Source organism: Jiangella muralis, from assembly GCF_001270745.1.
Lineage (GTDB): Bacteria > Actinomycetota > Actinomycetes > Jiangellales > Jiangellaceae > Jiangella > Jiangella muralis.
In genome coordinates, this window is record NZ_KQ434753.1 from 155,155 (window position 1) to 536,155 (window position 381,001).

At 72.9% G+C, this 381,001-nt stretch carries 330 protein-coding genes, 2 tRNA genes, 2 pseudogenes and 1 riboswitch; of the genes and pseudogenes, 136 read left to right on the forward strand and 198 right to left on the reverse strand.

The window, feature by feature from the left end:
• Positions 1-85 precede the first annotated feature (85 nt).
• Both ACW62_RS06495 and ACW62_RS06500 read right to left on the reverse strand, forming a co-directional pair.
• Complete coding sequence (locus ACW62_RS06495; RefSeq protein WP_053203275.1) at positions 86-931, reverse strand: MFS transporter; 846 nt, start codon at positions 929-931, stop codon at positions 86-88.
• An 81-nt stretch (positions 932-1,012) separates the two neighbouring features.
• On the reverse strand, positions 1,013-2,245 hold the full coding sequence (locus ACW62_RS06500; protein ID WP_169792001.1) for an AI-2E family transporter: 1,233 nt from the start codon (positions 2,243-2,245) through the stop codon (positions 1,013-1,015).
• A 176-nt stretch (positions 2,246-2,421) separates the two neighbouring features.
• Here ACW62_RS06500 and ACW62_RS06505 point away from each other — a divergent pair, with 176 nt between their 5' ends.
• The 6 genes from ACW62_RS06505 to ACW62_RS06530 all read left to right on the forward strand — a co-directional run bounded on the left by ACW62_RS06505 (position 2,422) and on the right by ACW62_RS06530 (position 10,665).
• Positions 2,422-3,279, forward strand: coding sequence for a hypothetical protein (locus ACW62_RS06505; protein WP_053203276.1), 858 nt, complete (start codon positions 2,422-2,424; stop codon positions 3,277-3,279).
• Positions 3,280-3,312: 33 nt separating this feature from the next.
• Entirely contained in the window at positions 3,313-6,018 is a 2,706-nt protein-coding gene (locus tag ACW62_RS06510) for a sigma-70 family RNA polymerase sigma factor (RefSeq protein ID WP_053203277.1), read from the forward strand.
• 228 nt (positions 6,019-6,246) lie between these two features.
• On the forward strand, positions 6,247-6,504 hold the full coding sequence (locus ACW62_RS06515) for a WhiB family transcriptional regulator (RefSeq protein ID WP_053203579.1): 258 nt from the start codon (positions 6,247-6,249) through the stop codon (positions 6,502-6,504).
• Positions 6,505-6,735: 231 nt separating this feature from the next.
• On the forward strand, positions 6,736-8,883 hold the full coding sequence (locus tag ACW62_RS06520; protein WP_053203278.1) for an MMPL family transporter: 2,148 nt from the start codon (positions 6,736-6,738) through the stop codon (positions 8,881-8,883).
• A 95-nt stretch (positions 8,884-8,978) separates the two neighbouring features.
• A complete protein-coding gene (locus tag ACW62_RS06525) occupies positions 8,979-9,389 on the forward strand; it encodes a hypothetical protein (protein WP_157574455.1) in 411 nt (136 codons plus the stop codon).
• A 97-nt stretch (positions 9,390-9,486) separates the two neighbouring features.
• Positions 9,487-10,665: an MFS transporter gene (locus tag ACW62_RS06530; RefSeq protein WP_053203280.1), complete on the forward strand. Its 1,179-nt coding sequence runs from the start codon at positions 9,487-9,489 to the stop codon at positions 10,663-10,665.
• A 697-nt stretch (positions 10,666-11,362) separates the two neighbouring features.
• On the opposite strand, the gene ACW62_RS06535 is transcribed toward ACW62_RS06530, so the two are convergent.
• Positions 11,363-12,274: a LysR substrate-binding domain-containing protein gene (locus ACW62_RS06535; protein ID WP_053203281.1), complete on the reverse strand. Its 912-nt coding sequence runs from the start codon at positions 12,272-12,274 to the stop codon at positions 11,363-11,365.
• 91 nt (positions 12,275-12,365) lie between these two features.
• Here ACW62_RS06535 and ACW62_RS06540 point away from each other — a divergent pair, with 91 nt between their 5' ends.
• Together ACW62_RS06540 and ACW62_RS06545 are read left to right on the forward strand one after the other, a co-directional pair.
• Positions 12,366-15,812: a proline dehydrogenase family protein gene (locus tag ACW62_RS06540; RefSeq protein WP_053203282.1), complete on the forward strand. Its 3,447-nt coding sequence runs from the start codon at positions 12,366-12,368 to the stop codon at positions 15,810-15,812.
• Complete coding sequence (locus ACW62_RS06545; protein ID WP_053203283.1) at positions 15,809-17,350, forward strand: SagB/ThcOx family dehydrogenase; 1,542 nt, start codon at positions 15,809-15,811, stop codon at positions 17,348-17,350. Before ACW62_RS06540 ends, ACW62_RS06545 begins: the two co-directional genes overlap by 4 nt.
• Here ACW62_RS06545 and ACW62_RS06550 read toward each other — a convergent pair.
• A complete protein-coding gene (locus tag ACW62_RS06550) occupies positions 17,316-18,677 on the reverse strand; it encodes an aspartate aminotransferase family protein (RefSeq protein WP_053203284.1) in 1,362 nt (453 codons plus the stop codon). The genes ACW62_RS06545 and ACW62_RS06550 overlap by 35 nt on opposite strands.
• A gap of 76 nt (positions 18,678-18,753) precedes the next feature.
• Between ACW62_RS06550 and ACW62_RS06555 the strand changes: the two genes are divergently transcribed.
• Positions 18,754-20,148, forward strand: a complete 1,395-nt coding sequence (locus ACW62_RS06555; RefSeq protein WP_053203285.1) for an ATP-binding protein — start codon at positions 18,754-18,756, stop codon at positions 20,146-20,148.
• Between the two features lie 27 nt (positions 20,149-20,175).
• Here ACW62_RS06555 and ACW62_RS06560 read toward each other — a convergent pair whose 3' ends face one another.
• The 4 genes from ACW62_RS06560 to ACW62_RS06575 all read right to left on the reverse strand — a co-directional run bounded on the left by ACW62_RS06560 (position 20,176) and on the right by ACW62_RS06575 (position 27,788).
• Entirely contained in the window at positions 20,176-21,447 is a 1,272-nt protein-coding gene (locus ACW62_RS06560; RefSeq protein WP_053203286.1) for an MFS transporter, read from the reverse strand.
• A gap of 228 nt (positions 21,448-21,675) precedes the next feature.
• The gene (locus ACW62_RS06565; protein WP_053203287.1) at positions 21,676-24,159 is read right to left on the reverse strand and encodes a helix-turn-helix domain-containing protein; all 2,484 of its coding nucleotides are present in this window, start codon (positions 24,157-24,159) and stop codon (positions 21,676-21,678) included.
• A gap of 105 nt (positions 24,160-24,264) precedes the next feature.
• Positions 24,265-26,808, reverse strand: a complete 2,544-nt coding sequence (locus ACW62_RS06570) for a helix-turn-helix transcriptional regulator (protein ID WP_053203288.1) — start codon at positions 26,806-26,808, stop codon at positions 24,265-24,267.
• A complete protein-coding gene (locus ACW62_RS06575; RefSeq protein WP_053203289.1) occupies positions 26,805-27,788 on the reverse strand; it encodes a GlxA family transcriptional regulator in 984 nt (327 codons plus the stop codon). The genes ACW62_RS06570 and ACW62_RS06575 overlap by 4 nt, the downstream gene beginning before the upstream one ends.
• A gap of 70 nt (positions 27,789-27,858) precedes the next feature.
• On the opposite strand from ACW62_RS06575, the gene ACW62_RS06580 reads away from it, so the two are divergent.
• The 3 genes from ACW62_RS06580 to ACW62_RS06590 are packed head-to-tail and all read left to right on the forward strand — an operon-like array spanning position 27,859 to position 30,898.
• Entirely contained in the window at positions 27,859-28,446 is a 588-nt protein-coding gene (locus ACW62_RS06580; protein ID WP_053203290.1) for a DJ-1/PfpI family protein, read from the forward strand.
• A gap of 26 nt (positions 28,447-28,472) precedes the next feature.
• On the forward strand, positions 28,473-29,243 hold the full coding sequence (locus ACW62_RS06585; RefSeq protein WP_053203291.1) for a cyclase family protein: 771 nt from the start codon (positions 28,473-28,475) through the stop codon (positions 29,241-29,243).
• Positions 29,244-29,251: 8 nt separating this feature from the next.
• The gene (locus tag ACW62_RS06590; RefSeq protein WP_053203292.1) at positions 29,252-30,898 is read left to right on the forward strand and encodes a thiamine pyrophosphate-binding protein; all 1,647 of its coding nucleotides are present in this window, start codon (positions 29,252-29,254) and stop codon (positions 30,896-30,898) included.
• A 67-nt stretch (positions 30,899-30,965) separates the two neighbouring features.
• On the opposite strand, the gene ACW62_RS06595 is transcribed toward ACW62_RS06590, so the two are convergent.
• Together ACW62_RS06595 and ACW62_RS06605 are read right to left on the reverse strand one after the other, a co-directional pair.
• Positions 30,966-35,270, reverse strand: a complete 4,305-nt coding sequence (locus tag ACW62_RS06595) for a LamG-like jellyroll fold domain-containing protein (RefSeq protein ID WP_053203293.1) — start codon at positions 35,268-35,270, stop codon at positions 30,966-30,968.
• Positions 35,271-36,463: 1,193 nt separating this feature from the next.
• Positions 36,464-36,540, reverse strand: a tRNA-Met gene (locus ACW62_RS06605).
• A gap of 94 nt (positions 36,541-36,634) precedes the next feature.
• Here ACW62_RS06605 and ACW62_RS06610 point away from each other — a divergent pair.
• Positions 36,635-37,129 (forward strand): GNAT family N-acetyltransferase, encoded by a 495-nt coding sequence (locus ACW62_RS06610; RefSeq protein ID WP_053203580.1) that lies wholly within the window; start codon positions 36,635-36,637, stop codon positions 37,127-37,129.
• Positions 37,130-37,251: 122 nt separating this feature from the next.
• Here the strand turns inward: ACW62_RS06610 and ACW62_RS06615 are convergent, their stop codons facing one another.
• On the reverse strand, positions 37,252-40,203 hold the full coding sequence (locus ACW62_RS06615; RefSeq protein ID WP_053203295.1) for a UPF0182 family membrane protein: 2,952 nt from the start codon (positions 40,201-40,203) through the stop codon (positions 37,252-37,254).
• 161 nt (positions 40,204-40,364) lie between these two features.
• Between ACW62_RS06615 and ACW62_RS06620 the strand changes: the two genes are divergently transcribed.
• Positions 40,365-40,892 carry a PPA1309 family protein gene (locus ACW62_RS06620; RefSeq protein ID WP_053203581.1) on the forward strand — a complete coding sequence of 176 codons (528 nt, stop codon included), beginning with the start codon at positions 40,365-40,367 and terminating at the stop codon, positions 40,890-40,892.
• Positions 40,893-41,316: 424 nt separating this feature from the next.
• On the opposite strand, the gene ACW62_RS06625 is transcribed toward ACW62_RS06620, so the two are convergent.
• The 3 genes from ACW62_RS06625 to ACW62_RS06635 form a co-directional block, all read right to left on the reverse strand.
• Positions 41,317-42,366, reverse strand: coding sequence for a YlbL family protein (locus ACW62_RS06625; RefSeq protein ID WP_053203296.1), 1,050 nt, complete (start codon positions 42,364-42,366; stop codon positions 41,317-41,319).
• Between the two features lie 188 nt (positions 42,367-42,554).
• Positions 42,555-42,977: a molybdenum cofactor biosynthesis protein MoaE gene (locus tag ACW62_RS06630; RefSeq protein WP_053203297.1), complete on the reverse strand. Its 423-nt coding sequence runs from the start codon at positions 42,975-42,977 to the stop codon at positions 42,555-42,557.
• A 1-nt stretch (position 42,978) separates the two neighbouring features.
• Complete coding sequence (locus tag ACW62_RS06635; protein ID WP_205629175.1) at positions 42,979-44,085, reverse strand: NAD-dependent epimerase/dehydratase family protein; 1,107 nt, start codon at positions 44,083-44,085, stop codon at positions 42,979-42,981.
• Between the two features lie 75 nt (positions 44,086-44,160).
• Between ACW62_RS06635 and ACW62_RS06640 the strand changes: the two genes are divergently transcribed.
• Positions 44,161-45,510: a zinc-dependent metalloprotease gene (locus ACW62_RS06640; protein WP_053203299.1), complete on the forward strand. Its 1,350-nt coding sequence runs from the start codon at positions 44,161-44,163 to the stop codon at positions 45,508-45,510.
• Entirely contained in the window at positions 45,510-46,064 is a 555-nt protein-coding gene (locus ACW62_RS06645; protein WP_053203300.1) for an NUDIX hydrolase, read from the forward strand. The genes ACW62_RS06640 and ACW62_RS06645 overlap by 1 nt, the downstream gene beginning before the upstream one ends.
• 292 nt (positions 46,065-46,356) lie before the next feature.
• Here ACW62_RS06645 and ACW62_RS06650 read toward each other — a convergent pair whose 3' ends face one another.
• Positions 46,357-46,920 carry a hypothetical protein gene (locus tag ACW62_RS06650; protein ID WP_053203301.1) on the reverse strand — a complete coding sequence of 188 codons (564 nt, stop codon included), beginning with the start codon at positions 46,918-46,920 and terminating at the stop codon, positions 46,357-46,359.
• A 52-nt stretch (positions 46,921-46,972) separates the two neighbouring features.
• The gene (locus tag ACW62_RS06655) at positions 46,973-47,569 is read right to left on the reverse strand and encodes a M48 metallopeptidase family protein (RefSeq protein ID WP_205629176.1); all 597 of its coding nucleotides are present in this window, start codon (positions 47,567-47,569) and stop codon (positions 46,973-46,975) included.
• Positions 47,570-48,183: 614 nt separating this feature from the next.
• On the opposite strand from ACW62_RS06655, the gene ACW62_RS34655 reads away from it, so the two are divergent.
• The 3 genes from ACW62_RS34655 (at position 48,184) to ACW62_RS06665 (ending at position 50,822) form a co-directional block, all read left to right on the forward strand.
• On the forward strand, positions 48,184-48,342 hold the full coding sequence (locus ACW62_RS34655; protein WP_092623275.1) for a DUF5679 domain-containing protein: 159 nt from the start codon (positions 48,184-48,186) through the stop codon (positions 48,340-48,342).
• A gap of 75 nt (positions 48,343-48,417) precedes the next feature.
• Entirely contained in the window at positions 48,418-49,515 is a 1,098-nt protein-coding gene (locus ACW62_RS06660) for a hypothetical protein (RefSeq protein WP_053203302.1), read from the forward strand.
• A complete protein-coding gene (locus ACW62_RS06665) occupies positions 49,512-50,822 on the forward strand; it encodes an ABC1 kinase family protein (RefSeq protein ID WP_205629177.1) in 1,311 nt (436 codons plus the stop codon). The genes ACW62_RS06660 and ACW62_RS06665 overlap by 4 nt, the downstream gene beginning before the upstream one ends.
• 6 nt (positions 50,823-50,828) lie before the next feature.
• On the opposite strand, the gene ACW62_RS06670 is transcribed toward ACW62_RS06665, so the two are convergent.
• The 5 genes from ACW62_RS06670 to ACW62_RS06685 all read right to left on the reverse strand — a co-directional run bounded on the left by ACW62_RS06670 (position 50,829) and on the right by ACW62_RS06685 (position 54,452).
• Complete coding sequence (locus ACW62_RS06670) at positions 50,829-51,005, reverse strand: hypothetical protein (RefSeq protein WP_205629178.1); 177 nt, start codon at positions 51,003-51,005, stop codon at positions 50,829-50,831.
• A 252-nt stretch (positions 51,006-51,257) separates the two neighbouring features.
• Positions 51,258-51,533: a hypothetical protein gene (locus tag ACW62_RS06675; protein ID WP_053203304.1), complete on the reverse strand. Its 276-nt coding sequence runs from the start codon at positions 51,531-51,533 to the stop codon at positions 51,258-51,260.
• Between the two features lie 76 nt (positions 51,534-51,609).
• Positions 51,610-51,885, reverse strand: a complete 276-nt coding sequence (locus tag ACW62_RS06680) for a WhiB family transcriptional regulator (protein ID WP_083459447.1) — start codon at positions 51,883-51,885, stop codon at positions 51,610-51,612.
• Between the two features lie 145 nt (positions 51,886-52,030).
• Positions 52,031-52,246, reverse strand: coding sequence for a hypothetical protein (locus ACW62_RS33835; protein ID WP_157574457.1), 216 nt, complete (start codon positions 52,244-52,246; stop codon positions 52,031-52,033).
• A gap of 121 nt (positions 52,247-52,367) precedes the next feature.
• On the reverse strand, positions 52,368-54,452 hold the full coding sequence (locus ACW62_RS06685; RefSeq protein ID WP_053203306.1) for an ATP-dependent DNA helicase UvrD2: 2,085 nt from the start codon (positions 54,450-54,452) through the stop codon (positions 52,368-52,370).
• Between the two features lie 114 nt (positions 54,453-54,566).
• Here ACW62_RS06685 and ACW62_RS06690 point away from each other — a divergent pair, with 114 nt between their 5' ends.
• Positions 54,567-54,815, forward strand: a complete 249-nt coding sequence (locus ACW62_RS06690; RefSeq protein ID WP_053203307.1) for a mycoredoxin — start codon at positions 54,567-54,569, stop codon at positions 54,813-54,815.
• On the opposite strand, the gene nudC is transcribed toward ACW62_RS06690, so the two are convergent.
• Positions 54,802-55,698 (reverse strand): NAD(+) diphosphatase, encoded by an 897-nt coding sequence (gene nudC, locus ACW62_RS06695; protein WP_205629179.1) that lies wholly within the window; start codon positions 55,696-55,698, stop codon positions 54,802-54,804. The two genes, ACW62_RS06690 and nudC, sit on opposite strands and share 14 nt — an antisense overlap.
• A 35-nt stretch (positions 55,699-55,733) precedes the next feature.
• On the opposite strand from nudC, the gene deoD reads away from it, so the two are divergent.
• The 3 genes from deoD to ACW62_RS06710 are packed head-to-tail and all read left to right on the forward strand — an operon-like array spanning position 55,734 to position 57,999.
• Positions 55,734-56,438: a purine-nucleoside phosphorylase gene (gene deoD / locus ACW62_RS06700; protein ID WP_053203308.1), complete on the forward strand. Its 705-nt coding sequence runs from the start codon at positions 55,734-55,736 to the stop codon at positions 56,436-56,438.
• Complete coding sequence (locus ACW62_RS06705; RefSeq protein ID WP_053203309.1) at positions 56,435-57,418, forward strand: endonuclease/exonuclease/phosphatase family protein; 984 nt, start codon at positions 56,435-56,437, stop codon at positions 57,416-57,418. Before deoD ends, ACW62_RS06705 begins: the two co-directional genes overlap by 4 nt.
• 47 nt (positions 57,419-57,465) lie before the next feature.
• On the forward strand, positions 57,466-57,999 hold the full coding sequence (locus ACW62_RS06710; protein ID WP_053203310.1) for a DUF222 domain-containing protein: 534 nt from the start codon (positions 57,466-57,468) through the stop codon (positions 57,997-57,999).
• A gap of 212 nt (positions 58,000-58,211) precedes the next feature.
• Here ACW62_RS06710 and ACW62_RS06715 read toward each other — a convergent pair whose 3' ends face one another.
• From ACW62_RS06715 to ACW62_RS06730, 4 genes are all read right to left on the reverse strand, one after another.
• Positions 58,212-59,141 (reverse strand): NUDIX hydrolase, encoded by a 930-nt coding sequence (locus ACW62_RS06715; protein ID WP_053203311.1) that lies wholly within the window; start codon positions 59,139-59,141, stop codon positions 58,212-58,214.
• 434 nt (positions 59,142-59,575) lie between these two features.
• Positions 59,576-62,791 (reverse strand): ATP-dependent helicase, encoded by a 3,216-nt coding sequence (locus tag ACW62_RS06720; RefSeq protein WP_083459451.1) that lies wholly within the window; start codon positions 62,789-62,791, stop codon positions 59,576-59,578.
• A gap of 5 nt (positions 62,792-62,796) precedes the next feature.
• Positions 62,797-65,961 (reverse strand): ATP-dependent helicase, encoded by a 3,165-nt coding sequence (locus tag ACW62_RS06725; RefSeq protein ID WP_157574463.1) that lies wholly within the window; start codon positions 65,959-65,961, stop codon positions 62,797-62,799.
• A gap of 204 nt (positions 65,962-66,165) precedes the next feature.
• A complete protein-coding gene (locus ACW62_RS06730; protein WP_053203313.1) occupies positions 66,166-66,474 on the reverse strand; it encodes an MGMT family protein in 309 nt (102 codons plus the stop codon).
• A gap of 55 nt (positions 66,475-66,529) precedes the next feature.
• Between ACW62_RS06730 and ACW62_RS06735 the strand changes: the two genes are divergently transcribed.
• Both ACW62_RS06735 and ACW62_RS06740 read left to right on the forward strand, forming a co-directional pair.
• A complete protein-coding gene (locus ACW62_RS06735; protein ID WP_053203314.1) occupies positions 66,530-68,917 on the forward strand; it encodes a lysylphosphatidylglycerol synthase transmembrane domain-containing protein in 2,388 nt (795 codons plus the stop codon).
• Between the two features lie 52 nt (positions 68,918-68,969).
• The gene (locus tag ACW62_RS06740; RefSeq protein WP_053203315.1) at positions 68,970-71,372 is read left to right on the forward strand and encodes a flippase-like domain-containing protein; all 2,403 of its coding nucleotides are present in this window, start codon (positions 68,970-68,972) and stop codon (positions 71,370-71,372) included.
• 18 nt (positions 71,373-71,390) lie between these two features.
• Here ACW62_RS06740 and moeZ read toward each other — a convergent pair whose 3' ends face one another.
• Together moeZ and ACW62_RS06750 are read right to left on the reverse strand one after the other, a co-directional pair.
• Entirely contained in the window at positions 71,391-72,563 is a 1,173-nt protein-coding gene (moeZ, locus tag ACW62_RS06745) for an adenylyltransferase/sulfurtransferase MoeZ (RefSeq protein ID WP_053203316.1), read from the reverse strand.
• A gap of 11 nt (positions 72,564-72,574) precedes the next feature.
• Entirely contained in the window at positions 72,575-73,570 is a 996-nt protein-coding gene (locus tag ACW62_RS06750) for an alpha/beta fold hydrolase (RefSeq protein ID WP_053203317.1), read from the reverse strand.
• Positions 73,571-73,650: 80 nt separating this feature from the next.
• Between ACW62_RS06750 and ACW62_RS33840 the strand changes: the two genes are divergently transcribed.
• From ACW62_RS33840 to ACW62_RS06765, 3 genes are all read left to right on the forward strand, one after another.
• Positions 73,651-73,842 (forward strand): hypothetical protein, encoded by a 192-nt coding sequence (locus tag ACW62_RS33840; protein ID WP_053203318.1) that lies wholly within the window; start codon positions 73,651-73,653, stop codon positions 73,840-73,842.
• Between the two features lie 94 nt (positions 73,843-73,936).
• Positions 73,937-74,521, forward strand: coding sequence for a TetR family transcriptional regulator (locus ACW62_RS06760; RefSeq protein WP_053203586.1), 585 nt, complete (start codon positions 73,937-73,939; stop codon positions 74,519-74,521).
• A gap of 106 nt (positions 74,522-74,627) precedes the next feature.
• Complete coding sequence (locus tag ACW62_RS06765) at positions 74,628-74,855, forward strand: DUF3107 domain-containing protein (RefSeq protein WP_053203587.1); 228 nt, start codon at positions 74,628-74,630, stop codon at positions 74,853-74,855.
• Between the two features lie 8 nt (positions 74,856-74,863).
• Here the strand turns inward: ACW62_RS06765 and ACW62_RS06770 are convergent, their stop codons facing one another.
• Positions 74,864-75,559 carry a ferritin-like fold-containing protein gene (locus ACW62_RS06770; protein WP_053203588.1) on the reverse strand — a complete coding sequence of 232 codons (696 nt, stop codon included), beginning with the start codon at positions 75,557-75,559 and terminating at the stop codon, positions 74,864-74,866.
• Between the two features lie 263 nt (positions 75,560-75,822).
• Between ACW62_RS06770 and ACW62_RS06775 the strand changes: the two genes are divergently transcribed.
• Both ACW62_RS06775 and ACW62_RS06780 read left to right on the forward strand, forming a co-directional pair.
• Positions 75,823-77,295 carry a DEAD/DEAH box helicase gene (locus ACW62_RS06775; RefSeq protein WP_240477255.1) on the forward strand — a complete coding sequence of 491 codons (1,473 nt, stop codon included), beginning with the start codon at positions 75,823-75,825 and terminating at the stop codon, positions 77,293-77,295.
• 389 nt (positions 77,296-77,684) lie between these two features.
• Positions 77,685-80,258, forward strand: coding sequence for a helix-turn-helix transcriptional regulator (locus ACW62_RS06780; protein ID WP_053203319.1), 2,574 nt, complete (start codon positions 77,685-77,687; stop codon positions 80,256-80,258).
• A gap of 6 nt (positions 80,259-80,264) precedes the next feature.
• Here the strand turns inward: ACW62_RS06780 and dnaE are convergent, their stop codons facing one another.
• From dnaE to ACW62_RS06820, 8 genes are all read right to left on the reverse strand, one after another.
• A complete protein-coding gene (gene dnaE, locus ACW62_RS06785; protein WP_053203320.1) occupies positions 80,265-83,786 on the reverse strand; it encodes a DNA polymerase III subunit alpha in 3,522 nt (1,173 codons plus the stop codon).
• A 12-nt stretch (positions 83,787-83,798) separates the two neighbouring features.
• Entirely contained in the window at positions 83,799-84,383 is a 585-nt protein-coding gene (locus tag ACW62_RS06790; protein WP_205629181.1) for a TetR/AcrR family transcriptional regulator, read from the reverse strand.
• Between the two features lie 617 nt (positions 84,384-85,000).
• Positions 85,001-85,648 carry a L,D-transpeptidase gene (locus ACW62_RS06795; RefSeq protein WP_169792003.1) on the reverse strand — a complete coding sequence of 216 codons (648 nt, stop codon included), beginning with the start codon at positions 85,646-85,648 and terminating at the stop codon, positions 85,001-85,003.
• A 224-nt stretch (positions 85,649-85,872) separates the two neighbouring features.
• Positions 85,873-86,706: a RecB family exonuclease gene (locus tag ACW62_RS06800; RefSeq protein WP_053203322.1), complete on the reverse strand. Its 834-nt coding sequence runs from the start codon at positions 86,704-86,706 to the stop codon at positions 85,873-85,875.
• 34 nt (positions 86,707-86,740) lie between these two features.
• Positions 86,741-87,346 carry a MarC family protein gene (locus ACW62_RS06805; RefSeq protein WP_053203323.1) on the reverse strand — a complete coding sequence of 202 codons (606 nt, stop codon included), beginning with the start codon at positions 87,344-87,346 and terminating at the stop codon, positions 86,741-86,743.
• Positions 87,347-87,382: 36 nt separating this feature from the next.
• Positions 87,383-88,231, reverse strand: coding sequence for a PHP domain-containing protein (locus tag ACW62_RS06810; RefSeq protein WP_420843549.1), 849 nt, complete (start codon positions 88,229-88,231; stop codon positions 87,383-87,385).
• Positions 88,232-88,433: 202 nt separating this feature from the next.
• Entirely contained in the window at positions 88,434-89,066 is a 633-nt protein-coding gene (locus ACW62_RS06815) for a DUF6758 family protein (protein ID WP_053203325.1), read from the reverse strand.
• Between the two features lie 400 nt (positions 89,067-89,466).
• Positions 89,467-90,066 carry a histidine phosphatase family protein gene (locus ACW62_RS06820; protein WP_053203326.1) on the reverse strand — a complete coding sequence of 200 codons (600 nt, stop codon included), beginning with the start codon at positions 90,064-90,066 and terminating at the stop codon, positions 89,467-89,469.
• 44 nt (positions 90,067-90,110) lie between these two features.
• Between ACW62_RS06820 and ACW62_RS06825 the strand changes: the two genes are divergently transcribed.
• Positions 90,111-91,079 (forward strand): magnesium and cobalt transport protein CorA, encoded by a 969-nt coding sequence (locus ACW62_RS06825; protein ID WP_053203327.1) that lies wholly within the window; start codon positions 90,111-90,113, stop codon positions 91,077-91,079.
• On the opposite strand, the gene ACW62_RS06830 is transcribed toward ACW62_RS06825, so the two are convergent.
• From ACW62_RS06830 to ACW62_RS06845, 4 genes are all read right to left on the reverse strand, one after another.
• A complete protein-coding gene (locus ACW62_RS06830) occupies positions 91,076-91,561 on the reverse strand; it encodes a YflT domain-containing protein (RefSeq protein ID WP_053203328.1) in 486 nt (161 codons plus the stop codon). The two genes, ACW62_RS06825 and ACW62_RS06830, sit on opposite strands and share 4 nt — an antisense overlap.
• 112 nt (positions 91,562-91,673) lie before the next feature.
• Positions 91,674-92,180: an HNH endonuclease gene (locus ACW62_RS06835; protein WP_053203329.1), complete on the reverse strand. Its 507-nt coding sequence runs from the start codon at positions 92,178-92,180 to the stop codon at positions 91,674-91,676.
• A 159-nt stretch (positions 92,181-92,339) separates the two neighbouring features.
• A complete protein-coding gene (locus tag ACW62_RS06840) occupies positions 92,340-93,047 on the reverse strand; it encodes a lysophospholipid acyltransferase family protein (protein ID WP_053203330.1) in 708 nt (235 codons plus the stop codon).
• A 71-nt stretch (positions 93,048-93,118) separates the two neighbouring features.
• On the reverse strand, positions 93,119-93,784 hold the full coding sequence (locus tag ACW62_RS06845; protein WP_169792004.1) for a hypothetical protein: 666 nt from the start codon (positions 93,782-93,784) through the stop codon (positions 93,119-93,121).
• Positions 93,785-94,100: 316 nt separating this feature from the next.
• Positions 94,101-94,206, forward strand: a riboswitch (TPP riboswitch).
• Positions 94,207-94,297: 91 nt separating this feature from the next.
• Between ACW62_RS06845 and ACW62_RS06850 the strand changes: the two genes are divergently transcribed.
• From ACW62_RS06850 to ACW62_RS06860, 3 genes are read left to right on the forward strand one after another with little or no spacing between them, the layout of a single operon-like run.
• Entirely contained in the window at positions 94,298-94,897 is a 600-nt protein-coding gene (locus tag ACW62_RS06850) for an ECF transporter S component (protein WP_053203332.1), read from the forward strand.
• A complete protein-coding gene (locus tag ACW62_RS06855) occupies positions 94,897-96,372 on the forward strand; it encodes an ABC transporter ATP-binding protein (RefSeq protein WP_053203333.1) in 1,476 nt (491 codons plus the stop codon). Before ACW62_RS06850 ends, ACW62_RS06855 begins: the two co-directional genes overlap by 1 nt.
• A gap of 2 nt (positions 96,373-96,374) precedes the next feature.
• Positions 96,375-97,175 (forward strand): energy-coupling factor transporter transmembrane component T family protein, encoded by an 801-nt coding sequence (locus ACW62_RS06860; protein WP_420843556.1) that lies wholly within the window; start codon positions 96,375-96,377, stop codon positions 97,173-97,175.
• Between the two features lie 56 nt (positions 97,176-97,231).
• Here ACW62_RS06860 and ACW62_RS06865 read toward each other — a convergent pair whose 3' ends face one another.
• Positions 97,232-97,687 (reverse strand): MarR family winged helix-turn-helix transcriptional regulator, encoded by a 456-nt coding sequence (locus ACW62_RS06865; RefSeq protein ID WP_053203334.1) that lies wholly within the window; start codon positions 97,685-97,687, stop codon positions 97,232-97,234.
• 69 nt (positions 97,688-97,756) lie between these two features.
• On the opposite strand from ACW62_RS06865, the gene ACW62_RS06870 reads away from it, so the two are divergent.
• Both ACW62_RS06870 and ACW62_RS06875 read left to right on the forward strand, forming a co-directional pair.
• Positions 97,757-98,905, forward strand: a complete 1,149-nt coding sequence (locus tag ACW62_RS06870) for an Mrp/NBP35 family ATP-binding protein (protein WP_053203335.1) — start codon at positions 97,757-97,759, stop codon at positions 98,903-98,905.
• A 69-nt stretch (positions 98,906-98,974) separates the two neighbouring features.
• Positions 98,975-99,922, forward strand: a complete 948-nt coding sequence (locus ACW62_RS06875; RefSeq protein ID WP_053203336.1) for a hypothetical protein — start codon at positions 98,975-98,977, stop codon at positions 99,920-99,922.
• Between the two features lie 9 nt (positions 99,923-99,931).
• On the opposite strand, the gene ACW62_RS06880 is transcribed toward ACW62_RS06875, so the two are convergent.
• The 15 genes from ACW62_RS06880 to sigE all read right to left on the reverse strand — a co-directional run bounded on the left by ACW62_RS06880 (position 99,932) and on the right by sigE (position 115,353).
• Positions 99,932-101,446, reverse strand: a complete 1,515-nt coding sequence (locus tag ACW62_RS06880; protein ID WP_053203337.1) for a sensor histidine kinase — start codon at positions 101,444-101,446, stop codon at positions 99,932-99,934.
• Positions 101,443-102,153 (reverse strand): response regulator transcription factor, encoded by a 711-nt coding sequence (locus ACW62_RS06885; protein WP_053203338.1) that lies wholly within the window; start codon positions 102,151-102,153, stop codon positions 101,443-101,445. Before ACW62_RS06885 ends, ACW62_RS06880 begins: the two co-directional genes overlap by 4 nt.
• Positions 102,154-102,249: 96 nt before the next feature.
• Positions 102,250-102,549 carry a hypothetical protein gene (locus ACW62_RS06890; protein WP_053203339.1) on the reverse strand — a complete coding sequence of 100 codons (300 nt, stop codon included), beginning with the start codon at positions 102,547-102,549 and terminating at the stop codon, positions 102,250-102,252.
• Between the two features lie 73 nt (positions 102,550-102,622).
• Positions 102,623-104,719, reverse strand: coding sequence for a glucosidase family protein (locus ACW62_RS06895; protein WP_053203340.1), 2,097 nt, complete (start codon positions 104,717-104,719; stop codon positions 102,623-102,625).
• 4 nt (positions 104,720-104,723) lie between these two features.
• Positions 104,724-105,968, reverse strand: a complete 1,245-nt coding sequence (locus ACW62_RS06900) for an enolase C-terminal domain-like protein (protein WP_053203341.1) — start codon at positions 105,966-105,968, stop codon at positions 104,724-104,726.
• 4 nt (positions 105,969-105,972) lie between these two features.
• Entirely contained in the window at positions 105,973-106,767 is a 795-nt protein-coding gene (locus ACW62_RS06905; RefSeq protein ID WP_053203342.1) for an SDR family NAD(P)-dependent oxidoreductase, read from the reverse strand.
• An 11-nt stretch (positions 106,768-106,778) separates the two neighbouring features.
• On the reverse strand, positions 106,779-107,597 hold the full coding sequence (locus tag ACW62_RS06910) for a carbohydrate ABC transporter permease (protein ID WP_053203343.1): 819 nt from the start codon (positions 107,595-107,597) through the stop codon (positions 106,779-106,781).
• A 4-nt stretch (positions 107,598-107,601) separates the two neighbouring features.
• Positions 107,602-108,543 (reverse strand): carbohydrate ABC transporter permease, encoded by a 942-nt coding sequence (locus ACW62_RS06915; RefSeq protein ID WP_083459370.1) that lies wholly within the window; start codon positions 108,541-108,543, stop codon positions 107,602-107,604.
• A gap of 28 nt (positions 108,544-108,571) precedes the next feature.
• Positions 108,572-109,834 carry an ABC transporter substrate-binding protein gene (locus tag ACW62_RS06920; protein WP_053203344.1) on the reverse strand — a complete coding sequence of 421 codons (1,263 nt, stop codon included), beginning with the start codon at positions 109,832-109,834 and terminating at the stop codon, positions 108,572-108,574.
• Positions 109,835-109,921: 87 nt separating this feature from the next.
• Positions 109,922-110,629 (reverse strand): FadR/GntR family transcriptional regulator, encoded by a 708-nt coding sequence (locus ACW62_RS06925; RefSeq protein WP_053203345.1) that lies wholly within the window; start codon positions 110,627-110,629, stop codon positions 109,922-109,924.
• 353 nt (positions 110,630-110,982) lie between these two features.
• Positions 110,983-111,552 carry a twin-arginine translocase TatA/TatE family subunit gene (locus tag ACW62_RS35105; RefSeq protein ID WP_053203346.1) on the reverse strand — a complete coding sequence of 190 codons (570 nt, stop codon included), beginning with the start codon at positions 111,550-111,552 and terminating at the stop codon, positions 110,983-110,985.
• A 58-nt stretch (positions 111,553-111,610) separates the two neighbouring features.
• On the reverse strand, positions 111,611-112,969 hold the full coding sequence (locus ACW62_RS06935; protein ID WP_053203347.1) for a S1C family serine protease: 1,359 nt from the start codon (positions 112,967-112,969) through the stop codon (positions 111,611-111,613).
• A 58-nt stretch (positions 112,970-113,027) separates the two neighbouring features.
• On the reverse strand, positions 113,028-114,140 hold the full coding sequence (locus ACW62_RS06940; RefSeq protein WP_157574473.1) for a sigma-E factor regulatory protein RseB domain-containing protein: 1,113 nt from the start codon (positions 114,138-114,140) through the stop codon (positions 113,028-113,030).
• Entirely contained in the window at positions 114,137-114,715 is a 579-nt protein-coding gene (locus tag ACW62_RS06945) for an anti-sigma factor family protein (RefSeq protein WP_053203349.1), read from the reverse strand. Before ACW62_RS06945 ends, ACW62_RS06940 begins: the two co-directional genes overlap by 4 nt.
• On the reverse strand, positions 114,712-115,353 hold the full coding sequence (gene sigE, locus ACW62_RS06950; protein WP_053203350.1) for an RNA polymerase sigma factor SigE: 642 nt from the start codon (positions 115,351-115,353) through the stop codon (positions 114,712-114,714). Before sigE ends, ACW62_RS06945 begins: the two co-directional genes overlap by 4 nt.
• Before the next feature lie 115 nt (positions 115,354-115,468).
• Between sigE and ACW62_RS06955 the strand changes: the two genes are divergently transcribed.
• Both ACW62_RS06955 and ACW62_RS06960 read left to right on the forward strand, forming a co-directional pair.
• Positions 115,469-116,191 carry an O-methyltransferase gene (locus ACW62_RS06955; RefSeq protein ID WP_083459372.1) on the forward strand — a complete coding sequence of 241 codons (723 nt, stop codon included), beginning with the start codon at positions 115,469-115,471 and terminating at the stop codon, positions 116,189-116,191.
• A gap of 422 nt (positions 116,192-116,613) precedes the next feature.
• Positions 116,614-117,123 carry a GNAT family N-acetyltransferase gene (locus ACW62_RS06960; protein WP_053203351.1) on the forward strand — a complete coding sequence of 170 codons (510 nt, stop codon included), beginning with the start codon at positions 116,614-116,616 and terminating at the stop codon, positions 117,121-117,123.
• A gap of 7 nt (positions 117,124-117,130) precedes the next feature.
• Here the strand turns inward: ACW62_RS06960 and fdhD are convergent, their stop codons facing one another.
• Positions 117,131-117,931: a formate dehydrogenase accessory sulfurtransferase FdhD gene (gene fdhD, locus ACW62_RS06965; protein WP_205629183.1), complete on the reverse strand. Its 801-nt coding sequence runs from the start codon at positions 117,929-117,931 to the stop codon at positions 117,131-117,133.
• A gap of 129 nt (positions 117,932-118,060) precedes the next feature.
• Here fdhD and ACW62_RS06970 point away from each other — a divergent pair, with 129 nt between their 5' ends.
• A complete protein-coding gene (locus tag ACW62_RS06970) occupies positions 118,061-120,334 on the forward strand; it encodes an FdhF/YdeP family oxidoreductase (RefSeq protein WP_053203352.1) in 2,274 nt (757 codons plus the stop codon).
• On the opposite strand, the gene ACW62_RS06975 is transcribed toward ACW62_RS06970, so the two are convergent.
• Positions 120,309-120,974, reverse strand: coding sequence for a winged helix-turn-helix transcriptional regulator (locus ACW62_RS06975; protein ID WP_205629184.1), 666 nt, complete (start codon positions 120,972-120,974; stop codon positions 120,309-120,311). The genes ACW62_RS06970 and ACW62_RS06975 overlap by 26 nt on opposite strands.
• A gap of 66 nt (positions 120,975-121,040) precedes the next feature.
• Between ACW62_RS06975 and ACW62_RS06980 the strand changes: the two genes are divergently transcribed.
• From ACW62_RS06980 to ACW62_RS06990, 3 genes are read left to right on the forward strand one after another with little or no spacing between them, the layout of a single operon-like run.
• Positions 121,041-121,904 (forward strand): alpha/beta fold hydrolase, encoded by an 864-nt coding sequence (locus ACW62_RS06980; RefSeq protein WP_053203354.1) that lies wholly within the window; start codon positions 121,041-121,043, stop codon positions 121,902-121,904.
• A 22-nt stretch (positions 121,905-121,926) separates the two neighbouring features.
• Positions 121,927-122,523 (forward strand): GrpB family protein, encoded by a 597-nt coding sequence (locus tag ACW62_RS06985; RefSeq protein ID WP_053203355.1) that lies wholly within the window; start codon positions 121,927-121,929, stop codon positions 122,521-122,523.
• A gap of 3 nt (positions 122,524-122,526) precedes the next feature.
• Positions 122,527-123,393 (forward strand): GNAT family N-acetyltransferase, encoded by an 867-nt coding sequence (locus ACW62_RS06990; protein WP_053203356.1) that lies wholly within the window; start codon positions 122,527-122,529, stop codon positions 123,391-123,393.
• Here the strand turns inward: ACW62_RS06990 and ACW62_RS06995 are convergent.
• The 3 genes from ACW62_RS06995 to ACW62_RS32975 all read right to left on the reverse strand — a co-directional run bounded on the left by ACW62_RS06995 (position 123,390) and on the right by ACW62_RS32975 (position 125,605).
• Positions 123,390-123,731 (reverse strand): hypothetical protein, encoded by a 342-nt coding sequence (locus tag ACW62_RS06995; RefSeq protein ID WP_053203357.1) that lies wholly within the window; start codon positions 123,729-123,731, stop codon positions 123,390-123,392. The genes ACW62_RS06990 and ACW62_RS06995 overlap by 4 nt on opposite strands.
• A gap of 20 nt (positions 123,732-123,751) precedes the next feature.
• Entirely contained in the window at positions 123,752-125,329 is a 1,578-nt protein-coding gene (locus ACW62_RS07000; RefSeq protein WP_053203358.1) for a leucyl aminopeptidase, read from the reverse strand.
• A gap of 108 nt (positions 125,330-125,437) precedes the next feature.
• On the reverse strand, positions 125,438-125,605 hold the full coding sequence (locus tag ACW62_RS32975; protein ID WP_069114398.1) for a DUF3117 domain-containing protein: 168 nt from the start codon (positions 125,603-125,605) through the stop codon (positions 125,438-125,440).
• A gap of 169 nt (positions 125,606-125,774) precedes the next feature.
• On the opposite strand from ACW62_RS32975, the gene ACW62_RS07005 reads away from it, so the two are divergent.
• From ACW62_RS07005 to ACW62_RS07015, 3 genes are read left to right on the forward strand one after another with little or no spacing between them, the layout of a single operon-like run.
• Positions 125,775-126,581, forward strand: a complete 807-nt coding sequence (locus ACW62_RS07005; RefSeq protein ID WP_053203359.1) for a PaaX family transcriptional regulator — start codon at positions 125,775-125,777, stop codon at positions 126,579-126,581.
• Complete coding sequence (locus ACW62_RS07010; protein WP_053203360.1) at positions 126,578-127,363, forward strand: enoyl-CoA hydratase/isomerase family protein; 786 nt, start codon at positions 126,578-126,580, stop codon at positions 127,361-127,363. The genes ACW62_RS07005 and ACW62_RS07010 overlap by 4 nt, the downstream gene beginning before the upstream one ends.
• Positions 127,353-127,934 (forward strand): DNA-3-methyladenine glycosylase I, encoded by a 582-nt coding sequence (locus ACW62_RS07015; protein WP_053203361.1) that lies wholly within the window; start codon positions 127,353-127,355, stop codon positions 127,932-127,934. Before ACW62_RS07010 ends, ACW62_RS07015 begins: the two co-directional genes overlap by 11 nt.
• 18 nt (positions 127,935-127,952) lie before the next feature.
• Here ACW62_RS07015 and ACW62_RS07020 read toward each other — a convergent pair whose 3' ends face one another.
• Positions 127,953-128,405: an SRPBCC family protein gene (locus ACW62_RS07020; RefSeq protein ID WP_053203362.1), complete on the reverse strand. Its 453-nt coding sequence runs from the start codon at positions 128,403-128,405 to the stop codon at positions 127,953-127,955.
• Positions 128,406-128,523: 118 nt separating this feature from the next.
• Positions 128,524-128,871, reverse strand: a complete 348-nt coding sequence (locus ACW62_RS33845) for a DivIVA domain-containing protein (RefSeq protein WP_053203363.1) — start codon at positions 128,869-128,871, stop codon at positions 128,524-128,526.
• 111 nt (positions 128,872-128,982) lie between these two features.
• On the opposite strand from ACW62_RS33845, the gene folP reads away from it, so the two are divergent.
• From folP to ACW62_RS36150, 3 genes are all read left to right on the forward strand, one after another.
• Positions 128,983-129,843 (forward strand): dihydropteroate synthase, encoded by an 861-nt coding sequence (gene folP, locus ACW62_RS07030; protein WP_053203594.1) that lies wholly within the window; start codon positions 128,983-128,985, stop codon positions 129,841-129,843.
• Between the two features lie 166 nt (positions 129,844-130,009).
• Positions 130,010-130,186, forward strand: coding sequence for a hypothetical protein (locus tag ACW62_RS33850; protein ID WP_157574477.1), 177 nt, complete (start codon positions 130,010-130,012; stop codon positions 130,184-130,186).
• Between the two features lie 116 nt (positions 130,187-130,302).
• Positions 130,303-133,233 (forward strand): helix-turn-helix transcriptional regulator, encoded by a 2,931-nt coding sequence (locus ACW62_RS36150; RefSeq protein WP_169792005.1) that lies wholly within the window; start codon positions 130,303-130,305, stop codon positions 133,231-133,233.
• Between the two features lie 1,186 nt (positions 133,234-134,419).
• Here ACW62_RS36150 and ACW62_RS07040 read toward each other — a convergent pair.
• The 4 genes from ACW62_RS07040 to ACW62_RS07055 all read right to left on the reverse strand — a co-directional run bounded on the left by ACW62_RS07040 (position 134,420) and on the right by ACW62_RS07055 (position 138,501).
• Positions 134,420-135,847, reverse strand: a complete 1,428-nt coding sequence (locus tag ACW62_RS07040; protein WP_053203365.1) for an APC family permease — start codon at positions 135,845-135,847, stop codon at positions 134,420-134,422.
• Positions 135,848-135,946: 99 nt separating this feature from the next.
• A complete protein-coding gene (locus ACW62_RS07045; protein ID WP_053203366.1) occupies positions 135,947-136,714 on the reverse strand; it encodes an LOG family protein in 768 nt (255 codons plus the stop codon).
• Positions 136,715-136,730: 16 nt separating this feature from the next.
• Positions 136,731-137,795, reverse strand: a complete 1,065-nt coding sequence (gene dapE, locus ACW62_RS07050) for a succinyl-diaminopimelate desuccinylase (protein ID WP_053203367.1) — start codon at positions 137,793-137,795, stop codon at positions 136,731-136,733.
• A 7-nt stretch (positions 137,796-137,802) separates the two neighbouring features.
• Positions 137,803-138,501 carry a VOC family protein gene (locus ACW62_RS07055; protein ID WP_053203368.1) on the reverse strand — a complete coding sequence of 233 codons (699 nt, stop codon included), beginning with the start codon at positions 138,499-138,501 and terminating at the stop codon, positions 137,803-137,805.
• A 69-nt stretch (positions 138,502-138,570) separates the two neighbouring features.
• Between ACW62_RS07055 and ACW62_RS07060 the strand changes: the two genes are divergently transcribed.
• Complete coding sequence (locus ACW62_RS07060; RefSeq protein ID WP_053203369.1) at positions 138,571-139,239, forward strand: RNA polymerase sigma factor; 669 nt, start codon at positions 138,571-138,573, stop codon at positions 139,237-139,239.
• Positions 139,236-140,309 carry a hypothetical protein gene (locus ACW62_RS07065; protein ID WP_053203370.1) on the forward strand — a complete coding sequence of 358 codons (1,074 nt, stop codon included), beginning with the start codon at positions 139,236-139,238 and terminating at the stop codon, positions 140,307-140,309. The genes ACW62_RS07060 and ACW62_RS07065 overlap by 4 nt, the downstream gene beginning before the upstream one ends.
• Positions 140,310-140,581: 272 nt before the next feature.
• Here ACW62_RS07065 and ACW62_RS07070 read toward each other — a convergent pair whose 3' ends face one another.
• Positions 140,582-141,271 (reverse strand): peptidase inhibitor family I36 protein, encoded by a 690-nt coding sequence (locus tag ACW62_RS07070; RefSeq protein WP_157574479.1) that lies wholly within the window; start codon positions 141,269-141,271, stop codon positions 140,582-140,584.
• Positions 141,272-141,301: 30 nt separating this feature from the next.
• Here ACW62_RS07070 and dapD point away from each other — a divergent pair, with 30 nt between their 5' ends.
• Genes dapD through ACW62_RS07090 form a run of 4 tightly spaced genes read left to right on the forward strand, consistent with a single transcriptional unit; the run spans position 141,302 to position 146,390 of the window.
• Entirely contained in the window at positions 141,302-142,234 is a 933-nt protein-coding gene (gene dapD, locus ACW62_RS07075) for a 2,3,4,5-tetrahydropyridine-2,6-dicarboxylate N-succinyltransferase (protein ID WP_053203372.1), read from the forward strand.
• 41 nt (positions 142,235-142,275) lie between these two features.
• Positions 142,276-143,253: a VldE C-terminal domain-containing protein gene (locus tag ACW62_RS07080; RefSeq protein ID WP_053203373.1), complete on the forward strand. Its 978-nt coding sequence runs from the start codon at positions 142,276-142,278 to the stop codon at positions 143,251-143,253.
• A 14-nt stretch (positions 143,254-143,267) separates the two neighbouring features.
• Positions 143,268-144,830 carry a gamma-glutamyltransferase family protein gene (locus ACW62_RS07085; RefSeq protein ID WP_157574481.1) on the forward strand — a complete coding sequence of 521 codons (1,563 nt, stop codon included), beginning with the start codon at positions 143,268-143,270 and terminating at the stop codon, positions 144,828-144,830.
• A 12-nt stretch (positions 144,831-144,842) separates the two neighbouring features.
• The gene (locus tag ACW62_RS07090) at positions 144,843-146,390 is read left to right on the forward strand and encodes a hypothetical protein (RefSeq protein ID WP_053203375.1); all 1,548 of its coding nucleotides are present in this window, start codon (positions 144,843-144,845) and stop codon (positions 146,388-146,390) included.
• Here the strand turns inward: ACW62_RS07090 and dapC are convergent.
• Both dapC and fdxA read right to left on the reverse strand, forming a co-directional pair.
• Positions 146,383-147,477 carry a succinyldiaminopimelate transaminase gene (gene dapC, locus ACW62_RS07095; RefSeq protein WP_157574483.1) on the reverse strand — a complete coding sequence of 365 codons (1,095 nt, stop codon included), beginning with the start codon at positions 147,475-147,477 and terminating at the stop codon, positions 146,383-146,385. The genes ACW62_RS07090 and dapC overlap by 8 nt on opposite strands.
• A 4-nt stretch (positions 147,478-147,481) precedes the next feature.
• On the reverse strand, positions 147,482-147,811 hold the full coding sequence (gene fdxA, locus ACW62_RS35110) for a ferredoxin (protein WP_053203376.1): 330 nt from the start codon (positions 147,809-147,811) through the stop codon (positions 147,482-147,484).
• A 113-nt stretch (positions 147,812-147,924) separates the two neighbouring features.
• Here fdxA and ACW62_RS07105 point away from each other — a divergent pair, with 113 nt between their 5' ends.
• On the forward strand, positions 147,925-148,905 hold the full coding sequence (locus ACW62_RS07105) for a GNAT family N-acetyltransferase (protein WP_157574485.1): 981 nt from the start codon (positions 147,925-147,927) through the stop codon (positions 148,903-148,905).
• Positions 148,906-148,925: 20 nt separating this feature from the next.
• On the opposite strand, the gene ACW62_RS07110 is transcribed toward ACW62_RS07105, so the two are convergent.
• The 3 genes from ACW62_RS07110 to mshB form a co-directional block, all read right to left on the reverse strand.
• The gene (locus ACW62_RS07110; RefSeq protein ID WP_053203378.1) at positions 148,926-151,733 is read right to left on the reverse strand and encodes a VanW family protein; all 2,808 of its coding nucleotides are present in this window, start codon (positions 151,731-151,733) and stop codon (positions 148,926-148,928) included.
• 895 nt (positions 151,734-152,628) lie between these two features.
• The gene (locus ACW62_RS07115) at positions 152,629-153,054 is read right to left on the reverse strand and encodes a DUF6113 family protein (RefSeq protein WP_053203379.1); all 426 of its coding nucleotides are present in this window, start codon (positions 153,052-153,054) and stop codon (positions 152,629-152,631) included.
• Positions 153,051-153,965 carry an N-acetyl-1-D-myo-inositol-2-amino-2-deoxy-alpha-D-glucopyranoside deacetylase gene (mshB, locus tag ACW62_RS07120; RefSeq protein WP_053203380.1) on the reverse strand — a complete coding sequence of 305 codons (915 nt, stop codon included), beginning with the start codon at positions 153,963-153,965 and terminating at the stop codon, positions 153,051-153,053. Before mshB ends, ACW62_RS07115 begins: the two co-directional genes overlap by 4 nt.
• 119 nt (positions 153,966-154,084) lie before the next feature.
• On the opposite strand from mshB, the gene ACW62_RS07125 reads away from it, so the two are divergent.
• Positions 154,085-155,374 (forward strand): sigma-54-dependent transcriptional regulator family protein, encoded by a 1,290-nt coding sequence (locus ACW62_RS07125; protein ID WP_053203381.1) that lies wholly within the window; start codon positions 154,085-154,087, stop codon positions 155,372-155,374.
• Positions 155,375-155,644: 270 nt separating this feature from the next.
• Here the strand turns inward: ACW62_RS07125 and ACW62_RS07130 are convergent, their stop codons facing one another.
• From ACW62_RS07130 to typA, 9 genes are all read right to left on the reverse strand, one after another.
• Positions 155,645-156,676 carry an ABC transporter ATP-binding protein gene (locus tag ACW62_RS07130; RefSeq protein WP_053203382.1) on the reverse strand — a complete coding sequence of 344 codons (1,032 nt, stop codon included), beginning with the start codon at positions 156,674-156,676 and terminating at the stop codon, positions 155,645-155,647.
• Positions 156,648-157,697: an ABC transporter ATP-binding protein gene (locus ACW62_RS07135; RefSeq protein ID WP_053203383.1), complete on the reverse strand. Its 1,050-nt coding sequence runs from the start codon at positions 157,695-157,697 to the stop codon at positions 156,648-156,650. Before ACW62_RS07135 ends, ACW62_RS07130 begins: the two co-directional genes overlap by 29 nt.
• 26 nt (positions 157,698-157,723) lie before the next feature.
• The gene (locus tag ACW62_RS07140; RefSeq protein WP_053203384.1) at positions 157,724-158,650 is read right to left on the reverse strand and encodes an ABC transporter permease; all 927 of its coding nucleotides are present in this window, start codon (positions 158,648-158,650) and stop codon (positions 157,724-157,726) included.
• Positions 158,643-159,569, reverse strand: a complete 927-nt coding sequence (locus ACW62_RS07145; RefSeq protein WP_053203385.1) for an ABC transporter permease — start codon at positions 159,567-159,569, stop codon at positions 158,643-158,645. The genes ACW62_RS07140 and ACW62_RS07145 overlap by 8 nt, the downstream gene beginning before the upstream one ends.
• A 110-nt stretch (positions 159,570-159,679) precedes the next feature.
• A complete protein-coding gene (locus ACW62_RS07150) occupies positions 159,680-161,338 on the reverse strand; it encodes a peptide ABC transporter substrate-binding protein (protein WP_053203386.1) in 1,659 nt (552 codons plus the stop codon).
• Positions 161,339-161,663: 325 nt separating this feature from the next.
• Complete coding sequence (locus ACW62_RS07155; protein ID WP_053203387.1) at positions 161,664-162,563, reverse strand: ABC transporter permease; 900 nt, start codon at positions 162,561-162,563, stop codon at positions 161,664-161,666.
• Positions 162,556-163,476 carry an ABC transporter permease gene (locus ACW62_RS07160; RefSeq protein ID WP_053203388.1) on the reverse strand — a complete coding sequence of 307 codons (921 nt, stop codon included), beginning with the start codon at positions 163,474-163,476 and terminating at the stop codon, positions 162,556-162,558. Before ACW62_RS07160 ends, ACW62_RS07155 begins: the two co-directional genes overlap by 8 nt.
• 69 nt (positions 163,477-163,545) lie before the next feature.
• A complete protein-coding gene (locus tag ACW62_RS07165; RefSeq protein WP_083459380.1) occupies positions 163,546-165,171 on the reverse strand; it encodes a peptide ABC transporter substrate-binding protein in 1,626 nt (541 codons plus the stop codon).
• Between the two features lie 240 nt (positions 165,172-165,411).
• Positions 165,412-167,271, reverse strand: a complete 1,860-nt coding sequence (typA, locus tag ACW62_RS07170; protein WP_053203390.1) for a translational GTPase TypA — start codon at positions 167,269-167,271, stop codon at positions 165,412-165,414.
• 166 nt (positions 167,272-167,437) lie between these two features.
• On the opposite strand from typA, the gene ACW62_RS07175 reads away from it, so the two are divergent.
• Positions 167,438-168,361: a type IV toxin-antitoxin system AbiEi family antitoxin domain-containing protein gene (locus ACW62_RS07175; RefSeq protein ID WP_053203391.1), complete on the forward strand. Its 924-nt coding sequence runs from the start codon at positions 167,438-167,440 to the stop codon at positions 168,359-168,361.
• A 119-nt stretch (positions 168,362-168,480) separates the two neighbouring features.
• On the opposite strand, the gene ACW62_RS07180 is transcribed toward ACW62_RS07175, so the two are convergent.
• From ACW62_RS07180 to ACW62_RS07210, 7 genes are all read right to left on the reverse strand, one after another.
• On the reverse strand, positions 168,481-169,521 hold the full coding sequence (locus ACW62_RS07180) for an ABC transporter ATP-binding protein (protein WP_053203392.1): 1,041 nt from the start codon (positions 169,519-169,521) through the stop codon (positions 168,481-168,483).
• Positions 169,521-170,684 (reverse strand): ABC transporter ATP-binding protein, encoded by a 1,164-nt coding sequence (locus ACW62_RS07185; protein WP_053203393.1) that lies wholly within the window; start codon positions 170,682-170,684, stop codon positions 169,521-169,523. The genes ACW62_RS07180 and ACW62_RS07185 overlap by 1 nt, the downstream gene beginning before the upstream one ends.
• Positions 170,684-171,682, reverse strand: coding sequence for an ABC transporter permease (locus ACW62_RS07190; RefSeq protein ID WP_053203394.1), 999 nt, complete (start codon positions 171,680-171,682; stop codon positions 170,684-170,686). Before ACW62_RS07190 ends, ACW62_RS07185 begins: the two co-directional genes overlap by 1 nt.
• A 13-nt stretch (positions 171,683-171,695) precedes the next feature.
• Positions 171,696-173,228 carry an ABC transporter permease gene (locus ACW62_RS07195; protein ID WP_053203395.1) on the reverse strand — a complete coding sequence of 511 codons (1,533 nt, stop codon included), beginning with the start codon at positions 173,226-173,228 and terminating at the stop codon, positions 171,696-171,698.
• Between the two features lie 179 nt (positions 173,229-173,407).
• Entirely contained in the window at positions 173,408-175,168 is a 1,761-nt protein-coding gene (locus ACW62_RS07200; protein ID WP_157574487.1) for an ABC transporter family substrate-binding protein, read from the reverse strand.
• A 181-nt stretch (positions 175,169-175,349) separates the two neighbouring features.
• On the reverse strand, positions 175,350-176,576 hold the full coding sequence (locus ACW62_RS07205) for an MFS transporter (protein WP_053203397.1): 1,227 nt from the start codon (positions 176,574-176,576) through the stop codon (positions 175,350-175,352).
• A complete protein-coding gene (locus ACW62_RS07210; protein WP_053203398.1) occupies positions 176,573-177,163 on the reverse strand; it encodes a winged helix-turn-helix domain-containing protein in 591 nt (196 codons plus the stop codon). Before ACW62_RS07210 ends, ACW62_RS07205 begins: the two co-directional genes overlap by 4 nt.
• A gap of 199 nt (positions 177,164-177,362) precedes the next feature.
• Between ACW62_RS07210 and ACW62_RS07215 the strand changes: the two genes are divergently transcribed.
• The 7 genes from ACW62_RS07215 to ACW62_RS07245 all read left to right on the forward strand — a co-directional run bounded on the left by ACW62_RS07215 (position 177,363) and on the right by ACW62_RS07245 (position 184,111).
• Positions 177,363-177,650 carry a hypothetical protein gene (locus ACW62_RS07215; RefSeq protein WP_053203399.1) on the forward strand — a complete coding sequence of 96 codons (288 nt, stop codon included), beginning with the start codon at positions 177,363-177,365 and terminating at the stop codon, positions 177,648-177,650.
• Positions 177,651-177,724: 74 nt separating this feature from the next.
• Positions 177,725-178,522, forward strand: coding sequence for a hypothetical protein (locus ACW62_RS07220; RefSeq protein WP_053203400.1), 798 nt, complete (start codon positions 177,725-177,727; stop codon positions 178,520-178,522).
• Positions 178,523-178,538: 16 nt separating this feature from the next.
• On the forward strand, positions 178,539-180,329 hold the full coding sequence (locus ACW62_RS07225) for a fumarate reductase/succinate dehydrogenase flavoprotein subunit (RefSeq protein WP_053203401.1): 1,791 nt from the start codon (positions 178,539-178,541) through the stop codon (positions 180,327-180,329).
• Positions 180,330-180,341: 12 nt separating this feature from the next.
• The gene (locus tag ACW62_RS07230; protein WP_053203596.1) at positions 180,342-181,130 is read left to right on the forward strand and encodes a succinate dehydrogenase/fumarate reductase iron-sulfur subunit; all 789 of its coding nucleotides are present in this window, start codon (positions 180,342-180,344) and stop codon (positions 181,128-181,130) included.
• A gap of 9 nt (positions 181,131-181,139) precedes the next feature.
• Entirely contained in the window at positions 181,140-182,138 is a 999-nt protein-coding gene (locus ACW62_RS07235) for an acetamidase/formamidase family protein (protein WP_053203402.1), read from the forward strand.
• 13 nt (positions 182,139-182,151) lie between these two features.
• Positions 182,152-182,910, forward strand: coding sequence for an SDR family NAD(P)-dependent oxidoreductase (locus ACW62_RS07240; RefSeq protein WP_053203403.1), 759 nt, complete (start codon positions 182,152-182,154; stop codon positions 182,908-182,910).
• A gap of 904 nt (positions 182,911-183,814) precedes the next feature.
• The gene (locus ACW62_RS07245; RefSeq protein ID WP_053203404.1) at positions 183,815-184,111 is read left to right on the forward strand and encodes a 4a-hydroxytetrahydrobiopterin dehydratase; all 297 of its coding nucleotides are present in this window, start codon (positions 183,815-183,817) and stop codon (positions 184,109-184,111) included.
• A 14-nt stretch (positions 184,112-184,125) separates the two neighbouring features.
• Here the strand turns inward: ACW62_RS07245 and ACW62_RS07250 are convergent, their stop codons facing one another.
• The 11 genes from ACW62_RS07250 to ACW62_RS07300 all read right to left on the reverse strand — a co-directional run bounded on the left by ACW62_RS07250 (position 184,126) and on the right by ACW62_RS07300 (position 197,355).
• On the reverse strand, positions 184,126-184,713 hold the full coding sequence (locus ACW62_RS07250) for a class I SAM-dependent methyltransferase (protein ID WP_053203405.1): 588 nt from the start codon (positions 184,711-184,713) through the stop codon (positions 184,126-184,128).
• A gap of 12 nt (positions 184,714-184,725) precedes the next feature.
• Complete coding sequence (locus ACW62_RS07255) at positions 184,726-186,351, reverse strand: exo-alpha-sialidase (RefSeq protein WP_053203406.1); 1,626 nt, start codon at positions 186,349-186,351, stop codon at positions 184,726-184,728.
• 8 nt (positions 186,352-186,359) lie between these two features.
• On the reverse strand, positions 186,360-187,274 hold the full coding sequence (locus ACW62_RS07260) for a dihydrodipicolinate synthase family protein (RefSeq protein ID WP_053203407.1): 915 nt from the start codon (positions 187,272-187,274) through the stop codon (positions 186,360-186,362).
• Position 187,275: 1 nt separating this feature from the next.
• Complete coding sequence (locus tag ACW62_RS07265; RefSeq protein ID WP_053203408.1) at positions 187,276-188,889, reverse strand: FAD-dependent oxidoreductase; 1,614 nt, start codon at positions 188,887-188,889, stop codon at positions 187,276-187,278.
• A complete protein-coding gene (locus ACW62_RS07270) occupies positions 188,886-190,847 on the reverse strand; it encodes an MGH1-like glycoside hydrolase domain-containing protein (protein ID WP_053203409.1) in 1,962 nt (653 codons plus the stop codon). The genes ACW62_RS07265 and ACW62_RS07270 overlap by 4 nt, the downstream gene beginning before the upstream one ends.
• Positions 190,844-191,632: an ABC transporter ATP-binding protein gene (locus tag ACW62_RS07275; protein WP_053203410.1), complete on the reverse strand. Its 789-nt coding sequence runs from the start codon at positions 191,630-191,632 to the stop codon at positions 190,844-190,846. The genes ACW62_RS07270 and ACW62_RS07275 overlap by 4 nt, the downstream gene beginning before the upstream one ends.
• A 211-nt stretch (positions 191,633-191,843) precedes the next feature.
• The gene (locus tag ACW62_RS07280) at positions 191,844-192,863 is read right to left on the reverse strand and encodes an ABC transporter ATP-binding protein (protein ID WP_205629185.1); all 1,020 of its coding nucleotides are present in this window, start codon (positions 192,861-192,863) and stop codon (positions 191,844-191,846) included.
• Positions 192,860-194,401: an ABC transporter substrate-binding protein gene (locus ACW62_RS07285; protein ID WP_053203412.1), complete on the reverse strand. Its 1,542-nt coding sequence runs from the start codon at positions 194,399-194,401 to the stop codon at positions 192,860-192,862. The genes ACW62_RS07280 and ACW62_RS07285 overlap by 4 nt, the downstream gene beginning before the upstream one ends.
• A 79-nt stretch (positions 194,402-194,480) precedes the next feature.
• The gene (locus ACW62_RS07290; protein WP_053203413.1) at positions 194,481-195,356 is read right to left on the reverse strand and encodes an ABC transporter permease; all 876 of its coding nucleotides are present in this window, start codon (positions 195,354-195,356) and stop codon (positions 194,481-194,483) included.
• Positions 195,353-196,282, reverse strand: coding sequence for an ABC transporter permease (locus ACW62_RS07295; RefSeq protein WP_053203414.1), 930 nt, complete (start codon positions 196,280-196,282; stop codon positions 195,353-195,355). Before ACW62_RS07295 ends, ACW62_RS07290 begins: the two co-directional genes overlap by 4 nt.
• Positions 196,279-197,355 (reverse strand): LacI family DNA-binding transcriptional regulator, encoded by a 1,077-nt coding sequence (locus ACW62_RS07300; protein ID WP_083459384.1) that lies wholly within the window; start codon positions 197,353-197,355, stop codon positions 196,279-196,281. The genes ACW62_RS07295 and ACW62_RS07300 overlap by 4 nt, the downstream gene beginning before the upstream one ends.
• Positions 197,356-197,561: 206 nt before the next feature.
• Here ACW62_RS07300 and ACW62_RS07305 point away from each other — a divergent pair, with 206 nt between their 5' ends.
• Both ACW62_RS07305 and ACW62_RS33855 read left to right on the forward strand, forming a co-directional pair.
• Positions 197,562-198,461 (forward strand): phytanoyl-CoA dioxygenase family protein, encoded by a 900-nt coding sequence (locus ACW62_RS07305; RefSeq protein ID WP_083459386.1) that lies wholly within the window; start codon positions 197,562-197,564, stop codon positions 198,459-198,461.
• Positions 198,451-199,347, forward strand: coding sequence for a helix-turn-helix transcriptional regulator (locus ACW62_RS33855; RefSeq protein WP_053203415.1), 897 nt, complete (start codon positions 198,451-198,453; stop codon positions 199,345-199,347). The genes ACW62_RS07305 and ACW62_RS33855 overlap by 11 nt, the downstream gene beginning before the upstream one ends.
• Here ACW62_RS33855 and ACW62_RS07315 read toward each other — a convergent pair.
• Entirely contained in the window at positions 199,342-199,566 is a 225-nt protein-coding gene (locus ACW62_RS07315) for a KTSC domain-containing protein (RefSeq protein ID WP_205629186.1), read from the reverse strand. The genes ACW62_RS33855 and ACW62_RS07315 overlap by 6 nt on opposite strands.
• Positions 199,567-199,661: 95 nt before the next feature.
• Here ACW62_RS07315 and ACW62_RS07320 point away from each other — a divergent pair, with 95 nt between their 5' ends.
• Both ACW62_RS07320 and ACW62_RS07325 read left to right on the forward strand, forming a co-directional pair.
• Positions 199,662-201,377: an ABC transporter ATP-binding protein gene (locus ACW62_RS07320; RefSeq protein ID WP_053203416.1), complete on the forward strand. Its 1,716-nt coding sequence runs from the start codon at positions 199,662-199,664 to the stop codon at positions 201,375-201,377.
• Entirely contained in the window at positions 201,374-203,119 is a 1,746-nt protein-coding gene (locus tag ACW62_RS07325; RefSeq protein WP_053203417.1) for an ABC transporter ATP-binding protein, read from the forward strand. Before ACW62_RS07320 ends, ACW62_RS07325 begins: the two co-directional genes overlap by 4 nt.
• 12 nt (positions 203,120-203,131) lie before the next feature.
• Here the strand turns inward: ACW62_RS07325 and ACW62_RS07330 are convergent, their stop codons facing one another.
• Complete coding sequence (locus ACW62_RS07330) at positions 203,132-203,719, reverse strand: DinB family protein (protein ID WP_053203418.1); 588 nt, start codon at positions 203,717-203,719, stop codon at positions 203,132-203,134.
• Between the two features lie 10 nt (positions 203,720-203,729).
• Positions 203,730-204,137 (reverse strand): RidA family protein, encoded by a 408-nt coding sequence (locus tag ACW62_RS07335; protein WP_053203419.1) that lies wholly within the window; start codon positions 204,135-204,137, stop codon positions 203,730-203,732.
• A gap of 30 nt (positions 204,138-204,167) precedes the next feature.
• On the opposite strand from ACW62_RS07335, the gene ACW62_RS07340 reads away from it, so the two are divergent.
• Positions 204,168-204,734, forward strand: coding sequence for a CGNR zinc finger domain-containing protein (locus ACW62_RS07340; RefSeq protein ID WP_053203420.1), 567 nt, complete (start codon positions 204,168-204,170; stop codon positions 204,732-204,734).
• A gap of 234 nt (positions 204,735-204,968) precedes the next feature.
• A complete protein-coding gene (locus ACW62_RS07345) occupies positions 204,969-205,253 on the forward strand; it encodes an HNH endonuclease (protein ID WP_053203421.1) in 285 nt (94 codons plus the stop codon).
• Positions 205,254-205,265: 12 nt separating this feature from the next.
• Here ACW62_RS07345 and ychF read toward each other — a convergent pair whose 3' ends face one another.
• Positions 205,266-206,339 carry a redox-regulated ATPase YchF gene (gene ychF / locus ACW62_RS07350; protein WP_053203422.1) on the reverse strand — a complete coding sequence of 358 codons (1,074 nt, stop codon included), beginning with the start codon at positions 206,337-206,339 and terminating at the stop codon, positions 205,266-205,268.
• 130 nt (positions 206,340-206,469) lie between these two features.
• Here ychF and ACW62_RS07355 point away from each other — a divergent pair, with 130 nt between their 5' ends.
• A complete protein-coding gene (locus ACW62_RS07355) occupies positions 206,470-207,948 on the forward strand; it encodes a DNA recombination protein RmuC (RefSeq protein ID WP_053203423.1) in 1,479 nt (492 codons plus the stop codon).
• A gap of 217 nt (positions 207,949-208,165) precedes the next feature.
• Here ACW62_RS07355 and ACW62_RS07360 read toward each other — a convergent pair whose 3' ends face one another.
• A complete protein-coding gene (locus ACW62_RS07360) occupies positions 208,166-208,732 on the reverse strand; it encodes a TQO small subunit DoxD (RefSeq protein ID WP_053203424.1) in 567 nt (188 codons plus the stop codon).
• 125 nt (positions 208,733-208,857) lie between these two features.
• On the reverse strand, positions 208,858-209,289 hold the full coding sequence (locus ACW62_RS07365; RefSeq protein ID WP_053203425.1) for a pyridoxamine 5'-phosphate oxidase family protein: 432 nt from the start codon (positions 209,287-209,289) through the stop codon (positions 208,858-208,860).
• A gap of 147 nt (positions 209,290-209,436) precedes the next feature.
• Between ACW62_RS07365 and ACW62_RS07370 the strand changes: the two genes are divergently transcribed.
• On the forward strand, positions 209,437-209,889 hold the full coding sequence (locus tag ACW62_RS07370) for a DUF1707 SHOCT-like domain-containing protein (RefSeq protein WP_053203426.1): 453 nt from the start codon (positions 209,437-209,439) through the stop codon (positions 209,887-209,889).
• Positions 209,890-209,895: 6 nt separating this feature from the next.
• On the opposite strand, the gene ACW62_RS07375 is transcribed toward ACW62_RS07370, so the two are convergent.
• Positions 209,896-210,870, reverse strand: coding sequence for a 4-hydroxy-3-methylbut-2-enyl diphosphate reductase (locus tag ACW62_RS07375; RefSeq protein WP_053203427.1), 975 nt, complete (start codon positions 210,868-210,870; stop codon positions 209,896-209,898).
• 44 nt (positions 210,871-210,914) lie between these two features.
• On the opposite strand from ACW62_RS07375, the gene xseA reads away from it, so the two are divergent.
• Positions 210,915-212,135, forward strand: coding sequence for an exodeoxyribonuclease VII large subunit (gene xseA, locus ACW62_RS07380; RefSeq protein ID WP_053203600.1), 1,221 nt, complete (start codon positions 210,915-210,917; stop codon positions 212,133-212,135).
• Positions 212,136-212,155: 20 nt separating this feature from the next.
• The gene (locus tag ACW62_RS07385) at positions 212,156-212,368 is read left to right on the forward strand and encodes an exodeoxyribonuclease VII small subunit (RefSeq protein ID WP_053203428.1); all 213 of its coding nucleotides are present in this window, start codon (positions 212,156-212,158) and stop codon (positions 212,366-212,368) included.
• Here ACW62_RS07385 and ACW62_RS07390 read toward each other — a convergent pair whose 3' ends face one another.
• Genes ACW62_RS07390 through ACW62_RS07400 form a run of 3 tightly spaced genes read right to left on the reverse strand, consistent with a single transcriptional unit; the run spans position 212,369 to position 214,587 of the window.
• Entirely contained in the window at positions 212,369-212,893 is a 525-nt protein-coding gene (locus tag ACW62_RS07390; RefSeq protein ID WP_053203429.1) for a hypothetical protein, read from the reverse strand. It abuts the gene before it with no gap.
• Positions 212,890-214,011: a hypothetical protein gene (locus ACW62_RS07395; RefSeq protein ID WP_053203430.1), complete on the reverse strand. Its 1,122-nt coding sequence runs from the start codon at positions 214,009-214,011 to the stop codon at positions 212,890-212,892. Before ACW62_RS07395 ends, ACW62_RS07390 begins: the two co-directional genes overlap by 4 nt.
• Positions 214,012-214,050: 39 nt before the next feature.
• Entirely contained in the window at positions 214,051-214,587 is a 537-nt protein-coding gene (locus ACW62_RS07400; RefSeq protein ID WP_169792008.1) for a DUF4245 domain-containing protein, read from the reverse strand.
• An 87-nt stretch (positions 214,588-214,674) separates the two neighbouring features.
• On the opposite strand from ACW62_RS07400, the gene ACW62_RS07405 reads away from it, so the two are divergent.
• From ACW62_RS07405 to ACW62_RS07420, 4 genes are read left to right on the forward strand one after another with little or no spacing between them, the layout of a single operon-like run.
• Complete coding sequence (locus ACW62_RS07405) at positions 214,675-216,345, forward strand: SLC13 family permease (protein WP_083459388.1); 1,671 nt, start codon at positions 214,675-214,677, stop codon at positions 216,343-216,345.
• A 4-nt stretch (positions 216,346-216,349) separates the two neighbouring features.
• A complete protein-coding gene (locus tag ACW62_RS07410; protein WP_053203432.1) occupies positions 216,350-217,411 on the forward strand; it encodes a tartrate dehydrogenase in 1,062 nt (353 codons plus the stop codon).
• 58 nt (positions 217,412-217,469) lie between these two features.
• On the forward strand, positions 217,470-219,059 hold the full coding sequence (locus tag ACW62_RS07415) for a sensor histidine kinase (RefSeq protein WP_053203433.1): 1,590 nt from the start codon (positions 217,470-217,472) through the stop codon (positions 219,057-219,059).
• Complete coding sequence (locus ACW62_RS07420; RefSeq protein WP_053203434.1) at positions 219,056-219,745, forward strand: response regulator; 690 nt, start codon at positions 219,056-219,058, stop codon at positions 219,743-219,745. Before ACW62_RS07415 ends, ACW62_RS07420 begins: the two co-directional genes overlap by 4 nt.
• Here ACW62_RS07420 and ACW62_RS07425 read toward each other — a convergent pair.
• Genes ACW62_RS07425 through ACW62_RS07440 form a run of 4 tightly spaced genes read right to left on the reverse strand, consistent with a single transcriptional unit; the run spans position 219,726 to position 222,788 of the window.
• Positions 219,726-220,778 carry an ABC transporter ATP-binding protein gene (locus ACW62_RS07425; protein WP_053203435.1) on the reverse strand — a complete coding sequence of 351 codons (1,053 nt, stop codon included), beginning with the start codon at positions 220,776-220,778 and terminating at the stop codon, positions 219,726-219,728. The two genes, ACW62_RS07420 and ACW62_RS07425, sit on opposite strands and share 20 nt — an antisense overlap.
• Entirely contained in the window at positions 220,775-221,575 is an 801-nt protein-coding gene (locus tag ACW62_RS07430; RefSeq protein ID WP_053203436.1) for an ABC transporter permease, read from the reverse strand. The genes ACW62_RS07425 and ACW62_RS07430 overlap by 4 nt, the downstream gene beginning before the upstream one ends.
• Positions 221,572-222,375 carry a molybdate ABC transporter substrate-binding protein gene (gene modA / locus ACW62_RS07435; RefSeq protein WP_053203437.1) on the reverse strand — a complete coding sequence of 268 codons (804 nt, stop codon included), beginning with the start codon at positions 222,373-222,375 and terminating at the stop codon, positions 221,572-221,574. The genes ACW62_RS07430 and modA overlap by 4 nt, the downstream gene beginning before the upstream one ends.
• Positions 222,372-222,788, reverse strand: coding sequence for a TOBE domain-containing protein (locus ACW62_RS07440; RefSeq protein ID WP_053203438.1), 417 nt, complete (start codon positions 222,786-222,788; stop codon positions 222,372-222,374). The genes modA and ACW62_RS07440 overlap by 4 nt, the downstream gene beginning before the upstream one ends.
• Before the next feature lie 307 nt (positions 222,789-223,095).
• Between ACW62_RS07440 and ACW62_RS07445 the strand changes: the two genes are divergently transcribed.
• Positions 223,096-224,757, forward strand: coding sequence for an HNH endonuclease signature motif containing protein (locus tag ACW62_RS07445; RefSeq protein ID WP_053203439.1), 1,662 nt, complete (start codon positions 223,096-223,098; stop codon positions 224,755-224,757).
• 49 nt (positions 224,758-224,806) lie between these two features.
• Here the strand turns inward: ACW62_RS07445 and ACW62_RS07450 are convergent, their stop codons facing one another.
• The 7 genes from ACW62_RS07450 to ACW62_RS07480 all read right to left on the reverse strand — a co-directional run bounded on the left by ACW62_RS07450 (position 224,807) and on the right by ACW62_RS07480 (position 231,140).
• Entirely contained in the window at positions 224,807-225,112 is a 306-nt protein-coding gene (locus tag ACW62_RS07450; protein ID WP_157574493.1) for a hypothetical protein, read from the reverse strand.
• A gap of 41 nt (positions 225,113-225,153) precedes the next feature.
• Positions 225,154-225,978 carry a DUF1707 SHOCT-like domain-containing protein gene (locus ACW62_RS07455; RefSeq protein ID WP_053203441.1) on the reverse strand — a complete coding sequence of 275 codons (825 nt, stop codon included), beginning with the start codon at positions 225,976-225,978 and terminating at the stop codon, positions 225,154-225,156.
• Entirely contained in the window at positions 225,975-226,613 is a 639-nt protein-coding gene (locus tag ACW62_RS07460; RefSeq protein ID WP_205629189.1) for a DUF1707 SHOCT-like domain-containing protein, read from the reverse strand. Before ACW62_RS07460 ends, ACW62_RS07455 begins: the two co-directional genes overlap by 4 nt.
• Before the next feature lie 115 nt (positions 226,614-226,728).
• Positions 226,729-228,012: an ABC transporter ATP-binding protein gene (locus tag ACW62_RS07465; protein WP_083459393.1), complete on the reverse strand. Its 1,284-nt coding sequence runs from the start codon at positions 228,010-228,012 to the stop codon at positions 226,729-226,731.
• A gap of 25 nt (positions 228,013-228,037) precedes the next feature.
• Positions 228,038-228,886 carry a carbohydrate ABC transporter permease gene (locus ACW62_RS07470; protein WP_053203443.1) on the reverse strand — a complete coding sequence of 283 codons (849 nt, stop codon included), beginning with the start codon at positions 228,884-228,886 and terminating at the stop codon, positions 228,038-228,040.
• A complete protein-coding gene (locus ACW62_RS07475) occupies positions 228,886-229,857 on the reverse strand; it encodes a carbohydrate ABC transporter permease (RefSeq protein WP_083459395.1) in 972 nt (323 codons plus the stop codon). The genes ACW62_RS07470 and ACW62_RS07475 overlap by 1 nt, the downstream gene beginning before the upstream one ends.
• On the reverse strand, positions 229,854-231,140 hold the full coding sequence (locus tag ACW62_RS07480; RefSeq protein ID WP_053203444.1) for an extracellular solute-binding protein: 1,287 nt from the start codon (positions 231,138-231,140) through the stop codon (positions 229,854-229,856). Before ACW62_RS07480 ends, ACW62_RS07475 begins: the two co-directional genes overlap by 4 nt.
• Before the next feature lie 116 nt (positions 231,141-231,256).
• Between ACW62_RS07480 and ACW62_RS07485 the strand changes: the two genes are divergently transcribed.
• Positions 231,257-231,937: a spermine/spermidine synthase domain-containing protein gene (locus tag ACW62_RS07485; protein ID WP_083459397.1), complete on the forward strand. Its 681-nt coding sequence runs from the start codon at positions 231,257-231,259 to the stop codon at positions 231,935-231,937.
• Between the two features lie 34 nt (positions 231,938-231,971).
• Here the strand turns inward: ACW62_RS07485 and ACW62_RS07490 are convergent, their stop codons facing one another.
• Positions 231,972-232,766, reverse strand: coding sequence for a ferritin family protein (locus tag ACW62_RS07490; RefSeq protein WP_053203445.1), 795 nt, complete (start codon positions 232,764-232,766; stop codon positions 231,972-231,974).
• 225 nt (positions 232,767-232,991) lie between these two features.
• Here ACW62_RS07490 and ACW62_RS07495 point away from each other — a divergent pair, with 225 nt between their 5' ends.
• Positions 232,992-234,392 (forward strand): class II fumarate hydratase, encoded by a 1,401-nt coding sequence (locus ACW62_RS07495; RefSeq protein ID WP_053203446.1) that lies wholly within the window; start codon positions 232,992-232,994, stop codon positions 234,390-234,392.
• 65 nt (positions 234,393-234,457) lie between these two features.
• Here the strand turns inward: ACW62_RS07495 and ACW62_RS35115 are convergent, their stop codons facing one another.
• The 3 genes from ACW62_RS35115 to ACW62_RS07510 all read right to left on the reverse strand — a co-directional run bounded on the left by ACW62_RS35115 (position 234,458) and on the right by ACW62_RS07510 (position 237,795).
• Positions 234,458-235,009 (reverse strand): aggregation-promoting factor C-terminal-like domain-containing protein, encoded by a 552-nt coding sequence (locus ACW62_RS35115; protein ID WP_053203447.1) that lies wholly within the window; start codon positions 235,007-235,009, stop codon positions 234,458-234,460.
• A gap of 374 nt (positions 235,010-235,383) precedes the next feature.
• On the reverse strand, positions 235,384-236,724 hold the full coding sequence (locus tag ACW62_RS07505; RefSeq protein ID WP_053203448.1) for a PhoH family protein: 1,341 nt from the start codon (positions 236,722-236,724) through the stop codon (positions 235,384-235,386).
• 240 nt (positions 236,725-236,964) lie between these two features.
• Entirely contained in the window at positions 236,965-237,795 is an 831-nt protein-coding gene (locus ACW62_RS07510; protein WP_053203449.1) for an SAM-dependent methyltransferase, read from the reverse strand.
• Positions 237,796-238,090: 295 nt separating this feature from the next.
• On the opposite strand from ACW62_RS07510, the gene ACW62_RS07515 reads away from it, so the two are divergent.
• The 6 genes from ACW62_RS07515 to ACW62_RS07540 all read left to right on the forward strand — a co-directional run bounded on the left by ACW62_RS07515 (position 238,091) and on the right by ACW62_RS07540 (position 242,262).
• A complete protein-coding gene (locus ACW62_RS07515) occupies positions 238,091-238,912 on the forward strand; it encodes a helix-turn-helix domain-containing protein (protein ID WP_053203450.1) in 822 nt (273 codons plus the stop codon).
• Positions 238,913-239,249: 337 nt separating this feature from the next.
• Positions 239,250-239,810, forward strand: a complete 561-nt coding sequence (locus ACW62_RS33000) for a DUF397 domain-containing protein (protein WP_083459473.1) — start codon at positions 239,250-239,252, stop codon at positions 239,808-239,810.
• Positions 239,811-239,917: 107 nt separating this feature from the next.
• Positions 239,918-240,142 carry a hypothetical protein gene (locus ACW62_RS07525; protein ID WP_053203451.1) on the forward strand — a complete coding sequence of 75 codons (225 nt, stop codon included), beginning with the start codon at positions 239,918-239,920 and terminating at the stop codon, positions 240,140-240,142.
• A gap of 73 nt (positions 240,143-240,215) precedes the next feature.
• On the forward strand, positions 240,216-240,608 hold the full coding sequence (locus tag ACW62_RS07530; protein ID WP_053203452.1) for a VOC family protein: 393 nt from the start codon (positions 240,216-240,218) through the stop codon (positions 240,606-240,608).
• Positions 240,605-241,660: a sigma-70 family RNA polymerase sigma factor gene (locus ACW62_RS07535; protein ID WP_083459399.1), complete on the forward strand. Its 1,056-nt coding sequence runs from the start codon at positions 240,605-240,607 to the stop codon at positions 241,658-241,660. The genes ACW62_RS07530 and ACW62_RS07535 overlap by 4 nt, the downstream gene beginning before the upstream one ends.
• Positions 241,657-242,262: a TIGR03086 family metal-binding protein gene (locus ACW62_RS07540; RefSeq protein WP_053203454.1), complete on the forward strand. Its 606-nt coding sequence runs from the start codon at positions 241,657-241,659 to the stop codon at positions 242,260-242,262. Before ACW62_RS07535 ends, ACW62_RS07540 begins: the two co-directional genes overlap by 4 nt.
• 26 nt (positions 242,263-242,288) lie before the next feature.
• Here ACW62_RS07540 and ACW62_RS07545 read toward each other — a convergent pair whose 3' ends face one another.
• On the reverse strand, positions 242,289-243,050 hold the full coding sequence (locus ACW62_RS07545; RefSeq protein ID WP_053203604.1) for an isoprenyl transferase: 762 nt from the start codon (positions 243,048-243,050) through the stop codon (positions 242,289-242,291).
• A 97-nt stretch (positions 243,051-243,147) separates the two neighbouring features.
• Here ACW62_RS07545 and trhA point away from each other — a divergent pair, with 97 nt between their 5' ends.
• Positions 243,148-243,834: a PAQR family membrane homeostasis protein TrhA gene (gene trhA, locus ACW62_RS07550; RefSeq protein ID WP_053203455.1), complete on the forward strand. Its 687-nt coding sequence runs from the start codon at positions 243,148-243,150 to the stop codon at positions 243,832-243,834.
• A gap of 4 nt (positions 243,835-243,838) precedes the next feature.
• Here trhA and ACW62_RS07555 read toward each other — a convergent pair whose 3' ends face one another.
• The 14 genes from ACW62_RS07555 to mca all read right to left on the reverse strand — a co-directional run bounded on the left by ACW62_RS07555 (position 243,839) and on the right by mca (position 261,433).
• Positions 243,839-244,363, reverse strand: coding sequence for a hypothetical protein (locus ACW62_RS07555; RefSeq protein ID WP_053203456.1), 525 nt, complete (start codon positions 244,361-244,363; stop codon positions 243,839-243,841).
• A gap of 46 nt (positions 244,364-244,409) precedes the next feature.
• The gene (locus tag ACW62_RS07560) at positions 244,410-245,498 is read right to left on the reverse strand and encodes an aminoglycoside phosphotransferase family protein (protein WP_053203457.1); all 1,089 of its coding nucleotides are present in this window, start codon (positions 245,496-245,498) and stop codon (positions 244,410-244,412) included.
• Positions 245,495-246,640 carry a BUD32 family EKC/KEOPS complex subunit gene (locus tag ACW62_RS07565; protein ID WP_053203458.1) on the reverse strand — a complete coding sequence of 382 codons (1,146 nt, stop codon included), beginning with the start codon at positions 246,638-246,640 and terminating at the stop codon, positions 245,495-245,497. The genes ACW62_RS07560 and ACW62_RS07565 overlap by 4 nt, the downstream gene beginning before the upstream one ends.
• Complete coding sequence (locus ACW62_RS07570) at positions 246,624-248,390, reverse strand: ABC transporter ATP-binding protein (protein WP_053203459.1); 1,767 nt, start codon at positions 248,388-248,390, stop codon at positions 246,624-246,626. Before ACW62_RS07570 ends, ACW62_RS07565 begins: the two co-directional genes overlap by 17 nt.
• Positions 248,390-249,556, reverse strand: coding sequence for a glycosyltransferase family 4 protein (locus ACW62_RS07575; RefSeq protein ID WP_053203460.1), 1,167 nt, complete (start codon positions 249,554-249,556; stop codon positions 248,390-248,392). Before ACW62_RS07575 ends, ACW62_RS07570 begins: the two co-directional genes overlap by 1 nt.
• Positions 249,553-250,764, reverse strand: coding sequence for a glycosyltransferase family 4 protein (locus ACW62_RS07580; protein WP_053203461.1), 1,212 nt, complete (start codon positions 250,762-250,764; stop codon positions 249,553-249,555). Before ACW62_RS07580 ends, ACW62_RS07575 begins: the two co-directional genes overlap by 4 nt.
• Positions 250,754-251,980, reverse strand: coding sequence for a glycosyltransferase family protein (locus ACW62_RS07585; RefSeq protein ID WP_053203462.1), 1,227 nt, complete (start codon positions 251,978-251,980; stop codon positions 250,754-250,756). The genes ACW62_RS07580 and ACW62_RS07585 overlap by 11 nt, the downstream gene beginning before the upstream one ends.
• A gap of 129 nt (positions 251,981-252,109) precedes the next feature.
• Entirely contained in the window at positions 252,110-254,161 is a 2,052-nt protein-coding gene (locus ACW62_RS07590; protein ID WP_053203463.1) for a thioredoxin domain-containing protein, read from the reverse strand.
• A 25-nt stretch (positions 254,162-254,186) separates the two neighbouring features.
• On the reverse strand, positions 254,187-257,681 hold the full coding sequence (locus ACW62_RS07595; protein WP_053203464.1) for a SpaA isopeptide-forming pilin-related protein: 3,495 nt from the start codon (positions 257,679-257,681) through the stop codon (positions 254,187-254,189).
• A gap of 341 nt (positions 257,682-258,022) precedes the next feature.
• The gene (locus ACW62_RS07600; protein WP_053203465.1) at positions 258,023-259,090 is read right to left on the reverse strand and encodes a ScyD/ScyE family protein; all 1,068 of its coding nucleotides are present in this window, start codon (positions 259,088-259,090) and stop codon (positions 258,023-258,025) included.
• A 156-nt stretch (positions 259,091-259,246) separates the two neighbouring features.
• Entirely contained in the window at positions 259,247-259,705 is a 459-nt protein-coding gene (locus ACW62_RS07605) for a VOC family protein (protein ID WP_053203466.1), read from the reverse strand.
• Between the two features lie 33 nt (positions 259,706-259,738).
• Positions 259,739-260,230 (reverse strand): helix-turn-helix transcriptional regulator, encoded by a 492-nt coding sequence (locus ACW62_RS07610; RefSeq protein ID WP_083459401.1) that lies wholly within the window; start codon positions 260,228-260,230, stop codon positions 259,739-259,741.
• The gene (locus ACW62_RS07615) at positions 260,227-260,451 is read right to left on the reverse strand and encodes a hypothetical protein (RefSeq protein ID WP_053203467.1); all 225 of its coding nucleotides are present in this window, start codon (positions 260,449-260,451) and stop codon (positions 260,227-260,229) included. Before ACW62_RS07615 ends, ACW62_RS07610 begins: the two co-directional genes overlap by 4 nt.
• 118 nt (positions 260,452-260,569) lie before the next feature.
• A complete protein-coding gene (gene mca / locus ACW62_RS07620; RefSeq protein ID WP_053203468.1) occupies positions 260,570-261,433 on the reverse strand; it encodes a mycothiol conjugate amidase Mca in 864 nt (287 codons plus the stop codon).
• Between the two features lie 181 nt (positions 261,434-261,614).
• Here mca and ACW62_RS07625 point away from each other — a divergent pair, with 181 nt between their 5' ends.
• Positions 261,615-262,046: a DUF4307 domain-containing protein gene (locus ACW62_RS07625; RefSeq protein ID WP_053203469.1), complete on the forward strand. Its 432-nt coding sequence runs from the start codon at positions 261,615-261,617 to the stop codon at positions 262,044-262,046.
• A 163-nt stretch (positions 262,047-262,209) separates the two neighbouring features.
• Complete coding sequence (gene greA, locus ACW62_RS07630; RefSeq protein ID WP_053203470.1) at positions 262,210-262,713, forward strand: transcription elongation factor GreA; 504 nt, start codon at positions 262,210-262,212, stop codon at positions 262,711-262,713.
• Positions 262,714-262,785: 72 nt separating this feature from the next.
• Here greA and ACW62_RS07635 read toward each other — a convergent pair whose 3' ends face one another.
• The 5 genes from ACW62_RS07635 to ilvA all read right to left on the reverse strand — a co-directional run bounded on the left by ACW62_RS07635 (position 262,786) and on the right by ilvA (position 267,348).
• The gene (locus ACW62_RS07635; RefSeq protein WP_240477263.1) at positions 262,786-263,622 is read right to left on the reverse strand and encodes an ABC transporter permease; all 837 of its coding nucleotides are present in this window, start codon (positions 263,620-263,622) and stop codon (positions 262,786-262,788) included.
• Positions 263,619-264,611, reverse strand: a complete 993-nt coding sequence (locus tag ACW62_RS07640; protein ID WP_053203471.1) for an ATP-binding cassette domain-containing protein — start codon at positions 264,609-264,611, stop codon at positions 263,619-263,621. The genes ACW62_RS07635 and ACW62_RS07640 overlap by 4 nt, the downstream gene beginning before the upstream one ends.
• A gap of 136 nt (positions 264,612-264,747) precedes the next feature.
• The gene (locus tag ACW62_RS07645) at positions 264,748-265,146 is read right to left on the reverse strand and encodes a DUF2089 domain-containing protein (RefSeq protein ID WP_053203472.1); all 399 of its coding nucleotides are present in this window, start codon (positions 265,144-265,146) and stop codon (positions 264,748-264,750) included.
• Positions 265,143-266,075, reverse strand: a complete 933-nt coding sequence (locus ACW62_RS07650; protein ID WP_053203473.1) for a hypothetical protein — start codon at positions 266,073-266,075, stop codon at positions 265,143-265,145. Before ACW62_RS07650 ends, ACW62_RS07645 begins: the two co-directional genes overlap by 4 nt.
• 58 nt (positions 266,076-266,133) lie before the next feature.
• Positions 266,134-267,348, reverse strand: coding sequence for a threonine ammonia-lyase (gene ilvA / locus ACW62_RS07655; RefSeq protein ID WP_053203474.1), 1,215 nt, complete (start codon positions 267,346-267,348; stop codon positions 266,134-266,136).
• Between the two features lie 91 nt (positions 267,349-267,439).
• Here ilvA and ACW62_RS07660 point away from each other — a divergent pair, with 91 nt between their 5' ends.
• The gene (locus ACW62_RS07660) at positions 267,440-268,426 is read left to right on the forward strand and encodes a TIGR03557 family F420-dependent LLM class oxidoreductase (protein ID WP_053203475.1); all 987 of its coding nucleotides are present in this window, start codon (positions 267,440-267,442) and stop codon (positions 268,424-268,426) included.
• Positions 268,427-268,487: 61 nt separating this feature from the next.
• Here ACW62_RS07660 and ACW62_RS07665 read toward each other — a convergent pair whose 3' ends face one another.
• The 3 genes from ACW62_RS07665 to yczE form a co-directional block, all read right to left on the reverse strand.
• Complete coding sequence (locus tag ACW62_RS07665) at positions 268,488-269,333, reverse strand: DUF4328 domain-containing protein (RefSeq protein WP_053203476.1); 846 nt, start codon at positions 269,331-269,333, stop codon at positions 268,488-268,490.
• A gap of 63 nt (positions 269,334-269,396) precedes the next feature.
• Complete coding sequence (locus ACW62_RS07670; RefSeq protein WP_053203477.1) at positions 269,397-270,533, reverse strand: cystathionine gamma-synthase; 1,137 nt, start codon at positions 270,531-270,533, stop codon at positions 269,397-269,399.
• Between the two features lie 11 nt (positions 270,534-270,544).
• Positions 270,545-271,153, reverse strand: a complete 609-nt coding sequence (yczE, locus tag ACW62_RS07675; protein WP_205629193.1) for a membrane protein YczE — start codon at positions 271,151-271,153, stop codon at positions 270,545-270,547.
• 64 nt (positions 271,154-271,217) lie between these two features.
• Between yczE and yczR the strand changes: the two genes are divergently transcribed.
• Together yczR and msrA are read left to right on the forward strand one after the other, a co-directional pair.
• Positions 271,218-272,675: a MocR-like transcription factor YczR gene (gene yczR, locus ACW62_RS07680; RefSeq protein WP_205629194.1), complete on the forward strand. Its 1,458-nt coding sequence runs from the start codon at positions 271,218-271,220 to the stop codon at positions 272,673-272,675.
• Between the two features lie 58 nt (positions 272,676-272,733).
• Entirely contained in the window at positions 272,734-273,402 is a 669-nt protein-coding gene (msrA, locus tag ACW62_RS07685) for a peptide-methionine (S)-S-oxide reductase MsrA (protein ID WP_053203480.1), read from the forward strand.
• A 139-nt stretch (positions 273,403-273,541) separates the two neighbouring features.
• Here the strand turns inward: msrA and ACW62_RS07690 are convergent, their stop codons facing one another.
• The 5 genes from ACW62_RS07690 to ACW62_RS34665 form a co-directional block, all read right to left on the reverse strand.
• On the reverse strand, positions 273,542-274,201 hold the full coding sequence (locus ACW62_RS07690) for a DUF3800 domain-containing protein (protein WP_205629195.1): 660 nt from the start codon (positions 274,199-274,201) through the stop codon (positions 273,542-273,544).
• A 60-nt stretch (positions 274,202-274,261) separates the two neighbouring features.
• Entirely contained in the window at positions 274,262-274,951 is a 690-nt protein-coding gene (locus ACW62_RS07695) for a DUF3152 domain-containing protein (protein WP_205629196.1), read from the reverse strand.
• Between the two features lie 169 nt (positions 274,952-275,120).
• On the reverse strand, positions 275,121-275,900 hold the full coding sequence (locus tag ACW62_RS07700) for a hypothetical protein (RefSeq protein WP_053203481.1): 780 nt from the start codon (positions 275,898-275,900) through the stop codon (positions 275,121-275,123).
• Positions 275,897-276,415, reverse strand: a complete 519-nt coding sequence (locus ACW62_RS07705; RefSeq protein ID WP_053203482.1) for a SigE family RNA polymerase sigma factor — start codon at positions 276,413-276,415, stop codon at positions 275,897-275,899. The genes ACW62_RS07700 and ACW62_RS07705 overlap by 4 nt, the downstream gene beginning before the upstream one ends.
• 115 nt (positions 276,416-276,530) lie before the next feature.
• Positions 276,531-277,880, reverse strand: coding sequence for a trypsin-like serine protease (locus tag ACW62_RS34665; protein ID WP_205629197.1), 1,350 nt, complete (start codon positions 277,878-277,880; stop codon positions 276,531-276,533).
• A gap of 277 nt (positions 277,881-278,157) precedes the next feature.
• On the opposite strand from ACW62_RS34665, the gene ACW62_RS07715 reads away from it, so the two are divergent.
• Entirely contained in the window at positions 278,158-278,619 is a 462-nt protein-coding gene (locus tag ACW62_RS07715) for an NfeD family protein (protein ID WP_205629198.1), read from the forward strand.
• A 15-nt stretch (positions 278,620-278,634) separates the two neighbouring features.
• Here the strand turns inward: ACW62_RS07715 and ACW62_RS07720 are convergent, their stop codons facing one another.
• On the reverse strand, positions 278,635-280,002 hold the full coding sequence (locus ACW62_RS07720; RefSeq protein ID WP_053203483.1) for a cystathionine beta-synthase: 1,368 nt from the start codon (positions 280,000-280,002) through the stop codon (positions 278,635-278,637).
• A 75-nt stretch (positions 280,003-280,077) separates the two neighbouring features.
• Between ACW62_RS07720 and ACW62_RS07725 the strand changes: the two genes are divergently transcribed.
• The 3 genes from ACW62_RS07725 to ACW62_RS07735 all read left to right on the forward strand — a co-directional run bounded on the left by ACW62_RS07725 (position 280,078) and on the right by ACW62_RS07735 (position 282,704).
• A complete protein-coding gene (locus tag ACW62_RS07725) occupies positions 280,078-281,070 on the forward strand; it encodes an SGNH/GDSL hydrolase family protein (RefSeq protein ID WP_053203610.1) in 993 nt (330 codons plus the stop codon).
• Between the two features lie 82 nt (positions 281,071-281,152).
• Positions 281,153-282,376: an acetyl-CoA C-acetyltransferase gene (locus tag ACW62_RS07730; protein WP_053203484.1), complete on the forward strand. Its 1,224-nt coding sequence runs from the start codon at positions 281,153-281,155 to the stop codon at positions 282,374-282,376.
• Between the two features lie 97 nt (positions 282,377-282,473).
• On the forward strand, positions 282,474-282,704 hold the full coding sequence (locus tag ACW62_RS07735; protein ID WP_053203485.1) for a DUF4287 domain-containing protein: 231 nt from the start codon (positions 282,474-282,476) through the stop codon (positions 282,702-282,704).
• A 77-nt stretch (positions 282,705-282,781) separates the two neighbouring features.
• Here the strand turns inward: ACW62_RS07735 and ACW62_RS07740 are convergent, their stop codons facing one another.
• The gene (locus tag ACW62_RS07740) at positions 282,782-283,582 is read right to left on the reverse strand and encodes a Bax inhibitor-1/YccA family protein (RefSeq protein ID WP_083459406.1); all 801 of its coding nucleotides are present in this window, start codon (positions 283,580-283,582) and stop codon (positions 282,782-282,784) included.
• A 215-nt stretch (positions 283,583-283,797) separates the two neighbouring features.
• Between ACW62_RS07740 and ACW62_RS33865 the strand changes: the two genes are divergently transcribed.
• Positions 283,798-285,441, forward strand: coding sequence for a DUF3352 domain-containing protein (locus ACW62_RS33865; protein ID WP_053203486.1), 1,644 nt, complete (start codon positions 283,798-283,800; stop codon positions 285,439-285,441).
• A 236-nt stretch (positions 285,442-285,677) separates the two neighbouring features.
• Here the strand turns inward: ACW62_RS33865 and ACW62_RS07750 are convergent, their stop codons facing one another.
• The 3 genes from ACW62_RS07750 to ACW62_RS07755 form a co-directional block, all read right to left on the reverse strand.
• On the reverse strand, positions 285,678-289,430 hold the full coding sequence (locus tag ACW62_RS07750) for a S8 family serine peptidase (RefSeq protein ID WP_053203487.1): 3,753 nt from the start codon (positions 289,428-289,430) through the stop codon (positions 285,678-285,680).
• 156 nt (positions 289,431-289,586) lie between these two features.
• Complete coding sequence (locus ACW62_RS33870) at positions 289,587-289,733, reverse strand: hypothetical protein (protein ID WP_157574501.1); 147 nt, start codon at positions 289,731-289,733, stop codon at positions 289,587-289,589.
• Positions 289,730-292,606 (reverse strand): ATP-binding protein, encoded by a 2,877-nt coding sequence (locus ACW62_RS07755; RefSeq protein ID WP_053203488.1) that lies wholly within the window; start codon positions 292,604-292,606, stop codon positions 289,730-289,732. The genes ACW62_RS33870 and ACW62_RS07755 overlap by 4 nt, the downstream gene beginning before the upstream one ends.
• A 182-nt stretch (positions 292,607-292,788) precedes the next feature.
• On the opposite strand from ACW62_RS07755, the gene ACW62_RS07760 reads away from it, so the two are divergent.
• From ACW62_RS07760 to ACW62_RS07775, 4 genes are all read left to right on the forward strand, one after another.
• Positions 292,789-295,716, forward strand: a complete 2,928-nt coding sequence (locus tag ACW62_RS07760) for a helix-turn-helix transcriptional regulator (protein ID WP_205629199.1) — start codon at positions 292,789-292,791, stop codon at positions 295,714-295,716.
• A gap of 242 nt (positions 295,717-295,958) precedes the next feature.
• The gene (locus tag ACW62_RS07765; protein ID WP_053203489.1) at positions 295,959-299,429 is read left to right on the forward strand and encodes a S8 family serine peptidase; all 3,471 of its coding nucleotides are present in this window, start codon (positions 295,959-295,961) and stop codon (positions 299,427-299,429) included.
• Positions 299,426-300,031 carry a hypothetical protein gene (locus ACW62_RS07770; RefSeq protein WP_053203490.1) on the forward strand — a complete coding sequence of 202 codons (606 nt, stop codon included), beginning with the start codon at positions 299,426-299,428 and terminating at the stop codon, positions 300,029-300,031. The genes ACW62_RS07765 and ACW62_RS07770 overlap by 4 nt, the downstream gene beginning before the upstream one ends.
• A gap of 96 nt (positions 300,032-300,127) precedes the next feature.
• Positions 300,128-300,610, forward strand: a complete 483-nt coding sequence (locus tag ACW62_RS07775; RefSeq protein ID WP_053203491.1) for a MarR family winged helix-turn-helix transcriptional regulator — start codon at positions 300,128-300,130, stop codon at positions 300,608-300,610.
• A gap of 8 nt (positions 300,611-300,618) precedes the next feature.
• Here ACW62_RS07775 and ACW62_RS36155 read toward each other — a convergent pair whose 3' ends face one another.
• Positions 300,619-301,197 (reverse strand): DapH/DapD/GlmU-related protein, encoded by a 579-nt coding sequence (locus tag ACW62_RS36155; protein WP_276202938.1) that lies wholly within the window; start codon positions 301,195-301,197, stop codon positions 300,619-300,621.
• A 148-nt stretch (positions 301,198-301,345) separates the two neighbouring features.
• Here ACW62_RS36155 and ACW62_RS07785 point away from each other — a divergent pair, with 148 nt between their 5' ends.
• Positions 301,346-301,651, forward strand: coding sequence for a hypothetical protein (locus ACW62_RS07785; protein ID WP_157574503.1), 306 nt, complete (start codon positions 301,346-301,348; stop codon positions 301,649-301,651).
• A gap of 15 nt (positions 301,652-301,666) precedes the next feature.
• Positions 301,667-302,272 (forward strand): annotated as a pseudogene (locus ACW62_RS36480) (class I SAM-dependent methyltransferase); the annotation flags it as partial.
• A gap of 153 nt (positions 302,273-302,425) precedes the next feature.
• Here the strand turns inward: ACW62_RS36480 and ACW62_RS07795 are convergent.
• On the reverse strand, positions 302,426-303,745 hold the full coding sequence (locus tag ACW62_RS07795; RefSeq protein ID WP_053203494.1) for an FAD-binding oxidoreductase: 1,320 nt from the start codon (positions 303,743-303,745) through the stop codon (positions 302,426-302,428).
• A gap of 47 nt (positions 303,746-303,792) precedes the next feature.
• Here ACW62_RS07795 and pdxR point away from each other — a divergent pair, with 47 nt between their 5' ends.
• From pdxR to ACW62_RS07810, 3 genes are all read left to right on the forward strand, one after another.
• Positions 303,793-305,205, forward strand: a complete 1,413-nt coding sequence (pdxR, locus tag ACW62_RS07800) for a MocR-like pyridoxine biosynthesis transcription factor PdxR (protein ID WP_053203495.1) — start codon at positions 303,793-303,795, stop codon at positions 305,203-305,205.
• Positions 305,206-305,540: 335 nt separating this feature from the next.
• Entirely contained in the window at positions 305,541-306,032 is a 492-nt protein-coding gene (locus ACW62_RS07805; RefSeq protein ID WP_053203496.1) for a MarR family winged helix-turn-helix transcriptional regulator, read from the forward strand.
• Positions 306,029-306,658, forward strand: a complete 630-nt coding sequence (locus ACW62_RS07810) for a hypothetical protein (RefSeq protein ID WP_053203497.1) — start codon at positions 306,029-306,031, stop codon at positions 306,656-306,658. The genes ACW62_RS07805 and ACW62_RS07810 overlap by 4 nt, the downstream gene beginning before the upstream one ends.
• Here the strand turns inward: ACW62_RS07810 and ACW62_RS07815 are convergent.
• The 4 genes from ACW62_RS07815 to ACW62_RS07830 all read right to left on the reverse strand — a co-directional run bounded on the left by ACW62_RS07815 (position 306,648) and on the right by ACW62_RS07830 (position 314,913).
• Positions 306,648-307,634: an NAD(P)-dependent alcohol dehydrogenase gene (locus ACW62_RS07815; protein WP_053203498.1), complete on the reverse strand. Its 987-nt coding sequence runs from the start codon at positions 307,632-307,634 to the stop codon at positions 306,648-306,650. The two genes, ACW62_RS07810 and ACW62_RS07815, sit on opposite strands and share 11 nt — an antisense overlap.
• 275 nt (positions 307,635-307,909) lie before the next feature.
• Complete coding sequence (locus tag ACW62_RS07820; RefSeq protein WP_053203499.1) at positions 307,910-308,830, reverse strand: hypothetical protein; 921 nt, start codon at positions 308,828-308,830, stop codon at positions 307,910-307,912.
• Positions 308,831-309,399: 569 nt separating this feature from the next.
• Positions 309,400-310,104 carry a TetR/AcrR family transcriptional regulator C-terminal domain-containing protein gene (locus ACW62_RS07825; RefSeq protein WP_205629200.1) on the reverse strand — a complete coding sequence of 235 codons (705 nt, stop codon included), beginning with the start codon at positions 310,102-310,104 and terminating at the stop codon, positions 309,400-309,402.
• Positions 310,105-310,143: 39 nt separating this feature from the next.
• Positions 310,144-314,913 (reverse strand): CehA/McbA family metallohydrolase, encoded by a 4,770-nt coding sequence (locus tag ACW62_RS07830; RefSeq protein ID WP_053203500.1) that lies wholly within the window; start codon positions 314,911-314,913, stop codon positions 310,144-310,146.
• 348 nt (positions 314,914-315,261) lie between these two features.
• Between ACW62_RS07830 and ACW62_RS07835 the strand changes: the two genes are divergently transcribed.
• The 11 genes from ACW62_RS07835 to ACW62_RS07885 all read left to right on the forward strand — a co-directional run bounded on the left by ACW62_RS07835 (position 315,262) and on the right by ACW62_RS07885 (position 327,018).
• Entirely contained in the window at positions 315,262-316,464 is a 1,203-nt protein-coding gene (locus ACW62_RS07835; protein WP_053203615.1) for a dipeptidase, read from the forward strand.
• The gene (locus ACW62_RS07840; RefSeq protein ID WP_205629201.1) at positions 316,461-318,113 is read left to right on the forward strand and encodes an ABC transporter substrate-binding protein; all 1,653 of its coding nucleotides are present in this window, start codon (positions 316,461-316,463) and stop codon (positions 318,111-318,113) included. Before ACW62_RS07835 ends, ACW62_RS07840 begins: the two co-directional genes overlap by 4 nt.
• Before the next feature lie 46 nt (positions 318,114-318,159).
• The gene (locus ACW62_RS07845) at positions 318,160-319,113 is read left to right on the forward strand and encodes an ABC transporter permease (protein ID WP_053203501.1); all 954 of its coding nucleotides are present in this window, start codon (positions 318,160-318,162) and stop codon (positions 319,111-319,113) included.
• Positions 319,110-319,997, forward strand: a complete 888-nt coding sequence (locus ACW62_RS07850; protein ID WP_053203502.1) for an ABC transporter permease — start codon at positions 319,110-319,112, stop codon at positions 319,995-319,997. The genes ACW62_RS07845 and ACW62_RS07850 overlap by 4 nt, the downstream gene beginning before the upstream one ends.
• Positions 319,998-320,000: 3 nt before the next feature.
• The gene (locus ACW62_RS07855; protein WP_083459409.1) at positions 320,001-321,176 is read left to right on the forward strand and encodes a M24 family metallopeptidase; all 1,176 of its coding nucleotides are present in this window, start codon (positions 320,001-320,003) and stop codon (positions 321,174-321,176) included.
• On the forward strand, positions 321,173-322,039 hold the full coding sequence (locus tag ACW62_RS07860; RefSeq protein ID WP_053203503.1) for an alpha/beta fold hydrolase: 867 nt from the start codon (positions 321,173-321,175) through the stop codon (positions 322,037-322,039). Before ACW62_RS07855 ends, ACW62_RS07860 begins: the two co-directional genes overlap by 4 nt.
• Positions 322,032-323,060, forward strand: a complete 1,029-nt coding sequence (locus ACW62_RS07865; protein ID WP_053203504.1) for an ABC transporter ATP-binding protein — start codon at positions 322,032-322,034, stop codon at positions 323,058-323,060. The genes ACW62_RS07860 and ACW62_RS07865 overlap by 8 nt, the downstream gene beginning before the upstream one ends.
• Positions 323,047-324,051 carry an ABC transporter ATP-binding protein gene (locus ACW62_RS07870; RefSeq protein WP_053203505.1) on the forward strand — a complete coding sequence of 335 codons (1,005 nt, stop codon included), beginning with the start codon at positions 323,047-323,049 and terminating at the stop codon, positions 324,049-324,051. Before ACW62_RS07865 ends, ACW62_RS07870 begins: the two co-directional genes overlap by 14 nt.
• Positions 324,048-325,289 (forward strand): dipeptidase, encoded by a 1,242-nt coding sequence (locus tag ACW62_RS07875; RefSeq protein ID WP_053203506.1) that lies wholly within the window; start codon positions 324,048-324,050, stop codon positions 325,287-325,289. The genes ACW62_RS07870 and ACW62_RS07875 overlap by 4 nt, the downstream gene beginning before the upstream one ends.
• Positions 325,290-325,314: 25 nt before the next feature.
• Complete coding sequence (locus ACW62_RS07880; RefSeq protein WP_053203507.1) at positions 325,315-326,034, forward strand: GntR family transcriptional regulator; 720 nt, start codon at positions 325,315-325,317, stop codon at positions 326,032-326,034.
• Between the two features lie 141 nt (positions 326,035-326,175).
• Positions 326,176-327,018: a hypothetical protein gene (locus tag ACW62_RS07885; RefSeq protein ID WP_157574507.1), complete on the forward strand. Its 843-nt coding sequence runs from the start codon at positions 326,176-326,178 to the stop codon at positions 327,016-327,018.
• A 4-nt stretch (positions 327,019-327,022) separates the two neighbouring features.
• Here ACW62_RS07885 and ACW62_RS07890 read toward each other — a convergent pair whose 3' ends face one another.
• From ACW62_RS07890 to ACW62_RS07910, 6 genes and pseudogenes are all read right to left on the reverse strand, one after another.
• The gene (locus ACW62_RS07890; protein WP_053203509.1) at positions 327,023-328,333 is read right to left on the reverse strand and encodes an FAD-binding oxidoreductase; all 1,311 of its coding nucleotides are present in this window, start codon (positions 328,331-328,333) and stop codon (positions 327,023-327,025) included.
• Positions 328,334-328,375: 42 nt separating this feature from the next.
• Positions 328,376-329,497 (reverse strand): RNA polymerase sigma factor, encoded by a 1,122-nt coding sequence (locus tag ACW62_RS07895; protein WP_053203510.1) that lies wholly within the window; start codon positions 329,495-329,497, stop codon positions 328,376-328,378.
• A gap of 38 nt (positions 329,498-329,535) precedes the next feature.
• Positions 329,536-329,877, reverse strand: a complete 342-nt coding sequence (locus ACW62_RS07900; protein ID WP_053203511.1) for a YciI family protein — start codon at positions 329,875-329,877, stop codon at positions 329,536-329,538.
• A 68-nt stretch (positions 329,878-329,945) separates the two neighbouring features.
• A complete protein-coding gene (locus ACW62_RS35120) occupies positions 329,946-330,713 on the reverse strand; it encodes a beta-galactosidase (RefSeq protein WP_240477265.1) in 768 nt (255 codons plus the stop codon).
• A 108-nt stretch (positions 330,714-330,821) separates the two neighbouring features.
• A pseudogene (locus ACW62_RS35730) lies at positions 330,822-331,921 on the reverse strand (beta-galactosidase); the annotation flags it as partial.
• A 22-nt stretch (positions 331,922-331,943) separates the two neighbouring features.
• On the reverse strand, positions 331,944-332,705 hold the full coding sequence (locus tag ACW62_RS07910; RefSeq protein WP_053203512.1) for a GntR family transcriptional regulator: 762 nt from the start codon (positions 332,703-332,705) through the stop codon (positions 331,944-331,946).
• Between the two features lie 190 nt (positions 332,706-332,895).
• Here ACW62_RS07910 and ACW62_RS07915 point away from each other — a divergent pair, with 190 nt between their 5' ends.
• Genes ACW62_RS07915 through ACW62_RS07935 form a run of 5 tightly spaced genes read left to right on the forward strand, consistent with a single transcriptional unit; the run spans position 332,896 to position 337,491 of the window.
• Positions 332,896-333,723, forward strand: coding sequence for an ABC transporter permease (locus tag ACW62_RS07915; RefSeq protein WP_157574509.1), 828 nt, complete (start codon positions 332,896-332,898; stop codon positions 333,721-333,723).
• Positions 333,720-334,493 carry an ABC transporter ATP-binding protein gene (locus tag ACW62_RS07920; RefSeq protein WP_053203513.1) on the forward strand — a complete coding sequence of 258 codons (774 nt, stop codon included), beginning with the start codon at positions 333,720-333,722 and terminating at the stop codon, positions 334,491-334,493. Before ACW62_RS07915 ends, ACW62_RS07920 begins: the two co-directional genes overlap by 4 nt.
• A gap of 2 nt (positions 334,494-334,495) precedes the next feature.
• On the forward strand, positions 334,496-335,512 hold the full coding sequence (locus ACW62_RS07925; RefSeq protein WP_169792009.1) for an ABC transporter substrate-binding protein: 1,017 nt from the start codon (positions 334,496-334,498) through the stop codon (positions 335,510-335,512).
• 20 nt (positions 335,513-335,532) lie between these two features.
• Positions 335,533-337,068 carry a choline-sulfatase gene (gene betC, locus ACW62_RS07930; protein WP_053203515.1) on the forward strand — a complete coding sequence of 512 codons (1,536 nt, stop codon included), beginning with the start codon at positions 335,533-335,535 and terminating at the stop codon, positions 337,066-337,068.
• A 57-nt stretch (positions 337,069-337,125) separates the two neighbouring features.
• Positions 337,126-337,491 (forward strand): J domain-containing protein, encoded by a 366-nt coding sequence (locus ACW62_RS07935; RefSeq protein ID WP_053203516.1) that lies wholly within the window; start codon positions 337,126-337,128, stop codon positions 337,489-337,491.
• Here the strand turns inward: ACW62_RS07935 and ACW62_RS35125 are convergent.
• The 4 genes from ACW62_RS35125 to ACW62_RS07955 form a co-directional block, all read right to left on the reverse strand.
• Positions 337,488-339,239 (reverse strand): CapA family protein, encoded by a 1,752-nt coding sequence (locus ACW62_RS35125; protein WP_053203517.1) that lies wholly within the window; start codon positions 339,237-339,239, stop codon positions 337,488-337,490. The two genes, ACW62_RS07935 and ACW62_RS35125, sit on opposite strands and share 4 nt — an antisense overlap.
• A gap of 476 nt (positions 339,240-339,715) precedes the next feature.
• On the reverse strand, positions 339,716-345,229 hold the full coding sequence (locus tag ACW62_RS07945; RefSeq protein ID WP_205629205.1) for an ATP-binding protein: 5,514 nt from the start codon (positions 345,227-345,229) through the stop codon (positions 339,716-339,718).
• 145 nt (positions 345,230-345,374) lie between these two features.
• Positions 345,375-346,664, reverse strand: coding sequence for a hypothetical protein (locus ACW62_RS07950; RefSeq protein WP_053203519.1), 1,290 nt, complete (start codon positions 346,662-346,664; stop codon positions 345,375-345,377).
• Positions 346,661-347,290, reverse strand: coding sequence for an ABC transporter ATP-binding protein (locus ACW62_RS07955; protein WP_083459415.1), 630 nt, complete (start codon positions 347,288-347,290; stop codon positions 346,661-346,663). Before ACW62_RS07955 ends, ACW62_RS07950 begins: the two co-directional genes overlap by 4 nt.
• 69 nt (positions 347,291-347,359) lie before the next feature.
• Between ACW62_RS07955 and ACW62_RS07960 the strand changes: the two genes are divergently transcribed.
• From ACW62_RS07960 to ACW62_RS07975, 4 genes are all read left to right on the forward strand, one after another.
• On the forward strand, positions 347,360-347,812 hold the full coding sequence (locus ACW62_RS07960) for a YdeI/OmpD-associated family protein (protein ID WP_053203521.1): 453 nt from the start codon (positions 347,360-347,362) through the stop codon (positions 347,810-347,812).
• Positions 347,813-347,890: 78 nt separating this feature from the next.
• A complete protein-coding gene (locus tag ACW62_RS07965) occupies positions 347,891-348,184 on the forward strand; it encodes a hypothetical protein (protein WP_053203522.1) in 294 nt (97 codons plus the stop codon).
• 44 nt (positions 348,185-348,228) lie between these two features.
• Positions 348,229-348,894 carry a hypothetical protein gene (locus tag ACW62_RS07970; RefSeq protein ID WP_053203523.1) on the forward strand — a complete coding sequence of 222 codons (666 nt, stop codon included), beginning with the start codon at positions 348,229-348,231 and terminating at the stop codon, positions 348,892-348,894.
• A 16-nt stretch (positions 348,895-348,910) separates the two neighbouring features.
• A complete protein-coding gene (locus ACW62_RS07975; protein WP_053203524.1) occupies positions 348,911-350,743 on the forward strand; it encodes a M91 family zinc metallopeptidase in 1,833 nt (610 codons plus the stop codon).
• A 25-nt stretch (positions 350,744-350,768) separates the two neighbouring features.
• On the opposite strand, the gene ACW62_RS07980 is transcribed toward ACW62_RS07975, so the two are convergent.
• From ACW62_RS07980 to ACW62_RS08005, 6 genes are all read right to left on the reverse strand, one after another.
• Positions 350,769-350,842: transfer RNA gene (locus tag ACW62_RS07980), tRNA-Leu, on the reverse strand.
• A gap of 102 nt (positions 350,843-350,944) precedes the next feature.
• On the reverse strand, positions 350,945-351,490 hold the full coding sequence (locus ACW62_RS07985) for a peptide deformylase (RefSeq protein WP_053203525.1): 546 nt from the start codon (positions 351,488-351,490) through the stop codon (positions 350,945-350,947).
• Positions 351,487-352,008 (reverse strand): glycine cleavage system transcriptional repressor, encoded by a 522-nt coding sequence (locus ACW62_RS07990; RefSeq protein ID WP_053203526.1) that lies wholly within the window; start codon positions 352,006-352,008, stop codon positions 351,487-351,489. Before ACW62_RS07990 ends, ACW62_RS07985 begins: the two co-directional genes overlap by 4 nt.
• A complete protein-coding gene (locus tag ACW62_RS07995) occupies positions 352,005-353,294 on the reverse strand; it encodes an SAM-dependent methyltransferase (RefSeq protein WP_053203527.1) in 1,290 nt (429 codons plus the stop codon). Before ACW62_RS07995 ends, ACW62_RS07990 begins: the two co-directional genes overlap by 4 nt.
• A gap of 105 nt (positions 353,295-353,399) precedes the next feature.
• Entirely contained in the window at positions 353,400-354,815 is a 1,416-nt protein-coding gene (locus ACW62_RS08000; RefSeq protein WP_053203619.1) for an NAD(P)/FAD-dependent oxidoreductase, read from the reverse strand.
• A gap of 30 nt (positions 354,816-354,845) precedes the next feature.
• Positions 354,846-355,475 carry a flavin reductase family protein gene (locus tag ACW62_RS08005; RefSeq protein ID WP_053203528.1) on the reverse strand — a complete coding sequence of 210 codons (630 nt, stop codon included), beginning with the start codon at positions 355,473-355,475 and terminating at the stop codon, positions 354,846-354,848.
• 58 nt (positions 355,476-355,533) lie between these two features.
• On the opposite strand from ACW62_RS08005, the gene ACW62_RS08010 reads away from it, so the two are divergent.
• Positions 355,534-356,307, forward strand: coding sequence for a winged helix-turn-helix domain-containing protein (locus ACW62_RS08010; protein ID WP_205629219.1), 774 nt, complete (start codon positions 355,534-355,536; stop codon positions 356,305-356,307).
• Between the two features lie 204 nt (positions 356,308-356,511).
• The gene (locus ACW62_RS08015; RefSeq protein WP_053203530.1) at positions 356,512-356,847 is read left to right on the forward strand and encodes a YciI family protein; all 336 of its coding nucleotides are present in this window, start codon (positions 356,512-356,514) and stop codon (positions 356,845-356,847) included.
• Positions 356,848-356,857: 10 nt separating this feature from the next.
• Here the strand turns inward: ACW62_RS08015 and ACW62_RS08020 are convergent, their stop codons facing one another.
• From ACW62_RS08020 to eno, 5 genes are read right to left on the reverse strand one after another with little or no spacing between them, the layout of a single operon-like run.
• Positions 356,858-357,691 carry a uracil-DNA glycosylase gene (locus ACW62_RS08020; protein WP_053203531.1) on the reverse strand — a complete coding sequence of 278 codons (834 nt, stop codon included), beginning with the start codon at positions 357,689-357,691 and terminating at the stop codon, positions 356,858-356,860.
• 39 nt (positions 357,692-357,730) lie between these two features.
• A complete protein-coding gene (locus tag ACW62_RS08025; protein ID WP_053203532.1) occupies positions 357,731-358,651 on the reverse strand; it encodes a Ppx/GppA phosphatase family protein in 921 nt (306 codons plus the stop codon).
• Positions 358,648-359,202, reverse strand: coding sequence for a DUF501 domain-containing protein (locus ACW62_RS08030; RefSeq protein ID WP_053203533.1), 555 nt, complete (start codon positions 359,200-359,202; stop codon positions 358,648-358,650). The genes ACW62_RS08025 and ACW62_RS08030 overlap by 4 nt, the downstream gene beginning before the upstream one ends.
• Entirely contained in the window at positions 359,145-359,756 is a 612-nt protein-coding gene (locus tag ACW62_RS33035) for an FtsB family cell division protein (protein ID WP_083459417.1), read from the reverse strand. The genes ACW62_RS08030 and ACW62_RS33035 overlap by 58 nt, the downstream gene beginning before the upstream one ends.
• 8 nt (positions 359,757-359,764) lie before the next feature.
• On the reverse strand, positions 359,765-361,045 hold the full coding sequence (gene eno / locus ACW62_RS08040) for a phosphopyruvate hydratase (RefSeq protein ID WP_053203535.1): 1,281 nt from the start codon (positions 361,043-361,045) through the stop codon (positions 359,765-359,767).
• Positions 361,046-361,252: 207 nt separating this feature from the next.
• Here eno and ACW62_RS08045 point away from each other — a divergent pair, with 207 nt between their 5' ends.
• On the forward strand, positions 361,253-362,515 hold the full coding sequence (locus ACW62_RS08045) for an ATP-binding protein (RefSeq protein WP_083459419.1): 1,263 nt from the start codon (positions 361,253-361,255) through the stop codon (positions 362,513-362,515).
• 43 nt (positions 362,516-362,558) lie between these two features.
• Positions 362,559-362,915, forward strand: coding sequence for a VOC family protein (locus ACW62_RS08050; RefSeq protein WP_053203536.1), 357 nt, complete (start codon positions 362,559-362,561; stop codon positions 362,913-362,915).
• Between the two features lie 4 nt (positions 362,916-362,919).
• On the opposite strand, the gene ACW62_RS08055 is transcribed toward ACW62_RS08050, so the two are convergent.
• The 5 genes from ACW62_RS08055 to ACW62_RS08075 are packed head-to-tail and all read right to left on the reverse strand — an operon-like array spanning position 362,920 to position 368,998.
• A complete protein-coding gene (locus ACW62_RS08055) occupies positions 362,920-364,755 on the reverse strand; it encodes a GH39 family glycosyl hydrolase (protein WP_053203537.1) in 1,836 nt (611 codons plus the stop codon).
• 21 nt (positions 364,756-364,776) lie between these two features.
• Complete coding sequence (locus ACW62_RS08060) at positions 364,777-365,670, reverse strand: carbohydrate ABC transporter permease (RefSeq protein ID WP_083459421.1); 894 nt, start codon at positions 365,668-365,670, stop codon at positions 364,777-364,779.
• A gap of 10 nt (positions 365,671-365,680) precedes the next feature.
• Positions 365,681-366,631, reverse strand: coding sequence for a carbohydrate ABC transporter permease (locus ACW62_RS08065; protein ID WP_053203538.1), 951 nt, complete (start codon positions 366,629-366,631; stop codon positions 365,681-365,683).
• Positions 366,632-366,635: 4 nt separating this feature from the next.
• Positions 366,636-367,952 carry a sugar ABC transporter substrate-binding protein gene (locus tag ACW62_RS08070; protein WP_083459423.1) on the reverse strand — a complete coding sequence of 439 codons (1,317 nt, stop codon included), beginning with the start codon at positions 367,950-367,952 and terminating at the stop codon, positions 366,636-366,638.
• Entirely contained in the window at positions 367,949-368,998 is a 1,050-nt protein-coding gene (locus ACW62_RS08075) for a LacI family DNA-binding transcriptional regulator (RefSeq protein WP_205629207.1), read from the reverse strand. The genes ACW62_RS08070 and ACW62_RS08075 overlap by 4 nt, the downstream gene beginning before the upstream one ends.
• Positions 368,999-369,123: 125 nt before the next feature.
• Here ACW62_RS08075 and ACW62_RS08080 point away from each other — a divergent pair, with 125 nt between their 5' ends.
• The gene (locus ACW62_RS08080) at positions 369,124-370,176 is read left to right on the forward strand and encodes a glycoside hydrolase family 15 protein (protein WP_205629208.1); all 1,053 of its coding nucleotides are present in this window, start codon (positions 369,124-369,126) and stop codon (positions 370,174-370,176) included.
• Between the two features lie 44 nt (positions 370,177-370,220).
• Here ACW62_RS08080 and ACW62_RS08085 read toward each other — a convergent pair whose 3' ends face one another.
• Complete coding sequence (locus ACW62_RS08085; RefSeq protein WP_053203540.1) at positions 370,221-370,853, reverse strand: AAA family ATPase; 633 nt, start codon at positions 370,851-370,853, stop codon at positions 370,221-370,223.
• Positions 370,854-370,860: 7 nt separating this feature from the next.
• Positions 370,861-371,199: a TFIIB-type zinc ribbon-containing protein gene (locus ACW62_RS08090; protein WP_083459425.1), complete on the reverse strand. Its 339-nt coding sequence runs from the start codon at positions 371,197-371,199 to the stop codon at positions 370,861-370,863.
• A gap of 93 nt (positions 371,200-371,292) precedes the next feature.
• Between ACW62_RS08090 and ACW62_RS08095 the strand changes: the two genes are divergently transcribed.
• Together ACW62_RS08095 and ACW62_RS08100 are read left to right on the forward strand one after the other, a co-directional pair.
• Positions 371,293-372,423: a hypothetical protein gene (locus ACW62_RS08095; RefSeq protein WP_053203542.1), complete on the forward strand. Its 1,131-nt coding sequence runs from the start codon at positions 371,293-371,295 to the stop codon at positions 372,421-372,423.
• A complete protein-coding gene (locus ACW62_RS08100) occupies positions 372,420-372,968 on the forward strand; it encodes a hypothetical protein (RefSeq protein WP_053203543.1) in 549 nt (182 codons plus the stop codon). The genes ACW62_RS08095 and ACW62_RS08100 overlap by 4 nt, the downstream gene beginning before the upstream one ends.
• 37 nt (positions 372,969-373,005) lie before the next feature.
• Here ACW62_RS08100 and ACW62_RS08105 read toward each other — a convergent pair whose 3' ends face one another.
• From ACW62_RS08105 to ACW62_RS34680, 5 genes are read right to left on the reverse strand one after another with little or no spacing between them, the layout of a single operon-like run.
• Positions 373,006-374,685, reverse strand: coding sequence for an efflux RND transporter periplasmic adaptor subunit (locus tag ACW62_RS08105; RefSeq protein WP_169792010.1), 1,680 nt, complete (start codon positions 374,683-374,685; stop codon positions 373,006-373,008).
• Positions 374,678-375,499 carry a DUF5666 domain-containing protein gene (locus ACW62_RS34670; RefSeq protein WP_053203545.1) on the reverse strand — a complete coding sequence of 274 codons (822 nt, stop codon included), beginning with the start codon at positions 375,497-375,499 and terminating at the stop codon, positions 374,678-374,680. Before ACW62_RS34670 ends, ACW62_RS08105 begins: the two co-directional genes overlap by 8 nt.
• A gap of 25 nt (positions 375,500-375,524) precedes the next feature.
• Positions 375,525-376,751, reverse strand: a complete 1,227-nt coding sequence (locus tag ACW62_RS08115; RefSeq protein ID WP_053203546.1) for an ABC transporter permease — start codon at positions 376,749-376,751, stop codon at positions 375,525-375,527.
• A complete protein-coding gene (locus ACW62_RS34675) occupies positions 376,748-377,443 on the reverse strand; it encodes an ABC transporter ATP-binding protein (RefSeq protein WP_053203547.1) in 696 nt (231 codons plus the stop codon). Before ACW62_RS34675 ends, ACW62_RS08115 begins: the two co-directional genes overlap by 4 nt.
• Positions 377,440-378,657 carry an efflux RND transporter periplasmic adaptor subunit gene (locus ACW62_RS34680; RefSeq protein WP_205629209.1) on the reverse strand — a complete coding sequence of 406 codons (1,218 nt, stop codon included), beginning with the start codon at positions 378,655-378,657 and terminating at the stop codon, positions 377,440-377,442. The genes ACW62_RS34675 and ACW62_RS34680 overlap by 4 nt, the downstream gene beginning before the upstream one ends.
• Before the next feature lie 130 nt (positions 378,658-378,787).
• Between ACW62_RS34680 and ACW62_RS08130 the strand changes: the two genes are divergently transcribed.
• Both ACW62_RS08130 and ACW62_RS35130 read left to right on the forward strand, forming a co-directional pair.
• Entirely contained in the window at positions 378,788-379,501 is a 714-nt protein-coding gene (locus tag ACW62_RS08130) for a response regulator transcription factor (RefSeq protein WP_053203549.1), read from the forward strand.
• The gene (locus tag ACW62_RS35130; protein ID WP_205629210.1) at positions 379,498-380,982 is read left to right on the forward strand and encodes a sensor histidine kinase; all 1,485 of its coding nucleotides are present in this window, start codon (positions 379,498-379,500) and stop codon (positions 380,980-380,982) included. Before ACW62_RS08130 ends, ACW62_RS35130 begins: the two co-directional genes overlap by 4 nt.
• The last annotated feature ends 19 nt before the right edge of the window (positions 380,983-381,001 follow it).

Consider the following 381,001-nt stretch of genomic DNA (forward strand, 5'->3'; position numbering starts at 1 on the left):
CGCTGGGCGGCGACGCGCTCGCCACCAACGGCCCGCTCCACTCCGAGGTACTGGCCCGACTCGCCCCGGCGGAGTAGGCCCGGCCTCAGCCGACGTGCTCGACGGCGGCCGCGGCGCCCGGACGCACCCGCCGCAGCAGCACCACGGCCAGCAGCGCCGTCACGCCGACCACGACGGCCCCCGCAGCCGCTGTGGTGGTGAACCCCTGGGTGAACGCCAGCCGGGCCGCGGCCATCAGCGGCTCCGCGGCTGCGGCGGGCAGCTCCTCAGCGACGGCCGCCGCGGCGCCCAGGCTGCCGGTGGCCGCGTCGGCGGCGGGCCCGGTGACGCCGTCGGGCAGGCCGCCGCGCAGCTCGTCGCCGTACACCGCCGCCGCGACGCTGCCCAGGACCGCGATGCCGGTCGCGGCGCCCAGCTCGCCCGCGGTCTCCGAGGTCGCCGCGGCGGAACCGGAGCGCTCGGGCGGCGCCGACCCGACGATGAGGTCGATGACCAGGCTGGCCGCCATCCCGACGCCGGCGACGAGGACGGTGTAGCCGGCGATGACGACCCCGACCTGGGAGTCGACCTCGACCGTCGTGGCCACCAGCACGAAGCCCAGCGCGGCCACCGCGGCTCCGGCGCCGACGACGATGCCCGGCGGGACCCGGCGCACCACCAGGTTCGCCACCGCGATGCCGGCGATGGTGCCGCCGACGGTCGGCAGCATCCACAGCGCCGCGGTGAAGGGCCGGATGCCGAGCACCAGCTGCACGTACTGCACGGCGATGGCGCCCATGCCGGCGGTCGCGAACGTCACGGCCGCGTTGGTCCCGACGGCGGCGCTGAACGCCGGGTTGCGGAACAGCCGGACGTCGATCATCGGGTCGTCCAGGGAGCGCTGGCGCCGGACGAAGGCCACGCCGAGCAGCAGTCCGCTGTGCCTGGTCAACGGCGTGGTGCTGCAGTGGCTGATCGACCCTGCGTCCGCCCCCTCGGCGGCCGACCTCGCCGCCGCCCTGCGCGTGCTGGCTCAGCCGGACGAGACCGGCGGCGGCCGTTCCCGGGTCGACGCGAGGTAACTGCCGACGGTGTTGACCAGCGCGATGATCGGGACCGCGATGATCGCGCCGATGATCGAGCCGGCCAGCGTGCCGATGGCGACGGCCACCGCGACGGCCAGCGGGTGGACGCTCACCATGCGGCCGAGGATGAACGGCTGGAAGATGTTGCTCTCGATCTGCTGCACCACGATCAGCCCGACCAGCACGACGATCGCGATCAGCAGGCCCTGCGTCACCAACGCCACCAGCACGGCCACCGTCCCGGTGACGAACGCGCCGATCAGCGGCACGAACGCACCGAAGAACACCAGCACCCCCAGCGGCAGCGCCAGCGGCACCTGCAGGATGAACAGCAGGATCGTGATGGTGACGGCATCGAACAGCGCCACCAGCACCGTGCCGCGGATGTACTGCCCCAGCGTCAGCCAGGCGACGTCGCCCGCGGCGGCCGCGCGGGCCCGCGCCCGGGAGGGGAACAGCCGGACCAGCCAGGTCCAGATGCGCTCGCCGTCGTAGAGGAAGAAGATCAGCGCGAACAGCGCGAGCGCCAGCCCGACCAGGATCTCGATGGCGACGGTCGCCGCGGTGGCGGCCTGCTCGGTGACCGCGCTGTCGTCCTGGAAGATGGCGACGGCGCGGTCGATATAGCGGTCCAGCTGCGCCTCGTCGATGCTGAACGGCGGCCCCGCCAGCCAGTCGCGGACCTCCTGCAGGCCCTCCTCGGCCTGGTCGACGACGTCCTGGAACTGGCCGCCGACGGCGTTGCCGACCAGCGTCAGCGACCCGACCACGACCAGCAGGAACCCGACGAAGACGACGGCGGACGCGGGGCCGCGCGCCCAGCCGGCCATGCGCAGCCGGCGCACGAGCGGCTGCAGCCCGGCGGCCAGCAGCAGGGCGGCCACCAGCGGGAAGATCACCAGCCGCAGCTCCCACGCCAGCCAGCCGACGCCGGCCACCGCCGCGGCGATGATGAGCAGCCGCCAGCTCCACTCGGCGGCGTCGCGGACCACCCGGGGCACCGGGTGGCGGTCGGGGACGGGTGGCGACGTCGTGGTGGCGGGTGGCGGCGGCACCGGACCGGGCTGCGCCGCGGGCGGCGACTCTGCCGTCGGCGCGTCGACGGCGTCGGACGTCGCGGCCGGACCGGACTCGGCGGCCTGCGCGAGCCGCTGACGGACGTCGGTCAGCCAGCGAGTCATTCGCACCATGCGGTCCGGCACAAGGGTCAGCCTGACATACCGGGGCGACGGCCCCGGCGGTGTGGTCGGGGCGGCCGCGAAATTCTTTCCGATCCCGCGTCATGATCCGGCGCCGGCCCCGTCGTGATGGGTGCAAGGGTCGGACGAAGCGTGCGCGAGAACGGGGAGTTCCGAGGATGACGATGTTCAACCACGACGACGTTCCGGTGACATCGTTGCTGGCCGCCTGGCTGGAACGGCCGGTGCCGGCAAGTGCACGCGAGCCCGACCCCGCCCCTGGAACGAGCCGGGCGGAGGCAACCACCGGGGAGTTGCCTCCGCCCGGCGTCGAAGCCGTCGTCGACGCGCTGACCGCCGACGAACCCGACCCCGAGGACGTCGTACACGGGCTGACGGTGTTCGCCTGGGAGCGCGCCGCCACGGCCGGCGACCTCACCTGCCTGCTGGACGAACTGGACGAGCTGTGGGACGTGCTCGAGGCGTCGGTGGGCGCGCCGCTCCCCCGCCTGACGGCACGGCACCGTCTGGTCGACGCGTGGGTCGACGCCGTCGCCGCCGAACGTGGCTCGCCGGGCATCGATCCGCTGTCCGGACTGCACACCGCGGGCTACCTCTACGGGCGCGTGCACGAGCTGGACCGGCTGTCCGGGATCGAGCCGTCCGCGCTGGTCCTGCTGGCCATGCGCTGGGACCCGGCGGACGGCCCCTGGAGGCGCATCGCCCGGGTCCTGCAGGCGGCGTCCGCGCTGCGCTCACGGGTCCGGCCGGATGCCACGCTGAGCGTGGTCGGCGCCACGATGGCGCTGGCTCTGGTACCCGACGATGCGCGGGCACGGGTCGAGCGGATCTCCTTGACGAAGGCGGTCGAAACCGGTGAACTGAGCACAGCACATGTGCGGGTCGACGTGTTCGCTGTCCCGGACTCCAGAGCACGATTGCCTGAACTCGTGACTGGGCTGCTTGGGGGGGCTAGTGTCGATCATGAGATCAGGCCGCCCAGGTTTCGCCATTCAGGGAGTAGTTCCCTGGACTGAGCTGCCTGGGCGCAACCGGGATAGCGAGAACAGGTGACGATTCCAGCAGACGCCGCCAGCGACGAACAGCTCATCGCGCGCACGCGCGAAGGCGACATGGGCGCCTACGACGAGCTGTACCGTCGCCACGTCGACGACGCCTCCAAAGTCGCCCGCATCGTCACCAACAACAGCGACGAGGCGCAGGACGTCGTCGCCGAGGCGTTCACCCGGGTGCTCACGCGGCTGCGCGAGGGCGGCGGCCCCGACCTCGAGTTCGCGCCCTACCTGAAGACGGTCGTGCGGCGGCTGGCCATCGACCGCCACCGCACGTCGCAGCGCGACGGCTCGCAGACCGACCCGTCGATCCTCGACATCCTGCCGACCGCCGACGACGCCATGGCCCGGTCCACCGACCGTCAACTGGTCCGGCACGCGTTCGAGACGCTGCCCGAGCGGTGGCAGCAGGTGCTCTGGCACACCGAGATCGAGGGCCGCTCGCCGGCGTCGCTGGCGCCCGCGCTGGGCAGCTCCGCCAACGCCGTCGCCGCGCTGGCCTACCGCGCCCGCGAGGGCCTGCGGCAGGCGTACCTGGCGGTCAACCTGACCACCGAGGTCCAGGCCGAATGCCGCCCGTACGCGCCGAAGATCGCGTCGTACGTCCGCGGCACGCTGTCGGCGCACGACACCCGCGAGATGAGCGCCCACCTCGCCACCTGCACACACTGCCGCGAGCGGCGCGACGAACTGCTGCTGCTCGTCTCCGACATGCGCGGCATCCTTTGGCCCGCCCTGCTGCTGCCGGCCTCCGGCATCGCGGCCGGTGCGGTGGCCGCGGGCGCCGGCGCCGCTGGTGGCGTGCTGGCGTTCCTGAACCCGGTCACCTGGGGCAAGCAGGCCCGACAGGTCGCGGCGGCCGGTGGCGCGGTCGCGGCGGCCGCCGCCATCGCCGTCGCCGCGTGGGCGTTGACCAGCGGCGACGACCCCGCCGACCCGCCCGCCGCAGCACCGTCCGTCAGCGCCGAACCGGAGCCGCCGGCCGACGACCCGCCGGCCGAGAACCCGCCCGACGAGCCGCCCGCGCCGCCGCAGCAGGAAGAGCCGCCGGCCGACGACCCTGTCGAGGACCAGCCGCAGGCCGACCAGCCGGTCGCCGACCAGCCGCCGCAGAACGAGCCGGACGAGCCGGACGAGCCGGTCGAGGAAGAGCCGCCGGCCGAACAGCCGGAGGTCGACCCCTCCCAGCCGTCCGAGACCCCGAGCAGCGAGCCCACGGACGAGCCGACGTCCGACCCCACCACCGAGCCGCCGCCGGCCGAGCAGCCGCCCACCATCGACGTGCAGCCGCCGGCCAACCCGGTCGTGGTCGCCGGCGAGGACGTCACCCTGACGGTCACGGTCAGCGGCAACCCGCCGCCCGACCTGCAGTGGCAGTACGCCAACCCGCCCGCCGGCTCCGCCGACCCGCCCGCCGGCGCCAGCCAGCCCGCCACGTCGGCGGCCGACGCGCCCAAGTCCGGCCCGCAGTTCCTGATCGCGCCGACGACCGACGGCACGCCGTACATCAGCTCCGCCGAGCACCGCGCCGGCCAGACGCCCGACGACGACACGTCCGACTCCCCGGACGCGCCGGCCGAGGCCGACTGGATCGACGTCGCCGGCGCCACCACCGACACGCTGGTCATCGAGGCGCCCGACCGCGAAGTCGACGGCCGCCTGTACCGCGTCAAGGCCACGAACCCGCTCGGCACCATCACCACCGAGCCGGCCGTCATCACGGTGCAGTACCCGCCGGCCATCGAGGAGCAGCCGCAGAACGTCACCGTCGTCGAGGGCGACACCGCCGTGTTCGAGGCGACCGCCGTGGCCAACCCGGCCGCCATGACCATCACCTGGCAGGTGCGCGCGCCGGGCGGCGAGTGGGGCGCGCCGGACCAGACGGTGGCCACCCCGCGCCAGGAGGGCGTCCGGTCGACGCTCGAGCTCACCGACGTCAACGGCGAGCGCGACGGCTACCAGTACCGCGCGGTCTTCACCAACGAGGTCGGCGAGGCGGCGTCCGAGCCGGCCACGCTCACCGTCCACTGGCAGCCCGAGATCACCGCGCAGCCCGAGTCGGTCGAGACCGGCCCCGGCGACGACGTCGAGTTCACCGCCAGCGCCTCGGCCAACCCGGAGGCCACCTGGGCCTGGGAGAGCGCGCCGTCCGCCGACGGCCCGTGGACCCCGGTCCCCGACGCCACCGGCAGCGGCCCCGACGCCACGCTGACCCGTCCCGGCGTCACGCTCGACGACGACGGCACCCGCTACCGCGCGGTCTTCACCAACGAGCTGGGCTCGGTCACCACCGACGCCGCCGCGCTCGAGGTCGTGCGGGCCGGCCGGTTCCAGGTCGACCTCGGCGAGGCCGGCGTGCGCTGCATCGTCGTCGACGGCAGCGGCGTGCCCAGGGCCGGCGACTGCGCCGACGCCCCCGGCCGCGGCTGGGAGGTGCCGGGCGACGGCACCATCGTCTGGCGCGCGACCGGCCAGTGCCTCGACGGCGTCCATCCGATCGACGCGGTCGTCCTGGCCGGGTGCGACGACAGCAACAGCCAGCAGTGGAACCTCGACCCCGACTCGTCGGCGCCGCAGCCCATCCGCAGCGTGAAGTACCACAACTTCGTGCTCGACATCGAGCAGGTGGCGCCCGACGGCCGGGTGATCCTCTTCCCGTCCCACACGGGCATCAACCAGCAGTTCCGCTACCTCCAGCCGTAGCGGTCCGCTGAGCCTTCCCACCGCCCGGTGAGCCCTTCACGGCTCACCGGGCGGTGGCGTTTCCACGGCTATTCATCCGGTTCGTCCCGGCCGGAAAAATTCCCCGAGAAATTCTTCGTCAGGCGCGTCATAGCCGACCCCGATCTCTGTCTTGTCGATCAAAGGCCCTGATCCACTCGACACGACGGCGAAGGGGGAACTGGCCGCATGACCGCACTGGCCGATCACATGAACACGTACACAGAGGACTGGTTCGAGCTGCGGGACGCATGGCGGGCGTATGCCGCCTGCCGGGGCATGGACACCGACCTCTTCTACCCCGAGGGCCGCGGCAGCACGCTGCGGGCCCGGGAGCAGATCGCCAAGAACATCTGCACGTCCTGCCCGGTCGCGCAGCAGTGCCGGGAGGCCGCCTCGGCGCTCCCGGAGCGGTACGGCATCTGGGGCGGGCTGACCGAGGCGGAGCGGGGCTGGTCGCGCCGCTGACGCCGGCCGGCCACGCCACCCCTTCACCGTCGCTCCGCCACCCCGGATACACCGCCCGCACGACGCCCAGAAATGGGCGAAGTCACATCTTTCGCGGCGCCGCGAGGAACGTGACGCGCACCACATCCTTCCCCTTCCGATCCCCGGTTCCCCGCCGCATTCCGCGGACGGCGGGACACCGTGTCAGGCATCTGTCAGACGGATGTCAGACCGGCCGTCGATACTGATCGCATGTTTGCTTCGCTGGGCCGTTATGTCGCCCGACACCCGTGGCAGGTCATCGTCGCGTGGGTCGTGCTGGCGGTCGCTGTGATCGCCACCGCTCCCGCCCTCACGTCGACCACCGACGAGGCCGAGTTCCTGCCCGACCACTACGAATCCATCCAGGCTGCCGAACTGCAGTCCGATGCGTTCCCCGACCGCACCGAGATGGCCGCGATCATGGTCTTCGACCGTGAGGACGGCGAGCCCCTGACCGACGACGACGTCGCCACCGTCGAGCGGATCTCCGGCGAGCTGGGTGACCTCGACCTGCCCGAGTTCGGCGCCATCACGCCGAGTCCGCCGTCGGAGAACCGGCTGGTGCAGACGTCCGTCATCAGCCTGGCCAAGGACGCCGACCCGTTCGGCGAAGAGCTGATGGACAGCGTCCGCGACCTGCGCGAAGACGCGAAGCCCCTGCTCGACGGCACCGGCCTGCGCATGGGCGTCACCGGCTCGGCCGCGCAGGGCCTCGACTCCCAGGAGGCGGCGTCCAACGCCGAGGCGATCGTCGGCATCGTGACGGTCCTGCTGATCCTCGGCCTGCTGTTCATCATCTTCCGCAGCCCGATCATCGCGTTCATGCCGATCATCGTCGTCGGCGTCATCTCGCAGGTCGCGACGGGGCTGATCGCGTTCGCCAACAAGGCGTTCGACCTGCAGGCCGACTCCTCGATCACGGTCATCCTGATCGTGGTGCTCTACGGCATCGGCACCGACTACATCCTGTTCTTCCTGTTCCGCTACCGCGAGGCGCTCCGGCAGGGCCTCGACAGCAAGACCGCCGTGTCGCACGCCATCGAACGCGCCGGCGAGGCCATCGCGTCGGCGGGCGGCGCCGTCATCGTCGCGTTCATGGCGCTGATCCTGTCGACGCTGGGCATCTTCCGCTCCATCGGCCCGGCGCTGGCCATCGCGGTCGCCGTCACGGTGCTGGCGGCGCTCACACTGGTGCCGGCCATCGTGTCGCTGCTCGGCACCAAGGTGTTCTGGCCGTCGAAGGCGTGGAAGACCGAGCCGAAGGCGGCCCGGTTCGGTGCGGTCGGTGAGTCGCTCGGCCGGCACCCGGTCCGGTTCGCTTTGGTGTCCGGACTGATCATGGCGGGTCTGGCGGTGTTCGCGTTCGGGTTCAAGCCGACGTTCGACCTGTCCGACACCGGCGTGCCGTCGTCGGCGGAGTCGACGGTCGCGCTGAAGACGCTGGAGAAGGGGCTGCCGCCGGGCGCCACGGACCCCACCACGGTGCTGCTGCACAGCACCGGCGGCGAACGCCTCGACGACGCCGCCATCGCCGACTTCGGCACCGCGCTCAGCGGCGCGAGCGGCGTCGCACAGGTCGCCACCCCGCCGGCGGTGTCCGCCGACGGCACCACCGCCGCGTTCAGCGTCGTCCTCGACGCCGACCCCACGTCGGACGCGTCGATGGCGAACGTCGAGGGGCCGATCCGCGACATCGCGCACGACGCCGCGCCCGACGGCACCGAGGCACTCGTCGGCGGCACCACGTCGGTCTTCGTCGACCTGCAGGACGCGATGAACCGCGACTACTCGGTCGTGTTCCCGGTGGCCGCGCTGATCATCATGCTGATCCTGGCGGTGCTGCTGCGCAGCCTGGTGGCGCCCTGGTACCTCATGGCGTCGGTCGGCCTCGGCTTCGGCGCCACGCTGGGCGCCACCGTGCTGCTGTTCCAGACGATCCAGGGCGACGACGGGCTGATCTTCATGCTGCCCATCTACATCTACCTGTTCGTCGTGGCGCTGGGCACCGACTACAACATCCTCATGGTGGCCCGGCTGCGCGAAGAGGCCCGCAACGGCCTCGAGCCCCGTCAGGCCGCGGCCTTGGCCGTCCGGCACGCCGGGCCGACCATCGCCGCGGCCGGCCTCATCCTGGCCGGCACCTTCGCCTCGCTGATGCTGGGCGGCAACGCGCTGCTGATGTCGATGGGCTTCGCCATCGCGTTCGGCATCTTCATCGCGGCGTTCGTCATGGCGATGTTCTTCACCCCGGCCCTGACGGCGCTCATCGGGCACGCCGCCTGGTGGCCCGGCCACGGCGACCGGCGCGACGAGCCCGCCCCGCCGGAGGAGGGCGAACTGGTGCGGTCCGCCGACTGATCGAACCGGGACGCACCACCGCAAACGCGCGACGCGGCGCCACGAAACCTCGCAGGTCGTGGCGCCGCGTCGGCTTTTGCGTCACAGTACAGAGCATGAAGTGGGGAATCCGTCTGGTGCTCGCCGCCGCGGCGAACGGCGTGCTGCTGATGATCGCCGCGGTGCTGTTCGACAAGTTCCGCCTGTCCTTCACCGGCTGGCTGATCGGGACCATCCTGTTCACCGTCTTCACCATGCTGTTGCGCGGGATCATGGCGTCGGCGGCGCGCAAGTACGCGTCCAGCGCCACGTTCCTCGGCGGTCTGGTGCTCACGTGGGTCGGGCTGGTGCTGACCGACATCTTCACCGCCCGCAAGAACTTCGACCTCGAGGGCGCCGGCACGTGGCTGTTCACCACGCTCATCGTGTGGGTCGGCACCGTCGTCTACGACCAGGTCGACGACCGCCTCCTCGACGCCGTCCACGGGCGGACGAAGGGCGGCGCGGGAGGCGCCGCCAGCGCGTAGCCGGCGGCGTCGTCGGCGCGTAGTCGGCGAATCGGTCCGGTGTCCGGCGGTGAGATTGGCACTCACGTGTGGACCGATCCGTCCATAGGTTCGGGTCATGACCACCGCCACGCTCACCGCCGCCACCACCGTCCACGCGCCGCTCATCTCCCGGGCGCTGCTGCTCCGGTTCGTCACGATCGTCGGCTCGTCGCTGGGCTTCTACCTGCCGCTGTCGGTGGTCCCGATGGTCGCCGAGGCGGCCGGTGCGACCGGCGCCGCGGGCCTGGCCACCGGCGCGCTGCTGACCGCGTCGATCGCCGGTGAGGTCGCGACGCCGCGGCTGGTCGCCCGGTTCGGCTACCGGCTAGCGCTGACCGCCGGACTGGTGCTGCTCGGCGCGCCCACACTGGTGCTGCTGGCCGCGCCGGACCTGACGGTCTTGGTCGCGGTCAACGTGGTGCGCGGCCTCGGCTTCGGCGTCACGATCGTCGCCGGTGGCGCGTTGACGGCGACCCTGCTGCCCGCGGACCGCCGCGGCGAAGGGCTGGCACTGGTCGGCGTCGTCGGCGGGATTCCCGCGCTGGTCGCGCTGCCGTTCGGGGTCTGGGCGGCCGGGCAGTGGGGCGCCGGGACGGTGTTCGCGATCACGGCGGTCGCCACGCTGCTCAGCCTGGTCGCCGTGCCCGGACTACCCGGCCGGACCGACGGCGCCGGCCGGGGCGGCGGCGGCTCGCACGGGGTGGTCGCCGGCCTGCGCGACGCCGGACTGGTCCGTCCGGCGGCCATCTTCGCGGCGTCAACGGTCGCGATCGGGGTGCTGGTGACGTTCCTGCCGCTGGCCACCGGGTCCACCTCCGTCGCGGCGGCCGCCCTGCTGGTCCAGCCCGCGACGGCGACCGTCACCCGCTGGGTGGCCGGGCGGGTGGGCGACCGGCACGGCCAGGGCCGGCTGCTGGTGCCCGGCCTGCTGCTGGCCGCCGCCGGCCTGCTCGGCGTCAGCGCGACCGGCACCCCGGCCGCCGTCATCGCCGGCGCCGCCGTGTTCGGCGCCGGATTCGGGGTGCTGCAGAACGCGACGCTCGCGCTCATGTACACGCGGGTGAGCCCGGAGGGCTACGGCTCGGTCAGCGCCATCTGGAACGCGGCGTACGACATCGGCATGGCGACGGGCGCAGCCGGCGCCGGACTGGTCGCCGCCGGCGCGGGCTACCCCGTCGTGTTCGTGCTGGCCGCCGTACTGCTGGTGCCCGCACTGCGGCCGGCCGCCCGCGAGCGCCGCCTCGCGGCCAGCTGACCACGGCCGTGCGCCGTTGGGCGCACGTTGGCCGTCCCCCTGGCGCCCATTCTCTTAGCCGGAACCACGCGCCTCAAGCGGACCCGAATGGCGCTTCGCGCGACGGTGACCGCTTGACCCGCGTACTCCCGGCCAAGAACGGGCAGCTATCAGGGGGACGGGGGCAGTCTGGGCACAGCCCGCGCCCGATATGCACCGTTCGCGGGACCCTGCGCCGTAGGCCTCCTGGGTGTGAGGCGCGTCCTGGGTCTCACGCGCGCCGAACACCCATTTCGAGCCCGAAAGCGCGCCTCACACCCAGGACGCGCCTCACACCCAGGTTGGCAGCGCCGACGTCCTGGTCTGCCGTCACGTCCTGGTCCCCAGTCACGCCACCAGCCCCGAACCCGCCATAAAGCGCGACCACAGACCACGACGTCACCCCAGACCAGGACCCGCCCCGGCGGACCGTCGCCACACTTCCCCCGTCCCCCTGATAGCTGCCCGTTCTTGGCCGCGGTGCCGCGGGTCAAGCGGTGCTTCGCCCGCGCGAAGCGCCGATGGGCTCCGCTTGAGGCGCGGTGCCGCGGCTAAGAAAATGGGCAGCAGGGGGACGGCCCACCGCCGCAAAACGGCGAACTGCCGCAAAGCGGCCAACGCGGCAGACCCCGGCGAACCGACCGCCCCTCGGACCAGGCCAGACACCATCAACCAGGGATCAGCCGGCCGGGTGGCCCGGCCCGAGCTCGACAGCGGCGGCGAGGGCTTCGCGGCAGGCGAGGATGGACGGGCGCTGGGCCATGGACCGGCGGGCGGCGGTGAACACCGTCCGGTGCGGCACGCCGTCGAGGTCGACCAGCCGCACCGACGGCGGGCGGCGGGCCCACATGAGGTCGGGGATCAGGGCGACCGCGTTGCCGGTCTCGATCAGCTCGATCTGCGCCGTCAGGTCGGCCGTCTCGAACCGCACGTCCGGCTCGAACCCGGCCTGACGGCAGGCCTGCTCGGCGAAGTGCCGCGACGCCGCGCCATGCGGCTCGGCCACCCAGGGCAGGCCGGCGGTGTCGGCCAGCCGGGTGATGTGCTCCCACGCGGGACCGGGCGGGACGGCCAGGCGGAGGGCGTCGTGGGTGAGGCCGACGCGGTCCAGCTCCGGGTGCCAGGGCGCGGCGTGGTTCGGGTACTGCTCGGCGACGACGAGGTCGAAGTCGCGGGCGAACGTCTCCAGCAGCGCGGTCTCCGGCTCGCGCTGCGTCATGGTGACGCGCAGCCGCGGGTGCCGCTCGGCGAGCGTGTGCAGCAGGTCCGGCATCAGCGCCAGCGCGGCGGACTGGAAGACGGCGAGGCGGACGGTGCCGGTGGCCTCCTGCAGCGACGCGCGCAGGTCCGACTCCGCCTCCTCCAGGCGCTGCAGGACGACGGCGGTGTGCTCGACGAGGATCTCCGCCTGCGGGGTGAGCTGCAGCCGGCGGCCGACCTTGCGCAGCAGCGGGACGCCGGCCTCCTTCTCCAGCAGGGTGAGCTGCTGCGACACGGACGACGGGCTCTGGTGCAGGGCTGCGGCAACGTCGGCGATGGTGCCGCGAACGGCCAGTTCCCGGAGAAGCCGCAGCCGGCGGACGTCGAGCACGGTAGCCTCCAAGAAACAGTAAGCGGATCTGACGAGTACTCGTCAGAAAACATCGCTTTACCTTATGCCAACGGGTGACCAGACTGTGGACATGGCCGTGACCTGGAACGACACCGACGCTCGCGCGGGCGGGCTGAACGAGTTGCTGGCGCTGTCCGACGAGGTCGTCGCGACCGTCCGCCGCTGGCTGGACGAGTCCGCGCAGCACCCCGCCAGCGCGGCCGCGCAGCGGCTCTCCCAGGTGCTGGCCGACCCCAGTGGGCTGCCGTTCGCCGTCGGTTTCGTCGACGGCGTCATCCGGCCCGAGGACCCGAAGGTCGCCGCCCACGCCCTGCGCGAGCTGGCCGCCGACGTGCCCGCGTTCCTGCCCGCGCACCTGCGGCTCGCGGTCCGGGCCGGCGGACTGGCCGGACGGGTCGCGCCCGGGCTGGTCGTGCCGATCGCCCGGCGGGCGCTGCGCGAGATGGTCGGCCACCTGGTCGTCGACGCGCGGCCGGCCAAGCTGGGCAAGGCGATCGGCCGCATCCGCCGCGACTGCGGCCGGCTCAACGTCAACCTGCTGGGCGAGGCCGTGCTCGGCGAGCGCGAGGCCCGCCGCCGCCTCGACGGCACGCTGAAGGTGCTGGACCGCCCGGACGTCGACTACGTGTCGGTGAAGGTGTCGTCGACGGTGGCGCCGCACTCGGCGTGGGCGTTCGACGACACCGTCGCGCACGTCGTCGAGGCGCTCACCCCGCTGTACCGGCGGGCCGCGGCCGCGGCGACGTTCGTCAACCTGGACATGGAGGAGTACCGCGACCTCGAGCTGACGACGGCGGTCTTCACCACGCTGCTGGACCGGCCCGAGTTCGAGGGACTGGAGGCCGGCATCGTCCTGCAGGCCTACCTGCCGGACACGCCGGCGACGATGGTCCGGCTGCAGGAGTGGGCGGCCGCGCGCCGGGCCCGCGGCGGCGCGCCGGTCAAGGTGCGCGTCGTCAAGGGCGCGAACCTGCCGATGGAGCGGGTCGAGGCGTCGCTGCGCGGCTGGCCGCTGGCCACCTGGCACAGCAAGCAGGAGACCGACACCAACTACAAGCGGCTGCTCGACTACGCGCTGCGGCCCGAGCACATCGGCAACGTGCACATCGGCGTCGCCGGGCACAACCTGTTCGACCTCGCCTTCGCCTGGCTGCTGGCCGGGCGGCGCGGTGTCCGCGACGGCGTCGAGGTCGAGATGCTGCTGGGCATGGCCCAGGGGCAGGCCGAGGTGGTCCGCCGCGAGGTCGGCAAGGTCCGGCTCTACACCCCGGTCGTGCACCCGCGCGAGTTCGACGTCGCCATCGCCTACCTGGTGCGGCGGCTGGAGGAGGGCGCGAGCGCGGAGAACTTCCTGTCCGCGCTGGCCGGGCTGCACGACCACGAGGAGCTGTTCGTCCGCGAGCGCGACCGGTTCCTCGCCTCACTGGCCGCGCTGGACCGTGCGGTGCCGCGTCCGCACCGCGTCCAGGACCGCCGCGAGCCGGTGACCGGCGCCGTCCAGGCCGAGTTCCAGAACGTGCCCGACACCGACCCCGCGCTGCCCGGCAACGTGGCGTGGAGCCGCGACATCCTGGCCCGCGCGGCCGCCAGCACGGCCGGCGCGGCCACGGTCGACGCCGCGGTCGTCACCACGGCCGACGACCTGGACGCCGTCCTGGCGACGGCGGAGGCGGCCGGCCGCGACTGGGGCGCGCGGACCGGCGCCGAGCGGGCCGCGGTGCTGCGCCGCGCCGCCGTCGAGCTGGAGCGGCGCCGGGCCGAGCTGCTGGAGGTCATGGCGGCCGAGGCCGGCAAGACCCTCGACCAGGGCGACCCGGAGGTGTCCGAGGCGATCGACTTCGCGAACTACTACGCGAGCCTGGCCGAGCGGCTCGACGACGTCGACGGCGCGGTTCGGCGGCCGGTGCCGCTGACCGTCGTCACGCCGCCGTGGAACTTCCCGGTCGCCATCCCGGCCGGGTCGACGCTGGCCGCGCTGGCCGCCGGGTCCGCCGTCGTGCTGAAGCCGGCGTCGCAGGCGGTGCGCTGCGGCGCGGTGCTGGCCGAGGCCCTGTGGGCGGCCGGGGTCCCGCGCGACGTGCTGCGGCTGCTGCGGGTCGGCGAGTCCTCGCTGGGCCGGCGGCTGGTGTCCGACCCGCGGCTCGGCCGGCTCATCCTCACCGGCGCGTTCGAGACCGCCGAGCTGTTCCGCTCGTTCCGCACCGACCTCCCGCTGCTGGCCGAGACCAGCGGCAAGAACGCCATCGTCGTCACCCCGAGCGCCGACATCGACCTCGCCGTCCGCGACGTCGTGTACTCCGCGTTCGGCCACGCCGGGCAGAAGTGCTCGGCGGCGTCGCTGGTCATCCTGGTCGGCTCGGTGGCGCGGTCGCGCCGGTTCCGCGACCAGCTGGTCGACGCCGTCGCGTCGTTGAAGGTGGGGCTGCCGACCGACCCCACGACGCAGATGGGCCCGCTCATCGGCCCGGCCGACGGCAAGCTGCTGCGGGCGCTGACGACGCTCGGCCCGGGCGAGTCGTGGGTGGTGCGGCCGCGCCAGCTCGACGACGAGGGGCGCAGCTGGTCGCCCGGCGTCAAGGTCGGCGTCGCGGACGGCTCGGAGTACCACCTGACGGAGTACTTCGGCCCGGTGCTCGGGATCATGACCGCGGCCACCCTGGACGAGGCGATCGCCCTGCAGAACCGGGTCGCCTACGGCCTCACCGCGGGCCTGCACACCCGCGACGCCGCCGACGTCGCCACCTGGCTGAACCGCGTCGAGGCCGGCAACCTCTACGTCAACCGCGGCACCACCGGCGCGATCGTCCGGCGGCAGCCGTTCGGCGGCTGGAAGCGCTCCGCCGTCGGCGCCGGCACCAAGGCCGGCGGACCGAACTACCTCGTGGGACTGACCGGTTGGTCTCCCGCGCCGTCCACCGCCGCGGCGCCGCTGGCCGCCGGGCCGGCCGCGCTGCTGGCCGCCGCGCACGCCGCCGGGCTGGCCGGTGCCGACGCGCTGGAGCGGGCGCTGCGCAGCGACGCCGCCGCCTGGCGCGACGAATTCGGTGTCGCCCGCGACGTGTCCGGGCTGAGCGCCGAGCGCAACGTGTTCCGCTACCTGCCGCACCCGGTCACGGTCCGGCACGAGTCCGGCGCGCCGGTGGCTGACCTGCTGCGAGTGGTCGCGGCCGGCGTGCTCGCGGGCGCCCGGGTGACGGTGTCGGCGATCGGCGAGCTGCCCGCCGCGGTGACGTCCGCGGTGACGGCGCTGGGCGTCGGCGTCGCGATCGAGCCGGCGGCGGACTGGCGGCGCCGGGCGGCGACACTGACCGGACGGGTCCGGCTGGTCGGCGGCGACGCGGCGACGTTGTACGAGGCGTCCGGCGGCCGTCCCGACCTCGCCGTCTACGCCCAGCCGGTGACCGAGGCCGGTCGCGTCGAGCTGCTGCCGTTCCTGCACGAGCAGGCCGTGAGCATCACCGCGCACCGGTTCGGCTCGCCCGACCCGCTGGCGGCCGGGGCTACGCTCGCGGGATGACCGCGCGTAACGCCGACGTCCGGGCCGCCCTCGAGTTCCACGCGGCGACGCGGTACTGGCGCGGCGGCGACGGCATCGTCATGGGCACGCCGCCCGACGTCGAGGACGGCATCTGGGAGAAGGACCGCTCGCTCGAGCCGTACCCGTTCAAGGTGTACGAGACGCTCGAGCCGATCGGGATCCCGCGCGAGTTCGCGCCGTCGCCGGTCCCGGCGCTGGCCGCGGTGTCGGCGACGGGCCGGGGCGGTGCCGGGGCGCCGGACCTGGCGTTCTTGGCCCGGATCGCACGACTGAGCAACGGGCTGTTGGACCGCACCGTCACCGTCCGCGGCACCACCATCACCTACCGGACGGCCGGCGGCACCGGCGCGCGCTACCACCTGGAGCTGTACTTCGCCTGCGCCGACCTGCCCGATCTCGGCGCGGGCCTCTACCACTACGCCGCGCACGACCACAGCCTGCGTCAGGTCCGCTCCGGTGACGTCCGTTCCGCGCTGGGTGTCGAGGCCCCGGTCGTCATGGCGGTGACCAGCACGTTCTGGCGCAACGCCTGGCGGTACAAGGCACGGGCGTACCGGCACGCGTTCTGGGACGCGGGCACGTCGCTGTCGCAGGCGCTGGCGGTGGCCGCGTCGGCCGGCGTCCCGGCGGAGCTGGTGCTGGGCTTCGCCGACCAGGAGGTCAACGCCGTCCTCGGCATCGACGGCGTGCGCGAGGCGACGCTCGCGCTGTGCGCGCTCGGCACCGGCGGCCCGCCCCCGCCGGACGTCGCGGAGCTGCCGCCGGTGGACCTGCCGGTGCGGCCGGTGTCGCCGCGCGAGGTCACCTTCCCCGCGATCCCGGCGATGCACCTGGCGTCGTCGCTGGACACCGGCGCCGAGGCGGCGGCCTGGCGGTCGCGCTCCGTCGATGCGGCGCGCCCGGAACCGGCCGGGCCGCTCACCGCGCTGGACCCGCTGCCCGACGACGCGCTGCCGCCCGAGCCGGTCGAGGACGTGATCCTGCGCCGCCGCTCGACCCGCAACTACGACACCTCCGTGGACCTCGGGTTCCGCGACTTCTCCACGCTGCTGGACCGCTCGTCGCGGGCCTACGCCGCCGACGTCCGGCCGCCGCTCGACTGCTACCTCATCGTCAACGCCGTCGAGGCCCTGACGCCCGGCATCTACCTGCACCACCCGGCGCGTGGAGCCGTCGAGCTGCTGCGCGCGGGCGACTTCCGCGCCGACGCCGCACGCATCGCCGTCGGCCAGGAGTACTGCGCGAACGCGCACGTCAACGCGTACTGGCTGGCCGACCTCGGTCCGCTGCTGGCGGCGTACGGCAACCGCGGCTACCGCGCCGCCCAGCTGACCAGCGCGCTGCAGCCCGGGAAGCTGCACCTCGGCACGCACGCACTCGGCCTCGGCGCCGTCGGCTCCACGTCGGCCGACGACGACGTGGTCGAGTTCTTCTCGCCGCACGCGGCCGGCAAGACCTACCTGTTCGTGACGGTGTTCGGCGTCAAGCGGCCGCGAACCGCTCCCCCGCGTCCGTGAGCACGTCGCGCAGGCCGCCGACGATCTCGTCGAGCACCGCGCGGTCGCTGATCAGTGGCGGCGCGATCTGCAGGACGGCGTCGCCGCGGTCGTCGGCGCGGGCGATCAGACCGGCCTCCAGCAACCGTCCGGGCAGGTAGCCGCGCAGCAGCGCGTCGCGCTCGGCGTGGTCGAACCGGCCGTTCGTGCCGTCCTTCACCAGCTCGATCGCCCAGAAGAAGCCCGCACCGCGGACGTCGCCGACGATCGGCAGCGCGAGCAACTCGCCCAGGCGGTCGCGCAGGTACGGCTCCAGCGCGCGGACGTTCTCGAGGACGCCGTCGCGGGCGACGATGTCGATGGTGCGCAGCGCGACGGCGGCGCTGGCCGGGTGGCCGCCGAAGGTGATGCCGTGCCGCAGCACCCGGCCGCCGTCGACCAGCGGCCGCACCACGTGGTCGGTGGCGAGGACGGCGCCCATCGGCAGATAGGCGGCGGTGATGCCCTTGGCGAGGGTGACGAGGTCGGGGGTGACGCCCTCGCGCGCGCTGCCGAACCACTCGCCCAGCCGGCCGCAGCCGGTGATGACCTCGTCGGCCAGCAGCAGGATGCCGTAGCGGTCGGCGATGTCGCGCAGCCCGCGCCAGTAGCCGGGCGGCGGCGTCAGGCAGCCGCCGGCGTTCTGCACCGGTTCGGCGATGATCAGCGCGACCTCGTCCGGTCCGGCCGCGACGACGGCCGCCTCGACCTCGGCCAGCAGCCGGGCGCAGAACGCGGCCGGGTCGGCGCCGTCGGGCGCGCGGAACGCGTTGGTGTTCGACACGTGCGTGACGTCGATGGGCGGCGGGCCGAAGTCGTCCTTGAACCGCGGGACGCCGGTGAACGCCAGCGCGCCGAGCGTGACCCCGTGGTACGCGATATCGCGGGCGATGGCCTTGGTGCGCCGCGGCTGGCCGACGGCCAGGTAGTGCTCGCGGACCAGCTTCCACGCCGCCTCGACCGCCTCGGAGCCGCCGTTGGTGAAGAACGCGCGGGTCAGCCCGGCCGGTGCGAGGCCGGTGAGCCGCTCGGCCAGCTCGATGGCCGGCGGATGCGCCGTCGCCCAGTTCGTGTTGAACGGCAGCCGGGTCAGCTGCTCGGTGACCACCGCGCCGAACTCGGCACCGTAGGAGTAGCCGAGCTGCGCGCAGAACAGGCTCGACAGCGCGTCGACGTAGCGGCGGCCGCGGGAGTCGAACACGTACGGCCCCTCGCCCCGTTCGAGCACCAGCAGGTCGTCGAGCCGCTGCTTGGAGAAATGGAGCAGTAGGTGGTCGGCAGCCGTGCGCTGCAACTCGTCGGGTGTCATGTGGCCTCACCGCCTCCCCGCCTAGTCTGGCGCACGCTCGCACTCGAACCTACTCTAAAAATATTAGAGTAGGTCCATGTGCGCGGCGGAGTTGGACCAGGCACTGACGCTCCCTCCTGAGCAAGCGGCTGCCCAGCTCGCCACCATGCCCGAGGGGCAGTGGTTCGAGCGCAAGTCCGGGCGGGTATCTCCCAAGGACCTCGCACGGGCCATCGTCGCGTTCGCCAACGCCGAGGGGGGCTGCATCGTGGTCGGCCTCCATGACGGTGCCGTCGACGGCGTCGACGCCACCAGGTTCAATGACCTCAAGCAGACCGCGCATGACCACATCGAGCCGGTCCCCCGCGTCAGCATGGAGGAGTTCGACAGCGGTGCCGGTCGACAGCTCCTGCTGATCCGGATCGATCCGGGGCAGGTCGTCCATCAGCACCGCGGCGGCGAATGCTACCTGCGCGTCGGAGACGAGTCCCGTCGACTGGGCTTCCGTGAACGCCAGGAACTGGAATATGACCGTGGGACGGCGCCGTATGACGGAACCCCGGCCGCAATTGCTGCTTCGGAGCTCGCACCTGAGCAGTTGGAGTACTACCGGGCGGCGATCGGTGCTCGTTCGCTGGAGAGCATGCTGGCGGCTCGCAGCCTGGTCGACCACCGCCGGCGACTGACCATCGCGGCCTATCTCCTGTTCGCCGACCATCCACAGCTGCTGCTCCCCCACGCCCACGTCCGGGTGCTCCGGTACGCGGAATCCGAGCGTGGCACCGGGATCAGGCAAGGACTCGCGCACGAAGAGCGTTTCGAGGGAAGCCTGCCGGTCCAGCTCGAGCAGGCTCAGCAGGCGATCGAGAACATCATTCCCACCCGCCGACGACTGGCCCCGTCAGGACGATTCGAGCCGACACCGATCATCCCGCGCGATGCGTGGCTGGAGGGGCTCGTGAACGCCGTCGTGCATCGCTCCTACAGTGCTGCCGGCGATCACATCCGGGTGGAGATCTTCCCCGATCGGGTCGAGATCAGCAGCCCTGGCAGGTTCCCCGGGCTCGCGGACCCGACGTCCCCGCTGACGATCACGCGATATGCCCGCAACCCCCGTATCGCCCGTGTCTGTTCCGACCTCGGCATCGCCCAGGAGCTCGGCGAGGGCATCCGCCGGATCTTCGACGAGGTGCGGTCCGCTGGACTGACTGACCCGATCTACAGCCAGCACCAGGCGTCGGTACGCCTGGTGCTGTCGGCAGCCGATGCCATCCCGGCCGAGGTGCGTGAGCGACTACCGCGGGGCGCCCTCGCGGTGCTGGACGCGATGCGACGGGCCAATCGGCCGCTTGGCACGGGACAGGTCGAGGAACTCGTCGGAATCACACGTCCGACGGCTCTCCGGCAGCTGCGGGCGCTCCAGGATGAACGGTTGGTCCGCTGGGAAGGGAACAGTTCGAAGGACCCACGGGCAACCTGGCGACTCCGCTGACGCAGAGGCGCTGCAACTCGTCGGGTGTCAGGTGGCCTCACCGCCTCCCCGCCCAGTCTGGCGCACTCGGGTGACGAGGACGGCGGAGGCGGCGACGCTGACCAGCGCGACGGCGAACAGCGCCCGGTAGCCGCCGAAGACGGTGATGACCAGCGCGGCGATCGGCGGCGCGACCGTCTGCGGCACGTTGACGGCGACGTTGAACAGCCCGAGGTCCTTGCCGGCGGCCGCCTCGGGGTCCGGCAGCACGTCGATCGCCAGTGCGTTGCCGCAGGCCAGGTACAGTCCACCGGCCAGACCCTGAACCGCCGCGAACACCGCCACCGCGGCCGTCGTCGCGGACGCCAGCGGCACCGCCAGCGCCACGCCGAGGATCGCGGCCGCGGCCACCAGGAACGCCGTGCGCCGGCCGGTCCGGTCGCTCCACCAGCCGCCCACCAAGACCCCGGCCACCGTCGTCGCGAAGCCGAGCACCGTCAGCAGCCCGATCAGCCGGTTGGCGTCGTCGCGGCCGAGCCCCACATAGTCCGTGAGGATGTACAGCTGGTAGGTCAGGATCAGCTGGTAGCCGAGCACGAACAGCAGCCGCGACCCGAACACCCAGAGGAAGTCGGCGTGCTCGCGCGGCCGCTGCCAGAACCCGCGCAGCAGCTCCCGCCGCCCGCCGTCCCGCGGTGGCGCCGGGCCCGGCCGGTCGACCAGCACGAACACCGCGGCCGCCGCGACCACCGAGAGGCCCAGCACGGTGTAGGCGACCGGCCGGTGCTGGACCGCCAGCGGGCCTGCGAACGCCGTCCCCGCGGCCGCCCCGGCCATTCCGCCGCCGGCCAGCACCGCCGACGCGCGGCCGCGCCGGGCCCGCGGGACGCGGTCGGCCAGCGTCGCCGCCGCCGCGACGTCGGTGCCGTTGAGCGCGAACTGGATGACCACCCAGAACACGCAGATCCACGCGACCGAGCCGAGCCCGCCCAGGCCCAGCAGGAACCCGGCGGCCACGACGGCGCCGCCGAGCAGCCACGGCGCGCGGCGGCCCAGGCGGCCCCGCGTGCGGTCGCTGAGCGCGCCGACCAGCGGCTGGGCCACGATGGTGAACCCGAACGACACCGACGTGACGATGGCCAGGTTGGTGACCTTGCGGTCCGGGTCGATCGCCTCGACGTGGTTCGGCAGCAGCACCGCCAGCAACGCGGCGTAGTTCGCGACGACGGCGAACATGACCAGCGCCAGCGACGGCAGCAGCGCCCGCGTGGCGGCCGGCGTGGCAGCCTGCGGTCGGGCGAGGGCGTCGGGCGCGGCCACGTCGGCTCGTCTCGTCGGGGTGCGGGGTCCGGACGATCATGGACGCGGCGGCTTGGGCCCGCAACCCGAACCGGTGGTCGCTCGCCGGGCCTCGGTTGCGCGATGTCGAACACGCGGCCTGCTACGTGGACCCCGCCCGGCCGGGAGGGCCATCCCACCCTACGGGCGGGCACCGACAGTCTGGGCCGACCGCCCGCCACCAACGATCCGAACCGGCGCCGGCCGGCCTCAGTCGCCGGGCAGCAGGCCGAAGCGCCGGGCCCGCAGCAGGGCGGCGTCCCGGCCGGTCACGCCGAGCGCCGCGTACAGCGACCGCAACTCCTCCTCCACCACGCTGGGCGCCATGACCAGCGCGTACGAGATGGCGGCGGCGTCCTCGTGCCGGGTCAGCGCTCGCAGGACCGCCTGCTGACGCTCGGTCAACGTCACCAGCTCCGCCCGCGCCGGATACGCCGGACGGGTCGCCAGCACGGCCGGGTCCAGCGCGATCCCGGCCCGCTTCGCCAGCACGTCACGCAGCGCGTCCGGCAGCAGCGTGAACGAGCGCAGCGCACCGGTGCGGGCAGCGAGCGCGGCGGCCCGGCCGAACGAGTGGTCCGCGGTCCCCGGCGACCCGAGCGCCTCGGCTGCGGCGGCCTCGATCAGCAGCAGCTCGATCCGGTCCCGCGGCGTCGTCTCCGGCGCCCACGCCGCCGCGCCGGCCGTGTGGCCGGCCCGGGCCGGCTCGCCGCGCAGCAGGTGGAACCGGGCCAGTGGCACCGCGGTCCAGGCGGCGTCCGGCCCGGCCGCCCGCAGCAGCGTGTCGACGCGGTTCAGCTCGCCCAGGGCGAGCAGTAGCTCGGCCCGGCACCGGTCGACGATGCGGGCGGCGAGGCCGTCGGAGGGCACCGGGTTGACGGCGGCGGATCGCTCGGCGTCGGCCAGGGCCAGCAGCGGGTCGCCGAAGCTGAGGGCGTACTGGGTCCGCGCGGCGACCGCGAACGGCCACAGCTCGGCCTGCCCTGTGTCGTCCTCGGCCCGCTCCAGGTGGGCGCGGGCTGCGGCGCCGTCCAGCCGGTCCGCGGCGACGAACGCGGCGGCCAGCTGCGCGGGCAGCCGGACCAGGTACTCCAGCCAGCGGGCCGGCGCGGCGTGCCGCTCGTGCACGTCCAGCCAGTACCGGGCGTCGACGGTGGCGCCGGTGGCCGCGTGCAGCAGCGCGAGGTCGGCGGCGATGTGCGCGGTGACGGGGTGCGCGGCGACGTCGTGGGCGGCGGCGTAGGCCTGCGTCCCGGCGGCGACGGCGCGCGGCCCGTTCCCGCCGAGCAGCAGCGCCTGCGCGGACTGGTGCAGCGCCCACGCCCGGTGCATCGGCCAGACGTCGCCGTCGCGGCCGGTCAGTTCGCGCTCCAGCCGGGCGGCGCCGGCGGCGGCGCGCTCGTAGCGTCCGTCCAGACGGTCGGCAACGATCCCGATCGACAGCAGGTGCAGCTGCCGGTCGCTGGGCCGTCCGGGCGTCATCTCCTCCGCCCGCAGCAGCTGCTCGCCGTCCGCCCGGAACGCGCTGGCCAGCGCCTGCAGCGTCCGCACGCCCGGCGGGTGGGACGTCAGGATGCGGGCGGCCGCGGCCGGCAGCCGCAGGTCCGCGACCTCGTGCGGCACCCGCGCGGGCAGCCCGCCGAACGCGGCGACGAGGTCGTCGGACCGCTCGGTGAGCAGCGTCAGCCCGGCCGCGTTCCACACCCGCGCCAGCAGCGGCCAGTCGCCGGCGGAGCGCGCGTGCCGAGCGGCCGGACCCGGCGCACCGGCGTCGAGCAGCGCGCGGGCGTACCGGCGGTGCCAGGCGGCCGGCTGCTCCGGCTCGGCGGCGGCCAGTTCGGCCACCAGCGCGCCGCGCAGCACCGGCGGCAGCGACCACGCGGCGCCGCCGCTGCCCTCGCCGCTGACGCGGGCCTCGCGGCCACCGTCCCCACCCTCCGACGTCGCGCGCGGCCCGGCGTCCACCCCTCCCGGCCGGGTGGGCCTCAAACCTACGCCCGCCCACCGACAACCGGCCGCCAGCGCCCGCAGCTCCCCCGCCAGGTCGTCCCCGACGCCGACGGCGCGCAGGTGGACGGGGGTGATCGGGTCCGCGAGCGCCAGCCGGGACGCGGCCCCGCGGACCGCGGAGGGCAGCCCGTCCAGCACAACCGCCCGCACGTAGTCGGAGGCCGCGCGCCGCCCGTCCTCCGCCGTCGGCGCGTCGATCATCAGCCGAGCCGGGAGCAGCCAGCCGCGAGTGTGCTCGTGGACGGCGGCCGTGCCGCGCTCGCCCCACGCCGCCGCGAACTCGTCCGGCGTGGCCAGCAGCTGCGCGCCCGTCAGCTGCGTGACCTCCAGCCCGGCCCGGTGCGCGGCGGTGACCAGGGACAGCGGACGGCGGCCACACACCACCAGCCGCACGTGCGGCGCCCGGGCCAGCGCGGCGGCGACGGCGTCCGGCTCGGGCAGGTCGTCGCCGCGGTCGACGACGAGCACGGTCTCGCCCGCGGCGGCGATGGCGCCCGGCAGGCCGACGGGGTCGTCGATCCAGGTCACCGCGGTTCCGGCCGCCGCGCGAACCGACACCCACTCGGCCACCAGCGCGGTCTTGCCGGTCCCGGGCAGGCCGACGATCGCCCGGAGCGCGGCCGGGCGGTCGAGGCGTTCGAGCAGCCGGTCCCGTGGCACCCGGCCGTCCGTGCGTCGTTCCACCCGTCCCCTCGCGCTCTCTGCTCCCGTCGTGCGGGTTCCAGAGCAGCAGAGGTCGCGGGGTGGGCCGGGCCCGGTCTCGCGGATATCCCCCCGGTTCTTACCCCCTCAGAGCAGGCCGCGACGACGCGCCTCGGCCACCGCGTCGTCGCGGCCGGACACGTCGAGCTTGCGGTAGATGGCACGGCACTGGCTCTTCACGGTGCCCGCGGCGACGCCGAGCCGGCCGGCGATGACCGGCAGCGTGTCGGACGTCGCCAGCTCGGCCAGCACGGCCGCCTCGCGCCGCGTCAGCGACACCAGCGCGTCGGGCTCGGGGAACAGCGCCGGGAAGCGGGCGACGTCGGCGCGCAGCTCGGCGCCGTCCGGGATCGCCGCCACCAGGGTGCGGAAGTCCGAGCGGGGCATCGCGGCGAACGGGCTGCGCAGCCCGGTGTCGCCGGACAGCGCGACGGCACCGGCGAAGTCCCGCGCGGCCGCGGCCGGATCGCCGGAGCGCAGCCGCGCCGACGCGGCGATCAGGGTCAGGTGCAGGCGGTCGCGCGGGGTGCCACGATGCTCGTGTTCCGGCGCGGCGGTGATGCCCAGCGCGCGGGCGTGGTCGCCGTCCAGCAGCAGGCCGCGTGCCTTGGCGACGGCCAGCCGCGGGTACGGCCGGATGCGCCGCGACGGGATCAGCCGGCGGGCCTCGGCCGGCCGGCCCGCGGCCAGCAGCAGCTCGGCCCGCTGCGCCGTCAGCATGGCCCGCATCGCCGCGCCGAGCGGCTTGCGACTCTTGTCGTCCAGCCCGGATTCCAGCAGCCGCAGCGCCTCGGCCGGCCCGTCGGCGTGCCAGCACTGCAGTGCCCGGGCGTGCAGCACCAGCGGCCACCACTCCATCGTCGGCCAGTGCGGCAGCACCTGCGCGAGCGCGTCGGCGGCGGCGTCCGGACGGTGGTCCTCCAGGTGCACGTAGGCGGCGCCGACGTGCTTGGGGATCGCGTAGAAGCCGGCGTTGAAGAACCGCGGCAGGCCCGGCTCGACCAGCTCGGCCAGCGCCGCGCGGGCCAGCGTGACGCGCCCGGCGGTGGCGTGCGCGAGCACCGTCAGCGACTCCGGGTGCAGCGCGCCGCTGCCACGGACCGGACCGGCCGTCCGATCGGCCAGCGCGCGGACGGCGTCGTCGACGCGGTCCAGCAGCAGATGCGTCGACGCGGTCTGGGTGACGATGAGCGGACGCAGATGGTCCAGCTCGCCGGTGGGGTCGGCGGCCCGCGGCAGCATGCCGTGCAGACGGCGAAGCGCGGGCTGCACCAGCTCGTCGCGGCCGGCGAAGCGCAGGCCGAGCGTGAGCATGCCCTGGATCCACACGTGGTCGACGCTGACGCGGCCATGCCTGGACAGCCGCTGCCACTCCGCCGTCGCGACCCCGGCGGTGAGCATCCGGACCGCCTTCGCGACGTCGCCGACCGCGTAGTGCGCCACCCCGACGAACAGCGCGAGCAGCGGCTGCGCCCGGAGCACCTGCCTGGGCACGTCGGCGCGGCGCACCCAGTGCTTGTCGAGGCCACCGGCGACCTCGCGGAACGCCTGCCCGAGGTGGGTGCGGGCGCGCTGCCACTCCTGCGCGACGACGGCGGACTCGAACGCCGCCGCGCGCTCGCCGCGGTCCTCGTACCAGTCGACCAGCCGACGGTGCGCGTCCCGCAGGCGGTCGTCGTCCAGGCGCCGGCGCAGGGCGTCGCGGACCAGCGGCTGCAGCCGGAACCGCGGCTCGCCCAGGCCGTCCTCCCAGCCACCCAGCCCGCGGTCCTCGACGACGGCCAGGAGCGGGTGGTCGTCGAGGTCGACGCCGAGCAGCTCCGCCTGCCGCACGCCGACGCCGTCGACCACGGACAGCAGCACCAGGTCGTCGAAGCCGGGCAGCCCTTCGAGGTCGCCGACCAGCATCCGCTGCAGCCGCGACAGCGTGTCGTTCTCGCTGGGCGCCGGCCACGGGTGCTCGCGCTGCGGCCGGAGCCCGGCGCGGACCGCGAGCGGCCAGCCGTCGCTCGTCTCGTGCAGCGCCGCGACCTGCTCGGTGGTCAGCGGACTGCGCAGTTCGACGGCCAGCCGGGCGGCCTCGTCGGCGGTGAAGGCGAGCTGTCTCGGCCCGACGGTGACGGCGTCGACGCTCAGCTCCGTCGCGGGGTCCGTCAGCTCGCCGTCGCGGCGCGTGCCGACCGCGAGCTGGAGCCGGGCGGTGTGCCGGACCAGCCGCAGCAAGTCGCGCTCCACCCGCGGATCGACCTGCTCGGCGGCGTCGACGACCAGCGTGAGCGGCCGGTCCGCGGCGTCGAGCAACGGCGGGAGCAGTGTCGGCAGGTGCCCGACCGCGTCGGCGCCGACCTCCACGCCGGCCAACTCCGGGTACACCGTCCCCAGCAGCGCGACCACCCGCGACCAGAACCCCAGCCGCGTCGCGCACTCGTCGTCGGCGGTGACCCAGACCGTCGCGGACCCGGCCGGGCGGCCGCAGGCCCACTGCGCCAGTAGCGCCGTCTTCCCGTAGCCGGCCGGCGCCCGGACGACCCGAAGCGGGAGTTCGCCGTCGCCGAGCGCGGCCAGCAGCCGCGGCCGGCTCAGGTGGTCGCGCGACAGCCGCGGCACACCGGCGGTGCTGCCCGCGCTCACGCCGGGACCTGCTGGAACGTCCGCCGGTAGCGCAGCGGGCTGGTGCCGAGGAGGCGGGCGAAGTGCTGGCGCAGCGACGCCGACGTGTGGAAGCCGGCCCGCCGGGCCACCTCCTCGACCGGGAGCGACGTGGTCTCCAGCAGCTCGCGGGCGTGGTCGACGCGTTGGCGGATCAGCCACTGCAGCGGCGTGGTGCCGCACTCGGCGCGGAACCGGCGGACGAGCGTGCGGGTGCTCATGGCGGCGTGCCGGGCGATGTCCGTGAGCTGGTGGTCGTCGGCGAGGCTGCCGCGCAGCCAGGCCAGCGTGGGCTCCAGCGTCGTCCCGCCGGGCTCGGCGCCCGCGGCCGGGTGGTACTGCGCCTGGCCGCCCTCGCGGTGCGGCGGCATGACGATGCGCCGGGCGACGTAGCCGGCGGCGGCCGCGCCGTGGTCGCGGCGGACGAGGTGCAGGCACAGGTCCAGCCCGGCGGCGACGCCCGCAGCGGTGAGCACGTCGCCGTCGTCGACGAACAGCACGCCCGGATCGACGCGCACCGACGGGTGCCGCGCGGCGAGCTCGTCGGCGTGCGCCCAGTGCGTCGTCGCCCGGCGGCCGTCCAGCAGGCCGGCGGCCGCGAGCAGGTAGGCGCCGGTGCAGATCGAGGCGATGCGGGCGCCGCGGGCGTGCGCGGCGCGGAGGGCGTCGACGACGTCCGCGGACGGGGTGGCCCCCGACTCCGCCGCCGGGACGATGACGGTGCCGGCGGTGGCGACGACGTCCAGGCCCTGCAACCCGGTGATCGCGAACGCGGCCCCGCCCGACGCCGTCGCCGCCAGCTCCGGGTGCGGCGCCCCGACGCGGACGTCGTACAGGCGGCCGTCGGCGGTCAGCCGGGCGTGGCGGTGGCCGGCCGCCCGCGCCGTCGCGAACACCTGAAACGGGATGGCCAGCTCGAGCGCCACCACGCCCGGCAACGCGAGCACCACGACGCTGTGCATGGCGTGAATCTATCGAAGCGTGGCATTCCTGCCGTGGCGACGCCGCCGCGCGGCCGCGAAGACTGTGCGCATGCGAGCCGAGGTGTTGATGTACGACGGGATCGCCGAGATGGACGCGCTGCTGACGTACGACGTGCTGGCGCGGGCCCGGCTGCTCGGCGTGGACGTGTCGCCGGTGCTGGTGACCGCGGACGGGGCCGCGGAGGTGACCGGCTGTTACGGGACGCGGTTCGCCGGCCTGAGCGCCTGGGACCCGTCCCGCGCCGACGCGCTGCTCGTCGCCGGTGGCTGGGACTTCGACGTGATCGAGGCCAGCCGGCTGCCAGGGCAACTGCGGGAGTTCAAGGAGCGGGCGGGCGAGCGGCTGCTGCTGGGCGGCATCGACTCGGGAGCGGTGCTCTTCGGCGCGGCCGGCCTCATCGACGGCCGCCCCGCGACGACCTACCGCTTCGACATGGAGTACCTCGCGAAGTGGGCCGAGGTGATCGACGCCCGCATCGTCGACGACGGCGACCTCGTGACGTCCGGCAGCGGCTGGCTGGCCGGGCTGGACCTCGGCCTGTACCTGGTGGCGGAGCGGCTGGGCGCGCCGCACGTCGCGGTCGAGATCGAAGGCCGCATCGGCCACGATCGCCGCGGCACCGTCTGGCGCCGCTGACCGCGTCGCGGCTGTACCGTCGGTCCATGTCCGTTCTGTCCGGCCTCATCGAGGCACTCGTGTCCGGCCGCGTCGAGATCGTCGACCTCACCGCGCCGCTGTCCGACCAGACGCCGATTCTCGAGTTGCCACCCGAGTTCGGCCAGACCGCACGGTTCGAGCTCGAAGAGATCAGCCGGTACGACGACCGCGGGCCGGCCTGGTACTGGAACAACTTCCGCACCGGCGAGCACACCGGCACCCACTTCGACGCGCCCGCCCACTGGGTCACCGGCAAGGACCAGGCCGCCATCGACGCCGTGCCGCTGACGTCGTTCGTGGCCCCGGCCGTGGTGCTGGACGTCACGGCGCAGGTCGCCGCGGACCCCGACTTCCTCATCGAGATCGATCACCTCCGGGCGTTCGAGGCGGAGCACGGCGCCCTGCCGGACGGCGGCTGGCTGCTGTGCCGCACGGGCTGGTCGGCCCGCACGACCCAGGCGGAGATGATCAACAACACCGCCACCGGCCCCAGCAGCCCCGGCATGTCGGCCGACTGCGCCCGCTGGGTGGCCGAGGAGTCGCCGCTGCAGGGCATCGGGGTCGAGACGGTGGGCACCGACGCGGGCGCCGCGCACTCGTTCGAGCCGGCCTTCCCGTGCCACGCCTACCTGCTGGGCAACGGCAAGTACGGCCTGGCCCAACTGCAGAACCTCGACCGCCTGCCGCCGACCGGAGCGGTGGTCGTCGCGGCGCCGCTGCGCATCGTCGGCGGCTCCGGATCGCCGGCCCGCGTGCTGGCGCTCACCGAGCGCTGACCGCCGCCATGCTCGTCTCCGAGGCAGTCGGGCGCGCGCTGGTCGACGCCGGCATCGACCACGTCTTCGGCGTGGTCGGCTCCGGGAACTTCCACGTGACCGTCGCGATGTCGGCCGCCGGCGCACGGTTCGTCGCGGCCCGGCACGAGGGCGGCGCCGCCACCATGGCCGACGCCTACGCTCGCACGTCGGGCGGCCCGGCCGCGCTCAGCGTCCATCAGGGCTGCGGCCTGACGAACGCGATGACCGGAATCACCGAGGCCGCCAAGTCCCGCACGCCGCTGGTCGTCGTCGCCGCCGAGGTGACGCAGCCGCGGTCGAACTTCTACGTCGACCAGGACGCTCTGGCCCGCGCCGTCGGGGCTGTGCCGCTGCGGATCACGTCCGCGCAGACCGCCGCGAGAGAAGCCGTCGATGCCGTCCACACCGCCGTGCACCAGCGCCGCGCCGTCGTGCTCAACCTGCCGCTGGAACTCCAGGCGCTGGACGCCGTGGACACCGCGCCGCCGCCGCTGCCGTCCGCACCCGAGCCGCCGCGCCCGGCCACCGCCGACGTCGCCCGGCTGACGGCGGCGCTCGAGGACGCCCGGCGGCCGGTGTTCGTGGCCGGGCGAGGCGCCCGGTCCGCGGCGGCGCGGACGGCCGTCCTGGCGCTGGCCGAGCAGCACGGCGCGCTGCTGGCGACGTCCGCCGTCGCGAAGGGACTGTTCCACGACGAGCCGTGGTCGCTCGACGTCTCCGGCGGGTTCTCGTCCCCACTCGCCGCCGAACTGATCGCCGGCGCCGACCTGATCGTCGGGTGGGGCTGCGCGCTGAACATGTGGACGATGCGGCACGGCCGGCTGATCGCGCCCGGCGCGACGGTCGTGCAGGTCGACGACACCCCGGAGGCGATCGGCGCGCACCGGCAGCTCGGCTTCGGCGTGCTCGGCGACGTCGGCGCGACGGCGCGGGCGCTGCTGACCGCCCCGGCCGGAGCCGGCGAGGCGACCGGCCGCGGGTACCGGACGCCGGAGGTCGCCCAGCGGCTGGCCACGCAGCTGCGCTGGCGCGACGTCCCGTACGACGACCTCACCGGCGCCGGCCGGATCGACCCGCGCACGCTGACCATCGGGATGGACGACCTGCTCCCCGCCGAGCGCGTCGTCAGCGTCGACTCGGGCAATTTCATGGGCTACCCGAGCATGTTCCTCTCCGTTCCCGACGAGCGCGGGTTCTGCTTCACCCAGGCCTTCCAGTCCATCGGCCTGGGCCTGTCGACCGCGATCGGCGCCGCGCTGGCCCAGCCGGACCGGCTCCCGGTGGCCGCGCTGGGCGATGGTGGCGCGCTGATGATGGCGGCCGAGCTCGACACGGTGCGCCGCCTGCGGCTGCCGATGGTCGTGGTGGTCTACAACGACGACGCCTACGGCGCCGAGGTACACCACTTCGCGCCGACGGGGCAGGACCTCAGCTCGGTGACCTTCCCCGAGACCGACATCGCGGCCATCGCCCGCGGGTACGGGTTCACCGCCATCACCGTCCGGGCGCCGGACGACCTGGCCGGTGTGCGGCATTGGCTGGACGGACCCCGCGACACCGCCCTGCTCGTCGACGCCAAGATCGTGAGCAGCGAGCCGTCGTGGTGGCTCGAGGAGGCGTTCCGCGGCCACTGACCGCGTGGCCGCACGGAACGGCCGCGGGTGAGCCACCGAGCGGTGGCTCACCCGCGGCCGAGACCGGTCAGCCTCCGGCGTCGGCCTGGCGTCCCAGCGTGTAGTGCTGCTGGACCCGCTCCGCCGTCAGGGCGTGGTCGTACACGGCGACCTCGTCGAGCACGCCGCGCAACCGGGCGCCGGCGTCATCGCCTCGGGCGCCCAACTTGAGGTCGGTCATCCCGTCGACCGGATCGAAGGTGGTGGCCACCGAGCCGTCCAGTTCCCCGTCGAGGTACACGGAGAGGCTGGTGCCGTCGTAGACCGCGACCACGTGGTGCCATTCGTCCGGCATCACGACGGACTGGCCGGTCACGGACGCGAGCTGGCCGTCGCCGCCGAGGGTGAAGGCGCTCAACCGGCCTCCGGGTGTCACCCGCAGCAGGTAGCCGTTGAAAGCAGGGGCGTCGTACTTCTCGACCAGGCCGTACTGCCCGCACACATCGTCGAGGTTCACCCACGCTTCGAGCGTGAACTGCCCGGTCGGGCTCAACGATTCGGAGTCCGGCACGGAGACGTAGCCACCCATGAACTGGGCGGCGGTGTCCGGGTCGCCGGCCAGGCCGCCGGGGTGACCGGGCATCACGGCGCCGGTGTAGGTGCCGTTGTTGCTCGTACCCGAGGCGTCCTGCGCCACGGTGCCGGACGACTCGCCCAGCCGCCAGTAGCCGACCGGCTGGTCGGCCATGACCTGCGCCGCGTACTCACCGGGAGCGGCCTGCGCCGCCGGACCGGCCGGCTGCAGCGACTCCGCCGGATCGGCAGCCGCCGGTTGGACGTCCCGCTCACCCGCGGTGCCGAGGATGCCCTTGACGTAGTGGGCGTCGAGCTGGTCCGCGCTCAGAGCCGTGTCGTACACCGCGACCTCGTCGATCCACCCTTCGAACAGGTCGGCGGCACCGTCGCCACGGGCGCCCACCTTCAGGCTGCCGCCCCCGTCTGTCGGCGCCGTCGACAGTGCCGTCTCGGACTGGAGCCGGCCGTCGATATACGTCCGCAGCGTCGTTCCGTCGTACACGGACGCGACGTGTTGCCACACCACCTGCCGCACGCTGCGTTCGCTGGCCGCGCCGGCACGGTACTGGTCGCCGGCGATGGAGAAGGGCTGCAGCTTGTTGCCGGCGACCAGGCGGACGCCGTAACCGTCCCGAGACGGCAGGCACTGGTCGCTCTCGTACTTCTCCACGAGGCCCTGCTGGCCGCCGGCGGTCGCCTTGACCCAGGCCTCGAGCGTGTACGGGCCGGTCAGGCTCAACGACGAGCTGTCCGGTATGTCGATGTACCCGTTGACCAGCCTGACGGCAGAACTCGGGTCGCCGGCAACGGCGCCGGGCTCCGACGTCTGCACCTGCCCGCGGAACTCACCGGTGTTGCCGGAGCCCGACGAGTCCGCCACGGCCTCGCGCGCATCGGTCTCGTCGAACCGCCAGAAGCCCACCGGCTGGGCCTGTTCCACCAGGTCCGCATAGCTGCCGTCAGCCGGCACGGCGACGCGGAGGTCGACGGTGGCGGTCTGTTCGGCACCTCGATAGGGCTTGGTGACGAGGGTCAGCTCGTAGCTCCCCGGTGCTGCGCCACGCGGCACCGTGACCGTGAGCGGCAGCCTCGTCCACGCGAGTTCGCCCGCACTGTCGACGTCGAACCGCAGCTTGCTCCGGGATGCGCTCCACCCGGCCGGCACCTCGACGTCCACGATTCCACGGACCTCCTGCGGCCCCAGCGCCTCGACGTCGAGCTCGAGCTCCACCGTCTCCCCGGGTTCGACCAGCGTGCGCTCGGGGTCGACGGACGCCACGGCGGCGTACGACGCAGAGCTGACAGGGGTCGTCTCGTAGCCGGCCTCGACGGTCACCGGCTCGCGCACCGCGCCGAGCCGCACCGACTCCGAGGCGGCGTCGAACGGCACCGACGCACCGTCGACCGTCACCTGCGTGAGCCGATGGCCGGCGGGGGCACGCAGGTGCACCGTGACCTCCGCGGCGCTCGCTCGTCCTTCTTCGACCGCCGGCGGCTCGATCCGGGCGGTCACGGACCCGTCGTCCAGGTTCGACGTCACCTCGAAGGCGATCGGGCCGAACGACGACGGCAGGTCGCGCACCGCGAACCGCTCGCCGTCGCGGAGCCAGTCGCGCGGCGTCGCGGGGGCGATGTGCAACTCGGTCGGCAGGCCGGCGGAATCGACGTCCTCCCGCACCAGCATCAGCCGCAGGGCCTTCAGGTAGGTCGCGTTGTTCGGCGAGAGGGGCGGCAGGTACTGCGACCGGTAGTACTCGCCCAGCTGCGGACACGGCGACACCGTCGCGCCCTCACCGGCGACGAACGTGTTCGGGGTGAAGTTGTGCGCCAGCATGCCGTAGAAGCTCAGGCCCAGTCGGTCGGCGTCCTCGGAGTCGGCGAGGAACCGTCCGAGCGAGTACCCGTACTGCTGGTCGATCCCGGTCGACTTGTATCCGGGCGAAGATGGCCACCACGGAGCGCCCTTCGTGTGGCACATCCCGGGATCGCCGCCGGCCAGGTTGAACCGGACCATCCCGAGGAACATCGAACCGTGCCGGTTCAGGTACTCGCGCAGCCCGGTCGCCGTCGGTTCATCCGGCGGCAGAATGCCGGTGGCGAGCGCGTACGGCATGATCAGGTTCCAGTAGCTGCCCAGCGTCGTGTCGGTCAGTCGCTCATACGGTTGCTCCGGGTTGTCGTGAAGCAGCCCGATCGGGACGAAGATCGTGCCGTCCGGCAGCGTGGTCTTCGACCGGTCGATCGCGTCCACCAGGGCATCCTGGAGCTCGTCGGCCTCCTGGGTGAAGGCGTCCGCCTCCGCGGACCTGCCCATGAGCCGCAGCGCGACGCCCAGGTCGCGCATGCCTCGCCACGCCTCCGACTGGTGGTGGATGCCGTACACGGGCTCGGGGATGTCGCTGGCGTACCTCGCCTTGGCGAGCAGTCCATGCGGATCGGCATCGCGTTGTCTCGCGAACTCGGCACGCCACGACTCGAAGGTCTCCAGCCGCTCCTCGATCAGGGAACCGTCCTTGGTCTGCAGGTAGTGGTTGGCCGCGACCTGCATCTTGATCCCGCGCTCCCAGGTCGTGAAGAAGGCGCCCCCTTGGCCGCGGTCCATGAGCTCGTCCAGGTTCTCCCGGAAGCGATCCTCGTAGCCGAAGTCGCCCAGCGAGGTGACGGTCGCGGCGACCTCCGGGACGAACGCGAAGGTCTCGCTGGGCTCCTCGTAGGCGTTGCCCACGGTGAGGTTGAAGCCCATCACGAGGTTGGTGAGCAGGGTGTTGCGCATCGCGTCGGCCGCGTACGACTCGGGCAGCTCGATCTGGGCTCCGGACTCGAGGAGCGTCCGCCAGTACTCGCTCACCTGCTCGCGCGTCTGCTCGAAGACGGTCTCGGAGGCCTCCGCTCCGGGCAGGTCGGCCGGCTCGTTGGCGACGATCAGGTAGACGCTGGCCGGCCCGTCGCTGAGGTCCAGGTCGACGTCGAGCGACGGCGACGCCCAGGTCGCGTCACCGCTGTAGGCGAGAATCACCTTGCCATCGACGCTCACCTGGCCGTCGCCCGCCACGGCACCATCGACACCGGCGGTGTCGACCGAGACCCGCAGGTGGCCGTCCGCCGCCCCATCGGCTCCGGACGCGTCGGCGGTGAAGCGGATCATGCTCACCAGCGGCCCACCGGGCTCCAGCGTCGCGGTGAACGACTCCCGCTCGTAGGCCACGCCCTGCGCATCCGTGTAGCGGTTGAGGAGGATCGGGAGGTAGCCGTCTCGCAGTTCCGGTTCGTCCGACCGCGCCTCGGCCGCGCCGAACCGCTCTTCGCCGTCGGGTCCGACGGCGAACGTCACGCGCTGCGACGCGCGCGCGTCAGACCACTGGCTCAACAACTCGCTGCCATCGGCCACGTGCAGGCTGAAATCGCGTTGGGCGCTCCACTCGTGCGGATCCGGCGCCGGGTAGGTGAGCGGCAGGTAGTACCACGGCGACTCGGCGACCGTGGGCCCACCGTGGTTCACCGGCACGAGCAAGGGCTTCACGTTCTCCAGCGTCGGCCCGTTCGGCAGGGCGAGGAGACGCTCACCCCAGTGATCGGCGCCTTGCTCGAGCGCATGGTCGACCCGGTCGGCATAGTGCTCCGGCAGGGTCAACGCGCCCTCCTGCCCGTCCCCCATGCTCTCGGCTGCCGCCGTCAGCGGAACCGAACGCGGCCGCACATCCCCGCCGAGCGGAGGCGCCATCGGCCCGGCAGCCTCCGCGTGATCGTCCGGGCCGGCGGGGGACGGCGGCACCGCCCAGCCCGCACCGACGGTGCCGAGGGCGAGGGCCGTAGCCACCAGACCCGCGACAACTGCGGTCCCACGACGCATCGGGGATAACAAGACCATCAGCGCTCACCTCGTTCTGTCGCCACATGGAAGCCGGACCGGCAAACCGCCGACGAGCCGGCGAGGTTCGAAATACTGGTCTAGGACGGTATGGGGATGGCTGACGTACTGTCAAGACTTCGCCGATCGCCGGAGCCTCTTGGCCACCGACCGCGCAATGGCGGAACCGAGGACGCTTCCCACCAGGGCCAGCACGGCCAGGACGCCGACCTGGGCGGATGTGGCGGGTTGCCGCCGGGCGGAGGATGCCTCCCGGCCACCGCGAACCCCCAGGCCGAGCGAGCTCGATTGACCGAGACCTGACTGGTCAAGCGGTTGTCGAGTGATTTCTGAGCGCTCGGGTGGGCGAACATCACGGGACGCGGATACAGCTGCGGTGCCCATCACCACGCAGCCCTCGCCAGGTGGATCGCCGTGTCGATCGTGCTGGCAACCGCCCCGAGATCGATGCCTTCTCCCGGCAGCTCGGCGAGCGGAGCAGGTCTCGCGTGCCAGCCAGCGGCACCCCGCCGGCTGCGATTCAGCGCCGCTCGGCGGCCTGGGCCGATACCGGTCTAGGACGGTATTGTCGCCTGGCTTCCGGGCGATGACGTCCACCATGATCATCAACCTTCTGGGCTGCTCTGACAGCCAAAAAGGTTGATGATCATGACCCCGGGCTGAGCTTCAGGGGCTCCGCCGGTCAGAGACCGCCGTACGAGTGCAGGCCGTTGAAGAGGATGTACACGCCGAAGTAGCTGAACAGCACCGTGGCGTACCCGACGAGCGCGACCACCGAGACTTTCGAGCCGACCGATCCACCACACCCACGACCGCGTCCGCCGCGACCGGGACTCGACAGCCGGATCCAGCACCCGCGCCACAACGGCACGCTCTACCGCAGCGGGATCGGGAGCACCCACCTACTGGCGCTCGGACCTGCTGTACATCCTGTCGAGGTACGCGAACCGCGAGGCGGGCGACGTCCCCTGGCCCAAGACCTCAACATCCGCATCGTCAACGCCACCGGCGACGTCCTCCGCGGGCTCGGGCTCGATCCCACCCGCACCTACCAGCGCACAGGCCGACCACTCCGGACCGGCCCGCACGTACGAATGGCCCGAACCCATGTGCAGGGTTCGAGCCATTCCGATACTTCACATTGGTAGCGGGGGCAGGATTTGAACCTGCGGCCTCTGGGTTATGAGCCCAGCGAGCTACCGAGCTGCTCCACCCCGCGTCGCTGAAATGAAGTCTACGCGATCGGCTGCGGTGCGCCAAATCGCGTGGACGGCCGCGTCGGGGTGTCGGTGGCCGGCGGGAGAATGTGCGACATGACGGACTTCCAGGTGCGGCCGGCCCGGCCCGACGACCACCCCGCCGTCGCCGCCATCACGGTGGCGGCGTACGACGCCGACGGGTTCCTGGACGGCGACGAGGAGTACGCCGACGAGCTGGCCGACATCGAGCACCGATCGGTGCAGGCGACGCTGCTGGTGGCGGCCGACGCCGACGGGACGGTGCTGGGAGCGGTCACGTTCTGCCGCCCGCCCAGCCCGTATGTCGAGGTGGCGCGGGCCGGCGAGGCGGAGTTCCGCATGCTCGCCGTCGACCCCGCGGCGAGGGGACGCGGCGTCGGCGCGGCGCTCGTACAGGGCTGCCTCGACCTCGCCCGCGAGCACGGCGACCACACGATGGTGCTGTCGTCGCTGCCGCGCATGGTCACCGCGCACCGGCTGTACGAGCGGCTCGGCTTCGTCCGCCTGCCCGAGCGCGACCTCGAGCCGCTGCCCGGGTTCCTGCTACTCGCCTTCCAGCGCGCGGTCTGACGCCCGCACCGGCCGCGTCCCGGAGCAACGCGGCCTGCGCGGCCCGGAACACGGCCTGCGCGGCCCGGAACGCGGACGGAGCCGCCACCCGAGGAACGGGTGACGGCTCCGGCCGGGTGACGCTACTGCCCCGGAGTGGCCCCGGGGGTGGCCCCGCCGGCGCCCTCGCCGCCGGTGAGCGCGTCGGCTGCCGCGATGGCCGCGTCGAGCCGCTCCAGCGCCGCGCCGTACTCCGCCCAGTCGCCGGCGGCCTGCGCGTCGCGGGCCTCCTGCCATGCGACCCGGATGGCCTCGAGCGCCGCGGTGAGGTCGGCCGGCTGCTCCGTCGTCGGCGGCGGCGTCGTCTCGGTGTCGGGCGGCGGGGTCGTCTCGCCGTCGGTCGGCGGTTCCTCCACGACCGGTGGCTCCTCGGTCCCGGCGCCGGCGTTGCCCTCGAAGATCTGGTCGAGCGCGCCCTGCAGGGTGTCGTCGAAGCCGATGCTGTCGCCGAACTGCACCAGGACGCGGCGCAGCAGCGGGTAGGCGGCCTCGCCGGTGGCCCGGGCGACATAGACCGGCTGGACGTACAGCAGACCGCCACCGACCGGCAGCGTCAGCAGGTTGCCCAGCTGGGTCTCGGCGTCGCCGGAGCGCAGCAGCGTCAGCTGCTGGGCGACGTCGGCGTTCGACTCGAAGTCGTTCGCGACCTGGCCCGGACCGTCGATCTGTGTGTTGCTGGGCAGTCTCAGGATCTGCAGATGCCCGTAGTCCTCACTGCGGGCGTCGGCGTTGACGGCCATGAACGCGGCCAGGTTCGGCCGGCCCCGTGGGGTGTACGTGGTGGTCAGCGAGTACATCGGCGCGTCGGCGTTGGGCAGCTTGATGGACTGGTAGTACGGCGGCTGCTTGACGTCGACGTTCGACGACGGGTCGGCCGGGACCACCCAGCGGTCCTGGCCGCCGTAGAACGTCGAGGCCTCGGTGACGTGGTACTGCTCGAGCATGTTGCGCTGCAGCTTGAACAGGTCCTCGGGGTAGCGCAGGTGGTCCATCAGCGGCGTCGGGATCTCCGAGCGCGGCTGCACGGAGTCGGGGAACGCGTTCATCCACGCCTGCAGGACCGGGTCGTCCTCGTCCCACGCGTACAGCGTGACGGTGCCGTCGTACGCGTCGACCGTCGCCTTCACCGAGTTGCGGACGTAGTTGATGAAGTCGTCGGGCTGCGCGGCCAGCGCCGGGCGCGCCGTGCGGGAGTCGCTGGTGGCCTCGCTCAGCGACACCCGCTGGCTGTACGGCAGCGAGTTCAGCGTCGTGTAGCCGTCGAGGATCCAGACGACGCGGCCGTCGACCACCGCCGGGAACGGGTTGGCGTCGACCGTGAGCCACGGCGCGACCTTCTCGACCCGATCGCGCGGGTTGCGTTCGTACAGCAGCCGCGACTCGGAGTTGAGGCGGTCGGACAGCAGGAAGTTGGCCTCCTGGAACCGGGTGGCGTAGAGCAGCTTGTTCCAGAACGAGCCGATCGGGACGCCGCCGTCGCCGTCGTAGGTGTTGCGCCGCTCGCTGCCGGTCTCGGGGTCTTCCGGGATGTCGTACTCGACCGGGTCGGTGCCCTCGGGCGCGCCGACGATGGAGTAGCTGGGCGAGTTCTCACCGAAGTAGACGCGCGGCTCGTACTCGCCGAGGACGCCCTGCGTGGGGATGTCCTCCTCGGCGAAGTTCGGCGACCCGTCGGACTCGCGGGTGTTGCCGTACGCGGCGACGACGCCGAAGCCGTGGGTGTAGACGGTGTGCTCGTTGATCCAGTTGCGCTGCTCGGCCGGGATGCCGTCGGAGTCGACCTCGCGGACGGCGACGACCATGTCCTGCTCGGCCACCACGCCGTCGTCGCCCTCGACCGTGTAGCGGTCGACGTCGAGCGGGTCGCTGAACGTGTAGAAGCCGCGGACCTGCTGCAGCTGCTGGAAGGCCGGCGGGATGACGCTGGGGTCCATCAGCCGGATGCCGGGGATGGTCGCGGAGTCCTGCGCCAGCTGGCCCTCCTGGACCGACGTGGTGGCGCGATACTCCTCGGTCTCGACGTCCTGGATGCCGTAGGCGTTGCGGGTGGCCTCGATGTTGCGGCTGATGTACGGCGCCTCGCGGCTGGCCTCACTCGGCCGGACCTGGAACTGCTGGACGAGGAACGGCCACAGCCCGCCGAGCAGGACCGCCGACAGCACCAGCAGGCCCAGCCCGATGCCCGGCAGCGTCCAGTTGCGCTGCCAGACGTTGACGAAGAACAGGATGGCGCAGATGGACGCGACGAAGACCAGGATCGTCTTGGCCGGCAGCACCGCGTTGACGTCGGTGTACGAGGCGCCGGTGAAGCGGTCGTTGTCCTGGGTGACCAGCGCGTACCGGTCGAGCCAGTACGCCACGGCCTTGAGCAGGACGAACAGCCCGATCAGGACGGACAGGTGGGCCGTGGTGGCGGGGCTGACCTTCTGCCCCGCGGTCTGCAGCCGGATGCCGCCGTAGACGTAGTGGGTGATGGCGGCGACGACCAGGCCCAGCACGACGACCGCGAACCCGAAGCTGACGAGGTAGCGCCACCACGGGTAGTCGAAGGCGAAGAAGCCGAGGTCGAGGCCGAACTGGGCGTCCTTCTGGCCGAACTCGCCGCCGTTGCGCCACAGCAGGAACGTCTGCCAGTGCCCGGCGGCGCTGGCGCCGGCCATGATCGCCAGCAGGATGGCGGCCGCCGTCAGCACCCAGGTACGGACCGGGTCGATGGCGTCGCGGTAGCGGTCGAGGCTCTGCTGCTCGACGCTCATCGGCCGGTAGCGCGGCCGGACGCGGTAGGCGACCATGCCGTTGACGACGACCGCAGCGGCCATGAGCAGCCCGAAGACCAGGAACAACCCGATCCGAGTGACCAGCTGCGTCGTGAACACCTGGGTGAAGTCGACCGACTGGTACCACAGCCTGTCGGTCCAGAATGTCACGACGAGCACGTACGCGGCGATGAGAACGCCGAGCACGATGAGCGTGGGCAGTAGAGCGCGCGACCGTCGTTGCGGCGCGCCGCGGAACGGTCCGGCGGGTCGGGGCATGTCCTGGCTCACCCCTGCAAAACTATCTCACCGGCCCGCGCGGTTCCGACCCGCGGTCGGAACATCGCTGTCAGCGGACGGTTCGGGGCGAACCGTGACCGGTTCGACGCCTGGCCGTGACCGATGTCGAACCGCACCGCCGCGCGTGCGACGATGCGGTCATGAGCACCACCGACGACCAGCCGAGCGCCCTCTACCGCGCGATCGAGGAGATCGAACAGCACGTCCGCGACGACGGCTGGGACCAGCCGGCGCGGCTGTACGCGCTGGCGCCGACGGCCGACCTCATCTCCCGCGAGCCGGCACTGGCCGCCAACATCGGCATCGAGCCCGACGCGCCCGCCGACTCCCTCACGCCGATCGAGCAGGACGTCGCCGGCCGGCCGATCGAGGACCTGCTCCTCGAGATCGCCTGGCCCGACACCGTCAGCGGCTGCGCGCTGGTGCTCGAGCGCATCGTGCTGCCGCCCGGCGCCGAGGAGCAGATGCCCGACGACGACGGACTGGCGGCCCGGTGGGCCCAGCAGCACCCCGACCGCTCCGACGTCCGCGTGGTCGTCGGCGTCCTGCGCGACGGACGGCGCGCGTCGGTGCTGCGCATCCGCGGCCACGAGGCCGACGACGAGCTGGTGCGCGGCGCCGAACTGTCGCCCGAGCTGGGCAACGCACTGGCCGAGACGTTCGGCTGAAGCCGAGGTTCAGCTGCCGCAGCCTGGCCGTTCGACTGCGCCTGGCCGTTCGACGACTGCGCCCTGGATAAGTGAGTCCGATTGATCGGGTGGATCGTTCGCCGTCGTGCGGCGGTTGGCCGTCATGGCCGCAGTGGGCCGTCCCCCTGCTGCCCATTGTCTAGCCGCGCACGCGCGCCTCAAGCGGACTTGTGGGGCGCTTCGCACGGGCGAAGGTCCGAGAGAATGGGCGCCAGGGGACGGCCAACGTGCGGAACCCGGCGAACGGGTCCGGCCAGCCAACGCGAAGCCCGGACCGACCGAGTCGACCGGCGCGAGGACCGGCCGACCGGCCTGACGGGCCGAGCAGCGGCTGCGGCCCCGAGCTTCCCACCCTACGGGCGGGCGCCGACAACGTTCGCGCGCGACGGTCCGTGCGCCGCCGTCAGGTCGGGCAGGTCGGCAGGTCGCCGGTGTCGCCGCCGACGAACGACTCGATGGTGCTGACGGCGTCGTCGAGGGTCTCGATGGGGACCACCTGCATATCGCCGTTGTTGCCGCCGACCGCCTCGTCGCAGTTGCTGGCCGGGGCGAGGAACAGCGCGGCGCCGTCGTGGTTGGCGGCGGCGATCTTCTGCTGGATGCCCCCGATGGGGCCGACCTCGCCGTCGGGGCTGATCTCGCCGGTGCCGGCGACGTGCACGCCGTCGAGCAGCTCGCCCGGGGTGAGGCTGTCGTAGATCGCGACGGCGAAGATCATGCCGGCGCTGGGGCCGCCGATGCGCTCGTCGATGCCGATGGTGATGTCGACCGGCAGGTCGAACCCGAGCGTCGGGCTGAACCCGACCAGCGCGCGGCCGTCGTCCTCGGCGGCGACGGTGGTGATCGCCTCGGTGAGCTGCCGGCCGTCGCGGTCGACGACGAACGAGACGGTGTCGCCGGGCTCGTGCGCGGTGACGGCGTCGACGACGTCCTCGGGGGTGGCGACAGCGGCGCCGTCGACCGAGACCACGATGTCGCCCGGCTCGAGCACGCCGTCGGCCGGCGCGTCGGCGACCACGGCGTCGACGACGACCTTCTCCGGCACGTCGTAGCCGAGCTTGCGCAGCGCGGCGACCTCGGCGTTCTGCTGCGAGTTGGCGAGCATCGCGGCGTTCTGCTGCCGTGACTGCTCGGCCGTGGTGCCCTCGGGGTAGACGAGCTCACGCGGGACGACGGCGCGGTCGGGGTCGAGCCACGCGCGCAACGCCGTCAGCAGGTCGAGGTCGGCGTCGGCGGACGTGACCCCCACCGTGGTGAGGTCGAGCACACCGTCGGTGGGGTACGTCTCGGCGCCGTCGATGCGGATGACCTGCTGGCCGTTCCACTCCCCCAGCGTGTCCTCGACCGGCCCCGGCGAGTACACGACGTAGGGCAGGTGCAGCATGGACGCGACCGCGACGAGCGCGACGATCAGGGCCCCGGCGACGGCGAGCGTCGCGGATCGGCGGGTCATCGGTGTGGGCGGTCCTCACGGTGAACGGGAACGGACACCGTAAGAGTACGTGGTCAGCCTGTGTGTTCGGCGGCAGCGGCGGTCGCCGCGCGGGCGAGTTCGCCGACCCAGAGGCTGCGCCGGACCGGCCGCGCGCCGTCAGCGACGAGCCTTCCTCGTCGCCGGCCAGGCCAGCCTCCGTTCGCGTTTCAGGGTGAGCCGACCCATTCCTCGCTGCCGTCGTCGAAGCGCTGGTGCTTCCAGATCGGGACCTCGCGCTTGAGGTCGTCGATCAGCTGGCGGCAGGCGGCGAACGCCTCCTGGCGGTGATCGGCGGCGGCCGCGACCACGACGGCGACGGCGCCGATGTCGAGGTGGCCGACGCGGTGGACGGCGGCCAGCGCGCGCAGCGGGTGCTCGGCGGCGACCTTCTCGGCCACTGTTCGCAGCGCCTCGGACACCGCGGGGTGCGCCTCGTAGTCGAGGCTGGTGACGCCGCGGCCGTCGTCGGCCTCGCGGACCGTGCCGACGAACACGACGGTGCCGCCGGCGCCGCGGTCGGACACCGCGGCCAGCACCTCGTCGACGGAGAGCGGGTCGGGCCGCACGTCGAGCAGCCGGATGACGTCCATCTCAGCTCCGCTTCCGGCGGCGGGCCTTGCGGACCACGACCGCCGTCCCGAGAATCGCGACGGTGGCGCCGGCGGCGCCGATGGTGGCCGCCGTGGCGGCGTCGCGCTTGCCGATGCGACGTGACGCCAGCGCGTGCCGGCCGCCGACCTCGTCCATCAGCGCACGCAGCGCCGCGGCGTTGTCGTAGCGCGGCTCCCACCCGGCCTTGCGCAGCCGCTCGGCGGCCACCACCCACGGCCGGGTGACGTAGTGCAGCTCGCTGGCCGGCGCCGGGGTGACGCCGAGCCGGTGCAGCCGCTGGGCGGTGCCGAACGCGAACGACGCCGGCAGCTCGATGCGGCTGCGGCCGGACAGCTCCTCGACGCTGGACTGGTCGAGGTGGCCCTCGCTGCCGACGGCGACCGGGCCGGTGACGCCGTGCAGGACGACGTGCTCGAGCGCCGACGCGAGGTCGTCGACGTGGCAGAACTGCCAGGCCGGCTCGCTGCCGCGCACGACCAGCAGCCGCGGCGCCTCGAAGTGGCGGGTCAGGACGGTGTCGATGCCGGGGCCGACGACCGCGGCCGGGCGGACCACCGTCACCGACATGCCGGGGTGCGACCTTGGCGCCCGCGCGCTGAGGTCCTCGATCTCCAGCAGGTCGCTGATGACCGAGCCGTCGGGCTCCGCCCGCAGCGGGGCGTCCTCGTCCAGCGGGACGTCGTTGTCGGGCTGCGCGCCGTAGACCATGGCGCTGGTGAGGACCGCGACGTGCTTCACGCCGGCCGCCGCGGACGCCGTCAGGATGGTCTGGGTGCCGCGCACGTTGCGGTGCGAGCGGACGGCGGGGTCGTCGGTGATGCCGATGTCGACCGCCGCGTGCACCACGGCGTCGACGCCGGCCAGCCGGGTGACGATGGCGGGATCGGTGAGATCCATCACGCGCCACGTGACGCCGTCGACGTCGCCGCGGGAGTCGTCGAGACCCACCACCTCGGCGACGTCGTCGCTGGCGGCCAGCCGTGCGGCCAGCAGGCGGCCGACCCCGGAGGCGGCACCGGTGACCGCGATCACCAGGCCGTCGCCACCGTTGCGCCCAGCGCGAACCCGGCCCGACTGTCTGCGCACGAAATCCCCTTCAACGACTACCGTGGAACGCATGAGGCGCTCCCGAACGCTTCCCATCCTGCCCGAGGCGCTGCCATGAATGATGTCCCCTTCGGTTTCGGTTCTGCTGACGACCCGGACGACAACCGGCCCGAGAAGCCTGGTTCCGGCTCCGGCGGGGCCGGTGGCTCCGGCCCTGACGACCCCCTCGGCGGCCTCTTCGGCATGTTCGGCGCGGGCGGTCCGGGCGGCCCCGGCGGCAACCCCGACCTCGGCGCCATGTTCCAGCAGCTCGGCCAGATGTTCTCCTGGTCCGGCGGGCCGGTGAATTGGGACCTCGCCAACCAGGCCGCGCGCGAGGTCGTCTCGGCCGCCGGCGACCGCTCGGTCAGCGGTTCCGACCGGCGCGAGGTCGACGACGCGTTCCGGCTGGCCGACACCTGGCTCAACGACGCCACCACGTTCCCGTCCACCGGCGGCTCGCCACGCACCTGGAGCCGGGCCGAGTGGGTCGAGGGCACCCACGCCGCCTGGAAGGACCTCGTCGAGCCGCTCGCCGCCCGGGTCTCCGAGGCCATGAGCAAGTCGCTGCCGCCCGAGATCGCGCAGGCCGCCGGCCCGCTGGTCGGCATGATGCAGCAGGTCGGCGTCTCCATGTGGGGCGCGCAGGTGGGCCAGAGCATCGGCAAGCTGGCCGGCGAGGTGGTCGGCTCGGCCGACATCGGCGTGCCGCTGGCCGCCGGGCACCCGGCGCTGCTGCCGGCCAACGTCCGCGCCTTCGGCGAGGGCCTCGGGGTCGACGCCCGCGACGTCCTGCTCTACCTCGCGCTGCGCGAGGCCGCCTACGTCCGCCTGTACGGCCACGCGCCGTGGCTGCGCGCGCACATCGTCGCGCTGGTCGAGGAGTACGCCCGCAACGTCTCCGTCGACACCAGCGCCGTCGAGGAGAAGATGCGCGAGATCGACCCCCAGCGGCCCGAGGCGCTGCAAGAGGCGCTCGAGGGCGGGCTGTTCGACGTCCCGACGACGCCGGAGCAGCAGGCCGCGCTCGACCGCCTCGAGTTGGCGCTGGCCCTCGTCGAGGGCTGGGTCGACGACGTCGTCACGCAGGCCACGGCCGACCGGCTGCCGTCCGCGGCGGCGCTGCGCGAGACCGTCCGCCGGCGGCGCGCGTCCGGCGGGCCGGCCGAGCAGACGTTCGCCACGCTGGTCGGGCTGCAGTTGCGGCCGCGCAAGCTGCGCGAGGCGGCCACGTTCTGGGCGGCGGTCCGCGAGGACCGCGGCGCCGACGGCCGCGACGCCGTCTGGGCGCACCCCGACCTCATGCCCTCGGCCGACGACCTCGCCGACCCCGCCGCCTTCCTCGTCGTCGACCAGTGGGACATGTCCGGGCTCGACGACACTCCCGCCCCGCCCGAGGGCGAGAACGGCGGCAGCCCGTCCTGATGCCGCCCGACCCCCTGCACGCCGACGCCGTCGCCGTGCTGTCGGGGTGGGCCGCGCCGTCGCCCGGCCAGAACGAGCTGCGGCGCTCCTACCTCGACCTGTTGCGGGCCGAGCCCGGCGCGATGCGGCGCTCGTGCGTGCCCGCGCACCTCACCGGCAGCGCACTGATCCTCGACCCCGCCGCCGAGCGGGTGCTGCTGCTCCTGCACGGCCGGGCCGGCCTCTGGCTCCAGGCCGGCGGGCATTGCGAGGACGGCGACGGCTCGCTCGCGGCGACGGCGCTGCGGGAGGCCACGGAGGAGAGCGGGATCGCGGGCCTGGCACTTGGCGGCGGCGGTTCGCCGGTCAAGCTGGACCGGCACCCGGCCCCCTGTCGCCCCGGCGTCGCCGAGTGGCACCTGGACGTGCAGTACCTCGCGGTGGCGCCACCCGGCGCCGTGGCCACGGTCAGCGATGAATCCCGCGACCTCGGCTGGTTCCGCTACGACGACCTCCCGGCGCCGCTCGGTGGCGGGGTCGTGGAGCTGATCGCCGCCGCCCGCGCCGCCCTCTGACGCAGTCCTCCGACGCCGCCCTCTGACACAGCTCTCTGACGCCGCGCCGAGCTGCCCGGCCGTACGGCGGCCGCTCAGCCGCACCGAGCCCCGCCGCCGGGCGGCCGCTCGCTCGTCGTGGCGGCCAGCGCGACGGTGACTGTCGGTGCCCGCCCATAGGGTGGGAAGCCCTCCCAGCCGGGCGGGGTCCCACTCAGGTCGTACGAGCTGAAACGCGCGACCGGCGCGGCGCCCGGTCACCCGCGGGACGTCGTCCGCGCCCGGTCACCCGCGGGACGTCGTCCGCGCCCGGTCACCCGCGCGCCGGCGCCTGCTGACCCGTGCCCGCGCCGGAGCTCGCACCCGTCGTCCGGCGGCTGGGTCGCAGCGCCTCGACGGTGATCCGGCCGCGCCGCACGCCGCTGCGGGAATCCAGCCAGGCGTCCAGGAACCGCCAGACGGCGGCGGCCTCGGCGGTCTCGCCGCCGACGACCGCGGCGATGACGCTGACGTGGGCGTCGCGCAGCCCGGCGGCCAGGGCGCGGTCGCGGCGGCCGCACCGGGAGCGGACCCGGGCGATCCGTTCGCCGAGATCCACGAACAGCCGCGCCTCGGCCTCGGTCAGCCGGCGCGCGCCGCCAGGCACCCACGGGCCGTCGGCGGGAGCCGGGGCCGACGTCGACGCCACGCGCATGACCAGCTCACGCAGCGATTCGACCGCCTCGACCAGGCCCTGCCGCGAGCTGTGCCGGGACTGCAGCCAGAAGGCCAGCAGCGCGGCGAGGAACGTCGCCGGAACAGCGAGCGCTCCGGTCAGCAACGCGTCCCAGGTGATGGTGCCGGTCGGGATGCCCACGAACGCCTGCGTCGATGTCACCGCAGGACGGTACCCAGGATGCACCACGAATCCACCCGAATCGGGCAGCGAGTCAGGCGGCGTCGCCCTCGTCGCCGGACGCATCGGGCGACGACCCGTCCTCGTCGGACTCGTTGTCCTCGGCGGATTCGTCGTCCTCGCCAGCCGGGGCCGCGCCGGCCGCGTGGCTGTAGCCGTCGAGGAAGCCGCGTGCCCGCTCGGCCCGCGGGTACGCCCCGACCAGCGCCCAGAACTCCGGCCCGTGGTCGTTGACCAGCAGGTGCGCCAGCTCGTGCACCAGGACGTAGTCGATGACCCAGGTCGGCAGGCCCTGCAGCCGGCTGGACAGCCGGATCGAGCCGTCGCTGGGTGTGCACGAGCCCCAGCGGGCCCGCTGGGTGGAGCTCCACCGCACGCTGCTCGGCACCGCCCGGCCACCGAGGTGTTTGCGCGACAGGTCGCCGGCCCGGGCCAGCAGCGCTTCGTCGCTGGGACGGCGCCGCTTCTCCTGGGCCGCCAGCCGGTCGAGCATGACCTGGACCCAGCGGCGTTCCTCGGCCTTGCTGAGGCGCGACGGGAGACACACGACGATGCGGCCGTTCTCGCGGAACGCCGTGACCGTACGCCGGCGGCGCAGCGAGCGCCGTATCTCGACGTCCGGTGCCTCCATGGTTGCACCGTAAACCCAACGGCGGGCGAATGCGTGGATGCAATGTGGATAACCGGTCGAGATCGCCGCCTACGAGGCCAATGCCCGGCTCCGCCACGTTCCTCGGTGCGACGTCGGCCACACTTTCTTCGTACACATGTGGTGGATTGTGTTTGCCCAGCTCAGAGACGCTGACGATGTTGACCCTCCGGGTTGTCAACACACTGCGCACCGGTGGTCCACAAGTACCCCGGTAGTCCTGCACAGGTCGTCCACAGAGTTATCCACAGCCTTGGGATGATCCACCGCCGTTCCCGTTGCCGCCACCTCGGGATCGCCGTACGTTCACTGACATGTCCGGCGGCTCGAATCCCTTGCACACCACACTTCGCACGGGCCGCCCGATCTCGCTCGGTGGGATCTCGGAAAACGATGACACCTTCACCTTCGGTGAGGGCGCGCGTTCGGGGAAGATGCGCGCCCGTCAACGGAACTGAGATCCCGCCGAGCGCATTCTCGCTCGTCATTTCTGCCTCGAAGGATCCGCCGGCTGGCGTAATGTGTCGGCTCAACCACACGGGGGACGCGGCTGACCTGCTGCTTCCGCTCCTGCAACGAGGAAAGGAAGGCCACGAATGGCTGAGACGTACACGGGGGAGTTCTACTGCGTGAAGTGCAAGGAGAAGCGCGAGGCCACCGGCGACATCGTCGTCAACGACAAGGGCACTCGCATGGCGAAGGCCACCTGCCCGGTCTGTTCGACCAATCTGAACCGCATCCTCGGGCGCGTCTGAGGCCGGCCGGGCCCGCGCTCGCGGGCCTGTGGACAGCGGAACGCACGGCGGCGCCGAAACCGGCAGGATGCCGCTGTGCGTCCGATCCTCCATCCCGCGTTGAGCCGCACCTGGCGTGACGAGTCCACCCTGCAGGTGGGCGCGACGCCGCTGCTCGCGCTGGTGGTGGGCGGGCTGAGCCGGCCCGAGCGGGCCGTCGTCGAGGCGATGACCGGCGACGCCGACCTCGCGGCGCTGCGGGAGCTGGCGGCGGAGGTCGGCCTCGGCCGGTCCGCCGCCGACCATCTCACCGAGCTGCTGCTGGCGGCCGGCGCCGTCATCGACGGCGACCGGCTCGGGCCCGGCGACCGCCCCGGCGGCCGGACGAGCGGCCGGACGGACGACCGGCCGGACGACTCCCGTCGGCAGCCCGACCGGTCCAGCGCCGCGCTGCTGTCCCGGACGGCGGCCGGCGGCGGCGACGTGCTGGCCGTCCGGTCCCGGCAGCGGGTCGACGTGCACGGCGCCGGGCGGGTCGGCGCGCAGATCGCGCGGCTGCTGGCGGCGGCCGGGGTGGGGACGGTCGCGGTGCTCGACGGTCATCCCGTCCGCCCGGCCGACGTCAGCCCCGGCGGCCACCCGCCCGACGCCGTCGGCGCGCCCCGGCGCCGTTCGCTGGCCGCGCTGCTCCCCGCCGACGCGGGCGACGAACCCGGCGCCGGTCACCGCCGGCCCGCGATCCCGAGCCTGACCGTCCTCGCGCCGAGCGGCGGCACCGGCCGCGAGGAGGCCGCCGAGCTGGTGCGGCAGGGCATCCCGCACCTGCTCGCCCAGGTCGTCGAGGTCACCGGGGTGGTCGGGCCGCTGGTGCTGCCGGGCCGGTCGTCGTGCCTGCGTTGCCTCGACCTCCACCGCACCGCCCGCGACCCGCACTGGCCGCTCGTCCTCGACCAAGCGCTGCGCCGTCCGCCACCCGAGCCGGCCTGCGACGCCGCGCTGGCCGCCGTCGTCGCCGGGCTGGCCGCCACCCAGGCGCTGGCCTGCCTCGACGGTTTCACGCCGGCGGCGGTCGACGGCACCATCGAGATGACGCTGCCCTCGGGGCTGCCGCGGCGCCGGAGTTGGACCCGTCATCCCCGCTGTGGATGCGGTTGGGCCATTCGGGAGGAGGACGCGGCACAATGGGAGACGTGAGCGATCTGCCACGCAATGCCGTGAACCGCGCCTTCAAGCTCGCGTCACTGCCGCTCGGGCTGGCCGGGCGGGCGACGATGGGACTGGGCCGGCGGCTGAGCGGCGCCTCGGCCGAGTCCGTCAGCGCCGACCTGCAGCAGCGCACGGCCGAACACGTCTTCCGGGTGCTCGGCGAGCTCAAGGGCGGCGCCATGAAGTTCGGGCAGACGCTGTCCGTGCTCGAGGCCGGCATCCCGGAGGAGCTGGCCGCGCCCTACCGCGCCACGCTCACCAAGCTGCAGGAGTCCGCGCCGCCGATGAAGGCCGCCACGGTGCATGGCGTGCTCGCCGCCGACCTCGGCGCCGACTGGCGCGACCGCTTCCGGTCCTTCGACGACTCCCCCGCCGCGTCGGCGTCCATCGGCCAGGTGCACAAGGCCGTGTGGCACGACGGCCGCACGGTCGCCGTCAAGATCCAGTATCCCGGGGCCGGCGACGCGCTGCGCTCCGACCTGCGCCAGGTCGCCCGGCTGGGCCGCTCCATCGGCGCCCTGGTGCCCGGCATGGACGCGAAGGCGCTGGTCGAGGAGCTGCACGACCGCATGGTCGAGGAGCTCGACTACCGCATGGAGGCCGACGCGCAGGACGGGTTCGCGCTCGCCTACGGCGACGACCCCGAGTTCGCGGTGCCGCGGCTGGTCGAGGGCGCCGAGCACGTGCTGGTGTCCGAATGGCTCGACGGCCTGCCGCTGTCGAAGGTCATCGCCGACGGCAGCAAGGAAGAGCGCGACCACGCCGGGCTGCTCTACGTCCGGTTCCTGTTCTCCGGACCGGCCCGGGCCGGCCTGCTGCACGCCGACCCGCACCCGGGCAACTACCGGGTCACGGCCGACGGCCGGCTCGGCGTGCTCGACTTCGGCGCGGTCGCGCGGCTGCCCGAGGGCCTGCCGCCGTCGATCGGTCAGCTCATGCGCCGCGCGCTGGCCGGCGAGGCCGACGAGATGCTCGACGGCCTGCGCGAAGAGGGCTTCGTCAAGGCGCACATCGACCTCGACCCCGAAGGTCTCTACGACTACCTGTCGCCGTTCCTCGAACCGGCCATGGTCGACCGGTTCCACTTCAACCGGCCGTGGATGCGCGAGCAGTTCGCCCGCATCAACGACCCCCGCCGGCCCGGCTACTCCATCGGGCTCAAGCTGAACCTGCCGCCGTCATACCTGCTCATCCACCGGGTCTGGATCGGCGGCATCGGCGTGCTGTCGCAACTCGACTGCGAGGCGCCGTTCCGCGCGGAGCTCGAGCGCTGGCTGCCCGGCTTCAGCGCCTGAGCGGCGTCACCACCAGGCGCCGTCGAGGCGCGCCTCGATCGAGCGCAGGTTGTCGCGGGCACAGCGGTCGCAGTAGTAGAGGGTCCGGTCGCGTTCCACGCTGCTGACCCACGTCAGCGGCGGCTCCTCGGCGGTCGTCCCACAGAGTGCGCACGTCACCGGAACCGATCTGTCTTCAGGCACGCGGGTCTCACCTAGCGTCGTCATCGTTGGTCCCCCCATTGAGCCGAGGCATCCGCGCCCCGGCCAGACATCGTCGATTGCCGCGACGGCCCACCGCAACGACTGGTACTGACCACTTCGGACAACACGACGACCCCGCACCGCCGTGCGGCGGTGCGGGGTCGTTCGGACGATCGACAACTTGCTCGGACGACGCACGACGGACGCTCACGAGGACACGGCCCGTCATCGGACGGACCCGGCCTCACCCGGTCAGTAGGTGCGGCTGCGCAGGGCGACGGCCGCGGCAGCCAGGTTCCTGGCTCGCTGCGCCGCCCGGGCGGCCCGCCGGTCCATCCGGCGGGCGGCCAGCACGCGACGTACTCGTCGCTCTCGCAACGCCCGTTCGCGCTGCTCCGTACAGTGAGCCCGCGCGAGGGCTTCGTTCATGAGATGCATCTCGGTGCTCCTGAAGTCTCGGTTCACGCTGGTATCGGTGGCCTGCGGGTCGTCGGGGTTGGCCGCATCGGGCCGGAGCGTCATGGTCATGTCGTCGTCCTTTCATCGGGGTCATCGGTCGTCGGCAGGTGCCGTTGGTGCCCGGTCGCGGTGTGCGCTGGTCTCGCTACGCCGCGATCTCGTTCTTACGGGGACGGCCACGCGGACGCTTGCGCGCCACGATGGCTCCGGAGACGAAGAGCTCTCCGCCCCACACGCCCCAGGGCTCGGCCCGGTCCATCGCACCGGCGAGGCACTGCTCCAGTACGGGGCACTCGCGGCACAACTGCTTGGCGTGTTCGACGTCAGCCGGCGACTCGGCGAACCACAGCTCCGGGTCCTTCTTGCACGGCATGGACTCGTCGGCCGCTACGGCCCGATCGAGAACGCTGGTCAGCATCATGAGTTCGGTCACCTCCCTTCCACGTGAGTCGGTTCTGGGCAAACCCTGTTCGGTTTGGGCAAACCCTGTTCGGTTTGGGCAAACAAAAAGGCCGCGGATCCCGGGTGGGGAGTCCGCGGCCTCGGAGGCGCCGGTCTGGTCATGGCTAGACCGGTGGACTCCAAGTGCGGACACGCACGCCCTGCTTGACCCCATCGACGAGGTGCGTCGTGTTGCCTGCCTGCGGACGCACTTCTCCTGTCTGCGGGGCGGTGACGGGCGCGATCATGCGCTCCCAGGAGCTCAGGGAGACGCCACGGAAGGAAGGCGCATAGGCGAAGCCGACACCGCTCTGCAACGGGTTCAAGGTCGTGTTCTCCATCGGGCGTCCTCCTTTCGGCGTCGATCCCGAGCCGGGCCTTCCGACTCGTGGGCACGTCGTATCGCAACGCGCCCGGCAATGCTAATGCGGGTCGCGTGTAAGGGGCAACCCATTTTTACGGTCATTCTTCGACGACTTCGCGGCACAGCTCCAGGACGTCGGCGCCGTAGCGCTCCAGCTTGGTGCGGCCGACCCCCGGGATGGCGGACAGCTGGGTCTCGTTGACCGGCGTGGACTCGGCGATCGCGACCAGCGTGGCGTCGGTGAACACGACGTAGGCCGGCACCTTCTGCTCCTGCGACCGTTCCAGCCGCCAGGCGCGCAACCGCTCGAACAACGCCTCGTCCATGGACGACGGGCAGCTGCCGCACCGGCCGAGCTTGCGGTCGACGGCGTCGACCAGCGGTGCGCCGCAGACCCGGCACCGCGCCGGCGCCCCGGACTTGCGGCCGCGGCCGGTGCCGCGCTCGGGACGGTGGTCGCTGCGGGCGGCGCCGCCGGGGCGGACGCCGTCGAGGAACCGGCTGGGCCGCCGGTTGCCGCGGCCGCCGGGCTGGCGGGCCAGCGACCACGACACGGACAGGTGCTCGCGGGCCCGGGTGACGCCGACGTAGAGCAGCCTGCGCTCCTCCTCGATCTGCGCGGGCGTCTCGGCGTAGCTCAGCGGCAGCGTGCCCTCGTGGCAGCCGACGATGAAGACGGCGTCCCACTCGAGGCCCTTGGCGGAGTGCAACGAGGAGAGCGTGACGCCGTCGGCCGTCGGGGCGTGCTGGGCCGCGGCCCGCGCCTCCAACTCGTCGACGACATCGGCCAGGCTGGCGCCGGGCTTGGCCGCGACGACCTCCTCGGCCAGCGACACCAGCGCCGCCAGTGACTCCCACCGCTCGCGGGCCGCACCGCCGCCGGCCGGCGGGGTGGGCGACCAGCCGGCCGTGGAGAGGATGGCGGACGTGGCCGCGGCGGCGTCGGGGGCGTCGGGCACGCCGTCGGTGGTGCGGACGGCGGCGCGCAGCAGCATGGCCGCCTGGCGCACCTCGCCGCGGTCGAAGAACCGCTCGGCGCCACGGACGACGTAGGTGACGCCGGCGTCGGCCAGCGCCTGTTCGTACGCCTCGGACTGCGCGTTGACCCGGAACAGCACCGCGATCTCGCGCTGCTGCGTGCCGTTGGCGACCAGCTTCGCGATCTGCGCGGCCACCCACGCGGCCTCGGCCAGCTCGTCGCTGTGCTCGACGAACGCAGGCTTCGGGCCGGCCGGGCGCTGCGCCTCGAGGACGACGCCCTGGTGCGCCTCGCGGGCGGCGCGGAGCACGGCGTTGGCGACGCCGACCACCTCGGGCGTGGACCGGTAGTCGCGGAACAGCCGCACGACGGTGGCGCCGGGGAAGCGCTGCGGGAACCCGACGAGGTAGTCGGGCTGGGCGCCGGCGAAGGAGTAGATGGTCTGAGCGGGGTCGCCGACGACGCAGACGTCGGTGCGCTCGCCCATCCAGAGGTCGAGCAGCTTCTGTTGCACCGGCGAGACGTCCTGGTACTCGTCGACCACGAAGTGGTGGTACTGCGACCGGACCTGCTGGGCGACGCCCGGGTGCCCGGACAGCAGGCCGACGGCGGCGAGCAGGATGTCTTCCATGTCGAGGACGTTGCGGTCGGTCTTGAGGTCCTCGTAGGCGGCGTAGACCTTGGCGACGGACTCGGGGTCGACGTTGCCGACCTCACGGTGCGCGGCCGCGGCGGCGGTGACGTACGACTCGGGCAGCACGTTGCTGACCTTGGCCCACTCGATCTCGGAGGCGAGGTCGCGCAGCACCGTGCGGTCGGTGGGCACCCGGCAACGCGACGCCGCCGAGCCGACGATGGGCAGCTTGCTCCGGCTGATCTCGGGGAGGTCGGCCCCGGTGATCTGCGGCCAGAAGTAGCGGGCCTGGCGCAGCGCCGCGGAGTGGAACGTGCGGGCCTGGACGCCCTCGGCGCCGAGCGAGCGCAACCGCCCGCGCATCTCGCCGGCCGCCCGGGTGGTGAACGTGACGGCGAGCGTGCGGCGTGGGTCGAAGGCGCCGCTGTGCACGCCGTGGGCGATGCGGTGGGTGATGGCACGGGTCTTGCCGGTGCCGGCGCCGGCGATGACGCAGACCGGCCCGCTGAGCGCGGAGGCGACCGCTCGCTGCTCGGGATCGAGGCCGGCGAGGACGTCGGGTACGCGCATCGCCCCATCCTCGCAGCCGGTACCGACAGGATGCGAGGCGCCACGGAACAATCCGGGCGACCGGCCGTGTTGGAGTAGCTGATACGGCAACTAAGTCTGAGGAGCGGAGCGTCGATGTCCCGGTTCACCATGTACAGCACCACCTGGTGTGGCTACTGCTTCCGGCTCAAGACGGCGCTCACCCGCGACGGCATCACGTTCGACGAGGTCGACATCGAGACCGACCCGACGTCCGCCGACCTCGTCATGAGCCTGAACGGCGGCAACGCGGTGGTGCCGACGCTGGTGTTCGCCGACGGCAGCGCGCTGACCAACCCGAGCCCGTCAGAGGTCAAGGAGAAGCTGACCGCTATCGCCGGCTGACCTCGTCCGGCAGCGGCGCGCCGTACCAGCCCTCGACCAGCTTCCGGGCGATCGAGATGCCGCTCGGCGGCAGCACGTCGCCGTCGCGCATCGCCGCGGTCAGCTCGTCGCGGCTGAACCAGCGCGCCTCGGCGATCTCCTCGCCGTCCGGCACGGGCTCCTCGCCGGCCGCCGTCGCGTAGTAGCCGAGCATGAGGCTGGACGGGAACGGCCACGGCTGCGCGCCCGCGTAGCGACACGACGTGATGCGCACGCCGACCTCCTCGTACAGCTCGCGGACGACCGCGTGCTCCGGCGTCTCCCCCGGCTCGACGAAGCCGGCCAGCGTCGAGAACCGGCGCCCCGGCCAGGCCGCCGAGCGGCCGAGCAGGCAGCGCTCCTTCTCGTCGACCACCAGCACGATGACGGCGGGGTCGGTGCGCGGGAAATGCTGCGACCCGTCAGCCTCGCAGACCCGGACGTGCCCGCCCTGCTCCGCCCGGGTGGGCGCGCCGCAGCGCGGGCAGAACCGGTGCGTCGCGTGCCAGTTGGCCAGCGCGACGGCGTGCACGGCCAGCCCGGCGTCGCGGTCGCCGAGCACCGCGCCGACCTCGCGCAGCGTCGCGCCGCCGTCCGGTTTCTCCGCCACGTGGACGGCGACGTAGGCGACGTCGCCGTCGAGGCCGAGCAGGAAGCGGTCGCCGTCAGGGGCGTCGGCCGGCGCGACGAAGCGCAGCCCGCCGTCGTCGACCGGCACCGTCCCCTCGCCGACCAGCAGCACCCGAGTGCGGCCGTCGGCCCACAGCGCGTCGACCCATGCGGCGTCCAGGCGGCGATCGGCGGCGCGATCGACGGTGGAGCGCGAGAGGGCGAGGGGTCCGGGCAAGACGTAGGCCTCATGCACGACCCACGACCCTACGCCGGATACCGTGTGCACTCGTGAGCACCCACATTGCCGCCGCGCCGGGCGAGATCGCCGAGACCGTCCTGCTGCCGGGCGACCCGCTCCGCGCCGAGTGGATCGCCAAGACGTACCTCGACGACGTCACCTGCTACTCGCAGGTCCGCAACATGCTCGGCTTCACCGGCACCTACCGGGGGCAGCGCATCTCGGTCCAGGGCACCGGCATGGGCCAGCCGTCCATCTCCATCTACGTGCACGAACTGCTGGCCGAGTACGGCGCGAAGACGCTGGTCCGGGTCGGGTCGTGCGGCGGGCTGCTGGCCGACGTCGCCATCCGGGACCTCGTCATCGGCATCTCCGCGGCCACCGAGTCGTCGATGAACGCGCTGCGCTTCGAGGGCTTCCACTACGCCCCGACTGCGGACTTCTCGCTGGTGCGGGCCTACGTCGAGAAGGCCGAGGCGGCCGGCGCGCGGTACCACGTCGGGCAGATCTTCAGCACCGATTCCTTCTACCACGACCGTCCCGAGCTGCGGGACCGCCTGACGCAGTACGGCGTCCTGGCGGTCGAGATGGAGGCGGCCGCCCTCTACACGCTGGCCGCGAAGTTCGGCGCGCGGGCCGTGGCCGTCTGCACGGTCAGCGACAACCTCGTCACCGGCGAGGAGACGTCCGCCGAGGAGCGCGAGCGGACGTTCGCGGAGATGGTCGAACTGGCGCTGGACTCCGTCTCGGCGTGACCCCACGCCGCTGGGCGGCGGTCTGCGGGCCGGCGGCCGCGCTGCTCGCGGTCGTCGTCGTGTGGCCGCAGGCGTTCGGGTCGTCCGGCGCCTACGGCCCGGCCCAGGTGGTGGCGCTGCGCGGCCTGACGGTGGCTGCCGGCGTCGTCGCGACGGTGCTGGTCGCGGTGCTGGCGGTGACGATCCGGCGGGCGCGGTGGCCGCTGGCGGCCGTCGCCGGGGTGGTCGCGGCGGCGACGGTGTTCTCGGCCGGCGTGCTGCTGTCGCGCGGGCTGTCGTCCGACGCCGTCCCCGCCGAGGCGCCCGGCGAGGTGCGGGTGCTGGCGTTCAACACGCTCTACGACGGCGCCGGACCGCGGGTGGTCGCGGACCTGGTGACGGCGACCGGCGCCGACGTCGTCGTGCTGCCGGAGACGTCGCGCGAGACGACCGCGCGGGCCGCCGAGCTGGCCGGCGGCGGCTTCCAGGTCCTCCACCACCAGGTCGACGCCGGCATCACGTCGGCGACGGGGCTGCTGGTGGCGTCGTCGCTGGGGACGTACGGCGAGCCGCGGCCGGACCCGTCCAGCGGGCTGGGCTCGTTCACCGTCCGGCCGACCGCCGGGTCGGACGGCCCGCCGATCACCGCCGTCCACGCCTGGCCACCCACCGCCGACGCGATGTCCCGCTGGCGCTCCGACACGGAGTGGGCGGTGCGGCGCTGCCGGGACGACGAGGGCGCGATCGTCGCCGGCGACTTCAACGCGACGCTGGACCATCCGGCGCTGCGGTCGCCGGGCCCGTGCGCCGACGCCGCCGGGTCGCGCTCGGCTGCGGGGACCGGCACCTGGCCGGCCGGCTGGCCGTCGTGGGCCGGCACGCCGATCGACCACGTCCTGGCCGACGCCCGTACCTGGGACGTCGTGTCGTTCAGCGTGCTCGACGCGACCGGCGGCAGCGACCACCGGCCGGTGCTGGCCGTCCTGCGTCCAACCGGATAGCGGACTTCCGGTCGCGTCTTCGAACATCTGTGCGATAGTGTGCGGCCATGACGCGCCCCGGAGATCACCCCAGTGCGGCCTGGGCCGGCCTCGCGCCCGGCACCGTGCTCAACGCCGTTCTCGAAACGTTCGAGCCACCCGCGCTGTCCCGGCGCGAGCTGCCCCGGGTCGCGGCCGCCTACCAACGTCAGGGCGCCCACCTCGACGCCATGCAGGCGCGCATCATCGCCGAGCTGGCCGGCCGGGCCGACCCACCCGGCGGCCCGGCCACCGCCGTCACCATCGCCGAGGCGCTGCATCTCGAGCTCGACGCCGCCACCGAACTGGTTTCGCTCGCCGTCGACCTCGTCAACGGCCTGCCCGCCACGCTCGCCGCCCTCGACGACGGCCGCATCACGCTGCCCAAGGCGCGGCTCATCGCCCAGCGCACCCGCCGGCTCGGCCCGGCCACCCGCGCCGCGGTCGAAGCGGTCGCGCTGGCCCGCGCACCGCAGCTCACCGAATCCCAGGTGCGCCGCTGGCTCGACGACGCCATGACCCCCGGCAACGGCGAGAACGGCGCGGACCGCGCCTCGTCCTGACCCGCCCGCCCCGGCCACGAGGCGCGGCCCCGATCCGTGCGGCCGGGCGCCGTAGGTCGGCTCCTGGTCTGCCGACCAGCACGTGCTGGGTCTGAGGCGCGCGAAACGACCGAATCCGGCCCGAGAACGCGCCCCAGACCCAGGACGCGCCCCAGACCCAGGACGCCGAGACCCGGCCCGTCGCCACACTCCCCCGTCCCCTGATAGCTGGGTCAGGAGACCGCGCGCAGAGCGTCCGTCGTGACGGCGGTGAGGGCCAGCGTGGAGACGTCGGCGGGGTCGAACCAGCGGGCGCCGACGGTCGAGCCGCCGACGTCGGCCAGGACCAGCGTGGCCGGCTCGTCGACCACGACGTCGTAGTACGGCCGCACACCGTGCCAGTCGATGGCGAACCCCTCGGGGCCGACCTGCTCGGGTTCGCGGTGGCTGGCGACGCCGAGCAGCCGGCGGATGCGGCCGGCCTGGCCGGTCTCCTCGTGCAGCTCGCGCAGCAGCGCCTGGGCCGGCTGCTCGCCGAAGTCGGTGCCGCCGCCAGGCAGGTGCCAGCAGCCGGCGTCGGGGTAGCCGTCGGCGACCTGGGTGAGCAGGACGCGCCCCCGCGGGTCGCGGACCAGGCCGTACGCGGCGAACCGCTGCACGGTGTGCCGGCCGTCGGCGGCCTGCTGGATGTGGAAGCCGGGCAGTTCGGGCATCTGCTCGGGCGGGAGGTCGACGGTCGAGAGCGGCAGCTTGAGGATCTGCGCGACGAACGGACGCAACTGCAGCGTGGCGGCTTCGTCGAGGCTGACCCAGCGGACGTCGTCGACCATCGGCGAGAGCGGCTCGGGCTCGCCGCTGATCACCTCGGCCTCGAACATGATGCGGTCGGTGTGCAGGGTGACCTCGCGGTGCGGGCGGGCGCGGGTGTCGGCGAGGACGTCGATGGGCGCGACGGCGCGCAGCAGCAGCCCGGACTCCGCGGCGGCCTCACGGACGACGGCGTCGCGCGGGTGCTCGCCGTGCAGCACGCTGCCGCCCGGCAGCGTCCACACGCCAGGTGTGCCCGACCGCACGGACTCGCGGATCAGCAGCACGCGCTTGGACGCATCGAGGCAGACGGCGTACGCGGCGATGCGGCGCAGCGGATTCAGCGCGGGGGTCACGAGACATGAGTCTCACCCCGGCGAGCCATGCCGATCAAGGGCTGTCTCCGAGACCGAGACAATGAGTCATTTCTACTGCCAAACAGGCCGCGAACAGGTATGATGCGCTCTTCGACGCCGACCCGGCACTCTCCCGGCCCATCGGCGGCCGCCGGCGCGCTACACCCCCTCCGACGTGCGGAGATCGCCCGTTCCCGCAGCAGATGAGGCCGGTCTCGTCACAGAAACCCGCCGATCGTCACACTTCGCCGCGTGACCTGGAGGGTTACCACCCAATTGGCCACAGTAGTGGGATAAGTCCCGTGGTCGCGCCTCTCGCGCCGTGGCTTGGGACGCGCCTCTCGCATCAGCTCGACGGGGACAGAGCGGCGGGAGCGCGATGGTCGCCGGACCCGCGCCCGGCAGGGCAGCGTGGCCCGGCGGCCATCGTGAGGTCACTCCTCTGCCACCGGAACGGCCGTGACCAGCGCCGTCAGCTCCGCTTCGTCCATCACGTCGGCCGGCCGGACGGTGATGTCCTGGCGCACGTGGTGGAATGCGGCGCCGACGTGGTCGAGCGGCAGGTCGTAGAGCCGGGCGAAGGCCAGCCGGTACGCCGCCAGCTGGACGGTGCGCGTGGCGGCCTCCTCGTCGGTGGCCGGTGGCCGGCCGGTCTTCCAGTCGACGACGTCGATGCCGCCGTCGTCGGTGCTGAACACGGCGTCGACCCGGCCGCGCAGCAGCAGGCCGGCGACCAGCAGTTCGAACGGCGCCTCGACCTCGACCGGCGTACGCCCGGCCCAGGCGCTGCGCAGGAACGCCTCCTGCAGCGACGCCAGCTCGCGGTCGGGCGCCGCGCCGTCGTCGGCGTAGCCGGGCAGTTCGTCGACGTCGACCAGCCGCGGCGCGCCCCACCGTGACTCGAGCCAGGCGTGGAACAGCGTGCCCCGGCGGGCCAGCGGCGCCGGCGGCCGCGGCACCGGCCGGCGCAGCGCCCGGGCCAGCCGCTCGGGGCTCTCGCGCAGCGCCACCAGCTGCGACACCGACAGGTGCTCGGGCAGCGCGACGTCGATGGGACGCAGCGAGGAGTTGCGCTCGCGCTCGGCCAGCAGCCGCTCGACCTCGGCGTCCCACTCGGTGACCGGCTGCGCGAGGTCGAACAGCACGCCGTCGACGGCGCCCTGAGCAGCCCGGACCATCCCGGCGCCGTCCTCGAGCAGCGCCCGCCGCTGGCCGAGCGGGTCGTACGGCCAGCGCAGCTCGCGCACCTGTTGGGCCAGCGGGTTGGTGTCGTCGGCGTCGGGCGGTGTCGCCCAGACGCCGACCTCGCCGGCGCCGTCCTCGCAAGCCACCTTGATCTCGTGCAGGAACATCGACAGCTCGCGCGGCCGGACGGCGTCGTCCCAGCAGTAGCCCGAGCAGACCAGCAGCCGCCGGGCCCGGGTGACCGCGACGTAGGCCAGCCGGCGCTCCTCGAGCCGGGCCGCCGCGGCGGCGTCGCCGTAGAACGCGTCGACGGCGTCGCGCACGCCGACCTGGTCGGCCGCGCCGGCGAGGTCCAGCGGCGGCAGCGACCCGGCGTCGCCGCGCAGCGCGTACGGCAGCTCGCCGGGATCGCCCAGCCAGGCCCGCTGCCGCTCGCCGCCGGACGGGAACACCTTGTCGACCAGCCCGGTGACGAAGACGGCGTCCCACTCGAGCCCTTTGGCGCCGTGCACCGTCAGCACCTGGACGCGGTCGCCGGACACCTCGACCTCGCCCGGGGCCAGGCCGCGCTCGGCGGTCTCGGCGGCCTCGAGGTAGGCGAGGAAGGCCGACAGTGTGGCGGCTTCGCCGTGCGACTCGAACTCGGCCGCGACGTCGAGGAAGCGGTCGAGGTTGGCCCGGCCGCCGGGGCCGCGGCGGGCGGCCAGCTCGACGTCGAGGCCGAGCGTGCGCTGGACGTCGTGCACCAGCTCGGTGAGCGACTGGCCGGTGCGGGTGCGCAGCTCGCGCAGTTCGGCCGAGAGCGCCCGCAGCCGGCGGTCGCCGTCGGGCGAGAACCAGTCGCCGTGCTGCGGCAGCGCGTCGAGTGCGTCGACGATGCTCAGCTCGTCGACCTCATCGAGCGCGATGCCCTCGGCGGCGGCCTCGCGCATGGTGGGACGGCGCGCGCCGCCGGCGTCGTCGTCGGGCCGGCCCAGCCGCCGGGCCCAGCGGGCCAGCGCGTCGAGGTCGCGCGGGCCGATGCGCCAGCGCGAGCCGGTGAGCAGCCGCATGAGCGCGTCGCCGCGGGACGGGTCGTTCACCACCCGCAGCGTGGCCACGACGTCGCCGACCTCGGCCGTGGCCAGCAGCCCGCCGACGCCGACGACCTCGACCGGGAGGTCGACGGCGCGCAGCGCGGACTCCAGCCGTGGGATCTGGCCGCGGTTGCGGACCAGCACGGCGACCGTGCGGCCGTCGTCGGAGGCATCCCAGAAGGCCCGCGCCCGGCGGGCGACGTCGGCGGCTTCGTCGTCGGCGGTGAGGTGCAGCGACGCGACGACGGTGGACGGCGGCAGGCCGGGGAACGCGGTCAGCTCCGGGACGTCGAGGCCCTGCGCCCGCAGCGGCTGCGAGAGCCGGTTCGCGACCTGCAGGACCTCGGCGCCGTTGCGGAAGCTGGTGGTCAGCGAGTCGAGCCGGGCGAAGTCGTCGGCCTCGGAGCGGAACTCGCGCCGGAACGACGTCAGCGTGCCGGCGCTGGCGCCGCGCCAGCCGTAGATGGACTGGCAGGGGTCGCCGACCGCGGTGACCGGATGGCCGCCGCCGAACAGCGACCGCAGCAGCACCAGCTGGGCGTGGCTGGTGTCCTGGTACTCGTCCAGCAGCACCACGCCATAGGTGGCCCGCTCGGCCTCGCCGACCTCGGGGAACCGCTCCGCGAGGGTGGCGGCCAGCTCGGCCTGGTCGGCGAAGTCGAGCACCTCGTCGGCCTGCTTGCGGGCCCGGAACTCCGCCACGACGGGCAGCAGCGCCACCCGGGCGTCCTGCACGGCCAGGCCCTTCGCGACGTCGGCGTAGAGGAGGTCCTTGGTGCGCTGGCCCTTCGCCTTGGGCAGCGCCTCGATGCCCGCGCGCAGCTCAGCGGCATACTCCTGGACCTGCGACGGCGTGACGAGGTGCCCGGCCAGCTCGGAGTGGAGGTCGAGCACCTTCTGCACGACGGTGGACGGCGCGTAGCCGACGGCGTCCATGTCGCCGTCGTAGGACGACACGACCCGCTGGGAGTACTGCCAGGCCACCGCCTCGGTGATGAGCCGGGCGCCGGGCTCGCGGCCCAGCCGCAGCGCGTGCTCGGCGACGATGCGCCCGGCGTAGGCGTCGTAGGTGAGCACCGTCGGCTCGCCGTCGAGGACGTCGGGCGGGACCAGCCCGCGGACGGCCAGCTGGGACAGCCGGCGGCGGATGCGGGCGGCCAGCTCGCGCGCGGCCTTGCGGGTGAACGTCAGGCCGAGCACGTCCTCGGGCCGGACCAGGCCGGACGCCACCAGCCAGACCACCCGGGCGGCCATGGTCTCGGTCTTGCCGGACCCGGCCCCGGCGACGACGACGCCCGGTGCGAGCGGGGCCGCGATGGCCGCGGCCTGCTCGGGCGTCGGATCGGGCTGGCCGAGGCGACGCGCGAGGTCGGCCGGCGAGATCGACATGATGGTCACGGCGTCACCTGCTCGCCCTCGGGCCACACCGGGCAGGACGGCCGGGCCGGGCAGAACCCGCACCAGCCGCCCTTCTGGGCCCGGAACGACGGCTGGCGCATGCCCTCGGCGGTGTGGCGCATCAGCTCGTGCGCCCACGTCGGCTCGCCGTCGTCGGGGAGCGCGCCCTGCGTCTGCTCCTTCGCCCGGCCCTTGGCGTCCTTGCCGAGCTGGACCAGGCTCGCTCCCCCGGCACGCCGCTCGCCGTCGGCCGCGGCGTCGAACCCGCCCTCCACGATGGCCAGCTGGTACGCGGCCAGCTGGGCGTGCTCCTCGACCTCGGCGCCGGTGGGCGCGGAGACGCCGGTCTTGTAGTCGACGACGACCAGCCGGCCGTCGGTGTCGGCGTCGAGGCGGTCGACCCGGCCGACCAGCCAGGCGTCGCCGACCTGGACGTCGAAGTCGAGCTCGGCGCCGACCAGCGTGCGCGGGTTCTCGCGCAGCCAGCGGCCCAGCCGTTGCACCATGTCGCGGACCCGGCCGTACTCGCGCGCGGCCACCCAGCCCTCACCGGCGTCGATGCCCGGCCAGGCGTTGTCGAGCTCGGTGAGCAGCTTGTCGTCGGACCAGCTCTCGACGGCGGCCCGCTCGGCGAGGTCGTGCAGCAGCGAGCCGATGCCGGCCCGGCGCAGGTCGGAGTCGGTGGCGCCGCACGCCTTGAGCAGCCAGCGCAGCTCGCACCGGTTGAACTCCTCGACCTTCGACGGCGACACCCGTACTGGGCGGTCGGGGTGGCCGAGCGGGTCGGTGACGGAGACCGGGCGCAGGCCGTACCACTCGTCGGGGTCGGCCTGCGCCACCCCGGCCCCGGCCAGCCGGGCCAGCTGCTGTGCGGCGCCGTGCCGGCGCTCGACCGGCTCGGCGGGGTCGCAGACGACACCGCGCAGCTCGGCGACGACGGCGGGAAGGTCGAGCCCGCGCCCCGGCGCCTGCACCAGCCGCTCGACGGCGCCGTCGGCGGGCAGCGGGTCGATGTCGTCGAGGAACCGCGACGGCTGCGACTCCTCGTTGGAGACCGCGGTGACGTAGAGGCGCTGCCGGGCCCGGGTGACGGCGACGTAGAACAGCCGGCGCTCCTCGGCCAGCCGGGCGCTGGCCCGGGTGACGGCGGAGTCGTCGCGGTGGGCGACGAGGTCGACCAGCGACTCGGTGCCCAGCAGGCTGCCCCGCTCGCGGACGTCGGGCCAGACCCCCTCCTGCACGCCGGCCACCACCACGACGTCCCATTCGAGGCCCTTCGCGGCGTGCGCGGTCATGATGCTCACGCTGGCCGTGGCCGGCCCGCCGGGCCGGTAGGTGTCGGCCGGCAGCTGCTGGTCGCGCAGGTGCTCGGCGAACCCCTCGGGCCGGGCGCCGGGCATGCGGTCGACGAACGTCGCGACCGCGTCGAACAGCGCGACGACGGCGTCGAGGTCGGCGTCGGCGGCCGGCGCGGCCCGCCCCCGGGACAGCGCGGCGCGGGTCCAGCGGGCCTCCAGCCCGGACCGCGTCCACACCGCCCACAGCACGTCCTCGGCGGTGGCGCCGTCGGCCTCGGCCGCCTCGCGGGCCGCGGTGATGAGGCCGGCGACGCGGGTGGCCGGCGCGACCGCGTGGTCGTCGAGGAACCGCAGCTCGTCAGGGGTGGTCAGCGCCTCGACCAGCAGCTCGCCGGAGGCGCGGCCGCCACCGGCCGTCAGCTCGTGCGCGCGCAGCTCCTGCCGCAGCCGCCGCACCGCCAGCGCGTCGGCGCCGCCCAGCGGTCCGGTGATGAGGTCGAGCGCGGTCTCGACGTCGAGCTCGCGCAGCCCGGTGACCAGCTCGAGCACCGTCAGCAGCGCCCGGACCGGCGATTGGTCGGCCAGCGGGACGTCCTCGATGCGCACGCTCACCGGCACCCCGGCGCCGGCCAGCGCGCGGCGCAGCACCGGGATGGCGGGCGCGCTGCGCACCAGCACCGCCATGCGGTCCCACGGCACGTCGTCGAGCAGGTGCGCCGACCGCAGCCGGCCGGCGACGAACGCGGCCTCCTGGCTGGCGCTGGCGAGCAGGTGGACGGACGCGCGGTCGGCGCCGTGGTCGCCGGACCCGGGCCGCGCCGCCGTGTGCAGCTCGCGGTGCCGGCTCAGCCCGCCCAGCCGTGCCGCGACCCGTCGCGACGCCGCCAGCAGCCGCGGCCCGCAGCGCCGGGACGCCGCGAGCGCCAGGACCGCGCCGGGCGAGCCGTCAGCGGCCGGGAAGCGGTCGGCGAAGCGGCGGATGGCCTCGGGCTCGGCGCCGCGGAAGCCGTAGATGGATTGGTCGGGATCGCCGACGACGAGCAGCTCGCGGCCGCCGCCGGCCAGCAGCCGCAGCAGCTCTTCCTGCGCCGGGTCGCTGTCCTGGTACTCGTCGACGACGATGAACGCGCGCGCCTGCCGCTCGCGGGCCAGCAGCGCGGGGTCGTCGCGCAGCAGCCCGGCGGCGGCCCGCACCAGCTCGGCCTGGTCGAGCGTCGGCGGGTAGCGGAACGCCGTGACGCCGGCGTACTGCCGGGCGAACCGGGCGGCGGCCAGCCAGTCGTCGCGCCGGTGCAGGGCGGACAACTCGGCGAGTTCATCTGCACCGAGGCCGCGCTCGACCGCCCGCATGAGGAAGTCGCGCAGCTCGGCGGCGAACCCGCGGGTCAGCAGCGCCGGGCGCAGGTGGTCGGGCCAGTAGCCGGCGCCCAGCTGCTCGACGTCGCCGCGCAGCAGCTCGCGGATGAGGACGTCCTGCTCGGCCCCGCCCAGCAGCCGCGGCGACGGCTCGCCCTGCGCGACCGCCTCGCGCCTGAGCAGGCCGAAGGCGTAGGAGTGGAACGTGCGGGCCAGCGGTTCGCGGATGGTGCGCCCGAGCCGGCGGGCGATGCGTTCACGCAGCTCACCGGCGGCCCGGCGGCTGAACGTCAGCACCAGCACCCGGCCAGGGTCGACGCCGTCGTGCTCGACCCGGTGCGCCACCGCCTCGACCAGCGTGGTGGTCTTGCCGGTGCCCGGCCCGGCCAGCAGCAGCAACGGCCCGCCCCGGTGCTCGACGGCGGCCTTCTGAGCGTCGTCGAGGCGGACCGGCGGCGCGGCGGGCCGGACGGTGCGCACCAGACGCACGGCTGCGGGACGCCTCACCGACTGCCGCTCCTCTCCACTGCTCCCCGACGACTGCTCCCATCCCACCACGCGGGTCCGACAGGGTCGCTCTCCCGCGCCGGTCCGCCCAGTTGGTGAGGCTCCCCGTTCCGCGCCGTCGACCCTGGCCTACGCCCATGATCATCAACCTTTTGCGTCGCCAGAGCAGCACAAAAGGTTGATGATCATGGAACGGGGAGCCGGTCAGTCCGGGTACCAGGCCGCACGTCGCAGATCGACCCGCTCGCCGTCGCGGGTCAGCGGCGTCCCCTCGGCGGCGAACTCCTTCAGCGCCCGGACCTCGTGGCCGCGCGGCGGGCGGCCGGCCGCCGTCACGACGCGCCACCAGGCCGCGGTCCCGCCGACCGTCGACATGACGGTGCCGACCTGCCGCGGTCCGCCCCGCCCGAGCGACAACCCCACGACGTCGGCGATGGCGCCGTAGGACATGGCCCGGCCCGGCGGGATACGCTCGACCACACGCAGCACCGCCTCGGCGTACTCGTCGTCCATCCGCCCATGGTGCCTGACCACCGTGCGCGCCCCGGCGTGCGACGATGCTCCTTCGATGACAGAGCACAGAGACAGCGACAGCACGCCGGCCGACGAGATCGTGGTCGACGAGCCGCCGCTGCCTCCCCGCACCAGGCGACCGGCCGACGTCGTGTCGCTGCTGATCGTGAGCGGCGTGCTCACCGGCCTGGTCGCGATGTCCATCATCGCCGAGCGGACGATGACGGCGATCACCGAGGATCTCGCCGACCTCAACACCCGGGTGCCGGGCGGCATCGTCGGCATCGTCGACTTCACCGCGAACCTGGCCGGCGTCGTCATCCCGATCGTGCTGGTCGCGGTGCTGATGATCCGCGGCCGTGTGCGCATCACCGTCGAGCTGCTGCTGGCCGGCGTCACCGCGTCCGTCGCCGCCGCGCTGGTGTCCGCGTGGCTGACCGGGCCGGCGCCGCAACGGCTGCACGACAGCATGGTCCCCATCGTCGACGGCGTCGAAGGCACGCCGGTGCCGGCCTACTCGGCGCTGCTGGTGGCCGTCGTCACCGTCGTGTCGCAGCTGGACGTGCGGCGGCTGCGGCAGGTCGCGCTGTTCGCCATCGCCGGCACGTACGCCGTCGAGCTGCTGCAGGGCGACGCGACCGTCGGCGGCCTGCTGATCGCCACCAGCGTCGGCGTCGCGGCCGGGCTGCTGGTGCGCATCATCGGCGGTCAGCCGTCGCTGGCGCCGAGTGGGCAGAAGATCGCCGCGACGCTCGAGGCGGCCGGCTACCAGTTGAAGGCGCTGCGCGCGGACCCGTCCGGCGACTACCGCCGGCTCACCGCCGAGACCCCCGACGCCCGCTACAGCGTGCTCGTGCTGGACCGCAACCACGAGGGCGCCGGCACCATCGCCCGGACGGTCGACCAGCTGCGCACCCGCGAGGAGGTGCTGCCACGGCAGACGGCGACGCTGCGCGACGCCATCGACCGCATCGCGCTGCAGTCGTTCGCCGTGGCCCGGGCCGGCGCCCGCACGCCTGAGCTGCGCACCGTCCTGCGCATCGACGGCGACTCCGCCGCGCTGGTCTACGACTACGTGCACGGCACCGCGCTGAGCGACCTCGCCGCCGACGAGGTCACCGACGACATGCTGGTCGACCTGTGGCGCCAGCTCCGCGACCTGCGCCGCGGCCAGGTCGCGCACCGGCGGCTGTCCGGACGCACCATCATCGCCGACGACAGCAGCCGCATCTGGCTGCTCAGCCCGTCCGGCGGCGAGCTGGCCGCCACCGACATCGCCATGCGCACCGACCTCGCCCAGGCGCTCACCGCCACCAGCATCGTCGCCGGCCCGGAGCGCGTCGTCGACACCGCGCTGGAGGTGCTCGGCCCGGACGTCGTGCGCGCGGCCATCCCGCTGCTGCAGCCGATCGCGCTGACCCCGGGCACCCGGCAGCAGGTCAAGGGCCACCGCGAGGTGCTGATCCGGCTGCGCGACCGGCTGGTCGACCGCCTCGGCGCGCCGGCCGAGCCGCTGCGGCTGCAGCGCATCCGGCCGCTGTCGCTGCTCACCGGCGTCGGCACGGTCGTCGCGGTGTACCTGGTCGGCACCCAGCTGTCCGACGTGTCGCTCAACGAGCTGTGGGAGCGCACCGACTGGCGGTGGCTGATCCTCGCGGTCGGACTGATGTTCGCCAACTACGTCACGATGGCGATCGGCCTGCTCGGCTTCGTGCCGGAGCGGGTGCCGTTCTGGCGCGTCGTGGGCGCGCAGGTCGCGATCGGGTTCCTGCGGCTGATGGCGCCCACGACGGTGGGCAACGTCGCGATGAACATCCGGCTGCTGACGAAGTCCGGTGTGGCGGCGCCGCTGGCGGCGGCGAGCGTCGCGGCGAACCAGGTCGCGCAGGTCGCCGTCACGTTCCCGCTGCTGGCCGTGCTGGCGGTGGTCTCCGGACACAACGCGCTGCCGGGCCTGCCCTCGTCGAGCACGCTGATCGTGGTGCTCGGGCTGCTGCTGGCGGCGTCGGTCGTCACGATCATCCCGCCGGTGCGGTCGCGGCTGCGGACGCTGTGGAGCGACTTCGCCGAGCGCGGCCTGCCCCGGCTGCTGGACGTGCTGAGCGACCCGCGGAAGCTGACCATGGCCGTCGGCGGCATCCTGGGCCAGACCACGAGCCTGATCCTCTGCTTCTACGCCTGCCTGCTGGCGGTCGGCGAGACGGTGAACCTGGCCGGGCTCGCCGTCGTCCAGCTGGTCGGCAACACGCTGGGCACCGCCGTGCCGACCCCCGGCGGCCTGGGCGCGGTCGAGGCGGCGCTGACCGCCGGCGTCAGCACCCTGGGCGTCACGACCTCCGCGGCCGTGACGGCGGTGCTGGTCTTCCGCATCGTCTCGTTCTGGCTGCCGATCCTGCCAGGCTGGGTGCTGTGGACCCAGATGCGGCGGCGCGACCTGCTCTGACTCGCGGGTCGTCGCCATGAGCGAGCCGGGCGCATGCGACGATCGGTCTGCGATGACGGAGACGACCGAGGCGACACGCGCGCGGCGGGTCCCGGCCGGCAAGATCGTGGTCGAGGAGCCCCCGCTGCCTCGACGTACCCGGCGCCCGATCGACGGCCTGCGCCTGGTGTTCGTCCTGGTCCTGATGACGGCGCTGGCGGCGCTGGCCGTGGTGGCGGAGCGGACCCTCACCAGCCTGACCGCCGACCTCGCCGCCCTCAACCGCGTCGTCCCGAGCGGCCCGGTCGACTTCATCGCGCTGGCATCCGAGCTGGCCAGCCTGCTGCTGCCGCCGGTGCTGGTGTTCCTGCTGATGGTGCGCGGGCGCATGCGAACGACGGTCGAACTGCTGGCCGCCGGGGCGGTGGCCTCCGTCGCGGCGGCGCTGCTGTCGAACTGGCTGGCCGGGCCGGCGCCGGAGCGGCTGCACGACACCTTCGTCCCGGTGGTCGACGGGTTCGACGGCACGGCCGTGCCCGCGATGCCGACGCTGCTGGTCGCGATGATGACGGTGGTGTCGCGGCTGCAGCTGCCCCGGATCCGGCAGGTCGCGACGTTCGCCATCGCCGGCAGCTTCGCCGTCTGGCTGTTCCAGGGCGAGGTCACCGTCGGCGGCCTGCTGGTCTCCCTCGCCCTCGGCCGGGCGATGGGGCTGCTGGTCCGGCTGATCAGCGGGCAGCCGTCGCTGGCGCCGAACGGGCACAAGGTGGCCGCCGTCCTGCGCGACAACGGCTACGACGTCACCGCGCTGCGCGCCGACCCCGTCGACAAGTACCGCCGCTACATCGCCGAGAGCTCACAGGGGACGCTCGGCATCCTCGTCCTGGACCGCGACAACGACGGCGCCGGCATCGTCGTCCGCGCCGCCGACCAGATCCGCACCCGCGAAGAGGTGCTGCCGCGGCAGATGGTGACGATGCGCAACGCCGTCAACCAGATCACGCTGCAGGCCCTCGCCGTCTCGCGGGCCGGAGCGCGGACGCCGAAGCTGCGCAACGTCCTTCGCATCGGGTCCGACGCCGCCGCCATCGTCTACGATCACGTGCCCGGCACGATCCTCGCCAACATGGCGGCCGACCAGGTCACCGACGCCATACTCGAGGACCTGTGGCGGCAGCTGGGGCGGCTGCGCCGCAACGAGGTGGCGCACCGGCGCATCTCCGGGCGGACCATCCTCATCTCCGACGCCGGCAAGGTCTGGCTGCTGGACCCGTCCGGCGGTGAGGTGGCCGCGCCGGAACTGGCGATCCGTGCCGATCTCGCCCAGGCGCTGGTCGGCTGCGCCCTCGTAGTCGGCGTCGACCGCACCATCGCCACGGCCATCCGGGTGCTCGGCCGCGACGTCGTCAGCGCCGCGATCCCGCTGCTGCAGCCGGTCGCGCTGGCCCGCTCGACCCGCCTGGACCTCAAGGGCCGCCGCGACGTCCTCACCAAGCTGCGCGACGGCCTCGTCAGCAGCACCGGCCAGGAGCCCGACGAGCCCGTGCGGCTCCAGCGGCTGCGGCCGTTGTCACTGCTCACCGGCGTCGGCGCGGTGTTCGCCGTCTACCTCGTCGGCACCCAGCTGTCCGACGTGTCGCTCACCCAGCTGTGGTCGCAGACCGACTGGCGGTGGCTGTTCATCGCGATCGTGCTGATGTTCACCAGCTACCTCGGGGCGGCGTTCGCGCTGCTCGGGTTCGTGCCGGAGAAGGTGCCGTTCTGGCGGGTGGTCGGCGCGCAGGTGTCGCTGGGCTTCCTGCGGCTGTTCGCGCCCGCCACCGTCGGCGTCGTCGCGATCAACATCCGGGTCCTGACGAAGGCCGGGGTGGCGGCGCCGCTGGCGGCGGCGAGCGTCGCGGCGAACCAGGTGGCGAACGTCTCCATCACGTTCCCCGTCATCGGCATCCTCGGCGTGGTCTCCGGGTCGTCGGCGGCGCCCGACATCGACCCGTCGCTGAACACGCTGATCATCGTGCTGATCGTGCTGGCGGCCGCGGCCGTGCTGGCGCTGATCCCGCCGGTGCGGCTGCGGCTGCGGGCGCTGTGGGGCGAATTCGCCCAGCGCGGGCTGCCGCGGCTGCTCGACGTGCTCAGCAACCCGCGCAAGCTGCTGATGGCGCTGGCCGGCATCGTGCTGCAGTCGGCCAGCCTGATCTTCTGCTTCTACGTCTGCCTGAAGGCGGTCGGCGGCGCGGCGAACCTCGCCGCCATGTCCGTCGTCCAGCTGGTCGGCAACACCCTCGGCATGGCGGTGCCGACGCCCGGCGGCCTCGGCGCCGTCGAGGCCGCCCTGACCGCGGGCGTCAGCACCCTCGGCGTCGGCGCGACGACCGCCGTCACCGCCGTGCTGGTGTTCCGGCTGGTGTCGTTCTGGCTGCCGATCCTGCCCGGCTGGGTGTTCTGGACCTGGATGCAGCGCCGCGACTACCTGTGACGGCGCGGCGAAGCGGGATCAGTACGAGGGCTGCGACGGGTCGATCTGGCTGACCCAGGCGGCCACCCCGCCACCGACGTGGACGGCGTCGGCCAGGCCGGCGCCCTTGATGACGGCCAGCGCCTCGGCCGAGCGCATGCCCGACTTGCAGTGCAGCACGACCTGCCTGTCCTGCGGCAGCTTGCCCAGCGCCTCGCCGGTGAGGAACTCGCCCTTGGGGATGAGCACCGCACCCGGGATGCGGTTGATCTCGTACTCGTTCGGCTCGCGCACGTCGACGAGGAGGAAGTCGCGCTGGCCGGCCTCGCGCTCGTCGAGCCAGCTCTTCAGCTTCACCACCGAGATGGTGGCGTCGGCCGCGGCCTCGGCGGCTTCGTCGCTGAGCGTGCCGCAGAACGCCTCGTAGTCGATCAGCTCGGTGATCGGCTCGGCGGTGGGGTCCTTGCGGATCTTCAGCGTGGTGTAGTTCATGTCGAGCGCGTCGTAGATCATCAGCCGGCCCAGCAGCGGGTCGCCGATACCGGTGATGAGCTTGATCGCCTCGGTGACCATGATCGAGCCGATGGACGCGCACAGCACGCCCAGCACGCCGCCCTCGGCGCACGACGGCACCATGCCGGGCGGCGGCGGCTCGGGGTAGAGGTCGCGGTAGTTCGGCCCCTGCTCGGCCCAGAACACGCTGACCTGGCCCTCGAACCGGTAGATCGAGCCCCACACGTACGGCTTGCCGAGCAGGACGGCGGCGTCGTTGACGAGGTAGCGGGTGGCGAAGTTGTCGGTGCCGTCGAGGATGAGGTCGTAGCCGGAGAAGATCTCGAGCACGTTGTCGTTGTCGAGACGCGTCTCGTGCAGGACGACCTCGACGTACGGGTTGACCTCCTTGACGGAGTCGCGCGCCGACTGCGCCTTGGACCGGCCGATGTCGGACTGTCCGTGGATGACCTGGCGCTGCAGGTTGGACTCGTCGACCTCGTCGAACTCGACGATGCCCAGCGTGCCGACGCCGGCCGCGGCGAGGTACAGCAGGGCCGGCGAGCCGAGGCCGCCGGCACCGACGACCAGCACCTTCGCGTTCTTCAGCCGCTTCTGGCCGGCCATGCCGACGTCCGGGATGATGAGGTGCCGGGAGTAACGGCGGACCTCATCGACTGTGAGCTCAGTTGCGGGCTCCACCAAAGGAGGCAGGGACACGATCGGCTCCGTCAGTTCGAGGCGTGAGTTGTTTCCTCTGCCAACGGTGCCACGGCAGGCCGCATTCCCTGCTCGAGTGTTCGCCTGGTGGACGCAGGTGTCCGGATCCTGGACGCGTCGCGGATGAACTCGCGGATGACGGCGGCGACGGCGCCCGGATGCTCCATCATCGCGACGTGCCCGGTGTTGGGCATGTAGACGAGCCGGGCGTAGCGCAGCGCCCGCCGCCACCGGGTGCGTCCCCACGGCCCGACCAGCGCGTCGCGCGCGCCCATGATCACCAGCGTCGGCCGCAGGAGGTGCCCGGCCGCCCGCCAGGCGGACTGCCGTCCCTGCTGCGTGTAGTGCCGGACGATCGAGCGCAGCGCGGACAGCAGGACGGCGTCGGCGTACGGCTTACGCATCCAGGCGTCGCGCTGCTCGGCCGCGAACGTCAGTTCGGCGGCCGGGATGACCGCCACGTCGGCGAACAGCACGGCGGCCAGCCGCGCGGCCTGCTTCTCCGGCTCGACGTACGCGGCCGACCGGAGGATCCGCTCCCCCAGCCACGGCACGGCCATGACGGCGGTGGCGCCGGCCGCCCACGGGACGCGGTACTGCGGCATCGCCGGCGAGACGAGGCTCAGCGTCAGCACGAGGTCGGGTCGCCGGGAGGCGACGTAGACGCAGATCATGCCGCCGAGGGAGTTCGCGACCAGGTGCACCGGCCGGTCGAACGTCTCGAGGAACGCGACGACGTCGGCGACGTACTCGGCGACGGTGTGGTGGTCGCCGGGCGGGGACTCGCCGAAGCCGGGGAGGTCGAGCGCCCACTGCCCGGCGTCGTCGCGCAGCTCGCGCATGAGCGCCGTCCAGTTCGTGGACGACCCGCCCAGCCCGTGGACGTACACCAGCGGGGTCCGCCCGTCGGCGCCGTCGGCCGCGGGCGGCGTGGCGTGGCGGACGAAGACGCGCCGCCCGGTCGAGAGCGTCCGCAGCTCCCCCGGCCAGGCCTCGATCCGTTCCACACTGAGATGTTGACACACCGCCGACTGCGGGAACGGTGAGCGGGTACCGTCGACGAGAGGCACTTTCCGGGAGGTGCACGGTGACCGAGCGTTGGCACGACGACGATCCCGAGGTCGCCGAGGGCGATCTGAGCGAGCAGCAACGCGCCCTCGTGGACGATCCGGACGACTCCGGCGACGACGCCGAGAGTGACGTCCCCGACGGCGTCGACCCCGCCGATGCGCAGGAACAACGCCAGCCGGTCGGCTTCGACGACGACGACTACCGCTGAGGGTTCGACGCCGGGAACGATACGATCCCGACATATATCCAATCCGAGGAGTGCCGTGACGACCGTGCCCGCCATCCCGGCCCGCGGCATCCGCATGCCCCGGGACCAGCGCCGCACCCAGCTGCTCGGCGCCGCCCGCGAGGTGTTCGTCGCGCAGGGCTACCACGCGGCAGCCATGGACGACATCGCCGACCGCGCCGGTGTCAGCAAGCCGGTCCTCTACCAGCACTTCCCCGGCAAGCTGGAGCTGTACATCGCGCTGCTCGACGCCAGCAAGAACGAGCTGCTGACCACCCTGCACCGGGCCATGGCCTCCACCGACGACAACAAGCAGCGGGTCATCGCGACCGTCAACGCCTACTTCGAGTTCGTCGACAACGACTCCGGCGGCTACCGGCTGCTGTTCGAGTCCGATCTGCCGAACGAGCCGGCCGTCCGCGAGCGGCTGGACCGCCTGACCGAGCTGTGCGCCCAGGAGGTCAGCCAGATCATCGCCGACGACACCGGCCTGCCGCCCGAGGAGTCCAACCTGCTCGCCGTCGGCCTGGTCGGCATCGCGCAGGTCACGGCCCGGTACTGGCTGTCGTCCGGCGGCACCATCCCGCGCGCGGCCGCCGCCGAGTTGGTCGCCACACTCGGCTGGCGCGGCATCCGCGGCTTCCCCAAGCGCGACGGCTGATTACGCTCGCGGCGCACACGACGCCGGCGGCGGAATGGGCTCGACTAGCCTTGCGGTTGACCACACCGACAACAGGTCCTTGGGCCGAGGGGAGAACAGGGTGGCCGTGGAGGTCAAGATCGGCGTGCACAACGCCACGCGGGAGCTCGTGCTCGAGAGCGGTCAGACGCCGAAGGAGATCGAGAACACCGTCCGTACGGCGCTCAGCGACCCCAACGGCCTGCTCGACCTCATCGACGAGCGCGGCCGGAGGCTGCTGGTGCGCACCGAGCACCTGACATACGTCGAGATCGGCGAGCCGGTCGAGCGCCGGGTCGGCTTCGGCACTGTCTGAGCTTCCGCTCAGGCCGACAGGCCGAGCTTGGTCATCCGGTCGGTGTGCTTCTTCGTGATGCGCGCGAACAGCTGACCGAGCTCGGCGAGGTCCATGCCGGGGCGGTCGACGCCGCCCACAAGGAGGGCGGCCAGGGCGTCCCGGTCGACGGCGACGCGCTGGGCCTGGGCCAGCGCCTCGCCGACCAGGCGGCGGGCCCACAGGGCGAGCCGTCCGGCCAGCCGCGGGTCGGCGTCGACGGCGTCGCGGACCCGGCCGACGGCGAAGTCGGCGTGGCCGGCGTCGGCCAGCACGTCGATGACCAGCTGCCGCGTCAGCGGGTCGACGGTCTCGGCGACCTCGCGGTAGAAATCGGCCGCGATGCTGTCGCCCACATACGCCTTGACCAGCCCTTCCAGCCAGTCGGCCGGCGTGGTGTTGGCGTGGAACTGCTCCAGCGGCACCCGGAACGGCGCCATGGCGTCGTCGACCGGCGCGCCCAGCTCGTCGAGGCGGTCGCGGATGCGCTCGAAGTGGTGAAACTCGGTGACCGCCATGCCGGCCAGCGCGGCCTTGTCGGCCAGCGACGGCGCCAGCCCGGCGTCGGCGGCCATGCGCTCGAACCCCGTCAGCTCACCCAGCCCCAGCAGGCCGAGCAGATCGACGACGCCGGCCCGGTAGGCGGGGTCGTCGAAGGCGTCGTTGGCGCTCACGTTGGCAACGATAACGGCGTGGCGCGGATGACGGTGGACAGCACTCCATTCCACTTGCCGTTACACTAGGCGATGGTATAGATGGCGTCCGGGCGAAACGGGCGCCCCCTGGGGACGAACCGGACGTCCGTACGCGTACCATGCGGCCTCTGGGCCCGCCGGCGAACACCGTCGGCGCGCGGCCCGGTTGGCGCGTCGCGTACACAGCGTCTCGCGGCCCTGGGGTCCTGCGACGAATGAGGCGAGACGCCCTGACAACCTTCACCGACCTGGGTGTGTTCCCACCCATCGCCGAGGCGCTCGAACGCCTCGGCATCACCGAGGCGTTCCCCATCCAGGAGATGGCCATCCCGGTCGCCCTGACCGGCAACGACCTCATCGGCCAGGCCCGCACGGGCACTGGCAAGACGCTCGCGTTCGGCATTCCACTGCTGCAGCGCATCGTCGCTCCCGGCGACCGCGACTACGGCCTGGCCAACGAGCCCGGCAAGCCGCAGGCGCTGGTCGTCACTCCCACCCGCGAACTGGCCGTGCAGGTCAACGGCGACCTCACCACCGCTTCGGCGGTGCGCAAGGTCCGCATCGTCACCCTCTACGGCGGCCGCGCCTACGAGCCGCAGGTCAGCGCGCTCACCAAGGGCGTCGAGGTGGTCGTCGGGACCCCCGGCCGGCTGCTCGACCTCGCCGCGCAGGGTCACCTCGACCTCGGCCACGTCAAGGTGCTCGTGCTCGACGAGGCCGACGAGATGCTCGACCTCGGCTTCCTGCCCGACGTCGAGAAGTTGATCGCGGCGACGCCGGAACTGCGCCAGACCATGCTGTTCTCGGCCACCATGCCGGCTGCCGTCATCGGGCTGGCCCGCCGGTACATGCGCCACCCCGTCAACATCCGGGCCGAGTCTCCCGACGACACCCAGACGGTGCCCGCCACGGCGCAGTTCGTCTACCGGGCGCACCAGCTCGACAAGGACGAGATGGTCGCTCGGCTGCTGCAGGCCGAGGGCCGTGGCCTCGCCATGATCTTCAGCCAGACGAAGCGGGCCGCCCAGCGGATGGCCGACGAACTGCGCGACCGCGGGTTCGCCGTCGCCGCCGTGCACGGCGACCTCGGCCAGGGGGCGCGCGAGCAGGCGCTGCGGGCGTTCCGCGGCGGCAAGGTCGACGTCCTCGTCGCCACCGACGTCGCCGCCCGCGGCATCGACGTCGAGGGCGTCACCCACGTCGTCAACCTCACCTGCCCCGAAGACGAGAAGACGTACCTGCACCGCATCGGCCGCACCGGACGGGCCGGCGCGTCGGGCGTCGCCGTCACGTTCGTCGACTGGGACGGTCTCACCCGCTGGAAGCTGATCAACGACGCGCTCGACCTTCCTTACCCGGAGCCGGTCGAGACGTACTCCAGCAGCGAGCACTTCTTCCACGACCTCGGCATCCCGCCGGGCACGAAGGGCATGCTGCCGCGGTCCGAGCGCACCCGCGCCGGGCTCGACGCGGAGCAGATCGAGGACCTCGGCGAGACCGGCAAGACCCGCAGCCGTCAGCCCCGGGCCCGCCGCGGCGGTGGCCGGCGCCGCACCCGCGGCGGCGAGCCCGCGGCGGTCGGCGCGCAGGGCCGCTCCGAGCACCGCTCCGACGAGGAGGCGCGGCCGCGGCGGCAGCGCTCCCGGCGCCGCACCCGCGGCGGCAAGTCCGTCGAGGACGGCGGCTCGGGCCACTCCTCCGAGGCCGACCCGACCGCGACGTCCTGACGCGATCACGCCGCGACGCCCGCCACCGACACCCGGTGGCGGGCGTCGCGGCGTTCGGGTCCGGACATGGCGAAGGGATCCGGTGACCCCACGGGGGAGGGAGTCGCCGGATCCCTTCGGGTCCAGGTGCGCCTTCCGATGACCGCCGGCGCAGGGGTGGTGTGACCTCGGGGTGGAGGGTGCCGACGGTCATCGGAAGGCTGCGCGGCCGGGGTCGCAGGCGCCCCCTGCTGATCGGCCGTGCACGGGAGTCCGACGTGGTACCAGCCCGCCGTCTTCCCGGAGCCAACGCTACGAAGGGCCCGGTACGCCGACATCCGTAGTGAATACGCAAATTCTTCCGCGCCGATCACCGCGATCATGGTCATCTGCCTCTACCGTTGGCCTGCATGCACGCCACTCACGCGCTGAGTCATTGGCCGCTGGTCGGCCGGTATGACGAGTACGCGGCCGCGCTGCACGTCCTGACCGGCAACGATTCCGCGACGGCGTACGGCGTGCTGCTGATCGGCGAGTCGGGTGTGGGCAAGTCGACGTTGGCGAGCCGGCTCGAGGAGGCGGTCACCGAGACGGCATATGTGGTGACCGTCACATCGCCGAGCCGGGCGCAGCCGGTCATGCTCGGCGCGCTGGCGCCGCTGCTGACCGACGTCGGGGCGCATGCCGACGCCAGCCCGATCTCGGTGTTCCAGGCGGCCGCCGCCCGGCTGGCCGGCGACGCCGGTGGCCGGCCGGTGGTGCTGCGGGTCGAGGACGGCCACCTGCTGGACGGCGCGAGTGCGAGCGTGCTGCGCATGTTGGCGATGTCGCGACGGGCCCGGTTGCTGGTGACCAGCCGGCCGAACCCCGCGGTCCCGGACGACCTGCTGGCGCTGTGGAAGGAGGGCTGGCTGCGCTGGATCGACGTCGCGCCGCTGGACCGGGCCGAGACGACGCTGCTGCTGCGCGAGGCGCTCGGCGGTGTCGTCGGCCGCGACACCGACCGCCGCATGTGGGAGGCGAGCCTCGGCAACCCGCTCTACCTGCGCGAACTGGTCCGCTCGGCGCTGAGCCGGGACGAGCTGGTGCACAACCACGGCGTGTGGACGTGGACCGGGCCGGTGCTGCCGGGCCGGCTGATCGAGCTGGTCACGGCCGAGCTGCGGCGCCGTCCGGACGGCGAGCGCGAGGTCCTGGAGATCGTGTCGCTGGCCGAGTCGCTGCCGCTGCCGCTGCTGTTCGAGCTGGCCGACACCGACACCGTCGACCCGCTGGTCGAGGCCGGCCTGCTGGTCGTCGACAACGCCGCGGCGCCGCCGACGGCCACGCTGTCGCACCCGGTGTACGGCGAGGCGATCCGCAGCCTGGTGCCGCCCGGACGGCGGCGGGTACTGCGCGAGCGCGTGGTCCGTCACCTCCCCGGACCGCACGACGCGTCGCTGCCGGACCTGCTGCGGTGGGTGTCGTGGGCGCTGGAGGCGGGTTCGGTGCCCGAGCCGGAGCTGCTGGTCGAGGCCGCCGCGCTGGCCAACCGGCTGCAGCAGGCCGCCGACGGGCGCCGCTTCGCCGACCTCGCGCTGCTGGCCGACCCGGACGACGTCGTGGTGGCCGGCGCGCTGGCCGAGCGGGCCCGCGCGCACCGCGTCCTCGGCGCCGTCGACCGGGCCCAGGCCGACCTCGACCAGCTGCACCTGCTGCCGGACGACGTGCTGACGCCGCCGCTGGTGGCGCACGCCGCCATCACCGGCGCCGACGTGCTGTTCCATGGGCAGGCCGACCCCGTGGCCGCGGTGCGGCTGCTGGACGAGGCGCTGCCGCGGGTCGCCGTCTGCACGCAGTCGTCCGCCGTGGTGCGCGGGCACCGGCTGGCCGTGCTGATGAACGTCGGGCGCACCGACGAGGCGCTGGACGAGGCGGTCGACTTCCTCGCCGACACCACGCTGCCGCTGCTGGCCCGCATCCAGCTGACCGCGTCGGTGCAGATGTCGCTGGCCCGGGCCGGCCGCGTCGCCGAGGCGCTGCGGCTGGGCGAGCGGTACATGATCGCCGCCCGCGAGTCGCTGTCCGAGGCGACGGCCTACCTCATGCCGCTGCGCGCCGCCGTCACCGTGATCCGGCTGTTCGCCGGCGACGTCGACGGCGCGGAGCGGATGCAGGCCGACGAGTCCGACCTCGACATCGGGCAGGTGCACCACCACCGCAACGTCCCGGGGCTGGTCGAGGGCCAGCTCGCGATGGCCCGCGGTCGCTGGTCGGAGGCGTCCGGGCACCTCGGCGGGACCATCGCCGCGCTGCGCGAGGCCGACCCGCGCGGACTGCTGCCGGCCGTCCTGGCGCTGGCCGCGGAGTCCGCCGTCTGGCTCGGCGACGTCGACGACGCGGCCCGGTTACGTGAGGAGGCGCTGCGCGAGCCGGTCCACGAGACGTCGACGATGTTCGGACGGCGCCGCCGCACGCTGCTGTGGGTGGGCCTGGCCCGCAGCGAGAGCGACGCCGTCGACAACGCCATGGACGCCGCCGACGCCGCTGCCACCGCGCACCTGCCGCCGGCCGAGCTCGACTCGCTGCACGTCGCGCTGCTGGGGCTGGCCGACGGGCTGCCGACGGCGCGCGAGCTGACGCTGGCCGACGTCGCAAACCGGATGGCCGCCGCCGCCAAGCAGTGCGACGGCCTCCTGCGCGCCGACGCGATGGCCGGCTACGCCCGGGCCCTGGCCGACGGCGACTCCGAGCTGGCAACGGCGTTCGAGGCGACGCTGGCCGGCTTCGGCATCTGGGCCAACCCGCCGCGGCAGCAGACCGTCGCGCTGACCCGGCGCGAGCAGGAGATCGCCCCGCTGGCCGCCGCCGGCATCTCGTCACGCGACATCGCCCGCCGCCTGACCATCTCGACCCGCACCGTCGAGAGCCACCTCGCCCGCATCTACGCGAAGCTCGGCATCACCAGCCGGGCCGAGCTGCCGGCCGCGTTGAGCGGGCGCTGAGCGCCGTCACGGCGGCGGCGTCAGGACGACCGCCGCCTTGAGGTCGGCCCACAGCTCCGGCCGGACGGTGACCCGCGGGCCGAGCCGGTAGACCCTGGTCTTCGCCGGTCCGCGCACCCACAGGTGCACCTCGGTGGGTCCGCGGTGCGCGGCCAGCACCTCCGCCAGCCGCCGGGCCCAGTCCGGCGTCACGTGCGCCGCCAGGGCGTCCAGCCGGACCGGCGCGTCGGCGCTGCTCAGGTCCGGTGTCGTCAGCTCCGAGACGACCAGCCGCGGCACGTCCTCACGTTTGTCCAAGCGGCCCTTGACCAGCACGATCGCGTCCTCGGCCAGGCCGGCGGCGACCAGCTGGTAGGTCGCGGGGAAGACCATGCAGTCGATCGAGCCGGCCAGGTCCTCGACGGTGGCGATGGCCCAGGCGTCGCCCCGCTTGGTCACCTTGCGCTGCAGGCCGGACACGATGCCGCCGATGGTGACCACCGCGCCGTCGGGGTGGTCGCCACCGGTCAGCGCCGAGATCGCCGCGTCGGCCCGCTCGGCGAGAAGGTGCTGGACGCCGAACAGCGGGTGATCGGAGACGTACAGGCCGAGCATCTCCCGCTCCTGGGCGAGCAGGAACGCCTTGTCCCACTCGTCGTCCGGGAAGTCCGCCGGCGCGCCGGTGGCCGGGTCGCCGTCGCCGGTGCCGTGGTCGCCGAACAGGTCGAACTGGCCCTCGGCCTCCTTCCGCTTCACTGCGACGGCGGTGTCGACCAGCGGCTCGAACCGGGCGGACAGGCCCTTGCGGGTGTGCCCGAGGGCGTCGAACGCGCCGGCCTTGATCAGCGACTCGACCGTCCGCTTGCCACACGCGGCCGCGTCGACCTTGGCCAGGTAGTCCGGGAAGGACGCGAACCGGCCCTGCTCGTCGCGGGCCCGGACGATCGCCTCGACGACCGACGTGCCGACGTTGCGCACCGCGCTGAGCCCGAACACGATCGTGTCGTCGCCGCGCGGCGTGAAGTCGGCCACCGAGTCGTTGACATCCGGCGTCAGCACCGTGATCCCCATCCGCCGGCACTCGTTGAGGTACACCGCCGACTTGTCCTTGTCGTCGCGCACCGACGTCAGCAGCGCGGCCATGTACTCGGCCGGGTGGTTGGCCTTGACGTAGGCGGTCCAGTACGAGACCAGCGCGTACGCGGCGGCGTGCGCCTTGTTGTACGCGTAGCCGGCGAACGGCACCAGCACGTCCCACACCGCGCGGATCGCCTCGTCGGAGTAGCCGCGGTCCCGGCAGCCGTCGCGGAACGAGCCGAACTCCTGGTCCAGCACTTCCTGCTTCTTCTTGCCCATCGCCCGGCGCAGCAGGTCGGCCTGGCCGAGCGTGTACCCGGCCAGCACCTGGGCCGCCTTCTGCACCTGCTCCTGGTACACGACCAAGCCGTAGGTGAGGTCGAGCACCTCCTTCAGCGGCGCCTCCAGCTCCGGATGGATCGGTGTGATCTGCTGCTGCCCGTTCTTGCGCAGCGCGTAGTTGACGTGCGAGTTCATCCCCATCGGGCCGGGCCGGTACAGCGCGGTCACGGCGGTGACGTCCTCGAACTGGTCCGGGCGCATCAGCCGCAGCAGCGACCGCATCGCGCTGCCGTCGAACTGGAAGACGCCGAGCGTGTCGCCGCGGCCGAGCAGCTCGAACGTCGGGCGGTCGTCCAGCGGCAGCGCCAGCAGGTCGACGTCGGCGCCGGTGCCGCGCCGGACCAGGGCGACCGCGTCGTCGAGGATGGTGAGGTTGCGCAGGCCGAGGAAGTCCATCTTCAGCAGGCCGAGCGACTCGCAGGTGGGATAGTCCCACTGGGTGATCGTGACGCCGTCGGAGTGGCGCACCCACACCGGCACGTGGTCGACGATCGGCTCGCTGGACATGATCACGCCGGCCGCGTGCACACCCATCTGGCGCACCAGGCCCTCGACGCCCTTCGCCGCGTCGATGACCTTGCGCACGTCCGGCTCGTTCTCGTACATGCCGCGCACCTCGGCCGCCTCGGCGTAGCGCGGGTGCTTCGGGTCGGTGATGCCGGACAGCGTGATGCCCTTGCCACCGACGTCGGCCGGCATCGCCTTGGTGACGCGGTCGCCGACGGCGTACGGGAAGCCCAGGACGCGGGCCGAGTCCTTGATCGCGTTCTTCGCCTTGATGGTGCCGTAGGTGCCGATCAGCGCGACCTTGTCGGCGCCGTACTTCCGCGTCACGTACCGGATCACCTCGGTGCGCCGCCGCTCGTCGAAGTCGATGTCGACGTCGGGCATCGAGACCCGTTCGGGGTTGAGGAAGCGCTCGAAGATCAGCCCGTGCACCAGCGGGTCGAGGTCGGTGATGCCCATCGCGTACGAGACCAGCGACCCGGCCGCCGATCCGCGTCCCGGCCCGACAGCGATGCGCTGCTCCTTCGCCCACATGACGAAGTCCGCGACGACCAGGAAGTAGGCGGGGAAGCCCATCTGGACGATGACGTCCATCTCGTACTCGGCCTGCCGCCGGTACTCGTCCGTGACGCCGTCCGGATAGCGCCGCAGCAGCCCGGCCTCCACCTGCTCGCGGAACCAGGTCACCTCGGTGTACCCGGCCGGGACGGGGAACCGCGGCATCAGGTCACGCTTCTCGAACCAGCCCGCGGGGTCGATCTGCTCGGCCACCAGCCGGGTGTTGCGGCAGCCCTGCTGCCAGGCGTCGGAGGAGTCGACGGCGTACATCTCGGCGGCGGACTTCAGGTGGTAGCCGGTGCCGTCGAACCGGAACCGGTTCGGATCGGACACCGTGGCGCCGGTCTGGATGCACAGCAGCGCGTCGTGCGCGGCCGCCTCGTGCGCGTATGTGTAGTGCGAGTCGTTGGTGACCAGCGGCGGGATGCCGAGCCGCCGGCCGAGGCCGAGCAGGCCGTCGCGGACCCGCCGCTCGATCTCGACGCCGTGATCCATCAGCTCCAGGAAGAACCGGCCGGCGCCGAAGATGTCGCGGTAGTCGGCGGCGGCCCGCAGCGCGGCGTCGTCCTGGCCGAGCCGCAGCCGCGTCTGCACCTCGCCGGACGGGCAGCCGGTCGAGCCGATCAGCCCTTCGGCGTGCGCGGCCAGCGCCTCCTTGTCCGTCCGCGGCCACTTCTGCAGCCAGCCCTCCTGGTAGGCGTCGGACGAGAGCCGGAACAGGTGGTGCAGGCCGGTGCGGTCGGCCGCCCAGATCGTCAGGTGCGTGTACGCGCCGGAGCCGGAGACGTCGTCGCGCTTCTGGTGCGGCTGGCCCCACAGCACCCGGGCCTTGTGCCGCCGCGACTCCGGCGCGACGTAGGCCTCCATGCCGATGATGGGGGTGACGCCGGCTGCGGCGGCCTGCTGGTGGAAGTCGTACGCGCCGTGCAGGTTGCCGTGGTCGGTCATCGCGAGGTGCGTCATGCCATGATCACGGGCGGCGGTCAGCAGGTCCCTGACCCGAGCGGCGCCGTCGAGCAGCGAGTACTGCGTGTGGACGTGCAGGTGCGTGAACGGTTCGGGCACTCCCGCCCCCGGTCAGGCGTCGCCCTCGAGGTCGCGGGCGATGGCCCGCAACCCGATGGCCACCTCCCGGGCCGACGGCGCCCGCTGCGGGTCGACCAGCCACTGCTGGGTGAGCCCCGCGACCAGCGCCGAGTGCACCGACCCGACCGCGCGCGTCTCCTCCGTCGGCTCGATGCCGTCCAGGCCGTGCAGCTGCGCGGCGAGGCCGGTCCGCGACCGCTCGAGCGCGTCGGCCAGCTGCTGGCGGATCTCCGGCGACCGCTCGGCCTGAGCCATTGCCTCGACGCTGGCCACCATCAGCGCCCGCTCGGTGAGCTGGGAGTCGATCATCCGCGCCCACATCGCGACGATCCGCTCCCCCGGCGTGCCGGCCGCGGCGTCCTCGTCGCCGGACGTCGTCGCCGCGCGGTCGCCCCACTCCCACAGCGACTCCAGCAGCGCACGGTTGAGCAACGCGTCCTTGGAGCCGTAGTGGTAGTTGATGGTGCCCAACGGCGCCCCGGCCGCGGCGGCGATGTCGCGCGAGGTCGTGCGCGCGTAGCCACGCTCCTCCAGGCACCGCTTGGCGGCGGTCATGAGCTGTTCGCGATGTCCCATGGGCGGCAGCGTACCCCAGATTTGAACAAACGTTCAGAACGAACGTTCAAATCTGATGGCGTGCCGGAATGACCTGCCACGTTGCCCCCTGGGCACGCCTCACTTCACGCGCCCCGGGAGCACCTCACCCGCGTCAGCACCGTATGGCCGCCGACGAGCACCGTCATCCGGTGCTACGGCGGGTGACGTGCCCACCACGCGAGTGACGTCGACGCCCTGAGCCGTCTTCGATAGCCAGAACCGTCCGGAAGGCCCCTCGAACACGACTCCCGCCATCGAAGACGGCTCCGGGAATCGAGGACGACCGAACGGTGCACCGGCACGAACAGCGAACGGCAGCCAACCAGGCGAACAGCGCACCGGGCGGGCTCTGCCCGCACTTCCCCCGTCCCCCTGATAACTGCCCGCACTTAGACCGCGGTGCCGCGGGTCAAGCGGTCATCGCCGCGCGAAGCGCCATCAGTCCGCTTGAGGCGCGGTGCCGCGGCTAAGAAAATGGGCAGCAGGGGGACGGCCCACCGCCGCAAAGCGGCCAACGCGGCGGGCCATCGGCGGCCAACGCGGCAAACCCCGGCCAAGGCGCAGACCTCGGCGAACGGCGGGCGCCGGCTGCGAGGTCAGCTGCGGACGACGACCACGGGGGTGCCGACCTCGGCGTGCTCCCAGAGCGCGACGGCGTCGTCGAGGTCCTGGCGGATGCAGCCGTCGGAGAGCGGCGTGCCGAGCTGCGACAGCGTCTGCACCTCGGCGCCGGAGGCGGTGGCCACCGGGAGGTCGTGGAAACCGATGTTGGAGTTCTCGCCGCGGAAGAACCGCACCATGTACTCCATGGTCTCGGTGCCGTGCCAGCTGACGGCGTCGCGCGACTTCGAGAACACGTCGAAGGTGCCCGTGGGCAGCTGGTCGTAGCGGCTGCCCGACACGTAGTAGGTGCGCAGCACGGTCTCGTCGGCGTCGACCAGCCAGACCACCTGCTGGGTGATGTCGAACACCACCCGGTGGCCGGAGCCGCTGTCGGCCGGGAGCGGCGCGGTGGCGACCGGCTTGACGTTCGGGTCGACGGGCGGCGGGACGACCTTGACCATGACCGGCTGGCCGACCTTCGCGGACGGGACGCGCGCCTCGCCGCGGGAGGCGTCGTCGCCGTCGCGCTCGGACAGCGGCGGCAGCACGCCCGCGCTGGCCGGGACGTCCGGCCCGGTGGCGGTGCCGGCCAGCCCGAACAGGCCGGCGGTGACCGCGAACGAACAGCTGAGGAACGTCACCCGCACCCCGTGGATGCGGGATCGGCGACGGACGCGGGAACGACGTGACGAGTGCCGCGTTGCCGATCGGGACGAGACGCCGTAGCGCCCTGCCATCCGCGCTCCTTCAGGTCGGTGGGTAGCCGCCAGATCAGCGTACGCCACCGCACCGTCGCTGTGGCCGCGCCCACATGATCATGCTCTCGGGAGCGCCCGGATAAACGTGATGGACCAGACAAACGCGATCAGGACGGTTCCAGGCCCGCCCAGGACGCGCGGGTGGACGTGGACGCCAGGCCCTCGGGGCAGTGCTGGCGGTAGTCGCACCAGCCGCACAGCGCCGACGGCCGCGCCGGGAACCGGGCGTCGCCGGTGTCGCCGGCCTTGAACGCGGCGTCGGCCGAAGCGCACTCGGCGGCGATGGCGTCGGCGCGGTCGAGGTGCCGGGTGAGGGTGCGGTCGTCGTGCTCCCACACCGCGACGGTGCCGGACGGCAGGTGGTGCAGCTCGACCCGGTGGCACGGGGTGCGCAGCGTGCGGGCGGCCGCGGCGGCGTAGACGGCCAGCGCCAGCGAGCTGCGGGCGTCGTCGGTGGTGAGGACGTGCCGGCCGGTCTTGTAGTCGACGATGACCAGTTCGTCGCCGCGGTGGTCGACGCGGTCGATGCGGCCGGTGAGCGACGTGCCGCCGTGGACGAGGCCGACCGTGCGCTCGACGCCGCGCGGTTCGTCGTCGGGGTCGAGCTTCTGGACGTAGCCGGTGACCATGTCGCGGCCCCGGACCCGCCACACCTCGGCCTGCTCGGCGTCGCGGAAGCCCTCGGCCGTCCAGTACTCGTCGACCATCGCGCCGGCCCGGTGCACCGTGCGCGCCTCGCGTGGCAGCCGCCACCAGCCGGCCAGCGCGTTGTGCACGACCGCACCGAGGGTGTTGTGCGCCCAGGGCGGCCCCTTGGGCGGCTGCGGCCGGTCGAGGTAGGTGAACCGGTAGCGGCGCGGGCAGTCGAGCCAGGTGTTCAGCCGCGTCGGCGTGGCGCCGTAGAGGCGCCGCGGCATGCCGTCGAGGATGGGCTGGCTCATGGCGTCATTCTCCCCGAACCCACCGACAGACTCGTCACCCCGCGCCCTCGACGAAGGCGCGGACGGAGTCGGCCACCAGCTGGACGGCGATGGCCGACAGCAGCAGACCGGCGATGCGGGTGACCAGCAGGATGCCGGACTCCTTCAGCACCCGCAGCAGCAGCACGCTGAACCGCATCGACGCCCAGATCGCCAGCAGCACCGCCGCGATGCCCAGCCCCAGCGCGAGGAAGTCCCAGCCGCCGTCGGAATCCTGCACGAACACCATCGTCGCGACGATCGCACCCGGCCCGGCCAGCAGCGGCGTCCCGAGCGGCACCATGGCGACGTTGCCGGCGGCCGCGGTGTCCGGCTGGTCCGCCTTCCCCGTCAGCAACTCCAGTGCGACCAGCAGCAACAGCAGTCCGCCGGCGCCCTGCAGCGCGGGCAGGCTGATGTGCATGTAGTCGAGGATGGTGCGGCCGAACAGCGCGAAGACCGTGATGACGCCGCCGGCGACGGCGACCGCCTGCCAGGCGGCCCGGGTCCGCTCGGCTGGGCGCCGGTTGCCCGTCAGCGCGAGGAACACCGGCACCGTGCCCGGCGGGTCCATGATCACGAACAGCGTCACGACGACCTCGCCGAACAGCTGCCAGTTCATCGCTGCGCTCCGGGTGGGCTCGGGTGACCGGCGGGATCAGCGCCCGCCGGCCAGCGATCGTAGCCGCTCCCACTCCTCCGGCGCCGTCGTGTTGACGCCCAGCTCGTGGTCGAGCTTGCCGGTGCCGTGGTAGTCGCTGGAGCCGGTGACGACGAGGTCGAGGTCCTGCGCGATGCGGCGCAGCGTCCGCCGGCTGGCGTCGTCGTGGTCCTGGTGGTCGACCTCGATGCCGTCGAGCCCGGCGTCGCGCAGCGCCTCGATGCCCGACGGCGTCAGCGCACGGCGGGCGCCCTCGCGGCCCCACGGGTGCGCCAGCACGCACACCCCGCCGGCGGCGTGCACCAGGTGGATGGCCTCGTCGACGGGCGGGGCGTACTTCGCCGCCCAGCCGGGCCGGCCCTGGCCGAGCCACCAGGCGAACGCCTCTTCGCGGTCGCGCACGTAGCCCTTGGCGATCATCGCGTCGGCGACGTGTGGACGGCCGACGGTGGCGGCGTCGGGCGAGCGCGCCAGGATGTCGGCGACGTCGAGGGGGAACCCGGCGGACGTGAGCGCTGCGGCGATGCGGGCCAGCCGGGTGCGGCGGTCGTGCCGGACCCGGCCCAGCTCGTCGGCCAGCGGCGGGTTCCCGGGGTCGACGAGATAGGCCAGCAGGTGCACGCCGTGACCGCGCAGGTCGGTGGAGATCTCCGCGCCGGGCACCACCTCGACGCCGGTCTCGGCGCCCGCCGCGAGCGCCGCCGTCCAGCCGTCGAAGGTGTCGTGGTCGGTCAGCGCGACGACGTCGAGGCCGACCTCCTTGGCCCGCCGGACCAGGTCTTCCGGGCGGTCGGTGCCGTCGGAGACGCTGCTGTGCGTGTGCAGATCGATACGCAACCGGGGCACCCTCGATGGGATCGCTGGACGTCCGATGACCTCACTGATCGTAGCCGGGTGTAGGGGGTGTCTGACGGATATTGGTGGATGCGGGCGGCGTCCAGTCGTCGGTCCAGCAAGGCGTCGAAGTAGGTCGATGCGGAGCCATCGGCCGACGACGACAACGCCGCTGGTCGGCGTCTGGGCGTCGATCCGCGCCGCCGAAGATCCGTCAGCCACCCCCTAGCCACGGCGGAGGCGTTCCGTACGGCAACAGGTCGGCCTCGTGGCCGAGATCACGTAGATCGACCACCTCGACGTCCTCCAGCAGCAGCACGCCGGCGGTCTGCGGGTACAGGATCGCCCACAGCCAACTGCCACCCCAGTGACCTGCGTAGACGGCGCGGTCGGCCGGACCCTCGACGAACCACAGCGGCACCGTGCGACCCTGCACCAGCACCTTGGCCCGCGGCTCGCCCTCGACCGCCTTGCCCGGGTCGGTGCCCTCGAGCCCGGCCAGCCCCGCGCCCAGCCCGACGCCCTGCTCCTCCGCGACGAGCAGGAAGTCGCCCGGGCCGCCCAGCGGGTTCGGCCCGCTGATGCCGACGCCGCAGGCCCGCACCCCGCCGGCGTCGTCACCGGCATGGATGACCGCGCCGACGACCCAGCCGCGCGGCAGCGGCCACGGCAGCCACAGCGGCACGTGGGAGTCGCGGGCCAGCTGGTGCACCAGCGGCGCACTCGGCGTCGTCACCGGTGCCAGCGGGTACACCTCGCCGTGCAGGTCGCACAGCCACCGGCTGGACCACGCGCCGGGCGGGCGTGCGGACGCACCGCACCGTGGACAGGTTCGTTCGCCTCTCACCCGACCGACGCTGACGCCTCACCGCCCGCCCCGTCAAGCACCTCCAGCCAACGGGCGACCTACCCGGAGTGAAATGATCACGTTCGGTCCGGAATCGCCGACCCGTTCGCCGTAGTCCGCACGTTGGCCGTCCCCCTGGCAGTCTGGGCACGCCTCACTTGCCCGGAGCCGTCTTCGATGGCGAGCCGCCATACAGAGCTGGCCAGGGAGAATGCCGCCGGCCGCTCACTGGCCGCCCGTGGTTGGCAGTTTGGTGGGCCCAGGGCGCCAGTAATCCGCCAACCATCGGTGGCCGCGCACGGCCAGGGGTCGGTGGGGACGGCAGCAGGGGGACACCTACTGCCGCAAAGCGGCGAACGCGGCGAGCACGACGGCGAACCCGCGTGAACCGCAGGACCAATCAGGGGGCGTTCCAGCGGCCGATCGCCGGCGTCTCGCGCTCCCACCCGAGGACGGACACCGTCGCGGTGTCGAGGCGCAGGTGGGCGCCCGCCGCGACCGGCCAGCCGCTCCACCGTGCGCCGACCACCCGCAGGACGTGGCCGTGCGCGAACACCAGGACGCGCTCCCCCTCGACCGACCGCAGCCGGGCGATCAGGCGGTCGACCCGGGCCTCGACGTCGGCCGGGCGTTCGCCACCGGGCGCGCCGTCGGTCCAGAGCGACCAGTCCGGGTCGGTCGCGCGGATCTGCGGCGTGGTGATGCCCTCGTACTCGCCGTAGTCCCACTCTCGCAGATCGTCGTCGAGCTCCGGGTCCGGGAAGCCGGCCAGCTCGGCCGTCACGTGGGCCCGCTGCCGGGGGCTGGACAGCACCAGGTCGAACACGGCGCCGTCGAGCCGGTCCGCCAGCGACCGGGCGGCCCGCTCGCCCTCCGGCGTCAGCGGCAGGTCGGTGGTGCTGGTGTGCTTGCCGTCGCGGCTCCACTCGGTCTGGCCGTGCCGGACCAGCCAGATCTCGGGACGGTGAGTCTGCGGGTCCGGCTGCCGGATCGTCGCCATGCTGGTAACGCTAGCGCTGGGGATCGGCTCGGCGAGGAGGAATCGTGACGGTGACGGAGTGGGCGTTCTACCGCGACGGCCGGCGGCAGACCGGCCAGGACTACGACGACGCCGTCGCGCAGACACGTCAGCGGCAGGGGTTCGTCTGGATCCGGCTGCACGAGCCGGGTGAGGACGACCTGCGCGGCATCGCGGCCGACTTCGGCCTGCACCCGCTGGCCGTCGAGGACGCGCTGGACCCACGGCAGGGCACCAAGATCGGCCACTACGACGGGCTGGTCTACCTGGTGCTGCGCCGGGTCCGGTACGACGGCGGCGGGGTGCGCGACGCGGGCCGGCTGACGATGCTGGCCGGGCCGGACGTCGTCGTCAGCGTCAGCGAGGGCGACCCGGACACCGTCCAGGCCATCGCGGAGCAGTTGGAGAGCCGGCCGAAGCTGCTCGGCCACGGCCCGGCCGCCGCCCTGTATGTGGCCGCCGACTCCACCGTCGACGAGTACGTCGAGGTGGCGGAGGCGTTCGAGGCCGACCTCAGTGAGATCGAGGCGGCCGTGTTCGACGAGGTCAGCGGCAACCAGGCGGGGCGGATCTACCACGCCAAGCGGGAGCTGCTGAAGCTGCAGCGGGCCATCGCGCCGCTCGGGCTGCCGGTGCGGTCGCTGACGCAGCGGGCGCCGGAACTGGTCCCGCCGAAGGTGCAGACCTACTTCCGCGGCGTCGGCGACCACGTCGACCGGCTGCACACCCAGCTGGGCGGCTACGACGAGATCATCGGCTCGATGCTGCAGGCGAACCTGGCGCAGCTGTCGGTGGCGCAGAACAACGACATGCGCAAGATCACGTCGTGGGCGGCGATCGTCGCGGTGCCCACGGCGATCGCCGGCATCTACGGCATGAACTTCCGCCACATGCCCGAGCTGCACTGGCGGTTCGGCTACCCCGGGGTGATGCTGCTGATGGCGGCGCTGTGCTGGATGCTGTACGTCAATTTCAAGCGTCGCGACTGGCTCTAGGAAACGGTCCCGGTGCCGGTCTGCAGCGAGAGCCGGGCGAGCTGGTTGCGCGCCTCCTCGGCGTGCTGGTGCTGGCAGAACACCTCGTAGCGGCCGGCCACGGTGACGCTCTGGGACGTGAAGTCGCGGCGCCCGCCGGTCAGCGCGTAGCCGACCAGCCCGAAGATCATCATGAAGATGGCGCCCCACAGCACGCTGAGCAGGATGATCGCCAGCCAGCCCTCGTCGGTGAACAGGCCGAGGAGGAGGCCGACGAACAGGCCCAGCCAGGCGCCGGTGGCCAGGCCGCCGAGGGCCGCCTTGCCCCACGACAACCGCCCGGTGACGCGCTCGACCTGGCGGAGGTCGCTGCCGACGATGGCAAGGTTCTCGACGGGGAACTTCTGGTCGGCCAGGTAGTCGACCGCCTTCTGTGCCGCGGGGTAATCGTCATACGTGCCGACGACGATGCCGGTGGGAAGACCGGGAATGGGACTCACCATGACACACCTCCTAGGGGGCGACAGTACCCGCGCGGACGATCAACGCACGGCTCATTCGCGCACACATTGCCGGAACGTCGCTGCTGAGCGGGGCGAACCGGGCGGAGTGCCCCTACGCGGTGGAGGCGATGAGCCAGTCGGGCAGCTCCGCGGCCACGGTGACGCCGAGCGCCAGCACCAGTGCGCGGTGCGCCTTCGGCTCGAACGGCTCGATCAGCAGCGACATGCCCGCCTCGGACGGGGTACGGTCGGCCTTGCGCTGATTGCACGACACGCACGCCGCGACGGTGTTCAGCCAGCTGCGCTGGGCACCGCCGCGAGACGTGGGCACGATGTGGTCGATGGAGTTGGCCCGGCCGGCGCAGTAGGCGCAGCGCCGGGCGTCGCGTTCCAGCACTCCGCCGCGTGACCACGGCACCTTGCGGCGGTACGGCACGCGGACGAACCGGAGCAGGCGCACGACCAGCGGTGTCGGCAGCTCGCGGGTGGCCGAGCGGATGAGCTTCTCGGTGTCGGCGTGCTCGACGACGGCCTTCTCGGTGAGGATGAGGATGATGGCCCGGCGCACCGACACGACGGCCAGCGGCTCGTAGGAGGCGTTCAGCACGAGTGTGTTCACGGCACACGCCTCCTTCCCGAGCCCCGGGTCAGGGCTCGCCGCTCTGACTCTAGTGTGGCCTACGCGCTCGACAAGGAACGTAACGGCAAAAACTGGACCAATCGCTGGCGGTGCCCGCGCGCGCGGACCCGCCTCTACAGTGCAACGACGCCGCCGGGTTCACAACGGCTTTTCCTGCTGGTCCAGGTCGAGCCGCGGCAGCGACTCGCCCGACACGGAACGCCAGACGTCGGTGACGCGGTCCTGGATGACCTCGACGACGTCGCGCAGCGGCAGCCCGGTGAACTCGTCGGGCAGGATCGGCTTGCCGACGCGCAGCTTGATGGTGGGACGGCGGACGATGGACGTGAGCGCGCCGCCGAGGCTGCGCGCGATGGACCCGGAACCGATGCGCCGGGCGTCGTGGTGGGCCACCGGGATGACCGGCGCCTTCGCGTCGGCCGCGAGCCGGCCCACGCCGAAGCGGAACCGCCGCGGCGAGCCATCGGGCGTGGCCGAGACGTCGCCCTCGGGGTAGATGCCGACCACCTCGCCGCGGGCCAGCGCGTCGTACGCGGCCTTCAGCGCGGCGGCGCCCGCCTGCCGGCCGCCGACCTCGATCATGCCGGCCTGCCGCGCCAGCGGGCCGATGAACGGGTTCTCGAACACCAGCGACGACGCCATGAAGCGGACGTGACCGTGGGTGACGCCGCAGCCGTCGCGGTGGCACGGGACGCTGGGCCGCAGCCCGGCCCGGTAGAGCGTGGAGAGAACCGGCGGCACGTCGGCGATGGTGGTGTGGTTGACGGCGACGATGGCCGGCCCCTGGATGGGCAGGTGCGACAGGCCGTCGGGATCGACGCGACCGAACCACTTGGTCAGACCCACGGCAACCGCACCCACGAGTTCCACGGGGGAAGATTAACCCATCGGCCCGGCGAGCCGGTGAAGCAACCTCGTCACGGCGCCTGGGTGGCGGGCGCGGTGGGCACCGGGATCTTGGTGAGGTCGACCACGGCGTCCTCGGCCGGCGGGGTGACCGCGACCTCCGTCCCGTAGTCGGTGAAGGAGATGACGCCGGCACCGGCCGACGCGCCCTTCTCCTCCAGCCGCAGCGGCAGCGGCTCGCCGGTGGCGGCGACCCACAGCGTGCCGCCGGTCTCCGGGAACAGCAGGCCGACCGCCGGCTGGCCGTCGACCTCGCGGACGGCGGTGAGCCCGTCAGGGGCGTCGGCGCCGAGCACCGCGGCCGCGAACGTGGACCCGTCGGAGAAGATGGCGAAGCCGGCCGCCGCCTCGGGCGAGATGAGCAGCCACTTGCCGGCCAGCGTGGTGCCGACGTCGGCGCCCACGACCTCGGCCAGCGACGCGTCGCCGGTCACGTAGACGGCGCCGGGCGTGGCGACCAGCTGGACCGGGTTCTCGGCGCCGACAGTGCCGGTCGAGCCGACGCCGTCCTTGAAGGCGATGTTGATGGTGTTGCCGCTGACCGTGGTGCCGGTGACGCGGTAGGAGCCGGTGGCGCGCATGGCCGCCAGGGACTGCTCCAGCACCTCCGTGGCCGCCAGCTCGTCGATGCCGTTGGGCGCCTCGGTGAGGCCCTCCTCGACACTGAGCTGCGCCAACGGCGAGACCGCCGAGTGCTCCGGCCCGGATGCACACGCCGTCAAGGCGATGGTCACGAGCGCGGCGGAACCGGCTGCAGCCAGTCGGCGAACGACCAGTTGCATGAGCGGCTGACCTCTTCGGTTCAAGGGTCGGCTCGGTGTCGAGCACGAGGCGGCTCCGGATGGAGCGCCTGATGGAGCATACCCACGCTCCGGCCGCGCCGTCACCGAAACGTGACCTGATCAAGGCGGCACGGCTACCCGTTCCCGGACGTTCCCCCTGATCAACGCGGGTGTGACGAAAGGGTGTAATCTCGTTCACGAGACAACTGAATACCCACGACAGGGGAGCGCTGCAGCGCTGAGAGTGCGGGACGAGCCCGCAGACCCTCGAACCTGATCCGGGTAATGCCGGCGCAGGAAGTCGACACATCGACCGCAGCAGCGCGTCCCACGGGATGGTCCCCGTGGCGGCGCGCTGTAGCACGTCTTCGAGGCCCCTCGTCGTATCCGTACGAGAGGAGCTGTCCGATGAGCGAGCCGGGAACCATCCAGGTGCGACGGCACCGCTGGCGCACCGTCGACATCGTCGTCGCGTCCGTCATCGGTGTCGTGTTCGGGGTGGTCTTCGCCATCTGGAACAACCTGCTGTACTCGGTGATCAACGCGCCGCTGGGCTCGATGCCGATCGCACCGCTGGCGTCCGGCGTCTGGCTGGTGCCGGCCGTCCTCGGCGCGCTGGTGGTGCGCCGACCGGGCGCGGCCCTGTACACGGAGGCGCTGGCGGCCGTGGTGTCGATGTTCTTCGGCTCGGCGTGGGGGCTGTCGGTCTTCCTGTCCGGCATGTGGCAGGGGCTCGGGGCCGAGGTCCTGCTGGCGTTGCTGGCGTACCGCCGCTGGGGGGCCGGTGCGGCGCTGCTGGCCGGTGGCGGCGCGGGCCTGGCGATGGGGCTGTACGAGATCGTCGCGTACGTCCCCACCTACTCCGCCGACTGGAAGGTCATCTACGTGGGGTGCGCCATCGCGGCCGGAGTGGTCGCGGGCGGGCTCGCGTGGCTGCTGATGCGGGCGCTGGCACGGACCGGCGCGCTGGCGCCGTTCGCCGCCGGGCGGTCGCAGGGCGAGATCTGATGACGGTGTCCGACGGCGGCGCCGCGGTCCGGATCCGCGGCTTCGGCTGGCGGTACGCGGGCCGCAAGGCGTGGGCCTGCCGCGACGTCGACCTGGACGTCGCTGCCGGTGAGCGGGTGCTGCTGGTCGGGCCGTCGGGTGCGGGCAAGTCGACGCTGCTGCGCGCGGTCGCCGGGCTGCTGGACCCGGAGACGGCGGCGGAGGTCGAAGGGTCGGTGCAGGTCGACGGCGCGCCGGCGGCGGCCGCGCGGGACCGCGTCGGCATGCTGCTGCAGGACCCGGAGGCGTCGCTGGTGATGTCGCGCTCCGGCGACGACGTCGCGTTCGGGCTGGAGAACGCCGGGGTGCCGGCGGACGAGATCTGGCCGCGGGTGGACGAGGCGCTCGCCCGGGTCGGCTTCCGGCACGGACGCGACCGGCCGACGGCGGCGCTGTCCGGCGGCGAGCAGCAGCGGCTGGCGCTGGCCGGCGCGCTGGTCCGCCGCCCGTCGGTGCTGGTGCTGGACGAGCCGACCGCCAACCTCGACCCGGACGGGACGGCGACGGTGCTGTCCGCCGTCGACGCCGCCCTGGCCGGCGCCGGGACGACGCTGCTGCTGGTCGAGCACCGGGTCGACGCCGCGGCCGGACTGGTCGACCGGGTGGTCGTGCTGGAGCCGGGTGCCGGGGTGCTCGACGACGGCCCGCCGGACGAGGTGTTCGGGCGGCGCGGCGCCGCGCTCGCCGCGGCCGGCGTGTGGGTGCCGGCGCCATGGGGACCGGCCGCTCCCCCGTTCCGCCCCGGCCCGGGCGGCGACGTCGTGCTGACGGCGCGCGACCTCACCCTGACCTACCCGAGCACCCGGCGGCCGGCGCTGTCGTCGGCGTCGCTGTCCGTGCGGCGCGGCACCGCGGTCGCCGTCACCGGACCGAACGGCAGCGGCAAGTCGACGCTGGCGATGCTGCTGGCCGGGCTACTACCGCCGGACACCGGGTCGGTGCTGCTCAGCGGGTCGGAGCGGCCGCTGCACCGGTGGCGGGCCCGCGACCTGTGCCGCCGCGTCGGGACGGTGTTCCAGGACCCGGAGCACCAGTTCATCACCCGCACCGCCCGCGACGAGCTGCTGGTCGGGCCGCGGCGGGCCGGCGTACCGGCCGACGCGGCGGACCGGCGGGCGGACGAGCTGCTGGACCGGCTGCGGCTGACCCGGCTGGCCGGCGCGAACCCGTTCACGCTGTCCGGCGGCGAGAAACGGCGGCTGTCGGTCGCGGCGATGCTGACGACCGCGCCGGACCTGCTGGTGCTGGACGAGCCGACGTTCGGGCAGGACGCGCGGACGTGGGCGGAGCTGCTCGAGCTGTTCGTGGGGTTGCGGGTGGGCGGGACGGCGATCGTGGCGGTGACGCACGACGAGGCGTTCGCGGGGGCGCTGGCCGACGCGCGGGTGACGGTGTCCGGTGGCGCGCTGCGCGACGTCGTGGAGGTGCGGTCGTGACGCTGCTGCAGACGCACCTCTCCACCGACCCGGCCGCGCCGCTGGCTCGCCGGAATCCGGTCGCGAAGCTGGCGGCCGCGCTGATCCCGTCGATGCTGCTGCTGGTCAGCGTCGACCCGGTGTCGGCCGGGCTGCTGCTCACCGCCTGGCTGGTCTCCGTGCCGGCGTGGGGTGTCGGCTGGTCCGGGCTGCTGCGGCGGCTGTGGCCGCTCGCTCTTGCGGTCGTCATGGTGAGCCTCGGCAACGCCGTGTTCACCGCACGCAAGGGCGGCGCGACGCTGCTGGAGGCCGGCCCGCTGCTGGTCACGTCGGAGAGCCTGGCCACCGGCGCGACGGCCGGCCTGCGGGTGGCGGCCATCGCGCTGCCCGGCGTGCTGGCGGTGCTGACCATCGACCCGGTCGACCTCGCCGACTCGCTGGTCCGGTACGTGCGCGTGCCGGCCCGGTTCGCCTACGGGTCGCTGGCCGCGTTCCGGCTGGCGCCGCTGCTGGCGGCCGAGTGGGAGGTGCTGGGCCGGGCCCGGCGCGCCCGCGGACTCGGCGGCGACCGGAACCCGCTGCGGGCGCTGACGGTGCTCGGCGGACGGCTGTTCGCGCTGCTGGTGGGCGCGGTGCGGCGGGGGACGCACCTGGCCGTCGCGATGGACGCCCGCGGCTTCGCGGCGTCGGCGCACCGCACGTGCGCGCGGCGGCCGGTGTTCGGACGGGCGGACGCCGCCCTGGTGGCCGCGTCGGCCCTGCTGACCGCCGTCGCCGTCGGGGTGGCCCTGGCGACCGGCGCCTGGTCGCCCGTCCTGTCCTGACCGGCTGGGTCCGCCACCCGCGGTGGAGGTGGCGGACCCGGACAGGACGCCGGCGGTCAGGGCCCGATGCGGCGGAGCAGCTGCGACAGCGTCGCCAGTTCCACGTCGTCGAAGCGGCCGACGACGTAGTCATGGACGCCGCGGAGGTGGGTGCCGGTGGCCTCGCGCAGCCGCTCGTACCCCACGTCCGTCAGCACCGCGTAGAAGCCGCGGCCGTCGCGTTCGGCCTGGGCGCGTTCGAGCAGGCCCTCGTCGACCATGCGGTCGACGAGGCGGGTCAGGCCGCTGGGCGAGAGCATGACACGCTCGGCGAGCTCGCTCATCCGCAGCCGCCGGCCGTCGGCCTCCAGCAGGCGCACCAGCACGTCGTACCAGGCGAGCGGGAGGTCGTGGCTGGCGAGTAAGTCGGCCTCGAGGCGCCGCATGACCCGGGACTGGGCGCGGATGAACAGCCTCCACACCTCGAGCTGCTCAGGTGTGACCCACTGATCGGTGTCCTTGCTGGCCGTCATGGTGTCCAGATCCTAGACGCCGGTGCCCGCCCGACGGCGCAGAAGCGCGGCGGACGTAGCATCGACACCATGAGTGCGCTCCCCACCGTCGACGACGTCACCGCGGCCCTGGCGGGGGTCAAGGACCCGGAGATCAAACGGCCGATCACCGAGCTGAACATGGTGAAGTCGGTGGACGTCGCGGCCGACGGCCGTGTCACCGTCGCGGTGTACCTGACGGTGTCCGGCTGCCCGCTGCGCGACACCATCATCCGCGACGTCACCGCGGCGGTCATGGCGCTGCAGGGCAGCACGTCGGTCGAGGTGGTGCTCGACGTCATGTCGGCCGAGCAGCGCAAGGAGCTGTCCCAGCAGCTGCGCGGCGGCGCGCCGGAGCGGGAGATCCCGTTCACCAAGCCCGATTCGCTCACCCGCATCTATGCGGTCGCGTCCGGCAAGGGCGGCGTCGGCAAGTCGTCGGTCACGGCGAACCTCGCCGCCGCCATGGCCGCCGACGGCGTCAGGGTGGGGCTGGTCGACGCCGACATCTACGGCCACTCGATCCCGCGCATGTTCGGCGTCGAGGGGTCGCAGCCGACGGTGGTCGAGCGGATGATCATGCCGGTACCGGCGCACGGCGTGAAGCTGATCTCGACGGAGATGTTCAAGCCCGACCGCGACATCCCGGTCGCCTGGCGCGGGCCCATGCTGCACCGCGCGCTGCAGCAGTTCCTCACCGACGTCTACTGGGGCGACCTCGACATCCTGCTGCTCGACCTCCCGCCCGGTACCGGCGACGTCGCCATCTCGCTGGCGCAGCTGCTGCCCAACGCCGAGATCGTGGTCGTCACGACGCCGCAGCTGGCCGCCGCCGAGGTTGCCGAGCGGGCCGGCTCCATCGCCATGCAGACGCACCAGCAGGTGGCCGGCGTCATCGAGAACATGTCGTTCCTGCCGTGCCCGCACTGCGGCCCGGAGCACCGCCTCGAGCTGTTCGGCAGCGGCGGCGGGCAGCGCGTGGCAGACGGCCTGTCGAAGCGGCTCGGCGCCGCGGTGCCGCTGCTCGGCGAGATCCCCATCGACACCCGGCTGCGCGAGGGCGGCGACACCGGCACGCCGCTGGTGCTGGACGAGCCGGATCTCCCGGCGTCGATCACGCTGCGCCAGGTGGCGAAGCGGCTGTCGCACCGTCAGCGTGGCCTCGCCGGCATGTCGCTGAGCCTCTCGCCCGCCGGCTGATGGCAGGCACGTCCTAGCCGGCATGGCGTTGAGCCTCTCAATCCCGCCGGTTGTGGCAGGGTCGGCGGCATGCGTCGTGTCGCCGTCCTGCTCAGCGCCCTGCTCGTCGTCGCCTGTGGTGACGGTGACGGCGGCAGCGCAGCGACCCCGGCCGGCGAGCCGCCGGGCAGCCCGATCACCGCAGACCTCACCGTGCCGCCGGGCACCGTCCTGCTCGGTGCCCCGTTCCCGCACGCCGGTGGGACGGAGGCGCTGCTGCTGGTCGACGGCGACCCGGTCGCGGCGTTCGGCGACCTCGTCGACCAGGTGCGCGCCGCCGGCCTGGAGCCGCTGACCTACCACCCGGACGACGACGCCGAACCGGCCGCCTGCCAGGTCGCCGACGTCACCTACCCGGACGCCACGGGCGAGCGCTGGCCGCTGGGCAGCGACGACCTCCCCGACGGCCCGCTGGCGCTGGAGTGCGAGACGCACGCGTTCGGCCCGGACGGCACCCGGCTCGACCTGAACCTGCTGGTCAGCGAGCGCCCCGACCCGTACCTGTCGTTCGTCCGCGTCACCGAGGCCCACGACAGCCCGTCGTCGCCGCTGCCGGGCATGGAGGCCGCGGCGCCCACACCGTCGGGCGAGTCGCCGGTCACGCCGCCGCCGGTCCCGGACGACCTGCCCGGGCCGGGCGACCCGATCGGCGCGCCGTTCACCCCGTCCGGCGAGGAGCATCGGCTGCTCGACGGCTACGAGCTGCTCGCGCCGGCCGTCCGGCCGACGTGCACGACCGGCGGATTCGTCGCGGTCGTCCGCGGCACCGGCGGCCAGAGCACCGCCGACGCCGTCGGCGCGTGGGCCGAGCACCTCGGCGACGAGTCGTTCGCGCAGGTCCCGGCGCCGGGCTCCGACGACACGGCGACGATCGGCGGCGTCGAGACCCGGCAGGTGGTGCTCAGCGGCGCGGGCGCCGGGACGGTCACCGTCACCGGCGCGGGCGAATACGTGCTGCTGGACCGCTGCAACGACTGATCACGGTGGTCATACCGCCACGGTCGGGGACCCGGCTCGGGCCGGGCTGTGCCGCGCCTGTGCGGCTGCTGTGAGTGCCGGCAGCCGGACGGTGAACGTGGCGCCGGTCGCGCTCGCCGTCGGGCCGGTGACGGTGATCGTCCCGCCGTGCGCGTGCACGATCGCCTCGGCGATGGCCAGGCCCAGCCCGGTCGAGCCGCCGGTGCGGGTGCGGGCGGTGTCGCCGCGGCTGAACCGCTGGAACAGGCCGGGCCGCTGGTCCGGCGCGATGCCCGGGCCGTCGTCGGCGACGCTCAGCACGACGTGGTGGCCGCGGCGGCGGCCGGACAGCGTCACCGTCGTCCCGGCCGGCGTGTGCACGCGGGCGTTGCCCAGCAGGTTGGCCAGCACCTGCCGCAGCCGGGCGTCGTCGCCGTCGACGAGCAGCGGCGCCGGGCGGGCGCCGAGGTCGAGCCGCCAGGCGTGGTCCGGCCCGGCGGCGTGCACGTCGGCGATGGCGTCGACGGCGAGGCTCGCGAGGTCCACCGGCGCCCGCTCCAGCGGCCGGCCGGCGTCCAGGCGAGCGAGCAGCAGCAGGTCGTCGACCAGTCCGGTCATCCGGCGCGCCTCGGACTCGACCCGGCCGATGGCGTGCGTCGCGGCGGGCGGGACGTCGTCCGGCGAGCGGCGCACCAGCTCGGCGTAGCCGCGGATGGAGGCCAGCGGGGTGCGCAGCTCGTGGCTGGCGTCGGCGACGAACCGGCGGACCTGCTGCTCGGACTCGTGCCGGGCCGACAACGCGGTCTCGACGTGCGCGATCATCCGGTTGAACGCGGCGCCGACCGCGCCCACCTCGCCGCGCTCGGCGGCCAGCGCCGGCGGCACCCGCGGGATGTGCCCGACGGCGCCGCTGTCCAGCGGCAGCTCCGACACCTGGCGGGCGGTGACCGCGACCCGGTCCAGCGGCCGCAGCGCCCGCCGCACCAGCACCGTCGCCGCGGCACCGGCCAGCACGACGCCGGCCCCGGCCAGCGCGACCTCGACCGTCACGTACGAGCCGACGGTGCCCGAGACGCCGTCGGAGCTGAGCGCGGTCACGACGGCGTCGCCGCGCGGCGTCTGCGCGGCCACGGCCCGGTAGCTGCCGAGCCCGGGCAGCTCGACGGTGCGGACGTGGCCGTCCAGCGGCAGCTCCTGCAACGCGGCCAGCTGCTCGGCGTCCAGGGGCTGGAACTTCCCGGCGTCGTCGACGTACCCGGCGTCGACCACCTCGCCGTCGTCGTAGTAGACGCCGACGGTGCCGGCCGCCTGGCCGAGCGGCAGGTACGAGCCGCCCGGCGGGCCGTCGTGCCCGCCGGAGGCCGGCGGCCCCGGCTGCGGCGTCGTCGCGGCCCGTTCCGAGGCCAGCCGGACCTGCTCGTCCAGCTGCTCGGACAGCGTCGAGCGCAGCGCCACCGCCGAGACGACGGCCAGCGCCGCGGTGACGCCGAACACCAGCGCGACGACGATCCAGACCAGCCGCCGGCGCAGCGGGTGCCTGGTCACGGCCGCGCCTCGGCGGCGGGTTTGATCAGGTAGCCGACGCCGCGGACGGTGTGGATCATCGGCTCGCGGTCCTTGTCGATCTTGCGCCGCAGGTACGAGACGTACAGCTCGACGATGTTCTCCTGACCGCCGAAGTCGTACTGCCAGACGCGGTCCAGGATCTGCGCCTTGGACAGCACCCGGCGCGGGTTGCGCATGAGGAAGCGCAGCAGTTCGAACTCGGTCGCGGTGAGCCTGATCGGTTCGCCGGCCCGCTGCACCTCGTGCGCGTCCTCGTCCATCACCAGATCGCCGACGGCCAGCACGGACACCTCCGTGGGGTGCGCCGCCCCGGCCCGGCGGAGCAGGCCGCGCAGCCGGGCCACCAGCTCCTCCAGACTGAACGGCTTGGTCACGTAGTCGTCGCCGCCGGCGGTGAGCCCGGCCACCCGGTCCTCGACGGCGTCGCGTGCGGTGAGGAACAGCACCGGCACGCCGGGACGGTGCGCCCGGATCCGCCGTAGCACGCCGAGCCCGTCGACGTCGGGCAGCATGACGTCCAGCACGACGGCGTCCGGCGCCTCGTCGATGGCGGACCGGATCGCGTCCTGGCCGGTCAGCGCCGTCGTCGTCGCCCAGCCCTCGTAGCGGAGAGCGGCGGTGAGCAGTTCGGCCAGGTTCGGCTCGTCGTCGACGACGAGGATGCGGGGCGGCAGCGTCTCTGTCATGCCTCCGGTCTAAGGGCCGTGGTTGAGGGTCTGCTGAGACGACCCTGTGAAGTTCCTGTGAGGGGCGGAGCCGCCGGGTCGGCTCCGCCCTTCCGGTCAGGTCGTCGCGGACGACTCGGCCGGCGCCTCGTCGCAGCCGGCCCCGCCATGGCCCTCGCCGGGCTGGCCCGGCTGGGCCTGGTCCGGCCGGGCCTGGTCCGGCCGGCCCTGGTCGGGTGCCGTGGACTCCGGCGCGGACGGTGCGCTCTCGCCGCCGTCCGGCGTGGACGAGCCGGAGTCGGCGGCCGCGGCGATCCCGTAGCCGCCGAGCAGCAGCCCGCCGGCGACAGCGGCGGACACGATCGGCGTGCGCCAGCGCCGCAGGCGGTCGCGGGTGTCAGTCGTACTGTCGGGCATGGATCCTCCCCGTGGTGGACGGACGCGCACCGGCTGGTGCACGTCCTCCTGACCTTCGGCGCCGATCCTGTGCTCAGCCCACGCCGGAGCTGTGCGTGCCCTGTGAATCCGTGACGCCGTCCGCGTCGACGTCGACCAGCTTGCCGCCGGCGCGCAGGCCGCGCAGCTTCGCGTCCGGGTCGACCGCGGCCAGCCGCGACGACACCGTCAGCGACCCGTCGACGTCCGGGCGGACCCCGAAGAACCCCTCGATCACCAGCGCGGACCACGAGCCGGCCGACGAGCAGGCCCAGTCGATGAGGTAGGGGAACTGCGGCGGCGACTTCACCGCGCCACCGTTCAGCGGCTCGGCCGCCTCCTCGACGAAGTGCGCCTGACCGGGCGGGCCCTGGTTCGCCGTCCGCGCCAGCCCGGGAAGCCACGAGGCGGCGACGTCGGGACGGCCCAGCTCGATCAGCGACCGCGCGGCGTCGGCCGGCCAGGCCGGGTAGGCGCCGTTCCACTGGTGGTCCGGGCGGACGCTGAACGCGGCGTCGTCGTCGTACGGCGACAGCGCCCGCATCCAGGACGGCGTCTGCAGCTCGCGGACGAAGTACTCGACCATCTCCTCGCGCCGCCGTTCGGGCAGGTCGGCGGCGATGGTCATGCCGACGGTGGTGAAGTCGTAGCAGTGCCGCACCGGCAGCATCCGCCCGTCCGGCTGCCGCGCGTGCCAGAACCCCTGGCCCTCGACGTACAGCTCGCCGACGTGCGGCAGCAGCGCGTCGGCCTTCTTCCGCAGGTCGTCGGCCAGACCGTCGTCGCCGCGCAGCGCCGCGACGTCGGCGGCGGCCCGCATGCACCACACGTTGGCGGCGTTGAGGCTGGCCACCTCGTGCACGTACGAGCTGACGCACTCGAGCAGGTTGTCGATGTCGCCGTAGTCGGCCAGCGCGTGCTCCTTGCGGAACCCCTCCCAGGCCGTCGCCCAGTCGGCGACGTGCGCCGCGACCGGCTGCGCGGGCCCGTCGTGCGCGGCCAGCTCGACGTCCAGGAAGCCGGGCTCGCCGTTCCACCGCACGTAGTCGCGGACCAGCCGGATCATCGCGTAGTCGTTGACGGAGTACCAGTAGCCGGCCGGCCCGCCGGTCTGCCACTCGGTGCCGAAGTGCCGGTGGATGTCCAGCGCGATCCAGTGCTCGATCTGCTGGCGCATCGGCACCGGGTCCAGCAGCGCGTGGATCATCGAGCTGAGGCTGAAGTCCCAGATGAACGTGGTGGCCTGCCAGTACCGCGGCATCACCGTGTCGTAGACGCGGTCGAGGTGGCTGGCCGGGCTGTCGCGGCGGAACCAGATGACGCCCATGACGCCCCACCAGTACAGCCGGCGCAGCGCGTCGTTCGACGTCTCCAGCGACGGCACGTGCCCGCTGAACTGGTCGTTCCCGGGCGTGAACGCGGCCCGCAGGGTGTCGTCCCAGAGCTCGCGGGCGGCGGCGACCTGGCCGGGCACGTCGGCGACGACGGTGTCGTACGTGGCCAGCACGCCCTCGACGTCGACGCCGATCACGTGCACGTAGCCGAACCGGTACCGCTCGCCCGGCGCCAGCGTGACATCCACCTCCAGCGACCGGTCGCCGGCCCGCGCGCCGTCCGTGTCCAGGCCCTGCACGCTCACCGCGGCGGTGGTCGCGGCCCGGCCCAGCAGGGCGGTCCGGCCGGGCACCGGGGCCAGTGTGTTCGGCTCCGACGGCGGCTCCGGCACGCGCCACGGCCCGGCCTGGGTCACCGTCGACGCGACCGACAGGGCCAGCCGGACCTTCCGCTCGTCGCCGGACGTGTTCGTCACGGCGATGTCGACGACCACGCCGTCGACGCCCGGCGGGGTCACCGTCGTCGACTCGAGGGCGAGGTCGCCCAGCCGCGCGGACCGGACGACGCGGTCGGGCCGCCACTGAATCGTCACCGGCTCGCCGTAGGACCGGAACAGCCGGCCGTCGACCCACAGCGAACCGGTGACGGTGTCGCCGTGCGAGATCGGCGCGAAGTTGACGCTGCGCACGGCCGTGATGTCGTGGTCGGCCTGCGCCGCGCCGAGGAAGTTCGTCAGGCCGGGCGGGTTGACCATGTCGTCGTAGCGCTGCGTGATCGGGTCGGAGACGAAATCTTCGACGGTGGGGATGAGTCGCATCGGTTCAGCGTCCTCCGAGATCGACGGGACCGGCCGCTGCCGGGTCGGCCCAGTCGGTATTGGGCAGCAGGGGGTACCAGCCGGGCCGGCCGGGATCGCGGTCGTACGGGTAGCCGCCCAGCTCGCGGTAGAGCTCGGCGTACTCGGCGACCTTGTCGCGGTCCAGGTCGACGCCCAGCCCGGGCCCGGCGGGCACGTCGATGCCGCCGTCGCGGTACCGGAACGGGCCGCCGGCGATGACGTCATCGGTCAGGTGGTGGTAGTGGGCGTCGGCCGCGAACGACAGGTTCGGCACGACGGCGCCCAGGTGCAGCATGGTGGCCAGCTGGATGCCCAGCTCACCGGACGAGTGCACCGCGACGCCGAGTTGGAACGTCTCGCACACCCCGGCCGCCTTCACGCACGGGCGGATGCCGCCCCAGAAGGTGGTGTCGAGCAGGACGACGTCGACGGCGGGGTCGCGGACGTTCGCGGCCAGCTGCTCGAAGTTCACCACGACGGTGTTGGTGGCGATCGGGATCGACGTGCGCTCGCGCACCCGGCGCAGGCCGTTCATGCCCCACGTCGGATCCTCGAGGTAGTCGTTGCGCAGGCCCTCGATGCCCGCGGCGAACCGGATCGAGTCCTCCGGCGACCACGCGCCGTTGGGGTCGTGGCGCAGCCGGTCGCCGGGGAACGCCTCGGCCAGTGCCCGGTAACACTCCAGCTCGTAGTCGGGCGGGAAGACGCCGCCCTTGAGCTTGTGCACGGTGAACCCGTGCCGCTCCTTCAGCTCGCGGGCGTGCGCGACCACCTGCTCCGGCGTGCGGACCTCGCCGCTGCCGTCGGCCGCCTGGTAGCGGAAGAACAGGTAGCTGGCGAACTCGACGTGGTCGCGGACCCGGCCGCCGAGCAGGTCGTGCACCGGCACGCCGAGGTGCCGGCCCTGCAGGTCCAGGCAGGCGAACTCGACGGCCGCGAGCAGCTGGGTGCGGTTGTTGTAGAGGCTGGCCGTCGGGTTGGCCAGCATGAACCGCAGCGTCTCGGTGCGGGCCGGGTCGTGGCCGACGAGGTAGTCGCGCAGGCCGCGCACGGCCTCCTCGGCACTCTGGCCGCCGCCGCCCATCTCGCCCAGGCCGACCAGGCCGTTGTCGGCCTCGACCTCGACGATGGTGCGGACGAACCGGCCCCAGTGCGCGCCGTTGCTGTGCCGCAGCGGCGCCTGCAGGGGCACCGTCACGGTGGTGGCGCGCACGTCGACGATCTTCACGAACTCAGTTCTCCTTCGCGTGCTCGGGCAGCGCCACCGGCAGGCCGGCCCGCAGGCCGCCGTCGACCACGAGGTCGGTGCCGGTGACGAAGCTCGCCTGCGGGCCGGCCAGGTAGGCGACCGCGTCGGCGACCTCGGACGGACGCGCGACCCGGCCCAGCGGGTGCGACCGGCCCCACTCGGCGACGAGGTCGTCGGCCGGGCGGCCCTCGGCGTGCAGGCCGGCGGCCCAGCGCAGCATCGGGGTGTCGACCGAGCCGGGCAGGACGGCGTTGACGCGCACGCCGTCGGCCGCGTGGTCCAGCGCCATCGACCGGACCAGCGCCACCAGCGCGCCCTTCGACGCCGCGTACGCCGCGACCCGGGTCTGCGACTGGTACGACTGCACCGACGCCACGACCACGACGGCACCGCCGCCACCGGAGCGCAGCAGCGGCATCAGGTGGTGGCAGACCGCGAAGACACCGCGCACGTTCACGGCGATGACCTCGTCGAACAGTTCCATGCTGGTCTCTTCGACGGTGCCGTAGCGCTGGATGCCGGCGGCGCACACCAGGGTGTCGATGCTGCCGTGCTCCGCCGTCAGCTCCGCGGCGCACCGCTCGACGGCGCCGTCGTCGGCCACGTCCAGCGGCATCGTCCGCACCTGGCCGTCGAGGTGCGCGGTGTCGGCGGCCAGCCGGTCCAGCGCGGCGGCGTCGCGGTCGAGCGCCACCACCAGCTCACCGTCGCCGGCCAGCCGCTCGACGACGGCCCGGCCGATGCCGGCGCCGCCGCCGGTCACCACGGCCACTCTCATTCGGATACCCCCTAGAACTGGCCGAGGTTGAGGCCCCGGCTGAAGATCCGCTGCGTCGACAGGAACAGCACGACCGTCGGCAGCGACACCAGCAGACCGCCGGCCAGCACGGCCGTCAGCTGCAGCCCGCCGTAGGTGTCCTGCAGCGCGGCCGCGGCCGTCATGAGCGGCCGGACCTCGTTGGACTGGCTCAGCGCCAGCCCCAGCAGCAGGTCGTTCCAGACGAACGTCGCCTGCAGGATGAACACCGCCACCAGCGCACTGGTGGACATCGGCAGGTAGATGCGCCAGAAGATCCGCCAGGTGCTGGCGCCGTCGACGACCGCCGCCTCGAACACCTGGTGCGCGATGCCGCCGAGGAAGTTGCGCATCACCAGCGCCGCGAACGGCACGGTGACGGCCGTGTAGATGGCGATCATGCCGAGCCGGCTGTCGTAGATGCCCGCCTCGACGTAGCCGACGAACAGCGGCATCAGGATCATCTGCAGCGGGAAGACCGTGCCGCCGAACACCAGCACGAACCAGAAGAAGCCGTGCTTGAGCCGCAGCGCGACGATGGCGAAGCCGATGGCGGCGCCGAACAGCACGGCCAGCCCCGGCCCGATGATGCTGTAGAGCAGTGTGCTGGTGACGGCCTCGCCCAGGCCGCCGATCTCCCAGGCCTCGCGCATGTTGTCGAACAGCGCGAAGTCGCCGATCGGCCGCCACACCTGGTCGGCGGCGTACTGCGCGGGGGCCTTGCTGGCGTTGACCAGCAGCAGGTAGATCGGGGCCAGCCAGATGGCGCCGAGCACCAGCAGGACGGCCGGACGGAGGATGCGTGCGGTCATCGGGTCACACCACCCGCTCGGGCGACAGCTGCCGCCGCAGGTAGGTGATGGCCGCGAGGAACGTCACGACGCTGAGGAACACCGCGACCGCCGAACCGGCGCCGTAGGCGCTGTTCACGAACGTCTCCTCGTACATCGTCACCGCGAGGGTCTCGGCGTTGCGGCCCGGGCCGCCCTTCGTCATGATCCACACGATGTCGAACGTCTTCAGGCTGGCCACCAGCGACAACCCGACCACCACGGTGGTCAGCGGACGCAGCATGGGCCAGTGCATGTGCCGGAACATCCGCCAGCCGGACGCGCCGTCGAGCCGGGCCGCCTCGATCGGCTCGCGCGGGATCGACTGCAGCCCGATGACGAACAGCAGCGCGTTGACGCCGCTCTGCTGCCAGGACGACGCGCCGATCATCACCAGCGTGTTCAGCGGCGCGTCGCTCAGCCAGCGCAGGTCGGCGCCGGGCAGGCCGAGCGCGTCCAGCGCCTGGCTCAGCCCGCCGCCGTTCTGCAGCACGAACCGCCAGACCACGCCGACCGCGACGCCGGAGATCGCGTACGGGATGAGGAACGGCAGCCGCAACCAGCCGCCGAACCGCATCCCGTGCGACAGCACCGCGATCAGCAGGCCCAGCCCGACCGGGACCGTGATGCTGCCCACCACCCAGAGGAGGGTGTTGCGCAGCGACGTGGCGAAGTTCGGGTCGTCGAACATCGCCCGGTAGTTGTCCAGGCCGACCCACGACGGCGAGCCGAGCCCGTTGTACTCGGTGAAGCTGATCCACGTCGTCCAGAGGAACGGCAGGTACAGCAGGACCGCCACCACCAGGACGGCGGGAACGCTGAAGCCCCGCGCCGACCAGCCGTACGTGGTCCGGCGGCGCCGCCGCGGCTCGGGTGGTGCCGAGCCGTGGGGCGGCGTCGTGGGTGCGGCCGTGGCCGGCGCGGACATCGCTCGTTCCTCTCTCGGTGCGCGGGCCTCAGCCCTGCTCGGCCCAGTAGGCCGCGGCCTCGGCCTCGATCGTCTCGAGAATCGGCAGCGGATCGCCGGGGTTCGTGACGAACGCGCTGAAGCCGTCCAGTGCCGCCGTCAGCACCGGCGTCGGTGTCGCCTCGAAGTACCGCTCGAGCAGCTGGTAGTCGCCGCTGCCGGACTGCGTGTTCAGGTCGGCCAGCAGGCGGTCCTGCACCAGCGCCTTCGGGTTGAACGACACGTCGCCGCGGGCGTTCGCCCACGCCGTCTGCGCCTCGTCGGTCATCCACCACTCGGCGTACTGCAGCGCGGACGTCTCGTTCTCGGCGCCCTTCGCGGTGCACATGGGCCCGGTCTCGAAGATCAGCGACGTCTGGTCGAGGTCGGGGTTGACGTTCGGGATGACGAAGAAGTCGTAGTCGGTGCCGGAGACCATGTCGACGCTGTTGAGCTGGCCGCTCAGGAACGTGCCGAAGTTGATCATGGCGACCGTACCGGCCTTCAGCTGGTCCTGCGGCGCGGTCTGGTCACCCGGGTCGCCGAAGTAGCCGGCCTCGAGCATGCCGCGCCACTGCTCCATCACCTCGACGACGCCGGCGTCGGTGTACTTGGCCTCGCCCGTCGACAGCTTGTTGTACAGCTCGGGGTCGGTGCCGGCGAGCAGCGTCTGGAACCAGACGAACGAGAACAGGATGTTCGTCTCGTAGAACGGGGTGACGCCGTTGGCCACCAGGGTGTCGGCCGCGGTGATCAGCTCGGCCCAGCTGGTCGGCTCGGCGATCCCGTACTGGTCGAAGACCTGCTTGTTGTAGTACATGACCCAGTAGGCCGCGTTCATCGGCACGCAGTACGTCTCGCCGTCGACGGTGAAGTGCTCCTGCATGGCCTCGGGCACGTCGCCGTTGTCGATCGCGGTCCGCCAGATGTCCGACGTCGGCGCCAGCAGGTCCTCGGCGACGAGGTCTTCCAGCTCGCTGCCGGTGTGCCAGGTGAAGAGGTCGGGCTTCTCGTCGGTGCGGAAGGACTGCCGGACGAACGCCGAGTACTGCTCGGCGTCGGAGTAGCCGGTGAACTCCAGGCCCAGCCCCAGGCTGGTCTCCGACACGTCGGACACCTCCAGGAACTGCGGCTCCCACGCACCCTTGTCGGTGTAGAAGTTGATCAGTCCGGGGCCACTCGCGCCCTCGGCATCGTCGTCGTCGCCCCCGCACGCGGCCAGGACGAGCGTCGACGCCGCCAGCGCCGCCACCCCAGTGTGACGCAATCTCACGTGACTCACCTCATAGCATTCAGGTATGACATCGGGTGTAACCGATCAGCATGTGCCCGTGACAGCGCAGTATGCCCTAATCGGTGGTTACCGCCCGGAATCGGGTCTCCTGCTGCGAATGGCCTCGATGACGTTGTCGAGGTGCTCCTTGCTGGCGCGGAAGGCCTCGTCCGCGTCCCCGTCCAGCACGGCCCGCGCGATGCGCCGGTGCTCCTCGAAGTCCTCGCCCTCGTCCCCGTGCAACCGCAGGATCTCGCGCTGTTCCTGAGCGTGTACGAGCACGATCGAGTCGACCACCTCGGCCAGCACCGTGTTGCCGGACGCTTGCGCGACCGCCCGGTGGAAGTCGAGGTTCACGACCCAGAGCCGCTCGTTGCGCTCAACGAGACAGCGCTCCGCCTCCCGCAGCGTCTCGGTGATCAGCTCGACGCCGTCGGGGTCACGGACGGTGGCGCCCATGGCCGCGATCGGCGGTTCGATGGTGCTGCGCGCCAACAGCAGGTCGACCAGGCTCTCGCTGGTCAGCAACGGTCCGTGTGGATTCGGCAGCACCGAGCGGCGCACGTTCTCCCCCACGTACACCCCCGAGCCGTGCCGCAGCACCACCACGCCCATCGCCTCGAGCCGGCGCAACGCCTCGCGCATGGTCGGGACCGCGACGGCGAACCGGTCGGCCATCGACCGGACGGTGTCCATCTGCGCCCCCGCCTCGAGGCGGCGCTCCCGGATCAGCGCGACGACACCGGCGGCCAGCTCATCGGCCAGCGTCCGGCGACCCGCTTCTCCAGCAGTCACAGCCCCGTCCCCTTCGACGTCGTAAGCGGCGTTGGGAGAGATTAGATCACTAAATCACTTTTCTGTCGATAGTCGTGACCCTGTCGTGACCCTCGAGTCATGACCTGCCGCGGTTCGGGGGCGCGAAGGCGCAGGTCGGGTGACGTCTGGTGAGTGGGCTACTGGCGGCCGCGACGGGGTTTGGGTCGCGTGGCCACCGGCAGCCTGGCCGACCCATTCTCGTAGCCGCGCAACCGCGCCTCAAGTACCAATCTGGCGCTTCGCGCGACGACCGGAGCACGTCACCATGATCATCGACGATCGACCACGTCAGGGTGTGGTGGATCGCCGATGATCTCGGCCGGACCGAGAGGTCAGGTGGCGTCGGGGTCGAAGCGGGGCGAGCGGGCCGCGTCGGCAGTGACCGGCTCGGTCTCAGCGGCCGGCGCCGGTTCCGCGTCCGCAGGGGCCGCGTCGGCCACGGGAGCGGCCGGGGTGTCCTCCATCGGCGGCGGAGGCGTCTCCTCCTCCGGGGCCGGCGGCACGTCCGCCGCTGCCGGAGGGACGTCGACGGTCTCGCCGGTGCGGTCGCCACCGGTGGCGGCGGAGCGGGCGGAGGGCCGCGCACCGTTGCCGTTCCCGTTGGTGTGCCGGGAGGGCGAGTCGTCATCGTCGTCGAGACCGAGGTCCATGCCGTCGAGAACCTTCTGGCGGACGAACGACTTCGGGTTGCGCAAGTCGGAGAGGGTCTTCAGATCCTCTTTGTCGATGCCGAGGTCGCCGACCGTGCCGGAGAGGTCCTTGCGGGCGTTGGCCACCATGGTGCGCAGGTCACGGACGAACGACGCGGCCTGCCGGGCCATGTCTGGCAGCCGGTCGGGGCCGAAGACGAGCAGGGCGACGACGAGCAGCACGAACACCTCGCCGATACCTATGTCGAACACCGTCGGCCCCCACGTCCGTTACGTACGTGCATCCGTCCCCGCAAGACTACGTGCCGCGTCAACCGACTGCCGAGCCCAGGGTGAGCGTGAATTCCAGCTCCTCGCCCTCACGATCGATGACGACGGTGATGTCGTCGCCGGGCTCGTGGGCGCGCAGCCGGACGATCAGCTCGGCCGGGGTACGGATATCGGTGCCGTCGACGGCCACCACGACGTCGCCGGACTCGATGCCTACCTCGTCGGCCGGGCCGCCGGGCGTGACGCCGGGACCGTTGTCGCCGTTCTCGGCGACCCGGGCGCCGGTGCCGACGAAGCCGTTGTCGAGCAGCACGCCCATGACCGGGTAGACGGCCTCGCCGTCGGCGATCAGCTGCTGCGCCGTGCGCTGCACCTGCTCGATCGGGATGGCGAACCCGAGCCCGATGGACCCGGCCTGCTCCCCCATGCCGAGGCTGGCGATGGCGGAGTTGACGCCGATGACGCGGCCCGAGCCGTCGACCAGCGGGCCGCCGGAGTTGCCCGGGTTGATCGCGGCGTCGGTCTGCAATGCGTTGATGTACGACTGGTCGTCCTCGCCGCCGGCGGAGACCGGACGCTCCAGCGCCGACACGATGCCGCTGGTGACGGTCGCGTCGAGGCCCAGCGGGCTGCCGATGGCGACGACGGGGTCGCCGACGGCGACGGAGGCGGAGTCGCCGAAGACGACCGGGGTGAGGTCGTCGGCGTCGACGCGCAGGACGGCGATGTCGTAGCTGGGGCTGGTGCCGACGAGCTCGGCCACGAACCGGCGGCCGTCGGTGAACGCCAGCTCGATGCCGCCGTCGCCGGCGGTCGCGATGACGTGGTTGTTCGTGATGACGTAGCCGTCCTCGGAGATGACGAAGCCCGACCCGCCGGCGTCGGCCACGCTGACCGACACGACGCTGGGCAGCAGGTTCGCCGCGACACCCGCGATGGACTCGGGCGGCCGCTCGGCCAGCCCCGCGGGGTCGGCCCCGATGACGGTGACGGTGCCGCCGCTGCCCGGGGAGTCGTCGTCGATGGCCTCGGCCACCAGGCCACCGGCGCCGCCCGCGACCGCCGCCAGCACCAGGATGCCCAGCGTGGCCAGTCCGCGGCGTTTCTTCGGCGGCCGCCGGTGCCCGGTGCCATCACCCGGCGAGCCCGCCGCGTCCGGCAGCACCGGCGGCGCACCCGTCCCGGACGGGGCGGCGGCCGCCGGCGCCAGGAGCCGCGTGGTCCCGGGCCCGCCCGGCGCCGCGCCGTTCCCGCCGGGCGCGATGGGCCGCGTCGCCGCGACCGGGCTCGCCGCTGGGGCGGGCCGGCTCGTCTCGTCGGAGTACTGCCACGAGCCACCCGCCCAGGGATCGCCGCCCGGGGTGGGCGCCGGCCCGAGACTGCTCCAGCCTGCCTTCATGGCGACATTCTCCCAGTCGTCGGCGCGGGACGCACCGGGCGGCCGCGGGTGATGACGATCAGTCGAACGGGTTGAACCACGAGCCGACCCGCTGCGCGCCCCGGGAGATGCGGTCGAGGAAGCCGTCCTTGTTCTCCTCGGCAGTCGCGGCGGGGTCGGGCGGGAGGTTCTTCAGCAGGTCGCGGACGGCGTCGAGCGGCGCCTCGGCGACCACGGTGATAACCCGGCCGCCGCTGGACCAGGTGAGCCGGGCCGGCGGGCCGGGGCGGGGGTAGACGACGCCGCCCTCGTAGTCGGCGGTGCCGTAGCCGTCGAGCTGGTCGGGGTCGAGCCACCCGGCCTGCTCGAACACCGACACCGTCATGACGCCGTCGGAGTAGCTGAGCTGGATGGCGTCGCCGACCCGCCGCGCCTCGTAGAGATCGAGGCCCCCGCCGATCGAGCCGGGGCAGTGCCAGCCCTCTTCGCGCAGCTGCTCGATGTCGTCCCAGCGGAGCATGGAGCCGGTGTCGTCGTAGCTGGCCGCCGGCCCGACGCCGTCGCCGGCGCCGGCCTTGCAGCAGTTGGCCGCTGCTCCGACGGCGATGGTGACGAACGCGCTGGCCGACAGCGTGTAGCCGTCGCTGGTGTAGGACTCGCGGCGCAGCGGCAGCGCGGTCTCGCGGTCCAGCCACAGCTTCGCCGCGACCGAGCCGTCGCTGCGATAGGCCACGACGATGTCGGTGGAGCGCCCGGCGACGGAGTCGGCGCCGACCAGCCGGACGGTGTAGGCGCCGAGCAGGAGGTCGGCGGGGTCGTCGCCGGCCAGCCACCGCGACGTGGTGCGGCCGTCGAGGATCGCTGCCTGGCGGTCGTGCAGGCTGATCGACGTCTGGCCGCCGGCCGCGTGCTGGACCTGGACGACGGCGCTGGTGGCCGCGCCGGACTGGGTCAGCGCCGACCAGGTGGAGACGTACTGGGTGCCGCTGTAGGAGACGTGGTCGCCGGCCTCGGCGGACTGCCGCAGCAACTGGACCGCCCGCGGGTCGTCGCCGACGTCGCGCGAGGAGGCCGGGACCGCCTGCACGAACACCGCCAGCGCACCGACGATGAGGGGCATGGCCAGGACCGGCACGACCAAGGCGGCCAACCCGCCGGTCCTGCCCTGCCCGACGCGGTAGCCCAAGCTCACCAGCCGTCTCCGGTGGAGCTGTTGGTGGTGACCAGCAGCGACGCCGGCTCGACGAACGGCAGCCCGCCGGTGGAGCGGGCGTGCTCGACGGTGAACTGTTCGAGCGGCGGCACGACGCTGACCGGGGTGTCGGGGCTGCCCGGCGGGTTGCCGGTGCCGCCGAGCGAAGCCAGCAGGATGAGCATGGCGCCGGTGGTGCACATGCCCAGCGCGACGACGCGGACGGTGCGGACCCGGCGGCTGGCGCGCCCGCTGGGACGCGTGCCGGACGGGCCGGACGGCGGCCGGGAGTCGCGCGGACGCCACGCCGCCACCGGGGCGGGCTGCATGGCCGACGCCGGCGCGGCGGGCGGCAGCGGCTCGCCCGGCTCGGCCAGCGCCAGCAGGCTGGCGACCAGCTTGTCGGACGGCGCCATGGCGGGCAGCGAGCGCAGCGCGTTGCGGGCGTCGCGTTCCAGCTCGACGGCCTCGCGGCACTGGGCACAGACGGTCAGGTGCACCAGAGCGCGGTCGCGTTCGTGGTGTTCGAGGCGGTCGTCGACGAGGTCGCTGATCCGCTCGTCGAGGTGTTTCATGCGGAGTCTCCGTGTTCACGCGGCGCGTCGGCCTCGTGCTCGCCGACGCTGAGCGCGCTGGCGTCGTCGGGCGCACGGTGGTCGAGCGCGGCCCGCAGCTGGGCGCGGCCGCGGTGGATGCGGCTGCGGACGGTGCCGAGCTTGATGCCCAGCGTGGCCGCGATCTCCTCGTAGGACAGGCCCTCGATGTCGCACAGCACGACGGCGGCGCGGAAGTCGGGCGGCAGCGCCTCGAGCGCCTTCTGGATGTCGGCCTCGAGCATGCTGTCGGTGATGACGCGCTCGGGCGTGGGCTCGCGGCCGTGCAGCCGCTCGGCGGCGTCGTCGGCGAGGGCGTCGAACCGGATGCGCTGCTTGCGGCGGACGGAGTCGAGGAACAGGTTGGTGGTGATGCGGTGCAGCCAGCCCTCGAACGTGCCGGGTGTGTAGGAGGACAGGGAACGGAACACCCGGACGAAGACGTCCTGGGTGAGGTCCTCGGCGTCGTGCGCGTTGCCCGTCAGGCGGTACGCCAGCCGGTAGACCCGTCCCGAGTGCTCTCGGACGATGTCTTCCCAGCTCGGCGGCGTCCAGGTCTCAACGTCGGCCACCCGGGGTCCTTCCTCGACACGGCTCGTCGGCACGAGCGCTACGTCCATCGTCACCCATTGCCCCTTTCGTAGCCAATCAGGGAAGCCCCCCATCTATTCCTGACGTTCCCTGTCCTCCAGAACGATCCGGGAGGCCGACGGGGTTCCGGATCCCACGACGCGGATGCTTGACGGCCTAAGCTCAGGGCTGACACAGTTCGCGCGCGACACAGGACGTTCCGACCTGGAGGCCGTCATTTCCACGGGCAGTACCGCCATCACGCCGCAGTCGTGGGCCTACGCCGAGGCCTACCTCGACGAAGACCACATCGTCGGCCGCGCCCGGCAGCGCGCCGCCGAGGTCGGCGCCGTCCCGGTCGGCCGCGGAGCCGGGGCAGCGCTACGCATGCTCGCCGCCGCGCTCGACGCCCGCACCGTCGTCGAGGTCGGCACCGGCTGCGGCGTCTCCGGCCTGTACCTGCTGTCGGGCATGCGCGCCGACGGCGTCCTCACCAGCGTCGACATCGAGTCCGAGCACCAGCGGCTGGCCCGCGAGGCGTTCGCCGAGGCGGCCGTGCCGGCCAACCGGACCCGGCTGATCGCCGGCGCGGCGCTCGAGGTGCTGCCACGGCTCACCGACGGCGCCTACGACCTCGTCTTCTGCGACGGCGACAAGACCGAGTACAGCGACTACCTGCAGCAGGCGCTGCGGCTGCTGCGCCCGGGCGGCGTGGTGGCCTTCGACAACGCGCTCTGGCACGACCGCGTCGCCGACTCCGCCCAGCGCGACCCCGACACCGTCGCGATCCGCGAGCTGGTGCGCCTCGTCCGTGAGGACGACCACCTGGTGCCGGCGCTGCTGCCGGTCGGCGACGGCCTGCTGGTCGCGGTCAAGCGCCCCGACTAGCGTGCGATTCGTCCTGGCTTCATGATCATCAACCTTTTGTGTCGTCAGGGCCGCGCGAAAGGTTGATGATCATGGGGTGGGCGTGGCGCTGACGCCTCGCGATGCCGGACCCGTCACGCCTTGGCACTGCTGGTCACCACTGGAACCGGGCATTCCGGGCACCCGGGCGGTGACCAAGCATGCCAAGGCGAATGGCCAGCCCAACGCCCCACTCTCGCCGCCCCGGGGTGCGTAGAGGTGCTCATTGCGAACCGGGCGGACAGCCGGGATCACCTTCCGTGATCATGTGCGCTAGCGGCGCCCCAGCGACCGCCAGGGAACATGATCATGGTGACGGAGGGCGCCGGCGCCGCGCCGGCGAAATCCGGCCGTTTCCGCGATCCGGGCGAATGACCGGCCGGTAACCGGGCACGATAGATCTCGTGCCCGAACTGGTCCGCCCTACCGTCGAGGTCCACGAGTCGTGGCTGGAGGCCGTCGGCGAGCCGGGCTACGAGCCGCGCTGGGCCGACGACCTGCAGCTGGCCGACATGGTCCGGCCCGAGGGGTTCGCGGCGTACGTGCGCCGGCAGATCGACGACGAACGCGAGGACGCGCACCGCTCGCGCGGCATGGTGCCGTCGACCCATCTCTGGTACGTCGACGGGCCGCTCTTCCTCGGCCGGCTGTCCATCCGGCACCACCTGACTCCGTGGCTGCGCGACTACGGCGGCCACATCGGCTACGACGTCCGCCCGTCCATGCGCCGCCGCGGCCACGCCACCGCGATGCTGCAGCAGGCGATGCCGTGGTCGGCCAAGCTCGGCATCGACCCCGTCCTGGTCACGTGTGACGTCGACAACGTGGCGTCGCGCCGGGTGATCGAGGCGGCCGGCGGCGTCTTCGACGACGAGCGGCACGGCAAGCTGCGCTACTGGGTGCCCGCGAGCTGACGCGGGGTCACACCGCGACGCGGACCCGCTCGGGGTGGGTGTAGACGTTCATCCCGCCGCCGCGGACGAAGCCGATCAGCGTCAGCCCGCACTCGTCGGCGAGGTCGACGGCGAGGCTGGACGGCGCGGAGACGGCGGACAGCACCGGCAGCCCGGCCGCGGCCGCCTTCTGCACCAGCTCGAACGACGCCCGCCCGCTGACCTGCAGCACGTGCCCCGACAGCGGCAGCAGCCCGCCCATCAGCGCCGACCCGATGACCTTGTCGACGGCGTTGTGCCGGCCGACGTCCTCGCGGACCGTCAGCACCGACCCGGTCGCGGTGAACAGGCCGGCCGCGTGCAGGCCGCCGGTGCGGTCGAACACCCGCTGCTCGGCGCGCATGCGGTCGGGCAGCGTGGCCAGGACGCCGACATCGACGCGGGTGGGGTCGTCGGCCAGCCGCCAGCGCAGCGAGGCCCGCACGTCGACCACACGGTCGGCGCCGCAGACGCCGCAGGCGCTGGTGGTCTCGAACGCGCGGGCGCGCGGCGGCTCGACGCCGTGGGCGAGCGTCACCTCGATGGTGTTCTGCTCGTCGACGCACTCCTTCATGCCGGCGACGTCGGTGTGGTCGGCGACGGCGCCCTCGGCGACCAGCCAGCCGGCGATGAGGTCGAAGTCGTGGCCGGGCGTGCGCATGGTGGAGGTGAGGATGCGGTCGCCGACGCGGACCAGCAACGGCTCCTCGACCGCCAGCGTGTCGGGGCGCTGGGCCGAGCGGCCGGGCCGCAGCCGGAGCACCGGCCGTCGAGTCGTCATCTGCCCCATGGCACCACCGTAAGGTCCGCGATCGGCCCCCGTCGCCTTCTTCGTACCCACTCCGCACGATCCGACCCGTACTGGTCCAGACCGGTCCACCCCTCGGCGGACGCCGTCGCCGGGCGTTACCGTCGGTACATGACCACACGGGCGCCGCGAGACGACAACGACGAGGCCGAGGTACGCGTGGGCCGCCCGGCCACCAGCGCGGCCGGGGTCCCCGGCGTCCTGCACGGCCTGGCCGCCGTGCTCGAGCAGTCCGGCGTGCGCCGCGGCGCCAAGACGCTGCGGCTGGTCAACCAGCAGAAGGGCTTCGACTGCCCGGGCTGCGCGTGGCCCGAGCCGGGCAAGCCGCACCTGGCCGAGTTCTGCGAGAACGGCGCGAAAGCGGTCGCCGAGGAATCCACCGTCCGCCGCGTCGACGCCGCGTTCTTCGCCGAGCACTCCGTCGCCGAGCTGGCCGGACGCACCGACCACTGGCTGGGCCAGCAGGGCCGGCTCACCGAGCCGATGCTGCGCGACACCGGCGACACCCACTACCGGCCGATCGGCTGGGACGCCGCGTTCGGCATCGTCGCCGACGCGCTGACCGGCCTCGACAGCCCCGACGACGCCGTCTTCTACACGTCCGGGCGCACCAGCAACGAGGCCGCGTTCCTGTACCAGCTGTTCGCCCGTGCGCTCGGCACGAACAACCTGCCCGACTGCTCCAACATGTGCCACGAGTCGTCCGGCGCGGCGCTGTCCGAGACCATCGGCGTCGGCAAGGGCAGCGTGTCGCTCACCGACATCACCGACCACGCCGACCTCATCGTCATCGTCGGGCAGAACCCGGGCACCAACCACCCGCGCATGCTCACGTCGCTGGAGGAGGCCAAGCGGCGCGGCGCGCGTATCGTCGCGATCAACCCGCTGCCCGAGGCCGGCCTGCAGACCTTCAAGAACCCGCAGAAGGCGCGCGGCGTGGTCGGCAAGGGCACGCTGCTGTCCGACCTGTTCCTGCAGGTGCGCCTCGGCGGCGACCTCGCGTTCTTCCAAGCGGTCAACCGCATGCTGGTCGACGCCGGCGCGGTCGACCACGCATTCATCGAGGAATACACCACCGGCTACGACGACGCCGTGGCGGCCTGGGCCGAGCTCGACTGGGACGACGTCGCCACCGCCACCGGGCTCCCACGTGAGGCGGTGGAGGCGTTCGTCGACGAGGTGCGGCGCGCCGACAGCGTCATCGTCTGCTGGGCCATGGGCCTGACGCAGCACAAGAAGGCCGTGCCGACCATCCGCGAGATCGTCAACTTCCTGCTGCTGCGCGGCAACATCGGCCGCCCGGGCGCCGGCGCGTGCCCCGTCCGCGGGCACAGCAACGTGCAGGGCGACCGCACCATGGGCATCTGGGAGAAGGCGCCGGCCGCGTTCCTCGACGCGCTCGAGACGGAGTTCGGGTTCAGCGTGCCGCGGCGGCACGGCCACGACACCGTCGACTCCATCCGGGCCATGCGCGACGGCCGGGTCGGCGTGTTCATGGCCATGGGCGGCAACTTCGCCGCGGCCACCCCCGACAGCGACGTCACGGCGGCGGCCTTGCAGTCGGTGCCGCTGACGGTGCACGTGTCGACGAAGTTGAACCGGTCGCACGCGCTGCCCGGCCGGCGCTCGCTGATCCTGCCGTGCCTGGGCCGCACCGAGCGCGACGTGCAGGCCGGCGGCGAGCAGTTCGTCACCGTCGAGGACTCCATGAGCGCGGTGCACGCGTCCCGCGGCACCCTGAAGCCCGCGTCCGCCGAGTTGCGCAGCGAGGTGGCGATCATCTGCGGGCTGGCCGAGCGGGTGTTCGGCGGCGGCTCCGGCGTCCCGTGGCGGGAGTTCGCGGCCGACTACACGACGGTGCGGTCGCGCATCGCGCGCGTCGTCCCCGGCTTCGACGACTACGAGGCCAAGGTGGCGGTGCCGGGCGGGTTCGTGCTGCCGCACCCGCCGCGCGACTCCCGATCCTTCCCGACCGCCAGCGGCAAGGCCCAGTTCAGCGTCAACGAGCTGGAGGTGCTGCGGGTCCCGCCGGGCCGGCTGATCCTGCAGACGGTCCGCTCGCACGACCAGTTCAACACCACCATCTACGGCCTCGACGACCGCTACCGCGGCATCCGCGACGGCCGCCGGGTGGTCTTCGTGAACCCGTCCGACCTCGTGGCACTCGGGTTCGAGGACGGCGCCATGGTCGACCTCGTCAGCGAGTGGACCGACGGCGACCGCCGGGCGCCGTCGTTCCGGGCGGTGTCGTACCCGACGGCGCCAGGCTGCGCGGCCGCGTACTTCCCCGAGACCAACGTGCTGGTGCCGCTCGACCACACCGCCGAGGTCAGCAACACGCCGGCGTCGAAGTCGGTGGTCATCCGGCTGGAGCGCGCGTCCTGATCTTGCGCGGCGCTTCGACCAGCCGGCGCAGCGAATCGACGTCGCCGGTGACGGAGAGCCGGCCGGCCGCGACGGCGTCGTCGAGCGGGTCGGCGCCGTCGAGCACCGCCTGCCAGGCCGCCTTCGTCGCCCGGACGAGGACGTCGGGGGCGGCCGCCGCCGGGCCGCGGGCCAGCTCCGTCAGCCGGCCGGCCTCGACCCGCAGCCGGTAGACCTCGCGGCCGAGCGTGACCTCGTACGTCGCCGACCAGTCCGCCACGGGCTCGGCGAAGAAGGTGCGCAGCCCGAGCATGACGGAGTCGGCGCTGACCTCGCCGGTCAGCGGCAGCACCGGCGAGCGCACGCCCCAGCGGGCCAGCGCCTGGAACACCGGCTCCAGCCCGGCCCCCCACTCGGTCAGCTCGTACACCCGGGCGGCGGCCGGCGGCGGCAGCTCGCGGCGGCGCAGCACGCCGTACTCCTCCAGCTCCTTGAGCCGCTTCGACAGCACGGCCGGGGTGATGCCGGGCAGTGCCGCCTGCAGGTCGCGGTAGCGGCGCGGGCCCAGCCGCAGCTCACGCACCACGAGCAGGGCCCAGCGCTCGCCGACGATGTCGAGCGAGAGGGCGATCGGGCAGCCCTCGCCGTAGGTCCGGGTCACTTGCGCCTCCTTCAGAACTATGGAAAGAATAGCACTAGCTACATCTTTCATAGTGAGGAGTCGAAGATGACCGAGCGGATGATCCCGGCCGGCGATGCTCAGCTGTGCGCCGAGGCGTTCGGATCCCCGGACGACCCGGCGATCCTGCTGATCGGCGGCGCGGCCGCGTCGATGGACTACTGGGAGGACGAGTTCTGCGAGCGGCTGGCCGCCGCCGGGCGGTACGTCATCCGCTACGACCTGCGCGACACCGGCCGGTCCACCGACTACCCGGCGGGGTCGCCCGGGTACACGGGCGCCGACCTGGTCACCGACGCCCTCGCCGTGCTCGACGGGTACGGCGTCGCCGCCGCGCACGTCTACGGCATCTCGATGGGCGCCGGCATCGCCCAGACGCTGGGCGTCGAGCACCCGTCACGCGTGCTGACGTTGACGCTGCAGTCGACCAGTCCCACGGGCCCCGGCGGGCCGGACCGCCCCGACCTGCCGCCCATGTCGCCGCAGCTCACCGAGGTGTTCGCGTCCGAGGCGCCGCCGCCCGACTGGTCCGACCGCGACGCCGCCATCGACGTGATGGTCGAGGGCCTGCGCCCGTTCGACGGCGCCATCCCGCCGGACCTCGCGGAGGAGCGCGCCGTCGTCACCCGCATGTACGACCGCACCACCGACGTCGCGGCCAGCCAGACCAACCACTGGATCCTGGCGGGCGGCGAGCTGGACCGCGCCCGGCTGGCCGAGATCACCGCGCCGACGCTGGTGCTGCACGGCACCGACGATCCGCTGCTGCCGTTCCCGCACGGCGAGGCGCTGGCCCGCGAGATCCCCGGCGCCCGGCTGGTCCCGCTGGAGGGCATGGGCCACCAGTACCCGCCGCGCGCCGTCTGGGATGTCGTCGTCGCCGAGGTCGTCGCCCACACCGCCGCCCGGTGAAGCGCCCCGGTAAAGTGCCCGGATGCCTGCCCCGGACGACCTGACCGAGCATCGCGACAACCCCGGCGACGACATCTGGGTGCACGGCCGCCCCGAGGCGCGCCCCATCGAGGTGACCGACTACGACCCGGACTGGCCGGCGCGCTACGAGGTGCTCGCCGCCCGCATCCGCGCGGCGCTGGGCGAGCGGGTCCTCGAACTGCAGCACATCGGCTCGACGTCGGTGCCCGGACTTCCGGCCAAGCCGATCATCGACGTCGACCTCACGGTCGCCGACCCCGCCGACGAGCCCGCCTACCTGCCGGTCCTCGAAGCGGCGGGGTTCGTGCTGGTCATCCGCGAGCCGAGCTGGCACGAGCACCGCGCGCTGAAGCACGCCGACCCGAACACCAACCTGCACGTCTTCGGTCCCGGCTGTCCCGAGGTGACCCGCCAGCGGCTGTTCCGCGACTGGCTGATCGAGCACCCCGACGACCTCGCCCGGTACCGCGACGCCAAACTGCGCGCCGCGGCCGAGACCACGACGTCCGGCGGCATCGTCACCGACTACAACCGCCACAAGGAGCCGGTGATCCGCGAGATCTACGACAAGATCTTCCGCGAGCAGGGGCTGCTCTGACCGATGGCGATCGTGCTGAGCACACCCGGTGTCGACGAGCTGCCCGCAGCGGTCGGCGCGCTGCGGGAGTGGCAGAACGACACCGCGCCGATGCACCTGCATCCGGGCGACGTCGGCTGGTTCTGGCGCTACGGCGCCGAGGCCGCGGCCGCGGCGGTCCGCACCTGGAGCCACGACGGCCGCATCCTCGCCGCCGGGCTGCTGGACGGGCCAAGCCTGCTGCGCATGACCACCGCGCCCGGCGCCCGGCGCGACGAGGAGCTGGCGCGGCAGTTGGCCGGCGACCTCACCCGTCCCGGCCGCGGCGTCCTGCCCGAGGGCAAGGCGTCCGTCGAGGCGCCACAGGACGCGCTGCTCCAGGAGCTGCTGGCCGACGCCGGCTGGGGTCTCGACGAGCCGTGGCAGCCGCTGCGCCGCGACCTCACCGAGCCGGTCGAGGATCCGGGCGTGCGGGTCGAGGTCGTCGGCCCGGAGCGGGCGGACGAGCGAGCCGCCATGCAACGGGGCGCGTTCGACGGGTCGACGTTCACCGCGGAGCGCTGGCACGCGATGGCCGGCGGGGCACCGTACGCCGACGCCCGCTGCCTGATCGCGTACGACGACCGGGGCGAGGCGGTGGGTGCGCTGACGGTGTGGTCGGCCGGTCCGGGGCGGCCCGGCCTGCTCGAGCCGGTCGGCGTGCACCGCGACCACCGCCGCCGCGGCTACGGCCGGGCGATCACCGTCGCCGCGGCGGCCGCCCTGCGCGAGCTGGGGTCGTCGAGCGCCATCGTCTGCACCCCCAGCTCCAACGTGGGCGCCGTCGCCGCCTACCGGTCGGCCGGCTTCCAGGACCTCCCCGAGGTCCACGACCGGCTCCGGGCGGCTTAGGCCGGGCCTGGTCCGGCGGCGAAGCCCGCGCCGCCCTCGGCGACCGCGACGACGTCGAACGGCTCCTGCAGCACCGGCGCCGACCCGATCAGCTGCGACCCGGGCGACTCCGCGGCGACCTCGGCGAACGAGGCGGCGAATGCGTCGCGGGCGGCCGCGGTCTCGAACACGTAGGTGCCCTCGAACCACTCGCCCGGCCGGGTGCGCCACGTCTTGAACCGCAGGCCGTCCATGCCGGTGAACCGGGCCAGCGACGTGCCGTGGACGTACTCGCGCAGCGCCGCGTCGACGCCGTCGGGCGCCTCGGCCAGCGACCAGCGCACGGTCAGTCCGTACATCGATCTCTCCTCGGAAGTCGTCAGCCGACCGGGGCGCCGGCCTCGAGCCAGTACAGCAGGGCCCGTACGCCGAACCCCGTCCCACCCTTGGTCAGCTCGCCCTTGTCGGACTCGGCCCGCCCCGGGCCGGCGATGTCGAGGTGCGCCCACGGCACGTCGCCGACGAAGCGCTGCAGGAACAGCGCCGCCAGGATCGACCCGCCGCCGAGGTGTTCGGTGTCGATGTGCGCGACGTCGGCGATGGCGGAGTCGAGCCCGAACCGGTAGTCGTCGACCAGCGGCAGCCGCCACAGCCGCTCCCCCGCGGCCTCGCCGGCCTCGCGCAACGCGGCGGCCAGCTGGTCGGACGTCGCGTACAGGGCGGCGTGGCCGCGGCCGAGCGCCGTCGTGGCCGCGCCGGTGAGCGTGGCGACGTCGACGATGACCGTCGGCTCCAGCTCCGCCACCGCGTAGCCGATGCCGTCGGCCAGCACCAGGCGGCCCTCGGCGTCGGTGTTGAGCACCTCGACCGTCGTGCCGTCGTACTGGCGGATGACGTCGCTGGGCCGTTGCGCGCCGGCGCCGGGCATGTTCTCGGCGGCCGCGACCAGCCCGGTGACGCGGACGTCGACGCCCAGCTCGCGCACGGCCGACAGGACGCCCATGACGACGGCGCCGCCGGTCATGTCCGTCTTCATCGTGACCATGCCCTCGCGCGGCTTCAGCGACAGGCCGCCGGTGTCGTACGTGATGCCCTTGCCGACCAGCACGACGTGCGGCGTGCCCGGGCCGGCGTTCGGCGGGTCGTAGCGCAGCGCGATCAGCCGCGGCGGCCGGTCGGAGCCCTGGCCGACCGCCAGGATGCCGCCGAAGCCCTCGTCGGCCAGCGCCTTCTCGTCGCGCACCCGGACGTCGAGCCGGTGCTCGGCGCCGATGCGGCGGGCCTGCTCGGCCAGCCACTCCGGGTCCTTGACGTTCGACGGCGTCTGCGCGAGGTCGCGGGCCGTCCAGCTCGCCCCGGCGACCGCGACCGCCGCCGCGACGACGTCGGCCCGGGCGCCGTCGCCGGTGATCACCAGCGTGCCGAGCGGGCGCTTCGCCTCGGGAACGGGCGTGCTCCGGAAGCCGGCCAGCGCGTAGGTGGCCAGCACGGCGCCCTCGACGAACGCGCGCGTGGCGGCATCGTCGGCCGTCGCGGTGACGGCGGACGCGAGCCGCTCGGCGCCGCGGGCGGCCCGGGCCAGCGCCGCGCCGGCCTTCCGGTACGCCGCGGCCGACCCGTCGCCGAGCCCCACCAGCAGCACCCGGGTGACGTCGACCTCACCGTCGACGCTCGCGGCGCCGCGACCCTCGGCGTACACCTGGACCGACACGACCTCGCCGGCCTTGCCGGTGCCGCCGTCGCGTTCGAGCGCGGCGAACAAGTCCAGCCCGAGCGCCTCGGCGACCTCCGCGCCGCCCGGCCCGATCCACGGCGAGCCGTCGTCGCCGTCGTCGCCGTCAGCGCTCGACGGGTCGTCGGGCCACACGGCCAGCGCCAGCAGGCCGGCTTCGGCGTCCAGCAGCGGCCGGGCGTCGACCACGACCTCGGTGGGGCGAACAGTGCTCTCAGCCGACACGCATACTCCTCGTCCTGACTGCCCGGTCCTCCGGGCAGAGTAATGCCCCCGCCCAGCGCCGCCGGCGCCGGACGAGGGCACCTATTCAATGCTCACGGCAACGACACGTCAGCCGACGACATCCTTCAACGCATCACCCAGTGCGCCGGCCTCGTCAGCAGTGAGCTCGACGACCAGACGACCGCCACCCTCGATCGGGACGCGCATGACAATGCCACGACCCTCCTTGGTGACCTCGAGCGGCCCATCGCCAGTCCGCGGCTTCATCGCCGCCATCCGCGCACCCCTTCCTTTTCAGGCGCACACCCAAACCCCCTGATGTCCAGGGAGCACCAGCCATGTGCGTCACGATGGAGGTCATTATCCCGCATGTTGGTCGTCGCGGGGAGACCGCGGTCGGTATGTCCTCACTGGTTGTCGGTGGGGGCTGGCAGGATGGGGCACTGTGAACGCCAGATCCGCCCTGTTCGACCTCTATGGCGATCACGTGCGCTCGCGTGGCGGCAGGGCCCGGGTCGCCGCGCTGGTGCGGTTGCTCGCCCCGCTCGGCGTCGCGGCGCCGGCGGTGCGCACGGCCGTGTCGCGCATGGTCAAACAGGGCTGGCTGCGCCCGGTGCGCATCGACGGCTCGCCCGGCTACGAGCTGACCGAGCGGGCCGACCGCCGCCTCGAAGACGCCGCCGCACGCATCTACCGCACCAACGGCCGGGGCGACTGGGACGGCCGCTGGCACGTCGTCGTGCCGGAACGGTCGGCGCAGCGGGCCACCCGCGAGCGGCTGCGCAACGGACTGGCCTATCTCGGCTACGCGCCGGTCGGCGACGGCACCTGGATCGCCGCGCGCGCATCGCCTGAGCTGGGGTCACTGCTCGACGCCGAAGAGCTGCGGGCCGAGCGGTTCAGCGCCCGGCACCAGGGCGACGACGCCGAGCTGGTGCGCCGCGCGTGGGACCTCGACGCCGTCGGGCGGTCGTACCTGCGGTGGCTGTCCGACGCGCGCGGGCTGCTCCAGTCGCTGCCCGGCCGGCCCACCGACGAGCAGGCGTTCGCCGCCCGCAGCCGGCTGGTGCACGAGTGGCGCAAGTTCCTGTTCACCGACCCCGGCCTGCCGCGCGAGTTGCTGCCCGCCGTCTGGCCGGGCGACGACGCCGCCGCCTTCTTCGACGACCAGGCCGCCCGGCTGCAGCCCGCCGCCGGCCGGTTCGTCGACGTCTGCCTGTCCGCCGGAACCACCAAGGGAGCCGACCAGTGAGCCTGGTCCGTTACGAGACCGACGACGCCGTCGGCGTCATCACGATCGACCGCCCCGACTCGATGAACAGCCTCGACACCGCCACCAAGGTCGCGCTGCGCGACGTCGTGCTGGCCGCGGCCGCCGACGAGGCGGTGCGCGCGGTCGTGCTGACCGGCGCCGGCCGGGCGTTCTGCGTCGGGCAGGACCTCAAGGAGCACGCCGCGGCGCTCGCGTCCGGCGACTCCGGCCTGGCCACCACGGTGCGCGAGCACTACAACCCGACGGTCAAGGCGCTGCTCACCATGCGCAAGCCGGTCATCGCCGCGGTCAACGGCGTCGCGGCCGGCGCCGGCGCGTCCTACGCGTTCGCCTGCGACTTCCGCGTCGTCGCCGACACCGCGGGGTTCAACCTCGCGTTCGCCGCCATCGGGCTGTCGTCCGACACCGGGTCGTCGTGGACACTGCCGCGGCTGGTCGGCTGGGCGAAGGCGCGCGAACTGCTGTTCCGTCCACGCACCGTGCTCGCCGACGAGGCGTTGACGCTGGGGCTGGCCACCGAGGTCGTCGCCCCACCTGAGGTGCTGCCGCGGGCCATGGAGCTGGCCCGCGAGCTCGCCGCCGGCCCCACGCTCGCCTACGCGGCGCTGCGTCAGGCGCTCGACTTCTCCGCGACGCACGGCCTCGACGAGTCGCTGGCGCACGAGGCCGACATGATGCAGTGGACCGGCGGCACCGACGACCACCGCGCCGCCGTCGAGGCGTTCCTGGCCAAGCAGCCGGTCGTGTTCCGTGGCCGCTGACCTCGTCGACGGCCCCGACGGCCGGCCGCGCTGCCCGTGGGGGCTGAGCGCCCCCGAGTACGTCGCCTACCACGACGACGAGTGGGGCCGCCCCGTCCACGGCGACGTCGCGCTGTTTGAGCGGCTGACGCTGGAGGCGTTCCAGTCCGGCCTGTCGTGGCTGACGATCCTGCGCAAGCGCGACGGCTTCCGGAAGGCGTTCGCGGGCTTCGACCCCACCGCCGTCGCCGCGTTCGGCCCCGGCGACGAGGCCCGGCTGCTGCAGGACACCGGCATCGTCCGCAACCGCGCCAAGGTGGCGGCGGCCATCGCCAACGCCCGCGCCCTCATCGCCCTCCAGGATGCCGGTGGCGACGGCGCGCTCGACCGCCTCATCTGGTCCTTCGCACCCGCCTCTCGCCCGGCGCCCTCCTCCCTGGCCGACGTCCCCGCGACCACCCCCGAGTCGGTGGCCCTGGCGAAGGCCCTGAAGAAATCCGGCTTCGTCTTCGTCGGGCCGACGACGGCGTACGCGGCCATGCAGGCGTGCGGCCTGGTCAACGATCACCTGGCCGGCTGCGTCGCCCGCTGACCGCCAGAGCGCCGGCGATCAGGGCGCCGAGCGCTCCACGAAGGCGGCGAACCGGCGCAGCGCCACCCCGAGACCGAGCCGCACCGCCGGCCGTACCACCGGCCAGCCGGCCCGGCCGGCGGCGCCGAGCGGAAGGTCCAGCTGCTCCTCCCAGCGCACCTCCGCCGCCTCCGCACCGATCGCCCGCACCGAGAACACCCCCGGACCACGCACGAGCCGCCCCGTGTGCAGCACCTCGCACCGTCGCGGCGGGTCCCAGGCCGTCACGATCATCGTGTCGAGGAACCCGGCCCGCCCCACACCGGTCCAGGCCTCCAGTCGCGCCCCCACCTCGCGGCCGTCGCCGAGACCCAGGATGCGGACGCGGGTCAGCGGCATCCACGCGCTCTGCGCCGGCCAGTCGGTGAGGACGTGCCAGACGACGTCGGCGGGGGCGGCCAGCCGCCGCGACACCGACACGTCGGCGCTCACGGCGCGCGCACCGGACCGAGCGCCCGCGCCCGGACCCCACCGCTCACCGCGAACCCCCCAGTTCACCCCGCTGTTCACCCGGCACCCCCATGCGCTCGCCCAGCACGTCAGTGCACTCTCAGTACCCCGTGCTCGGCGGATCACCCTCGTCGGGGCGGGCGGGACGGCGCGGGAGCGGCCCACTGGGGCCGGGCAGCCGCGCCTCCAGCTCGGCCAGCCGGTGGTCGCGCCAGGCGAGCTCACGCTGCAGGCGGTCGAGGACGAGGTCGACCTGGTCCATGCGGTAGCCGCGGTGGGCGACGGAGAAGCGCAGCTCGGCGATGTCGTCGGAGCCGACGGCGCCGTCGGGCAGCAGCTGAGCGTCGGCGCCGGGTGTCTCGGGTTGCAGCACGTCGCCGCGGCCGAGCACCAGCAGGACCGCGCCGAACAGCACGGCCGCGGCGATGATGACGAAGACGGCGAACACGGCACAAGGGTGCCACGTCCGGCGTTCCACCTCCGCGCCACACCAGGTGACGCGGCGTGCGAGGCTTACTGGCGAGCTGATGGCGATCTGAACATGAGGAGTCCTGTGGGTGTGCTGCGCCTGGGCCGGTCGGAATTCCCGCCCGGACGGTTCGCCGTCATGGCGATCGTGAACCGCACCCCCGACTCGTTCTACGACCAGGGCGCGACGTTCGGGTTCGAGCAGGCGTGGCGCCGGGTGCAGCAGGTGGTGGCCGAGGGCGCCGACATCGTCGACGTGGGCGGGGTGAAGGCGGGCGCCGGCGAGCACGTCAGCGAGGACGAGGAGATCGACCGCGTCGGCGGGCTGGTCAGCACGATCCGCGAGACCTACCCGCAGGTCGTGATCAGCGTCGACACGTACCGGGCGCGGACGGCCGACGCGTTGTGCGCGGCGGGCGCGGACCTCGTCAACGACACGTGGGCCGGCGCCGACCCGGAGGTCGCGGCGGTCGCGGCCCGGCACGGCGCCGGGCTGGTGTGCAGCCACACCGGCGGAATGCGGCCGCGGACGCTCCCGCACCGGGTCGCTTACGACGACGTGGTCGCCGACGTCCTGGCGCACACGACGGCGCTGGCGGAGCGCGCCGTCGAGCTGGGCGTGCCGCGCGAGGGCATCCTGATCGACCCGACGCACGACTTCGGCAAGAACACCTTCCACTCGCTGGAACTGACCCGGCGCCTGGACGAGCTGGTCGCGACCGGCTGGCCCGTGCTGGTCAGCCTGTCGCGCAAGGACTTCGTCGGCGAGACCCTGGATCTTCCCGTGGACGAGCGGCTGACCGGCACGCTGGCGGCCACCGCGGTGTCGGCGTGGCACGGCGCCCGGGTGTTCCGTGCCCACGACGTCGCCGCGACCCGGCAGGTGCTCGACATGGTGGCGTCGATCCGCGGCGACCGGCCGCCGGCGGCGCCGTTGCGCGGCCTCGCCTGACGACTGAGGCCCCCTCAGCCGCCCGGACCGGCACCTCAGAGCCCATCGGGCACCGAGTAAGGCCCCATCCACCTGGGAAGATGCGGCAGACACCGCATGTGGCGACCACCCCTTACGGACCAGACTCTTCAGTGTCAGAAGAAGAAGCACCGAGAGAGGTCCGGTCATGAACACCACGTATGTCGCCCAGCTCGTCCACGAGGAGCGTGCGGGCCGGCTGCTGGCCGAGGCCGACGCCGACCGACTCGCCCGCACGGCGCGCCGCGCCACCCGCCGCGCCAAGCGGCCCGCCGTCCGATCGGCGTGGGTGATCCGCCACCTGCCCGGCCGCCACGCGGTCTGACGAGACGAGACGTCCACCATCCAGGCCCCGGTGTCCACCACGGACACCGGGGCCGCTCCCTGTGACGGCGAAACCGGCCCCGGCGTAGCAGGATGGTCACTGTGGCATTGGCAGCGATGAGTCCCGCGATGGTCGGCCGCAGCGAGCAGCTCGACGGCCTTCGGTCGGCGCTGGCCGCTGCCGTCGGCGGCGTCCCGGTCACGGTGGTGCTCGGCGGCGAGGCGGGCGTCGGCAAGACCCGCCTGGTGACGGAGTTCGCGGCCGAGGCCGAGCGCGACGGTGCGCTGGTCGTCGTCGGCCAGTGCGTGAACCTCGGCGGCGACGGCCTCGCGTACGCCCCGATCACCGGCGCGCTGCGCGACCTCGGCGGCCGGCTCGGCACCGACGCGCTGCTGGCCGCCGCGGGTCCCGGACGGGCCGCGCTGGCCAGCCTGCTGCCCGACCTCCCCGGCGGCGACGGGCAGCCGGACGGCACCAGCCAGGGCCGCGTCTTCGAGGCGGTCACCGGGCTGCTCGAGCACGTCGCCGCCGAGCGCCCGCTGGTGCTGGTGCTCGAGGACCTGCACTGGGCCGACCGCGCCACCCGCCAGCTGCTCGGCTTCGCGGTCCGGGCGCTGGGCAACGCCCGCCTGCTCATCGTCGGCACGTACCGCAGCGACGAGCTGTCCCGCGACCATCCGCTGCGGCTGCTGCTGGCGGAACTGGAACGGGTCCGGACGGTGCACCGTGTCGACCTGCCGCGGCTGACCGAGCACGAGGTCGCCGAGCAGCTCGCCGGGCTGGCCGGGGCGGAGCCGCCCGTCGACGCCGTCCGCCGCATCCACGCCCGCAGCGAGGGCGTGCCGTTCTTCGTCGAGCAGCTGGCCGATCTCGACGACGGCACGACGCTGCCCGAGTCGCTGCGCGACCTGCTGCTGGTCCGGGTCGAGCAGTTGTCCGACGCGTCGCAGCGGCTGGTCCGGCTGCTCGCCGTCGGCAGCGACCACGTCGGGCACGACCTGCTGGCCTCCGTCGCCGCGGTCGACGCCGACGCGCTGGACCGCACGCTGCGCGAGGCGGTGTCGGCGAACGTGCTGCGGGTCGACGGCGACGGGTACGCGTTCCGGCACGCGCTGGTCCGCGAGGCCGTCCACGCCGATCTGCTGCCCGGCGAGCACGCCCGGCTGCACGCGCTCTACGCGGCCACGCTGGAACGGCGGCTGGCGTCCGGCGCCGGCCCGCGCCGAGCGGTCACCGCCGAGGCGGCGCACCACTGGTTCTGCGCGCACGAGCACGAGAAGTCGTTCGCCGCCTCGCTCGACGCGGCGGCCGAGGCGCGCTCGCTGGCCGCCTACGACGAGGCGCAGCGCAACTTCGAGCGGGCGCTGGAGCTGTGGGACCAGATCCCCGAGGCCGCGGCAAAGGCCGGATGCGACCACGCGGAACTGCTCGCCCGCACCGCCGCGGCCGCCAACAACGCCGGCGAGCTGGACCGCGCCCTCGCACTGGTCGACGCCGCGCTGGCCGAGGTCCGTGCCGCCGGTGACGCCGTCGAGCCGAGCCGCGTCGCCCGGCTGCTGGGCTTCCGCGGCACGCTGCTCAGCGAGCTCGGCCGCGGCGGCGCCACCGAGGAGGTCGAGCGGGCGCTGGCGCTGATCCCGGCCGACCCGCCCACGGCGCGGCGGGCCCGGCTGCTGCAGAAGTACGTCTCGCGGCTGATGATGGACGGCCGGCAGGCAGGCGCCGTCGCGCTGGGCCGTGAAGCAGCCGAACTGGCGCACCAGACCGGCGAGGCGGAGTCGGAGTTCCGCGCCTACGTCGTGCTCGGCCCCAGCCTGGTGCACTCGGGCCAGGTCGAGGCGGGCCTGGAAGCGCTGGAGACCGCGCGCCAGCTGGCCGGCGAACGGCCGGAGTGGCTGGTCAGCTACTACATCAACATGTCCGACGCGCTGCACCTGCTCGGCCGCTACGGCGAGGCGGAACAGGTCGCGCAGCAGGGCATCGACCGCGCCGGCGCCGTCGGCCTGGCCCGCACGCTCGGCACCATGCTGGCCGGGAACGCCGCCGAGCCGCTGATGGCGCTGGGCCGCTGGGACGACGCCGAGCGGGTCATCATCCGCGCACTCGAGCTCCGGCCGCCCGGACGGCACGTCTGGCACCTGTCCGGGCTGCGGTCCTGGCTGGCACTGTGGCGCGGCGACGTCGAGGCCGCGTCCCGGTTCGCGTTCGAGGTGCACGAGCGGCTGGCCGGTCACGATCCCGGCCCGCAGTACGTGCTGCCGGCGACCCGCGCGGCCGCCGAGGCGGCCCTCGGCCGCGGCGAGCCGAACCTCGCCTGGGAGCTGATCCGCACCGCCATCGACGCCACGCCCGGCCAGCAGTTCGGCTACGAGCTGCCGCTGCTCGGCGCGGCCGGTTGGGCGCTGGAGGCCCGCGCCCGGGCCGGCACGGCCACCGACGACGACGCCGCGTGGCTGCGCGGCCGGTTGGAGCCGACGAGCGGCTGGGGCCCGGCGCCGACGTGGGCACCCGTGGTCCGGGCGCATCTCGCCGGCCTCGACGGGCCGTCACCGGACGCCTGGCGCGCGGCCCTGGACACCGTCGAGGCCGCCGAGGGCCCGGCGCACCTGCGGCCGTTCGCCGGCTACCGGCTCGGCGAGGCGTACGTCCTGCTGGGCGAGCGGGCCGCCGCCGAGGAGCCGCTGCGGCGGGCGGCCGAGCAGGCCGACTCGCTCGGCGCCGGGCTGATCCGCGGCTGGATCGACGACCTCGTGCGGCGCGCCCGTCTGGGACTGCCGCCGTCCGGATCCGGCGGCCCGGGCACCGGTGGCCCGGGCACCGGCGCCTTCCCCGCGCTGACCGACCGCGAGCGCGAAGTGCTGCACCTGGTCGCGGCCGGGCGGAGCAACCGGCAGATCGGCGAGGAGCTGTTCATCAGCACCAAGACGGCCAGCGTGCACGTGTCGAACATCCTGGCCAAACTCGGGGTGTCGGGCCGCGGCGAGGCCGCGGCCCTCGCCCACCGCGAAGGACTGCTGGACGACGACCCCGCGCGGCAGGCCGGCTGACGCCCAGGCCGGGAAGCCGGTGCCGCTGCCGCCGGTGCCGCTGCCGACCGGCCCTTCAGGCCGGTCGGCCGGTCGGCCGGTCCTCGCGGGGTCGGGCCGGTCCACTCGGTCGGCCGGGCTTCTCGTTGGCTGGCCGACCGTGCGCCCGGGTCTGCCGCGTTGGCCGTCCCCCTGGCGCCCATTCTCTCAGCCGCGGCACCGCGCCTCAAGCGGACCCATGGGGCGCTTCGCGCGATGGGGTGACCGCTTGACCCGCGCTCCCGCGGCCAAGAACGGGCACCTATCAGGGGGACGGGGAAAGACTGGGCACACCTCGATGCCCGCCGCCACGGTCCCGGTCCGCCGTGGCACCGCCACCGCCGATTTGCCCATGATCAACAGTCGCCGGGGGGTTGGGGCGGCCACTTCACGCGCGGCGGGTGCACCTCACCCGCGCCAGGACCGCATGGCCGCCGCCGACGACGCTCATCCGGTGCTGCGGCGGGTGACGTGCTCCCCACGCGAGTGACGTCGACGATCTGGGACGTCTTCGATGGCCAGAATCGTCCAACGGCGCCCGGAACACGACTCTCGCCATCGAAGACGGCTCCGGGAGTCGAGGACGACCCAACGGTGCACCGGCACGAACAACGAACGCCAGCCAGCCAGATGAACGGCGAACGGTGCACCGGCCAACCGTTCGCCCGGGCGGGCTCTGCCCGCACCTCCCCCGTCCCCCTGATAACTGCCCGCACTTGGCCGCGTGCGCGCGGGTCAAGCGGACCTTCACCCGCGCGAAGCGCCCCACAAGTCCGCTTGAGGCGCACGCACGCGGCCAAGACAATGGGCAGCAGGGGGACGGCCCACGTGGCCAACCGCCGCACGACGGCGAACCGCTACGCGATCCCCAACGCCACCGTGTGGATTCGCTGCGCCGGGTGGGGTCCATCACTGTTCCCCTGGCAACAGCAACGCCACCCGCCAAGCACAGTGATCCCACCCAGTGATCTCGCCCGGGGCGCACAATCGCCGCGCCCAACGATGCGGGGATCGACGTGAGATCGCTGCGGAAACGACGCGGCATCACTGTCGCGGACACGACAGTGTTCTCACATCGATCACGCAGCGATCCCACACCGTTGCGCCGGGCGGGGTCTGCGTACCACGAGCGCGGAACCGGCAACGCGAACCGGCTCGCGATGAGCTGTCAGTTGACCGGGCCGCCGACGCCGAGGTTCTCGGGGTCGTCCATGTCGCCCTGCGAGCGGTGCAGCCGCCGATTCACCAGCCAGGTGACGAACCAGAGCACGACGCCGATGGCGAGCAGGATGCCGGCGATGCGGTACTGCTCGCTGTCGCGGCCGGTCCACGGCGTGGCCAGGTACGCGCAGGTGATGGCGCCGATGATCGGGATGACCGTCGGCGTGCGGAAATGCTTGTGCTCGACCGGCTGGCGCCGCAGTATCAGCACGACGACGTTGACGACCGCGAACACCGCGAGCAGCAACAGCGCCGTCGTGCCGCCCAGTGCCGGCACCTCGCCGACGAACGTGATCAGGCCGACCGCCAGCACCGTCGTGAAGATGATCGCCACCCACGGCGTGCGCCGGCTGGGGTGCACGCGGCCCAGCGGCCCCGGCAGCACCCGCTCGCGGCTCATGCCGTAGACGAGGCGACTGGCCATCAGCATGTTGATCAGCGCGGAGTTGGCGACCGCGAACATGGTGATGAACGCGAAGATCTTCAGCGGGAAGCCGGGCGCGCCGGCCTCGACCACCTGCAACAGCGGGGTGTCGCCCTCACCGAGCTGGTCGACGGGGACCAGCGCCACGGACGAGATGGCCACCAGCACGTAGATGATGCCGGTGATGATCAGGCCGGTCAGCATGACCTTCGGGAAGATCCGCACCGGGTCCTTGCACTCCTCGGCCATGTTGACGGAGTCCTCGAACCCCACCATCGCGAAGAACGCCAGCGCCGTGGCCGCGGTGACCGCGCCGAAGACGCCCTGGCCCTGGGTGTCGAACTCGGTGACGCGGGACATGTCGGCGTCGCCGCCGCCGATCGCCCACAGCCCGATCATGATGATGATCAGCAGGCCGCTCAGCTCGACGCAGGTGAGCACGACGTTGGCCTTGACGCTCTCGCCGACGCCGCGGAAGTTCACCGCCGCGACCAGCAGGATGAACAGCAGCGCGACGCCGGTGATGCCGACGCCGGTGCTCAGCTCGACGTCGAACGCCTCGGACAGGTTCGACGCGAACGCCCGCGACGCCGTCGACGCCGACGTGATGCCCGAGCACATGACCGTGAACGCCACGATGAACGTGACGAAATGGACGCCGAACGCCTTGTGCGTGTACAGCGCCGCGCCCGCGGCCTGCGGGTACTTCGTCACCAGCTCCAGATAGCTGAACGCGGTGAGGATGGCCACGATGAACGCGACGAGGAATGGCAGCCAGGCCGCCCCACCCACCTCGGCAGCGACCTGACCGGTGAGCGCGTAGACCCCGGTGCCGAGAATGTCGCCGACGACGAACAGCAGCAGCAGACTCGGGCCCATCACCCGTTTCAGGCTGGGCTGTTCCGATGGCTGACGGGGAGCCTCATCGGTCCGCACGGGCGCATCTGCCATGTGCCACCTCCAATCGGTTGCCTTGGTCTACCTCTTGGAGGGTGTGCGGCGCAAGCAGTGACACGGCGAGTCAAAGCCTGGAATGCGGGAGTTGCAGGGCTATTCGCGGCCCGCCGCCCGACGTGCTTCCTCGGCCTTGGCCAGCACGGACATCACGTCGTCGAGGTCGTCGGTGACGGTGAGGAGGTCGAGGTCGACGGGCGAGATCTTCTTCTCCACGACCAACGTGTCACGAAGCCAGTCGACGAGCCCTTTCCAGTACGACTGACCGACCAGCACGATGGGAAATGCGGTGACCTTGTGCGTCTGGACGAGCGTCATGGCCTCGAACAGCTCGTCGAGCGTGCCGTAGCCGCCCGGGAACACCACGAAACCCTGCGCGTACTTGACGAACATGGTCTTGCGGGCGAAGAAGTAGCGGAAGTTCACCGCGAGGTCGACGTAGGCGTTGATGCCCTGCTCGAACGGCAACTCGATGCCCAGCCCGACCGACGTGCCACCGGACTCCTGGGCGCCCTTGTTGGCGGCCTCCATGATGCCCGGCCCGCCGCCGGTGATGACGGCGTACCCGGCGCCGGTCAGCCGCGCGCCGAGGTCGACGGCGAGCTGGTAGGACGGGTCGTCGGGCCGGGTGCGGGCCGAGCCGAACACGCTGATGGCCGGGCCGAGCTCGGCGAGCGCGCCGAAGCCCTCGATGAACTCGGACTGGATGCGCAGCACCCGCCAGGGGTCGGTGTGCACCCAGTCGGTGGGGCCGGCGGTGTCGAGCAGCCGCTGGTCGGTCGTCGTCACGTCGTAGCGTTTCCCTCGCTTGATCACCGGTCCGGCGTACCTCACCGGCCGTTCGAACTCGTCGTGTCGGGTCACGCGGCCAGGCTAGTGGTCACGCCGCGAGCCAGGCCCGCAATCGGGCTTCACAGGCCTCGATCTCGGCGACGTGGACGCGTTCGTCGTCGGCGTGCGCGAGCTGGGGGTCGCCGGGGCCGTAGTTGACCGCCGGGACGCCGAGCGCGTCGAACCGGGCGACGTCGGTCCAGCCGACCTTGGCCCGCGGCTCGCCGCCGACGGCCGCGACGAACGCCGCCGCGACCGGGCGGTCGAGGCCTGGCCGGGCGCCGGGCGCGGTGTCGAGCAGCCGCACGTCGTAGCCGTCGAACACCTGCCGCACGTGGTCGAGCGCCTCGGCCTCGGTGTGGCTGGGCGCGAACCGGTAGTTGACGGTGACCTCGCAGCGGTCGGGGATGACGTTGCCGGCGATGCCGCCGCTGATGCCGACCGCGTTGAGCCCCTCGCGGTAGTCGAGGCCGTCGACGGTGACCGTGGCCGGCCGGTACTCGGCCAGCCGCTGCAGCACCGGGCCGGCCGCGTGGATGGCGTTGCTGCCCATCCACCAGCGGGCGCTGTGCGCGGCGGTGCCGGTGAGCTGGACCGCGACCCGCAGCGTGCCGTTGCAGCCGCCCTCGACCGCCGCCGACGACGGCTCCATGAGCACGGCGAAGTCGGCGGCCAGCCAGTCGGGGTGCTGCCGCGCGACCCGGCCGAGACCGTTGCGCTCGGCCTCGACCTCTTCGTTGTCGTAGAAGACGTAGGTGACGTCGCTGGCCGGCGCCGGGACGTGCGCGGCCAGCCGCAACCCGACCGCGACGCCGCCCTTCATGTCGACGGTGCCGCGGCCCCACAGCACGCCGTCGTCGAGGCGGGTGGGCAGGTTGGCGGCGACGGGCACGGTGTCGAGGTGCCCGGCCAGCACCACCCGCGTGGGACGGCCCAGCGCGGTGCGGGCGACGACGGTGTCGCCGTCGCGGTGGACGGTGAGGTGGCCGAGCGAGCGCAGCGCGGCCTCGACGGCGTCGGCCAGCGGCCCCTCCTCACCGCTCGGGGAGGCGAGGTCGCACAGCTGCGCCGTCAGCGCCGGCGCGGGGAGGTCGAGATCGAGAACAATGCCCACAAGCGCCTCAGCTTACGGTTCGCGGCGTGAAGGCGCAGAACTCGTTGCCCTCGGGGTCGGCCAGGACGTGCCAGGAGAGGTCGTCGCCGGGCTCGCGCAGCACCGTGGCGCCGCGCTCGGTGAGCAGGGTGACGTCGGCGACGTCGACGTCCCAGTGGACCCGGTTCTTCGCCGCCTTCGGCTCGGGCACCGGGACGAAGCACAGGTAGTCGAACGGCAGCCGGCCGTCGCTCTCGAGTGCGGCATGGTGCTCCTTGGGCTCGCGCTCGGCGACCAGCCCGAACACCTCGCCCCACCACGCGGCCTGCGCGTACGGGTCGGCGCAGTCGACGACGACTTCGTAGAGCCGGCCCGGCAGCGACGTCCGTTCGGGCCGGAGGAACGCGCAGAACTCGCCGCCTTCGGGGTCGGCCAGGACGTACCAGGAGTCCTCGTCGTCGGGCTCGCGCAGCACGGTGGCGCCGAGCGACAGCAGGCCGCCGATGTCGCCCACGTCGACGTCGAGGTGCACCCGGTTCTTGACCGTCCTGGCCTCCGGCACGGCGTCGACCCAGATCTGCTCGCCTTCTGCATCTCCGTGCAGGTGCGTAGGATCGTCTGAGTCTGGCCGGCGGCCCAGCGCCGCCGCCCAGAACTCGGCGAGCCGCGGCTGCTCGCTCGCGTCGAGGCAGAGCGCCTGCCAGGTGGCGACGGGTGTCGGGTGCATACGGCCACGCTAGCCGAGGGCACCGACACCCCCTGTCCGCCCGAGTACCCACCAGGTGACCCGACGACGATGAGCTCCCTGCCGGCCGCTCCGCCCGACGACCAGCATCTGTGGTCCCGGGCGCGCCGCGGCGACCCGGCGGCGTTCGGCGAGCTGTTCACCCGGCACTCGACGGTGGTCTACAACTACTGCTTCCGGCTCACCGGCAGCTGGAAGACCGCCGAGGACCTCACCTCCGTCGTCTTCCTGGAGGCCTGGCGCAAGCGCGACGACGTCGCCGCCGAGGCCGGGTTCGTGCCCTGGCTGCTGAGCCTGGCCGGCCGGGTGGCCCGCAACAGCACCCGCGCGGTCCGCCGGCACCGCCGGCTGCTGGCCAAGCTGCCGCCCGCCGTCATCGCCGGTGGCGCCGAGGACGCCGCGCCGCCCGACCCGTCCGTGCCGGCCGACCCCGCCGACCCCGCCGACGCCGCGGCCCGGGCCGACGACGAACGGCACATGCGGCAGGTGCTGCGGGTGTTCCGGCGGCTGCCGAAGCAGGAGCAGGAGGTGCTCGCGCTGTGCGTCTGGGGCGAGCGCACCTACGCCGAGGCCGCGGTGGCGCTCGGAATCCCCGTCGGCACAGTACGCTCGCGGCTGGCGCGAGCTCGAGCTCACATGGAGCGGCTCACCGAGGCCGCGACCACGAAGACCGCCGAGCCGCAACCCGGCTCGCGCCCCGAAGGAGCGCACCACACATGAGTTCCACCGGCCTCGACCTCGCGTTCGCCCTGCCACCCAGGCGCGACCTCCCCGCCGACCGTCGCGACGCCATGCGCCGGCTGCTGGAGGACGCGGTCGCCACCCGGCCGCACGGGCGGCTGCTGGCGACGCCGCGACGGCCCCGGCTGCGCCCGGCGATGTGGCCGGCGGTGGGCATGGTGGCGGCGTCCGCGGTGGCCGCCGCCGTCCTCGTCGTGGGCAATCTCGGGTCCGACGGCGCCGACACCGCCTACGCGGCCACGCCGCCCGTCCTGGCCGCGGAGCTGGCCATGGGGCAGCCGGCCGGCGCCGAGCTGCGGTCGCTGGCCACGACGGCGTCCCAGGCGCACGCGGAGCTGTACACGACCGCCGACGTCACCGTCAGCACCGAGAGCTGGCTGCTGACGGTCACCGAGACCGGGGGGCAGCCGGCGGAGGGCGCGGCCCCTGCCGAGGGCGCCGCCGCGAACCTGGCGCTGGGCGCGCCGGCCGTCACGTCCGCCGTCGTGCCGGTGCTGCGCGAGCAGCGGTTCCTGGCCGACGGCTCGGTGCACGTGCGCGAGACGCAGGGCGAGGCCCGGTTCCCGACGGCGGACTGGAGCGAGGCCGACGGCACCGCCACACCCGGCGCCGTCCTGCTGGACGAGACGTTCCCGGCCGGCGGCCTGGCGTCGGGGTACCCGGAGTCGCTGGCCGCCGACCCCGCCGCGCTGCGCGCCCAGCTGCTGGCCGTCTGGCCGCAGGCCGGCGACCCCGCGGCGGCGCTGTTCCAGTCGCTGAACGAGGTCGCCTCGACCCGCGTCCTGGACACCTCGGTGCAGGCGGCGGCGCTGACGATGCTGGCCGACGAGCCCGGTGTCGTCGCGCTCGGCGAGATCACCGACCGGCGCGGCCGCACGGCGATCGCGTTCGGCACCGACAGCGACGACTCCGGCCTGGACCGGCGGCACGTGCTGATGGTCGACCCGCGGACCGGCCGGCTGCTCGGCTACGAAGAGGTGCTCACCGGCGATACCGGCGCCCTGGACGTCGAGGCGCCGGTGGTGGCCCAGTACACCGTGTTCCTCTGACTGGCGCTGCCCGGGGTGTGCCCGGCGACGACCGGGGCGAGGGCCGGCGTGCTTGTGCGGGGTTTTGCGCCGGAGTACGGTCCCCGCCCGGCTGGGAGGGAGTCCCACCCTACGGGCGGGCACCGACACTCTCGGCGTCGCGGCCACCACGCCCGGACCCCGCGGCAGCATCGCCTGAACTCGAGGCCCTACGCCCGCACCCGGGCCACCACGCCCGGCGTGGTCGCCCGGGCCGCGGCCCATCGTCAGTTCCGGCCCATCGCCGGGTGCCGTCAGGCGCTGGAGCAGGTCCAGTAGCTCATCCGGTTGTCGGCGGAGGCGCCGACGTAGGAGTCGCTGGCGCCCGGGGTCATGGTCCACAGCCGCGCGCCGCCGAGGTAGTCGTAGGCGTGGTAGTTGCGGCCGGAGTTGCGGTTGACCCACGACGACGCGGTGTTGTCGAAGCCCCAGCTGCTGGCGTAGGCCGAGCAGGTGCTGGAGAACTGGTACCGCGTGCCGTCGAAGTTCGACGACGTGTAGTAGCAGTAGTAGCCGGACTGGCAGGTCGAGGCGCTGCCCCGCGCCTGCAGGTCATCGGCGACCGGCTCGAACGGCTGGGCCAGCCCGGTGATGCCGAGCGCCTCGACGACGTCGGAGCGTACGCCGTCGCCCAGGCCGAACGGCGCCGCGTCGGCGCCGGGGTCCGGCCACACGACGATGACGTCGCCGTCGTCCCAGGCCATGGCGTTGTCGGAGAGCTGGACGCCGCCCGGTTGGTGGTCCAGCGCCGCCGCCATCTCGGCCGCGAGCGGGCCAGTGGGCTCCGCTTCGGCGGTGTCGGCGCTCGCGTGCGCACCGCCCGCCGCCACCAGAACCGTCGTCGCGACCCCCGCAAGGGTGGCGAGCAGCCGTCGTCGCACCATCGGCGCCTCCCAGCACTCGTGTCTTCTGCGGGCGCGCCGCACGGCGACCACCGTGCTCACGCAGCCTGCCGTGTTCCGTAGGCTGAGCCCATGACCGACGTGCGACGGGCATGGGGCTTCGGCCTGGCCACCATAGCCGCAGATGGAACGATCTTGGATGTTTGGTACCCATCGCCAGCTCTCGGCAAACCGCCCATCTCGTCCGACGACGCCCTCATCGAGCTGCGCGACCTCGAGGTCGAGGACCGCGACCGCGAGGTCCGCCGCACCGTCGTGCAGACCGCCATCGACCTCGACGCGCCGCCCGCCGACGCCCAGGACGCCTACCTCCGGCTGCACCTGCTGTCGCACCGGCTGGTCGCGCCGCACGGGCAGGTCCTCGACGGCCTGTTCGGCGTGCTGAACAACGTCGTGTGGACCAACCACGGCCCGTGCCCGGTCGACGGCTTCGAGCGGACGCGGCTGCGGCTGCTGCGACGCGGCCCGGTCACGGTGTACGGCATCGACAAGTTCCCGCGCATGGTCGACTACGTCGTGCCGTCCGGGGTGCGCATCGCCGACGCCGACCGCGTCCGCCTCGGCGCCCACCTCGCCGCCGGCACCACCGTCATGCATGAGGGGTTCGTGAACTTCAACGCCGGCACGCTCGGCTCGTCCATGGTCGAGGGCCGCATCTCCTCCGGCGTGGTGGTCGGCGACGGCTCCGACGTCGGCGGCGGCGCGTCGATCATGGGGACGCTGTCAGGCGGCGGCAAGGAGGTCATCACCGTCGGCGCGGGCTGCCTCATCGGCGCCAACTCCGGCATCGGCATCTCGCTCGGCGACGGCTGCGTCGTCGAGGCCGGCTGCTACATCACCGCCGGCACGAAGGTCGGGCTGCCCGACGGCCGGGTCGTCAAGGCGCTGGAGCTGTCCGGCGGCGACGGCCTGCTGTTCCGCCGCAACAGCGTCACCGGCGCCGTCGAGGCGCTGGCCAGGTCCGGCGACTGGGGCGGGCTCAACGCCGTCCTGCACGCGAACTGACCCGGAACCGCCGCCCGGGCCACGAACGTTCTCCAGGTCACATGAGTCGCGCTGCCCGCCTCACGGCCACCCTCGGTACCCTGCTCGCCCTCGGCGGGTGCATCGCCGCGCTGCTCATCTGGTGGGTCGGCCGCGACGACAACCCGCTCATCCGCCGCAACGACTGCCGGGCCTCCGTCGACGGCCGCACCGTCACGCTGTCGCCGGAGCAGGCCCGGCACGCCGCCACCATCACCGCCGTCGCGCTCGAGCGCGGCCTACCGGCCCGCGCCGTCACCATCGCCCTGGCCACGGCGTACCAGGAATCCGACATCTACAACATCGACTACGGCGACCGCGACTCCCTCGGGCTGTTCCAGCAGCGGCCATCGCAGGGCTGGGGCACTCCGGAGCAGGTCCAGGACCCCGTCTACGCCGCGGGCGCCTTCTACGACGCGCTGGTCGAGATCCCGGACTACCGCGAGCTCGAGGTCACCGTCGCCGCGCAGGAGGTGCAGCGCAGCGCGTTCCCCGACGCCTATGCCGACCACGAGGACGACGCGCGGGTGCTGGCGTCGGCGCTCACCGGCAACTCCGCGGCGACGTTCTACTGCACGTTCCGGGCCGACGACGTCGCGGCGCAGACCGAGGGCGACGACGGCCTCACCGACCGCGCCCGCGCCGTCCGCGACGAGCTGGCCGGCACGTTCGACGACCTCGACATCGGCGGCTTCCAGGCCGGCGGCGTCGACTCCGGTCATGTGGAGGGTTCGGCGCACTACGACGGCCGCGCGCTGGACGTCATGTTCCAGCCGTACGACGACCCCGACGTGAACCGCCGCGGCTGGTCGGTGGCCCACTGGGCGGTCGCGAACGCCCAGGAACTGGACATCGCGACCATCATCTACGACGACAGGATCTGGTCGGCGCGCCGGTCCGACGAGGGGTGGCGCGAGTACACTCACCCGTCCGGTGACACCGCGGATGTCACCCTCCGCCATCTGGACCACGTCCACATCGACGTCGCCCCAGGAGAGTGATCAGGGTCGTGAGCATGACGGGCGGGGTCGTCGCCACCCCGCAAACGCTGAGCACGCGCGCCGGCGTCCAGATCCTGCAGGCCGGCGGCAACGCCGTCGACGCCGCCATCGCCGCGTGCGCCGTCCAGGGCGTCGTGGCGCCCGAGACCTGCGGCGTCGGCGGCGACCTGTTCGCGCTGGTGCACCGCCCCGGCGACGCCGCGCCGCTGGCGCTGAACGCGTCCGGCCGGGCCGGGTCCGGGGTCGACGCCCCAGCGCTGCGGGCCGCCGGGCTGAGCGAGATCCCGCGCGACCACGCGGCCGCCATCCCGGTGCCGGGCTGCGTCGACGGCTGGGCCGCGCTGTCGTCGCGGCTGGGCCGGCTGGGGCTGGCGGACGTGCTGGCGCCGGCCGTCCGGCTGGCCGAAGAGGGCTTCGCGGCCAGCGACGAGCTGGTGGCGGCGTTCCGGGCCGGCGCGGCGGAGCTGGCGGGCGTCGAGGCGGCCGGGCCGATGCTCGCGGCCGGGCGCGGCTCCACCGTCGTCCGGGAGCAACTGGCCTCGACGCTGCGGCTGATCGCCGGCGGCGGCCGCGCCGCGTTCTACGAGGGCGCGCCCGGCCGGGCCGTCAGCGCCGCCACCGACGGCGTCATCACCGCGTCCGACCTGCAGCGGAGCCAGGCCGACTGGGTCGAGCCGCTGTCCGTCGACGCGTGGGGCGGCACCGGCTGGACCGTCCCGCCGAACTCGCAGGGCTACCTCGGCATCGGCGGCTGCGCCGTGCTGGAGCGCCTCGGCTGGGCCGACGACCCGGGTGACCCGCAGGCGTGGCACCTGCAGATCGAGGCGCAGCGGGCGCTGGCCGCCGGGCGCGACGACGTCGCCGTCGACCCCGGCCGGGTCCCGGTCCCGCTCGACCGCCTGCTCGACCCCGCCCGGCTGGACGCCGTCGCCGCCTCCGTCGACCCCGCCGCGGCCCGCGACCGGCACGCCCCCGCGCCGGCCGCCGGCGGCACCGCCTACCTGTGCGTCGTCGACGGCGACGGCATGGGCGTCTCGCTGATCCAGTCCAACTTCCACGGCATCGGCTCGCTCGTCGGCGCCGGTGCGGCCGGGTTCCTGCTGCAGGACCGCGGCCGCGGGTTCTCGCTGGTCGAGGGGCATCCGGGCGAACTGGCGCCGGGCCGGCGGCCGCTGCACACGCTGTCGCCGACGCTGTGGACCCGCGGCGAGCGGCTGGCGATGGTGCTGGGCGCCCGCGGCGGCCACGTGCAGCCGCAGCTCGTCCAGCAGCTCGCCGCGTTCGTGCTCGGCGCCGGGCTGGACCCGGACGAGGCCCAGGCGCGGCCACGGTGGACCATCGAGCCGCCGGAGGGCGGCACCGGCGCGCCGGCGCCGTCCGGGTCGCGGGTGCGGGTCGAGCCCGACGTCCCCGCCCGCATCGTCGACGGCCTGCGCAAGCGCGGGCACGAGGTGGTACCTGGAGACGGCCCGCAGTCCGGCTGGGGACCGGTCTCGCTCATCCAGGTCGACGACGCCGGCTGGCGGCTGTCCGCCCGCGATCCCCGCGTCGCGACGACGGCGGTCGCGACGGCTTAGGTTAGGGAGATCATGACCGACCCCACCCCGCCGCCTCCGCCCCCGCCGCCGTCCGGCTCGCCGCGCACCGCCGTCTGGCAGGTCGCCACCGCGCTCGCGCTCGCCGTCGGGCTGGTGCTGGCCGGCGTCACGTACATCGTCATGGACCGGCGCGTCGACGACGCACGGGCCGAGCGCGACGCCGCACGGGACGAGCTGGCCGCCGCCGAGGAGTCGTCGTCCGGCCTGGGCGGGCTGGAGGACCTGTTGGGCGAGGGCGGCCTCGGCGACCTGCTCGGCGAGGGCGGGCTGGAGGACCTGCTCGGCGGTGACCTCGGCGACCTCGGCCTGGGCGACGTCGACCCGATCCTGCTGCAGTGCCTCGGCTCCGGCGGCATGGGCCTGGGCGGTGGCGACGGCTCCATCCCCGACGCCGACGTCGAGACGCAGGTCGCGGCCATCGCACAGCTGGTCGAGGAGGAGCGCGGGCTGCCCGCCGGTGACGACGTCGACATCGAGTTCGTGAGCCTCGACGAAGTGCAGCGGCGGGCGGTCGAGCTGACCCAGGAGGAGCTGGACCCCGAGCGGGCCGCCGTCGACTCCCGGCTGCTGGCCGCGCTGGGCGCCGTCGAGCCGGGCACCGATCTCGCGCAGGCGCACCTCGACGCCCTCGACGCCGGGGTCGGCGGGTTCTACGACCCCGAGACGCGGCAGCTGGTCATCGGGTCCGAGGAGATGGACGGCCTGGGCGCGCTGATCACGGCACACGAGCTGGTGCACGCGCAGGCCGACGCCGCCATCGGGCTGCCCGACCAGGAGGCCATCGCGACCGAGTCCGGGTCCGACGCCGCCTACGCCGCGCTCAACGCCATCGAGGGCGACGCGTCGCTCTACAGCCAGCAGTTCGTCGGGCAGCACCTGCCGCTGGACCAGCTGCTCGCGCTGCAGGAGACCTCCGGCCAGACCACCGCCGACCTCGACGAACTGCCGCACTTCATCGCCCGCCAGCTCGAGTTCCCGTACGTCGAGGGCTTGACGTTCACCTGCGACGTGTTCCTCGACGGCGGCTGGGAGGCGGTCGACGCCACGTACGCGACGCTGCCGGCGACCACCGCGCAGGTGCTGTTCCCGGACCGCTACCGCGCCGGTGAGGCCGCCGTCGACGTCCGCGACCCGGCCGGTCCCGGCGGCGACTGGCAGCAGCTGCGCATGGACACCTTCGGCGCGGCCGACCTGCTGTTCCTGCTCGAGGCGCCCGGCGACGACGAGTCCGCCGCGCTGTCCGACCCGAAGGACCTCGCCGCGGCCTGGGCCGGCGGCGAGGTCACCGTCTGGGGCGACGGCGACGCCACCGCGCTCGCGCTGGTCCTCGCCGACCGCGGCGACGACGGCGGGACGCCGCTGTGCGACACCGTCACCGACTTCTACGCGGCCGCGTTCCCCGACGCGCAGGCCGCCGAGGAGGGCGGGCGCACCGTGTTCACCGGCACCGACCAGTCGGCGGTCGTGTCGTGCTCCGGCTCCGAGGTGGCGCTGGGCATCGGCCCGGACGCGGCAACCGCGTCGGCGGCCGTCAGCTGAGCAGGCGCTTCGCGGCGGCGTCGACCCGCTCGTCGGTGGCCGTCAGCGCGATGCGGACGTGCGAGCCGCCGGCCGGGCCATAGAACGCGCCCGGAGCGGCCAGGATGCCGCGATCGGCCAGCCAGCCGACGGTGTCCCAGCACGGTTCGTCGCGGGTCGCCCACAGGTACAGGCCGGCGGTCGAGTGGTCGATCCGGAACCCGGCCTCGACCAGCGCCGAGCGCAGCACGTCACGCCGCCGCGCGTAGCGTCCGCGCTGCTCGTCGACGTGGGCGTCGTCGTCGAGGGCGGCCACCATGGCGGCCTGCACCGGCGCCGGCACCATCAGCCCGGCGTGCTTGCGCACCTCGAGCACCTGACGTACCAGCGCGGGGTCGCCGGCCATGAAGCCGGCGCGGTAACCGGCCAGGTTGGACCGCTTCGACAGCGAGTGCACGGCCAGCAGGCCGTCGAGCGAGCCGCCGTTGACGGCCGGGTCGAGGATCGACACCGGCCGCTCCTCCCAGCCCAGCTCGAGGTAGCACTCGTCCGAGACGACGACGGCGCCGCGCTCGCGGGCCCAGTCGACCACCTTGGCGAGGTGGGCCGCCGGCAACACCCGGCCGTGCGGGTTGGCCGGCGAGTTCACCCAGATCAGCGCGACCCGGCGCGGGCCGAGCGCGGTGACGGAGTCGCTGGCGACCGGGTCGGCCCCGGCCAGCCGGGCGCCGATGTCGTAGGTCGGGTAGGCCAGCTCCGGGAACACGACGGTGTCGCCGGGGCCCAGCCCGAGCAGCGTCGGCAGCCCTGCCACCAGCTCCTTCGAGCCGATGGCCGGGATGACGGCGGCGGGGTCGAGGCCCTGCGCACCGGCCCGGCGGCCGAGCCAGCGCACCGCCGCCTCGCGCAGCGCGGGCGTGCCCAGCGTCGTCGGGTACCCCGGGGCGTCCGCCGCCGCGGCCAGCGCGCGGCGGATCACCTCGGGAGTGGGGTCGACCGGCGTGCCGACCGAGAGGTCGACGATGCCGTCGGGGTGGGTGGCCGCCCGCTCGCCGTACGGGACCAGGGCGTCCCAGGGGAAGTCGGGCAGCTGGAACCGCTGCGGCACCGACTCAGGTCTCCTCGTGCTCCTGCGGCGGCAACGCCGCGATGATCGCGTGATCCTTGGCGATGGCGCCCAGCTTGGCCGCGCCGCCCGGCGAACCGAGATCGTCGAAGAACTCGACGTTGGCGGTGTAGTAGTTCTTCCACTCGCCGGGGACGTCGTCCTCGTAGAAGATCGCCTCGACGGGACAGACCGGTTCGCAGGCACCGCAGTCGACGCACTCATCCGGGTGGATGTAGAGCATCCGCTCGCCCTCGTAGATGCAGTCGACCGGACACTCCTCGACGCAAGCGAGGTCCTTGAGATCGACGCAAGGCTGCGCGATGACGTACGTCACGGCGGTGTCCTCCCTATCGCAAGCCGCTCCAGTGCCCACCGGTGCGGCCGATCAGTCGTACTGAGCCCTAGTATCGCGGGTGCCCGGAATCCATCGTGCACCAAGGTCAGCCTATGAGACAGCCCAGTACGAATCAGAACCCGTCCGACCTGGTCGGACGGCGTGTCGTGGTCCGGTACCGCCTGCACGGCGAGGAGTTCGGCGGCACCGACGTGCTCGGCGTGCTCGTGTCGCGCACGGACGACGAGCTGCGCGTGCGGCCGTCGCGCGGCGGCGACGTCGTCGCGGTGCCGGCGGCGGACGTCGTCGTCGTGAAGGAGATCCCGGAGCTGACGGTGACCCGCCGCGACGTCCGCGACCTCGAGGCGGCGGCGCTGCTCGGCTGGCGGGCGCTGGAGACCGAGTGGCAGGGCGGGTGGCTGCTGCGAGCGTCCGGCGGATTCACCGGCCGGGCCAACTCGTGCCTGCCGCTGGACGACCCCGGGCTGCCGCCGGCCGACGCCGTCGCGCAGGTCGAGGACTGGTACCGGGCCCGCGGGCTGGTGCCGGCGTTCCAGGTCCCGGAGCCGCTCGGCCGGACGCTCGGGCCGGTGCTGGACGCGCGCGGCTGGCCGGCCCCGGAGGACCGCACCTTCGTCATGGTGGCGCCGGTGTCCGTGGTGCTCGGCTCGGAGCGGGCCGGGCTGGCGCCGGTCCGCGTCGACGACCACCCCGACGACGCCTGGCTGGCCGGTTACCACTACCGGGGCGGCGAACTGCCCGCGCACGCCGTCGACGTGCTGGTCAACGCCGCCGCTGCCGGGTTCGCGTCGGTGGACGACGACGGCGTGCGGGTGGCGATCGCCCGGGGCGCCGTCAGCGACGCGCCGAGCGGACGGCGCTGGCTCGGCGTCACGGCGGTCGAGGTCGCGCCCGCCGCCCGGCGGCGCGGCCTGGGCGGGCACATCGTCGCCGGGCTGGCGGCGTGGGCCGACCGGCTCGGCGCCACCGACGTATACCTGCAGGTCGCCGAGCCGAACGCGCCGGCCCGCGCGACGTACCGTAAGGCTGGCTTCGCCGAGCACCACGCGTACCACTACCGCCGGCTGCGCTGAGCCGGCGGTAGCGGCCCGCGTCAGTCGTCGCCGCCGCCCTCGCCGTTGCCCTCGCCGGGGTCCGGGCCGCAGATGACCCGGTGGTTCGGGTTGTAGGTCCACGGGTCGGCCTCGTCCTTGACGAGGTTGCCGTCGGGGTCGAGCACCTGCCGGTACGACGTGATGGTGAAACCCTGGCTGCCGCCCTGCGCTGAGCAGTTGCCGGACGTGTCGTAGATCGTCTGCGGGGACGTGTAGTTGGAACGTTCCGACACCGACGTCTCGACCTGGAAGTACGCCGTGCTCCAGATCTTCACGTTCAGCGTGCCCTGGCCGCCGGACCGGCTGGGCGTGAAGTTGGTGTCGACGACGACGCCGTACGGGGTGTCGTTCTTGAACCGCATGTCCTTCGAGCCCCAGGCGACCGTCGCCTCCTGGCCGATCGGGTAGCGGTCGAAGTAGATCGAGTGCGGCCAGTGCTCGACGTCCTCCAGGCCGGCCAGGAAGGCCGCGTGGAACGTCGTCGTCGCCACCTGGGAGACGCCGCCGCCGAGGGACTCCTCCAGCCGGCCGCCGTCGATGATGGTGCCGGTGGTGAAGCCGTTGGCCTCGGTGCGCTCGCCGACGATGCCGTTGAGGCTGAACTCGTCGCCGGGCAGCAGCAGTGTGTTGTCGATGCGCTGGGCCGCGGTGCCGATGTTGACGTTGCGGTACTCGGCGTGCGGGAAGCGCGTCGTGAACTCGGCCACCACCTCGGTGACGCCCAGCTCCTCGGCGGCGGCCGTCGTCAGCTCCGGGTCGACCTCAGACAGCTCGACCGCGGCCTGCCGCGCGTCGCCCTCGGCCGTCAGCACCGGCAGCAGCGCCGCGCTCAACGTCTCGGGCGCGATGCCCATGCCCCGCTCGGCCGGCACGACCACCGGCTCGCCGCCGTCGATCGTGACGGTGGCGTCGCGGCCCTCCTGGCCCACCTCGGCCAGCTGCTCGCGGGCGACCTCCGTCAGCTTGGCGCCGTCGAGCGCGGGCTGCAGGGTGCCGGCGTCGTCGGGGGCCATGGTCAGCGCCTGCCCGACGAGCTCCGGCGGCAGCTCGACGCTCTCTTCCCCCGCGACGACCGTCACGGGCGCGGACATGGCCGGCTCGGCGAACTCGGCGACCGCGCGCTGCACCTCGTCGGCGCTGACCGCCGGCGCCACCTCGTCGATGGCCAGCTGGACGTCGCCGATCGGCAGCGTGGACTCGTCGCCGAAGAACGCGCCCTCGAGCCGCTCGATGGTGGCGTCGAGGTTGACCGCGCGGCCCACCTGCGGGTCGCTCGTGACGACCTCGCCGCCGTCGAACGCGACCGCACCGTTCACCGGCTCGATGTCGGCCTGCGCGGCGATCTCCGTCAGCGCCGCCTCCAGGGTCGCGCGGTCGACGGCCGCGACCGGCGTGGTCTCGCCGCCGCCGAGCAGCGCCTGGAACAGCGACAGTGGGTTCGCGCTGCCGCCCGGCACCGCGTCGATCGTCGCCGGCACGTCGACCGTCAGGCCGGCCACCGACGGGACCACCTCGAACGACGTCTCCTCGTCGCCGACGGTCAGGTGGAACGGCTGGTCGACGAGCTCGGGCAGCTGCGCGTTGAGCGTCTCCTCGGCCTTCTCCGGCGTCATGCCGCCGACCTCGATGCCCGCGACCGTCGCGCCTCTGGCCAGCGAGTCGCCGGCCACCGCGTACGCGATGCCGTAGCCGATGCCGAGCACCACGACCACGCCGGCCACGACCAGCGCGGCCACCTTCACCCGGCTCCGGCCGCCGCCCTCGCCGTCGTCGCCGGTGGGCTGGTCGCCCTCGCCGCCGCCGTCGCCGCCGCGTTTGGAGTCGAGCAATGCGGCCGCTGTGGCGGCCTGTCCGAAGGAACGCTGCTGCTGACGCCGCGACGCCCGGCCGGCTTCGCTCGGCTCGGCGTCCTGGGTGATGGTCTCGGCTTCGGCCGCGGCGGCTGCGGCTCCGGCTGCGGCTGCCGTCGGGTCGACGGCGCCGAACTCCTGGGTCGGCTCCTCGGCCGGGCCGCGGCCGGACGGATAGATGCCGGCCGCGCGGGTGCCGGGCTCCGGGCGCGGGCGGGTCGGCTGAGGCGCTTCGGCGGCCTCGTCCTGCTGCGCTGCCGGGACGGCGTCGGAACCGTTCTGGGCCGCATCCGGCTCGTTCGGTGCGCCGGGATCGCTCTGCTGCCCTGCGTCCGGGCTGTCCTGCCCGGCGTCAGGGTCGTTCTGCCCGGCGTCGGGCCCGTTCTGAGCGGCCTCAGGGCCGTTCTGGGCGGCGTTGGCGCCCTCCTGGGTGCCGGCGGGGCCGTTCTGGGCGGCGTCGGGCGCCGCCTCGGCGGTCCCGTCGACCGGCCGGCCGTCGTCTCCGGCGGCGCGAGCCCTGGCGGCCATCACGTCCTGCACGACGCGGGGCTCCTCGTGGCGCTGGCCGTTACCCTCGGCCGCCTCCGCGGCCGTCGGCACCGGACCGGAGAGGCGGGGGTCGACCGGGGGCCGGCCGCTGCGGTCGCGGTCCTTCACGTTCGAGCGGCCGGGCGCCGGGCGCTGTGCCGCCGTCCCACTCGGCGGTGTGCTGCCCCGCTGCTCCTCCGCGTCGCGGCGGGCGGTGGACTCGGCCTGCTCGGCGGCCCGGGCGCGAGCGCGGGCGGCCTGGGCGCCGCTGAACGCCTGCGCCGTGGCCGCGAACCGCGCTTCGTCGGCGGCCGGCGGGGCCTGCATGGCGCCGGCGGGGCGGGCCTCCTTCTGGATCGGCGGCAGCATCGACGGTTGCGGCGACGCGGCGCCCAGCGGTGCCGAGGCCGGGCGCTGCCGGGTGGGCAACGCCTCCTGCTCGGCGTCGTGGTCCCGCGGCGACTCCTGCGGCTCCGTCGCACGCGACGTGGCAGCATCCGTGGCCGGCTGACGCGTCTCGTCGGCGCCACGGGCGTCCCGGGGCGGCCCTGGCTTCGGCCGGCGTATGTCGTCGGCGCCAGCGCTCGTGGCCGCCGCGTTGCTGGACGATTCAGACGGACGCGCAGCACCGCTACCGGACGATGCCGGCCCGGGCCGGCGCGGAGTTCGATCGCCGCCGGCGGGCTGGCGATCAGCCACTGGCCCGCGGGCGTCGTCCGGTCGCCGCCCCTCGGCGCGAGGATCGGGACCCGGCCGGCCGCTGTCCGAGGCGGGACGGTCGCCGTCCGGGGCGGCACGGTCGTTGCCGGCGGGGGGCGAGGCACTCGGCCGGGCGTCCGCCTCGGCCTGGGCCTTGGACTCGGCCGCGGCCTTGGACTCTGCCGCCGCCTTGGCGTCCGCCGCCGCGCGCGCCTTGGCCGCCCGCTTCTCCGCGAGCGCCGCCGCCGAGGCGGCGATGGTAGTGGTGCGCCGAGCCGGCGCGCCTCCCCCGCCCGCGCCTGCAGCACCCGCGCCCGCGGCGCCGCCGCGCACATCGCCAGTGCTCGCGCCGGAGCGCCCGCCGTCCGCGGCTGGACGGCCGGATGTGCCGTTCGTCTCAGCCGCGGGGTCTGCGGATGCGTCCTCAGCCGGCCCGGTAGGGTCTGCGGAAGACGTCGCCGCCGACCCGTCGGCGGGCAGGCCGGCCTCGACGCCGGCGTCGTCGCCACGGTCGGTGGAACCGGCCGCGGCGCCGCCCCGGCCAGGTGGGTTGTCGGTCACGCTAGGGCACCTATCGGTTTGAATATGCGCAATTCGTCAGTAGTCAGGTCTCGCCTCGCGCATCTTACGTCAATGGTCGAGTCGATCTCGCGCCGACGCCGAGACCCAAGGCAATGGCATACGCCGTGGTGCCGCCGAACAGGAATACCAGGCCGGCTTCGTCACCGAGGATGACGCGGTCCTCGCCGGGCGGCGCCTGCGCCAGCCACAGGACCGGGCCGAGCCACAGCGCCGCCACCACCGCGAGGCCCACCCGGCTGCGCGCGCACGCCCGCGTCAGCACCGCCAGCGAGACGGCGCCGCCGACGGCGAGCAGGATGCCGGCCGGGTTCTGCCACCGGTGCACGAACGCCCCGGCGACGGCCACGACCACCGCCGCCGCCCCGAGCCCGGCGACGGCGAGCGTGGAAAGCACCCGGGCCCACCGCGACCGGTGTGCGGGCGCCGCCGACGGCCGCACCGACGGCGCCGCACCGGGCGCGACGGTCACGGCACGACGCCGGCGAAGAGGTCGGTCTCGAAGCCCGAGGCGGCGCCGCGCGTGCCGTGTGCCAGCCGGAAGTACTCCTGCGCCCAGATGGGCTGCCCGACGTTGTCGGACAGCGTGAAATACGGCCAGTGGACGTCGATCTGGGTGGCGTGTGCCCGCATGGCCGCCAGTTTGGCGTCGAGGTGGCCGGTGCCGTCGATGACGGCGTCGACGTCGGCGAGGTCGACGACGTAGCCGAAGTCGTCGGCCGAGGCGATGTTCTCGAAGCCGGCGTCGCCGCGCTCGCGCAGCGCCGTGAGCGCCTCTTGGAGCACCTGCCGCGGCGTCGCCGTCCAGTACACCTTCGCGACGTCCCAGGCGGCGCCGAGGTCGGGACGGTAGGAGCGGACGGCGGCGAGGTCGCGCGCGTACGTGGCGACGCGGTGCGCCTGGATGTGGTCGGGGTGGCCGTAGCCGCCGTGTTCGTCGTAGGTGACCAGCACCTGCGGGCGGATCTCGCGGATGACGGCGACGAGGTGGTCGGCCGCCTCGCGCAGGTCGGCGGCCCAGAACGAGCGCGGGTCGAGCTGGTCGGGCGCCACCGCGCGGCGGCCGTCGGCGCCCCACACCATGCCGGAGTCGCGGTACCGGCCCGGACCACCCAGGAACCGGTGGTCGGCGACCTTCAGCTGCGCCATGGCGTCGGCCAGCTCGCGGGCCCGGTGCGGCCCGAGGGCGTCGTCGTGCTCGGGCGCGAGGTGCGCCAGCGCGGGCAGCACGATCTCGCCCTGCTCGCCCTGTGTGCAGGTGACGAGCGTGACGTGGGCGCCCTCGGCGACGTAGCGGGCCATGGTGGCGCCGGTGCCGATGGACTCGTCGTCGGGGTGCGCGTGCACCAGCAGCAGGCGGCGGTCGGGTAGGTCGACGGGCATGCACCCAGCCTATGCAGGGGGTCCGACAGCCGGCCGATCGCCGGGGTTCGGCCATCCGCCGGCCTCCGGACGGCCTACTCTAGGCGTGTCCCGCGGACCACCTCCCCAGGAGGAGCGACGTGCCAAGCAGGGGAAAGGGAACGAGCCTCCAGCTCGCGCTCCCGAACGGTGTCGACCCGGCCAGCCGCTGGCGGCTCACGGCCCGGGCGCACGAGAGTTTCCTGCGGTCCGACCCGTCCGGTGACGACGAGGTCCGGCCGGTCGTCCTGGAGTCGTGGCGCCGCTCCGCCGCGCTGCACGTCGACCCGGACCGCCGCGACTCCCCCATGACGCTGGTCGACGACGCGCTGGAGGAGGCGCGAGCCACGCACCCGCTGCGTCACGCCATGCCGGTCTTGCGCCGGCTGCTGGTCGACGACGCCGCCGACGCGGGCGTGCTGGTCATCGTCGGCGACGCGCGCGGCCGCATCCTGTGGGCCGAGGGCGACGACGACCTGCGCCGGCGGGCCGAGCGCATGCATCTGCAGGCCGGCGCCGACTGGTGCGAGGACGCCATGGGCACCAACGCCATCGGCACGGCGCTGGCGGTCGGCGACACCGTGCAGGTCTTCGGCAGCGAGCACTTCGCCCGCACCGTCCAGCCGTGGAGCTGCACCGCCGCGCCCATCCGCGACCCACGCACCGGGCACATCATCGGTGTCCTCGACATCACCGGCGGCGCGTCGGTGGTGACGCCGCAGTCGGCGTTCCTGGTCCGGTCCGCCGTCGCGGCGGTCGAGGCCGAGCTGCGGCTGCTCGGCGGCGCGCTCGCGGCCACGCCGGGCAGCCGGCTGGAGGTGCTCGGCCGCCCGCGCGGACTGCTCGTGCACCTGGGCCAGAGCCTCGAACTGAGCCTGCGCCACACCGAACTGCTGCTCCTGCTCACCGGCCAGCCCGACGGCCTGCCCGCCAGCGAACTGGCCTGGCAGCTGTACGAGCACGACGCCGCCGAGGTCACCGTCCGCGCGGAGATGTCGCGGCTGCGCAAGGCCGTCCCCGAGTTGCTGTCGCCGGCCGGCCAGTACCGCCTGCGCACGGCGCTGCGCACCGACGCCATGGACGTCGCCGACCGCCTGACCCGCGGCGACCACCGCGGCGCCGTCGAGCTGTACCGGGGCGACCTGCTGCCGCGGTCGGCGGCGCCAGGGGTCGTGGCGCTGCGCTATCGGCTGCACGGCTGGCTGCGCAACGTGCTGCTGCAGTCGGGCGACGGCGAGGCGCTGCGGCGCTACGCGATGTCGCCGTCCGGCCGCGACGACGCGCAGATCTGGCGGGCCTGCCTGGACGGTCTCGCGCCCGACTCGCCGCAGCGCGCGGAGGCCGCCGCCGTCCTGGCCGGCCTCGACGGCGAACTCGGCCACACCGGCTGACGCGCAGGCCGGGTCGGGCTCGATGCAGAAAGGCCGAAAGAGCTCGACCGGGCGGGCTCCATGGACCCAGCCGGGCTCGTCCAGGACGCTCTCAGAGTTCGACCGGGCGGGCTCCATGGACCCAGCCGGGCTCGTCCGGGACGCTCTCGGAGTTCGACCGGGCGGGCTATGGGCGGGCTGGGTTTATGGGCGGCCCGCCCGGTCGTGAGACGAGGGTAGGCGACGACACGTTGCAGTCGCGTTGCGAGCGCGACCGCCCTGCTCAGCCGCTCAGTGCTGGATGACGACGTCCTCGCGGACGGCGGCGTAGTGGCAGGCCGACTCGTGGTCACTGCCGGGCCGCACCGTCAGTTCCGGGTCTTCCTGGGCGCATTTGTCGGTGGCCTTCCAGCAGCGGGTCCGGAACCGGCAGCCGCTGGGCGGGTTGGCCGGGCTGGGGACGTCGCCGCTGAGGATGATCTGCTGCCGCTGCCCGCGCACCGACGGGTCGGGCACCGGCACGGCGGACAGCAGCGCCTGGGTGTAGGGGTGCGTCGGCTTCTCGTAGATCTGGGCCTCGCTGCCGATCTCGACGATGCGGCCGAGGTACATGACGGCGACGCGGTCGGCGATGTGCCGGACGACGGAGAGGTCGTGCGCGATGAAGATGTAGGACAGCCCGAACTCGTCCTGCAGCTTCTCCAGCAGGTTGATGACCTGCGCCTGGACGGACACGTCCAGCGCGGACACCGGCTCGTCGCAGATGATGATCTCGGGCCGCAGCGCCAGCCCGCGGGCGATGCCGATGCGCTGGCGCTGGCCGCCGGAGAACTGGTGCGGGTAGCGGTTGATGTGCTCGGGGTTGAGCCCGACGACGTCGAGCAGCTCCTGAACCTGCTTGCGCCGCTGGCCGCGCGGCACGACCTCGGGGTGGATGTCGAACGGCTCGCCGACGATGTCGCCGACGGTCATGCGCGGGTTCAGCGACGAGTAGGGGTCCTGGAACACGATCTGGATGTTCCGGCGCAGCTCCCGCAGCGCCTTGCCCTGCAGGTCGTAGATGTTCTGGCCGTGGAAGTACGTCTTGCCGCTGCTGGGCTCCTCCAGCCGCATGAGCAGCTTGGCCAGCGTCGACTTGCCGCTGCCGGACTCGCCGACGATGCCGAGGGTCTCGCCCTTGTGCAGCTGCAGCGAGACGCCGTCGACGGCCTGCACGGCACCCACCTGGCGCTTGACCACGACGCCGGTGGTCAGCGGGAAGTGCTTGACGAGGTTGTCGACCTCGAGGACGACGTCACTGCTGGGCGGGTTCGATGTCACCATCGAGCACCTCCTGTGCGAAGTGGCACGCGCTGAAACGGCCGGGAACGACCTCGGCCAGTGCCGGCCGCTGCTCCTTGCAGATGTCCCGCGCGTAGGGGCAGCGCGGCCGGAACTCGCAGCCGGCCGGGATGTTCGTGAGGTTCGGCGGCAACCCTTTGATCGCCGAGAGCTCCTGGCCCTTGAGGTCGACCCGCGGGATCGACTCGAGCAGCCCCTTGGTGTACGGGTGCGCCGGCGACGCGTAGATGTCGTGCACTGGCGCCTGCTCCATGATGCGCCCGGAGTACATGACCTCGATCTTGTCCGCGACGTCGGCGACGACGCCGAGGTCGTGGGTGATCAGGATGAGGCCCATGTTCCGTTCGCGCTGGAGGTCGGCGAGCAACTGCATGATCTGCGCCTGGACGGTGACGTCGAGCGCCGTGGTGGGCTCGTCGGCGATGAGGACGTCGGGGTCGAGGGCGATGGCCATGGCGATCATGATGCGCTGGCGCATGCCGCCGGAGAACTGGTGCGGGTAGTCGCCGGCCCGCTCGCGGGCGGCCGGGATGTGCACCTGCTCCATCAGCTCGATGGCGCGGTTCTTCGCGTCCTTCTTCGACATGCCCTCGTGGACGCGGTACATCTCGGCGATCTGCCAGCCGACCGGGAACACCGGGTTCAGCGCGGACAGCGCGTCCTGGAAGATCATCGCGATGCTGCGGCCGCGGTAGGCGCGCCGCTCGTCGTCGGGCAGCGCCAGCAGGTCCTGGCCGCGGAAGCGCACCGAGCCGCCGGTGACGAACCCGGGCGGGGTGTCGAGGATGCCCATGATGGCCTGGGCCGTGACGCTCTTGCCGGAGCCGGACTCGCCGAGCACCGCCAGCGTCTCACCCTCGTGCAGCGTGTAGGACACGCCGTTGACGGCCTTGGCCACGCCGTCGCGGGTGCGGAACTCGACCCGGAGATCCTCGACCTCCAGCAACGGGGTCAGCCCGGCCTGGTCCGGTCGCGGCGCGATGCCGGCTTCGGTGGTCGCCACTCGTCGCCCTCCTCCTGTGATGTCGCTCAACGCAGCTTCGGATCGAGTGCGTCGCGGATGGCATCACCGAGCATGATGAAGGCCAGCACACACAGCGACAGCGCTGACGCTGGGAACAACAGCATATGCGGCGACGTGCGGACGTAGTCCTGCGCGCGGCTGATGGCCAGCCCCCACGAGACCACCGGCGGCTGCAGGCCGACGCCGAGGAACGACAGCGTCGCCTCGGCGGCGATGTACCCGCCGATGGCGATGGTCGCGACGACGATGACCGGGGCGATCGAGTTCGGCACGACGTGCTTGAGGATCATCCGGGCGCCGCCGGCGCCGAGCGCGCGGGCCGCCTGGACGTAGTCGGCCGAGCGCACCTGCAGCACCGACGAGCGAGTGATGCGCATGATCTGCGGCCAGCCCAGCACGGCCAGCGCCAGCACGACCTTGGAGATCGTGACCAGCTCCGGTGTCTCGGCGTTGCCCGGGAACGAGACCAGCACGATCAGCGCGCCGAGCAGCAGCGGGATGCCGAAGAAGATGTCGCCGAGCCGGGACACGAGGGTGTCCGTGGCCTTGCCGTAGAAGCCGGCCACGGTGCCGGCGACGCCGCCGAGAATCAGCACGCCGAGCGCCGTCAGCACGCCCACCATGATCGAGGCTCGAGCGCCGTAGATGGTGTGCGTGTAGACGTCGCAGCCGTTGTTGTCGTAGCCGAACCAGGCCGCGCTGCTGGGGCCCTGACGGCTCAGCGCGAGGTCGCAGTCGGTCGGCGTGAGCGACGTGAACAGGCTCGGCACGACGGCGATGGTCACGAAGAACAGGAACAGCACGGCCGAGATGATGAACGTCGGCTTGCGAACGAGATCGTGCCAGGCGTCGCGGCCGAGGGTCCGGACGGTGGTCTCCGTCGCCGCGGGCGCTTCCACCTCGAGGACGACGGGCGGTGTGGGGTCAGCCATGACTGATCCTCGGGTCGAGCCAGCCGTAGATGAGATCGACCAGCAGGTTCACCAGCAGGAAGACGAGCACCAGCACGGTCACCGCACCGGTGACCATGACGCCGTCCCTGGTCGTGATGGAGCGGAAGATGAGGTTCCCCACGCCGGGGACGTTGAAGATGCCCTCGGTGACGATGGCGCCGCCGAGCAGGGCGCCGAAGTCGGCGCCGATGAACGTGATGACCGGGATCAGCGAGTTGCGCATCGTGTGGATGCCGATGACCCGGCGTTGCGGCAGGCCCTTCGCGATGGCGGTGCGGACGTAGTCGGCGCGGCGGTTCTCCGCGAGGCTCGTCCGTGTCAGCCGGGCCACGTAGGCCAGCGAGAGTGAGGCGAGCACGAACCCCGGCAGGATCAGGTTGTACAGGCTCGCGTCACCGCCCACCGTGGCCGGGAAGATCCCCCACCGCATGCCGAGGAACAGCTGCAGCACCGAGCCGATGACGAACACCGGGATCGAGACGACCACCAGGGTCGAGACCAGCACCAGGTTGTCGATGAAGCTGCCGCGCCGCAGGCCGGCCAGGATGCCGGCGCCGATGCCGATGAGGATCTCGAAGGCGATCGCGACCAGGGCCAGCTTCACCGTGGTGGGGTAGGCCCGCAGCAGTTCCTCGCCGACCGAGAGACCCTGGAAGGTCTCGCCGAAGTCCCCTTGCAGCAGGCTGCCCAGGTACTTGACGTACGCGATGGGCAGCGGGTCGTCGAGGTTGTACTTGTCCGTCATCGCCTGGACGTAGGCGGGCGGACACGGCCGGGCACCACAGCGGCCGGCGAACGGATCGCCCGGCAGCGCCCAGACCAGGGCATAGATGATGAACGTCGTGCCGATGACCACCGGGATCATCTGGAGCAGGCGCCGCGTGACGTACCGGCCCATGGCTCAACCTTTCCGTTCGCAGGCGGTTCGCGCCAGCGTACGGGGCGTCCATCTCGACATACGACGAGATGGACGCCCCGCAACCGACCGCTGCGACCCTAGACCATCAGTTACTTCACCGTGATGGACAGCGGGTCGACGTAGCCCTTCCAGGTGAACCCCGGCTCGTTGACGTTGTCCGACCAGCCGCGCTGGCCGTTGTCGTACCAGAGCGGGACGATCGCCATGTCCTCGGCGAGGAGTTCCTCGGCCTGGTTGTACAGGTCGAGCGCCTCGTCACCCTCCAGGCCGGCGGCCTGCTGGATCAGCGCGTCGAACTCCGGGTTGTTGTACCCGCCGTCGTTGGCCGAGCCGTTCGCCGTGTACAGCGGCGCCAGGAAGTTCTGGATGGACGGGTAGTCGGCCACCCAGCCGGTCCGGAACGGGCTCATGATCTCGTTGGCGTTGACCCGGCCGCGGAACGAGCCGAAGTCGGGGTCGTAGTCGCCCTGGCAGTCGACGCCCAGCGTCTCGCGGATCGACGTGCAGGCCGCCTCGACCCACTCGCGGTGACCGCCGTCGGAGTTGCTGGCGATCATCAGCGTGCCCTCGACCCCGGCCGTCTGCGCGTACAGCTCCTGCGCCTTGGTGGCGTCGAACTCGCACCACTCGCCGCAGGTGCCCTCGACGTAGCCGTCGTTACCCGGCGGGACCCAGCCGGTGGCCGGGACGTAGTTGCCCGGGCCGTAGGCGGCCGCGATGACGGCCTCACGGTCGATCGCCAGCGAGATGGCCTTGCGCAGGTTCGGGTCGGCCCAGACCTCGGTGTTCGTCAGCGGGAACGTCATGCTGGTGAACCGGGTCGTCAGCGGCGCCGAGGCGGAGCGGCCCTCGAGGTCGGTCTTCCAGACGTCACCGGCCAGACCCACCGGCGGGATCTTGTCGAGGATGTCGAGCTGGTTGGCCACGACGTCGGCGTAGGCGGCGTCGAGGTCGGCGTAGATGCGGTACTCGATGTTCTCGACCTGCGGCTTCGGGTCGCCCTGGTAGTCGGCGAACGCCTTCAGGTTGATCGAGGTGTTCGGGACCTCCTCGACGAACTCGAACGGGCCGTTGCCGATCGGGTGCTCGATGAAGGCGGCCTGGTCGGTGAAGAAGCTCTCCGGCATCGGGTAGAACGCCGAGTAGCCGATGATCGTCTCGAACAGCGAGTTCGGCGAGCCGAGCGTCACGGTGAACGTCTTGTCGTCGACGACCACGAGGCCGCTCATCGTCTCGGCGGTGGCCGAGCCCGGGACGAACGCGCCGGTGTCGTCGGTCTGGCCGGCCACAGTGTCGAAGCCGGCGATGTTGGCGCCGTCGGGGCCGAAGAAGTACTGGTTCAGCTGCGCATTGGCGCCCACCGCGCCGAAGTTCCACGCGTCGACGTAGCTCTGCGCGGTGACCGGGGTGCCGTCGTGGAACGTCCAGCCGTCCTTGATGGTGATGGTGAACTCGGTGAAGTCCTCGTTCGGCTCGATCGACTCGGCCATGGCCAGGCCGGGCTCGGCGGTGTCGGGGTCGTAGGAGACCAGGCCGGTCCACATCGCGTCGACGATGTTGCCGCCACCGACCTCGTTGGTGGTGGTCGGGATCAGCGGGTTCTCCGGCTGCGTGCTGTTGATGGACACCGAACCGGTGGGGCCATCGCTGGAACCGGTGCCCTCGCTGCCGGAACCGCCGTCGCCGTTGTCGTCGTCGCCGCCACAGGCGGCGAGCACGAGCGTCAGGCCTAGCGCTGCCGCCGCCATGGCTCCTCTGCGAGCAGAGCCTCGCATGGAATCCTCCTCAAACGGGCCTGCGCCCGGTGGTCATCGGACGTGACCGATCGGCCTCGCCACATTTGGTGCGGATCTGCGCGCAGCCGGGTAGGGTCGCGATCCTGATCCGCGCCCTCATTTCTAAACCCGCTCATCCCTGCGGGCAAGTCTGACCGGACTACCGTCGCACAACGCAACCGGACTGTGACCATACCGGCTGATTGCTGTGATCCTGCCGCGTGAGCTGCGAATTCTTCGGCTGAATCGATCCGATCACGGCAGGTTTGCGGGGCTTTCCGGTGGTGACGATCACAGCTCAGCGCAGCCTGGGGTCGAACGCGTCGCGGACCGCGTCGCCCAGCATGATGAAGGCGAGCACCGTCACGGAGAGGAAGGCACCGGGGAAGAGCAGCATATGCGGCGACTGGCGGATGTACGAGCGCGCCTCGCTGATCGCGGTGCCCCACGAGATGACCGGCGCCTGCAGGCCGATGCCCAGGAACGACAGCGTCGCCTCCAGCACGACGAACACACCGAGGATGATCGTGGAGTACACGACGACGGGCGCCATGGCGTTGGGCAGGACGTGCCGCAGCAGGATGCGCCCGGCGCCGGCGCCGAGCCCGCGGGCGGCCTGCACGTAGTCGGACTGCTTGACCTGGATCACCGTCGAGCGCATCAGCCGGGCCACCGTCGTCCAGCCGAGGATGCCCAGCGCCAGCACCACCTTGCCGATGGTCTGCCAGGCCGGCGTGCCGACCGCCGACGGGAACGTCGCCAGCACCATGACCGCGCCCAGCAGCATCGGGACGGCGAAGAACAGGTCGGTGAGCCGCGACAGCAGCGCGTCGAGGCGCCCGCCGTGGAAGCCGGCGACCATTCCGACGACGCTGCCGACGACCGCGATGACGAGCGTCGTCAGCACGCCGACCAGGATCGATGCCCGCGCGCCGTAGATCGTCCGGGAGTACATGTCGCAGCCCTGCAGGTCGTAGCCGAACCAGGCGCTGCCGCTGGGCGCCTCGCGGGAGTGGGCGAGGTCGCAGGCCCGCGGGTCGACGTCGGTGAACAGACTGGGCACGGCCGCCATCGCGATCAGCACCAGGATGATCGCGGCCGAGGTCAGGAACAGCGGGCTGCGGCGCAGGTCGCGCCAGGCGTCGCCGGCCAGCGAGCGGGGCACGGCCGCCACGTGCGTGCCGCGCCGCCTAGACATGACGGATCCGCGGGTCGAGCACCGCGTACAACAGGTCGACCAGCAGGTTCACGAACAGGAACACGAGGACGAGGACGGTGACCGCGGCGGTCACGGTGGCGCCCTCGTGCGCGTTGATGCCGCGGAAGATCATGTTGCCGACGCCCGGGATGTTGAAGATCCCCTCGACGACGACCGCGCCGCCGAGCAGCCCGCCGAAGTCGGCGCCGACGAACGTCACGACCGGGATCAGCGAGTTGCGCAGCGTGTGCACGCCGATGACCCGCTGCCGCGTCAGGCCCTTGGCGACCGCCGTGCGGACGTAGTCGGTGCGCAGGTTCTCGACCAGGTTCGCCCGTACCAGCCGCGCGACGAACGCCAGCGACAGGCTGCCCAGCACGATCGCCGGCAGCACGAGCGAGTACAGCGTGCCGTCGGAGGTCACCGGGAACCAGCCCAGCCGCACCCCGAAGGTCACCTGCGCCAGCATCCCCAGCACGAACACCGGGATCGACACCACCACCAGCGTGCTGACCAGCACCAGGTTGTCGAGGAAGCCGCCGCGGCGGATGCCGGCCAGCACGCCGGCGGCGACGCCGATGACCAGCTCGACGAGGATGGCGAGCACCGTCAGCTTCAGCGTGATCGGGTACCGCTGCAACAGCTCGTCGGCGATGGGCACGCCGGCGAACGTCTGGCCGAAGTCGCCGGTGAAGAGGTTGCCCATGTACTGCAGGTACGCGAGCGGCAGCGGGTCGTCGAGGTTGTACTCGGCGGTCATCCGCGCCACGTAGGTGGGCGGGCACGGCCGGTCGCCGCACTTCGCCGCGAACGGGTCGCCGGGCAGCGACCAGACCAGCGCGTAGATGAGGAACGTGGTGCCGATGACCACGGGCACCATCTGGCCGAGGCGCTGGACGACGTAGCGAGTCATACCTACCTTCAGCGATCAGCAGCGCTCCGGGTGCGCGCCGGAGTCAGACTGTACGGCGCGCCCTAGGCGTCAGCCGGTGGTGGTGACGCTGAGCAGGTCGACGGTCTGGAACACGGTGAGGCGGACGTTCTCGACGTGGGTCGAGTAGCCGGCGATGTTGACCCGGTGCCACAGCGGGATGGCCGGCATGAACTCGGCGAGCAGGCTCTCGGCCTCGTGGTAGAGCGCGACGCCTTCCTCGCCGGTGGCCGCGGCGGCCTCGCCGACCAGCCGGTCGAAGTCATCGTTGCTGAAGTCGCCGTCGTTGGCGGAGGCGCCGGTGGCGAAGATCGGCACCAGGAAGTTCTCCAGCGACGGATAGTCCATCTGCCAGCCGGTGCGGAAGATGCCGCCCAGTTCCCGGTTGGTGACCAGGTCGCGGAACGTGGCGAGGTCGACGACGGGGATGCCGACGCAGGGGATCTCGAGGGTCGTCTGGATGTTGTTGCAGACGGCGTCGACCCAGGCCTTGTGGTCGGAGTCGGCGTTGTAGGTGAGCTCCAGCGGTTCCTCGATGCCCGCGGTCTCGGCGTACAGCTCCTGCGCGGCCGTGGGGTCATACGTGCAGTACACGCCGCACGCGTCGTCCTGGGCCTCGGGGACCACGGGCGACACCCAGCCGGTGGCCGGGACGCGGGCGCCGGCGAAGATGGTGTCGATGATCTCCTGCCGGTTGATCGACATCGAGATGGCCTGCCTGATCCGCGGATCCACGGCGGTCGCCGCGGCGAACGTGATGGTCTCGAAGACGCCGGTCTCGCGCCGGAGGAACCGGTCGCCGAGGTCGATCTTGTAGGTGTCGCCCGCCAACGCGGACGTCGGCAGCAGCGGCATGATGTCGAGCTGGTTGGCCTGCAGGTCGTTGTAGGCGGCGTCGTCGTTCTCGTAGATGCGGTAGACCGCGCCGTCGATGCTCGGCTTCACCTCACCGTTGTAGTCCGGGTACGCCGCGAGCCGGACGTCGATGTTCGGCTCCCAGGACTCGAACTCGAACGGCCCGGTGCCGATGGGGTGCTGGCCGTACGCCTCGGGGTCGTCGTAGAACGACTCGGGCAGCGGGGCGAACGCGGTGTAGCCCAGGCGCATCGGGAACTGCGACTCGGGCTGGCTGAGCGTGACGGTGAAGGTGAGATCGTCGACGACCTGCAGCCCGGACATCGTCTCGGCCGCCGCCGAGCCCTCGGTGTACTCGCCCGTCTCCTCGTCGAACTGCCCCTGCACGTCGGCGTAGCCCTGGATCGGCTCGAAGAAGTAGCTGTTCAGCGTGGCGTTCCCGCCGAACGCGGCCCAGTTCCAGGCGTCGACGAAGCTCTGCGCGATGACCGGCGAGCCGTCGTGGAACGTCCAGCCGTCCTGCAGCGTGATGGTCCAGGTCTTGCTGTCCTCGCTGGTGATGTCGGCCGCGATCTCGTTCTCGGGCTGCCCGGTCTCGGCGTCGTAGCGGACGAGGTAGGAGAAGACCTGGTCCAGGATGTCGCCGCTGCAGACCTCGTTGCTGTTGGCCGGGACGAAGGCGGCCTGCGGATTGCAGCCGCGAACGGTGACGGTATTGGCGCTCTCGCCGGCCTCGTCGTCGCCGTCGCCGCCACAGGCGCCCAGCACGAGCGCGACCGCGACGGTTCCCAGCACCATCGACCTGCGTGGCGAGACTGGCATCGGATTCCTCCTGGATTGCGCCCGAGGCGAGGCTGCGGGGTCCCGTCGCCAGCGCCACTACGGCCGTTTTGGCCGATTTGGGCACATTAGTGCCCGTCACTTTCTATGTGCCGTCCTCGTCCCAGGGCAAGTCCTGTGGATATCCGCGTTCACACTCGCAACGCGAATGTGACCTCCCCCCGGACGAGCGACATCATCGCTCACCAGTGCCGACGGCGCACGTCCGGGGGAGGTGACAGGCTATTGGGCGTGCTTGCGACGGGCCGCCGCGCGGCCGCGGGTGGAGGCGTCGAGCACGACCTTGCGCAGCCGGACGGCCTTCGGCGTCACCTCGACGCACTCGTCGTCGCGGCAGAACTCCAGCGCCTGCTCGAGCGACAGCTTGCGCGCCGGCACGAGCTTCTCGAACTCGTCGGCGTTGGAGCGGACGTTGGTGAGCTTCTTCTCCTTGGTGATGTTGACGTCCATGTCGTCGGCGCGGGAGTTCTCGCCGACGATCATGCCCTCGTACACCTCGGTGGTCGGCTCGACGAACAGCGTGCCGCGCTCCTGCAGGTTGATCATCGCGTACGACGTGGCCGCCCCGGACCGGTCGGCCACCAGCGAGCCGCTGGGCCGGGTGCGGAGGTCGCCGAACCACGGCTCGTAGCTCTCGAAGACCTGGTGGGCCAGGCCCGTGCCGCGGGTCTCGGTGAGGAACTCGGTGCGGAAGCCGATGAGGCCGCGGGCCGGGACGACGAACTCCATGCGGATCCAGCCGGTGCCGTGGTTGGTCATCTGCTCCATGCGGCCCTTGCGGGCGGCCAGCAGCTGGGTGATGGCGCCGAGGTACTCCTCGGGGCAGTCGATGGTGAGCCGCTCGACCGGCTCGTGCACCTTGCCGTCGACCTCGCGGGTGACGACCTGGGGCTTGCCGACGGTGAGCTCGAAACCCTCGCGGCGCATCTGCTCGACCAGGATGGCCAGCGCCAGCTCGCCGCGGCCCTGCACCTCCCAGGTGTCGGGCCGCTCGGTCGGGAGCACCCGCAGCGAGACGTTGCCGACCAGCTCGGACTCGAGCCGGTCCTTGACCAGCCGGGCCGTGACCTTGGTACCGCCGGACCGGCCGGACAACGGCGAGGTGTTGGCGCCGATGGTCATCGACAGCGCCGGCTCGTCGACGGTGATCAGCGGCAGCGGCCGCGGGTCGTCGATGTCGGCCAGGGTCTCGCCGATGGTGATCTCGGGGATGCCGGCGACGGCGATGATGTCGCCCGGGCCGGCCTTCTCCGCCGTGACCCGCTCCAGCGCCTCCGTCATCAGCAGCTCGGTGACCTTGACCCGCTCGATGCTGCCGTCCTTGCGGCACCAGGCGACCTGCGTGCCCTTGGCGATCTCGCCTTCGCGGACCCGGCACAGCGCCAGCCGGCCCAGGAACGGCGACGCGTCGAGGTTGGTGACGTGCGCCTGCAGCGGCGCGCCCTCGGTGTACGTCGGCGCCGGGATGGTCTCGAGGATGGTGGTGACCAGCGGGGCGAGGTTCTCGGAGCCGGGCACGGTGCCGTCGGCCGGCCGCTCGAGCGACGCCTTGCCGTCGCGGGCGCACGCGTAGACGATCGGGAAGTCGAGCGCGCCCTGGTCACTGGTGTCGTCGAGCAGGTCCAGGAACAGCTCGTAGGTCTCGTCGACCACCTCGGCGATGCGCGCGTCGGGCCGGTCGGTCTTGTTCACCACGACGACGATCGGCAGCCGCCCCTGCAGCGCCTTGCGCAGCACGAACCGCGTCTGCGGCAGCGGCCCCTCGCTCGCGTCGACCAGCAGCACCACGCCGTCGACCATCGACAGGCCGCGCTCGACCTCGCCGCCGAAGTCGGCGTGTCCCGGTGTGTCGATGATGTTGATGGTGTTGTCGCCCCAGCGGACGGCGGTGTTCTTGGCGAGGATCGTGATGCCCTTCTCCCGCTCCAGATCACCGGAGTCCATCACCCGGTCGGCGACGTCCTGGTTGGCGCGGAACACCCCTGACTGCCACAGCAGCGCATCGACGAGGGTGGTCTTGCCGTGGTCGACATGGGCCACGATGGCGACGTTGCGGAGGTCGTCGCGGCTGCGCACGGACATGCGGGGAACCCGTTCTGAATGGGGGGAGTTGACAGCCCATCCTACGGCGTGCCGGCCCGCCACCCGGCATCGTGAATGTCCACAGGTCCGAGCGAACCAGCGCCCAGTCCACAATCGGCCCTTTCGCCGTGGCGGACCGACCTCCATGCGATCCACGATGGATCGCATGGAAGCGCCCGGAGAGCTGATGCGGCTGGCAGCCGGCCAGGACGGCCTGGTCACCAGGCGGCAGGCGCTGGCGCACGGCATGTCGCCGCAGCAGATCCGGCACGCGCTCGGCCGCGGCGGGCGGTGGCAACGACTGGCGGCAGGTGTGTACGCGACGTTCACCGGCCCGCTGAGTCCACGCCATCGGATCCAGGCCGCACTGCTCTATGCGGGCGCCGGGGCCATGGTGACCGGCGGCCAGGCCTGTCGTGCATACGGGCTGCGCTACGCACCACACCACGATCCATTGACCGTGCTCGTCCCCTGGTCAGCGCGGCCGGCGCGGCTGCCGTTCGCGCAGATGCGTCGCACCCGGTCACCACCGGATCCGCGTCTCCTCGCCGGATTCCCGGTGGCCCCACCCGAGCGTTCCGTCCTCGACGCCTGCGCGGGTGCCCGGTCGCTGCGTACCGTCCGCGCGCTGCTGTGCGAGGCCGTGCAGGTCGGCCTCACCACCCCGGAACGACTGTCGGCCGAGTTGGCCGGCGGCCGCTGGAACGGCGCCGGGCTTGCCAGGCGCGCAATCGAGGACATCCACGCCGGCTGTCGCTCCGCGCCGGAGTGCGAGCTGCGCGATCTCGTGCGTTCCTCGCTCCTCCTGGACGAGCCGAGGTGGAACCGTCCGCTCCCTGACGTGACCGGTCCGCCGTTGATCCCGGATGCCTGCTGGCCCGATGCTCGCGTCGTCGTCGAGATCGACTCGGCCGAATGGCACCGGCTCGGCGACCGCGTCGAGCAGACCGAGCGGCGCCGCGCCCGGTACGCCGCGCTCGGCTGGGTGGTGCTACCGGTGTCGCCCGGCCGCCTGCGAGACGAGGCGGCCGCAGTGCTGGCGGAGATCGAGGCGGCCGTCCTCGCCGCACGGCAACGCGGCGCCGAGTGAGCGCGGCCGATGACGGTGTGGCATCGCTGCAGCGAGTGGGTGGCACGGCTGTCGCACTGGCGACAGCGACGCCACCCACTCGGCGCAGCTGCGCCACACCGTTCGAACGGCGGGGCAGCTCAGACGACGCGGGTGTCGACCTCGGCGAAGTGGCAGGCCACCGGGTGGCCGACGCCGGTGTCGATCAGCGGCGGCTCCGTGGTGGCGCAGATCTCCTGCGCCTTCCAGCAGCGGGTCCGGAACCGGCAGCCGCTGGGCGGGTCCAGCGGGCTGGGGACGTCGCCGGCGAGGATGATGCGTTCGCGGCTGCGCTCCTCCACCGGGTCGGCGGTCGGCGCGGCCGACAGTAGCGCCTGGGTGTACGGGTGCGCGGGCCGCTCGTACACCTCGTCGCGGGTGCCGGTCTCGACCACCTTGCCGAGGTACATGACGGCGACGCGGTCGGAGATGTGCCGGACGACGGAGAGGTCGTGGGCGATGAAGATGTACGCCAGCCCGAGCTCGTCCTGCAGGTCCTCGAGCAGGTTGACGACACCGGCCTGCACGGACACGTCCAGGGCGGAGACCGGCTCGTCGAGCACCAGCAGCCGCGGTTCCAGGGCCAGTGCGCGGGCGATGCCGATGCGCTGGCGCTGGCCGCCGGAGAACTCGTGCGGGTAGCGGTTGCCGTGCTCGGGGTTGAGGCCGACCAGCTCGAGCAGCTCGGCGACGCGCTTCTTGCCGCCGCCGCGCCACTTGCCGTGCACCTTGAGCGGCTCGGCGATGATGTCGTTGACCGGCATCTTCGGGTTGAGCGAGGCGTACGGGTCCTGGAACACGATCTGCAGGTCGCGCCGCACCTCGTTCATGCCGCGCGCGTCGAGGGTGGTCAGCTCCTTGCCCTGGAACACGACCGAGCCTGACGTCGGCTTGTGCAGCTGGAGGATGGCGCGGCCGGTGGTCGACTTGCCGCAGCCGGACTCCCCCACCACGCCGAGGGTCTCGCGGGCGTCGACGTGCAGGGAGACGCCGGTGACGGCCTGGACGTGGCCCACGACGCGGCGCAGCAGGCCGCCGCCGTAGACGGGGAAGTGCATGACGAGGTCGGTGACGTCGAGCAGGTGCTGCCCGGCGCCGCCCTCGGGCACCGTCTGGGGCGTGGTCTCGGTAGAGGTGACCATCAGACCGCCTCGCTCTCCGTGCGGAAGTACACCGTCGGGTCGTCGACGTCCGCGAGCTTGTCCCAATGGTGGCACGCCGCGACATGGCCCAGCTCATCGGTGGCGGCCAGCGCCGGCTCCGACTCGTGGCAGACGTCGGTGGCCAGCGGGCAGCGCGGCGAGAACGGGCAGCCCTTCGGCAGGTTGATCAGCGACGGCGGGGTGCCGACGATCGGCCGCAGCCGCGACCCGGCGCCGCCACTCTCCAGCGCCGGGATCGAGCCCAGCAGGCCGGCGGTGTACGGCATCCGCGGCTGGTAGAAGATGCGGTCGGTCTCGGCGATCTCGACCGGCTTGCCCGCGTACATGACCAGCACCCGGTGCGCCATGCCGGCCACCACGCCGAGGTCGTGCGTGATGAGCACGATGGCGGCGTTGACCTCGTCCTTCACCTGCACGAGCGTCTCCAGGATCTGCGCCTGGACGGTGACGTCGAGGGCCGTGGTGGGCTCGTCGGCGATGATGACGTCGGGGTTGTTGATGACCGCCATCGCGATCATCGCGCGCTGGCGCATGCCGCCGGAGAATTCGTGTGGATAGTTGTCCAGCCGCTTCTTCGGCTGCGGGATGCCGACAATCCCCAGCATCTCCTCCGCGCGCGCCATGGCCTGCTTCCGCGGCATGATCTCGTGCGAGAGGACGGCCTCGGCCAGCTGGTCACCGATCGAGTAGACCGGGTTCAGCGCGGTCATCGGGTCCTGGAAGATCATCGCGATCTTCCTGCCGCGCAGCGCCCGCTGCTGCTTCGCCGACTTCGTCAGCAGGTCGTCGCCACGGTAGAGGATCTTGCCGGCGATGCGGGCGGACTTGGGCAGCAGCCCCATGACCGCCATCGACGACACCGACTTGCCCGAACCGGACTCGCCGACGATGCCGAGCACCTCCCGCTCGTGGACGGCGTACGAGACCCCGCGCACGGCGCGGACCAGGCCGTCGTCGGTGGGGAACGAGACGGTGAGGTCCTCGACCCGCAGCACTTCCTTCTCGCCCGGGCCGGCGGTCTCCTCCAGCTTGGTGGCGACGTGCACCTCAGCGGCGGACTCGGTGACGGCGGGCTGGTCCGGCCCGCCGCTCGCGCCGGGGCCGGGCAGTGGGGCGCCGATCGGCATGCCTGGAGTCGTCATCAGTCACGCACCCGGTTCTGTCGAGGGTCGAAGGCGTCGCGCAGGCCGTCGCCGATGAAGTTCACCGACAACGCGATCGCGATGATGAACACACCCGGGAACCAGAACAGCCACGGTCTGGTCGAGAACGCGGTCTGGTAGTTGCTGATCAGCTTGCCCAGCGAGGTGTCCGGGTCCTGCACGCCGAAGCCCAGGAACGACAGCGCCGCCTCCAGCAGGATGGCCGTCGCGATGGCCAGCGTGGCCGCGACAATGATGACGCCGACGATGTTCGGCAGCATGTGCTTGACGATGATCCGCCGGGCCGACGTGCCGGCGGCGCGGGCGGCCTCGACGAACTCCTTCTCACGCAGCGACAGGAACTCGCCGCGCACCAGGCGGGCCAGCCCGGTCCAGGTGACCAGGCCGATGACCAGCCCCAGCACGACGATGCCGGAGCTGCCGTAGCGACGGCCCAGCACCGCGGCGATGACCAGCAGCGGGATGGTGATCATGACGTCGGTGAAGCGCATCAGCACGGCCTCGGTGCGGCCGCGGAAGTAGCCGGCGGTCGCGCCGACCAGCGTGCCGATGAAGGTGCCGACGAGACCGACGACGAACGCGATCGTCAGCGACTGCTGCACCCCGCGCATCGTCAGCGCGAAGTAGTCCTTGCCGACGTTGTCCTGGCCGAATGGGTGCTCGCCGAGGTGCATGCCGCTGCCGCCCAGCCAGGTCGGCAGGACGCTCAGCGTCGGCCGGCCACCGTTCTCGACGGTGGCGATGGACCAGTAGTCCTTGTCCCACCAGCCGGGGACGCTGGCGAAGCCGATCGAGCTGAACGCCAGCAGCACGATCAGCGCCAGCACCACCAGGCCGCCCATGGCGGCGCGGTGCCGGAAGAACCGGCGCCGCACCATCTGCGCCTGGGTGCGGGCGACGACGGTCATGCCCTGCGCGTCGGCGGCCACCGCCGCTCCGGGGGCGGGCCCGGGATCGGGAGTCGAGGGATTGCTCATCGTTTCGTCCTCCTCACGACAACCGGATGCGCGGGTCGAGGAACGCGTAGGCGATGTCGGCCAACATGTTGAACAGCACGGCCGCGGTACCGGCGATCAGGAAGAAGCCCATCACCGGGTTCGGGTCGACGGCTCGCAGTGAATCGGCGAACAATCGTCCCAGGCCGGTCCAGCCGAACACGTTCTCGGTGATGACGGCGCCGCTGAGCACGCCGGCGAAGTCGAACGCCATGAGCGTCGTGATGGGGATCATCGCGTTGCGGAACGCGTGCTTGACGATGACGCCCCGTTCGGCGAGGCCCTTCGACCGGGCCGTGCGCACGTAGTCCTGGTTCAGCACCTCGAGCATGCTCGACCGGGTGTACCGCGTGTAGGTGGCGAACGAGATCAGCACGATCGCGATGGTAGGCAGGATCAGGTGGGTGGCGCGGTCCAGACCCTGTTCCCAGAACGTGCCGTCGAAGTTCGGGGTGCGCGCGCCGATGGTGGCGATGACGCGGCCACCGACCTGGTCGGAGTAGGTGTCCCAGGCACCCAGCAGCCGGTCCAGGAAGAGCAGCGCGCCGGTGCCGAGGCCGGTCAGGACTGCGGCCTGCATGGCCTGCCGGCGCTGCAGCCCGCCCAGGCCGTAGCCGAGGCCCAGTCCGACGGCGACGGTGACCAGCGCGAGCCCGACGATGGTCAGGCCGCTGGGGTCGTCGAGCACGGAGGCCAGCGCGAAGTGACAGACGATGCCGATGCCCGCCGACGCGAGCGCGGCGTACAGGACGTTGCGATAGGTGAACCCGGCCACCAGCGCGGTGGTCAGGAAGGCGATTCCGACGGCGGTGACGGCGATGACGATGATGCCCAGGCCGGGGTCCTCGAACCACCGGGTCTCCGACAGCAGCCAGAGGGCACCGGCCGAGGCGACGAACGCCGCCGCGAACGTGGTGAGCCGTCTGGTGCGGTCACCGGAGATGACGATCATCCAGAACAACCCGCTGATGACGCCGAGGACCACGGCCACCCCGATGGGGACGGACGGATCGGCGAGCCAGTCGTTGAACCGGATCGCGCCGTACTCCTTGAGCAGCACCGCCACCCAGAAGATCGGCAGCGAGAAGAAGAGGAAGGCGCTGAACGTGACGGTGTAGTCGAGGCTGCTGTACTGGCGCAGCGCGGTGACGATGCCGACGGTGATGCCGAGCACCATCGCCAGCACCGTGGCGGCGATGACGAGCTGCAGCGTCTGCGGCAACGCCACGCCGAGCAGCGCGGTGACGTCCTGGCCCTGGAGGTTCTGGCCGAGGTCGCACTCCATGGCGAACGGCACCAGACAGCCCGCGGCGCCCTTGAGCCAGATGAAGTAGCGCAGCGGCGCCGGTGTGTCGAGGTTCAGCAGCCGGATGCGCGCCTCGATCAGGGCCTCGCGGTTCGGCGCCCGCGACTCCTGCAGGTCGCCCAGCGGATTGCCGGCGTTCGCGGTGAGGAGATACATCACGAACGTGGCGGCGAGCAGGATGAAGAACGAGACGATCACCCTGCGCACGATGAAGACCAGCATGGCTACACCAGCCCGTCGACAGTCATGAGATCAGATCCAACCCTCGTCAGGTCCGCGCCCGCAAGCCGTCGGGTGCGACGGCGCCTCGGGCGCAAGGCTCGGGCCAGGGACACGAGGCCCCTGGCCCGAACTTCGGGCCGGTCCGGCCGGGATTCCCGGCCGGACCGGCATACGGACGGTCAGGACGTGCGCGCCCACTCTTCCAGGTTGAACGACACCTGGGTCTGAGCGGCGTTCTGCTGGACGCCCTCGACGTTCGGGCTGTGGGCGGTGACGCCCGGGTGCGCGTACAGCGGGATGCTGAAGAGGTCGTCCCAGAGGTTGGTCTCGATCTCGGTCAGCAGCTCGACCTGGCGGGTCTCGTCGGTCGTGACGACCAGCTCGTCCCAGGCCGCGTCGACGTCCGGGTTGGAGTAGCCGTACGGGTTCTGGCCCTCGGCGGTGCGGTAGAGCGAGGCGCCGGAGGTCATGACACCCGAGCCGGCCCACGCGAACAGCGCGACCTCGTAGCTGGTCACGTCGGTGATCCCGGCGCCGAGGTCCTGGGTCGGCGTGTCGACGATCTCGAAGCCGGCCTGGTCGCAGGACGCCTTGATGGCGGCCACGGTGTCGGCGCGACGCGGGTTCGGGTCGGAGCGCAGCACGCGGATCTGGGTGCCGGCGAGGCCGGCAGCGTCGATCAGCGCCTTCGCGCCCTCGATGTCGGGCTCGTCGTACTCGCCGCCGTAGGCCTCGCCCACGACCTGGTCGTACTCCGGGTCCCACGGGAAGAACTCGCGCAGGTTCATGACGACGGCCTCGGGGTTGGCCGGCTTGATCAGGTTGTCGACGATCTGCTGCCGCGGCACGCACATCGCGAACGCCTGGCGCAGGTTCGGGTCGGCCATCACCGCACCCGGGGTCTGGTTGAAGTCGAGGTGCTCCCACGTCATCTCGTCACCCTTGATGACGGTGACCTGGTCGCCGAGGGCGTCCAGCGAGGCCACGAGGTCGACATTGACCTGCGGGGCGATGACGTCGACCTCGCCGTTGGCCAGCGCCTGGACCTGCTGGTCCTGCGGGATGAACCGGATGACGATGGTGTCGGTGGCCGGCGCGTCGCCGTAGTAGCTCTCGTTGGCGACCAGCGTCAGCGACTGGCCGGCTTCCCAGCTGTCGATCACGTACGGACCCGAGGAGGGGATGAGGGCCGGGTCGAGGAGCGCGCCCGGGCCCATGTCCCAGCCGGTGTTCCAGAACTCCGCGACCGGGGCCAGCGCCGCCAGGTCGTCGTTCTGGATCGCGGTCACGAGGTCTTCCGGCGTGATGCCGGCCTGCTCGGCCACGGTGTGCGCCGGCAGCATGCTGGTGTTCGTCACCTGCTGCCAGTCGGCGAACGGCTCGGAGTAGACGAACTCGACTTCCTTGTCACCCGGCTGGCAGGTCGGCTTGGCCACCAGGTCGTAACCGGTGGTGCCCGGGACACGGAACAGGGGGACCGGGTTGCCGTCCTCGCCGATCTCCGCGGTCTCGTAACCGGCGCCCTGGGTCGCCCACTCCAGCAGCAGGTCGTCACAGTCGATCGCCGTGCCGTCGGACCACACCGCGTCCTCGGCGAAGGTGTAGCGGACGGTGAGCGGGTTCTCGGAGGTCATCTCGTACGTGCCGAAGGCCTCGTTGCGGACGATCTCGCCCTGCGGACCGTAGTCCCAGAAGCCGTCCTGAACGCCATTGAGGACGAACGCGTTCCAGGTGCCGTTGCCGGTCTCGGAGTTGCCGTTGTACGACGTGAACTCCGTGTCGGACGCCACCGTGATGGGACCGCCCGACGAACCGCTCGGGGCCTCGGTGTCGCCGCTCCCGGAGCCGCTGTCGTCGTCATCGCCGCCACATGCAGAGAGCGCAAGCGCCCCTGCTGTGAGCACGGCGAAGAACGCCATACCCCTGCGCTTGGTGGTCAAGGTCTGACTCCTCGTGTGTCGGATCGCAAGGATCGCAGAATGAGTGTGGCTAAGACCACCACCGCTACTGACGTACACACAAGGTGACAGGGCGCGCCGTTACTGACCTGCAACCCAACTGGGGCGGCAGGCTACGAAATCACAACGGATCGGACACGAACCTTCCGGGAAATTCTCCTGTCTAATCCGTCTTGGACAGGACGGAAATCGTTCGGCCCATCCCCAATGCCGCGGCCGCGGTAGCGATTCCACCGACGATGAATGGCAGCCGGAGGTCGACCGCGCCGAGTAGTCCGCCGATGAAGGTGCCGACCGGCATCAGCCCCCAGCCGAAGGTGCGCCAGGCCCCGTGGACGCGGCCGAGCAGCCGGCTCGGCACCAGTTCCTGACGGATGGTCATGCTGACGACGTTCCAGGCGGCCACGCTCGCCCCGGCGCCGACCATGCCGGCAGCCGCGGCGGCCGGATGCGGCACGAACCCGCACAGTGCATAGGACGAGCCGGAGATCAGCACGGACCCGACCATGACCCGGCCGCGGCCGAACCGCTCGGCCAGCCGCGGCACGATCAGCGCGCCGAGCACGGCGCCGACCGCCGCGGCCATGGCGAACACGCCGAACCCGGCGGGCGGCAGGCCGAGCTCGTCCAGGACATAGAGGACGAAGACCGCCTGGGCCAGCGAGCCGAACACCGTGAGCACGATGGTGACGGCCCACAGCCGGCTCAGCACCGGGTGGCTGAGCAGGAACCGGATGCCCTCGGCCAGCGACCGGCGGGTCAGCGCCTCCTTCGGCTCGCCGTCGGCGCGCGGGGCCCGGGCCGCGCCGATCGGCAGCGTCAGGACGAGGACGGCGGCCAGCAGGTAGCCGGCCGAGTGCACGACGAACGGCAGCGCGGCCGCCACCGCGAACAGCACGCCGGCCAGCGGCGCGGCGACGAAGTTCTGCGCGACGACCTCGGTGGCCTGGAACCGGCTGTTGGCCCGGACCAGGCCGTCGCGCCCGGCCACCGCCGGCACCATGGCCTGCAGCGAGCCGTCGGCCACGGTCTCGAACGCGCCGAACACGAACACCGCGCCGATCAGCACGGCGATGACCATGTGGTCGGCCGCGACCAGCACGCACACCGTGGCGGCGACCACCGCCCGCACGCCGCAGGCGACCGCCGCGACCCGGCGCCGGTCGAAGCGGTCGACGACGCTGCCGGACAGCACGCCGAACAGCAGCCACGGCAGGAACTGCGCGACGCCGACCACGGAGATGAGGACGGGGTCGCGGGTCAGCGAGGCGGCCAGCAGCGGCGCGGCCGTCGCGGCGAACCCGTCGGACAGGTTGGCGCCGGTGGCGGCGCCCCACAGCCGGCCGAACGCCGGGCCGAGCTCGCGGGCCGGCGCGGTCGTGATCGTCACGGGAGGTCCTGGTCGGGAACCGGGAAGGTGTGCAGCTGCACCTCGACGATGCGGGCGTCGTCGCCGGCCTCCGGCTCGCGGCCGTCGACCCGTTCGCGCCAGGCGTCGATCACCGCCGTCAGCTCGGCGCTGAGCGCGGCGAGTTCCTCGACCCGCAGCCGCAGGTGCGCCGTCGAGTTGATGGTGGCCTGGCCCCACTCGCGCGGGACCTGGAGATGGCCGGCCGACAGCCAGTGCCCGAGGCGGGCCGACTGCACGCGCCGGAACTCGTCGACGACCAGCCGGGCGGCCTCGCCGCTGCCGCCGCCGGACAGCTCGTAGCTGTCGAGCTCGGCGCCGCCGGGATAGGCGCGCCAGTACTTCTCGCGGCCGGCGCCGCGGGTGGGGTCCTCCTCGACGAACCCGTGCTTGGCCAGTTGCCGCAGGTGGTAGCTGGTGGAGCCGGTGCTCTCGGCGAACCGCTCGGCCAGCATCGTCGCCGTGGCCGGGCCGTACGTGACCAGCGCGTCGTAGAGCTGCACCCGCAGCGGGTGCGCGAGCCCGCGCAAGGTGGTGGCGTCGATGCGACGCCGCGGAGCCTCCGGCATGCCCGCACGGTAGCGAATGCCAACACTTCTTTGCAAGCATTCGTTTGCATGCCGTCGCGATTTACACAACAAGATCGTCCAGAAAATCAAGGGAACAGTCGTGTGACGTTCATCCCATCGCAGGCAACCCCTGGATTCGGGGCCGCACCCGTGCCAGGCTGCCGCGTATCGCGACCGCCGACGCTCGCGGGAGGCAGTGATGGGAGTGACCGAGAGCCGGGCCGCAGTGGCCGAGGCCGTGTCCGCGCTCGACACGGCGGTGGCCACCCTGCGACTCCATTACGGCGACACCCTCGGCGTCCGGCGGCTGGTCAGCGACGTGGTCCGGCTCGGCGACGACCTCGACGAGCTCGGCGACCCCCAGCCCGGCCACCGGCCGCATCAGGTCAGGCAGCTGGAGATCGTCCCTGACGAGCCGTACGACCCGAGCATGTGGGCCGGCGCCGAGGACGAAGGTCTGGGCGCCCCCGACCGGCGGGCGCCATGACCGGCTGACCGCCGCGCGAGGCCGCAACCGTCCCCGTCCCCTCCCCCGTATCTCCGAAAAGAGCGTTCAAAGACATGGCCGCCCCCACCGGAATCAAGTCTCCGACCCGGGCCCGGATCGCCGCCCGCACCCTGCGCACTGATCGCTGGTGGCTCTACCCCACGTTCACCGCGCTGGTGCTGGTCGCCTTCGTGGCCTACGCGACGTACCGGGCCTTCTCCGGACAGCACTACTTCGCCGAGCCGTACCTGACGCCGTTCTACTCGCCGTGCGTCACGACGGAGTGCGTCGACGGCTCCCGCCACCTGGGCACCTGGGTGGGCGACTGGTGGCCGTTCTCGCCGGCGGTGCTGATCCTCGTCATCCCGCTGAGCCTGCGGCTGACCTGCTACTACTACCGCAAGGCCTACTACCGCTCGTTCTGGATGTCGCCGCCGGCCTGCTCGGTCGCCGAGCCGCACCGCCGCTACACCGGCGAGACGCGGTTCCCGCTGATCCTGCAGAACGTCCACCGCTATGCGCTGTACATCGCGCTGGCGTACAACGTGCTGCTGACCTACGACGCGGTGATGGCGTTCAAGTCGCCCGAGGGCGAGTGGGGGCACATGGGGCTGGGCACGCTGATCCTCGTGGTCAACGCGGCGCTGCTGGGGCTGTACAGCCTGTCGTGCCACTCGTGCCGGCACATCATCGGCGGACGGCTGCGCAACTTCTCCAAGCACCCGGTGCGGTATCGCCTCTGGGGCGGGGTATCCGTCCTCAACGGGCGGCACGCGCAGCTGGCGTGGGCATCGCTGGTCTGGGTGGCCTTCACCGACTTCTACATCTGGATGGTCGCGTCCGGCACCTGGTCCGACCCGCGGTTCTTCTGAGGAGCAGAGCGACACCATGGCTGAAATCGAACGCCACAGCTTCGACGTGCTCGTGGTCGGCGCCGGCGGCGCCGGGCTGCGGGCGGCCATCGCGGCCCACGACGCGGGCGCGAAGGTCGGCATCGTCTGCAAGTCGCTGCTGGGCAAGGCGCACACCGTCATGGCCGAGGGCGGCATCGCCGCCGCCATGGCGAACGTGTGGGCAGAGGACAACTGGCAGGTGCACTTCCGCGACACCATGCGTGGCGGGAAGATGCTCAACCACTGGCGGATGGCCCAGTTGCACGCGCAGGAGGCGCCCGACCGCGTCCGCGAGCTGGAGGAGTGGGGCGCGCTGTTCGACCGCACCCCCGACGGCCTGATCTCGCAGCGCGACTTCGGCGGCCACCGCTACGCCCGGCTGGCGCACGTCGGCGACCGCACCGGCCTGGAGCTGATCCGCACGCTGCAGCAGCGCGCCGTGGCCCTCGGCATCGAGGTGTTCATGGAGTGCACCATCACCAAGCTGGTCAAGAGCGACGGGCGCATCGCCGGCGCGTTCGGCTACTGGCGCGAGTCGGGCCGGTTCGTCGCGTTCGAGGCGCCCTCGGTCGTGCTGGCCACCGGCGGCATCGGCAAGTCGTACAAGGTGACGTCGAACTCGTGGGAGTACACCGGCGACGGTCACGCGCTGGCGCTGGAGGCCGGCGCGAGCCTGGTGAACATGGAGTTCGTCCAGTTCCACCCGACGGGCATGGTCTGGCCGCCGTCGGTGAAGGGGATCCTGGTCACGGAGTCGGTCCGCGGTGACGGCGGCGTGCTGCGCAACAGCGAGGGCCGCCGGTTCATGTTCGACTACATCCCCGAGTTCTTCAAGGCCGAGACGGCGGACTCCGAGGAGGAGGCCGACCGCTGGTACGAGGACAAGACGAACAACCGCCGGCCACCGGAGCTGCTCCCCCGCGACGAGGTCGCGCGCGCCATCAACTCCGAGGTCAAGGCCGGTCGCGGCTCACCGCACGGCGGCGTGTTCCTCGACATCGCCTCGCGCCGGACGCCCGAGTACATCCGCCGCCGGCTGCCGTCGATGTACCACCAGTTCAAGGAGCTGGCCGACGTCGACATCACGGCCGAGCCGATGGAGGTCGGCCCGACCTGCCACTATGTCATGGGCGGCGTGGCGGTCGACCCCGACACCGGCGAGTCGGTGGTTCCGGGCCTGTACGCCGCGGGCGAGGTGGCCGGCGGCATGCACGGCGCCAACCGCCTGGGCGGCAACTCGCTGTCCGACCTGCTGGTCTTCGGCCGGCGGACGGGGCTCAACGCGGCCTACGCGGTGGTCCGGCGGCGGGCGGAACGGCCGACGATCAGCGACGAGGAGATCCGCGCGGCGTCCGAGCACGCGCTGGCGCCGTTCAGCATCGAGGGCGGCGAGAACCCGTACACCGTCCAGCACGATCTCCAGGAGGTCATGCACAACCTGGTCGGCATCATCCGGACCGCCGAGGAGATGGAGCAGGCGCTGACGGACCTCGCCGCCCTGCGCGAGCGGATCACCCGGCTCAGCGTCGAGGGGCACCGTCAGTACAACCCGGGCTGGCACCTGGCGCTGGACCTGCACAACATGCTGCGGGTCTCGGAGTGCATCGCCCGTGCGGCGCTGGAGAGGACGGAGAGCCGTGGCGGGCACACCCGCGACGACTACCCCGCCACCGACGACTCCTGGGGCAAGCTCAACCTGCACTGCCGCCTTGACGGCGAGGCCGTCGGCATCACCCGCGAGCCGCTGCCCCAGATGCCCGACGACCTGCGCGAGCTGTTCAACTAGGAAGGCGTGAACGTGGGATACGACCTGAAGATGAAGGTGTGGCGAGGCGACGCCACCGGCGGGGACCTGGTGGACTACACCGTCCCCGTCGAAGAGGGCGAGGTGGTTCTCGACGCGCTGCACCGCATCCAGGCCACGCAGTCCGGCGACCTCGCGGTGCGGTGGAACTGCAAGGCCGGCAAGTGCGGCTCGTGCAGCACGGAGATCAACGGCAAGCCGCGGCTGGCCTGCATGACCCGGCTCTCGACGTTCGAGGAGGGCGAGACGGTGACGGTGACGCCGCTGCGCACCTTCCCGGTGGTCCGCGACCTCGTCACCGACGTCTCGTACAACTACAAGGTGGCCGAGACGGTCCCGGCGTTCGCGCCGGAGCCGCGTCCGGCCGACGGCCAGTACCGCATGCAGCAGGTGGACGTCGAGCGTGGCCAGGAGTTCCGCAAGTGCATCGAGTGCTTCCTGTGCCAGAACGTGTGCCACGTCATCCGTGACCACGAGGAGAACAAGCAGTCCTTCTCCGGCCCGCGGTTCTTCCTGCGCTACGCCGAGCTGGAGATGCACCCGCTCGACACCAACGACCGCCGGGCGCTGGCGCGCGAGCAGGCCGGCATCGGCATGTGCAACATCACCAAGTGCTGCACCGAGGTGTGCCCCGAGGGCATCCACATCACCGACAACGCGATCATCCCGATGAAGGAGCGCGTCGTCGACCGGTCCTTCGACCCGGTCACCTGGCTCGGCCGGAAGATCTTCCGCCGCGACCAGCTCGAAGAGGCGCAGGTCCCGCAGACGGGCGCGGAGTAGCGTCCGCACATGGACGTCATCGAGTACACGCCCACGCGCGAGCAGTACGCCTACACCTTCGGTGGCGCCGCGCCGGCGATGCGCGTCAAGCCGGGCACCGCGCTGCGGCTGTGGTCCGACGACGCGTTCGGCGGCGTCCTGCGCTCGCCCGACGACCTCTCCAGCGCCAAGGTCGACCTCCGGTTCGTCAACCCGCAGACCGGGCCGTTCTACGTCGAGGGCGCCGAGCCGGGCGACACCCTGGTACTGCACCTGGTCGCGCTGGAGCCGGCCCGCGACTGGGGTGCGTCGGCGGCAATCCCGTTCTTCGGCGGCATGACCAGCACCGACCGCGTCGTCACGCTGCAGGAGGCGCTGCCCGACAGCACGTGGATCTACGAGCTGGACCGCGACCGCGACACGGTGGCGTTCGTGGCCCGGCACAGCGACCACCGCATCGAGCTGCCGGTCGCGCCGATGCTCGGCACCGTCGGGGTGGCGCCGGCCGGCGGCGAGGTGCGCTCGTCGCTGGTGCCCGACCGCTTCGGCGGCAACATGGACACCCCGCAGATGCGGGCCGGCACGACGGTCTTCCTCGGCGTCAACGTCGAGGGCGCGCTGTTCTCCGTCGGCGACGGCCACTACCGCCAGGGCGAGGGCGAGGCCTGCGGCACCGCCGTCGAGGGCGCGATGACCACCACCCTCATCGTCGACCTCGTCAAGGGCGGCGCGCCGGGCTGGCCCCGGCTCGAGGACGACGCGCACTGGATGACCGTCGGGTCCAGCCGCCCGCTGGAAGACTCCTGGCGCATCGGCAACGCCGAGCTGGTGCACTGGGTCGCCGAGCTCTACGGCCTGCACACCATGGACGCGTACCAGCTGTGCTCGCAGCTCGCCGAGGCGCCCATCGCGAACGTCGTCGACGCCAACTACAGCGTCGTGGTCAAGGCGGCGAAGGCGCTGCTGCCGGCCGCCGACGCCTTCGGCGGCATCCACGCCGACCTGCGCGCCCGCGCCCGCACCCTCTGACGAAAGGCCAGCCATGGACCTGCAGCTCAACGGCGCCCGCGTCCTCGTCACGGGTGGCACCCGCGGCATCGGCCGGGCCATCGTCGAGGCGTTCCTCGACGAAGGCGCCACGGTCGGCTTCTGCGCGCGTGACGCCGACGCCGTCAGCGCCACGCAGGACGCGCTCGGCGGCCGCGGCGCCGTCACCGGCAGCGTGGTCGACGTCGGCGACGGCGAGGCGCTCGCCGCCTGGGTGGACCGGTCGGCCGAGTCGTTCGGCGGCCTCGACACCGTGGTGGCGAACGTCAGCGCGCTGGCGATCCCGGACACCGAGGAGAACTGGCAGCTCAGCCTCAACGTCGACGTCATGCACACGGTCCGGCTGGTCCGGGCGGCACTCCCGCATCTCGAGCACTCGTCGATGCCGTCGATCATCGCCATCTCCAGCGTGTCCGGCCGCGAGTCCGACTTCGCCTCCGGGCCGTACGGCACGGCCAAGACCGCCATCCTCGGCTACATCAGCGGGCTGGCCCTGCAACTGGCCGAGAAGGGCATCCGCGCCAACACCGTGTCGCCGGGCAACACCTACTTCGAGGGCGGCGTCTGGGCGAGCATCGAGGACGGCAACCCCGACCTATACCAGACCGCGGTGGGCCTCAACCCGACCGGCCACATGGGCACGCCGCACGAGATCGCCGCGCCCGTGGTCTTCCTCGCCAGCCCCGTGGCCGGCCGCATCAGCGGCGCCAACCTCGTCGTCGACGGCGCCCTGACCCGCGGCATCCAGGTCTAGGTCGCTTGGTCTCCGAGACTCCGGCACTCGAACCGAGTCTCGAACGGGCGTCGCGTGGCTGGTCCCGCTCCACCTGTGCAGACGGAGTGTCTGACCAGCCACGTTCGGTGACACCCGCCGCCACTGGGTGAGATCACTGTGCGTTGCGGGTGGCGTTGCTGTTGCCAGGGCAACAGTGATCCACCCCACTCGACGCAGCACATCCACACAGTGAGCTCGCGTTGGCTGGCCGACCTTGCGCGGGTCTGCCGCGTTCGCCGAAGGGCCGCCACGTTGGTCGTCCCCCTGGCGCCCATTTTCTCAGCCGCGTGACCGCGCCTCAAGCGGACCCAGATGGGCGCTTCGCGCGTTGGGGGTCCGCTTGACCCGCGGTCCCGCGGCCAAGAACGGGCACCTATCAGGGGGGACGGGGGCAGTCTGGGCACGCCTCACTTCACGCGCGCCGGATGCACCTCACCCGCGTCAGCACCGCATGACCGCCGATGACGACCGTCATCCGGTGCTACGGCGGGTGACGTGCTCTCCACGCGGGTGAAGACACGGCCACCTCGATACCCGCCGCCGTCTTCGATAGCGAGAAACGTCCGAAAGGCCCCTCGAACACGACTCCCGCCATCGAAGACGGCTCCGGGAGTCGAGGACGACCAAACGGCGCACCGGCACGAACAACGAACGCCAGCCAGCCGAACGGCGAACGGTGCACCGGGCGGGCTGTGCCCGCACTTCCCCCGTCCCCCTGATAGCTGCCCGTACTTGGCCGCGTGCGGGCGGGTCAAACGGACCTTCGCCGGCGCGAATCGCCCCACAAGTCCGCTTGAGGCGCGCGTGCGCGGCTAAGACAATGGGCAGCAGGGGGACGGCGAACCGTCCACACTCATCCAGGACGGATTGACGGAGGTACACCATGACCCTTCTCGACGACGACGGCGTCCGGGCGGCCCTCGAAGGGTTGCCCGGATGGTCCGGCGACCCGTCCGCCATCACCCGCACCGTCGAGGCGCCGGACTTCTCCACGGGGATCCGCATCGTCGACGACGTCGCGGCGGCGGCCGAGGCGGCCGACCACCACCCGGACATCGACATCCGCTGGACCAAGGTGACGTTCACGCTGGCCACCCACTCCGAGGGCGGCGTCACGCGCAAGGACATCGACCTCGCCGGCACCATCAACGACCTCGCCGCCCGGCATGGCGCGACCTGATCAGGGCCTGTCGGTCACGAGGTGTGCCGCAGCACGCTGACGGCGAAGTCGGCGTCGTCGTGCCACGCGCGGAGGTCCCAGGTGGCGAACCGGTGCTCCACCCGCAGCCCGGCGTCGGCCACGTACCGGTCGAAGTCGGCCAGGGCGAGGTGCCGGTTCACGTGGAAGCCGGCCACCACGAAACCGTCCGGCACGACGTGCGCACCCACCCGCCGCAGCACCTCGGTCTCCGTGCCTGACGCGACGAACACCAGCACGTTGCCGGCCAGGACGGCGCCGTCGAAGGTCTCGCCGAGGTCCAGCTCGGACAGGTCGCCGACGAGGTAGCGCGGACCCGGATAGTCGGTCCGCGCCGCCTCGATCAGCTCCGGGTCGACGTCGACGCCGACGACGGTGTGGCCGCGTTCGTGCAGGGCGGCGGAGATGCGGCCGGTGCCGCAACCGGCGTCGAGGACGCGGGCGCCGCGCGGCAGCATGGCGTCGACCAGCCGTGCTTCACCGGCGAGGTCGGCGCCGTCGGCCGCGAGCTTGCGGAACCGCTCGATGTACCACTGCGAGTGGCCCTCTTTGGTCTCGGACAACCAGCGCGTCGGCTTCGCCACCCCACCATCACATCACGCGAGCACCAGCCCGAGGAGGTCGGGACTGAACCGGACGCCGCTGGAGTCGACCTGCTTGTCGACGACGGTGAAGCGGACGGTGTGCCGGCCGCGGCCGAGCGCGACCCGGCCCACCTGCTCGGTCCGGAACGCCCGCACCGACACCGTCGACGTGTCGATCGGGCCGCCCAGCCGGGTGCCGTCGACGTCGATGACGACGACGCCACCGTTCGCCTGGTGCCGGAACCGCGCGTACAGGTCGTACTGGCCGCCCCGGGTGATCTCGATGGTCGCTTCGAGGTACTGGCCGTAGTCGGTGGCCCGCACCTCGACGACGCTGCCGCCGCTGGCCGCCGGGTCCGCCGTCGGCACGACCGTGAGGCCGGGCGTCGCGGTCATCGGCAGCGACTCGACCTCGAACGACAGCCGCGTCGCCGGGCCGCGGCGGCCGGTGTCGGCGCCACCGGTCAGCCAGGCGAGGTCGAACGCCGCGAACACGATGTCGCGCGAGAAGCTGGTCGTCACGCCGGGAACGTGCTCGCGTCCGTACAGCACGCCGATCCGCCCGTCCGGCAGCGCGACGGTGTCCGAGTAGGACGCCGGCCCTTCGGTCAGCACGCGGCTGTACGGCCAGCTCATGCCCTCGTCGTAGGAGATCGAGACGGTCATGTTGCGCCGGGTCGGCGACTCGGTGCGGGAGAACACCAGCCGGCTGTCCTCCCGCGCGCCCAGCCCGGTGAGCCGGACGATGCCGGTGTCGATCGCGTTGACCGGCCGCGTCGAGGCATCCAGCACCGGCGGCGACCAGGTGGCGCCACGGTCGGCGCTGACGGAGACGATCCGCGGGTGCGTGCCACCGGACGCGTACCGGCCGAGCACCACCAGTGCGCCGTCCGGCCGCTCGATCAGCCGCGCCTCGTTCAGCGGGTACGCGCCGTCCAGCGGGACGCCGCCGCCGGCCTGCCAGCTGGCGCCGCCGTCGTCGCTGTGGATGACGGTGACGCCGTAGCGCCGCTCGGCGACCGGGAACGCGATGGCGCGGCGGTGCCAGACCTGCAGCACCAGGCGGCCGTCCGCGAGCTGGATCCCGTGGCCGGGGCCGGGCATGTGCAGCGTCTGCCCGTTCGGGTCGCCGTCGAACAGCCCGGTCAGGTCGGTCGGCTCCGACCAGGTCTCACCGTCGTCGTCGCTGGTCACGACGTACAGGCGCGAGCTGTCCGGGGAGCCGCCGGTGTTGCCGTCGTCGCGGAAGCACTCGGCGTGGAACAGGAAGATGCGCCCGGACTCGCGGTCGACCAGCGGCGTCGGGTTGATGAACGACTGGACGCCGTCGGAGCGGCGCACGTAGCGCAGCGGCTCCCACGTGCGGCCGCCGTCGCGGCTGCGGCGGACGGCGAGGTGGTGCGGGTCGGCGTCGTGCGGGGTGATGCGGGCCTCGGCGAAGGCAAGCACGGAGCCCGCCACCGTCGTCGTCAGGCCGAAGACGTGGAAGACGGACAGGCCGTCGTCGCCGGCCTGGAAGACCAGCGACTCCTGGAACTCGCCCTCGGCGGAGCCGGCGGCGGCGAACGACGGCGTGGCCGAGGCCAGCACACCGGCGGCGGCGGTGCCGAGGACGAGGGTGCGACGGCTGAGTTCCACGGTTCTCCTTAGCGAGGGGTGATCAGGTGGGCGTCGAGCGGACGGAGCAGGTCCAGCAGCGCGGCCCGCTCGGCCGGGGTGACCGGTACGAACGGCGCGGCGACGTGCGGCGGGCAGAGCCCGAGGGAATCGAGGACGGCCTTGACGGATGGGACGCCCGGCCGGACGGCGTGCATCGTGATCAGCTGGTCGACGATCTCCTGGGCGGCGTCGGCGTCGGCCACCCGGCCGGACCGGAACGCGTCGTACAGCTCGACGCTCGGCACCGGTGCGACGTTCGCGATGCCCGGCACGATGCCGTCGGCGCCCGCCTCCAGCCCGGCCACCAGCTGCCGCTCCGAGCCCTGGCTGACACCGACGCCGGCGCGGCGGCGGGCGGCGGCCACGATGTGGCCGAACAGCGCGAGGTCGCCGGAGCTGTCCTTGATGCCCACGACGTGCGTCATCGCCAGCACCTCGTCCAGCACCGCGGGTGTCATCGGCACGCTGTAGCTCGGCACGTTGTACGCGACCACCGGCACGCCGAGCCCGGCGAACGCGGCGAAGTGCGCGACCACCTCGTCGTCGCGATGCCGGAAGTAGATCGGCGGGCTGACGACGACGGCGTCGGGCTCGGCCAGGCGGACGGCGGCGGCCCGCTCCAGGGCCTCCGCGGTCCCGGCGGCCGTGACGTTGACCAGCACCGGGCCGTCGCCGGTCAGCTCACGCCAGCGGGCCGCGACCCCGGCCGCGAACTCCGGCATCGAGGCCTGCGTCAGCAGCGGCCCCTCGCCGTTGCTGCCGAACAGCATGAGGCTGCGCGCGCCGGCCTGGGCCAGCGCGTCGAGCAGGGCGTACGCCGCCGCGGCGGACGGCTCGCCGGGTGCGCTCATCGGCGTCACCAGCGGCACCATGACGCCGCTCAGGAGATTTCGGCCGTCCACGTCAGTACCCCTTGATCGTCGGCCAGGCCAGCTCGACGCCGTCGGCGGCCAGCTCGTCCTGGAAGGCGGCCAGCCGGTCGCCCTGCTCGTGCACCTGTCCCGGCTCCAGCCCGCCGGCCATGCAGTGCGCCGCCAGCGCGCCGGCCACCTCGCCGACGTTCCATTCCACCGGGTGCAGCCGGTAGCAGCCGTTGGTGATGTGCGTCGTGCCGATGTTCTTGCCGGCCGGCAGCAGGTTGCGCACCCGCTGCGGCAGCAGCGCGCCGAGCGGGATCTGGAACGGGCTGCTGGCGACGTCGATGTAGGTGTCGCCGCCGGTCGATGGGTGCAGGTCGATGCGGTACATGCCGACGCCGACGGAGTCCCGGTACTCGACCGCACCGGCGTCGCCGCGCACGGCCAGCGACAGGTCCTGCTCGACAACGCGCCGCCGGGACAGGATGCGCCGTGACTCGCGGATGTACGGCGCCTTCGCCAGCCCGTCGGTCGTGCCCATGACGTCGCCGCGCAGCCGCAGCCCGGGCCAGCCGGTGCCGCCGTCGGGCCGCGGCGCCTCGGTCTGCAGCCAGTACAGCATCGACATGGACAGCTCGCGGGCGCCGGCGAGGTGCTTGTCGCGCTCCTCGTCGCTGACGCCGATCAGCGGGCCGGGCAGGTAGTCGATCATCGGCCAGTTGACGACGGTGACGTCGCTGTCGGCGAACCCGGGCCGGAACACCGACCGCGAGACGATGCGCCGGAACGCCCACAGCTCGCGGTCGCCGGGGTCCTTGGACTGGTCGGCCACGACCGGGCCGGTGTCGCCGTTGGGCAGGAACGCCCGCTCGAACGGCTCGAGCGTGCGCGGGTCCGGCGCACGCAGGCTGATCAGCGGGTTCGGCCACTTCGGCGGCTGGTACTCGCGCCAGGCGGCGTACCCGGCCGGACGGTCGACGGTGTGGTCCTCGCCGGCGCGGTGGTCGACCGCGAACACCCACGAGAACGCCTGCATGTTGTCCGGCTGCGCCTCGTCCGGCGCACTCGGCTCGCCGGTGTCGTGCCGCGACTCGAACCCGGTGACGTGCTCGGTGCCGGTGAGCGGCAGCAGGTCGCCCAGCTCGGTCGCGTCCAGGACGTACGGGGCGCGCACCTCCAGCCGGTCGCCGTCGGGGCCCTCGACCACGACGGCGGTGACGCGGTCGCCGTCGACGGAGGCGGCCACCGGGCGGTGCCGGTACAGGACGCGCAGCCGGCCGGCCGCGATCCACGGCGCCACCATCGCCTCGAGCACGGCGGCGCCGGCCCGCGGCTCGTGACAGAGGCGGCTCACCCGGCCCTGGCCGGGGTTGAGGTCGCGCGCGTCGCGGGCCCAGTCGGCCAGCGGGTACCAGGTGCGGTAGTAGGCGCGGATGTTCTCGCGCAGCTCGCGGTAGCTGCGGGTGCTGCCGAACCGCTCGATCCAGGTGTGCTCGTCCGGCGGGACGCCCTGGCTGGTCAGCTGGCCGCCGATCCAGTCGGTCTCCTCGGTGAGCAGGACGGACCTGCCTCGCCGCAGCGCCGCGAGGGCCGCGGCGACGCCGCCGAGCCCACCGCCCACCACGAGGATGTCGGTCGTCGTTGCCGTCTCACTGCTCACGCGGGTGTTCCCTCTCTGACGAACTGGACGTGCCGGGTGCCGCCGTCGACGGTGACGGCTTGCGGCTCGCCTTCGATGCACACATCACCCGTGCCGGTGACGGTCGCGCTGACCTCGTCTGACGTGCGCCGGTACGCGGTGACGACGACGCCCGGCGCGGCGTCGACCAGCACGGCGCCGTCGAGCGTGACGACCAGCCGGTCGCCCGCCGTCACCGTCAGCCGGCCGTCGCCGAGCGGCAGGTTGCGCAGCTCGGCCGGCCGGCCCGGGTGGGCGAAGCGCCAGCCGTCCGCCCGGGCCTCGGCCAGCTCGCCGAACGCGAGGTGGGCCAGCAGCCCGCCCCACGCCATCAGCCCGTCCGAGCGCTGCTGGAACCCGGTGAGGTCCTCGCCGTCGAAGGCCGGGTAGTTCTCCCGAACCGCGCTGTGCGTCTCCCACTCGGCGAGGAACAGCTCCAGCAGCGCGCCGGACACCGCCCGGCTGTGGTCGCGCAGGTCGTAGCGGCGCAGCCCCTGGACCGCGAGGTAGGCCATCGGCGCCCAGATGCGGCCGCGCCAGTAGGTGGCGGCGAAGCCGGTGTCGTTACGGGCGACGCTGGGCAGCGGCCGGTCGCCGCCGAGCACGTCCGGCGCGAGCAGCGCGTCGGCGATCTCCGCCGCCACCTCCGGCGACGGGAAGCCGCCGAGCAGCGGGTAGAGCAGCGTCGGCGAGACGTGCGGGTCGTGCGTGCCGTCGGCGCGGACGTTGCGGTAGCCCTGTGCGTCGTCGTCCCAGAACAGCGTCGCCGCGGTGGCCCGGTCATGCTCGGCCTCGGCGGTCAGCCGGGTGGCGGTGGCGTCGTCGCCGAGGATCGTGGCGATGGTGGCCAGCGCCTCGGCATCGGCGACGTGCAGTGCGTTGAGGCCGGCGTCGGCGAGGTCCATCGTGTGCGTCGCCGGGTCGTAGGTCGCCTCGTCGTACATCGGCGAGTCGTCCAGTCCGGACTCGCGCTTGGTGCGGTCCAGCGTGGCCGACTCCGGATCGCCGTCGATCGGGTCGGATCCCCAGGTGAGCACGCCGTGTGGGCCGCGTCGGTGTGCGGGCCACCAGTCGTGCCAGGCCAGCAGGCCGGGGAAGGTCTCGTCGAGCAGGCGCCGGTCGCGGGTGTCGTCGGACAGCCCGCCGGCGAGGTACGCCGACAGGACGGTCATGGCGCCGACCGGCGGCTGCGACCGGTCCCAGGTGGTGCCGCGCTCGTCGCTGACCCGGTTCGGGATCATCCCGGCGGCGTCGGCGAACGGCAGGATCTGGCCCAGGATGCCGCGGGCGTAGTCGCGGTCGACGACGCTCGCGACCAGCCCGGTGAAGAAGGTGTCCCACGCGTGCAGCGCCCAGCTGCCGTAGAACCCCTGCCGCTCGACGCTGACGAAGTCGCGCGACGTCGGGGTGAGGACGCGGTCGAGGTCCGGCACGTGGATGGTGTTCCAGCTGACGGCGCGGGTGAGCGCATCGGCGGCGGTCCCGTACCAGCCGGCCGACCGGGGCCGGACGGCGTCGGCGGCGGCCCGGTGCTCCTCGACGACGGCGCTGGTGTCCCGCACCGTCGCCGCCGAGGCGAGCGGCGCGATGAGGAAGTCGTCGCCGTCCCGCTCCAGCCGCCAGCCGCTCTCGTCCGGCCAGTCGACGACGACGGTCCCCTCGGATTCGGCCCGCACGTGCAGCTCGTCGCCGGGGCCGCCGGCCATGACCAGCCGCAGCTCGACGCCGTCGACCTCGACCGTGACCTCGGCGAACGAGCCGTCGACGGTGTGGTGGCCGAGCCGGACCAGGCCGTGCCGCCAGGTGAAGCCGTCAAGCACGGCAGTCCCGCCGGCGTCGAGCAGGCCGAACCGGACCCGCAGCCCGGACGGCAGGTGCGTCATGCCGGTGTGGGTGCGGACGTCCCAGGTGTTCCAGCCTCGGGGTTCGGGGACGGTCATGCCGTCACCGCCGGGCCGGCGTCGTCGAGGTCGAGGGCGGCGTCGAGCAGCGCGCGGGTGTACTCGTGCTTCGGCGCCGCCAGCACCTCGGTGGCCGGGCCCTCCTCGACGATCTGGCCGCTGCGCATGACGGCGACGCGGTCGGCGATCTGGTGCACGACGCCGAGGTCGTGCGAGATGAACAGCATGGCCAGGTGGTGGGTGCGGCGCAGGTCGACCAGCAGCCGCAGGATCTGTGCCTGCACGCTCACGTCCAGCGCCGACACCGCCTCGTCGCAGACCAGCAGCCGCGGCCGCACGGCCAGCGCGCGGGCGATGCTGACCCGCTGGCACTGCCCGCCGGACAGGTCGCCGGGCCGCCGGTCGGCGACGTCGGCGTCCATACCGACGTCGGCGAGCAGCGCGTGCAGCGCCGCGGTCCGGTCGCCGTCCGGTGCGGTGGACGGGTGGGTGCGCCACGCCTCGCCGATGATCGCGGCGATGCTCATCCGCGGGTTCAGCGACGACCGCGGGTCCTGGAACACCATCTGCACGGCCCGCTGCAGCTCCGCCGGGCGGCGCCCGACCCGCTCCAGCGGCCGGCCCTCGAACGTGACGGTGCCGGCGTCGGGCCGCTGCAGGCCGGCGACGCAGCGCGCGACGGTGGTCTTGCCCGATCCCGACTCGCCGACCAGCCCGACCGTCTCCTCGGCGCCGACATCCAGGCTGACGCCGTCGACGGCCACGAACGGGTCGCGCCGCCGGCCGAACGTCACCCTCAGGTCGCGGATCTCCAGCAACGTCACGACAGCACCCCCTCGGCTGCGAGCCGACGATCAGGTGACGAACTAGTCTGTTCCGCCGCGTCTTCGTCACCTGATCGTTTCCGGTCCACATGCTGGAGATGATCAGGTGACCAAACGCCCACCGCTGCCGGGCTCCACGTCACCTGATCGTTCCCGAGAAGATGATCAGGTGACACAGCGGCGATCAGGGATCGGTCTCGCGCCGGACGGTTCACGGGGCGAGCACCTCCTCGGCGAAGTGGCAGGCGGCGGCGCGGCCGGGGGCGACCTCGCGGACGGCGGGCACCTCGGTGCGGCAGCGGTCGCGGGCGATCGGGCAGCGCGGGTGGAACGGGCAGCCGGCCGGGCGGTTCGCCGGGGTGGCCGGCGCGCCGGGCAGCGGGTCGGCCAGCGCGGTCTTCGTCCGGACCGCCGGCACACTGCGGACCAGCGCCTTCGTGTACGGGTGGGCCGGGCGGCGCAGCACGACGGGCGCCGGGCCGCGCTCGGCCACCCGCCCGGCGTACATGACGACGACCTCCGAGGCGACGTTCGCGACCACCCGCAGGTCGTGGCTGACCAGCAGCACCGACAGCCCCTCGTCCTGCTGGATCGTCTGGAGCAGCGTCAGGATCCGGGCCTGGACGGTGACGTCGAGCGCCGTCGTCGGCTCGTCGGCCAGCAGCAGCGACGGGCTGCCGGCCAGCGCCAGCGCGATCATCGCCCGTTGCCGCAGGCCGCCGGAGAACTCGTGCGGGTAGCGGTTCGCCCGCTCGGCCGGGTCCGGCACGCCGGCGCGGTCCAGCAGCTCGACCACCCGCCGGCGCACCTCGGCCCGGCCGACGCCGTCGCGGCGCAGGATCTCGCCGACCTGGCGGCCGATCCGCTGCGTCGGGTTCAGCGCGGCCAGCGGGTCCTGGAAGATCATCGAGATCTCGTGGCCGCGGGCCTTCCGGCGGCGGGCGCCGTCGGCGTGCAGCAGGTCCTCGCCCCGCCACAGCAGCCGCCCGCCGGTGCGGGCGCCGTCCGGGAGCAGCCCGATGATCGCGTTGGCGGTCATCGTCTTGCCGCTGCCGGACTCCCCGATCAGGCCGACCGTGGTGCCGGCCGGCACGTCGAACGACACGCCGTCGACCACCCTGACGTCGCCCCGCGTCCCCGGCAGGTCGACGGTCAGCCCGTCGACCTGCAGCAACGCCTCGTGCTGGGCCACTGGGGCGCCGCCGGTTCGCGCCGTCCGCACGTCGCTCACGAGCCCGAGACCGTCACCTTCGAGAAGTCGGGCAGGCCGCTCGGGTCGGGGGTGAAGCCGTCGAGGTCGCTGTTCCAGGCGTAGGCCAGGCTGACCGCCATCGGGTACATGCCGACCGCGTCGCGCCAGATGATCTCGCTGGCCTGGCCATACAGGTCGGTCCGCTCGGCCTCGTCGCTGGTGGCGCTGGCGGCGGCGAGCAGGGCGTCCAGCTCCGGGTTGCAGTAGCCGTTGCGGCCGGCCGCGCAGGTGTAGAGGCGGCCGAGGTTGCTGGCCGCGTCGTACGTCGGGGTGGCCAGCTGCTGGAAGTTGACGTCCCAGTTCAGCGCCAGCAGGTCCTCGGTGAAGACGGCCTGCTCCTTCTCCAGCGGCTCGACGGTGACGCCGATCTCGGCGAGGTCGGACACGACGGCCTGGATGAACGGGCGGAACTCGGCGTTGGCGAACTGCAGCCGCAGCGTCTGCGAGAAGTCGAAGCCGGCCGCCGTCAGCGCCGCCTGGGCCGCCTCGGGGTCGAAGCCGACCGGCTCCTGCGGCGAGTGGCCCAGCACCAGCGGCGACACCGGCGCGTCGGCCAGCTCACCGGTCTCCGGGTAGAGCGTGGAGATGATCGTCTCGAAGTCGACCGCCTGCCACAGCGCCCGCCGCACCTCCGGCGTCGTCAGCGCCGGGATCGACGAGTTGAACCACATCGTGTACACGGCGGTGCTCTGCACGGTCTCGACGGTCAGCGTGTCCTCGCCCTGCAGCGCGCCGAGCTGGTCGTCCGGGATGCCCCAGACGACGTCGACCTCGCCGGTGCGCAGCGCGGTCAGGCGCGCCGACAGCTCCGGGATGTTCCGGACGGTGACGGTGTCGACCTGCGGCACGTCGCCCCAGTAGCTCTCGTTCGGCGCCAGCTCGAGCGAGTCGCCCGGGGTGAACGCGCCGACGGTGAACGGGCCGGAGCCGACCGGCGCGGTGAAGAACGCGGTGTCGTCGGGCGCGACGCCGGCCGGGATGACGTAGAAGATCAGCAGCTTGCCCGGGACGGCGGCGTCGGGCACCGGCGACGTGATGGTCACCTCGGTGTCCGACGCGGAGGTCATCGTGTACTCGGGGAAGTTGCCGGCGTTGGGGCCGTCCAGCGCGATCATCCGGTCGAACGACGCCACGACGTCCTCGGCCGTCACCGGCTCGCCGTCGCTGAACGTGGCGTCGTCGCGCAGGGTGAACGTCCACTGCGTGACATCGGCGTTCGCCGTCCACTCCGCGGCGAGGTCGCCGACCAGCGAGCCGTCGGCGGACGGGCGGACCAGCCGGCTAAAGATCGCCTGGCCGGCGAACTGGGTGCCGGTCGAGGCGCCCTGGGCGCCGTGCGGATCGAGGCTCTCGATCGGGTACGTGCCGGCCGCGACGATGTCGCCGCCGGTCGCCTCGCCGGAGTCACCGGCGTCGGCGGTGTCGTCACCGCCGGACGTCGTCGAACACGCCGCGAGCAGCAGCGCGGCGGCCGCGGCGACGGTCGTCGCGAGGCGGCGGCCCCTGAATCGGGTCATGGGATGGCTCCTTTGTCGCTGGTCTTCTATTCGCTTGTGGGACTTGGCGCCGCTTGGGACCTCGCGGTCGGCTTCAGGGTTACGCGTCGCGGCGGCCGCGCCCGTACCGGGCGGTCAGCTGGTCGCCGAGGATCCCGACGTTGATGATCAGCAGCGACAGCGCGATGCCGGGGAGGGTGGAGATCCACCACGCCGTCTCGAGATAGGCCTTGCCGTTCGCGATGGTCTGCCCCCACGACACCGTCGATGAGGGCAGCCCGATGCCGAGGAAGCTCAGGCCCGCCTCGGCCAGCACGACCAGCGCGAACTCCAGCGTCGCCAGCGCCACGATCGGGCCGGCGGTGAACGGGAGGATGTGCCGCCAGAGGATCGAGCGCTGCGGCACGCCGAGCACCCGGGCCGCGTCGACCCAGGCCCGTTCCCGCAGTGACAGGGCCACGCTGCGGGTGACCCGGGCGAACGAGATCCACGCGGTGGCCGACAGCGCGACCACCACCAGCAGGACGCTGCGCTGGAACGCCCCGGCGATGACGATGGCCAGCAGGATCGCGGGGAACGCCAGCAGCACGTCGAAGATGCGGGCGAGGACGGCGTCCAGCCAGCCGCGCGCGTACCCGGCGACGGCGCCGAGCAGCAGCCCGACGACGCTGGCCACACCCACCGTCGCGACGCCGATGAGCACCGACGTGCGGGCGCCGTAGACGATCTGGGCCAGCACGTCGCGGCCGAGGTCGTCGGTGCCGAGCCAGGCGGTGCCGCCGTCGGCCGTCGTCGACCCCGGCGACAGCAACCGATCCTCCAGCGGCGTGTGCACCGGGTCGTAGTCGAGCAGCAGCGGGCCGACCAGCCCGACCAGCACGTACAGGCCGATGACGACGTACGGTACCTTCCCCAGCCAGCCGCCGCGGCGGCGCCGGGTGGCCAGCGGCGTGTCCAGGGTGACGGCGGCGGTCACGACGCCCCCTCCATGCGGATGCGCGGATCGAGCTGGGTGTACAGCAGGTCCGCGACGAGGTTGAGCACCATGACGATGCCGGCGATCAGCAGCGTCACGGCCTGGACGACGGCGTAGTCGCGGTTGGCGACGGCGTCGACCACGAGTGATCCGAGACCGGGCCAGGCGAACACGTTCTCGACGATGACGGCGCCGCCCATCAGCGCGCCCATCTGCAGGCCGACCACCGTCACGACCGGGATCAGCGAGTTGCGCAGCGCGTGGCCGAGCAGCACCTGCGGCTCCGTCAGCCCCTTGGACCGCGCGGTCTGCACGTACGGCTCGCGCATCGACTCGGCGACGGAACTGCGGGTCAGCCGGGCGACGATCGCCGTGAACGGCAGCGCCAGCGTGATGGCGGGCAGCACCATGTGCTGCGGCGTGCCGACCCCGGCGCTGGGCAGCAGCCGCAACCCGAGCGCGAACACCAGGATCAGCATGATGCCGACCCAGAACGTCGGGAACGACTGCAGCGCGATGGTGGCCGCCGACACGACACGGTCGACCACGCCGCCCGGCCGGCCGCCGGCCACCAGGCCGAGCGTCAGGCCGACGACGACGGCGATGGCGGTGGCCGCCAGCGTCAGCTCGATGGTGGCCGGGAGCCGGTCGAACACCGCCTCCATCGCCGGCCGGCCGAGCCGGTGCGAGTCGCCGAAGTCGAGCCGGACCGCGTCGCCGAGGAAGCTCAGGTACTGCGCGAACATCGGCCGGTCCAGGCCGAGCGTCTCGTGCAGCCGGGCGATCTGCTCCGGGTCGGCGTCCGGCCCGAGCATGACGGTGGCGGGGTCGCCCGGCGCGACGCGGACGATGACGAAGATCAGCGAGGCGGCGCCCCACATGACGAACACGCCGATGAGCAGCCGGCGGAGGACGACCCGGATCATGGCCGCCCGCCTCGGGGCGCCGGGCCGATGGAGTCGCCGGGGACGAACGTGCACGGGATGGTGAGCTGCCGCGCGGCCGGCTGCGCCTCGCCGAGCAGGCCGACCAGCATGCCCACGGCGGCCCGGCCCATGTCGGCGCGGGGCAGCGAGAAGCGCGTCCAGTCGCGCAGCTCCGGCGTCCACGACGGCGGTTCACCGAGCAGCGCGATGGAGCAGTCCTCCGGGAACCGCACCCGCTCGCTGTCGGTCATCGCCGTCAGCGCGTCGACCAGCCGGTTGTCCTCGGTCGGCTCGACCAGGATCGCGGTGACGCCGTAGTTGCCGATCCAGTGCAGGACGTGCTCGGCGGACAGGTCGGCGGGGTCGGCCAGGCCCTGGATCAGCCGCTCGTCCACCTCGAGGCCGGCCGCGGCCAGGCCCTTGCGGTAGCCCTGCTCGCGGTCGCGGGTCGGCTCGGTGTCCTCGATGGCGCGCAGGTAGAGGATGCGCCGGTGCCCCTGCCGGTGCAGTTCGGCGACCATCGCGCTGGTGGCGGCGACATAGTCGGCCCCGACGTAGCTGACCTCGCCGTCGTCGACCTCGCGGCGGCCGATGAAGACGAACGGGAAGTCCTCCTGGACCAGCGCGTTCAGCTCTTCGCGGCGGACGTTGCGACCCAGCAGGACGCAGCCGTCGGCGAGCTTGAGCCGGTTCGCGCCGCCGGCGTAGATGGACCGGTCGGCCGCCGAGCTGACCGAGCTGAACAGCAGCAGGTCGTAGCCCTGGGCCGCAGTCTCCTCCTCGACGCCGAGCAGGAACGGGTAGTAGAAGTCGCGCTGGTCGGTCGGGAACACCGGCTCGAACGTGTACAGCCCGAGCAGGTGGTTGCGGCCACCCTTGAGGCTGCGCGCCGCCACGTTGGCCGAGTAGCCCAGCTCGGCGGCCGCGGCGAGCACGGCCTGCCGCGTCGACTCGGCGATCTGGTCGCTGGCCGCGCCGCCGCTGATGACCAGCGAGACGGTGGCCTGCGAGACGCCGGCGTGGCGGGCGATGTCGACCTGCGTCGGCCGGCGTCGTCGCCCCTGGGGTGGCACGTTCGGATCTCCACTTCATACGTATTAGGGATCGTGTCGCCGACATTACGCGTACCTTTCGCGAACCGTCAAGGCGTAGTGCTCGCCGGCTTAGCGTGACAGGATTCGCCATCAGGCAGCGCGGTGGAGCCATGGCCCGGACGACGTGCACGACGGCACGATGCGAGGGTCCGACCGCCGTCCACGCCGATACACCGGAGGCCCTCATGACCCTCACGCCCGCCGCACCCGCCGCGCCGTCCGCCGTCGACGTCTCCACGCCAGGTGTCCTGGAGGAACGCTTCGACCAGGACGGATTCGTCATCCTGAAGGATGCGCTGAGCCGCGCCGAGCTGGACGCGCTGCTCGCCGAGACGGCCCGGATCTGCCGTGGCGAGCTCGGTTCGATCGAGGGCGCCCTCGCGTCGTCCCCGGACGAGACCGACGACGAGGTGATCCGCCGGTTCCTCTGCGTCCACTACCCGCACAAGCTGTCGTCGCTGATGCTCGACACGATGCGCCATCCCGTCATCGTCGACAGCCTCACCCGGATCATCGGGCCGAACGTCAAGGCGATGCAGTCGATGCTGTTCGTCAAGGCCGAAGGGAAGCCCGGCCAGGCGTGGCACCAGGACGAGATGTTCATCCCTACGCGCGACCGCTCGCTCACCGCCGCGTGGATCGCGCTCGACGACGCCACCGTCGAGAACGGCTGCCTCTGGGTGCTGCCCGGCTCGCACCGCGGCGGCGTCATCTACCCCAACCGCGAGCACGACGACCCGCGCTACGACTGCACCGTCGAGTCCTTCGACTTCCCCTGGACCGACGACGACGCCGTGCCGGTCGAGCTGACCGCCGGGTCGGTGCTGCTGTTCAACGGCTACCTGCTGCACAAGTCGCTGCCGAACAGCGGGCGGCACGGCTACCGGCGCGCGCTGGCCAACCACTACATGAGCGCGGAGTCGCTGCTGCCGTGGGCGCTGCCGCACGAGGGCCAGAGCATGGCGCAGGCCGACTTCCGCGACGTCGTCCTCGTCGCCGGCCGCGACCCGTACGCCTACAAGGGCACCGAGCAGCTGCGGCAGCCGCGGATCCGGCCCGACCGCGACGGTGGCTGTGACCGCTGAGGGCGCGTTCTCCGGCGGGTTCGAGGTCGGGCTGGTGCCCCGCCTCGGGCCCGCCGTCGCCGACTACCCGCCGGGCTCCACCTTCGGCCCACGCGACGCGCGCACCTACGAGTTCGTCTGGCTGCTGTCCGGCAGCGCGACCTGGCACTGGGACGACCTCACGGTGCCGCTGGCGCCGGGGACACTGCTGCTGGTGCGGCCGGGGATGCGCGACTCGTTCCACTGGGATCCGCGGCGGCCGACGCGGCACGCGTACGTGCACTTCACGCTGGCCGGGCCTGGCGGGCAGGGCGGCGCGGCCTGGCCGATCCTGCGAGACCTCGGCGGGCGGCCGGACCCGATGGGCGCGCTGTGCCACTACCTGCTCTGGCTCGGCACCGGCCGTCCGCCGGGCTGGCGCGAGCAGGCCGCCGAGACGCTGCGGCTGCTGGTGCTGACGTTCCGCGCGCCGCCCGCAGCCTCGGGCGACGCGGCCGGCGGGCTGCCCGAGCCGGTCGTCGCCGCGATGTCCGCCGTCCGCTCCGCCTGGTCCGACGGCGTCGCCCGGCCGGTCGGCCTGGACCGGCTGGCGGCGGCCGCCGGGGTGTCGGTGTCGACGCTGTGCCGGGCGTTCCAGCGCCGGTTCGGGCTCGGGCCGGTGGCCGCGCTGGAGCGGCTGCGGCTGGCCCGGGCCGAGCCGCTGCTGTGGATGAGCAACCTGTCGCTGCAGGCCATCGCGGTGCAGTGCGGCTTCGCCGACGCCTACCACTTCTCCCGCCGCTTCCGCGCCGTCTACGGCGTCGCGCCGAGCGCCTTCCGGCCCCCCCCGCCGCAGGCCGCTCCCCCGTCCCCGCTGGCCGTCGCAGGGCTGGCCGCGCTGGAGCCGCTGACCCCGTCGCCGCTATAGCTCGACCTGTACGGCTTCGTAGTGCGGCTTGATCTCCTCGTTGAGGTAGGCGCCCATGCTGTCGGCCGCGAACATCGCCTCGACGTCCAGGGGTTCGACGTCGAGGTAGCGGTAGACCGCGCCGGACTCGAACTCGACCTCGAGCGTCCACGTCTGCGGGTCGTAGCCGACGGAACGCAGCGCGGACGACGAGACCGGCCAGCGTCTGATCATGCCCATCGGTGTCGATGGTCGGCGCTGGGCCCGGGCCGGTCAAGGGTGGCGCCCCAAATACGTTGTCGCAGGGCGCCGACGAGGCTAGGCTCCGCTGTCTTGTGCGGGCCTTTCCCGATCCGGATCCCGGCGAGCCGAGCCGCTTCACCCCCGGCGGCTACCTGCTCTGGCTGGTCCGCACCCAGCTCGGCATCGTGCTGCTCGGGGCGTTCTACGGCTGTCTCTGGCCGACGGCGCAGGCGCTGATCCCGTACGGGGTCGGCCGGGCGATCGACGACGGGCTCACCGGCCGCGACCGCGGCGACCTGTTGCTCTGGGGCGGCGTGGTGCTGGGACTCGGCATCCTCCAGGGGGCGGCCGCCATCCTGCAGGACCGGTGCGCGCTGACCAACGCGCTCGGGGCGCGGTACCGGACGCTGCAGCTGGTCACCCGGCAGGCGGCCCGGCTCGGCGCGACGCTGCCGCGGAAGTCGTCGGCCGGCGAGGTGCTGAGCGTGGGCGTCTCCGACGTGCAGCAGATCGGCCGGGCGCTGGACCTCAGCTCGCGCGGCATCGGCTCGGCCGTCGCGATCGGCGTGGTGGCCACCATCATGCTCGCGACGTCGTGGCAGCTCGGGCTGGTCGTCCTGGCCGGCGTGCCGATCATGGTGTGGGCCGTCGGTGCGCTGCTGCGGCCGCTGCACGACCGGCAGGCGCGGCTGCGCGAACAGCAGGCGGAACTGAGCGCTCACGCCGTCGACATCGTCGGCGGGCTGCGGGTGCTGCGCGGCATCGGCGGCGAGGAGATGTTCGCCGGCCGCTACCAGACCGAGTCGCAGCGGCTGCGGCACGCGGGCGTCCACGTCGCCCGCGCCGAAGCCGTGCTCGAGGTGGTCCGCATGCTGCTGCCAGGGCTGCTGGTGGCGACGGTCGTCTACCTCGGCGCGCGCCAAGTGCTGGCCGGCGACCTCACCAGCGGCCAGCTGGTCGCGTTCTACGGGTACGCGGTGTTCCTGGCGACGCCGATCCGGCGGATCACGATCTCCGCGGGCGAGGTGATGAAGGCGCTCGTGTCGGCGCGGCGGGTGGTCGACCTGCTGGCGCTGGAGCCGTCGATCGACGGGGGCGGTTCGGCGCCGCTGCCGGACGGGGGCGACCTGGTGGACCCGGCGTCCGGGCTGGTGGTCGGCGGCGGCCGGTTCACCGGGGTGGCGTGCACGTCACCGGCCGACGCCGCAGTGCTGGCCGACCGGCTGGGCCGGTACACGGAGGCCTCGGATGGAGCCGACGTCACCTTCGGCGGGGTGCCGCTGCGCGAGGCAGGGCTCGACGAGGTGCGGCGGCGGATCCACGTGGCGGGCAACGAGGCGCGGCTGTTCGCCGCTCCGCTGCGGTCGGAGCTGACGGCGAACGGGCGGTCCGGCGACGAGCGGGTGCTGGCCGCCGTCGACGTCGCCTCGGCGGCCGACGTGCTCGAGGCGCTGCCCGCCGGGCTGGACACCGTCGTCACCGCGGGCGGCAAGGAGTTCTCCGGCGGCCAGCAGCAGCGGCTCCGGCTGGCCCGGGCCGTGCTGACGGAGTCCGACGTGCTGGTGCTGGTCGAGGCGACGAGCGCCGTCGACGCGCACACGGAGGCCCGCATCGCCGCCCGGCTGGCCGTCGCACGGGCCGGCCGGACCACCGTCGTCTTCGGCACCAGCCCGGTCCTGCTCGACCACGCCGACCGGGTCGTGCTGGTCGACGACGGCGCGGTCGTCGCGGCCGGCACGCACGCGTCGCTGCTGGCCGATCCGCGCTACCGGGCGCTGGTCGCCCGCGAGGAGGGGATGTCACAGTGAGCGGCGGGCTGCCCATCGCCACCGTGCGCGACGTACGCCGGCACGCCCGGCGGCTGGCGCTGCGGCACCGGCGCGAGCTGACCGGCGCCGTCGTGCTGCACGCGCTCGGCGCGACGTCCGGACTGGCCGGCCCGTGGCTGCTCGGTCAACTGGTCCAGGACGTCAGCCGCGGCGTCGACGACGTCACCCGGGTCACCGCGCTGATCTGCGGTTTCGTCATTCTGCAGGCCATGCTGACCGGGCTGGCGAGTTTCGTGTCGGCGCGACTCGGCGAGAAGGTGCTGGCCCGGCTGCGCGAGGAGTTCGTCGACGGCGTCCTGGCACTGCCGCTCGGGACGGTCGAGGAAGCCGGTACCGGCGACCTCATCACCCGCACCACCCGCGACGTCGACCTGCTGGCCCGCGCCGTGCGGTACGCGGTCCCGGCCACGCTGATCAGCTCGATGACGATCGTGCTGACGCTCGGCGGGCTGCTGCTGCTCGGGCCGCTGCTGGCCGCGCTCGCGCTGGTGGGGGTGCCGCTGCTCTGGGCGGCGACGCGCTGGTTCCTCCGCCGGGCCCGCGACGCCTACCTGCGCCAGAACGCGTCCTACTCGCAGCTCGCCGAGGGCCTGTCCGAGACGGTCGACGGCGCCCGGACGGTGGAAGCGCTGCGGCTGGGCGACCGGCGGTTCGCGCGGGTCAACCGCGACATCGCGACGTCGTACTCGGCCGAGCGCTACTCGATGCGGCTGCGCACGGTGTTCCAGCCGACCATCGACGTGGCGTTCGTGCTGCCGGTGGTCGCGACCCTGGTCGTCGGCGGGCTGCTGTACCTCGACGGCCACGCGTCGCTGGCCGCGGTCACCGCCGCGACGCTCTACACCCAGCAACTGCTCGACCCGGTCGACACGCTGCTGTACTGGCTGAACGAGGCGCAGGTCGGCGGCGCGGCGATGGCCCGGCTGCAGGGCGTACGCAAGGCTCCGGTGAACCTCCCGGGTGACCACGCGGTGGCGCAAGCTGACGCCGTCGTCGCCGGGGGGTTCGAGCTGTGCGGGGTGAGCCATGACTACCGGCCGGGCCACGACGTCCTCCACGAGGTCGACCTCACCATCGCGCCGGGTGAGCGGCTCGCCGTCGTCGGGCCGTCCGGCGCCGGGAAGTCGACGCTCGGGAAGCTGCTCGCCGGCATCCACGCTTCGAGGGCCGGCACCATCACCGTCGGCGGCGTGCCGGTCGACTCGCTGCCCCTGGACCGGCTGCGGACCGAGGTCGCGCTGGTCACGCAGGAACATCACGTCTTCCGCGCGACCCTGCGCGACAACGTCAGGCTCGGACGCCCATCGGCGGACGACGCCTCGGTGGAGGCCGCGTTGCGGGCGGTGGACGCGTGGGACTGGGCGTCCGTGCTGGGGCTGGACACTGCCGTGGGTGCGGGCGGGATCGAGCTGTCGCCGGCGCAGGCCCAGCAGCTCGCGCTGGCCCGGCTGGTGCTGGCCGACCCGCACACGCTGATCCTCGACGAGGCGACGTCGCTGCTCGACCCCAGCGCGGCCCGGCACCTGGAGCGGTCGCTGGCCGCGGTGCTGGCCGGCCGGACGGTGATCGCCATCGCGCACCGCCTGCACACCGCCCACGACGCCGACCGGATCGCCGTCATGGAGGCCGGCCGGATCGTGGAGCTGGGCAGCCACGACGAGCTGGTCGCCGCGGGCGGCGCGTACGCGGCGCTCTGGCGGTCGTGGCACGGCCAGGACTGAGGATACTGAGGATCAGGTCCGGTACTGGGCCTCCTCGGCCGTGCGCTTCAGCTTCTCGACGTAGTCGGTCCACCACTGCGCGTCGCGGTCGGGGAGGTTCGACACGCCCTGGCGCAGGCCGATCGCGCCGTCGACGGTCTCGCGGACGATGTCGGCGTGGCCGGCGTGCCGGGCGGTCTCGGCGATCATGTGCACCAGGATCCAGTGCAGCGTGACGGTGTTCCCGTCGGCCGGCCACCACGGCACCGTGCCGGTGTCGTCCAGCGCCAGCGCGTCGATGGTCGCGTCGGCATGCGTGATCGCCCGCTGGTAGAAGCCGGCCACCCACTCTCGCGACTGGTCCACCGTCGCCCAGAGGTCGGCGTTGGCCTCCGCGTCGTCGTCGAGCCAGGGCAGCGGCTCGGGCGCGGGCCGGTCGAAGACGTTGCCGAAGTACTCGTACTCCATGCTGGCGACGTGCTTGACCAGCCCGAGCAGGTTGGTTCCGGTCGGCGTCATCGGCCAGCGGGCGTCCCGCTCGCCGAGCCCGTCCAGCTTCCATCGCAGCGCGTCGCGCTGAGCCTGCAGATAGCGCTTGAGGGTGTCCTTCTCGTCCGGCATGGTGGCGACGCTACCCCGCGGGCGGCACCGCGGCGACGGCCTCGATCTCGACCAGTGCGCCCGGCACGGCCAGGCCCGCGACGAACGCTCCGGTGATGGCCGGCGGGTTCGGCCGCTGCCCCCAGACCTCACCGAACGCGGCGAAGCCCTCCTGCAGCGACGCGCCCTCCTTGGTGAGGATCGTCCACTTCACGACGTCCTCCGGCCTGGCGCCGGCCGCGTCGAGCACCGTCAGCAGGTTGGTGAGCGCCTGCCGGGTCTGACTCGCGATGTCCGGCCCGACGACCTGCCCGCTCGCGTCGACGCCGTTCTGGCCGCCGATGAAGATCAGGTCCGCGCCCGCGGCGACGCGCACGGCCCAGCTGAACGCGGGGTTGGTGTGCATGGACTCGGGGTTGATGTGCGTGATGAGCGTCATGGCGTCAACGTAACCGGTTATAGTGGTTTCATGCAACGCCGCGAGGATCTTCCCCTCTCCGTCCGCGTGCGGTTCCTCACCGGGCGGGTGTCGCTCGACATCACCCACACCGGCGGCGAGGGCGAGTACGCGCGGTGGGAGATCGTCCACACGCCGGGCGACCTCGCCCGCTGGCTCGGCGTCATCCTGTCCGTCGACGGCCTGACCGCCGGTCCGGCCGACCTGGCGGCGATGCGGCCGGTGCGCGCCGCGATCACGGACGCCGCCCGGTCACTGGCCGTCGGCGGTTCGGTCCGGGCCTCCGACGTCGCGACGATCAACGCGGCGGCGGCCGTGCCCCCGCTGGTGCCCACGCTGGGCGCCGTCGGCGCGGGTGTCGGCTACGCGGCCCCGACGACGGCCGCCGCGCTGTCGTCGATCGCGCGGGACGCGATCGACCTGTTCGCCGGTCCGCTGGCCACACGTATCCGCGTCTGTGCGTCCGAGACCTGCGGACTCCTGCTCGTCGACACGTCCCGGCCCGGGAAGCGGCGGTGGTGCTCGATGCAGCGCTGCGGCAACCTCGCGAAGGTCCGCGCCCATCGTGGGCGCGCGTGACGGCGGGTGCGGCCATGGCACGCTGGTGCGGCTATGCTGGGTGCTGCCGGCGGAGGTGCTTCCACCACCAGTGATGCCGGTTGGCCGCGACGCAGTCCCACACCGGTGCTGCGTCGCGGTCATTTTTGTCCACCTCCGCGCGTGCTCCCAGGTCGGCGCGGTGTCCGGCCGTACGCTCGGAGCGTGCCGTCCCGCAGCCGAGCCGCGACCCATGCGCGTCGCCGGAAGCGCCGCATGGGCAAGGTGGAGCACGACCTGACCGACGCCCAGTGGGCGGCGCTGATCGCCGCCTGGGGCGGCTGCGCCTACTGCGGCGCCGACGACGGCCAGCTGCAGAAGGACTGCATGCTGCCCATCTCGCGGGGCGGCCGCTACACGCTGGCCAACGTGGTGCCGGCCTGCCGCTCGTGCAACGCCAGCAAGTGCAACGCCGAGGTCACCACGTGGATGCGCCGCAAGAAGCTGGACGAACAGGCCTTCCTCGTCCGGCAGGTCGAGATCGTCCGAACCGAGGCGTAGACGAGATCTGCCTCAGACGTTGAAGCGGAACTCGACGACGTCGCCGTCGGCCATGACGTAGTCCTTGCCCTCCATGCGCACCAGGCCCTTCGCGCGCGCCTCCGTCATCGAGCCGGTCGCGACCAGGTCGTCGAAGGAGACGACCTCGGCCTTGATGAAGCCCTTCTGGAAGTCGGTGTGGATGACGCCGGCTGCTTCGGGGGCGGTGGCGCCCTTGCTGATGGTCCAGGCGCGCGCTTCCTTGGGACCGGCGGTGAGGTAGGTCTGCAGGCCCAGTGTGTCGAACCCGACCCGGGCCAGCATGTCGAGGCCGGACTCCTCCTGGCCCATCGACTGCAGCAGCTCCAGCGCCTCGACGTCGTCCAGCTCGGACAACTCGGCCTCGATCTGGGCGTCGAGGAAGATCGCCTCGGCGGGCGCGACCAGCGCGCGCAGCTCGGTCTTGAGGGCGTCGTCGGAGAGCTCCTCGTCGTCCATGTTGAAGACGTAGAGGAACGGCTTGGCGGTGAGGAGGTGCAGCTCGCGCAGCGGCTCGAGGTCGAGGCCGGCGGCGAAGACGGTCTGCCCGCCGTCGAGGATCGCCTTGGCCCGCTCGACGGCGGCGACGGTCTCCTGCTTGTCCTTGGCCATCCGCGCCTCCTTGACCAGGCGCGGCAGGGCGTTCTCGATGGTCTGCAGGTCGGCGAGGATCAGCTCGGTGTTGATCGTCTCGATGTCGGCCTTCGGCTCGACCCGGCCGTCGACGTGGACGACGTCGGGGTCGTTGAAGACGCGGATGACCTGGCAGATCGCGTCGGCCTCGCGGATGTTGGCGAGGAACTTGTTGCCCAGGCCCTGCCCCTCGGACGCGCCCTTCACGATGCCCGCGATGTCGACGAAGCTGACGGTGGCGGGGAGCTGGCGGGCGGAGCCGAAGATCTCGGCCAGTGTGCCGAGCCGCGGATCGGGCACGCCGACGACGCCGACGTTGGGCTCGATGGTGGCGAACGGGTAGTTCGCGGCCAGCACGTCGTTCTTCGTCAGGGCGTTGAACAGCGTGGACTTGCCGACGTTGGGCAGGCCGACGATGCCGATGGTGAGACTCACAGGTGCCAAGGGTACGTGGCCCGGCGGCCGGCGACGAAGCGGATCTTGAAGTGCGACGAAAGCCCTGTTCCGGGCCGGTTCCCGCCGCGCCTCCCCGACTTTGTCGGAGGCTCCCGGCAAAGTAGCCCCCATGAACGTCTCCAGCGTCCTCGTCGCCCTCGTCGCCCTCCTCCTGGGCGGCGTCGTGGGCGCGCTGCTCGTCCGCGTCCGCACGGCCGGCGCCGCCGCCACGGTGTCCGCCGAGCGCGACGCCGCGCGGGCCGAGCTGGACTCCGTCCGGCGCGAGAAGCACGACCTCCAGGCCGAGCGCGAGGTCGACCGCGAGCGCATGCTCGACGCCCAGGCCGAGCAGACCCGGCTGGAGACCGAACTGGCGCACGCGCGCAGCAGCGGCGAGGAGAAGCTGGCCATGCTCCGCGCCGAGCAGGAGCGGCTGACGCAGGAGTTCCAGCGGCTGTCCACCGACGCGCTGCGGCAGAACCGCGCCGACTTCCTGGAGCTGGCGACGGAGCAGTTCAAGGGCTCGGAAGAGCGGGTCAAGACCGAGCTCGAGCACCGCCGGCTGGCCGTCGAGGCCATGGTGCGGCCGCTGAACGACCAGCTGGAGAAGGTCACCGACCACGCGAACCAGCTGGAGAAGGCGCGGGCCACCGCCTACGGCGAGCTGCGCACCCAGGTCGAGACCATGGGCAAGAGCTCCGACCAGCTGCGGCTCGAGACCCAGCAGCTGGTCACGGCGTTGCGCGCGCCGCAGGTGCGCGGCCGGTGGGGCGAGCTGCAGCTGCGCCGGGTGGTCGAGGCGGCCGGCATGGTCGAGCACGTCGACTTCGCCGAGCAGGCCACCGCCGACACCTCCGACGGCAAGCTGCGCCCCGACCTCCTGGTCAACCTCGCCGGCGGCAAGAAGGTCGTCGTCGACGCGAAGGTGGCGTTCAACGGCTACCTCGAGGCGATGGAGGCCCGCGACGAGGCGACGCGCGACAAGCGGCTGGCGGCGCACGCCCGGCACCTGAAGACGCACATCGACCAGCTGGCCGGCAAGCGGTACTGGGAGCAGTTCACCCCCACGCCCGAGTTCGTGGTCATGTTCGTGCCGTCCGACGTGTTCCTCAACGCCGCCATGGAGCGGGATCCCACGCTGTTCGAGCACGCCTTCGAGCGCAACGTCGTCATCGCGACGCCGTCGACGCTGGTCGCGCTGCTGCGCACGGTCGGCTACACCTGGCGGCAGGAGGCGCTGGCGCAGAACGCGCAGGACGTGCTGGACCTCGGCCGCGAGTTGCACTCCCGGCTGGCGACCATGGGCGGTCACCTGGCCCGGCTCGGCCGCCAGCTCGACGGCGCGGTCAAGGCCTACAACGACGGTGTCAGCTCGCTGGAGAGCCGGGTCCTGGTCAGCGCCCGCAAGATGGCCGACCTCAAGGTCGTCGACGAGGAGTTGGAGGCGCCGCCGCAGGTCGAGCGGGCCGCCCGGCAGCTGCAGGCGCCCGAGATGGTCGACGACGCGCTCATCGCGCTCGAGGACATCCAGGTCGACCCCCGGTTCGGCCTCGGCCCGGCCAAGGGCTCGGGCGGATCGCGCCGGCGGCGCAGCGGCACCGACGGCTGACGCCCGGCCGGCGGCGACCGGCCGGCCGCGACGGGGTGGAGACGAGTACCAGCGCAACCGGGGACGGACGCCGCGGCGGCGTCCGTCCCCGGTGCGGCGCGGCCTTGGTCGCCGCATGGTGTCCCGGCGGCGAGCTCGGCACAGCGGCGGGCGGCGGGCCGTGACATGGATCCGCGCCGGACCCCGTAGGACCCGGCGCGGTAGGACGGTCAGCGGCTCAGACGAGCCAGCGGTTCTTCTGCACCAGCGGGAGGCGTTCCCAGAGCCGGCCCAGTCCGAGGTAGCGGCCCGAGAAGGTCAGCGCCAGCACGATCAGCATCAGCGCCTCGGTGATGTGCTCGTCCATGAACGGGTTGGTGTCCAGCGGCAGCGACGCCATGTACATCATGGCGAGCATCAGCACGCCGGCGACGGCCGCGACCCGCACGCCGATGCCGAGCATCAGCGCCAGCCCGATGCCGAGCAGGCCGATCATGAACAGCCAGTCCACCCAGGTGTTGCCGGCGAGGTCTTCGAAGAAGCCCTTGAACGGGCCCTCGACGCCGGACAGGAAACCGGTGGTCGGGCTGCCGCCGTCGATCCAGGCGTTCTCGCTCGGGGTCGCGTAGCCGAGGCCGAACGTCTTGTCGAGGAACGCCCAGAGGAAGGTCCAGCCCAGGGCCAGCCTCAGCAGGCCCAGAACGTACTGGAGCGCGACCGGACGAACGTCGGGGGTAGCGGCGCCGACGACGGGCTCGGGCCCCGTGTTCCTGATCGGCGCATCGTGGCTGCTGGACGTGGTCATCGTCCCGTCCCTTTCTGGGAGTGTCGCCGGCCTCTCCGGCGCTGATTCCAGTCCATCGCGACGGGGGTGCAGGGCGCTGCGGGCGTTGGTCGTCAGTCGATGGGACGTTGGTCCTGAAGCGCAGGTCAGAGCGCGGCCGGACGGCGGATCCGGCGGCCCCGGACGATCTCGGGGACGATGCGGATGTAGTGCGGCCGCTCGCCCAGCGCCCACGGCGTCAGCCCCAGCCTCGCCAGCTCGCGTCGCTCGGTCTCGTCGGAGACCGCCTCGGCCCGCCCGACCAGCACCACCGACCACCCGGCCAACGCGTCCTCGTCGTACTGGTCGGCCTCGAACGCGACGACGGCGGACCGGGTCGCGGCGGCCAGCTTCGAGCCCATCCCGGTCCGGATGATCACGTCGTCGCCGTCGAGGACGAAGTTCACCGGCTGGATCGCCGGCAGCGCGGCCTCGGTGAACACGATGCGCCCGATCGGGACCGTCCGCAGCAGCGCGAAGCAGTCCGACCGGCCGAGGTTCTCGAGGCCGGGGGAATCGGCACGGGCAAGCGCGTCCACACCTTCAGATTCCACAGACCGGACCCGGGCGGCCAGGGACCAAGGTCCCACCGCGTGTGCCGGAAGTCCGCCGTGGGGGTCCAGGTGATCGGTCCGGCCCGGTTCCGGTCGTATTCTTGCTCGGACACACGAGAGGAGAACGCCGGGATGAGCGACCTGCCCGCGCGGCGGCCGGAACAGCGGGCGAGCGACGACGATCGCGAGCTGGTGGCCGAGGACCTGCGCGACGCCTTCGGGGAGGGCCGGCTCGACAACGACGAGTACGAGCGCCGCATCCAGGCGGTGTGGGAGTCGCGCACCTACGGCGACCTCGACCGGCTCACGGCCGACCTGCCGCAGCCGCTGCAGCGCGAGCGCCGTCAGGCCGAGGAAGAGGAGCAGAAGGCCGTCGTCGAGCGGAAGAAGCGCGAGCTGCGCGAGTACATCGACGAGTGGCAGGGCTGGGCCGGCGGCGCCGTCATCATGATCGGCATCTGGGGCATCAGCAGCATCGCGTCGGGCGAGCTGCAGCGGTTCTGGCCCATCTGGCCGCTCGGCATCTGGGGGCTGATCCTGCTGATCGCCGGCCTCGGCGGCAGCAAGGACAAGAAGAAGAGCTGACCGCCGTCAGTCGGAGGTCGCCGACGTCCTGAGATCGCGGCGCAGCTCGCGCGGCAGCGAGAAGATCAGCGACTCCTCGGTGGTGCGGTGCTCCTCGACGGTCGGGTAGCCGCGCTCCCCCAGCCAGGCGACGACGCCGGCGACGAGATCCTCGGGTACCGACGCGCCGCTGGTGAGGCCCACCGTCGACACCCCGGACAGCCATGCCTCGTCGATCTCGGACGCGTTGTCGATGCGGTAGGCGGCGTCGGCGCCGGCGTCGAGGGCGACCTCGACCAGCCGCACCGAGTTGGACGAGTTGGCCGAGCCGACCACCAGCACCAGCTCGGACTCGGCCGCGACCTCCTTGATGGCGACCTGGCGGTTCTGGGTGGCGTAGCAGATGTCGTCGCTGGGCGGGCTGATCAGCGCCGGGAACCGCTCGCGCAGCTTGCCGACGGTCTCGTAGGTCTCGTCGACCGACAGCGTGGTCTGCGACAGCCACACCACCCGGGAGGGATCGCGGACCTGCACCTTGTCGACGTCGTCGGGGCTCTCGACCAGCTGGATGTGCTCGGGCGCCTCGCCCGCGGTGCCCTCGACCTCCTCGTGCCCGTTGTGGCCGATGAGCACGATGTCGAGGTCGTCCTTGGCGAACCGGCGGGCCTCGTTGTGCACCTTGGTGACCAGCGGGCAGGTGGCGTCGATGGTGCGCAGCCCGCGCTCGCCGGCTTCGGCGTGCACCATGGGCGACACTCCGTGCGCGGAGAAGACGACGAGCGCACCCTCGGGCACCTCGGACAGCTCCTCGACGAAGACGGCGCCGCGCTCTTCGAGCGTCTCGACGACGTGCTTGTTGTGCACGATCTGTTTGCGGACGTAGACCGGCGGGCCGTAGTGGTCGAGCGCCTTCTCGACGGTGACGACGGCGCGGTCGACACCCGCGCAGTAGCCCCGCGGGGCGGCCAGGAGCACTCGTCCCGAATCAGTCATGTCTCCCATGGTAGGCGCGCGCCTAGTCGGAGCCAGCAGGTACGGTGCCCATCGTGGCCCTCGACACCTCCCCGGAGAAGCCCGCCCCGGTCCGCGTCATCTCCCAGCTGATCGGCCAGTGGGTGGCCCGGCTCGGCCCGGTCTGGGTCGAGGGCCAGGTCGCGCAGTACTCCCGCCGTCCGGGCACGTCGACGGCGTTCCTCACGCTGCGCGACCCGCACGCCGAGGTGTCGGTGACCGTCACCTGCCCGGTCGGCCTGCTGGACACGCTGGAGGCGCCGCTGGCCGAGGGCGCCCGCGTCGTCGTGCACGCGAAGCCGTCCTGGTACTTCACCCGCGGCACGTTGTCGCTGGCCGCCGACCAGCTGCGCACCGTCGGGCTGGGCGACCTGCTGGCGCGGATCGAGCGGCTGCGGAAGATCCTGGCCACCGAGGGGGTGTTCGCCGACGCGCGCAAGCGGCCGCTGCCGTTCCTCCCGCGGGTAGTCGGGCTGATCTGCGGGCGCGACTCGAAGGCCGAGCACGACGTGCTGGAGAACGCGCGGCGGCGCTGGCCGGGGGTGCGGTTCCGGGTCGAGCCGGTCGCGGTGCAGGGGTTGAACGCCGTCAGCCAGGTCATGGACGCGCTGCGGGTGCTCGACCGCGACCCCGAGGTCGACGTCGTCGTCATCGCCCGCGGCGGCGGGTCGGTCGAGGACCTGCTGCCATTCTCCGACGAAGCGCTGGTCCGGGCGGTCGCGGCGGCGGCGACGCCGGTGGTCAGCGCGATCGGGCACGAGGCCGACACCCCGCTGCTGGACCTCGTCGCCGACGTGCGCGCGTCGACGCCGACCGACGCGGCGAAGCGGGTGGTGCCCGACGTTCTGGAGGAGGCCGAGCGGGTGGGCCGGGCGCGCGAGCGCATCCGGTCCGCCGTCCGGCACCGGCTCGACCGCGAGCGGCACGGCCTCGACTCGCTGCGGTCCCGCCCGGCGCTGGCCGACCCGCAGCACGGCCTGCGGCTGCGCGCGTCCGAACTGGACGCCCTCGTGCAGCGGGCCCGGCGCACCGTGCGGCACGCGCTGGACCGCGCCGCCGTCGAGGTCGACCACACCCGAGCCCGCATCCGGGCGCTGTCGCCGGCCGCGACGCTGGAGCGCGGCTACGCCGTCGTGCAGAAGGACGACGGTACCGTCGTGCGCCAGCCCGCCGACGTCACGGCCGGCGACCACGTGCGGCTGCTGGTGACGGGCGGCGAGATCGCGGCCACGGTCGACGGTTCCTCGCCGGCCTGACGCTGGTAGGTTGGCTGTCCATGCAGGCCGCCGAACCCACCTACGAACAGGCCCGCGACGAGCTCATCCAGATCGTCGCGAAGCTCGAGGCCGGCGGCACCACGCTGGAGGAGTCGCTGGCGCTGTGGCAGCGCGGCGAAGAGCTGGCCGCCCTGTGCGAGCGCTACCTCGACGGCGCCCGCGCCAAGCTCGACGCCGCCAGCGCCGCGGCTGCCGACTCCAGCGAAAGCTGATCACACCTCGCCGTCGTACGGCGTGCGCCTGCCCTCCGCGGTGAGCCGGGCCAGCCGGTCCCGGTAGTCCGCCGGCGCCGGCCTGGCAAACCCGCCACGCCGGATCTCGGCATGCGTCAGCCCACGCTGCGCCAGCCAGGCGCGCTCCCCCTCCGTGGCGTCGTCTTCGCTCTCACCCACGGCGTACTCGATGTAGGGCGTCTCTCGCGGATGACCCCAGTCCTCGGCCGAGACGGGGTACGGGTCGTCCGGCACGGGCTCGGGCCCGAAAAGGTCATACCAGAGATTGCGCAACCACTCGTCGTTCAGCCACTGGTGATCGCGCTTGCTCATCGGGGTGTCCGACGAGTCGCGGATGTGCGCCGCCAGTTCCGCCTTGAACGCGGCGAGCTGCCCACTCCGATCAGGCTCGCTCTGCCACTTCGCGACCGATTCGCATCCCTCGGTGTAGCTGTCCGGGTAGCTGTCAACGCCGGTGAACCAGTTTCCGAGGATGCGGTCATAGTTGCGGGTCGTCTCTGTCACGAGGTCGTGCTCCTCAGCCGGGTGAACTTCTCATCTGGGACGCCGGTCGGATAGCAGGTCACCATCAGCCACGCGCCGGAGTCGGCCCTGTCGAGGATCATGGCAGCTCCAGCGTCCTCTCCTTCGGCGATCTGGTCAGTCCGGACGATCGGCATCGGTCCTCCTCCGGCTTTCATGGTGTCCTTCCGAGCATCCTTCCAGTGACGCGCCATCTCAGGCGTGGATGTACCCGCACCACGGAACCCGGTCGTGTCACCGGGCTCGAGGCCAGCGACGTCGGCAGGTACGAAGATCCGCGCACGGCCCATGCTGGCCTGTTCCTCGAGGTAGGCGTGCAGGCCGGCGAGCGTCCCGCCACAGTGCGCCAACAGGGCGTTGACTGGCTTGGCCAGTGACTTCACCGTCGTGAACTTCCCGGCAACGTGGCCGAGACCGTGTTTGGTGCGCACCCTGCCGTCGGCGTCGCGCAGCCAGGAGTTCTTGGCGTCGCTGCGGCCCATGGGGTCCTTCTTCCAGCTGACGCGGGCCATCAACGCCTCGTCCGGTACGTCGGGACCATGCAACTGAACGGCGTGGCCGCGCGGATGGCAGACCATCGCCAGGATGTCCTCGCGCACGGACTCGTCGAACGCCGAACGCAGCCCGGCGGCCACCGAGAGCGGGATCGCGTTGACCGTGGGCACGCGCTCGGCCACCTCGGACGGCTGCCGCTCGTCGACGGCAGCGTCGGCGACGAGGTCGCGGACGTAGTCGCGGCCGGGTCCCGCAGGGAAGGACGCCACGACGGCGTCGGGACCGGAGCCGAGAACGGCCAGGGTGACAGGGCCCGGTACGCCGGTCAGCAGCGCCACCAACGCGCCCGCCTCGTCGGCGAAGACCCGCGCCAACCCGGCCAGCGAGTCCGCGGCCGCCGTCAGGCCTAGGGCCACCAGCGGCGGCACCTGCTCGGCCACCGCCACACCCTCCGGGCGCGCGCCACTCGCCGCCCGGGCCACCACGGCCGCCTGCGACCGCGCTTGGTCCAGCGGCGCCGCGCTGCTGCGATCGAGATCCAGCCAGGCGTCGAGCAATCCGGTCAGCGCCCGCCGGACCGGCCCGCTGCCGTCATCGCCCGCCACACCATCGAAGGTGCCGGCTGCCCACCCGCTGTGACACCGTCAGCGCAGCAGCCGCACGAAGTCCTCGAGCTTCTCGTAGGAGACAGTGCCGCGGACGATGGTCATCGCGCCGCCGTCGACGCGGACGAGGGCGCGGTCGGGCTGGTCGTCGTCCTCGAGGAGGCGTTCCCAGGTGACGCCGTCGATGGTGCTCTCGCCGTCGGCGGCGAAGTCGGCCAGGCGGTCGTCGCGGTAGCTCTGGATCTCGCCGTCGGTCTGCTCCAGGCCGACGAACGCGTCGCCCTCACCGATGAGGAAGCCCAGCTTCCAGCGGTCGCCGGACTCTTCCTGGGCGAAGTCGACGCTGGTGGCGCGCCAGCCGTCGGGGACGGGCTCCGGCGCGAGCACGGGGTACCCGTACTCCGCACGGGCGACGGCGAGCGCCGGCTGGTAGTCGACGGGGTCGGGCAGCCGCGGATCGGAGTCGCTAAGCAGGTTGAACACGATCGCGATCGCGGCGATCACGCCCGCCAGGACGCCGACGCTGCGCAGGATGTCGCCCAGCGAGGGGTTGCCGCGAGTCGAGGTGGCTGCCACGTACTCCATCGTCCCAGGACGCCGCCCACGACGGCGCGGCGGCCCCACCCGATCGGTGTACTCAAGTTACGCAACGGTGACACGTCGATGTGGGCTGGATCACACTCGGGCGTCAACCGACCACCCCCGCGAGAGGAGCCGCACGTGTCCGTCATCGACCGGCCGACACCGCCGCCGCCCACCGACGTCGACAAGGCGTTCCTCGGCCACGCCACCTACCGCAGCCTCGGCGAGCAGCAGCTGAGCCCGACCGAGGAACGCTTCGAACGCGGCCGCCGCACCGCCGGCCTGTTCCTGGCCCCACTGGTCACGATCATCGCGCTGCTGCTGCCGCTCGGCCTGGACGACCAGCAGCACACGCTCGCGGCGATCCTGCTCGGCGTCATCGTCCTCTGGGTCACCGAACCGGTGCCGATCCCGATCGGCGGGTTCATCGGCATCGGCGCGATCGTGCTGCTCGGCGTCGTGCCGGCGGCGGAGGCGCTGGCGCCGTTCGGATCGCCGACGGTGTTCACGTTCATCGGCGCGTTCATCCTGGCGCAGGCGATGCTCAAGCACGGCCTCGCCAAACGGTTCGCGATGTGGATGCTCAACCTGCCCGGCGTCGGCTCGTCCACCACGCGGGTCATCATCGTGTTCGGGCTGATCACCTGCCTGCTGTCGGCGTTCGTGTCGAACACGGCGACGGTGGCGATGCTGCTGCCGACGGCGATCGGCATCCTCACCGTCATCGCGAAGCTGCTGCAGGCGAAGGGGCTGGTCGCGCAGGACTTCGACCCACTGCGGCTGCGCGTCGGCGCGGCGCTGATGCTGATGCTCGCGTACGGGGCCAGCGTCGGCGGGTTGCTGACGCCGGTCGGGTCGCCGCCGAACCTGATCGGCCGCGGGCTGATCGAGGAGGCGACCGGCGAGACCATCTCGTTCCTCGACTGGATGATGCTCGCACTGCCGATCTGCGCACTGATGTTCGTCGCGCTGGCCATCGTCCTGCTGCTGCTCAACCGGCCCGAGATCAAGCACCTCGAGGGCGTCGCGGAGTGGGTGGCGACGGAGAAGGCGGCGCTCGGCCGGTTCTCGCAGGCGGAGAAGAACACGCTGATCGCGTTCAGTGTGACGGTCACCCTGTGGATCTTCCCGGGCGTCATCGCGGTCGTGGCCGGCACCGACTCCGAGCTGTACGGCACCGTCAGCGGCCGACTGAACGAGGGCATCGTCGCCGTCGTCGGCGCGGCGCTGCTGTTCCTGCTGCCCACCGACTGGAAGCGGCGCGAGTACACGCTGCGCTGGAGCGACGCCGCCCGGATCGACTGGGGCACCGTGGTGCTGTTCGGCACCGGCATCATCTTCGGCTCGCTGCTGGAGTCGACCGGCCTGGCCGAGACGATCGGCAGCGGCGCCTTCGATTCCATGGGCCTGACCAGCACGTTCGCCATCACCGCGTTCGCAGTGCTGCTGGCGATCGTGATCTCGGAGACCACCAGCAACACCGCCGCGGCCGCCGTCGTCGTGCCGATCATCATCCCGATCGCGGTCGCCGCGGGCGTCAACCCGTTCGTACCGGCGCTGGCCGCCACGTTCGGCGCGTCGTTCGGGTTCATGCTGCCGGTGTCGACGCCGCAGAACGCGATCGTCTACGGGTCCGGCGTCGTGCCGATCACCAAGATGATCCGCTCCGGCGTCTCGTTCGACGTGCTCGGCGCGATCCTGATCCTGCTGCTGCTCCCGGTCATGGTGAGCGTGCTCGGGCTGGGCGGGTGACGACATGACGCGGACGATCGCGGTGATCCCGGGCGACGGGATCGGCCCCGAGGTGATCGCGTCGGCCCGGACGGTGCTGGACGCGCTGGACCGGCGGCACGGCCTGGACCTCGGCTACGAGACGTTCGACTGGTCCTGCCGCCGCTACGCGGAGACCGGCGCGATGATGCCGGCCGACGGGCTGGAGACGCTGGCCCGGTTCGACGCGATCCTGCTCGGCGCGGTCGGCTGGCCGGGCGTGCCGGACCACGTGTCGCTGTGGGGGCTGCTGATCCCGATCCGCCGGGCCTTCCGGCAGTACGTCAACCTGCGGCCGATCCGGGTCTTCGACGGTGTCGGCAGCCCGCTGCGCACGGCCCGGCCGGGCGGCGTCGACCTCGTCGTCGTCCGCGAGAACGTCGAGGGCGAGTACAGCGAGATCGGCGGGCGGCTGAACCGCGGCTTCCCGGACGAGTTCGCCGTGCAGGAGTCGGTGTTCACCCGGGCCGGCGTCACCCGGATCGCCGACTACGCGTTCGAGCTGGCCCGCGGCCGGCGCGGCTACGTCACGTCGGCGACGAAGAGCAACGGCATCGTGCACACGTTGCCGTTCTGGGACGAGGTGGTCGCCGAGCGGGCCGAGGAGTTCCCGGACGTGCGCTGGGACCAGGAGCACATCGACGCGCTGGCGGCGAAGTTCGTGCTGCAGCCGGACCGGTTCGACGTCGTCGTCGCGTCGAACCTGTTCGGCGACATCCTCAGCGACCTCGCGGCGGCCGTCGCGGGCAGCATCGGCGTGGCGCCGTCGGCGAACATCGACCCGACCGGCACGCACCCGTCGATGTTCGAGCCCGTGCACGGCTCCGCGCCGGACATCGCCGGCCGGGGCCTGGCCAACCCGGTCGGGACGCTGTGGTCGTGTGTGCTGATGCTGGAGCGGCTCGGGCACGAGAAGGCGGCGACGGAGCTGATGACGGCGATCACGACGGCGCTGCGCTCGGCCGAGACCCGCACCCCGGACGTCGGCGGCAGCGCGAGCACCGCGGACGTGACGGCCGCCGTCGTCGAGCTGGTGGCCGGCGGGTGACGGCAGGCAGACTGGCGTGATGGGGCCGCTCGCGAGGCCATGGCGACGATGGAGCCTGGTGCGCAGCACGGTCGTCATCCAGTTGACGGTCGTGCTGGGCATCGTCGTCGCCGTCACGGCGATGGTGGTCGTGAACGCCCAGCGCGAGGCCCGCGAGGCGGCCGGCGACCGGTCGCTGTCGGTGGCGCGGGCGGTCGCCGCGGCGCCGTCGGTCATCGCGGCGTTCGACTCCGACGACCCCAGCGCGCACCTGCAGCCGTACGCCGAACGGGTCCGGGCCGGCGCCGACGTCAGCTTCATCACCATCATGTCGCCGGACCGCGTCCGCTACACCCATCCCGACCCGGCGCAGATCGGCGGCACCTTCCTCGGCAACGTCGGCGACGCGCCGTCCGGCGGCACGCTGCGCGAGACCTTCGCCGGCACGCTCGGCCCGTCGGTCCGCGCCGTCGTACCGGTGCGATCCGGCCCCGGCGGCGGCGCGGTGGTCGGGCTGGTCGCCGTCGGCGTCACCATCGAGAACGTCGGCGAGCGGGTGGCCGAGCAGGTCCCGTGGATCGCGCTGACGGCGCTGGCGGCGGCCCTGCTCGGCGTCGCCGGGTCGGTGGTGGTCGGGCGCCGGCTGCACCGCGTCACCGGCGGCATGGGCCCGGCCGAAGTCACCCGCACGCTCGCGTACTACTCGTCAGTGCTGCACGCGATCCGCGAAGGACTGCTGATCCTGGACGAGCACGGCCGGGTGGTGCTGGCCAACGACGAGGCGGTCCGGTTGCTCGGCCTGCCCCGGCCGCTGCCGCCGGACCTCACCCTCGACGACGTCGAGCTGCCGCCCGGCGTCGTCCGCGCGCTGACCGGCGAGGGCAGCACCGTCGACGAGATCGTGCTCACCGAGGAGCGGGTCATCGTGGTCAGCCGGATGCCGGCCCGGACGGACGACTCCGCCGCGGGCCGCGGGCGCAGCGGCGCGGTGGTGACGATGCGCGACCACACCGAGCTGGAGCGGCTCGCCCGCGAGCTGGACTCCGCGACCAGCTTCTCCGACGCGCTGCGGGCGCACGCGCACGAGTCGGCGAACCGGCTGCACGCCGTCGTGTCGCTGTTGGAGCTGGGCCGCTCCGACGCCGCGCTGGACCTGGCGACCGCCGAGCTGGCCACCACCCAGGCGCTGGCCGACCGCGTCGTCGCGGCCATCGACGAGCCGGTGCTGGCGGCGCTGCTGCTCGGCAAGATCGCGCAGGCCGACGAGCGCGGCGTCGCACTGACGATCGAGGCGGCCGGGTCGGCGCAGGAGGCCGGGGTGGCCACCCGCGACCTGGTCACGGTGGTCGGAAACCTGGTCGACAACGCCGTCGACGCGGCCGGCGCGGGTCCGTCGCCGCGCTGGGTGCATGTGGCGCTCGACGCCACCGAAGGGCTGGTGGTCGAGGTCGGCGACTCCGGCGCCGGCGTCGACGCGGCCGACCGCGACCGCGTCTTCGACCGCGGCTGGTCGACGAAGGACGGCGCCGGCGCGCACCAGGGCCTGGGGCTGGCACTGGTCGCGCAAGTGGTGCGGCGGCTGGACGGCGAGATCGAGCTGGCCGGCGACGGCGGCGCGACGCTGTTCCGGGTCACGCTGCCCGCCGCCGCCGTCGTGGAGCCGGCATGAGCGCGCCGCTGCGCACCCTCGTCGTCGAGGACGAGCCGATCGCCGCGGCCGCCCACGCGACCTACGTCGAGCGGGTGCCGGGCTTCGAGCTGGCCGCCGTCGTGCCGTCCGGACGCGAGGCGCTGGCCGTGCTGTCGCGCGAGTGGGTCGACCTCGTGCTGCTGGACATGAACCTGCCCGACCTGCACGGTCTGGACGTCTGCCGCAAGCTCCGCGCCGCCGGGCTGAGCACGGACATCATGGCGCTGACGGCGGCCCGCGACCTCGCGATGGTGCGCGCCGCGGTGTCGCTGGGCATCGTCCAGTACGTCATCAAGCCGTTCACGTTCGCGATGCTGGCCGACCGCCTCACCCGCTACGCCGCCTACCGGGCCCGGACCAGCGCGGACTCCGAGGCGACCAGCCAGCACGAGATCGACCGCCTGCTCGGCGCGCTGCGCGCGCCCGACCTGTCCCGGCTGCCGAAGGGACTGGCCGAGGAGACCCTGGACCAGGTGGTGGCGGTGCTGCGGGAGCACGACGGCGCGTCGGCGCAGGAGGTCGCGGCCGCACTGTCGGTCTCGCGGGTGACGGCGCGCCGGTACCTGGAGCACCTGCACGACCTCGGCCGGGTCGAACGGGCGGCCCGGCACGGCGGCGCGGGCCGGCCGGAGCTGAACTACCGCCTCACGCCGGATAGACGCTGATCTCGCTCGCCTTCACCGACGCCCACACCTGCCCGCCCGGCTCCAGGCCGAGGTCGGCGACGGCGAGCGGCGTGACGTCCGCGAGCACCGGCACCGCGCCGTCCGCCGTCACCCGGACCAGGTCGCCGTGCGCCTCGAGGTCGGCGATGACCAGCGGCCACGCGTTGCGCGCCGACCCGTCCGGCCGGCGCGGGCTGAGCGTGACGGCGACCGGCGGGAACGCGATGTGCACCGGCCCCGTGGCGTCGTGGGCCAGCGCGACGACGGCGCCGGACGGCAACTGCGCGGTGCGGCCCGACGCGGTGCCCGTCAGCAGGTTCAGGCCGACGAGGCGGGCGACGTAGTCGGTGCGCGGCCGGCGGGCCACCTCGGCCGGCTCGCCGTGCTGGACGACGCGGCCGCGCTCCAGCACGACGACGCGGTCGCCGAGCACCATCGCCTCCAGCGGGTCGTGCGTGACGACGAGCGTGCAGCCGTCGTAGCCGCCGAGGTGCCGGCGCAGCTCCGCCCGCACGGCCGGCCGGGTGCCCGCGTCGAGCGCGGCCAGCGGCTCGTCGAGCAGCAGCAGCCGCGGCTCGACGATCAGCGCGCGAGCCAGCGCGACCCGTTGCGCCTGCCCGCCGGAGAGCTCGCCCGGACGCCGTCGCTCGTAGCCGTCCAGACCCATCCGGACCAGCCAGTCGCGCGCCTCGGCCCGGGCGCGGTCGCGGGGCAGGCCGCGCGAGCGCAGCCCGAACGCGACGTTCTCCAGCACGCTCATCTTCGGGAACAGCAGGTAGTCCTGCACGACCATGCCGACCCGCCGGTCCCGCGGCCGGACGTGCACCCCGGCGGCGGGGTCGTCGAGCGTGACGCCGTCCAGCTCGACCCGGCCGGCGTCCAGCGGCAGGATGCCGGCCAGCAGCTGCAACGCCGTCGACTTGCCCGCGCCGTTCGGCCCGAGCAGCGCCACCACCTCGCCGGGCGCGACCGCGAACCCGGCCCGCAGCTCGAGGTCGCCGCGGCGCAGCGTGAGGTCGGCGTCGAGGCTCATGCGGCCCCGATCCAGCGCTCGCGCAGCCCGATCAAGATGGTCACCGAGACGGCGATCATCAGCAGGCTGAGCACGATGGCGACGTCGCTGTCGCCGGCGTTGATCGCCACGTACGCCTCCAGCGGCAGCGTGCGCGTGGTGCCGGGGAAGCTGCCGGCGAAGGTCACCGTCGCGCCGAACTCACCCAGCGCCCGGGCCCAGCACAGCACCGCGCCGGCCAGCACACCCGGCATGACGGCGGGCAGCGTGACCCGGCGGAACGTCGTCCAAGACGTGGCGCCGAGCGTGGCCGCGACGTCCTCGTAGCGGCGGTCGGCGGTGCGCAGCGCGCCCTCGACCGCGACGATGAGGAACGGCATCGCGACGAACACCTGCGCCAGCACGACCGCCTCGGTGGTGAACGGCAGGCTGACGCCGAAGGTGTCGTAGAGCCAGCCGCCGACCAGCCCGCGGCGGCCGAACACCATCAGCAGCGCGACGCCGCCGACCACCGGCGGCAGCACCAGCGGCACCGTCACCAGGCCGCGCAGCACCGACCGGCCGGGCAGCGCCGTCCGGGCCAGCAGCCAGGCGATCGGCACGCCGCACACCAGCGCGACCCCGGTCGCCACCGTCGCCGTGACCAGCGACAGCCGCAGCGCCGTCAGGACCTCGTCGGAGGTCAGGATGGACGGGAGGTCGCCCCACGGCGCCCGCGCGATCAGGCCCACCATCGGCAGGACCAGGATCGCGACGCCGAGCGCCGCGGGGATCAGCAACGCCGCCGGGACCCGGAGGTCCGCCGTCCGCCGGCTCACGGGGTCAGGAAGCCGGCTTCGCCGAGGATGCTCCGGCCCGGCTCGCCGGTGATCGCGTCGGCGACCGCCCACGCGCCGTCCGGGTTCGGCGCGTCGGTCAGCACGGCGACCGGGTAGTCGTTCACCACCTGCTCCGACTCGGGCACGTCGATGGTCTCGACCGCGTCGCCCTCGGCCGCCGCGTCGGTCAGGTAGATCAGCGCCGCGTCGGCCTCGCCCAGCGCGACCAGCGACGCCGCCTCCTTCACGTCCGTCGTCAGCGTGTCGGGCGCCGCCGTGACCCCGGCCGCGTCGAGCAGCCGCTGCGCCGCCCCGCCGCACGGCACCTGCGGTTCGCAGATCGCGATGCGCAAGTCCGGGTTCGCGAGGTCGGCCAGCCCGGTGACGTCGCCCGGGTTGCCGGCCGGGACGGCCAGCGCGAGCGTGTTGCGGGCGAAGATCCGCGGCTCGCCGTCCACCACGCCGCCCGCGACCGCCTCGTCCATCGTCTTCGTGTCGGCCGTGGCCAGGACGTCGGCGGGCGCGCCGGCCAAGAGCTGCTCCACCAGGCCGGACGACGGGCCGAACGAGTAGACGATCTCGAGGTCCGGGTAGGTCGCCCGGAGCTGGTCGGACAGCGTCTCGAACGACTCCGTCAGCGACGCCGCCGCCAGCACCGTCACCGTGCCGCTGGGCGCGTCGTCGGCCGGCGCGGTGGTGCTGGCCGCGCCGGCCGCGGCGTCGTCGCCGTCGTCTCCCCCGCAGGCGACGGTGAGCAGCGCGGCCGCGGTGACGGCGAACGCGAGCCGGGCCCGGCTCATGCCCGGCCCGCCGGCAGGTCGACGACGACGTTCGTCGCCTTGACCGACGCGATGGCAGCGACGCCGACGTCCAGCCCCAGCTCGTCGGCGGCCTCGCGGCTCATCAGCGACACGACGCGGTGCGGACCCGCCTGGATCTCCACCTGAGCCATCACTCCGTCCTTCTTCACCGAGATCACGATGCCGGGGAAGTGGTTGCGCGCGGACTCCCGCGGCGTGGGCAGGGCCGCCTCGTCGGGCACGTTCTCCCGCGCCACCCGCGCCAGCTCCACCCCGTCGACGACCATGCGCCCGGCGTCGTCGCGGTCGAGCCGCAACCGCCCGCCGTCGGCCCACCGTCGCAACGAGTCGTCGCTCACCCCCAGGAGGCGAGCGGCCTCAGAGATCCGAAATTGCGGCACAACGGACAGCATAGACCCGCACCTGCGGCGCCGCCACGCCCGTGAGGGCCGCGGTTCGGTCAGCGCGGCGGCCCGGCGGCCGGTTGCGAGGCGGACGTGTGTTCGATAAGATCATCTTCAGTTGATCACGCCGTCACCGGGAGCGGCAGCAGTGGGTTCCCGGGCATCGAAGCAGGGCACCACACCAGGTGTCCCACCTCGTCCACGGTCGCAGCAGGGGTCTGTCTGCGGTCGTCCACCCCGGCCCGACGGGCTCATGCGGGTGGCCAGCGCTCGAACCTCGGGCGCCCCCTCACCGTGGACGAGAAGGGACCGTGTGATGTCCGATCCGATCGACCGCCTGGCCGCGGCGCCACCGGGCGCCGAGCTCGCCTCCCTGCTCGCGTCCGTCGATGTCACTCGACTGCCCCCGCACGGCCTGATCGCGGTGGCGCTGGCGCGGCAGCGGCAGATCGCGCACGAAGAAGCCGCACTGCTCCACGTGTTCGCCGAACTGGCCGACCGCCCGGAATACCAGCGCTGCGGCGCCCCGGACGACCTCGGCGCCGGGCACGCCCATCGTGCGGTCGAGGCGGCCGGCGACGAGGTGTCCCTGGCGTTGCGCTGGACCCCCGGCCGGGCCACCGCACGGGTCGCGCTCGCGGTCGAACTGCTCACCGACCTCCCCGACACCTTCGCCATGCTCGACACGGGACACATCGACGCCGACAAGGCACGACTGATCGCCGACCGCACCCGCTGCCTGCCCGACCCCGCGGCCCGCCGCCGCGTCGAAGCCGCCGTGCTACCCGACGCGCAAACACGCACCCGGCACGCACTGGACCAACGACTGCGCCGCGAGGTCATCACCGCCGACCCCCACGGCGCCGAGCACCGGCGCCGCCTGGCCGCCGAGCAGCGCCACATCAGCCGCCCCGAACCCGCCGCACCCGGCGGCGAAGACGGCATGGCCACCCTCACCCTCCACGGGCCCGCCGAAGACCTCACCGCACTGTGGACCGCCACCGACGCCGCCGCCCGCCACACCCGAACCGGAGGCGACCCCCGCACCCTCGACCAACTCCGCTTCGACCTCCTCACCGGCCTCGCCTGGACCGCACTCGAATCCGGGCACCTCGGCTGCTGCAACCCCACCTGCACCCGCGGCCCCGCCAGCACGAACGATCCCGGCGAGCCGACTGCCCACCACCCTGCCGCCCACCTCCTGCCAACCCAGTTGCTTGCCGGCCCTACCGGGGCCGCCCGCGCCGACTCTCACTGTCACCCCGGCCGCCTGCGCCACACCGCCCGACCAGCTCACGCCACAGCCGACCAGCCCACGCCACCCGGTCACCGCGCACCACCCGACCAGCCAGCACCGCCCAACCAGCCAGCACCGCCCGACCGGCCAGCCAGACCCGCCGGGCCTGCCGGGCCGGTGGTCCTCGGCCGCCGCCGCGGCCGAGCAGCCACCGTGCACGTCACCGTGCCCATCGACACCCTCACCGGCGCCAGTCAGGCGCCGGGCGAGCTCGACGGCTACGGCCCCATCACCGCCGGCACCGCCCGCAGCATCGCCTCCGACGCCACCCTGCGCCGCCTGCTCACCGACCCCACCGACGGCCGGCTGCTCGAGTACGGCCGCACCACCTACGCACCACCGGCCGGCCTCGCCGCGCACATCGTCGCCCGCGACCGGACCTGCCGCTTCCCCACCTGCCACCGACCCGCCACCGAGGCCGAGATCGACCACCAACAGCCCTACGCACACGGCGGCACCACCGGGCCGGACAACACCTGGGCACTCCACGCCGGGCACCACCGAGCCAAAACCTGGCACGGCTTCACCACCACCACCGACCCACACGGCACCACCCGGTGGACCACCCCCGCAGGCCACCACTACCCAGTCGAACCCGAACCCATCGGCCCCATCCGCGCCCGACCAGAAAGAAGCCACCTCGCAGCCGACAACCGCGGCCGGGAGCTGGTGCCATTCTGACCCGGAGGTCAGGGTGCGAGTCGGGCGGAGCCACACGTGTGCCTCATGGTCATCGGCGGCGGCTCGCGCGGCGGCGGAGCAGAATGGCCGCGATCAGCACGAGGCCGAGCCAGCCGAAGCCGGCCCAAACGCTGCGGGACGGGCCCCAGCCGAAGCTGTCGTTCCCATCGGCGGCGTCGGCCGCGCCGAGCGGGTCAGCAGCCGCGCCGAGTGGGTCGGCGGCCGCGAGGACGATCGCGGCGAGGACGGCCAGCAGCATCAGCACCGGCAACGGCCGGCTGGACGGGCAGAACCGGCTGGACGGGCTGGGCGGGCGACGCTGGGCAGTCCGAGTGGACAGGCTGGACGGGCTCATCGGCGCACGATCACCCACGTCGGTGAACCCTCCGGCGCTGGTCAGTGGCCGAGAATTGAACGGCGCTTGTCGCGCGGCGGGCGCACGGTGACCTCGCCCAGCAGAACGAAGCCGCGCACCCGGTAGACCGGCGCGCCCGGCGTGACCGGCTCGCGCAGCTTCATCTTCCGCTCGCCGAGGATGTTGGTGCCTTCGTCGAGGCGGACGTCGATGCCCTCGGGCACGATCATGGTGAGGCTGCCCAGCACGATCGACGTCTGGATCTCGACCTCGGGGGTGCGGACGACCGCCTCGGTGAAGTCGAGCACGACCTCGCCCAGGATCGACGTGACGTCCATGCGGGCCGGCACTTCCCAGCGCCCCTCCCGCTTCTCGTTGCTGAGCACGCTGGTGATGCGCTCGGACGGACGGACCGGCCCACCGGACGGCGGCAGTGGCGGCTGCACCTCGGCACCGACCCCGGTCGTCCCGGCCACGGGGGCCACTGGCGCCGGGGCCGGCCGGCCCTGCTGCCAGTTCGCCGCCGGGTTGCCGCCGGGCAGCGGGTACGGACCCTGCGGGAGGTCGCGCGTGATCGGCTGCAGCTCGCCGTACGTGCGCGCCTTGAACGTCGCCTCGAGCCGCTCTTCCAGCTCGGTGAGCGTGAGGCGGCCGTCGCCGGCGGCCTGGCGCAGCGCCTCGGCGACCCGTTCGCGGTCGACGTCGGAGCAGCGCAGGTCGGCCGCGCTGCGGACGTCGGGGTAGTCGGCGCTGGGCGGCGCGGGGGTAGGCGGCGTGGACGGGGCAGGCGGCGCGGGCGTGGACGGCGCAGACGTAGGTGCAGGCGGCGCGGGCGCCGGCTTCGGCTTGTCGGGGACCTCGCTCATCGTTCGCCCGCCGACTTGCGCTGGACGTTGACGCCACCGAAGACGGCCTTGCCGGTGATGCGGACGACCGGCGCACCCGGACCCGGCTGCGGGGCGCGGTTGGTGTCGTCGTTGAACGCGCCGAAGATGCCGTCGCCGTCGACGGACACCCGGAGGTCGGGCGGCACGATGATGTTGACCCCGCCGAAGACCGCCTTGATCTCGATCTCGACCTCCGCCACTTCGAGCGTCGCCTCACGCAGGTCGAGGTCGGCACCACCGAAAACGGCCTTGACGCGGTAGTACTGCGGCACGACCCAGTCGCCGCGCCGCTGGATGCCGCTGAACACGACCTTCGCGCTGCGCGACGACGGCACACCGCCGACGCGGGCCGACGGCGACTGCGACGGTGCCGGTGCGGCGGCGGCGCGGCGCGCGAGGGCGGCGGACGGCGGCAGCGGAAGGTCACCGGGGAGATCGCCGACCACCGGCTCGAGGTCGGCGTACGTCTTGGCGGCGTACAGCGCCTCGATGCGTTCCTCCAGCTCGGTGAGGCTCAGCCGGCCGTCGGACGCAGCCTGGCGCAGGACATCGGCGACCTGTTCGCGGTCGGCGTCGGATGCCCGCATGGCCCGCTGGTCACTTGTCTCGTCCACAAGTGACGACCTTAGCAATCACCCGGCCGTCCGGACGGAGGAGAATACCCTGAGATCTACCCCTGAAGAAGGAGCGGCACCAGCCACGGCGAGGCCCGACGTCAGTCCCGGATGATCAGGGTGCCATCGGGGTCTCCCCGGTCTCGGGCGCCGGATCGGCCGAAGCGGCCGCCGGATCGGCCGGAGCGGCCGCCGGCGGACCGCCGTTGCCGGCCGCGTCGGGCGTCCGGTCCCCCATCGCCTGGACCGTGAGGTTGTCGCCGGACTCCGGGTCGAAGACGTGCACCCGGCGCAGATCCAGCCAGAGGCTGGCCGGCGACCCCTCGGGGATGCGGCTGCTGGCGTCGAGTGCCACCACCAACTGGGTGCGCAGCGCCTCGCTGTCGAGCTCGCGTTCGAGCTCGGCCAGCTGCGCGCGGATGTCCTCGGGCGCCTCGTACGGCACGTAGGCGTACTGCTCGTTGCCCAGCCATTCGATGACGTCGATGGTCGCGTCGAACACCACGCCGTGCTCGCGGGCGGTGTCGGAGACGACGGACGCGTCCTCGAACGCCTCGGGCCGGGCGCCCAGCAGGACCACCTCGTGACCACTGAGATCGAGGGCGCGCGACGGCGGCAGCCGCCACTCGCCGAACGGGGTGTGCAGGCTGTCGCCGACCACCGTCGCGGAGATGAAGTTCATCGGCGGCGACCCGATGAACCCGGCCACGAACAGGTTGACGGGGTTCTCGTACAGCTCGCGCGGGCTGGCGACCTGCTGGATGACGCCGCGGCGCAGCACGACGACGCGGTCGCCGAGCGTCATCGCCTCGACCTGGTCGTGCGTGACGTACACCGTCGTGATGCCCAGCCGCTTCTGCAGCCGGGAGATCTCCGTGCGCATCTGGCCGCGCAGCTTGGCGTCGAGGTTGGACAGCGGCTCGTCGAACAGGAACGCCTGCGCCTCACGGACGATCGCGCGCCCCATCGCGACGCGCTGGCGCTGGCCGCCGGAGAGGTTGGCCGGCTTGCGGTCGAGGTGCTCGTCCAGCTCCAGCAGGTCCGAGGCTCGCCGCACCCGCTCGTCGACCTCCTTGTCCGGCGTCTTGGAGAGCCGCAGCGGGAAGGCGATGTTCTCGTACACGGTGAGGTGCGGGTAGAGCGCGTAGTTCTGGAACACCATCGACAGGTTGCGGTCGCGCGGCGCCTTCTCGTTGACCCGCTCGTCACCGATGCGCAGCTCGCCGCTGGTGATGTCCTCGAGCCCGACGATCATCCGCAGCAGCGTCGACTTCCCGCAGCCGGACGGCCCGACCAGGATGACGAACTCGCCGTCGGCGATGTCGAGGCTCACGTTCTTGACCGCGTGGAAGCCGTCGCCGTAGCGCTTGTTGATGTCCTTCAGCGTGATGGCAGCCATGGGATCTCCTCCATTAACAGCGGGGTCAGCCCTTGACGGCGCCCTGGGTCAGGCCGGACACGATCCGGCGTTGGAACAGCAGGACGAGGATCACGACGGGGATGGTGACGACCACCGCCGCCGCCGCGATGGCACCGGTCGGTTCCTCGAACTGCGAGGCGCCGGTGAAGAACGCCAGCGCCGCGGGGACCGGCCGGGCCGCCTCGGTCGAGGTCAGCGAGATGCCGTAGATGAAGTCGTTCCACGCGATGAAGAACGAGATGATCGCCGTGGTGAACACGCCGGGCGTCGCGAGCGGCACGATCACCTTGCGGAACGCCTGCCAGGTGGTCGCGCCGTCGACCTGCGCGGCCTGTTCGAGCTCCCAGGGGATCTGCCGGAAGAACGCCGACATCGTCCAGATCGAGATCGGCAGCGTCAGCGACAGGTACGGGATGATCAGGCCGAGCCAGGTGTCGTACAGCCCGATGTTGCGCCACAGGTTGAACAGCGGCGTGACGATCGAGATGACCGGGAAGATCGCCACCGCGAGCGCCGTCGTCAGGATCAGCCGCTTTCCGGGGAAGTCGAGCCGGGCGATGGCGTACGCCGCGAACATCGCCAGGACCACCGAGATGAACGTGGCGATCAGCGAGATGCCGATGGAGTTGCGCAGCGACGACAGGAACAGGTCCTGGGCGTCACCGCGCAGGATGCTGTCGTAGTTGTCCCCCACCCAGTTCGTCGGCAGGAACTCCCCCGTCGCCAGGTCGCTGGGGGTCTTGAACGACAGCGAGATGATCCACGCCACCGGGAACAGCGCGTAGACGATGACGACGACGCCGGCGACCCACCACCAGGCCTTGGTGCCGCGCGAGAGCTGCTGCTCGTCCATCACCGCTCCCCTCTCGCGCTGGCCAGATCGACCTTGAACAACTTGATGAACAGGAAGCTGATCAGCACGACGCAGAGGAACAGCAGCACCGAGACCGCCGAGCCGAGGCCGATCTCGAGCCGGCTGATCGTCTGTCTGTACGCCAGGAACGAGACGACCTCGGTGTTGTTGGCGCCCTGCGTCATGATGAAGACGTTGTCGAAGATGCGGAACGCGTCGAGGGTCCGGAACAGCAGCGCGACCATGATGGCGGCCTTCATGTTCGGGATGGTCACCTTGTACATCCGCTGCCACCAGGTGGCGCCGTCGACCTTGGCCGCCTCCTGCAGGTCCTCCGGCACCTGGGCCAGCCCGGCGAGCAGGAGCAGCGAGATGAACGGCGTCGTCTTCCAGATCTCCGAGGCGATGATGACGAACACCGACGTGCCGAACTCGCCGAACCAGTTGGTGTCCGAGCCGATGCCCGGCACGAAGTCGAACCAGGAGTTCACGAACCCGGAGTTGATGTCGAAGGCGTAGAACCAGGCGAACGCCGAGACGACGGTGATGATCGCGTACGGGACGAGGATGGCCGTGCGCAGGATCGGCCGCAGCGTCGTCAGCGCCCGGTGCATCACCAGGGCAAGCGCGAAGCCGAGCACGGCCTCGATGGCGACGGTGATGACGGTGATGAGCACCGTGACGCCGACCGCCCGCCACCACACAGGGTCGGTCAGCACCACGACGTAGTTGTTCAGCCCGGTGAACTCGCGGGCGTCAGGGTCGGTGAGCCGGTACTTGAACAGCGACTCGTAGAACGCCTGCAGGATCGGGTACGCGGTGACCAGCAGCATCACCACGAACGCCGGGCCGGCCAGCCACCAGCCGAGCCGCCGCTCGGCCCGCACCCGGTCGCTGACCGGGATCTTGCCGCCTCGACCGCCGTCGTCCGCCGAACGGCCGGTGTCGCCCGTGGTCTCCGTCACGCTCATAGCAGCCTCTCCCCCTTCAGCACCTCGGTGATCAAGGTCGTGGCTTCCTCGGGCGAGGAGTCGGGTGTCACGGAGTTCGGCGGGTGCCAGGTGTTCTGCAGGCCGGTGGAGACCTCGTTGTAGTACGGGGTCTGCGGCCGTGGCGCCGCCGCCTCGAGCGACTCGCGGATGAGATCGGCCATCGGGAAGGCGTCCTGGACCTCGGAGTCCTCGTAGGCCTCGGTGTTGGACGCCGGGTTGCCGTTGGTGACCATGTAGTAGGCCTGGTTGTCGGGCTGGACGATGCACTGCGCCGCCGCGATGGCGAGGTCGGTGTGCTCGCTGAACGCGCCGATGCCGAGGTTGATGCCGCCGTACGGCGGACGGGAGTCCTCGCCCTCGGCGACCGCCGGGTACTGCGCCCAGCCGATGTCGTCGACCAGCGACTGGTCGAGGTTGCCGCCCTCGACGCCGGCCAGCGTGGCCGCCCAGACGAACGGCCAGTTGACCATGAACGAGCCGCGGTCGCCCTGGAACTGCAGCATCGACGCGTTCTCGTCCTCGTTGGCCAGGCCGGGTCCGCCCAGGCCGTTGCGGGCGATGTCCTCGATGATCTGCGCGGCGGCGCGTCCGGCGTCGGTCTCGAGGCCCAGCTGCACCTCGTCGGCGGGCGCCTCCGGGTTGTCGATGATCTCACCGCCGCCCGAAGTGACCAGCGCGTTGATCCACACCGTCAGCGCCTCGGCCCGGATGCCCTGGACGCCGAGGTACTTGTCCTGCGACTGGGCGGCGTCGATGATCTGCTGCCACGTCACCGGCTCGTTCTCGGGGTCCAGCCCGGCCGCCGCGGCGACGGACTTGCGGTACCAGAGCAGCTGGGTGTTGGCCCAGAACGGGACCGCGACCAGCTCGTCGCGCCAGGTGGCGCCGTCGATGGCGCCCTGCACGACGTTCTCGGTGACCGCTTCCGCGACGTCGTCGGGGATCTCGGCGAGGAACCCGGCCTCGGCCAGCTCTGGGATGAACGGCGGGTCGAGGCTGATGATGTCGATGGACGAGTCGTTGGCGGCCAGCCGGCGGGCCAGCTGCTCGCGCTGTGCCGACGCCTCGCGCGGCAGCAGCGACGTCTCGATGCGGTACTCGCCGCCGGCCGCTTCGGTACACCGCTTGGCCAGCTCCGCCTGGCCCCCGTTGTCGGGGTTGATGTACCACGTGAGTGTCGGAGTGGAGTCACTACTGCCGCAGGCCGCCAGCCCCATCGTGAGGGCGGCAGCGGCTGCGACGCTGACGGTCCTTCTGCCCACATCGCCTCCATGGAGCAGGGCTGTCGCTCCAGGTGACCGCTACGGCATCGGAGCGTCAGGGTGTGAGTCGAACCTACGACATCCGGTGCCGCCGGTCGAGGACATACGGTGATCTCGTGTTCGACACCCCGCAGACGCTGGTCCGCCACGACGGCGTCGACGGCGAGGTGGTGGTGCGGCGACGGTCCGGCTCGGACGGCCCGGTCTACGAACTGATCGTCAACGGCACGTTCCTCATGGACACCGCGGAGACGTCGACGGAGCGGCTGCTGGCCGGCCTGCTGCTGGACCGGCACCCGTCGCCGTCGGCGGTGCTGGTGGCCGGGCTCGGCTTCGGGTTCACCACCGCGGCGCTGCTGGCCGACGACCGGGTGGGGCGGGTGGACGTCGTCGAGATCGAGCCGACGCTGGTCGACGTGCTGCGGCGCGGCGTCGTGCCGGGGCTGGACGCCGTCGTCGCCGACCCGCGGGTGCGCATGGTGGTCGACGACGTGCGCGTCATGCTGCGCGCGGCGCCACCGTCGGCGTACGACGGCATCCTGCTCGACGTCGACAACGGGCCGCACTTCCTCGTTCATCAGGCCAACGCCGAGGTGTACGAGCGGCCGCTGCTCTCCGTCGCCGCCCGGGCGCTGCGTCCGGGCGGCCTGCTGGCGGTGTGGTCGGCAGCGCCGGCGCCGGCGCTGGCCGGCGTGCTGGCCGACGCCGTCGGCGAGGTGGAGCAGGTGGTGCGGACGGTGTGGCGCGAGAGCCGCGAGGTCGACTACCACGTGTACGTCGCCCGCCGCACCACCTGACCACGCCGCACCACCTGACCACGCCGGGCCGCCGTCAGGCCGGGATGCCACGCGCCTCCAGTGCGTCCTCGACGATGCGCAGGCCGGCCAGCCCGGGCATCTTGCTGATGTGGTCGTCGATGGTGCGCGCCGCCTGCCGCCCGTCCGGACCGCTCATGAGATGGCGCAACACGTGCCGCACCTCCGTCTCGGCCATGACGCCGGAGCCGACCGGTCCCCACGACCTGCGCAGCGCGAAGCGGGCCACCCGCTGTGCCTTCTTGCTGCGGGCCAGCCGGTCGCGGGCCTGCGTGGCGTAGAAGGCGACGTGCCGCGCCTCCTGCTTCGCGATGCGTTTGAGCAGTTCGGCGAGGACGGGGTGCTGTTCGAGCTGGGCGAGCCGGTTGTAGGCCGTGATGGCCGACCACTCGTTCGCCGCTCCCCAGATCATGTGCACCGCGACGAAGTCCTCGCCGATGACGTTGGCCAGCATGGACTGCTTGATCGGGTCGAGCTTGTCGCGCCAGCCCATCTTGAGCCGGGTGGCCTTGAGGTGGTCGTAGTCGATGGCCAGCCCGTGGAGGTTCAGCACCTCGGCGAGCGCCTCGCCGTGCCAGAACTCCTCCATGTTCCACATCGTCATGAAGGCGGTGACCTGCGGATCCTTGTGCGACGGCGTGACGAGCATGTCGCGCAGGTAGCAGACGGTGTGGTACTCGACGTCGCACATGTAGCGCAGGCTGCGCAACGTCTCGGGCGGCAGCGGGTTGGTCCGGAACTCGTCCAGCGGCAGATCCTGCCACTGCACGGCTCGGGACGTTCGGGTGTATTCGCGGATGTCGAAGGCCATGACGTGCCGGGGCGAGTGCCGGAGTGGGGTGCCCGCGCCCGTCCCTCCCTAGGTCCTCATAAAACGGAGGCTCATTCTTTATAGAACGAGTATGCCTGCCTCACATAGTGCGTGGCAATGTGCCATGGGTCACCCGGTTTTCCCCCGATCTGGACCCGGAGACGGGACCTCCCGCGGGAGTACCCCGCGGCACCACGCGTACGCCCGGTCGACGATGATGGGCACATGAGCGAGCAGGAGTACCGCATCGAACACGACACCATGGGCGAGGTACGGGTTCCCGCGGCGGCGAAGTACCGCGCGCAGACCCAGCGCGCCGTCGAGAACTTCCCGATCTCCGGCACGCCCATCGAGGGCGCGCTGATCCGCGCGCTGGCCTCCATCAAGGGGGCGGCGGCGCAGGTCAACGCCGAGCTGGGGGTGCTCGACGCCGACATCGCGAAGGCCGTCCAGGACGCCGCCGCCGACGTCGCGAGCGGCGACTACGACGGCCACTTCCCGATCGACGTCTTCCAGACCGGGTCCGGCACGTCCAGCAACATGAACACCAACGAGGTCATCGCCACGCTCGCCACCGAGCGGCTGGGCCGGCCGGTGCACCCGAACGACCACGTCAACGCGTCGCAGTCGAGCAACGACGTGTTCCCGACGGCCATCCACATCGCCGCCACGCGCGCCGTCGTCGAGGACCTCGTCCCGGCGCTGCGCCACCTCGAGGGTGAGCTGACGCGCAAGGCCGTCGAGTTCGTGTCCGTCGTGAAGAGCGGCCGCACGCACCTGATGGACGCCACCCCGGTCACGCTCGGCCAGGAGTTCGGCGGCTACGCCGCGCAGGTCGCATACGGCGTCGAGCGGCTCGAGGCCGTGCTGCCGCGCGTCGCGGAGGTCCCGCTCGGCGGCACCGCCGTCGGCACCGGCATCAACACGCCGCCCGGGTTCGCCGCCGCCGTCATCGGGCGCATTGCCACCGACTCCGGGCTGCTGTTCACCGAGGCGCGCAACCACTTCGAGGCGCAGGGCGCCCGCGACGGCCTGGTCGAGCTGTCCGGCCAGCTGCGCACCGTCGCGGTGTCGCTGTACAAGATCTCCAACGACGTCCGCTGGATGGGCTCCGGCCCGCGCGCCGGCCTGGCCGAGATCGCGCTGCCCGACCTCCAGCCCGGCTCGTCGATCATGCCGGGCAAGGTCAACCCCGTCATCCCCGAGGCGCTGTGCATGGTGTCGGCGCAGGTCGTCGGCAACGACGCCACGGTGGCGTTCGCGGGCGCCGCCGGCAACTTCGAGCTGAACGTCATGCTGCCGGTCATCGCCCGCAACGTGCTCGAGTCGATCCGGCTGCTGGCCAACATCTCGCGGCTGTTCGCCGACCGCTGCGTCGCCGGCATCGTGGCCAACGAGGAGCGCTGCCGCGAGTACGCCGAGTCGTCGCCGTCCATCGTCACGCCGCTGAACCGCTACATCGGCTACGAAGAGGCGGCCAAGGTCGCCAAGCAGGCGCTGGCCGAGCGGAAGACCATCCGCGAGGTCGTCGTCGAACGCGGCTATGTCGCCGGCGGCAAGCTCACCGAGGACCAGCTCGACCAGGCGCTCGACGTGCTGAGCATGACCCGCCCGCCGACTGTCTGAGCCCGGCAGCGCGAAACCCCCGGCACCTGCGCTCGGTGCCGGGGGTTTCGCGTTTCAGCCTGGGGTCAGTACCAGCCGACGGACTCCGAGTGCGCCCACGCGCCGCACGGGTCGCCGTACCGGCCCTCGATGTACCAGAGGCCCCATTCGATCTGGGTGACCGGGTTGGTGCGGTAGTCGTCGCCGAACCGGGACATCTTGCTCGCCGGCAGCGACTGCGGGATGCCGTAGGCGCCCGACGACGGGTTTTCGGCCGTGTGCCGCCAGTTGGATTCGCGGGTCCACAGGTTGTCCAGGCACTGGAACTGGTCGTCGCCCCAGCCGTAGTCGGCCATCAGGGTGCGGGCGGCGGACTGCGGGTCCTCGACGGCCCGCTCCAGCGACCGGGCGGCCTCCTCGGCAGCGGCCTGGCGGGCCGCCTCCGCGGCGGCAGCCGCTTCGGCCTCCGCCTGCGCCTGGGCCTCCGCCTCCGCCTGAGCAGCCGCGGCGGCAGCGGCTTCGGCCTCGGCCTGCACCTGGGCCTCGGCGGCCGCGGCGAGGTCGTCCTCGAGGGACGGCAGCTCGGGTGCCTGGGCCTTCGCGCCGACCTCCGGGAGAGTCAGCTGCTGGGTGCTCACGGCGGCGGTTCCGGAGCCGGTGGAATCGACGAGCCACCCCGTGAACAGGGTGGCGAGAAGGGTGATCGAGGCGAGGATGCCGAGGCCTGCTACGACTCGGCGCAGGCGTCTGCGTCTCCGATGCACGGGTGGGGGAACCTTCCTGTAGGGCCCCACCACCCTGCAATGGAAACGTGATCGTTGCCAACTCGACGGCGTGTCACACGGCCCATCGTGACGCTCTGCCGCTACGCAGGGACAGCCCGCCGAAGCGGCCGCGCACCCCGTCGCCGCTCCCCCTGGTCGTCGGCCCTGACCTGCGGGAACTCCCGCGTCACCGGAGGCGACACGGGAGTTCCCGACATAGCTGACGAATCAAGTAAATGAGACGTCGCTCACCCGGGCATCCGCTCCAGCATCTCGGTGACCAGCGCGGCGATCGGCGAACGCTCGGACCGGGTCAGCGTCACATGCGCGAACAGCGGGTGCCCCTTCAGCTTCTCCGCCACCGCGACGACACCGTCGTGCCGGCCGACCCGCAGGTTGTCGCGCTGCCCGACGTCGTGCGTCAGGACCACCCGGGAGTTGCTGCCGATGCGCGACAGCACCGTCAGCAGCACGTTGCGCTCCAGCGACTGCGCCTCGTCGACGATGACGAACGAATCGTGCAGCGACCGGCCGCGGATGTGCGTCAGCGGCAACACCTCGAGCATGCCCCGCTCGACCACCTCGTCGATGACGTCCTGCGTCGTCAGCGCCCCGAGGGTGTCGAACACCGCCTGCGCCCAGGGGTTCATCTTCTCCGACTCGCTGCCCGGCAGGTAGCCGAGGTCCTGGCCGCCGACCGCGTACAGCGGCCGGAACACGACGACCTTCTTGTGCAGCCGCCGCTCCATCACCGCCTCGAGCCCGGCGCACAACGCCAGCGCCGACTTGCCGGTCCCGGCCCGCCCGCCCATGGAGACGATGCCGACCTCGTCGTCCAGCAGCAGGTCCAGCGCGATGCGCTGCTCCGCCGACCGTCCGTGCAGGCCGAACGCCTCGCGGTCGCCGCGGACCAGCTTGATCCGCTTGTCCGCCGTCATGCGGCCCAGGCCGCTGCCGCGCTCGCTGTGCAGCACCAGACCCGTGTGGCAGGGCAGCTCGCGGGCGTCCTCGAGGTCGGCGTACCCGTTCTCGTACAGCTCGTCCAGCAGGCTGCCGGCCACCTCCAACTCCGCCATGCCCGTCCAGCCGGACTCGACGACCGTCTCGGCGCGGTACTCCTCGGCGTGCAGCCCCACCGACGACGCCTTGACCCGCATCGGCAGGTCCTTCGACACCAACGTCACGTCGTGCCCCTCGGCGGCCAGGTTGCGGGCCACCGCCAGGATGCGGGAGTCGTTGTCGCCCAGCCGGAACCCGGCCGGCAGCACCTCGGGATCGGTGTGGTTCAACTCCACCCGGACCGTGCCGTCCTCATCGCCGACCGGTATCGGGTCGTCGAGGCGACCATGCTCCACCCGCAACTCGTCCAGCAGCCGCAACGCTGCTCGGGCGAAGTATCCCAGCTCGGGATGGTGGCGCTTGGCCTCGAGTTCGGTGATCACCACGATCGGCAGGACGACCTCATGCTCCGCGAAGCGGAGTATCGCGTACGGGTCGGCCAGCAGCACGCTCGTATCGAGAACGTAGGTGCGGCGAGCCGGCTCCTGCCGGGTGGTGCGACGACGGGTCTGAGTCTTGGAAGCGGCCACGTCCGTCTCCCTCACGCCTGATTGCACCCTGATGAATCAGGCGTCTGTGTCGCGCGGAGTGCCGGGACCGAGCCCACTGGGCCGGGTGCCGGCCCTCCGTTCGCGCCATGGTGTCAGCACGTAGGACGGGCCTCCCGAGCGGCCGGCTACTCACCGTCCGCCACTGCCTAGATTACTGCCAAGCATGATCCCGGCGATAGGACACGCCTGAACGGCCCGTGAACGATGTGGTCTCGCCGGTCAGCGCTTGACGCCGACACCGCCGGCGATGCACTCCTGCGCCTGGCTCAGGTGGTTGAGCTCCGGGCCGTCGGGCCACCAGCGCGCACACAGCGTCACGCCCGGGTCGACCATCTCCAGTCCGTCGAACAACTCCTCGATCTCGGCCTTGGTGCGGAACGTCCCAGAACCCATAGGGCTGCCGCGGAAGTGCTCCTCCATGTGCCGTGCGACGGAGCTGTGCTCGTTCTCGGGGTCGAGGAAGTGTGAGATCGCGACGTACGACCCGGTCGGCAGCGCGTCGATGTAGCGCTTCATGAGCCCGGCCGGACCCTCCTTCGAGCCCTCGTAGTGGTGCAGGGTGCCGAACTGCAGGAAGGCAACCGGCTCGGAGAAGTCGATGTGCTTGCGCACCACCGCGTTCTCCAGAACCTGCTCGGGCTCGAAGATGTCGGCCGCCACGAAATGCGTGTAGGCGTTCTCTTCGAGTAGCGCCCGACCGTGTGCCAGGACCACGGGGTCATTGTCGATGTAGACGACCCGCGCCTCGGGATCGAACCGCTGCACGACTTGGTGGACGTTCTCGGCCGTCGGCAGGCCGGATCCGCAGTCGAGGAACTGCTTGATGCCCGTTTTCGAGGCGATGAAGCGGCAGGCGCGGATGAGGAACGCCCGGTTGTCGAGAGCGAGGTCACGCGCCTCGGGAGCCGCCGACTGGACCCGGCGGAACACCTCACGGTCGATCTCGTAGTTGTCCGTGCCGCCGAGGAACGCGTCGTAAACGCGCGCGATGCTCGCGCGGCTGGGGTCCACGCCGACCGGCACGCGAGCTTCTCGAGGAGCGTCAGGCATTGAATCAGTCCTTGCTCTAGACCCGGCATTCGATCGCCCATAGCGTAGGTGTGGGTGATCATCAGCGCAATGGGTTCGAGGCCCGGCGCGCCGACGTCGGCCGCATGCATACGTGCGCCTCGATCATGCGGCGGCGGCTCCGTGGGATGATGAAGGCTGCGAACACCACGGCTCGGCCCACCGGCCAGGCTGGACACGCGGGCGAGCCGACGAGGGAGGTACGCACGTGACGAGCAACGACGCGCGGAGCAACAGCCTCGCCGAGGCACGCTCCACTGCGCCCACCGCACGTCGTATGATCCTCGGCGCGCAGTTGCGGCGCCTGCGCGAGGCCGCCTCGCTCTCCCGCGCCGACGCCGGCTTCACCATCCGCGCCTCCGAGTCGAAGATGAGCCGGCTCGAGTCCGGCAAGGTCACCTTCAAGGAACGCGACATCGCCGACCTGCTGACCACCTACGGCATCAACGACCCCACCGAGCGCGATGCCTTCCTCGGCCTGGTGAAGCTGTCCAACCAGCAGGGTTGGTGGCACCGCTACAACGACGTCATCCCCGGCTGGTTCAACGACTTCGTCGGCCTCGAGGAGTCGGCGTCGCTCATCCAGTCCTACGAGCACCAGTTCGTTCCCGGCCTGCTGCAGACCGAGGACTACGCCCGCGCCGTCATGACGCACGGCCGTCCGCAGTACGCCACCGACGACATCGAGCAGCGCATCGACGTGCGCCGACGCCGGCAGCGCATCCTCGCCCGCCCGGGCGCGCCGCACCTGTGGGTCGTCCTCGACGAGTCAGTGCTCCACCGCCCGGTCGGCGGCCGCAGGGTGCTCGACGCCCAGATCAACGCGATGCTCGAGGCGAGCAGCCTGCCGCACATCACGGTGCAGATCGTGACCTACGACCGCAACTCCAACGCCGCCGAGGGCGCCTTCACGCTGCTTCGCTTCGCCGAGAAGGAACTGCCGACGCTCGTCTACATCGAGCACCTCACCGGCGCGCTCTACCTCGACCGCCTCGACGAGGTCGAGACCTACGGACGCGTGCTCGACAGTCTGGCGGTCGACGCCGAGACGCCCGAGAACAGCCGCCAGATCCTGGCGAAGCTCCGCGCCGAACTCTAAGACTCCCTGCGGCTCGGCCGAGGTCGCGGCGCCGCGCGTGAGCCCGCCACCCTGACGATCCGCGCCCGGCCCCATCCCGAGCCGGCCTGGCCGCCGCGACGGGCGCCGTCCGTGCGACAAGCTGCGGCGTCACCCTCCGAGCGACCTGCATGTCACCAATGACGGACGCACGCTCGATGCGAGGATGGCGCCCAACTCCCGCATCGATCATGCCTCTCGCGCAACAATCACAAGACCAATACTGCGTGCATCTGCACATGCACGAAGATCGTGCTACCTTCGTCTGCAAGATCAGGTGCACGAGTGGTCCGGTCGACGCCATTGGGAGATGAGCGGCATGGACAAGATCGACAACGGCATCATCGCGTCGGACATCCCCGCCGCCAGGTGGCGTAAGAGCACCCGGAGCGGCGCGCAGGGCAACTGTGTCGAGGTCGCTCCGCTCCCCACCGGCGCCGTCGCCGTGCGCAACTCGCGGCACCCCGACGGTCCGGCGCTGGTCTTCACACACGACGAGATGACGGCGTTCGTCGACGGCGCGAAGGCGGGCGAGTTCGAGTTCGAGCAGCCCGAGACGTCGGCCGCTCCCACGGCGGACGTGGACGATGGCACGCCGACGCACTACGAGGCCATCGGCAACGAGCTGGCCAGCCTCACGGGCCGCCTACTCGAGGGCGAGGCCACGCTCGACCGCGACTCGTCCGAGCGGCTGCTGCGCCTGCTCACCGGCATCTCCCAGCTGCAGCGGCAGCACCAGGTCGACAGCGACGGCAACTGCGCCATCTGCCGCCCCAGATCGCGCCGATGGGGCAGGTCCAGCGAGTGCTCGGTGCACGTCGCCCTCAGCACGTACCTGGGTGCGTCGCTGATGGTTCCGGCCGGCGCCGCAAGGCACTAGGCCTGAAACGCCACCCGGCCCACGGGGACTCAGTCGAGCTGAGAGGACGAGATGCTCACGGCAGAGGTGCACGGACGGGCCGGCTCGCGCGGGGGACGGGCCGGCGCATGACCGCTGAGAACGAGGCGCCGGAGCGCCGCTGGGCGCCGACCTACCGCGCCCATTGCCCCACCTGCCGCAAATCCGGGCGCAAGTTCTCGTCGTACGGCAACGCCGAAGAGGCGGCCCGCGGCCACGCCGGCAAGCACGTCCACACCACCTACGTGGTGGACCAGTACGACATCCGGGTCGTCGGCTCCGTCCAGAGGCCGGACAGCGTAGCCGAGGCGTGATCCGCGCCCACCGATGACTTTCCGCTCTCCGCGCGGTCTGCCTGATCAGCAGACCCAACGAGAGGGAGACCCGATGAGCACCGCCAGCCTCGCGAGCATCCTGCTGTCCAGCACGGACCCGGACCGCCTCGGCGCCTGGTACGCCGCCGCGCTCACCCCGTCCGACGACGCACGCGTGGGCGACTACCGGATGCTGCGCTACGGCGCCTTCCACCTGATGATCGACCAGCGCGACGACGTCGGGGCGGCGAACCCCGAGCCGGGCCGGATGATCCTCAACTTCGACGTCGACGACGCGCGTTCCGTCGTTGGCCGGCTGTACGACATGGGCGTCAGCTGGCTGGCCCCGCTGGAGGACCGCGACGGCAGCCTCTTCGCCACCGCGATCGACCCGGACGGCAACTACGTCCAGATCCTCCAGATCAGCCCGGAACATCAGGCCCAGTTGGCCGCGGACCAGTCATGACCTCCGCGCTCACGGCCCTCCCGTCCATTGCCGACGGTCGCCGGCCAGTCCATTCGGCGGCGTATCGTCGGCGGAGGACGAGGGAGGCCACGGTGCACACCACGACCATCGGCGAGACGACGGGCGACTTCCAGCAACTGGCCCAGCCGTACCGGCGCGAGCTGCTCGCACACTGCTACCGCATGCTCGGCTCCGTCCACGACGCCGAGGACCTCGTGCAGGAGACGTATCTGCGCGCCTGGCGCGCCTACGACCGCTTCGAGGACCGCTCGTCGCTGCGCACGTGGCTCTACCGCATCGCGACGAACGCCTGCCTCACCGCGTTGGAGAGCCGCGGCCGCCGGCCCATGCCGACGGGGCTGGGCGGGCCGAGCACGGAGCCGAGCGGCGACCTCGTCGAACGGTCCGAGGTGCCGTGGCTCGAGCCGCTGCCCGACCCCGCGTCCGTCGTCACGTCCCGCGAGAGCGTCCGGCTGGCGCTCGTCGCGGCGCTGCAGCACCTGCCGCCGCGGCAGCGTGCCGTCCTCGTGCTGCGTGACGTGCTGCGCTGGAAGGCCGCGGAGGTCGCCGACCTGATCGGCACGTCCACCGCCGCCGTCAACAGCATGCTGCAGCGGGCGCACGCCCAGCTCGACAAGATCGCGCCGTCCGAGGACGACGCCGTCGAGCCGCTGCCGCCGGAGCGCGAGGAGCTGCTGGAGCGGTACGTCACGGCGTTCGAGTCCTACGACATCGACGCGCTCGTGCGGCTGCTGACCGCCGACGCCGTCTGGGAGATGCCGCCGTTCGCCGCCTGGTTCGTCGGCCCGGCCGACATCGGCGAGCTGATCCGGGTCCAGTGCCCGATGAAGCGCGCCGGCGATATCCGCATCGTCCGCACGTCGGCCAATGGGCAGCCGGCGCTGGCGCAGTACCTGCGCGGCGACGACGGCGTCTACCGGCCGTTCGCGGTGCAGGTCGTGTCGGCCGGCCGGACCGGTCTCACCCACATCGCGCAGTTCTTCGACGTGAGCCTGTTCCCGCGGTTCGGGCTGCCGGACGTGCTGCCGTGACCGGCCCGCCGGCCGACGCGGCGGAGCTGCTCGAACGAGCCCTCGGCTACACGACGGTCAGCCTGGGGCTGGTGCGGCCGGACCTGTTGACGCGGCCGACGCCGTGCGCGGGCTGGAACCTCGGCGCGCTGCTGCGGCATCTGAACGACTCGCTGCTGGCGCTGCTGGAGGCGACGGAGACCGGCTGGATCGCAGTGCCGGGTGCCGCCGCCACGAGGACGGAGGCCGAGCCGGACCCCGTCGGTACGCTGCGGCACCGCGCCCGCACGCTGCTGGCCCGGTGCGCCGCCGGCTCCGGACCGGACGTCGTCGCCGTCGGGGAGGGGTGGCTGGCCGCCCGGACGGTGGCCGCCACCGGCGCGCTGGAGATCGCGGTGCACGGCTGGGACGTCGCCCGCGCGTGCGGCGCCGACCGGCCGCTGCCGTCGTCGTTCGCGCGGCGGTTGCTGGAGGTGTCGAGCCTGCTGATCGACGACGGGGACAGGCCGGTGCGGTTCGCTTCTCCGCTGCCGGTCCACGACGGCGACGAGGCGGACGTACGGTTGCTGGCCTTCCTCGGTCGCACGGCGGCGCAGGCGGTGGCTCCCGGATCTCGGCCGTAGCGAACCGACGTTGTCGGTGCCCGCCCCTAGCGGCCGTAGCGGCGTTCTCGCTCGCTGTACGACCGGAGCGCGCGGAGGAAGTCGACCCGGCGGAAGTCGGGCCAGAGGGCCTCGCAGAAGTAGAACTCCGAGTTCGCGCTCTGCCACAGCATGAACCCGGACAGCCGCTGCTCACCGCTGGCCCGGATGACGAGGTCGGGGTCGGGCTGGCCCTTGGTGTAGAGGTGTTCGGCGATGCCCTCGACGGTGACCACCTCGGCCACCTCCTCCAGCGAGGCGCCCTTGGCGGCGTGCTCGTGCAGCAGGGCCCGGACGGCGTCGGCGATCTCGCGCCGTCCGCCGTAGCCGACGGCGACGTTGACGTGCATGCCGTCGAGGTCGCGGGTGCGGTCGGCGGCCTCCTTGATGACGGTGGCGGTGCGCGGCGGCAGGAGGTCGAGGGCGCCCATGGGGTACACCCGCCAGCGGCCGGTGGCGGCGATGTCCTGGATGAGGCTCTCGATGATCCCGAGCAGCGGGACGAGTTCCTCCTCTGGCCGGTTGAGGTTGTCCGTCGACAGCATCCAGAGCGTGACGACATTGACGTCGAGCTCGTCGCACCAGCCGAGGAACTCGCGGGCCTTCTCGGCGCCGGCCTGGTGCCCACTCGAGGTGGGTGCGCTGAGCGCGCGCGCCCAACGGCGGTTGCCGTCCATCAGCACGGCGACGTGCTGCGGCAGCCGGCCGCGGTCGAGCTGACGCTTGATGCGCTTCCCGTAGATGCGGTAGGCGAGGTCGGACAGACCCATCGACCGATGCACCTCCAGCATCAGGACGTCTCTTCCACCCGCCCGAGAGTACTCTCATGCACCGCTGATGCGGTGAATTCACAGGTACGGTGGGTTCATGGCGTTCGACGAGCAGGTGCGCGACGCGGTCGCCGCGGTAAAGCCCCGGCTGCGTGGCTGGCTGCACGCCGGAACGTTCCCCATCGCGGTGCTGGCCGGAGTGGTGCTGGTCATCGTGGCGCCGACCACCCAGGTGCGGGTGAGCGCGGCCATCTACACCGCCACGGCGGCGCTGTTGTTCGGCATCAGCGCGGTCTACCATCGCGGCCGGTGGTCGCCGCGCGCGCAGGGTGTGCTGCGCCGGTTCGACCACGCCAACATCTTCCTGATCATCGCCGGCACGTACACGCCGTTCACGCTGCTCGTCCTGCCCGAGACCGACGCCACCGTGCTGTTGTGGCTGGTGTGGGCGGGCGCACTGCTCGGCGTGGCATTCCGGGTGTTCTGGGACGGCGCGCCGCGCTGGCTGTACGTGCCGATCTACCTGGCGCTCGGCTGGGCGGCGGTGTTCTGGCTGCCCGAGTTCGCGACGCACGGCGGGGCGGCGGTCGTCACGCTGATCATCGTCGGCGGGCTCATGTACACGCTGGGCGCCATCGTCTACGGCACCCAACGGCCGAACCCGTCGCCGCGGTGGTTCGGCTTCCACGAGGTGTTCCACGCGTTCACGCTGGCCGGCTTCGTCAGCCACCACGTGGGCATCTGGCTGGCCGCCTTCGGCGTGGGCGCCGTCGCCGTCACCTGACGCGTCACGGGGTCGGGCCGGCGGCCCGGACCTCCTCGACCTGGGTGAGGGCCTGACGCAGGTCCGCGAGCCACTCGTCGGCGTTCGTGGAGACCAGGCGGACGCACCAGGCCAGCGCCTCGGACCGCGACCGCGCCACGCCGGCGTCGACCAGGGTGTCGAGGACCTGCCGCTCCGGCTGCCGCAGCCGGGTCATGACGGGCGCGGCGAGCCGGGTGAACAGCTCGCGCCGGTCGCCGCAGTCGACGCCCCAGGCGACCTTGCGGCCGCTGCGGTGCTCCAGTTCGCGGGCGATCTCGATGCGATGCTCCCGCGTGCTCTCGCGGAACGCCCCGATGCGGCCGGCCACGGCGGCGTCGCGCTCCACCTCGGAGACGTCGTCGGTGGCGGGCGCCGGGATGCGGCCCACGACCGTGATCTCCTCGCGGTCGACGGTGACCTCGATGGGGCCGTCGAACCAGTTGTCCGGCAGCCGGCCGGTGAGCCAGCCGCGCAGCCTCTCGACGGTGTTGTCGTCGTCTTTACTCATGTTGCGATGATTACATCATTACACCGCTACGCCAAGAGGCGTCCGCTCACGGCGAAGCGGCCGCCAGCAGCGTCCGCGACAGCTCCCGCCAGCGCGGCCGGAACGCGTAGACACCGGCCAGCCGCAGCCGGGTCGCCCGCTCGTAGGCCGGCGCCCGCGCAAGCGTCGCGTCGTCCGGATCCAGCCCGGCCAGGAAGGCCGACCGCGCCGACCGGGCCAGCGAAGGCGTGAGCGCCTCCTGGGCGACCCGCAGCTCGAGGTGGACCAGCACGTTGGCGACGTCGAGGGCACGCTCCCCCGCCGCGACGGTGTCGAGGTCGAGCAGCCCGAGCCGGCCGCCGGGCTGGAGGACCGCCTGCTTGTCGTGCAGGTCGCGGTGGAGCAGGCCGACGGGGCCGGGCGGACCGGTCCGCAGCTCGGTCAGCGGACCGGCGACATCGACGGGCGGCAGCAGCCCGGACACGGCCGCGGCCCGCAGCCAGCGCACGGTGACGGCCTCCTCGTCGGCGGCATCGTGAGTGGCGGTGACGGCAACGGTCGACGGCGGGGTGCCGTGCAGCCGTCGCAGTGCCGCGCCCAGCCGCTCCCACCCGGCCAGCAGGCCGGACGACGGGCCCGCCTCGTACAGGGTCGGCCCGGGCAGCTCGGACTGCGCCAGGACTCCGTCGCCGAGCGGCCGGTCCAGCGGCCGCGGCACCTCGGCGACCCCGCGCAACGCGGCGGCCAGCGCGGTGAGCCGGCCGGCCAGCGCCACCTCCGCACCGGGCGGCAGCACCTTCGCGTAGCACCGGCCGCGGTCGCCGTCGAGCAGCACGACCGCCCGGCGTCCCGGACGGTGCACCAGCAGCCGGCTGCCCGGCCGCGCCACCAGCCCGGCCAGCGCGGGGAGCTTCCGGTCGGCGCCGTCCGGCTGCAGCACGACGCCGTGCGCGGGGACGTCGATGGCGCCGCTGGTGGCCGCCACCACGTCGGCCCGCCTGACGGCGTCGGCGAACCACTGGCCGGCCAGCCGCTCACCGGACGGGGTGGCCAACTCCAGCAGGACGTGCTGGTCGCGACGCGGCCACGCCCGAACCACCGCCAGCTCGGCGCCGGTCACGGGATGGGCGACCCGGTCGGGGTGACGCGCCGTCACGACGCCACCAGCCGGCGGGCCCGCTGCACGTGTGCCGCCACCTGCCGGGGCCAGTCCGCGTGCCGGGCGCGGAACGGCTCGGCGGCCCGGCGCAGCAGCGCCGCGGCGGTCAGCGGGTCGAGCCGGTCCAGCAGCGCCGACGGCGGGCGGTAGCCGTCGAGTACCTCACCGAGCACCCGGGCCGCGCGGTCGTCCGGGGCGGCCCGGCCGGCGACGATCTCGGCGGCGGCCCAGCCGGCGAGGTCGGCGGCGGGATCGTCGGCGCAGAACCGGTCGAGGTCGAGGAGGGCGAGCCCGGCCGGCCCGGCGATCACCTGGTCGGCCGAGAAGTCGCCGTGCACCGGGACGACCGGAGGATCCCACCCGGCCAGCGCCGCGGTGATCGTCCGCGCCGTAGCGGCAGCCGGCGCCGCGGCGTCCGGCAGCACTGCCGCGACCGCCCGGACCGCTCCGGCCAGCTCCAGCCGGTGCGACGGCCGGGTCCGGCCCGGCACGACCGCGCAGTCGTGCAGCCGCCGCAGCAGCGCGCCTGCCTCCCCGCGGGCCGGGCCGTCGAGTCCGCCGCGGTCGAGCGGGTCACCGTCGATCCAGCGGTAGGCGACCAGCCCGTGCCGCGGCCGCGCCGCCAGCAGTTCGGGCACCGGCAGTCCCGCCGCCCGCACCGCCCGGTGGTCGTCCACCACGGACGACGCGAGCGGCGGACGGTGCACCTTGACGACCCGGTCGCCGATGACGCCGACCCACCGGCGCTCGGGCTTGTACCGCAGGGTGCGCAAGCCGGTCCCCAGCGTGGCGAGGGCGGGCAGCCGGCGGTCGTGGGCGGCGTCGCCGTACGCGAGCAGGAGGACATCGTCGACGATCGCGCCCCGCAGCTTCGCCAGCTTCGGCGCCGCACTCGGGGCGACCGCCTTGACGAAGCCGGCCCGGGTCGCGCCGGGCCAGGTCAGCTCGACCGCGGCCACCAGAGCGGTGCCCGGCTTGTAGCGCAGGTACCGGACGGCGACGGCGTCGGGCGGCGGCCGGTCGCGCGCCGCCCACCGCGACCGCAGCCAGGCGGTCAGCGCGTCCGGGTCGAGGAGCACGGCCAGCCCCGGGACGTCCGGGTCGCGGGCGGCCAGCAGCCGGTCAGCGTCGGCGAGCATCGACGACCTCACCTCGCCTCGGCAGCGGGCGGGGCCGGTACTCGACGACCTGCCCGGCCTCCAGCCGCACGACGACGTCGCAGTCGGCGACCTCCTCGGGCACGTGCGAGATCACCAGCGTGGTCCGGCCGCGGGTGAGCGCGCGGATCGCGTCGCGGACGGCGGCCGAGTTCTCCCGGTCCAGCCCGGTGGCCGCCTCGTCGAGGACGACGATGCGGGCGTCGCGCAGCACGGCGCGGGCGATGGCGATGCGCTGCCGCTGCCCGCCGGAGAGCCCGGTCCCGCGCTCGCCGAGCACGGTGTCGTACCCGTACTCGAGCCGCCGGACGAACTCGTCGGCGTGCGCGACCTGCGCGGCCGCCTCGACCTCGGCGTCCGTGGCGCCCGGCCGGCCGTACCTGATGTTCTCGCGCACCGACGTCGCGAACAGGACGCTCTCCTGGAGCACGACGGCGACCTGCCCGCGCACCGACGCCAGCGTGAGGTCGCGCAGGTCGTGCCCGTCGATGGTGACGGCGCCGCCGGTGGGGTCGTAGAGCCGCAGCACCAGCGCCGCGAGCGTCGACTTGCCCGACCCGGACGGGCCGACCAGCCCGACCCGGCAGCCGGCCGGGATGCGCAGGCTGACGTCGCGCAGGGCCCGCTCTCCGGTGCCGTAGTCGAGGTCGACGTGGTCGAACCGCAGCTCGCCGCGGAAGCGGGGCGCGCGCCGGGCGTGCGGGGCGTCGGTGATGTCGGGCACCGTCTCGAGCAGGTCGACGATCCGCTCCCCCGAAGCCGCCGCCTTGGCCAGCCGCCCGGTGTACTTGGCGAGGTCGCGCATCGGTTTGAAAGCGCCCTTGAGGTAGCTGACGAACACCACCAGCTCACCCGGCGTCAGCGCGCCGTCGAGCACCCGCATCCCGCCCATCAGCAGCACGGCCGCCGTGGCGACGCCGACCAGCAGGTCGGTCTTGCGCTCCAGGCCGGCCGCCAGCCGGGACGCCTTGACGCCGTCGCGCAGCGCCCGCTGGTTGTCCGCGCCGAACACCCGCTGCAGGATCCGTTCCAGCGAGTACGCCTGAACGACGGTGATGGCGCCGAGGGTCTCGCCGGCGGTGCCGGCCAGCTCGCCCTCCCGGCGGCGCTGCAGCCGCGCCGCCGACGTGATCTTCCGGCTGGACCGCGAGCTGGCCAGCACGAACACCGGGAACGCCGCGACGACGATGAGCGCCAGCCGCCAGTCCAGCACCACCATGACGGCCGTCATCCCCAGCAGCGCCACCACGTTGCCGAGCAGCGGCAGCGCCGCCGTCACCGCCACCTCCTGCAACCGGCCGACGTCGCCGACCAGCCGGGTCAGCAGGTCCCCGGTCTTGGTCGAGCCGTGGAACCGCAGCGAGAGCCGCTGCACGTGGGCGAAGACGTCGGCACGGACGGCGGTCATCGCACGGGTGCCGGCCAGGGCGAAGCAGACCGTCATGAGGTACGCCGAGAGCGCCCGCAGCCCGGCGGCGGCCACCAGCGCGACCGCGCAGACCAGCAGCAGCGCGACGATCCCGGACCGGTCCGCCGCGCCCGGCTCCACCACGGCGTCGATGACGTACTTCAGCGGCCACGGCTCGATCAGCCGGAACGCCACCTCGGCCAGCAGACAGGCGAAGCCGCCGATCAGCAGCCACCGCTCGGGCCGCAGGTGCGGGCGCAGGTAGCGCAGGGTGCGGCGCAGCCCGGGCAGCGCCGAGCGCAGGTCCGCCCGCCGGGCCGCCATCACACCGTCTCCGGCACGGGTGCGTCCAGGCCGACCCCCGCCGCGGCGAGCGTCCGCGTCACCACGGCGCGCCAGGTGTGGTGCCGCTCGACGCCGGCCCGGGCGGCCCGGCCGAGCCGGCGCCGGCGGCCGGGGTCGCGCCGGAGCCGGATCAGCTCCCGCGCCAGCGCCGCCGCGTCGCCGGGCGGCACCAGGACGCCGTCGACGCCGTCGCGCACGACCGTCGGCAACTGCCCGGTGCGGCTGGCGATGACGGGCAGCCCGGTGGCGAGGTACTCGTAGACCTTCAGCGGCGAGAAGTAGGCCCCGGCGTCCGCCGGATACGGCGCGGTCGCGACGTCCATGGTGCGCAGCAGGGCGGGAATGGCGGACGGCGGGACGGCACCGGTGAGCTCCGCGGATCCGGCGCAGCCCGACGCCTCCAGCGACGCCCGCAGGCCGGGCGCGCCCGGCCCGTCGCCGACCACGAGCAGCCGCGCCTCCGGGCACTCGTGCCTGAGCTGGGCGAACGCGGCGGCCAGCACGCCGACGCCGTGCCACGGCTTGAGGGTGCCGACGAAGCCGACGGTGAAGGGGTGCGGTCCACGCCCGGGCGCGGGCCGGAACCGGTCGACGTCGACGCCGTTGGGCTGCACCAGCACGGGCGCCGGCCCGGCGACGGACCGGACCCAGTCGGCCACCGGCTGGGACACGCAGCTCACCACGGTCGCGCACATCGCGGCGGCCCGCAGCACCGACAACGCCTCGTCGCGGTGCGCGAGCGTCCGGTGCTCGGCCTGCTCGTCGACCAGCGGCGCGTTCACCTCGAGCACCGCGGGCACGCCGGCCGAGCGGGCCCAGCCCATGGTCGCGGCGTTCCACAGCGAGTACCGCTCGTAGACCAGGTCGAACGGCCCGGCCGCCCGCACGGCCGCCTCGATCTCCCGGGCCTGGCCGAGCAGCTCGCGCTCGCGGCCGGCGGCGTCGCGGGTGATCAGCGTGGGCAGGCGATGCACCCGGACGCCGCCCAGGCCGGGCGGCACCACACCGCCGGTGCGACGGCAGAACAGGTCGACCCGCGCGCCCAGGCCGACGAGCACCCGCAGGACCTCGGTGACGTGCACCGACGCGCCCTTCGACCCGAACACCGGCACACCGGGATCGGCGCAGACGTAGGCGACCCTCATGGCGCCGGCTCCGGCGTGACCAGCAGCTCGTCCAGTTCGCGTGCCTGCCGGACGGCGTCGAACTCCTTCTCGACCAGGCCGCGCGCGGCCGTGGCCAGCCGGGTCCGCAGGGCGGTGTCGTCGAGCAGCCGGGCGACGGCACGGGCGAGGCCGACGGGGTCGCGTTGCGGCACCAGCAGCCCGGTCGTCTCGTCGCGCACCACCTCGCCGATGCCCGCGACGTCGGTCGACACGCACGGAGTCCCGAGCGCCATGGACTCGAGCAGCACCGTCGGCAGGCCGTCCTGGTTGCCGTCGGTCCCGACGACGCACGGCGCGGCCAGGACGGCGGCGGACCGCACGACGGCGCGGACCTGCGGCTGTGGCAGCGGGCCGGTGAACTCCACGACGCCGGTGAGTCCCAGCCGGGCCGACCGCTCGCGCAGTTCGGCCTCGAGCAGGCCGGTGCCGACGACGCGGCAGCGGAACTCCCGCCCGGCGTCGGCCAGCAGCCGGCACGCGTCCAGCAGCACGTCGAAGCCCTTCTTCTCCACCAGGCGGCCGACCGCGGCGACGACCGGCGGGCGGTCCGCGGCGTCCGGCTGGAACGGGAACGCGTCGAGGTCGAGGCCGTTGTAGACCCGGTGGACGCGGCCGGCGGCGGCGCCGTAGCGGTCGGCCAGGTAGGCGGCGTTCCAGTCGCTGACGGTGACGGCATGCGCGGCGCCGGTCAGCTTGCGGCGCAGGTCGGCCGGGTCGACCGACTCGTGGAAGATGTCCTTGGCGTGCGCGGTGAACGAGTACGGCACGCCGGTCAGCAGCGACGCCAGCCGGGCCACCGTCGTCGCCACCGAGCCGAAGTGCGCGTGCAGGTGGGTGAGGCCGGCCCGGCGCACCCGCACCGCCAGGTCGACCGCCTGCCCGGCGTCCTCGGCGTCGGCGGCCAGCAGCTCCGGCAGCGCCTCCGGCAGCCGGGGCAGTTCGGCGGCGGCCGCGGCGAGTACCGACCACAGCCCGTCCGGCCGGCGGATGCGCGGCACGTAGGTCACCGGCGCACTCACCCGGGCCAGCGTGTCGTGGAACCGGCTGTCGGCCGGCGGCCGCAGCGAGAAGATCTGGATCTCGGTGCCGCGGGTCTCGCGCGCCAGGATCTCGGTGACGACGAACGTCTCGGAGAAGCGCGGGTAGACCTTCAGCACGTAGCCGATGCGCGGGCGGTCAGGCGACATGGCCGGCCTCCTCCCGACGGGCGGACGCGGATTCGATCAGCGGCAGCGCGAGCGCCGGGATGCGCTCGAGCCCGTCCAGGTCGACGGTGGTCGCCGGACGCCGGACGGTGGACCGCGAGCCGGCCGCGCCGGTCGCGGCGGTCAGCCAGCCGCCCAGCACGGCGGGGTCGAGACCGTCCGGGTGTAGCACGTCCAGCAGCCCGGCGGCGGCCAGCCGCTCGGCCCGGACCAGCTGCTCGGTCCGTGGCCGCACCCGTGGCACCACCAGCAGCGGCGGCCCGGCGGCGATCACCTCGCAGACCGTGTTGTAGCCGCCCATCGAGACGACGGCGTCCGCACCCTCCAGCCACGACTCGACCTCGTCGACGAACTCGAAGACCCGCAGCTCCGGCCGGGTCCGGGCGATCGCCCGCAGCTCGGCCTGCCGGTGATGCGGCATCCGCGGGCCGGTGACCAGCACGCCCACGTGGCCCACCGGCATCGGCGTCGTCGCGAACGCCCGGGCCAGCGCCCAGCCGTCGGCGCCGCCGCCGACCAGGCCGAGCACGAACGGCCCGCTGACCGGACGGGGCGGCACGCCGTGCGGCCGCCGGTGCCGCCCGCGGGCCAGGTACCCCGTCGGGACCACCATGCCGGCCAGCCGCTCCGGCAGCCCGAGGTCGGCCGTCGCGTCGTGCACCCGCGGGTCGCCGTAGTACCAGATCTGGTCGTACCAGCGCTCGATCGCCTCGGACGCGCGGTCGCGGGCCCACTCGCGCCGCGCCCGGCCGGGCTCGTCGAGGACGTCACGCAGGCCGAGCACCACCCGGCCGCGCCCGGCCAGCGTCTCGAGGATCGGCACCAGCTCGCGCCCGAAGCCCCACGGGTGCCGGTCGACGATGAGCAGGTCCGGGTCGAACGCCCGCAGCGCCGCGTCGATGGTGGCGGACCGGAGCCGGACCAGCTCGCCCACCGGCACCGACAGGTGCCGCGAGCGGTACTGGCCGCCCTCGTCCTTGGCCATCCCCGGCAGGCCGACGATGTCGCAGCCCGGCGGACGGGTCAGGGCGGACGCCTCCGGGGCGCCGGTGAGCACCAGGACGTCGGGCGCCGGCCGGATGCGGGCGAGCGCGCCGGCGATGGCGAGATTGCGCCGGACGTGGCCGAGGCCCTGGGCGTCGTGGGAGTACAGGGCCACGCGCGCCCGTCCGAGGCCGGACAGCGATTGCACCGTCATGGAGGGGGCACCCTTTCACCGAGGCGTCGAGATGACTGCTCGGTGACCAGGTTTCAGCCCGCACGTGGCGTGCGGATGAACCGACGATGAGCGTGCTCTCATCCGCCCGGCGGCCGGGGCGGCGCGGACTCAGCCGGCGAGCTGGACGGCGAGACGGGCGGGGTCGGTGGTGGGGAGGTCGCAGACGAAGCCGCGGCACACGTAGGCGGCCGGGGCGCCGCCGGCCAGCGTGCGGTCGCGCAGCAGCGGCACGGCGGCCGTCGCCGGGTCGGCGGGGTCGCCCGCGACCACCACGGCGCCGGGCGAGGCGGACCGCAGCGCCACCTCGTACAGCGCCGTCGTGCGCGGATCGTCCGCCGGGCCGACGACCGCGACCTCCGCCGGGCCGGCCAGCCACGCCTCCGCGGCCGCCAGTCCCCAGCCGGCGAACCGGGGCGCCCGGGCAGCCAGCGCGTCGTACAGGCGCAGCGCGTCGCCGGCGGCGGAGCGGTGCCGGTCGGAGCCGGTGTACGCCGCGAACGCGAGCAGTGCGCCGGCCGCCGCCGACCAGCCGGACGGCGTCGCGTTGTCGGTGGGGTCCTGCGGGCGGCGCAGCCCGGCCAGCCGGACGTCGGTCGTCTCGGAGCCGGTGTCGAAGAAGCCGCCGTCGGGGTCGGCGAACTGCGCCAGGACGATGTCGAGGAGCTGCTCGGCGAACGACAGCCAGACCGGGTCGCCGGTGACCGCGACCAGCGCCAGGAACCCCTCGGCGACGTCGGCGTAGTCCTCCAGCACCCCGGCGGGCGTCTCGGCGACGCCGTCGCGGGAGACGCGGAGCAGCCGGCCGTGCTCGTCCAGGTGCAGCCGGACCAGCAGGTCGGCGCAGTCGACGGCGGCGGACACCCAGGCCGGCTGGTCGAACAGCGCGCCGGCCTCGGCCAGCGCCGCGATGGCCAGCCCGTTCCACGCGGCCACGACCTTGTCGTCGCGGCCCGGCGTGGGCCGCGGCAGCCGCGCGTCGAACAGCTGGCGGCGCACCCGCGCCCACCGAGCGGCCTCGTCGTCCGACGGCGAGCGCAGCAGCCGCAGCGTCGACGCACCGTGCTCGAACGTGCCGGTCTCGGTGACGCCGAGCAGCGTCGCCGCCCAGGCGCCGTCGTCGTCGCCCAGGACCTCGCGCAGCTGCGCCGGTGTCCACACGTAGAACGCGCCCTCCACCGGCGCCGCGCCCGGGACCGGCGGCGAGTCGGCGTCCAGCGAGCTGGCGAAGCCGCCCTCGGCCGTGCGCAGCTCGCGGAGCAGGAATTCCGCGGTCTCGCGGACGACCCGCGCCGCCTCCCCGGACCGCGTCGCCCGCCACAGGTGCGTGTACACGCGCAGCAGCAGCGCGTTGTCGTACAGCATCTTCTCGAAGTGCGGCACGACCCACCCGGCGTCGACGCTGTAGCGGGCGAACCCGCCGCCGAGCTGGTCGTACAGGCCGCCGCCGGCCATCGACGCGCAGGTCTGCTCGACCATCGACAGCGCGCGGCCGTCGCCGGTGCGGGCGTGGTGGCGCAGCAGGAACTCCAGCACCATCGACGGCGGGAACTTCGGCGCGCCGCCGAAGCCGCCGGAGGACGCGTCGAACTCGCCGGCCAGCCGGGCGACGGCGGCGTCCAGCCGGTCCGCACCGGGCGGGCCGTCGCCGGAACCGACCCGCGCTCCCCCGCCGAGCGCCGCGCCGATGCGGTCCGCCGACTCCGTCACGTCGCCGCGCCGCTGCGTCCACGCCTCCTCGACGGCCTGCAGCAGCTGGCTGAACGACGGCAGCCCGTGCCGCGGCTGCGGCGGGAAGTACGTGCCCGCGTAGAACGGCTTGCCGTCGGGCGTGAGGAACGCCGTCATCGGCCAGCCGCCCTGCCCGGTGAGCGCCTGCACCGACTCCATGTAGACGGCGTCGACGTCGGGACGCTCCTCGCGGTCGACCTTGATCGCCACGAAGCGCGCGTTGAGGTACGCCGCGACCCGCTCGTCCTCGAACGACTCGTGTGCCATGACGTGACACCAGTGGCACGCGGCGTACCCGACGCTCAGCAGCACCGGCACGTCCCGGCGGCGCGCCTCCGCGAACGCGTCGTCGCCCCATTCCTGCCAGTCGACCGGGTTGTCCGCATGCTGCAGCAGGTACGGGCTGCGGGCGTCGCGCAAGCGGTTGGCCATGCCGGCCAGCCTAGGCGGCGTGCGCTCAGACGGTGCGGCGCGACCTCCAGCGCAGCGCGGCGCCCACCGCGAGCCCGGCCGCGGCGACCAGCGCCACCAGGCCCAGCGGGCCGCCGGTGCCGGTGTCGGGCAGCGGGTGCTCCGGGCTCGGCGACGGTGACGGGCTGGGCGTCGGCGTGGGAGTCGGCGTCGGGGTGGGAGTCGGCGTCGGCGGCTGCTCGACCGGCGGGTCGACGAACGTCACGGCGGCGATCTGCGTGCCGGCGTTCTCGGCCGTGATCGACACGACGTCGCTGGTGACGTCGTCGGGCAGCAGGTACCCCTCGGGCGCGGTGATCTCGACCCAGTAGTAGTCGCCGAAGTCGAGGCTCCCGACGGTGCACAGGCCGTCGTCGCCGGTGGTGCAGGTGCCGACGACGTAGTCGCCGTCGGCGAACACCAGGTCGAAGACGGCGCCGGCCAGCGAGTCGCCGGTGTCCTCGGCCACCTTGTGCACGGCCAGCTCGGACAGCAGCCGCGGATCGTGCACGACCACCTGGGTGAGCTCGCCGCCGGCGTTCGACGCGTCGATGACGACCGGGTCGCTCACCGGGTCGGCGGGCAGCTCGTAGCCCTGCGGGACCGCGATCTCGACCCAGACGTAGGTGCCGAAGTCGAGGTCGCCGACGGTGCAGGTGCCGTCGTCGCCGGTCGTGCAGGTGCCGACGACCTCGCCGCCGGCGTCACCGGCGTGCAACTCGAACTCCGCGCCGGGCAGCGCCGTCCCGTCGAACGCGTCGACCTTCAGCACCGACAGCTCCGACAGCAGCCGCGGGTCGCGGTACTCGAACGGCGTCGGCTCCTCGCCGACGGTGGACTCGTCGACGACGATCGGGTCGCTGACGGTGTCGGCGGGCAGGTCGTAGCCCTGCGGCGCCGCGACCTCGACCCAGACGTACGTGCCGAAGTCGAGGTCGCCGACGATGCAGGTGCCGTCGTCGCCCGTGGTGCAGGTGCCGACGACCTCGCCGTCGGCGTCACCGGCGTGCAGCTCGAACTGGGCGCCGGCCAGCGGCGCGCCGTCGGTGTCGTCGAGCTTGAGCACCGCGAGCTCACCCGGCTTGCGCGGGTCGTAGAACGTCAGCGGGGCGATCTCGGTGCCGGCGTTCTCGGCGGTGACGTTAACGAATGCGCTGTACGGGTCGTCGGGCAGGTCGAAGCCGGGCGGCGCGACGGTCTCGAGCCAGTAGTACGACCCGAAGCCGAGGCCGGTGACGGTGCAGAGGCCGTCGTCGCCGGTGGTGCACTCGCCGACGAGCGTGTCGCCCTCGGGCGCGTCCATGACGCCATCGGCAGGATCGTCCACGTACAGCTCGAAGGTGGCCCCGGCCAGGGGCGCGGCGCTGTCGGACCCGCCGTCCAGCTTGAGCACGGACAGGTCGGTGAGCACCTGCGGGTCCGCGAACGTCACCGTGACGGTCTCGCCGGCGTTGTCCGGGCCGATGCCGATCGGGCCCTGGTAGGCCGGGTCGGGCAGCTCGTAGCCGGTCGGCGCGGCGGTCTCCTCGACCCAGTAGTCGCCGAAGAGCAGGCCGTCGACGGTGACCGTGCCGGTCGCGTCGGTGACGACCTCGCCGGGCGGGTCGACCACCGCGTCGTCGGCGGGCTCGAAGACGCCGTCGCCGTCGTCGCGGCGCACCACGAACGTGGCGCCGGCCAGCTCGTCGCCGGTGCTCGCGTCGGTCTTGACGATCTCGATGGACGAGCGGATCTGCCGGTCGGTCAAGGTCGACACCGGCAGCTCGCCACCCGCGTTGTCGCGGTCGATGGTGGTCATGCCGCTGAACCGGTCGGCGGGCAGCTCGTACCCGGGCGGCGCGGCGGTCTCGTACCAGTAGTAGCTGCCCCAGGCGAGGTCGCCGATCGTGCAGGTGCCGTCGTCGCCGGTGGTGCAGTCGCCGATCAGCGTGTCGCCGCCGGGCGCGTCCATGACGCCGTCGCCGTCGTCGAGGTACAGCTCGAAGGTGGCGCCGGCCAGCGGCTGCTGGGTGTCGGCGTCGAGCTTCAGGACGGTCAGCTCGGACGGCAGCCGCGGGTCCTCGAACGCGTCCTCCAGGACGACGTCGGGGGTGTCCGCATCGATGACGATCCCTTCATGGACGGGGTCGGCGGGCAGGCCGTAGCCGGTCGGCGGCACCGTCTCGGTGACGGTGTACGTGCCGGTCAGCAGGCCCTCGACCAGAATCGAGCCGACGGTCGGGTCGGCGTCGTTCTCGCCGTTGTCGACGACGGTGATCGACACGCCATCCGCGGCGCCGGCGGTGCCCTCGACGGTGAACGTCGCGCAGCAGACCAGGTCGTTGGACTCGGCGTCGACCTTGCTCCACGCGAGCGAGCCGAGGCCGTTGACGAACGTGACCGTCACGGCGCCGAACTCCTCCAGCGTGACGTCCTGCGGCTCGCCGTCCTGGATGTAGCCGGGCGGCGGCGTGGCCTCGGTGATCGTGTAGTCGCCGGGCTCCGCCGGGTCGATGACGATGACGCCGTCGGCCGGGTCGGCGTCGTTCGCGTCGTTGTCGGTGATGGTCAGGCTGTCCGGGTCGGCCGCACCGGGGATCGGGTTCGGCTCGACGGTGAACGTCGCGCCGCCCAGCGGCTGGCCGTCGGGGTCGTGCTTCTCGATGGTGAGCGCGCCGCACCGGGCCTCGGTGTCGACCGGGCCGGTGAGGTAGTCCTTCAGCTCCGAGCTCTGACTGGCGCCGGGCGCGCTGCGGATCCACAGCGAGGAGAAGCCGGTGAAGTCGCACTGGTCGCCGTCGAGCAGCGCGCTGAGGTCGAACCCGACCTCGACGAACTGCTCCGCGCCCAGCGGCGACACGGCACTCGGCGTGCTGATGGTGGAGTCGTTGACGGCGAGGGCGACGTCGGAGGGGTCGGCCGCGGTCACCCACGCGCTGCCGTCCCACCTCTCCACCGACTCCAGCTCCAGCGCCTGGCCGCCCTGGTTGAACAGGCTGAGCCGCAGGTCGCCGACGCTGCGGTCGGGCACCGGAGTGTCGTTGCCGTTGACGGTGTTGGGCAGCTGGTTCAGCTCGACGTACCAGTGGACCGTGCCGTTGTCGGTGCCGCGCTCCCACCCGAGGTACAGGTACTGGTCGCCGTCGACGACGCGGTCGAAGAGGTAGGCGTCGCCGATGTCGCCCTTGCCGGGCGCGCTCGCCGACCCGTCGTCGTTCCACGACGCGGTGTCGTCCTCCGCGCTGCCCTGGTCGAACACCGTCGTGTCGGTGCCGCCGAGCGGGTCGGGAACGATGTCCACCAGCGCCGGGAAGATCTCGGCGCTCCCCCAGTCGATCGGGTCGCCGTCCGGGCCGGTGGCCGTCGTCGTGTTGTCGAAGCCCTCGTAGAAGTTGCCGTCGACCTCGAAGCCGCCCACCAGCTCGTTGCCGTTCTGGTTCGCGGCCGCGCCGCCACCGGTGGCCGTCACCGAACCGGCGACCAGAAGGACACCCACCACGGCCCGCACGAACGGGCGTCGCATACCGGACATCATGTCCGCCCCCATGTGAAAAGAATGCCCGCGCGCCGAATGGCCGGGGAAAGTAGAAGGGTCAAACGCCCTTCGGCGCCGGACGAGCCACGAGAATTCGCGACTCCGGCACCGAAGGGCGACTGCCCCCCGGCCTTGGAGAATTTCTCCACGCTATGGAAGTCGACCCGCCGAGACCACTCGTGGACTCGGCTAACGCAGCAGAGCATGCACCTACCAGCCGACGGCTGTCAACGCAAACGCACACATTGCCACGCGCCACGCTTGCGTGCCGGCGGACGCGACGCGAATTCACGCCGCCGGCACACAAAGCGGGCAAGGCCGAATGGCATTCAGCCGATTCGGGAGAGCGCGCCCGGACCGAATACCGGCCCGGTGACATAGAGCCGTCCGTGCGACCCAGCCGCGACGCCGCCGGGGAGAATCAGCTGACCGGCCGCCAACTCGGTGCGCGCACCGCCCGGCCGCACCCGGAACAGCCCGCCCACCGGCGGGTCGACCAGACCCAGCTCCCACTGGAGCCAGCTCTGCTGCACCAGCTCGACGGCATACACGCTGCCGTGGCTGCCCGCACCGAGGTCGACGATCGAGGTCAGGCCGTCGGCGAAGCGCCGGCAGTCGCCCTTCTTCGGCCGCTCCGGGTCGCACACCGCGTTGCGGGAGCCGGGCTTGATCCGCCAGATCTGCGACGTGTCCGGCGTCGCCGGGAAGCCGCGCAGCTCACCGACGTACCAGTAGCCGTCCGAGCCGACCGTCACCGAGGTCGCCACGGCCTCCGCCACGATCGGTGTTCCCGCGGGCGGCAGCGGCTCGCCGTCGAACTCCGGCGGCAGCCCTTCCGGCACCTCCACCGTGCGCGGCTTCAGCCGCGCGACCGTGACGATGTGCCCGTTCGGGTACACCCGGAGCAGGTCGTTGCCGGCGGCGTCGGCGACCAGCACGCTGCCGTCCTTCAACGCGGCCACGCCGAACGGGTTCGACTCGGTGGGCTCGCCCTCCTGGTTGTACGGATCCGGGTCGCCCTGCTGGTAGGCCGCGATGTCGGCGACCGGCGTCGCGTCCTTGCCACGACGCAACAGGAAGAGCGTGGCGGCACCGGCGCCCGGCTCGCCGCCGCCGGTCAGGGCGTAGGCACTGTTGTGTCGCCCGGCCGCGACCGCCGGGGCGAACCCCGTGTTCGGCACCGAGCCGACGACCTGGACCTTCGGGTGCCGGCCGCGGTCGGTGACCAGGCTGATCGTGCCGTCGGACGCTCCGACCAGGATGCGGCCGGCCTGGTCGACGTCCACGCCGCGCGGGCCGTCGAACTGGGCCACCGGTTTCGGCGTCGACGAGCCCTTCGCGGCGGCGGCCGGCGCGGAGGCGACCGCCGCGACGGCCATCACCCCCGTGGCCAGCACTGCTGCTGCTACGCGTGCACGCGACGTACGCGTCATGAGAACCCCCCAGTTCCCCGTCGCCCGCGTCCCCCTGTGAGGCCATGGCCTCTGGCGCGGGCTCCACCCAGGAATAAACCGTGCGCGGGCGACGGGGTCAAGGGGTGCCAGCACCACGAATCAGCGGCCGGGCTCGAAGGCCTCCGCCATCGCCTGCTGGTCCAGCGCCTTGTCGTTGAGCTCGTTGAGGCTGTACCAGTTGCCGAAGTCGTCGCGGAACACGGCCTCGATGCCGTAGGGGCGGTCGGCCGGCTCCTGGATGAACTCGACCCCGCGGGCCTTGTACAGCTCGTACGTGGCCCGGCAGTCGTCGGTGTTCCAGGCGCCGGAGCTGAGCGCGCCCTTCGCCATCAGTTCGCGCAGCGCCGCCGCGGTCTGCTCGTCGTGCATCGGCGGACCCGGCACGGTGAGGTTGAGCTGGAAGTCCGGGCTGGCCGGCGGGCCCACCGTCAGCCAGCGGAAGCCGTTCTCCATCGTGACATCGGTGCGCAGCTCGAAGCCGAGCTTGCCGATGAAGAAGTCCAGCGCCTGGTCGTAGTCGCTCACGTATGCGGTCGCGACGCCCAGCTTGGTGATCATGTTCGGTTCCTTCCTTCCGTCGGTGCTTCGACGTTAGAAGGTGCGGGCGGCCGCGGGCTTCTCCAGGATTGCCGTCTTCGGCTGGGGCCGGCCCCACATGAGCACGTAGCAGCCGGGGATCAGCCGCGGCGCGGAGGCGAGCGCGTCGCGCTGGAACCGCGACGGCGACACCCCGACCAGCTCGGAGAACAGCCGGCTGAACGAGCCGAGACTGGTGAAGCCGACCAGGTGGCAGACCTCGGTGACGTTGAGGTCGGCGACGCGCAGCAGCTCCTGCGCCCGCTCGACCCGGCGGCGCTGCAGGTAGCGTCCCGGCGTCTCGCCGTATGCCGCCTTGAACGCACGGACCAGGTGGTAGCGCGAGTAGCCGGCGGCGGCCGCGATGCCGGCGAGGTCGAGCGGCTCGGCATAGTGTCGGTCGACGAAGTCGCGGGCGCGGCGCACCGCGACCAGTGTCTCGACGGCGGCCGACCCGGGCGAGGCCGCCGTCCGCCGAGCGGCGCGGCGGCGGTCCGGACCAGTCATCGCTCCGGCGGCTCCTGGTGCCCGCGCATCCGCTCGACGTCGTCGACGCCCTCGGGGTCGAAATCGACCCGGCGGATCTGCTTGCGCAGGCTCCGGTAGAGCAGGAACAGCGCGGCGACCAGGAAGATCAGGACCAGGAGGCCGTACAGGCCAGGGCCGACCCCGGAGTCTTCCGCCTCCGACTCCGCCGCGATGTACGCCACCGCCTGCAGGATGCCCATCAGAACTCTGTCTCTCCTCGTTACCGGCCGGTCCCGCTGCGGGCCTCACGGCAGGCGGCGGGCATTCCTCGTGTCGTCCCCCGCCGGCCCATTGTGACACCGCTGGCCGGCATGGTGCTCACCGCAGTCCCGCGAAGAGGTCGTCCTCGGGCGTCGAGGTGGGCACGTGCGACGTGACCAGCTCGTAGTCCTCGGTCGGCCAGGTCTCCCGGGACACCTCGAGCGGGACGGCGAACCAGTGGCCGTCGGGGTCGATCTGGGTGGCGTGCGCCAGCAGCGCGCGGTCGCGCACCGGGAAGTACTCGGCGCACTCGACCCGGGTGGTGACGCGGTCGTCCCAGTTCTGCTCGCCGTCCCAGTTCTCCAGCCACTCGGCGTACGGCGAGTCGAAGCCGCGCCGCAGCATGGCGTCGTGCAACTCCTGCATGCGCATGCGGCTGAAGGAGTGGTGGTAGTAGAGCTTCAGCGGCTGCCACGGCTCGCCGCTGCCCACGTAGCGGGTGGGGTCGGCGGCCGCCTCGAACGCCGCGACGGTGATCTTGTGACACATGATGTGGTCGGGGTGCGGGTAGCCGCCGTTCTCGTCGTAGGTGGTGACGACGTGCGGGCGGAACCGGCGGATGGCCTCGACCAGCGGCTCGGCCGCCTTCTCGACCGGCATGAGGCCGAAGCAGCCCTCGGGCAGCGGCGGCAGCGGGTCGCCCTCGGGCAGCCCGGAGTCGACGAAGCCGAGCCACTCCTGCCGGATGCCGAGGATCTCGCGGGCGGCGTCCATCTCGCGCCGGCGGATCTCGGAGATGTTGGCCAGCACCTCGGGGCGGTCCATCTTCGGGTTGAGGATGGAGCCGCGCTCGCCGCCGGTGCACGTGACGACGAGGACGTCGACGCCCTCGGCGACGTAGCGCGCCGTCGAGGCCGCGCCCTTACTGGACTCGTCGTCGGGATGTGCGTGGACGTGCATCAGCCGCAGCTGCTCGGACACCGGAAACCCCATCGGTCGAACGGAAACGTGTATGCGTGGCGGCGCCCACCGGCGGGTTGGCCCCCGCTGCCCGGAGCGGCGCCGTCTGTAGGCGGGGCGGGCGTGCCCTCGAGCGCCGCCTCCGGGATAATGGTGCCGCACGCCACTGACAACAACGCCCGCAGCCCCTGGGGACATCCCGATGAGCGACCACGACGCCGCCGACCGCGACCTGCTGGCGCAGCGGTACGGACGAGTGTCGGCGGGCGGCCCCGCGGCCCGCAACGGCCGCGGCGTCCTCGTCGCGGTCGTCATCGGCGTGCTGCTGGTCACCACGGTCGTCGGCTGGATGATCGTGAGCGCGGCCCGCGGTCCCGACGTCGACGCCGAACTGCTGTCCTGGGACGAGCCGCGCGACGGCGTGCTGACCGCCCGGGTCGAGATCCGCCGCGACGCCGACCTGGCCGTCACCTGCGACCTCGTCGCCGTCGACGTGCGGCGCATCATCGTCGGCCAGCTCGACCTGGAGGTCCCGGCCGGCCCGGACGAGCACCTCGTCGTCCCCGCCGACATCCCGCTGGAGGGCGACGGCATCGTCCCCGAACTGCGCGGTTGCCGGCCCGCGTCGGAGTAACGGCCGCAGCCGATAGCCCTGACCTGCGACAATCGTCGGCTTGCCACATTGCTTGTATTCTTGTTCTTTCCCCGTCAGCACTTGGACCGGGCGAACGGCCCGGCGGCGAAGCACACCCATACGACGTGCGACGCAACTATAGACAACCCGAGGAGCAGTTGCCGTGACCGCTACCAGCGACAACGTTGCTTGGCTCACCCAAGATGCCTACGACCGCCTCAAGCAGGAGCTCGAGCACCTGATGGGGCCGGCCCGGCTCGAGATCGCGCGACAGATCGAAGAGGCGCGCTCCGAAGGCGATCTGTCCGAGAACGGCGGGTACCACGCAGCCAAGGACGAGCAGGGCAAGCAGGAAGCCCGCATCCATCAGCTGCAGCAGCTGCTCCAGCGCGCGCAGGTCGGCGACCCGCCGGACGACGGCGTGGTCGAGCCCGGCATGATCATCGAGGTCAAGTTCGAGGGCGACGACGCCGCCGAGCGGTTCCTGCTCGGATCGCGCGAGCTGGCCTCGCTCGACGACTCCGTCGACATCGACGTCTACTCCCTGAAGTCGCCGCTCGGCGCCGCCATCAGCGGCAAGAAGGTCGGCGAGAAGGCGTCCTACCAGGCGCCCAACGGCGCCACCATCACCGTCGAGGTCGTGAACGCCAAGCCGTACGGCGCCTGAGCTCCCCCGCACGCACCGACGCCGCCCGCCCGGTCATCGCGACCGGGCGGGCGGCGTCGTGTTCGGCGGCCGTTACTTGCTGGCCGCCTTCTTGTACTTGCGCACCGCCAGCGGTGCGAAGACCGCGACGATCAAGAGGCACCACAGCAGCGCGGCGACCACCGAGTGCTGCATCGGCCAGGCATCGGACTGGACCAGGCTCTGGTTGCCGAACAGCTCGCGCGCGCCGGACGCGATGGCGCTGACCGGGTTCCACTCGGCGATCGCCTGGACGACGGCCGGCATGGTCGACGGGTCGACGAAGACGTTGGACATGAAGACGACCGGGAACAGCCAGATCAGCCCGGCGGACGCCGCGACCTGAGGGCTGCCGACCGACAGGCCGATGAACGCGCCGACCCAGAGCATGGCGAACGCGAACAACATGAGCAGCCCGACAGCCGCCAGGAACTGGCCGAACCCGTTGTGGAACGTCCAACCCACGATGAAGCCGCAGACGATCATGATGACCAGCACGATGAACTGGTTGACCAGGTCGGCGATCACCCGCCCCGCGATGACCGCGGACCGCGCCATCGGCAGCGAGCGGAACCGGTCGATCAGGCCTTTCTGCATGTCGTCGGCGAGGCCGACGCTGGCCGGCGCACAGGCGAACGCCATGGTCTGCACGAAGATGCCGGCCATGAGGAAGTCGACGTAGTCGACGCCCGGCACGTTGATGGCGCCGCCGAACACGTACGCGAACAGCAGCACGAACATGATCGGCTGGATGAACATGTAGATCTGGTTGTCCGGGACTCGCCAGCCGGCCCGGATGTTGCGCCACGTGATGGTCATGGCGTCGGTGAATGCCTGGTTGAAGCCGACGCGACTGGGCGCGGCGGCGGTCGGCATGACGTCGGTGGTCACGATGCACTCCCCTGGGCCGTCTCGGCCTGCGTGTCGTCGTCCTCCGCGTGCCGGCCGGTGAGCTTGACGAATACGTCGTCGAGCGTGGGCCGGCGTAGCGCGATGTCGTCGATGCCCACCCCGGCCTCGTCGAGGTCGCGGATGACCTGCATCAGACCCTTCGAGCCGGTGTGCGTGGGCACCGTGAGCTTGCGGGTGTGGTCGTCGCGGACGCACTGGCCGCCGCTGCCGACGTTGAGCACCTGCTCGGCCTTCCCCAGCGCCTCGGGCTCGTGCACGATGACCTCGATGCGCTCGCCGCCGATCTGCGCCTTGAGCTGGTCGGCGGTGCCCTGGGCGATGATGACGCCGTGGTCGATGACCACGATGTTGTCGGCCAGCGCGTCGGCCTCTTCGAGGTACTGGGTGGTCAGCAGGATGGTGGAGCCCTCGGCCACCCGCTCGCGGATGACGTCCCAGAGGTCGAGCCGGCTGCTGGGGTCGAGTCCGGTGGTGGGCTCGTCGAGGAACAGCACCTGCGGGTGGACGATGAGGCTGCCGGCGAGGTCGAGCCGGCGCCGCATGCCGCCGGAGTACGTCTTCAGCGTGCGGTCGGCGGCGTCGGCGAGGTTGAACTGCTCGAGCAGCTCGGCCGCACGCTTGGACGCCTCTTTGCTGGACAGCTGGTAGAGACGGCCGAACAGCCAGAGGTTCTCGCGGCCGGTGAGGTTCTCGTCGACCGCGGCGTACTGGCCGGAGAGGCCGATCTTCGAGCGCACCGCCTGCGGTTCCCGGACGACGTCGTGACCGGCGACGACGGCCCGCCCGGCGTCGGGCGCGAGCAGGGTGGTAAGCATGCGAACCGTGGTGGTCTTGCCGGCGCCGTTCGGCCCGAGCAGACCGACCACGGTGCCCTCGGGCACGACGAGGTCGACGCCCCCGACGGCCTTCACGGCCTTCTCCCCGGAGCCGAAGGTCTTGACCAGACCCTCGGCGGTGATGGCGTTCACGGTGGTGTCCTCTCGTGTGGGTTGGAGGCATCGTGGCAGGTGCCCCCGACAAGGTCGGGCCGCATCGGCGCGCCCGTCCCCGGCGGCTACCAGTGCCAGCTATTACTTATATAAGCGAAGTCTTCTACTATCAACCTCAGCCGAGTAGCGCAGTCGCCTCGTCGAGGTCCAGCTCGCCGGCGGCCAGCCGGCGCAGGATCTCCTCGCGGTCGACGGCGCCAGCGGCGGGAGCGCCGGTCTCGGCCGGCGTCTCGAGGCCGAGTCGCTCGAGTAGCTCGGCGAAACGCTGCCGGGCGGTCGGGTAGCTCACCCCCAACTCTCGCGCGAGCTCCCTCATATTGCCCCGGGACACCAGGAAGGTGCCAAGGATTTTCTGATCCTGCGCGGTGAGCGAACAGTACGGGCAGGGGGCGAACCGGCCGGACAGCTCGGTGCCGCAGGACTCGCAGCCGAGCCGGGTGACGTGCAGCTTCACCCCGCAGACCGGGCAGTCGGACGGCGGCTGGTGCAGGTGCTGCGAGAAACCGCCGATCATCGGAGCGTCCCCTCGGGCAGGCGGACGGTGATGTCGCCCATGACCACCTCGGCCTGGATCTGCCCGGCGCCGGTGCCGAGCACGATGTCGCGGTCGCGGTCGCGCCCGGTGCGCTCGGGCACCGTGCGGAACCGGCCGAGCTGGACGTCGGAATGGATGCGGACGTCGGAGCCGTCGAGCAGCGTCAGCTGCAGCGAGCCGGACTCGCAGCGCATGCGCGAGTGGCCCACCACCTGCCGCGTTTCGACCTGCGCCGACCCGGCCTGGACCAGGAGGTCGACCGGCGCGGCCAGGCCGTGCGCCCGCAGCGACCCCGCCGTGACGCGGACGTGGTCGAGCGCCGGCACGTGGTCGATCTGGAGCGAGCCGGCGATGACCTCGGCGCCGACGGAGAGTTCGGGGTTGACCCGGACGTGGAGGTCGAGCAGCTGGCCGGGGTTCTGGAAGCGGCTGGCGATGTCGCGCCAGCGCCCGCCCGCGAGCAGCACGAACGCGCCGTCGCCCGGCATCAGCTCGGACTCTCCGGTGACCTGCAGTGTGGCGCCGTCGCGCCGCACCGTGTGCTGGCCGTTGACGGCCACCGTGGCGACGCTGGGGTCGCCGAGGATGACCACCCGCCGCGAGGTGGCCCGCACTTGGACCCGGGTGATGCGCTGCGCGGTGACCGGGCCGCCCGAGGGTCCGGACCGCCCAGCGGTTCCGGCGCCGGCCGCGGCCCCCGCGGCCGCTCCGGCGGACGTCCCAGCGGTCCCGGTGGTCGCGTTGACGGGGTCGGCCGTCGCTGCGCCCGCGGACTCGGTGGTCTCGGCGCCGGTGGGCGCGACCACCGTCGCGTCCTCGATCTGGTCGAGCAGGACGGCCGCCCGGGTGGGGTCGAGCCGCCCGTCGGCCACCTGCTCGAGGATCTCACGCACGCTGAGGGTGTTCATGCCCCCATGGTGGAACCTGAACTACCAAAACGTCAAGCGCGCCTTCCAGATTGATAGGTCAGTCTTCTGAAATGGCAAGTCGATAGCCCGCCTCGCGCAGTCTGCCCAGCACTCGCTCGCAGTGCTCCGGACCACGGGTCTCCAGCTGCAGGGCGATCTCGACCTCGTCGATCGACAGCGTCGACGCGGTGCGCTCGTGCACGACGTCGAGCACGTTGGCGTCGACGGACGCGAGGTCGGCCAGCAGCCGGGCCAGCCCGCCGGGAGCGTCGGGCACCCGGACCCGCAGCGCGAGGTACCGTCCGGCGGCGGCCATGCCGTGCCGGATGACCCGCAACAGCAGCAGCGGGTCGATGTTGCCGCCGGACAGGACGGCGACGACCGGCGGCTCGTACGCGCCGGGGTCGTCCAGCAGCGCGGCCACGGCGGCCGCGCCGGCCGGCTCGACCACCAGCTTGGCCCGCTCGAGCAGCAGCACCAGCGCCCGCGACAGCGACTCCTCGGAGACGGTGACGACGGACTCGACGTACTCCTGGATCATCGCGAACGGGACGTCGCCGGGGCAGCCGACCGCGATGCCGTCGGCCATGGTCGTCATCCGCTCCAACGCGACCGGCTTCCCCTCCGCCAGCGACGTCGGGTAGGCCGCGGCACCCTCGGCCTGCACGCCGACCACGCGGACGCCCGGCTTGAGGTGGTGCACGGCCAGCGAGATGCCCGCCGTCAGGCCGCCGCCGCCGGTGCCGACGACGATGGTGCGAACGTCCGGGCACTGCTCCAGGATCTCCATGCCCACGGTGGCCTGACCGGCCACGATGTCGGGGTGGTCGAACGGGTGGATGAGCACGGCGCCGGTCTCGGCGGCGAACGCGCGCGCCGCGAGCAGGGCGTCGTCGATGCTGGCGCCGGCGAAGCGCACATCGGCGCCGTAGGCCCGGGTGGCCTTCTCCTTGACGATGGCCGCACCCTCGGGCATGAACACCGTCGCCTTCGTGTGCAGCATGCTGGCCGCGAGCGCGACGCCCTGGGCGTGGTTGCCGGCGCTGGCCGCCACCACGCCGCTGGCGCGCTCCTGTTCGGACAGCCGGGCGATGCGCACGTAAGCGCCGCGGATCTTGAACGATCCGGCGCGCTGCAGGTTCTCGCACTTCAGATGGACTCGACCGCCGACCCGTCCGGCCAGCCAGCGGGAGTCCTCGAGCGGAGTGGGCCGCACGACGTCGCGCAATAGCTCGCGCGCGGCTTCCACGTCCGCCATGGAGACAGTACTCATGACGACGATCCTGTCACCCGGCTGCCTATGATCGCTTCTCGACCTGCACGCGCATCTAGCCGTGCCCGGATACAAGATATAGAGTGAGACAGTGAAACTAGCCTGGTTGTGCAGTCATGAGTCCTACCAGCCCGAGGTCCTGCTGGAGCACGCCGTCCTCGCCGAACAGGTGGGATTCGACGTCGTCACCGGGGCCGACCACTTCCACCCGTGGGTCGACGACGTCTCGGCCGCCAGCTACGTCTGGTCCTGGTTCGGCGCCGTCGCGCAGGCCACGTCCAGGGTCGAGCTGGCCACCAGCGTCACCGCCCCGCTGTTCCGCTACCACCCGGCGCTGATCGCGCAGGCCGCCGCCACCGTCGACCGGCTCTCCAACGGCCGGTTCATCCTGGGCGTCGGCACCGGCGAGGCCATCAACGAAGCGCCGCTGGGATACGCGTTCCCCGGCTACAAGGAGCGCATCGCCCGCATGCGCGAGGCGCTGACCATCATGCACGGCCTGCTCGCCGGCGAGAAGCTCGACATCGACGGCGAGTTCTACCAGGCCCGGACGGCGAAGCTGTACAGCCCGCCCATCGGGCGCACACCGGTCTGGATGGCGGCCGGCGGCCCGAAGTCCGCGACGTTCGCCGGTGAGACCTGCGAGGGCCTCATCACCAGCGTCAAGGACCCCGCCGAGACCGTCGCCAACATCATCACGCCGTACCGCGAGGCCGCTGCGGCCCGTGGGGCCGACACCACCGTGATGGCCACCCGCTGGGTCGTTCTCGCGGGCAGCGACGACGAGGCGTGGGAGGCGCTGGTCTCGATGCGGGGCCTGCGCGCGCCCGGCCGGCTCGAGGTCGCCGACCCCATGGTGCTGCGCGAGCGCGCCGACGCCATGGACCGGCAGGAGATCCTCAGCAAGTACACGATCGTCCGCGACCTCGACCAGCTCACCGAGGCGTACCGCCCCCTCGTGCACGACGTCGGGGCCGACTACGTGGCGATCCAGGTGGCCAGCGCCGACCCGGCCGACACCATCCGGCGCATCGGCGCCGAGGTGCTGCCGGCGCTGCGCGAGGCCGCCACGTCCTGATCCGCGTCCTACCGACGGCCGGCGACCTCCAGGGGTCGCCGGCCGTTCGCGTTCGTGCGGGTCAGGGGGCGGGCGGAGGCGGCGGGGCGGGCGGTGCGGCCGGGCCGTCCGGCGGCGGTCCATACCCCGGCGACCCGGCCGGCGGCGGCCCGGGCGGGGCGGCCGGCCACGCGGCGTACGGCCGCTGCCCGCCGGCCGACGCCGTCCGGGCCGCGAGCGCCGCCTCCTGGCGCGTCGTCAGCGTCCGCACCATGACGACGGCCAGCACCGCCGCCGCGATGTAGCCGACGTTCGCCGCCAGCGAGAGGCCGTCGGAGTTCTGCAGCCGGTCGAGATAGTCGGCGTCCAGGGCATCGGGCGCACCCGCCGCGGCGGCCCGGTCGAGAGAGGCCGAGACCCCGAGGCAGATCGCCCACACCACGACGATCCCCGGCCCGCGCCGCTCGGCGGCGGTCGTGCTGTGGCGGGCGTTGCCGTGCAGGTTGATCGCCGGGATCACCAGGTTCGCCAGCGGGATGAACCAGCCGCCGATCGCCCAGCCGGGGCCGCTGACGCCACCCTGCGCGCCGAGGAGGCGGCCGTTCTTCGCGTGCCGGTACTGCCACACGATGAACACCACCGCGGTCGCGAGGAACACCAGGACCCAGAGGATCACGGCCACGGCCACGAACCCGTCGGCGTCCTCGGCCCGCTGCCGGTCGATGCTGCCGCTGTCGATGACCTCACCGACGTAGCCGATGCGACCGGCATAGGCGGCGATGGACAGCACGCTGGCCGCCGCGATGATCGCCAGCAGCACGGTCAGCGCGGTGCGCAGGCCACCCAGCCCGGACGGCTCGCCGGCCGCCGGCTGGGGCGCCCAGGTGGGATTGCCCCAGCGCTGGTCCCGGTCGTCGTAGAAGCTCATCAGTCCCTCGATTTCACGCGGCGTCGGCACACCCTAGCGGGCGCCGCGCGGCACGGGGAAGGGTCAGCCCAGCGCCTGGCCGAGGTCGGCGAGGAGGTCTTCGACGGTCTCGATGCCGACGGAGAGCCGGACGAGGTCGCCGGGCACCTCGAGCACGCTACCGGCGGCGCTGGCGTGCGTCATGCGGCCGGGGTGCTCGATCAACGACTCGATGCCGCCCAGCGACTCGCCCAGCGTGAACAGCCGGGTGCTGTTGCAGACGTCGACGGCGGCCTGCTCGCCGTCGGCCAGGCGGAACGACACCATGCCGCCGAACCGGCTCATCTGCTTGACGGCGACGTCGTGGCCGGGATGCCCGGGCAGCCCCGGGTACAGCACCTGCGACACCCGCGGGTGCCCTTCGAGCAGCTGGACGACGCGCTCGGCGTTGTCGCAGTGGCGGTCCATGCGGACGGCGAGCGTCTTCAGCCCGCGCAGCACCAGCCACGCGTCGAACGGGCCGGCGACGGCGCCCATGGCGTTCTGGTGGTAGGCCAGCTCGTCGCCGAGAGCGGCGTCGGAGACGACCAGCACGCCGCCGACGACGTCGGAGTGGCCGCCGCAGTACTTGGTGGTCGAGTGGACGACGACGTCGGCGCCGAGTGCCAGCGGCTGCTGCAGGTACGGCGTGGCGAACGTGTTGTCGACGACCAGCAGCACACCGGCGTCGCGCGACACCGTCGCGAGGGCGGTGATGTCGGCGACGCTGAGCAGCGGGTTGGTGGGCGTCTCGACCCAGATCAGCTTCGTCTCGGGACGCACCGCCGCCCGGACCGCCGCGACGTCGGTGACCGGCGCCGCCGTCCAGCTGACGCCCCACCGTTCGGCGACCTTGCTGACCAGCCGGAACGTGCCGCCGTAGGCGTCGTCCGGGATGACGACGTGGTCGCCAGGCTTCAGCACGGTGCGCAGCAGGGTGTCCTCGGCGGCCATGCCGCTGGCGAACGCGAGGCCCCGGACGCCGCCCTCGAGCGCGGCGATGCACTCTTCGAGCGCAGTGCGCGTGGGGTTGGCGGTGCGGCTGTACTCGTACCCCTCGCGCAGCCCGCCGACGCCGTCCTGGGCGTACGTGCTGGTGGCGTAGATGGGCGTGATGACCGCACCGGTCCGGGGGTCGGGCTCCTGGCCCGCGTGGATGGCTCGCGTCTCGAATCCGTGCACGAGATGCGACTCTACGTCGCCGCGGGAGCGGCGGCGACGCGAACCGGCTCACGGACCTGCAACTTCGGCAGCAGCAGGTGCACCAGCGGGCCGATCGCGAGCGCATACACCACGGTCCCGGCGCCGACGGTGCCGCCGAGCAGCCAGCCGGTGGCGAGCACCATCACCTCGATGGAGGTCCGGACCACTCGCACCGAATGGCCGGTGCGCTGGACCAGCCCGGTCATCAGGCCGTCGCGCGGGCCGGGCCCGAGCCGGGCGCCGATGTAGGCAGCGGTGGCGACGGCGTTCAGCACCACGCCGGAGACCAGGAACACGATCTGCACGGCCAGCGGCTCCGGCGACGGCAGCAGCCAGATGGACGCGTCGGCGGCCAGCCCGACCAGCAGCGCGTTGGCGATGGTGCCGACGCCGGGCCGCTGCCGCAGCGGAATCCACAGCAGCAACACCACGACGCCGACCAGGATGACGATGGTGCCGATGGTGAGGCCGGTGCGCTCGGCGATGCCCTGGTGCAGCACGTCCCACGGGTCCAGGCCGAGGCCGGCCTCGACGAGCAGGCCCATGCTGAAGCCGTAGAGCAGGAGTCCGGCGAAGAGCTGGGTCAGGCGGCGCGTCATCACGGACCCATACTCACCGACAAGTGGCCTGTTCTTCCATAGCCAATCGTGCCAGAGTGGACTTGTGCGCACTGTCACAGGCCCGCAACTGGCGACGATGATCGGCGACCGGTCCGAAGCCGGCGGTCCGGCGTACGCCCGCGTCGCGGCGTCGATCCGGCGGCTGGTGCTCGACGGCCGGCTGCCGCTGGAGACGCGGCTGCCCGGCGAACGCGGCCTGGCCGCCGCCCTGGGCGTCAGCCGGACGACGGTCACCGCGGCCTACGACGAGCTGCGCGACGGCGGGTTCGCCGTCAGCCGGCAGGGCTCGGGCACCCGGACCGCGCTGCCGCCGTCCCGTGGCGGGGCACGCGACGGCGAGCCGGGCGCTGCCCCGTGGTGGACGCCGTGGGCCTCCGACGGCTCGGACCTGCTCGACCTCGCGCACGCCGCGCCGGAGGCCCCGGCCGAGGTGCGCCGCGCCTACGATGCCGCGCTCGAGCAGTTGCCGCGGCACCTGCCCGGCTCCGGGTACCACCTGTTCGGGCTGCCGGAGCTGCGCGCGGCCGTCGCCGACCGGCTGACGGCGCGCGGCCTGCCCACGCTGCCCGCCCAGGTGCTCGTGACATCCGGCGCGCAGCACGCGTTCACGCTGGTCCTGCAGCTGGCCACCGGCGTCGGCGACCGCGTGCTGGTGGAGCAGCCGACGTATCCGAACGCACTGGACGCGATCGGGCGGCACGGCGCCACCGCTGTCCCGGTGCCGCTGGCCGGCGACGGCTGGGACCTCGGCGCCATGGCGGCCGCCGTCCGGCAGACCGCGCCCCGGCTGGCCTACCTGATGCCCGACTTCCACAACCCGACCGGGCTGCTGGCCACCGACGCCGAGCGGCGCGACCTGGGCGCCGTCCTCACCCGCAGCCGCACGCTCACCGTCGTCGACGAGACACTGGTCGAGCTGGCGCTGGACGGGCCGGTGCCACCGCCGCTGGCCACCTACCTGCCCGACGACCTCACCGTCACCGTCGGCAGCGCGAGCAAGACGCTGTGGGGCGGGCTGCGGATCGGGTGGGCGCGCGCGAGCACCGCGCTGATCCGCCGGCTGGCCGCCGTCCGGGCCGGCGTCGACATGGGGTCGGCGGTGGTCGAGCAGCTCGCCGTCGCCGAACTGCTCGGCGGTCTCGACGCGGCGCTTCCGGCCCACCGGGCGGAGCTGCGCACCCGCCGCGACGCGCTGGTGGCGGCGCTGGCGCGGCGGCTGCCGACGTGGCGCGCGCGGGTGCCGGCGGGTGGGCTGGTGCTGTGGTGCGACCTCGGCGCGCCGGTGTCCAGCCGGCTGGCCGGCGCGGCGGAGCGGCACGGCATCAGGCTCGCGGCCGGCCCGCGCTTCGGCGTCGACGGCGCGTTCGAGCGGTGGCTGCGGCTGCCGTACACGCACCCCGCGGACGTCATCGGCCCCGCCGTCGAGGCGCTGGAGCAGGCGTTCCGGGCGGTGACGGCGGACGGCCGCGCCGCCGCGGACCCCGTCGTCGCCGTCGCCTGAGCCGGGCGGGGAACGCAGCGACCGTCCCCGGTGTTCACCTCTATGGAGGTGTCTGCGAATGTCGCTGTTCGATCGCTTGGTGAAGACGAAGAAGGTCGGCCCCGAGGAGGCGCTGCCCGGCCGCGACGCCCGTCCGTTCGGGCTGGCCGGCATGCACACCGTCCTCGGCACCCCGATCGAGGCAGAGCCGCCGGCCGGGTACCAGGAGGCCGTCTTCGGCATGGGCTGTTTCTGGGGTGCCGAGCGGATCTTCTGGCGGCTGCCCGGCGTCTGGACCACCGCCGTCGGCTACGCCGGCGGGTACACGCCGAACCCGTCCTACGAAGAGGTATGCACCGGCCGCACCGGTCACGCCGAGGTCGTCCGCGTCGTCTTCGATCCCGCCGTCATCAGCTTCGCGGGCCTGCTGAAGGCGTTCTGGGAGGAGCACGACCCCACCCAGGGCATGCGTCAGGGCAACGACATCGGGTCGCAGTACCGCTCGGCCGTCTACACGACGTCACCGGCGCAACTCGAGACCGCGCTCGCCGGGCGCGACGCATACGCGGCCAAGCTGCGGGCGGCCGGCCACGACGACATCACCACGGAGGTCGAACCGCTGGGTGCGTTCTACTACGCCGAGGACTACCACCAGCAGTACCTGAGTGACGCGAAGAACCCGAACGGCTACTGCGGCCTCGCCGGCACCGGCGTCTCCTGCCCCATCGGCACCGGCACGGCGCTCTGAGCACGGCGATCCCAGCCATGAACGACCGGCCATGCAGGTGCATAGACGTTCGATCACTCAGGTTGCTACGCTTCTTGTAGCGGAGACCGGCGACAAGAGGCCCAGGGGGCCTCTTCCCCAACGGGGATAGCCGGTCTCTTCACGTTGCCCGGTTCCACGGCAAGAAGAACGACTGTACGGTCGGCTTGACGCACGGCTCCCACCAACCACACCGTCTCCCTTCAAGCACCCGCTGCGCCGCCCAGAGACCGTAGTCGGCTACCTGCAACCCCCACGACGTCGCGCCGTCCCATACACAGAGGACGATCCTCCGGCTGACCTGGTCGCAGACCTCACGGATGGCTGCTCGCGCCGCCGTCGCTCGGGCATGTGTTCCGAACGAGCTGACAATCGCGTACAAGGTGTCGTCCGCTTCGGCGACCTGCTTGGCGATCTCCTTGAAGTGGAGATACCAGGCCATTCTGTACAGCCCCATTTCACCGCGCTCTCGTACCCCTGCGTAGGCGTTCTCTTTGAGGAGGAACGTCAGGTCGAAGCGTGGCTGTTGCTCTTTGATGAGAGAGAACATCTCGGACTTGGTGGCCTGCGTGTCGTTCTTCGCATGAAACCCTCGGGGGAGGTTGAGGCCTCGGCTCTCGAGGCGTGCACGCAGGCAGAGGCCGTCCCACAGCTCCTTGCCGTGCTCACGATCGAAGACCGCGGTCCCGAAGCCGAAGTACGTCGAAGCGCCCTGCTTGCCAGCCGAGACGTCGTAGTCCAGATTGCCCGTCTCGTCGGCGTACATATAGATCTCCGCCACCCGCGTCACAGTAGGTCGATCAAGATCGCCGCTGCAACAGGACGCCTCCCCGACCCTTCGTCAGGGGTAGGGCCAGCTGTTGGCCAGGCAGCCGTCCAGGCCGTAGGTCTGCTGCAGCATCACCGGCGCCACCTCGCCCGGCCCGGGGCAGTCGACGTGGCCTTGGCCGAGGGCGTGGCCGACCTCGTGGTTGACGACGTACTGGCGGTAGCCGGCGACGTCGCCGTTGTAGTGCGGGACGGCGACCGCCCAGCGCAGCCCGTTCAGCACCACGTTGTCGCCGTTGCGGCAGGACACCTCGCCGCGGGTGCGCAGCGGCGCGCACAACTGGTCTGTGGTGTCCGGGCTGGCGACCAGGATGCGCAGGTCGCCGTCCGACGGCACCCGCTGGAACGAGCGGTGGCCGTCGGCGATCCAGCTGCGCGGGTCGGCCAGCGTGGCGTCGACGACCGCGGCCACCTCGATCGGGTCGAACGGCAGCCCGGTCTCGATCTCGACGGTGTACGTGAGCAGGGTGCTGCCGGTGCCGGCCCGGCCGCTCTCGCCGGGCGTGACGGTGAAGGTGCCGGGCCCCGTGGCGGGGACCTCCGGGGTGGACGGCGTCGGCGTGGCGGTGGGCCGTGGCGGCGGCCGTTCGGCCGCCATGACGACGACCATCTTGGGGGCGTGCCGCTCCGGCGGCGGCGTGGCCGCGTTGCCCGCCATCGGCTCGCCGTCGGGCATCAGCGTCCAGCCGGCGAAGCCCAGCACGGCCAGCCCGAGAGCGAACCCGGCGACACGGCGGCCCCGGCGACACGGCGGCGGTGAGTCCGGTGCCCGGCGACGCCCCCGGCCGCGATGACCGGCGCGACGCACTCGGGAGGCCATGCGGATCATGCTCTCACACGGTTCTCGGACCGATCTCAGAGCGGCCGGGCAGTCACGGCTGACACGTGACGGCGGCCGTTCCGCTGGGGATCTCGCCGATCTGACCGTCGTCCAGCACCTCGGACAGGAGTTCCCCGTCGTCGGCGTAGGCGCGCACGACGTACGGCAACGGCCCTTCGCACGGCCGTTCCTGGTCGATCAGCCGGATGCGGCCCGTCGGATCGAACCAGTATCCGTTCCACAGCACGGCGTCCTGCTCCGGCCCGTCCGCGTACTGGACGGTCACCCGCGTCGCCGGGTCGGCATAGCTGCCGGCCCCCATGCCCACCTCCACGATCAGCGCCTCCGGTTCGTCCACCACCGGACGCCCCAGCGGCAGCTGCGGGTAGCCGTCCCCTCCTGACGGGAGCGCACACCAGACCAGTTCCTCGCCTGTGGGCCCGGCGACCACCCAGGTGGCCAGCGCCTCGGGCGACGCAGGTTCGGTCAGCTGGACTCCGTGTAGCGAATCCCAGGCTTCGGCCGGATCCTGGTGGCCGGCGAAGCAGGTGTCGACCGCGGCCGTCAGCTCGTCGCCGGTCAGCTCGCGCCACTCAGGCTCCGCCTGAATGTCTGCCCCTGCGGCGAGGCCGGGCGCGTCGTCGTCGCGGCCGAGCGCGACCATGCCGGCCGGCACGGCGACGGCGGCCACCGCGCCGACGGCCACCACGCTCCGGGCGGCGGTGCGGCGCCGGCGGGCCCGGCGCCACGCCGTGGCGGCCAGGCCGGGCACCGGCAGGGCGTCGTCGGCCGCCTCTTCCAGGGCGGCTCGCAGGTTCGTCTCGATGCTCATCGTCGCAGCTCCTCCACGTCGTCGGTGCGTTCATCGAGCTCCGGCACGAGGGTGCGCAACCGGGCCAGCGCACGATGCGCCTGGCTGCGCACCGTCCCGACCGAGCAGCCCATGATCTCGGCGACCTCGGCCTCGGGCAGGTCCTCCAGGTACCGGAGCACCAGGACCGCACGCTGCCGCGGCCCGAGCAGCCGCAACGCGGAGCGCAGGTCGAGCCGGCGGACGGCGTCGACGGCGCGGTCGGCCTGCGGCTGCTCCGGCACGGTCGCGCCGAGCACCTCGGACCGGGCCGACCGGCGCCGCCACCATCGGGCGTGGTCGTGGTAGATGATGCGGCGGACGTAGGCTCCCGGGTCGTCGACCGTCCACCAGCGTCCGGCCAGCTTGGCCAGCGCGCCCTGCACGAGGTCCTCGGCCCGGTGCCGGTCGCCGGTGAGCACCACCGCGACCCGCAGCAGCGCCGTCGATCGCGCCGCCACGAACTCCGTGAACTCACGTTCCGCCGCCGCGTCCACATCCGCTCCTCGCCGTCGCCTCACCCTCTATGACGACGTGGCCGGCGCCTCACTATGCACGACGGCGGCGCCGCCCCCGAGATGGGGCGACGCCGCCGTCGATCGGTGCTGCGACTCAGCCGTGTGTCGCCAGCCGTCGCCGGGCGAGGAACGCCGCGGCCGCGCCCCCGGCCAGCAGCAGCGCCAGCGCGAGGCCCGTTCCGGCGCCGGCACCGGTGTCCGGCAGTTCCTCGCCGTCGCCCGGGTCGTCGGTCGGGGTGGACGTCGGCTGCTCGGTCGGCTCCTGCGTGGGCTGCTCCGTCGGCTGCTCGGTGGGCGTCGGGGTCGGTGTCGGCGCCGCGCCCTCCACCGTCACCGTCACGAGCGCGGGAGCGGAGTCGATCTTGCCGTCGTTGGCGATGACGTAGAACGTGTCCTCGCCCTCGAAGCCCGGCGCCGGGGTGTAGGTGAGCGTGCTCGGGTCGTCCTCGTAGCTCAGCTCGCCGAACTCCGGGGCGAAGACCTTGAACTCCAGCTCGTCGCCCTCGGGGTCGCTGCCGGCCAGCTCGATCGTCACCGGGGTGTCGATGGTCGTCTCCGCCGCGGTGGTCTCGACGACCGGCTCGGTGCGGGTCTCAGCGGTGTCCGCGATCGCCGCCGCGACGGCGCTCACCTGCGTGTAGACGCCCGGGTAGTCCGGCCGGGCGCAGCCGTTGCCCCAGCTGACGATGCCGACCTGGACCTGCTCGCCGTTCTCGTCCTCGCGGAACAGCGGGCCGCCGGAGTCGCCCTGGCAGCTGTCGATGCCGCCCTCGGCGAAGCCGGCGCACAGCTCGACGCCGGGCGCGAAGCCCCAGCCCTCGTCGTCCGGGTAGGAGGCGAGGCACTCGTCGTCGGAGACGAACGGCACCTCGGCCTCGAGCAAGAACTGCTGCTGCTCGCCGCCCTCGACGTCGGTGCCCCAGCCGGCCACCGTGAACATGCCCTCGTCGTACTCGTCGGTGGTGGCGAGGGCGAGCGTCGGGACGTCCTCGACCGGCTCCTCCAGCTGGATCAGCGCCCAGTCGGGTGACCCGCCGCCGATGCCCTCGGCGTTGGCCGACCAGACGTACTCGCCGCCGACCTCGACGATGTCCTCGCCGGCGAGGTCGACCGAGCCGATCAGCGCGGTGATGTCGGTGTTCGGGCCGGTGCCGGGCGCGACGCAGTGCGCCGCCGTCAGCACCAGGTCCGGCGCGTACAGGGCACCGCCGCACAGCCCGCCGCCGATGTCGAGGCGGACCATCCACGGATAGTCACCCTCGGCGGCCGGGTCGCCGCCGACGATGCGCGGCAGGACGTCCAGCGTCTCGAAGGCCTGGTCGAGCAGGGTGACCGCGGGATCCGGCGTCTCCTCGGACGACGCGACGCCGGCGGTGCCGAGCAGGCCGGTGCCGGCCACGACGGTGGCCAGCAGGGCGCCCGCGACGCGGACACGATGACGCAAGTGGTAACGCAAGGATTCACTCCGATTCGGCACATGGATTCGCATTCGATGATCACGATCTCCGGGGCGGCACGGAATTCGCCGGGCCCGGAACCGCGGGGAACGGTACCGGAAGCCGCCCCCCCGTCGCGGACCCGACAACACCGTTCCGACCAGGAATTTCACCGGGCCGGACCGGCTCGGGGGGCATTGCCCCGTTTCGTCCGCGACTGGTTCCGCGACACCCTGACATCGTGTCAATGGACACAAATACGGCGATGGTCAATAAACTTCGGCCATGCAGTCGATGTGGGACTGGTTCGGCGAACACGCCTGGGTGCTGGCATGGGTCGGCACCGCGCTCGTCCTCGGGACGATCGAACTCACGACGCTCGACTTCTTCTTCCTCATGCTGGCCATCGGCGCGGCCAGCGGCGCCGTCGCGGCCGCCATGGGCGCGGAGTTCCTCGTCCAGGTGCTGGTCGCGGTGGCGGTCGCCGTGGCACTGCTCGGCGTCGTGCGGCCGATCGCGAAGAAGCGGCTGCTCAAACCGACCCCGTCGTCGTTCGGCGCGGCGGCGCTGGTCGGCCAGAGCGGCGTCGTCATCGAACGCGTCGACGCCCACAACGGGCTGATCAAGCTGGCCGGCGAGGTGTGGTCGGCGCGCAGCTACGACGGGACGTCCGCGTTCGAGGCGGGCGCCACCGTCGGCGTCGTCGAGATCCGCGGCGCCACCGCGCTCGTGCTGGACGAGTCCTGACGCCGCTGCTCCGGGTCAGATCGTGGCGACGTAGCCGAGGAGGTCGGTGCGGGTCAGCACGCCCACCGGCTTGCCGTCGTCGACGACGAGCAGCGCGTCGGCCGTGCGCAGCGCGTCGACGGCGGCGGTGACGGCCTCGCCGGCGCCGACCATGGGCAGCGCCTTCGACATGTGCCGCTCGACGCGGTCGGTGAGGTGCGCGGCGCCGGTGAACAGGGCGTCCATCAGGTCGCGCTCGACGACGGCGCCGGCCACCTCGGCGGCCATGACCGGCGGCTCGGCCCGCACGACCGGCATCTGCGACACGTTGTACTCGCGCAGGATGTGGACGGCGTCGGCGACGGTCTCGGCCGGGTGGGTGTGCACCAGCGCCGGCATCTCGCCGGTCTTGCCGCGCAGGACGTCGCCGACGGTGGCGCCCTCGACCGGCGGCAGGAAGCCGTACGACGTCATCCAGGCGTCGTCGAAGACCTTGGACAGGTAGCCGCGACCGCCGTCGGGCAGCAGCACCACGACGACGTCATCCGGCCCGGCCCGCTCGGCCACCCGCAGCGCGGCCACGACGGCCAGCCCGCAGGAGCCGCCGACCAGCAGGCCCTCTTCGCGGGCCAGCCGGCGGGTCATGTCGAAGGAGTCCTTGTCGGACACCGCGACGATCTCGTCGCACACCTCGGTGTCGTACGTCGTGGGCCAGAAGTCCTCACCGACGCCCTCGACGAGGTACGGCCGGCCGGTGCCGCCGGAGTAGACCGAGCCCTCCGGGTCGGCCCCGACGACCTGCACCCGGCCGCCGGACACCTCCTTGAGGTAGCGCCCGACGCCGGTGATGGTGCCGCCGGTGCCGATGCCCGCCACGAAGTGGGTGATGCGGCCGTCGGTCTGCTTCCACAGCTCCGGGCCGGTGGTCTCGTAGTGCGAGCGCGGGTTCGCCGGGTTGGAGTACTGGTCGGGCTTCCAGGCGCCGGGGGTCTCGCGGACCAGCCGGTCGGAGACCGAGTAGTAAGAGTCGGGGTCCTCCGGCGCGACCGCCGTGGGGCAGACCACCACCTCGGCGCCGTACGCCTTGAGCACGTTCCGCTTGTCCTCGCTCACCTTGTCGGGGCAGACGAAGATGCAGCGGTAGCCCTTGCGCTGCGCCGCCAGCGCCAGCCCGACGCCGGTGTTGCCACTCGTCGGCTCGACGATGGTGCCGCCGGGCCCGATGAGGCCGGCCTTCTCGGCGTCCTCGATCATGCGGGTGGCGATGCGGTCCTTCACCGAGCCGCCCGGGTTCAGGTACTCGACCTTCGCCAGCACGGTGGCCGGCAGCGCCTCGGCGACGGCGCCCAGCCGGACCAGCGGGGTGTTGCCGATGAGGTCGAGGACGTTCTCGTAGTACTCCACGCTGCTGAGATTAGCCGAGGGCGTGGCTCGCCTCGGCCGAGCCGTCCGGTTCGCTAGAGTCGAACGGTGGTCGGCATGGTCAGCGCTCGGACGGCACGTCGTCTCGCCGCGGCCGCCGCGTACGGGGGTGGTGGGCTCAGCCTGATCGGCGCCGCCGGCTACGGACTGCTGCGGCTGCAGGCGAAGCTGGCCCGGCGCACCATCACCGGCCGCCCGCTCGGCGGCCCGCCCGACCCCGACGGCCGCTACGGCAGCGGCGACGACCCGCCGCTCTCGTTCGTCGTCGCAGGCGATTCCGCGGCGGCCGGGTACGGCGTCGCGACCGCCGAGGAGACGCCCGGCGCGCTGCTCGCCGCCGGGCTGGCCGAGGTCGCGCACCGCCCGGTCACCCTCACCACCGTCGCGCAGGTCGGCGCCCAGACGGCCGACCTCGCCGACCAGCTCGACCGCGCGAAGGCCGCCGCCCCCGACGTCGCGCTGCTCATCGTCGGCGGCAACGACATCACCCACCAGGTGAAGCTGGCCGAGTCCGTCCGGCTGCTCGACGAAGCCGTGCGGCGGCTGCGCGAGACCGGCTGCCAGGTCGTCGTCGGTACCTGCCCCGACCTCGGCACCATCCGCCCGATCCGCCCGCCGCTGCGCTGGCTGGCCCGGCACGCGAGCCGGCAGCTGGCCGCCGCCCAGACGATGGCCGTCGTCGCGGCCGGCGGACGCACCGTCTCGCTCGGCTCCATCCTCGGCCCCGAGTTCGACGCGGCGCCCGGCGAGCTGTTCAGCGAGGACCAGTTCCACCCGTCGTCGGCCGGCTACGCGCACGCGGCCGCCGCCGTGCTGCCGTCGCTGATCGGCGCGCTCGGCCTGTGGGCTCCCGGCGACGAGACGCCCGAGCTCGGCCGCGGCGACAGCGTGCTGCCGGTGTCTCTCGCGGCGGTCGCGGCCGCCGACCACGCCGGGACCGAGGTCGCCGCCGCGACGCTGGGCGGCCGGGCCCGCGGGCCGCGCGGCCCCTGGGCCCAGCTGCGCAACCGCCGCCGGCGGCCGCTGCCGGAGACGCCCGAGCGGGTCTGACCCCGCCGCACCGGCCCGCTCGCGGGGCGCGGCGGGTATCCTGGAGTTACCAGCGAGTAACCCACGGTCGAAGGAGCCCGCCATGCCCGAGGCAGTCATCGTCGCCACCGCGCGGTCGCCGATCGGGCGGGCCTACAAGGGGTCCCTGGTCGGCGTGCGGCCGGACGACCTGGCCGTCGCGACCATCCGGGCGGCGCTCGACCAGGTCCCGGCGCTCGACCCCGCGACCATCGACGACCTGTATGTGGGGTGTGCGGAGCCGCGCGACGAGCACGGCGGCAACGTCGCGCGGCGCATCGCCGTCCAGCTCGGGCTCGACGCGATGCCGGCGGCGACGATCAACCGGTTCTGCGCGTCGTCGGTGCAGACGGCGCGCATGGCGTTCCACGCGATCAAGGCCGGCGAGGGCGACGTGTTCGTGTCGGCCGGCGTCGAGTGCGTGTCCCGGTACGTCGGCTTCGGCGGCGCCGGCGTCGACCCGGCCGAGACGCAGAACCCGGCGTTCGCCGACGCGCAGGCGCGCACGGCCAGGTACGCCGAGACGAACGAGACGTGGCACGACCCGCGCGACGACGGTCAGCTGCCCGACATCTACCTCCAGATGGGCCAGACCGCCGAGAACGTCGCCACCTACGCCGGCGTCACCCGCGCCGAGCAGGACGAGTTCGCCGTCCTCTCCCAGTCGCGGGCCGAGCAGGCGGTGAAGGACGGCTTCTTCGCCCGCGAGATCGTCCCCATCACCCGGCCCGACGGCCAGGTCGTCGACACCGACGACAGCCCGCGGCCGGGCACCACGCTGGAGAAGCTGGCCGCGCTGCAGCCGGTGTTCCGGCCCGGCGGCACGGTGACGGCGGGCAACTGCACGCCGCTCAACGACGGCGCCGCTGCCGTCGTGATCATGTCCGACGACCGCGCCCGCGAGCTGGGCCTGACGCCGCTCGCCCGCATCGTCGCGACGGCCACGTCGGCGCTGTCGCCGGAGATCATGGGCCTCGGCCCAGTCGAGTCCACCCGCCGGGCGCTGGACCGCGCCGGCATGACCATCGGCGACGTCGACCTCGTCGAGATCAACGAGGCGTTCGCCGCCCAGGTGGTCCCGAGCGCGCGGCAGCTCGGCATCGAGTACGACAAGCTCAACGTGCACGGCGGCGCCATCGCGCTCGGCCACCCGTTCGGCTCCACCGGAGCACGCATCATGACGACCTTGGTGAACGGCCTGCGCACGCGCGACGCGTCGATCGGCCTGGAGACGATGTGCGTCGGCGGGGGCCAGGGGATGGCGATCATCCTCGAGCGGATGGGCTGACGCCCCGCGGCCAGATGGTCTTGGGTGTAGGGGTTGTGCCCTCCGGAGTCCTGCGGCACAGTCGATGTACGGAGACCTCGACACCCCGGAGGCAGCCATGAGCCTGAATCACTCCGACGAGACCCATCGCAACCTTCTCGCCCGCGTTCCCGGCGTCACCGGGCGAGAACTCCCGGAGTGGTTCGCGGCCTTGGAGGCCGGACCGTCCTTCCTGCGGTTCGACGACCGGGTGAGATGGCTCCGCGACGAACACGGGCTGGCGCACGGCCACGCGACGGCCATCGTGCACGAGGCCGACCTGCGCCGCGCCGCCCGCAACTTCAGCTGAGACGCTGACACGAACGGCCCGCCCCGTGAACTGCACGGGACGGGCCGTTCGTACGTCAGGCGGCGCTGCCGCCGGGGTCATTCACCCCGGAGGATGGCCAGCAGCCGCAGGATCTCGAGGTAGAGCCAGACCAGCGTGACGGTGAGGCCGAACGCCGCCGTCCAGGCGAACTTGGCCGGAATCCCAGCCTTGACGCCCTTCTCGATGAAGTCGAAGTCGAGGATCAGGCAGAACGACGCCAGGCCGACCGCGAACAGGCCGATCAGCACGCCGAACCAGCCGTCGCGGAAGCCGAAGGCGCTGTCGGACGAGCCGAACCACATGAACATCAGGTTGACCAGGCTGAAGATGCCGTAGCCGATGAGTGCGATCATGACGCCGCGACGGAACCTCGGCGTCACCCGGACCTTGCCGCTGCGGTAGACCAGCAGCGTCGCCGCGAACACGCCCAGCGTGCCGAGCACGGCCTGCGCGACGATGCCGTCGAGCGGGCGGCCGGAGACGGCGTAGTTCTCGAAGATCTGGCTGATGCCACCGACGAACAGACCCTCGAACGCGGCGTAGGCCAGGATCAGGGGCGGCGACGGGTTGCGCTTGAACGCGTTGACCAGGCCGAGCACCAGGCCGACGATCAGGCCGATCATGGCCAGGCCCGGGTTCATCCAGCCGATGACGGCGCCGGCGAGCAGCACCGCGAAAGTGATGCCGGTCTTCGTGATGACGTCGTCGTACGTCATCCGCCCGGTCTGCACCGGCGTCGCCGACGGCGCGGCGTACATGTTCTGCAGTTCTTCAGCACTCGGCGCGGCGGCGTCGTAGGTCGCGTGCCGTCCGTTGAAGCCCTCAGCCCGGCCGAAGATCGGGTTGTTTCCCTGCATCGTTCTCCTCCAACGCCCCACGGCGGGGCGAGTCAGGTGCGTTCCGCAAGTCTACTGATCACGCGTGGTGCGGACACCCCCGGGCGCACGGCCCAGGCCGCAATGGTGACACCTCATCCACACGTTGGCACAACCCATGAAGAGGGACTTTCCGCTACCCTGGGCCGCGCGTCCGGCCGGGTCCGGCGCACCAACGGGGGAAAGCGGAGGTCAGCATGGTGTATCCAGGGTCGCCCACAGGTCCGGACGAGCCGGATCCCGGACCGGTCCCGCCGCCTCCGCCGCCGTCCGGCCAGCCGCTCCCCTACCCCGACGCCGCCGACGCCGAGCCGGCGATCGTGCCGCGCAAGCGCCGCGGCCTGCTGGCCGGCGGCATCGCGGCGGCGGTCCTGCTGGTCGTGCCCGGCGCGGTGTTCGCGTGGCAGGCGCTCGACGGCGGCGGCACGCAGCCGCACGACGTGCTCCCGTCCGACGCCATCGGCTACGTCCGGCTCGACCTCGACCCGTCCGCCGGGCAGAAGATCGAGGCGTTCCGGTTCCTGCGGAACTTCCCGCTGTTCACCGAGGCCACCGGCATCACCGACGAGGACGCCGACCTGCGCGAGCGGTTCGTCGACGAGCTGGCCGCGTCCACCGGCTGCGACATCGACTTCGCCAGGGACGTCGAACCGTGGGCCGGCGAGCGCATCGGCGCCGCCATGACGCCGCCCGCGGGCGACGCCGACGCACCGGGCTACGTCGTCGCGCTGCAGGCCAGCGACGAGGACGCCGCCACCGCCGCGATCGACCGCATCCTCGGCTGCGGCGGCGACGGCGCCGAGACCGAAGGGCTCGGACGCGCCTACGTCGACGGCTACCTGCTGGTCACCGACACCCAGGAGAACGCCGACGCCTACGCGGGCGCCGCGGCCGACTCGTCGCTGGCCGACAACGCCGAGTTCACCGAGGCCATGGACCTGCTCGGTGAGCAGGGCATCGCCTCGGCGTGGATCTCCGGCGGCGCCATGTTCGACCTGTTCGACGCGTCGGCGGGCTCGTTCGGTGCCGGCGCCGGCGACGAGGGCATGCCGTCGCTGGACGACCTGCGCGACGTCGTCGACCAGACGTACCGCAGCGTCGCGCTGTCCCTCCGCTTCGACGACCGGTACGCCGAGCTGGCCGGTGTGGTCAGCGGCAGCTCGTACCGCGCTCTCGCCGGTGGCGGCGTCGACGCGTCCGTGCCCGACGACACCACCCTGTTCATCGGCCAGCACGACGCCGGCCAGTACCTGCGCGACACCTGGGACACGTCGCTGGAGGCGATCCCCGACGGCGCGGAGATGATGGCCGAGCTGGAGGCCCAGACCGGCATCGTCCTGCCCGACGACCTCGCCACCCTCCTCGGCGACGACCTCGTCGTGGCCGCCGACGCGAGCAACCTGGACCTCGACGACGCGGACGGCCTGTTCGGCGTCGAGATCGGCGCCCGCGTCGTCACCGACCCGGACGCGTTCGCCGACCTGTGGGATCGCGTCGAGGGCCTGGCCGCCGACGCCGGCGCACCGCTGGACGAGCTGCCGCTGCGGACCACCGACGACGGCTACGTGCTGGCCACCTCCGACGACTACGCCGACGTCCTGCTCGACGGCGGCGGCCTCGGCGACACCGACGCCTACCGCACCGCGGTCGCCGGCGCCGACGACGCCGACTCCGTCCTCTTCCTCAACGCCGACGCCGTCACCGAGCAGCTGCTCGCCGCCGGTGGCGACTCCCTCGGCGACGCCGAGCGGGAGTCGATCGAGGCGCTCCAGGCGCTCGGCCTGGCCCTGCACCTCGAGGACGGCCACCTGGAGCTGAGCCTGCGCGTCACCACCGGCTGAGGTCAAGGGTGTGTCTCCCAGGTCCGTGGCCTACTGCGCGACCCCCAGGCGGCGCCTCGCTGCGTTCTCGTCAGTCGCCATAGGCACCGCTATGTCTCCTTCCTCGGCCTTGCGAGGCATCCACCTGGACGCCGCTCGCTACGGCCGAGACCTGGGAGACACACCCTTGCTGTACCCGGCGATGGGGGCCTTGGGAGGGACAACTGACACCCCATCGCCGGGCACGGTCGTGACGGCTAGCCGGCCGCGTCGACCCGCCAGCCGCGGTCGATCTGCTGGCTGACGGTGTTGCCGGCGGCGTCGGCGACGGTCACCCGCAGCGACGCCAGGCCGCCGGCCGCGGCCGGGACGGTCGCCACCAGCGTCCCGTCGCCCGACGGGGTCACGGGGGCCGGCTGCCAGCTGGCGCCGTCGTCGAAGGACACCTCGGCGGTCGCGGTGAACTCGCCCGGGCCATCGGCGCCCGCCGGGTAGGACGGACGCAGCTCCACCGGGTAGGACACGCCGGCCGGGACCTCGTTGTACAGGCCCGCCTCCAGCCCGTAGTCCAGCTGGATCAGCGGCAGCACCTCCCGCAGTTCCGACGGCCGCTCGGACCGGAAACCCCACGTCGTCAGCGTGTGCGTCCACAGGTCGGAGAAGTTGCCCCCTCCGGCGGTCGTCTCCAGTGACAACTCGAAGTCCGCCGCCGCCCCGGGCACGGTGAACTGCGCTTCCGACCAGCCGGCCCGCCCGACCTCGACACCGTCGCGGCGCAGCACCAGCTCCGTCTCGTCGCCGAACTGCTGCTGGTTGAAGCCGTACGTCGACGGGCCGTAGAGGTACTGCGGCATCGACACCCGGATCGCGTCGCGGAACCGCGCGGCCGGCATGCCGTACTCCTCCGACCCGGTCAGCGCCGGCGTGCCGGGCGCCACGAGCGGGCCCCACCAGACCTGCTCGGTGCTGCTGCCCGCGGTGTACGGCCGGATGCCCGACCACGTCCAGTACACGTTGAGGAACTCCGGGTGCGGCTGGGCGAACCGCTGCCACTCGACGCCGTCGGCGCTCAGGTACTCGGTGCGGTGCACCGGCCCGTTGCGCATGATGCCCATGGCCGACCCGAGACTGGCGGTGCCGGTGACCGGGACCCACGCCTCGCGCCGGCCCATCTCCGCCGACGCCTGCCGGTACTCGGACTCGACGGTGGCGAGGTCGTCGTGGTCGACCTCGTAGCTGCCGCCGTCGGGCACTCCGTCCTCGACGAACGCGAGCTGGTAGCTGTACTCGGCGTCGCGGCGGCCGGTGACGTCGAGCTCCAGCCCCGGGGTCGCCGCCATGGCGGCACGCAGCTGCTCGCCCACCGGCCGCTCGATGACGTACGCGGGCAGTGGCGCGTTCCAGAACGACGGCGCCCACGGTCCGGGGCCGGTGTCGGCCACCAGCAGGAACGCCGCGCCGGCCGTGGCGGCCAGCTGCAGCTGCTCCTGCATCGCCGCGCTGCCGCCCCGCCGGGTGACCAGCGCGATCGCCCCGGCAACGTCGACGGCGGCGAACTCAGCTGCGGTGCCGGTGCCGGCGTCGACCACCGGCAGCGGGCCGGAGCCGGCGTAGGCGGCCGGCGCGGTGGCCGGGACCGGCGCCGGCAGCAGCCGCTCGCCGTCGGCGCTCAGCTCGAGCGCCGGCTGGGTGAGCAGCCACGTCGTCGACACCTCGAACGTGCCGGTGCGGGCCGGCCCGCTCTCGAACGTGTACAGGTCGGTGCCGAGATACCCCTGTCCGGCGGTCATACGGATCGACTGCTCGCCGGCCTGACGCGCCCAGACGACGTCGAACCCGTCCACGCCGGCCTCGCGCGGCGTCGCCACCTCCAGCGGCTCGGCGTCGCGCGCGTCGTAGGCCAGCGCCACATCGGCGCCGATGTGCAGGTCGGGCTCGGCGGCGAGTGCGAGGCTGGTCTTGATGAGGTCGGGGCCGGGGGTCTCGACGGTGGTGACGACGGTGTAGTCGCCTTCGGGCACCTCGACGGTGGCGGTGCCCGTGGTCCGTGGCGTGAACACCCGCTTCCACTCGCCGGTCTCGATGTTCCAGAGGTCGACCGGGCCGTGGGCGGGTGCGCCGTTGCGGTCCACCGCGCTCACCGTGACGGTGTGCACCGGACGCTCGATGGTGAACGTCGTGACGCTGTGGACGGCGCTGTCGCGGTCGCGCGGGTCCTGCGCGACGATGCGGCCGGTGTAGGTGCCGCCGGTGCTGGCCTCGGCGGACACCTCGACCCGGGTGCTGGCGCTGCCGCCCGGCGGGATGGAGAGGACGGGGTTGCGCACCCGCATGGCGGGCCGGCTCGGGTCCGACCCGCCCGGCCGGGTGACGTCGGCGCTGACGCGCAGCGTGACGCGTCGGTCGGTCGGGTTGTGGTAGGTCAGCGTGCGGCTGACGACCGGCGCGTCCATCGCCAGCTGCCCGAAGTCGACGACGCCCTGGTCGACGGTGATGGACTCGCTCACCGCGGCGGCGACGTCGATCCGGCCGGCGCCCTGGAACGTCAGGCTCTCGTCCAGCGGCGTGCTCGACGTGATCAGCCGCTGCTTGAGTTGCTCGTCGGTCCAGTCCGGGTGGCTCTGGGCCAGGATCGCGGCCGCGCCGGCGACGTGCGGCGTCGCCATCGAGGTGCCGTTCAGCGAGGTGTAGTGCCCGTCCAGCAGGTTGCCCAGCGCCGTCCCGGCCGCCCGCGCCGCGACGATGCCGACGCCGGGCGCGACCACCTCGGGCTTGACCGCGCCGTCGCCGAGCCGCGGGCCCCGCGACGAGAATCCCGCCGCCTGGTCCTGCTTGTCGACGGCGCCGACGGTGAGCGCGGACGTCGCGGCGCCGGGCGAGCCGACGGTGCTCTCGCCCGGGCCCGCGTTGCCGGCCGCGATGACGAACAGCGCGTCCGACTCGGCGCTGAGCCGGTCGACGGCCTGGCTCATCGGATCGGTGCCGTCGCTGGCGCCGTCGGTGCCCAGGCTCATGCTGACGATGTCGGCGCCCTGCGCGACCGCCCACTCCATGCCGGCGATGATCCAGTCCTCGTAACCGGAGCCGGTGTTGTCCAGCACCTTGCCGATCAGCAGGTCGGCGCCCGGCGCCACGCCGACATGTGTGCCGCCGGACGCGGCGCCGGTCCCGGCCACCGTCGCCGCGACGTGCGTGCCGTGACCCTGGCCGTCGACCGCGATCTGGCCCTCGGGGTCGGCGTCCTCGGTGAAGTTGCTGGCGCCGGTGACCTGGCCGGCGAGGTCCGGGTGGGTGGGGTCCCAGCCGGTGTCGAGGACGGCGACGGTGCTGCCGGTTCCGTCCAGCCCCTGCTCCCACGCCTCCGGCGCGCCGATCTGCGGCACCGACTCGGCCAGCGTCGCCTCGACCCGGCCGTTCAGCCAGACCCGCCCGACCGCGCCGGACACGACGTCGTCCCAGACCGAGCGCACGTCGTCCTTCGCCGCCGACACCGACAGCGCGCCGATGCTGGGCAGCTCCCGCTCGGCCCGGGTGCCCGAGGGAGCCTCGGGCACGCTGCGTATCCCGGGGCCGTCGGGCGCGGACACCAGCAGCGGCAGGTCGGTGCGGGCGGCGTCGTGGTAGCCGGCGCCGGCCAGGTAGGTGAGGTCGAACAGCCGCTCGTCCAGCACGCCGGACTGCACGTACGGGACCGCCTCGTCCGGCAGCGCCAGCACGTGGCCGTCGCGCTCGGCGAACGCCGGCGGCTCGGCGCCGGGCGACGTCTCCGACCACGCCGCCTGCCGTCCGTCCGGCGCGACGTGCAACGTCACGACGTCGCCGGTGAGCAGCGTCAGCTGGTACGTGTGCCCGGTCGCGGCCGAGCCGGTGGCGGGGGTCGCCGTTGCCGCGCCGCCCGCGGGCCCGGCGGCGGGCGCCGTCGCACCGGAGCCGAGCAGCAGGGCTGCGGCCACGGCCGGGACGAGCAACCGGGCGCGAGTGCGGCGCCAGGACAGGATGGTGCGGGGCATGGGACCTCGTCTCCTCGGGCCGCGGCCCCGCCGCCCGACGGGGGTTGGCGGGCGGCGGGGTAATCCGCGGCGGGGGATCACCGTGTGCCCACCGTTCCGTACCGCGCCGTCCGTTGCGATTGGGCGAATCACCCATTTATGTCCGGCGCGGAACCGTCAGAGCGGTTCCCAGCGCTCGCCGTCGGCGGGCTCCGGCTCGTCGGCGGGCACGTCGTCGTCGGTGTCGTCGGGGTCGGGCGGGTCGCTCACGTGCATGAGGTCACGGTCGGACACTCCGCAGCCGTTCGCGAGTGGGGAGATCACCCATTCTTCTCGGCGACGGCGACCGCGAGCGCCGTCCGCGACGCGACGCCGAGCTTGCGCATGGCCGCGCTCAGGTGGCGGTCGACGGTGCGCGGCGAGAGGAACAGCGCCTCGGCGACCTGCCGGTTGGTGAGGCCCTGCGCGACCAGCCCGGCGACCTCGGCCTCGCGCGGCGACAGCTGGTCGCCGTAGCCGCGCCGGCCGCCGCGCCAGGCCCGGGCGACCTCGACGCCGTTGCCGCGCAGCACCTGGGCGACGCGGTCGGCGTCCCAGCGGGCGCCGAGGTCGAGCAGCCGCAGCTGCACCGTCGCCAGCAGGTCCAGCGCGGCGGCGCCCGGCAGCAGCACCAGCGCCTGCCGCTCCAGCGCGAGCAGCTCCTGATAGGGACGGGGCAGCGCGGCCCACGCCGCGGCGGCCACCCCGAACAGCTCCGCGGCGGCGGCGCCGGAGCCGGCCACGATGCCCCGGCAGACCAGCAGCGCCGCCTGCGGGGCCGGCGCCGCGCGGTCGCCCAGCCCGGCCGCGAACAGGTCGGTCAGCTCGCGCGCGTCGTCCGCCCGCCCGGCCCGCACCAGCGCGTCGACGTGCGCCGGCGCCAGCTCGGTGGCCCACAGCCAGATCCCCTTGCGCACGACCATCGCCATCGCCGGCTCGGTGACCCGCAGCGCGTCCGCGACGGCGTCGTCGGCGAGGAGGAGCCGGCCCAGCGCACCGGCCGGCCCCGTTTGCACGTCGACCAGCCCGCGCCGCACCGCCTCGGCGACGACCACCCGGAACTGGTCGGCGGCGTCGTCGCGGCGACCGCCGGCGAGGTCGAGCAGGCCGAGGATCATCCGCGCCTCGAGCAGCGCCTCCGGCAGCGTGTCGGCGGACCCGGCCAGCTCGGTGACCCGCGCCGACAGCCCGTCCCAGGCGCCGCCGTGCCAGTCCAGGTTGGCCCGGGTGATCAGAGCCGAGTTCACCAGCCGCTGGTAGCCGGTCGCGGCAAGGAGGTCGACGGCGCCGTCCAGCTGCCGCCCGGCGACCGCGTCGCGGCCCCAGCCGATCGCGGTGTGCCCGACGTTCATCCGGCAGCGGCCCAGCTGGCGGCGGTCGAACAGGCTGTCCGCCGCGGCGGCGTCGATCTCCTCGGCGGCGGCCCAGCCGGCCGCTTCGCCCATCATCAGCAGCGCGCTGGCACGGTCGACCGCGAGCCACGTCTGCTCCTCCGCCGGGACCTGCGGGAACAGCGCCGTCGCGCGGTCCAGCCAGTCGCGGTGCCGGGTGACCGGCCAGACCTGCCCGCGCGGATGCGACAACGAGATCATCGCCCGCACGGCCAGCTCCGGGCGGCCGGCCAGTTCGCCGGCGGCGGTCTCGACGTGCTCGATGCCGGTGTCGAAGTCGCCGAGCTGCAGCCAGAGCCGCCCGAGCAGCAGCCGGATCTCGCCGCGGCGGTCGGCCGGCAACTCCGGGCGGTCCAGCGCGGCGGCCAGCGTCGTGGCGACCACCACGGCCAGCTCGCCGAGCGCCGCGACGCCCCAGGTGGCGGCCTGGCCCAGCTTGTGCGCCAGCCGGGCCTCCCGGTCCGGCGGATGCGCGGCGGCAGTGAGCAGGTCGTTCAGTAGGACGACGGCGGCGCGGTCCTCGCCGGCCTCCAGCGCGACGTCGGCGGCGGCCTCGGCGTGCCGGCTCCACGCGGCGACGTCGCCGGCCTCACGGAAGTGCCGGCTCAGCCGCAGCACCGGCGGCGTCGGCAGCTCCTGCAACGCGGCGGCGGCCTGGCCGTGCAGCAGCCGCCGCTCGGACACCGGCAGCGCCTCCTCCATCGCCCGCGACGCCAGCACGTGCCGGCCGACGAACCGGCCCGGCGACGCCTCACGCAGCAGCCCCGACGTCAGCGCGGCGGCCAGCCCCGGCCGCGCGTCGTCCTCGTCCAGGCCGGCGACCCGCGCCAGCAGGACGCCGTCGGCCGGCTCGGCCAGGACGGCCGCGGCCTCCAGGATTCGGCGCGCGGCCGGCGGCAGCCGGTCGACCCGTTCCAGCACCGAGTCGCGCACCGTCGGCGGCACCTGCAGGTCGTCGACGGCGCGCCGGGACCACTCGCCGCCGCGGCGGACGATGTCGCCGCGTTCACGCAGCAGCGACAGGCTCTCCTCCAGCGCCAGCGGCACGCCCGCGGTGCGGCGGTGCAGGAACGAGACGAACTCCGCCGAGACGTCGTCGGTGGCGAACATCGACGCGACCAGCGCGGTCGTCTCGCCGACCGTCAGCGGCTCCAGCGCCAGCTCCAGGCGGCGCAGCCCGGCCGGCGGGCGCGCCGTCAACCGCAGCAGCGGCGACGCGGCCGGGACGTCGGTGCCGCGGTACGTCACGACCAGGCTGAGGTCGTGCGCCGTCGCCGCGACCAGCAGCGGCAGGAACTCCAGCGTCGCGGCGTCGGCCCAGTGCGCGTCCTCCAGCACCAGTACTTCGACGCCGGACCGCTCGACCAGCTCGGCCAGCGCACGGAACAGCCGGTGCCGGGTGGAGCTGGGGTCCGCCAGCGGCTCCAGCGCGGGCGGCAGGTGCTCGGCCCACTCCGGGAACAGCGGCCGCAGCGCCCCCGCCAGCGGGCTGAGCCGCACCCCGTCGACCGGCAGCCGGTGCAGCGCGTCGACCAGCGGCCCCAGCGGGAACGGCTCGGCCAGCGGCGGGCAGGCCGCCACCAGCGTCGTCGCGGGATCCAGCGAACCCAACGCTTCCTGCACCAGGCGGGTCTTGCCGATGCCGGCCTCGCCCTCGACCAGCGCGAACACCGGCTCGCGCGGCGCGGCGAGCGCGGACGTGAGTGCGGACAGCTCGCGCTCGCGCCCGACGAACGCCGTCCCCGGCACCGCGTGCTGGCGGTCCACCCACACCTCCCGTCGCGCCGCAGGAACGTCGTCGCCGGCCGGTCCGCCCCGCCGAGGTCGGCAATCAGCCAGCCTAGAGCAGCGGCAGCCGCGCCTGTTGACCGGTTCGGTAGGCTCCTGTGACCCACCAGCGTCACACGTCGTCACGCACCGCTGCCCCCGGTGCGGCGAGGGGGTGCATCGTGGACCAGCCCGACGACACCGCGCTCGTGTCGGTGCCCGCCCTGGTCGGACGCGAGCGCGAGTCGGCCCTGCTGACCCGGACGCTCACCGGCGGGCCGGCCCTGGTGCTGGTCGAGGGCGAGGCCGGGGTGGGCAAGAGCCGGCTGGTCCAGGAGTTCCTCGCCTCCGGCGCGGGCCGCCGGCTGCGCACCGTCGTCGCCGCCTGTCCGCCGTTCCGCGACTCCCTGACTCTCGGGCCGATCGTCGATGCCTTGCGCGCCGCACCTGAACCGGTGAGCGGACGGCGGCTCAGTCCGCTGGCCGGGGCGTTGCGGCCGCTGTTCCCGGAGTGGGCCGGCGCGCTCCCGCCGGCGCCCGAGCCGCTCACCGACCCCGGTGCGTCCCGCCACCGGATGTTCCGGGCACTGGCCGAGCTGGTCGACGGCTCCGCGCTGGACCTGCTGGTGCTGGAGGACGTCCACTGGGCCGACGACGCCACCGTCGAGTTCCTGCTCTTCCTGCTCGCCGACCCGCCCGGCCACGACCTCGCGATCGTCCTGACCTACCGGCCCGACGACCTGGGCGCGGCATCGCTGCTGCGGCGGTTGACCGCTCGGCCGCCGTCCGGCCTGGCCCACGCGCGGCTGACACTCGGGCTGCTGGACGTGGCCGCGACGGCGGACCTGATCTCGTCGATGCTCGGTGGCGAGCCGGTGTCCACCGCGTTCGCCGCGTTCCTGCACGACCGCACCGACGGCCTGCCGCTGGCGGTCGAGGAGTCGGTCCGGCTGCTGCGTCAGCGCGACGACGTGATCCGCCGCGACGGCGAGTGGGTGCGGCGCAGCCTGACCGAGCTGACGGTGCCGCCGACGGTGCGTGACTCGGTGCTGGAACGGGTCCAGCGGCTCGGGGCCGACGCCCGGTCGGTGCTCGAAGCCACCGCCGTCCTGGCCGAGCCGGCCGGCGACGACGTCATCGCGGCGACGGCCGGCCTGGCCAGGCCGCGGGCCCGGGCCGCGCTGGCCGAGGCCGCACGGTCCGGGCTGCTCGGCGACGACGGGCGCGGCCGGCCGGCGTACCGGCACGTCCTCGTGGGCCGGGCCGTGTACGACGCGATCACCGGGGCGGAGCGACGGCGGCTGCACGAGCGCGCCGGGCGGGCGCTCGAGCGGCTCCGCCCGCCGCCGGTGATGCAGCTCAACCGGCACTTCCGCATCGCGGGCGACCTGCCCCGCTGGACCCGCTACGCCGAGCGGGCCGCCGACGCCGCGATCGCCTCCGACGACCAGACGACGGCCGTCGCCGTTCTGCAGCCCGTCGTGGCCGGCGGCGAGCTACCGGCACCGGACCTCGCCCGGCTGGCCGCCAAGCTGGCCACCGCCGCGAGTTCCCGGCGCGAGTCGCTCGACGCGGCCCACGCGCAGGTCATCGATGTTCTGCGGGACGTTCTCGAGCACGGCGGGCTGGACGCCACGGCGCAGGCGGAGCTGCGGATCCCGCTGGGCCGGTTGCTGTTGCAGTCGGGCGAGTTCGAACCGGCCCGGGTCGAACTGGAGCGGGCGGTGCCGGGCCTGACGCACCGGCCGGGCGCGGCCGCCGTCGCGATGACCCTGCTCGGCTACCCGTTGCCGGAGCCGCGGCCGGCGGCGGAGCACCTGCGGTGGCTGCACCGGGCGGAGCGGGCGGCGCGGGAGGTCCCGGCAGAGTTGGATCGGCTCGCGTTGACCGTCGACCGCGCCGCGGCGTTGCTGGCCCTCGGCGAACCGGACGGCTGGGACGTCGCCGCGCGGCTGCCCACGGACCTGCCCACGACGGAAGGGCGCTGCCAGCTCGCGCGCGGCCACGCGAACATCACCTACGCCGCGCTGCTATGGGGGCGCTACGCGACCGCCCGGCGGCACCTGGACCACGCGATGGAGCTGGCCGAGACGGCCCGCTTCGCGCGGCTCAGCACCACGGCGGGTGAGCTGTTGGTGCTGACCGAATGGCTGACCGGCGACTGGTCCGGGCTGGCCGGCCGTGCGACGGCGCTGGCCGACGACGCCGCACCGGACGCGACCCCGGCCGCCCTGCTGGTCGGGGCCCTGCTGGGTGTCGCGGCGGGCCGGCCAGGCGCCGGCCGCGAGCTGCGTGGCCTGCTCGCGCGGACCCGGTCCGACAGCATCGCCGTCCTGCCGCTGATCCCGGCCGCTGTCCTGGCCCGGCAGGAGCTCACCACCGGCCGTGCCACCGCCGCCCTCGAGCTGACCGAGCGGCCGACGACGGCCGTGCGGACCTCCGGCACCTGGATCTGGGCGACCGAGATCGCCCCGGTCCGGGTGGACGCTCTGCTGGCGGCCGGCGAGCGGGACGCGGCCGTGGCGTTCGTCGCCGACTTCGGCCGCGGGTTGAGCGGCCGGGACGCGCCGGGACCGCAGGCCGCCCTCACGACCGCCCGCGCGAGCCTGGCCGCGGCCTCCGGCGACCACCTCGCCGCCGCCCGCGCGTTCACCGACGCCGCCGACCGCTGGTTCCGGCTGCCGCGTCCGCACGAGGCGCTGCTGGCCGGCGAGCGGGCGGCGGGCCACCTCGTCGCGGCCGGCCGGTCCGAGGACGGACTCGCGCTGCTCGCCCGGATCCAGCAGGCACTCACCGACCTCGGCGCCGGTGCCGACGCGACCCGGGTCGCGGGCACGCTGCGCGCACACGGCATCCGACCGCCCGCGGGGGCCGGCGCCCGCCGCGGCCGGCGCGGCTACGGCGACCAGTTGTCGCCCCGCGAGCTGGAGGTGGTCCGGCTGGTCATCACCGGACGGACCAACCGGGAGATCGCACAGACCGTGTCCCGCTCACCGAGGACGGTGGCCGCGCAGCTCGCCTCCGCCATGCGCAAGCTCGGCGTGACGTCGCGCACCGCGCTGGCGGTCACGGCGGTCGAGGCCGGGCTGGCCGGCGACACCACGGCCTGAGCGTCCGCACGCATTCTTTGAGTCATTTGCCGGGTTACAACCGGATCGCCGCGCCGTGACACTCGGTGCACCCGTTTTGCGCACGACCCGGAGGAAGCCCATGCGCGATCCGCAGACCGTCGGGCCGCCGCCGGATCACGAGACCGCGGATCCCGCTCCCGCGGTCCCCGCTCCACCAGCCCCCGAACCTGGACCCGATCCCGACGGCTACGAGCCGCTCTGACCGGGCCGGAGAGGCGACGATGACCCCGCACACCATCCGAACCCACCCACGACTCCGGCGCTTCGCGCTGGCGGCCGTCGCGGTCGCCGGTCTGCTGGCCGCCACGACGGCGCACGGCGGGGACGACCCCGCGACCGCCGCGCCGCTCGACGGCGCACCGGTCAGCCTGCCCACCATGCCCGGCGAGACCGTCACGATCACGCTGATCACCGGCGACCGGGTCGAGGTGATCCCGGCCGCTGACGGAGCACCAGAGGTCGCCGGGGTGGAACCGGCGCCGCGCGCCCACGGCGCGCCGATCGGCTTCCAGACCTTCCGGCACGACGACGACGTCTACGTCGTGCCATCCGACGCCTCCGGCCTGCTGGCCGCCGACCGGCTGGACCCCGAACTGTTCAATGTCAGCGGACTGCTCGAGGACGGCATCACCGGCGCGGCCGGCCTGCCGCTGATCGTCCAGTACGACGCCACCCGCCGGCAACCGGCGCAGGCCCTGCCCGGCGGCGAGCGCGGCCCGTCGCTGGAGAGCATCAACGGCAGCGGGCTGCACGTCGATGCCGCCGATGCCGCCACGTTCTGGGCGGCGGTGGACCCGGCGCCGGCGGCGAGCGCCGCGGCCCGGCTCGATCGCGGCCTCGCCCGCATCTGGCTGGATCGCCCGGTCGAGGCGTCGCTGGACGTGAGCGTCCCGCAGGTCGGGGCTCCGGAGGCGTGGGAGGCCGGGTACGACGGCGACCGTGTCACCGTCGCGGTCCTGGACACCGGCGTCGACGCCGGCCACCCCGACCTCGTCGGCCAGGTGGCGGACAGCCGCAGCTTCGTGCCCGACCAGGAGGTGGCCGACGGCCACGGCCACGGCACCCACGTCGCCTCCACCGTCGCCGGCATCGGCGGCCGCTACCGTGGCGTCGCCCCGGGCGCCCGGCTGTTGGTGGGCAAGGTGCTCAACGATTCCGGGTCCGGTTCCAGCTCGTGGATCATCGAGGGCATGGAGTGGGCGGTCGAGCAAGGCGCCCGCGTCGTCAGCATGAGCCTGGGTGGCGATCCCACGGACGGCACCGATCCGATGAGCCAGGCGGTCAACCAGCTCAGCGCCGAATCCGGCGCTCTGTTCGTCATCGCGGCGGGCAACAGCGGCCCGGAGGCCGGCACCGTCGGGGCGCCCGGCGCCGCCGATGCCGCGCTCACCGTCGCCGCGGTGGACAAGCAGGACGACCTGGCGTCGTTCTCCAGCCGAGGTCCGCGGGTCGGCGACGCCGGGCTGAAGCCGGACCTCGCCGCACCCGGCGTGAAGATCGTCGCGGCGCGTGCGGCCGGTACGTCGCTCGGCGAACCGCTGGACGAGCTGCACACCGCCGCGAGCGGCACCTCCATGGCGACCCCGCACGTGGCAGGCGCCGCCGCGATCCTGGCCCAGCAACACCCCGACTGGTCCGGGCCGCAGCTGAAGGCCGCACTCACCAGCACGGTCGCCGACGTCGGCGGCACCGTCCCCGAGCTGGGCGCCGGCCGCCTCGACGTCGCCCGCGCGACCACACAGGGTGTGGTCGCCGATGGTCCGCTCTGGTTCGGGCACCTGCCGTATCCGCAGACGGCGCCGGTGACGCGCAGCGTCGCCTACACCAACACCGGCACCGCACCGGTGGTGCTCGACCTGACCGCCACCCTGACGACGGCGGGCGGCGCCCCGGCGCCGGACGGGCTGATCGCGGTGCGACCGCGCTCGCTCACGGTCCCCGCCGGCGGCACCGCCACGGCCGAGATCGTCGTGGACGCGTCCGGCGGCTCCGCGGCCGGCCTCTACCAGGGCCGGATCACCGCCGCGTCGGCGACCGGTTCGGTGCGCCTCACTACCGTGACCGGCGTGTACGTCGAGCCGGAGACGTTCGACCTGACCGTCTCCGCCACCCTGCCCGAAGGGAGCACCGCTGCGGCGTTCGGCGGCTGGCTGGTCGTGCGCAACGACGGCTGGATCGACTTCGCCGACAACCTCGTACGGCTGCCGGCCGTGCCGAAGGCGACCGTCGAACTACCGCGCGGCGACTACACCGTCGCCACCCAGATCGGCTGGTACGACGCGAACGGCGAAAGCAACATCTGGCTGCCGCTCGAGCCGCAGGCACAGCTGGACGGCGACACCACCGTCCGGTTCGACCTGGCGGAAGCGGCTCGGCTCGGCGCGTCCACCGACCAGCCGGCCGAGGCCTACGGCAGGTGGCTGCGCTACGAGCGAACCGGTGCCGGTGACGCCTGGAGTCTCAGGGCGGAACTGCCCGGCGCCACCGGCGCCACCAGCGCCACGTCGTTCTGGATGACGCCGACCGATCCGGTGGACGCGGGCACGCTGGAGCTGACGTCGCAGCAGGTGCTCGGGCCGCCGCTGCTGTCCATGCAGACGCTGGGCGCCCGGCCACTGACCCTGCGGCCGCGGTACCGCTCGGCCGACATCACGGTGCCGAAGCTGGACACCGTCCGCCCGTTCCCGGTCGTCGATGCCGGCAGCGGCACGCCCGAGGAGCAGGCCGGCGCCGACGTCGCCGGCGCACTGGTGCTGATCTCGCCGGACGACCTGTGCACCCCCGGCTGCGCGTCCGGGCTCGCCGACCGGGTGAGCGCCGCGGCACAGGCCGGCGCGGCCGGCGTGCTGGTGACCGGTCCCCTGGCGCGGCCCGTGCTCGGCGCCACGCCCCTGGCGCTGCCGGTCGCGACGCTGCCGCCGGCGGACGGCGCGGCGCTGGCCGCCGAGCTGGACCAGCGCCCGGTGCGCGTGCGCCTCGGCGGCGACCCGAGCGTGCCGTCGCTGACCCTCGTCACCCATACCGAGACCGGTGCCGTGCCCGCCGACCTCGACTACGAGGTGGCCGACGAGGAATTGGCGGTGGTGCACCATGACCTCCACCTCGACGCCGCGGACGGAACCGCCACCCGGCGACTGTTGTGGTGGGTCGGTCGCGATAAGGCCGAACTGCCCTACGTCACCGCACCGAGGCGGCTGACCGTGCGGGTCGGGCCGGCCGATCCGGGCATCGTGCACACCATCGAACTGCAGGACGACGACAACTCCGACGGCGGGCTGTACCTGGAAGACACCCGGCAGGTGTTCGGCGCCGCGGGCCCGTACGAGGTGGCGTGGAACAGCGGGCCGCTGGTGCCGGGGCCGGCCACCCGGCCGACCGGTGACGGCCTGACGTCGGCGCTGAGCGCATGCGCCGGCTGCCGCCTGGGCGACGTGTTCCTGCCGTTCATGTACCTGGGCCCGTCGGCCGAGCACGAGGCCTCCATGCTCGGGCTGGTCGAAGGCGGCGCGCTGGTGCCGGGCCCGCACATCTGCCGGCCCGACGACCCGGAGCACCCGCCGAGCGGCCCGCCCAGGTACCAGTGCGAGGTGCGCCTCTACGACGAGGACGGCGACGAACTCGAGCCGCGCCTGGTCAGCGAGAGCGGCGCCATCCCGCCGATCGGTGCCGCTGCCACGGAGGAGGACCGATGAGCACGATCACGACCCGCCGCGGCGCCGTCGTCGCCGCACTCCTGGCCCTGGTGGTCCTGGCCACCGGCTGCCGCGTGATCGCCTACGACCTGGCGCCGGAGCCGCAGCGCTACCAGATGACCCTGGACCAGCGGACGGGTGTCAGCACCGTCCACACCTCCTGGGAGTTCGTCTCGGCGCACGTGGCCGAGGACGACACCCCGGCGGGCACCATCTGCTTCGGCAACTGGGTCCCCGAGCTCGGTCTGAGCGGTCCGTGCGAGGCGGAACCGCTGATCTTCCTCAGCTACGAGTTCGGGCTCGCGCTGGACAACACCGCACGAGCGGGGCGGCCGCACACGATCGCCGTCACCGGCTACTACGAGGACGGGACCAACGGACTGGAGGTCACCGAGCTCACCGCCTGGGCGAGCTATGACGACGGAGCGGAGTGGGCGCCGGTCGACGTCGAGCCCACCGGGCCGGGCACGTTCGACCTGAGCCTGCGCCACCCGGGCCTGGACCGCACCTCCGGCAGCGTCGCGCTGCGCGTGCGGGCCGAGGACGGCGACGGCAACACCGTGGAGCAGACCATCCAGGACGCGTACGCGCTGCGGCGCTGACGCATCCCGGCCGCCCGGGCCACCGCGCTGGCGGTGGCCCGGGCGAGCTACGTCCAGGGGTAGGTTCGGTGCAGCAAGGGACACGGGGGAGGTGCGGTGGACGATCATGTTCACACCAGCGGGGCACTGGGCCGCAGCGTCGGCGCCGTCGAACCGGCCCGCGAGTTCGCCGACGCGCTCATGGCGTTCCTGTCGGCGTCGCGGCGCACGCGCGGCCGGCTGCAGCCGCTGTTCGACGACATCACCGTCCCGCAACTGGTGCTGCTCGACGCGATCGAGGAGTGCGGCCGCGACGGCGTGGGCGCGGTCGCCGAGCTGACCGGGCTCAGCCAGCCGACGGTCACCCGCAGCGCCGGCGCCCTCGTCCGCGACGGCCTCGTCCAGTACGGCAGGGTCGACGGCGACGGCCGGCGGCGGGTGCTGGAGCTGACCGAGCGGGGCGACGCCCTGCTCACCGCCAAGCGCGCCGTCGTCGCGGGCCACCTGGCCGGCGCGTGGGAGAACCTCTCCCCCGCCGAGCAGGCCCTGGTCGTGCCGTTGCTGCTGCACCTCACCGAACTGGTCGACAAGCTGTTCTGACCGCGGTGTCACCAGCGGCGGCGCACCGTCCCCTTCGGCCCGGCGACCAGACTCGCCGCCGGCACGTCGTCGGCCACGACCGCGCCGGCCGCGACGACCGCGTCGCGGCCGATGCTGACGCCGGGCAGGATGGTCGCGCCGGCGCCGATCCACACGTTCGGCGCCACGTCGATCGGCGCGCCGGTGAGGTACTGGCGCCGCTCGCCGGGGTCGACCGGGTGGCCCATCGTGATGAAGGTGGCCTTCGGGCCGACCATCACGCCCTCGCCCAGGCTGATGCCGGCGAAGTCGAGGAACGTGCAGCCCTGGTTGACGAAGACCCGCTCGGCGAGGTCCAGGCGCAGGCCGTGGTCGGTGTAGAACGGCGGATAGATGGTGACCCGCGCCGGCAGCGGGCGGCCAAGGATCTGCTCGAGCAGCGCCGCCTTGCCCGCCTCGTCGTCGAACGGGAGAGCGTTGAGGCGCGAGGTCAGCTCGGTGACCCGCAGCACCCGCTCGCTCATCGCCCGGAACTCGGCACCCAGCACCCGCTCGCCGGTGGCCAGGAGTTGCGGATCATGGATCGGCATGAAGCGGTCGCGGCTCACCCGGCGATTGTCGCGCACACGCCGCCAGGGGCTGGCCTTCCACCTGTTCCTGCTATATAAATCGGCGTACCCTTGAAGTGACGAGCCGGTCACTCTGGGTACGTCGAACGGTGAGTACCGCAGCCGCAATGACGCGGAGGTGAGCAACGTGAGCTATGGGTCGGCACACCTCGTGCATGCGATGCTCGACGGGTTGCGCTACGTCCTGTGGGTCGTCGTCAGCGGGTTCGCCGTGGTGGGCGCCGCGTTCTACGGCGGGTCCGGCGTGGCCGCCGTCTGGCAGAAGTCGGGGCCACCCGCACGCCGGCGCCAGGACGAGATCGCCCGCGAGGCCGCCGAGGGCATCGCCGAGATCGAGGCCTTCCTGGCGACGCAGCGACCCGTCGACGAACCGCCGGAGCCACCGCCGGCGCCACGCCGCAAGCGCCCGCCGACGTCCGGGGACCCCGTCTGATGCGACGATGCGGGCATGACGGAGGAGTACCGGTTCTACGGTGACCTCGCCGAGTGGTGGCCGCTGATCTCACCGCCGGACGACTACGCCGACGAGGCCGCCGTCGTCGCGTCCGCGCTCGATTCCGCCGACCTCGACGTCCGCGAGGTGCTCGAGCTGGGCAGCGGCGGCGGGCACAACGCCGTCCACCTGAAGCGCCGGTTCACGATGACGCTGGCCGACCTGTCGCCGCGCATGCTGGCGGTGTCGCGCGCGCTGAACCCGGAGTGCGCGCACGTCGAGGGCGACATGCGCGACCTGCGGCTGAGCCGCGCGTTCGACGCGGTGTTCGTGCACGACGCGATCGGCTACCTGCTGGCCGAGGAGGATCTCGCCGCGACGGTCGAGACGGCGTTCGCGCACTGCCGGCCGGGCGGCGCCGCGGTGTTCGTGCCGGACCACACGACGGAGACGTTCGCGGAGCGCACCGAGCACGGCGGCGCCGACGCCGACGACGGGCGCGGCGCGCGGTTCCTCGGCTGGACCTGGGACCCGGACCCGGACGACACCTGGGTGCGAACGGAGTACGTGCTGCTGCTGCGCGAGACGGACGGCAGCACCGAGACCGTGCACGAGACGCACCGGACCGGCCTGTTCGGCCGCGACGTGTGGCACCGGCTGCTGGCCGCCGCCGGGTTCGAGCCGCTGGTGCTGACCCGCCGCGACGGCCCGGACGACGCGCCGCGCGACCGTTCATCGGGCACCGTCCGGGCTGACCGGCGCCGGCCCCGGACGCTAGCGTGCGGCCGGGACGATGTTGTGGTTGAGGTGGAAGACGTTCTCGGGGTCGTAGCTCGTCTTCACGGCGGTGAGGCCGTCCAGCTTGGCCGGACGGTACGCGCGGCGCACGCCGGCGGCGCCCTCGTCGCTGAGCGCGTTGACGTACGCGCCGCTGGAGAACGGCTCGAGCGCGGTGGCGGTCCGGCGGGCGACGGCGATGCGCCCGGCGTCCTCGGCGGCGTCGTCCCACCGGGCGGCGGCGACGTACTCGAAGGCGGCGTCGCGCTGGCTGAACGCGGCGTCGTCGTCGGGGACGTCGGCGATGGCGCCGCCGTAGGCCTGCAGGCTGATCCCCATGTCGGCGTCACCGTGCTCGACCATCGCCTCGATCGCCTCGTCCGTCAGGCCGCGCACGTAGTGGCCCTTCCAGTAGCGGCGGTACGCGTGCCCCTCCGGGGAGTCCTCGCGGGTCTGCAGCTCGACGTAGGACAGTTCGCCGACGTTCTCCGTCACCGGCACGCCGAGCGAGCGCAGCGGCGGCAGCAGCTCTGCCGCACGCTCCGTCGGCCCGGCCCACACGTACCCGACGGTGGCCAGCCCGCGGCCCATCGACGCGGCGAAGGTGGCCTGACGGGGCGCGTCGGCGCTGAGGTCGCGCCAGCCGCGCAGCACCGCGGCGGCCTGCTCCAGCGGGTAGGTCAGCTCGGCGACGTAGGCGCGGGTCCCGGTGGCGTGCAGCTGGAACTCGAACTCCGTGACGATGCCGAAGTTGCCGCCGCCGCCGCGCAGCGCCCAGAACAGCTCCGGGTGCTCGTCGCGGGTGACCCGCAGCCGGTCGCCGTCGGCCGTCACCAGCTCGTAGGAGACGACGTTGTCGCAGCTCAGGCCGTACTGACGGGCCAGCCAACCCATGCCGCCGCCGAGCGTGAGCCCGCCGACGCCGGTATGCGAGACGTTGCCGGCGGTGGTGGCCAGGCCGTGTCGCTGCGCCTCGACGTCGAGCGCGCCGAGCAGCGCGCCGCCCTGGACCCGGGCCCGCCGCGTGGCCGGGTCGACGGTGACCGCGCCCATCGGCGTGAGGTCGATCATCAGGCCGTCCTCGGGCACCGACATGCCCAGCACACTGTGGCCGCCGCAGCGCACGCCGATCTCCAGGCCCAACTCACGGCCGAGCCGGACGGCGGCGGCGACCTCATCGGCGTCGGCGCAGCGGACGATCATCCGCGGCCGGCGGTCGACCATGGCGTTCCAGACCGAGCGGATCCGGTCGTAGTGCCCGTCGCCCGGCAGAACCAGGCGGTCGCCGAGCCGTTCGCGAAGCTGTGCTGTGGTCATGTGCCGAGCATCACAGCCGGGCGGGCCACGCGATAAGGTCCAATGACATGGCCGGAACCCGGACCAATTCCACCCGCGAGAGCCTGCTGGTCACGCTCGACCGCGAGTGCGGCGAACCACTGCACCGGCAGCTCGCCGCGGCCGTGCGCGACGGCGTCCGGTCCGGCCGGCTGCGGCGCGGCACCACCCTCCCGCCCACCCGCCGCCTGGCCGGTGAGCTGGGCGTGTCCCGCGGTGTCGTCGTCGAGGCGTACCAGCAGCTGGTCGCCGAGGGCTACCTCACCAGCCGCACCGGCGGGTACACCGAGGTCGCCGCCGCGCCGGCGGCCCAGCCCGCACCGTCGGCCCGGCCCGCCCCGCCCGCGCCGGCCGTCGACTTCGGCTACGGCCGTTACGACGTCGCGAACTTCCCGCGCGCCGCGTGGCTGCGCTCGATCCGCCGGGCGTACGCGCAGGCGCCGAACGAGCGGTTCGGGTACCTGACCGGGCGTGGCGTGCCGGAACTGCACGAGGCGCTGGCCGACTACCTCAACCGGGTCCGCGGCACCGCGGCCTTCCCCGACACCATCGTCGTCAGCAACGGGTACGCGCAGGGCATCGCGCTGCTGGCGCAGGTGCTGGCCGCCCGCGGTGTGCGCCGCATCGCCGTCGAGGACCCGTCCGCCGACGACGACCTTCGGCCGGTGGCCCGTGCGCTGGGCCTGGACGTCGTCGGGGTGCCGGTCGACGACGACGGCATCCGCACCGACGTCCTGGCCGGTGTCGACGCCGGCGCGCTGGTGCTGACGCCGACGCACCAGTGGCCGACCGGCGCAATGCTGTCCGCGCCGCGCCGGGCCGAGGTGCTGCGGTGGGCGGGCGAGCGGGGCGCGCTGGTGATCGAGGACGACTACGACGCCGAGTACCGCTACGACCGCCTGCCGGTGGGCGCGATGCAGGGGCTGGCGCCGGACCTTGTGGCCTACTCCGGTACGGCCAGCAAGACGCTGGCGCCGGGGCTGCGGCTGGGCTGGCTGGTGCTGCCGCGACCCTGGGTCGACGACGTCGCCACGACGAAGCTGCTGGCCGACCGTGGCTCGCCGGTGCTCGACCAACTGGCCTTCGCCGACTTCCTCGCGTACGGCGAGTTCGACCGGCACCTGCGCCGCATGCGTCCGGTGTACCGGCAGCGCCGCGACGTGCTGCTGGCGGCGCTGGCCGCCCGGTTGCCGGAGCTGGAGCCCGCGGGCATCTCGGCGGGGCTGCACCTGGTGGCCTGGCTGCCGGACGGCGTCGACGAGGCGGCGCTGGTGGCCGCCGCGGCCCGGCAGGGCGTGCGCGTGAATGGGGTGACGCCGTACCGCCTTTCTCCGGCCGCGCGGGGTGGATTGATCTTCGGCTATTCCGCATTGAACGAACGCGCAGTCGCGGACGGAGTCGCGCGGCTGGCCACCGCGTTCGCGCGCCTGCGCCGGAGCTGACCCGGACCGCCCGGCGCCAGCCGGCGGCCGCGGCCGCCGGCTGGAAGATCCGCTGGTCGAGGACGTGTCCGCAGGTTTTTCTGGATCCAGATGCGCGAAACGGGTCGATGGGTTAATGTTGTTTCAGAGCCGCCCTGCCGTTTTGCCCCCCAAATTGGCAGGGTGGCCCTTTCTTTGCCCGGACCCCTTTCCGAGGCCGCTAAACCACCCACCGCGGTGATGTCTGTCACATCCTTTCCCGCACCTTTCTCCGCTCGCCACTTTCGGTCGTTCTGGTCACGCTCCACCCATGCGCTATCCTGTGAACCACCAACATAGTGAAGGGGCATCACGACATGACGACCCCGCCGCACCACGCCGTGGCCTTCGACCGGATCCTCGAGCTGGTGATCGTCGTCAGCGACGACATGACCCGCACGTTGTCCGCGCAGGGCCTCACCGATGCCCGCGCGCACCTGCTCTGGGAACTGCATCACCGCGGCCCGTCGACCCAGCGGGTGCTCGCCGACGCGCTGCGGGTCAGCCCGCGCAACATCACCGGGCTGGTCGACGCGCTGGTCGCCACCGGCCTCGTCACGCGCGAGCCACACCCCACCGACCGGCGGGCCACCCTGGTCACCTTCACCGAGCGCGGCGCGGCCATGACCGCCGCCATGGAGCGCGACCAGCAGGAGTTCGCCCGCATCCTCTTCGCCGGCATGCCCGACGACCGCGTGACGGCACTGGTCGACGGGCTCGACGATGTGCTGGCGCGGCTGAAGGAGCACGGCCTGACCGTCGACGCCGCGCGCGCGGCCGCCAACCCCGGGAACGAGGCCGGGCGATGACCGAGACGACCGAGCCCGCCGGCGGTGCCACCCTCTTCCAGAAGGCGGCCGCCTTCGAGTCGGGCGTGTGGCGCAGCCTCTACATCATGCTGGCCCGGCGCCCGCGGGTGCCGGAGCCGGGCGCCACGCCGTTCGGCTACCTCGAGCCGGTCTCGCTGATCCTCTGGGTGTTCATCATCGGCTCGGCGATCGAGGTGGTGGTCGTCCACTTCATCATCCCGTGGCCGGTCGTGCAGATCATCGCGCTGGTCATCGGCGTCTGGGGACTGATCTGGATGCTCGGCTACGCCGCCGCGCTGCGGGTGCACCCGCACGCCGTCGGCCCGACCGGCCTGTGGGTGCGCAACGGGTCCACCGTCGACATCGCGCTGCGCTGGTCCGACATCGACGCGATCCGCATCCAGAAGCGCACGCTGCCGGAGTCGAAGACGGTGCAGGTGGCCGACGGCGACGACGGCGACGTGTTGCAGGTGGCGGTGTCGAGCCAGCTCAACGTCCACCTCGTACTGTTCGAGCCGGTGACCGTGCGGTTGCTGGACGGCCCGGTGACCTTCACCGAACTGCGCTTCTACGCCGACGACCCCAAGGGGCTGGTCGTGCTGGCGCGCGAGCACCTCAGAGCGTGACGACCACCTTGCCGCGGGCGCGTCCCTGCTCGGAGTACCGCAGGGCGTCGGGGAGTTCGGCGAACGGGTAGCTGCGGTCGATGACGGGGACCACCCGGCCGTCGTCGAGGTACTCCGTCAGCGCCAGCAGGTCGGCCCGCCGGTCCCGGTGGCCGACGACGTCGGTCATCGTCATCCGCTGCGACACGAACGGATGCAGCGCGAGCGCGCCGAACGCGTGCCCGATCGGCTGCACGAAGCGCCCGGCGGGCCCGCCGACGATGACCAGCGTGCCATCGCGCGCGAGGATCCGCCGGAACGCCCACGCCGAGTGCCCGCCCACGGCGTCGACGACGACGTCGAACGTGCGCTCGCCGCGGGTGACGTCGGCGGCCGTGTAGTCGACGACCTCGGCGGCGCCGAGGCCGCGGACGAGGGTCGCGTTGCGACCGCTGCACACGCCGGTGACCTCGGCGCCCATCGCGACGGCCAGCTGGACGGCGAACGTGCCGACTCCGCCCGACGCGCCGTTGACCAGCACCCGCTGGCCGGCCCGCACCCGGCCGTCGTCGCGGACCGCCAGCAGCGCCGTCATGGCCGCCAGCGGGACCGCGGCCGCCTGCTCGAACGAGAGCGAGCCCGGCAGCGGGGCGAGGTCGGCCGCCAGCACGCACGTGTACTCGCCGAAGCCGCCGCCCGCGACCAGCGCGAACACACCGTCGCCCGGGGCGAGGCCGGTGACGGCCGGCCCGACGGCGGCGACCTCGCCCGCGACGTCCGCGCCGAGGATCTCGATGCCCGGCCGGCGCAGCCCGAGGGTGCCCGGCAGGAGACGGGACAGCCGCGGCTCGCCGCGGACGTGGTGCCAGTCGTAGGGCTGCGCCGACGTGGCCCGGACCCGGACCAGCACCTCGTCGCCGGCCGGGACCGGGGTCGGGACGTCCACCAGCTCGAGGTCGGCGGGGGAACCGTACGAACGCATGACGTACGCCTTCATCGCACTCTCCTGACCTGGGATTCTTACGACGTAAGGTGGTCGTACATCGTAAGGTAGCCGTACGCCGTAGGGCTGTAAAGACTCCGGCGCAGCTGGGTGAACGATCAGTGCCGCCCAGACGCCCCGATCCCGCGCCCATGACGGGCGGGTACGCCTCGGTGAGAGCCGGCCAGATACTCCGTCTGCAATGTGCAGCAGGCACGAGGCACGCAACCCCTGCCCAAACTCGGCTCAAGGGTCGGAGTTCGGACACCGAGCGACGTCAGGGTGTCACCCTAGATCCGCTCGGGCGTCAGGAGCGGACCGGTGACGGTCCCTTCCTGGACGATCCGCAGCTCGTCCTCGGCGGCGAGACGGTACCCGACACGAAGCTGTACGGCGTCGGCGCCGGCGGGAACCGTGCCGACCACCAGGAGCGCATCGCCGCCACCGACACCGGCGTTCTCGTCGACGACGAGCTCCAACGGGTACTCCGCCCCGTCGATCAGAACGCTCGCGCCCTCGACGGCGCAGGCCACCACCACACCGTCGTGATCATCGTCACTGACGGGTAGCAGGGTGCCAGGACGCGTCATCATCCGGACCTCGACCCACACCTCGCCCTCGGGCGCCCATCCTCGCTCGGGCAGATACCCGACCATCCGCAGATCGGCCTGGATCACCGCCCCCACCATCGTGTACCAGCCCGCGGGCGGCTCGATCACCGCCTCCAGGGTCCCTCCCCAGGGGACCGTCTCGATGAAGGGAGACTCGCCGACGAGATCCGCCGTCGCCACGGAGACCACCGCGTCACGACCCTCGAAGGTGAGCACCAACTCGGCGTCGCCGCCGTCGCCGGGCAGGACAGCGACCTGCGTCCCAACGGCCGCGGGATCCAGCTCGACCGGGACCTCGGTGTCACCCGCCCGCAGCATCGTCTCCGTCCGGCCCGGCGCCCACTCACCGGCATAATCGCCATCCGACACCGAGACTTCGACGAGGACGGCACCACCCGGCGCGCGGACGGTCTCGCCATCGACGAACGCCTTCTCACGCACTCCGAGCGCCTCGACGAGGTAGACGCCGTCGGGCATCCGCACCGCCACTCTCTCGTCCAGCAGCTCGATGCTGGGAGAGAAGGCGGTGTCCCCCACCGGAATCGTCGGGCCCGCGGGCGCACAGCCGACGAGCAGAGCGGCGAACACGAGCAGCACCACACCGGCGGCCGCATGACGGCGGCGTGGGGAAAGCGGGCTCATTCCTCGTCATCCTCCGACGTACGTCTCGACCAGCCGATCATTCGTCCAGGTACACCAGCGGATCGCCGCCGGGGCTCGCGCGGTCCTGCAGGACGATGGTGAGGATATCGAGCCCGCGGGGCGCAGGACGTCGAGCATCTGCTCGCCCACGGCAGCGTCGGCGGCGAGGCTGACGCGTCCGATCGCAGGTGCGCTGCCGGGCAGCGCCTCCCCCCGTTCACGATGAGCGGGCACCCGGTACGGCGAGGCATGCGTCGAATGCATGTGACCGTTCGTGAGCGGCCATGGGCCTGGGCATGTCTGTCGGGGGGGGTGACGTGAGCGCCAACCGTTGGCGCTCACGTCACCTCGCCGGATCGTGATCGCTCACCCCTGGGCCGTACCGGCCGCCCCGATGGGTGACGACGCGGTGAGGTTCGGTCCTTGCGCGGGGAGTCGTCAAGCGGCGCCGCGGTCCTCACCGGTGCGCACCCACCGCGTCGGCCTCCCGCCGTCGTCACGAGTCACAGCGACCAGCAGCCCGAGGATCAAGAGGACTCACTCGTCCGGCGGCCGCGCAACCGGTCGAGGCCGTCGAGAATGAGGTCGAGACCGAACTCGAACTCGGCCTGGTCGTCGCACCAGCCGAGCGTGGAGCCGGGGTCGTCGTGCGCGATCTCGGCCAGCATGCCGGCCAGCTGCGGCAGCCGCTCGGCCAGCCCGGCCAGTTCCTCGGGCGCGGCGGAGCCGTCACCGGGGTCGAACAGCTCCTGGCTGAAACCGAGCGCCCGGCTGCCCAGCGCGTGCAGCGCGTGGTGGCCGAGGTCGTAGGAGAACCCGCCGTCGCGCATGAGGCCGAGCAGGCGGTCGTGGTAGCGCAGGATCTCCGGGCTCATCGCCGCGCGGGTCTCGAGCACCGACGGCGCCCACGGGTGGCGCAGCAGCACCTCGCGGGCGGTGAGGATGCGGCGGCGGACGGCGTCCTTCCACCGCGCGCCCCCCGACGGCACGTCCAGCGCGTCGACCGCCTCGTTGATCTCCCGCGCGACGACGTCGGCGATGCCGTCGAGCACGTCGTCCTTGTTGGCCACGTGGTAGTACAGCGACATCGCCTCGGCGCCGAGCACCTCGGCCAGCCGCCGCATGGTCAGCGCCCCGAGACCGGCGTCGTCGGCGATGCGCACCGCCGCCCGCAGCACGCGGTCGCGGTTCAGCGGGGCCCGGACCGGACCCGCTTCGGCATCGGCCACCACGCACATCACCTCGGCTGGCATCGTACAAAACCGGGCCGGCTACCCGGCGTCCACCGCCGTCAGCACGGGCCGGCCCAGCGACGCGGAGAAGGTCCAGACGGAGGCGAAGTCCCAGCCCATGGCCGCGTACGTCGCCTGGGTAGCGGCCTCGACGGCGGTGCGGGTGGCGCCGTTGAGGGTGTCCGCACCGGTCGCCGGCACCGACTGGGTCCTGGCGTCCACTGTCTCCGCCGCGGCGTTGCCGGTCAGCGTCGCGGTGTTCCCGGCCAGCACGCGGGCGACGACGCGGTGGGCGTACCCGGTGGCGACGACGCGGGAGTTGAGCGCCATGCTGTCCCGCAGCGTCGTGCCGGTGTAGGCGTAGCCGCTGATCCCGCCCGCGTTCGCGTTGCCCACCACCTCGATGTGGCCGGTGGCGTAGGTGCGCTCGGTCAGCGAACCGGCGCCGGTGATGCCGGCCACCCCGCCCGCCTGCCGCCCGGCGACGGCGTAGACGGAGGCGGTCGAGTAGCTGTCGCGCAGTTGTCCGTACGAGTACCCGACCACGCCGCCCACGGTCGAGCCGCCGACCATCAGGCCGGACGTCGTCACGCGCTCGACGACGCCGCGGCTGGTGTCGGCCAGGATCCCGACGTTCGAGCCGGCGGTCTCCACCGCAGCGTCGTCGACGGCCAGGTCGTGCACGCGGCCGCCCGCGGCGACCAGCGGGAACAGCCCGCCCGTCGACGACGTGAAGCCGGTCAGCCGGTGCCCCGCCCCGTCCAGCTCGCCGGAGAACCCGGTCCGCGCGACGGTGAGCCCGGGGTGCCCGCTCAGGTCGAGGTCGGCCGCCAGCCGGTAGCGCTGGTCCGGGAACGCGGTGAGCTGCGCCAGTTCGGCCACGGAGGACACCAGGTAGGCGCCGTCGGCGTCCCGCGGCAGCGACGGCACGCCCGGCTCGCCCGTGCCCGGCGGCACGTCCTCCGGCACCGACCGCAGCACCGGCCGGCGCCCGTCCGCGGACCAGGTCCAGACGGTGTCGAGGTCCCAGCCGAGCGTGTCGCGGAAGAATGCCGGGTCCTGCACCTGCGCGGTCGTCGCCGAGGCGCCCGCGAGGTTGTCCGCGGCCGGCGGGTCCAGCACGGCGGGCACCTGCGCGACGAGGCTCTCGACGGCCCAGTTGCCGGCCAGGGACGCGGTGTTGCCGGCCAGCACCCGGCCGAGCACGCGGTGGGCGTATTCGGGCGCCGTCACGGTCGGGTTCAGGGCGACGGAATCGCGCAGCACGGTGCCGGTGTAGCCGTAGCCCGCGACGCCGCCGGCGTTCCGGGTCGACGCGCCCACCGGCCCGGCCGCGTAGACCCGCTCCGTCGTCGACCCGGCCAGCGCGACACCGACCACGCCGCCGGCCTCGGTCCCGTAGCTCTGCACCCGCGCCGTCGAGTACGCGTCGCGCAGCACGCCCGCGTTGTCGCCGACGATGCCACCGGCCCGCGAACCGGCCGTGACCAGGCCGGTCGTGTAGACCCGCTCGACGGTGCCCGAGTTGGTGTCGGCCACGATGCCGCCCCGCGCGGTTACCGTCGCGACGTCGGCGCCGACGATCGCGAGGTCGTGCACAGCGCCTTCGTTGACGCCGAACAGCCCGCCGCTCGTGCTGGTGAGACCGGTCAGCGTGTGCCCGTCGCCGTCCAGGTCGCCGGAGAACGCCTCGACCCGCGCGACGACGCCGGTGAGGTCGAGGTCGGTGGTCAGCCGGTACGACGCGGCCGGGTCGGTCCCGATCTTGCCGAGGTCGTCGGCGGAGTCCAGCAGGTACGGGTCATCGGCGGTGCCCGAACCGGCCAGCGCCTCCCGCAGGACCACCGCCGGGCGCAGTTCCTTGCCCTTGCGCGGGCTGTCCCAGAAGTGCACCCGCACCGTGTCGTGCGCGCCGGCGGTCAGCGGCGGGTCGAACGCGACCCACTGCTCGGCGCCGCGCTCGTCGAGGTCCACCTCCACCAGGCGCGTGTCCAGCACCTCGCCGCCCGCGTCGGAGCGGACCGCCTCGACGGTGACCGTGCGCGGCGCGCCCGGGTGGCTGATCAGCCCGACCCCGTCGAGCGCCGCGTGGCTGACGTCCCACGACCCCGACGGCCGGGCCAGCACCGCCCGGTCGACCAGCCGGCCGTCCACCGTGTACGTCGACAACTCCAGGCCACGCCGGGTCGCCTGCAGGGCCGTGCCCATCTGGCTGTCCTCGTCGTCGACGACCTCGGTCCACGGCTGCTCCGTCGCGGTCCCGAAGGAGGGACCGGCCGGGCCGAGCGTCAGGAACGTCGTGCCATCGACGACGCCGCGCGCGTAGACGTCGTCGTGTCCGCCGACGTACAGGTCGACGCCGAGCCGGCTGAACAGCGCCGCGACCTGCTGCCGCCGCGCGTTCTGGCCCGGCCCGGGCGTCCCGGCGCTGCCGAAGAACGCCTCGTGTCCGACGACGACCGTCCACGGCTTGCTCGCGGCGTGGACGTCGTCGACCAGCCAGTCCAGCTGGTCGTCGAGGTCCTGCGTGGTGTTCAGCACCGCCACGTGCACGTCGCCGCGGTCGAACGAGTAGGTCGTCTCGCCCGCCGGGCCGCCGCCGGGTAGCGCGTACATGCTGGACGTGATCGCGTTGCGGTCCGGCGAGACCAGGTTGTACTCCAGGTCGCCGTCGCTCTCGGCGTCGCCCACCACCGGCGCGACCTGCAGGTCCAGGCCGGCGTAGGCGTGGTCGAAGACATCTTCCCAGTACTCGCGGTGCACGCCGCGGGCGACGAGGTCGCCGGTCTGCACGACGGTGTCGCCGCCCGGCACCCGCTCGCGGATCGCGGCCAGCGCGCGGCGCCACAGCCCCAGCTCCTCCGGCGAGCGGGACGCCGCGGCGAGGTCGCCGAGCAGGTAGACCGGCCGGTTCTGCTGCCCGCCCGCGACGAACGAGCCGCGCACGTCCGACCACGCGGCCTCGTCCTGCGCGCGAGGCGCCGCGCCGTCCACCGCCACGCCGAACCGGTACTCGTAGCGAGTGGTGTCGCGCAGCCCGGTCAGCGCGAACTCGTGGCTGCGCAGCGGCTGGCCGGTGACGGTGTCCTGGTAGACGTCGCCGGGCTTGCCGATGGTGTTCAGCTCGTACGTGGTGTCGCCGGTGGACGTCAGCACCGGGGCGCTGCGCCAGGTGCGGTGCCCGGCCGGACGGACCTGCGCGTACACCGTGCCGACGGTCGCGTCGGTGCTGACGCTGAGGCCGGCGGTCCCGGACTCGGCGCCGACGGTGGCGACGCTGCCGAAGAACTGGAAGACGCCGGCCGGGTCGGCGCCGTCCTGGTCGACCCGCAGGCGCTGCAACTCGGCGCCGACGTTGCCCGCGCCGTCCGTCGCCTTCACGACGACGACGTGGTCGGAGTAGCCGCGCACGGTGAACGCACCGCCCTCGACCGGGATCTGGCCGTTGTCGTCCCACACCTCGTAGGTGACGGCGGGCGTCGCGCCGCTGTCGTCCGTCGCGGTCACCGCAGGCAGCGCGACGGTGTCGCCGTAGGCCACGGTCGTGGGCGTGGCCGGGTCGACCTCGATGGCCGGCGCGTAGTCGGCGCCGCGAGTCGTCTCGCCGACCCAGACCGGCGCGGACACGACGACGTCGCCGTCGGCCTGCGTCGCCACGACGTAGAAGTAGTCGCCGTCGGCGGCCGGCAGCTCCGGCGTCACCCACACCTCACGGCCGGACACCGCGGGCGCCTCGTACGCCAGCACACCGCCGTTCGTCCGCACCCGCACGGAGGTGAACGCGTCGGCGCCGTCGGGGTCGGTGAGGCCGATGTCCAGCGCGACCGAACCGGTGTCCGCCGGCAGGATCGAGCCCATCAGGCGCCCGTTCGCGCCGAACTCCAGCACGGTGTTCTGGTCCTGGGTCGAGTACATGCTGCGTTCGCGCATCGCCCGGTAGACGCCGTCGCGGCTCTTCTCCGCGGCCCAGACCCCGGTGATCGACTCGTCGCCGGTCACCCAATTCGCGCCGTGCTCGTCGCCGTTCCACACCGGCGCCAGGTGCCAGCCCTCGTCCAGCGCGATCTGGAACTGGGCCAGGTTGGTCGCGTTCTTCACCTCGATCAGGTCGACGCGGTCGTCGACCTCCGGGTCCAGGTGCGCGAACGCGGCGAAGTCGCCCTTGCCGGCCGGGTCCGGGTGGTTGAACTGCGCGATCGCCTTGGGATCCTGCTTGAGCCGGGCGTAGAACGTCGGCAGGTCGTACTTGAGGTCGCCGGTGGCCGCGCCGAACGACAGCGAGTCGCCCTCGCTGCGCGCCGTCGTGAACCAGTCGGTGTTGAACAGGTTCATGTGGCCGGAGGTGTCGTACCAGGTGATCTCCTCGGCGGGGAGCGTCACCAGGTCGTCCTGCTCGGCGTTGAACGCGTCGGACTCCTCGTGCAGGTAGCGCCACTCGTCGGACACGGCGTCGCGCCAGTCGGTGGTGAAGTCGTCACTGTTGCGTCGGTCGTAGAGCACGTCGTGCTCGGACACCGTGAAGAAGTCTGCGTCGCTCTCCGCGGCCACGTGCTCGAACGCGTCCCGCGGCGTCTCGACGCCGTCGCTGACCTCGGTGTGCGCGTGGAACTCGCCCGTGTACCAGGTGCGGTCCAGGTAGGTCGGCCGGTCCTCCGCCGCGGCCGCCGGACCCGGTGGCAGCACCGGCAGGGCCGCCGCCGAGACGGCGAGGACGGCCAACGCGGATACCAGCCGGACACGGGTGGATCGGGCGGATCGGACGGAGAGCGACACCTGCGACTCCTCGGGACGGACGGCGCGAATCGGCACGAAGCCGTCCGCCAGGGTGCCCGGCCCGGATGACCGCCGCCTGGTGTCCGAGGCGACGGAAGGTGACGGTGCGGTGAACTACCGGCCGGTAGACACCCGGCCCGCCCGTGATCAACCACGCCCGAACGTGTCCGAATTGTGGGCCGACGTTTCCGTCCCGTAACGATTCGAGTACGTGACGCAGCGTGTCGATCACGCCGGGAGACCGGCAAGAGTGCAGGTCAACGCGGTACCACTCCCCAAGAAGCGCGCCGACGAGATCTTTGCGGAGACACCAGAGTTGCGAAAGAGGTCCAACCTCTCGTTATGGTGTGCCCTCAATAGAGGTTGGACCACTTGGAGAAGCCGATGCAGAAACCAGGCGTGCGCTACCGGGGCTACCGCAGTTTCGACTACCTCGAGCCGCACACCGACTTCCGCGTCTTCGACCTCGCCCAGGAGATCGGCCGCGTACCGGCGTACGACCTCGGGCTGGACGAGGAGCAGGCGCGGCGGGTGACGGAGATCCTCGGCCGCGAGCACGTCATCTCCCTGCACGAGCACCCGAAGATCCTCACGACCGACCCGTCGTTGCTGAAGGAGTACAACGGCACCGGCCGCAACGCGTTCGGGTTCGAGGGGATCGCCCGGTCGGGCATGACCGCGTTCTTCGACAACTTCATGAACGGCACCAACACCGTGACGTCCGAGCACGGCTGGAAGTGGAACGACGTCGTCTTCGACCTCGGCCTGCGCTTCGCCGACGTCGCGCAGCAGAACCACGTCGTCCTCGCCCGCACGGTCGCCGACCTGGAGCGGGCCAAGGCGGACGGGCGCATCGCGATGGTCGCCGGGCTCGAGGCCGCGACCGCGATCGAGAACGAGCTCGACCGCCTCGACGTCCTCTACGGGCTCGGCGTGCGGCAGATGGGCATCGCCTACTCGATGGCCAACCAGCTCGGCGCCGGGCTGGCCGAGCCGCAGGACGGCGGGCTCACGCTGTTCGGTGGCCGCGCCGTCGAACGGATGAACACGCTCGGCATCGCCATCGACATCTCGCACTCGTCGGACCGCACCAGCCGCGACGTCATCGAGCGCTCGTCGGTGCCGGTGTTCATCACGCACGCCGGTGCACGCACGGTCTGGCCGACCAACCGGATGAAGCCGGACGACGTCATCGTCGCCTGCGCCGAGCGGGGCGGCGTCATCGGCATCGAGGCGGCGCCGCACACGACGCTGTCCGAGGCCCATCCCGAACACTCGCTGGAGTCGGTCATGGACCACTTCCAGTACTGCGTCGACCTGGTCGGCATCGACCACGTCGCGTTCGGGCCCGACACCAACTTCGGCGACCACGTCGGGCTGCACGACTCCTTCACCGGGCACCTCAGCATCGCCGGCGCGCACGGGCACGTGGATCACCCGCGGGTCCCGTACGTCGCCGGCGTCGAGAACCCGGCGGAGAACTTCACCAACATCGTCGGCTGGCTGGTCAAGCACGGCTGGTCCGACGACGACATCAGCAAGGTCATCGGTCTGAACATCCTGCGCGTACTCAAGGAGGTCTGGTGAAGGGCACGATCGGACGCATCCGCAAGGCCGGCGCGGCGCTCGCCGTCGCGACGATGATCGCGGTGACGGGCTGCTCGCTCAACGAGAGCGGTGACTCCACCAGCGGCTCGGGGAGCACGGACGGCTCGGGCGAGCAGGCCGGTGGCGCCACGCTGCGCATCGGCACCACGACGGACATGGAGAACTTCAACCCGCTGCAGTCGCTGTCGAAGACGGACAGCTGGATCCTCAACGCCACCTACCCGACGCTGCTGCGCATCGACGAGAACGCGCAGAAGGTGCCGGAGCTGGCCGAGGAGTACACCACCGAGGCCGACGGCAGCGTCGTCGTGTTCCACCTGCGCGACGACTTCGAGTGGTCCGACGGCACGCCGGTGACGGCGAAGGACGTCGCGTTCACCGCCCAGGCGATCATGGACTACCAGCTGGGCAACGTCGCGGCGAAGCTCACCTGGGTCACCGGCATCGAGGTGCGCGACGACCAGACCGTCGCGTTCACGCTGAGCGAGCCGTACGCCCCGTTCGCCGAGGGCCTCGGGTTCTGGATGCGGATCGTGCCCGAGCACATCTTCAGCCAGGCCGGTGACCTCTCGCAGTTCGCCAACGACACCGACTGGGTCGGCGCCGGCGCGTACATCCTCGACTCGGCCACCAAGGGCCAGCGGTACACCCTGAAGGCGAACGAGAACTACCCGTACGCCCCCGAGGGCGGCGCCGCCGTCGAGACCGTCGAGTACGTCGTCTACCCCGACATCAACACGATGATCCTGGCGCTGCGCAACGGCGACATCGACCTCATGGGCTCGCCGGTCCCGGTGTCCGCGGTGGCCTCGCTGGAGGGCGAGGAGAACATCGAGGTCGAGACGGTCGGCTCGCTCGGCTTCGCGCATCTCACCTACAACATGCAGAACCCGGTGCTGGCCGACCAGGCGGTGCGGCAGGCGCTGTCGATGGTGGTCGACAGCAAGTCGATCATCGAGACGATCCTGCAGGGCGACGGCCAGGAGATGGTCGGCCCGATCTCGCCGGTCTTCGCCGACTACGACAACACCGACCTCGAGGCGTACCCGTTCGACCCCGAGGGCGCCCGCGCGCTGCTCGAGGGCGCCGGCTACACCGACGCCAACGGCGACGGCATCCTCGACGACCTGGCCTTCGAGATGGTCTGCGACCAGTCCAACGCCAACCTCACCCGGGTGGCCGAGGTGGTCCGCGACGACGCCGCCGAGGCGGGCATCCAGATCGACCTCGCCTGCATCGAGCGGAACACGTTCCTCAGCCGGACCCGCGGCGGCGAGTACGACATCGACCTGTCGCAGTGGGGTGTCTTCGACAACCCGATGGACCAGCTGCGCAGCACCTACCTGTCGTCCAACCCGGGCGGGATCAACTACAACCTGGTCGCCGACCCGGAGCTGGACGCCCTGGTGAACGACGCCGCGGTGACGGCCGACGTGGACCAGTTCGTGGAGAAGATCAAGGGCATCGACGCCTACGTGCACGACCAGGCGCTGCTGACCCCGCTGTACGTGGAGAACTTCCGCTTCGCGTACCGCGGTGACCGGTTCACCGGCTTCGACCCGTCGCCGTCGGACCTGCTCGGCATGGTCACCGGCTACTCGCTGTCCCAGGTCACGACGGTCGACTGACCGTCCGTCCACAGCCACCACACATCGGGAGGGTGGGTAGCACACGGTGTTGAGGTATGCCGCGAGTCGGCTGTTCCGCGCGATCCTGACCATCTGGATCGCCGTGACGGTGACGTTCTTCCTGCTGCGGCTGCTGCCGGCGGACCCCACCCTCCTGGTGGTGGAGGGCGACATGACTCCGGAGATGCAGGACGCGCTCCGGAGTCAGTACGGCCTGGACCAGCCGATCCTCCAGCAGTACGTGCTCTACCTGGGCCAGCTGGTCCAGGGCAACCTGGGTGTCTCGTTCCGGCAGCTGGTGCCGGTCAGCGAGCTGCTGCTGAACCGGCTGCCGTGGACACTGCTCCTCGCCGGCTCGGCGTTCGTGCTGACGCTGCTGATCGGCATCCCGCTCGGCGTGAAGGCGGCCGTCGGACGCGGCGGCACGGTCGACCGCGGTGTGCAGTTCTTCGGCATCACGTCGAACGCGCTGTTCATCCCCAGCGTCGCGATCCTGCTGCTGGTGGTGTTCGGGTCGAACCTCGGCTGGTTCCCGATCGGGCAGGCCATCGACCCGGACACCCGCGGGCTGGCGGCGTACGCGTCGCTGCTGCACCATCTGGCGCTGCCGCTGTTCTCGCTGGTGCTGGTCCAGCTCGGGCCGTACGCGCTGACGCTGCGGACGAACATGGTCGAGGTGCTCGGTGAGGACTACATCACCAGCGCCCGGTCGCGCGGGCTCACGCACCGCCGGGTGGTGTGGCGGCACGCGCTGCGCAACGCGGTGCTGCCGGCGCTGATGCTGATGGGCCTGCAGCTCGGCACGCTGATCGGCGGCGCCGTGCTGACCGAGACGGTGTTCGCCTATCCGGGCGTCGGCCGGCTGATCTTCGAGTCGGTGCAGCAGCTGGACTTCCCGGTGCTGCAGGGCGCGTTCGTCATCCTCGCGGTGACGGTGGTGCTGGCCAACCTGCTCACCGACCTGCTCTCGATGGTTCTCAACCCAAGGATCCGCACATGAGCACCGAGCCGCAGTCCCTGAAGGTCGACACCCCGACGGCGGCGCTGACCAGCACCCGGCGCCGTCGCTCCGGTGGGTTCTTCTCCGCGCCGTCCGGCTGGCTGTCGGTGGGCACGCTGGGCCTGTTCGCGCTGGTCGCGATCTTCGGGCCGCTGTTCGTCGACTCCCCCAGCGGCCTGGGCACCGACATCCTGCAGTCGCCGTCCGCGTCGCACTGGTTCGGCACCGACGACCTCGGCCAGGACGTGTTCGCCCAGGTCGTGTGGGGCACCCGGATCAGCCTGCTGGTCGGGGCGGTGGCGTCGCTGATCGCGATCTGCATCGGCACGCTGCTGGGCCTGGCCGCCGCCTACGTGAAGCGGCTGGACCCGGTGGTCACCACCGCCACCGACGTCATGCTGTCGCTGCCGATGCTGCCGCTGATGATCCTGGTGACGGCGCTGGCCGGGCCGAGCGTCGTCACGCTGATCACCGTCATCGGGCTGCTGTCGTGGCCCGAGGTGACCCGGATGATCCGGGCGAACGGGCTGGTCGTCGCCGCGATGCCGTACATCGACGGCGCCCGCGTGCTCGGCGCCGGCGCGTCCCGGATCATCTCCCGCGAGATCCTGCCCGCGGTCATGCCGCTGGTCGTCGTCAACGTGCTGCTCACCGCGGCCCGCGCGGTCATCGCCGAGGCCGGGCTGTCGTTCCTCGGCATGGGCGACCCGTCGGCGTGGTCGTGGGGCCGCATCCTGCTCAACGCGCAGCGCTCCGGGACCATCGCGACGGCCTGGTGGCAGACGCTGTTCCCGTCGCTGGCGATCCTGCTGCTCGTGCTGGCCGCGACCATCGCCGGCATCCGCTACAACGACTCGCGCGACCCGCGCACCCGAGGAGTGTGACCCGTGCACCTGCCCGACTCGTTCTACCTCGGTGCCCTCGACCGCGTGGTCGAGCGGCTCGGCGCCGACGGCCACGACGGCCTGCTGGTGACCCACCCCGCCGACGTCGCCTACCTCGTGGGGTTCTGCTACGCGGTCACCGAGCGCCCGGTGTACCTGTGGATCGGCGCCGACCACGACCGGTTCGTGCTCGTCCCCGAGCTGGACCGCGAGTACGCCGAGCAGCAGCGCATCCACGCGCCCGTCCAGACCTACTTCGAGTACCCCGGCGTCACCAGCCCCGAGGAGCACCTGGGGCAGCTGCTGCGCCGCCGCGGCCTCGGCGCGGCCCGCATCGCCTACACGTCGTCGATCTCGGTCGGGACGTTCGACCGGCTGCGAGGCGTGCTGCCGGACGCCACCTGGGCGACGACGGACGTCGTCGCCGGGCTGCGGCTGACCAAGGCGCCGGAGGAGATCGCGCTGCACCGGCAGGCCGCGGACATCTGCGACTCCATGCTGGCCGCCGGCCGCGCCGTCATCGAGGACGCCATCGCCGCGGGCGGCGAGCTGCCGCGCGAGGGCGAGATCGCCCGGCACGTCATCGGCCACGGCACCGACCTCGTCTACCAGCGCTACGACCACGTGGTGTTCACGACAAAACTGGCCGGCGGGCTGGTCTACGCCGGGCCGAACGCCGCCAACCCGCACGGCCTGCCCAGCAGCCGCCGGGTCCAGCGCGGCGACACGCTGATCCTGTCGCTCGGCGCGGCCGTGCTGAGCCGGTTCGTCGAGAGCGAGCGGACGTTCGTCATCGGCGAGCCGAGCGCGGACCAGCGCCGCTACTTCGAGACCGCCCGCACCGCGCAGCACGTCGGCACCGAGGCCATGCGCGTGGGCCGCACGTGCGCCGACGTCAACGCCGAGTGCCTCGACGTCATCCGCGACGGCGGGCTGGGCGAGTACCTGCGGCACCGTCAGGGCCACGGCATCGGCGTGCAGCAGCACGAGGCGCCCTGGGTCGAGGACGGCGACCCGACGCCGTTGGCCACCGGCATGGTGCTGTCCAGCGAGCCGGGCGTCTACGTCCCCGGCCACGGCGGGTACCGCATCTCCGACACCGTGCTGGTCACCGACGACGGTCCCGAGCGGCTCACCACCTACCCGCGCACCCTCGAGGAGAACGTGATCCCGGCATGACGAACTCCCGCACGTTCACCGAGACCATCAACGGCGCGCGCCTCGTCATCGAGGAGCTCGGGCCGCAGGACGCGCCGGCGATCGTCGTCCACCACGGCGCGCCGGGCCTGGGCTCGCGGTCCGAGCCGCTGCGCTCGTTCGGCCCGTTCGCCGACGCCTACCGGATCGTGACGTTCGACGCCCGCGGCTCCGGCTCGTCCTCCGACGACGGCCCGTTCAGCCACGAGCAGTGGGTGGCCGACATCGAGGAGATCCGCACCCGGTTCGGCCTCGGCGACATCGTCATGGCCGGCGGCTCCTACGGCGGCTTCCTCGCGATGGAGTACACGCTCGCGCACCCGGACCGGGTCCGGGCGCTGGTGCTGCGCGACACCGCCGCCGACACCTCGCACGACCACCTGGCCGTCGAGCGGGCCCGCGACTTCGACGTCGTCCCGATCGACCCGTGGGCGATCGAGCGCATCGGCACCGGCAACTTCGCCGACAACACCGAGTTCGAGCGGTACTGGCGGGCCATCCTGCCGCTGTACGACCACCACTACGACCCCGCCGCGGTCGAGCGGAAGGCGGCGAACACCCAGTACCACTTCGCGACGCACAACGCGGCGTTCGGCGTGAACATGCCCGCCTACGACCTCACCGGCCGGTTGCCGGAGATCACCTGCCCGGTGCTGGTCACCGTCGGACGGCACGACTGGCGCACGCCGGTGCCCGCGTCGGAGCTGATCGCCGGCAGCGTCGCCGACGGCCGGCTGGTCGTGTTCGAGCACTCCGGCCACTCGCCGCAACTGGAGGAGCCGGAGCTGTTCCAGGCGACGGTGCGCGGCTTCCTACGCGACGTAGGGGTCACCCCTCATGGCTGAGACGATGGTCGCCGCGCCGCGCCAGCCCGCCGAGGGCGCGCCGGTCCTGAGCGTGCGCGACCTCAGCGTCGAGTTCGACACCCGCGACGGCATCCGGCCGGTGGTGCAGAACGTCAGCCTCGACGTGTACGCCGGGCGCACGCTGGCGGTGCTGGGCGAGTCCGGCTCCGGCAAGTCCGTCACCGCGCGCTCCGTCATGGGCCTGATCGATCCGCCCGGACGCATCACCGGTGGCCAGGTGCAGTTCGGCGGCAGGGACCTCGTCACGGTCTCCGCCGAGGAACGGCGGCTGGTCAGCGGCGAGCAGATCGCGATCGTCTTCCAGGACGCGCTCTCCGCGCTCAACCCGGTCTTCACCGTCGGCGAGCAGATCGCCGAGCTGCTGCGCACCCGGCGCGGGCTGAACCGGCGCGCGGCCGCCGCCGGCGCCGTCGAGCTGATGGCGCGGGTGCGGATCCCGGCGGCGAAGCAGCGGGCCAAGGAGTACCCGCACCAGTTCTCCGGCGGCATGCGCCAGCGCGCGATGATCGCGATGGCGCTGGCTCTCGAGCCGACCGTCCTCATCGCCGACGAGCCCACCACGGCGCTCGACGTCACCGTCCAGGCGCAGATCATGGACCTGCTGCTGGACCTGCAGGACGAGACCGGCATGGGGATGATCCTCATCACCCACGACCTCGGCGTCGTCGCGGAGACCGCCGACACGCTGGCGGTCATGTACGCGGGGCGGATCGTCGAGCGTGGCCGCGTCGACGACGTGTTCGCCCGGCCCGCGCACCCGTACACCCGCGGCCTGCTGCACTCGATCCCGCGGCTGGACCGCGAGGACGAGGCGCTCTGGGCGATCCCGGGCTCGCCGCCCACCGTGCTCAGCCGGGTCGCCGGGTGCGCGTTCGCGAACCGCTGCGACGTCGCGATCGACCTGTGCACGACGTCGCGCCCGGACCTGACGCAGGTGCTCCCGGCCGGCCGGGCCAGTGCCTGCCACCGTCACGAGGAGGTGCTCCATGGCCGCGTCTGAGCCGGTGCTCTCGGTCGAGGACCTGACCCGGCACTTCACCGGTCGCCGCGCCGTCCTGCCCGGACGCCCGGCGCCGGCCGTCCGCGCCGTCGACGGCGTCAGCTTCCAGCTGCACGCCGGCGAGACCCTCGGCATCGTCGGCGAATCCGGCTGCGGGAAGTCCACGCTGGCCCGGATGATCGTCGGGCTGGAGACGCCGACGTCCGGCGTCGTCCGGTTCCGCGGCACCGACGTGCACGCCGTCCGCGGCCGCCAGGCCCGCGAGCTGCGCCGCCGCGTGCAGATCGTGCTGCAGGACCCGTACACGTCGCTGAACCCGCGGCGCACCGTCCGCGAACTGCTGCGCCAGCCGTTCGAGATCCACCGCGACCTGCTGCCACGCAAGCAGCAGGAGGCCCGCATCGCCGAGCTCGTCGAGCTGGTCGGGCTGGACCCGGACCATCTCGACCGGTACCCGTTCCAGTTCTCCGGCGGGCAGCGCCAGCGCATCGGCATCGCCCGCGCGCTCGCGCTCTCCCCCGACGTCATCGTCTGCGACGAGCCGGTGTCGGCGCTGGACGTGTCGATCCAGGCGCAGGTCGTGAACCTGTTCCAGCGGCTGCAGCGGGAGCTGGGACTGGCCTACGTGTTCATCGCGCACGACCTGTCCGTCGTCCGGCACATCTCCGACCGCGTCGGCGTGATGTACCTCGGCAAGCTGGCCGAGCTGGGCTCGCGCCGCGACGTCTACGACAGCCCGCGGCACCCGTACACGTCGGCGCTGCTGTCCGCGGTGCCGATGCCGGACCCGCAGCTGCGCGGCCGGCGCAGCCGCCGGCTGCTCGAGGGCGACCCCCCGAGCCCGGTGGACCCGCCGTCCGGCTGCCGGTTCCGCACCCGCTGCTGGAAGGCGACCGACGAGTGCGCGACCGTCGAGCCGCTGCTCGCCGGCGACGACCGGCACCGGCAGGCGTTCGCCTGCCACCACCCCATGCCCGCCCAGACCGCATGACCGTGAGGAGCACAGTGACCACGTCCCCCGCCCCCGCGTACGACGGCTACCGCGCCTACTCGTACCTGAAGGCCGGCGCCGACTACCAGGACTTCCGCCTGGCCGCCGAGATCGGCCGCGTCCCCGCCTATGACGGCGGGCTGACGGAGGACGAGCGGGCCCGGGTGGCCCGGCTGCTGGCGGAGAACGTCGTGATCTCGCTGCACGAGCACGCCGTCGTCCTGCCCGAGGACGCGGACGAGATCCGCCGCTACAACCGCACCGGCCGGCAGCGCACCGGCTACGAGGGCCTGGCCCACTCCGGGCTGACCGCGGTGGTCGACAACTTCATGGCCGGCGCGTCCTGCGTCACCAGCCAGCACGGCTGGAAGTGGGACGACATGATCTACGCGCTCGGCTTCCGGCTGGCCGACCTCGCCAAGCAGGACTTCGTCGTGCACGCCACCACCGTGCAGGACATCCGCGACGCCAAGGCGGCCGGCAAGGTCGCGCTGATCGCCGGGCTCGAGTGCGCCACGATGATCGAGAACGAGCTGGACCGCATCGACATGCTGTACGGGTTCGGCGTGCGCCAGCTGGGCATCGCCTACTCGCAGGCCAACCTGCTCGGGTCCGGGCTGTCCGAGCGCTCCGACGCCGGACTGACGCACTTCGGCCGGCGCGCCGTCGAGCGGATGAACAAGCTCGGCATGGCCATCGACATCTCGCACTGCGGCGACCGCACCGGCCTCGACGTCATCGAGGCGTCGTCGGTGCCGGTGATGATCACCCACGCCGGCGCCCGCGCCGTCTGGCCGATCCCCCGGCTCAAGCCGGACGACGTCATCCGGGCCTGCGCGGAGCGGGGCGGGATCATCGGCATCGAGGCCGCGCCGCACACCACGCTGTCCGAGGCGCACCCGGAGCACTCGCTGGAGTCCTTCATGGACCACTTCCAGTACTGCGTCGACCTCGTCGGCATCGACCACGTGACGTTCGGCCCGGACACCATGTTCGGCGACCACGTGGCGGTGCACCGGACCTACGCGGGCAACTACGCGCACAAGGACGAGAACCGGATCGAGCACCCGCTGGTCGACTACGTCGCCGGGGTGGAGAATCCGGGCGAAAGCTTCCACAACATCACCGGGTGGCTGGTGCAGCACGGCTACTCTGATGCGGACATCGCGAAGGTGCTCGGGGGCAACACCATGCGAGTGCTGGAGGCGGTGTGGCGCTCCACCGATGACGACCGATGAACACGCACGAGGGTGGTAGTCGATCATGAGGCGGGACTCCGCGGCGCAGAGCGCCCTGTTGCGGTTGCGGCACCTCGTCGCGACCGAGTTCGCACCGGGCGACCGGCTGCCGCCGGAGAAGGAGCTGGCCGAGACGCTGGAGGTGTCGCGGACGACGGTGCGCGAGGCGCTGGTCGTGCTGGCCGCCGAGGACATCGTCACCCGCCAGTGGGGCGCCGGCACGTTCGTGAGCGAGCCGCCGAAGGTGGCGTCGCTGAACATGTCCGCGATCGAGTCCTACCGCGACCGCGTCGGGTCCGGCGGCCGCGCCGTCACGCTGCTGGACGCATCCTGTGAGCTGCTGCCGTCGCCGCCGGTCGCGGCGGCGGCGCTGCGACTGGAGCCCGGCGCGAAGGCATGGCACATCCGCCGGCTGTTCGCCGTCGACGGCGACCCGTCGGCGCTGATGAACGAGATCGTCCCGGCCCAGCTGTTCGGCCGGCCGATCGACCCCAGCCCCATGCTGCGCATCGAGACGTCGCTGTACGAGCTGCTCAACCGGCACACCGCGGGCGCCGCCATGCACGCGTCGACGGAACTGGAGGCGGTCTGCGTCCACGGCGACGACGCCCGCGCGCTCGACCTCGCCGACGGCGCGCCGGCGCTGCAGGCGACCCAGATCACGTTCGCCCGCCGGGGCGAGCCGGTCGCCCACGGTGTGTCGTTACAGCGCACCGACCTCGTGCGCATGCGCATCACCCGCTGACCACCATGATCATCAACCTTTTGGGCTGCTATCACGACGCAGAAGGTTGATGATCATGGAACGCCCATTTCTCGTTACGACAGGCGCGCATCGGGCCTTGCCAATATGCTCATGCCGCCCATCTACCGCGGGAGGATCATCGTGGCTGGACGCAGCAGGAAGAAGAAGGAGGTCGTCCGGGTCGAATCCGCCCCGGAAGCCACGACCGAGGGCGCTGCCGACCGACCTACCTGGACGCCCACACCCGAGGCGAAGCAGCAGGCCACGAAGTTCCGGCTGATCGCCGCCGGGCTCTGGCTGCTGGCCATCGCCGGCGAGGCGTTCGCCATCTTCTGGGTGCTCCGCCAGGACCCGGTCAACATGGTCCTGCTGATCGTCATGATCGTCGTGATCGGTGCGCTGGCCATCGGCGGGTCGCTGCTGTGGAAGCGGGCCAACCGGCTCGATCCGGCGTCGAAGAGCGAACCGACCAGGTTCTTCGTCCAGAACCAGCTCGGCGCGATCATCACCGTCATCGCGTTCCTGCCGCTGATCGTGCTGATCTTCGCCAACAAGGACATGGACGGCAAGCAGAAGGGCATCGCCGGCGGCATCGCGGTCGCCGTCGCCGCCGTCGCGGTGTACTTCGGCATCGACTTCGACTCGCCCTCGGTCGAGCAGTACACCGAGGAGTCGAACATCATCGAGCAGCTGACCGGCGAGGACCTCGTCTACTGGACGCGCTCCGGCTCGGTCTTCCACGTCTGCGAAGAGGTGCCCGACGTCAACCGCGAGTCGCAGGACGGCCGCATCTACGAGGGCACCGTTGCCGACGCCCACGCCGCCGGCAAGTCCCGGCTGGTCAGCTACTGGCAGCGCGAGGCGGTCAACTACTGCGGGTACACCCAGGAGCAGGTCGACGCCGTCGAGGCCGGCGGCTCCGGCGACGACGCGACGCCCCAGGACGGCGCGACGGCGCCCGCGGAGGACGCCGCCACGCCGTAGCCGGTCAGCCGACCGGGTAGGCCTGCCGGAACAGCTCGTCCGGGTCGTAGCTCGCCTTGACGGCGGCCAGCCGGCGGCTGGTCTCCGGCGGGTACAGCTCGGCCACGTCGGCCGGGTCGAGCGAGCTCATCAGGTTGCCGTAGGCGCCGCGGGTGTGCGGGGCGAGCGTCGCCCAGTAGGCGTCGAACGCCGCGCGCGCCTCCGGCGCCGGTGACAGCGCGACGGCCGACAGGAAGGCTTCGCTGTCGCGGTGGGCGAACGCCGTCTCGGTGCCGGCCACCCGGGCGACGGCGCCGCCCAGCGCGCGCACCTGGCCGACGACCGGCGGACCGGCGGTCAGCCCGGCCAGGTAGGCGTCGATCAGCTCGTCGCTGAGGTCCGTGGTCAAACGGTTCCTCGCCAGCGGCGGCGCGCCGCCCGGCGGCACCGGAGGCGGCGGGGCGAGGATCTCGCCGTACGGCCGGACCCGCAGGTCCAGGACGGTCGCGTCGCCGAGCCGGAGCAGCGGCTCGACCACCGCCTCGGCCGCCTCGGCGTCGCCGTGCGCCACGCAGACGCCGATCAGCAGCGACTGCGGCGCGAAGCCGTCCGGCAGCAGCACCATCATCGACGTCAGCTCGTCCGGCGCCGCGCGCATGGCGTCGCGCCAGCCACGCAGGACGGCGGGTGCGTCGCCGCGCGGGTAGCCGATGTGCCCGAAGTACACCTCCGGCACCGGCTGGGCGATCACCTCGAACGCGGTGACGACGGCGAAGGCGCCGCCACCGCCGCGCAGCGCCCAGAACAGGTCGGCGTTCTCGGCGGCGCTGGCCCGCAGCACGCGGCCGTCGGCGGTGACGACCTCGGCCGCGACCACGGCGTCGATGGTGAGGCCGAACCGGCGCACCATCCAGCCGATGCCGCCGCCGAGGATCAGCCCGCCGACGCCGACGTCGGTGGTGTCGCCGGAGGAGATCACCAGGCCGTGCGGTTTCAGCGCCTCGGTGACGGCGGCCCAGCGCGCCCCGGCGCCGACGCGGACCAGGTGGCGGTCCGCGTCCAGCACCTCGACGCCGTCGAGCGGGCCGAGGTCGAGCACGATGCCGCCGTCGTTGGTGGCGAAGCCGGGGAACCCGTGCCCGCCGCTGCGCACGGACAGCAGGAGGTCGTGCTCGCGGGCGGCGGCGAGGGCGCGGCGGACGTCGTCGATGGTGTGGGCCCGCACGATCAGGGCCGGGCTGCCCTGACGCTGGTAGGTGTTGCGGTGGGTGTCGTACGCGTCGTCGCCGGGGCGGATCAGCTCGCCGTCGACGACCAGTGTGGATACGTCGCTCATACCGGGTCGACGAACGAGCGGCCGCCCAGGGGACGGCCCGGGTCAGAGTTCTTCCAGCCGCCGGGTGAGGAACCGCCGCTCCGGCGTCGTCGTGGCGAGGTCGAGCGCGCGCCGGTACGCCGCACCCGCCTCGGCGTCGCGGCCCAGCCGGCGCAGCAGCTCGCCGCGGGTGGAGTGGAAGTACAGGTAGCCGTCGAGGTCGAGGCGGTCGACGGCGCTCAGTGCGGCGGCGGGGTCGCCGGCCTGGGCCAGCGCCACGGCCCGGTTCAGCTCGACCACCGGCGAGCCGGTCAGCTCGGCCAGCCGGCGGTACAGCCCGGCCACCCGCGGCCAGTCGATCCGCTCGCGGGTCTGCAAGGACGCGATGGCCGCCTGCAGCACGTACGGCCCGCCGCCGCCCAGCTCGATCGCGCGGTTCAGCTCGGCGCGGCCGGCCGCCAGCAGCGTCCCGTCCCACAGCGAGCGGTCCTGGTCCTCGAGCAGCACGAGGTCGTCGCCGTCGAACCGGGCGGCCTGACGGGCCTGGTGGATCAGCATCAGCGCGACCAGCCCGTGCACCTCGGGCTGGTCGTCCAGCAGCGCGGCCAGCACCCGGCCCAGCCGGATCGCCTCGGCGCCGAGGTCGACGCGGCCGCTGTAGCCCTCGTTGTAGATCAGGTAGATGATCGCCAGCACGGCGTCGAGGCGGTCCGGCAGCAGCCGCTCGTCCGGCACCGCGAACGGGATGCCGGCCGCCTTGATCTTGGCCTTGGCCCGGGTCAGCCGGCGCTTCATCGTCTCCTCGGAGACCAGGAAGGCGCGGGCGATGTCGGCGGTCTCGAGGCCGCCGAGCGCGCGCAGCGTCAGCGCCACCTGCCCCTCCAGCGCCAGCGCCGGGTGGCAGCAGGTGAAGATCAGTCCGAGCCGCTCGTCCTTGATCACGGTGTCGTCGAACTCGTCCATGGTGGCCTCCGGTGCCGGCAGGAGGTGCAGCTTCTCGGCCAGCGTCCGCTCGCGGCGGATGCGGTCGATCGCCCGGTTGCGCGCCGTCGTCACCAGCCACGCGGCCGGGTTGTCGGGCGCGCCCGTCTCGGGCCAGCGCGCGGCGGCGATGGCGAACGCCTCCTGCGCGGCCTCCTCCGCGCGGTCGAGGTCGCCGAGGTACCCGGCGAGCGAGGCCAGCACCCGGCCCCACTCGTCGCGGAAGATCTCGTCGAGCGCCGTCAGCGCAGCCCCACCAGCGGCCGCACCTCGACGACGCCGCCGTGGCGGGCCACCGGGATGGCCGCGGCCAGCTCGATGGCCTCGTCGAGGTTCGCCGCCTCGATCAGGCAGATGCCGCCGAGCACCTCTTTGGTGTCGGCGAACGGCCCGTCGGTCAGCAACGTCCGGCCGCCGGCCACCCGGACGCTGGTCGCGGTCTCGGCCGGCTGCAGTTGCGCGCCACTGAGGAACCGGCGATCGCCGCGCAGGGCCTCGTACTCGGCCCTCACCGCGGCCCGCTCGGCGTCGGACAACTCGGCCTCGTGGCCGGGCTCGGCGTAGAACATCAGGGCGTACTGCATGGAAACCTCCGAAGGCGCGCTCTCACCACTATGACGAAGCAGCGGCCCGGAATGGGACAGCGTCGGGACTATTGCCTCACGATGCGCGCCTCCCGCGGGCCGAGCACCAGCTCCTCGCCCCGCCAGACCACCCGGCGGTCGTCGCCGCGGTGGTTGAGCAGGAAGGTGGCGTCGCCGCGGACGATCGCCTCGACGCCGTCGGCGCTGCGGTCGAGGACGCCGCCGACCCCAGCGGCGTCGAGCAGGGCGCCGGCCACCCGGCCGAGGCCGGCCGCGTCGGGGTGGGTGGCGACGTACCAGGCGGAGCCGGAGCCGACGCTGTTGCGGGTGACGGCCGGCCAGCCGGCGACGTCACCGGCGGCGAAGGTGGCCAGGACGTCGGCGCCGTCGGCGTGGGTGTACTCGCTCCACAGCCGGCCGGTGAGCGGGCCCAGCTCGCCGTCGACGGGGATGTCCGGTGGCTCGGCGCCCGGCGGGCCGGCCAGCGGCGCGAACTCCTCGACGCGGACGCCCAGCGTGGTGGCCAGCGGGCCGAGGTAGCCGGACGGGTGGACGTGCAGCGACTCGTCGAGGACGCCGGACTGGAACGTGACCGCCAGCGCGCCACCCGACGCCGCGAACGCGTGCAGGCCGTCGAGGGCGGCGGCGTCCGCGGCGAACAGGACCGGCGCCACGACCAGCCGGTACGCCGAGAGGTCGGCGCCGGGCCGGACGAAGTCGACCGTCACCGACCGGTCCCAGAACGCCCGGTACCAGTCGGTGACGATGCCGAGGTAGCTCAGCGCCGTCGGCCGGGACGGCTGCTCCAGCGCCCACCAGGAGGTCCAGTCGAACACGATCGCGACGCGGGCCGGCACCGGCTGCCGCTCCAGCCACCCGAGGGTGCCCAGTTCGGCGCCGAGCGCCTCGACCTCGCGGTAGATCCGGGTGTCCGGCCCGCCGTGCGGCACCATCGCGGAGTGGAAGGTCTCGGCGCCGCTGGCCGCCTGCCGCCACTGGAAGTACATGATCCCGTCCGCGCCGCGGGCCAGCGCCTGCATGGACAGCACCCGGTTGCCGCCCGGCGGCTCGGCGCGTTGCGCGGCCGCCAGTTCACCGCGCTCGGCGCCTGCTCCATCAGCACCCACGGCCGGTCGCCCGCCAGCGAGCGCATGAGGTCGCGACCCAGCGCGGCGGTGGCCGGCGAGTCCGGGTCGGCCGGGTCCGGGTAGCTGTCGTCGGAGACGAAGTCGACCTCCTCGGCCCACCGCCAGTAGTCCAGCGCCCGGAACGGCCCCATGAAGTTGGTGGTGATCGGCACGCCCGGGCTGAACTCGCGCAGGATCGCCGCCTCGGCCCGGTGCAGGTCGAGCAGCGCGTCGGAGCTGAACCGGTCGAAGTCGAGCACCTGGGCCGGGTTGAGCAGCGTCGGCGCGGCCCGTGGCGGCTCGATCTCGTCGAAGTTCGCGTAGCGCTGCGACCAGAAGGCCGTCCCCCACGCCGCGTTCAGCGCGTCGACGGTCTCGTACCGCGCGCGCAGCCACGCCCGGAACGCGTCGGCGGCGTGCTCGCCGTAGCAGCGGCTCACGTGGCAGCCGAACTCGTTGTTGACGTGCCAGGCGACCAGCGCCGGATGCGAGCCGTAGCGCTCGGCCAGCGCCCGCACCAGCCGCCCGGCCAGCCGCCGGTAGCTGGGCGAGTGCGGGCTGTAGTGCTGCCGGCTGCCGCCGCCGAGCCGCACACCGTCGGCCGTCACCGGCGCGATGTCCGGGTAGCCGCGCAGCGCCCACGGCGGGGGCGACGCCGTCGCGGTGGCGAGGTCGACGCCGATGCCGCCCGCGTGCAGCCGGCCGAGCACGTCGTCGAGCCACTCGAACTCGAACCGGCCGTCCTCCGGCTCCAGCTGCGCCCACGAGAACACCCCGACCGTCGCGACGGTGACGCCCGCGCGGCCCATGAGCCGCACGTCCTCGTCCCAGACCTCGCGGGGCCACTGCTCCGGGTTGTAGTCGCCGCCGAACCAGAGCGTCATCGGGTGCTCCCCCTCGTTCCGTGAACCCGGCATCGTCGGCACGCTGCTCGACCGATCACCGCGGGTAGGCGCTGGCGGTGAGGTAGAGGGCGTCGGGGCGGAAGACCAGGCGGCCGAGGGCGATGATGCGCTCGTCGTCGCCGAACAGCCGGCAGTGCACGACCAGCAGCGGCGCGCCGGGCGCCACGTCCAGCTCCGCGGCCAGCTCACCCGTGGCGGCGATGGCCGTGACGGAGTGGTCGCTGCGCACCAGCGGGACGTGCTCGACGTCGCGGAAGAACGTGGTGACGCCGTCGGTCAGCGAGTTGATGCGCACCTCGTGGCCGTTCAGCGTGGCCGGCAGCGTGTGCTCGACCAATGCCGCGGCGACGCCGTCGACGTCGTAGGAGCGGCTGACCCGGAACACCGGCGCGCCCGCGGCCAGGCCCAGCAGCGGGCCGCTCTCGTCGTCGGCGGCCTCACGGTGCACGCTGACCATGCGCACGTCGTGCCCGGCGCCGGCGCCGCCGAGGATGCTCGACACCGAGCAGATGTAGTCGATCGGGTACGCGATGGCGCGGTCGAGCGTGACCCGCTGCGGCGCCGTGATCAGCGTGCCCACCCGCCGCCGCCGCTCGATCTCGCCGGCCGCCTCGAGTGTGGCCAGCGCCTCGCGCAAGGTGCCGCGGGACGTGCCGAGCTGCTCGCTCAGCTCCTTCTCCGGCGGCAGGCGGTCGCCACCGCGGGCGCGCTCCTCGGCGATCAGCGCCCGCAGCCTCGACGTGACGGTGTCGACGCGCGGCCGGCGGACCGCGTCGGACGTGCTCGAAAGCGTCATCAGACCATGATCCTCTCGTGAATGGTTCGACCATATAGCCATGATCCCTACGGCACAACCCCATTGCTGCGGCTTGACGACCAGATCAAGGCAGCGTAAAAAGGTCCACAACTTTCCCCGGTCTTAATCGCCTTATTGGTTCAACCAAAGGAGCGTTCATGATCGCCACGCACGCGCCGCGGAGGGCGTCGTGACGGGAGCCGGCGCCGACGCCGGCCGGTACGGCCCCGCGCTGCGGGTCCGCCGGTTCGACCTCGGCGCCCGGCTGGGCCGGTTGGGACTCGGCGCCGCCGGGTTCGCCGTCGTCGGCGTGGCCTGGCACCTGATGGCCATCGGCGAGGTGTTCGGCACCGGCCTGTTGCCGACGCCGGTCGAGGTCGGCCGGGTCATCGTCGACGGGCTCGGCAACGGGCTGCTCGACGACCTGCTGATCAGCTTCCGCCGGGTCCTCATCGGCGTCGGGCTGGGCCTGGCCATCGCCGCGCCGATCGGCTTCGTGCTCGGCTGGTTCGGCATCGCCCGGGCGATGTTCAACCCGCTGGTGAACTTCCTCCGGGCGCTGCCGCCGATCGCGCTGGTGCCGCTGGTCATCGTCTACTTCGGCATCGGCGAGCTGTCGCGCGGCATCGTCCTGGTCTGGGCCGCGTTCTTCGCGACCATCGTCATCGTCTACGAGGGCGTGGCGGCCATGGAGGAGAAGTACGTGCGCGCCGCCCAGACGCTCGGCGCGACCCGGTTCGAGATCCTCGCCAAGGTCGTGTTCCCGCTCTCGGTGCCGCACATCATGACGGCGGCCCGGGTCTCGCTCGGCATCGGCTGGGCGTCGCTGGTCGCGGCCGAGCTGGTCGCCGCGCAGCAGGGCCTCGGCGCCGTCATCCAGAACGCGAGCAACTTCCTCGACATCCCGACGGTCTACGCCGGGATCATTCTGATCGGCGTCTGCGCGCTGGTCATGGACACCGGGATCCGGATGCTCTCGGCCTACGTCGTTCGCTGGCAGGACAGGGGAAGCCGATGACCCACCCCACCACCACGACCCGCGGGCTGACCGTCCGCGGCGTCAGCAAGGACTTCGGCAACGTCAACGTCCTGCGCGACGTCGACCTCGACATCGCCGAAGGCGAGTTCGTCGCGGTCGTCGGGCCCAGCGGCTCGGGCAAGAGCACGTTGCTCAACGCGATCGCCGGCTTCGTCACGCCGGACCGGGGCGAGCTGCTGGTGAACGGCGAGCCGGTGCGCGGACCAGGGCCGTCGCGGTGCGTCGTGTTCCAGGAGTACGCGATCTTCCCGTGGCTGACGGTGCGCCGGAACATCGACTTCGGTACCCGGCTGCGCGCGTGGAAGGGCACCCGGCAGGAGCGCGCCCGCGTCACCCAGCGCTACCTGGACATGATGGGCCTCACCGACTTCGCCGACGCGCTGCCGAAGACGCTGTCCGGCGGCATGCGCCAGCGCGTCGCCATCGCCCGCGCGTACGCCGTCGACCCCGAGATCCTGCTGATGGACGAGCCGTTCGCGGCGCTCGACGCGCAGACCCGCGAGCAGATGCAGGAGGCGCTGGTCGACATCAACCAGCGCGAACGGCGCACCGTCCTGTTCGTCACCCACCAGGTGGAAGAGGCGATCTTCCTGGCCGACCGGGTCGTCGTCATGAGCGCGCGACCCGCGACCGTGCAGGAGATCGTCGACGTCCCGTGGGGCGACCGGCGCACCCACGAGATCAAGACCGAGCCGGAATTCGTCCGGCTGCGCCGGCACATCGAGACCCTACTGCGTTCGAGGAGATGATCATGCGGACGACGACGTCTGCGGCCGTGGCCGGATTTGCCGCGCTCGGCCTGCTGCTCACCGCTTGCGGCGGTGACGACGGCGACAGCGCCAGCACCGAGGGCGGCACCGAGACCGTCCGGATCGGCTACATCCCCGGCCCGGCGCCGGCCATGAACCTGCTGCTGGCCGACGAGCGCGGCTACTTCGCCGAGCAGGATCTGGAGGTCGAGCTGACCCCGTTCCAGACCGGCATCTCGCTGTCCAACGCGCTCACCGGCGGCAGCATCGACGTCGGCGTCATGGGCGCCGTCGTCGCGAACTTCCCGGCCCGCGGGCAGGGCAAGCTGTTCCTGCTGAACAACCTCGAGGCCGACATCCAGCAGATCTGGGCGGCGCCCGGCTCCGGCATCGAGTCTGTGGCCGACCTCGCCGGCCAGCAGGTCGCCACCACGACGGGGTCGGCGGCGCACCTGCTGCTGCACGTCGCGCTGGAGGCCGAGGGCGTCCCCGCCGACGACGTCGAGATCGTCAACCTGGACATGCCCGCCGTCGCCAACACGTTCGTCACCGGCGGCGTGCCGGCGGCCGCGCTGTGGGCGCCGTTCGACGCGCAGGTCGAGGAGCAGTTGCCCGACGCGCAGCTGATCGCCACGTCGGCCGACTACGAGGACGCCGCCATCGCCGGCGGCTGGGTCGCCAACAACGACTACTACGACGGCCACAAGGACGCCCTCGCCCGGCTGGCCGAGGTGTGGCTGCGCTCGAACGAGGACCTCACCACCGATCGCGACGCCGCCGTCGCCGAGGCGTGCCCCCGGCTGGAGGAGTTCATGACCGCCGAGGACTGCGCCGAGATCTACGGCAAGACGCAGACCTACGGCAACGACGAGTGGGCCGCGCTCTACGAGGACGGCACCGCGCTCGACTGGGTCGGCCGCATGGAGCAGGTGTTCGTCGACATCGGCGCGCTGCCCGAGTTCGTCGAGCCGGACACGTTCTTCGACACCTCCGTCTTCACCGACGCCGTCGCGTCCTGACCCGAAGGAGATCCCCCGACGTGACCGGGCAGCCCCCGAACGTCCTCATCGTCATGGTCGACCAGCTGACGGCGTTCGGCCTCGGCGCGTACGGCAACGACGAGGTCCTCACCCCGCACCTGGACGCACTGGCCGGCCGCGGCGTGGTGTTCGAGAACGCGTACGCCAACTCGCCGCTGTGCGTGCCGTCGCGCGCGTCGATGATGACCGGGCGGCTGCCCAGCGGCGTCCCGTGCAACGACAACGCCGAGGAGTTCCCGGCGTCGGTGCCGACGTTCGCGCACACCCTGCGCCGGGCCGGCTACCGCACCATCCTCGCGGGCAAGATGCACTTCGTCGGGCCGGACCAGTTGCACGGCTTCGAGGAGCGGCTGACCACGGACATCTTCCCGGCCGACCTCACCTGGACCCGGCCGTGGGAGGACCTCGGCGACCCGCCGCGGCTGTCGGGCAAGCAGCGCAGCGGCGGGCGCGAGTACGTCGACATCCTCAACCGGTCCGGCCCGCAGCCGTGGACGTACCAGATGCACTACGACGAGGAGGTGCGGTTCCGGACGCTGCAGCGGCTGCGTGAGCTGGCGCTGGACACCGGGCCGCGGCGGGCCGAGCCGTGGCTGCTGGTGACGTCGATGACGCAGCCGCACGACCCGTACGCGGCGCCGCCGGAGTACTGGGACCGGTACGAGGGCCGGCAGATCCGGCTGCCGGACCGGTCCGCCGTCGCCGCCGAACGGCACCCGCTGGACGCCTGGGTCAACGCGTTCCACGGCGTCGACCTGCACGAGGTCACCGACGAGCAGGTGTACCGGGCTCGCCGCGGCTACTACGCGATGATCAGCTACGTCGACGACGTCGTGGGCGGGCTGGTGGCCGAGCTGGGCCGGCTCGGCCTGTCCGACGACACCGTCATCATGTTCACCAGCGACCACGGCGACCAGCTCGGCGAGCAGGACATGTTCTTCAAGCGCACGCTGCGGGAGTGGTCGGTGCGGGTCCCGCTGCTGGCCGCCGGGCCGGGCGTCGCGGCCGGGCACCGCGTCGCCGCGCCGGTGTCGCTGGCCGACCTGCACCCGACGCTGGCCGAGCTGGCCGGCACCACCCTGCCGGGCTGCGTCACGGACCGGTTCGACGGCGCCAGCCTCGCGCCGCAGCTGGCCGGCCGCGACGCCGAGCACCCGGACGTGATCCTGGAGAACTACGCCGAGGGCACCATCGCGCCGGTACGGGCGGTCATCCGGGGCCGGACCAAGCTGATGCGCGCCCCGGGGCTGCCGGACCAGCTCTACGACCTGGGCGCCGACCCCGGCGAGGAGCGCAACGTCGTCGACGACCCCGGCTACGCCGACGTGTCCGAGCGGATGCGCACCGACCTCTCCAAGGCGTGGGATGCCGAGGCGGCCCGGCGGACCATCGTCACCAGCCAGCGGGTGCGGGCGTTCCTCGGCGAGGCGATGGTGCACGGCCGGCACCACGCCTGGGACCACCAGCCGGACGCCGGGCGGGCGTGGGTCCGCGGCGCCGACGACGACCCGTGGGACCCGCTGTTCGGCTTCTGACCCCCGAGGGTGACCAAGTCGATGTCACAGTTGGCCGCCGCCGGGCGTCGTATGGGTATGGACCCGCACCAAGTTCTCGGCGTGCGGCGGGGCGCGACCCCGCAGCAGGTGACGCAGGCGTTCCGCCGCGAGGCCCGCCGCGGCGGCCACCCCGACACCGGCGGCGACGCCCACGCCTTCCGGCGGCTGGTCGCCGCCCGGGACGCGCTGCTCACGCCGGCGCCCGCCGGCCCGGCGACCCCGCCGGTCTCGTCCCCGCCGCCGCGACCCCGGCCGGCTGCTCAGCCTCGGCCGCGCCCGGCCGCCCGCCCGGCGCGGCGAGGTTCCGACTCGAGCGCCCTGCCGCTGATCGTGCTGGCCTTCGTCGCCTTCATCACGGTCCCGCACATCCTGCTCGCGATCGTGCTGGTCGTCGTCCCCTAAGACGTGCTGAAGTGCTGGTAGTCGGGGTCGGAGAACAGGCCACCCCACTCCCAGCCGGCCCGTTCGAATGCCTCGCGCACCACGCCGCCGTCCTGGATGACGCCGGGGACGGGCGGTGCGCCCGCGCTGCGGTCGACGTCGAGGTACGGGAGGGCGGCGGCCGGGCGGACGTCGCTGTCGACGACGTACGGGTTCTGCACCGGGTTGACGTCGATGGCCCGCCCGTAGGCGTGGTTGGACCACGTCGTCTGGCCGGCCACCCGGCGGCAGTTGTAGCCGGACGTGTTGTTGGCCGCCATCGACCGGTCGTCGTCGCCGCCGTACTCGTCGACCAGCAGCATCCGCTCGATCGGGAACCGGGCGGCGTAGAGCTCGGCGAACACGTCGACGACACCGGCGGCGACGTCCGCGTGCACGACCAGCTCGCCGCGGCGCGCACGGCCGTCGAACCCGATGTGGGTGACGGTGACGTGGCGCAGGTCGGTCAGCGGGACCGGGCAGGCGACGGGATCGTGGGAGCGCATGGCGAGGCTGACCGACGGGCCGATCGGCTCGATCGACGACGCGAACCCGGGCGGCTCCGGCGCGACGCCGTCCACGACCGGGTCCGCCACCGGGTCCGGGCCGGGTCCCGGTGCGAGGCCGGTGCAGCCGCGCAGCTCGTGCCAGGCGCGGACGGCGGCGGTGGCGGCGCTGCCGTCGAGCTGGGCCGGGCCGCCGCCCTCGAGCCCGATGGCGCCGGGCCGCCACTCGTCACCGACGATCTGGCCGTCGCGGACGGACAGCAGCAGCACGCCGGACTCCGCGGCCCGGCCGTGGTACCAGTAGAAGTTCCCGAGTCCGTAGGCGACATAGGTGTCGCCCATCAGCCCGGCGCCGGACGGCGTGTGGGCGTGCGCCCCGACGACGATGTCCGCGCCGGCCGCGGCCAGTTTCGCGGCGAGGCTCTCCTGCGACTCGACCGGACAGGCGTTGTACTCCTCGCCCCAGTGCAGGTAGACGATCACGAGGTCGTCCTTCGCGGCCGACGCGCGGACCGCCTCGGCCAGCACCGCAGCGCCGTCGCCGCGGGCCGACGCCAGCCCGGGCCCGGTCCCGGGCGCGGCCGCCCAGGTGGGGTCGGCGCTCTCGACGGGTGAGGCGTCGGCGGCGTGGACGGCGATGTCGGTGCCCTTGACGCGCACCCGGTGCGGCGCGAACGCCTGCCGGTCGGTGCGGCCCGCGCCGACGATCGGGACGGCGCCGGTCTCGCCCGCGGCGACGGTGTCGGCCACGCCGGCCGCGCCGTAGTCGGCGCCGTGGTTGTTCGCGACGGACACGACGTCGACGCCGGAGCGGGCGAGCACGTCGAGCGCGGTGGGAGGGGTGCGGAACCAGTACCGGTTCGACGCGACCTCCAGCTCCTTCGCGGCCGGCTCGCCCCGCGTCGTCACCGCCGACTCGAGGTTGACCATCGCCAGGTCCGCGGCGCGCAGGAGGTCGGACATCGGGCCGAGCGTGGCATCGGCCGCGGCCGGGACGCCGGAGAACTCGCCCTCGAAGTGGACGTCGCCGGCGAAGGCCAGCCGCAGCGTCTCGTCGTCGGCCACCGGATCGGGGGCGGCCGACGCGGTCGCCTCGGGCGACGGCGCCACGACCGGCGGCTCCGGCGCACCCGTCGACGCGACCGGCGCGTCGGGCAGCGGCACACCGGCGAGAACCCCGGCCACGGCGAGGACCGCCACGAGAACGAGCCGGTGACTCGGCATGTCCCGATCATAAAAGGGACATCTCAGAAGACTCTGAGATCCGGCGGCCGATGTGACCGAGTCCGGATGATCTCGGGCGGCCTCGAGCAGCCTTGGCACGCCGGATCGTGCCACAAACGCGGCATTTTCGGCGTGCTAGGTCACGTCCAGCCTCGGACCGCCGAGCCGGTGGTGTGAGGTGCGCAGACGGGCGGAACCGTGGCCGGCGCGTCCCCTTCGCACGATCCCCACCTCACTGTGTGGAGCCGCTGCGCCGGGTGGGGTGGATCACTGTTGCCCTGGCAACAGCCACGCCACCCACCAAGCACAGTGATCCCACCCAGTGACGTGCCCGGCGGGCGCACAATCGCCGCGCCCAACGATGCGGGGATCGATGTGAGATCGCTGCGGAAACGACGCGACATCACTGTCGCGGACACGACAGCGTTCTCCCATCGATCACGCAGCGATCCCCACATCGTTGGACGCGGCCGGGACTACTCCAGCCCTCGGCGGATCGCGGCGATGATCTTCGGCCGCAGCTGCGCGACCGAGACGACCTCGTCGACCGAGCCGACCTCGACCGCCCGCCGGATGTCGTGGACGCGGTCGAACTCGGCCGCGACCTCGGAGATCTTCTCGGCCCGCAGCGCCGCCCGCAGCTCGGCCAGCTCGACCAGCAGCGGGGCGCGCTCGCCGTTCGTGGCCTCGCCGATCTTGCGCTCCAGGGCGCCCACCGCCGGGTCGGCCGCGGCCCGCTTGTCGACCTCGGCCGCGAACACGACGGCCGCGGCGGGCGCGCCGCCGAGCACCGAGGCGTAGGAGCCCTCCAGCGCCAGCACGGTCATCCGCGGGTTGAGCCGCTTCGAGAACACCACGAACGCGCCGCCGTGGTAGCGGGAGATCACGCAGAACACGATCGGGCCGCGGAAGTTGACGACCGCCCGGCCGATCTCCGCGCCGTACTCCAGTTGCAGGTTGCGCATCGACTCCGGCGACCCGTCGAAACCGGACAGGTTCGCCAGCACCACCAGCGGCCGGTTGCCCGACGCGGCGTTGATGGCCCGGGCGATCTTCTTCGACGACCGCGGGAACAGCGTGCCCGCGGTGTAGGTGTCCGGGCCGTCGGTGGGCGGGAAGCCGCGCCGCGGCACCGGCTTGGACTCGATCCCGATCAGGCTGACGGAGTGCCCGCCGAGCCGGGTGTCGGTGACGACGGCCGTCTCGGCGTCGGCCATCCCGGCCCACCGCTCGCGCAGCGGCGCGTCGGCGTCGGCGACGGCGCGCAGCACCGCCCGGATGTCGAACGGCTTCTTCCGGTCCGGGTTGGCGGCGGCGGAGAACACGTCGCCGACGGTGCCGAACTCGCCGCCGTGCGGGTGGGTGGAGATGTCCCGGTCGTCGGGGTCGGTGCTGACGGCGACCCGGGGCGCCGTCTCCCCCGGCAGCACGTACGTCTGCTCGTAGTGCGCCATCAGGACGCCGAGCGCCTCGGCCAGGTTCGGCACCCAGTACTGCGCCTGCCCGTTCGGCCCCATGACGCGGTCGTAGCCGCCGATGCCGTAGTTGTCCTCGGCCGACACGCTGCCGGAGAAGTCCAGCGTCTGCTTGCCGGTGAGCACCATCGCCGAGTCCGGGGTCATGATCAGCACGCCGCGGGTGTGCATCAGCATGGTCGCCTCGGCGTTCCAGTACGGCTGCGCGCCGACGTTGATGCCGGCCACCACGACGTTGATCTCGCCGCCGCGCTGGGTGAACTCGACGATGCGCCGCAGCGCCGCCGCCACCCAGTCCATGTTCTCGGTGCCGGAGTCCATCGCCACCCGGGCGCCCGCGGACAGCGCGAACCACTCCAGCGGCACGCCCAGTTCCTCGGCGAGGTCCAGGGCCGCGATCACCCGCGCGCACTCGGCCTCGGCCAGCGCGCCGAGCGACTTCGTCGGGTCGCCGCAGAGCACGATCCGGGTCACGCCCTCGGGGTAGAGCGGCGTCGGCGTCGTCACCTTCGCGACGATGATCCCGGCGCTGTTGCGCCCGCGCGGCCGGTCCACCTCGACCAGCGCGCCGGCCTCGGTCAGGTCGAGCTCGGTGAGCGTGCCCTCGCCGGCCAGCACCGACTCCAGCTCGTACGGGTAGACCAGGCCGCGGCGGCGGGCCCGCAGCACCTTGCCCGCGTAGTCGTCCAGCGGCGCCAGCGGGGTCGTCGGCGGCGCGATGATGTCGGCGACGGTGCCGGCGCCGGGCTGGGCGTGGAACCGGATCGAGATCGGGTGCACGGTGCCGTCCGGAGCGGCGATGCGGCCCTGGGCCAGCACCTCCTCCAGCCCGGCGCCCTCGCTCAGCGGCGTGATCTTGGCCTGCAGCGCGGCCAGCTGGTCGACGTCGGCCTCCACCACCGGCCAGACGGTGACCCAGACGTGGTTCTGGTCCAGCCGCGCGCCCGCGCGACCCCGCGCGGTGCGGACCCGGCGGATCGCCTCCAGGCACTGCTCGACCGCCCGCTCGGCGTGCGGCAGGCCGATCACCTTGCCGGCCTCGTCGCGGACCACCGCGAGCTGCCGCACCTGGGCGCAGGCGACCAGCCGCCGGTCCGCCGGGTTGGTCTTCGCGACCGCCTCGTAGAGGATCACGTCGCCCGGCGCCTCCAGCCGGGTCACGTCGAACTCGGTCAGCCGCCACAGGTTCAGCCGGCGGCCCACCATCGGGTGCATGCCGCGGACGAGATCGTCCTCGGCCAGCGCGAACTCCACCGCGCCTGCCACCGGGCGGAAGGTGAAGTAGTCGACGCCGCGGTCCGGCTCCGGGCAGGCCGCCACCGAGACACGACGGGCCCGGGCCGCGTACGGCTGGGCGGCGATCAGCTCGTTCAACCGGTCCGAGGTCTCCTGCGGGTCCTCCGGCATGCCGGGCCAGCGCAGGTAGATCTCGACGACGTTCTCGTGGTCGCCGGCCAGCGCGGCGCCGATCCCGGCGGCCAGGGCGCCGCCCGCGGACAGCTCGGCGATGTCGGCGATGGTGGAGATCACCCGGGTCGAGCCGTGCTCCTCGGAGTGGAACTCGGCGGCCACGACGGGACGGCCGGCGATGTCCGTCACGGTGAGGTCGTGCATCGCGTACTCGCGGTAGTGCCGGCGGATCAGCACCTCCAGCAGCGGCTCCGCCGCCGGGAAGCGCTCGAACATCCGGTCGCGGAGGAAGCCGACCAGCTGCTCCGGGATCTGCGCCAGCGCCTCGATCCGCTGCTCCCGGTCCGGCGCGTCGGCCGCGGTCAGCGCGCGCACCTCGTCGGCGACGCCGTCCAGCACCTGCCGCCGCTCGGCGTCCACCAGCGGCTGGTCGAACCAGCGGAACCGGATCGACCGCGCGAGGTCGCCGACGACGGGGAAGCGCAGCTGGGTCGCCCGGACCAGCCGCTCCAGCTCGCCGCGCGCGGCCCGGGCCAGCCCGGTCGCCGGCCGCGACTCGGCCAGCCAGACCTGCAGGATCGACGTGGCGATCTCGACATCGGTCTCGGTGTGCTGCTGCGCCAGGAAGACCCGGAACAGCGCCTCCGCCAGCTCCGGCGTGCGCTCCAGGTCGGTGACGCCGTAGTGCCGCAGCACCCGCAGCAGCCGCTCGCGGAACTGCTCCGGCAGTCCGCCGCGCTCGGGGTCCAGTGACTGGAGGAAGGTATGGAAGTGCTCGCGGGTGCTGTGCACGCGCAGTTCGGTGTTGCCCTCGTCGCGGGCCGGCCGGTTGCGGCTGAGCTCGGCGAAGTCGGTGAACAGCCAGAGCAACCGCATCTCGGCGCGCAGCACGCCGGGCCGGTCGTCGGCGAGGTGGTCGCGCAGCCGCAGGTGGTCGGCGATGGCCGCGCGCCGCTGCTCCGGGTCGACGTCGAAGCCCATCAGCAGGCCGCGCAGCCGGTTCAGCGCGGCGATGGCCTGCGTGCGCTCGGTCCGGACGGGGCGCAGCGCGGCCACCTCGGCGGCCGGGTCGTCGCCGGGCCGCTGGTCCTCCGCCGGCGCCGCGGACGGCTCGCCGATCGGCTCCAGCCGGGCCAGCGGTGCGCCGGTCTCGACCTGGCTGCCGGCGCGGACCACCAGCTCGCGGACCCGGCCGGCGAACGGCGCGGGCAGCACCGTCTCCATCTTCATCGACTCCAGCACCAGCACCGGCGCGCCGGCCGCGACCTCGTCACCGACGGCGACAGGTGTCGCGACGACCAGCGCGGGCGCCGGAGCGCGCAGCATGCCGCCCTCGTCGCGGCTGATCCGGTGCGCGACGCCGTCGACCTCGACGAGGTGCACCGGCGGATGGGCCGCCGTCACCAGCCGGAACGTGTGCTCGCCGACGTGCAGCCGGCCGTGCACCTCGTCCAGCCGGTCCAGCCGCGCCTCGACCAGCTGCTGCACGCCGTCGGCGTCGACCAGCCCGACCTGGTAGGCGTCGGCCGCGCTCTGCCGCACCGTCAGCGTCGACCGGACGCCGCGCAGGTCCAGCTCGATCAGCTGGCCGGGCTCGTGCTGGGTCTGCGGCCGGCCGCCACGGGCGGTCTCCAGGAACCGGGCCACCTCGACCCGCTCGGCCTCCTCGTACGCCTCGATCGCGGCCGCGACCAGCGCCACCCCGGCGTGCCGCCGCGACACCAACCGGCCCTCGGTGCGGACGCGGTCGATCCAGCCGGTGTCCGCGCAGACCACGCCCGGCGCCCCGACGACGCCGCCGTCCGCGTCGAACGGCCCGGTCACCTCGGGCTGGTCGAGCAGGTCCAGGGCGAAGCTCTTGTTGGTGGCGCCGCCGTCGATCACCACGGTGGTCTCGCTCAGCGCGCGCCGCAGCCGGGCCAGCGCCTCCGCCCGGTCCGAGCCGTAGGCGATGATCTTGGCGATCATCGAGTCGAAGTCGGCCGGGATGGTGTCGCCCTCGGCGACACCGGTGTCGACCCGGATGCCCGGGCCGGTGGGGAACTCCAGCCGGCTGATCCGGCCCGGCGCCGGCGCGAAGTCGCGGTCCGGGTCCTCGGCGTTCAGCCGCGCCTCGACGGCATGGCCGCGCTCGGCCGGACGCTCACCCGTGAGCGGCGTCCCGGCGGCGATCCGCAGCTGCAGCCGGACGAGGTCCAGCCCGGTCACCTCCTCGGTGATCGGGTGCTCGACCTGCAGCCGGGTGTTCACCTCCAGGAACGCGAACGACCGCTCACCCGGGTGGTACAGGAACTCGACCGTGCCGGCCCCGGCGTACCCGACGGCGAGCGCCAGCCGCTCGGCCGCGGCCTTCACCTCGGCAACGCCGTCAGGCGGCAGCAGCGGCGAGGCGGACTCCTCGATCACCTTCTGGTTGCGGCGCTGGATCGAGCAGTCGCGGACGCCGACCGCCCACGCCGTGCCCTGCCCGTCCGCGATGACCTGCACCTCGACGTGCCGGGCACCGGTGACCAGCCGCTCCAGGAACACGACGCCGCTGCCGAACGCGCGCTCGGCCTCGTCGCGGGTGCGCTGGTACGCCTCGGTCAGCTCGGCCGGCGACGTGATCTTGCGGATGCCACGACCGCCGCCGCCGGCGCTGGCCTTCAGCATCAGCGGGTAGCCGATCCGCTCGGCCGCGGCCAGCGCGTCGTCGAGGGTGTCGACGCCGCCGCCGCTCCACGGCGCGACCGGGACACCGACCTCCTCGGCGATCAGCTTGGAGCCGATCTTGTCGCCCAGCCGGCGCATCGCCTCCGCGCTCGGCCCGACGAAGGTGATGCCGAGCTTCTCGCACAGGTCGGCGAAGCTCGGGTCCTCGGCGACGAAGCCCCAGCCGACCCAGACCGCGTCGGCGCGGACGTCGATCAGGGCCTGCTCCAGCCGGGCGAGGTCCAGGTAGGGCCGGCGGGCGGCCGGGCCCAGCAGGTACGCCTCGTCGGCCTCCCGGACGAACGCCGCCGTCGCGTCGACGTCGGTGTGCAGCGCGATCGTCCGCACCGCCGTGGCGTCGTCCGCGGGTCCGGAGCGGGCGTTGAGATCCCGGACGGCGTGGATGAGCCGCATCGCGGCCTCTCCCCGGTTGACGATCGCGATACGGGAGATGTCTGGCACCATTCGACCCTGTCAGGCGAAGGCCGCCCCATCCCGCCGCCCCGGATACAAGGTCTCGGGGTGCGGGTTGTCCGAACCCCACAACCCCGCACCGCGCTCAGGCGCTCAACCAGTGCGCGACCAGCAGCGCGACGAACGCGACGTCCGGGCCCGCGACGACCCGGTCGACGGTCTGGACGGGGACGGCACCCATCGGCGTCGCGATGACCGTCAGGCCGGCGTCGGGCCGGCGCGCGGATCGCCGGCGCAGGACGACGGCCACCGGCAGCGCGGCGAGCGCCAGCCCGGCCTGCGCCGGCAGCGACAACCCGGCCGTCACCGTCGCGGCGATGACCGCGCAGACGACGACGGCGGGCGCGGCCAGCGCCGCGGCCGGGCCGTTGCCGTCCAAACCCCAGATGCGCGGCAGCGCGGGCGAGGCCAGCCACGCCTCCGCGGCCCGGGCGGTGACGCGGGTGACGACCAGCTCGGCCAGCACGACGACGACGAGCGCCGGGGTGAGCCCCAGGATCTCGTGCGCGGCGAACGCGATCGGCACGGCGACGGCGCCGATCGTCAGCGCCGCCGGCAGGCCGCGCAGGAACGCCGCCGCGGCCAGGCCGACCGGGCGCGGCCCGCGGAACACGGCCGCGGGCAGCGCCCGCTTGGTCGCCTTGGCGTCGCGGTTGCGGACGATCCGGACGACGTCGCCGTCCATCAGCGTGATGCCCGCGACGATCGCCCACCGGTGCCGGGCGCCGCGGAGCAGCTGCCAGCGCGGCGTCAGCTCCGCGACCGCGTCACGGCGGCGGGCCACACCGCCCCCGGTCACGACGGCGGCCGCACCCGCCACCGCGGCGACGCATGCCGTCACCGTCGCCGCGACCGCGCCCCACGCCTCGGCGGCGGCGATGACCACGGCGGCCGCGCCGAACGCGATCGGGAGCAGGCGGGCCGTCCGGTCGAGGTCGCGCCGCTGCAGCTGGACGGCCACCAGCAGGAGCAGTTGCAGCGCCGTCCACACCGCCACCGCCGGGACGACGGACGGCAGCTCCGCGGCGTCCAGCGCCAGGCCCGCCGTCACCGCGACGACCGCCCCGGCCACCACCGAGACCAGCAGCGCCCGCCGGCCGGCCGCGCGGATGGCGACGTCCGGCCGCCGCCAGGACACCCAGTGCAGCCGGGCGGCGGTCAGCGCGACCGGCCCGACGAAGGACCAGCCGGCCGTCCAGGCGCTGAGGACGAACCCGAGCAGCGCGACGGCCACCCAGGCCGCCGAATGCCCCCGCTCCTCGGCGTCGGTCAGCAGCCGCGGCACGCCGCTGTTGCCGAGGGCGTACAGGACCATCGCGGCCAGCGCGACGCCGAGGAGGACCTCGTACCAGTCGCCCTTGGAGCGGGGCCTCACGCCCGGTCCGGCGTGAGGTCGAGGACGGCGCAGCCGAGCCGGTCGACCAGCGCGCCGGAGTGACTGGCCAGCACGATGCACCGATCGGGCGTCGCCAGCGCCGTCAGCTCGTCCGCCAGCGTCTCCACCCCGGCCGCGTCGAGGTGCTGTTCCGGCTCGTCGAGCAGCAGCACCCGCCACGGCCGCACCCGGGCCGCCGCCAACGCGGCCCGGCGGCGCTGGCCGGAGCTGAGCGAGTCGGGCATCCGCCGCCCCAGCGCGGCGACGCCGAACGCGTCCAGCGCCCCCGCCAGCTCCGCCTGCGTGAGCCCCGGCGCCATCAGCGTCAGGTGGTCGGCCACCGTGAGGTCGGGCAGCCAGGTGAAGTCGTCGAGGATGCCGAACACGGCCCGCCAGTGCCCTGCCGACGACGGCTCGGACCGCTCCCCGCCGACCTCGATCACGCCCGCGTCCAGCGGGGCCGCGCCGGCCAGGCACTCCAGCAGGGTCGACTTCCCGGTGCCGTTCGGCCCGGTCAGGGCGAGGATGCCGCCGCCAGGCACCGCCAGCTCCAGGTCGTCGAACACGACGAGGTCGCGGTAGGCCTTGCGCATGCCGGTGGCCCGCAACGTCGATCGTGGGTTCATCTCACCGACGACGATATGTCACGGTGCGATACCGTGCCGTCCTGGTCGCGAGAGCGGAGGCGGTGGCTGGTGCGGTTCGACGCCGAGGTGCGACTCAACGGGAAGACGGCCACCGGCATCCCCGTGCCCGACCACGTCGTCGAGGGCCTGGGCGGCGGCCGCCGGCCACGCGTCGACGTCACACTCAACGCCTACACCTTCCAGATCACTCTGGGCACGATGTCCGGCCAGGTCATGATCCCGGTCAGCGCGGCCGTCCGCGACGCCGCCGGTATCGCGGCCGGCGACCGCCTGGACGTCGAGATCGAGCTCGCGGCCGAGCCCGCGCCGGTCGCCGTCCCCGACGACCTGCGGGCGGCCCTCGCCGTCGCACCCGAGGCGCGGGCCTTCTTCGCCGGGCTCACGCCGAGCCAGCAGCGCGGCTACACCGAATGGGTCGAGCAGGCCAAGAAGCCCGAGACCCGGCAGCGGCGGGTCGAGCAGAGCGTCGAGGCGCTGGGCGAACGCCGCGCGCGTCGCTAGCGGCGCCTGCCGCACCCGCCCGCACCGGTTAAGATCGGCCCAACGTGACAAACCGACCGGAACGCGGGGGACGATGTCATGAGCAAGGTCAAGGCCAACCCTGAGACGCTCAACGACGTCGGCAACAACATGATGACCTCGTCGCGCGATCTCACCGAGTCCGGCGCCGGTGTGGGCGAGCAGAGCACGTTCGACCGCGGGTCGCTCGGGCAGGCCACCGTCGGCGTGATGATCCACGAGAGTTACAGCACCGCCATCTACTCGTCCGCGCGGCTGATCGAGAACCTCTGCGCCGTCCTCGAGTCCGACGGCGAGAACATCCAGCGCGCCTCTCGCGACATCGACGAGGTCCTGAACCGCAGGAAGCCGTGACGCGTCGAAGTGACGACGACGATGCCACGACGAGAGGACCCGCGATGCGCCTGGGGCGAGCGCTCACGGCGGCGGTCGCCGTGACGGCCCTGGCCGGCTGTGGCGGCGACGACGAGCCTGCCGGCGACCAGACGACGGCGCCGCCGGCCGCGCTCGACGTCGCCCTCGACGCGCAACTCGGTGCCGGCGCGCCCACCGGGCCCGAGTACCCGCCGGGCACGTCCGGTCTGGTCGCCGACTACACCGTCACCAACAACGCCGACGTCGCCGTGCTCGTGGTGCAGCGGCGGCCGGCCGACATCACGCCGGAGGTCGACGTCCCGCTGCCGGACACCGACGAGTCCAGCTGGGTGTACGCCGACGACGCCGGGCAGATCCTCGTCACCAAGGAGGTGTTCGCCACCACGGGCGGCGACACCGGCACCGCGTACCGCGCGCCCGCGGTGCGCCTCGAGCCCGGCGAGACCGTCACCGGCCGCGCGTTCACGCTGACCCCGCTGCGGCGCATCGCCCCCGACGCCGGCACCTTCGAGGTGCCCGGACCGAGCACGCTCCCCGACGACGCCACGTCCTGGTCGTTCTGCGTCCAGGTCGCCCCCGACCCCGGTGAGAGCGGCGAACCCACCATGGCCGACCACACCCCCGACCGCCGGCTCGTCTGTTCGACGCCCGCCGACCTCCCGCCGGACGCCCTCGGCGCCGGATCCTGACCACCGGAGGCGAACGATGACCGTCACGCACCCCGACGTCTGGGACCTCCAGGCCGACACCGGGTTCCTCGACACCGCCCAGCAGGCCTGGCGCACGCTCGCGACCGATTTCGGCACCGAGGCCACGAACCAGCGCAACCGCGAGGCCGAACTGCGCCTCAACTGGGAGTGCTCGATGGCCGACAGCTACTTCGCGCACGCCACGGAGGTCGCGACGGTCCTCGGCGACGCGTCCGACGCCTACGGAGGCATCGCCGACCTTCTCGGCCAGCTCAAGACCGACGTGCACGACGCCCAGGACGAGCTCGATGCCAGCTTCGCCCGCGCGGCGGCCGGCCTGAAGTCCGCCGAGCGCGCCAACGGCATGGTCACGTTCACGCCGTGGAAGGACGACGACGACCTGAGCCACGTCCAGACCGAGTTCGACACCGCCCAGGGCATCGTCGACGACGCCATCACGCTGATGCGCACCCGCGACGCCACGCTGCTCGAACTGGGCCGCGACCTCTACGCGCTGGCGGAGGCGTGGTCCGACGCCGCCGACGGCACCGACCCCGGCTGGACCATCCCGACCGGCGCCACGTACGGCGTCCAGACCACCTCCCTCGACGGCACCACCGTCATCACCACGGGCGACGGCAACGACAAGGTCGTGGTGAACGTCGACCCCAACACCGGCGAGACCGTGGTCACCATCACCGACGCCGCGGGCGTCTCCACCACCCAGCGCATCGCGGCCGGCGAAGAGGTCGTCATCAACACCGGCGACGGCAACGACGAGATCCTGGTGCCGCGCGGCACCGAGGTGCACGTGCGGTTCGCCACCGGCGGCGGCGACGACTCCGTCTCCGCCCAGGGCACCGACGGCGACATCGAGACGTTCGGCGGCGACGGCATCGACACCATCGAGACCGGCACCGGCGACGACTTCATCAGCGGCGGCCGCGACGACGATTACGTCGACGGCGGCGCCGGCAACGACGTCCTGGCCGGCCGGCTCGGCGACGACGTCATCTACGGCATGGACGGCAACGACGTCATCCTCGGCGGCGACGGACGCGACTACCTCGAGGGCGCCACGGGCGACGACCGCATCTTCGGCGGCGACCACCACGACACCATCTCCGGCGGCTACGGCGACGACCGCATCTTCGGCGGCAACGCCAACGACACCATCTACGCCGGCGGCGGCAAGGACACCATCGACGGCGAGTTCGGCGACGACACGGTCTACATGGAGGAGGGCGATGTCTCGCCCGGCGGCGAGACCGTCGTCATCGTCGAGATCCCGTCCGAGGAGGAGTACCTGCGCTGGATGCAGTTCGAGGTGGGCGGCTCGCAGGAGTTCAAGGACCGCGTGCTCGCCGACCTCCACATGATGGCGTCCAGCCCGACCGGCCAGAAGATGCTCGACCGCATGGGCGAGCACTACGACAACTCCGGCTTCCTCGGGTACGGCAAGGACAAGGTCACCATCGCCGAGCACCCCGGCGGCAACAACAGCGCCTCCTACTCCGGCGACGACTTCCGCGTCGAACTCGACGTCAACCACACCTCGCCCGGCTACGACATGGGCTACACCGAGGACTACGACATCACCCCGCCGTCGGTGTTCTTCTTCCACGAGCTCGGCCACATCAACCAGTACCGCAGCGGCGAGAGCGACCAGTTCGACGGCCAGGACTACTCCGACGGCACCCCGCTGATCGAGCGCCAGAACGTCGGCCTCCCGTGGGACCACGACGACGACGGCGACACCGACGAGCAGATCGATCCCGACTACGACTTCGACTACACCGAGAACGGCTTCCGCGAGGAGCTCGGCCTGCCCAACCGCAACAAGTACTGAGCGCGCGACGGTCGGGTCGTGCGGGTGCCCCCGGTCGGACTTGAACCGACACTGTCTGGCTTTTAAGGCCAGTGCCTCTGCCGATTGGGCTACGGGGGCCGCACACAGTATTGCGCCCGGCAGGCCGCCTGTCTCCTGACGAACCCTCCCATATCGGACACGATTGGATCACGTGTCACCCGGTCTGAGCACCGGGGACGGCTACAGGTAGGTCTGCCGCGGGAAGACGGCGTGAGCGCCGGCCACACGGTCGAGGAAGAGGAAGCCCGCACAGTGGTCAATCTCGTGCTGCAACGCCCTGGCCTCGAACGCGTCGGTCTCGACGGTTAACTCCTCGCCGCTGCCGGGCAGCAGTCCGCGGACCGTCAGCCGGGTGGCGCGCTTGACGTCGCCGGTGAGGTCGGGGACGGACATGCAGCCCTCGCGGCCCTTCTCCTTACGGGACGCCTCGACCACCTCGGCGTTGCAGAGCACGAACGTGCCGTGGTTGGTGCGGGTCTTCGGGTGCTGGCTGACGTCGACGGCGAAGAGGTGGGCGGCGACGCCGACCTGGCAGGCGGCGAGGCCGACGCAGCCGGGAGAGACGCGCATGGTGGCGACGAGGTCGGCGGCCAGCTGCACGATCTCCGGCGAAGCCGGGTCGACCAGCGGCGACGGTGTGGAGAGGACGGAGTCAGGGGCGGCGACGACGGAGCGGACGCGGCCGGGCACCCCGAGGTCGACCTCGGTCCAGTCGGCGATGCTCACAGGACGTCGGTCTCCTGCGGCCGCAGCGTGACACCGACGCCCAGCTCGGCGCCGGCATCGCGCAGGGAGGCGGCGACGGCGTCCGCGTCGGCTTCGGCGGGCAGGTCGACCTCGGCGACGGCGACGTAGAGGTCGCCGGTCAGCCGGGTCGTGAGGTCGGTGATGTTGCCGCCGGCGGCCGCCAGCACGCCCGTCACCGCGGACACGATGCCGGGACGGTCGCCGCCGTGGACGGTGAGCACGTACGGGCGCAGCGACCGGGACCCGGCGCCGTCCTCGTCGGGCACGGCGGCGGCCGACACCTGGAGCCGTCCGTCGGCGGCCAGCGGAGCCAGCGCCTCCCGCACCTGCTCCGGTGACCGGTCGCCGGAGCAGATCAGCATCATGGCGAAGTGACCGCGCAGCAGGGTCATGGTGGAGTCTTCGAGGTTCAGGCCCAGACCGGCGAGTCCGGCGGTGGCGTCGGCGATGATGCCGGGGCGGTCGTGTCCGATGACGGTGACGGCGATGAGGCTCACAGGCTCCATCCAACCGGACGCACCAGGGGGAGGTCACTTCGGCCGTCGCGATGTGGGCGCACCGCCAGCACCTGGTCGACGCCGATGCGGGCGGCGTCGAAGGAGATGGCCGACGCCGCCATGTAGAGGCGCCACACCCGGGACCGGCCCTCACCAGCCAGGTCGACGGCGCGGTGCCAGCCGCGTTCCAGGTTCGCCACCCACGCGCGCAGCGTCCGCGCGTAGTGCTCGCGCAGCGCCTGCACGTCGCGCACCTCGAACCCGCCCGCCTCCAGCCGGCCGACGACGTCGCCGATCGGGATCAGCTCGCCGTCGGGGAAGACGTACGCGTCGATGAACGTGCGCCGCGGCCGCGCCAGCCCGCCCGCACGGGGCCGCCCGGACCGCACGATCTGGTGGTTGAGCAGCCGCCCGCCGGGCCGCAGCAGGCCGTACAGCCGGTCCGCGTACTCGGGCCACGTCGCCGCGCCCAGGTGCTCGGCCATGCCGACGCTGGCGATGGCGTCGTACGGGCCGTCGGCGACGTCGCGCCAGTCCTGCACGCGGATCTCGATGGCGCCGGACAGCCCGGCGTCGGCGACCCGCTGCTTGGCGTACTCGGCCTGCGGCACCGAGAGCGTGACGCCGACCGCCTCGACGCCGTGGTACTCGGCGGCGTGCAGGACGAGCGACCCCCAGCCGGAGCCGACGTCGAGCAGCCGCATGCCGGACCGCAGCCCCAGCTTCTGGCAGATCAGCTCGTTCTTGGCCCGCTGCGCGTCCTCGAGCGCGGCGCCGTCGGCCCAGTAGGCGCACGAGTAGACCATCGACGGGCCCAGGACCAGCTCGTAGAAGTCGTTCCCGACGTCGTAGTGGTGGCTGATGGCGGCCCGGTCGCGGCGCTTGGAGTGACGGTCGCCGGCCAGCACGACCTCCTCGGGCGGCGGCTTCAGCGGCGGCCCGACGGCACCGAGGACGACCGCGAGGCGGATCACCTCGGCGCGGTCGGCGGCGGTGAACCGGCCACGGTCACCCAGCTTCCGCAGAGTGTCGTCGAGACTGGTCAGCGCGGCGTCGAGGTCGCCCTCGACGTCGATCTCGCCGGCCACCCACGCCCGCGCGAGACCGATCTCGTCGGGCTGCCAAAGCAGTCGGCGCAGCGCCCGGCGGGACCGGATGACCAGCACCGGGCCGTCCGCGGGCCCGGCGTGCGCGCCGTCCCAGGTGCGGATGCCCAGCGGCAGCGGCCGTCCCAGCAGCCGCTCGAGCAGTCCGGCGATGCGTCCCGCCGCTCCCCCAGTGGACATGGCGACCTCCCCGTCCCTACCTCTCACGCTAGCGAGACGGCACGGTCGCTGCCACGGCTTTCGGCCGGGGCAACCCCACGGCGGGCGGGTGCTGTGCGCGGTGGCTCAGCCGCGCGGCAGCCGGCCGCCCGCCGTGGTGGCCGTCTCCGCCGGAGGCCGTTCCTTCGACGGCGCGGACCGGGCGGCCCGCGGCGCCGACGGCAGCGCGGCCCGGCGGAAGTCCTCGCGTGGCATCCGCATGCGGCCGAGCGTGACGACCTCGCGCTTGAACAGCAGCGCGAGCGTCCAGTCGACCACCACGCGGGCCTTGCGGTTGAACGTCGGCATCTTGCTCATGTGGTACGTGCGGTGCATGAACCAGGCCGCGAAGCCGCGCACCTTGATGCCGTAGGTGTGCGCGACGCCCTTGTAGAGGCCGAGGCTGGCGACCGAGCCGATGTACTTGTGCTTGTACGGCTTCGGCACCTGGCCCTCGAGCGTGGCGACGATGTTCTTGGCCAGCAGCTTCGCCTGACGGACCGCGTGCTGGGCGTTGGGCGCCGTCCAGACGTTCGGCTCGCCGGCGGTGAGGTCCGGGATCGCGGCGTTGTCGCCGGCCGCCCACGCGTCCTCGATGCCGTCGATGCGCAGCTCCGGCAGGCAGCGGATGCGGCCCTTCTCGTCGAGCGGCAGGTCGGTGTCGGCGAGGACGGGGTTGGCCTTGACGCCCGCCGTCCACACGATGGTGTCGGCGTCGAACGGCCGGCCCTTGGACAGCACGACGTGGCCGTCGACGCAGGACTCCAGCAGCGTCTCGAGGCGGATCTCGATGTCGCGCTTGCTCAGCTCGACGACGGTGTACTCGCCCATCTCCGGCCCGACCTCGGGCAGGATGCGACCGGCCGCCTCGACCAGCACCCAGCGCATGTCGCTGGGCTGCAGCTGCGGGTAGTAGCGCAGCGCGTAGCGGGCCATGTCCTCCAGCTCGCCGAGCGCCTCGACGCCGGCGAACCCGCCGCCGACGAAGACGAACGTCAGCGCCCGTTTGCGCACCTCGGGATCGGTGGTGGAGGCCGCGACGTCGAGGCGGTCGAGGACGTGGTTGCGCAGGGCGATGGCCTCTTCGATCTGCTTGAAGCCGATGCCGACCTCCGCGAGACCGGGGATCGGCAGCGTCCGCGAGATCGACCCGAGCGCGACGACGAGGATGTCGTAGCCCAGCTCGTAGTCGGCGCCGATCTCGGGCTTGACGGTGACGCTCTTGGTGGCGTGGCTGATCGAGGTGACCTCGCCGGTGATGACTTCGCAGCGCTTCAGCACCCGCCGGAGCGGCACGACGACGTGCCGCGGCTCCAGCGACCCGGCCGCCGCCTCGGGCAGGAACGGCTGGTAGGTCATGTAGGAGCGCGGGTCGATGACGGTGATGCGGGCCTGGCTGCGCTTGAGGGCGCGCTGCAGCCCGAACGCGGTGTACATGCCCACGTACCCGCCACCGACGATGAGGATGTGCGGGGTTCCGGTGCGTCCGACTCTCCCGTTCATGTTCACCAGACTAGGGGCTTGTGAATGCGTTCACAAGCCCTTCGACGGTGCGCTCGCCCACATCCGCGGTGTCTCGGACCGGAAGCTGTGCCCGAGCTCGTCGCCGAGGCCGAAGTAGTGCCGGAAGTTGTAGATCAGCGGGCTCCACCGCGCCGGGTCGACGTGCTGTGTGCCGGGCACGACGACGTCCGGGGCGGCGTGCACCCTCAGCACCCGGGCCTCGACCACGACGAACTCTCCGCCCGCGTCGGGGCGCACCGCTGCCACCGTCGCCTCGAACTGCAATGTGCACTCGGCCACGACCGGCGGGCGGACGAGGTCGGCCGGCCCGGGCGTCAGGCCGGCCGCCGCGAACTTGTCCGGCTCGTACCGGTGCCGAGGCTTGCTCGCCGGCACCGGGTCGCGACCGGTCAGCGGGGCCAGCCGCTCGACCGCCGGCCACAGCTGCGGGCTCGGGAAGTTGATCGTCAGGTCCGGCCGGACGGCGAGGTTCGCCGCCGTCTGCCCCTCCGTGCCCAGCCCGAGCACCACCACCTGGCCGAGCGCCCACGCCGACGACATCGGCGCCAGGTTGGCCGAGCCGTCAGGGTTCTCGGTCGCCAGCAGCGCGACCGGGGTGCCGACGTACAGGATGCTCGGGGTGATCGTCACGTGCGCCATGCCCGCCGACGCTAGGACGGTGACGGTTCGGCGCCGGCCGAAGTGTCGCGGGGCGATGATGGTCGGCATGACCGACACCGCCCTGGCGGGCGCGGCCCTGGCCGGGCTGGCCGGACTGCTCGCCGACCGCACCCGCGCGACGGTCTGCCTGGCACTCATGGACGGCCGGGCATGGACCGCGGCCGAACTCGCCCGCACCGCCGGCGTCGCGCCGTCGACGGCGACTGAGCATCTCAATCTGCTGGTGTCCGGCGGACTGCTCGCCGAGGTACGGCAAGGTCGGCACCGCTACCTGCGGCTGACCGACGACGCCGCCGACCTGGTCGAACTGCTGGCCGCGGCCGGCCGGTCCGGCACGGCGGGCGCGGTCGCGGTCGCGGTCGCGCCGGTACGGTCGCTGACGGCGGCGCATCGGCGCCGCGCTCTGGCTGCCGCCCGCACCTGCTACGACCACCTGGCCGGAGCGCTCGGCGTCGCGGTGACGGACGCGATGACGGCGCGCGGCCTGCTCTCCTGGGACCGCGGCCTCGCCCTCACCGACGACGGCGACCGCTGGCTGTCCACGCTGGCCGGCGCCTGGCCCCCGGCGTCGCGCCGTCCGCTGGTGCGGTCCTGCCTGGACTGGACCGAGCGCCGGCCGCACCTCGCCGGGGCGACTGGCGCGGCCCTCTGTTCCCACGCCGTCGCTGCCGGGTGGGTGGTGCCGTCGCGGCGATCTCGCGCGCTGCGGGTCACCGACCTGGGGCGCGCCGCGCTGCGCGATCAGCTCGGACTGGAACTGCCGCCCGCCGAAGCGATCGGTTCGGCCGACGCTGTCGGTGCCCGCCCATAGGGTGGGAAGCCCTCCCGGCCGGGCGGGGTCCACACGTCGGCTGAACGGCCAACGGCACACCCGGGCCAGGCGGGAAGGTACGGTCCACGGGACGGCAGACGTCGGCGCGACGGGGACGGGCCGGAAATTCTCGGCCGCGAGTGTCGATTCCGCCGGTCGCCGCGTGACGGATCGGGTGACGGCACCTACCGAGAGGACCAACTCATGTCGCACTACGCGATCCTGATCTACGACTCCGCCCAGCCGGCCGGCCCGGCACCCGACCGCGACCCGCACGACCACCACGCCGACGAGCTGGCGGCTTCCGGCGCCATGGTCGCGGCGTACGCGCTGCAGCCCGGCGGCCAGGCGCGGTCGGTGCGGGCCGGCGGCGTCACCGACGGGCCGTTCCTGGAGACGAAGGAGGTCGTCGCGGGCATCTACGTCGTCGCGGCGCCCGACCTCGACACGGCGGTCGCCATCGCCGCGCGGAACCCGGCCGTGCGGCAGGGCGGCGGCGTCGAGGTCCGCGAGATCGAGAGCGGCACGCTCCCCGGCTGACGTCCGGCGGTCAGCGCGCGGCGGCCGCCCGGCCGAACACGTCGTCGAGCATGGGCTCGGTGAGCCGGCCGGTGAAGGTGTTCTGCTGGCTCGGGTGATAGCTGCCGATCAGCAGCACCGGCGCCACCCCCGGCCCGGACGGGTCCAGCGTCACCTCGGCGCCGTGCCCGAACACCGGCCGCGGCCGGGGCACGGTCAGCCCGGCCCGGCCGAGCGTCCGCAGCGCGGCGGCCCACGCGAACGACCCGAGCGCGACCGCCGCCCGCACCGTCGGCAGCACCAGTTCGACCTCACGGTCCAGCCACGGCGCACAGGCGTCCCGCTCTGCCGGCGTCGGTTTGTTGTCCGGCGGCGCGCAGCGGACGGCGGCGATGATGCGCGCGCCGGTCAGCTCCAGCCCGTCGCCGGCGTGCGTCGCCGTCGGCTGGTTGGCGAGGCCGGCGCGGTGCAGGGCGGCGTAGAGCCAGTCGCCGCTGCGGTCTCCGGTGAAGACGCGGCCGGTGCGGTTGCCGCCGTTGGCCGCGGGCGCGAGGCCGAACACCAGGACGCGCGGCCGCGGATCGCCCCAGCCCGGCGTCGGGCGGCCCCAGTACGGCTGGTCCGCGAACGACTTGCGCTTCTCCCGGGCGACGTCCTCGCGCCAGGTCACCAGCCGCGCACAGGCCCGGCAGACCGATGACCGCGCGACCACCTCGTCCAGCGACGCGCCGGCCGCCAGCCGGGCCACGTCCTCGGCCGACGTCGCCACCGGGGTGTCCGCGGTGGCGACGTCGCCGGGCCAGCCGGTCCCGGGCGGGACGGGGCTGGGGAACGGGTCGCCGGTGAGCGGGTGTGGGAGGAGCACCGCCTCATTGTGCCCGGCCGCTCCCCCGCTCGGTGAGCGTCAGCCGGGGACGAGGCTCCAGGCGATGCCGTCGAGGATGTCGTGTTCGCTGACCAGCACCTCGTCGACGCCGGCGCGGTCGACGACGCAGCGCAGGACCAGCGCGCCGGCGGCGATGACGTCGGCCCGGCCGGGGTGCATCGGGCCGATGGCCAGCCGCTGGTCGTGGGTCAGCGTGAGCAGGCGGTCGCTGATCGCCCGCACCTGCGCCGCCGGGATGCGGCTGTGATGGATCGCGGCGGAGTCGTACTCGGCCAGCCCCAGGTGCATCGCGGCGACCGTGGTGACCGAGCCGGCCACCCCGACCAGCGTCCGGGCGTCGCCGATCGGCACGTCGGCCGCCGCATCAGACAGTACGGCCTCGATGTCGGCCCGCGCCGCCGCGACCTCCTCGGACGTGGGCGGATCGGCCTGGAACCGGCGCTCGGTCAGCCGGACGCAGCCGATGTCGACGCTGCGGGCGGCCGCGACGCCGTCGGAGCCGACCGCCAGTTCCGTCGAGCCGCCGCCGATGTCGACGACGAGGTACGGCGCACCACCGTCAGGGGGGAGCCCGCGGACGGCGCCGTCGAACGACAGCCCGGCCTCGGCCGCGCCGGACACGACCTCGGGCTCGACGCCGAGCACGTCGACGACGCCGGCGACGAACTCGTCGCGGTTGGCGGCGTCGCGGGTGGCGCTGGTGGCGACCATGCGGACGTGCTCGGCGCCCAGCTCGCCGATGACGCCGGCGTACTCGCGCAGCGTCTCGAACGTGCGGTCCAGTGCCTCGCGCGCGAGCACGCCGGTGCGGTCGACGTCCTTGCCGAGCCGGACGATGCGGAGCCGGCGGTCGAGGTCGTGCTGGGCGCCGTCGCGGAGGTCGGTGACGAGCAGCCGGATCGAGTTCGTGCCGCAGTCGATGGCGGCGACGCGGGTCATTCAGGGCTCCAGTCGCAGGTCGCCGGGGTCCACGTCGGCGCCATCAGCGCCAGCGCGCGGTCGCCGAACGGGTTGACGCCCGGCCCCGCGGCGAGGCTGTGCGCGACGAGGACGTGCAGGCACTTGACGCGGTCGGGCATGCCGCCCGCGGTGACGCCGGCGATCTCGTCGACGTGGCCGATCGCCTCGCGCCGGGCGAGGTACGACTCGTGCGCGACGCGGTAGGCGGCGGACAGCTCGGCGTCGCCGGCGAGTTCGTCGGTCCACTCGCGCATGACGCCGACGGACTCCAGCGTCGACGTGGCGGCGACGGCGCGCGGGCAGGTCAGGTAGTACAGCGTCGGGAACGGCGTGCCGTCGGGCAGCCGCGGCTCGGTCTCGACGACGGACGGGTGGCCGGCGGCGCACCGGGCGGCGACGGCCCGGACCCCGCGCACCGGACGTCCCAGCTGCTGGGTGACGGTGTCGAGGTCGGCGCGGGTGGGGGTTGCGGTCACTCGTCGGCCGGCTGTTCGGGCGGCGGGCTGTCGGCGAACGTCACCGACGCCCAGAGCCGCTCGTACCAGTTGCCCTGCCCGGCCGGGGGCAGCCCGCCCGCCTCGGCCGCGCTGGTGTCGTCCCGCGCGTCGGGGCCGGGCAGCACGATGTAACTCTGCTCACCGGGCAGCACGAACCCGAGCCGCTCGCGCGCCTGCGCGGCCACGTAGGCGTCGTCCTCCCACAGCCGCAATTCCTGCTCGAGCTGCTCGACCGACGCCGTCAGCTCGTCCTGCTCGCGTTGCAGCTCGACCCGCTCGCGGTGCTGGTCGAACCAGGTCCGCAGCGGGTAGGCGTACGAGACCAGCAGTACCGCCAGCACCAGCGCGAGCACGGCGGCCCGGCCGGTGACCGACGGACGCCCGCCGGGCTTGGCCTGTGGACGGCGTGGGGGTGGCGGCGGAGGCGCACCGTCGCCGGAGTCGACGGCGGTGCGCGGCCGCGCGGCGGCGGTGCCGCCCTTGGGCGCGCGAGCCGACGGCCGGCCGGCCCGGCCCGCGCTGGGTCGTCGCGCCGTGCCAGCGCCCGCCGCGGGGCGGGCGCTGGGCGAACGGCGCGACGTGGGCACGGCGGCTCCTACCCCTGGAACCGTGGGAAGGCCGAGGCGCCGGCGTAACGAGCGGCGTCGTCGAGCTCTTCCTCGATGCGCAGCAGCTGGTTGTACTTCGCGACCCGCTCGGACCGGGCCGGGGCGCCGGTCTTGATCTGGCCGGCGTTGGTGGCGACCGCGAGGTCGGCGATGGTGGTGTCCTCGGTCTCGCCGGACCGGTGGCTGATCATGCAGGTGAACCCGGACCGCTGCGCCAGCGAGACGGCGTCGAACGTCTCCGTCAGCGAGCCGATCTGGTTGACCTTGACCAGCAGCGAGTTGGCGGCGTGGTCCTTGATGCCGCGCTCGAGCCGCTCGGGGTTGGTGACGAACAGGTCGTCGCCGACGATCTGCAGCTTCGAGCCCAGCACGTCGGTGAGCGCGGCCCAGCCGGACCAGTCGTCCTCGGCCAGCGGGTCCTCGATGGACACCAGCGGGTACGCGGCGGCCAGCTCCTCGTAGTACTTCGTCAGTTCGGCGGCCGAGATGCTCTTGCCCTCGAAGGTGTACTTGCCGTCGTCGAAGAACTCGGTCGATGCGACGTCGAGGGCCAGCGCGATCTGCGCGCCCGGCGTGAAGCCGGCCTTCTCGATGGCGGTGACGATGATGTCGAGCGCGTCGCGGTTGCTCGGCAGGTTCGGCGCGAAGCCACCTTCGTCGCCGAGGCCGGTGGACAGGCCGCGCTCCTTCAGCACGCCCTTGAGCGTGTGGTAGACCTCGACGCCCCACCGCAGCGCCTCGCGGTAGGTCTCGGCGCCGATCGGCGCGATCATGAACTCCTGGATGTCGACATTGCTGTCGGCGTGCGCGCCACCGTTGAGGATGTTCATCATCGGCACCGGCAGCAGGTGCGCGTTGGGACCGCCCAGGTAGCGGAACAGCGGCAGCTCCGCCGACTCGGCGGCGGCCTTCGCGACCGCCAGCGAGACGCCGAGGATGGCGTTGGCGCCGAGCTTGCCCTTGTTGGGGGTGCCGTCCAGGTCGATCAGCGCCTGGTCGATGAGCCGCTGGTCGCTGGCCTCGAAGCCCAGCAGCTCAGGGGCGACCTCGTCCATGATGGCCGTGACGGCCTTGTCGACGCCCTTGCCGAGGTATCGGGCGGGGTCGCCGTCGCGCAGCTCGACCGCCTCGAACGCGCCGGTGGAGGCGCCGGACGGGACGGCGGCGCGGGCGATGGTGCTGTCGTCCAGAGCCACCTCGACCTCGACCGTCGGGTTGCCCCGGGAGTCGAGGATCTCGCGTGCTCCGATTGCTTCGATCGTGGCCACGTATCGTCTCCTGCGGTGTGTCGCTGTCGTCGTCGTACGCGGGCGCAGAGACGACGGCGGCGCTGCACGCTCGTACGACCGCAGCCTACCCGGACCAAGCACCCGTACCGGTCGCGACGGGCCGCCCTGCACTCGACCGTAAAATCGACTAGTCTTTGGTCGGAAAATCGACTAGTCTCTAGTCGAAACTACGACCAGGGGGCGGACGTGGCTGACCTCGTTCCTCGCGCGGCGGCGGCGCGGCTGGCCGAGCTGACCGAGCACCTGCGGGTCGTCATGGTCAGCGGGCCCCGCCAGTCCGGCAAGACGACGCTGCTGCGCGAGCACCTGCGGTCGGGCGGCACCTTCCGGACGCTGGACCGCCCGGAGACCCTCGACGCGGCGCGCGACGACCCGGCGACCTTCGCGACGTCCGGGCCCGTCCCCCGCACCATCGACGAGGTGCAGCTCGGCGGCGACCCGCTCATCCGCGCCATCAAGGCCGACGTCGACGCCCATCCCGAGCCCGGCGGGTTCGTCCTGTCCGGCTCCAGCCGGTTCCTCACCATCCCGACGCTGTCCGAGTCGCTGGCCGGGCGCGTCGCGTTCGTCGATCTGTGGCCGCTGAGCATGGCCGAGCGCACCGGGTCCGGGTCCGACGCCGTCACCCGGTGGTTCGGCGACGTCGGCGCCGCCCTGGGCGACTCGGCCTGGAGCCGGCCCGACTACCTGGCCGCCGTGACCGCGGGCGGCTATCCCGAAGCGCTCACGATCACGTCGGCGCTGGCGCGGCGGGCGTGGTTCGACGGCTACCTGAGCACCGTGATCACCTGCGACATCCGCGACTTCGCCACCGTCACCCGTGGTGACGCCGTCGCCACCCTGCTGGCGCTGGTCGCCGCCCGGGCGGGCGGAACCGCCGTGCTCGCCGATCTCGCGCAGTCGGCGAACCTCGCCCGCGACACCACCAGGAACTACCTGTCGTACCTCGACATGGTGTACCTGACGACGACGGTGCCCGCATGGTCGTCCAATCTCACGTCACGGCTCAGCAAGACGCCGAAGCTCTACCCGACCGACTCCGGTCTCGCGGCGCACGTCCTCGGGGTCGACGCCGACACCCTGGCCGAACCCGGGCATCCGGCGCTCGGCCCGCTGCTGGAGACGTTCGTCGCCACCGAGTTGCTCAAGGCCATCGCCGTCGCCGGCCAGCGCATCTCGTTGTTCCACCTCCGCACCGCCGACCGGCAGGAGGTCGACTTCGTCCTCGAAGGGCCGGGCGGCCGCATCGTCGCGGTCGAGGTGAAGGCGTCGGCCTCGCCGGGAGCGTCGTCGCTGAAGGGGCTGCGCTGGCTCCGCGACAAACTGGGCGACCGCCTGCACGCCGGCATCCTGCTCCATCTCGGCGCCGAGGCCGCCTCGCGCGGCGACGGCATCTACGCCCTGCCGGTCTCCTCGCTCTGGGACCACCAGCCGCTGGGATCGCTGTAGGTTCCGGACGCGAATCGTCCGGAACCGGTCCTACAGTGCCCGCATGGCTATCGCACGCTTCCCGAGCCTCGTGATCGACTGTCCCGACGCGAGCGCCCTCGCCACGTTCTACGGCACCCTGCTGGACTGGAAGGTCACCACCTCACCCGGCTGGGCCGAGGTCCGCGCGGACTACGGCCAGTGCATCTGCTTCCAACAGGTCGAGGACTACACGCCGCCGCAGTGGCCGGGCCAGGTGGTGCCGCAGCAATTTCACCTCGACGTGGTCGTCGACGACCTCGACGCCGGCGAGGCGGCGGTGCTCGAGCTCGGCGCGGCCAAGCACGAGCACCAGCCGGGCACGTCCTTCCGGGTCTTCCTCGACCCCGCGGGGCACCCGTTCTGCCTCTGCGTGGACTGACCTCTTACTCGGAGGGGACCAGCTCGATCAGCGACATCGACGGGTTGGGGAGGTCGAACGCGACCTCCACCACCCCGCCGGTCGCGGTGACGGTGCGCGGCGGGTGCAGCTGGTCCAGCCGGTCCGCGGCGCGCAACTCGGCCCACTGCGCGTCGGTCGGCCAGGCCGCGCCGTCGCCGATGCGCCGCCACACCGCGGGGACGCACGAGTGGTCGTCGTCGACGCGGTGGTGACGCAGCTCGTAGGCGCCGTCGGGCAGGCCGGTGAAGCGCAGCTCGACCCGCCGGCCCAGCTCGTCCGAACCGGCCGCCTTGGACTGGTCCAGCGTCCCGTTCCACACCAGCGCGGCCACGCGGCCACCGGACGGATCGGACGCGGCCAGCGACTCCACCAGCGAGTCCGCGCCGTCGCCGTCAGCGCGCACCGAGAGCCGCCGCGACGGCAGCGCCGCCAGCATCGCGAGCGCCCACCACCGGGGCTTGCGCAGCTCACCGACGGTGCGCAGGCCGAACCCGCCGTGGAACAGGCCCGGCGGCCGGCCCAGCTCCTCGAAGTGGTCCGACACCACCCAGTACGCCAGCGCCTCCAGCCGGCCCATCGACGAGCGCATGCCGCGTAGCAGGAACACCGCCGCGAACACCGAGTCGCTGACCTCGTGGAAGTGCGTCGGGGTGACGCCCCACTCCGTCCACCAGATCGGCGTCCCGGCCCGGCCGTGCCGCGCCAGCACCGGCCGCAGGTCCAGCGGCGGCGAGCCGTAGGTGTGCGTCGAGAGGAAGTCCAGCGGCTCCTCCGTGGCCGCGAGCAGCTGGTCGATCCAGCCGGCCGCCGCCGACGCCGGGCCGCCGACCCGCAGGCCCTCGTCAACGTCCTTGACGGCGCGCGCGGCGACGTCGTGCAGGCGGAAGAACTCCTCGGGGGTGCCGGACCAGAACACCTCCAGGTTGGCCTCGTTCCACACCTCGAACGCCCACCGGTCGCGGACCTCCTCCAGCCCGTACCGGTCGACCAGATGCGCCACGAACGCGCGGACGAGGTCGTACCAGCGGCCCCAGTCCTTCGGCGGCGAGATGATCGCGCCGTACTCGAACACCGTCGCCGACGGGTCGGCGGCGAGGTCGCGCGGCATGAACGAGATCTCGACGATCGGCCGCAGCCCGAGCGACAGCACCATGTCGTAGACGCGGTCGACGCCGCTGAAGTCGTACACCGGCGCGCCGTCGACCTCGCGGTAGACGCCGAGGTCGTCGCAGAGGATGCCGTGCGCCCGGACGGTCCGGACGCCCAACTCGTCGTGCGCCGCCTTGAGCGCGGCCCGCAGCTCGGCGCCGATCTCGTGCCCGCCGGTGCGGTCGGTCGACAGCGCGTGGGACAGGTGCTCGCTGCCGATCATCGGGGCCCACGGCCGGTCCAGCTCACCCTCGTCGGACTCGGTGTCGACGACGACGGCGACCGGGTCGCCGTCCGCGCCGGTCGAGGCCGCGACCACCGGAGCGCTCAGCTCGCCCACGTTGTCCACCGACGCGACGGCGGCGACGGCGTACCAGCGCTGGGCGCCGGGCGTGCCGGTGGTGTCGGCGTACGGCCCGTGCGGGACGGAGAGCACGTCGCGGCCCTGGTGGTCCAGCGGCTCGAACGGACCGTCCGCCGACTCCGCCACGTGCACCAGGTAGCCCGCGGCGCCGTCGACCGGCTCCCACGACAGCGTGACCTGGGCCCGCCCGGGTCTGGCGGTCAGGCCGCCGGGAGCCGGCAGCGCCACCTCGGCGCCACCCGCGTCGCCGCTGGCCCGGCCGAGCCTGGTCTCGAAGTCGGTGCGGGCGTCGATCTCACTGCTCACGCGTCTTTCCTCCCACGTGGATCACTTGATGCCGGTCATCGCGATGCCCTGGACGAAGTACCGCTGGACCGCGAGGAACAGCACGATCACCGGCACGACCACGACGACCGCCCCGGCCAGCAGCAGGCCGTACTGCGTCGCGTTCTGGCCGACGGAGTACAGCGCGAGCGCGACCGGCAGGGTGTACATGTCCTCCGTCTGCGCCACGACCAGCGGCCAGAGGAAGTTGTTCCATGAGCTGAGGAACGTCAGGATGCCCAACGTCGCGAGCGCCGGCCCGGTCAGCGGCAGCATGACGCTCCAGAAGATGCGCAGCTCGCCGGCGCCGTCGACCCGCGCGGCCTGGATCAGCTCGTCCGGCAGCCCCAGGAAGTACTGCCGCATCAGGAACACGCCCAGCGGCCCGACCAGGTACGGCAGGATCAGCCCGGGGAACGTGTTCGTCAGTCCCATGTTGCTGACCAGCACGAACAGCGGCACGAAGGTCACCATGCCGGGCACCATCAGGGTGCCGAGCACCAGCGCGAACACCACCCGCTTGCCGCGGAAGTCCAGCTTCGCCAGCGCGTAGCCGAGCATCGAGCCGAACATCAGGTTCCCGGCCGTCACCACGACCGCGACGATGGCGGAGTTCAGGAAGTAGGTCGGGAAGCGCAGCCGGTCGAACAGCTCGCGGTAGTTCTCCAGCGTGAACGTCTCCGGCAGCCAGGTCGGCGGGATCGACCGCACCTCGGCCTCCGGCTTCACCGACGACAGCACCATCCAGACGAACGGCAGCGCCATCGCCAGTACGCCGACGGCCAGCACGAGGTACAGCCAGCGCGACGACGAGCGGCGCGGGCTGCCGGGCGGGCCGTCCTGCGGTGCCTCCGGCCGGACGTCGTCGGCGGCCGGCAGCGGGGTCTGCGTGGTCATCGTCGCCTCCTCACGCCTTCGGCCGCAGCGCGCGGAACTGGATCGCCGTCAGCACCACGATCGCCACGAACAGCACGTAGCTGGCCGCCGCGGCGTACCCGTAGTTGCCGAAGCTGAACTGGTCGTAGATGTAGAACGAGACCGACCGGGTCGCGTTGAGCGGCCCGCCGTTGGTCATGACGAACGGCTCCTCGAAGAACTGCAGGTAGCCGATGCCGGTGATGACGGCGCCGAACAACAGCGTCGGGCGCAGCAGCGGCAGTGTCACGTGCCGGAACCGCTGCCAGCGCCCGGCGCCGTCGACCTCGGCCGCCTCCAGCAGCTCGCGCGGCACCGTCTGCAACCCGGCCAGGAAGATCACCATCAGCGTGCCGAGATTGCGCCACGCGGCCATGACGATCAGCGACGGCAGCGCCAGCGACGGATCGCCCAGCCAGTCCGGCCCGCCGATGCCGACGGCGCCGAGCAGCTGGTTGACCGGCCCGGTGTCGGGCTGCAGCAGGAACCGCCAGACGACGGAGACGGCGACGATGCTGGTGACGACCGGCAGGTAGTAGCCGAGCCGGAAGAACGCCCGCAGCCGGGTGATGTTGTTCAGGCCGACCGCCGCGGCCAGCGCCAGCACCATCGTCAGCGGCACGCCCACGAGCACGAAGATCGCCGTGTTCACCGCGACCTTGCGGAACAGCGCGTCCTGGAACAGCGCCGTGTAATTGTCGAACGCGGCGAAGTCGACGGCGAACGGCGACCGCACGTCGGTGCTGCGCATGTCGGTGAAGCTCATGAGCAGCGACGCGAACACCGGACCGGCGGTGAACGCCGCGAACAACAACAGGAACGGCAGCGCGAGCAGCCAGGCGGTGCGGGCCTGCCGCCGTTGCAGCAGGGTCCGGCGCCGGCCGGCCGGCGAGCCGCCCGCGGGGGTGGGGCGGCTCGCCGGAGCCGAGGTGGCGGTCGTCATCGGACTACTGCAGTCCGGTCCCGATGGACGATGCCTGCGACTGCATGTCGGCGACGGCGTCGGCAGGGCTCATCGCGCCACGGACGGCCGCCTCGACGTCACCGTCGATGACCGCGGCGACCTGCTCCCACGTCGGGACGGCCGGCGGCGCCTCGGTGCTCTCCAACTGCTCGCCGAAGACCGAGACCAGCGGATCCTCCGTCAGCGGGCCGTCCTCCCAGGCAGCCGGCTTCGACGGCAGGTCGGTCAGCGTCTCGTACCAGCTCTGCTGCACCTCGACCTCGGTGAGGTACTCGACCAGCTTCCAGGCGCCATCCTTGTTGTCGGAGTCGGTGAAGACGGCCAGGTTGCCGCCGCCGACGAACGATGTGCCGGGGCCCTCGTCCTTGCCGGGCAGCGGGACGACGGCGAACGCGTCGGCCGCGCCGGCGTCGCGGACCAGGCCGATGTGCCACGGGCCGGAGATGAACGAGCCGATGGCGCCGTCGGCGAACAGCTGCTCCAACGCGCCCGGCTGCAGCACGGTGTCCTGCGACAGGCCGTCGGTGTAGAAGGACGCGTAGTACTCCAGCGCCTCCGTCATCTCCGGGCTGTCCAGCGTGTACGCGTCGCCGTCGGTGAGCTGGGCGCCGTTCTGCCAGGCGAACGGCATGAACGTCTGCCACGAGCCGCCCTGGCCCGGCTGCAGGTAGATGCCCTGCTGGGCGCCGGCCTGCTGCAGGCCCTGGGTGAACGCCTTGAGGTCGTCCCACGTCTGCGGCGGCTGCAGCCCGGCCGCCTCGGCGAGGTCGGTGCGGTAGAACAACGCGCGGGTCTCGACGTACCACGGGACGCCGTAGGAGGTGCCGTCGACGACGGTGGACGCCCACGGGCCGGGGAAGAAGTCGTTCTCGTCGAACAGGTCCGTCGGCGTCGGCTCCAGGCCGCCGGTCTGGGCGAATTCGCCCATCCAGGTGGTGCCGATGAGGCTGACGTCGGGCGTCTCGCCGGCCGCGATGGCGGTGGCGATGCGGTCGTGCGCGCCCTCCCACGGGACCGGCGTCACCTCGACGGTGGCGTCCGGGTTGGCCGCCTCGAAGTCGGCCAGGAAGGCGCCGAGCTCCTCGCCCTCGGTGCCCATCGCCCAGACCTCGATGGTGCCGGTGGCCGGGCCGTCGGCGACGTCGGCGGACGGCGCCGCGCTCTCGTCGTCGCCCGCGTCGTCCTCGCGCCCGCACGCGGTGAGCGCCAGTGCGGTGGCAGCGGCCAGGGCGGCCACTCGGACCGGCAGGCGTCGCCGGTGAGACGGATCGAGAAAGGCAGGGATGTGTCGTCGACTCATCGAGGGGCCTCCTTCGGGTGCGGCCCGCAACTGCGGCGGACCACGAGCTGAGTGGTCAGGACGTCGTGTCGTGGTTCGGAATGGTCTCCGCTGATCCGGGCGTCCAGTAGCCGGGCCGCCCGGGCCCCCATCTCGCGCATCGGCTGACGGACCGTCGTCAGCCCCGCGTAGCGCGCCGCCATGACGTCGTCCCACCCGGTGACGGCGACATCCCCCGGTACCTGGACCCCCTGTTCGGCCAGCGCGACCGTGAGGCCGAGCGCCAGCTCGTCGTTCGCACAGACGACGACGTCCGGCAGGCCGCCGGCGGTGAGCTCGGCGGCCACGCGGGCGCCGTCGTCCTCCTTGAACCCGGCCGGGATGGTCCGCTCCGGGACCTCCGCTCCGGCCTGCGCGAGCGCGCCGCGGAACCCGGCCCAGCGCTCGGCGACGTCGGTGGAGTCGACCGGGTCGCCGAGGAAGGCCATGCGCCGGTGGCCGTGCGCAAGCAGGTGGTCGACGACGGAGGCCGCGGCGACGACGTTCTCGGTGCGGACGGAGTCGGCGCCGGCGATCTCGGTGCGCGCCATCAGCACGACGGGGACGCCGCGCTGGACGACCTCGGCGACGACGTCGTCGTGCACCGTCCGCCCGAACACCGCCAGCCCGTCGACCCGTCCGGCGAGGTCGAGCACCATCTCGTCGGCGGACTCGCGATTCTGGGTGCTGAGGATGAGCACCGAGCGGCCCAGCGTTGCGGCGACCTCCTCGTAGCCCAGCACGACCTCGGCGTAGAACGGGCCGGAGAGGTCGGGGAAGACGATGCCGTTGGCGGCGTGCCGCCGTTCGGCCAGCGAGCGGCCGAGCTGGCTGGGCGTGAAGCGCAGTTCCTCGATGGCGGCGTCGACGCGCTCGCGGGTGGCCGGGTGGACGAGGTCGCTGCCGCGAAGGGCGCGCGAGACCGTCGCCACGGACACGCCCGCATGCCGCGCCACGTCACGGATCGTCACGTTGGCGCGGCCGGCCGTGCGGCGTCGCTGGGGGCCCTTCGGCTCCGCGTCTTCCATCGTCGGATCGCTCCTTTGGTACCGGTTACATAAACCGGTTACATCGGCTACATTCGGGCATCATGGCCGAGCCTGTCAACCCATTGTCTGTAGCCGGTGATGCTGACCTGCGACGACTCGCTGAGGTGAGCGTCGAGCTGATCGCGCGGGCCCAGGACCCGTCCGGCGCCTACCCGGCGGCCGTCGGCTTCGCGCCGTACGGCTTCAGCTGGTTCCGCGACGGCGCGTTCGTCGCGGAGGGGATGAGCCGGGCCGGCGCCGTCGAGTCGGCCACGGCCTTCCACGAGTGGTGCGCGCGGGTGCTGACGCGGGAGGCGGCGGCCGTGTCGTCACTGGTGTCGCAGGTGGCGGCCGGCTCTCAGCCGTCCGACGTCGACCTGCTGCCCGCGCGCTACACGCTGGCCGGCGACCGTCACGACGACGACTGGTGGAACTACCAGGTCGACGGCTACGGGACGTGGCTGTGGGCGCTGCGGTCGCACCTGACCCGGTGGGGGCTGCCCCTGGCGCCGTACGCGTCCGCGGCGGAGGTGGCCGTGCGCTACCTCGTCGCAGTCGGGGCCCGGCCCTGCCGCGACTGGTGGGAGGAGCACCGCGACCACACGCACGTCTCGACGCTGGCGTCGGTGCACGGCGGGTTGCGGGCGGCCGCGATGCTCGGCGTGCTGCCGGCGACCGCGGACATGGCGGCCGATCGCATCGCGGACCTGGTCCAGCGCGAGGGCCTGCACGACGGTGCGCTGCGCAAGTGGCTCGGCTCGACGGCGGCCGACGCCAGCCTGGTGGTGGCCGGGGTGCCGTTCGGGCTGGTCCCGCCCGGCGGCCCGGTAGATCGTGCGACGGTCGCGCGGGTGACGTCGGAGCTGTCCACCCCGGGCGGCGGCGTGCACCGCTACGTGAGCGACACCTTCTACGGCGGCGGCCAGTGGCCGATCCTGGCCGGGTTCCTCGGCTGGCACCACGCCGTCGCCGGGCCACGGGACCAGGCGGTGGCGCTGCTGCGCTGGATCGCCTCGACGGCGGACTCGTCCGGGTCGCTGCCGGAGCAGGTGCCGCCGCTGCTGGCGCCGGACGTCCTGGCGGAGTGGACCGAGCGGTGGGGGCCGAGCGCCCAGCCGCTGCTGTGGTCGCACGGCATGTACCTGGTCCTGGCGTCGGAGCTCGGCGTCATTCCATGATCATCAACCTTTTGCGTCGTCCCAGCAGCACAAAAGGTTGATGATCATGGCGGCCCCGGCGTCCGTTCCACGAGCCAGTCGCGGACCGCGCGTGCCGTCTCGTCGACCGGCACGTCGGTGGTGTCGAGCAGCGTCATCGGCGGGTCCATGGTGGCCGCGGTGGCGTCGATCCAGGCGGCGTAGTCGAGCATCTCGGCGATGCGCGGCTCGTCCCACTCGCGCCACGCCGGGCGCTTGCGCAGCCGCGCGGCGAGCACGTCGGGGTCGCAGGTGAGGCACAGGTAGTCGATGCGCTCGAACAGTGCCCGCTCCGGCAGCGGCTCGAACTCCGGCGGCACGACCGTCCCGCACAGCACCACCGGCCGGCGGCTCTGATGGATCATCGCCGCCATCCGCAGCCACGTCGACCGGAACGGCCGGTGCTCCGCGCCGTCGTCGCGCAGGCCGGCCACCCACAGCACGTCCTGTTCCAGGACGACGAACCGGTCGGCCAGCTCGGTCGCGAGCAGCCGCTGCACTGTCGACTTACCGGTGCCACTGGGGCCGGTGACGCAGAACAGCGGGAGGCGGAGGAACGGCCACCGGTGGCCGCAGTGGGCGCACCGGATGACCGCCTCCGGCTCGATCTGCGGGCGGTCGGCGCGTTCGCCGCAACGCTCACAGATCAGCAGGTTCACGCGTACGTCAGTCGAAGAGCTGGTCGAGGAAGCTCTTGCGCCGCTTCTTGCCGTAGCCGTACGGGCTGGGCGAGTCGCCGTAGCCGCGGCCGCGGCCGTACGGGGCCGGGCTGTCGCGGTACGGCTCCTGGTACGGCTGCTGGTAGGGCTGCTGCTGCGGCGGGGGCGCCTGGCGGCGGCTGGTCTCCAGTGGGGGCGGCGGCGCGTTGTACTGCTCCTCGGCGGCGATGATCTGCTCGAGTTCGCCCTTGTCGAGGAAGATGCCCTTGCAGTCGTCGCACTGCTCGACGTGCACGCCCAAACGGTCATACGTCTTCATCTGACCGCTGCACTTCGGACAGGTCACGGAAGATCCCTTCGTCGTTGTCTGGTGACAACGTTACCGGTGGTGGCCCGGGTTCCGGCTGCATTGGGGTGAGGCAGCCGGTACCGTGCCAGGGTGACGCAGTCCGAGGCGCCGCCGCCCACCCGTGGCGCCGTCCGTTCCGCCGTCGAGGCCCTCCTCCGCACCTGCGCCGATCTCGAGCGGCGGGCGGCGGAGGACGTGGCCGAGCAGTCCCAGGCCCGGGCCGCGCAGGTGACCGTCGAGGTCGGTCGCGCCCGGTCCGCCGCCCTCACCACCCAGATCGAGGCGCTCACCCACCAACTCGACGCCGACCTGAGCGACCGCCTCGCCGACCTGCGCCACCCGTACGTGACGGAGATCCACGCATTGCTCGCCCTGCTGGCGCCCTGGCACGGGCTCGCGCCACTCCCCGCGCTGCCGCCGTCGCCGGCCGGTGGCGCCCTCACCGACCACTTCCCCAACGGCTTCGCTCGTGACTACGTCCACGACCTGCTCGCAACGGTCGACCGCAGCGTCACATTGGCCGGCGACGTGTCTGCTGAGGTCGCTGCCGAGACGGAAGACTCTGCCGACGAGGCGAAGGACCTGATCGGCGAGCACCTGCCCGCCGACCTCCGCGAGGAAGGCTTGCGGATGCTCCGGGACCACACGTGTCATGCAGTCGAGCGGCACGGGCCGCATATCGCCACGACGGCGCAACTCGCCCGCCTCATCTGGCTCAAGGACCCGTCCGGACAGGAGATCTGGCAACTACTGCCGAATGGGGCCGCAGAGTCCAGCCACTGGTGTGGCCCGGTCAGCGGAGGCTTCACGTCACAGGCGGCGATGGCGAAGGCACTTGCCGTGTTCCTCCGATGGGCACACGACCACGCCGGTAGCGTGAACGAACTGATCACCAAGTACACGAAGACGAAGACCAAACGTTTTGGCATCCATGTGAGCGCGCAGTTGGCCGGGCTCGTGGCGGGTGACACGGCCGGCTATCGAGGCACAGCTACGACGAGCAAGGCCCGCACCGCCGACTGGCTGGCGGCGCGCGAGCGGACGATGACATACGGCGCGCCACCGGTGTACGGCGTACCGTACGACACGATCGCGGAAGGCATCGATCCTGGTGTGACCCTTGCCTTCAAACGAATCGGCAAGGAGAGCTGGCGCCTCGTGACCTGTTACCCGGTCGACCGCCAGAACCCGGAGAACAAGCGGCTGGAGGACCTGACGTGATCCCGGCGACCGAGAACTTCAAAGCCTACTTCGGCAATGGCTTCCACCTGGCCGACGAGCTTCCGGAGTTCTATGTCGAAGCATGCGAGGAAGTCCCCGAGATGCTGGCCGGCGATGATGACGGCAGCTACCGGTCGTTCCACGACGAGTTCGCCGTACACATCCGCGATTCCTCGTATGCGCCGTGGTCCGAGGGCGACTCGCAGTGGATCATCGACGAATGGCTGCGCAACGTCTGGTATGACGCCTTCGGGCCGGAGCAACCGCCCGGTGATCCCTATCCGGTCCCGGCTGAGGATTGGGGCACACGCCGACTCACGCAATACATGCTGCACGCCGTGAACCGCCGGCCAGAGCTCAGTTCGCCGGGGGCGCCGGCGTGGCTGGAGGCGCGCGGGCTGACGTTCGCGGACGTGGCCGCGGGGGTGGAGTGGTCGGCGGCGGCAGAGTCCGTGTCGTTCCGGCCCGCGCCGGAGGGGTGGCTGGAGCGGCTGCACGACCTCACCGCGCGGGGCCTGCGCGCGGAGCAGCCGGGCGAGCGGTAGACCACTCGCCCGGCCGGCCCCGGGGCATGGACCCGCGTCAGCCGAACCCGGGCGGCGGCCCGCCGCCGGTGACGTTGCCGCCGCGCATGGGACCGCCGGTGGGACCGGCGTCGGACGTGGGCAGGTCGGCGTCGAGATCGGCGAGGACGACGAGGTCGCCGGCGGCGAGGCCGTCGAGGATCTCGGTGCGCTCGGAGCCGACGACGCCGAGGGTGACGGGGGTGGTCTCGACCTCGCCGTCGGACAGGACTCGGACCGCACCGCCGTCCGCGGTCAGCGTGATCGCCGAGTTCGGCACCGTCAGCACCTCCGTCGCCTCGCCCAGCAGGAACGACACGTCCGCCGAGGCGCCACCAGCGGCGTTCGCCGGCGGTTCGGCGACACCGACGACGACGGAGTAGAGCGGCCTCCCGGACGACGTGTCGGGGATCAGGCCGATCGACACCACCTCGCCGCTCACGGCCTCCGCCGCGCCCGCCGGCCGCACCTCGGCCGCCGTCCCGACGGCGAGGCTGCGCAGGTTGGTCTCCGAGACCTCGGCCGTGACGGTGATCGCGCCGGGCGCGACGACGGTGATGGTGGCACTGGTGTCGGCGGTCGCGCCGGCGGTGACGCCGACCGCGGCGACGGTCCCGGTGATCGGCGCGACGATCGTCGCCGCGGCGAGCGCCTGCTCGGCCTCCAGCACCCGCAGTTCCGCCTCGCTCACCGCCGCCTGGTCGTCGGCCAGCTGGGCGGCGTCGGACAACGCGCTGTCCCCGCCCGGCCCCTGCTCCCCCTCCGACGGCGACGACGGCGCAGCGGGCGACGACGGCTGCTCCTGCGGGGTGTCCGGCTCCTCGGCCGCCGCGAGCAGCTCGGCCAGCGCGGCGATCGCCTCCTGCAACGCTTGCTGGTCCGCCGCGGCCCGCTGCTGCGCCTCCTGCGCCGCCCGCAGCGCCGCCACGCACGGCTCGAGGTCGGGCGCGGCCGGCTCCGACGGCGTCGGGATCGGCGTCTCCGTGGGCGACTCCGTGGGCGACGGCGACGAGGTGGGGCTCGTGGTCGGCGCGGAGGACGTCGAGGTCGTGGTGAACGCCGCCTCCGTCATCGCCGTCTCGCAGGCCTGCTGCTGCGCCTCGAGCGCCGCGACGGCCGCGGCGAGGCTCCGGGCGGCGGCCTCCTGTGCCACCAGCACCGCCTGCTGCAACGCCGCCAGCTGCCCGGCGGACCCATCAGACCCGGGCCCATCCCCCGCCGGCCGCACCGACGCCGACACGATGACCGCGGACGCCGACGTGGACGCCGACTCCGTCGCCGACACCGACTCGGCCTGAGCGTCGACCGTCGCTTCCAGGGCGGCCTCGGCCTGGGCCAGCTCGGCCTGCGCGTCGGCGAGTCCGGCGGCGAGGTCGGTGGTGTCGAGCGCGGCCAGCTGCTGACCCACCGTCACGGTGTCGCCCACGGCCACGTCGACGGACGCGACGGTGCCGGACGTGCCGAACGCGGCCGCCGCGGACGACGCGGCCTCGACCGTCCCGGTGCTGTCCAGCGTTTCCGCCACCGACGCGAACTCGGCGGCGACGGTCCGGTAGGACGGCTCCTCGCCGGCCACGGCGACGGCCCACACGCCGGCCGCGCCACCCGCGACCACCACCGTCAATCCGCACGCCACCGGCAGCCGCAGCCGACGCCGACGCCGCGGCCGGCGGCGCAACGCGAACGCCTGGTCAGACACCGGGCACATCCCCGCCCGGCCGCTGGCACTCGCCGTCGACGGCGGGTGAGACGGCGATGGTCGACGCGGTGACGGCGCCGGTCGAGTCGGCCTCGCCCGCCACGATGACGCAGGCGCCCTCGGCCAGCGCCTCGGGCCCGGCCGGCGCCTCGGTGGTCCAGGTCGTGGCGGCGGACGTGGTGACGGTGACGACGCTGGGCTCCGGCTCGGCGGTCGGGGAGTCGCGGCCGGGCCGGAGCACCTCCACGGTGAACGTCTCGCCGGAGACATCGATGACGGCGCCGGCGGACGGCGGGGACGGGCGCTCGGTCGGCGCGCCGTCCGGCGGCGGCCCCGTCGGCCGGTCACCCTCGGCGAACCCACCGCCCGGCCCGCCACCGGGCCCGCCACCGGCGAACCCGCCGCCTGGCCCGCCGCACGACCCGTCCTCGGCCGGCTGGGTGACGGCGACGCTGGTCGCGGCCACCTCGGTCGCCTCCGGGCCACCGTCCTCGGACAGCACGACGACACAGGCGCCGGCCGCGAGGTCCGCCGCCGACCCGGCCACCGTCGCCGTGATCACCGTCGCGTCGGTGTACGTGACCGCGACCTGCCCGGACGCGCCCTGGACCTGCAGCGTCGTCCCGTCGATCGTGGCCACCACGCCGGTGGCGCCGGGGCGGGAGACCGGCGGAGCCTCCGGCTCGCCGGAGTCCGCAGACGTCTCCAACGAGGTCGCCGGTTCCTCGGCGGACGAGCCGCAGCCGCCGGCCACGGCGGCGACGACGGCGAGGGACAGCAGCGCCCACCACGGGCGCCGAAGGGTCGCGATCATGCTGAGTCACTCCTGAGATCGTGGGTCATTCGCTACGCAGGGCATCGATGGGCGCGAGCCGGGCGGCCCGCCCGGCGGGGTAGACGCCGAAACCGACGCCGACGGCCAGGGCCATCGCGACGGCGGCGACGGTCGCGGGGATGGAGATCTCGATCGGCTGGCCGATGAACCGCGGCAGCAGTTCGGCGCCGAGCACGCCGAGGCCCGCGCCGAGCAGCCCGCCGGCCAGCCCGAGGACGGACGCCTCCAGCAGGAACTGCCGCCTGATCACGGCCGGCGTGGCGCCGAGCGCCTTGCGCAGGCCGATCTCGCGGATCCGCTCGGTGACGGAGACGAGCATGATGTTCATGACGCCGATGCCGCCGACGACCAGCGAGATCCCGGCGATGCCGGCCAGCAGGATGGTCAGCGTCCGGTCGGTCTCGGTGGCGGTGTCGAGCAGCGACTCCTGCGTGGAGATGGTGTAGTCGGGCTCGTCCTGGTCGGTGAGCCCGTGCGCGGTGGCCAGCGCCGCGTCGACCTCCTGGTACGCGGCGGACAGCTGCCCGGCCGACGCCGCCTCCACGTAGATCGTCGAGACCGACGCGGACCCGGCTGCCAGCCGGGTCGCGGCCGTCGTCGCCGGCACGAGGGCGAGGTCGTCCTCGTCCCCCGAGGACGACGAGCCGACCGAATCCAGCACGCCGACGACGGTGAACGCGGCCCCGCCGGCCTGCACCGTCTGCCCGACGGGGTCGGCCGGCCCGAACAGCTCGCTCGCCGTGTCCGGGCCCAGCACCATGACCGCGGCCTCGTTCTCCAGGTCCTGGTCGGTGAGGAACCGGCCCGAGGTCAGGCTCCGGTTGCGCACGTCCAGCCAGGCCGGGGTGGTCCCGTTGACGGTGCTGGTCCAGTTGGTGCCGCCGGACGTGAGCGACTGCGGGCCGCCGCTGACCGGGGCGACGGCGGCGACGTCCGGCGCGACGACGTCCGACGCCAGCACCTCGGCGTCGTCCATGGTGAGGGTGGTGGCCGAGCCGCTGCCACCGCGCAGGCCGGACGCGTCGGTCGTGCTGCCGGGCGTGACGATGAGCAGGTTGCTGCCGAGCGCGCTGATCTGGGCCCGGACCTCGGCCTGGGCACCCTGCCCGAAGCCGATGGTGAGGATCACCGAGGCGATGCCGATGAGGATGCCGACGACGGTGAGCAGTGAGCGCAGCTTGTGCGTGCGGACCGCCTCCCAGCCGGTGCGCAGCGTGTCGAGCCAGTTCATCGGCGCACCGCCGCTGCCGGGGCCGCCAGTTCGCCGTCGTGGATGCGCAGCACCCGCTGCGCCTCGGCGGCGACCCCCTCTTCGTGCGTGATCAGCACGATCGTGCGGCCCTGGTCGTGCAGTTCGTCGAAGAGCGCGAGCACTTCGCGGGTGGAACTGGAGTCCAGGTTGCCGGTCGGCTCGTCGGCCAGGATCAGCGCGGGGTCGGTGACCAGCGCCCGGGCGATCGCGACCCGCTGCTGCTGGCCGCCGGACAGCTCCGGCGACCGGTGCTCCACCCGGTCGGCCAGCCCGACGCGGTCCAGCGCGGCCAGCGCCCGGCGCCGCCGTTCGTCGCCCGGCACGCCGGCGTAGGCCAGCGGCAGCTCGACGTTGCGCAGCGCCGTCAGGTGCGCCAGCAGGTTGAACTGCTGGAACACGAAGCCGATGAGCCGGTTGCGGATCTCCGCCAGCTCGTCCTCGCTCAGCTCGCCGACGTCGACGCCGACCAGCCGGTAGCTGCCGGACGAGGGCGTGTCCAGACAGCCGAGGATGTGCATGAGCGTCGACTTGCCGGAGCCGGACGGGCCCATGATCGCGACGTACTCGCCTTCGCCGATGCCGAGGTCGATGCCGCGCAGGGCGTCGACGTGCAGCGTTCCGGTCTGGTACCACTTGCGGACGGCGTCGAGCCGCAGCACCACGTCGCTCACCCCTGTCCTCCGCCCGGGACGCCGCCGGGACCGCCGCCCTCGCCGGGGAACCCGCCACCCGGGAAGTCGCCGCCGGGGAATCGGATGCCCGGTTCCCCCTCGTCGTCGCCGCCACCGCCGCGACCGGCCGGGAGCGGCACGACGACCTCGTCGCCGGCCTCGATCCCGCTGACGATCTCGGTCTGGACGCCGAAGGCGGCGCCGATCTCGACCGGCGTCTCGACGTGCGCCCCGTCGTCGGCCACGACGGTGACCGTGGTGGCGCCGTCGGTCGTGGTGACCGCGGCGCTCGGCACGGTGAGCACGTCGGTGTGCTGCTCGACGATGATCGACACATCGGCGCTGCCACCGGCGTAGACGCCCTCGACGGCGCCGGTGACGGCGATCTCCACCGGGAACGTCGCGGTGCCGGAGCCGGCGTCGGAGGCCACCAGCCCGATCGAGCTGACCGTCCCGTACACGACGTCGCCGCCGTCCGACGGCGTCAGCTCGGCCTGCAGTCCCTGCTGCAGCCGGGCCAGGTCGACGCTGCCGACGCTGGTCTCGACGACGAACGCGTCGGTCGTGATCACGGTGACCTGCGCGCCCGTGCCGCTCGCCGCCGACGAGGACGAGGACGAGGAGGACGTCGACGGATCGCTGCCCCCGGTCGTCCCCGACGACCCGCCGCCGACCTCGTCGCCCACGGCGATGTCCACCGACGCCACCGTGCCGGCGATGGTGGACGTCAGCGTGGCGTCGTCCAGCGCCTCCTCGGCCTGCGCCACCCGCGACTCCGCGGCCGCGACCGACGCCTCGTCGGCGGCCAGCTGGGTGTCGGCGGCATCGGCGTCGGTGTCGGAGTCCAGCCGCTCCTGGGCCGCGTCGAGGGTCGCCTCGGCCGCGTCCAGCTCGGCCTCGAGCGTCTCGGTGCCGACGGTGGCCAGCGCCTGGCCGGCCGTGACGACGTCGCCCTCGGTCACGTCGACGGAGAGCACCTCGCCGCCGACGGCGAACGACAGCTCTGCGGTCTCGGCCGGTTGGAAGGTGCCGGTACTGGTCACGGTCTCCTCGTAGGTGCCGACGGTGGCCTCGGCTGTGGTGGTCGACGACGTGGACGCCGGATCGTCCTGGCTCACGGCCCACGCCGCGCCGGCGACGGCGACCCCGAGGGCCGTCGTCGCCAGCAGAACAGTCGCCCGTCGCGCTCGACGGGACTTCGGTAGCAACCGCACCCGGAACACGATGGTGGATCTTCCTGGCACCGCCCTGGGACGAACCTGGCAACCACCTGTGAACGGCATTCACAGCGAATTCCCAGCCGGCTGCCAGGGTGCTCTCAGGCGGAACCGGCATCGTGCGGCCATGGCCGCACGCGAACCGGACGGACGCCTCGTCGTCGTGGACGACGAGCCGAACATCGTCGAGTTGCTCGCCGCCAGCCTGCGCTACGCCGGATTCGAGGTGACGACGGCGCGCAGCGGCCGTCAGGCGCTCGACCTCATCCTCACCGAGCGGCCCGACCTCGTGGTGCTGGACGTGCTGATGCCGGACCTCGACGGCTTCGCGGTGGTGCGCCAGCTGCGCAGCCACCAGGTCGACGTGCCGGTGCTGTTCCTCACCGCGAAGGATGCCGGTGACGACCGCGTCATGGGGCTGACGATCGGCGCCGACGACTACGTGACCAAGCCGTTCAGCCTGGAGGAGGTGGTAGCCCGGATCCGCGCCATCCTGCGCCGCTCCCGCGGCCGGGACCTCGGCGCGGCGACCGCCCGGCTGTCCTACGCCGACCTCGAACTGGACGACGACCGGCATGAGGTGCGCAAGGCCGGCCGTCCCGTGGACCTCTCACCGACGGAGTTCAAGCTGCTGCGCTACTTCCTGGCCAACCAGGGACGGGTGCTCAGCAAGGCGCAGATCCTCGATCACGTCTGGTCCTACGATTTCGGCGGCGACGCCGGAGTGGTCGAGTCCTACATGTCCTACCTGCGCCGCAAGCTGGACCAGGGCACGCCGAAGCTGCTGCACACGGTGCGCGGCGTCGGCTACGTCCTGCGACTGCCGCGCGACAGCCCGTGAGGACGCGGCTGGCCCGGCGCGACCGCACGCCGCTGCGGACCCAGCTGCTGCTGGTCGTCGTCGCTCTGGCCGCGGTGACGGTGCTGGTCACCAGCGTCGTGGCGGCGTCGGTGCTGCGCGACTACCTGATGGACCGCGCCGACGACCAGTTGCGGCAGGCGGCCGGCCCGTTCGTCGGGCCGGCCCGGCCGGGCCTGCCGGACTCCGACGCGCGCCCGTTCCGGCCGATCGGCAACTACAGCGTGACGATCTTCGCGCCGGACGGCACCCCGGTCTGGAGCACCGACGATGCGACGACGCAACGGCCCGGGCCGGAGCTGGACGCCGGGTCGGTCCCGGAGCTGTCCGGATCGCTGCTCACCGTCGACGCCGTCGAGGGCGACACGACCTGGCGGGTGCTGGTGCTGCCGCGCGACGACGGCGGATTCGTCGCGGTCGGCCTGCCGCTGACCGACATCGCGGCGACGGTGAACCGGTTGCTGCTGATCGACGGCGTCGTGGCGGTGTTCGCACTGGCGGCGCTGGCCGGCCTGGCCAGGTGGATGGTGCGGACCCGGCTGCGGCCGCTGGAGGAGGTCGAGGTCACCGCCGAGGCGATCGCGGCCGGCGACCTGAGCCGCCGCATCCCGCCGCGGGACCCGCGCACCGAGGTCGGCCGGCTGTCGGCGGCGCTGAACGCGATGCTCGGCCAGATCGAGTCGGCGTTCCTCGCCCGCCGGATCTCCGAGCGCGAGGCGCGCCAGTCCGAGCAGCGGATGCGCCGGTTCATCGCCGACGCCAGCCACGAGCTGCGCACGCCGCTCACCTCGATCCGCGGCTTCGCCGAGCTGTACCGGCAGGGCGTGGTGCACGACGAGCCGGAGGTGCGCCGGCTGCTGCGCCGGGTCGAGGACGAGGCGGCCCGGATGGGATTGCTCGTCGACGACCTGCTGCTGCTGGCCCGGCTGGACCACCAGCCGGTGCTCGCCCGGGCGCCGGTGGACCTGATCGAGATCGTCGTCGAGTCCGTCCTGCAGGCCCGGCTCGTCGCCCGCGACCACGACCTGCGGCTGCACGTCGACGCCCGGGCGGTCCCGCTGGTGACCGGCGACGCGCTGCGGCTGCGCCAGGTGGCCGACAACCTGGTCCGCAACGCGACCGTGCACACCCCGCCGGGCACCGTCGTCGACGTGTCGGTCGGCGACACCGCACAGGGCTGGGCGGTGCTGGAGGTCCGCGACGACGGGCCCGGCCTGACCACCGAGGACGCCGCGCACGTGTTCGAACGGTTCTACCGCGCCGACCCGTCCCGGTCGCGGGCCGACGAGGCTCGCCACAGCGGCAGCGGACTCGGCCTGTCCATCGTCGCCGCGGTGGTGGCGGCGCACGGCGGACGGGTCGAGCTGCGGTCGGCGCCGGGCGAGGGTGCGACGTTCCGGGTGCTGCTCCCGCCGGCCGGCGAAACTCAGCCGGCCTCGGCGGCCTTGACGGCGGCGACGTAGCGGCGGGGGGGGGGGGGGG

What these genes read in the sequence shown, in the direction of transcription:
- ACW62_RS06500 (WP_169792001.1), bottom strand. Translation starts at nt 2,245, where the DNA reads ATGACTCGCTGGCTGACCGACGTCCGTCAGCGGCTCGCGCAGGCCGCC.
- ACW62_RS06505 (WP_053203276.1), top strand. Translation starts at nt 2,422, where the DNA reads ATGACGATGTTCAACCACGACGACGTTCCGGTGACATCGTTGCTGGCC.
- ACW62_RS06515 (WP_053203579.1), top strand. Translation starts at nt 6,247, where the DNA reads ATGAACACGTACACAGAGGACTGGTTCGAGCTGCGGGACGCATGGCGG.
- ACW62_RS06520 (WP_053203278.1), top strand. Translation starts at nt 6,736, where the DNA reads ATGTTTGCTTCGCTGGGCCGTTATGTCGCCCGACACCCGTGGCAGGTC.
- ACW62_RS06525 (WP_157574455.1), top strand. Translation starts at nt 8,979, where the DNA reads ATGAAGTGGGGAATCCGTCTGGTGCTCGCCGCCGCGGCGAACGGCGTG.
- ACW62_RS06530 (WP_053203280.1), top strand. Translation starts at nt 9,487, where the DNA reads ATGACCACCGCCACGCTCACCGCCGCCACCACCGTCCACGCGCCGCTC.
- ACW62_RS06540 (WP_053203282.1), top strand. Translation starts at nt 12,366, where the DNA reads ATGGCCGTGACCTGGAACGACACCGACGCTCGCGCGGGCGGGCTGAAC.
- ACW62_RS06545 (WP_053203283.1), top strand. Translation starts at nt 15,809, where the DNA reads ATGACCGCGCGTAACGCCGACGTCCGGGCCGCCCTCGAGTTCCACGCG.
- ACW62_RS06550 (WP_053203284.1), bottom strand. Translation starts at nt 18,677, where the DNA reads ATGACACCCGACGAGTTGCAGCGCACGGCTGCCGACCACCTACTGCTC.
- ACW62_RS06555 (WP_053203285.1), top strand. Translation starts at nt 18,754, where the DNA reads ATGTGCGCGGCGGAGTTGGACCAGGCACTGACGCTCCCTCCTGAGCAA.
- ACW62_RS06575 (WP_053203289.1), bottom strand. Translation starts at nt 27,788, where the DNA reads ATGCACAGCGTCGTGGTGCTCGCGTTGCCGGGCGTGGTGGCGCTCGAG.
- ACW62_RS06580 (WP_053203290.1), top strand. Translation starts at nt 27,859, where the DNA reads ATGCGAGCCGAGGTGTTGATGTACGACGGGATCGCCGAGATGGACGCG.
- ACW62_RS06585 (WP_053203291.1), top strand. Translation starts at nt 28,473, where the DNA reads ATGTCCGTTCTGTCCGGCCTCATCGAGGCACTCGTGTCCGGCCGCGTC.
- ACW62_RS06590 (WP_053203292.1), top strand. Translation starts at nt 29,252, where the DNA reads ATGCTCGTCTCCGAGGCAGTCGGGCGCGCGCTGGTCGACGCCGGCATC.
- ACW62_RS06610 (WP_053203580.1), top strand. Translation starts at nt 36,635, where the DNA reads ATGACGGACTTCCAGGTGCGGCCGGCCCGGCCCGACGACCACCCCGCC.
- ACW62_RS06615 (WP_053203295.1), bottom strand. Translation starts at nt 40,203, where the DNA reads ATGCCCCGACCCGCCGGACCGTTCCGCGGCGCGCCGCAACGACGGTCG.
- ACW62_RS06620 (WP_053203581.1), top strand. Translation starts at nt 40,365, where the DNA reads ATGAGCACCACCGACGACCAGCCGAGCGCCCTCTACCGCGCGATCGAG.
- ACW62_RS06625 (WP_053203296.1), bottom strand. Translation starts at nt 42,366, where the DNA reads ATGACCCGCCGATCCGCGACGCTCGCCGTCGCCGGGGCCCTGATCGTC.
- ACW62_RS06630 (WP_053203297.1), bottom strand. Translation starts at nt 42,977, where the DNA reads ATGGACGTCATCCGGCTGCTCGACGTGCGGCCCGACCCGCTCTCCGTC.
- ACW62_RS06640 (WP_053203299.1), top strand. Translation starts at nt 44,161, where the DNA reads ATGAATGATGTCCCCTTCGGTTTCGGTTCTGCTGACGACCCGGACGAC.
- ACW62_RS06645 (WP_053203300.1), top strand. Translation starts at nt 45,510, where the DNA reads ATGCCGCCCGACCCCCTGCACGCCGACGCCGTCGCCGTGCTGTCGGGG.
- ACW62_RS06655 (WP_205629176.1), bottom strand. Translation starts at nt 47,569, where the DNA reads ATGGAGGCACCGGACGTCGAGATACGGCGCTCGCTGCGCCGCCGGCGT.
- ACW62_RS34655 (WP_092623275.1), top strand. Translation starts at nt 48,184, where the DNA reads ATGGCTGAGACGTACACGGGGGAGTTCTACTGCGTGAAGTGCAAGGAG.
- ACW62_RS06675 (WP_053203304.1), bottom strand. Translation starts at nt 51,533, where the DNA reads ATGACCATGACGCTCCGGCCCGATGCGGCCAACCCCGACGACCCGCAG.
- ACW62_RS06680 (WP_083459447.1), bottom strand. Translation starts at nt 51,885, where the DNA reads ATGATGCTGACCAGCGTTCTCGATCGGGCCGTAGCGGCCGACGAGTCC.
- ACW62_RS33835 (WP_157574457.1), bottom strand. Translation starts at nt 52,246, where the DNA reads ATGGAGAACACGACCTTGAACCCGTTGCAGAGCGGTGTCGGCTTCGCC.
- ACW62_RS06685 (WP_053203306.1), bottom strand. Translation starts at nt 54,452, where the DNA reads ATGCGCGTACCCGACGTCCTCGCCGGCCTCGATCCCGAGCAGCGAGCG.
- ACW62_RS06690 (WP_053203307.1), top strand. Translation starts at nt 54,567, where the DNA reads ATGTCCCGGTTCACCATGTACAGCACCACCTGGTGTGGCTACTGCTTC.
- ACW62_RS06710 (WP_053203310.1), top strand. Translation starts at nt 57,466, where the DNA reads ATGACGCGCCCCGGAGATCACCCCAGTGCGGCCTGGGCCGGCCTCGCG.
- ACW62_RS06720 (WP_083459451.1), bottom strand. Translation starts at nt 62,791, where the DNA reads ATGTCGATCTCGCCGGCCGACCTCGCGCGTCGCCTCGGCCAGCCCGAT.
- ACW62_RS06730 (WP_053203313.1), bottom strand. Translation starts at nt 66,474, where the DNA reads ATGGACGACGAGTACGCCGAGGCGGTGCTGCGTGTGGTCGAGCGTATC.
- ACW62_RS06735 (WP_053203314.1), top strand. Translation starts at nt 66,530, where the DNA reads ATGACAGAGCACAGAGACAGCGACAGCACGCCGGCCGACGAGATCGTG.
- ACW62_RS06740 (WP_053203315.1), top strand. Translation starts at nt 68,970, where the DNA reads ATGACGGAGACGACCGAGGCGACACGCGCGCGGCGGGTCCCGGCCGGC.
- ACW62_RS06760 (WP_053203586.1), top strand. Translation starts at nt 73,937, where the DNA reads ATGCCCCGGGACCAGCGCCGCACCCAGCTGCTCGGCGCCGCCCGCGAG.
- ACW62_RS06780 (WP_053203319.1), top strand. Translation starts at nt 77,685, where the DNA reads ATGCACGCCACTCACGCGCTGAGTCATTGGCCGCTGGTCGGCCGGTAT.
- ACW62_RS06790 (WP_205629181.1), bottom strand. Translation starts at nt 84,383, where the DNA reads ATGGGACATCGCGAACAGCTCATGACCGCCGCCAAGCGGTGCCTGGAG.
- ACW62_RS06800 (WP_053203322.1), bottom strand. Translation starts at nt 86,706, where the DNA reads ATGAGCCAGCCCATCCTCGACGGCATGCCGCGGCGCCTCTACGGCGCC.
- ACW62_RS06805 (WP_053203323.1), bottom strand. Translation starts at nt 87,346, where the DNA reads ATGAACTGGCAGCTGTTCGGCGAGGTCGTCGTGACGCTGTTCGTGATC.
- ACW62_RS06820 (WP_053203326.1), bottom strand. Translation starts at nt 90,066, where the DNA reads ATGGCGACGATCCGGCAGCCGGACCCGCAGACTCACCGTCCCGAGATC.
- ACW62_RS06830 (WP_053203328.1), bottom strand. Translation starts at nt 91,561, where the DNA reads ATGGTGAGTCCCATTCCCGGTCTTCCCACCGGCATCGTCGTCGGCACG.
- ACW62_RS06850 (WP_053203332.1), top strand. Translation starts at nt 94,298, where the DNA reads ATGAGCGAGCCGGGAACCATCCAGGTGCGACGGCACCGCTGGCGCACC.
- ACW62_RS06855 (WP_053203333.1), top strand. Translation starts at nt 94,897, where the DNA reads ATGACGGTGTCCGACGGCGGCGCCGCGGTCCGGATCCGCGGCTTCGGC.
- ACW62_RS06865 (WP_053203334.1), bottom strand. Translation starts at nt 97,687, where the DNA reads ATGACGGCCAGCAAGGACACCGATCAGTGGGTCACACCTGAGCAGCTC.
- ACW62_RS06870 (WP_053203335.1), top strand. Translation starts at nt 97,757, where the DNA reads ATGAGTGCGCTCCCCACCGTCGACGACGTCACCGCGGCCCTGGCGGGG.
- ACW62_RS06875 (WP_053203336.1), top strand. Translation starts at nt 98,975, where the DNA reads ATGCGTCGTGTCGCCGTCCTGCTCAGCGCCCTGCTCGTCGTCGCCTGT.
- ACW62_RS06885 (WP_053203338.1), bottom strand. Translation starts at nt 102,153, where the DNA reads ATGACAGAGACGCTGCCGCCCCGCATCCTCGTCGTCGACGACGAGCCG.
- ACW62_RS06890 (WP_053203339.1), bottom strand. Translation starts at nt 102,549, where the DNA reads ATGCCCGACAGTACGACTGACACCCGCGACCGCCTGCGGCGCTGGCGC.
- ACW62_RS06895 (WP_053203340.1), bottom strand. Translation starts at nt 104,719, where the DNA reads ATGCGACTCATCCCCACCGTCGAAGATTTCGTCTCCGACCCGATCACG.
- ACW62_RS06905 (WP_053203342.1), bottom strand. Translation starts at nt 106,767, where the DNA reads ATGAGAGTGGCCGTGGTGACCGGCGGCGGCGCCGGCATCGGCCGGGCC.
- ACW62_RS06910 (WP_053203343.1), bottom strand. Translation starts at nt 107,597, where the DNA reads ATGACCGCACGCATCCTCCGTCCGGCCGTCCTGCTGGTGCTCGGCGCC.
- ACW62_RS06915 (WP_083459370.1), bottom strand. Translation starts at nt 108,543, where the DNA reads ATGTCCGCGCCGGCCACGGCCGCACCCACGACGCCGCCCCACGGCTCG.
- ACW62_RS06935 (WP_053203347.1), bottom strand. Translation starts at nt 112,969, where the DNA reads ATGAAGGCAGGCTGGAGCAGTCTCGGGCCGGCGCCCACCCCGGGCGGC.
- ACW62_RS06945 (WP_053203349.1), bottom strand. Translation starts at nt 114,715, where the DNA reads ATGAAACACCTCGACGAGCGGATCAGCGACCTCGTCGACGACCGCCTC.
- sigE (WP_053203350.1), bottom strand. Translation starts at nt 115,353, where the DNA reads ATGGACGTAGCGCTCGTGCCGACGAGCCGTGTCGAGGAAGGACCCCGG.
- ACW62_RS06955 (WP_083459372.1), top strand. Translation starts at nt 115,469, where the DNA reads ATGCTTGACGGCCTAAGCTCAGGGCTGACACAGTTCGCGCGCGACACA.
- fdhD (WP_205629183.1), bottom strand. Translation starts at nt 117,931, where the DNA reads ATGGGGCAGATGACGACTCGACGGCCGGTGCTCCGGCTGCGGCCCGGC.
- ACW62_RS06970 (WP_053203352.1), top strand. Translation starts at nt 118,061, where the DNA reads ATGACCACACGGGCGCCGCGAGACGACAACGACGAGGCCGAGGTACGC.
- ACW62_RS06980 (WP_053203354.1), top strand. Translation starts at nt 121,041, where the DNA reads ATGACCGAGCGGATGATCCCGGCCGGCGATGCTCAGCTGTGCGCCGAG.
- ACW62_RS06985 (WP_053203355.1), top strand. Translation starts at nt 121,927, where the DNA reads ATGCCTGCCCCGGACGACCTGACCGAGCATCGCGACAACCCCGGCGAC.
- ACW62_RS06990 (WP_053203356.1), top strand. Translation starts at nt 122,527, where the DNA reads ATGGCGATCGTGCTGAGCACACCCGGTGTCGACGAGCTGCCCGCAGCG.
- ACW62_RS06995 (WP_053203357.1), bottom strand. Translation starts at nt 123,731, where the DNA reads ATGTACGGACTGACCGTGCGCTGGTCGCTGGCCGAGGCGCCCGACGGC.
- ACW62_RS32975 (WP_069114398.1), bottom strand. Translation starts at nt 125,605, where the DNA reads ATGGCGGCGATGAAGCCGCGGACTGGCGATGGGCCGCTCGAGGTCACC.
- ACW62_RS33850 (WP_157574477.1), top strand. Translation starts at nt 130,010, where the DNA reads ATGAACACCACGTATGTCGCCCAGCTCGTCCACGAGGAGCGTGCGGGC.
- ACW62_RS36150 (WP_169792005.1), top strand. Translation starts at nt 130,303, where the DNA reads ATGAGTCCCGCGATGGTCGGCCGCAGCGAGCAGCTCGACGGCCTTCGG.
- ACW62_RS07040 (WP_053203365.1), bottom strand. Translation starts at nt 135,847, where the DNA reads ATGGCAGATGCGCCCGTGCGGACCGATGAGGCTCCCCGTCAGCCATCG.
- ACW62_RS07055 (WP_053203368.1), bottom strand. Translation starts at nt 138,501, where the DNA reads ATGCACCCGACACCCGTCGCCACCTGGCAGGCGCTCTGCCTCGACGCG.
- ACW62_RS07060 (WP_053203369.1), top strand. Translation starts at nt 138,571, where the DNA reads ATGAGCTCCCTGCCGGCCGCTCCGCCCGACGACCAGCATCTGTGGTCC.
- ACW62_RS07065 (WP_053203370.1), top strand. Translation starts at nt 139,236, where the DNA reads ATGAGTTCCACCGGCCTCGACCTCGCGTTCGCCCTGCCACCCAGGCGC.
- dapD (WP_053203372.1), top strand. Translation starts at nt 141,302, where the DNA reads ATGACCGACGTGCGACGGGCATGGGGCTTCGGCCTGGCCACCATAGCC.
- ACW62_RS07080 (WP_053203373.1), top strand. Translation starts at nt 142,276, where the DNA reads ATGAGTCGCGCTGCCCGCCTCACGGCCACCCTCGGTACCCTGCTCGCC.
- ACW62_RS07085 (WP_157574481.1), top strand. Translation starts at nt 143,268, where the DNA reads ATGACGGGCGGGGTCGTCGCCACCCCGCAAACGCTGAGCACGCGCGCC.
- ACW62_RS07090 (WP_053203375.1), top strand. Translation starts at nt 144,843, where the DNA reads ATGACCGACCCCACCCCGCCGCCTCCGCCCCCGCCGCCGTCCGGCTCG.
- ACW62_RS07105 (WP_157574485.1), top strand. Translation starts at nt 147,925, where the DNA reads ATGAGACAGCCCAGTACGAATCAGAACCCGTCCGACCTGGTCGGACGG.
- mshB (WP_053203380.1), bottom strand. Translation starts at nt 153,965, where the DNA reads ATGCCCGTCGACCTACCCGACCGCCGCCTGCTGCTGGTGCACGCGCAC.
- ACW62_RS07130 (WP_053203382.1), bottom strand. Translation starts at nt 156,676, where the DNA reads ATGGTGACATCGAACCCGCCCAGCAGTGACGTCGTCCTCGAGGTCGAC.
- ACW62_RS07140 (WP_053203384.1), bottom strand. Translation starts at nt 158,650, where the DNA reads ATGGCTGACCCCACACCGCCCGTCGTCCTCGAGGTGGAAGCGCCCGCG.
- ACW62_RS07145 (WP_053203385.1), bottom strand. Translation starts at nt 159,569, where the DNA reads ATGGGCCGGTACGTCACGCGGCGCCTGCTCCAGATGATCCCGGTGGTC.
- ACW62_RS07150 (WP_053203386.1), bottom strand. Translation starts at nt 161,338, where the DNA reads ATGGCGGCGGCAGCGCTAGGCCTGACGCTCGTGCTCGCCGCCTGTGGC.
- ACW62_RS07155 (WP_053203387.1), bottom strand. Translation starts at nt 162,563, where the DNA reads ATGTCTAGGCGGCGCGGCACGCACGTGGCGGCCGTGCCCCGCTCGCTG.
- ACW62_RS07160 (WP_053203388.1), bottom strand. Translation starts at nt 163,476, where the DNA reads ATGACTCGCTACGTCGTCCAGCGCCTCGGCCAGATGGTGCCCGTGGTC.
- ACW62_RS07165 (WP_083459380.1), bottom strand. Translation starts at nt 165,171, where the DNA reads ATGCCAGTCTCGCCACGCAGGTCGATGGTGCTGGGAACCGTCGCGGTC.
- typA (WP_053203390.1), bottom strand. Translation starts at nt 167,271, where the DNA reads ATGTCCGTGCGCAGCCGCGACGACCTCCGCAACGTCGCCATCGTGGCC.
- ACW62_RS07175 (WP_053203391.1), top strand. Translation starts at nt 167,438, where the DNA reads ATGGAAGCGCCCGGAGAGCTGATGCGGCTGGCAGCCGGCCAGGACGGC.
- ACW62_RS07180 (WP_053203392.1), bottom strand. Translation starts at nt 169,521, where the DNA reads ATGGTCACCTCTACCGAGACCACGCCCCAGACGGTGCCCGAGGGCGGC.
- ACW62_RS07185 (WP_053203393.1), bottom strand. Translation starts at nt 170,684, where the DNA reads ATGACGACTCCAGGCATGCCGATCGGCGCCCCACTGCCCGGCCCCGGC.
- ACW62_RS07190 (WP_053203394.1), bottom strand. Translation starts at nt 171,682, where the DNA reads ATGAGCAATCCCTCGACTCCCGATCCCGGGCCCGCCCCCGGAGCGGCG.
- ACW62_RS07195 (WP_053203395.1), bottom strand. Translation starts at nt 173,228, where the DNA reads ATGCTGGTCTTCATCGTGCGCAGGGTGATCGTCTCGTTCTTCATCCTG.
- ACW62_RS07210 (WP_053203398.1), bottom strand. Translation starts at nt 177,163, where the DNA reads ATGCCGGAGGCTCCGCGGCGTCGCATCGACGCCACCACCTTGCGCGGG.
- ACW62_RS07215 (WP_053203399.1), top strand. Translation starts at nt 177,363, where the DNA reads ATGGGAGTGACCGAGAGCCGGGCCGCAGTGGCCGAGGCCGTGTCCGCG.
- ACW62_RS07220 (WP_053203400.1), top strand. Translation starts at nt 177,725, where the DNA reads ATGGCCGCCCCCACCGGAATCAAGTCTCCGACCCGGGCCCGGATCGCC.
- ACW62_RS07225 (WP_053203401.1), top strand. Translation starts at nt 178,539, where the DNA reads ATGGCTGAAATCGAACGCCACAGCTTCGACGTGCTCGTGGTCGGCGCC.
- ACW62_RS07235 (WP_053203402.1), top strand. Translation starts at nt 181,140, where the DNA reads ATGGACGTCATCGAGTACACGCCCACGCGCGAGCAGTACGCCTACACC.
- ACW62_RS07240 (WP_053203403.1), top strand. Translation starts at nt 182,152, where the DNA reads ATGGACCTGCAGCTCAACGGCGCCCGCGTCCTCGTCACGGGTGGCACC.
- ACW62_RS07245 (WP_053203404.1), top strand. Translation starts at nt 183,815, where the DNA reads ATGACCCTTCTCGACGACGACGGCGTCCGGGCGGCCCTCGAAGGGTTG.
- ACW62_RS07270 (WP_053203409.1), bottom strand. Translation starts at nt 190,847, where the DNA reads ATGACCGTCCCCGAACCCCGAGGCTGGAACACCTGGGACGTCCGCACC.
- ACW62_RS07285 (WP_053203412.1), bottom strand. Translation starts at nt 194,401, where the DNA reads ATGACCCGATTCAGGGGCCGCCGCCTCGCGACGACCGTCGCCGCGGCC.
- ACW62_RS07295 (WP_053203414.1), bottom strand. Translation starts at nt 196,282, where the DNA reads ATGATCCGGGTCGTCCTCCGCCGGCTGCTCATCGGCGTGTTCGTCATG.
- ACW62_RS07305 (WP_083459386.1), top strand. Translation starts at nt 197,562, where the DNA reads ATGACCCTCACGCCCGCCGCACCCGCCGCGCCGTCCGCCGTCGACGTC.
- ACW62_RS07315 (WP_205629186.1), bottom strand. Translation starts at nt 199,566, where the DNA reads ATGGGCATGATCAGACGCTGGCCGGTCTCGTCGTCCGCGCTGCGTTCC.
- ACW62_RS07330 (WP_053203418.1), bottom strand. Translation starts at nt 203,719, where the DNA reads ATGCCGGACGAGAAGGACACCCTCAAGCGCTATCTGCAGGCTCAGCGC.
- ACW62_RS07335 (WP_053203419.1), bottom strand. Translation starts at nt 204,137, where the DNA reads ATGACGCTCATCACGCACATCAACCCCGAGTCCATGCACACCAACCCC.
- ACW62_RS07340 (WP_053203420.1), top strand. Translation starts at nt 204,168, where the DNA reads ATGCAACGCCGCGAGGATCTTCCCCTCTCCGTCCGCGTGCGGTTCCTC.
- ACW62_RS07345 (WP_053203421.1), top strand. Translation starts at nt 204,969, where the DNA reads ATGGGCAAGGTGGAGCACGACCTGACCGACGCCCAGTGGGCGGCGCTG.
- ACW62_RS07355 (WP_053203423.1), top strand. Translation starts at nt 206,470, where the DNA reads ATGAACGTCTCCAGCGTCCTCGTCGCCCTCGTCGCCCTCCTCCTGGGC.
- ACW62_RS07360 (WP_053203424.1), bottom strand. Translation starts at nt 208,732, where the DNA reads ATGACCACGTCCAGCAGCCACGATGCGCCGATCAGGAACACGGGGCCC.
- ACW62_RS07370 (WP_053203426.1), top strand. Translation starts at nt 209,437, where the DNA reads ATGAGCGACCTGCCCGCGCGGCGGCCGGAACAGCGGGCGAGCGACGAC.
- ACW62_RS07375 (WP_053203427.1), bottom strand. Translation starts at nt 210,870, where the DNA reads ATGGGAGACATGACTGATTCGGGACGAGTGCTCCTGGCCGCCCCGCGG.
- ACW62_RS07385 (WP_053203428.1), top strand. Translation starts at nt 212,156, where the DNA reads ATGCAGGCCGCCGAACCCACCTACGAACAGGCCCGCGACGAGCTCATC.
- ACW62_RS07405 (WP_083459388.1), top strand. Translation starts at nt 214,675, where the DNA reads ATGTGGGCTGGATCACACTCGGGCGTCAACCGACCACCCCCGCGAGAG.
- ACW62_RS07410 (WP_053203432.1), top strand. Translation starts at nt 216,350, where the DNA reads ATGACGCGGACGATCGCGGTGATCCCGGGCGACGGGATCGGCCCCGAG.
- ACW62_RS07420 (WP_053203434.1), top strand. Translation starts at nt 219,056, where the DNA reads ATGAGCGCGCCGCTGCGCACCCTCGTCGTCGAGGACGAGCCGATCGCC.
- ACW62_RS07425 (WP_053203435.1), bottom strand. Translation starts at nt 220,778, where the DNA reads ATGAGCCTCGACGCCGACCTCACGCTGCGCCGCGGCGACCTCGAGCTG.
- modA (WP_053203437.1), bottom strand. Translation starts at nt 222,375, where the DNA reads ATGAGCCGGGCCCGGCTCGCGTTCGCCGTCACCGCGGCCGCGCTGCTC.
- ACW62_RS07440 (WP_053203438.1), bottom strand. Translation starts at nt 222,788, where the DNA reads ATGCTGTCCGTTGTGCCGCAATTTCGGATCTCTGAGGCCGCTCGCCTC.
- ACW62_RS07445 (WP_053203439.1), top strand. Translation starts at nt 223,096, where the DNA reads ATGTCCGATCCGATCGACCGCCTGGCCGCGGCGCCACCGGGCGCCGAG.
- ACW62_RS07450 (WP_157574493.1), bottom strand. Translation starts at nt 225,112, where the DNA reads ATGAGCCCGTCCAGCCTGTCCACTCGGACTGCCCAGCGTCGCCCGCCC.
- ACW62_RS07455 (WP_053203441.1), bottom strand. Translation starts at nt 225,978, where the DNA reads ATGAGCGAGGTCCCCGACAAGCCGAAGCCGGCGCCCGCGCCGCCTGCA.
- ACW62_RS07465 (WP_083459393.1), bottom strand. Translation starts at nt 228,012, where the DNA reads ATGGCTGCCATCACGCTGAAGGACATCAACAAGCGCTACGGCGACGGC.
- ACW62_RS07470 (WP_053203443.1), bottom strand. Translation starts at nt 228,886, where the DNA reads ATGGACGAGCAGCAGCTCTCGCGCGGCACCAAGGCCTGGTGGTGGGTC.
- ACW62_RS07475 (WP_083459395.1), bottom strand. Translation starts at nt 229,857, where the DNA reads ATGAGCGTGACGGAGACCACGGGCGACACCGGCCGTTCGGCGGACGAC.
- ACW62_RS07490 (WP_053203445.1), bottom strand. Translation starts at nt 232,766, where the DNA reads ATGGCCTTCGACATCCGCGAATACACCCGAACGTCCCGAGCCGTGCAG.
- ACW62_RS07495 (WP_053203446.1), top strand. Translation starts at nt 232,992, where the DNA reads ATGAGCGAGCAGGAGTACCGCATCGAACACGACACCATGGGCGAGGTA.
- ACW62_RS07510 (WP_053203449.1), bottom strand. Translation starts at nt 237,795, where the DNA reads ATGCCTGACGCTCCTCGAGAAGCTCGCGTGCCGGTCGGCGTGGACCCC.
- ACW62_RS07515 (WP_053203450.1), top strand. Translation starts at nt 238,091, where the DNA reads ATGATCCTCGGCGCGCAGTTGCGGCGCCTGCGCGAGGCCGCCTCGCTC.
- ACW62_RS33000 (WP_083459473.1), top strand. Translation starts at nt 239,250, where the DNA reads ATGGACAAGATCGACAACGGCATCATCGCGTCGGACATCCCCGCCGCC.
- ACW62_RS07525 (WP_053203451.1), top strand. Translation starts at nt 239,918, where the DNA reads ATGACCGCTGAGAACGAGGCGCCGGAGCGCCGCTGGGCGCCGACCTAC.
- ACW62_RS07530 (WP_053203452.1), top strand. Translation starts at nt 240,216, where the DNA reads ATGAGCACCGCCAGCCTCGCGAGCATCCTGCTGTCCAGCACGGACCCG.
- ACW62_RS07535 (WP_083459399.1), top strand. Translation starts at nt 240,605, where the DNA reads ATGACCTCCGCGCTCACGGCCCTCCCGTCCATTGCCGACGGTCGCCGG.
- ACW62_RS07545 (WP_053203604.1), bottom strand. Translation starts at nt 243,050, where the DNA reads ATGGGTCTGTCCGACCTCGCCTACCGCATCTACGGGAAGCGCATCAAG.
- trhA (WP_053203455.1), top strand. Translation starts at nt 243,148, where the DNA reads ATGGCGTTCGACGAGCAGGTGCGCGACGCGGTCGCCGCGGTAAAGCCC.
- ACW62_RS07555 (WP_053203456.1), bottom strand. Translation starts at nt 244,363, where the DNA reads ATGAGTAAAGACGACGACAACACCGTCGAGAGGCTGCGCGGCTGGCTC.
- ACW62_RS07565 (WP_053203458.1), bottom strand. Translation starts at nt 246,640, where the DNA reads ATGCTCGCCGACGCTGACCGGCTGCTGGCCGCCCGCGACCCGGACGTC.
- ACW62_RS07570 (WP_053203459.1), bottom strand. Translation starts at nt 248,390, where the DNA reads ATGGCGGCCCGGCGGGCGGACCTGCGCTCGGCGCTGCCCGGGCTGCGC.
- ACW62_RS07575 (WP_053203460.1), bottom strand. Translation starts at nt 249,556, where the DNA reads ATGAGGGTCGCCTACGTCTGCGCCGATCCCGGTGTGCCGGTGTTCGGG.
- ACW62_RS07580 (WP_053203461.1), bottom strand. Translation starts at nt 250,764, where the DNA reads ATGTCGCCTGACCGCCCGCGCATCGGCTACGTGCTGAAGGTCTACCCG.
- ACW62_RS07585 (WP_053203462.1), bottom strand. Translation starts at nt 251,980, where the DNA reads ATGACGGTGCAATCGCTGTCCGGCCTCGGACGGGCGCGCGTGGCCCTG.
- ACW62_RS07590 (WP_053203463.1), bottom strand. Translation starts at nt 254,161, where the DNA reads ATGGCCAACCGCTTGCGCGACGCCCGCAGCCCGTACCTGCTGCAGCAT.
- ACW62_RS07595 (WP_053203464.1), bottom strand. Translation starts at nt 257,681, where the DNA reads ATGCGACGCCCGTTCGTGCGGGCCGTGGTGGGTGTCCTTCTGGTCGCC.
- ACW62_RS07605 (WP_053203466.1), bottom strand. Translation starts at nt 259,705, where the DNA reads ATGATCACCAAGCTGGGCGTCGCGACCGCATACGTGAGCGACTACGAC.
- ACW62_RS07610 (WP_083459401.1), bottom strand. Translation starts at nt 260,230, where the DNA reads ATGACTGGTCCGGACCGCCGCCGCGCCGCTCGGCGGACGGCGGCCTCG.
- ACW62_RS07615 (WP_053203467.1), bottom strand. Translation starts at nt 260,451, where the DNA reads ATGGGCATCCTGCAGGCGGTGGCGTACATCGCGGCGGAGTCGGAGGCG.
- ACW62_RS07625 (WP_053203469.1), top strand. Translation starts at nt 261,615, where the DNA reads ATGAGCGACCACGACGCCGCCGACCGCGACCTGCTGGCGCAGCGGTAC.
- ACW62_RS07645 (WP_053203472.1), bottom strand. Translation starts at nt 265,146, where the DNA reads ATGATCGGCGGTTTCTCGCAGCACCTGCACCAGCCGCCGTCCGACTGC.
- ACW62_RS07650 (WP_053203473.1), bottom strand. Translation starts at nt 266,075, where the DNA reads ATGAACACCCTCAGCGTGCGTGAGATCCTCGAGCAGGTGGCCGACGGG.
- ilvA (WP_053203474.1), bottom strand. Translation starts at nt 267,348, where the DNA reads ATGAGTACTGTCTCCATGGCGGACGTGGAAGCCGCGCGCGAGCTATTG.
- ACW62_RS07665 (WP_053203476.1), bottom strand. Translation starts at nt 269,333, where the DNA reads ATGAGCTTCTACGACGACCGGGACCAGCGCTGGGGCAATCCCACCTGG.
- yczE (WP_205629193.1), bottom strand. Translation starts at nt 271,153, where the DNA reads ATGACGCGCCGCCTGACCCAGCTCTTCGCCGGACTCCTGCTCTACGGC.
- msrA (WP_053203480.1), top strand. Translation starts at nt 272,734, where the DNA reads ATGTCGCTGTTCGATCGCTTGGTGAAGACGAAGAAGGTCGGCCCCGAG.
- ACW62_RS07700 (WP_053203481.1), bottom strand. Translation starts at nt 275,900, where the DNA reads ATGAGCATCGAGACGAACCTGCGAGCCGCCCTGGAAGAGGCGGCCGAC.
- ACW62_RS07715 (WP_205629198.1), top strand. Translation starts at nt 278,158, where the DNA reads ATGCAGTCGATGTGGGACTGGTTCGGCGAACACGCCTGGGTGCTGGCA.
- ACW62_RS07725 (WP_053203610.1), top strand. Translation starts at nt 280,078, where the DNA reads ATGGTCAGCGCTCGGACGGCACGTCGTCTCGCCGCGGCCGCCGCGTAC.
- ACW62_RS07730 (WP_053203484.1), top strand. Translation starts at nt 281,153, where the DNA reads ATGCCCGAGGCAGTCATCGTCGCCACCGCGCGGTCGCCGATCGGGCGG.
- ACW62_RS07735 (WP_053203485.1), top strand. Translation starts at nt 282,474, where the DNA reads ATGAGCCTGAATCACTCCGACGAGACCCATCGCAACCTTCTCGCCCGC.
- ACW62_RS07740 (WP_083459406.1), bottom strand. Translation starts at nt 283,582, where the DNA reads ATGCAGGGAAACAACCCGATCTTCGGCCGGGCTGAGGGCTTCAACGGA.
- ACW62_RS33865 (WP_053203486.1), top strand. Translation starts at nt 283,798, where the DNA reads ATGGTGTATCCAGGGTCGCCCACAGGTCCGGACGAGCCGGATCCCGGA.
- ACW62_RS07750 (WP_053203487.1), bottom strand. Translation starts at nt 289,430, where the DNA reads ATGCCCCGCACCATCCTGTCCTGGCGCCGCACTCGCGCCCGGTTGCTC.
- ACW62_RS07765 (WP_053203489.1), top strand. Translation starts at nt 295,959, where the DNA reads ATGACCCCGCACACCATCCGAACCCACCCACGACTCCGGCGCTTCGCG.
- ACW62_RS07770 (WP_053203490.1), top strand. Translation starts at nt 299,426, where the DNA reads ATGAGCACGATCACGACCCGCCGCGGCGCCGTCGTCGCCGCACTCCTG.
- ACW62_RS07795 (WP_053203494.1), bottom strand. Translation starts at nt 303,745, where the DNA reads ATGACCACAGCACAGCTTCGCGAACGGCTCGGCGACCGCCTGGTTCTG.
- pdxR (WP_053203495.1), top strand. Translation starts at nt 303,793, where the DNA reads ATGGCCGGAACCCGGACCAATTCCACCCGCGAGAGCCTGCTGGTCACG.
- ACW62_RS07805 (WP_053203496.1), top strand. Translation starts at nt 305,541, where the DNA reads ATGACGACCCCGCCGCACCACGCCGTGGCCTTCGACCGGATCCTCGAG.
- ACW62_RS07810 (WP_053203497.1), top strand. Translation starts at nt 306,029, where the DNA reads ATGACCGAGACGACCGAGCCCGCCGGCGGTGCCACCCTCTTCCAGAAG.
- ACW62_RS07815 (WP_053203498.1), bottom strand. Translation starts at nt 307,634, where the DNA reads ATGAAGGCGTACGTCATGCGTTCGTACGGTTCCCCCGCCGACCTCGAG.
- ACW62_RS07835 (WP_053203615.1), top strand. Translation starts at nt 315,262, where the DNA reads ATGCAGAAACCAGGCGTGCGCTACCGGGGCTACCGCAGTTTCGACTAC.
- ACW62_RS07850 (WP_053203502.1), top strand. Translation starts at nt 319,110, where the DNA reads ATGAGCACCGAGCCGCAGTCCCTGAAGGTCGACACCCCGACGGCGGCG.
- ACW62_RS07860 (WP_053203503.1), top strand. Translation starts at nt 321,173, where the DNA reads ATGACGAACTCCCGCACGTTCACCGAGACCATCAACGGCGCGCGCCTC.
- ACW62_RS07865 (WP_053203504.1), top strand. Translation starts at nt 322,032, where the DNA reads ATGGCTGAGACGATGGTCGCCGCGCCGCGCCAGCCCGCCGAGGGCGCG.
- ACW62_RS07870 (WP_053203505.1), top strand. Translation starts at nt 323,047, where the DNA reads ATGGCCGCGTCTGAGCCGGTGCTCTCGGTCGAGGACCTGACCCGGCAC.
- ACW62_RS07875 (WP_053203506.1), top strand. Translation starts at nt 324,048, where the DNA reads ATGACCGTGAGGAGCACAGTGACCACGTCCCCCGCCCCCGCGTACGAC.
- ACW62_RS07880 (WP_053203507.1), top strand. Translation starts at nt 325,315, where the DNA reads ATGAGGCGGGACTCCGCGGCGCAGAGCGCCCTGTTGCGGTTGCGGCAC.
- ACW62_RS07890 (WP_053203509.1), bottom strand. Translation starts at nt 328,333, where the DNA reads ATGAGCGACGTATCCACACTGGTCGTCGACGGCGAGCTGATCCGCCCC.
- ACW62_RS07900 (WP_053203511.1), bottom strand. Translation starts at nt 329,877, where the DNA reads ATGCAGTACGCCCTGATGTTCTACGCCGAGCCCGGCCACGAGGCCGAG.
- ACW62_RS07910 (WP_053203512.1), bottom strand. Translation starts at nt 332,705, where the DNA reads ATGACGCTTTCGAGCACGTCCGACGCGGTCCGCCGGCCGCGCGTCGAC.
- ACW62_RS07920 (WP_053203513.1), top strand. Translation starts at nt 333,720, where the DNA reads ATGACCCACCCCACCACCACGACCCGCGGGCTGACCGTCCGCGGCGTC.
- ACW62_RS07925 (WP_169792009.1), top strand. Translation starts at nt 334,496, where the DNA reads ATGCGGACGACGACGTCTGCGGCCGTGGCCGGATTTGCCGCGCTCGGC.
- ACW62_RS07935 (WP_053203516.1), top strand. Translation starts at nt 337,126, where the DNA reads ATGGACCCGCACCAAGTTCTCGGCGTGCGGCGGGGCGCGACCCCGCAG.
- ACW62_RS35125 (WP_053203517.1), bottom strand. Translation starts at nt 339,239, where the DNA reads ATGCCGAGTCACCGGCTCGTTCTCGTGGCGGTCCTCGCCGTGGCCGGG.
- ACW62_RS07945 (WP_205629205.1), bottom strand. Translation starts at nt 345,229, where the DNA reads ATGCGGCTCATCCACGCCGTCCGGGATCTCAACGCCCGCTCCGGACCC.
- ACW62_RS07955 (WP_083459415.1), bottom strand. Translation starts at nt 347,290, where the DNA reads ATGAACCCACGATCGACGTTGCGGGCCACCGGCATGCGCAAGGCCTAC.
- ACW62_RS07965 (WP_053203522.1), top strand. Translation starts at nt 347,891, where the DNA reads ATGAGCAAGGTCAAGGCCAACCCTGAGACGCTCAACGACGTCGGCAAC.
- ACW62_RS07970 (WP_053203523.1), top strand. Translation starts at nt 348,229, where the DNA reads ATGCGCCTGGGGCGAGCGCTCACGGCGGCGGTCGCCGTGACGGCCCTG.
- ACW62_RS07975 (WP_053203524.1), top strand. Translation starts at nt 348,911, where the DNA reads ATGACCGTCACGCACCCCGACGTCTGGGACCTCCAGGCCGACACCGGG.
- ACW62_RS07995 (WP_053203527.1), bottom strand. Translation starts at nt 353,294, where the DNA reads ATGTCCACTGGGGGAGCGGCGGGACGCATCGCCGGACTGCTCGAGCGG.
- ACW62_RS08000 (WP_053203619.1), bottom strand. Translation starts at nt 354,815, where the DNA reads ATGAACGGGAGAGTCGGACGCACCGGAACCCCGCACATCCTCATCGTC.
- ACW62_RS08005 (WP_053203528.1), bottom strand. Translation starts at nt 355,475, where the DNA reads ATGGCGCACGTGACGATCACCCCGAGCATCCTGTACGTCGGCACCCCG.
- ACW62_RS08010 (WP_205629219.1), top strand. Translation starts at nt 355,534, where the DNA reads ATGGTCGGCATGACCGACACCGCCCTGGCGGGCGCGGCCCTGGCCGGG.
- ACW62_RS08015 (WP_053203530.1), top strand. Translation starts at nt 356,512, where the DNA reads ATGTCGCACTACGCGATCCTGATCTACGACTCCGCCCAGCCGGCCGGC.
- ACW62_RS08025 (WP_053203532.1), bottom strand. Translation starts at nt 358,651, where the DNA reads ATGACCCGCGTCGCCGCCATCGACTGCGGCACGAACTCGATCCGGCTG.
- ACW62_RS08050 (WP_053203536.1), top strand. Translation starts at nt 362,559, where the DNA reads ATGGCTATCGCACGCTTCCCGAGCCTCGTGATCGACTGTCCCGACGCG.
- ACW62_RS08060 (WP_083459421.1), bottom strand. Translation starts at nt 365,670, where the DNA reads ATGACCACGCAGACCCCGCTGCCGGCCGCCGACGACGTCCGGCCGGAG.
- ACW62_RS08065 (WP_053203538.1), bottom strand. Translation starts at nt 366,631, where the DNA reads ATGACGACCGCCACCTCGGCTCCGGCGAGCCGCCCCACCCCCGCGGGC.
- ACW62_RS08070 (WP_083459423.1), bottom strand. Translation starts at nt 367,952, where the DNA reads ATGAGTCGACGACACATCCCTGCCTTTCTCGATCCGTCTCACCGGCGA.
- ACW62_RS08075 (WP_205629207.1), bottom strand. Translation starts at nt 368,998, where the DNA reads ATGGAAGACGCGGAGCCGAAGGGCCCCCAGCGACGCCGCACGGCCGGC.
- ACW62_RS34670 (WP_053203545.1), bottom strand. Translation starts at nt 375,499, where the DNA reads ATGATCGCGACCCTTCGGCGCCCGTGGTGGGCGCTGCTGTCCCTCGCC.
- ACW62_RS08115 (WP_053203546.1), bottom strand. Translation starts at nt 376,751, where the DNA reads ATGAACTGGCTCGACACGCTGCGCACCGGCTGGGAGGCGGTCCGCACG.
- ACW62_RS08130 (WP_053203549.1), top strand. Translation starts at nt 378,788, where the DNA reads ATGGCCGCACGCGAACCGGACGGACGCCTCGTCGTCGTGGACGACGAG.